Source organism: Actinobacillus indolicus (assembly GCF_004519515.1).
In the GTDB taxonomy this organism is placed as follows: domain Bacteria; phylum Pseudomonadota; class Gammaproteobacteria; order Enterobacterales; family Pasteurellaceae; genus Glaesserella; species Glaesserella indolica_A.
The window spans coordinates 1,586,484-2,047,856 of sequence record NZ_CP038145.1 but is presented as its reverse complement, the minus strand read 5'-3'; the positions used below and the strand labels follow the sequence as shown (position 1 = coordinate 2,047,856).

Here is a 461,373-nt window from a genome sequence, read left to right as displayed (position 1 = left end):
GCTTGACCAAACGACAAGCGGTCAAATTCGCTTGCTTTCTTCCCAAATCGACCAAACAAGTCGTACAGGCAAAGTGCGTATTCAGCTGCAAACCCCAGCTCAAATCACGCTCGGCACACCAGCCACAGCCATCATCAAACTGCCCGAAATGCAAGCCCCAACCACTTTGCCTTTAAGTGCGGTCAATTTCAACGCAGACGGAACCGCCTTTGTGATGGTGGTCAATCGCAATCAACAAATAGAACGCCGCCCGATTAGCCTAGGAGAAGTCAATCAAGGCACAGCCGAAATCCTATCAGGCTTGAAAGTTGGCGAACAAGTGGTGCAAAAGGCAGGTACATTGATTAACGCAGGGGATCGGGTTGAGCCGATGGTGAAGTAGTGGGGGAAGTGCGGTCGAATTTTCACAAATTTTTGCGATCTGCATCGAAAAAATGCTCTTTTCCCTTTGCCAACATTGCAAATGCCATTAGACTAAACAAGATTTCAGTTAAGGAGTTTGTATGACCAAATCGGAAATTGTTTCTTCGGTGGCGGAATATCTCACCTTTATGACTGCCACAGGTGAGAGCCAAGTCAATGCCATTTATGCGGACGAAAATGTCTGGCTGAGCCAAAAAATGATGGGGCAGCTTTATGATGTTGAAGTGCCTACGATTAACTATCACCTAAAAAAAGTCTTTGATGATAATGAGTTATCAGAAAATTCAGTTATTAGAAATTTTCGAATAACTGCCGATGACGGTAAAAATTACCAGACCAAACACTATAATCTTTCAGCGATTATTGCCGTGGGCTATAAAGTCAATTCCGAGCGAGCGGTGCAGTTTCGCAAATGGGCGACCGAGATTATTCAAACCTACACCATCAAAGGCTTTGCGATGGACGATGAACGATTGAAAAATGACGGCACTCGTTTAGGCAAAAAGTATTTTGAAGAACAACTTGCCCGTATCCGAGAAATTCGCCTGTCGGAACGCAAGTTTTACCAAAAAATCACCGATATTTATGCAACTTCCATTGATTACGACCGCACCGCCACAGCAACCAAACGCTTTTTTGCCACGGTGCAAAATAAGTTGCATTGGGCAATTCACGGTCATACCGCCGCAGAATTGATTGTGGAACGAGCAAACGCCAGCAAGCCGAATATGGGCTTGACCACTTGGAAAGACGCACCACAGGGCAAAATTTATCCTTTTGATGTGGTGGTAGCGAAAAATTATTTATCCGACAACGAATTGGCTCAACTGCAACGGTTGGTATCTGCTTATTTGGATATGGCAGAAGATATGGCATTACGTCAAATTCCGATGACAATGCAAGATTGGGAAACCAGACTCAACCGCTTTTTAGACGCCACTGATCGAGCCGTGTTGCAAGATGCCGGCAAAGTTACCGCCGAAATCGCCAAAGCTCACGCTTTAAGCGAGTTTGAAAAATATCGTGTTATTCAAGACCAAAATTTTGAAAGCGATTTTGACCGTTTGTTGAAAGGGGAATAATAAAAGAGCGGTCATGCTGCAAAATGTTTTGCGAAAACGATCGCTTACTGACGGGAGATTTTATATTCCACAAAATTATAATAATCAAAAATAAATATCTTAGAAACGTGGTATAAATTTTCTAAATTACGATGATTAATAATATGTAAAATGGTAGTAAACTGATAACTTTACATATTGTTATATTATAAGGATAAAATAATGTTACCAATAGATGATGTTAGAAATGAAGCTATTATTTTTGAAGAGTTGAAAAAATTATGTCAACAACCTGGATATGCTCATATAGTAGCATCTTTTTGTTTTAGGGATAATTCTGTTTTTTCTAGTTCTGACGAAGTGACTGCAGATGATATTTTAGGGCAATATAATAAAACTCGATTAATCCGAAATGAAATATCTTTGCTAATTGGTCTAATGTGCCAAAAAACACTTGATTTAACAATTCCTAAGCCTGAATTATTTCAAGAAACTATAGATAAAACAGAATACTTACTAGAAGAATTACATTTATCAATGATGAAGACTAATTTACATTTAGAAGGCTGTTTGAATTCAATTGATAAATTTCAAGAATATATGCGTTCAGGTCAGGTGCTACGAGAGCCTATATTTTATAGCAGCGAATCTGCATATCACTTTCAATACAGAGAATTGTCAAGAATTAAATATAGCTATGATGATGAATGGTTTATCAATAATAAAGGGTATTCGGTAGAAAAACTTTATCAGGTTGTTTTGTCTTTAGAAAAGATACAATTAGAGAAAATACAAAATACATTACTATCTATGAGATATAAGCCTCTAGATAATTGGACTATTTTAGATGGATATATTTTCTCTGTTCAAGATATTAAATCTAAAACTAATATAGATGAGGAAACTATAGAAAAAATTATTTATTCATTTAGCTTACCAAAATATTTAGATTATCCAGATATTAAAAATATAAATGATTTTAATATTACTAATGCATATCCAATTTTACCTCTGGGAAATGGTGAATTTCTTCTTTTTCAATATTATAGCTTGTTGGAGGCATTATATGAAACACCATTCTTTTGGTTTAACCAAGATAATGCTTATAAAAACAAGGCGATGGAACATAGAGGAATGTTTACGGAAGATTTTTCTTATGCCCGGTTGAAAGATGTTTTTGGTGAGAAGAATGTATTTAAAAATATTGAAATAAGAGATAACAATAGCAATAAATTAGGTGAGATTGACGTACTCGTTGTCTTTGGTAATAGAGCAATTATATTGCAAGCTAAAGCAAAAAAGTTAACTATAGCTGCTCGTAAAGGGAATGATGATGCTTTACAAGATGATTTTAAAAAAGCTATTCAAGCATCTTATGATCAAGCTATTGAATGTGGAAACTTACTTCTAAATCCTAGAAATAGGTTGTTCTTATTCTCCGGGGAAGAACTAAATATTTGTAGAAATTTTGCCGAAATATATCCTCTTTCTATTGTTTCTGATCATTACCCCGCACTAGCAACACAGGCTAGAAATTTTCTACAGCAAAAAGTACATTCAATAATAAAGCCAGCTTTTGTAATAGATATTTTCACTTTAGATGTGATTACTGAAATGCTACAAACTCCTCTCTATTTCTTGAGCTATATAAATCGCAGAGTCTTATATGGAGATAAAATTCATTCTAATCATGAGTTAACGATTCTTGCTTATCATCTAAGTAATAATTTGTATCTAGATAAAGAAAATATAGTGCTACATTTAGGGGATGATCTAAATTCTGAGCTAGATTTAGCTATGTTATCTCGTAGAGCGGGTTTATCAAACAGTATTTACCCTGAAGGAATATTAACCAAATATCAAGGAACATTTTTCGATAAATTAATCAAAGACATTGAAAAAATCCAAATTCCAATGTTATTGATTTGGGTTTTGAATTATTGATGATAGGTGAAAATACAGTATCTGTGTTAAATGAAAATATTTGTAAAATTCAGAAAGCTAGTTCTAATGATAGAAAGTTACATGATCTTACGTTAACCTTTGATGAGAATCATTCTTGTGGTTTAATAATTCACTGCACAAATGAGCCTGATGATGTAGCAATCCAAACATTAAATAGTCATTGTGAAATAAGAAAGTATAAACACAAATCGGATCGTTGGTTTGGGATTGCCATTGACATAGATAATGCTCAAGTACGATTTGGGGTAAATAAAATTTATAAATGGCAGCAATCTGATGAAATGGATAGAAAATGTGGGATATTTCCTTTTTCTAATAGAATTACATCTTTTTCTCAAACAGAAAAGCCAAAAAGAAAAGTCGGGAGAAATGATCCTTGTCTTTGTGGCAGTGGGAAAAAATATAAAAAATGTTGTATCAAGAAGTAATAAGACACTAGCACAAAATCAATGATAGTGTTGCTCTATGAGCTAATTGACGAAAGTTTCTGTTTGACGTTAAAGAAGTAGCAACTGTTTGTGCAAATGCTACATAATACTGCAAAAGTGAAGAGCGGTCGGATTTTGCGAAGTTTTTTCAGTTTGCAAATTTCTTTTCAAATCCCACCGCTTTTCTTTATGAGATGAACTGTGTAGTTAAAAGATTTTAGCGACACAATGACCCACAAACATTTTTCCATTTGAATCAATTCATTTTTAGGTATAAAATCCATTCATTAGTATTAAACGCTTTTGTTTGTTACTATTGAATAGTTTTGTTCACTAGCATTAAACAATTTGTTGGGATATAAAATGTTATTAAAAACCGAGATCAAACAAGCCATTCAAACTCAGCAGAGTAAGTTGTTGGAACAAAAAACATACCCACGTCAAATGCTTAGTAGTATTAAAGTGTTACCTGATTTTGCTTTGGTTGTGTCGGGCATTCGCCGTAGCGGAAAAAGTACATTGTTAGCACAACTTATTGAAAAACAAACAGAAAACAGTTATCTCTTTCTCAATTTTGACACGCCGCAACTCTTTAATTTTGAGTTTAACGATTTTGCGTTGCTCGATGAAATTATTGCTGAAAATACTCAAATCCAAACGCTTTATTTTGATGAAATTCAGATTATCGAGGGCTGGGAAGTTTATGTGCGAGGCAAGCTCGATCAGGGCTATCAAGTGGTGGTAACAGGTTCAAATGCCTCTTTATTAAGTCGTGAACTCGGTACAAAACTCACAGGGCGACACATTAGCCGTGAGCTTTTCCCTTTCTCTTTTTTGGAGTTTTGCGAGTTTCTTGGCAAAGAAAAAAATGCCGATGCCGTAGCGGATTATCTTCATCTAGGCGGTTTTCCGCAATATTTGCAATTTAATGAAGACGAGATTTTGAATGCACTTATCAACGACATTTTGTATCGCGATATTATCGTGCGTTTTGGTATTCGTGATGAGCGTTCAATGAAGCGTTTGCTGCTTTTCTTAGCTGGCAACGTGGGCAATTTGATTACCGCCAGCAAACTCAAACAGAGCCTTGAAGTCAAAAGCACCGCCACTGTGCAGGAATATCTCTCGCATTTAGAGCAAGCCTATGTGATCAGCTTGCTACCGAAGTTTTCCTATTCTTACAAAACACAGCTTGCCAACCCACGCAAAGCCTATTTTATAGACAATGGATTGCAGCGTGTCATCAGCCCGTCTTTCACTCAAGATCAAGGAATAAAGCTAGAAAATGCAGTATTTTGGGCGTTAAGAAGACAATTTTCAGAGCTGTATTATTACAACGAAAACAACAAAGAATGCGATTTTGTGGTATGTAAAAACAGCTCGCCCGTACAACTTATTCAAGTTTGCTGGCAACTCAGTGCGGAAAATATCGCTCGTGAACGTGATGGATTGATTGACGCAATGAATTTCTTCCATTTTGAACAAGGCATGATTATCACTTTTGATCAGGAAGATAAGATGATTGTAGATGAAAAAATTATTGATGTTGTGCCGTTTTGGAAGGTGTTTGGGCAATAACATTCCTAGGATTGACTATGTGAAAAGCACGCAGGAATTGATTGATGGGATAAGGAAAATGCTGTTTGGACTTACATTCAAACAGCATTTACTTTTATTTTTTTATAAAGTGCGGTCAGATTTTGCGAAATTTTTCCAATTTGCAAATTTCTCTCAAAATCCCACCGCTTGTTTATCCCCCCCTAAACCACCCTATCCAGCCTCGTCTTCACTTCCTTCCACTGCGGCATCACTTGCCCCATTAATCGATAAAAACGTTCGCTGTGGTTGTGTTCGGCGAAGTGGCAGAGTTCGTGCAAAATCACATAATCAATGCACTCTTTCGGGGCTTTGATTAGGTGGGGGTTAAGGCATAGTGAGCCTTGAACGGAGCAACTTCCCCAACGGGTTTCCATTGTGCGTAAGCGAATGTGAGGGATTGTCGTAACCCAAAAGGTTTGCGGTAGCAGCCAATTTAAACGTTCGGCAAAAATCTGTTTGGCTTTTTGTCGATACCATTTATCCAAACATTGTTGAACTTGTCGTGTCGTTTTTTCTCGCACAGATACCTCCAATTGCCCACGCCATAAACGAACTTGATTGGGTTTATCTGGTGTTTCGTACACTTTTAACAGATATTGTCGCCCTAAATAACGATGACTTTCGCCGCTGATATATTGCCGTTCAACAAGCGGTGGGTTTTGTTGAAAAAATTGCAACTGGTCGGCAATCCATTGACTTTGTTTGCTAATGGCAAAAATCAGCTTATTTCTGACCGCTTGTGGCGGCACATAAGCAATAATGTCGCCCGTGGGCTGCACGGTTAGGCGTAGCCGTTTATATTTGGCATTCTTGACCAAGCGAACGGTAAAATGTTGGTCGCCATAAGGAATGATAACGCTATCAAACTTATCCATTTGCACGCCCAACCCGTACAATTTGTACTATCCGTTCGACAATCTCTTTGGCTTGCAACATACCGCTGCCGTTGGCTTGGCAAATTTTAAACATCATAGGCAGCAACTGCTTGCGAATGTCTTTTTCCACTTGTTCTAGGTTGATAGAGTGTTCGCTCAAACAGCGTAAAACCACCTGATCGATCTCAAATGCCAAATCCACCCAAAAGCCTTCGCCTTGCGACAGGGTTTCAGGCAAGACCGTTTTAAATACGCCGAAATAGGCTTGTGCCGTATAGTTGCCGCCAAAGCGGTCGGGAATATCGGGCAATTTACGTTCCGCCATTTGTTCTTCAAATTCTTTAAACAGCAAATACTGTTTTATCGGGTGCTCGAACAAGGCTTCGGCTTCTTCAATGGCTTGCTGCAATAATTCGGAAAAACGGGCTTTGGCATAAGGATCGTTGTCAAAATCAATCTCAAGGCTACGAGCAATACGAGAGCGAATTTTATCGGCTTCGTTGCGTGTTTTGGTGTCGTTCCACGTTTGATATTCCGTTTTGCCCATTTTATTGACCGCATAAATGCCGTCTGCTTCTTTTACGCCTAAGGCAACCACGTGCTTATCAATTAACTGCTCAACTTGATGGGCATATTCGCGATAATCCACTTGCTCGCCGGCGTCCTGCTGTGCTAAACGGCGAAGTTGGGCAAAAAAGGCGGAGGTGTTTTTATATAAAGTGCGGTCGGCATCGGTAAAGTTTTTGTCCTGATAAAAAGTTTCCGATTGCAACGCCACTTGTAAACAGCGGTTAAAGGCGGTTAAGGCACGGTAAAAATCATCTCGTATTTTGCTGTTTTTATCGAAAAACAGACCGCTTGTCGGGTCGAGTTGCATATTTGGAATAAGTTTGCGGCGAAGTTGCTCAAGATCCATTTTATTTTCAACCTCGGCAAACATCGCCCAAAGTGCTTGATACAAACTCGGCAAACGCAGATATTCGCTTTGCATTGAACGATAAAGCCCAGCCAAATCCTCAATGGCATAACCGCCTTGTGTTCGGTTAGCTAAATCTTGGTATTTGGCAATGGTTGTGTCCAGCTCTTTTAAAATGCCCCGATAATCCACCAACAATCCGTACTCTTTTTGTTTATGCAAGCGATTTACCCTTGCAATTGCTTGAATAAGGTTATGCTGTTTTAACGGCTTATCAATGTACAACACCGCATTGCTTGGCTCGTCAAAGCCCGTGAGCAATTTATCCACCACAATTAACAAACGCAATGGACTATCAGGATCGGCAAAACGGCTTAACACTTGCTGAGTATAACTTTCTTCATCGCCTTGCACGTTGGCAGCCCACCAACGCACCACTTCATCACTTGCCTGTTCGTCAAGCTGCGTATTCCCTTCACGGCTATCAGGCGGACTAATCACCACTGCACTTTCAAACAAGCCGATCTCATTCAAATACCGCTGATAACGAATTGCCTCTTTTTTGCTTTCACACGCCAGCTGACCTTTTAAGCCTTGCGGAATTTTATTCGCCAAATGTTCCGCAATATCCAACGCAATCAAATGAATACGATCGTCAGCTTGATAAATCTGCCCTTTACGCGAAAATTTGCGTTTTAGATCCGCTTTTTGCCCTTCGTTTAACGACTTGGTAATTCGCTCAAACCAGTTATCAATCGCCTGTTCATTCACCGACAATTCAGGGATCCGCTCTTCATAAAGCAATGGCGTTACCGCCTTATCTTCCACCGCTCGTTGCATCGTATAAGCGTGAATGATGTTGCCGAATTTTTGTGTGGTTTCATCATCTTTTAACAACGGCGTACCGGTAAAAGCAACAAAAGCCGCATTAGGCAAGGCTCGCCGCATTGCCATATGATTTTCGCCGCCTTGCGTGCGATGTCCTTCATCAATCAGCACTATAATATTCGCACTCGGGTTAAAACATTCCGCTTGGTTAATTGCCGTGTTAAATTTCTGCATTAACGAAAAAATAATGCGTTCATTACCGGAACCGATTTGCTCGGCTAATCGCTTGCCGGTGGTTGCCATTGCATTTTTACGATCTCGCTTGGTCGCCAGTTCGCCACTGTTATAAAAAGTACTGCTCAACTGATGTTCTAAATCCACCCGATCCGTCACCACGATAATTCGGCACTGTTTTAGGGCAGGGTGGAGCAATAAGGCTTTCGAGAAAAAGACCATCGTAAACGACTTGCCCGAACCTGTGGTGTGCCAAATCACACCGCCGTTTCTCGCCCCTTTTTCGCTTTGTGACATTACCCGTTCAATTAAGCGTTTCACCCCAAACACTTGCGGATAACGGGCGACAATACGGCTGTGCGATTTGCGATCAAACAGACTGAAATAACGGATCATCTCAAACAAACGATCTTTTCGTAACAGGCTAATCAGCAAGCTATCTTGCCCTGTTACCGCCAGTTTTCCCTGAGCGGTAAGTTGTTGATACCACGCCTGATCTTCGGATTTTGGCAAAAGAGCGGTCAGATTTTCGGTTGAAATTGCAAGGTTTTTGAGTTGGCTCATTTCCAACTCGGATTGTTCTTCCTCACGCCACGCCGCCCAAAATTTAGCAGGGGTCGCACAAGTGGCATAACGCCCGTCATAACCATTAACGGCTAACAACAGTTGGGCATAGGCAAAAAGGTGGGGAATTTCGGTAGGGCGTTGATTGCGTAAATGTTGAGAAATGCCTTCTTCAATGGTACTTTTCGGTTTGCCGTCTGGGCGTTTGGCTTCAATCACCACCAGCGGCAAGCCATTAACAAAACAGACTAAATCGGGCGTACGCACTGATGAACCGTTAGCGTTCGCTACGCTAAATTCTTCGGTAAAATGAAACCGATTGTTTTCAGGGTTTTCCCAGTCAATAATCGGCACGGTGCAACTGATTTTCTTACCGTCAATAAATTCGGTAACGGTAATGCCGTATAACAGATGATTATAAAAATGCTCATTCGCCCCCACCAGACTTTCATTTAACTTAGGGCTGGTCAGCTCCGTCACTAAATTATCCACCGCCTTCGCCGACAACGCACGCTCTTGCCCAAGATACGAAATCGTACGTTGGCTCAATACCTCCCGCAACACCACGTCCAACACCACATTCATCACCATTCCCCCACGATAAGCTAAGGCTTGCTTAGGAGAAAGATACTGCCAGCCAAGGTTGTGTAACAACAGAATGGCTGGGAGTTTGGAAGTGTGTTTTTCGAGGGTGGGTGAAAATGTAGTTTGGAACATAATAGTTATTTCCTATCGATTAATTGGCTCTACACTCCATACAGATGATGCATTATTACGACATGAATATTCATAAGCTTCACGCCCTAATAGTGCTAGGGTTTTTGCTTTATTTTCATCCGTTACATGGTGTCCACTATTTTGGTGATGTCTCCAGGTGTTAAAATAAGGTCTATCTCGTTGCTCGGTAATATCTTGTCGGATAGCAAGAATATCTTGATTATTTGGTCTATTTGCTGATTGTATAGGCGTTTGTTCATTGATATTATTAAAAAATGTATTTGGATAAAAAGTCTGAAAACCACCTTGATTAAGTAATGCAGCTAACCGTCTATAAGTAGGGTTATCAAGTGAATCTTGAATTTCAAAATATTGATTAACAGAGAATTTAAAAAACTCTGGAGTTTCTGTTCTTGATGTTAATGCCAAAATAAAGGGATTTTCATTGATAGAAAAACACACGTTGAAACCAATAGCTCCACTAACAATATTATATATCTGAACATCAATATTATGATTGCTCATATCGTTATATAAAATTTCTAAATTAGCCATATAAATCATAAATATCTCCTTTTCTATTCAGGTCTAATGTAAGTATAAACAGGAACTCCATCAAATTCTCTTGTTAAATCATTTTCAATACCTTTGGGATTTCCTATAATTCCTTCAGGATCATAAACAAAGCAGATTAAGGTATCGCAATCAGGATGTGATTGATAACGCACAGCATCTACAATTAACTGCTCTCCTAACTCTTTTGCTTTTAAACTCCGTCTTGTTTTCTTAATTTCTATGACAATATTTTCATTTTTCAATAGAAAATCAGTTCGAGAAGCTCCACCTGCATAGCTCGGAGTCCATTCTTCAGCTCTCACATCATCAAAATATAATTTTAATAATGAATGAAACAAATCTTGGACATCGTATTCATCTTCTATTTCAAGTGTGTTTCTATCTGAATACCTAGATCTTAATTGTCTCGCGACTTGATGAAAACGATTAATAATTAATTGTATGTTGTTCAGCGAGTGATCTTGTTTTGAATCATCACAATCATCTGACCAAAATTCAGAAATTTCTGATTTCATTGATTGAAGAATCGTGATTGCCTTATTAAGACCATTAACATAAGCATTTTGGAATTCATAGTCTGGGGTATCAGTCAGAAAGATCCTCAGTGTATAACTTATTTTTTCAAATTCTTTTTGATGTTTTGAATCATTTCCAAAAATATAACCTATTGCAATAGATGAATCTCTTTTCCACTTATTAAAATCTTCACTAAACATTTCGATTGATTTTAATGGAATAGCTCTTTGGATTAATTTTTCTATTTTATTTATTGCTTCTAATTTATTCATAACCATCCCTTAATAATCTCTGCATCAACGCCCCTTTCTCCAATTTCAAACACTCCAATTTCCGTTGTAATGTTTCGATCTCTTGATCTGCAGTTGAAAGAATTTCGGCGATTTTTTGTTGTTCGTTAATATCCTGCGGATAAGACAGGGAAAAGCTTTCAAGAGCTTTTTTCTGAATATTCGGAAGTCCGCTTCCTACTCTTAAACGCATAATATTTTCTTCGTTATATTTTAATAATTGATATAAAAATAAACAATTTATTTTTAAATTACTTAAAGCGTAACAATGTCCACCACACCAAAATTTTTCTTTTTGAAAGCCAATATAGCCACAAGAATTTCCACCTTCACTGATAGTAATAGTGTGGCTTTCTGTATTAAACTTATCTGTGTAGCCTGAAGGTTCAATTCCACCGTTAATAACAGCATATTGTCCATTATCCAAAAGTGTATTCTTATTGAGCTGAGAACCTTTAGAGATTACGGCTAATTCTGCTAAATCTGCTTGTAGCCAATCATTTCCTTTCAACAACCTCTGCATTAACGCCTTTTTCTGCTGTCGGCTATTTTCAAGCAGTTTCTCTGTGGTTTGAATAGCGTTATCCCACGTTGAAAGGGTTTCGGCGATTTGGATTTGTTCTTCTAGTGGTGGAAGTAATAATGGTGTTTTCTCCAAAATGGATTTGTTTATTTTTACCATACTCTTACTGCTGCCTGACGCACTATTTGAAAAATATGCTCGAATGGATTTTGTTTTTAAATATTGCTCAATAAAATAGGGATAAGCCAGTGTTTCATTTATTCTAAATCTCATCATTAAATCAGGATATGAACAATTAATTATTTCATTTTTAAATAAAATTGAACGTCCGACTTTATCCGGTGTATTTGAACGACTAACCAAAAAATCCCCAAATTCTAGAAGTGATTTTTCAACTCTTTTTTCAAAATGAACTGGTTTAATCTCATCTTTATTCAATCCATTATCTGTTAATGCACCAAGCCCCAGCACCCAATAGCCCGTTTCATTCTCAGCAGGTAGTGGAGAATAACCATTACGAATATCATCACTCAAAATATCCTTTAAATGAATATTTTTCCACCCATCTTTCAACTTCTTCATTCACTTTTCCCAATTTGCAAAATTTTCTTAAAATTTAACCGCTGTATATATCAATTTGAAATAGCATCTATATACTATTTCCTAATTCCCTGTAAATTTTGTTTACACAAGGCTCGCATTTCATTTAAAATACCCCTAAGTGGATCGAGGGTGCTTGGTCGGCGTTATAGTCTTGGTGGGTTTCATCAAGGCTTTTCGCTTTTTAGGGTTATTAAAAATATTTTAACCTTACAAAAATTTTTAAAACCCAACCGCTTGTAAGACTTTAAACAAGTTCCCGATGTCAGGAGCTTGTTCAATTTTTATGCATTGATGTTTATTCCATCAATACCCCAACTCCCTCAAATATCCTTCCATTTTAGTTTCCAACTCCGCCAACTGCTGTTTTAACTGCATTCTTTCGATGCGGACTTGGTGCAAGTCGATCAGCTGTTCTTCTTCAAAGGTATCCACATAACGTGGGATATTCAGGTTGTAATCGTTTTGTTGAATATCGGCGAGAGTGGCAACAAAGGCGTATTTTTCCACCGCTTGTCGTGAGCGGTAAGTGCGGACGATTTTTTCGATGTTTTCCGCAGTAAGCGTATTTTGATTTTTACCCGGCTTAAACTCGTTACCGGCGTCAATAAACAGCACAGTGTCGTCCGTTTTGTTTTTACGGAAAATCAGAATTGCCGCTGGAATACCCGTGCCATAGAACAGTTTTTCTGGCAAACCGATCACAGCATCTAGTAGGTTTTCATCAATCAATTTTTGACGAATTTTACCCTCGGCAGCCCCACGGAACAGCACACCGTGCGGTACAACCACGCCCATTCTGCCCGTTTTCTCTTTGAGCGTTTTAATCATATGTGAGATAAACGCATAATCACCTTTTGTTTTCGGCGGCAAACCACGCTCAAAACGTTGAAAACGATCTTGGCTAACCTCGTCATAACCCCATTTATCCAATGAAAACGGTGGATTAGCGGTAACGATATCAAAGGTAATCAATTCGCCGTTGCTGTCCAATAATTTCGGATTGCGAATGGTATCGCCCCATTCAATGCGATGATTATCTTCACTGTGCAAAAACATATTCATTTTTGCCAACGACCACGTTGAGCCAATCGCTTCTTGTCCGTATAAGGCATAATTTTTGCTTTGGTGATTTTTCACCACTTTTTGACCGCACTTCATCAACAGCGAACCGGAACCACAAGCAGGATCACAAATGCTGTCGCCCATTTGTGGGTCGAGCAGTTCGGCAATTAAATCCGATACTTCAGGTGGTGTATAAAATTCCCCTGCCTTTTGCCCACCGCTTGCAGCAAAGTTTTTAATCAAATATTCGTAAGCATTGCCGATAATATCCAACGTGCCGACTTTGCTTGGTTTCAAATCCAATTCAGGTTTGGCGAAATCTTCCAACAACTCACGCAAAATAGTGTTTTTCTGCTTTTCTTCGCCCAATTTATCGGTGTTAAAGGAAATGTCTTGGAAAACACTTTTGCCCGCATCTTTGAGTTTGGTGCCGTTGGCTTCTTCAATGGCATGCAACGCCTGATCGATACGTTCACCATTACCTGCTTCAAACCGCTGCTCATACAAGCGGTAAAAATTAGCGTGCGGTGGCAATACAAATCGCTCCTGTTTCATCATTTCTTCAATCAATTCAGGCACATCACCGTATTCCGCTTGATATTGTTGATAATGGTCTTGCCATACGTCTGAAATGTATTTCAAAAACAGCATCGTTAAGATGAAATCTTTATAGGTATCCGGGCTTATCGTGCCACGGAAGGTATCGCAAGCAGACCACAGGGCTTTGTTAATATCGTCTTGGTTAATGGACATCGGTTATTCCTTATTAGTGAGTTTTTTCTGATGATTTTCAAGGTTTTTAATGCTTTTGTCTGGTGTCGGTAAATCTTCGGGCATTGTACCACCAAGTTCTTGAATAGTTTGACGAACTTTTTTACCTACATCAAAATGGGTTTGGTTGGCTTCCTGTTTCGTCTGAATATTATCTCTACGTAGTTTTTCTTCCGTTTGCGTGGCTCGGAATAGGTTAGCGGCAAGCTCCGTTGAACCCATATGATCTAAAATTTTTTCATTTTTCTGTAACCCTTTGCGAGCATGAATAGCTTTATTATCCAATCCACCATAAAGCCCTTTGTAGCCGTAATTTTGGAAAATAGCAAAGTCCAAGTTGCTTTCAACGCCTGCTTTTTGTGCTGTTTCAACTAGTTGTTTATTATGTTCTTTCAATTCGTTACGCAAATATAAACGTTTTTGATCTTCTTGAAGTTGTTTAAATTGTTCTTCATCAGCCAATTCTTGACGGCGTGTTTGCACGGCAAAATAGGTTTGACCAGCTGCAATAACAGGTTTAGACGGATCGCCGTTTTGTACGATAAGATAGCATGCATAGCGAGAGAGCAGAAAATCTCTGACTTGGCGTTGAGTACCGACACCTAATTGAACCATTTTGTTGGCTTCAACAAAATGGGAAGAGACCTTGATATGACTGCTTTCACATGCTTTCATTGCTTTATCAATGACCTTTGTAAAATTTCGCCATTCAGAATAGTCTAGTAATAAATATAACTCTCGTGCTGACCAAAATTCATTTCCTTGATCATCAATGTGTTTAATACTTTCAAAGGTTTGGGTTAATTCGTTCATTGTTCTTCTCCTACGGTGAAATTAACTCTTGGGCTAGGGCATTCATCAACTTTTCATTATTTTCAATAAGTTTTTGCAAGGTTTTTCGCTCCTGATCGAGTGTTTTTGCCATTTGTACGATAACGTTTTGTTTTGCTAAAGACGGTATTTTTATCGACAATTCTGCCAAGACAGGAAGACGTAAACTTTTGGTTGTCGAGCCTTCAATATTTTGAATAAGATACTTTTGGCTTTGTTTCAAATTCAGCCACCATTGCAGATATTCAGGTAAGATTTCCGCATTTTTAGGACGAATAACAAAAAAATGAGGGGACGCAACCGAGGGTAAATCTTGCTGGGAAAACTCAACAAAAATCGGCTGATAATTGTTGCCCCTTGTGGCAAGCAAAATATCTCCCTTTTTAAGCCAATCACTTTCTTTCACTTTATCCAGCTTTGTACGAACACAGTTATTCCAAGCTATGCCATCAAAAAATGAACAATCTTTCATTTGCACTACAACCACATTGCCGTTCGGATCTTCAGGCACTTTTGCTCGAAACAAAAAACCTGTTTGGATATTTGCAACATCTCCTAAGAATTGCATTTATTATGCCCCATTGTCATTACAACAAAATCAATGTTTGAATTGTAAACGGAAAAAGAGAGTAAATCAAGCTATGTATTTTGCACCAACATAATTACAACTTAAGTTTATTCGGTAACACAAGGAAAGTCGAAATTTAGAACCATAGAAAAAGTTAGATAGTAAAAGTAAAGAACGGTGAGATTTTGAAAGTCTTTCTCAAACTTCATCACTTTGTGTTTAGGTTATTCCCATAAAAATATTTATATGTTTTAAGTTTTTATGGTTATAACCATAAATAAATGATAAAATCATCTTGAAATTATGAATATAAGCAAAAAGTTATTAAAGATGATTAAGCGCCCAAACTATCTCAAACAACTGAAACTCTTTATCAATATGCCTTTAATCAAAGTGATTACAGGCATTCGCCGTTCAGGAAAATCAACGGTTATCAAACTGTTGCAAGCGGAATTATTGGCACAAGGCATTGCGGAACAGCACATTATTCATATCAACTTTGAAAGTTTTGCTTTTGCTGATTTTAAAACCGCCGATAAGCTCTATGCTTTAGTGAAAGAAAAAATTCAGACCACAGACAAATACTATCTTTTGCTTGATGAAATTCAGGAAGTGGCGGATTGGGAAAAGGCGGTGAATGCCTTTATGGTGGATTTCAACCTTGACCTATATATCACAGGTTCAAACTCACATTTGTTGTCGTCCGAACTGGCGACTTATCTCGCTGGGCGTTATGTGGAAATTCCAATTTTTACGCTGTCGTATCAAGAATTTTTGGATTTTAAGGCAGGCTACACACAGCAAACCATACAAAATCCTACCGCACTTTTCAATGAGTATCTACGCAAAGGCGGTTTCCCAATGGTACATACCGCCAATTATGAAACCGAAACCGTTTATAAAATCGTGCAAGATATTTATGCGTCTGTGATTTTGCGAGACACGGTGCAACGCCACAAAATTCGCGATGTGGAGCTATTGGAACGCATTGTGAAATATGCTTTTGATAATATCGGCAACACGTTTTCAGGCAAAAATGTAGCGGATTATTTCAAAAGCCAACAACGAAAAGTGGATTTAAATACCGTTTATAATTATTTGAAAGCATTAGAAAGTGCCTTTATTTTGCACCGTGTTGAACGATTTGATATTAAAGGCAAAGAGATTTTGAAAACCCAAGAAAAATTTTATTTGGGCGATGTGTCCTTGCTTTACGCCACAATGGGTTTTCGCACCAGTTTGATTTCGGGCATTTTGGAAAATTTGGTTTATTTAGAACTCAAACGCCGTGGCTATCAAGTGTATATTGGCAAATTGGGTACGCAAGAAATTGACTTTATCGCCCAAAAACAAAACGAAAAAATTTATATCCAAGTGGCATATAAATTGGAAAGCGAACAAACCGTTCAGCGTGAATTTTCGCCTTTGCAAGCCATTGCAGATAACTACCCAAAATATGTGATAACCATGGACGATTTTTGGCAGGATAATATTGATGGCATTGTGCATCAGCATATTGGCGAATTTTTATTGACATAGCTGTAAGAAATGCCATCTGAAACTTAATTTCAGATGACATTTTATTACTGAATAGAAAGCTGTTATTCGTTCTTTTTCCAAACTTTAGAAAAAGAAGCACTTCTTGATTCAGGTTTAAATTCAGGCATTTTAATTTTTACTTTCATTGGGAAAGGAAAATCCACGCCTAACAATAAACCTTCACCTTGCCCCAACACAGGTAAAAAAGAGGCTGAACGATGATCGATAGATCCGACAGCTTTTTTCACAGTTTCCTGATCTTTTTCGTTCGTTAGTCAGTGAACAATCAAAGTACCTATTTGCAGCCTTATCTGTTGATATAAATCGACTTCGCCTATTTCAATCATGACGAATCGCAAGCGGTCAGTTTTGCTCAATTTTTTGCAAAAAAATCCCCTCACGAGGAGGGGATATCATATAAATAGCACTATTGGGTTGCTACAACTCTTCCCTCTTGATAATCCACTGTCACAGGACTATTCGGCAACAATTTGCCGGAGAGAATTTGCTGTGCCAAGGTGTTTTCAAGCTCTTGCTGAATTGCACGTTTAAGCGGTCTTGCTCCAAAGAGTGGGTCAAAGCCTGCTTCGCCGATATGATCAACTGCCTCATCGGTCACCGTCACTTCATAGCCACGTTCCGCCATACGTTTAATTAAACGTTCAAGCTGAATTCTGGCAATCGCACGAATATTTTCTTTATCTAATGGGTGGAACACCACAGTTTCATCAATACGGTTGATAAATTCAGGGCGGAAATGTTGTCCAACCACATTCATCACGATAGTTTTCATTTCATCGTAACTCATATTTTCCGCATTCTCTTGAATTAAGTGCGAACCTAAGTTTGATGTCATAATGACGACAGTATTACGGAAATCCACCGTGCGACCTTGCCCGTCAGTTAAGCGACCATCATCAAGCACCTGCAATAAAATGTTGAACACATCTGGGTGAGCTTTTTCCACTTCATCGAGCAATACGACGGAATATGGACGACGGCGAACCGCTTCGGTTAAATATCCGCCTTCTTCATAGCCGACATATCCCGGTGGTGCACCGACTAAGCGAGATACACTGTGTTTTTCCATAAATTCGGACATGTCGATCCGCACCATTGCATCTTGGTCGTCAAATAGGAAGTTGGCTAATGTTTTACAAAGCTCTGTTTTCCCTACGCCTGTCGGTCCTAAGAATAGGAATGAACCGATAGGGCGATTTGGATCAGACAAGCCTGCACGACTACGGCGGATCGCATTTGCCACCGCATCAACGGCTTCACTTTGACCGATTACCCGTTTGTGTAGCACTTCTTCCATTCGCAATAGTTTCTCTTTTTCCCCCTCCATCATTTTGGATACAGGGATACCTGTGGCTTTAGAAAGCACTTCGGCAATTTCTTCATCGGTCACTTTGGTGCGAAGCAGGTGATTTTCACTGCCTTCTTCTTCACGCTTTACCGCTTCTTGCAACTGTTTTTCGAGAGCCGGAATTTTGCCGTATTGCAACTCTGACATTTTCTCAAAGTTATTCTCACGGCGAGCCTTATCCATTTCAATTCGAGCATTTTCCAACTCAGTTTTAATGTGTTGCGTGCCTAATAGAGCGGACTTTTCTGCTTTCCATACTTCTTCCAGCTCCGCATATTCACGTTCACGAGCGGTCAGATCCTCGTCTAATTTTGCAAGACGCTGACGGCTGGCTTCATCTTCTTCTTTCTGTAACGCTTGACGCTCTAATTTCAACTGAATGATACGGCGTTCAAGTTTATCTAACGGCTCCGGTTTAGAGTCAATTTCCATACGCAAGCTGGAAGCCGCTTCATCAATTAAATCAATCGCTTTATCGGGTAACTGACGATCTGAAATATAGCGATGCGAAAGGGTTGCTGCCGCTACAATCGCAGGGTCGGTAATTTGAACGTGATGGTGAATTTCATAACGTTCTTTCAAACCACGCAAAATCGCAATCGTATCTTCCACCGTCGGCTCATCGACCAACACTTTCTGGAAACGACGCTCCAGAGCCGCATCTTTTTCAATATACTGACGATATTCATCTAAAGTTGTCGCTCCAACACAGTGCAACTCACCACGGGCAAGGGACGGTTTCAACAAGTTACCTGCGTCCATCGCTCCATCGGTTTTACCTGCACCGACCATCGTATGAATTTCATCAATAAACAGGATCACTTGCCCTTCTTCTTTGGCAAGTTCATTTAATACCGCTTTCAAACGTTCTTCAAACTCACCACGGTATTTTGCCCCTGCAATTAACGCTCCCATATCAAGCGATAAAACCCGTTTATTCTTCAAACCCTCAGGCACTTCGCCATTGACAATACGTTGTGCTAAACCTTCGACAATCGCCGTTTTCCCTACACCAGGTTCACCAATAAGCACAGGGTTATTTTTAGTACGGCGTTGCAACACTTGCACCGTGCGGCGGATCTCTTCATCACGCCCGATCACAGGGTCAAGTTTGCCTGCTTTAGCCCGTTCAGTTAAATCAATGGTATATTTTTGTAACGCTTGTCTCGTTTCTTCTGCATTTTGATTATTCACGCTCTCCCCTCCACGAATTTGTTGAATAGCGGCTGTCACCTTCTCTTTGGTTAAACCTAAGTTTTTCAATAACTTGCCTAAATCACCGTTATCTTCAAGTGCCGCAAGTACAAACAGCTCTGATGAAATAAAGCTATCACCAAACTGTTGCGACAATTTATCGCATTGATTTAACAGACGGATCAGCTGTTGCGATGGTTGAGTATTGCCCCCTTGCACCTGTGGCAAACGGCTAATAATGCCATCAAGTTCACTGATTAAACGGTTAGGTTGCACATTTAAACTGGTAACAAGCGGTGTGATTGAGCCATCATTTTGCTTTAACAAGGCAAGCATTAAATGGGCTGGCTCAATATAGGGATTATCTTTGCCAACGGCTAAGGATTGTGCATCCGCAATCGCTGACTGAAACTTGCTGGTAAATTTATCAATATTCATAGTTTCCTCTAAATTCTGTTATTAAATGTTCTGACTTCGAGATTACTCTCGTTTGACGAAACTATAAATTGGGATTGTCAAGGGGATTTCAAGAGAAAATGTGAAAGAGATCACAAAATTTTACTTAATTGAATAAAAAGAAATCGAATTTAGATAGATTTGTCTTGAAACAAAATCATACGGCATCTGTTTGAGTGAGGCTATTTTTTGGATTGTGGCAGAAAGTTGCTCTGTGATATGAATGGGTAAAAAATGTTGATGTTGCCAAGGCCCGTCCGTTTCAACCATGATTCGCTCCAACGGAAAACTCTCCACGACTCTCTGCACTTTCGGATTGGTTAACACATCAGGGTTTACACTGACAAAATAAGATGTTTTTAACAATTCGTTTAGCCATTTATCACTCGCCTTAAACCAGTGAAAATGGGCTTTTTGAATTTGATGTTTTGCTAACAGATCAAGGGCAATTTCCGTATCATCATAAACGATATGCAAATTTATCGGCAAATCGTACCGCTTGCAGAGCACGATAAATCGTTCTAAAAGTTCAATATAAGGCTGATAATCCAAATCCGGCTGCTCACGTTTTAGATAATGAGGCAAGCCAACTTCACCGCAAGCGGTCAGATCTTGATGATTTTTTGCAATCCACTCAAAAAGCTGTTGTTGTTCTAAAGATGAGGGCAAAGGTTGTTCAGGGTGAAAACCTGCTGCGATATGAATGCGTGGAAATTGCCGTTTAAGCGCTAATAAACGTTGGCTACTGGATAAATCTGTCGCGACCGCAAGCACACCTGCCAGTTTTGGGTTTTTTATGATATGACGGATCTGCGATTCTGAATATTGATCCAAATGTATGTGAGTGTCGAACATAGGCGTAAGAAAAGGGCGAACCTAATTGTTCGCCCATTGATGATATGACTTATTTCGCATCCGCTCTTAATGCTTCCGCTTTATCCGTTTTTTCCCAAGGGAAATGCTCTCGACCAAAGTGTCCGTAAGCGGCGGTTTCACGATAAATCGGACGGATTAAATCTAGCATTTTGATTAAGCCGTATGGGCGTAAATCAAAGTGTTCACGCACTAAACGGACTAACACTTCATTGCTCACTTTACCCGTACCAAAGGTTTCCACCATGATTGATGTCGGCTCTGCAATACCGATCGCATAAGAAAGTTGAATCTCACAACGATCTGCTAAACCAGCAGCTACGATATTTTTTGCTACATAACGTGCAGCGTAAGCAGCTGAGCGGTCAACTTTTGACGGATCTTTACCAGAGAAGGCACCACCACCGTGACGCGCTGCACCGCCGTAGGTATCAACGATAATTTTACGGCCTGTTAAACCACAGTCGCCCATTGGACCGCCGATGACGAAACGACCTGTTGGGTTGATAAAGTATTTGGTATTTTGACTTAACCATTCGCTTGGCAATACTGGCTTGATGATCTCTTCCATCACACCTTCAAACACGGTTTTTTGATCAACATGTTCAGCATGTTGAGTAGAAAGCACCACAGCATCAATACCTTTAATTTTGTTATCTTCGTAAATAAAGGTTAATTGGCTTTTCGCATCTGGGCGTAACCAATCTAATTTGCCTGATTTACGCACTTTCGATTGTTGTTCCATTAAGCGATGAGCGTAAGTGATTGGAGCCGGCATTAACACTTCGGTTTCGTTCGTTGCATAACCGAACATAATCCCTTGGTCGCCTGCACCTTGCTCTAACGGGTTAGCACGGTCCACACCTTGATTGATATCTGGCGATTGTTTACCGATAGCATTTAATACCGCACAAGAATGAGCATCAAAGCCCATATCTGAATGGGTATAGCCGATGTCGCAAATCACTTGGCGAGTTAAGTTTTCAATATCCACCCAAGCAGAAGTGGTGATCTCACCGCCTACAAGTGCCATACCTGTTTTTACGTAGGTTTCACACGCCACGCGTGCTTTTGGGTCTTGTTTGAGAATTTCGTCTAATACTGCATCTGAAATTTGGTCTGCGATTTTATCTGGGTGACCTTCTGATACAGATTCCGAGGTAAATAAGTTAATAGCCATTTGTTATCCTATTGATTTTATTAAATATGATATGTAATACAAGCGGTAAGATCTTGCAAAAAAATAGTAAAAACTAACCGCTTGTAAGAAATTCACTTTGGAAGTTTTTCCATCTAGACGTCTATAATACGTTTTTTAATAAAAAATAACAAACTATTTTTCCTAAATTCTAGCCATTATGTCAATTTATGATACATTACGTAGATATCTGTTATCTTTAACTTCGTATTTTAACGAAATAACTTTCTACGTTTTTATCCCATGAAATTTTCTAAATTAAGCACGATTTGGCAATGGTTATCTCACCATTATCAAACCATTGAAGATTATTTTACCAGTGGCTCTTTTGGTGTCCGCTTTTATCCCTTTTTGATGTACCCTTGTGTGCGTCATTCTGTCAGCGGAATCATTAAATTAACTGCGGTGATGTCTGTTTTTATAGCACTTTATTATTTCTTTGCTGAATTCATTACAATTTTGTTTAGTGATGTTTCTCTCCCTGCCTATGTTCGCCATACTCCCCTTGAGTTATTGCAGCCCGCAGGCACGATTATTGATGGAAAAGAAGTTCATCTTTCACGACTCTACTTTTCGATGAAAATGGCATTTTTAGTGCAAGGATGTCTGTTTATCTTTATTTATCTCATTGGGGTAACACAAATCACTGCACGCCGTTTTAGATTGTTAGGTATCTTGTTTTCATTGCTCTTCAGCTGTGGCGCTATCCTTATTTTTAGTTCACAGGGAGGCAAATATACCCTTGGAGGACTACAAAATATGGGAGCCTCTTTAACCTATTTATGCGGAAACTTAGCCATGATTGCATCCGGTTTGGGAATGATTCAACCTCACTTGCAAAAATTAAAACGTTATAGCTTAATTGCAGGAGTGATTGGTGCCTGTGCGATTACCATCAGTTTATGGATAGAACTTCCTTACTTAGCATTATTGGAACGAGTTAGCCTTTACAGCTTATTTATCTGGGAAGTTGCGATTGGTTTTGCCATTTTAAATAAGGAAAATAGATGAAAAATACCTTGCCGTTTATTGAACGTTATCGTCAATTAATTCAAATTCCAACTATTAGTAGCCTTGAAGAAAAATATGATATTTCTAATAAAGCATTAATTGAGTTACTTGCTCATTGGCTAAGTGATTTTGGCTTTAAAACAGAGATCATTGCCGTTGAAGGTAGCCGTCAAAAATACAACCTACTCGCAACCTATGGGGAAGGCGAAGGTGGTTTACTGCTTGCAGGGCATACCGATACCGTCCCTTATGATGAAGGACGTTGGAGTTTTAATCCCTTTCATTTAACGGAGAAAGAGGGCAAATTCTACGGTCTAGGCACGGCGGATATGAAGGGCTTCTTTGCCTTTGTGGTGGATGCTATCAGTCAAATTGATCTCAAAAAGCTCAATAAACCTCTGCGTATTCTCGCAACAGCGGATGAAGAAACGACGATGCTTGGTGCAAGAACTTTTGCTCAACACGCCCATATTCGCCCTGATTGTGCGATTATTGGTGAACCAACCTCCCTTAAACCTATTCGAGCCCACAAAGGACATATGGGAGAAGCTGTTCGCATTATTGGGCAATCAGGCCATTCAAGCGATCCAGATAAAGGAATTAACGCCATTGAAATCATGCATCAAGTGACAGGTAATTTGATGAAAATGCGCGATGAATTGAAACACAAATACCACAATGCGTTATTTAAAGTGCCTTATCCGACCATGAATTTCGGTAATATCCACGGCGGTGATGCCATTAACCGCATTTGTGCTTGTTGTGAACTTCAACTTGATATGCGACCGTTACCGAACTTAGCGGTACAAGATTTAGAAGATCTACTACGCCAACATCTTGCGCCTTTAATTGAACAATGGGGAGATCGCATTCAAATCCAAGCGCTACACGCTGGCATACCGGGTTATGAATGTGAACACTCTGCCCAAGTTGTACAAGTTGTAGAAAAATTGCTCGACGAAAAATGTGATGCGGTAAATTATTGTACCGAAGCGCCTTTCATTCAACAGCTTTGCCCAACGCTCGTATTAGGCCCTGGTTCTATTGAACAAGCCCACCAGCCTGATGAGTATTTAGATGCGAAGTTTATTGAACCAACAAGAGAACTCCTTACTAAACTTATCTATCATTTTTGTTAGTTTACAAGCGGTCAGATCACAACAATTTTTTGCAAAAAAATGGCATCATCTGACCGCTTGTCGTTATCATAAGGATGACCATGTTTATTGAAGCTTTACTTTTTAGTGCCAGCGTAACGCTCCCGACAATTCTCATGTTATTATTGGGTATTGCATTACGCCGTAAAAAAATGATCGACGATCATTTCTGCGAAGTGGCTTCTAAACTGGTATTTAATATCGCTCTCCCTGCTCTACTTTTTGTCAATGTAGTCAAAGAACCGACCGATTACTCCAGTCAAATATGGCTTGTTGGTGCGGGGGTGATTGGCACACTGATTATCTATTTTGGAGGCGAACTGCTTGCTCTACGCTTTATTGATGATCGAGCATATCGTGGAATCTTTGTGCAAGGACTCTTTCGTGCTAACAGCGGTATTTTAGGGCTTGCACTTTGCATCAATGCATACGGTTCGCCTGCCGTTGCACCCGCTTCGGTTTATACAGCCTGTATTACGCTATTATTTAATGTGCTTGCCGTCATTACCTTAACCAATTCACTCAGTGATGGGAAATTAAGTGTAATCAAGATCATAAAATCTATTCTGAAAAATCCGCTGATTATCGCGATTGTACTTGGAATTATTTTGAGTAAATTAGAGGTAGCTATTCCCAAGACTGTGATACGAACAGGCGATTATCTTGCGAATATCGCTCTCCCCCTAGCGCTGATTTGTGCGGGGGCAAGCCTAAATTTCAAACAACTTAAATTACTTAAACAAAGCGATAAAAAAGCATTAAAAATTAGCCGAATCGTCATTATAGCGAGCATCGGAAGATTACTTATCGCGCCATTACTTATGGTAATATTAGGTAAGTTTGTCTTCGATTTACCCGCAATGTCCATCGGTATTTTATTTCTTATTTCATCAACCCCTGTTGCTGCCGCAAGTTATGCGATGGTGAGACATTTTGGTGGTGATGCGACTGCCTCAGCCAACCTTATCGCACTCACCAATTTAGGTTCAATGTTCACAACGAGTTTAGGCATCGTTATTTTAAAACAATTAGGTTGGATGTAATGTGTAAAAAAAGGGAACAAACTCACCGCTTGTTCCCTTTAATTGTGCTTTTTTAACTAGCCCGCAACCCACAATAAAATCGCTAAAATTTGTGGCAAGATAATCCGACAGAACATCACCAAAGGATAAACCGTTGCATAGGACAATGCTGCTGCACCATTGTTTTCTTTAATCGCATTCGCAAAAGCAAGTGCTGGCGGGTCTGTCATTGAACCCGCGAGTAAACCACATAAGCTTAAATAGTTAAGTTTGCCATAAATACGTGCAACTACCGCAGTAATAATGAGTGGAATAAAGGTAATTAACGCACCATAGAAGATCCAAGATAAACCTTCATTGCTCAATAGCGTATTGACGAAATTACCCCCCGCTTTCCATCCAACAACCGCGAGGAAAAGGACAATCCCAATTTCACGTAGTGCCAAGTTTGCACTTGGTGGCATAAACCAATAGAGCTTTCCAAAACTACCAATTCGCGCCAAGATTAATGCGACAACTAAAGGTCCACCCGCTAAGCCTAATTTTAATGCCACAGGGAACCCTGGAATATAAATTGGAATAGAGCCTAATAATACACCAAGCCCAATCCCAATAAAGATAGGTAACATTTGTACTTGTTGTAATTTCTGTTGAGCATTGCCGATAATCGACATTACCGCATCAATGTCTTCTTGACGACCAACAAGATTCAATACATCACCAAACTGTAAAGTCATTTGTCCATTTGGAACTAATTCAACACCAGCACGGTTTAAACGAGAAATCACCACATCGTATTTCCCCTTTAACATCAACTGACGAATTTGCTTACCAAACACCTTCTCATTCGTCACAACGGCTCGTTCATTTTTATACATTGTTCCTTTCGTTGATACAGAAACATTCACCTCTTCGCCTAGAATAAGTTGCATTTTACGCAATGTTCCCTTCTCACCAACAATATGTAAAATATCCCCTACTTGAATCCGAGTTTCGACTTTAGGAACAAAAAGCTCCTCTCCGCGTTTTAAACGAGAATAAACCACATCATGTAACTCAAAATCAGGTAATTCTTTTAACATCAAACCATTAATATTGGGATTTGTCACTCGTACATTTAAAGTACTTAATCCTTCTTTTTTACTATTTGATGCAGAATCGAATTCGTCCGCTTCTTTATCCACATTAATTTTAAATGCAATACGAACTAACCACATTGCCAGTAAAATACCCACAATACCAAATGGATACGCAATCGCATAAGCCATGCCCATCACAGATGTAGATGCATCACCGCCTAATTCAGCTAAAATTTGTTGACCAGCCCCCAAAGACGGCGTATTAGTGACCGCGCCAGAGAAAATCCCTAGAATGACAGGTAAAGGAATATTGAAGAGTTTATGTAATAAAATCACAAGAACCCCGCTTAATCCCACAATCATCAATGCGAAAGCATTAAGTTTTAAGCCTGATTGTCTCAACGATGCAAAAAAACCAGGACCGACTTGAATACCAATCGTATAAACGAAGAGAATCAAACCAAACTCTTGAATAAAATGGAGTGTATGGGCATCTAATTTGATACCATACTGTGTCATAAAATGAGAAACAAAAATTCCCCCAAATAACACACCGCCAATCCCGAGACTCACGCCTCGTACCTTTATATGCCCTATCCATAAGCCAATCACTGCAACTAGGGATAATAGGCTAACTGTTAACGCAATTTCGCTCATATAAGCCTCACAATAAAAATAGAACTGGGCAAATTCTACCAAAGCTATCAACGAAAAAATGAGATCTAACTCAAAAAATAGGACTGTTTTTGGTGTTTTATTCCGCTCTTGATAAAAATTAACCTTATTTCCCACCTTTTTGACACATATAATAATTTGTACTAGTATTCCCGCCTTTCATTTTTATAACAAAAGGAGTAATGAAATGGAACCGATCGTATTAAACGGTTATCACACTCTTATTGCAGCAACACTCGTATTATTAGTTGGTCGAGTTTTTGTTAATAAAATCAAATTCTTACAAGATTTTAATATCCCAGAAGCTGTAGCAGGGGGCTTATTTGCTGCCTCAATTATTTTCTGCCTTTATAAATTTGCTGGAATTACATTCAAATTTGAATCCTCGCTTCAAACGGCTTTTATGCTAGCCTTTTTCTCATCAATCGGACTCTCTGCTGATTTTTCTCGATTAAAACAAGGCGGTATTCCGTTAATCATTTTCTTAATTGTAGTAAGTGTATTTATTATTATTCAAAATGGCGTGGGTGTTGCCTTAGCAAGCTTGCTAGGTTTAGATCCTCTTGTTGGGCTGATTACTGGTTCTATTACGCTTACTGGAGGACATGGTACAGGTGCAACTTGGGCAACTGTGTTTGCAGAAAAACATGGTGTGGTTGGTGCGATGGAAATGGCAATGGCTTCTGCCACATTTGGCTTAGTCGCTGGTGGTTTAATTGGCGGTCCTGTTGCTCGTCGTTTAGTGAATAATATGAAAATTTCTCCGACAAAACAGAATGCCAAAGTTGAAACCGTAGAACATAAATATGCTGGCGATACCTTTGAAGATGCCGATAATGTTCGCTTAATTACCGCTACATCAACCATTGAAACCATGGCACTTTTTGCAGCTTGTTTGGCTTTTTCTTCTGTTATGGTAAAAGTATTTCCTGATTCAGGATTACCACAATTCGTTTGGGCATTAGGATTTGGTGTACTCTTACGTAATATACTCACCCTTGTCTTTAAATTTGATATGTTTGATCGCGCTATTGACGTATTTGGTAATGCCTCATTAAGTTTATTCCTTGCGATTGCATTAATGAGTATCAAATTATGGGAATTAGCAGGGCTTGCAGGATCGATGTTAATCATCCTATTAGTACAAACGGTTGTTATGATCGTTTATGCCTATTTTGTGACCTTTAGAGTCATGGGCAGTAACTATGATGCGGCAATCCTTGCTGCAGGCCATTGTGGTTTTGGCTTAGGTGCAACACCAACTGCGGTCGCGAATATGCAATCTGTGACAGAAACCTTCGGTCCTTCGCATAAAGCGTTCCTAATCGTACCGCTTGTTGGAGCATTCTTTGTCGATATTATCAACTTAGGGACGATTACAGCCTTTATGAATTTCTTAGCAAAATAAGGATAACAAAAAAGCTAAGTCGAAAGACTTAGCTTTTTTACTCTCTTTTACTGACTCAAATGCACATGATAGGCTTGTAGGGTATTTTGCATCAACATTGCGACAGTCATAGGCCCAACGCCACCAGGGACAGGCGTAATAAAACTCGCTTTTTGAGATGCAACATCATAATCCACATCACCAACTAATTTACCGTCGAGGCGATTAATTCCCACATCAATAACAATCGCCCCTTCTTTAACCCAATCACCAGGGATAAATTTTGGCTTACCGACCGCTACGACTAAAATATCTGCTTGTCTTATATGGCTTTCTAAATCTTGTGTAAAACGATGTGTTACCGTTACCGTACAACCGCCTAATAATAATTCCAATGCCATTGGTCTGCCGACAATATTCGATGCACCAACAATAACGGCATGTTTTCCATAAAGACTCACACCAGTAGTTTCTAATAATTTCATCACACCATAAGGAGTACAAGCTCTTAAAGTTGGAATACGTTGGCACAAACGCCCAACATTATAAGGATGGAAACCATCAACATCTTTGTCTGGACGGATCGCTTCGATCACTTTGGTAGAATCAATCTGTTTTGGTAATGGTAACTGCACTAAAATACCATCTACGGTTTCATCTTGGTTTAATTTTTCAATTAAATCTAAAAGCGCTTGTTCTGAAGTATTTTCTGGCAAGTCATAGGATTTAGACTCTATCCCCACCTCTGCACAACTTTTACGCTTACTTCCAACATATACTTGAGATGCAGGATCTGCTCCGACTAAAATCACCGCTAACCCAGGTGCACGCTTACCTTGTGCGAGATTTAATGATATTTGAGCTGCAATTTCCCCTTTAATTTTTGTAGCAAGCGAATTACCCGAAATGACTTGTGCGACCATAGATTCTCCTAAGGATGAAAATTAGAAATCGTTTGCTATTTTCTCAAAAAAAAAACTTTTAGGTAAGCCCCAATTACAGTAATGTTCAAAGAACAGTCATTTAATTTATATTAATCAAAAACTTATTGACCTAAAAAAGAAATAATCTATAATGCGAACCACATTTACGGCGGCGAGTAGCGCAGCTTGGTAGCGCAACTGGTTTGGGACCAGTGGGTCGTAGGTTCAAATCCTATCTCGCCGACCACTCCTTTCCATATTAACTTCCCTTTTAATTAATTGTATTTGCGCCCTTAGCTCAGCTGGATAGAGCAACGCCCTTCTAAGGCGTGGGTCAAAGGTTCGAATCCTTTAGGGCGTGCCATTTATTTAGGCTGATTTATGAAAAAGCATCACATTGAAACGCTCATTTCATCTGAAGAAGTTCAACAACGTATTATTGAACTTGCTAAAGAGATCAATCATCACTATCACCATAAAAATAGTCAAAGCCTTGTCGTTGTAGGATTGTTACGTGGTTCATTCATGTTTATGGCTGATTTAGTTCGTCATCTCGACCTTCCCGTAGAAATTGATTTCTTAACGGCATCTAGCTATGGATTAAGCACAGAATCAAGCCGTGATGTCAAAATTCTTAAAGACTTAGACAGTGAAATTCAAGGAAAAGACGTACTTATCGTTGAAGATATTATTGATACTGGTTTCACGTTAAGCAAAGTTCGCGATATTCTTAATCTACGTGAGCCTACATCATTAGCAATTTGTACATTACTCGATAAACCATCTCGCCGTGAAATTGATGTACCTGTGGAATGGGTTGGGTTTGCGATTCCAGATGAGTTTGTTGTTGGTTATGGCATTGACTACGCACAACGCTACCGTAATTTAGATTACATTGCAAAAGTTGTGATTGAAGAATAATTTGTAAAATATTCATGAAAAAGACCGCTTGTTGTTTGAAACTTCAAGCGGTTTTTGTATTCTAAATCAAAGAAAGAATACAACAGGATAAATCATTTATGTGGAAAAAAACCGTTTTAGCTCTCTTTATCGCTAGCCCTTCTCTTTGGGCAAATCAGACACCGACATCTAAAATGTATAATGAAGCCGAAGTACAACAACTTAAACAAGAGTGGCTTCACCAAATACAACAAGATGAAAAAATCCGTCAAGCACAACGTGAAAATTTCCTTCAATTTGAATCGTTACTGCAAACTGCAGAACGATCAGGCACACTTTCAGCACCGCTATTAACCATTATCAACCAGCTCCAAACAACACTCAATGGCTATCCATTGCAAGAAGAAATGGCTTGGGCATTGCTGAAAACTAAAATGAAAGCCAATCAAGCAACGGTTGATGAAATTAGTCAATTTACAAATCAATATCCAAATACCGCTAAACGAAATAAGTTAAGCCAACGCCCTATTGAAAGGCTTTATCAACAGCAAAAATGGGCGGAATTAGTAGAGTACAGCAAAAAAGTCACGGCGGATGGTGTAGAGAATCAATGTAGAGTACTTGGGGCTCAATATCAGCTACTCGCAGAGCAACTTCAACCGAATCCAGAAGCAGAGCAAGCAGGTAATAGCTCCGCAACAACATCTATCGAAATGGATCAACTCGTCGCTCAATTTGAACCACTTTGGCTTACTCAAGGCAATTTACCTTCTACTTGCACTGGATTAGAAGCCTATTGGCGTGATAAAGGGTTAAAAACGGCTGAAAAGGTGACACAAAAAGCAATCAACTTATTTTCATCTGAAAATAAGACAGCACTGAATGATCTTATTACCAATAACCAAGATGCTGAATTAGCGATATGGTTAAACGAAGTGCAAAAACTGCTAGATAATCCAAGCTATTTGCAAAATTTTGCCGACAACCAACCGCTTGTCAGCCAAAATAAACAACTCGTTGTTTCCAGTTTTACTAAGTTTATCCGTACCTTACCTGAACAGATGGAAAAACCTGATTTTTCTCGCTATCAAACTTGGGCTGAGAAATGGCAACTCACACCTGAAGAATTAAACACATGGAAAATCAGTTTTATTAGTCGATTATTTGATAATAATGACCTAATTTTCCAATTATGGAGAGATGATCAACTCAAAACCCTAAAAGCCGACAACCTTACTGAACGCCGTTTACGTATGGCAATTTGGCAAAAAAGCGATCTTAAGGAGTGGCTTGAGATTCTCAGTGACGAAGGCAAAGCGAAAGTTGAATGGCGATATTGGCTTGCGAAGTCCTACCCTGCGCTTCAGCAAAACTTACTTACAGAACTCGCCAAAGAGCGTGGATTCTATCCAATGCTTGCAGCACAAGCTCTCGGCAAAGACTATCAACCGACTTTACCTGAAGCACTCTCACTTACAGAAAGCCAACTTGCCTCTTTTAAGCCGCAGATTGATCGCATTACAGAATTACGTGAATTAAAACGCTTTAGTCAAGCAAGACTTGCTTGGATTGACTTATTACAAGCGGTCAGTTTTGACGAAAAAATTGCATTAAGTGCCTTTGCATTAAAACTGGATTGGTATGACTTAAGTGTCGAAGGCACGATTCAAGCGAAGGCGTGGGATTATTTACCACTTCGCTTACCGAATGCTTATTCCGATTGGTTTGATCTTAACCTAAAAGATAAATCGATTACAAAAACCTTTGCCATGGCGATTGCTCGTCAAGAAAGTGCATGGAATTTCCAAGCTCGCTCTCATGCTAATGCGGTTGGCTTAATGCAAATGCTCCCAACAACTGCAAGCCAAACGGCTAAAGAGAGCCAATTAGTCTATGCGGGAGAAAGAGATCTAACCGATCCCTTTAAAAATATTATGTTAGGCACAGCCCATTTGGCTGAACTTAATGCCAAATATCCGAACAATCGAATCTTGATTGCATCAGCCTATAATGCAGGCCCACATCGTGTCGTTCGTTGGTTAGAAAGAGCAAATGGCACGCTTGCTATGGATGAATTTATTGCTTCCATCCCCTTTTTAGAAACCCGTGGATATGTGCAAAATGTATTGGCTTACGACTATTATTATCAGCTGTTACAAGGGAATAAAAATCTGATGATGTTTACGAAAGAAGAAATGGAACGGAAATACTAAAACAAAACGGACGCATAAGCGTCCGTTTTCATATCACAAGCGGTCTGTTTAGCCAAAAACTTTGCAAGTTTTTCATCTGAACAGACCATTTGAGCTATTTAAAAATTACTTAATAATCAGTAACTTGCTTGTATCACTCATCATTTCTGCCACTTTCGGCTGAGAAGATAATTGCGTTTCATTCATTGGCTCAATTTTCCAAATATCTTTCGCATAATCTAATACAGAACGGTCTGATGAGAAGTAACCCATATTCGCAATATTGATGATCGCAGAACGTGTCCACGCTTTTTTATTGCGGAAATACGCTGCCACTTTCTCTTGGGTATCAATGTAGCTACGGAAATCTGCACAGGCTTGATAGTAGTCACCTGATGAGAGAATCAACTCTTGATAACGGTATGGATCTTCTGGTGAGAATTTACCGTTCAAGATTTGTGAAATCGCTTCATTTAATTCCGCATCTTTTTCGTAGTAGTGATATGGTGAGTAGCCGTTGCGACGTAGCTCTTCCACTTGTTCTACGGTGTTACCGAAGATAAAGATGTTGTCGTTACCTACACGATCTAAAATTTCCACGTTTGCACCGTCAAGCGTACCAATGGTCAATGCACCGTTTAGGGCAAATTTCATATTTGATGTACCTGATGCTTCTGTACCCGCAAGGGAAATTTGCTCAGACACATCTGCCGCTGGAATAATTAATTGAGCAAGACTTACGCTGTAATTCGGGATAAAGACAACTTTGATTAAATCACGAATACGGCTATCGTTGTTGATTACATTTGCAACATCATTGATTAAACGAATCACTTTTTTCGCTGCATAGTACGCACTTGCCGCTTTACCTGCAAAGATAAAGACTCGAGGCTGCCAATCTGCTGTTGGGTTTCTTAAAATACGGTTATAGTGAGCAATGATGTGTAACACATTTAATTGCTGACGTTTGTATTTGTGGATACGTTTAATTTGAACGTCAAAAATCGCTTCAGGGTTGAGCTTAATGCCTTGGGTTTGTTCTACATAAGCAGCGAGTTTACGTTTATTTTCTACTTTCACTGCTGCCACTTCTGCTTGGACGTCTGCATCATCAACAAAAGCGTTGAATTTGTCTAACTGAGTTAAATCGGTACGCCATTCTTTGCCAATGTGTTTATCTAAAATCGCAGCGAGTCCAGGGTTAGCGATATGAATCCAGCGACGTGGGGTTACGCCATTTGTTACGTTAGTGAAACGATTTGGGTAAATCTTCGCAAAATCAGCAAAAATAGATTCAACCATTAAGTCTGAGTGAATTTTGGCTACGCCATTGACTTTACCTGATGCAATCACCGCTAACCACGCCATACGAATGCGACGGTCGCCGTTTTCATCAATGATAGATACTCGACGAATAAGATCTTCATCACCTGGGAATTTTTCACGAACTTCTTGTAAGAACCAGTCGTTGATTTCAAAAATAATTTGTAAATGGCGCGGTAAGATACGAGCCACCATTTCTACTGGCCACGTTTCTAATGCTTCGCTCATTAAGGTGTGATTGGTGTAGAAGAATACTTTACGAGTTGTATTCCACGCTTGTTCCCAGCTATAGCCTTTTTCGTCAATTAAAATACGCATTAACTCAGGAATCGCAAGGGTTGGATGGGTATCGTTAAGGTGGATAGCCACTTTTTCAGCGAGATTTAGGCAAGAACCTGATTCCACTTCGTGACGGCGAACGATGTCTTGTACCGATGCAGAGCAAAGGAAATATTCTTGACGTAAACGTAACTCACGACCGTTGTAAGTTGAATCATCTGGATAAAGCACACGAGAAACATTTTCTGAGCTATTTTGTTGGCTCATTGCGGCAAAATAATCACCACGGTTAAAGTCTGCTAAACCAAATAGTTTTTCCCCTGCATGTGCAGACCATAGGCGTAAGCTGTTAGTTGCCGTGGTTTCAAATCCCGGGATAAGTTGGTCGTGGGCTTGAGCGATAATTTCTTCATCTGGCTGCCATACGGTTTTTTTGCCTTCTTGCCACGTTTTTCCGCCAAAACGGACAGGGAATTTTTTACTTGAACGTAAGTAAGGCCATGCAAATTCGTTTTCTAACCAATAATCTGGGTGTTCAACTTGCTCACCGTTTTTGATCTCTTGGCGGAACATACCATATTCATAACGAATACCGTAGCCAATCGCAGGGATCTTCATTGCTGCAAGGCTATCCATATAACATGCTGCTAAACGACCTAAGCCACCATTACCTAAACCTGGATCACCTTCTTCGTTAATAATGTCTTCAATATCTTGACCTAATTCATCTAAGGCTGCACGAATTAAATCATAAACACCCTCAGCAATCATGGCATTACTGAAGGTTCTTCCCATTAAAAACTCCATAGAAAGATAATAAACACGACGGCTTGTGTTTGCCGCTTGGCTACGACGAGTTTGTAACCAAGATTCCGTAGAAAGATCACGCACAACACGCAATGCCGCATTTAACCAGTTACGTCTGCTCGCTTCACGTGGTTCTACACCAAGCGCAAAAACAAGTTTATGCAAAATGGCATTTTTGACATTCTGAATATTTTCTGGACTAAGATGAATTGGCTGTGTATTTGCCATTACGAACTCCCTAAGTAAGATACAAAGTAAGATAAAAATAAAACGGTGATATTTTACAATAACTTTGTCGACTTTATTACCAAATTACGCAAAATTACTTTACGTTACTTAACTATACTGATGAAAAAGTGAAACAATAAAACAGTATTTGATTTTTTCTCAAAAGTAATTAAAATATGCACTCGGTTTTTTAACCGTCAAATTTAGGGAAATAGCTGGGTCGCCTGCTATTTTTGAATCAATGGAACCTTAGGTTCCCTTTTTATTTATGAGAATTTAATTATGTCATTCAAATTTGAAGCTGAAGTTCGTTCGGCGCAAGGTAAGGGTGCGAGCCGCCGCCTGCGTCATAATGGTCAAGTTCCTGCGATCATCTACGGTGGTAAAGCAGAAGCTGTGTCAATCATTTTAGACCATGATAAAGTAAACAACGCACAAGTACACGATGCGTTCTACAACGAAGTTTTAACTATCGTCGTTGCGGGTAAAGAAGAGCAAGTAAAAGTACAAGCGATTCAACGTCACCCAACTAAACCAAAACTTGTTCACTTAGACTTCAAACGCGTTTAAGAGAAGATGAAAACCCACTGAATAGTGGGTTTTTTGTTATCTATTCAATGAAGAAATCCCTTTGGTATCAATTAATATCGCCTTTTCTATTTTTTGCCAATCTATATCTTTAAAAGGTTTATGATCAACCAAGATCACGAGAATATCCATCTCTTCTAAAGTACTTTCTAAAGTAGCTAATTGTACATTTTCCTTTAACTCTTCAGGTAAATGCTGAATATTCGGCTCTACCACCCAAATTTGATTTGGGTAAGTTTTCGTTAATTGTTGGGTAATTTTAAGCGCAGGGCTTTCTCTTAAATCATCAATATCTGCTTTAAACGCTAACCCTAAACAGCCGATTTTTATCTCTTGAATAGATTTTGTTGGATTTGCTTTTAATTGGTCAATAACCGCTTGGTTAACCTTATTTATCACCCACTCTGGTTTGCTGTCATTCACCTCTCGAGCAGTTTTAATCAGCTTCGCTGTTTCAGGAGATTTACTGACAATAAACCAAGGATCAACAGCGATACAGTGCCCACCAACACCACAGCCTGCTTGTAAAATATTGACTCTTGGATGGCGATTAGCAAGGGTAATTAATTCCCAAACATTAATATCCAATTCATCACAAATCATTGAAATTTCATTAGCAAAGGCAATATTCACATCTCGAAAGGCGTTTTCAGTCAGCTTGCACATCTCAGCAGTACGGCTATTTGTAACAAAACATTCGCCTTTGACAAATTTTTTATACAATCTTACCGCTTGTTCTGAACACCTTGATGTCATTCCGCCAATAATTCGATCATTCTCAACGATCTCTTGCAGAATCTTCCCTGGTAACACACGTTCAGGGCAATAGGCAATGCGAATATCTGAATTATCGCCGACTTGTTGTGGGAAAGTTAAATCTGGACGAGCTTTTGCTAAACATTCTGCTAAATACTCTGTTGTTCCCACAGGTACAGTGGACTCTAAAATAATCAGATTTCCTTTTGCTAAAACAGGCGCAATAGCACGACTTGCCGATTCAATATAGCTTAAATCAGCTTGTTGAGTATGATGATTAAATGGGGTTGGAACGGCAATTAAAAAAACATCTGCCGCATCAGGCTTTATTTGAGCGGTCAATAACTTCTGCTCAACACACTGTTTTAAAGCAATCTCTAATCCAGGTTCAAGAATATGAAGTTGACCTTGATTAACTCGTTCAACAACATCTGGGTTTATATCAATACCTGTTACTTTCACCCCAGTCTGAGCAAACGCAACAGCCGTAGGTAAACCGATATATCCTAAACCGATGACAGAAATATGGTTAAATTGCGGCACGAGATTATCCTTTATTATGTTGAAAAATATCTAAAATCTGTTTTGCCGCTTGGCCATTACCATAAGGATTATATATTTTAGACATGGATAAATAGACTTCTTGATTTTCTAATAATAAAGACACTTGCTCTACAATAGAGTCCTTTGATGTTCCCACTAACTTAATATTACCTGATATTAATGCATCTAAGCGTTCTGTGATATCACGCATCACTAATACAGGTTTGCCTAAAGCAGGCGCTTCTTCTTGCACACCGCCAGAATCCGTTAAAATAAAATAGGCATTATCCATTAAATAAACAAAACTCAAATAATCCTGTGGTTCAATTAAATAAATATTTGGGATATTTGCAAGTAATCTATTTACAGGCTCAAGCACATTTGGGTTTAAATGTACTGGAAATACAAATTGAATATGTGGATATTTGTTTGCTAATTGCAAAATGGCTTGGCAAATATTTTCAAAGGATTTGCCAAAATTTTCACGACGATGCCCTGTTATCAGAAGAAATGTTTTATTCTGTAAATAAGAAAACTTTTCATGAAGTTGCTGAGATAAACTCATATCTTTTTTTAATTTTTCTTTAATAAAAAATAAAGCATCAATAACGGTATTCCCTGTTACATAAATATGTTCAGCTGGAATATTTTCACGTAATAAATTTAATTTAGCATATTCTGTTGGTGCAAAATGATAATCAGCTAATACCGATGTCAGTTTTCTATTGCTTTCTTCCGGAAATGGAGAGTACAGATTTCCTGTTCTTAAACCCGCTTCAATATGTGCAATTTTGATTTTATGGTAATAAGCAGATAAAGAGACAGCAAATGTCGTGGTGGTATCACCATGAACGAAAATCACATCAGGCTGATAGCTTTCTAAAATAGGTTGAATTTGAACTAAAATATCAGAGGTTAATTCAGACAAAGTCTGTTTATTACTCATGATATTCAGATCATAATCTGGTTTTATATTAAAAAGCGCTAAAACTTGATCAAGAATTTGGCGATGTTGTGCAGTGACACACACTTTAAAATCTAACGCTCTTTTTTGAAATTCTTTAATTAAAGGAGCCATTTTTATCGCTTCTGGACGAGTGCCAAAAACAATAAGAGATTTCATAAATCCACCTAGTTCTTAATAAGAAAAAAATCCTCACTCTATTCGTCATTAACGAGAAATGAGGATATTTAAAAATAAAATAATAATTCAGAAATGTTATTTCTGTTCTGCATTAGGCAAAGGCTGATCTAATTGAACATTACTCACTAAGCCTTTATTATCAAAATGAACAAATAAAGTACGTTGTACAGGTTCTTCGTGTCCTTTACGTAAGATAAAAACATAATCCCAACGATTTTGCACAAATGAATCTCTTAACATTGGCGTACCAAGCAAGTATTGCACTTGTTCCTTATTCATTCCGACTTGAAGTTGATCGATTTTATCTTGCTCTAAATAGTTACCTTGTGGCACATCAATACGATAAACAACTTTTTTTACCGTAGAACAAGCTGTTACACCCAAAGCAAGTAACAATACAGCAACAAGAGATTTCATTTTCATGGTCATAACCTTCCTTTTAAAAATTAGTGCGATTATACCGAAATCGCTTATAAAATGTCATTATTTATTACGTTCTAATTGGTCACGTAAATTTGCAGGCAATCCTTTGATTGTCAAAGTATCATTTAGTTCATCCCAAATAATACGTTGGGATAATAATTCCGCATCAAAACTGATCGTCACCCCTTTTCCTGAACCTGAGTATTTGGTTAAGGTTTTTAACGCATTACGCACAGGCGGAATAGTTTCTTCTAAGCCATATTCTTGTTGCTCGGCAAAGTCAGCAAAATCAATCTCTTTTAAGGTTGGCATTGAAGCTGATAATTCGCTGATCGCAATTTCTTCCCCACTATTAATTTGCCCTTTACAGTACTCAAACACCTGTTTTTTAACCGCTTGAGTTTGGTTGCTGTCTAACTCGCCTTGTTCACAATAATCACTCACCGCTTGAAGCAACGTTTGATTTTGCACTTGCGGATTTAATCCTTCTTCAGCCCCTAAAAAGTCCATAAAGAAGTCGGCAACTTTACGCCCAACACGCCCTTTAATAAAGGTCAAATAGCGGTTAGATTGTGCATTGTGTTTTAGTTCGGTAAGGTTGATACGGCAAGCAATATCATATTGTGTAATATCGAGATATTCCGTGCGTTTCACTTCCAACTTATCATCAACCAACATAGACGCACGGCTATCAATTAATGCAATAAAGAGATACTCCGTCGCTAAAAAGGTATAACGGCAAAGGATAAAAGTTCCACCTGAAGCAAAAGGATATTTGACTAATTCTGTCGCTAACATTTTGGCACAACTATGGCTAAAAGGCAGAAATGCGCTTTCGCCTTCTAACAAGCGGTTTAATTGTTGTGCAAAAATAGATTCAGACTGAAATATACCATAGGCTTTTGCTTTATTTTGATAGGCTTGATGTAGTTGCAACATCATCTGTTCAGCTTCAGGGCTGATCGCAAGCAGATCTTCGCGTAACACCGTATGAAGTTCAGCGGTTTCCCCTGGTGTTTGTTGAAGTTGGTGTAAAACAATTTCGGTAACGTTAATGCTCATTATGTTCTCACAAGCGGGTAGTTTTAAATGAAAAAATGTAAATCCTAATAGTTGGCTATTATAACTATTTACAAACCACAAAAAAACTTTCAAACTCTCAATGTTGAATTTAATTTATTTCACAAGGAGATTTTTATGACAACTGTTATTCATACTGAAAATGCCCCAAAAGCAATCGGACCTTATGTACAAGCGGTTGATTTAGGCAATTTAGTGCTAACATCAGGACAAATTCCAGTTAATCCAAAAACAGGCGAAGTGCCTGTGGATATCAAAGCTCAAGCTCGTCAATCCCTTGAAAATGTCAAAGCGATCATTGAACAAGCGGGTTTATCTGTGGCAGATATTGTAAAAACCACTGTATTTGTGAAAGATCTCAATGACTTTGCCACGGTAAATGCCGAATATGAAGCCTTTTTCCGTGAAAACAATCACCCAAATTTCCCTGCTCGTTCTTGTGTTGAAGTCGCACGTTTACCAAAAGATGTTGGCATTGAGATTGAAGCGATTGCGGTGAGAAAATAAACAATGAAAAAAATTCTGCCAACTTGGTCTGTTCCTGATTTTGTTCACGCATTCACCACCACTCGAGAAGGTGGGATAAGCCAAGCTCCCTTTGATAGCTTGAATTTGGGTGATCACGTTACTGATGATCCACAATCAGTACAAACTAATCGTGAAATCTTGCAAGAACAAGGCAATTTGCCACATTTTCCGCTCTATTTAACGCAAACGCATAGTACAAGAGTGCTACGTCTACCCTATGAACAAAACGACATTGAAGCGGACGCAGTTTATACCAACCAAGCAAACCAAGTCTGTTTAGTGATGACCGCAGATTGTTTGCCTGTGCTTTTTTGCAGTAAAGATGGCAAAGAGATTGCGGCAGCCCACGCAGGTTGGCGTGGTTTATGCGATGGCGTGCTTGAAGCTACGGTGGCAGAATTTGAATGTGAGCCAGAGAATATTTGTGTTTGGCTAGGTCCTGCAATCGGTCCAACTGCATTTCAAGTCGGAGAAGAAGTGATAGCACAATTTTGTGCCTTCGATCCCCAAGCGAGAGAAGCCTTTGTTGTAGATGAACAAACAAGCGGTAAGTTCCTTGGTAATCTTTACCAAATTGCTTGCCAACGCTTAAATAAACTTGGGATTACGGAAATTGCAGGGGGCGATTATTGTACCTATTGCGATGCAGAACAATTTTTCTCTTACCGTAGAGATAAAATTACAGGGCGAATGGCAACGCTGATTTGGCGTAGTGAATAATCCAATAAGCACGAGTATTTTACCCGTGCTTTATTTTTAGCATAATTTTGTAACAAACTCACTATTCAGATCAGCTAAAGGCAATGTTGAATCCCCCCACTGCCTTAATAATTGTGCTTTCATCAAATCTAACGTATCTAAACCAGCCAAAGTATTCGGGGTGTATTGATTCGCAAAACATGCTAGCTGAGTAAGTCCAAGACTGGATTCAATACTTGAACTTATCACGGCAATTAAACCTTGCTGATGTGCCTGTTCAATTAATGAAATACATTTCTCAAGGGAGCCAACAAGCGTCGGTTTAATCACAATAGCGGTCAGATTCGGCTCTTTTTTTACCGAAAAATCAGGCTCTCGAACAGTTTCATCCCAAGCTATGTTGATCCCCGTCTGTTCAGCAAATTGACGTGAAAGTTCTGGCTTTTTGCAGGGTTCTTCTAAAAATTGAATACGATCTTTGCGTTCAGGGGCAATTTTACTTGCAAAAAGTAATGCTTTTTCCAATGTCCACGATCTATTTGCATCAAGTCGCAATTTTAAATCAGGAATTGCTTCTAGAAACATATCCGCAATAAGTCCATCTCGATTAGCTTCATACAGACCGACCTTAATTTTTGCGATTTTTTTCCCTTGCATTTGGTTAAGTTCCGCATAAAGTTCATCAGGGTCACCATAACAGAGCGGCACAGTTTGAAAGTTGGCTTCTTCGCTTAATGTTCCATTTAGTTCTGCTAAGGCACAACTCACCCCAAAGGCAACGGACGGCGGATAAGATGTTAAAGATTCGTCTTGATGATTTAGCCATTTTTCAATCCATTGGCGAACTGCGATTTCCGCTTCCGCCAAAGTTTCTTGGCTAAATTCAGGCAATGGAGCGATTTCCCCCCACCCTTCTTTGTCAGCCTGTTGCAAATGGATAATTAAGCCTTCTCGTTGTTTTAAACGGCGGTTGCGTAAGATAATGCCTGTTTCAACAGGTAAGGAATAGCGGTAAAGTTGGGCAGTTTTCATTGGTGTTCCTTATTTTTCAAGCGATTTAGCAATCGTTTGATTAATCCATTCATTTAAACTGATATTTTGTGCTGCAGCAGCAGTAACTGCGGCACAATGTAATTCAGAACTTATTCTGACATTAAAACGCCCTGAATAAGATTTATAAGGCGATATCCCTTGCTCTTGGCAAATGTCTAAAAAGGTTTGTAAACTTTTTTCACCTTCTTTTCGTAAATCAATGACATTATCAGCGTAAAAATCCGCACCACCATTTAAGCCGATAAATTCACCACGAAAAAGTTCGATATCAGCATCATAAGCAATCACAGCTTTATGCCCATTGATTTCCATTATATTACGCATACGGAACAACCCCATTTTCTTCTAGCCATTTTCTTACCGACACAACAGCCCCTTTATCTGTATCTGGATTTGGATGTGGTCGATGGAATACTTTAACTTGACCAAACAAAATAATTGCAATTCGACTTCCTTCTCTCTCTTGAATTGTTGCTCCGAGTTCAAGAAAAAGTGCTTCAATATCAGACCATTTTATGTTTGCTGAAATTGGATGCTGATAAAGCTGAACGAGTGTCTTTTGATGTTTCTTTCTAATATAAAATGAAACCATAATTTAGTACCATTTTAGCCTAACAAATATGATTGTTCAAATGCTTATAGCATATAAATTATGGTTTTATCTGTCTTTCAAAAAAACTGCATTTTTCGATGAGAGTCACAAAATTAGCCACTCATCAATACTTCCAACTGCCCTTGCACTTCCAGCCATTCCATTTCGACTTCTTCCAGCTGTTTTTTAGTTGCTACTTGCTTTGCCAAGGTGTCTGTCAATTTGGCTTTATTTTCTGCATCATAGATTTCAGGGGAAGCCAGCATTTCTTCTAGGGTTGTTAAACTAGCGGTGAGTTTCTCTAACTCTTTTTCCAACTGCGTCAGCTTTTTGCGAAGTGGGGCGGCTTGTTGGCGTAATTCGGCTTCTTGGCGTTTTTGCTCTTTGCGGTTTACCGCACTGTTTTCATTGTTACAAGCGGTCGAATTGTCCGCTTTTTTTGCACATTCCAACTGAGCATTTAGCTCATTTAGCCATTTTTGATAGTCTTCCAAATCGCCGTTAAATTCTTCCACTTTGCCGTCGTGAACTAAGTAAAATTCATTGACGGTACTGCGTAATAAATGGCGGTCGTGGGATACGATCACCAACGATCCTTCATATTGTGTCAGGGCTTCGGTTAAGGCTTGACGCATATCGAGATCTAAGTGGTTGGTCGGTTCGTCGAGTAGCAGTAAGTTCGGGCGTTGCCATACGATAAGCGCAAGCACAAGGCGAGCTTTTTCACCGCCAGAGAAAGAACTGACCGCTTGTTTGACCTTATCGCCGTGAAACGCAAAACCGCCCAAATAGTTGCGTAGTTCTTGTTCGGTTTTTTCTGGGGCAAGGCGAGCTAAATGCCACAAGGCACTTTCATCTGCTCGCAAGGTGTCTAATTGATGTTGAGCGAAGTAGCCAAGTTGAACGCCTTTTGCCAGTTGAGTATGCCCTGATTGTGCTTGAATTTCCCCTGCCAGTAGCTTAATCAAGGTGGATTTCCCTGCACCGTTTCGTCCTAATAAACCAATGCGAGAACCTGGTACAAGATTAAGTTTGACCGATTGCAACACGGTTCTTTCCCCATAGCCTGCACTGACTTTTTCCATCATTAACAAAGGGTTAGGCAGTGAAAGTGGTTCTCTAAACTCAAAGGAAAATGGGCTGTCGGCATAAGCTGGGGCAATCAGTTCCATTTTTTCGAGAGCTTTGACACGACTTTGAGCCTGTTTTGCTTTGGTAGCTTTGGCTTTAAAGCGGTCGATAAATTTTTGCAAATGGGCGATTTTTTGTTGCTGTTGCTGATAAGCCGCATTTTGTTGGGCGAGTTTCGTTGCTCGCTGAATTTCAAATGAACTGTAATTGCCCGTGTAATCAAAAAGTTTTTGCTGTTCGATATGCAAGACACGGTCGATAATCGGGTCAAGAAAATCTCGGTCGTGGGAAATCAGCAATAACGTACCACGATAGTTACTTAACCAGCGTTCAAGCCAAATTACCGCGTCTAAATCTAGGTGGTTGGTTGGCTCGTCAAGTAGCAACAAATCGGAACGGCAAATTAAAGCTTGAGCCAAATTTAACCGCATTATCCAACCGCCCGAAAAGGATTTTACTGGCAGTTGAAGCTGTTCAGTGCTAAAACCTAAGCCGTTGAGTAGGGTTGAAGCTCTAGATTGAATTGTCCAAGCGTCAATGGTATCTAGTTGGGCGTGTAAGGTGGCAATCAAATTGCCGTTATTCTCAAGGTTGGCTTGCTCAAGTTGGACGGTGAGTTCGGTATATTCTCGATCGCCTTGGATTACATAATCCAACGCAGAGATATCTAATGCTGGTGTTTCTTGGTTTACCCATGCAATCGACCAGTTTTTCGGATAGCTGGCATCACCACCTTCTGCTTGTAGCTCATTTTTTAATAAGGCAAACAGTGACGATTTACCACAGCCATTTTTGCCGATTAAGCCAACTTTCTGCCCTGTATGAATAGTTGCATTTGCTTGTTCAAGTAAGATGCTTTGACCACGTTTTAAGGTTAAATCTGTAAAAAAAATCATTGAAAATTAAATAAGTTGTTTGGTTTTAGGGTAAATTTATTGCACAATAACGAAGATCTTGTTTTATAAGGAAAAGTAAATGTTTGATTCGTTAGTTGTCCAATTCGTTGTTCTTTGGGCTGTCATCGACCCGATTGGTTCAATTCCCGTTTATTTGGCAAAAACCGTTGGTTTATCACCAGAGGATCGTCGTAAGATTGCCCGTAATGCGATTTTAATTTCGGCTGGGATTTTACTCTTTTTCTTGGTCATGGGACAATGGTTACTTGAAGCAATGCAAATTCCACTCTCAGCATTCCAAATTGCGGGGGGCTTAGTCTTATTGCTATTTGCATTAACGATGATTTTTGGTGAAAGCAAACCTGATCATGAAATTAAAATGCGTAGCAACTTACATGAATTAGCCGTTTATCCACTTGCCGTTCCCTCTATTGCATCGCCTGGAGCAATGATGGCCGTCGTTTTATTAACGGATAATCACAGATATAGCTTTTTAGATCAAGTTTTTACTACAGGGATTATGCTTTCAGTATTGCTAATTACCTATATTTTATTTTTAGTGGCAAACCGTATTCAACACTTTATTGGTCATGCTGGTGCAGCTATTATTAGCCGTGTGATGGGCTTAATTCTTTCTGCGGTTGCCATTAATAATATTTTGCTCGGGTTGAAAGATTTTATTACTCAGGCACAGATGGGGTAATATACATTGCATAACCGAAATGTAGAGGCGGGGTTTATCCCCGCCCGAATGCAAAGATATATCAGCGGGCGGGGATAAACCCCGCCCCTACGAAAAAATAATACACAATCCTTTTCACATATTTTATGTATCAACTATTGTATTTATCAGGGAACACCCAATGTCTTTACTTCCACTTTCTCAAGCACTCGACACAATGCTAAATCAGCTACCACGTCCAACATCACAAGAGATCATTCCACTTGATCAAGCGGTAAACCGAATTTGTGCTGATGATATTTTTTCACCGATTAACGTGCCGAATTTTGATAACTCTGCAATGGACGGCTATGCGGTACGTATGGCAGATCTTGAACATTCCACTACACTACAAATCGCTGGTAAAGCCTTTGCTGGTAATCCGTTTCTGGCTGAAATGCAACAAGGAAGCTGTGTACGGATTATGACAGGGGCGAAAGTGCCAGTGGAAGCCGATGCTGTGGTGATGCAGGAAGATACGACACTGAATGCAGATGGCTCTGTCACCATTAATCGTCTACCTAAGAAATTGGGGGATAATATCCGCCGTATTGGTGAAGATGTGAAGCAAGGGGCATTGGTTCTCGCCAAAGGCAGTCTGTTAAATGTGGCAAGCCTACCGCTATTGGCTTCGCTGGGAATTGATAAAGTTGCCGTTTATCCTCGTTTGAAAGTCGCTATTCTTTCAACGGGTGATGAATTAGTCTCTGTTGGAAATCCGTTGCAAGAAGGACAAATTTACGACACCAACCGTTTTACCGTCCGTCTTTTGCTAGAAAAAATGGATTGTGAAATTGTCGATTACGGTATTTTGCCTGATGATCCTAGCCTGTTTGAGAAGACCTTTACCGAAGCACAACAAACCGCCGATGTATTAATTACAAGTGGCGGTGTGTCCGTTGGCGAAGCGGATTTCACCAAAGATGTCTTGGAAAAACTGGGGCAAATCGGCTTTTGGAAAATTGCAATGAAGCCTGGCAAACCTTTTGCATTTGGTAAATTGGAAAAAGCGTGGTTCTTTGGTTTACCGGGTAATCCTGTGTCTGCTTTAGTCACTTTCTATCAACTTGTTCAGCCTGCATTATTGAAACTCGCGGGCAGATCCGATGAAAATATTGCAAACTTTTCACCAAATTTAACCGCTTGTACCGCAGTTCCACTCAAGAAAGCTGTTGGTCGCCAAGATTTCCAACGGGGCTTTTTCTATGCGAATGAAAATGGGCAACTTGAAGTAAAAACCGTTGGAACACAAGGCTCGCATATTTTTAGTGCGTTTAATGAAAGCAACTGTTTTATTGTACTTGAGCAAGAACGTGGCAATGTTGCCGTGAGTGAGCAAGTGACTATTCAGCCGTTTAACCATTTATTGAGATAATATGCAACTCTCCGATCCAGAAATGTTACGTTACAACCGCCAAATCATACTAAGAAGTATCGATTTTGACGGTCAAGAAAAACTGAAAGCCAGTCGCGTATTGATTGTCGGCTTGGGCGGACTAGGTTGTTCTGCTAGCCAATACCTTGCCACTGCGGGTATCGGGCATTTAACCTTAGTCGATTTTGATACGGTTTCGCTCTCGAATTTACAACGCCAAGTGTTACACACTGATGCCACCATCGGAATGCCGAAAGTGGTATCCGCCAAACAGCGTTTAAGCGAACTCAATCCCCATATTGAGATTGAAACCATCAATGCCCATCTCAACGAAACTGAATGGGCAGAATTAATTCCACAATTTGATGCGGTGTTAGATTGCACGGATAACGTCGATATTCGCAATACATTGAACAAAATTTGTTTTAATGTAAAGAAACCGCTCGTGTCAGGTTCGGCAATTCGTTTTGAAGGGCAAGTCAGCGTATTTCGCTATGGCGAAGCAGAGCCTTGCTACCAATGTTTAAGCCAACTATTTGGAGAAAATGTATTAAGCTGTGTCGAAGCAGGCGTAATCGCACCAATCGTTGGCGTAATCGGCAGTTTACAGGCGTTGGAAGCTATTAAAGTGTTGCTCAATATTGGCAAGAGCTTATCAGGAAAGTTACTGATGATTGACGGATTAAACTTTTCTGTCCGAGAAATGAAATTGCCGAAACAGTCAAATTGTTCGGTCTGCAGTAAAGAAAAAGATTAAAATTTAATCATAATTCAAGAATTGCAAAGTTGAGTTTAGCTGTTTGACGGCAAATTCACTTTCACCTACTATGTGCATCAGTACGTTCCTCCTTAGTTCAGTCGGTAGAACGGCGGACTGTTAATCCGTATGTCGCTGGTTCAAGTCCAGCAGGAGGAGCCAACGATTTCCTCCTTTAGTTTTTTGCTTTTGGTCTTGTTTTATTTGTCTCCTTTTATAAAACAGTAATTCATACCTCCTCGAATTAGATCAAAAGAATTAGCACTCATTTGAGTGCTTTTTTTTAAATGGATATACTAGATAATGATCTAGCATATCCTTCTCTCATTAATTTTCTATATCAATAAATTCAATTTCATTATTGGGTTGTTCAGGCGGATTATCACATAGCCAGTTTGCTAATCGAGCATAATCTGCTAAAGATAAGTTTTCTGCCCGTGCATTCAAATCTACCCCAAGTGCTTCTAATTGCTCTGCACTGAACAAGGTAGAAAGTGCATTGCGTAATGTTTTACGGCGTTGATTAAAGGCTTGCGTCGTCACACGATTTAACCAATAAATATCTTTGACTGGATGTGGTAACGTTTTATAAGGTACTAAACGAACGACCGCAGAATCGACTTTTGGAGCTGGTTTAAATGCCGTCGGTGGCACTTCTAACACAGGCATCACTTGGCAATAATATTGCGCCATAATCGTTAAACGTCCATATGCTTTGCTGTTTGGAGCCGCACATAAACGTTTCACTACCTCTTTTTGCAACATAAAGTGCATATCTTGAATTAAGTCGTGGAACTTAAAGAGATGGAACATCAACGGAGTTGAAATGTTGTAAGGCAAGTTACCAAACACTTTGACCGCTTTACCATTTAACGCTAGGCTATCAAAATAGGCTCGGAAATCAAAACGCAACGCATCTTGTTCAATCACAGTTAATTTTTGGTGTAAAAAAGGGTGATGACGTAAGCGTTCTGCTAGATCTCGGTCTAGCTCAACCACCGTTAAATGATCAACAAGATCTGCCACAGGCTCGGTTAATGCCCCTAAACCTGGACCGATTTCTAATAAAAACTGATCTTTTTGCGGATTAATTGCCGCCACAATACTATGAATCACGTTTTGGTCGTGTAAAAAGTTTTGACCAAAGCGTTTACGGGCTGTATGCCCTAAATGTTTTTTTGAATTTGAACTCATTAATTACCTTACAAGCGGTTAGATTACCGCAATTTTTTACAAATTAAATAAAGCAAAGAACCCCGCATAAGCGAGGCTCTTTATTTTTAAATCAATTAGAAATATTTTACGTCAGATTTACTTCTTAATGCTTTTACCCAGTCTTTTGATGCTGCTTGCGCTTGTTTATCAACAAGTTGCTCATAAGCCTTCTGTAAATAAGCATCTTCAGTACGATCACCTTGACGAGTATCTGTCACTTTTAAAATATGCCAACCAAACTGAGACTTAAATGGTGCAGAAATCACACCAACTTTGCTCTTTTGTGCAACTTTAGCAAAGCCTGGATCATAGACATCTAAGAAATTAAAGCCTAAATCACCGCCATCAGCGCCTGATGCGTAGTCCACAGAATTTGCTTTTGCCGCCTCTTCAAAAGTCGTTTTACCCGCTTTGATATCCGCCACAATTGACGCTAATTTTGCTTTAGCTTGAGCATCATTTAAGATTGGTGTCGTCTTAATTAAAATGTGGCTAACGCGGTGTTCAGTACCTGTTACCGTTTTTAATTTTCCTGATGTTTTGGCTTTATCTAAGAGCTCTTTCGCTAAAGATTGTACCTGTTGTGGCTCAACTTGGATTGTTTTGCCAATACTTTGTTGGCGAACTTGTTCCATTAAAATTTGATGAGCCAGTTGTTGACGGTATTGGTTCAAACTAATACCTTGATAATCTAAAGCATCAAGTAATTGACCGTAGGTTAATCCATTCTGAGCCGCAATATTTTCAATCATCTGATCGACATAAGCATAATTTACCTTGATACCAGACTCTTGGATTGCACGCTGGACGACAAAGTCATCAATTACCGCATCTAACGCCACCTTACGATTTGCTTCTGTATTCGCTTTTTTACCCAAAGCCTGTTTTACTTGGCTCTGCATAATGGGATAACCATCCACTGTTGCGACTACTCGCTCTTCAGCATTAGCTGAAGAAAATGCAAATAAAGCAAAACCTGCGATAAATAATGATTTTACTTGTGTAAACTTCATTTTAATTTCCTATGAATATTGTAGATAAAAAATTCCTGCTACTTAGAAGACTATTTTAGCAAAAGGTTCACAAAGATTGAATTTTCTTAATCACATTCGTGGTCGAACAACCGTTCTCAAAGTTTAGCACACGAACCTCACCACCATTTGCCCAAACTTCTTGGCTACCTGCAATCTCTTCCGGCTTATAATCGCCGCCTTTTACCAATAAATCAGGCAAAATTTCACCGATTAAACGTTGTGGTGTATCTTCACCAAATGGCACAACCCAATCGACCGAGGCAAGCCCAGCCAGCACTGCCATACGTGCATCTAAATCATTAATTGGACGACTTTCACCTTTTAAACGTTTTACAGATTCATCAGTATTTACTGCAACAATCAAACGATCACCTAGCTTACGTGCATTTTCAAGGTAAGAAACGTGTCCTGGGTGAAGAATATCAAAGCAACCATTAGTCATTACGATTTTTTCACCACGTGTTTTTGATTGTTGAATAATTGCTTTCAACTCTGCTTCAGACACCACTCCAAAGCCTGTTTCGGCACGTTGATGTATCGCCTGTTCCAGTTCACTTGGGCTAACGGTTGATGTCCCTAATTTACCCACCACAATTCCAGCTGCCGCATTCGCTAAATAGCACGCTTCTTCTAAAGAACGACCGTCTGCAATCGCAGTCGCTAACACACTAATTACCGTATCACCAGCCCCTGTTACATCATAAACTTCTTTCGCTTGGGTTGGTAAATGGAATGGATCTTGATTTGGACGAAGTAAGGTCATCCCTTTTTCTGAACGAGTAATCAGCAATGCCGATAAATCGAAATCGGCTATCATTTTTAAACCTTTAGCCACAATTTCATCTTCATCATTGCAATGTCCTGCAACCGCTTCAAATTCAGACATATTTGGCGTAAGCAGTGTTGCCCCACGATAACGCTCAAAATCTGTGCCTTTCGGATCAATTAACACAGGCACATTTGCTTGGCGTGCAATTTGAATCATTTGCTGAACGGCATCAAGCGTCCCTTTGCCATAATCAGACAAAATTAACGCACCGTAAGCGGTAATTTCTGCTGCTAATTTTGCAAGTAACGCTTGGCAATCTACATTATGGAAACCTTCCTCAAAATCTAAACGCAATAATTGCTGATGGCGAGAAAGAATGCGTAATTTAGTGATCGTTGGGTGAGAATCTACCGCAACACATTGATTTTGAATACGATGTTCGCTTAATAGTTTATCCAACGCTCGCCCTGCATCATCATTACCGACTAAACCGTGCAAAGTGACAGGTACGTTCAGGCTTGCAATATTCATTGCCACGTTTGCCGCTCCACCTGCACGATCTTCATTTTCCTGAACTTTGACAACAGGCACAGGGGCTTCAGGCGAAATACGGTTAGTTGAACCGAACCAATAGCGATCTAACATCACATCGCCAAGCACCAATACTTTTGCATTGTTAAATTGCGGAGAATATTGCATCATCATAACTTCAATCTCTTATCTTTTACTTTTCTTAATAAATTTCATCAAGCGTTTACGTTTACGCAACTGGCTTGGGGTCAATTTATTCTTCTTACCTGCAAATGGGTTGTTTCCTTCTTGGAACAACACTCGGATCGGCGAACCAATAATTTTCAAACTCTTACGGAAATAGTTCGACAAATAACGCTTATAAGAGTCAGGTAATTTCTCAATTTGATTACCATGGATCACAATGATCGGCGGATTATAACCACCCGGGTGAGCATATTTTAATTTCACACGGCGACCATTTACTAACGGCGGCTGATGATCATCTGTCGCTAACTGCAAAATTCGGGTTAGCATTGATGTCGTCATCTTCTTCGTCGCACATTGATAGGCTTCTTGGATTGAGCTGAATAAGTTGCCCACACCACTACCGTGTAGTGCGGAAATAAAATGCACTCGTGCAAAATCAATAAAATCTAAACGGCGATCAAGCTCTGATTTCACATTATCTTTAATATCCTGTGATAAACCGTCCCATTTATTGACAACGATCACCAACGACTTACCTGCATTAAGAATAAAGCCTAAAAGCGATAAATCCTGATCAGACACACCATCACGAGCATCGATCGTCAATAAAACCACATTCGCATCTTGGATCGCCTGTAAGGTTTTAATCACCGAGAATTTCTCCACCGCTAAATGCACCTTACCACGCTTACGCACCCCTGCGGTATCAATGATGGTATATTGCTGTCCATCACGTTCCATAGGGATATAAATCGAATCACGCGTCGTCCCCGGCATATCGTAAACCACCACACGTTCTTCACCTAAAATACGGTTAGTCAGTGTCGATTTACCCACATTTGGACGACCTACAATGGCAATCTTAATGTTTTTATCGTCAGCTTCTTCCTGATCTTCTTCTAACGCTTCGTCTAATAACGCTGTGTCTTCTTCGTTGTCAAAGTCAAAATCGCTATCCCATTCATCTTGTTCATCATCTGCAACATTTTCATCAGAATCGACCGCTTGTGCTTCTAATTTTTCCGCAAGGGGAGCTAAAACCTGTTCGATTAGTTGTGTCACACCACGCCCTTGTGCTGCAGCGATTGGCTCTACTTCACCTAAACCTAACTGATAAAATTCCGCAATATGTGAGTCAGCATCAATGCCGTCAGTCTTATTTGCCACCACCACAGTGGTTTTATCACGCTGACGCAAATACTGTGCAATACCTACGTCCGCAGGTAATAACCCAGCACGAGCATCAACTAAAAATAGCACTACATCTGCTTCTTCAATCGCTAATAGCGACTGTTCCGCCATTTTCTCTTCGACACCTTCTTCAGTGCCATCAATACCGCCCGTGTCAATCACAATAAAATCGTGTCCGGCAATATTTGCGTGACCATATTTACGGTCACGGGTTAAGCCAGGGAAATCTGCCACTAACGCATCACGGGTGCGAGTTAAGCGGTTAAATAACGTGGATTTTCCTACGTTAGGTCTGCCCACAAGGGCAACAACAGGAGTCATATTACAACCTCATTTAAAATCGGTTTGCGAACATCTTACGCAAAATTGCGGTATTATAGCCTAAATTGCAAAATATCGGGAAAGATAAAATACGAAATCTCACCACAAGCGGTGAGATTTCACTAAAATTTTACAGGTTCGAGAGAATATTTACTTCTTCTGCTCTTCCGCCCGTTTGCGTCGAATCTCTTTAGGATCGGCAATCAACGGGCGGTAGATTTCAATACGATCACCATTTTCCACTATATCTGTTAATTTCGCAGGGCGGCTGAAAATACCGACTTTATTTTCTCGCAAGTCAATTTCCGTATGTTTTTGCAATACGCCCGATTGCAAAATCACATTTTGAATGGAAAGTGGATTGTCTAATTCCATTTTCTTATAAAAATATTTTTCAGGATAAGCGTAAATCACTTCCACCACGATTTTTTGCGTATCAGACACCATACACCTCTTTTGCTCGCTGTTTAAACGCATTCACCATTTTGAGCGTTAATTCATTGAAAATTTTGCCAAACACCATACCAATCATCGGGCTTGAAAATTCAAATTCTAAATTTAGGCTGATTTTGCAACTCTGTTCATCAAACGGCTGAAAAGTCCAAGCTCCCTGTAAATATTTGAATGGTCCATTTAATAATTCCATGGTGATTTTTTCATTGGGAATCATCGTATTATGAGTGCTAAAACGTTGGCTAATCCCTAATTTTTGAATGACTAATTCTGCATTGAGCTCATTGTCGCCTAAACTTAAGGTCGTTGCCCCCACACAGCCTGATAAAAACTGCGGATATTTTTCATAGTCATTAACAAGGCGATACATCTGTTCAGCACTATAAGGCACAAGGGCGGATTGATTGACTGTTGGCATAATATGTTCAAGTTACTAAAAAATACCAATAGTTTACCACAGTTACAAGCGGTCGGTTACTGTCAATTTTTTACAAATAAGAGTACAATCTCGTAATCTTTATTTAGGTTAAATAAGAACAGAGAGGCAACTATGCAAAACGAACCCATTCGCTTAACACAATATAGTCACGGTGCAGGCTGTGGCTGTAAAATTTCCCCGAAAGTGCTTGAACAAATTCTACACATAGAACAGGCGAAGTTTATCGACCCGAATTTATTAGTCGGTAATGAAACCAAAGATGATGCGGCTGTCTATGACATCGGTAATGGTGTCGGCATTGTCAGCACCACAGATTTCTTTATGCCGATTGTGGACGATCCTTTTGATTTCGGGCGAATTGCTGCAACTAACGCAATCAGTGATATTTTTGCAATGGGCGGTAAACCGATTATGGCGATTGCAATTTTAGGCTTTCCAATCAATAAGTTACCTGCCGAAGTTGCACAAAAAATTGTTGATGGCGGTCGTTTTGCGTGCCAACAAGCAGGCATTGCGTTAGCTGGCGGACACTCAATTGACTCCCCTGAACCTATTTTTGGTTTAGCGGTCACAGGGATTATTTCCACCGAGCAAGTGAAAAAGAACGCTTCAGCACAAGCAGACTGTGATTTATATCTCACGAAACCGCTTGGGATCGGCGTACTCACTACGGCGGAAAAACAGGGTAAATTAAAACCTGAACATCAAAATTTAGCACGAGATGTGATGTGTCAGATGAATTTGGTCGGCGCTGAATTTGCCAAAGTCGATGAGATCACGGCAATGACCGATGTCACAGGTTTTGGGTTACTCGGACACTTAACGGAAATCTGCCAAGGTTCAAACTTGCGTGCCGAAGTTTATTTCGATCAAATCCAAACCTTAGACGGTGTCAAAGAGTATATCGCACAAGGGGCTGTCCCAGGCGGAACGACCCGTAATTTCGACAGCTACGGACATCTGATTTCGCCGTTAAGTGATGAACAAAAAGCGATTTTGTGCGATCCGCAAACGTCAGGTGGTTTATTAATTGCCGTTAAGCCACAAGCGGTCGAAAGTGTGAAACAAATTGCAAACAATGCCAATGTCGCCCTTTACCCTGTCGGTAGATTATTGAAAGCGGAAAGTGGTAAGGCATTGATTGAGGTAAAATAGTAATAATTCCCCCCTTTGAAAAAGGGGGGCTAGGGGAGATTTTATTAGGCAAGGTGAAATATCCAGATTGTTAAATCCCCCTCAATCCCCCTTTTTCAAAGGGGGAAGTAAGTTTTGGAGAAGCCCCCAAATGAAACAAAACATTGATGTGGTGATTGTCGGCGGTGCGGTGACTGGTTCTGTACTTGCCTTAGCGTTAAGTTCGGTAAGCGGACACCAACTGCAAATTGCAATCGTAGAAAAAAATACGCCAAACTATGCAGAACAAGGCGGTTTTGACGCACGTTCAATCGCCCTTGCTTACGGCAGTTTGCAAAAATTAGCTCAAATTCGACCGCTTGCCACGGAGCAAAATTTAGCTCAACTGGTTTACCGTATTGCAACCCCTATCAAACAAATTCACGTTTCAGATCAAGGACATTTCGGCAAAACGACCTTAAAAGCCGACGAATTACGCTTATCCGAATTAGGTGTGGTGGTGGAACTCGCCAAACTGGGCGAGCAACTGACCGCATTAATCGCCAAGCACCCCAACATTCAGCTATTCTGCCCTGATACCGTCTCCCATATCGAACGCACAGAACAGCAATGCCAGATTACCCTAAATAGCGGAACACAATTAACGTCCAAATTGTTAGTTGCCTGTGACGGCATTCAATCTCAAGTTGCCCAACAATGTGGCGTAACCACCCAATTTATCAAGGATTATCAACAATCCGCCATTATCGCCAATGTTATCCTGTCTGAACCACACCAAAACCACGCCTTTGAACGTTTCACGAAGCAAGGGCCTTTTGCCTTATTGCCACTCAATGAAAAAATGATGTCGCTGGTTTGGTGTATGGAAGATCCAACAGACGCAATGGCAATGTCAGACAGCGACTTTTTATACGCCTTGCAACAACAATTCGGCTGGAAGCTCGGCAAATTTTTACAAGTCAGCAAGCGGTTTGTTTACCCCCTTTCTTCGCAAAAAAGCGAAAGCCATATTCACCACCGTTTAGCCATTGTCGGCAATGCGTCCCAGTTGCTACACCCAGTGGCAGGGCAAGGGTTCAATCTCGGAATGCGAGATCTGTTTGAACTGGCAACCCTTGTCGGTCAAGCCTTGGCTCAAGGCGAAGATTTCGGCGAAGCAAAATGGTTACAACAGTTTGAACAACACCGCCAAGCCGACCAAGCCCGAATTATGCAAAGCACAAGCGGTCTAATTTCGATTTTTGGTTGCGAATTTTTGCCTATGCAAGTCGCTCGCAACCTTGCCCTATTTGGTTTATCTCATTTTTCACCCGCTCGCAATGCCGTTGCTCATAAAGCATTAGGCTGGTAATTTTCAGTATATGTTTAATCAAATTCAACATCAATTACACAAATTCGTACAACGTGGTTTAGACAACCACCTACGCCTTGCCGTAACAGGCTTAAGTCGCAGTGGGAAAACCGCATTCATCACCAGTTTTGTCGATCAACTGCTACACATCGGCACAGGCGACAACGCCCACTTAAACCTATTTGCTCCTGCTCGAAACGGACAAATTCTTTCCGTAAAACGAGTAGAACAGCACGATCTCACCATTCCCCGTTTTGAATACGACAAAAACCGCCACTGTTTTGAGAACGAACCGCCAACGTGGTGTCCATCTACCACAGGGATCAGCGAAATTCGCCTTGCGATCCGCTACCAACGCCGTGATAGCCTACTTCGCCATCTCAAAGAAACGAGTACACTCTATCTCGATATTTTTGATTACCCAGGGGAATGGTTATTAGATTTACCGCTACTCTCCCAAAGTTTCAAAGAGTGGTCGCAACATCAACAGCAAGTACACAAAGGCGAACGGGCAGAGTTAGCACAGGCTTGGCTTACTCAAGTAAAACAACTCGATCTCACCGCCAAAACGGACGAAAACCAGCTTGCAAAATTAAGTGAAGATTACACCGCTTACCTACTCAAATGCAAAGAAGTTGGAATGCAATATATCCAACCCGGGCGATTTGTCCTGCCAAATACCGAACGGGGTGCGCCTGTTTATCAGTTCTTCCCCCTGCTTGATTTAAGCGAAAATGAATGGGAACAACTAGAAAAAAGCCCTGAACATAGCATTTTTCACACCCTGAAAAAACGCTATCGCCACTATCAACAAAAAATCGTCAAACCATTTTATGAAGATTACTTCTCACAGTTTGACCGCCAAGTGATCTTAGCGGATTGCCTTACCCCACTAAATCACAGCCACCAAGCCTTTATTGAAATGAAAACAGGCTTACAACAGCTATTTAAACATTTCCATTATGGCAACCGCTCACTCTTTAGTCGCCTATTTTCATCAAATATCGACAAGTTACTGTTTATCGCCACCAAAGCCGATCATATCACCAGCGACCAGCTACCGAATTTAGAAAGCTTAATGCGACAATTAGTGCAAGAAGGGGGGCGACACTCTGAATTTGAAGGCATTGACACAGGCTACCAAGCGATTTCCGCTATCCGAGCGACCGAGCCTGTGATCGCCACACAAAACGGACAAAGTTTCAAAGCGATCCGTGGGGTTCGCTCTAGTGATAAAAAACTGGTCACTCTCTACCCAGGTAGCGTTCCAAACCGTTTACCTGACATCAATTACTGGCAAAATCACCGCTTTGAGTTTGACCAGTTTGAACCGAAAAAAATCGACTTTGATCAGCCGCTCCCCCATTTAAGAATGGACGCTGTATTGCAGTTTTTGCTCGCAGATCGATTTGATTAATAAGCTATGTAGAACTACATTTTTTATCATTTGGATGATATTTCTGAATAGATGTAATTTGCTTATTCTGTTTATCAATCACAGCTTCTATACCAAAGGTTATTCTCAAATTATCTGAGGTTAAAGCTCGGGCAGTTTGATCACTCGCAATAATTTTCCCTTGGTGAAGCAAAATAATTTCGTCACAAAAGCGGTAGGCTAAATCTAAGTGATGAATTGCCACCACACAGGTTTTCTGCGGTGTGAGGGCTTTAAGCTGTTCCATCATATCAATTTGATAATAGGGATCTAACGGAGCAATGGGTTCATCGGCGAGCAATAATGGAGCTTGTTTGATACAGCAACGAGCCAGTTGTACCCGAGCTTTTTCGCCACCTGAAAGTTGTTGGAACGGCTTTTCAAGTAGATGAGAGATAGAAAATTGTTCGGAAACCGACCGCACTTTTGCTTGCTCGTTTTTTGTGGGCGAAGTTAAACCCAGTGCGATCACGTCATAAACGGATAAATCCCAATGAATTTGAGTATTTTGAGCAAAATAGGCAAGCTGTTCGCTTTTTTGTTTGGCGGTCATTTCAGATAATTTGCAATTTCCGAGCCAAATCTCACCGCTTGTCAGCGGTAAGATCCCTGCGATACTTTTCAATAAGGTAGATTTCCCTGCCCCGTTTGCCCCCATAATGCCGATAAGTTTGCCTTGAGAAACATGACAACTGATGTTGGATAAACCAAATGCAAGGCTGACGTTTTCCAGTTTAATCATTTGCCATTCTCCGTTGCTGTGTTAATAAAATCCAAATCAAGAACGGTGCGCCGATGATTGCTGTCAGCGTTCCCACATAAATATGGGAAAAGAACGGCAAATATAAAATACAGAGATCAGCGATCAGTAAAATTAATGCCCCGATTAGACCGCTTGTAAGATAAAGCTGTGATGGGCGTTTTTTCAGGATAATACGAGCCAAGTGCGGTGCAATTAAGCCGATAAAGCCGATTGTTCCTGTTTGCGGAATGGTTGCCCCAACTAATAATGCGACACCAAAGGTGGTGATGAAAAAGCTACGTTTGGGGTCTATGCCCATTGTGCTTGCAGTTTCTTCGCCAAAGGTGAGCAAATCAAGGTAACGGTGTTGTTGATAAAGACAGAGTAATCCCAACAGGATAATCGGTAATGAAATCAATAAGATATCTAATTTCGCCCATACCAACGAGCCTTGTAGCCAGCGGTAAAGTTCCGCCAACGCCCAAGGGCTTTCAGCGTTAGACAGCAACAAGGCAATCGCTGAACCCAGTAGCATATTGACCGCCAAACCGCTTAAAATCATCATCGTTGTACCGTAATTTTTGGCGATCAAATAAACTAACAAAAAGCTCAACAACGCCCCTAGCACACCACCAATCAGCAACAAGGTAAAGGGAGCGGAAAAATAGTACAGGATAAAAACACTGGCGGTCGTTGCCCCGTTTGCACTCCCCAACAAACCCGGGCTTGCCAGCGGATTTTGAAATATCCCCTGCATTGCATTGCCAGCCACTGCCAAACTTGCCCCTGTTAGCACAGCAAGTAAAATCCGTGGCAGACGAATATCCCACAACACAAGCGGTCGCATATCCGTCACAATTCCTTCGGCATTTTTCAACGCTGAAAAATCGTTAAGGTCGTACCAACTTGCTAGGCTGATAATAGCCAGAAGCAAGAGCAAAAGTGCGGCGTTTAATCTGGCGATTTTATTCATTTTTTCCCTTTAACTGTTGATAAATCCTTTCTGCTCCCTGCCAAATGCCATGATCAAAGCAGTAAGTGTATTTTAACGGGATTGTAACAAGCGGTCGATTCTTGAAATAGTTTTGCAGAAGTGGGTGTGTGAGTAGCTCTGCTTGTTCGTTGTAACCTTGTTTATCCGTCAAGGAAATTAAAATGTTCGGTTGGCTTAATACCACTTTTTCGAGCGAGAAATTTTGTGGGGTTAAAGCGGTTTTTAATGGCGTTAAACCTAAAAGTTGCAATAAGGTTTGGTAATTCGGTTGTTGCGTATCCACCACGCCAGTATCCGACAAAATCAGCGTATCGGTAAGCGGTTGATTTAGCTTCATATTTTGCGGTTTTAATTGGGTAATCAGTTGCTCTGCTTTGGTTTGATTATCGGTCAATTTCCCCAATTGCAAAATCAATTCAAAAAGCTGTTCGGGTGTTTGTGGGCTGTCGTTGATGGGGAGAATTTTTACGCCAAGTTGTTTGAGTTCTGCCACCAGTTGCGGATAAAACAGTTCGTTAATCAGCATGGTTTTATCTAAATAAGGCAGTAACTGGCTGAGTTGCGGTTCGAGCGTAGGTTTGTCGTGATTGAGTTTATCTAACATCATCAACGGATTTTTGGAATAAGGCGACATCGCCACAATTTGTTCAGGGCGAGCAATTTCAGCCAGTAGGCGATCGCTACAAAGCGTAAGCGATACGAACTGTTCCTGTGCAAAAACCGTTGTAAACGGCAAGAGAAGTGTGGTTAAAAATGTAAGCGTTTTTTTCATAAAATATAGGGGCTAATCATATTAGCCCCATTAATGTTAGAAACTACCTTTTAAGCCAACGTAAACGTTACGACCGTCTTGTCCGTAGCCGATAATATTTTCATATTTTTTATCAAATAAGTTGTTTAAATTCGCATAAACATTCAAGTTTTTGCTTAATTGATAATTTACACCCAAATTAACTAATGTATAAGATGGCATTTTAACCCGAGAAGAAGCATAGGTTAATTCATCAAAATAGGTATCAACCCGTTTTCCAACATATGAAACATTAACATTTGAACCCAATTTCTCCGTAATTTGATACGCTAAGCCTACGTTCGCAAGATGTTTCGGACGGCGAACTAATTCCGCTTTTTTACTATCTTTGGCTTGAGTGTAAGTGTAGTTAGCATAAGCCGTTAAGCGATCTGCCAATTTACCATTGTAGGCAATTTCTAAGCCTCGAATTTGGCTAGTACCCTCTATATTAATAGCTCGAGAGCGATAAGTTGTAAAATCAAGTACTTCACTACTAATTAAATTACTCACGTTACGGGCAAAGTACGTTAAGTCAAGAGAGTGATGTTTATCATTACTTTCCACAAGTAAACCAACATCTCCACCACGGCTTTTTTCCGGTTTTAAATTTGGGTTTCCTACATAACTGCCTGAATAACCATAATATTCCGTCATTGTTGGGTTTTGAATTGCTGTGCCAAAACTCGCGTGAGCACGGAAGTTTGGAGATAAGCGATAAGCACCTGAAATACGCCCTGTAAACGCATCTTTATATTCAGAGTTCCCTGTATAACGTCCGCTAATTGAAAGGCTGTGATCATCTTCTGTAAATAAACGATATTCGGTAGCAATACTCTTCTCTACTAAGCTTTTTTCATCATTGTAAGAGGTTGAATCATATTTTGATTGTTGATATTCGCCTAAAATACTGACCGCTTGATTTACCGGACCTTCACGATCAAAGTTAATATCTAATTGATAATTTGCATTTAATTTTTTAGCATCATAAGCACTAGCCCAAGAACTGATCGTATCACTATCGGTTTTAACGTGGCTGACACTCACTTTCTGTTTAAATAATTCCTGTTCATTCCCTAGATAACCGCTTAATTTGAACAAGGTTTCACGGGTGCGAGTATAATCATCAAAAGAGGTTTCTCCCGCTAAACTGCCATCATAATGTGCTGTTTGCGAGAAATGAGAAGCCAAAACTTCTACACCTTTTTGATTATCGTCATATCCTAAACGTAATGAAGCATTATCACGATGAAATTTATCACGCTCTTTCGCGCCACCTGTTACAACCCCTGTTCCGTTTTGGGCTGTGTAGCGGAATGTATTTGAACTTAACGCTGAAATACCTCGGGTACGATGGCTATTTCCATTCAACGCATAATAGAAGCCATTGTTATAACCTGAAATCGTCGCTGAACCATCATAAGTTCCGTGCGAACCTGTGCCTAAATCAAAGTCCACATTAAACGGCTTATCTTTATATAAACCGCTCTTCGTTGTGATATAGATCACTCCTCCCATTGCATCACTGCCCCACAACGCAGATTGTTCGCCACGTAATACTTCAATGCGATCAATATTGCTTAAACTTAAACCACCGAAATCAAAGCCATATCCTGTCACAGGATTAACTTTTACACCATCAATGAGCACAGCCGTATGGTTTGCATCGGCACCTCGCAAATAGAAATTGGTTAAGGTTCCACGACCACCTGAAACACTAGTTACTACACTCGGAACAGTTTTCAACACATCACTGACATAAGTCGCATTACGCTCTGCAAAATCTTTTTCCGTTAAAACGGTAACGGAAGAAGCTGTTTTGTCTTGGTTTACGGGCGTTGCGTATGCGGAATAGACAGTTACTGTGTCTAACTCTGCTTTTGATGTTTCAGTTTGTGCAAAAGCCAAGGTTGGCAATGCGAGTAAAAGAGATGTTGTGATAAGATTTTTTTTCATATTGGATTCCTAGTATAAAAGACCTAAAACAAAGGCATTATACACAAAATCCTATGAGAAAAAGCGGTTGTAGTTACTAGAATAAGGAAAAGATAGCTGAATATTTTTATCAACAAAGATGAAAGATATTCATATTCAATCTATAAACGAGATAAAACAAGCGGTCAGTTCCGATAAAAATTCTGCAGATTTTTGAATAGAACTGACCGCTTGTCTGACTGTGAGAAATTACTCTTTTGATTTCCAAATTAATGGATCAACACCACGGCGAATAAGCTCTGGGTGATCTTCAATTTTGAATACAGGTTGCTCTACACCTGCTTTAATTTGTTTTTGGTAGTCTTTTAAGATAACCCAAACAATCGGTGCCAATAGAACGATAGACACTAAGTTGATCATCGCCATGGATGCCATTACGGTATCTGCAAATGCCCATACAATACCGCCATCACGCACTGCACCGAAGTAAACGAAAAATAACACGATTAAACGGAATGCTAATACGAAACTTGGTTTGTTACGGATATAGCGAATATTGCTTTCTGCATAAGCATAGTTACCGATAATTGAAGTGTAGCAGAATAACAATAAAATAAAGGCTAAGAAGTGTAAGCCAAACTCACCTACATGGAACTCTAACGCTTTTTGGGTTAAAGAGACACCACGTAAAGATTCGCTACCATAATCATTAGACATCAAGATGATAATCGCAGTACAAGTACAAACAACAATAGTATCCACAAATACACCTAACATTTGAATTAAGCCTTGGCTTGCAGGGTGTTTTGCATCTGACGTTGCCGCTGAGTTTGGTGCAGAACCCATACCTGCTTCATTTGAGAATAAACCGCGTTTAATCCCCATTAACATCGCTTGAGAGAATAATGAACCAAAGATACCGCCTGCCATTGCAGAAAAGTCAAATGCACTTGTAATAATTTTATTTAAGACTTCAGGCACTCGCTCAATATTCATCCCTAAAATGATCACCGCCATAATTAAGTAGAATAATGCCATCATCGGCACAACTTTCGCTGAAACCTGACCGATACGTTTAACCCCACCAAAGATAATCGCCGCAGTCACAATCACTAACACAATTCCAACATAATGCGGATCCCATTCCCACGCATTACGCGTTGCTTCAACGATAGAGTTTGCTTGAACCGCATTGAATGCAAAACCGAAGGTAAAAATTAAAGTAATCGCAAACGCAATCGCAAGCCAAGAGGCTTTTAAACCACGCTTAATATAATAAGCAGGACCGCCACGGAACATACCGTTTGGATCGCGAACTTTAAATGCTTGTGCTAATGATGACTCTGCAAATGCACTACTCATACCAATTAACGCTGTGATCCACATCCAGAACACCGCACCTGGTCCGCCTAATGCGATAGCCGTAGCCACACCACCAATGTTACCCACGCCCACACGGCTTGCTAAGCCTGTTGCAAAGGCTTGGAATGGTGTTAAAGAATCCCCTTCTGACGCACGGCCAGACCACATTTCACGCATACTACGCGGTAATAAACGTAATTGGACTAAACCTGTGGTAATGGTAAAGAATAAACCGACACCTAAAAGGGTAAGAACTGTAATATCCCAAAGTGGACCATCGATGGTATCAACAATCCACTTAAGAACGCTTTCGAACAATGAAACAATGCTTTCCATTATTTAAGACCTCATTTAAAAATAAAGTCTGCATTTTAATGATTTTTTATTTTTTGAAAAGATTTTTTAATTAGTTCAATAAAAAAAGTTAATGGAAAACTAACGTTTAAATAACAAATTTTGGCTAGTATCCAGTAAACTACTGTGAAATAAGGTAATTCCGAAGATAATCAAAACAACTCCGACCAACAGTTTTCCGAAATACGATATTTGTTTATTAGTAGAAATAGAGAGATACCAACACCCCATTTTGACCGCTTTTTCACGAGCAAATAGCACAATCCAAGCAAATAGAGAAAGGGTTACTCCCGTTCCTACTGCCATTAATAACGCCGAAGCCACACCCCACAGGTACAAATCCAAGGTATAAGCTAAAAACAACACTAAAATCGCCCCTGAACACGGGCGTAAGCCAATGCTAAAAATCAACATCAGCGTACTTTTCCAATCCGTTGCGGTTGCTATTTCGGACGAACTTGGCAAATGTTTATGACCACAGCCACAATGTTCATCATGTTGATGAACTGGAGTCATAACAAGCGGTGACTTTTCGCTATTTTTTTGCAATTTTTTAATGGTAAAACTTTTTGGCTTCGTTTGGAAAAAGAATGCTTTACATGCTTGATAACAAAAATAAACGCCAAACAACACCATCACCGCAAAACTACCTCGCTCAACCCATTTTAACGCCACATTAAAATAGCTACGAGAAAGGGTAAAAATCACCACAATGATAGTCACTAACCCAATCGCCACCAAGCCTTGCACTAACGCAGACAACAACGTGATTTTCACCGCTTGTGGCAGTTTGGTTTGTTCAAAAGAGAGATAGCTGGTCAGAATAAACTTACCGTGACCTGGACCAACGGCGTGAAACACGCCATAGATAAAGCTCACCGCCATTAAGGTCAGTCCTGCCTGTTGCTGGTTTTCGTTCAGACGATTTAACGCTCCCGAAAGGGCAAAATTAAATTCCCTCTGCCACTCGCTGACTTGAAATAAGAGATAGGGATAAGCCTGATAAATCGCAAAAAGTGCCACCAATCCGACCGCTATCCCAACCCAATATTTTGCCTTTATTGACATACAATACTCACCTTCTGAGCAAACTGTGCGCCTAAAGACAAGCCACGTTCTGCAGGCATATCAGGGGTTTCATTTTTATCTAATTTCGACGCATACAACCGCAAAGATTGATTTACCGTCGGCTCAATCATCTCGACTTTACAAAGATTTTGCTCGGTGCTACTGACATCACTCGCTTTTTCGTAATTCATCGCTAAATAGTAACTTGGCTCAAAGGTAAAAAAGCGGAATGATTGCCCTTTTACCGCTTTAGGTTCAGCCAGTAGCAAAGTAAAGTGGTAAATAATGCGATTATGTTGAATTTCAACGGACGAGTTATGCGGTTTGGCTTTAAACTTAATCGGCTCATTTTGCTGATTATAAAGTTCGCTAAAATAATGGGTACTTACCGCAGATTCATCTAGCTCTTTTAAGATTTTATCTGTCGCTTGCTTTTTATCGCTACTGCTATTGATCTCATAGATCAGTTCCGCCGAAGTAATTTCATCAAGCGTCCAATGTAACTCAAAGCCCTCCAGCTTATCTTGTTGAATTAACACTTTATTTTTCATATCAAGAAAAGAATGTGGGTGGGCAAATACAGAAAAAGAGAGTAATAACGAAATAGTGCCGATAAAAAAACGCTTAAGCATTTGAAATCCTTATAATGAAATCATTTTAAAATCATTATATCAGACTTTCACGGGGACGTTTTGTTCCAACAAAAAAGCGAACAGACAAAATCTGTTCGCTCTTAAAAATTAGGCTGAGTCGGTCGATAAGCCGAGTTCTGTCGTGGACAATCATTCCTCTAGGCGTATATTCACACATACGCTCAAGCAACCTACCCGAATCCCAAGCGGGCAACTCGTTGGATTCCTATTTGGTCTTGCTACGAGTGGAGTTTACCGTGCCGTGAAATGTTACCACTCACGCGGTGCGCTCTTACCGCACCCTTTCACCCTTACCAGCCGAAACTGGCGGTCTGCTCTCTGTTGCACTAGTCGTAGGCTCGCGCCTCCCAGACGTTATCTGGCACTCTGCCCTGTGTAGCTCGGACTTTCCTCTCGTTTACTTGTCCCACTAGGTCGTATTGCTACGGTTAAGGGCTTCAATAAACCAGCGATTGTCTAACCAACTCAGACGGGCAAGTATAGCGGATTTGCACACTTTTGCCAAGAAGTGACCGCTTGTCACCGCTACTTTAGTACAATTTCCGATTAGACGGATGTAAATAGGCTTTCAAATCCCGTTGATTTTGGATTAAATCACTGACCGTTTGATATTCATTTTCCGAACCGCCAAAATGATTTTTCTTTGGCAAATCAGAGAGATAATATTCAATATCTTCTTCGGTTAAAAATTTCCCATGTAAATCAAAACCCACATTGAGAATTTTACCTGCCACATGAGCAACTCGATCATGAATATGCCCATGTAGCATATAAGCCCCTTTATGGCAATCTTGCCACTCAAAAATCGGATAATGAAATAACATTGCCATTTTGCCGTTAGATAATTTTATTCGCTTATAATCCTGAATACTGGATAAAAGCGGATGCCCATCAGCCTTTTTCTGTGTTAATAATAGCTCACGCTTTTCTTCAATTAACGGATCATGATTACCCAAAATAAAATGATGTTCACCATTCAAGCGGTCTAATATCGAGATAATTTTATCGAACTTCGGACTAAAACTCAGATCACCCAAGTTATACACAACATCCTGAGAAGATACAGTTTCATTCCAATAAGTAATTAATGTTTCATTCATTTCATCAACGGAAGAAAACGCCCGAAAAGTAGGGCTAAATTTCATAATATTTTGATGATGAAAATGGAGATCAGAAGTAAAAAATATTTTTTGCATAATTTATCCTTTCCCACTTAAAAAACACAAGCGGTCATTTTACTGTTACCATTTTCAAATATGAGCAAGAAAGTCTTGTACATATTGAATTTTTTGCTGTTCGTCTAAGGCGTTAAACATCGTTTTATTTTCCTGAATATGCTCAATTAATGGAAAATACTCCTCACTGACTTTACGTTTATCCAACCGACCGGCAAGGTTTTCTTCAGAACTTCGCCCTAATAATTTAGAAATTAAGTAGTAGGGAGATTTGAGTTTAAAAAGCAACTCATCTTCGCTGGAAAATACCATAAACCCTTCATGCTTAACCTTAGACAACTCAGCTTTTAACTCAGCAAAGGTCATCGTTGGCAATGTTAATGGACGTTTAAGTTGGTACTGCAACGCAATTTCATCTAACCATTGCTCACTATATTGTTCACCCGTTTTCACATCAACACAGCCAATTAACGTTTCCCCCAAGGTTTCTTTAATAATATGCGGATCACTTTCATCACAAACTTCAAATAAAAACGTTTTATTTGGATAGGCTTTAAATAAAAGCTCATGTTTAGCACAATGTTTTTCAACTAATTTCGCAAAGTCACTATCTAAACTGCCTGTTGTCGAAAAAATCACTTTTCGATCAAACTCTGCTTGATAGCTCGGATGATCTGCAGGCAATTCCACGTAAGTACAACAACCTAAAAAACCATTGACCTTAACCACCGCTTTCACTTGAGCATCATCACCCAAACGCAAAGGAAATTTACTGTTCCGCTCTTTTCGTTCTGAATAGTTAAAACATTTTTTAAACGGACGCACAATAAGATGGCCATAAGCATCCATCACCAAGCCACGCATCTCTAACAACGCTAAATCCCATTGATTGTTATAAAAGGTTTCACGACTATATTTAAGCACCGTCAATTCAGGATATAAGCGAGATACTTTGGCGGTAAATGTTTTCTTTGAACGCATAAATTGCAAATAATCTAACGTGACATAGCTATTGTATTGCTCATTTTTAGGCAAATTTTTCGCTGAAAAGGCACGCATTTTATCAATAACACCTTTATCTTCTTCCGTCATCGACTGAACAGCAGGCACTAAAATCTCTTCTGCGATAGGACGCTGACAAATTTCAATGAACATAGAATAAACTTGGATTTTATCCACATTATGCACATTCGGGAAAAAATTCTGCATTCGATACACTTCGCTTTGCATATCTTGCTTTTGGGCTTTATTAATAAAACCACGAATAACATTCGCTTTTGCCCCCACATTGCTAATCACAATAAGCACATCCACATCTTGATGATTTTTGGCAAACTGAAATGCCTCTTTAAGCTCTTGTTCAGCCTGTTGTTTTGCCTGTTTAAAATGAAAAGGTGTCCAATAATACTGCCCATCTTTAATAAGATATTTATCATTTTCAATGTGATAAACATAAGCATCCGGATATTCCGCTTTAAATTCACTGATTTTTTGTTGAGCAAAAGTCGATTTCCCAGAACCTGAATGACCTCTAATGATTATGAGTTTTTGCATAATCAATCCTTAATTATATTATTTTGAAATTAACATTTGATACCAAATAGAAAGGCATCCACCTATTTCCTAAAGGTTTAGTTAGGAATCATGTGGTTAGTTTGAGGTGTAAATTTTGATCGGACGATCAAAATTTACACTCTACTCTAAAAAATAGCAAGTCTTGTTTAGTCTCACCCTCAGTTTTAGCCACCGTTATTCTCAGATAGCACAAAACGACGTAAGAGAACGACTGTTGCAAAATTCTAGGGATTATCTTATTTTTCAATAGTATTTTATTGAGTATCGCGACAAGATATGTCGTACAAAAAATAATAATAAAATAAAAAAATAAAGCGATGAAGTTTGTAAATCACTTCACGAATTTCACCGCTTTAAATATTGATTTGAATAAATTAACGGATAATTAACCCATATTTTTACATCGAAAAACGTTAATTAGCATTTCTAAAATACTCAACTAGTCTCATAGCTCTTTTATACCCTAACCTATACTTCCTTTGTACCCCAGAAATTGTTATTTCCTTACTTTCCAACATATCTTGAGAAATAAAAGATTTCAACTCATCATCTGTATAACAAGCATAACCATAACACTGTACCCATCCCAGTTTTCTTAATTTCTCATTCTGAAATTCCGTATTTTCATTTTCTAAAAAAGCGTGATGTATTCCGTCTTTTACCCAATATTGCAATCTAAGGCAGAAGCCATATTTCTCTAAAAAATTAATCACTATATTAATTTGATGTTCCATTAATAAAGTTTCTATATCTGCATAATATTTATTTTCTACATCAAACTCACAAAAATAACCTTTTTCTGTTTTTCTAATATAACAATCTTCATTTAATAGATGATCGAAACATTTTCCATAAATTTTATGTTCAAATTCACAAGCTAAGCTCATTTCAAATTGAAATTTAGAATGTTGAATAAATACTAAAGAAAGTGGTGAGCTCCAATAGATTGAACGAACTTCCACACGATTATGTTTAAAAGTAGCAATAAGTCCCCATTCTTTACAAGCGGGATGATTTAGCAATTTTTCTGCAATCATTTTTTGAAAATAAAATTTAGCCATTTTACATCTTCCTGTTTTTAATCAAACTTAATAAGTTCTCTAATGTTTCTATATTTAATTTCATCTCATTAATAAAATATTCTGCTTCATATTCCATTTTGTGACTCTTAAGTTCAAACTTAATTTCAATGTTTTGATCTGTTTTATAAAAATGAGTGACGCAAGATTTAGGATATTGTAACAATGTATGCATACCAATATTTGTGACACTCATTATCTTTTCTTTCTGCTTACTTTGTTTTATTACATCAATAAAAAACTGATATTCTTCAATAGCTTTATGACTACTCACAATGAATTGCTCTGCATTAAAAGCTTTGCCTGCATATCGAAATTTAAAACCATTTTCTGTGTTAAATATTGTTAATCCTGTTTCAAACAAACCAAATTTTTCAATATAAATAAAATCAGATTGTGATTGAATAAATGCATCATCAGACAATGCAACACTCCCACAAATATCAATCACATTCCCAATAACCCTTGCATTCCCTGAAATTTTTGCTTTTTCTCTTATCGTAGCATCACAAATAACGGCGTTATCCCAAATATGCACGTCATCTTGAATAATCGCTTTTCCAAAAATACGAGCTTTACCACTCACATTCGCCTGATTTTTAATAAGAGCATGATCAAAAATTTCACATTCGCCACCTACTTTTGCAAAGCTATCAATTTCAGCATTCCCATAAATTTTAGCCGAGCCGACAACACTGACAGCTTTTGCAATCACTGCAAATTCAAAAACTTGAGCATCATCACCAACAATTTCGCAGTTCATAATAAACGCACTGCCATACACTTTGGCATTATCTGTCACTTTAGAGCTACCCACTATCTTTGCATTATCAAATACTTGTGCATTGCCCGAAATGACCGACGAACCACTGACATAAGCATTTCCTGATACTGATGCATTATCCATCACTTTGCTTCTCTTCATTAACCAACAAGAGCCTTGTTGTGATAAGTTTCGTTCACTTTCCACATATCCGCCAAGTTCCCCTGCTTGAATATACCATTGATCTGCTTGGAAATTTTTTACTGCTTGAATTTGAAAAAGTCTTTTCCCTTCATACTCAATCACATTTTCTGTTAATCGATATTTCATCTCTTTTCCTTAATGTAAGCGGTCTGATTGTGTAATTTTTTTACAAATGACTTCCTACAATTTCCCTATGGTTTCATCAATCATCCGCAATGCGTCCAACGCACCCATTTTTAAACCAATATGCTGTGCTTGAAATACATTTGGAAAATCAGGGTTAATCCGAATAAGTGGAGCATTTTTCAAGCTGGCAATGCGGTTAGAAAAGTTACGCACTGTTGGAATAGCCGTTCCAGCTCCAATTTCAATAACCACTAATTTTTGGGGTTTAGGTAGCCAAAATTCGTGAAAATACATATTTTGCCAATCGCAAGGCTTGCTGATCCAATCATAATCATCAAACATCAAAATCCACGGTCTAGCCAAACCTTGACAATGTGGGCAAGTCGGTAGCTCATTCGTTAATAAGCCGGCTTCTTCATCAATTTCAGGAAGAAATTCCGTAGCAAGCCAAATATCGTCACGACATTTTTTCAGGCATTGCATCATATAAATAGAGCCGTGACATTCTTGCACCCGATTAGGCGGAAACCCTGCTTTTTGAAATTGCTCATCAACATTGCTGGTAAAAATATAAGCTCCAAGCGGTAACTTATCCGCCCATTTTTTCAAAATCTGAAAACCTTGATGTGGCGTAGTTTCTCGATACTGCTTTAATCGCATACCATAAAAGCCCCAAGCAAGGCGTGGATTTTCAATAAATAGTCGTGGCGTTGCCAAGGCTTCAAAGGTGATGTTACGTTTTTCAAACATAGGGTAAGCTCGCCAAAAGCCATTTTTTCCACGAAAATCGGGCAGACCGCTGTCCACACCTATTCCAGCCCCTGCGGTAATTAATAAGCTATCGGCAGTTTGAATTAAGTCTGCACAACGTTTGATCTGTTCTGAAATTGTCATTTGGGCTACCTTTGCAAAATTTAGGGTTAATCTGACCGCTTGTTTAGTTGCTCATTAATCGCCACTAATGCATCCAGTGCCTTCATTTCCAAACTTAAAAAATGCATTTTCGGAACACCTGCATCAAGGGGGTTAATACGAATAAAGCCACCTTTTTTCTGTTTTGCTGTCCGCTCTGAGAACCGCCGAACCGTTGGGATCGCCTTGCCTGCCCCCAATTCAACCACCACTAATCGCTCCACTTGTTTTAGCCATTTTTGTAACGCCTCCAGTTTGGTTTCGTAGAAATGATCGCAATAAAGATAGTCGTCAAACATCATCACATTTTGACGAGCCATACCGTGACAATCAGGGCAAGTTGGCTTTTCACTTAAAAGTAAACATTTTTCATTATCCACTTCAGGCTGAAAATTATCTGAACGCCACGTTTTATCTTGGCAGTTGTAAAAACATTGCATTCGGTGCAAAGAACCGTGTACTTCATAAATCCGCTTGTCATCAAATCCGGCTTGCTGAAAATGCCCATCCACGTTGCTAGTAAACACAAAATAACCGTGTTCCATCTGCTCTGCCCATCGTTTTAAAATGTGATAGCCTTGATGAGCCGGCGTTTCTCGATAACTTTTTAGACGATGAGCAAAAAACCAATAGGCAAGTTCGGGCTGTTCAAGATAGATCTTAGGTGTCGCAATTTCGCTAAAGGACAACCCGAATTTTTCAAGTGGCGGATAAGCATTCCACAAACCGCCTACACTGCGAAAATCAGGCAGACCACTGTCCACACTCATTCCTGCCCCAGCAGTAATCAAAATACCATTCGCTCTGCGAATAAGTTCAACGGCGTAATTAAGATCATTTTTCATAACTAAATATTTCTCCTCTTTCCATTTTGCGTAAATGACTATTTATCACAGTATCTCTCGCCCAAGCACCCATAATATTGACTGGGGGCGGTACAACTATTTTTTGACAAGAAATCACCGCTTGAAATGTCTGCTCGCTAAGTTGATTAAAATAATCATAAATCGTTTGTTTGTTTATTGGTGAAATGAGATATTTTTCATTAAAGTAATTTGCAAGTTTTGGAATATATTGCTGAAGATTTTGTCCTGAAATCAAATAAATGGCTTTTGAATTATTTTCACCATAAGTAATATCAATACGTTTTATTTCCCATTGATATTTACTGGCAAAAAGTTTAAGCGTTCTAATTTTTTGTTCACAATGAAGATGAATAAATGCATTTTCCATCTCATTTTGTTCAACTAAATAAATAAGGTGTTCTAAAAATAATGGAATATGAATTAATTCTTCTGGCACATATTCTTGACTGACATCTAACTGGTTAAGCCAAGTTTTCATAGCGGTAGGATCAGGCAAACTTTTTACCAATGAAAGTAACGAATTAAGTAAAGCAACCGCTTCTTTTGCCTCTTTTCTGGTTAAGTTCTGTTTTAAAATATAATAATGAAAAGGGGGATCATAAAAATTAGGATATGTGCCTTTCGCTTGAAGCATCACAGAGAAATGTTTGCCATATCCAACTTTAGCAATCTGTTCAGGCTGTTTAGGATCGATTAGCACATACACATAAAAATTTGATTTTGTTTCCATATATCACCTCGTATTTATCTTACGGAAGTCATTATATGGAGGGGTGCGACAGGATGTGTCGTAGTAAGTTATAGATAAGAATTAAACCTATAACAAATATTTCAGCACACTCTCCCAATCAGGAAATTTTTCTGTACCAAAATGAATATGCTCACCTTTAAATTTATCCGCACCATTTGCCGTACGATCATCAATTAAATAATCGCCTTGATTTAGATTTTTATGATGAGAAAGGATCACTCGTTTATATAGCACGGAGTTTTTATCTTCACCAAAATAACGATGAATCCATTTTATTTTATCTATCCAAGCTGATGGGTTATGCCACGGTGATGTAGATAACACATAAATATCATATTTTTCTGCTAATTGATGAACGGCTTCAATCGCTTTAGGCATAGGTTCCATTAAACCGAAAATACCTTCTACTTCATCATAATTTCCCACATATTGCTGACGTGTTTTTTCATCTAATTTGGCAATGCCTGTTGGAAAATCAACAATGACATTATCCATATCAATATAAACAATTTTTTTCATTTATTTCTCTCCATATTTACTATAATATTCTGTAAATTTTTAATTTCTTTTTCTAACCCATTAATTTTATTCAAAATTTCATCCTGTAACAACTCACTTTTTTCACAAGTTAAATCCTTATTGCTATCTTTAATTTCTCCAATACAATCAACAATAATTCCGATAACAATATTTAATACAATATAAGTTGCAATAACGAGAAAACTGACAAAAACAATCCAGGCATAAGGATGTTTTTCCATTACTGGACGAACAATGCCCATAGACCAACTTTCAAAAGTCATAATTTGGAATAATGTATAGTAGCTTTCTCCTATATTTCCAAACCATTGAGGAAAATCCTGACCATATAATGTTGTTGAAATGACTGCATAAATATAGTAAACAACCATTAACAATACACCAATACTAATAATAGATGATAATGTCCTCAATAAAACTTGCGTTATAAATTGTATCTTAGGAATAATAGATACCAGCCTTAATATTCTTGTCACCCTCAAAAAGCGAAAGACAGAAACGACAGATGTTTCAGGAACAATAGAAATTAATACAACAAAAAGATCAAACACATCCCATTTACGATGAAAAAAATGTGCTCTATATACATATATTCTTAATGAAAACTCAATTAAAAAGATAATAAGAAAAGCATGATTCAAGAACTCAAGAAAATCACTAAACCCTTCATTTATTTTAGTATTTGTTTGTAATCCGATAATAATCGCATTTAGGACTATAATAGTAAGAATAAAGTTATAAAAATAATGACTTTTTATAAATTTAGCAACTTTGATTCTAAAAAAAGACATAATAAAACCTCAAAATTAAGCCTCTTATTCAAGAGGCTCTTAAATTACCAAAGTTTTAAAACTACTTCAGCCCATACAATTAAAATAGAGTTACCATTAGTATCATAACTATTCGATTGAGAGGCATTCATTTTAGGCTTTAAAATACCTTTATTATCTAAAATCCAAGTATTCGATAAAGAAGCATTCATCTTAGGTTTTAATGTTTGTCCATCAAACAACCAAGTTTTTGAAAGCGTAGCATTCATTTTAGGCTTAAGTTCGCCTCGCTCATATATCCAAGTATTAGATAATGTTGCACCAATTTTCGGTTTTAGCGTTGAACCATCACAAACCCAATCTTTAGGTAATGAAATTTTTTTCATATGAAATATCCTATCCTAGTTAATAACATGCTTTTATTTTCATAACGACATAAAAAACTAAAAGCGGATAATGGAGAATAACTTTATATTCTCAAGTGTAAATTTTATACAAAAATTCGATGATTATTTTGATAAATTGCAAAATTTTCTCAAAATCTTACCGCTTGTTATATTATTACTATGAATTTGAAATCTCTGTAAGTAATTCATCTACCCATTCAGGCACAAGTGTTCCGGCTTTGCCAATTCGTACTTCATCAAAATGCGATTTAACTTTGCTTGGCTCTAAGTTGATCTCAATCGTTTTGCAACGGTAAGGTTGTGTTTCCTGAACAAATCCTGCCGCAGGATAAACATTGCCCGATGTACCAATCGCAACAAAATAATCACATTGTTGAAGTGCGGTCTGAATTTGTTTCATTTCAAAAGGAATTTCACCAAACCAAACGATGTTAGGGCGTAAAACATTTGGCGGTTCACAGCAAGTACAGCGATCATTTTCTGTGACATCTTTGTGCCATTCATAGACCTTGCCCGATTTAACGCACCGCACTTGAAGCAATTCGCCGTGCATATGGATCACATTCTTAGATCCTGCACGTTCGTGCAAGTTATCTACATTTTGCGTCACAATCAGTAGGTTATCGCCTAATATCTGCTCCAATTTTGCTAAGGCTAAATGTGCCGTATTCGGCTGAATATCCGGATTTGCCAGTTGGCGACGGCGTTCATTATAAAAACGTTGAACTAACGCAGGATTACGCTGAAATCCTTCGGGCGTTGCCACATCATCAATGTGATGATCTTCCCATAATCCATCTGACGCACGAAAAGTGCGGATGCCCGATTCGGCAGAAATGCCTGCACCGGTTAATATAACGACTTTAGGTAAATTCATAGTTTCTCCGTTAAAATTGACAAATAATGGCTGAAAAATCATCGTAATAGCGGTGCTTTTTTACCATTTTTCTGCAAATGGTCAATCGCTCTCGATTGTTCGAAAACTGTTGCCAAATTTTCTTAAGTAAGTCGGAATGAAGATAATGGCTTAAGCCATCGGAACAGAGCAAAATCGCTTCGCCTTGAACAAGCTCTGTTTCAGTCACTGCAATCCTAAATTCTGTTTCATTCTCATCCGCCACCAAACAATCCGACAAGCCGTTGTACAGCCCCGAATACGCTGTTTGCGTATCTGCCAACCCTTGCTGTTGCATTTCATTCAAAATGGTATGATCAACGCTCAGCTGTTGCCACTCGCCTTGAACCGTAATTTTATAGGCTCGACTATCACCCACATTGATTATTTTGCATTTGCCATTTTGATTTACTTCGCAAGCCACAAAGGTAGTTGCAGAACCTAAGTAACGATTTGCTAAAGTCTCACTTAATGCTTGCTGCGTTTGACGTAGCCACGCAGAACTAAAATGCTGACATTGTGCTAATTGATCCATCATAAATCGGCTTGCATAATGAGATTTTGGGGAACTTGATACGCCGTCTGCCACACCTAATATAATTTTTTCAGCACTCAACTCTATGGTTTCTGCTTTCTTTAATTGATATTGAAACACTGAATTACTGTTAAATAACGCATCTTGATTTTTTAATTTGCCTTTGCCAACTTGTTGGCAAAATGTGATAGTGAATGTCATATGAACTCCATTTTATTTTTTCTTCCTAATGAAAACAGGTTTTAGATGAAAGTTAAAAGTCGAGTTAGGAAGTTTTTTCAAAGGAATGATATAATTTAGTACGACAAGATGTATCGAAGAAAGTTGGGTTTTGCAAAAAATCTACAAAATCCGACCGCTTGCAAAAATTTAATATGCTGTAGCCATAGAAATTTTAATAACATTGCCTAACCCACTTTCTATCTTTAAACCAATTAGCACTATAGTTGCGTCAGAAACAAGAGATGATATCAATTCCGCAATAATAGAAAACTCATCAAGAGTAAGATTTATATCCGATGTAAGTGAGACAATGATGGCTTTTATTTTCTCTTGCTTTTTTAATAAATTAGCTCTTATATTATCAATAGTAATCAACTTTTCTCTTCGATCTAGTTCAAAAGAGGAAAATTCCATTTTTTTTGAACCATAAGAAATATTTTTTATGTCTACTATATCTATATTTATTACTTGATTCCCTGAAATCAAATCTATTATTACTGTAATAGCATCAAATAAATCCGTTTCTTTAAGTAACATACACTCCACTTGTAATGGCTTATTTAACGCAATAAGGAGAGATATGTGTTCTTCTAAATCAAGTAACAATTTACGGCATTCATTACAGTACAAATTGATTTCTTCTACAGGTAATACAATAACAGCTAAAAAATCAGGTTTAAATGATGTTACAAATTGATAACACTTCAGTAAATCTATCTCATTATTCTCCACAAAAAGAAATGTGAATGCATCGATATCCATATCTATAACTTCAGTAAATTGTTCAATATAATGAAACGATGTAACAAACGGTAAATTTTCTTGATTTTTTACAAAAGCATTGCCTTGCGAGCCAATGCCGATAAATTGAATTTTTTTAGCCATATAGAACGCATAGTTGATTGGAGCACTTGAATATAGCGATAGATGCGACAATATGTGTCATTTGAAAATAACTTTAGTCTGTAGCAACTTATCGTTTCTCTATTCCCTTTAATTTAAATAAATAGTTTAGTTACAGGGACAATTACTTCCTTTTTCCTCAATATCAATTTGATATTCTTCTTTCAAACTAGCAATTAATTTTTTTAGTGATGATACTGATAATAAAGACTCAGCTTTTTTAAATAGCCCTTCAAAATTTTCTGAATCATCCTTTAACAGAGCAACAATTTCATCTTGTCTTAATTTGCTAAGATTATATTTTTCTTTTTGGGAATTTATGTTTGTAGTAATTACATAATAAATATCGCCATTTCTTATAATGATACAAGTTGATTTATATTTACTAATGCCTTTAATCCAATTTTTTGTATAAATTACATTTGGTGTTTTTTCATTAAAGATTACATTAATATCTGGATAGTTATAACTATCAAAAAGTTCGAATTTTTTCTTATCAATGGCATCCTCAAATGGAAGTAAGTAATAATTTGCTACATAACCAGACAATGTGGAAGCAGACATAATATAAATATTTCTATCATCCTTATCTCTGACATAATGGATTAAATGCTTTTCTTTATTAATATGTTTAAAAACAGAAGGGTATTTAATAAAGTTATATCTCCAATCTTTCTCATTATTTTTCTCACTAATAAAATCATTACATTTTGATATTAACTTTTTCTTTATAGAATATTCATCAAACAAACCATTATCTTTAAGTAAGTCATCAATCAACATTTTTAGTATTTTTTTACTTTGATGCTCAGATTCTTTTTCAAGCAATGACTTCCAGCTAATATCACGATCTTTATCAATTAAAAAACTATAATAATTAGATGTCTTTAAAAGATAATCACCAAAGGTCAACAAAGATCTTTCAAATAAAAAAGCATTATTATTTCCTGCAAACTTATTCTTTTCTTCATGTTCGTTGAATAGTATATTAAATATTTTAGAATATTTTTCAAATTCATAAAAATCATAATTTTCTTCTTTATCTTTACTCCAATCAAGTAAAAATTGAATTTTACCTTTTAAATAACAATGATTCTCTATAGCTAAAATTTTCTCTTTCCAATCATTACTTGTTTTCATAAGTTCAGCTTTAATTTTTTCTTCTTTAAGCTGTTTTTCTAGATAACCAACATTAATTTTATTTTTATCAAAATCCCATTTACTTAATATATCTAACGATTCTATCTCATCTTTTCCTGTTAAGGATTTATGCAATTTTTTCATATCTTTAATTGAATTGAAATAAGTACGAGCTTCTTGGTATGGTCTATATGCTTCCACCAAATTTCGAATAACTCTCACTAAAACAGGATTATTCATTGTATCATTATAGAAATAAGCATAAATTCCAATTAAATCTGCAAAGCCTATTGATGAACCATTAGTCATTTGGTTGAATAATGTTCTATTAAAGTAATCCAAAACAATGTCTTCCTTTTTATCAATGTTTTCCTTTTTATCATTAAATTTATTGTCTAGAACACGTTTTATATTCTTAAAATACGAATAATCAAAACAATTCAACTCATCATATTTTTTAAATGAAAATTTTTCATCGCATTGCTTTCTTTTATTATTTGCATTGCTTAATAATGATATGTTTTTTATAATATTTTCATTATCTAACTCTATATTTTTCTCTGTATATTGAGGAATAGCCATTGCTCTTAAAAAGTTTAAATATCTCTCATCGAAAGATAATAATTTTTCTTGCTTAGATAATTCCCAAAATAGATCTGTCCATTCACCATCAAAATTCATATTCAATGGTTCATTTTCTATTTTGCTTTCGTTGATATCTTTTATTTTCTGAATTAAATTAGCCTTAAAGTTTTCAAATTCAGTTAATGGTCGACCTCGAGAATTCATCTTAAGATATAAATCATCAGATAAACCAAAATCTTCTAACTTAAGAAAGTGGAATGTAATGTTATTAAGTTTATCCCAACAATCATGCGTAACTTTGAATATATCTTGAATAGTGTCAAGAACTGTTAGCATAGATTGAACAGTGGGATCTTTTTTCCAGGCCATGAAAAACCAGGAGCAATTTATAATTTGCTCCGATAGTTTTTTAGTTTCATCTTGGAAACTAAATTCTTTAGTAATAAGAGCATGGCAGAACTCTCTTGAGCTTGATCTAGTTTCATAGCTAAATTTAGATAAAGTATTTTTATATTTTTCAGGTGAAATTTTTTCTCCTATCGCAATATACCAATGCAATAAAAATAATGTAGTGATACGTTGCTGACCATCGAGTAAATAAAGCTTATTACCATTTACAGAACCATAAATAAAGTCTAGGTTAATATATTTTCCTTTTTGAATAGTATCATATAAATCTGAAATAAACTTATGTCTAATATTAGATTCACCTTTTCTTCCTTGTGCATAATCTCGTTGTATAATCGGAATCTGAATATGATAACATTCAAGTAAATTTAATAATGTATTTTTTTGCATAGCATCTACTCTAAATAGTTAGTAATCTTAGAACCTTTATCACTCTTTCCAGCTTTACCACTTAGCTTATCAATAATATCCTGTCGATAATCAGAGCGGTCTTCCACTATCCAGAATTCTAAATCATGAACATTTTCAGTATAATATTTTAAAAATACATTTCGAGTACAGATAGGGATAAACATACCTTGTTTCTCAGACTCTATAATATCTTTTCTTTTCATCTTAAATCCATTATTTTTAATGGATCTATTAATTGTATCACTTAATAAGCATAGGTTAGCAATATTATCTATATCTATAAGATCATAATCTCTATATTGACTCAATAAAATTTCATTAGAGATGGTTTCAAAACTTTCTTTGTTTTCTAAACGATGAATAAACTCATCGCCTCCCTCTTTTCCAATAAAATTATCTCTAATCCAATTACTTTGGGTTTCTATATCAATTATACTAGTTGATTTCGCGTGAATATGTTCAATATCCCAATTTTCTTTCTTATATTTTTCAAAAGGAAAACGGGATAATTCATTATCATTTGCTAAAATAGTTTGAATATTATGTAAAAGTAGTATTTTTCGTAACAATTCTCTTTTTACACTATTATCTTCATAGAACAAATCCTCCAACCTTTCCTTATTCAGAGCAATAAGATTATTATTCCCTTGTTCTTTTATATGTAAAATATCTCTAATTTCATCATCTATTTCTTTCAAAAATTCTTCTTTATTTCTTCCTTCTTTTAATCTAATAATCTCTTTTATACGTTTACCAAAAGTAATTAAATAACCAATTTTATGATATAGTTTCTTATCCTGATACCATTCTTCAAATGTTTGAAATATATTTTTAATTTTTAACCAAATCTCTTTTATATCGCTTCCCTTTTTAAATTCTTCATAGAAATATCTAAAAATGGCATAATGATCATCTAAATTAACATTTTTATTATTTAATTCCACAAACAACTTAAAAATAAATTCAATTCGAGTAGCTAGATCATTTCTACTTTTATTGATAAACCACCATAAACTTTCATCGTGTAGTGCATATTCAATATTATCCCATTCATTAGCTATTCCAAGTTGAATTAAGTTAATTTTTTCAAGATCTTCAGTTTTAAAATTTGAGCTATTTAAAAATAACCCTTTAATCAATTCAGCATTTGTTAGTGGAATTTTCCCGCTATTAATACGAGTAAATACATCAATAGCATTTTCACTATCATCAATGCAATACCAAATAACCTTAGTTTGTGTTATAAAAATTTTTTTAAATTGTTCTTTTCTATTTTCATCTTGCTGTTTAAACCACTCATCAATTTTTTTATAGGCTCCATATATATGTTCAAAATCGATGTTTGTAATTTTATTCTCTTCTTGTTTTAATGTGACTTTTTCTAGAAATTCTTGGCTTTTCTTTCTAGTTTCATAAGATAAAGTAAATTTACTTTTACATCCTAAATACTTTAAAATCAAAAAAATAGTTGTTAATCTCTGTTGCCCATCAATAATTTCCCAATGCTCAAATTTATCCCCTTCTTTTATTTCTTTAACAATTAGGGGCTGTAAACAATACCACTCATTTTCATTTTTTCTTCTTTCTGAAAATTCCATAATATCACTTAATAAATCTCTAACTTCAATTTCTGTCCAACGATAACCACGTTGATAACTAGGAATAAAGTATTTTTTTGAGTCATTCAAGAAACTTTCAATCGATCTTGTACAAATTCTAGGTTGCAAACCTATATTCTTAAAAAAATATTTGAATTTTTCATTATATGAGAAACTCATCTCTGTCCAAAACTCATGGTCTTCCTCATCTTTACTAAATGTAAGAAACTTACCATTTTTGATTTTTTGATCATAAATTGTTTTTTCCAATTTATTGACTAATAACTTCTTTATATCCTTCTCTTGATTAGAATCGCTACTGTTTACTACAAGGCTATAAATTGTTACTATTTGCCCGTCAAATCCACATAAAATTGCTCCAATAATTTTACCTATATCATTTTTAATAACATAATTTAAGTCTGAATTTTTATTTACTAATGCTTCTAGAGACTCTAATGAATTATCTATTAAATGAAACTCCAATTTATCCATAGATTCCAATAGTTGAATAGTTTCATATAAATCATGCTCTTTCATAAGTGTAGGTTGCATAATAGCTCCTTATTATTTATCTAATCCCTACTAGAATTTATTGGCAAAGGCACATTCTACCCTTTAATCCAACTATTAAGGTATTTATAAATTGATTATATGTTCTGATACGACAAGATATGTCGCACTAAACACTCTCTTTCTCAATATCCCAAATCTCTTCGCCAAAACGTCTTATCCACCATTCCAACATATCGGTATCGGCAACGGTCGCTTGAAAACGGTAATGTCCTTCGCTTTCTTCGAGTGTAATTTGATCTTTTGAGAGTGGCGTTTCAGTCAAATGAAAGCCCGCCCAGCGAGCAATAGAAAATGTCAGTTTCACTTTCCCACCACTCCCAAAACCTAAATGCCCTTCATCTTGGTACTGTTTTAAGTTGAAATCTTTTGGGCGTTCAAAGCTAAAGGTTGAGAGTTCCGCCTTTTTAATACGATGTAAGGCTAGTAAACGGTTGTCATCAAACCCATCATAACGAGCGACTAAATAGGTGCTTGCCCCTTGTTGTGCAATAGCCAAAGGCATAATTTGTGCCTTATGTTTTTTACCATGTTGGTTTTGGTATTCAATATGCAGTAACTTATTTTGGAAAAGTGCGGTACTGACGGCGGTAAACACATCTTCTTTCACTTTAGCTGGGATGAGTGGCTGGCTGGTTGGTACGCTACAAATTTTCCCGAACCACTGATGTTCAGGGTTGCTCGTCCCTGCTCCAACAATTTTTTCCGCCTGTTTAAAAAAGGGTTCCATGGACGACATAATATTGGCAGGTAGCAGATATTTAAGTTGCTGTTCCGCTAATTTTAAGATTAACGCTTGTTGTTCGTTTAACATCGACACAGAAATCCCTTCCGATCGTTCAAGCCAACAATACGCATATTCATTGTCACGATCATCACATTCCAAATCGTCAAAATGTTCGCTTAAGGTTTTTAACGCACGCTGAACACTTCGCTTATCTTTTTCAAAACCTGCCTTTTTCATACTATCGAATATCTCAGACGTAGTTAAACGATAAGGCTTTCTGGGGATACGACGTAAAATCTCTAATAAAAAGAGCGCAGAATCAATTCCGGATGGGCGTTTGGACATAATGGACTCCTAATATTTTTTTGATGATTATAAGCCTAACAAGCGGGTATTTTGTAAAAAATTTATGCAAAGTGACCGCTTGTTTTATCTTCTTTGCATATTCCGCTATAATGCCCCGCTTTAAAAATAGAAGAGAAAGGAATAATTATGTTTGAACTCAATCCGATTAGAACCCAATTAGCTGATTTAGCAGAACGAACCAACACACTTCGGGGGTATCTTTGACTTCGATCTGAAAGTCGAACGCTTAGAAGAAGTCAATGCTGAATTAGAACAGCCTGATGTCTGGAATAATGCTGAAAAAGCCCAAGCATTAGGCAAAGAGCGTGTTGCTCTTGAAACCATTGTGAATACAATTAAAGCACTTGATCAAGGCATTGAAGATGTCGAAGGCTTAATTGAACTTGCCGTTGAAGCGGAAGATGAAGAAACCTTTAACGAAGCTCAACAAGAAGCGAACCAACTAGAAGAAAAATTAGCCTTATTAGAGTTTCGCCGTATGTTTAGCGGTCAGCACGATTCAGCAGATTGCTATGTGGATTTACAAGCAGGCTCAGGCGGTACGGAAGCGCAAGACTGGACGGAAATGCTACTGCGTATGTATTTACGTTGGGCAGAAAGTAAAGGTTTTAAAACCGAGTTGATCGAAGTGTCCGATGGCGATGTTGCTGGCTTAAAGTCAGCGACGATTCGTGTGTCAGGCGAATATGCGTTCGGTTGGTTGCGTACAGAAACGGGGATTCACCGTCTAGTGCGTAAAAGTCCGTTTGACTCAAATAATCGTCGTCATACTTCTTTTGCGGCTGCATTTGTCTATCCTGAAGTGGATGATGATTTTGACATTGAAATTAATCCTGCGGATTTGCGTATTGATGTGTATCGTGCATCGGGTGCAGGTGGTCAGCACGTCAATAAAACTGAATCAGCAGTACGTATTACTCACATGCCATCGGGTATTGTGGTGCAGTGTCAAAACGGGCGTTCACAACATCAAAATAAAGATCAAGCGATGAAACAGCTTAAAGCGAAGCTCTATGAAATGGAGATGATGAAGAAAAATGCTGAAAAACAAGCGATGGAAGAGAGTAAATCCGATATCGGTTGGGGCAGTCAGATTCGCTCTTATGTGCTTGATGATTCTCGTATTAAAGACTTACGTACAGGCGTTGAAAATCGTAATACTCAGGCCGTATTAGATGGCGATTTAGACAAGTTTATTGAAGCCAGTTTAAAGGCAGGGCTATAACAATTCAGGGGGAGTCCGATAAGGAACTCCCCTTTTTCTATTCTTCAAGTTTCAACGCTTGTGAAAAACTCTGTAATCCTTTTGAGTTACCTGTTTTTGCCATCGCTTGTAAAGCTTGGGTTGGCACGTGTAATAGTTGGTTAGTGAGTTTGTAGCTCAATTCATTTAAGACTTTTTCACTCTCTTGCCCCTGTTGTAATGCATTCAAGGCTTTTTCAAGTAGATCTAAACGAATTTCTTCTGCATTTTGACGGTAATGCTTAATGAGATTTGTGGATTGTTGCTGTTTAAGCCATGCAAAGAAATCTTTCGCTTCTTCTGCAACAATCTCTTTTGCTTGCTCTGCGGCTTGCTCTCGTTGTGCTAAGTTTTGCTGAATAATATTTTGCAAATCATCTACACTATAAGCATAAACACTATCCAACTCCCCTGCTTTTTCATCAATATCACGTGGTACGGCAATATCAATTAATAACATCGGGTCAAAACGGCGTGCTTTCTGTGCTTGAGCCACCATCTCTTTGGTAATCAATACATCAGGGCTACCCGTTGAGCTAATCACCACATCGGCTTGATTTAAGCCTATTTGCAACGCACTCAAGGATAAAATCTGCATTGGGGTATCTAATTTTTCCGCCAACATCTCCGCACGAATATGGGTACGGTTAGCAATCATGATATTTTTTGCGCCGTGCTGAATTAAATAACGGGCAACTAATTCAATCGTTTCCCCTGCGCCTACAAGTAAAAAACGTAACTTTTTGAAATCATCAAAAATTTGGCGAGCTAAACCGCAAGCTGCATACGCCACAGATACAGCGCTACTGCCGATCTCGGTTTCAGAACGTACTCGCTTTGCCGTGGCAAAGGTTTTTTGAAATAGACGGGAAAGATTGGTCGAAACTGCACCACCATGAGCATGATAAAAGGTCTCGCTGTCTTGGTAAGCTTGTTTTACTTGTCCTAAAATTTGCGGTTCACCCAAAATTAAGGAATCTAAGCCACTAGCTACACTCATTAAATGGCGAGCCGCTTCAAGATTTTGCTTGAAATAGTAGGCTTTGCTTAATTCATCTTTGTCTAACTGATGAATCTCTGCAAACCAATTAAAACACTGCTCACGCCAAGCAATATTATCTGGATGATCTTCTTGTGGCGGTACATCAGGCTGGTGAAAATAGAGTTCTGTTCGGTTACACGTCGAGAGAATAACAACACTTTCAGCTAGGCTCTGTTCTTGAATTTGTTCGAAAGCACGCTGACGTTTATCTTCCACAAACGCCACTTTCTCTCTTAAACCCACAGATGCTGTTTTATGATTGATGCCTAATGCTAAAATTGTCATTGTTACCCACAGAATAAAAAAGGTGGAAACCACCCGAAAAGACGGAGCATTTTAATCAATCCATGCAGTTGGTGCAAATAATTGTCTTAATAGGTTTGATTTATAACAACGTATTTTATCCATACAAGCGGTCTGATTTCTGTAAATTTTTGCAAATTCAAAAAATATCCAAGATTTTGGAGTGAATTCCGCTATAATGCTTTACATATTTTTAAGATTGTCAAAATCTGTCAAGAATCCTTTCAATTAAAGCGTTATGGAGGACTTATGGTTGCGATTCGCCATTCACACCAACTCGATCTAAATACTTTCGAGCTGGCTAGTTGGAGTGCAGGGTTACAAATGTCACCCATAACCTTCGATCAGCTATTAATGGCTTGGCGCTATGCTCAAGAAAAAATTGATATTGAGCAGAATCATCTCCTGTGGTTTGGCATTGAAATGGTCGAAATCTTACACGGCTTGAATATGGATGATGATAGCCTTGTTGCAGCGTTACTCTTTCCACTCGTCAAACAAAATATTATCGATCTTGTACAAGTCAAAGAGCATTTCGGTAATGATGTCAAAAACTTAGTCAAAGGCGTATTGGAAATGGATAACGTCCGCCAATTAAACGCCAGCCACGCTTCCGATCTTCAAATTGACAATATTCGTCGTATGTTGCTCGCGATGGTCGATGATTTCCGCTGTGTTGTAATTAAACTTGCCGAGCGAATTGTCTATTTACGTGATACAGAACGTTTAAGCGAAGAAGATTTAGTTCTCGCGGCTAAAGAGTGCTCTCACATTTATGCCCCATTAGCTAACCGTTTAGGGATTGGGCAATTAAAATGGGAGCTAGAAGATTACTGTTTTAGAGCATTACACCCTCAGGAATATCGCCAAATTGCCAAGTACGATCTTGCTGAACGCCGTTTAGATCGTGAAAAATATATTGCAAATTTTGTGGATGATCTGACCGCTTGTATCAAAGAAGAAATCGAAGATGTTCAAGTTTATGGTCGCCCGAAACATATTTATAGCATTTGGAAGAAGATGCAGAAAAAGCATCTCACATTCAAACAGTTATTTGATGTACGAGCAGTTCGGGTTATCGTGCCAAAACTTCAAGATTGCTACACCGCACTAGGCATTGTGCATACCCATTACAAACATTTGCCTGAGCATTTTGATGACTATATTGCCAATCCCAAACCGAATGGCTACCAGTCGATTCATACGGTAGTGTTAGGTGAAGGGGATAAAACCATCGAAGTCCAAATTCGCACGCAAAAAATGCACGATGATGCAGAACTTGGGGTAGCTGCACATTGGAAATATAAAGAAGGCGCAGCTGCAGGACGCTCTGGCTACGAAGAAAAAATTGTCTGGTTACGTAAGTTACTCGATTGGCAAAAAGATATTGCGGATTCGGGCGATGTTGTGGCTGAAATGCGTTCCCAAATTTTCGATGATCGGGTCTATGTCTTTACGCCAAAAGGCGAAGTGGTTGATTTACCGAAAAATGCAACGCCCCTCGATTTTGCCTATTCGATTCATAGTGAAGTAGGACACCGTTGTATCGGCGCAAAAGTGGCTGGGCGTATTGTGCCGTTCACCTATATTTTACAAATGGGTGATCAGGTCGAAATTATCACGCAGAAAAATCCAAACCCAAGCCGTGACTGGCTCATTCCAAGCCAAGGCTTTGTGAATACAGCGAGAGCCAGATCGAAAATTGTTGCATGGTTTAAGAAACTTGACCGAGAGAAGAATATTCCACTTGGTAAAGAGATGTTGGAAGCTGAGATGGCTAAATTCAATTTCACCCAAAAGCAAATTGAAGATCTCGCTTTACCCCGTTATAACCTAAAACAAGTGGATGATCTCTATGCAGGTATTGGTGGTGGCGATATTCGCTTACATCAATTAATGCATTATTTGCAAAGTAAGCTCATTAAAACTACCGCCGAACAAGCTGATGAAGCGATCTTAAAACAGGTGGCAAATAAAGCACAACAACCGCACAAAAGCCGTAGCGGTTTCGTCGTGGTTGAAGGCGTGGGTAACTTAATGCACCATATTGCTCGTTGTTGTCAGCCGATTCCAGGTGATGAGATTGTTGGCTACATTACTCAAGGGCGAGGTATCTCAATACATAGAGCCGATTGTGAACAGCTCTTTGATCTTCAAAGTAGTAGCCCTGAGCGTGTGGTAGAAGCAGAATGGGGCGATAGTTATAGCGTTGGTCGATTTAGTTTAACCATCCGCGTGATTGCTAATGACCGTAATGGCTTATTGCGTGATGTCAGTGGTATCATGGCAAATGAGAAAGTGAATGTGTTAGGTGTTTCGAGCCGTACCGATACCAAACGTGGAATCGCGACCATTGATATTCAAATTGAACTGAATAACGTAGAATTATTAGATAAACTACTCAAACGCATTCTACAAATTGATGATGTGATTGATGCAAAACGTTTATCAAATTAAGCCATATTTAAGCAAGGATATTTATGCAAAAATTAGTCATTTTGGGTTCAACAGGATCTATCGGAAAAAGCACCCTTTCTGTGGTTGATCATACCCCTGAGCAGTACCAAGTTTTCGCTTTAGTGGGCGGAAAAAATGTCGAATTAATTACCGAACAATGCCAACAATATCAACCACGTTTCGTAGCATTGGATGATGAACAGGCAGCTGCAAAATTAAAGGAAAATCTCACCGCTTTAGGCTTAAAAACTGAAGTACTTTCAGGGCAAAAAGCCATTTGTGAATTATCATCACATCCTGAAGTGGATATGGTTATGGCGGCAATCGTAGGCGCAGCTGGTTTATTACCAACACTTTCAGCGGTACAAGCAGGCAAAAAAGTCTTGTTAGCAAATAAAGAATCTTTAGTTACTTGTGGGCAAATTTTTATTGATGAAGCTCGCAAGTCGGGGGCTAAGTTGCTCCCTGTTGATAGTGAACATAATGCGATATTCCAATCGTTACCGCCAGAAGCACAAGAAAAAGTGGGCTTCTGTCCGCTTGCAGAACTGGGGGTAAGTAAAATTATTCTCACGGGTTCAGGCGGACCTTTCCGTACAAAACCATTGAATGAATTTAGTCAAATCACCCCAGCTCAAGCTGTCGCGCATCCAAATTGGTCTATGGGTAAGAAAATTTCGGTGGACTCAGCCACAATGATGAACAAAGGGTTGGAATATATTGAAGCACGTTGGCTGTTTAATGCTTCTGCCGATGAAATGGAGATCATTATTCATCCACAATCTATCATTCATTCCATGGTACGCTACATTGACGGTAGTGTTATTGCTCAAATGGGAAATCCTGATATGCGCACACCGATTGCACATACCATGGCATATCCAAGTAGAATAAATGCAGGGGTTGCGCCTTTGGATTTCTTTAAATTAAAAGAACTGACCTTTATTGAACCGGATTTCGCTCGCTACCCAAATTTAAAATTAGCGATAGATGCCTTCGCAGCAGGACAATATGCGACCACAGCCATGAACGCAGCCAATGAAGTCGCCGTAGATGCCTTTTTAAATGAGAAAATTCGTTTTACGGATATTGTCGAAGTCAATCGCCAAGTGGTTGAGAACATCGCTCCAATTCAAGTCAAAGAAATTGCAGACGTGTTGCATATTGATAAATTAGCAAGAGAAGTTGCAAAACAGATAATTCTACAATGTTAATTTTTAGTTGATAAAAATCCCTGTAATTAAAAATATTACAGGGATTTTTATTATTTTAATTTATTTTGCGCAACCGCAAGTGTTTACTTTATCTTCAAAACGGCGAGCAGCTTCGTCCCAATTGACCACGTTCCAGAACGCTTTGATGTAGTCTGGACGACGGTTTTGGTAGTTTAAGTAGTAAGCGTGTTCCCACACATCTAAACCTAAGATTGGGTAGCCTGAAACACCAGCAACTTCTTTACCCATTAATGGTGAATCTTGGTTTGCGGTTGAAACAACAGATAATTTACCATTTTCTAACACTAACCACGCCCAGCCTGAACCGAAACGCGTTGCAGCTGCTTGTTCAAATTGTGCTTGGAATGCTTCAACAGAGCCAAAATCACGAACGATGGCATCTTTTAATGCACCTTGTAACGTTGTGCCAGTTTTTAAACCTTTCCAGAATAATGTGTGGTTTACGTGACCACCAACATTGTTACGTACTGCAACACGTTTTTCTGCTGGAACTTGTTCAAGATTTGAAATTAATTTACCTGGACATTGCTCAAGTAATTCAGGAAATGCTTCTAATGCAGCATTTGCGTTGTTGATGTATGCTTGGTGGTGTTTAGAGTGGTGAATTTCCATGGTTTTTGCATCAAAATGCGGCTCTAACGCATCATAAGCGTAACCTAATTCAGGTAATGTGTATGCCATTTTTTACTCCTCAAAAATAATTAGTAATATTTGAGTATAAACTCACCGCTTATAGTATCAAAAACTCGAAAAGGAATATAGATTTTTTTGATCTAACGCAAAAATTATCGATATAAATTAGAGAAAATTTTTCCTTGATAGAAACTTAGCTTTATTTAGTTAAAGAAATACAACTTTTATACAAAAAACATTTGACAAAGAAAACGTTTTCGACGATTCTTCTACCCGTTTTTAACGCTTATATTTAGAGAATAGCAATGAACCGTTTTTCTATGATGATTACCACGATTATGACCATTATGTGCAAACATAGTGCGGGTGTTCGTGGCTAGAAAACGGAACAGAATTCACAAAACCCGCTTTAACAAGCGGGTTTTTTTGTAACAAAATTTGCAAACATTAAACAATTATCTTCAGGAGAAACTATGCGAGTTCTAAAATTTGGAGGCACATCTTTAGCCAATCCAGAACGCTTTCTACAAGCAGCCGAGATCATCGAAAAAGCACATTTGGCAGATCAAGCCGCAGGCGTCCTATCCGCTCCTGCTAAAATTACTAACCATCTTGTCGCCATTGTCGATAAAGCCCAAGCAGGCGAATCCTACGAATCTCATCTCACCGAAGCCACCGACATTTTCAACAACATCATCAACGGATTATATGCCGTCAATCACAATTTCGACCGTGAAGGATTAAGTACCTTTATCAAAGCGGAATTAGATGACATCTGCAACATTGCATCTGAAGCCGCAAAAAATAAATTCTGTCCAGATAATATCGGCGCAACAGTACATAGCCGTGGGGAAAAATTGTCGATTGCGATGATGAAAGCGTGGTTTGAAGCGAAAGGTTATGAAGTCACTCGCATTGATCCTGTCGAAAAATTATTAGCACACGGGAGCTATTTAGAATCTTCTGTGGACATTACTGAATCCACCAAACGCATTGAAGCCCTTTCTATTCCAAAGAAAAATGTGGTGTTAATGGCGGGCTTTACCGCAGGTAATGAGCAAGGCGAATTAGTGTTACTTGGACGAAACGGTTCAGACTACTCTGCAGCCTGTTTAGCCGCTTGCTTAAAAGCAGATGTATGCGAAATTTGGACGGACGTGGACGGTGTTTATACTTGCGACCCTCGTTTAGTGCCAGATGCGATCTGCTTAGAGTCTATGAGCTATCAAGAAGCAATGGAGCTTTCTTACTTTGGTGCGAAAGTAATCCACCCTCGCACTATTGGCCCGTTAGTGCCGTTAAATATCCCGTGCTTAATTAAAAATACCCATAATCCAGAAGCCAAAGGCACGATCATTGACGGTAATGTGGTCAACGATAACTTAAAAGTAAAAGGGATCACAAATCTTGATAATGTGGCAATGTTCAACGTATCAGGTTCAGGTATGCAAGGCATGGTTGGTATGGCAGCACGTGTGTTTACCGCAATGTCGCAAGCGGGTATTTCCGTGAACTTAATTACACAATCTTCTTCTGAATATAGTATTAGCTTCTGTGTGCCAGTAAAAGCGGTTGAAAAAGCATTATCAGCATTAAATACTACCTTTTCACAAGAATTAAAAGATGGCTCGCTCGATCCTGTAGAAGTGATTAAAGATCTCTCTATTGTTTCTGTAGTTGGTGATGGTATGCGTACCGCCAAAGGGATTGCTGCTCGCTTCTTTTCTGCATTAGCTCAAGCAAATATCAGCATTGTAGCGATTGCGCAAGGTTCATCAGAGCGTTCAATCTCTGCCGTTGTGCCATTAAATAAAGCAATTGAAGCGGTTAAAGCAACGCACAAAGCGCTATTCAATAACAAAAAAGTGGTCGATGTCTTTTTAGTGGGTGTTGGCGGTGTTGGTGGTGAGTTGATTGAGCAGATCAAAACACAGAAGGAGTACCTCGCAAAAAAGGACATTGAAATCCGTGTGTGTGCCTTAGCCAACTCGAACAAAATGTTACTCAATGAAAACGGTTTAAGCTTGGATAACTGGCGTGCGGATTTAGAATCAGCGACACAGCCGTCTGACTTTGATGTATTGCTTTCATTCATTAAGTTACACCACGTTGTCAATCCTGTTTTTGTGGATTGCACTACAGCTCAGTCTGTGGCAAATCTTTATGCTCGAGCATTAAAAGAAGGCTTCCACGTGATTACGCCAAATAAGAAAGCGAATACGTCAAGCTATGCTTATTATCAAGAAATGCGTGAAAATGCCCGTCAAAGCCAACATAAATTCCTATATGAAACGAATGTGGGTGCAGGTTTGCCAGTGATTGAAAACTTGCAAAACTTGCTAGCTGCAGGTGATGAAGTCGAGAAATTTGAAGGGATTTTATCTGGTTCACTCTCTTTTATTTTCGGTAAATTAGAAGAAGGTTCAAGTTTGTCTGAAGCAACCACCATTGCCAAAGAGAAAGGCTTTACTGAACCTGATCCACGTGATGATTTATCAGGGCAAGATGTCGCTCGTAAACTCTTAATTTTAGCGCGTGAGTGTGGCTACCCATTAGAGCTGGAAGATATTGAAGTGGAAGGCGTTTTACCAAAAGGTTTCTCTGAAGGTAAAACTGCAGCGGAATTTTTGGCGATGTTGCCAGAACTTGATGCAGAATTTGCAAAACGTGTTGAAAAAGCAACCGCTTGTGGAAATGTGTTACGCTATGTAGGTTCCATTGAAAACGGTAAATGCCGTGTGGCGATCAAAGAAGTGAACGGTGATGATCCGCTTTATAAAGTGAAAAATGGTGAAAACGCCCTTGCGTTCTACACTCGCTATTACAGCCCGATTCCGCTTCTTTTACGTGGTTACGGTGCAGGTAACGATGTGACCGCAGCAGGTATTTTTGCGGATATTTTGCGTACGTTAAAATAAAAGATTATTAATACTTTTGTAGGGGCGGGCTTTATGCCCGCCCGTTAATGTGTAGATACGATTTCGGGTGGGGATAAACCCCACCCCTACGAAAATCTATGTATGTCTAATCCCATATAAACTAAGGAAAAAAATGACATTACGAATTTATGCTCCAGCTTCCAGTGCAAATTTAAGTGTCGGGTTTGACTCGCTTGGCACAGCTATTTCGCCGATAGACGGCTCATTACTCGGTGATGTGGTACAAATTGAAGAGTGCGATCAACAATTTGAGTTGGAAAGTGTCGGCTATTTTGTGCGTAAACTGCCGAAAGAACCGCAAAAAAATATCGTCTATCAAGCTTATGTGCTGTTTAGCGAACGCTTGAAATTGCGTGGTGGTGTGGTGAAAAATCTACGCTTAACTCTTGAGAAAAATATGCCGATTGGATCGGGCTTAGGCTCAAGTGCTTGCTCGATTGTGGCTGCACTTGTGGCGCTGAATAAATTCCACGATGAGCCCTTCTCAAAAATGGAATTGTTGGAAATGATGGGCGAATTGGAAGGCAGAATTTCAGGCTCAATCCATTACGATAACGTTGCACCTTGCTATTTAGGTGGTTTGCAACTGATGACTCAATCTCTCGGTAATATCTGCCAACCAATCCCATTTTTTGATGAATGGTATTGGGTGTTGGCTTACCCGGGCATTGAAGTTTCAACGGCTGAGGCGCGAGCAATTTTACCGAAAAGCTATACCCGTCAAGATATGATTGCACAATCACGTTATTTGGGTTCATTTATTCATGCTTGCCATACCCATCAAGATGTTTTAGCAGCAACGATGATGAAAGATCTCATTGCTGAGCCGTATCGTGAATCGTTACTGCCAAACTTTGCTGAAGTTCGACAAGGTTGTAAAGATTTGGGTGCGCTAGCTGTGGGTATTTCAGGTTCAGGCCCGACAATGTTTGCAATTGCACCAGATTTAGAACACGCTCAAAAACTGGTTGCTTATCTTGAAAAAGATTATCTACAAAACAATGAAGGTTTTATTCATATTTGCAAGGTAGATAATCAAGGAGCTAGAGAGTTGAAATAATAAAAAATGGGCTATGTAAAAAATAGCCCGTTTTTTATTAATTAATATTAAACGCTTCAGTATAAGGAATATTTCCTTTTTTCAGCATTCTAGAAACACCACTATTGTAGTTAGTTCCAAATCGAAGTTCAAAATTTACCCCAAATTTGTTCTCATAGTAAAAGTCATTAATGGTGTCACTTTTACCTGTTGGTGTTGCAGTTAAGCGACGTGCGGTATAGACATTCGCACTCCAACAACAGGTGTTATAGGTAATGCCCAATTGGCTCTCAACAGGCTTCTTCAATGCCATATCATGATAATGACTTACCATAACAGACACTTTATCCGTTAATTCCCAACCTGCAACACCGCCAATTTGTTTAATATCTTGACCATAACGGTTAGTGCTCAAGTTTTGGTCAATATAATTCTTACTCGCATAGCGGTAGTTTAGCTGAATAACGTGATTCTCTTTTGGCTTAAACTGTAATGACATATTAGCCAATGATGTCTCATTTAAACGTGTATCATATTGATAGCTACCGTGCCAATTCCATTTAGGATGGAATTTCCAGTTAGATTCTAACGACCAAGATGATGAACGTTTCGCCGTACTATTTAGCGAGTTATCATCAATTTTTGAAGGAGAAAGATAATAAATCTGTCCTGCACTGAAGTTAAAGACTTCATCTCCTGTTTTATCATTAAAGAATCGAGTTGTTCCACCGACGGTGATTTGATTTGCAGAAGCAATTCTATCTAAACCACTGTAACGACGATCATTAAATAAAGAATAATAATCTTGTTGCAATAATGCTGAATCATAACCTAGTCCTAAGCTAGATTGTAATTGCGATCCAATATTCGCTTGGTTTTTATATGGGCGATAAAGGTATTGCATTCTCGGCTCTAACACTTGGCTAAAACCACTGAAAATTTGCTTATCTGCTTCTAGAATCGTTTTAAAATCAAGCTTAATTTGTGGCAAGACTCGAGTTACATTACGCTGAATATCTTCAGCACCATCACCACTCCCTTTTTTCTGCAAGTAATGTGTTGCATAAAGCTTAGTTTCTAAACTTAAGCTACCAAAACGATTTGCTAACGGGAAGTTTAAACTTGGCTCAGCATGGAAACGCCATGCGGTTGGCATTAGCTTACTATCGTTGTCAAAGTGGGCAACTTGAGCAAAGAATTTAAAATCACCATTTTTCACTAATTGATCTTTATAATAGTTAAAATCAATTTTTGGTAGTACACGATAAGGTCCAATATCGGCATCATCAAAGGTTTGGAATTTTTTACCAGAAATAGAAATATTGTAATTAGGTTGATAATAGCCTAACTTAAATTGTTGTGTGGCATATCCATCGGTACTATTTCCATATTCAGAGTCAAAATCAGAAAAGTAGCGTTTATCACTTACATGGGTATAATCCACAGATAAACGCCAATCGCTTAAAAAGCTCATATTATGTTGCCAATAAAAGAGATGGCGCGATTTATTTTTTTCTGTCCAATCTGATAAACGATCTTTATTGAGATATTCTCCAGCAATTTTCCCTTCACCTAGTTCCGTTAAGTAACGAAACTCAGGGCTAATTTGCCAACCACGTTTAGAATAATATGTTGGTGTAATCGTAGCATCTAAGTTAGGTGCAATATTCCAATAAAACGGTTGTGAATAAGTATAACCATCACGGCTTGAATGGCCTGCACTTGGCATTAATAGACCTGTTCGGCGACGATCACCGATTGGAAATTGTAAATAAGGCGAATAGAAAACAGGAACACCTAATACTTTAAATCGAGCATGCCATATTTCTGCATATTCATCTTTAACGTGTTGAATCATTTCATTCGCTTCGATTGACCATGACTCATCATTTGGCAGACAAGAGGTGAAACTTGCATTTTTCATGATACGCGTATCATTATTTGCAGAAACCTCTTCCGCTGTTCCTCTACCTTGTCGCCCAACAAGCTGATAGTCCGCATTGCCAAGTTGAGCTTCATTGCTTACAAGGTTGATAGTCGCATCATTACCTGTGGCATTAATCTGGTTATCTCGATAATCAAATTTTCCTGTTAAGCGTACATTTTGAGCTTTTCCATCTTGCTGCTCAACATAAACCTGATCCGCGACAATAGAACGATTACCTTGTTTTACACTGACATCGCCAGTATAGGTTGCATCTGTTGGCTGATTAATCACCGCACTATCTGCTTCAATATACACAGGCAACTGTGTTTGATCTCCCTGAACAACTTCACCGTGAAACTGTGGTACACCTAACAAACATTGTGATTTTAAATCAGCAATCGCATATTGGCTGTAACACGCACTCATCACGGCAAGGGAAATAAGACTGTAGTGATGTTGTTTCATACTCTTTTCCATTTATTCATAGCGTACACTTTACGCCAGTTAATGTTCTCTTTTACACTGCTACCGCCTATTTGTATCATACAAGCGGTCAGATCTGTGTAAAATTTTACAAATTTAGATAATTCGAGAAAATTGCTGTCTTCTCGCTTGTTGTCTTGAATAAACATCAAAACACATACAAATATTACGAATTAATAAACGCCCTCTTGGCGATACAACAATTCCCTCATCACCAATTTCAAGTAACCCATCTTTTGCTAATGGCGCAAGTAAATTGAGATCTTCGGTAAAATACTGTTTAAAATCAATTTGATAAGCTTGCTCAAATGTTTGATAAGATAATTTGAAATTACAGATCAAGGCTTTAATCACATCACGACGTAAACAATCGTCTTTCGTCATGCTTAACCCTTTATGTAACGCAATACCACGGGTTTCCACTTCTGCATAATACTGCTTGAGTTCTTTGTGATTTTGAGCATAGCTATCACCTAAAAGGCTGATAGCAGAAACACCTAAACCTAATAAATCTGCATCTTCTTGGGTCGTATAGCCTTGGAAATTACGATGTAACTCGCTTTTTTCTTGGGCTATCGCTAATTCATCATTCGGTTTAGCAAAGTGATCCATGCCGATAAACTTATAACCTTCATTACCTAATGTTTCGATCGTCTTTTGTAAGATCTCTAATTTCGTTTCTGGTGCGGGTAGCATTTCTTCTTTAATTTTAATTTGAGCTGCAAAACGACTTGGCAAATGCGCATAATTAAAGACACTCATACGATCAGGATTCAGCTCAATCACACGTTCTAGGGTAAACATAAAGCTTTCAACCGTCTGCTTAGGCAAGCCGTAGATCAGATCGATATTCGTTGACGTAAAGCCTAACTCTCTCGCACGCTTCATTAGTGCAAAAATAAAGGCTTCATCTTGTTCTCGATTCACTAATTTTTGCACTTCTTTATTGAAGTCTTGGATCCCCATACTAATGCGGTTAAACCCGATAGCACGGAGATGATCTAACATATCTAACTCAATTTCACGGGGATCCATTTCAATACTGATCTCCGCATCATCACTCACATGGAAATGTTTTCTCAACATCGCCATTAAGCGCAAAGATTGATCTTCATCTAAATAGGTTGGTGTGCCACCACCCCAGTGAATTTGGGTAACGGTACGATCTTTAAAAAGATCAGCGCGATATTTAATCTCTTTTTCTAAATAATCAAGGTAAATATCAACCTTATGCCGATGACGTGTAATAATTTTATTACAAGCACAGAAATAACATAGCTTATGGCAAAATGGGATATGCACATATAATGAAAGCGGCTTATTTGGATATCGTGCCGCAGCTACTTTAAAATCATCATCATTATATGATTCATTAAATTCTAATGCCGTTGGATAAGATGTATAACGCGGGCCGGATTGATTATATTTTTGGATAAGATTGATATCCCAAATAATGTCTGACATTAAAAACCTACTTCAACTCTTGTTTAAATTGGTTAACTTCATCTAATAACTGCTGAAGTTCTACTTTGATTTGCTCTGCTAATTCTGCTTCTTTCGCTTCTCTTTCTAGATCTAAACGCATACGCTCATTACGTTTAAGGTTTTTACGCTCATCCAAAATAGGCATATTTTCAACCACTTGGTAGAGTTCCCACATCGCAGAAAAAGCACTTAATTTTTTTCCTAGCACATCTAGCAAAGGCTTCAAACGTAATACGCCTTCAGCCAAATCACACTGTTCCGATAACATGGCTCTTGCAATAAGATCAATACTTTCAATGATCGATTGATAGCGTGTCATCTTTGCTTGTTTTATCTGCTTTTTCTGCTGATGTAATTTCCACCACAGTGAAAATGCATAACCCACCATCGAAAGCAGAATAAGAATAGCTAAAATAATTAAGAAAAATCGCAACATAAATTAACGGAACTTGTTTATATCCATAGTTTCAAACTGGCGTAATAATGCTTCTGCATCATCTTCTTCATCTTCAATGCCTAATTCCGTCATTAATTCATGAACACGATCAAGACATTCATCCACAAATTTTTGATCTTCCGCAGATAAAGTTTTGCCAGCTTCTAAATCATCTAATAATTGATTTAAACATTCGTTATTTTCTAACTGCTCTAATTCCACTTCTGGTGCAAGACGTGTTTTTTCCATTGGTACTGGAACAGGTTTAATCGTTTTACCTTTCTCTGGTTGATTTACAAACTCAACCATTAAAGGCACTTTTTTACGGCTACCAATACGGGGATCTTTGATTTGCTTCTCTTGCACTTTTTTCTGCTCATTGCCTTCGTTTAAGCGAGAACCTGAAGGTAAACCCTTATGCTTACGCTTTTTTTTCTCTTCGCGTGCAGCTAAATCTAATTCATAGCGAGTAGGTTTACGATTTTTAGAAGGTCTCGCTTTGGGTTGCTCAAAGGGTTTATCTGCCTTTCTTGCAGGCATAATGTCGGTAATTCGACGGGTTTTCTTTTGACGACTCATAATCTGTTTTTGATAAATAAAAATTTAATGATGGATTGTATCACTAACTCGAAAGAATAGAAAATCAGGAATGACAAAATGCTACAAGCGGTAAGATCTTTCAATTCTTTTACAAAAGAAAAAGCCAGCACAAAGCTGGCTTGACGATCTTCAAAGGTAGAAATTATTTTCCACCAAATTTTTGTTGTAATTCAGCCTGAAGTTTTTGTAATGCATTACCGCTTTCCATTAACTTCTGTGATTTCTCTTGAATTAATTTTTGAGCTTCTGGTGTTGGATTTGCCATCACTTTTACAGATTCTGCAATTAAATCATTTGATAACTCTAAAGTTTCTTTTGTTTTTGCTTTAAATGCTAATACATCTGCATTTTTAATCTCTAAAGCATCTAAACTTTTTAATACATCCGCAACTTTAATCGTAAATGCTTTTAAGCCTTCTTCGATTTTTGCTTTATCTTGCGTTGCTAAAGTTTGTTGTAACTCAGCTTGAGAGCTTGCTAATGCTTTCTCTTGAGCTTGATTCCATTCTACTAATTTTTTGAAATCTTCAACACCTTGAGCTTGTGCTGCATCTGCTTTCGGAGCTTCTGCTGCTGGCGCTGGAGTTTCAGCTTTTGGTGCTGCTGGCGCTTGAGCAGCTGCTTCTGCTTTTGGTGCTTCAGCTGGTTTTGCTGGAGCTGGTTTATCACATGCTGCTAAGAAAACGGTTAATAATGCTGCTGCACTAATTTTGGTAAATTTGTTCATTGAACAATCCTCAATATACTAAAAACTAAGAAAATAAACCTTACAAAATCGTTGTAAGGTTCGCTATTGTACTGCCATTTGACTTAGGGTGTATCAATTTGTTCCCTTGAATAAAATAAAAAACAATCAATAGAATAAAAAACAATCAAATTAAATCCCAATCGCTTGTTCAATAATAAATTTTTTCACTAGGGCATTTTGATTCGTTAAACTTAGTCCCACACCACGAACTAGTTTTTTCAATGGATTATCGCCAGAAAATAGCTGTTTTAAACCTTCCATTGCGGCTAATACTTTGACTGCTTCCAACTTACGCACACGTTCAAATTGACGTAAATGACGATAGTCACCAATATCTTTGCCTATGGATAATAGTGTTTCAAGCTCCGTTGCCAATGTTATCGCATCCGCAAAGCCTAAATTCACACCAAGCCCAGCTAAAGGATGAATGGTATGAGCTGCATCGCCAATTAATGCAATTCTTGATTGTGCAAAGTCTCTTGCGTATCGTGCTGTAAGCGGATAGATATTGCGTGAACTTTGCAATTCACATAAACCAAGCTGATTGTCGAATGCGATGGTTAATGCTTGATTAAACTGTTTTTCATCACATTCAACGAGCTGTTTTGCTTGCTCTGGTGGTAACGACCAGACGATAGAGCAAAGATGTTCGTCTCTTAACGGTAAAAACGCTAAAATACTTTCAGGTGAAAAAATTTGTCTTGCCACTTTTTGGTGCGACTCTACGGTTTTTACATTACAGACTAATGCCGTATGCTGATAATCTCGGCTAATTAAAGGGATTCTTGATTGCTGTCTTACCCAAGAGTTTGCCCCATCTGCCCCAACAACCAATTTTGCAGATAACATTTCACCATTTTCTAAGGTTAAAAATACACCATTATCGCTCACTCCTAGCGTTTTCGGCGTACTTAAAATGATTTCTACATTAGATTGTTGGCTGACTTTTTGCCATAACGCATATTGAATATGCTGATTTTCAATAATAAAACCAAGCTGTTCTAGTCCTAATTGTTTTATTGCATAATCGTGATTATCAAAATGAATTTTTGCAAAACTGTCCTTTTCCCAAACAAGCATCTGGTCATAAGGTGAACATGATTGCTCAGGAATGAGCTGCCAAGCCCCCACTTTTTCTAACATTTGCTGACTACGTAAATTAATTGCACTCACACGATTACTGATTTCACCTGAGAGTATAGGCGCATTTTTTTCGATAATTTTAATTTGGCAAGAGGTATTGGCAAGCAAGCCTGCTAGCGCTATCCCAACCATTCCACCACCAACAATAATCAAATCTGCTGTTTTCATATCTAGGCTTTCTTATTATGATGTTTTTCTAAACTACGATGACGAACCTGAACTTTCTTGCCCCGTCCGATAAAATATTGGGCTAACTGCTCTGCAATAAAGACTGAACGATGCTTTCCTCCAGTACAACCAATCGCGATTGTTAAGTAACTACGATTATTCTGTTCCAAGAAAGGTAACCACATTTCAAGATAATTACGAGTATGGTAAATAAAATTATGTACTTCGGACTGTTTTTCTAAAAAATCAATAACAGGCTGTTCTAATCCTGTCATTGGGCGTAGTTCAGGATTCCAATGTGGATTTGGCAAAAAGCGAACATCAAAGACATAATCTGCATCCGCAGGTACACCATATTTAAAACCGAAAGATTCAACGACAATATTCAACTCTTTTTCAGAAGAGCCACGCAACAGTTCTCTTAATTTTTCAGCAAGCTCATGGGAAGATAAATGCGTTGTATCAATAATGTAGTTGGCTTGCTGAAATAACGGTTCAAGTAAGCGATTTTCTAAATCAATCGCGCCTTCTAGGGAAAGATCTTGGGTCGATAATGGATGTAAACGGCGAGAATCGCTATAACGGCGAACTAATGTTTTTCTGCCACAATCAAGAAAGACTAATTTTGTAGAAATATCGGTGGGTAAAGCTGCCAATGCTTGTTCTATGGCTTCGGGATTATCGGGAAGATTTCGAATATCAAGGCTTACCACGGCAGAGCGATCTGATTTTGCAAGATGCTCCGCAAGTTGGGGAATTAAAGGTAGTGGTAAATTATCTACACAATAATAGCCTACGTCTTCTAATGCTCTCAATGCCACAGATTTACCCGCACCAGAGCGCCCACTCATTATTACTAATTCCATACTTTCCCCTTGATTCCCTTGGCTCAACTTACATGATGTTGATCCGAATAGGTTAATATTTGCCAAATCTCTTCTGATGAATTTGCAGAACGTAAATGTTTCAGTAAATTTTTATCGCTTAATTGTTGTGCAATCTCTTGTAAACAGCCTTTATATTGTTCACAAGTTTGTTCCGGAAATAATATCGCATAAATCAGATCAACCTCTTTATGATCTTGCGCATCATAATCAATGGGTGTATCTAATTGTAAAAAAATCGCAATAGGTTCATTTAATTGAATAACGTCATTACTCGGTAATCTTGCATGGGGTAATGCCACGCCATTATTAATTGCGGTACTCCCCAATTTTTCACGTTTAAATAAATTGGTAAAACAATCAATCGGACAAAATTCTTGCGTTTTATCACATGGGAATTGGCTATTTAAGTTTTCCGTCACTAATTTTCCAATAAACTCTAAAGCCCGTTTTTTACTTGAAAGTTCGACCCCGTAATGAATATTTTCAGGGGATAAAAATGTTGTTAGTTTCATCATAGGACATTCAAGCGGTGAGATTTGCAAAAAATATTACAAATCTCACCGCTTGTTATATTAAAGTTTAAACTGGTCGCCAAGATAGACACGTTTTACATCTGGGTTATTCAATACGTCTTCTGGCGTTCCACTCGCAATCATTTGACCACTTCCCACAATATACGCCCGTTCACACACATCTAAGGTTTCACGTACATTATGATCGGTAATCAATACACCTAATCCACGTTCTTTTAAGTTTACAATAATCTTTTTAATATCAATCACAGAGATCGGATCGACCCCCGCAAAAGGCTCATCTAATAAAATAAATTGTGGGTTGGCTGCTAATGCTCGAGCAATTTCAACACGACGACGCTCACCGCCAGATAAAGATTGTCCTAAGCTATCACGAATATGTTCGATATGAAATTCTGCAATGAGTTCATTCGCTCGAGCTTTACGCTCAGCATCCGTTAAATCTTTACGAATTTGCAATACCGCCATCAAATTATCATAGACACTTAAACGACGAAAAATCGATGCTTCCTGAGGAAGATAGCCAATACCTTGTTTAGCTCGGTCATGCATTGGCAAAACACTGATATCTTTATCATCAATCAAAATTCGTCCTTGGTCATGACGAACAAGCCCGACAACCATATAGAATGTCGTTGTTTTACCTGCACCATTTGGGCCTAATAAACCAACAATCTCCCCTGCTTTGACATTTAAGCTAACATCTTTCACCACTTGTCGATTTTTATAACTTTTTGCAAGATGCTCCGCATACAACGTTGGCATGGCTAATCCTATTTTTTCTTACTATCTTGTAACTGTGATGGAATTAAAACGGTTTTTACGCGTGATTTTCCGCCACTTGTTGCTTTAAGCTGTTGTTTCTTAACATCATAAGTAATTTTTTCTGCTTTGATAAAACTGTCTAGTTGTTTTAATTCTGCATTACCGATCAATGTTAAGAATTCAGTTCCTAAGTCATAGTGTACGCTATTGCCTTTACCATTGACAGGTTTACCATTGTCTAAGGTTTGTTGAAAGGTTACTGGAGCGCCTGATGCATCAATGGTCTCTTTTTTGCCTTCTTGGCGTGTAATCGTCACTTTAGATGCATTAATTTTGATAGAACCTTGTGTAATCACAACATTATCACTAAATACAACCACATTATTTTCCATATCAAGGGATTGACTACCTGAGTCAATATTTATTGGCTTATCTGTATCACCTTTTAAAGCTGTTGCAGAAAAACTAACACTTAATAATGCTGTAGCTAAAATTGATTTAATTAATTTCATTTTTTATCCTTATCTTGTTGAACCTCTAGTGAATCCGTTTGCTTCACTACTGTTGGCTCAATATAAGTTTTAACATCTTTTAATAATGTGGCAACTTGTTTTTTCAAATTGCCTGTTAAACCTGTACCTGTTGTGGTAAATCCTAAACCTTGAGATTTAACAACAGATTGTGTTGAAATATCTTGCGTATTTAAATCTACCGATAATGTCTCTGTTTCAATTTTTTGTAAACGAGAAGTAGGATCTAAACTTTCAATACGTACATTACCTCGTAAATTAAGCATTTTTTCCTTTGTCACTTCTGCATAGTCAGCCGTCACTTTCCATTGTTTTAACGCTGTTTCTTTATCAAAAAGATTCAGTAAAGGTTTTAAAAACTCTGTTCGTTCTGTACTTTCAAATCGCTTAATTTCTTGAGATTCTGCGAAATACTGTGGTTTACCCGCTAAATCATATACTGTCGTACTCATTTTCGTACCCGTATATTCTGGCTCCCCTTCTTTTTTAATTAATTGCTCTAGCCCCGAATTATCTGTCATCTGCTGGCTATAATACCAACCGCCTAAAACAGCGACAATACAGAGCAAAATCACATTCAAACGAATATTCATAAATTTTCTAACTCAACTAAATTAGCTTTGGATCATAGCATAAATTTTAATGGCAATATAGAACGAAAATAAGTAGAAAAGTTCGCCATAAAAGCAAAAAGCCTCAAGACTTTCCTTGAGGCTTTTCATCATGATGAGATTATTTTGCAGCTTTTAACTCTTGATAATATTTTTCATAGAGTTCAATCGCATCACCTACATCATCTTGCCATTGGCTTTTTTGTAGCACTTCAGATGTTGGATAAATTGCTGGATCTTCTGTAATTTCTTTAGGTAATTTTTCTAACGCTTTCACGTTTGATGTTGGATAACCAATTTCTAATGTTAATTTTTCAGAAACAGGCGCACTTAATAAGTAGTTAATTAACTTATGAGCACCGTCTGGGTTTTTCGCATTAGATGGGATTGCTAAAGTATCAACCCATAATACTGGACCTTCTTTAGGGAATACCATATTTACAGGCGCTTGTTCTTTTTTCGCAATACGTACAGAACCGTTCCATAATTGACCTACGCTCACTTCACCAGAAATAAATGAGTTTGCAGGGTTATCAGAGCTGAATGATAATACGTTTGGACGTAATTTTAACAACTCTTCATAAGCTGCTTTAATCACCGCAGGATCTTTCGTATTTGGATCTTGACCTAATTTTAATAATGCAATGTTGAATACTTCACGTGCATCATCTAATAATTGCACTTTACCTTTATATTCTGGGTTCCATAAATCACCCCAAGATGTGAATTTATCACCTTGGTAGTCATTAGTATTAAATGCAATACCTGGCGCACCTAATAATTGTGGAAGTGAATATTTGTTGCCTTTATCGTATGGTTTATCTAACCAATCTTTGTTTAATTCTGAGATAACAGGTAATTTGCTGTGATCAAGTTCCATTAACATACCTTCACGTCCCATTTTTGACACGAAGTAGTTACTTGGTGCGATCACATCATAACCGCCATCTTTACCTTGAATTTTTAATTTCGCATACATGGTTTCATTTGATTCAAGGCTTGATACAACCACTTTGATACCAGTTTGTTTTGTAAACTCTTCTAACAAACCTTCTGGTACATATTCAGTCCACGTATAAAGGTGAACTGTACCTTGATCTGCTGCTTGAGGCGCTTTCGCTGCATCTGCAGTTTTATTTTCTTCATTACAAGCTGTCAATGCCACTGTTGCTAATCCAGCCGCAAATAACCCGACGAATTTTTTCATTTAAGAATTCTCCAAGAGTGAATAAAAAAGAGAAGCGATAAATGCTTCAAGGCTTTATGTATTGTCCAGTAAAAGGACAGGGACGCATTCTAAAGCCCCCCCTATATTTTTCAAGCTTTTTTGACATTTTTTTGCAAAATTACTGAAAAATTATCTTCCATTTACATCACAACTACATTACAACTACATCAAATTGATCTTGATGGTAGTAAGGTTCAATTTTAATCTCCACCTTTTTACCAATGAAGACTTCTAATTCTGCAATCAGCGCATGGGATTCTTCATTAATCAAATATTCTGCAACACTACGAGAAGCATAAACGACGTATCTTTCTGACGAATATAAATGATGAACGCGTACAATTTCCCGCATAATTTCATAGCAAACCGTTTCTACGGTTTTGATTGTTCCACGTCCTTTACACGAAGAACAATCACAACATAAAACACGCTCTAAACTTTCACGGGTACGTTTACGTGTCATTTCAACTAAACCAAGTTGAGTAAAACCATTCACATTGGTTTTAACTCGATCGCCTTTTAATGCCATTTGTAATGACTCTAACACACGCTGACGATGCTCTTCTTCTTGCATATCAATAAAATCAATAATAATGATACCGCCAAGATTACGTAGTTGTAATTGATGCGCAATCGCCTGTGTTGCTTCAATATTGGTATTAAAAATGGTATGTGCTAGATTTCGATGCCCAACAAATGCCCCTGTATTAATATCAATGGTTGTCATCGCTTCTGTTTGCTCAATAATCAAATAGCCACCTGATTTTAAATCTACCCGCTTATCTAAGGCTTTTTGAATACCATCTTCAACACGATACACATCAAATAATGGCTGAGAACCATTATATAAACTCACACTTTCCGCCAACTCTGGCATAAACTCACTCAAAAATTCCTTTACTTGTTCGTAAGTCATTTTTGAATCAATTTGAATGGATTTTATATGTGTTCCCACAAAATCACGCAAAACACGCTGAGCAAGGGCGAGTTCGCCATAGAGCAACGATCTTGCTGGGTATTTTGCCTTACGTTCTAATACTTTACGCCATAACCGTTTTAAAAAAGCCGCATCTTGTTCCAAACTTTCTTCACTCACATCATCGGCTGCAGTACGAACAATAAAACCGCCTAACTCATCACAATAAGGTTCAACTAAGGCTTTTAAGCGGTTACGCTCTTGCTCACTTTCAATCCGTTGAGAAACGCCAACATGACTATTTTCAGGCATAAAGACAAGATAGCGAGAAGGTAAGGTAATATCTGTCGTTAAGCGAGCGCCTTTAGTACCTAGTGGATCTTTCACTACTTGTACGACAATATCCTGCCCTTCACGTACAAGCTCACTGATATTCTTTACGACAAACTGTTTTTTCTCGTTTTCATCGACACATTCTGTATGAGAAACAATATCGGACGCGTGAAGAAATGCTGCTTTTTCTAAGCCAATATCTACAAAAGCCGATTGCATTCCTGGCAATACACGGGTCACTCGCCCTTTATAAATATTCCCCACAATACCACGCTTCGCTTCACGCTCAATGTGAACTTCTTTTAAAATCCCGTTTTCAACTAATGCTACCCGTGTTTCACTCGGTGTCACATTCACTAATAATTCTGCACAGTTCATTTTCATCTCAAATAAATAATAAAATTGATGAATTCTACCTAAACAAGCGGTCAGATTGTGAATTTTTTTTGCAAAAGCTGATCTATTGTTTGATTTACGGCAAGAATTTGATAGTCTGCACGCCATTTTGTACAAAGAGAAAAAAATCATGACTGAAAAAACCTTTATTACGGGTAAAGATGCTGCCCTTGAAGAAAGTATCGAAAAATTCCAAACGAAGTTGAAAAACTTAGGCTTTAATATTGAAGAAGCCTCATGGCTCAACCCTGTACCAAATGTATGGTCGGTACATATTCGTGATGCGGACTGCCCACAATGTTTCTCAAACGGTAAAGGGGCAAGCAAAAAGGCGGCATTAGCTTCTGCGTTAGGGGAGTATTTTGAACGTTTATCGACCAATTATTTCTGGGCGGATTTCTATTTAGGCAAAGAGATTGCCGAAGGCAAATTTGTTCACTATCCAAGTGAAAAATGGTTTGAAATCGAAGATGAAGAAACTCTGCCAAAAGGAATTTTAGATCCATTCTTACGTAACTACTTTGACCCTCATGGTGATTTAACCCCTGATTTATTGATCGATTTACAATCGGGCAATGCCGATCGTGGTATCGTGGCGTTGCCTTATACCCGTCAATCCGACGGTCAAACGGTCTATATTCCACAAAGTATCATCGGTAACTTATTCGTATCGAATGGTATGTCTGCCGGTAACACCAAAAACGAAGCTCGTGTACAAGGCTTATCGGAAGTGTTTGAGCGTTTTGTGAAAAACCGCATTATCACAGAAGCGATTAGCCTGCCAGAAATTCCACAAAGTGTGATTGACGGCTACCCGACAATCAAAGCCTCTATCGAAAAATTAGAACAAGAAGGCTTCCCGATCCTCTGCTACGATGCGTCACTCGGCGGTGAATTCCCTGTGATTTGTGTGATCTTACTCAATCCAAACAACGGTACTTGCTTTGCTTCTTTCGGTGCGCACCCGAATTTCCAAGTCGCTTTTGAGCGTACCGTAACCGAATTATTACAAGGTCGTAGCTTGAAAGATCTAGATGTTTTCGCACCGCCTTCATTTAATAATGAAGATGTGGCGGATCACGCTAACCTTGAAACTCACTTCATTGACTCAAGCGGTCTGATTTCGTGGGATCTTTTCAAATCTGAAGCGGATTATGATTTCGTTCACTGGGATTTTTCAGGCACGACAGAACAAGAATTTGCCAACTTAATGGCAATCTTCAATAAGCATAAACAAGAAGTCTATATTATGGATTACGAACATTTAGGCGTTTACGCTTGCCGTATTCTTGCCCCGGGAATGTCAAATATCTATCCGTCAGACGACTTAATTTATGCAAACAACAATATGGGTATGGAATGGCGTGAGATTTTGCTCGACTTGCCATATTTCCACCACGATCAAGAAACCTACCAAGAGTTACTGGACGAATTGGACGAACAAAGCATTGACGATATGACCCGTGTGCGTGAGTTTATCGGCGTGGTGGCAGAAAAAGGCTCAGCCTTACAAACCTTGCGTATCGGCGAGTTAAAATCAATGTTACACCTTGCCTTAGGCAATCTTGAAGAAGCACTAGAATGGGCAAACTGGACGGCAGATATGAATGCTTCGGTTTTCTCGGCAGAGCGTAACAACTACTACCGTTGTTTAATTCAGTCGATTGAATTATTCTTAGATGAAACACGTGAACCGGAACAATATCGTATGGTATTTAACAAAATGTATGGTAAAGAAACCGTAGATTTTGCGTGGTCGGCAGTCCAAGGTGGCAATCCGTTCCACGGCTTAAGCGGTTCTGATGAGAGTCTTGAAAATATGCAGGCTCATCAAAAATTGTTGGCTGCATATCGTAAGCTTCAAAAAGTGAAATAATGGAAAAGGGCGTAAATTACGCCCTTTTTTATGCTTTTGAGGTATAGTGTTCTTTGCAAAAAATCTTCAAGAACTGACCGCTTGTAAGTGCTTACTGTATTCCCATTGAACTCAGCCCAAGCATCAAGATAAATAATGCCCCTTGAACTTCTTCCTCTGGTACATCACGACCATTCAAATTCACCTTACCTTGATCAATGGTTAACTTCATTTTAATGTTTTCGTTATCCACTTCCGCTAAAGTGCTTGCTTTGGCTTGATTAGCCAGTTCTTCAATCGTTAATTTAGCCTGTTGTGTAGCTTCTTCTTTAGCTGCGCCATCCATTTCATTCATCTGTGTGGCTAATTCCTCAAGAGAAGGGATATTTAATTTCGCATCTAAGTGCGATGCTTTGAAAATTTTGAGCATCGAATCAAAACTCTCGATTTTGTTTGGATCAAAATTCTCTAAACTGATATTTAAAGATAAATTGTTTTTCCCTTTTTCATTTTCAATGCTCAAATTTTTTACTTCGAGTTTAGGCGATTTCATTAAAATAGATTGAACAATTTGCCCCGCCTCTTCTGATGCTAATTTATCAGGCGAACTCAAATATGGCGTGAGATCATTCATTCCCTGAGCATCGACATCCATAAATAGATCCATATTAAACTGACCTAATTTCAGTTTTGTATCCGCTTTTTGTAGCTCAATTTCTGCTTTACCATCACCTGAAGAAATGACACGATCTTTCTGAAGGTTTGATTTACCGGTACTGCTAAAGTTATTAAATGACATCGCAAAAGATGATTCTTCATTATCTTTGATTCTAAGTTGCTTAATTGATGCAGTATATTCGCCCAGTGCTAACAATGGATATTGATTATCCGAAACGGTATTCAATTTATAACTTAATCCTTGAAGGTCTGTTTCGATCTTTTCAATATCAACCCATTTTACATTGTCTAATTTAACTTCAAATTCCGATTTTTTTGATGCCGGATCATAAGCATAAATATAGTTTGATTCTGATAATGCTAAACTTCCTTTATCATCTTCAGCAATTTTGATCGGGTTAATTTTAAATTCACCTTTTGTAGCACCTGAATAACTAATATCAGACTTCCCTTCACCCAGTTTATCTTGGTTATTAAAATAGACTTTAAGATTTTCTGGAAGCTGAATGTTATTTTCTACACTGGCTAACACAGGTACTAGATTACCTTTAGATAAACGGTTTAACGGCAATGGCCCATGAAATAATTTATCATCACCTTTAAGAGCATAAGTTTTCCCATCGAATTGGGCTTCTAATGTATATTTAACATCCGAACTGAAAAAATGGCGCGTAAATTGCACATCTTTAATTTCAGCCGTTATGCCATAAGCACCTAAATGTTTTAAATTGTTATTCCCTATTTGAATAAACTCTTGATACTTTTGCTCAACTTGTTGCCCAGTATACCAACTACCACCAACGGCAACCGTCCCAACAACAGCAACTACAGCTCCTGCCACTTTCGTTAACTTCATATATTATCCTTATGTAAATAAATTAAGATGAAATAAAAAATTATGCTTGTGCTTTTTCAACTAACCAGTCGCAAGGGGTAAAGCGTTCCCCATAGCGTTGTGCATGCTTACGCAACTGATGAACTATCTCTTTTGCGCCCACTTTTTCAATGTATGCATAGATACCTCCACGGAAATCAGGGAAATCAAAACCTAATACAGAAGCCACATTCCCTTCGTCTGTTGAACGAATCACATTATCTTGTAAACACCAACAAGCTTCATTGATCATACGTAATACGCAACGGCGTGCGATTTCTTGTGCTTCCAACTCATTACGCATAATGGTTTCCATCGTGTGATAAATACTCTTATCTTCTTGAGTCCGCTGGCCTTTTGAATCATAGAGATAGAATCCACGTTTATTTTTTCTACCTTTACGATCATCTACCATCAAACTCGGTATGCTACTTGGTAAAGCAAAGCGTTTCCCAAGTTGCTCTATCATCGCTGGATTTGACTTCACAATAATATCTAATCCAATATCATCGATCATCGCAAGTGGCCCAATTTTAAAACCAAATTCTTGTAAAGAGCGATCGATAAACTCAATGCCTTCGCCTTCTGATAAGCACTCTATCGCTTCTAATAAGAATGGCGTTAAGATACGGTTAATGAAGAATCCCTCTTTATCTGCCACCAACATTGGAATTTTACCTTGTTGAATCGCAAAATGAATTGCCGTCGCAATCGCTTTTTGGCTTGTCGTTTCATGAGGAATAATTTCCACCATCTGACGCTTAGTTACAGGACTAAAATAGTGAAAACCAATCACGTTTTCTGGACGTTTTGCAACAGAGGCAATCTCTTTGATCGAGAAAGTAGAAGTATTGGTCGCAAAAATGGCATTTTCATTGTAGTAAGCTTCACTTTCTCTGACCATTTGCTGTTTCAGTTCTAATTTCTCATATACTGCTTCAACAATAAAGTCTGTCGATTTTGCTGCAACTAAACGTTCGCCACCGGTAATTAAATTCATTCGCTGAATCATTTCACCATGGCTAAGTTGCTTTTTACTCATGGCTTTTTGCATCAAGCCATAACACATTTGTAGTGCTTTTTGAATTTCAGAAGGATGAATATCTTTAATTCTGACTGGGATTTGGGCATTATTTGCTGTTAAATAAGCAATACCTGCTCCCATGTAACCACTGCCTAGCACCGTCACTTGCTGAATATCTTTTATTTGAGCTAGATATTCATATTGCTCTTTCATTGATCTTTCAGCTTGTTTTAAATTCATTAAAACTTGTGCTTGTTCTGTATGAAATAATTCCACCAACGCAGACTGTTCTAACGCAAGCCCTGCTTTAAAATGAGGCTCTTTCAATAATTCAAGCATTTTGACAACCGCTGGATAATTGCCAAACGCCTTATCCCAAACACGATTTTCAACATGATCTAAATATTTATGACGAATAAATAAATTGCCTTCGATCTGTTTACGCCATTTTTTTACTTTATCAAGCGGGTTCTTATGGTCAATTTTTTGCACTTTACGATTAAGTAATAAGTGATATGCCGTTTCAAATAAATTACTTGCTGGAATTAATTTATCTACTAAACCAATTTTTAACGCTTTTTCTACCCCAATTTTTTGACCTGATAACAAGATTGTTACCGCATTTTGTAGCCCCACTAATCGAGGTAAACGTTGCGTTCCTCCCGCAAAAGGTAAGATGCCTGAACGAATCTGTGGCATGGCAAATTTGGTATAGCTTTCTTCGCTTGCAATACGATAATCGCAGGCTAACGCTAACTCTAAACCAATGCCAAAGCATCCTCCATCTATCACGGCTACCACAGGCATCTTGAGCGTATTAATTTCACGCATCACTAACTGTGCATTATTCGAGAGTGTTTTTAGTTGCTCATCGGTTTTATTACGTAAGTATTCAGGATCGTAACCTTGAATAAAGCCTTTTTTCTTACCTGAAACAAAAATAACACCTTGTGCTTGTTGATAAATAATTGAACCAATTACATCACGTAAATCTTCGACGAATTGCTCTGGAAGCCAGTTTTTTGTTTTACCTTGTACATCAATACGGACAATGGCAATCTGATTATTATCAATCTCTACCTGAAACGGAGAAATGCGTTCTTCTGTTGTCATATATTTTCCTTACTCGCTTTCCAAAATCATGGCTGAACCTAAACCACCTAAACCGCTAGAAGCAACTAATGATAAGCCTCCCCCTTTGCGTTTTAAGGCTTTTAGGGATTGAATGAGAATACGCAAACTGGTCGCCGCACGTGGATTACCAAACGCAATTGAACCGCCAAGATGATTCAATTTAGCTGGATCAATTTCACCAATACAAGCGGTACGATTTAATTGATTTTTTGCAAAATCATCTGAACCAAACAATTTCATATTGACTAACATTTGGCTTGCAGAGGTTTCATGAATATCAATGTAGTCTAAATCTTGTAGTGAGAGATTTGCACGATCTAAGGCTAGATGACTTGCTACCGTTGCCCCCATAAACATATTCTGCCAAATGTCATTGCCCGTAATAGCATAGCTGCGAATATAACCTAAAGGCTCTAAACCCAATTCTTTCGCTTTTTGTTCTCTCATCAGTAATACAGCGGCTGCACCATCCACAGGTCGTGGCATATTTGCTTCTGTCACCGTGGCATAATTTTTATTCATTAATGGCGAGAATTTCTCATAATAGGAGGATTTTGTCGCGGCAGATATTAAGGTATCCGAGACCACGAAATCCGAATAGGGACGAGGGAAAGATGGCATCACTTCATCTTTAAGTAATCCTAATTTCCAAGCATTTTGTGCTTTTTCATGAGAATAACGGGCATATTCATCTTGTGCTTCACGACTAATATGATGCTGTTGTGCCATTTGCTCTGAAATTTCAGCTACTGACATTTGAGTCATATAATCTTTTAAATTCACACCATGAGGTTTTAAATCACGCCAAGAAAATTCACGGAATAAACGATATTTATCGTCTAAGGTTGGTGCATTAAAAATGGCTTTTAATTTATGAAGGACTCGTGGACTAATACTGAAAGGCGCATTAGAAATAGAGTCTGTTCCACCTGCAATTCCTACAGAAATAGATCCGCTTACAATACTACCCGCCACATTCACTAAAGCTTGTAAACCAGAAAGACAAGAGCTACTTAAGGTATAAGCCTGTAAATAAGGCATATTTAATGCAAGAGCAATTTCACGGGATGGATTTGGAATATCTGGTTGCTGAATCACCTGACCAAACACTAATTGTTCAATATGATGATGTTCAAGTGCTGTCCGGCTGAGTAACTCATTGGTCACCATTGTGCCTAAATCTGTTGCATAGGAAGACTTAAATCCAGTATCGCGGTGCACAAATGGGGTTCGTAATCCTGCAACAATTGCAACACGCTCGCCCTGTGCGGTGAGAAGATTTTGTTTAGCCATGTATAATACTAAAAGAAGAGAAAAAATTGTACGGATTCTATCATGCTTATCTCTAAATGCCTATGCATAGGCAAAAGAAAAGGCGAGCTAATTCTCGCCTTATATAACAACTGGCATAGTAGACAAAATGGTTGCTAAAAAGTGGCTTAAAGCCTTATATTACGGGCTTTAAGCCACTTTTTTGAATTATGAACCAAAAAAATGTCATTTTTGCCACAGTAGCGACATTCGCAAACATGGTATAAGAAATAATATTCAACGCTATAAATGCAATGCCTGTAATAAAACATTTACCCTTAAAAAGAAATTAAATCCAATAAATATTTGGAATGATTATTCAATAGGAAAACAAACCTATAAACAACTTGCCGAAAAATATCATTGTTCAATTAGAACAATTCAAAGATATCTCGAAAAAGCCCCTAAAACAGCATTAAATCCACCACTATCACGTTATTTGAATATTATTGCGGATACCACCTTCTTTGGTCGTGAATTTGGTATTTTAGTCCTGATGGATTCGCTTTCTAAAAAAGTGGTTTACCATCGTGTCATCAAAACGGAAAAAGATGTTTATTATAGGATAGCGTTTAATTCACTTCGCATGAAAGGCTATAAAATTCAATCAATTACCTGCGACGGCAGACGGGGTTTATTGAAAGATTTATTGAATACACCGACGCAAATGTGCCATTTTCATATGGTAGCTATTGTGATGAGAGCGCTACGAAAAAAGCATCAATCTATGGCAGGAAAAGAATTAAAAATCATTGCATTGACACTTAAACAGAGCGCTAAAAAAGACTTCTATTTACGATTACATCATTGGTATTTAAAACATAAAGCGTTTTTAGAAGAACGGTCAGATAAACCGAATGAAAAGGGCTATTATCCTTATAAACATCGGAATGTAAGAAGTGCTTATCATAGTTTTAAACGTTATATGGATTATTTATTTACCTATGAAAAGTATGGCGATTTAAATATCGAAAAAACGACAAATAGACTTGAAAACTTATTTGGATAACTAAAGGAAAAATTATCGCATCATGCAGGATTAACGAAAAGGCATAAGATTATGTTTATAAAGGATTTTTTAAATAAAAAGAGTTGCTAAGAATAATTAAAAATATTCATTAGCAACCACTTTGTCATATAGGCATAGTTTTCACGAAATTAGCAACCATTTTGTCTACTATGCCTAACAACTAATAACAGATTACCTATTCATTATGAATTTCTAAATTAGTCGCTTGCTTAGCTTGTGCTGTCTTCGCTTTATCATTACGTGCTTTGGCAATGGCATTTAAATACTCAACACTCACATCACCTGTAATATATTCCCCAGTAAAGACCGATGCATCAAAATGATGAATATTAGGGTTTTCAATTTGAACAGATTTGAATAATGCTGAAAGATCTTGGAAAATCAGACGATCGACACCAATTATTTCCGCCACTTCCTCTACCGTACGATTATAAGCCACGAGTTCTTCACAAGTTGGCATATCAATACCGTACACATTTGGATAACGAATTTCAGGTGCAGCAGACGCAAAATAGACTTTTTTAGCCCCTGCATGACGTGCCATTTCAACGATTTGTTCTGATGTTGTACCACGTACAATAGAATCGTCTACCAATAACACATTTTTCCCTTTAAATTCAGAGGCAATGGCATTTAATTTACGACGAACAGAATTACGGCGTTGTGCTTGACCTGGCATAATAAAAGTACGAGCTACATAGCGATTTTTCACAAAGCCTTGTCGATACGGTTTTTTAAGTACATTCGCAATTTGTAATGCGATATCCGTTGAAGTTTCTGGAATAGGAATAACAACATCAATCTCATCTAATACATCAGTCCACACTTTTTCAATTTTTTCACCTAAAAACTTACCCATGTGAACACGAGCAGCATAGACAGACACACCATCAATTACAGAATCTGGGCGTGCAAAATAGACATATTCAAAAATACAGGGGTTTAACTTCGCATGGTTTGCACAGATTTCTGAATAAAATTGTCCATCAAATGTCACATAAATTGCTTCACCTGGTTGCACATCACGAACATAATCGAAACCCACAACATCAAGCGCTACACTTTCTGAAGCGAACATATATTCGGTTTTACCTTCGACTTCACGTTTACCCAGTACAAGCGGTCGGATACCAAGTGGATCTCGAAATGCCACCATGCCATGTCCAATAATCATCGCTAAACAAGCATAAGCACCACGAATCACTTCATTTGTTTTACGTACGGTTTCAAACACATTTTCAGGAGTGAGTGGGACTTGGGGATATTGATCAAGATAGTAAGCAAAAATATTGAGAAGAGATTCTGAATCAGAGTTGGTATTCACATGGCGCTTAGCTAATGTAAAAAGCAACTGCTTTAATTCGGCATTGTTGGTTAAATTACCATTATGAACCAAGGTTAAACCATAAGGAGAATTAACATAGAAAGGTTGTGCTTCTGAAACACTTGAACTGCCAGCTGTTGGGTAACGAACATGACCAATGCCGACATTTCCTTGTAGACGTAACATATGCTCTTGACGAAACACATCGCTGACTAATCCATTCGCTTTACGTAGGCGGAATCGATTTTCATCGTCGATCGTCACAATCCCTGCAGCATCTTGCCCACGATGCTGTAATAACGTAAGTCCATCGTAAATCGCCTGATTAACAGGCGTTTGACCAATAATCCCAACAATGCCGCACATAATAACCTCTTTGCTTAACTAGATTTTAAAAAACTGGAATTGGCTTGTAGCTGTTCAAAGAACCACTTCACAATGAAATCAAAGTGTGGAATCAGTTGTGATTCTTTCCATAATTCGCTTTGGCTGAATGCGGTAAATGTATCTAGGAAGAACAATATTGCAGCAACAATAAAGACACCACGCAATACGCCAAAGGCTGCCCCTAAAACACGGTCTGTACCCGTTAATCCTGTTTTATCCACTAATTGCGAGATGAGTGCATTAATCAATGCACACAGAATTAACACGGCAAGAAATAAAATCCCTGCTGCAATACCATTACGCAAATATTCAGAGTTTTGAATATAAACAGAATCGATTTGTAGCAAATACCCACTTAGATAAGGATAAAACTTGCTTGCAACAAAAAAAGCGATAACCCATCCTGCTAGAGAAAGGACTTCGCTCACAAACCCACGCCAAAGACTTACGAGTAAAGAAAAAACAATAATTCCGATGATAACTGCATCAACCATAAATAACCTCGAATGCCTTTCGGCATTAAACGGACACTATTTTACAAAAAAAGAAAACGTTTGCGTAGTCCATTTTTCAACAGTTTGTGAAAAAATAGACGACATCAAACAATATAATGCGCTCCTAAACTCACTTTCCTATTCAACATCGCTTTTACCACGCCTTGTGCGGCTTTAAGTGCATGGTAAATTTCGATGCCTTGATAGGCATGATGTTCAAGAGGGCAATAACGTTGTTCTAACCCAATCAATACTTGAGATAATTTTTCAAGATTTTCTTGCGTTCGATATACATTGGCAAACGTCGCCATTTGAGAACGAATCGTCGTTAACACTTCGCTTGCCGTCAGCATTTTATCACCCTTTGAGTTCTCTAACGATAAGAAAAACTGTTTTATGTTCTCCATGCATATATCATGGCTTACAAGCGGTCGGTTTTCCGCTAAATTTTGCAAAATCCGTTGGATTGCTCGTTTAGCAAAAACCAAACTCCCCCCGACAGAATTGCCACCTAAACGGTTCGCCCCTTCAATGCAAGAAGAAACTTCGCCTACGGCAAAAAGCCCTTTCACTTCACTTTCGGCAAATTCATCGATCACAATACCGCCGTTACAACTGTGAGCAAATGGCGTAATCGCAACCCTATCTCGTACAAGGTTAATTCCAACTTCTTGCTCCAACCAACTTAAATACACGGTGTAAAATTCCGTTTGATCTTGATAAAGCTCAGGGGAATAGTGCAGATAAATGCCTTTATCTTCTGGGTGTTCAAGCAAATGCTTCATCATCACTAAATCAAACTCAACGCAAGGAAAATCAATGCTAAAAGGGGCATAATCACTGCGTTCGGTCATCATCTGTTGAAACTGCTGTGGTGAAAGGTGTGGAAACAGATCTCGCCCTTGGCTGTCAGTCACTTTACTGACATATTTTAAAGTATGCTCTCCAAACAGCACTTTATACTTAGGTTCAACAAACGCAGGGATAAACTGGATAAATTCTAAGTTGGTCAGCCTTGCCCCTGCTCGTTCAGCAATGGCGTGCGTTGAACCAATCACGTCGGCTGGATATAGGTTATCTTTATACAGCCCTGCAATACCCCCTGTCGCTAAAATAATTTGGCTGGTTTTGCAAAACACATAGCGGATCTCACCGCTTGTTTTATAGGAAAACAGCGCCCCTTGAACTTGCTGATTATCGCTGACAATATGTAACAGCGTCGCATCTTCATAGACTGTCGTCCCCTGCTCTTTGATAATCTGCCTTGCTCTTTCTGCTGCTTCTCGCCACTGATTAATCAAATAAATCGGGCGTGGATATTTCGCAAAACAAGCGGGGCGATTGTCATTACGTTTCCAAGGTTTAAAACCGATACGTTCTAATAGCTCAATCGCCTGTGGCGAATCTTCAATATAGGCTTGCACAATTTTCGGGTTATTCATTCCCTGTGCAACACGCTCAATATCTTCTTGAAAGAGAGCTTTATCCTGTTGCTCGCCCGTTACCTGAATACCGAGCGTCGCTTTCAACGGAAAAAAACTCGCGCCACTGCCGATAGGGGCTTTGGTAATTAATGTTGCTTGAATACCCTGAGCCTTTGCCTCAGCACAGCACGCAAGCCCTGCGATACCGCCACCAACAATAAGAAGATCGGTTTGGATTTGGTGTGAAATAGAGATCATAATTGTACCTAAAAAAATCAAGCGGTAAGCTTCTGCAAACTATTTGCAAAATCTTACCGCTTGTCTAACTTATTGTCTATTAGAGCAATGACGGCGCTGCATCTAATAAAATTTTGGTGTACTCTTCTTTTGGTGTGTCGAAGACATCGGCAGCATTACCTTGCTCAACAATTAATCCACCATTCATTACCACAATTCTATCTGAAACTTGGCGGACGGTTTGTAAATCGTGAGAGATAAACACCATCGCAAGATTTAACTCTTTTTTCAGATCGGCTAACAGGTTTAGTACCTGTGCACGAACAGATACGTCAAGTGCTGAGGTTGGTTCATCTGCAACAATCAGTTTTGGATTTAACGCTAACGCACGGGCAATCGCAACACGTTGTTTTTGTCCACCGGATAAACGGGTTGGCTCAACAAGTGCGGCCGAACGCGGTAAACCAACACGAGAGAGTAACTCGTAAACACGTTTTTCACGTTCGTGCGGTTGTAGCACGTTGTGAATATCCATTGGATCTCGGAGAATGTCTAATACACGCATACGAGGGTTTAGTGCCGTTGCTGGGTCTTGGAAAATCACTGAAACTTGGCGACCAAACTGTTTACGTGCTTCAGAGCTACCATATTTCATCTGTAAGCCGTTGAATTTCACCGTGCCTGATGTTGGTTTTTGCAAACCAATAATCACACTCGCTAATGTGGATTTACCACAACCTGATTGACCTACTAAGCCTACGGTTTCTCCCGCTCTCACTTCTAAGCTAACACCACCCACTGCGGTGAATTTTTTCGGGTTAAACATCGTGCCATCACGAGATGGGAACTGTACAACAATGTTCTCTAATTCAATGATAGGCTGTTCTTTTAATGGTTTCATACTCATTGTTTATCCCTCCAAATGTGAAGCCCAAAGGTGTTTCTGGTTGTCGCTTGCAGGTACAAGTTTCAAGCGTTGATTTGGATTTGCATCTGGACGTAATGAACGGCTTGCAAAGCGGTCGCCTTTCGCAAAATCAAACGGTGACGGAACACTACCTGGGATTTGATATAAACGCTCTGCACGACATTCCGTTGAAAGTACAGAACCGAGTAAACCACGTGTATATTCATGCGTTGGGTTAGACAATAACGATGAAGTCGGTGCCATTTCCACTACTTGTCCTGCATACATTACGGTGATGTGGTGTGCCATTTGTGCGACTAATGCAAGGTCGTGGCTCACGAACACCATTGCAAAGCCAAGTTTTTCACGCAATTCGTTGAGCAATTTAATTACTTCGGCTTGAACGGTTACGTCAAGGGCTGTGGTTGGCTCATCAGCGATGAGTAATTTTGGTTCACGCGCCAATGCCATTGCGATCAATACACGCTGACGCTGACCACCCGAGAGTTCGTGTGGGTAGCGGTTTAAGGTTTTCTCTGGATCGAGTTTTACCCATTTTAATAAGGTTTCTGCTGATTGTTTACCACCACGGCTGATAAGTTGTGCCATTTGATCTTTGATACGCATTGATGGGTTTAATGCACTTAAGGCATCTTGGTAGATCATAGAGATCTCGTGTCCACGCAATTCGTTGAGCTTATCGGTTTTTAAGAGATCGTGTTGGTTACCTGCACGGTCGGTAAAGAGAATTTCCCCTGTAATTTTTGCTGTTGAAGGCAATAATCCCATAATTGAGAAGGCAGAGATAGATTTACCACAACCAGATTCACCCACTAATCCCATTGTTTCGCCTTCGTTAACGGTAAAGCTGATATTATCGACAAGTGGAATATCGCCATAACGATTTGGGAAACGGATTGAGAGATTTTTCACCTGCAAAATCGGTTTTGCATTTGGGTTTAATTGCATACGGTCTGTGCGAGTACCTTCTTTCTCGTGTAATTTAAGCAAGTAGCGTTTTAATGCAAGACTTTCTGCCATCGCTTCTTGTACATCCGTTGAAAGCGGTTTTGATACATCTTCTTTATTCGCAGTAGTTGGGCTACGTTTAAGTTTTGGATTGACTAACGCATCAGTTAAACCTTCAGAAAGAATGTTGAGCGATAATACCGTTAAGAGAATTGCTAAACCAGCAAAGGTTGTTGCCCACCAGAAGCCACTTAAAACTAAGTTACGACCTTCTGATAAGATATTCCCCCAAGATGGGAATGGTGGTGGAACACCTGCGCCTAAAAATGAGAGAGATGCCTCTAATACGATAGCATCTGCCACCATAACCGTTGCGAAAACAAGGACAGGAGCAGCAGTATTACGAACCACGTGTTTGAGTAAGATATAAGTACGGCTACCGCCAATCACACGTTCTGCACGAACATAGTCTTCTTCCCATTGAGAAACTACGTTTGCACGTACCACGCGGGCAAGTTGCGGTGTATATACAATCGCAATAGCTAAGATAATCACCGGAACGGTGTTACCTAAAGTAGCAAGTAGTACAGCAGCTAACGCAATTCCTGGGAACGCCATAAGAATATCCATACAGCGCATAATCACTTCATTACCTAGTTTGTCGGCTGTTGCTGCGGTTGCACCAAGGATACTTCCAAGTACAATCGCAAGTCCCACTGCACCTAAACCGATAAAGAGAGAGGTTCTTGCACCGTAAACCATACGAGAGAAAATATCACGACCCAAGCGGTCAGTTCCGAAGAAATATTCACTACTTGGCGCTTGTACAGGTCTTAAGGTTTGTAATGGATCATAGCTTGCTACCGCTGGTGCAAAAATAGCAACCAAAGCAATAAAGACTAAGAAACATAAGGCGATTTTTGAACTGGTTGGTAAGGCTCTAAATCTTGCTCCGCCTGAAGCAAGTCTATCAGCTAATCCTTGGCGAAACATTATAAACTCCGAATTTTAGGGTTAATTAATAAGTACAGAATATCCACAATGATATTCACCAATACAAAGGTAAATGCGATAGTTAAGACTACCCCTTGAACTAGGTGTAAATCGTGATTTACGATACCGTTAAAGATGAGTTTTCCCATACCTGGTAAGTCAAAAATCTGCTCAATAACAACTGCACCACCTAATAAGTAACCTACACGTAAACCTAATACGGTCACAGGTGTAATTAAGGCATTGCGTAATACGTTATGACGAATAACGGTTGAATAAGGAACACCATTACCAATCGCAGTACGAACATAGTCCTTGTCCATTTCTTCTACCATTGATGTACGCACAACACGAATAAGTGATGCACACACAGGGATAGCTAATGCGAGTGAAGGTAAAATCATTGAGTTCACATAACCACTGACACTTTCACTAAATGGGGTAAAACCGCCAGATGGTAACCAATCTAATTCAAGAGAAAACCACTGAATTAATAAGATACCTAACCAGAATGAAGGTGTCGCAACGGCTGCTACAGAAAGTAAACGAATAACTTGATCTGCGAAACGATCACGGTAAAGCGCAGCAACAACGCCGAGCGAGAAAGAAATGATCGCAGCAAGGAACACACCAATAAAGGTAAGTTGTAAAGTTAATGGGAATGCTTTACCGATAAGTGATGTAATTGGCTGTTCTGGCGGTGTTGTCATACCAAAATCGAGCACTAATACATTACCGATAAAACGGAAATATTGCACAATGACAGGATCATTTAAGCCGTGTTGTTCACGATAAAGCTCTTTTGCTGCTTCACTTGCACTTTCCCCTAGAGCAACTGTTGCAGGATCTCCTGGTGTAAATTGTAAGATAATAAAAACTAATGCACTAACGCCAAGCATCATAATGGGGAGAGCCATTAATCGACGTAGTAACAGACGAAGTACGATTTCCATTTTTTTCTCCGACTACAAGAAAGGTTAGTGGGATAGGTTATAGTTATATAAAGAACAAGCGGATAGATTACTCAAATAATTTGCAAATTTTTAAGTGAATCTCTCCGCTTGTGAAAATTTCCAAAGGAAAGACCTCTATTCCCCTTCATAGCGAAGGGGAATATGATAGATTATTTACGGCCGACACCGATAAATGAAAGACCTGTTGTTGGAATTGGTTGGAATCCATCTAGAGATTTATCATTCCAAGCGGTCGGTAATTTACGGTGAACGATCGGATAAAGTGGAACTTGTTCAGCAATGATGTTAATTGCTTTTTCCCAAGCTGCTTTCGCATCTGCTGGGGCTTTCGCTTTAATTGCTGCATCAAGTAACTCTTGTAATTGAGCATACTCAGGTGTGTCAGACCAGCCAAAACGTTTTTTCGGCCATACATCACCACGGTACCACCAGCTTAATAATAAGTCTAAGTCATTACTAAATACTGATGGGTCACCTGGTGCCATAACAACTTCATATAAGCCTTTATCTACGTGGCCGCCATATAATGCGCCAGATTGTAAGTGTTGTAAGCTTACTTTAACACCTGGGATTTTATTCCAAGATTCAAGGACTAACGGCGCACATTCTTTCACCCAAGAATGGTCAGTTGAAAGTAATTGGAACTCTAATTTATCAAGACCTGCTTCTTTTAATAATGCAGCTGCTTTTGCTGGATCATAGTCATATTGGCTAGCTGCTTTAACATAGTCAGGGTGTGTATCTTGTACATAAGACGTTGCCGCTTTTGCATTACCAAGGAATACCACATCAATAAGTTTTTGTGTATCCAAACCATAGTGCAATGCTTGACGTACTTTTGGATTATCAAACGGAGCTTTCTTACAGTTAAACATTAAGAATAATAAACCGAATGATTGCACAGATTCGACAGCACCTTTACGTTTTAAGCGCTCTGCATCTAAATATGGAACGCTTTCCATCGCTTGTGTACGGCCAGATTCTTGAGCTGTTACACGAGCAGCATCATCATTGAGTAAGAACCAGCTCATTTTCTCAACGCGTGCAGGATATGGGCCGTTGTATGCATCGTAAGATTCAAACACAATACGGTCATCTTTCACTGCAGAAACGAATTTATATGGACCTGAACCCACTGGGTTTGCATCGAATGTGGTTTGACCAACAGCTTCAACAACGTGTTTAGGAACGATTTTCACGATACCTAAACGAAGTTTGAAGATAGAGAATGGATATTTAAGTTTAAATTCAACCACTTTCTCATCAACTGCTTTTACAGATTCAATGAATGGGATGAATTGTGCAAATAAAGATGCTTTCGCAGGATCTAAAACACGCTCATAAGAGTAAACAACGTCCGCTGTTGTGACTGGTTTACCATCGTGGAAAGTTGCACCATCACGAAGTGTCACACGCCAAGTGACATCATCAATTTGTTCAGGTTCTTTCGCAGCCAATGCTAAGTATGGTTGGCGAGTTGCAGGATGTAAATCTACTAAACCTTCAAAGAAGTGCATATTCGCAGCGAATGATGATGCGCCACTTGATGTAGCTGGGTCAAAACCTGTTGATAATGGATACGCAATACCCGCCTCGATTGTTGAGCCTTTTGCAGGCGCTGCATACGCTTTAGAAGCGAAAGAGCCGATTGAGCCAGAAAATGCAAGACCAGCACCAACTCCAGCTACTAACTTCATAAAGCCACGGCGAGATTCATTGTGTTCAAAATGTTTAGTCATATGAGACTCCTTGAGTAGTGTCGTTTTCATTGAATGGTTGCGTGTACTACAACACACTTTAAACAACCACAAAGTTTCGCATTTAATTTTAATTTTGAAGTGTTTCTATCAAAATTAAAACTAAAAATGGATTGAAAACATCATAACACTAACAAAAGTGATGTCAACATATTGTCAAGATAAGTATTTACATTTGTGATCTACTTCACGAAATGAAGGAGAGATAAACTAATTATCAGGTTGATATCCATGATCATCGAAAGCGGGATTATTTGCCCCAGCTTTCGCTAACTGATCACAAATTTCATTCTCTCGATGGCCTGAATGCCCTTTAACCCATTGCCAATCTACTTGATGGCTAGACATTGCCTGATCTAATGCTATCCATAAATCTTGATTTTTTACGGGAGTCTTATTACTCGTTCTCCAATTATTTTTTTTCCAATTAAAAATCCATTTTTGGATACCATTTTTCATATATTGGCTATCACTATGTAAGCGTACCTGACACGGCTCTTTTAATGCATTTAAAGCATCAATCACCGCTCGCAATTCCATGCGATTATTCGTAGTCAAATAATATCCTTGAGAGATTTGTTTTTCCTTGCCTTGATAGCGTAATAAAATACCAATACCACCAGGACCTGGATTTCCCAAACAGGAACCATCCGTAAAAATTTCAACTAATTTCATCATTATAATAAAGATAAAGGGCAAAATTGGTTGCTATGCCCTTTTTTATTTAACAAGCGGTTAGATTTACACCTTATTTTACATGACTACCGTTTTATTTTGATAGACGAAAACTCTGTCCGCTAACACTAATTCTAATGCTCGGCTTAATACTGTTTTTTCCACATCACGTCCCGCTCTCATCATAGCATCAGCGGTATAGGTATGGTCAATATTAATCACGTTTTGCATAATGATTGGGCCTTGATCAAGCTCATTATTAATAAAGTGTGCTGTTGCGCCAATAATTTTAACACCACGTTCATAGGCTTGTTGATAAGGTTTTGCACCAATAAATGCAGGTAAGAATGAGTGGTGAATATTCACAACACGATTTGGATAACGCCCTACAAATTCCGGATTCAATACGCGCATATATTTGGCTAACACAATATAATCAGGCTCGTACTGATCAATTTTTTCCGCGAGCAATTTATCATGCTCTACACGTGTTAACCCTTCATGACTGACTAAATGGAATGGTACTTCAAAGCGTTCAGCTAGACTACGTAACGTATCATGATTACCAATAACAGCAGCAATTTCAACATCTAAACCACCATAGTAGGTTTTCATTAAAATATCCCCTAAACAATGGGCTTCTTTTGTCACTAAAATCACAATACGTTTCTGTTTTTGTGTAATTAATTTATAACTCGAACCTTCTGGTAAAGTAAATTGTAAATCTGCGAGTAATGTTTGATCGTTAAAAATACCTTGTAATTCGGTTCTCATAAAGAAACGTCCAGTATCGCTATCGACAAATTCACTATTTTTAACAATATTTAATTGATGCTTATAACAAATATTAGTGATTTTAGCGACTAACCCTGTCGCGTCAGGACATTCCGTTAAAAGGGTTTTGTTTTCTACCATATATTTTCTATTACCTATAAATATAATGATTAAATAAATATGACTTAGTAAATAATCTAATAAAAGAAAACCCACACCAATGATGTGGGTCTTTGTAATTATTTTATCCGTACTTAGATTGCAAAATCAGCTAATGATTTGCCTGAATTTAATGCCAGCTGGATTTCACGAGGAGTTCTTCCTTGGCCTGTCCATGTTTTTTCATTGCCATTTGCATCAACATATTTATATTTAGCAGGACGTGGAGCTCGAGGTTCACGTTTTTTACGCTCGACTGCTGAGCCAGAAAGTAATAATACAAGTTCTTCTGCAGAAATGCCATCTTGTGCTAATAAATCCTGATATTTCTTTAATCCAGCTAAGCGTTTCGCATTTTCTGCTTCTTGAGCTTTAATTTCTTCTTGTTTTTCTTCAATAACAAGAGCGATTTTTTGAGCAATAGATTCTAATTGCTCTAAAGATGCTTCTCGAGCTAAAACGCGTAAACTACGAATATTAGATAATGTTTTTAATAAATCTGACATTCTTTTCTCCTAAAGTTATTTTAATATTTCATTTCTCTTTCAATAAAATTGAAACCACCGTAATTATCATAACCTAATCTATTTTTTTGGTAAATATAAAAACACATTTCTTATCTAAATTATCCAAAGATCGGATCTCACATGAATAAATTATCGCTAGTTTATTCATTATTTCACATTTATCCTATTGGCAACTGCGATATCTTAATGTAATCTAGCAAAGTCCTACAAATTGTAGAGGTGCGACTGCAATAAGTATTCTTTTGGAGTGGAAAACGATGAAAAAAGAAGAAAGGGGTAGCCGCCGAAATCAATTAAGCGTCATCTTAGTTGGTTGGTATCGTTATCGAAAGGAACGATACTGTCATAGCATAAGCTATGGAGTGCTACTGTTAGGCTGGGTACTAGTTTTTCTTCCTTCCCTCCCTTATCATCTTTTACTCTTTTCCAGTGTAAATTTTCCAGTAGATCTCTTTCTTTGTTTGGCAATTTTATTTTATAAAAAACAATCTTAGAGGTTTTATGAATCTAGTTGATTATTCAAGTTCAATATGGTCAGTTGTGCCTGCGCTTTTAGCCTTACTACTTGCCATTATCACACGCCGAGTGATTTTTTCCCTAAGCATCGGTATTATTGTTGGTGCAATTATGCTAGCTGGTGGCAATGTTGTTGATGCATTTATTCATCTCAAAAATAGTGTTTTTTCACTTGTTTATAAAGAAGAGGGAATAAATGCTAATAATGTGAATATTATTTTATTCCTACTTTTACTCGGTATTTTAACTGCCCTATTAAGTATCTCAGGAAGCAACAAAGCATTTGCAGATTGGGCCCAACAACATATCAAAGGGAAACGCGGTGCAAAATTAATGGCTGCTGCTCTTGTATTTTTTACCTTTATTGATGACTATTTCCATAGTTTGGCTGTAGGTGCAATTGCAAGACCAGTAACTGACAAGTTTAAAGTTTCTCGAGCTAAATTAGCCTATATCCTTGACTCTACTGCCGCACCAATGTGTGTTTTAATGCCTATTTCAAGTTGGGGAGCTTATATTATTACCTTAATTGCAGGGTTATTAGCAACTTACGGAATCACAGGTTACTCTCCGCTAGGCGCATTTATGGCGATGAGTGCAATGAATTTTTACGCTATTTTCTCTATGATTTTAGTCTTTGCTGTCGCCTACTTCTCCATCAACATTGGCTCAATGGAAAGATTTGAACAACTTGCAGAAAACACATCAACGCCAGAAGATGAAATCCCTGTATCATCAAAAGAAAAAGGGAGTGTTCTAAATCTTATCTTACCAATTATTACGTTAATCATCGCAACAATTTCAATGATGATGTATACCGGTAATCAAGCATTAGCAGCCGATGGAAAACCTTTTGATGTCTTAGGCGCCTTTGAAAATACCACAGTCGGTATTTCATTAGTTGTCGGTGGATTAAGTGCATTGGTTGTAGCAACGGTATTGATTGTTTTAGGTCGAAAAGTCAGTATCAACGATTATATTAAATCTTATGCTATTGGCTCTAAGTCTATGCTTGGTGCTATCACTATTTTATTCTTCGCTTGGACAATTAATGGTATTGTGAGCGATATGCAAACGGGTAAATATTTATCAAGCTTAGTTGCTGGCAATATTAACCCTGCATTTTTACCTGTTATTTTGTTTACCTTAGGTGCTGCAATGGCCTTCTCTACAGGAACAAGCTGGGGAACATTCGGTATCATGTTACCAATCGCTGCTGCAATGGCGGCCAATGCTGAGCCAGCACTATTATTACCATGTTTATCTGCGGTAATGGCTGGTGCAGTATGTGGTGACCACTGCTCACCGATTTCAGATACCACCATTCTGTCATCTACAGGTGCGCAATGTAATCATATGGATCACGTTACTTCACAATTACCTTATGCGATAACTGTCGCAGTTGCTTCGGCAGTAGGTTATTTAGTGCTTGGATTTACAACCTCTGCTCTACTCGCTTTTGCAACAACAGCTGCAGTTCTACTCGTTCTTATTGTAGTATTTAGATCGAAAGCAATAAAAGCTTAATTTCTCAAAATAAACAAGCGGTCTGTTTTGGTAAATATTTTACAACAACAGACCGCTTGTCTATATAAAACGCTTGCTAAGGCTGAATAATTTGAGACGGTTCCAATGTTGAAGCATCTGCGCCGAATAACAACCTCACCGCCATTGCAGTTCGAGCAAAAAATTCTCGAATACGTACTTTATAATGCCCTTCAGGATATTTGGCCGCAAAACAAATTGCATCAATATTTTTAAATTTTGCGATTAACAATGCTCTTTCACAATGAAATTGCTGAGAAATAATCGTAAAGGCATTAAGACGAAATACTTTATCTGCACGAATGATCGAATCTAACGTATTATATCCCGCATAATCTTGCTTAATATTCTGTAATGGAATCCCCATTCTACGCATATCCGTCGTCATCATTTTCGGTTCATTATAATAGGCGGTTTTATTATCTCCACTCATTAATAAATAATGTACCTTATTACTCAAAAATAAGGACTTTGCTGCTTCCAAACGATATTTATAATATAAATTCGGCGCACCAGACAAATAAAACTTAGCCGTACCTAAAACAACTGCATATTCTCGTTTCGGGATTTTCTCGGCATCCGTATAAATTTGATCTTTAACCCAATATCCAGTACCAAAATCAATCGCAAGCATCAATATAAAAATCACAACAAATAACCTGAATATCGGTCTTACAAGACGTGACAACCCTTTAGACAGTTTTTTCAAAAAACTCCCTTTTTCATTTGTCTGTTGCGATACTTGTAATTCTTCCATTATGTCCTATTTTTGCACTTGCTTTGCTTCCACATGAGTAATATAAATTGTTGCCCCAATAATAATCGCCGCTCCTAACCATAGCTTACCCGGTGGCACCCAGTTAAAGACAAGCCAACCTGCTAAAACGTTCAATGGTAACTTAATAAAATCAAACGGCTGAATATAAGAGGCATCAGCAAGATTATAGGCTTTAGCCACCGCAAGCTGTGCTAATGCCGTTAAAAAACCTAATAAAATCAAGAAACCAAAATCACTAAATGACGGCAAACTAAATCCTTCAGGGCTTAAATTCGTCAATGCAATCAACAAGTTAAATGGAGTAATTAGAATAAATAGATAGGCGACCATTGTGGTTGGCGAATCTTCACTAGACAGTTTTTTCACCATCAACGAATAACACGCCCAGAAAAATGCGGCAGCAACAGGCAATAACACTACCCACTCAAAATTTTCTGACCAAGGCTCTAAAATAATCATTGCCCCCACAAATCCCAAGAAAGTCGCAATCCAGCGTTTTGTATCTACTTTCTCTTTCAAAAATAGCCCAGAGCCAATAGTCACAAACAGTGGCGATGTCATCAACAACGCAATCCCCTGCCAAATGGGAATAGGATAAGCCAAAGCCATTGTCCAGCATTGAATACCGATTGCCGATAAAAACACCCGAAAACAGTGCTGACCAAAATGTTTCGTTCTTAACGACTGAAAAAAGCCCATATTTGCCATACTTGGCATTAAAAAGACAAACGCAACAAGGTATTGCACCAGAGCAATAACACTGGCATCAATCGTTGAAACGGAAGTTAATTTAGGAATAAGCGTATTGACACAAGCAAATAAAAAGCCTGCGGTAATAATTGCAATAGTGCCTTTGACGGGGTGGTGGTGTGACATAACTACTTAAAAATGAAAAATAAAACAAATTGTTAGCATAGCCTAGCTAAGGGAAATTGCAAGCTTGATTTTAAAAATCTAAACATATCGATATACAATCAAATGTATAACGAAATAATCTCAACCTAAAGCGTTATCGTCTAACTTCCTGAGCAATTTGATAATCGTCAAAACTTCATCAACGGAAATCTCTATATTCCCTACGAATGACTTAATCGGGTCAATTTTCTATTTTGTGGGGAAATTATATGAAACATCAATCAGACAGCAGCCATTTTTCGGCGGAACGACGTTCGTTTCTCAAAGGTGGTGCTGCGTTAAGTGGGGCGGCACTTGCAGCAAGTGCTGTTCAAATTCCAATTGCAAAAGCGAACCCAAAAACAACCGCTTCTACGGCGAATGAAAAACTTGTTTGGAGTGCTTGTACCGTAAACTGCCACAGCCGTTGCCCGTTGCGTATGCACGTTCAAGATGGCGTGATTAAATATGTAGAAACCGATAATCTTGGTTTAGACAATTACGGCGATTTCCACCAAGTGCGTGCTTGCGCAAGGGGACGTTCAATGCGTCGTCGTGTTTATAACCCCGACCGTTTGAAATACCCGATGAAACGGGTTGGAAAGCGTGGCGAAGGTAAGTTTAAACGTATCACTTGGGACGAAGCCTTTGAAGAAATTGCGTCTAATTTAAAACGCATTATTGCTCAATACGGCAACGAAAGCCTTTATTTGCCGTTTGCCACAGGCACATTAGGAGCAACAGTTGCAGCATCTTATCCGCCACCACGCAGTATTTCCAGCCGTTTTATGAACAGTATCGGCGGTTGTCTAGGGCATCACGGCACTTACAGCTACGCTCAAATTTTTGAAGCTATTCCTTATATGTACGGCAGTAACGCAGGCAATAGCCCAACGGATATTGAAAATTCCAAGCTCGTGGTCTATTTCGGCAATAACCCTGCGGAAACCCGTATGAGTGGCGGTGGTGTGACTTACCTTTATCAACAAGCGGCGGAACGTTCGCAAGCTAAAACCATTATGATTGATCCACGTTATAACGACACTATTGCAGGTCGTGGCGAGTGGATCCCGATCCGCCCAGGTACAGATGCGGCATTAGTGGAAGGTATGGCGTATGTGATGATTACCGAAAACTTGGTCGATCAAGCCTTCCTTGATACTTATTGTATCGGTTATGACGAAAAAACCTTACCTGCGTCAGCAAAACCGAACGCTCACTACAAAGCCTATATTTTAGGACAAGGGGACGATCAAACGACAAAAACTCCAGAATGGGCAGAAAAAATCACCGCTATTCCAAAAGAGCGTATTATCAGCCTTGCACGAGAAATTGCGACCACAAAACCTGCTTATATCTGTCAAGGTTGGGGGCCACAACGCCACGCCAACGGTGAACAAGCCGCCCGTGCTATTGCCATGTTAGCCTGTTTAACAGGTAACGTGGGGATTAGTGGTGGCAACAGCGGATCTCGTGAAGGTTTCTATACAATGCCGTTTGTGCGTTTGCCTGTGGGCGAGAACCCGATTAAAGCAAAAATTCCTATCTTTATGTGGACAGATGCCGTAACTCGTGGCAAGGAAATGACCGCTTTAACCGATGGTTTAAAAGGTGCAGAGAAGCTCAATCAGCCGATTAAATTTATCCTGAACTACGCAGGCAACTGTATTATCAATCAACACTCAGACATCAACCGTACCCTAGATATTCTGCAAGATGAAAGTATGCTCGAAATGTTGGTGGTGATTGATAACCATATGACATCGACCGCAAAATGTGCCGATATTCTCTTACCAGACTGTACTACTTCAGAGCAGATGGACTTCTGTATGGACGGTTCGGCAGGCAATATGGGCTATGTCATTTTTGCAGATAAAGCGATTGAACCACAGTTTGAATGCAAACCCGTCTATGAAATCTTGGCAGGCATTGCGGAAAAAATGGGGGTTAAAGAGAAGTTTACCGAAGGCAGAACCCAAGAAGAGTGGTTACGCCATCTCTATAAACTTACTCAAGAGAAAAATCCGTTCTTCCAACAGTTCAGTTTTGAAGAGTTTAGAGAAAAAGGCATTATCAAACAGAAAGATCCTGCTGGACATATGGTGGCGTTTAAAAAATTCCGTGAAGATCCTGTGGCAAATCCACTCACCACCCCATCTGGCAAAATTGAGATCTACTCCGAACGTTTGGCCAAAATCGCCGAAACGTGGAAATTGCCTGAAGGTGATGTGATTAGCCCATTGCCTATTTATGCTCGTCAATTTGAAGGCTGGGATGATCCGAAGCGTGAGCAATATCCGTTACAGCTTGTCGGTTTCCACTATAAATCCCGTGTTCACTCAACCTACGGCAACGTCGATGTGTTACAACAGGCTTCGCAACAATCCGTTTGGATCAACCCGCTTGATGCCGAAAAACGTGGCATCAAACACGGTGAAATGGTGCGAATTTTCAATGATCGTGGTGAAACGCGTGTAATGGCGAATGTCACACCGCGTATTATGCCAGGCGTAACTGCAATGGGTGAAGGGGCTTGGTATATGCCTGATGGAAAACGGGTGGATCATAACGGTAGCTTTAACGTCTTAACGACGCAACGCCCGTCGCCATTATCAAAGGGCAATCCACAACATACGAACTTAGTTGAAATTGAACCAGTGGTGAAGGGGTAATAAGCTATGAGTAAAAAACAATACGGATTTTACATTGATTCGCAACGTTGCACAGGCTGTAAAACCTGCGAACTGGCGTGTAAAGACTATAAAGATTTAACCCCTGATGTGAGCTTCCGCCGTATTTACGAATACTGCGGTGGCGGTTGGAAACAACAGGGCGATGCGTGGACGCAAGATGTATTCTCTTATTATCTGTCGATTTCCTGTAACCACTGCGACAATCCCGCTTGTGCGAGCGTTTGCCCAAGCGGTGCAATGCATAAACGTGAAGACGGCTTTGTGGTAGTTAATCAAGAAGTTTGTATCGGTTGTCAATATTGCTCAATGGCTTGCCCTTATGGTGCGCCACAATTTAACCAACAACTCGGCAGAATGACCAAATGCGACGGCTGTTTTGAACGAGTTGAACAAGGTTTAAAACCAATGTGCGTCGAATCTTGCCCATTGCGTGCGTTAGATCTATTACCGATCGATGAACTTAAAGCAAAATATGGTGAAATTCGTGATGTCGCCCCGTTACCAGATTCGAGCTACACCCAGCCGAACATTGCATTGCGTTTAAATAACAACGCCAAACCGACCAACTATCAAGGCGGTTTCTTAGCCAATCCGAAGGAGGTATAAAATGGGTGCTGGATTACACGAATTACCCTTAGTCTTTTTTACCGTACTGGCTCAAACAGTTGTTGGGGCATTTATTGCACTTAGCTTACTGCTTGCGACAGCACAAGGTAAAACAGCAGCAAACAAAATCCATTACATTATGACAGCCCTTTGGGTATTAATGGCAATCGGCTTTATTGCGTCTACCACCCATTTAGGTTCACCTGAACGAGCATTTAATGCATTAAACCGTGTTGGTGCATCGGATTTAAGTAATGAAATCGCCACTGGCTCACTATTCTTTGCCCTTGGTGGTGCTTACTGGGTATTAGCGGTTAGCCGTTATTTGCAAAAAGATCGCCCAAACTTACCGCTTGTTAGCTTTGTTTCATCTATTGAACACAAACTACCAACAGCGTGGCAACCGTTGGGGCGTGTAGTTGTTGCTATTTCAGGTTTAATTTTTATCGGGGCAATGGCAAAACTCTACCTAATCCCAACTGTGCCAACGTGGAATAGCGTCTATACGCCAGTATCGTTTTTCTTAACGGCTGTATTAGCTGGTTCTGCTTTGGCAGTCGGCTTATTACAAGCGGTACGTTGCGGTGAGTATTTACAAAAAAGCTTGGTTGGTATTGCAATCGTTGGGGCGATTGCCACTGCAATTAGCACCTACTTGAACTATCAATATCTCTTAGGGGTAAAAACGGCGATCTTCACTGCATTAGATCTCGTACCTGATTATCTCACTATCACCTTTATCCGCTTTGGATTGATTATTGTCGGTATTGTCTTATTGCTAGTAGCACTGAAAAAACGCACTGCACTCATCAGCTTCAGCGGATTTGCGTTAATCCTGATCGGTGAATTACTCGGTAGAACCTTGTTTTACGGATTACATATGACGGTGGGATTGAAAGCGTTAGGGGGTTAACAGACATAATGTTTCTTTAACTTACCTTCCCCTGTTTATGGGGAAGGTAGATAGAAAATCTAAGATCTAAACTGACTTGGCGAACAGTGATAATACCGCTTGAATGTCTTGCTAAAATGCGCTTCTGAGCTATATCCCACCTCTGCTGCGATTTGTTGGATACTTTTTTGGCTGTATTTCAACAAACTCTCCGCTTTCTGCATTCGTAGTTCCGTTAAAAATTGCCCTGCCAACATTCCCGTTTTCTCTTTAAACTGTTTAATGAAGGTCGCCCTTGACATTGCACAACGCTCAGCAAGACTTTCCATTGTCCACTCTTGAGCTGGATCTTCTAACATCGCATTGACCGCATAACTTAAACGGTTATCTTGCAATGCCGCTAAAATGCCTTCTTTTACCTGATGATGCGCTAAATAATCACGAATTAAATAGGTAAATAATACATTAGATAAAGCATTTACAACTGCTTTACCGCCTAATGCTGGCGTTGCCTCTTGGCGCAATATGGCTAATAGCGACAGAATAGAATGATTTTCCGTAGAGAGATACCATTGTGGTAAAGAAATGAAAGAACGAGACAATGAGCTGGAATAATGAAAATAACCACAAAACATTTCAAAATCATGTAATAAGTGGTTGTTTGCACACAGTGTAAATGCACCATACTCCTGTTGTATATCAATTCTCAACGGATCTGGAGCAGCTTCAACCTGTTTCTCTATAATGTGTGCTGAACCATAAGGTAAGAAGAACACATCCCCTTCCTTAAGGTGATAGCATTGTTCTTCCAAACGTAAACAGCACTGTCCTTTTGAAATAATGTGGAACACGCCTAACAGATCTCTATTTTGTGGGTGGTTTAATTGCCAACTGCCATTAAAACGGCATAATACATTGATTTCTCCTTTAATATTGGCAAATTCAATTAACCTATCTAAATAGTCCATTTTACCTCCCCTTTATAATGAATAATAAGCTGATCATATTAAACAAAACAGGAGTATAAACAGATAAAAACCGAATAAAAACAACTTATTTGTAAAAAATTAGTTAAATCTGACCGCTTGCATTTAGCCATTTAAAAATCTAGACGTTTAGATGTCTAAAATTTCTTGACGAAATTATTTCCTATTCGTAAACTTGAAGCTATTCAAAGACAAGCGGTCGCTTTTTTACCGTTTTTTGCAAGGATTTTTATGGCACAGCAGATTACTCTTTTTGATGATATTCCCCTTGAGCTTGCTTTAGGCGGAACACTTTCGCCTATCAATGTCGCTTACCAAACTTATGGCACATTGAACGCTGAAAAAAGCAATGCTGTGCTGTTGTGCCACGCCTTAACGGGTGACGCTGAACCCTATTATGCACCGCCTGCGGATAAAGGCTGGTGGCAAGATTTCATCGGTGCAGGATTAGCTTTTGATACTGATAAATACTTTTTTATCTGCTCGAATGTGCTTGGCGGTTGCAAAGGTACGACTGGTCCTTCGTCTATTAATCCACAAACAAACAAACCTTACGGCAGTCAATTTCCTGTTATCACAGTACAAGATATTGTGAAAGTGCAAAAAGCCCTGATCGATAAGTTGGGCATTACCCAGTTACAAGCGGTTGTAGGCGGTTCTTTTGGTGGAATGCAAGCGACACAGTGGGCGATTGATTATCCGGAACAAGTGAGAAATGTGGTTAATCTCTGTTCTTCGCTTACTTTGAGTGCAGAAGCAATCGGCTTCAATCACGTTATGCGACAAGCGGTAATAAACGATCCCCATTTTAACAACGGCGATTATTATGGCAGTACTCCCCCAGATAACGGCTTAAAAATTGCCCGAATGCTTGGTATGCTCACCTACCGCACCGATGTACAACTTGCCAAAGCCTTTGGGCGAGAAGTGAAACAGACGGGAACGATTTGGGGTGATCATTTCCAAGTAGAATCATATCTCAGCTATCAAGGGGTCAAATTTCTAGATCGCTTTGACGCCAACAGTTACTTACGCCTGTTAAGAGCTTTAGATCTCTATGATCCTGCTTTAACCTATGCAAACGAGCAAGAAGCACTCAGTCGCATTAAAGCGAATTACACCCTTGTTGGTGTAACGAGCGATCAACTCTTTAAACAGATTGACCTACATAAAAGCAAACAGCGTTTAGAAAATGCAGGCATTGCCGTCGATTTTTACGAATTTCATTCCGACTTTGGACACGACGCGTTTTTAGTGGATTATCCGTTTTTTGAAGAGATGATTAAGAAAGGGATTGCGAAGTAATTAAACGCTTTTCAACCTATTCGGCAACACTGACTGAAACAGCTCTCGGCTTTTCAGCGGTGCTGATCCTAGATAAGGCTTCAAGGCAATGCGGGTGAAGCGTTTTGCTGACTGTAAGGTGTCTTTCTCTGAAAAATCCATTTCCGAAAAAGCTAATAAATCTTTGCCGATAAAGGTGTGATTATTTTGCAGTAGCGAAGCGATAAAGCCTTCACCTTCTCTAAATTGATAGGTCATTTTGGGATCGACAGGCTTACCTGTTGCGGCACAATGACAAAAATCTACCCCATAACCTAATGCTTTAAGTGTTTGAAATTCAAAAGCGCGTAAGATCGGTTCAATCTCATTTGGCTGGCTTGCCAACTTTGTCATACAGTGTAGATAATGCTGAAATAACTCAGGGTAAGCGGTGTGATTTTCCAATACTCTTGCAAGCACTTCATTGACATAAAAACCGCTATACAGTGCCAGGGTTTGCATAGGTAAGGTCAAGGAAGCCGGTTCGGCTTTGGTGAGTGTTTTTAAGTCCCCTTTGCCCGTCCATTTCAGTAATAACGGGGTAAAGGGTTGGAGAACAGACTTCAATGGCGAACGTGGTCGTCTTGCCCCTTTAGCAAGTAAGGTAATCCGCCCGTGATTTTCAGTGAAAAAATCAACAAGCAGACTGCTTTCGCTGTACTCTCTACGATGTAGCACAAAGCCACGTTGCCACTGTTCGATCATTATATCCCTTTAAAATTTAAACAGTATCCTAAATAGATTAAGATTTTTCAAGGTTAGCGCTTTATTGAGCCATATTTAATTTCATAATGTGCTACAGCTTCATTTTCTTCTTTTTCAAGATCTTTTGAGAATTTCAATAATGATTGATATGACGTATAAAAATTAAAATTTGTTTCTAATCTAGCTGGAGATAGAGAACCATAGAATAATGAATCAAGAGAAACTTTAATGACCCATTCATCAGATTTCTTGGCTGATCTTATATTTGGCATAACGGATAAATCAAAACACCCTTCATATGTTACCCCTATATTCTTTTCACATTCATTTGTTAATGCCTGAATAAATGTTTTAGATAACCGCTCATCATTTAATTCAAAATCAATGATATAAGTATTTTTTTTCTTAGAACGAAACTCAGGAATGTAGAAAATTGGCTGCTCATTACAAAAAATAGATAAATAATAGTAATACTCATCAGTTTGATGAATATCTATATAGTTATATCCTATTGATATATCTAGATATATATTTTCATTGATAAGTTTTGCCATTCGTTATCTCTAGTAAAAGTACATATAGAAAATATGTACTTTCACAATCTTTTATAATTTATTCGTCAATATAACCCAAACTTCTTAACGCACGTTCATCATCCGCCCAGCCGGCTTTAACTTTCACCCATAGCTCAAGGTGGACTTTATTATCAAACAGACGTTCCATATCCGCACGGGCTTCGGTGCCGATCACTTTGATCTTCTGACCTTTGTTGCCGATCACCATTTTTTTCTGCCCTTCACGTTCCACTAAAATCAAACCATTGATTTCATAAGTGCCACGTTCGTTGGTTTTAAACTGCTCAATTTCAACCGTCACCGAATAAGGCAGCTCTTCACCCATAAAACGCATTAATTTTTCACGGATAATTTCTGACGCCATAAAACGTTGCGAACGATCGGTAACATAATCTTCAGGATAGTGATGAATGCCCTCTTTTAGCGACCCACGCACAAATTTCTCTAAAATATGTACGTTTTTGCCCCGTTGAGCTGAAATCGGAATAATCTCTTTAAACGGGAATTTCTGCGATAAAGCGGTAAGATGTGGCAATAATTCTTCTTTTTCCTTGATATTATCCACTTTGTTAATCGCTAAAATCACTGGAGCTTTGGTCGAACGCAATTTATTGAGTACCATTTCATCATCGTCCGTCCATTTCGTACCTTCTACCACAAAAATCACCATATCGACATCACCAATCGCACTGGCTGCCGCACGGTTCATCAAGCGGTTAATCGCTCTTTTTTCTTCAATGTGAAGCCCTGGAGTATCGACATAAATCTCTTGATACGCCCCTTCGGTTTTAATCCCTAAAATACGGTGGCGTGTTGTCTGAGCTTTACGAGAAGTAATCGAAATTTTCTGCCCTAAAATTTTGTTTAATAGCGTTGATTTCCCTACGTTTGGGCGACCAACAATGGCAATAAAGCCACAATATGTTTTTTGATCTGTCATTATTTTGTTCTCTTAAAAATATTATTTTATCCCCAAAACCTTTATCACCTGCAATGCGGCATCTTGTTCGGCTTTGCGACGGCTCGTGCCGTTACCGATAAAGATTTCATCGACTTTTTCAACTTTACAACTGACTTTAAAAGTTTGGTTATGGGCTTCGCCTTTAATATCAATCACTTCGTAAGTCGGTAGTGGTAATTTACGCCCTTGTAGATACTCTTGCAAACGGGTTTTTGGATCTTTTTGAGCTTCGCCTGGTTGCATATCATTCAGAAGCTGTTGATACCAACAATGCACACGCTCTATCGCTCGATCAATCCCAGCGTCTAAATATACCGCTGCAATAATCGCTTCCACACAATCGGACAAAATGGACTCTCGACGATAACCACCACTTTTTAATTCTCCAGCCCCTAATTTCATATACTCGCCTAACTCAAACTGACGAGCGACAACCGCAAGGGTCTGTTCTTTCACCAATGCTGCACGCATACGGCTTAATTCCCCTTCATCCGCTTTAGGGAATTTTTCATATAGAGCTTTACCAATGGCAAAATTTAAGATGGAATCGCCAAGAAACTCAAGGCGTTCATTATTTTTTGACGCAGCACTGCGGTGAGTGAGGGCTTGGGTGAGGTAATCAAGGTTAGCAAATTGATAACCTAATTTTTTCTGTAATCGTTCTAGTTGCATAAGTTTATTTGTCATTTCAATTCATTCCCTCGCCCGCTTGCGGGAGAGGGTGGAGAAAATCCGTAGGATTTTCGGAGGGAGAGGGCTTTGCAAATTGTTTATAAAATCTTACCGCTTGTTTGCCCTCTCTCTGCTCAAAATAGCCTTACGCTATTTTGAGCTGTCTCTCCCCCACAAGTGTGGGAGAGTAACGTTATTATTTAATCGCCGTAAACATTCTCTCAAAACGTAATCCGCTTGGAAATTCGTTCGGTTTCTTATCAAGGCTTAACCAAATAACACTTGCTTTACCGACCATATTCTTTTCAGGGACAAATCCCCAAAAACGGCTGTCTTCGCTGTTATCACGGTTATCCCCCATCACAAAATAATGTCCTTCTGGTACTACCCATTCCCCAGCAGGAATACCGTCTTGTTTGAAGAAATAAGGCTCGTAGTTAAAAGCATGCGGATTATTTAAAATTTGGTGGGTAACATCACCAATCTCGGTACGTTCAACTTGCATTTCACCGTGGTAGAAAAAGTCAGGATTTGGTGCACCGCCTTCGTATTTAAACACCACTTCTTTGCCCGAATCGCCGTGAACAACGGTTAAATTACGGGTATGAAAATCATATTTCACACGGTCGCCACCGACACCCACAACACGCTTGATATAATCAACGTGTGGCTGTTTTGGGGCTTTAAATACCACAATATCCCCACGTTCAGGCTTACCCATCGGAACAAGCGTATTTTGCCAAATCGGGTCTTTAATTCCATAAGTAAATTTATTCACTAACAGAAAATCACCCACGCGTAATGTTGGCTCCATTGAACCGCTTGGAATTTGGAACGGCTCAAAAATAAATGAACGTAAAATAGTGACTAATGCCAACACCCCAAATAGTGACGCAAAAAAATCCCCCACTAATGAACGAGGTTGAATTGCGGCTTTTTCTTCTGCTGAGAGCGGTTTACCTAAGCGCTTTTCTTCACGCTCAATCGCACGCAAGCGGCGAGGTTCAGCACTAAATTTGTAAAACGACCAAAAGCCACCACAAATAACGACCAAACCTACTAATATAATGGAAATTGTATTTGGTAGTTGCATTGAATCCAACACTTTCCAAACACCGTACAATACTGCAATAAAACCAATGGTTAAAATATTGCTCATATTTAACACTCACTCCTTTTGGAATTTATTTACTATCCAAAATGTAGGGACACTCTGAGTGTGTCCATTACAACATTTAATTTATCAATAGATATGAATGTTATATGTGGACACACTCAGTGTGTCCCTACATATATCTGTTCACTAATCTTTCCCAACGTGCAAAATCGCTAAGAACGCTTCTTGTGGCACTTCCACGTTACCTAAAGATTTCATTCGTTTTTTACCTTCTTTCTGCTTCTGTAACAGTTTTTTCTTACGGCTTACGTCACCGCCGTAACATTTCGCCAATACGTTTTTACGCAACTGCTTCACCGTCGAACGAGCGATAATATGGTTACCAATCGCCGCTTGGATCGCAATATCAAATTGCTGACGTGGAATTAACTCTTTCATTTTTTCCACTAACTCACGACCACGATAAGGGGCGTTGGCTTTGTGGACGATTAACGCTAACGCATCGACACGCTCGCCGTTGATCATAATATCCACACGCACCATATCTGCCGCTTGGAAACGTTTGAAACCATAATCCAAAGACGCATAACCACGCGAAGTCGATTTTAAGCGGTCGAAGAAATCCAATACCACTTCACCCATCGGAATTTCATAGGTTAATGCTACTTGATTACCGTGATACACCATATTTGTCTGTACACCACGTTTTTCCACACAAAGTGTAATCACATTGCCTAAAAACTCTTGCGGTAACAACATATTACATTCTGCAATCGGCTCACGAATTTCCGCAATATTGTTAATCGCAGGCAACTTCGACGGGCTATCTACATAGATAACCTCGCCATTGGTTTGTTCCACTTCATAAACTACTGTCGGTGCTGTGGTAATGAGATCTAAATCATACTCACGTTCTAAACGCTCTTGAATGATCTCCATATGCAACAAGCCTAAGAAGCCACAGCGGAAGCCAAAGCCTAATGCCGTTGAGTTTTCTGGCTCATAGAAAAGCGACGCATCATTTAAGCTCAATTTCGCCAACGCATCACGGAACGCTTCATAATCATCAGAGCTAATCGGGAATAAGCCTGCATAAACTTGCGGTTTTACTTTTTTAAAGCCTGGTAACACTTCGCTTGCAGGATTGTGATGATGGGTTAAAGTATCCCCAACCGGTGCACCTAAAATATCTTTAATCGCACAGACCACCCAACCTACTTCGCCTGTTTTTAATTCCGTAGTATCCACTTGTTTTGGCGTGAAAATACCGAGACGATCCACTTGATAAGATTGTCCTGTACTCATTACCTTGATTTTATCGCCTTTTTTTAACACACCATTTTTGACACGCACAAGGGAAACCACGCCTAAATAGTTATCGAACCACGAGTCAATAATCAAGGCTTGCAACGGTGCATCAGGATCGCCCTCTGGGGCTGGAATTTTCGCCACGATTTCTTCTAAAACGAGATCGATACCCACGCCAGTTTTTGCTGAGCAACGCACCGCTTCCATCGCATCAATCCCGACAATATCTTCAATCTCTTCTGCAACACGCTCAGGATCCGCTGCAGGCAAGTCAATTTTGTTTAAAATCGGCACCACTTCCAAATCCATCTCAATCGCCGTGTAACAGTTAGCAAGGGTTTGTGCTTCCACACCTTGTCCAGCATCAACGACCAACAACGCCCCTTCACAGGCAGCAAGGGAACGAGAAACTTCATAAGAGAAGTCCACGTGTCCTGGCGTATCGATAAAGTTTAACTGATAGGTTTGACCATCTTTTGCTTGATAATTTAAGGTAACACTTTGTGCTTTAATGGTAATACCACGCTCACGCTCAAGATCCATAGAGTCTAACACTTGAGCTTCCATCTCACGATCTGACAAACCACCGCAAGTTTGGATCAAGCGGTCAGATAAAGTCGATTTACCGTGGTCAATATGAGCAATAATAGAAAAGTTACGAATGTTCTGCATTTTCATAAGGGCAGTAAATGTCCTATTTGTATTGTTATTGATAAAAGAAAAATAATCGGCGGATTGTACCTGAAAATTACAGGAAAGGGAAAAGGAAAGCGGTGGGATTCAGTAATAAATTTAAATAAGCCTATAACAAAATTTGCTATAGGCTTTGATGGCTGAAAAATTGCCTTATTAGATCTAGCTGACTTTACTCTGCTTCAATATCTTCAAAAAGTAGTAATTGTTTTGCACAATTTATAGGGGAGTCAACTCTTAATTCCACCACTTCCCAAGAATTACGATCTTCATCATAGTAAGTATATATTTGAGAAGTCTGGCCATTTAATCCTATTTCACAAAGTCGCCCCAATTTTTCATTAACCTGATTAAGAGAGTGAGCAACTTGACTACGTATAGCCTTTGAGTCACTTCCTTGAAGTTTTTCATTAACAAATACTTGATATTCTCGTTTTGCATGCTCTAAATTTGCCATAGTTGAACGAATCATTCTCTGTTTAAAGTCCATACGGCTGGCTGGTGAACTATGAACGGCAACACACAAATAACCACAAGATTCTTGAGCAAAATTATCAAGATGTGCTGATTTTATATTATGTAATTCATTTTCAAATCTCGTTATTTGACCATAGAGATACTCAGCTTGTTTTTCATGTGACTCTCGTACTCCTACGTTATTATAGCCTCTTTCAGCCTCCCTTCCCTCTCTCAAAGTTTGACGAATTGTATGAATAAGCTCTTGTGTAATAGTAAGCTCTTTTCGTAATTCTTTCGCTGTTGGATAATCATTAGGTTTAATACTGGAATTGATTTTACCAATAAGAGCACCAACTAGCTGAGTCCCTATCTCTGATGATGATCTACCTTCATTTGCAAGGGAAGATCTTTGCTCAGCCGTACAACCTGTAAGCACTAATGATGCAATTCCCATCCATAATATTCCCCATTTATTCATCGGCTAACTCCTTATGATATTTAAATAGAAAGATTTATGTCTAAAGATATTATCAATAAAGCCTATTTTTGTTTTGATCGCATACAATTATCTTAAAATAGATTGATAACTACTCTTCTTAAACTGAACTGTATAGGTTATTAAGATGTATCCTTTTTCATAGAAACTAAAAAAGTGCGAAAAAATAATCTGTAAATATTCCGCACTTTTTACTTAAACATTTATTTCGAACAAAACTGTTTAATCAAGACTTCTGGTGAAGGATTTTTTTCTTTTGGCACTCCCCATCTTACTCCTGCATTAAATAATAGCTCAGCATTTGCTTTATTTTTGCAAAGGAAATTTTTCATAGAATCTTTATTAAAATTTGGATACTTTTCAAAGAAACGATTAAATTTATCATAGCTTGGGGCTTTCTGTAGCACTAATTGAAATGCTTTAACTTCATCTTTCGCCACACCACGTCCATTCATATAAAAATCAACTAAATTTTCGTAAACATAAGGATTACTCGCTTCAAAAGCTTTAGTGTAATATTCAAAAGCTTTCTTATCATCAGGTTTTACACCTAAACCTTCTGCATATAAATCACCAATATTGCTATAAGCTCTGTTATTATTTTGTGCAGCTGCTTGTTGATAAAGCTCCATTGCTTTTTTATAGTCTTGAGCAACACCTTTTCCCCTGCGATATAAATTACCTAAATTATTTTGTGCTCTATAATCCCCTTGAGCCGCAGATTTTTGATACCACTCTGCGGCCTGTTTATAATCCTTTTTATCATCATATAACAGACCAATTTCAAATTCTGTTCCAGAATGTGGCCTTATTTTTTCAGCTTCTAAATAAAGCTCTAAAGCCTTATCAGAATTGCTTTCTACACCAAGCCCTTCTCTATACAGTTCACCTAAATTGTTCATAGCTAAAGCGTGTGTTTTTTTACTTCCCTCTTTATTAGCAATAGCTTTTTCATACCATTCTTTCGCTTTGGTATAATCTTGTTTTACACCTAATCCTTGATGATAAGCCCAACCTAAATTATTTTGAGCCGTTGCGTTATTTTGTTTTTCGGCTTTTAAATAAAACTCAACTGCTTTTTCGTGATCTTTTTTGAGACCAATCCCCTCATCATATCGATAGCCCAACTGCACTTGAGCATGACTATCTCCTTTTTGTGCTAATTCCGTCAGATCTTTCAGTGGCAGTTTGTCATAATCTATATCAGCAAAAACACTGCCTGATGCTAAGACTAGGCTTAATGCCGCAATTTTGGTTAAGGTAAATAAATTTTTTCTCATAAATACCTCATGATTAAATGAATTTGAATTATCAATTTATTAAAAATGTTTAGAAAAATATCCGCCTGTGAGGTTGTTAAATGAAATTATTTAAAAGCCGTAACTCATTTTTCCCCAAAAGCTGACTTTATCTGACATTTTGCCATTATCTAAACTATCTAATTTAGCATTATATAAACGTCTAGCAACAAACAAGTCAAAATTCAGCCCTTTTACTGGTGTTACTTTTAAACCTAGGCCTATAGATGAAACAATTCCATCTTGTCGATTTGAATCATTATAACTAAATTTCCCCCAATCATAGAAAATATAGTTTTTCAAATTCAAGTTACTATATTCTGGCGTAGTAATTTCAGAACGCCAAATAATGCTTTTATCCGAACTCAATCCACTATATCTAAAACCACGAACACTATATACACTAGCGATTGAGTGATAGTCTAAACTTGGTATTTTATTAGCAGAATATTGCCCTTCTAATGATGTTTTAATATTCCAATTTTTAATATCTTGAGAATAGCTCAAGCTATAACTCGTTAGATTATAGTTGCGCTCATAACCAAACTTACTTAAATCATCTGTTTTATTTGAGCCTGGAATTTGATCGGAATAATAGGCTTGATTAACATTAAAAAGCACAGTGCTAGATAATGTCGGTTTAATTTCTCCAGACAACCCTATATTTACACCAGCTAATCCCACTCTGAAGTTATTATCTAAGGCTAAGGCTCCTTGATTTGCCTCAATACGAGAACGTTGATCATAATAACGGTATAAATAACCTGCGTTGAATTTCAGTTGATCTTTTATTCCTATATCAAGGGTTGGGAGATAATAACTCCAATTCAAGCCAATTTGTAATAAATTACCTTGAGCTGTTTTTCGGTCTAATCCATTAAGAAGCCCATTTTTTTCGTCACTATCGGTATGACTATAAGATAAATTCATACCAAGCGTTTGATGTTGTTTATAAAATGGATATAAATAACTCAAATTAAAAGCATAAGAATCTTCAGGTCGCTTAAAACTACTGAGAGCATTAAACGTCAATACATCATCATTACCAGATAAATTCGCATTAATATGCCCTAAACTGAAACGACCATAATTCAAATGACGACTACCATAGTTATCTACTGCAATATAGTTGTAACGTTTGCCATAGGGGGCATGTGAGTACACTGTAAGTGTAGAGCTTTTAGTTTCAGGCTCTAGCTCATAATGCATTAGCGTGACTTTTAATGGATTTTCTTGAGCCATATTCAACTCACGTTGTTCAAACCATTGTCTCCCATCTTCGTGGAATTTATTTTCCTTGAGAGATGGGAGAGAAGCTTCAATGTTTTGATCAGAATAGTCGGCAGTACCTTTGTAATATATTTTTTTATTTTTATAAAGTTCAATAACTTCCAAAATAACTTTATCATTTAGTAATACTCTTGGAGCAACCGAATATTTATTTATATTATTAACATTTATTAAATATTCAATATGTTTTACCAACATATCTATTTCACTATTACAGCATAACTCTTTTGATATGGACTCATCATCTATAATTATATTACCAACATCTCCAATAAGATGTATCCCTTTATACATACCAATCTCATTTGAAAAAACATAACCGGATAAAAATAATGATAAAAACGCATAATATTTTTTCATTTTTACTTTCCTTTTTTCTCTAAATCTACAATTTTAACAGATAAATCTTTAATAACTTTATTTACACCTTTTCGATTTTGCTCTATTTTTTTTATAGTCAAAAAATTATTATATATAACCACCATCTTTTTAATATATTCCAGTGAATCATTTAAACGTTTAAGTTTCTTAAACCCCTGATATACCTTATTAAACATAGGTGGTTTTTTAGAAAAAATCTCTTCAAGCTTCTCTTCATAACGTGATTGTAATGCCATTAATGATTCTGATGATGCAGTTATAACTGTTTTTTTATTTGGTTTTTCATTAATCAAATCATATGCAACCTTAACAAAGTCAGAGAGATTTTTTATACCTAATACTCTTGCAGAAATAGAATCCACTATTTCAATTCCTATATCACTACTCATAATCATATAACTCGCAAATTCTAGCGTATCCATTTGATTTTGATATATTTTATCTACCGTTCGAGCTTCCAATAGAGCCTTTTCTAAATCCTCTTTTGAAGTTAGTTCATTAACTCTTTTTAAACGAGCATCAGAGTATACATTTTCAGGTGTAAAATAATCATGTTCTTTAAAATGCTTTAATATTTCATGACTTACTCTTTTTCCATCAAGATACTCTTTATATAGCTCAATATCTTTATCATCAAAGCTAATTTTTTCTTCGTTATCTAGTTGACCTTCTGCCAGTTTATCAACATTCTCTGTTTGATCATTGATAGGAGCTTCTTCATTCTTTGGCTTCTCTTCTACAGGTTTGTCAACGTTATCAGTTTGATCATCAATAGATGTTTCTTCATTCTTTGGCCGCTCTTCTACAGGTTTATCTATATTTTCTAAATGTACTTTTCGGCATAATTCACCAGCTGAATCAGAAATGCAAACATCATAAGCTCCTGCTGTTTTAAATTTATTGTTACCTTTTTCTTCTAGGATATTTCCTGCACCATTTTCAATTTTTCCTTTAGCAGAAATTTTTATTCCTTCTACAGCTTTAATATCATTATTAGACACATTAATAATATTGCCATGTGAATTACTGATCTCGAGAGTTCTTCCTGCTTCTAACTTTTTATTAGATAGTTCATAATCAGAGGCATTAACTTTAATATTCATTTTACCATCTGCTGATATACTTTTATTACCACTTATATCCCCAATAATATTAATATTATAGCCCTTAATTCTCCCACTACCTTTTATATCTCCTTTAATTAATAAATCATCCCACCCCCTTATATTATTATTGCCATCTATATCTCCTTCAATAGAAATATGTTCACCTTCAATATTTCCATTGTTATTTACATTTCCCTGAATCAATAATCCCCCGAGAGTCTTGATATTTCCGTAACCTTCGACATTTCCTTTAATAGAAATAAAATTATCATTTCCATTTATATTTTTAGCATATTCATTTTCCCTAAAATTAACATTACCTATTATATTTAAAGGTGAATCTCCACTTAATAAAATATCATGATTAATAAATATATTACCTTTAGTATGTAAAGTGCTATTACCCGATGTATATAAACTTCCTATGTTAATAGATGGTTCTTCATGGTTTATAGTAGCTTGATCTTTTATTTCTAAAGGTAATATTTCTAAATCTTTGGTATGTATAGATTGAAACCCTATTTTATGGGACTTAATACTAAGTTGTTCTGATGTTATTCCCCCCAAAGATAGTTTATAACTATCTATACTAGCTATTTTTGTTTCTAAACCATAGTTTGAGTGAAAGTGCACATCATCAAATGAACTTATTTTGAATAGATTTTCTACCTTATATCCATAATCGCCACTAGAACCAAAATATGCAATACCTTTTTCTTCTGTCGTATGTTTATTTAGATAAAAGTTGTTTACATGAAATCCAAATATTGAATTGAGCTCGGCAGTTTGTATATCTAAAGTTACTTTCGGTGCAATAATAGGTCTAGACAAACTTATATATGGAGCTTTCAGTTGAAATGTGGTTTCAGTTTCAGATTCTGATACATTTATCGTATCTTCAAAGGTGATGCCGGTAGAGGCTGTGATAAAAGCATTAGTGTATTTTAGACCATTTTCAAACATACTTTTATCAATAAAAGTCATATTTACATCATCTGAATTGCAATAAGAAGTTAGTGAACAGTCTCTGACAAAAACATTTACAGGATCTAATAACCAATCGCCTAATTTTCCCTTAGGTGCAGAGGTATCTATATGTAGATTTTTACTTAATTTAAGAATATTCCCCGATGTTTCAACAAAACCACCATCACCTGCTTTTTCGCCGCCTTTAGCCGTAATTTTTCCATCTACTTTAGCTTTATCGCCCCAGATAACGACTTTTCCTCCATTGCCTTTTTCTGTAGCAGAGGCATCAATTTTTGCACCTTTTTTGATTTCTGTTTTTTCAGCAAGTTGGATTGTGCCTTTACCTTGTTCGTCACCGCCAATATAAGCTGTGCCACCACCTTGCTTGCCTTTAAGATCGATTACCGCATTCTCTTCAACTGTGATACCTTTCCCTGTAATTTTGATTGCTCCACCACGGTAAACACCATCCGCTGAAATTTTTCCACCCAAAGAAACATCACCCTCTTTAGCTGAAATGGTAACGTGACCTTGTTTATCTTTATCTGTGCTGTGAACATTAAGCGTGCCTTTATTGGTTACTTTACCGCCTGAAAGAGTGATTTTTCCATTTTTAGCAAATACATCACCAAGATTAAGTACTTTATTTTTTGGTGCAGATAAACTGTAAGTGATTGCTGGATTGGAAAGATCGCTTAGCGTAATTTTTTGTCCTGCAAGTAAAAATACATTGCCATTTTCAACTTTAATTTTTCCATTATTAGTCACCGAGCCACCAACAAATGCCACTGTTCCATTCTTAGACACCGTGATTAAACCATTATTGACGATTTCGGCCATCGCTTTATCTTTGGCCTGTTCAAAAGCAAATTTGCCTTTTTTCAAATCTTCATTAGAGATATTCAGTGTTGAGGCGACAAAAGAAGATGTATCAATAACAGCATCTTTCCCAAAAATGATGCCATTTGGGTTGATTAAAAAAGGGGCTGTAGTAGATTAGCACTTATGCTATACTACAAACATGAAGATAACTCGTTGTAAATTAAGTAAAAAAGTTCAAATAAAACTGCTTGAATTTTTTGTTGCACAAGTTACTGCTAGAACAGCAAGTGATTTGCTTGGCATTCAGCACAATTCAGCAGCTTTATTTTACCGCAAAATCAGACTTGTGATAGAATATAATCTCAACCTTGAAGCTCACACTTTGTTTGATGGCGAAGTAGAGCTTGATGAAAGCTACTTCGGTGGCATTCGCAAAGGCAAGCGAGGTCGTGGAGCTGGTGGCAAAACAGCTGTATTTGGTCTTTTGAAGCGTAATGGCAAGGTTTATACTGTTGTTGTAAAAGATACCAAGCAAAGTACCTTAATGCCTATCATCTCAAGCAAAATCAAGCCAGATAGCATCGTTTACACAGATGGTTACAGAAGCTATAATGCTCTTGATGTGAGTGAGTTTAAACACTTTCGCATCAATCATTCCAAAGAGTTTGTCAAAGATCACAACCACATCAATGGCATTGAAAATTTCTGGTCTCAAGCCAAACGAGTACTTAGAAAATACAATGGCATTGACAAGAAAAACTTCCATCTTTTTATCAAAGAATGTGAGTTTAGATTTAACTACAGCACACCATCTAATCAGCTTAAAATATTGAGAAAATGGTGTGGGATTTAGACCTTATCTACTACAGCCCCTTAAAAAAACTTGTCCGTTTGATTTTAATGTACCGTGAAGTTCAGAGAGTTGGTTAGAGACAACTTTATTGAAAACTGCAGAATTTTTATTTTCTTGAATAAATTGAACAAGATCGCCCTTATTGATATTGAAACTTTTCCAGTTAAGTATCGCATTTGGTGAGTTTTTAATAGTTGTTGTGACACCATTCACTTCCATATGCGCTTTCCCCGCAATGACTTCCATCCCTTGTAAGCCATTCGCAAAAGAAGGGGAAGAAAAGAGTAATAGTAAAAGAGAAGCAATAGGAGTGAGTTTTAAAGAAGAAGTATGGACGTTAGTATTTGGGGAAATTATGCTACTTGATTTACTAACTGATTGATTGCTCTGATAAATTTTTTCTTTCATAAAGGACTCTCTTTTTGAAGATTTAAAGTTCAGCTTTAGCACTATAAAGATGCAAAATTTGCTTAAATTATACTCTTGTTTTTGTGTGAATTAAATAGAAAATAATAGGGAATAACAAAGAAATAGGATTATGTAAAAAGAGCGATTGAATCCTTAGCTTGGCTTTGCTTAAGGAGTGATTTATTTCAATGTAAGCTGTAAAAACAACATTTGACACTTTCGCCCTTGCTCCCTATCATCTTTTCCATTCACTTTATTTTTGCTTGGAAAAATTATGCAACACAACCGAATTGAACAATTAAAAACTGCCCTTACACAACGTATCTTAATTTTAGACGGTGCGATGGGGACGATGATCCAACAATTTAAATTGACCGAAGCGGATTTCCGTGGTGAGCGTTTTAAAAATTCTAGCGTGGATCTGCGTGGTAATAACGATTTGCTTACCCTGACCCAACCTTTAGTGATTTCCTCTATTCACGAGAAATATCTTGAAGCCGGGGCGGATATTATTGAAACCAATACATTCAGTTCCACCACCATTGCACAAGCGGACTACGATTTACAAGCGGTCGCTTATGAGCTGAATTTTGCAGGGGCGAAGCTGGCTCGCATTGCGGCGGATAAATACAGCACCCCTGAAAAACCGCGTTTTGTGGCAGGTATTCTCGGTCCGACCAACCGCACCGCCTCAATTTCGCCAAATGTGAACGATCCGGGTTTTCGTAACATTACCTTTATGGAATTAGTCGATGCCTATGCGGAGGCAACTCGTGGCTTAATTGAAGGTGGTTCGGACATCATTATGATCGAAACTATCTTCGATACCTTGAACGCCAAAGCCGCCGCTTTTGCCATTGACCAAGTGTTTGAAGAACTGGGCGTGGAATTGCCGATTATGATTTCGGGGACGATTACCGATGCCTCTGGGCGTACCCTTTCGGGGCAAACGACCGAAGCCTTTTACAACTCGCTCCGCCACGCTAAACCGCTCAGCTTTGGTTTGAACTGTGCCTTAGGCCCGAAAGAGTTGCGTCCTTATGTGGAAGTGATGTCGAAAATCTGTGAAACCTATGTGTCCGTTCACCCGAATGCCGGCTTGCCAAATGCTTTTGGTGGCTACGATTTGGGGGCGGAAGAAATGGCGGCTCACATCAAAGAGTGGGCGGAAAGCGGTTTCTTAAATATCGTGGGCGGCTGTTGCGGTACCACACCTGAACATATCAAAGCCTTTGCGGAGGTAGTGGCAGGGATTAAACCTCGTGCCTTGCCTGAAATCAAAACGGCGATGCGTTTGTCGGGGCTTGAGCCGTTAAACATTGATGATGAAAGCCTGTTTGTGAACGTGGGCGAACGTAATAACGTAACAGGTTCGGCGAAGTTTAAGCGTTTGATTAAAGAAGAAAAATTCAGCGAAGCCATTGAGATTGCTATCGATCAGGTGGAAAACGGTGCGCAAGTGATTGACGTGAACATGGACGAAGCCTTGCTCGACTCGCAAAAATGTATGACCCGTTTCCTCAACATTATGGCGACTGAACCTGATGCGGCGAAAGTGCCTGTGATGATTGACTCGTCCAAATGGGAAGTGATTGAGGCAGGTTTGCAATCAGTGCAAGGCAAGGGGATCGTGAACTCCATTTCGCTCAAAGAAGGCGAAGAAAAATTTATTCACCAAGCAAAACTGGTTCGCCGTTATGGTGCGGCGGTGGTCGTAATGGCGTTTGACGAAGTGGGGCAAGCGGACACCGAAGAACGCAAAGTAGAAATCTGTACCCGAGCTTACGACATTCTCGTGAACCAAGTAGGCTTTCCGCCTGAAGATATTATTTTTGACCCGAACATTTTTGCCATCGGTACGGGGATTGAAGAACACAATAACTACGGTGTGGACTTTATCAACGCCACAGGCCGCATTAAACGTAGCCTTCCACACGCCAAAATTTCAGGCGGTGTGTCGAATGTGTCCTTCTCGTTCCGTGGTAACAATGTGATGCGTGAAGCCATTCACGCCGTGTTCCTTTACCACGCTATCAAGCAGGGAATGGATATGGGGATTGTGAACGCAGGGCAACTGGCGATTTATGATGATCTCGATCCTGAATTGCGTGATGTGATTGAAGATGCGGTGCTAAATCGCCGTCCTGATGCCACAGATCGCCTGTTAGATATTGCAGAAAAATATCGAAATGTGACCGCTAGTAGCAATGAAGACAGCGGCGTTGCCGAATGGCGTACTTGGGCGGTGGAAGAGCGATTGAAACACGCCCTTGTGAAAGGGATCACCAACTATATTATCGAAGATACCGAAGAAGCTCGCCAAAAATTCCCAACACCGCTCGAAGTGATCGAAGGGCCACTAATGGACGGTATGGACGTGGTGGGCGATTTGTTCGGCGACGGCAAAATGTTCCTACCACAAGTGGTGAAATCCGCGCGAGTGATGAAACAGTCGGTTGCTTATTTAGAACCGTTTATCAATGCGACCAAACAGAAAGGCTCGTCCAGCGGTAAAGTGGTAATTGCGACCGTAAAAGGCGACGTACACGACATCGGTAAAAATATCGTGAGCGTAGTGTTGCAATGTAATAACTTTGAAGTGATCGACTTAGGCGTAATGGTGCCTGCGGATAAGATCATTCAAACAGCGATTGACGAAAAAGCGGACATCATCGGCTTAAGCGGTTTGATCACACCGTCTCTTGACGAAATGGAATATTTCTTAGGCGAAATGAACCGCTTGAACTTGAATATTCCTGTGATTATCGGCGGTGCAACCACCTCCAAAGAGCATACGGCGATTAAACTTTATCCAAAATATAAGCACGAAGTGATTTATACCACCAACGCCTCTCGTGCGGTAACGGTTTGTGCGGCATTGATGAACCCTGATACCAAAGCGGAATTGTGGGAACGAATGAAGAAAGAGTACGAGCAAATTCAAGAGGCGTTTGCTAACAAAAAAGCGCCACGCAAACAGTTGCCGATTGAAGACGCACGCAAAAATGCCTTTGATGCGTTCAGTGGCGAATGGGCGGATTATCAAGTGCCAACGCCAAAACAAACAGGCATTGTGGAATATAAAAACGTGCCGATTGCGACCTTGCGGAAATTTATCGACTGGTCGCCGTTCTTCCGTTTATGGGGCTTAATGGGGGGCTATCCTGATGCCTTCGACTACCCTGAAGGCGGCGAAGAGGCACGCCGAGTGTGGAACGATGCGCAAAAAGTGTTGGACGAATTAGAGCAAAATCACAAGCTCAACCCAAGCGGCATTATGGGTATTTTTCCTGCCAACAGCGTAGGTGATGATATTGAAATCTATCAAAATGCCGACCGCACTTTAGTGGCAGGCAAAGTCTATAACCTCCGCCAACAAAGCGAACGTGGCAAAAACAGCAAAAGCCCGTACAATCTTTGCTTGAGCGACTTTATCGCCAGCAAAGCCAGTGGCAAACAGGACTGGTTCGGTATGTTCGCTGTCTGTGCAGGGATTGAAGAACACGACTTAGTGGAAGGCTACAAAGCCGCAGGGGACGACTACAACGCTATCTTACTCCAAGCGGTCGGCGACCGTTTAGCCGAAGCAATGGCGGAATACCTGCACTTTGAACTTCGCACCAAAGTCTGGGGCTACACCAACGAAACCCTAGACAACGACCGCCTAATCCGTGAAGAATACATCGGCATCCGCCCAGCCCCCGGCTACCCAAGCTGCCCTGAACACACGGAAAAACAGATCATCTGGGATTTACTGGAAGTGGAACAACGTATCGGTATGAAACTCACCGAAAGCTACGCAATGTGGCCGGCAGCATCTGTCTGCGGTTGGTACTTCACCCACCCTGCGAGTAATTATTTTACCCTTGGACGCATTGATGAAGATCAAGCGGTGGATTATGCAAAACGCAAGGGGTGGAATGAGAGAGAGATGGTGAAGTGGCTTGGGGTTTCGATGAAGTAAGATTAGAAATGTAGGGTGCCTGTAAACGCACCTTGTAACTAGAAGCGGTTGGATTTTCTCAAAATTTACAAATTATTCGTAGGGGCGGGGTTTATCCCCGCCCGAAAATATCCCACATACAGAAAATATGAAAAATAGTCTCCCCAAACGCCGCAATAATATGCGATTACCACATTACGACTATTCTCAATATGGTTGCTATTTCGTTACAGTTTGCACCAAAAACAGGAATTGTCTTTTTGGAGATATTGCTAATGAAAAAATGCACTTAAATAAAATTGGAATAATGATAGATGAAACCTTAAATGCTTTATTAAAAGATTATCCCAAAAGTGAATTTTCTCACTATGTTATTATGCCAAATCACATACATTTCATTTGGTTTAATCAAGACGATGTTTTACTTTCAAATTTGGTTCGTAAATTGAAAGGTATTACGGCTAAAAAATATCGAGAGATGATGAATAATCAGATTTATGAACCATTATGGCAACGCAGTTTTTATGAGCATATTATTCGAAATGATGAAGATTTTTTGAGAATTTGGGAATATATTGAAAATAATCCATTACAATGGCATTTAGATCGTTTTTATCAATAGATTCGGGCGGGGATAAACCCCGCCCCTACGAAAAATTAATATCTGTGTAGGTGCTATTAGGTGAAATAATCAGCTAACAATCGCCAGTTGTATATTAATTAATAGTAGTCAATTTTTGGAAAAACAGGATATTGAAAAACAAAAACAGGACACTGAACACAAAAAACAAGACATTAAGCAAAATCCTGACAAAAAAACAAGACATTCAGAGAAAACCCAGAAACATATCACCGCACTTTCTCAGATTTTAGCTAATCGTATTTTTTCACGAAGAGATGTGGTCAATATACTTCATCTTTCCGCATCTGCGTCATCGGAATTGATTAAGAAAATGTTAGAAATGAAGGCAATAGAAAAAGTTGCTGGGCAAGGTAAAGGGAAATATCAATTTCGATAAATGGCAAAAACAAGATATTAAAAATGCACACACCCCACATCTACATCGGTACGGGCGGTTATAGCGATACGGATTTAGTCGGTACGCTCTATCCGTTTGGGACGGACAAAACGGATTTTTTGTCGGTTTACAGCCAGCATTACGATACCGTTGAGATCAACAGCACCTTTCACGCCCCGATTGGCTATAAGGCAGTGCAAGGTATGCTAGAAAAGTCTGAAGGGAGATTAAAATTTGGCATAGTAGACAAAAGTGTTGGTAAAAAGTGGGCTAAAGCCTTATAGTACAAGACTTTAAGCCCACTTTTTGAAATATGAACAAAAAACTGTCCTTTTTGCCTTAAGAACAATATCCAAAAGTATGGAAAGAAAAATAATATTCAGAGATACTTTTGTTCATCCTGTCATAAAACCTTTTCTTCCACAAATAAATTAAATCCAATAGATATTTGGACTGATTACACCATAGGAAAACAAACCTATAAACAATTAGCCGAAAAATATCGCTGTTCCATTAGAACTATTCAACGTTATATTGAAAAATCCCCCAAAGCTAAATTAATTCCTTTACAACAAACCTATCTCAAGATTATTGCAGACGTGACCTTCTTTGGTCGTGAATTTGGTGTATTAGTTTTAATAGATACCTTATCTAAAAAAGTCGTTTATCATCGTGTCGTAAAAACAGAAAAAGACCTCTATTATAAGCTCGCATTGAATATACTTCGAGAAAAAGGCTATATGATTCAATCCATTACAAATGATGGACGTAGAGGGCTATTAAAGGATTTATTTAATACACCAATTCAAATGTGCCACTTCCATATGGTCGCCATTGTGATGAGAAAATTAAGAAAAAAGCATCAATCACAAGCAGGTAAAGAATTAAAGATTATTGTAAAAACGCTAAAAGAAAGCCACAAAAATGAATTTTATTTAAGATTACATCAATGGTATTTAAAACATAAAGAGTTTTTAGATGAACGGTCTGAATATCCCAATGAGAAAGGATATTTTCCTTATAAACACCGTAATGTAAGAGAGGCTTATACCAGTTTAAAATACTATATGAAATATTTATTCACCTTTGAAGAATATGCTCACTTAAATATAGAAAAAACAACAAATAGGTTGGAAGGGTTATTTAAAGAACTGAAACAGAAATTATCGGTTCATAGCGGATTAACGAAAAAGCATAAGATTATGTTTATAAAGGATTTTTTAAATAAAAAGAGTTGGTAATAATTAGGAAAAATAATTAAAACCAACACTTTTGTCCATTAGAGGCATAGTTTGCAAAAAAACCAACACTTTTGTCTACTATGCCTAAAATTTTCGGTGAAACTGCATCAAGATTTTAGCCATAAACGTACCGCTACCGCAGAGCAAGCACAGGCATTTTTGGCTGCGTTACAACCGTTGTGTGATAGCCATTGTTTAGCCAATTTATTTGTGCAATTCCCAACCAGTTTCGAGCGTCAGTACACCAATCGTTACTATCTGGCGGAGCTGGTGTCATGGTTCAGTGATTATCCCCTTGCGATTGAATTTCGCCATACCAGTTGGCATACGCAGTCGGTGCTAGACTATTTTCACTGCAAGGAAAATTTGATTTGGTGTAACGTGGATTATCCGCAGAATATCGGTTTGCCTGCCTTTCAGTTTTATGCGAACCAACGCACCGCTTACCTACGATTACACGGTCGCAATCCCCACTGGTGGAAAGCCCAATCGGCACAAGAACGCCACGATTATCGTTATAGCGAAACCGAATTACAACAACTGACAACATTGTTAAATCAGCGAAAAGCGGAGTTTGATCAGCTTTATCTCTACTTTCAAAACACCACCAATAGCCATTCGTTCTACAATATCGAAAGTCTGAAAGGCTATTTGAAGAACAATGGATTTCAAGTGAAAGAAACGCCTGAATTTTTGAGTGGACAGCAGAGTTTGTTTTAATTGTAAAAACTTATCTTGTTTCAACTATCACACTACAAGCGGTGAGATTTATCCAAAATTTTGCAAAATCGAACTTAAACTAATAGGATTTGGACGGCTTGCAATCATTCTAATTTTAGATACTATACATGACTCTTTTATTTTTCTCGGAATTTTAATAATGACTAAATTGAAACTCATTCTATTAACATCAGTGTTAACTTGCTTATTTTCTTGTACAACGGATAATCCTACTGCGTCAAAGAAAGCCCAAACAGGTTATCTAAAAGATACGATTAGCCAAGCTGAATTAAATAATATTAATAACTTTAAACGTTATTATTATTCATGCAATAACCTTGAAACTAGCGAAACATCATTTTTAACTAGCTATTTTCCACTGTCAAAAGAAAGTCGAATGAAAAATAACTTTGGTATATATTTTCAATTAGACGGAGGCAAAGCAGAACCTTTTGATCATATTGAAAATAAGCCAATTAATAGTAAAGGAACGCGCTTTGAAGTGATTTATCGTTCATATCATCCTATTCAAGGAACTTATATTGATTTGATTGCTCGTGAATATAGCTCTACTTACTATAAAAATTATAACGGTACACTCATACCTTGGTTAGAGTGTAAAGAAAGCTAATACCCCATTCATTACAAAATATCTATATGGCTATTTGCCTAATCCAAAAGTTAATCAGCCCCAAAATTTCACTTTTGGGGCTGGTTTCTTATCAAATCAATTGATTATTCTGTAGTCTCATCGTCATCTTCAAAATCACAGATTCTCTCTAGGCTAACGACAGTCTCATCTTCTGCTGTACGAATGATACGAACACCTTGAGTGTTGCGCCCTACAAGGCTCACTTCATTCACTCGTGTACGAACCAATGTACCTGCATCGGTGATCAACATAATTTGGTCGTTTTCTTCAACCTGAACTGCTGCAACGACTTTACCGTTACGTTCATTCACTTTGATTGAAACCACTCCTTTTGTTGCACGGGATTTCACTGGGTATTCACTTAACGCAGTACGTTTACCATAACCATTTTGGGTTACCGTTAAAATTTCACCTTGAGTATGTGGAATTACAAGAGATACCACTTTATCCGTGGTTAAGTTTACGCTTGATGTCTCTTCCGCGTCTTCATTTTCCACCGTTTCAATTTCGACCTCTTCCACATCGTCTGCGGAAATTTCACTGGTTGCTAATTTAATACCACGGACACCTGTTGCCACACGTCCCATACCTCGCACTTGTGTTTCCGCAAATCGAACCACTCGACCTTGTGCCGAGAACAACATAATCTCGCTATCGCCGTTGGTAATATCTACCCCGATTAGCTCATCACCTTCGCGAAGTTTTAGTGCAATCAGACCGCTTGATCTCACATTACTGAATGCATCTAACGATACTTTTTTCACAGTACCGCTCGCCGTCGCCATAAAGATGAATTTATCTGCACTAAATTCACCGTTTGGCACAGGAAGAATCGCTGTAATTCGCTCATTTTCCGCTTTTTCTAATGGCAAGATATTGATAATTGGTGTGCCTCGTGCACCACGGCTTGCTTGCGGTAGCTGATAAACTTTCAGCTGATATAAACGCCCACGGCTTGAGAAACAGAGAATCGTATCGTGCGTATTCGCGACCAACAGCTTCTCGATAAAATCATCTTCTTTCATTTTGGTCGCCGATTTTCCTTTACCGCCACGGCGTTGTGCTTCGTAGTCTGAAAGCGGTTGATATTTCACATAGCCTTCATGGGAAAGGGTAACAACCACATCTTCCTGTGCAATTAAATCTTCTAAATTAATATCGCCCGAAGCCGCTGTAATTTCTGTACGGCGTTCATCACCAAATTCTGCTTTAACTTTTTCAAGCTCTTCACGAATGACTTCCATTAAACGCTCAGAACTATTTAAAATATGTAGCAACTCGCCAATCTCAACTAAAATCTCTTTATACTCATCGAGAATTTTTTCATGTTCTAAGCCAGTTAAACGGTGTAAACGAAGTTCTAAAATTGCACGAGCTTGCACTTCAGATAAGAAATATTGCCCATCACGTACACCGAATTCTGCGGCTAAGTCATCTGGACGAGCAGCATCAACGCCTGCTGCTTCCAGCATGGCTGCCACATTACCTAAAGACCAAGGGCGAGCTAATAAGCCTTCACGTGCTTCATCTGCTGTTTTAGAGTTACGAATAAGTTCAATAACTGGATCGATATTAGCTAATGCAATCGCTAAGCCTTCCAAAATATGTGCACGTTCACGCGCTTTACGCAATTCAAATACGGTACGACGCGTCACCACTTCACGACGGTGCATCACAAAGGCTTCAATAATCTGTTTGAGATTGAAGACTTTTGGCTGGCCGTGATCAAGTGCAACCATATTGATACCAAAGGTCACCTGCATTTGTGTTAATGCATAGAGATTATTTAATACCACTTCACCGACAGCGTTATTTTTAATTTCAATGACGATTGAAATCCCGTTTCTATCTGAATAATCTTCAATGCTGGAAATACCTTCAATACGCTTATCACGCACTAATTCGGCAATTTTTTCGATTAAATTCTTTTTGTTTACCTGATAAGGCAATTCCGTCACAACAATCTGCTCGCGACCTTTCGATGTAGTTTCAACCACGGCTTTTGCGCGCACATACACTTTTCCACGCCCTGTACGATAAGCTTCTTCAATCCCTTTACGACCATTAATAATCGCAGCCGTTGGGAAGTCAGGACCTGGGATATGTTGCATTAACTCTTCAATCGTAATCTGATCGTTTTCAATATAAGCCAAGCAACCATTTAACACTTCATTTAAGTTATGGGGCGGAATATTGGTTGCCATACCCACAGCAATACCTGATGAACCATTAACCAGTAAGGCTGGAATTTTCGTTGGTAATACATCTGGGATCATCTCTTTGCCATCATAGTTTGGCGAGAAATCCACCGTTTCTTTATCTAAATCCGTTAATAACTCTTGCGTAATTTTTTGCATACGCACTTCGGTATAACGCATTGCCGCAGGCGCATCACCGTCAATCGAACCAAAGTTCCCTTGACCATCTACCAACATATAACGAAGAGAGAACGGCTGAGCCATACGCACAATTGTATAGTACACCGCAAAATCACCGTGTGGGTGATATTTACCGATCACATCACCGACCACACGCGCTGATTTAACATAAGGTTTAGATGATGTATTGCCACTTTGATCCATTGAGAAAAGTACACGGCGGTGAACAGGTTTAAGACCGTCACGAACATCGGGCAACGCACGCCCAACAATCACCGACATGGCATAATCTAGGTAGGAGTTTTTCAGTTCTTCTTCAATACTGATGGGGGTAATATCTTTGGCTAATTCGCTCATTGAAATTTCCTAATCATGTGATAAAAATGCCCAATTTTCAGGCACGAAAATTGGGTGAGATTTTAACACAAAATCGGAAAGAAAGGGGAAAAACTTGGTCTTTAACACGCTTTATAACGTGACTAACACAATTTGTTCAGGATCAATACTCACCCACACCTTTTCCTGTAAGGTGAATGGATGTGTTTTGATTGCTGTTGCATAACACTCCCCTTCTCCAATATTTAAGGTAATTTCTTGATATTCTCCCTTATCATAAAAATCTGAAATCACCGCAGGAAAACTGTTTATCGTCTCTGGATTTTGTCTATGAATTTGAATCCATGGTGCTTTTACCATCAGCATCACTTCTTTTCCTAAGACTAAATTGAGCCGTTTTGCACTTTGCGTGGTAATACAAGCGGTCAGATTTTGAGAGAAATTTGCAATGGCGATTTCCACATAACAGAGCACATCATTTTCAGTTAACTGACTTACTTGACCGAAGAATTGATTTCGAGCACTACTTTGTAACGAGAACTTCGCCGTTGCTGTTAATAAACTATTTAATGGGATCGACTCATCTTGCAAAATATGAAATGCTTTTTCTTGGGTTTGCGCTAATAAATCATAAAGTTGCAATAAACGCTCCGCATAAGATGTTAATACTGTACCGCCACCATTTTTCCCACCTGTATTACGTTCTAATAACGGCTTAGGGCTAATCGCATTCATTGCTTCCAGATGATCCCATGCACTCTTATAACTCACCTTCGCATTTTTAGCTGCTTGATTAATCGAGCCACACGCTCGAATTTCTTTTAGCAACGTAATTCTTTTCGGATCGACAAACAGTTGTTGCTGTAATTTAATCGTTAATAAAATCTCAGTGTCTAACATAATAACGCTTCCTAAATTCCATAAGGCTAAATTATCCGTCTTTATTGCCTTAAATGAAAAGGAATTTTTTGTATAGATTTTTCCAAACAAAACGATATATAATTATTTATATAAAGAATTTATTTAGCCTAAAAGGAGAAAATATGAAAAAAACATTCACAAAATTAGCACTTACGGCAGCGTTAGCTTTAGGTACAACATCAGCCTTTGCAGAAAATATTACTGTTTTTGCCGCAGCATCTATGACAAACGTTTTACAACAAATCGGTGATGAGTATAAAAAAGCACATCCTGAAGATACATTAACCTTCTCTTTCGCAGGATCATCTACCCTTGCAAAACAGATTGAACAAGATGCGCCGGCAGATCTTTTTATTTCAGCCGACCAAAAATGGGTGGATTATGTGGCAGAAAAATTGCCAAACAAAGCCAAAAATATCACGACATTAGCACAAAATGAACTCGTTTTAATTGCGCCTGCAGATAGTAAAATCAAAGTCGCAAGCATTAAAGAGATCAATTTCAAAAATACAATTGGCGACAGCTATTTAGCGGTTGGCGATGACAACGTACCTGTCGGTCGATATGCAAAAAAAGCCCTTGAGTATTTAGGTGTTTGGGGTGATGTAGAAAACCGTTTATCTAAAGCAAAAGATGTTCGTGCGGTACTTTCTTATATCGAACGTGGTGAATTACCGTTAGGGATTGTTTATTCAACGGATGCCAAAGTGTCGGATAAAGTTAAAGTGGTTGCGGTTTTCCCACAAGAAAGCTACGGAAAAGTAGTCTATCCAGTAGCAACATTAAGCGATAAAACAGAAGCAAAACGTTTCTTAGATTACCTTTTAAGCCCAACTGCAAAAGAGGCATTGGAAAAAGCAGGTTTTAAACCAGCAAACTAATCCTAAGTAGAAAACAGGGAATAAAAACCATATAATTTTACATAACCTCTTGTTTCCCCCTCTCCCGTTTACGGGAGAGGGTGGAGAAAATCCGCAGGATTTTCGGAGGGAGAGGGCTTCTCAAAAATTTTATGAAATATAACCGCTTGTTTACCCTCTCTCTGCTCAAAATAGCCTTACGCTATTTTGAGCTGTCTCTCTCCCGCAAGCGGGAGAGAGGATGGTCAGTAAAACGTTCACTGTCAAAACTAACTAAAATAAAAATAACACTATGTTTTCCTTTTCCCAACAAGAACTCAATGCCATCTATTTAAGCCTTAAAATTGCCAGTGTCGCAGTCCTGTTTGCATTGCCTTTTGCCATTGCATCTGCTTGGTTACTCGCACGCAAAGAATTTTGGGGTAAAAATTTATTTAACGGCATTATTCACTTGCCCCTAGTGCTTCCGCCTGTGGTGATCGGTTATCTTTTACTCATTTTAATGGCAAAAAAAGGCGCTATCGGTCAGTATTTATGGGAATGGTTTAACTTTTCTTTCAGCTTTTCATGGAAAGGGGCAGTTTTAGCCTCTATGGTCATGGCATTTCCGCTCATGGTTCGTTCCATTCGGTTAGCCTTTGATGCGATTGATCCAAAGTTGGAACAAGCCGCAAGAACTTTAGGCGCAAGCCCGCTGAAAGTCTTTTTTACACTAAATCTGCCACTCTCTTTTTCAGGGATCGTTGCAGGTGCGGTTCTCGGTTTTGCTCGATCACTTGGTGAATTTGGTGCAACCATCACCTTTGTGTCAAATATTCCTAACCAGACTCAAACCATTCCAGCTGCGCTTTATACCTTTATTGAAACCCCTGGCGGTGAAATGGCGGCGGCTCGGCTGTGTTTGATTGCAATCGCTATTTCATTGATTGCACTCTTCTTTTCAGAATTATTAGCTCAACGACAACAACGTTTCCAAAAAGTAAGGGAGAATTGATGTCAATACAAACACTTCATCTCGATGTCACACATCAATTTGGCGATCTCCACTTAAATGTTCAAGCCGATATTCCCGCCAAAGGCGTAACGGCGATTTTCGGGCGTTCAGGTGCAGGGAAATCTAGCTTAATCAACCTTGTTGCAGGCTTAACCAAACTACATCAGGGCAAAATCATACTTAATGGAAGAACCTTATTTGATGCAGAAAAACGCATCAATCTTCCACCTGAAAAACGTAAAGTCGGCTATGTGTTCCAAGAGCATCGGCTCTTTCCACATTATCGTGTAGAAGGCAACTTAAAATACGGTTGCAAGCGGTTAGATCAGGCTAAATTTTTGCAATTAGTCGAACTGCTCGGTATTTCTCACCTGCTTAATCGTTTTCCCATCAGCTTATCAGGCGGTGAAAAACAGCGTGTAGCAATCGGCAGAGCGTTACTCAGCGAGCCAGATATTCTGTTAATGGATGAACCCTTGTCTGCCCTTGATCTGCCTCGTAAAAATGAATTAATGGAATACTTGGGCAAACTTGCTAAAAATCTTGATATTCCGATTTTGTATGTCAGCCATAGCCTAGATGAAGTGGTGAGATTGGCAGACCATTTATTGCTATTGGAAAATGGAAAAGTGGTGGCATTTGATAAAACGGTAAACGTATGGCACAGCCCTGAATTTGCTGCTTGGCAACCCGATGTACAACGTCTTAGCTTGCTTGAATTACCTATCGTACAACAGCAAGCGGATTACAATATGCAAGCATTGGCAATCGGAGAGCAACGAATTTGGATCAACCAACAGCCCCGTTACCAACTGGGCGATACCGTGAGAATTACGATCGGCAGTAAAGATGTCTCTATTACATTAATGAAGCCTGAAAAAAGCTCTATCCGCAATATTCTGCAAGGCAACATTTGCAAAATAGTGAAACAATCCGACCGCTATGATCTTGCCGTACAAGTTGCTGAGCAGGAAATTTGGGCAAGTATCAGCCTGTGGTCTTTCGATGAATTAGCCTTTCAACTAGGACAATCGGTTTATCTGCAAATTAAATCCGTCTCGATTTAGCTTGTTTTTTCGGCTGATAATTTACAATACCTAGCTTTAAGGCGATATTTTCTCTATAATGCTGCCCGTTTTCATATCACTATCCCCCCTTAGCTCAGTCGGTTAGAGCAGGCGACTCATAATCGCTTGGTCACTGGTTCAAGTCCGGTAGGGGGGACCATTTCAAGGTTTTTATAAGTTCGCATAAGTAAAAAATCCTTGAAAAATCAATGAATAACGTAATTTTGTGTTTTTATAAGTTGGTTTAAGTTCGCTTACATCCGCCTTTAATTGTTACCTCGAATGTTACCTCGATGAAAAATTGAGAAAACGAGGTAACACGAGAAGGGAATTTTTGATATTTTTCAAAAGGTTATAAGCATATGAAACTTAACAACACCCTAATTAAAAATTTAAAACCATCAACTAAAGATCGCTACTTATCAGACGGCTTCAATCTTTACTTACTCGTTAAACCTAACTGTTCTAAATTATGGCGTTTTATCTATGTTAGCCCTGAAACTGGCTTACGAGTAAAAATGAGTTTGGGAAGCTATCCACACAAAAGCCTTGCAGAAGCTAGGGAAGAAGCTAGAAATTATCATAAGATTTTATCTGAAGGCTTTTGCCCTAAATCTTTTTTGATAAAACAAGCCGAAATCAAGAAAGAACAAAGCGAAACATTGCGAGATTTTGCCTATAAGTGGATTGTATGGAAGCAGGCAAAAGCAAGCCAAAATAAACCGCTTAGCCCAAAAACTATTAAGCGAACCATGCAACGCTTAGAAAATCATTTATTCCCTCGATTTAAAAATATGAGGCTGATAGATGTTCGCTTAAAAGATGCTATTACTCGCCTTGAAGATTTAGAGAATAAAAAGCCCGATACACTTTATAGGATTGTTGGTAATTTTATCGAGATTATGGACTATGCCCAGCTATTGGAAAAAATCCCTGATAATCCGATTAAACCTTTAAGAAAGGCGTTTAGTTCTGCGAAGGTTACACACCAGCCAACCATTTCGCCCGAACAGTTACCCGAATTTTTGAAGGCGTTGCAGAAATCAAGTAGATCACCTCAAACTAAGCTTTTAGTAGAATGGCAACTCGTAACGATGCTAAGACCTTTTGAGGCTTCCGCCGTTGAATGGAACGATATAGACTTCAAAAATAAAGTTTTGACGATTCCAGCCGAAAGAATGAAAGGGGGAATGCGTTCGCATAGTATCCCGCTTTCTACGCAGGCGTTGGCTATCCTTGAAGAAATGAAAGCATTCAATGGGCATCATGTTCACGTTTTTACAGGCAGAAATGAACGCCATAAACCAGCTAATAGTCAAACGGTAAATAATGCAGTAAAACGTATTGCGAAAGGTAAATATAAAGGCTTGCTCACTGCTCACGGCTTCCGCAGTATTGCAAGCACTTATCTAAATGAGAATTTCACCGATGAACCGTTAGTCATTGAATCTTGCCTTTCCCACGTTGGGACAGATGCAGTTAGAAATGCTTATTTTAGAGGAAGTTATTTAGATCGCCGTGTTGCAATTATGCAAGCGTGGGGCGATTATGTAGAGCAATGCAAGAAAGCCTAGCCACCACACCAAGCGGGGAAATTATGCCCCGCTTTTTTATTCTTCCTTTTTATTGTAAATATAAAACTTTTTTATTTTTAATCACTTGTTCACTTAATCACTTATATTCTATTTATCTATTTGATTTTCAAAAGAAAAAATAGAAGTGATTAAGTATAAATTAGAAGTGAGTAAGTGATTAAAAGTTATAAGTAAGTGACAAAATCGCCCGCCCCTAAACGCGGGTCGTTGTATCCCCGCCACGCCCGCACACTAAATATAGTGATTTTTATGCAAATGCAAAAATAGCCTTAAGCCTTGCCCTGTATAACGCCATTCACGCCCTAAACTGCTCTATTTTTTACGCAAATCTACGCAATTTTTTGCATTTCTACGCAGTCAAAAACGCCCTTTTTAAATTCTGCTTGATAGAACAATGAGAGAACCCACGAAAAACGCCCCATTTTTGCAAAACCGCCCCAACATCTCACCGCTTGCAATCCCTAATTTTTGCTTGATTTTGTGAAATCAGCCATCACACCCCGAACAAATACGGATTGAATTAGCCGATTACATTCAAAACGAAAGCCAATGGGCGAAACGGTGGGAAATTACGAGTAAATCAGGCTGGAAAAATGGCGCTTATGTTATGCCGAACGGCGATATTATCGGCGAGACTTCCAGCGAAAAGCCCTTATTTCTACGCATTAAAGCCGAAAAAGCGCAGTACTACACCACACAGGGTAGCTTAAGCGATTGGCAGGACCATATAGCCCGCTATGCAATTGGAAATTCTATGATTATGCTTTCAATCGCTTGCGGATTGGCTGCGCCTATCATTCACCTATTAAAAGCCCCAAGTTTTGGCTTGCATTTATATGTTAATTCATCATCAGGGAAAAGTATTGCCTCACAAGCTGGCGCCAGTCTTTATGGACACGGGAAGCTATCATTATCTAGCTGGAAAGGTACGGATAATGGAATCATCAATGAGGCAATATCCCATAATGATGGCTTATTAGTAATGGACGAACTAACACAAATTGACCCGAAACACGGGAAAGATATTGCCTATGCGCTATTTAATGGTGAAGATAAAACGCGAGCCAAAGCAGATGGAGGGAACCGTAAAAAACGAAATTGGAATGTTTTAGTATTAAGTACGGGAGAGAGAGACTTAGAAACACAGCTCGAACAGTATAAAATACCAGTAAAAGCGGGGGAATTGGTTCGCCTTGTTAATATTCCTTTTGAGCAATATAGAAACTTTCACGAATTTACAGATAGTAAAAAATCGATAATGGAGCAAGGGAAAGCATTTGCCGAAAACCTAGATCAGAATAGTAAGACCTTTTACGGCACGGCTGGCAGAGAGTGGATTTTATACTTAGCTGAACATAAAAACGAAATTGAAGAAATTTTTAGATTTTATAATCAGCAATGGACGGATTATTTACCCAAAGATAGAAAAGTAAGTAATCAGATCGGACGGGTAGCTAGGAATTTTGCCGTACTTGAAACCGCTTGCCAGTGTTCACGCCATATTACAGGCTGGACGGCAGCAGAAATCACAGAAACATTACACCACGTTTTTAATTTATGGATAGAAAATAATGGATACGAAGACAACGAAACAAGAAAAATCATTGAAAAATTAGATAGTTTCTTATCACAAAATTTGCATAGGTTTCACCGCAAAGACAATCACGGCTATATTATTGAGGCAAGCAACCCCGCTGGTGCATTTGTGGACGGTTCAGAGCCTTTATACTATGTTTTTTCACACGCGCTAAATAGTGAATTCACCGGCTTTCAGGAAAAACACGTTATTAATGTTTTAATTGAAAAAGGGCGATTATTCAAAAAAGAGCAAGGGCGCAATTTATCCACTATTCCAAGTGAATTTCAGCGTGGGGCGATTAAAAGAGCATATTGCATTTATCCGCCACAGGATAAAGACTAAATAAAAAAGTCTATCAGAAAATTTTGATAGGCTTTTTTATTATGTGCTTTGATAGATTTCTATTTAACATAATAAAAATTATGAAGTTGAGCAATTTTTTCATTCCTCGCAAATCTATGGGAAAGAAAAAGTAAGTGGGAAAAGTGGGAAAAGTGGGAAAATGAAAAGAGTTAAAAATAAAATTCATATAAGTCAATGTGTTATAAATTAAATTTGTTTATATATTGTCCAATCCCTTTCCCACTTCATTAAATTAGCCCTTTGGCAAAGTGGGAAAGCTTTCCCACTTGCTTTCCCACTTTGGACTAAAAATAGAAGTGTCCTGAAGCCTTGTGCAATAAGTATCTTTACAATTCTTTCCCACTTTTCCCACTTTTCCCACTAAAAATTATAGAGTTTGAAATATTGGGGGAACGTAGCCGAAAATGCGAAGTTGCTTAAAATAAACGCATAAAAACCTATAAAACCACATACAAGCAGCAAAGAGAATAAGAAGATGGCTCGATAGAAAAAGCAATCAAGAAAAAACGAATGCATCCAACGTTAAAAATAAGACTAATTGACGGTAAGAATAGGACAAATATCTATTTCAATAATGTACACACTATCGAAGATGAATGGCGAAATAGTTAAAATAAAAGGCTGGTTACAGCCTTTTTTTGCTTTTATCTATTTAATCACATAATGAAGAAATGCAATTCGCGAAGCTTTCAAGTAAGAGTAAGCCAATAAAAATGAACGGAGAGAAGAAAATCAAAACTAGAACAACGAGACAAGCCGATAATATAGCCCATTCAGCAAACCCCTGAATATCTCGCAACAAATAAAGAGTAACGGGAAAAAGAAAGAATAGCCCCAAAAATACGCAGAACTCGAACATTTCTTCAGACGGTTCCATACCAATAGAGAAAAAGGCAAAGTAAATCCAAGCAATCACAACAAAGCCCACAATGCCGAGAATGATATAAATCAAATCCATAGCCATACCCCATTTTTCTTCTTAGTGGAATTTTTAGTAAAAATACCTACATTGTCAATGTGAAATGTTAGAAGTGAATAACTTAAATCACTTGATCACTTCTAATCACTTAAAAACCAAATAAAAAATCTTTGATAATCAATAAGTTAATATTCACAAGTGTTCAAGTGAGCAAGTGATTAAAATCGCCTAAAAGTTTTAAAAAAATTTTTTATCTATTTTTATTTGCTATTTGTGAATAATAAAATTGATTTTAATCAAATTATTTCTTCAGCATTGAACCCTTTGCAAAACCACCAAAAACCAATCAAAAATAGACCACGTAAGCGAACCATAAAAGAGCGTGTTACCTCAAATGTTACCTTTTCACCGATTTTTAGTTTTGCATTATCTTATTTATCAATAAGTTATAGCTAGGATCAAAAACGGTAGGGGGACCAAATAACCTTTCTTAGCCTATCGCAACCTTTCGCAAAACCCTTGATACACAAAGCTTCAAAGCCCTTTTTATACTTTTTGCTTATCGTTTTTTACCGTCTTTTTTCGTATTTAATCGTGAATTTTAGTAACATTGTTAGGAACACAGAACATCCTAAATAAAAAACTGTGTTCCTAAAAAATATTAAACCTTTAGCACATAAAGCTTATTGCGTTTTTATTAACGCGATTTAAACTACACTTTATATAAGTGATACCACTGAGCTAATAAAATTCCTGCATTTACTGACACATTTAATCCACTGTTTAACGGATTTGCAAAAGAGAGCTGTACTGCCGTATCTTCTGGATATTCAGCATCGTTTGGCACAATTTCACTGAGCACAAAAACAACTTTCTCTGCTAATGTTGTTTTCGCTAGCGATGGAGCTTGTTTTTGACGAGTTAAATGAACAATTTGATAACCTGCATTGCGTAATTGCGTTAAGGCAATCTGTTTATGTTTAGTTTCTAATGGGTGAACAAACTCTAAGCCACCTTCTGCCACACGAGCAGCATTGCTTGAGTTAAGAATATCGTTACTTTCTACAATAATGCCTTTTACGCCATAAAATGCACAAGTACGGATAATTCCGCCGACATTTTGCGCATTATTTACCCCATCTAATAGCACCAAGCAATCATGCTGACGGGCAACTTGCAAATACCCTTCTAATGAAAATGGTGATGATTTTTTCACTAATAAACAGATACCGCCGTGATGTTCCGTGCCAGTTACACGTTCCATCTCTTCACTATCGACAACGTGATAGGCTTTTTTCTGTTCTGCAAGATAACTTAATAATTCACCCGCTTTCTTTGCCCCTTCAACCGTTGCCCATAAACGAACGATAGCTTCTGGACGCTGCTGGAATAAGGTATGGCAAGCATTTTCGCCATAAACTTTCATTTCTGTTGCTCGGTTATTGCGAATTTTTTCAGGCGCTCTTGGCGAAAGTGGACCTGTTTTTTTCTCCGCTGGCTTATTGTTTCCACCTTTGACACTAATTTTTACTGATCCTTCTCGCCCAGCTTTTTTCGCTTCCGTTGGATAAATGGAGAAATTCGGTTTATCGTGAGATCTTTCTGTCTTTTGAAATTTATCACGGTACTCTGAACTTCTCTCTTTTCTTTCTTTGCCTTCTTGTGTTCTGAATTTAGGCTTACGACGTTCTTCCGTAGTTTTAAAACGTGGTGTCTTCGCATTAAATTTGTGATTCATAATATTCTCGATAATGAAAAAAAATTGCGGAAAGTATAGCAGATAAGGCTACTTACAAATAGGCTTTTTTCATCACCCTATTCCTTTATTCCCTAACTTTCTCTATAATCCTAATCCTTTTATGTTCTTTAAAATCTGGTGGAATTATGAATCCAATGTTAAATATCGCTATTCGTGCAGCACGAAAAGCGGGCAATATTATTGCTAAAGGCTATGAGCAAGCGCCTCAAGATACTCAAGTTGCTCAAAAAGGCTCAAATGACTATGTCACAGAAATTGATAAGGCAGCAGAAGCAGCTATCATTGAAGTGATCCGCAAATCGTACCCTGACCATGCTATTGTTGGTGAGGAATCAGGCGTTTTAGCTGGTACAAATAACGATGTTCAATGGGTAATTGATCCATTAGATGGTACAACGAACTTTGTTAAACGCTTACCGCATTTTGCGGTGTCGATTGCAATTCGTGTGAGCGGTCGTACCGAAGTGGGGGTTGTGTATGATCCTATTCGTAACGAATTATTCACGGCAGTGCGTGGTGAAGGTACAAAATTAAATGAATTCCGCTTACGTATTAGTAATGAACGCCGTGATTTACAAGGCACTGTGTTAGCAACAGGTTTCCCATTTAAAGTTGCAAAACATCGTACTGCTCATTTAAATATGATTGAAGCTTTAATGAACAATGGCGTTGCAGATTTCCGCCGTACAGGTTCTGCGGCATTAGATTTAGCTTATGTTGCGGCTGGCCGTGTTGACGGTTACTTTGAAATCGGCTTAAAACCGTGGGATTGTGCAGCTGGCGATTTAATTGCTCGTGAAGCAGGTGCATTAGTGACCAACTTTGTTGGTGGAACAGACTACTTGAAATCAGGTAATGTGGTTGCAGGTAGTGGCCGTGTTGTGAAAGAAATTTTAAACAGTATTCAGCCAACCTTAACTGAAGAACTGAAAGCATAATAATTAAGAGATAATTTTGGTGGGCTATGCCCACTTAACCATTTAAGATAAGCCTATGCAAAAGACCTATCCATTGCTCAGTCAAATCAACTCACCTGATGATTTGCGTTTATTACCAAAAGATAAACTTCAGCCTCTTTGTGATGAACTGCGTGCCTATTTGTTAGAGTCAGTCAGTCAGACAAGCGGTCACTTAGCCTCTGGATTAGGCGTGGTCGAATTGACTGTTGCCTTGCATTATGTTTATCAAACGCCATTTGATCAACTTTTATGGGATGTTGGACATCAAGCCTATCCACATAAAATCTTAACAGGCCGCCGTGACCAAATGCACACAATTCGTCAAAAAGACGGCTTACACCCCTTCCCTTGGCGTGAAGAAAGCCCTTTTGATGTGCTAAGTGTTGGACACTCTTCTACTTCCATTAGTGCTGGTTTAGGTATTGCCGTTGCTGCAGAAAAAGAGAACGCAGGACGTAAAACGGTTTGTGTAATTGGTGATGGAGCAATTACCGCTGGTATGGCGTTTGAAGCAATCAACCACGCAGGCTCAATTCATACGGATATGTTGGTTATCTTAAATGATAACGAAATGTCCATTTCAGAAAATGTGGGGGCTTTGAATAACCATTTAGCTCGCCTTTTCACAGGCTCACTTTATGGCACTTTACGTGAAGGTGGTAAAAAACTGCTTTCTGGACTTCCTCCAATCAAAGAGTTTGTCCGAAAAACGGAAGAACACGTTAAAGGCTTTGTTTCGCCTGTGGGGACAATGTTTGAAACCCTTGGCTTTAACTATATCGGCCCGATTGACGGACACGATATTGAAGAACTGATTTCTACCCTGAAAAATATGCGAAATATGTCAGGTCCACAGTTCTTACACATCAAAACTAAAAAAGGCAAAGGCTATACCCCAGCGGAACAAGACCCTATCGGCTTCCACGGTGTACCGAAATTTGACCACACAAGCGGTAAGTTACCACAAACAAAATCCGCACCGACCTATTCCAACATTTTTGGCGACTGGCTTTGCGAAATGGCAGAACGTGATCCGAAAATTATCGGCATTACCCCTGCAATGCGTGAAGGTTCGGGAATGGTTGAGTTTTCCAAACGCTTTCAACAACAATACTTTGATGTGGCGATTGCCGAACAGCACGCTGTGACCTTTGGGGCAGGGCTTGCGATTGCAGGCTACAAACCTGTGGTGGCGATTTACTCTAGCTTCCTACAACGTGCTTACGACCAACTTATTCACGATGTGGCTATTCAAAACTTGCCTGTGATTTTTGCGATTGACCGTGCAGGCATTGTAGGTGCAGACGGACAGACCCATCAAGGTGCATTTGATTTAAGTTTTATGCGTTGTATCCCAAATATGACGATAATGTGTCCAAGTGACGAAAATGAAATGCGTCAAATGCTTTACACCGCTTACACAATGAACAGCCCTGTTGCGGTGCGTTACCCAAGGGGAAATGCACAAGGCGTTGAACTTCAACCGATGCAAGCCCTTGAAATCGGCAAAGGCAAAGTGTTAAAACAAGGGGAAAAGGTCGCTATTCTCAACTTCGGGGCATTATTAAACGAAGCCAAACAAGTGGCAGAAGCCCACAATTACACGCTTGTTGATATGCGCTTTGTAAAACCGCTTGATGAAGCTTTAATTGCTGAACTTGCCGATAGTCATGAACTGATCGTCACCCTTGAAGAAAATGCAATTCAAGGCGGTGCAGGTAGTGCCGTCAACGAATATTTGCAAAAAATAGGCAAAATCCGACCGCTTGTGATGTTAGGTATTCCTGATTTCTTTGTCCCTCAAGCCACACAGCCAGAAGCCTATGCAGATTTAGGACTTGATGCAAAAGGTATCCAACAAAAAATTGCTCAAGCACTTTAATAAAAAAATTATGTCGTAACCGATGAATTTATAAAAATTGGCTTAAACCCTATGGGATTTAAGCCAATTTTTAATAACCATTCTGTCTATTATTCCTACTTAAGAAGTATCTTTCGTAAACAGTATTACTCACTAAACTGCATCTGATGCAACTGTTTATAAGCTCCGCCTTTTTCTAACAAGACTTTATGTGATCCACGTTCGATAATTTCGCCATGATCTACTACTAAAATTTCATCGGCATTTTCAATAGTAGATAAGCGGTGGGCAATCACTAAAACGGTGCGATCTTTTTGTAGTTCATCAAGGGCTGCTTGAATCGCACGCTCTGATTCAGTATCTAATGCTGAAGTGGCTTCATCTAAGACTAAAACAGGAGAATTTCTTAATAAAGCACGGGCAATCGCCAAACGCTGACGCTGTCCACCAGATAGGCTTACCCCGTTTTCACCAATTACTGTATCCAGGCCTTGTGGCATTTTTTCGATAAATTCCATCGCATAAGCGGCTTTAGCTGCAGTTTCAATCTGCTCACGGCTGTATTTGTCTTTGGCCGCATAAGCAATGTTATTCGCAATGGTATCGTTAAACAGATGAACCTGTTGAGAAACAATTGCACACTGTTCACGTAAATTGTTTAAGGTGTACTCTTGAATTTTATGATCATCAAGATAAATATTGCCTGAATCAATTTCATAAAAACGGGTAATCAAATTCGCAATCGTCGATTTCCCAGAGCCAGAACGCCCAACTAACGCCAAGGTTTTCCCTGCTGGTAAATTAAACGAGATATTTTTTAAAGCGGGTTGTTCTTTACCAAAATAAGTAAAGGTAACGTTTTCAAAACGAATGTCGCCTTTGGCTCGTTCAATTTGATAAGTACCTTCATTTTTTTCTGTTGGCAGATCAAATAAGGTAAAGAGTGTTTGGCTTGCTGCCATTCCTCGTTGGAACTGGGCATTAACGTTGGTTAAGGTTTTTAATGGACGTAAAATTCCCATTAACGCCCCAATCACTGCAGCAAATTCCCCTGCCGTTAAATCATCACCAATAATTTCAGGCGAACCTGCGACAAAAAGCACCACTGCTAAGGCTAGAGAAGCGATCACTTGAATAATTGGATCGGCAATCGCACTTGCCGCCATCATTTTCATTCCTTTGCGACGCATATCGTTGCTGGTATGATTGAAGCGTTCTTCTTCGACTTTCTGCCCACCAAAGGATAACACCACTTTATGTCCACGCAACATCTGTTCGGCACTTTCGGTCATGCTCCCCATTGATTCTTGCATATTACGGCTTAAGGTACGGAAACGTTTTGATACCACACGGATTAATACCGCAATCACAGGGCCAATAATGAAAAGAACAAGAGATAAACGCCAACTAAAGTAAAACATAGTCGCAATAAGGAAAATAATATATACCCCTTCACGAACCACGCTTTGTAAAGCATTGGCAGAAGAACTGGCGATCTGTTCAGAATCATAGGTAATACGAGAAAGCAATTTACCCGATGAATTTTGATCGAAAAATGTCACAGGCATAAACATCAAATGTTTAAATACCTTTTGGCGCATATTCATTACCACTTTCCCCGATACCCAGGCTAAACAATAAGCAGAGATAAAGCTGGTAATACCTCTCGCAAAAATCAGTCCTACCACAATAAATGCCATGATTTTCAGGAAACTACGCTCCTTTTCACCAAAGCCTTCATCAATCAAAGGCTGTAACATCGTGATCAAATAAGCATCTGCTACTGCATTAAAAATCATAGCTACCATGGCAACCACAATCCCCATTTTAAAAGGCGATATCATTGGCCATAAACGTTTAAAGGTCTGCCATGTTGATTGATCTTGCGTCATATCATCAAGGGAAAAAGGATTTTTTGTTGTCATTCTTGTTATCTCAAAATCAAAGAAGTCGCTATTTTAAAGGGAAATCGGGTTTATACCAAATTTCTCTCTAACAAGCGGTCTGATTTTCATAAAATTTTGCAAATTTAGAAAAAGAGTTTTAATACGCATTGAAACACGAAAGGCGCTAATAAAGAAGATAAAATCCCACACAACACCAACGATACTGAGGAATAGCTGCCGGCTTTAACACTATAAGACATAATTCTCGCTGTCCCTAAGGCATGTGAGGCCGCACCAATACTTAATCCTATCGCCCGACTATTATCTACTTTAAACCATTGTAAAATGGTCAGTCCAAAGGCTGAACCTGTAATACCTGCAATCGCCACCGCTACTGCACTGATCGCCGAACTTCCTCCAATTTCATCAGCAATCGAAATGGCAATCGCTGTGGTGACTGATTTAGGTAATAGCGAAGCAATAATCTCTTTACTTGCACCGAAAAGCAACGCTAAGAAAATACCGCTCAACATCGTTAATAAAGTCGCAATCACCACAATAACGCTGATCTTTTTCCAATGTTTACGAATTTGAGGAAGCTGCTCATAAAAAGGCACTGCAAGGGCAACCACGGAAACACCTAGAAGACTATTAAGAGGTAAATTACCTTGATAATAGCTTTCAAATGGAATTTTTGTCACCAGTAACACGGCAACAAGTAGCAATAATGAGACAATAAAAGGGTTAAAAATCGCAGATTTGACTCTTTTACTGATTTTTAAACCGACAATAAAAACAAGAACCGTAATAAGCGAATAAGCATAAATGGCGAGATTATTCATCATCTTGTACATCCTTATTAAATAACCATTGAGCCAAATATCCCACCACAATTAATGAGAGAACCGTACTCACAAAATTCGCTAAAACTAATGAATGTAGATGTAACGAGAGGATATCAGACTGCTCAATAATACCCGCACAAATCGGCAAGAAAAAGAGTGCCATATAACGTAATAAAGGGCGAGTTGCGGGCATTACCCACTCTATTTTTATGACATTAAGCACTAATAATAAGAATAAAATCAGTAATCCCCAAATACTTTCAGCGATACCGATTGGGATTAACCAGTTCATTAGTTTCCCTAAATAAAGCATTAGGAATAACAAGGTTAATGCCACAATAAAACGTAAACTTTTAACCAACATATTGCTTTCCATCTATTTTAATTTCAAAAATTCAACTACTTTTGCCAAATCCCTTGTCCGCTTTGACGGTGGTAGGCTTTTTAAGAAAGTCGAGCCGTATTGTCGCATTACAAGACGAGAGTCACAGATAATCACCGCCCCCCTGTCCGTTACATCGCGGATCAAACGCCCCACACCTTGTTTTAAGGTAATCACCGCTTCGGGAATTTGAATATCATTAAAGGGATCGCCACCTTGCAACTTACAATCTTCCATTCGAGCCTTCAGCAATGGTTCATCGGGTGCGGTAAAAGGCAATTTGTCGATAATCACCAACGACAACGCATCGCCCCGCACATCAATCCCTTCCCAGAAACTTTGCGTTGCAACCAGTACACTATTTGGCTCTGCAACAAACTTCTCAAGCAGACGACTTTTACTGGTTTCCCCTTGCAACAATACGCTCAACGAACTCTGTTCTCTTAAGAAATCCGCTAAACCACGCATCATAAAATAGGACGTACAAAGTAAAAAACAACGCCCATTATTCGCTTCAATCACAGGTTTGAGCAACAGCCCCAATTCCGTCAGTGTATGGGATTTATTCGTATCAGGCAGATAACGTGGCACACAGAGCAACGATTGACGAGCATAATCAAACGGGCTTTGCAACACCATCTGTTCTGCATTCTCAATGCCTAGTCGCTGGCAGAAATGGTCGAACTTTCCGCCGACTTCAAGGGTTGCAGAGGTAAAAATCCAACCAACTTGATTTGCTCTCATCTGCTCACCGAATTTATCGGCGACCGTCAGTGGCGTAATGTGCAAACCGAAGGAACGCCCATTGATTTCATACCAATAACAATAGCCGACAACACTAGTATCGCCCAATCTTTTTAACTGTGCTTTGACTTCAGCCAAACGTTCAAAGATTTTATCCAAGGTTTCTGAACGACCGAGCGATTTTTTCACCACTTCGCTTAAAAAATTAATGTTCTCATTCAGCTTAGCAAAGCCTTCGACCACTTTCGGATCTTGCAAAATTTCACGCAAATTCCCCCGCTTGTTACCGTCCCCTAGCAACAAACGGAAATCCTGCACCACTTTTTGTAGATGATCGGATGCTTTACCCAACTGAGCAAGATCTTTCAACTCTGTACGATAAACAATGTTACTGTCTTTGCAAATATCAAATAATTGACGAGATGTCAGCGATTGCCCAAAGTACTGGCTAGCAATATCGGGCAACTGATGTGCTTCATCAAAAATAATCAGCTCTGCATCAGGGATTAACTCACCAAAGCCTGTTTCTTTCACAGCCATATCGGCACAAAATAGGTGATGGTTCACCACAACCACATCAGCTTCCAACGCCTTGCGTCGAGCTTGTACCACATAGCACTCTTTATAATTCGGGCAATCCGATCCCAAACAGCTTTCTGCCGTCGAAACTAATTGCGGTAAAATCGGACTATCTTCCGCAATGGTGATACATTCGCTCAAATCCCCTGTTTTTGTTCCCGTGTGCCATTTTCGCACCTTCGCCAAATCCGCCAACACCGATTTATCGCCAACCACGCCCATTGCGATCACCTGATCCAACCGCTCTAAACAGAGATAATTAGCACGCCCTTTCAATAACGCTACTTTTCCCTTATATTTCAAGGCTTTTTGAATGGTTGGCAAATCACGATTAAACAACTGATCCTGCAGATTTTTGGAACCCGTAGAAATAATCGTTTTTTTGCCCGATAGCAACGCTGGCACAAGATAAGCAAAGGTTTTCCCCGTTCCCGTCCCTGCTTCAATCACCGCACTTTTGGCAAATTTCACCGCTCTTCCAACCGCTTGTGCCATTTCTAACTGAGCATCTCGCGGGCGAAAACCGTGAATGTTTTGGCTTAACGTGCCTTCGGGGCTAAACGCGTCGGTGATTTTTTCGGATAGTTTCATATGAATTTGGCGATATATCTCAATAATATTAGAGAGATAAATCGCTTGCATTGGATGTTAACAATAAGAGAGATTGGACATTATAGCGATAAAATAGAGAAAACTAAACCTAATCGGACAAGCATGCCAATTTAAATGGAAAAGCTGTCAGATTAGGTTGAATGATCTGCATATACTGCGTCAGTACTTTCAATGTAATTGAGTATTTATGTTCAGATAATTTTCTTAAATATCAGTTCAATCTTCTCTGCATCTTTCACCCCTTTTGCAGACTCCACACCTGAATTCAGATCAACGCCTAAACAGCCTTGTTTTAACGCTTGATCGATATTGTCCAAACCAATTCCACCCGCCAATAACGCTTTGGTTTTAATCTCATTTGGAATCAAAGACCAATCAAACACTTCGCCCGATCCGCCTTGCTTACTGTCCAACACATAACGCTGAACTAATGGATTTTGTTGAAATTGAGTCTGGGCATTCATGGAAATGGCTTTCCAAATTTGAATTTTTCCATCAAAGGCTTCCGCCAATTCTGCAATGTAGGCTTCATCTTCCGAGCCGTGAAGTTGCACGGCAAACAGTTCAAGCTGTTTTGCAATTTTTTCGACAAATCCAACCGCTTGATCTTGGAAAACGCCCACAAAACGCAATGGTGCTTGTACCACAAGTTCTTGTGCTTGGCGGAGTGATAAAGCTCTTGGCGATTTTTCAGCAAAAATCAATCCGCCGTACAATGCGCCTTTCTGATACACTGCTTGTACATCTTGCGGGCGAGTTAAGCCACAAACTTTATTTTCGCCATACACTACCGCACGCACGGCATTATTCAGATCCGCATTGCCCATTAAGCTACTGCCAATTAAAAAGCCGTGGGCAAACGGTTTGATCTCTTGGACTTGTTTATGGTTGTAAATGCCCGACTCACTGATTAAACGAGTCTCTTTCGGAATGCGATCTTGATATTTTTGCACCAAATGCACAATGCGATTCATATCAATGGATAAATCGTGCAAGTTGCGGTTATTCACGCCGATAATCTTCGCCTCTAAGGCTAAAGCCCTTTCAAATTCCGCTTCATTGCTGGTTTCCGTCAGTACGCCCATACCGAGCGAGTGCGCCAACTCGCTTAATTCACGATAGGTGTCATCATCCACCACCGAGAGCATTAATAAAATCGCATCCGCTTGATGAAAACGTGCCAAATAAACTTGGTAAGGTGAGATCATAAAATCTTTGCACAGCACAGGCTGTTCGACTTGCTGGCGAACTTGGTTAATATACGCAAAATCCCCTTGGAAATACTGTTCGTCCGTCAGTACCGAAATTGCCGAAGCATACTGCTTATAGACTTGAGCAATGGCATCTAAATCAAAATCTGCTCGAATCAGCCCTTTTGACGGCGATGCTTTTTTACATTCCAAAATGTAAGCGGGCAGATCATGGGAACCTTTTGCAAGAGCCTGATAAAAACTGCGATCACTTTGGGTTAATTGATGTTGAAATTGGGATAGCGGAAAGGCTTGTTCTTTTTGTTCGATCCAACGGGCTTTGTCTTGAATAATCTTCTGAAGGATAGTGGGTTGATTTTGCATATTTTGTCCTTATATATGGGCAATTCATTTTTATGAACAGAACAATAAAGGACAAACAATGAAAACTCAAGTAAAACAACACTTAACCGATCTCGAAATCGCCTTGCGAGTACATAATCTGTGGGAAGCCATGCCACCGTCTGAAGAAGCCTTAGCCAATGACGAGCCGTTTTGTGTCAGCACACTGTCTGCAACACAGTGGTTACAGTGGATTTTCTTACCGAGAATGCACGCTCTGTTAGAGGCCAATGCAGAATTGCCCCGTAATTTTGCGGTATCGCCTTATTTAGAAGAAGCGTTGAAAGATTTGGATTATCTGCACGCACTTCACGCCCCGTTAGTAAAACTTGAAACCTTGTTGAAAAGCTAATGGAACTTGAAATTCTTTATCGTGATGATGAACTCATTGCGATTAACAAACCTGCAGGAATGTTAGTACACCGCAGTTGGTTGGATAAACATGAAACCGTATTTGCCATGCAGACGTTGCGTGATCAAATCGGGCAACACGTTTTCCCGATTCACCGCTTAGACCGCCCGACTTCCGGCGTGTTGCTCTTTGCCCTGAATAGCGATATGGCTCGCACCATGAGCCAACTGTTTGAACAACATCAGATCCAAAAAAGTTATTTGGCCGTCGTTCGTGGTTATTTGGAAGGGGAAGGACGGATTGACTATCCCTTGAAAGTGCAACTGGATAAAATTGCCGATAAGTTTTCTCAAGAGAAAGAAGCTCAGGATGCGATTACCGATTATAAAGGTTTGGCAACGGTCGAGATGCCTTATCCCGCAGGCAAATTCCAAACGGCACGTTATAGCCTTGTGCAACTGTTTCCGCAAACAGGTAGAAAACATCAGCTTCGCCGTCATATGAAGCATCTGTTTCACCCGATTATTGGCGATACCAACTATGGTGATTTACATCAAAACCGTGCGTTAATCGCTAATACGGGCTGTGATCGTTTATTTTTACACTCCAACTGCTTGCAATTTATTCATCCGAAACATTTGCAAAAGATTGAGATAAACGCACCGCTTGATCAGCAGTGGTTCAGCTTGTTTGAACAGTTTGGGTGGAACTTTAAATAAGAAATAAGGCGTTCAAACTTCTGAACGCCTTATCAAAACATGAATTGGTTAAGGTTTGAATATATCACCGCTATCTATAGATAGGATCCATATTTGAAACGGTAAAGTTACAATATCAGATGCTAAAGTGATTGGCGTTAGTGCTATGGCTGCAAGCGTAGATCCAACGCCATTTATTTGGTATTTTTCCGTCACTAATTTTACGGGAATGGCTTTTCTTAACTTACCTGACTCTGCAATTTGTATATCCGCTTTTTTGTAGAGTTGTCCTTGTAATAGATATTGATGAACATATTGAGTGTTTTTTGGGCATTCAGGACAACGAGACTCAAAGCCTAATTGTTTTAATTTGGCAATTTCAGTCTGAGTATCTGCGGTAGTGTATGATATACTTGCGTTGGTTTTCCAGTTTTTTGCCTCTTTATCTAATTCGACTTGTAACCCATAGGTATTAAAAGTTTCCGGTAATTTTGCATCAATCAATGCTTTGATTTGTTTCGAACTTTCGGCATCCGCGACAAACCAATATTTTTCGCCCATCATTACAAGCTGTTGTGTGGATTTCAGCATACCGAATGCAGTAAGTTTATCACTATCAACTTCCACCATTTCATTACCGGAAGAAATAAGCTCACGATCTCCCCAATTCAGCATAGTAAAACACCCCGATAAAAGGATTGCGCTTAAACTTAACAATAAAAATTTAACCAATTTCATATTTACCTCTCCGATTAATTTATAAACTCTCATCTACTATAATAGTAAAATTATTATTGTCAATTAGGAAAGTATTTTAGCTGGTTCTATGATAAACTGATCAGAGTTCCCAATATTTGTTATTTAATTTGCAAAATTTTAGTAAAAGCCGACCGCCTGCTTAGTGCTTCTAAATTTTTCATCAAATTTAATATGAACTTTACTGAATTTTATTGGACTTAAAGGGGTTCAAAATGGATAATACGCTGTTAAGTTTAACTCATGAACAGCAACAACAAGCCGTTGAACAAATTCAACAGCTTATGCAACAAGGTATCAGCAGTGGTGAAGCCATTGCAATAGTCGCTCAGCAACTGCGTGATGCTCATCAAAAATTAGAGGAAAAATGATGAAAAAGTATCTTTTACTCGCTATGGCATTTGCATCAACTACTGCCCTAGCCAATACTCAGGCAAATACAAATGCCACAACCACTAAAGAAGCAAAACAACCAATAATGAGATTAACCACAATTGATGTAGGTGGAAAAGTTGCTAAATCGTTAAATAGTACCGTTTATTCATTGAGTAAAGCTAATACAACACAATTATGTTGGGAAGTAATCAACATTCCATTTACGGCTAAAAATAAAGTAACGGAAGTATTTACTACTCCAGCTAAATCTAAATTCACTCACCCAGATGCTTCAGTAACAACAAGTAACGAAGATAAAACACATACTATTGTAAGTCATATACCAAGTGTTAATAATGAATTTATTAGAAAATGTTGGAAATTTGATAAAACAGATCCTATTGGTAACTATACATTAGATCTGAAAGTAAATGATATTATTTTCCCTACTCAAAAATTTAGTATCGTAAAATAATATAGATAGGCATATTAATAAGCGTGAAAATAAACATATTTTCACGCTTTTTCTTTAATATAATGATTTTAGTTTGACTAAATTATTTAATAAATACGATTTACTGACTAAATGAGCATTTACATCTTTATCAACTAATGTTTTATCTCTATCTTTATATAATTGAATTAAAACTCTATTTTGTTTATCTAACCGAATAAAATCGGCTAATTGTTGTTCAAATTGATATTGTTCAATCTCTGATAAATTATCTATATTACAAGCGGTTAGTTTTGCGATTTCTTTTGCAATTTTTTCAGGCTGTCCAACTAAATACCCCCGTTGTGCTTTGCTTAAACTACTAAGCCACATACCGTCTTGTTTAGGTAATTCATCTAAAAACTGAAATAACGTTTCTAGTGAACCTTCTTTTAATTCAAATTCCAATTCACAAATAACTTCTTCTCCAAAAGGATTTTTAATTATTCCCTGATCTAATGCCACTTCAATTTTGGCATTATTAAAAGCGACAAGCCATTTTTCTCGGGTAAAATCAGTACTGAAAGTCGCTTGCAATTCATTTTGTAATTGCTCTGCTTGTGCAATTTGCAAATTAAAGTGGGAAACTAACCGCTTGAAATCAGGTTTCTCATTTTCTAAAGGTAAATTATATTCAGGACGAATATGTAAACCACCAATAATTTCACCTTTTGTTTTTAATGTTAATTCAAATTGTTGATTTTTATTTCTGACTCTTAATCCCATTTTATTTTTTGCAAAATAAAGGGACGGAGAATCGTAATAGGTATTACCTAGGATTTCAGTTTCTTGTGAAAGAATAGTTTGCTGAGTTATCCACGTTTTAATTAACGGAATATTTTCTTTCCACAGCATAATTTTTAATTCAATTTCATTTTCCATGTTATGTAACCTATAAAATAAAAAAGCCTATCAACATTGATAGGCTAAATAAGATAATTCACTTACTGATTAGCTGGAGCTACGTTTTGCGCTGGCGCTTGGGAAGTTTGTGCTTTTTGTTTTTCTTCTTCAGTTAAAGTCACACTATTACCCGTTTGTGTACGACGCTGTAATTCGTGATTTTGTAATAATTCATTAATACGGCGTTGTTGGTACTCTAATTGTTCAGCCGTTGGCTGATCTTTAGAAGGTGCGTTGTAGCTTACTTGTTGTACAGAATTTGAGAAAGGTAACGTTTGTAAAACAGGTTGTTCTGTTTGAGCCACTTCGTCATTGCTGTTCATCATGTTAACCCCTAAAACGACGGATAAGCAGACTGATGCAGCAATCCCTGCTTGCATAATTGGCGTGCTCCAACGTTTTAATTTTAATAGCAATCCTTTTGGTTTTTCTTCCGTTTTAACTGCTTCAATTTCTTCGTTTTCAATTAAAGCTGCCATTTTTGCAGAAAAATCGCTACCTAGAATTTGCTCTTCACCACGCATCACACTGCGGATAGTGTGGTAATTTGCCCATGTTTGTTGTAATTCAGCACTGTTACATAAAGTTTCTGCGAAATTGTCGCTTGCTTTATGTCCGTCCATATAGGCGGAAAGTGTTTCTTTATGTTGCATAGATAACTCCAAGGATGTTTTAAATCTGTTGCAAGAGCGGATTGACTTTAGCATCAATCGCTTCCCTTGCTCTAAAAATTCGAGAACGAACTGTACCTACTGGGCATTGCATCGCTTCGGCAATTTCTTCATAACTTAGCCCTTCAAGCTCACGCAAGGTAATTGCGGTTTTCAGCTCGTCTGGTAGGCTTTCAATCGTATCAAATACGACACGTTTTAATTCGTCTGATAACACCAAGTTTTCTGGCGTATCTGCTTCACGTAATTGGATGCCACTGTCGTAACTTTCTGCATCTTCTGCAAGAATATCTTCTTTGGGTGGTCTTCTACCTAAAGCAGTTAAATGGTTTTTTGCTGTATTGACAGCAATTCGATAAAGCCATGTATAAAAAGCACTTTCCCCACGGAAAGAGTTTAATGAACGATAAGCTTTAATAAAAGATTCTTGTACAATATCAGGAATATCGTCTCTTGCGACATAGCGAGTAAGCAATCCTGCCACTCTATTTTGATAACGCACGACGAGTAAATTAAACGCTTTTTTATCACCATTTTGTGCACGTTCAACCAATTCCTGATCGGTTATTTGCTCACTCATCGCTTTGCGTTCTCCTAACTTCTACGCTGTTTTTATTTTTTTCTGATGCACGCTCGTTAGTGTGCGCTAAATTTAAAAAGTTCATAGAAATAATTTAATTGAATAAAATTTAGACCAAAATTTACAAAAGACAGAAAATTGCTGCCTTTTCTGATTGTTATCCTTTTCGACATAACCTTAAAACAAAGGCTATTGTGAGAATTATGCCACAAATCCCATAAAGCAACCAGTTACCGAACTGTGCGAAGATGGTTTGCCCTTTCATCACCGGAACACTTGCTGCCAATGTCGTGGCTTCAAATTGCGGTGCTTGCGAGACAACTTGACCATACGCATCAACAAAAGCTGTAATCCCCGTATTCGTCGCGCGAATAAGTGGTTTGCCTAATTCTAATGCACGCATTCTTGCCATTTGGAAATGTTGCCATGGCCCCATACTTGCGCCAAACCACGCATCATTTGAAATGGTAATCAAATAGTCAGAGTTATGGGCTTGTTGATTTTGCTGTACTTGATGAGTAAAGATAATCTCATAACAAATTGCCATATTAAATCGGTGATTTGCCACCAGTAATGGCTGTTGGATAAAGTCACCTTTCGATAAATTGATCGGCAAGACAAAAACATCTCGCATCCAATCCAACAAATTGCCAAAAGGCACATATTCCCCAAAAGGCACTAAATGGTGTTTGTTATAACGTGGCGATTGAGTCAGTGAGTAAGGTTGCGCTTTATTCCCCAAGACTGTGGCACTGTTAAATAATCCTTGTGGAGATTGATGTAATGTTCCGATGATAATCTCACTGCCTACCTGTTCGCCTATATGGTGAAGTTGTTGCATCAATGGCTCAATTTGTTCTTCTAACGCAGGAATCGCAGATTCAGGCAAGATAATCACTTGATATTTACCTAGCACAGACTGAATTAATTGTTCATAGGTTCTGACCGTATAATTAAAATGAGCAGGATCCCATTTCATTTTTTGCTCAATATTCCCTTGAACTAAGGCGATAGACAACGGCGCTTTTTGCTCATCGACTTCCACGAATTTTAAAAATTGTGTGCTATATCCAACCCCTAAAAGTAGCAATAATGTCACAATACAAGCGGTCGGATTCGTGGCTTTTTTTGCAAATTGTCTAACAAAATAAACCAAATAGCCACTGACAACCATGATAAAGAAAGTCACGCCTTCCACACCTAATATCGGTGCAATGCCTAAAAATGGGCTATCGACTTGACTATATCCGAATTGCAACCACGGAAACCCTGTGAAAACCACGCCACGTAAATATTCCGTCAACGTAAAAATCACCGCAATTACCCAAGGATTTTTTAGCTGAAAGCGTTGAATAAGATAGGCAAAAAGCAATGGGTATAACGCTAAATAGCACGCTAACAGTAATACGGCTAAATAACTCACAAATTCAGGCACGCCACCGAATTGGGTCATGCTGACTTGAACCCAATTTACGCCAATCGCAAAATAGCTTACCGCCCAAAGAAAAGCACCGAGTAGAGCCTGCTTTTTATGTTCAGATGTCGCAAGCCAAATTAGCCCTGTTGCAGATAAAAAGGCAACAATCCAATAGTCAAATGGGGAATAGGCTAATGTCCCTATTCCCCCTGAAATCACAGCGATGAAACAAGCGGTGAGATTTGATGATTTTTTTACAATACTCATTCTGAACTTTTCTCTTGAGACATAAGCTCCAGTTGTTCATCTGTCACTGTGACACGTAATTGAATCAAACGGCGACTATCCGCTGATGTCACTTTAAATACCACACCATCAAGTTCGATTTCTTCACCACGTTTCGGTAAATGCCCGAACGCTTGCATCACTAAACCACCCACGGTATCGACTTCTTCATCATCAAATTGTGTCGCAAACTGTTGATTAAAACGTTCAATATCCGTTAAGGCTAATACCGCATAAGTATGTTGAGATAATTGACGAATCGGTTCAATTTCTTCTTCATCAAACTCATCTTCAATATCGCCTACGATTTGTTCTAAAATATCTTCAATCGTAACCAAACCAGACACTGCCCCAAACTCATCGACCACAATCGCCATGTGAAAACGCTCTGAACGGAACTCTTTCAACATTCTATCTACACGCTTACTTTCAGGCACAATGACGGCAGGGCGTAAAATTTCGCCCATATTAAATGGCTCTGAATCAGTACGCAGATATTTTAATAAATCTTTTGCAAGTAAAATGCCTTCAATCGTATCTTTACCCCCACGAATCACGGGAAAGCGAGAGTGCGCAGACTCAATAATAATATCTACACAGGCATCTAACGGTTGTTCTGCATCAATAAAAATAATCTGTGGACGCGGAATCATAATGTCACGAACACGCAGTGAAGAAATCTCCATCACCCCTTCGATCATCTCTTTAGTATCTGAATCAATTAATTCATTTTCTGCTGAATCTCGGATAACTTCGACTAAATCTTCACGATTTTTCGGTTCTTGTTGAAATAATCCACCGAATAACGATTTTAAAAAGGATTTTTTCTCTTGCGTCTGTGCGCTTTGCTGATCATCACTCATATTATGTACTCATATACAAAGAAAACAGCATGAAATTACCATAATTCAACTGAAAAATCGACAGAGATTGAAGATTCTCACTTTCTATTTACAAAAATTTAGCATAGGATATGCGCGTTTTTACCCCAAATACCCATTCCCTTTTAGGAGATTATTTATGAAATTAGGTAAAATTACCCTTGCAATCGTAGCTCTCGCTTTTAGTGCAAATAGTTTTGCAGGCACCATCACAGGCTCTTCAAACATTAATTTTCTAGCTTTTGATGGACAAAAAGTGAAGAAAAACACGGTATTACAAGTGAACGATACGAACCAACATCAAGTAGTTGTCGAAGTTTCAAGTATCTATCAATCAGGTTCTGATAGTAACTTCTATGAATCTGCGCCACTCGTGTTAACCTTCACAGGAAGCCAAGAAGATATTCAAATTAGTGCCCCAGCACTACGCAATGATGTGGATGTGGAAAAATTCAAAAAATCCCCTAGTTTCAAAGTACAAACTGCATCAGGCAAAACCCTTGAACATAAACAAGATGAGCTAAAAGGCGAAGGTTTTATGCCAAATGCAAATATTGTGGATAACCTTGCAAATTACAATGCTGGTAATGGCGTTGCGGCAGTCAAATCCTTTGCAGTCTCGGCTATGCCAATGGCGATTGCGGGTGGTTCAAATAAAGTCACTAAAGGTAAAGTAATGGTTCAAGGCGAAAATATTGCTGAACAACAGTTACAATACTGGTTCCAACAAGCTGATAAAGAAACCCAAAAACGTTTCTTAGATTGGGCGAAAAAACAGTAATAAACCAGAAGCACCTTTATTTCGTATAAAGGTGCTTTTTTATCTCTCTTATCTCTCCATTTAATCTCGCGAAATTAACTCCCTAGCATTCAAAATTACTTTAATTTAAGGTAAAATCCAACGCAATTTTTTCTAAGAAAAAGAATTTTATGAGTAAAAAAACCAAAGTGGCTTCAAACACAATTGCCTTAAATAAACGTGCCAGACACGAATATTTTATCGAAGAAGAAATTGAAGCTGGTCTAGAATTACAAGGCTGGGAAGTAAAATCCCTGCGAGCAGGCAAAGCCAATATCGGCGATAGCTATGTCACTTTCCGTAATGGCGAAGCCTTTTTGTTCGGTGGCACTATTACCCCGTTAAATGTCGCTTCTACCCATATTGTGTGCGATCCAACCCGTACCCGTAAATTATTGTTAAACAAGCGTGAATTAGACACACTTTATGGTAAAGTCAGTCGTGACGGATTTACCGTTATCGCCCTGTCGCTCTACTGGAAAAATGCGTGGGCGAAAGTCAAAATCGGCTTGGCGAAAGGGAAAAAACTGCACGATAAGCGTGAAGATATTAAAGACCGTGAGTGGCAAGTTGCTAAACAGCGGATTATGAAGAATGCGAATAGGTAGGAAATCCCCCCTAGCCCCCCTTTTTCAAAGGGGGGAATGTTAAGGAATATTTATGGAACCTTATCTATTCCAACTTAAACCAAATGCAAGAACATTACGCAATACGATGACAAAGGCAGAACATATCTTATGGTCTAGATTGAAGAAAACAACTTTTAGATCTGCAATTTTATCGTCAGAAGCCAATTTTAACTTATATTGTTGATTTTTATTGCCCAAAAGCAAAGCTCGTCATTGAACTTGATGGTAGTCAACATTATGAAGTAGAGCATATAGAAGCAGATAAAATAAGAGATCGAGCATTAAACTCAGTAGGATTGTATGTGTTGCGTTTCAATAATAGGGAAGTTATTTTTAGTATTGAAAATGTGATTGCACATATTACTCAAATTATCGAAAAACGAATATAAAACCAATTAACCTTTTTCTTAGTTCCCCCCTTTGAAAAAGGGGGGCTAGGGGGGATTTTATAAGGACACTAAAATGATCGACCAAAACCTTCTGCGTACGAACCTTGAGGAAGTCGCACAAATTTTAAAACTCAAACGTAACTTCAACCTTGATGTTGCTCGTGTTACCAGCCTTGAAGAACAACGCAAAGCATTACAAGTTAAAGCAGAAAATTTACAGGCAGAGCGTAATGCTCGCTCAAAAAATATCGGTGCGGCGAAAGCACGTGGTGAAGATATTTCTGCGTTATTAGCAGAAGTGGATTCAATGGGAAATGAACTTGATTCTGCAAAAGTGGAATTAGATAAAGTCCAAGCGGAAATTCGTGAGTTGTTATTAAACATTCCTAACCTACCAGCCGATGAAGTGCCTGTGGGTAAAGACGACAGCGAAAATCTCGAAGTCTCTCGCTGGGGTACGCCACGTCAATTTGATTTTGAAATCAAAGATCACGTTACCCTTGGCGAAGGCTTAGGCGGTTTGGATTTCCCTGCCGGTGTTAAATTAACAGGAAGCCGTTTCGTTGTAATGAAAAGCGGTATCGCACGTTTACACCGTGCTTTATCTCAATTTATGTTGGATTTACATACAGAACAACACGGCTATGTGGAAACCTATGTGCCTTATCTTGTCAACCACGACACCCTTTACGGCACAGGGCAATTACCAAAATTCGGCGAAGATTTATTCCATACTCAGCCGTTAGAAGGACAAGATCCGAACGCAGTACAAAAACCTTACGCTTTAATCCCAACAGCAGAAGTTCCGGTAACCAATCTTGTGCGTGATGAGATCTTAGACGAAGAAAGTTTACCACTGAAACTGACCGCTCACACCCCGTGCTTCCGTTCAGAAGCAGGCTCTTACGGTCGTGATACTCGTGGTTTAATCCGTATGCACCAGTTCGATAAAGTGGAAATGGTACAAATCGTCGCCCCTGAAAAATCAATGGAAGCCCTTGAAGAATTAACAGGACACGCAGAAAAAGTGTTGCAGTTGCTCAACCTTCCATACCGCAAAATGTTACTCTGCTCTGGTGATATGGGCTTTGGTTCAAGCAAAACCTACGATTTAGAAGTGTGGCTACCGGCACAAAATACCTACCGTGAGATTTCATCTTGCTCAAATATGTGGGATTTCCAAGCTCGCCGTATGCAAGCACGTTGCAAAGCGAAAGGGGATAAGAAAACTCGCTTAGTTCATACCCTAAATGGTTCAGGTTTAGCCGTTGGACGTACGCTTGTTGCAGTGCTTGAAAACTACCAAAATGCAGATGGTTCAATTACTGTGCCTGAAGTGTTGAAACCATATATGGGTGGTGTAGAGATTATTAAATAATCCTTTTAACAAAAATGGCTAACATCTCTGTTAGCCATTTTTGTACTTGAGTAACATTAGCTATGCAGTTTCTTTTTGGAAATTTTTCCAAATGTAATATCCATTCACACACACAACAAAAATATTCAACCCTGTGACAGGGAAAGAGCCAATCAAAATACCATAAATAACAAAACAGACTGCGCCTAATGCATTTACTAAACGTAGTTTAATGACATCTTTTAACAAAAACGATCCCGCAACTAAAATCATTGCAACATAACCTAAAATTTCAATACTATCCACTTTATATTCTCCCCATAAATAATGAATGGAGTTATTTTACCTATTCTTTTTTCCTTTGTCGGCAAGCCTTTGAAAAGCAAAGGTTTGCGTGAAAAAAATTTACAAAACTCATGAATTTTAACTGCTTTTTTACAATAAATAAGGTACAATTCACGGCATTGTTGTACTAGTAAAGTAGTATTTTAAATGGATGCATTATTACCTTTTTTAAGTGAGATTTTCACTAATATTACGTGGATAGGCGCATTAGAGCTTGGATTAATCTATGCACTTGTTGCATTAGGTGTACTTATTTCTTACAAGATTCTCGATTTCCCTGATTTAACTGCGGACGGTTCTTTTCCATTAGGAGGTGGCGTTTGTGTACTCTGTATTCTGAACCAAGTTGATCCTTGGGTTGCAACATTACTAGGGATGTTTGCAGGCGCAACGGCGGGGATGATTACAGCAAGTTTGCATATTGGCTTTAAAATCGAAAAATTATTAGCCAGCATTTTGATGATGATTGCCCTATATTCGATTAACTTACGTATTATGGGTAAGCCAAATGTCTCTTTACTTGGCGATCCTACGGTTTATGACAGTATTACCGCTCAAGATGATGTGCAACTTGCGATTGTACGTTTATTAATTGCAATTTTGGTTGTCATTATTGCCAAGCTATTATTTGATTTATTTTTTGCCACTCAAGTTGGCTTAGCAGTCAGAGCCACTGGTACTAATCCACGCATGGCAAAAGCACAAGGAATTGCTATTAATAAAATGACCTTACTAGGCATGGCGATTTCGAATGGGCTAATTGCACTTGCAGGTGCATTATACGTGCAAAGTAACGGGGGATTTGATATCTCTATCGGCGTTGGCACTATTGTGATTGGTCTAGCTGCAGTTATTATCGGTGAAGCGATTTTTTCTGCTAAACGTATTATTTGGCTCACATTTGCCGTCATTATCGGCTCGATTCTTTATCGTTTCTTTATCGCATTAGCGTTAAATAATGAAACCTTAAGTGGCATCGGCTTTGGTCCACAGGATCTTAACTTAATCACCGCATTATTAGTGGTTGCTGTACTTGCTTTACCTAAATTCAAACACAAATTCAAAATGAAAGGGAGTAAATAATGATTGAACTAAATAATTTATTTATCACCTTTAACAAAGGCACGGTCATCGAAAATCCGGTGTTACGTGGACTAACGCTTAATGTAGCAGAAGGGGAATTTGTGTCTGTGATCGGTAGTAATGGCGCGGGTAAATCAACCTTATTAAATGCCATTAGCGGTGACTATCCGATTGATTCTGGTGAAATTTTTATTCAGGGTAAAGAAGTCAGCCATACTACTAGCTGGCAACGTGCTAATCTCGTTGCTCGAGTGTTTCAAGACCCAATGGCAGGCACTTGTGAAGCTCTAACCATTGAAGAAAATATGGCTCTTGCCTATCAACGCGGTAGAAAACGTAGCTTAGGTTTTGCCCTTAATCGCCAATTAAGAGATCTGTTTAAAGAAAAGTTGTCACTTCTTGGGCTCGGTTTAGAAAATCGTCTGACTGACCAAATGGGTAGACTTTCAGGCGGGCAACGACAAGCGGTAAGTTTATTGATGGCATCATTACAGCCCTCTAATATTCTATTACTCGATGAGCATACTGCCGCCCTTGATCCCAAAACAACCGCTTTCGTTCTAGAATTAACGAATAAAATTGTACGAGAACAAAAGCTCACGACATTAATGGTCACACACTCTATGCGACAAGCATTAGATTATGGTGATAGAACCGTGATGCTCCACCAAGGGCAAGTTGCCTTTGATGTCGCAGGAGAAGCTCGTAAAAAAATGGATGTCCCTGATTTATTACGCTTATTTGAGCAAAGCCGTCACGAAAAACTGAGTGATGACGGATTATTATTAGAGAGTTAAGATAGAAAGACTAATTTCGTTTGGAGTTAGTCTTTTTTATTATTGGAGAATGAGATGAACATTGTTATCGCCCCTGATTCTTTTAAAGAAAGTTTAACCGCACTTGAAGTAGCGCTTGCGATTAAAACAGGTTTTGAGCGAATTTTTCCACAGGCTGAATATCATCTTGCTCCGATGGCAGACGGTGGTGAAGGCTCGGTTCAATCACTTGTTGATGCCACTCAAAGTTATTTGCAAAAAACGGCGGTAATCGCACCGCTTGCAAATCAAGTTGAAGCCACTTGGGGATTGTCGGGCGATAAACAAACTGCATTTATTGAAATGGCGGCAGCATCAGGATTGCACCTTGTTCCACCTGAACAACGAAATCCGTTAATCACGACGAGCTATGGTACTGGTGAGTTAATCAAAGCAGCTTTATCTCTCGGTGTTAAGAAGATTATTCTTGGCATTGGTGGTAGTGCAACTAACGATGCTGGCGTAGGTATGTTACAAGCATTGGGCATCCGATTTCTTAATGTCGAACAGAAAGAAATCGGCTTCGGTGGCGAGCAATTAGCTTCTCTTGCTTATATTGATATGACAGGATTAGATCCGCGTTTAGCTCAAGTAGAAATAGAAGTTGCTTGTGATGTCAATAATCCGCTATGTGGTGAGCAAGGAGCTTCCGCTATTTTTGGTCCACAAAAAGGAGCAACTCCGGAAATGGTGAAAAAATTGGATTCCGCTTTAGCTCACTTTGCTCAAGTCGTTGAAAACCAATTAGGAAAAAATATAGCTCACCATGCTGGGGCTGGCGCTGCAGGTGGTATGGGAGCAGGATTATTGCTCTTACCTAACGTTACATTAAAATCAGGTGTACAAATCATTATTGAAGCCACTGCTCTTAAAGAAAAGATTCAGCAAGCTGATTTAGTAATTACAGGCGAAGGCAGAATGGATTCTCAGTCAGTGGCAGAGAAAACACCGATTGGTGTGGCAAAACTTGCTAAACAATTTAATAAACCTGTGATTGCGATTGTAGGAAGTCTTAGGGAGGATTATCCAATCGTTTATCAACATGGAATTGATGCTGTTTTTCCAATTATCCGACAGTTAACAAGCCTAGAGATACTATTACAACAAGGCCATGATAATTTAATATCAACGGCAGAAAATATTGCAAGAACAATTAGACTTGGCTTAGCTTATTAAATAAAAATGCAGAAATTTTCCTTTCTGCATTTTCTAAGATAGACTACACACCATACTGCTCTCGATATGCTCTCATTTTCGCCAAATACGGCGCATATTGTTCCGATTGTTCAATAAATTGCAGTAAGTCGTCAAAATCAATAATCGAAAAAACCTGACAGCTGTAATCACGTTCTACTTCCTGAATTGCTGAAAGTTCGCCTTTGCCTTTTTCTTTACGGTTTAATGCAATCATCACACCCGCTAAGGTTGCATGATTGGCTTGAATGATTTCCATGGATTCACGAATTGCTGTGCCTGCGGTAATTACATCGTCCACCAATAAAATTTTACCTTTTAACGGGCTACCGATAAGATTTCCGCCTTCGCCGTGATCTTTAACTTCTTTGCGATTAAAGCAACAAGGCTTATCGACATCAAACTGATTCGCTAACGCTACAGCCACAGTAGTTGCAATCGGAATGCCTTTGTAAGCAGGTCCGAATAACACATCATAGTCAATTTTGCTAGCTTGGATCGCTTCGGCGTAATATTCGCCCAATTTGGCGAGATCTCTGCCGGTATTAAATAATCCTGCATTAAAGAAGTAAGGGCTTTGTCTGCCTGATTTTAAGGTAAATTCGCCGAATTTAAGCACATTTCGGCTTAAGGCAAATTCGATAAAGTCGTGTTTGTATTGTTGCATTGTTATTTTCCTTATATTTATTCGGTATTATGATTATGTGACACTTACACAAATATCTGATTTTTCGTAGGGGCGGGGTTTATCCCCGCCCGTAAACAATTACTGATATTCAGGCGGGAATAAACCCCGCCCCTACGCAACTTTTCTTAAAATTGGCTATTGTGCGACTGCTACATAATACTGTATTTATTCTCGCGTAATCCACTCTACCGTCCAGCTGCCCGTTCCTTCCGGTACAAGCACATCGGTTAAATAGGGTAAAATCTTTTTCATTTGGCTTTCTAACTGCCACGGTGGATTAATCACAATCATACCGCTTGCCGTCATACCACGTTGGTCTGAGTCAGGGCGAACGGCTAATTCAATCTGTAAAATTTTGCGGATCCCCGTTTCAACTAAGCCTCGTACGATACGTTTGGTGTGTTGGCGAAGCACCACAGGGTACCAAATCGCATAAACGCCTGTGGCAAAGCGTTTGTAGCCTTCTTCAATGGCTTTTACCACCAGCTCATAATCTTCTTTTAATTCATAAGGCGGATCGATCAGCACCAAGCCACGCTTTTCTTTTGGCGGTAAGGCTGATTTTAACTGCTGGAAGCCGTTTTCTCGTTTTGTCACCACATTAGGTGTTTTGGCAAATTCATTGCGAAGTAGTGGGAAGTCGTTAGGGTGTAACTCTGTGAGTAAAGCCCTATCTTGTGGACGTAATTGTTGCACAGCAAGCAACGGCGAGCCTGCGTAAAAACGCAGTTTATCTTTGTTAATTTTTTTGATTTCATTTAGGTATAACGCAACTTCTTCGGGTAGATCGGTTCTCTCCCAAAGACGAGCAATACCTTCAATATATTCCCCTGTTTTTTCCGCTTCGCTACTTTGCAAGCTATAACGCCCTACGCCCGAATGGGTATCAAGGTAGAAAAAGCCTTTTTCTTTTTGCTTTAAAGCGTGCAAGATGAGGGTTAAAACGATATGTTTAAGGACATCGGCGTGGTTGCCTGCGTGAAAACTGTGACGATAACTCAGCATTTTGATTCTCTTTCTTGTAAAATGACGGCATTTTAGCTTATTTAGCCGTTTTAAACTATGCAGAAAACATTAAAGATTGAAAAAGGTTGGTTGTTAAATACCAAGCAAGTACTCTCTCCACACTTTAATCCAAGGCCCTATCAGGATGATATTTCTCTTTTGGTGATTCATTATATCAGCCTGCCACCTGATGAATTTGGCTGTGATTTTATTGATCGTTTTTTTGAAGGCACGTTAGACCCAACCCTTCACCCCTACTTTGAAGAGATTAAAGATTTACGGGTTTCCGCTCATTGTTTAATTAATCGAGAAGGTCAGATTACCCAATATATTAATTTTAACGATATGGCTTGGCACGCTGGCGTTTCTTGTTTTGAAGGACGTGAAAAATGCAATGAGTTTTCTATCGGAATTGAGCTGGAAGGCAGTAACAATCAACCTTTTACAGAGGCGCAATATCAAACCTTAGCTAACCTTACGCAAGTGATTATGCAAGCCTATCCACAAATCACACCTGAGCGTATTGCAGGTCACAATCAAATTGCCCCAGAACGAAAAATCGACCCGGGACAGTATTTTGATTGGGAATATTATCGTTCATTGCTTTAATCACAAGCGGTTAGATACGCTGAAAAATTTGCAAAATACTCCCCGAATCTGACCGCTTGTCTCTAAAGTAATCCTAATACTTTACGTCCGTTAATACTTGCAATGTTTGCCATTTCCTCTAAGTTGGTAAAACGGCAACCCGCTGAAAGTAAGCTCAACTCTTGCCACATATCGCCTTCACAGAGAGGAACCATGTAGTCACAGATATTGTCCGTTCCGATTGCCACCGTAATGCCTTCTGGGATCATTTCATCTGCTGGGGTTAAAGCATTGTGGAAAGGCAACACTTCATCTTTACGCGGACTGTCAATCCATGCCATCGGACAAGCAATCATCATCATATCTACGGATTTCATTTTCTTATATAGCATCTGACGATACTCTCTTGGATGTGCGCCGATTGAGATACCATGAATCGCCACGACTCGACCTTGCATACCATGCTCTAGAGCCTTATCACACAACTGCTCTGTCTCTTTTTCTTTCTGGTTATTGAATTGATCCACATGGACATGCAACATTTTGCCTTGAGATTTTGCCGTTTCCATTAAAATGTCCATAGCTTCTAATCCCTTGCCATAATCTAATTCATCACGATATGGCAAACCACCAATCATATCCACCATTTCTGAACCAATATCAAACCACTTGCGCGCATTTGGCTCAATCACGCCTTTTAACGTCTGGTTGGCAAATTTTAAAATAATATCGTTTTTATAGACTTCACGTGCTTTATGTGCGGCTAAAATCGCTCTGTCTTCACACACTTGGTCAATATCAACAAAGGTGCCAAACGCCGTTACCCCTTGCGAAATCATCAATTCAATCGCTTGACTGAAGCGACGATAGTAGTCATCAACACTTGAATTACGCTTGACTTCATCAACCAAGTCCCATTTTTGCTGTAAATTCGCATTTTGATAAATTTTGATTTTTTCAGGGGTCATCGTAAAAGCCCTATCTGCGTGGGCATGGGAGTTTACCCAGCCGCCTTTTTTAATTACTTCATCACGAATATGGCTTTTTAATGTACGAATTAACTGGCTCATTGCTTATCCTCTTGACTCAAATTTTGGGCAAAAAAAAAGATCTCTAAAATGAGAGATCTTGATTTAAAAATAAAAAAATAGCTAAACCTCGTTTAACGGTAAGGTTTAGCTTTAAAAAATATGTGTTGGATAATGTTTGGTACGTTTGCATTTCTAGTTCCTTTTTGGCACTAGGCGCGTAGTATATGTTTTCTATCGTCAAAATGCAAACGTTTGCTTTTAAACAAGCGGTCTGTTTTGCGTAAAAATTTGCAAATTTAACGCAATAGCTTATTAATAACACGACTGACCGCAAAAAAACCGAAAGTTGCCGTCACCATGGTTGCTGCGCCAAAGCCATTGGCACAGTTCATCGTAGCAGACACTTCGCAGCCCTCACTCATTTTTGGAAAAATCAATGGCTGGGTTGAAAACACGCAATCAATACCAAATTTCCGCTTTGGATTTTGGCTGAAGTTATACTCTTTGCGTAACAAGCTACGGACTTTTGAAGCCAGCGGATCTTGAATGGTCTTGCTTAAATCGGTAATTTGTATTTGGGTCGGATCAGTTTGCCCCCCTGCTCCGCCTGTGGTGATGATTTTAATTTTATTACGCTTACAAAAAGCAATTAAAGCCGCTTTCACCTTAACGCTATCAATCGCATCAATCACATAATCATAGTCACGTAACAAATAGTCACTCAAATTATCTTGCGTTAAGAAATCATCAATAATCGTCACATTGCATTCTGGGTTAATTTTGGTAATGCGTTCTTGCATGACTTCGGTTTTCAGTTTACCGATTTCGCCTGACATGGCATGAATTTGGCGATTGATATTGGTCACGCAAATATCATCCATATCAATCAAGGTAAGTTTCCCCACGCCTGAACGCGCCAAAGCTTCCACCGCCCAAGATCCAACACCACCGATACCAATTACACACACATGTGATTGGCGTAGCTTTGCTAATCCTTCAGGCGTATAAAGGCGACCGATTCCGCCAAAACGTTGTTCATAGTTATCTATTCTTGTCATATTCATGCAATACCATTCTTAATATTCTCAAGCTCTTCCCAACGTTCAAACGCTTGCTCTAATGCCATTTCCGTATCCGCTAATTTTTGTAACTGAGCTTGAGTATAGCTCGGATCTTTAGCAAAGAAATCCGCACTATTCACTTCGGCTTGTAAGGCTTCAATTTCTGCTTCAAACTGTTCCATTTTTTCAGGCAGGGCTTCTAATTCTCGTTGCTCTTTATAAGAAAGTTTGACTTTTTTAGCGGTATCTTGTCTTGGCTTTTCAGGTTCAACAAGCGGTGCTTTCTCTTCCATTTTTTGCACATTTTTCGTTGAATCTGACCGCTTGTTTGCTTCTAATGTAGCAAAATAATTCGCCTGTTGTTGCTTCGCATCGTGGTAGCCACCAATATATTTATTCACAATCCCTTCGCCTTCAAAGATGTAGCATTCCGTTGCGGTATTGTCGATAAATTGACGGTCGTGGCTGACAATAATCAAAGTGCCTTGATAATCCGCCAACATCTCTTCCAGTAGCTCTAAGGTTTCTACATCAAGGTCGTTGGTAGGTTCGTCCAAAATCAGTAGGTTATTTGGTTTCAGCAATAATTTAGCTAATAACAAGCGGTTACGTTCACCGCCCGATAAGGCTTTGACTGGGGTCATAGCCCGTTTCGGTGGAAATAGGAAGTCTTGCAAATAACCAAGCACGTGGCGTTTTACCCCATTGATTTCAATATCTTGTTTGCCGTCCGCCACGTTATCCATTACCGTTTTTTCAGGATCAAGCTCTGCACGGTATTGATCGAAATAAGCCACTTCTAACTTAGTGCCACAACGTACCGTCCCTGCGGTTGGCTGAATTTCGCCGAGCAACAACTTAATCAATGTCGTTTTGCCGATCCCATTCGCCCCAATAAAAGCAATTTTATCGCCACGTAAAATCGTGGTGCTGAAGTTTTTCAGCAAGGTTTTACCAGCCACTTCGTAGCTGGCATTTTCCACTTCAAACACAATTTTGCCTGATCGAGCGGTCTGATCGAGCTGGATTTTTACCGTACCTTGTACTTCTCGGCGTGCTTTACGTTCTTCTCGTAAGGCTTTCAAGGCTCGCACACGCCCTTCATTACGGGTTCGGCGAGCTTTAATCCCTTGACGGATCCAAACTTCTTCTTGGGCTAATTTTTTATCAAACAGCTCATTTTGTAAGGCTTCTACACGCAGATCTTCGGCTTTAGTTTCAAGGTAAACATCGTAATTACTAGGATAGGAAACTAATTTTCCCCGATCTAAATCGACGATACGAGTTGCCATTTTGCGAATAAAAGCACGGTCGTGAGAGATAAAAATAATACTGCCTTTAAACTCTAACAACAGATTTTCTAACCAAGCAATCGTATCCACATCTAAATGGTTGGTCGGTTCGTCCAACAGTAACACATCTGGATCCGCCACCAATGCACGAGCCAACGCCGCACGGCGAACCCAACCGCCCGACAGCTCGCACAACCGTTTTTCAGGATCAAGTTCTAATAGCTTCAAGGTATCTTGAATACGGTTTTCAAACTGCCAACCGTTAGCGTGTTCCAGTTGAGCCTGAACTTGCGAAAGTTGCGACATCAGCGTATCGCTGTAATCTGTCAGCATTTGTTGCGAAATGTGGTGATATTGCTTTAAAAGATCGGCTAAATGTGCGATCCCTTCTGCGACATAATCAAAAACGGTATCTTCTATATGACGGGGTGGATCTTGTTCTAAACGGGTGACAACAATATCTTTTTCAAAAATCAATTTGCCATCGTCTAACTGAACTTCGCCAGCCAGCACTTTCATTAAGGTCGATTTGCCTGCCCCGTTTCGTCCGACAAGACAGACACGTTCGCCCTGTTCAATATGTAATTCAGTATGATCAAGTAGTGGATGATCGCCAAAGCCTAAATAGGCGTTAGAAAGGTTAATTAAAGCCATAGAATATCTGTTGAAATAAAAATTTCGCAAATTTTAGCAGTTTTCCTACCGCTTGTAAGCGGTTAGATTGGCGTAAGGTTTTGCAAATAAAACAAAAACAGCATAAACCGAAATTTATGCTGTTGTTCATTATTCGAAAGTGATCATCTGATGATCGGCAAATTGCGGATAAAGCTGTGCTAACAGCTGTCCACTCGGCAAAACCAATTCAGGACTGATTTCATATAACGGCACAATCACAAACTCTCGGTTGTGCATATCATAATGGGGAACAGTTAGGCGTTCGCTTTGAATTTGTTCATTGCCATAGAGCAAAATATCAAGATCAAGGGTGCGTTCGCCCCAACGACGCAAGCGAACTCGTCCTTGTTCGTTCTCAATACGTTGTAACTTATCCAATAATGCGATAGCGGTGAGATCCGTATCAAATTTTACCACGGCATTCACATAATCAGGTTGATCCTGTGGGCCGAGTGGTTTACTGCCGTAAAAAGAGCTGACTTTCAGATTTTTTGCAAAAGTTTGCAACGAAACGACCGCTTGCTTAAGTTGAGCAAGCGGATTTTCTAAGTTAGAGCCAAGGGCAACATAAACGGTTGTCACTATTCTTCCCCTTTTACGACTTTCTTTTTACAGTTGAATTTACGGCGTGGACGACGTTTTTTCTTCGGTTCGTCGTCTCTAAGGGGAGGTAAATGCTTGACGTTTTTTAACATTTCCGCACGTTGTGCTTCATTGCTAAATTGATATTCGTGCCACCACGCACTTAATTCGACTAAATCGCCACCTTCAATTTCAGCTCTCATCACGAGTAAATCAAAACCTGCACGGAATTTGATGTGCTCAAGTGTTTGTTGTGGACGTTTGCCTGTGCGTTTTGGAAATTGGAACTGTAACGACCAAATATCACGAATAACCGTGGTATAACGACGATGTAATGCAACCGCTTTAACGCTCTCCACCAAAATTTCATTGGCTGCCAACATCATTGCATCATGGCTGTTTAGACCACCTTCGTTTTTCAATTCATCAATTTTCTCGCGTAGCGGATACCAAAGTAAAGCGGCAAATAAAAAGGCTGGATTAACCCGTAAATCATCACGAATACGTTCATCGGTGGAATTGAGAGCCTTGCTAATCATTCGTTCGCTGTTACTGTCGCCATATTCGGTAAAAAATGGGCTTAATACAGGGAAAAGTTGTTCAAATAAACCATATTTGCGTAGTAATTCGTAGGTTTTGTGACCATAACCCGATTGCAATAATTTCAACGACTCATCAAACAGGCGAGCAGCAGGAATGTTTTTGAGTAACACCGCCATTTTGCGAATAGGCTCGTCACTCGCTTTATCTAGGAACATATCCAGTTTTGCCATAAAGCGAATTGCACGCAACATTCGTACAGGATCTTCTTGATAACGAGTAACAGGATCGCCGATCAGCACAAGTTTTCCTGCTTTCAGATCGTCTATGCCGTTGAAAAAATCGTAGATCAAATTATGGCTAACATCATAGTAAAAAGCATTGACGCTAAAATCACGACGCTCCGCATCTTCCCTAAGTGTGCCGTAAACATTATCCCGCAACAGCATTCCTGCTTCGCTGGTTTTCGACATTTTTTCGGTCGCATTGCTGTGATGATCAGCTCGGAATGTGGCAACTTCGTAAATCTCACGCCCAAAGACGATATGAGCCAAGCGGAAACGCCGTCCGATTAGGCGACACTGGCGACCAAAGATTTTTTGAATTTCTTCTGGGCGAGCATTGGTCGCAATATCAAAATCTTTGGCTTTTTGACCTAGTAATAAATCTCGAATACAACCGCCAACCATATAGGCTTCATAGCCATTTTTCTGAAGTTTATTGATAATGGCAATGGCGTTACTTGGAAAATCTTTTGGCGAAATACCGTAATGCCCTGCAGGTTGGGTAAATTTTTTATGCAGAATATGGGACGGTACGGCTTGTTGCTTATGGTTCGATTTTTTCTTGGGTGTATGTCGGTGCGGTTCAGTCAATTCTGGGGCTGAACGCATTGGGCGAGCAACTTTCTTCGCTTGATCTGTTTCAACAAGCGGTGAGTTTGTATCCTTTTTTTTACGACTAAAAAAAGATTTGATGTAATTTAAAATAGATCACCTCAATTATATTACATGATAGGGTGGAATTTCTCCCACCCTACTTAATTAACCGCCCATCTGTTTTTCACGTAGCTCTGCAAGGGTTTTGCAATCTACGCAAAGTTCTGCCGTTGGACGAGCCTCTAAACGTTTTAAGCCGATTTCAATGCCACAAGTATCGCAATAGCCGTAGTCGCCTTCATCTAACTTGATTAAGGTCTGTTCAATACGTTTGAGCAATTTACGTTCACGATCACGGTTGCGTAATTCAAGGCTAAACTCTTCTTCTTGCGTTGCACGGTCAGCAGGATCAGCAAAGTTCGTCACCTCATCTTGCATTTGACTTTTAGTGCGCTCAGCCTCTTCCATAATTTGAGCGTGCCATGCTTTTAAAATTTTGCGGAAATGCTCAATTTGAGCTTCGCTCATATATTCTTCATCCTTACCTAATTGGTAAGGTGAGACACCCGCAAGGGCTAATAAACTTAAAGAAGTGGGTTTTGCCACTGTCATAATTCACTCCTGTTTTATTGGAATTTTCTTCCCTAATTTACTACGCGACTTTTTAGGGGTGCTTTGAAAGCGCGTATAAATAGCAGAACTCTGCCTTTTTAGCAAATATATTTTGTATAAAAAGCGAAATTTCTCACATTTTATTTGCTTTTTAAATTGTGATTTTAACGCTACCGCAAACGTTTGCTTAATGCTATACTTGCACCAGTTTTTTCTCCAATGAGGTTTTTAATCGTGACAACACAACTAAGTTATAAAGATGCTGGTGTCGATATTCACGCTGGTAATGAATTAGTCGAACGTATTAAAGGTGATGTAAAACGCACTCGCCGTCCTGAAGTCATCGGCGGATTAGGTGGCTTTGGTGCTTTATGTGCATTACCAACCAAATACAAAGAGCCGATTTTAGTGTCTGGCACTGATGGTGTGGGTACAAAATTGCGTTTAGCGATTGATTTAAATAAACACGATACGATTGGTATCGACTTAGTCGCAATGTGTGTGAATGATTTAGTCGTACAAGGTGCTGAACCATTGTTCTTCCTTGATTACTATGCAACAGGTAAATTAGATGTTGATGTAGCAAGCTCTGTCATTAAAGGCATTGCCAATGGGTGTGAACAATCTGGCTGTGCATTAGTTGGTGGTGAAACCGCAGAAATGCCAGGGATGTATCACGAAGGCGATTACGACTTAGCAGGTTTCTGCGTTGGTGTTGTGGAAAAATCAGAAATTATTGATGGCTCAAAAGTTCAAGTTGGCGATACGCTGATTGCATTGGGTTCAAGCGGTCCACATTCGAATGGTTACTCCTTGATCCGTAAAGTGTTAGAAGTAAGCGGTGCAAAACCAACAGATTTACTCGAAGGTAAACCATTGAGTGAGCATTTCCTTGCACCAACTAAAATCTATGTAAAATCGGTGTTGGAGTTAATTAAACAAGCTGAAGTTCACGCTATCGCACACTTAACAGGCGGTGGTTTCTGGGAAAATATTCCACGTGTATTACCAGCCGATGTAAAAGCTGTGATTAATGAAGCAAGCTGGGAATGGTTGCCATCATTTAAATGGTTACAAGAAAAAGGTAACATCAGCCGTTATGAAATGTATCGCACCTTTAACTGTGGTGTAGGTATGGTGATTGCTCTACCTGAAAAAGATGTTGAAACAGCATTAAAAGTGTTAACGGAAGCCGGCGAAAATGCTTGGGTGATCGGTAAGATTGAAGCATTAGGTAGTGGCACAGAACAGGTTGAAATTCTGTAAAAAAACCAATAAAAGTGACCGCTTGTAATCATTACAAGCGGTTGTTTTTTGGCAAAAATTTGCAAGAGAATGTAGTAATGAAAAATATTGTCGTCATGATCTCAGGCAATGGCTCAAATTTACAAGCCATTATAGATGCTATTCACGCAGGAAACATCAAAGGTAAAATCCGTGGTGTGATCTCAAATAAAGCATCGGCATACGGATTAGAAAGAGCTAAACAAGCGGGGATTTCTACCTTTGTTTTTACCAAAAAAGACTTTTCAGATAATCTGGCAATGGATAATGCCATTGCAGAACAAATTGAAGCTCTGCAAGCCGATTTAATTGTCTTAGCTGGCTATATGAAAATTCTTACCCCTGAATTTACCGCTCGCTTTACAGGTAAAATTCTTAATATTCACCCATCACTTTTACCTAAATATGCAGGTTTAAACCCACATCAACGAGCAATGGATGCAGGTGATACAGAACACGGCACAACCATTCACTTTGTTAATGAAGAAGTAGATGGCGGAGCGATTATTCTACAAGCGAAAGTTCCGATTTATCCTGATGATGAATTAGATGATGTGATTGAGCGTGTTTATGAACAAGAACATCGCTGTTATCCCCTTGTGGTGCAATGGTTCTGTGACGACAGATTGAAATTAGTGGAAGGCAAAGCCTATTTAGATAATCAATTATTATCGCCACAGGGTTATGCCGTAGAGTAGAAAATTTAACCGATTGGAATAATTTTTCATTTCTTAAGAAATTTTTAAGATTCCCGTGTTCTAATGTGCAACATCAAAAGCGAAATGCTTAAATCCATAAAACTCACTCGGAGATCAAAATGAAAAAATTAATGACAGTGGCAACATTACTTACTCTTTCAACATCTGCTTTTGCTGGTTATCAAGGTAATAATACACAAAGCGGTTATACTGGCGGCAATGTTGCTACAGTAACGACAGTAGCAAAAGCCAAAAGAGCCTATGACAATACGCCAGCCTCTATTTCTGGCTATATTGTGAAACAAATTGATGAAGATACATTTATCTTTAAAGATAGCACAGGTCAAATTCAAATTGACGTTGATGATGACGCTTGGAATGGCTTAAATGTTAGCGCAAAAAACAAAGTTCGTATTTACGGTGAAGTAGATAAAGATGATGGAAGAACTCAAATTGATGTTCACCGTATTAGCAAATAAATAGGTGGTTAAAATGAAAAAATATCTAGTTTTATCAACCCTTGTTGCATCAGTTGCTTTAGTAGGTTGTAGCAATAACAACAATACCCAACAAGTGTTTGGAGCCAATGTTCCGGCAACGACAATCAGCGTAAAACAAGCGTTATCGGCTCGTGATGATAGCTATGTTACCGTTGAAGGCAACATTATTAGCCAAGTTGATGACGATGAATACATTTTGGCAGATACAAGCGGTCAGATCCGTGTTGAAATTGACAACCATATTTGGCAAGGTCAAAACGTAAGTAAAAATGACAAAGTGCGTATTTACGGTGAAATTGACAGCGAATTGAATAAAGCTGAGTTAAAAGCTCGAGAATTAACGATTTTAAAATAGTCTTAACCTTAAGCCCCTGATATTCAGGGGCTTTTTATCATAAAAAAAACTAATCCGAAACGGTAATTTATATCGCCCTCCCCCATTTTGAAAATATGATCTAGATCACATTTTTTCCCTTTCTCTCTCGGTATGATCTTCCACATCAATTTAGTTAATCAAAAAATGATGAGGATAATCTTATGAGCAATACCCGTATTGAATTCGATCTATTAGGTGAACGTGAAGTTTCTAATGATGTTTATTGGGGTATCCATACTCTACGTGCCGTAGAGAATTTTAATATTTCCAAAAATACCATTTCTGACGTACCTGAGTTTGTGCGTGGTATGGTCATGGTGAAAAAAGCAACTGCCCTTGCTAACGGTGAATTAGGGGCGATTCCAAAGAAAATTGCGAAAGCGATTGTACAAGCCTGTGATGAGATTTTAGTGAATGGTCGTTGTATGGATCAGTTCCCGTCTGATGTGTATCAAGGGGGAGCGGGTACTTCGGTGAATATGAATACCAATGAAGTGGTGGCAAACTTGGCTTTGGAATTATTGGGGCATAAAAAAGGTGAATACCATATTATCAATCCAATGGATCACGTTAATGCGAGTCAATCTACCAATGACGCTTACCCAACGGGTTTCCGTATTGCCGTTTATAACAGCATCATGCAACTCATCACCAAAGTACTTTACTTACAACACGGCTTTGAAAATAAAGCGGATGAGTTTGCGAATATCTTAAAAATGGGACGCACCCAGTTGCAAGACGCTGTGCCAATGACCGTTGGGCAAGAGTTCAAAGCGTTTTCTGTGTTGTTAGATGAAGAAGTGAAAAACTTAAAACGTACCGCAGAATTGTTGCTTGAAGTAAACTTAGGGGCAACGGCAATCGGTACAGGTTTGAATACGCCAGAAGGTTACGCACCGCTTGCAGTGAAATACCTTGCGGAAGTGACCCAGTTGCCTTGTACCTTATCTGAACACTTAATCGAAGCAACATCGGACTGCGGTGCTTATGTGATGGTTCACGGGGCATTAAAACGTACGGCAGTGAAATTGTCTAAAATTTGTAACGACTTGCGTTTGCTTTCATCAGGTCCGCGTGCAGGCTTAAATGAAATCAACTTGCCTGAATTGCAAGCCGGTTCTTCCATTATGCCAGCGAAAGTAAACCCAGTTGTGCCAGAAGTAGTGAACCAAGTTTGCTTTAAAATTATCGGTAACGATACAACAGTGACCTTTGCCGCAGAAGCAGGACAATTACAATTAAACGTAATGGAGCCTGTTATCGGACAAGCGATGTTTGAGTCTATCGACATCTTGGCAAATGCTTGTGTAAACTTGCGTGATAAATGTATTGACGGTATCACGGTGAACAAAGAGATTTGTGAAGGTTATGTGTTTAACTCTATCGGTATCGTTACCTATCTCAATCCGTTTATCGGACACCACGAAGGTGATATTGTCGGTAAAATCTGTGCAACCACAGGCAGAAGCGTGCGAGAAGTCGTGTTAGAGCGTGGCTTGCTGACAGAAGCACAGTTAGACGATATTTTATCGGTCGAAAACTTGATGAATCCAAAATATAAAGCAAAACGTTTTACGGAAGATGAATAATTCCCTTGAAATTTAAGAATAACGCCCTATTTAGTAGGGCGTTATTTTTTTGTGATAAACATAAAAGGAAAATTATGAGTACAAACCAAGAAACCCGTGGCTTTCAGTCGGAAGTCAAACAACTGCTTCAATTAATGATCCACTCACTCTATTCTAATAAAGAGATCTTTTTGCGTGAGTTAATTTCCAATGCGTCAGACGCTGCTGATAAATTACGTTTCAAAGCCCTTTCTCAACCTGAACTTTATGAAGGCGACGGTGAGTTGCGTGTGCGTATTAGTATTGATGAAACCTTAGGCACCATCACAATCAGCGATAACGGTATCGGTATGAACCGTGAGCAAGTAATCGATCATCTGGGTACTATTGCCAAATCAGGCACTAAAGAGTTTTTAAATACACTCGGTTCAGACCAAGCGAAAGACAGCCAATTAATCGGTCAATTCGGTGTGGGCTTCTATTCGTCTTTTATCGTTGCCGATAAAGTGACTGTTCGCACCCGTGCCGCAGGCAGTGATGCAACTCAAGGCGTATTGTGGGAATCGGCAGGCGAAGGCGATTACACCGTTGCCGATATTGAAAAAGCAGGATGTGGTACGGACGTGATTTTACACTTGCGTGACGATGAAAAAGAGTTTTTAAGCGAATGGCGTTTGCGTGACATTATCGGTAAATACTCTGACCATATCGGTTTAGCGGTGGAAATTCAAACCAAAGAGTATGATGACGAAGGCAAAGAAACCGGCACCAAATGGGAAAAAATTAACAAAGCTCAAGCACTTTGGACTCGCTCTAAAAATGAGATTTCTGATGAAGAATACAAAGAGTTCTACAAACACATCAGCCACGATTTTGCCGATCCGTTAATTTGGTCACACAATAAAGTTGAAGGCAAACAAGAATATACCAGCCTGCTTTATGTGCCAAGCAAAGCCCCGTGGGATCTGTTCCAGCGTGAACAAAAACACGGCTTAAAACTCTATGTGCAACGTGTGTTTATTATGGACGATGCGGAAGTCTTTATGCCGAATTATCTTCGCTTTATGCGTGGATTGTTGGATACCAACGACTTACCACTTAACGTCAGCCGTGAAATTTTGCAAGAGAACAAAGTCACTCAGTCACTCCGCTCTGCGCTAACCAAACGTGCCTTACAAATGTTGGAAAAACTGGCGAAAGATAATGCCGAACAGTACCAACAATTCTGGAATGCGTTCGGTTTAGTCTTGAAAGAGGGCGTAGGAGAAGATTTTGCGAATAAAAACCAAGTGGCAGCCTTAATCCGCTTTGCTTCAACACATACTGACAGTAGCGAACAAGCGGTGAGTTTGAGCGATTATATTGCAAGAATGAAAGAAGGTCAGAAAGCGATTTACTTCTTAACTGCCGACAGCTATCAAGCGGCGAAAAACAGCCCACATTTAGAGCTGTTCAACAAAAAAGGCATTGAAGTCTTACTGCTTTCTGACCGCATTGATGAATGGTTTATCAGCCATTTAACCGAATTTGACGGCAAGCCACTACAAAGTATCACTAAATCAGACTTAGATTTAGGCGATCTTGCTGACAAAGCGGAAGAAGAAACCCAAAAAGCACAAGAAGCTGAATTTGCGAGTTTCTTAGAGAGAGCCAAAGGCTATTTAGGCGAACGTGTCAAAAAAGTGGTCTTAACTCACCGCTTGACCGATACGCCAGCAGTTGTTTCAACCGACAGCGACGAAATGACCACGCAAATGGCAAAACTGTTCGCAGCAATGGGACAGCAAGCTCCTGAAGTGAAATATACTTTCGAGTTAAACCCTGAACATTCAATGGTAAAACGTGTGGCTGATATTGCTGACGAAGCGGAATTTAACGACTGGATTGAACTCTTGTTTGAACAAGCGTTACTCGCTGAACGTGGCACATTGGAAAACCCAACGGCGTTTATTAAACGTATGAATAAGTTGTTGGGGAATTAATCTTCAATTTGTAAATTAGCAACAACAGAAATCAACAAGCGGTCAGTTCGTCAAAAAAATTTGCAAATTTTTATGATAAAGTGACCGCTTGTTTTATATAAGAGATAACAGATCAATGCAACTTGCCACTCACTCCGCCACAGAAACAGAGCTTCTCGCCAAAGCCCAATGGCTCGCAGGCTTTACCCTTGGGGAAATTGCCGAACAGTTGAATATGGTTGTACCGCCTGATTTACGTCGAGATAAAGGTTGGGTGGGTATGCTTATTGAAACGGCGTTGGGGGCAAAGGCTGGCAGTAAACCTGAACAAGATTTTGCTCATTTAGGCATTGAGTTGAAGACCATTCCTGTCAATGAAAAAGGATTGCCGTTAGAAACTACCTTTGTCAGCCTTGCACCTTTAACGGACAATCACGGTATTGTGTGGCAAACCTCTCACGTTAAACATAAATTACAACGGGTTTTGTGGATACCCGTTGAAGGTAAGCGGTCAATTCCCCTTGAAAAAAGACATATCGGACAGCCGATTTTATGGTCGCCGTCCCCACAACAGGAACAACAGTTACAGCAAGACTGGGAAGAGTTAATGGAATTGATTGTGCTTGGGCGTTTAAATGAGATCAATGCGAGTTTAGGGGAAGTGCTTCATTTGCGTCCCAAAGGGCGAAATAATAAGTCGTTAGCTGGGGCAGTAAATCAATATGGTGAAAAAATTCAATCACTACCACTGGGGTTTTATTTGCGTAAACCATTTACCGCAGAGATTTTACAAAATTTTTTACATTCGCCCCTTTAATTTTACCACAGCTCTCTATATGATGTGCAACTTTTAGTTCGGCAATTTCTGCCGATGTTATGTTTAATTTTATCCAAGGATCTTTCTATGTTTGAGTGGATTGCTAGCCCGGAAGCGTGGGTTGCTCTCTTTACCTTAGCGGCGTTAGAAATCGTGCTAGGTATTGATAACATTATTTTCATCAGTATTTTAGTTTCTCGTTTACCTGAAAAACAACGCCAATCTGCACGTATTATCGGTTTAGGTTTGGCAATGGGAACTCGTATTCTTCTCCTACTTTCATTAGCGTGGATGATGCGATTAGTCGATCCGCTCTTTACGATTATGGATAAACCGATTTCAGGGCGTGACCTGATTTTATTCTTCGGGGGCTTGTTCCTAGTCGTTAAAAGTGCAATGGAACTTGTTGAAGCGATTAAAGGTGAACCACACGATACGGAAGGTAAAACGGGTAAAAAAGCAAATTACTTTATGATTCTTATCCAAATCGCCATTTTAGACATCGTATTCTCGCTAGACTCTGTTATCACCGCTGTTGGTATGGCAGATGATATTCCTGTCATGGTGATTGCAATTATGATCGCAGTTGGTGTGATGATGTTTGCTGCAAAACCAATCGGGGATTTCGTTGATCATAACCCAACCATTAAGAATTTAGCACTTGCATTCTTAATTTTAATCGGTATCGCATTAATGGGTGAAGGCTTTAATATCCATATTCCAAAATCAGCGATTTACACTGCAATGGGCTTCTCGGTGATTGTAGAGTTTATCAACATTAAAATGCGTAAAAACCAAGCAAAACATCAGCTTAACGCACAAGAATAATTGTAAAATAAGCCCTCACTTGAGGGCTTTTTAATTAAAAGGAAACCTATGTTACTTATCGATCTCGCAGGCTACGAACTTACACAAGAAGAACAAGAGTTACTTGAACATCCATTAGTTTCAGGACTTATTCTCTTTACTCGTAATTTTCACGACAAAGCCCAGTTGCAAGCCCTTATTAAATCTGTCCGCCAACGAGTGAAAAAGCCATTATTAATCACCGTTGATCAAGAAGGCGGTCGAGTGCAACGTTTCCGTGAAGGCTTTACCAAATTGCCTGCCATGCAATCTTTTTTACAATTAGACCGCTTGCAACTTGCCCAAGAAGCTGGCTGGCTAATGTCAGCAGAAATGTTTGCGTTAGATATTGATTTAAGTTTTGCCCCTGTGTTGGATTTAGGGCATTGTAGCAAGGCAATCGGTGATCGCTCGTTTGGGAAAAATGTAGCTACAATGCTACCTGTCGCAGAAGCCTTTATTGACGGTATGCGAGAAATCGGTATGGCAACCACAGGCAAACATTTCCCTGGTCACGGTCACGTTATTGCCGACTCTCATCTTGAAACGCCCTTTGATGATCGTCCAAAAGAAACGATCTTTAATCACGATATTCAACCGTTTAAACAACTGATCGCCAAAGGAAAATTATCGGCGATTATGCCAGCTCACGTGATTTACACCCAGTGTGACAGCCAACCTGCCAGCGGTTCAAGTTACTGGCTGAGAGAGATTTTACGCAAGCAGTTGCAATTTAACGGCGTGATTTTCTCTGATGATTTAGGAATGAAAGGTGCTGGGTTTATGGGGAACTATGTGGAACGAAGCGAGAAAGCCTTACAAGCAGGTTGTGATTTGTTACTACTCTGCAACGAGCCTGACGGCGTGGTGCAAGTGTTAGATAACCTGAAATATCAGCCTACCCCAACACAGAAAGAACGCCACTTAAGCCTAATGAAACGCCGTTCGATCAGTTGGTCAGAGCTGGAAGCCAGCCCACGTTGGCAACAGGCTCATCAACAGCTTGCGACACTTCAAGAACAATGGTTGGAATGGAAAGCCCAGAATGCCTAAACTCACTTGCCACCATTTTGAACAGAACCGTTGTAATTCGTGCCAATGGCTTTATAAAAGCTATGCCGAACAACTGGCAGAGAAAACGGCGGATCTTAAGCGGTTAGTTTCGCCTTATCTTTTGCAAAGCACGGAATTTTTACCTGCGGTCACATCTTCTTTGGCACATTTTCGTAACAAAGCCAAAATGGTGGTCACAGGCAGTGTTGAACGTCCAATTTTAGGGATTTTAAATGAAGACGGCACCGGCACGGATTTAACGGACTGTCCGCTTTATCCGCAAGCCTTTACGCCACTTTTCCCTATTCTGAAAAACTTTATCGGACGGGCTGGGCTTGTGCCTTACAACGTGGCAAAAAAACGGGGCGAACTCAAATATATCTTGATTACCCAAAGTCAGCATAATCAATCCTTGATGATCCGCTTTGTGTTAAGAAGTGAGCTAAAACGACCGCTTGTCGAGCGTGAATTGCCAATGTTACTGGCTCAACTACCTGAAAAATCGGTGGTGAGTTTGAATATACAACCGCAACATTCTGCGATTTTGGAAGGTGAACAAGAGATTTTTCTGACGGAACAGCAAGTATTAGAAGAACATTTTAATCAAATTCCGCTGTTTATTCGTCCGCAAGGTTTTTTCCAAACCAATCCAACGGTTGCCAGCCAACTTTACCATACGGCTCAAGAATGGATAAAAGAGCTACCAATTACACAACTGTGGGATCTGTTCTGCGGTGTCGGGGGCTTTGGGCTACATTGTGCCAACACATTACAAGCCAACAATCCAAATGTCGCACTCACGGGTATTGAGATTTCTGCCTCTGCCATCGCCAGTGCCACAAAATCCGCCCAACAGCTTGGCTTACAAAATGTCAAATTCGCTTCGTTGGATTCGGCTCAATTTGCCTTGAATGAAAAAGGAAGAACGCCCGATCTTGTGATTGTCAATCCACCAAGACGGGGCATCGGCAAACCGTTAGCCGAATTTATCAATCAACTCGGCTCTCCCTACTTGATTTATTCCAGCTGTAATGCAGAAACGATGGCAAAAGATTTTGCCTCACTCAGCCATTATGAACTCAAAAAAGTCCAATTATTCGATATGTTTCCCCATACAGCGCATTACGAAACATTAACGCTTTTGGTGAAAAAGAATAACAAATGATCAATATGATTTTTCCTGACATGCCTTTAATCAGGCATAAAAAAACCGGCATAGTAGACAAAATAGTTGCTGAACCGTCAAAAACTATGCCAAGTGGACAAAACAGTTGCTAATGTTTATTTTCTTTAAATGTTAGCAACTCTTTTTATTTAAAAAATCCTGTATAAACAACATCTTACGCTTTTTCGTTAATCCGTTATGATTATTTAATTTTCGTTTAAGTTCACTAAATAATCCTTCTAAACGATTTGTCGTCTTTTCTATATTTAATTCAGAACATTTCTTGTAGGTAAAAATACAATCCATATAACGCTTTAAACTGGCATAAGCACTTCTTACATTGCGATGTTTATAGGGGAAATAGCCTTTTTCATTCGCTTTATCACTCCGTTCTTTTAAAAACGTTTGGTGTTTTATAAACCAAGAATGTAATCGCCGATAAAATTCATTTTTTGAGCTACTCGTGAGTGTTTTTACAATTATTTTTAGTTCTTTACCCGCTTGCGATTGATATTTTTTTCTTAATTTTCTCATTACAATTGCTACCATATGAAATTGACACATTTGTACCGGCGTATTAAATAAATCTTTCATTAAACCACGCCTGCCATCACAGATAATTGATTGAATTATATAGCCTTTTTCTCTTAATCTATTCAGGGCAAGTTTATAGTAAATATCTTTTTCGGTTCGCACAAAATAATGAGAAATGACGTTATTTGAATTTGAATCCATCAACACTAATACACCAAAATAACGACCGAAGAATGTCGTATCCATGATGATGTTCAAGTATCGATTTAAAGGTGGTTTTAAAGGTGTTTTAGGGGCTTTATCAATATATCTTTGAATCGTTCTGACTGAACAATGATATTTAACGGCAAGTTGTTGATAGGTTTGTTTTCCAGATGTGTAATCAGTCCAAATTTTAATTGGATCTAATTTAGTTTTTAAAATAAACGTTTTATGACATTCATTACAAAAATAACGTTGAGTATTATTTTGTATACCATGTTTCTTTATTTTCTGACTTTGGCAAAATGGGCAGTTTTTTGTTCATATTTCAAAAACAGGGCTTAAAGCCTTGTGCTATAAGGCTTTAAACCACTTTTTAGCAACTATTTTGTCTATTACACCAAAAAACCTATAAGTAATACTTATAGGTTTTCTTTTTTTATATTAGTCAGGAATTAGCCCATACCGTATTTTTTTAATTTTTTACGTAACGTACCACGGTTAATACCAAGCATTGTTGCAGCACGAGTTTGGTTACCGCGTGTATATTGCATTACCATATCTAACATTGGGTGTTCAATTTCTGATAGGACCAACTCATATAATTCTGTTGGATCTTCACCACCTAATTGATGTAAGTAATTTCTTACGGCTTGTTTCACATTATCACGAAGTGGTTTATTCACTTGTTGAGATTGTGCGTTTAACATTGATACTGTTAATGGGTTTTGTGTAGGTTGTTGTTCTAACATGTACTTCTATCCAACTTATTAGGATTCTAAATGAATCGATTTCACAAAATCTTCTAATGCGTTTAATTGCTCGGTCGTTGAATCAAATGCATTAAAAGTACGTCTAAAATTTGAATTTGGTTTTAATTGTTCGACATACCAGCCAACATGTTTACGTGCAATTCGATATCCTTTTTCTTCACCATAGAAATGATGTAGGTTTTCGATATGCTCTAACATAAATTGACATTTTTGCTCTAACGATAATGTCGAAACGAGATCTCCTTTCTCGAAAAACTTTCCGATTTCCGAAAATAGCCATGGGCACCCCAAACTGCCTCGACCAATCATCACCGCATCCGCTTGTGTGTAGTCAAGAACCTGTTTCGCTTTTTCAGCAGAGGTAATATCGCCATTAGCAACAATAGGAATCGAAACCGCCTGTTTTACTGCTTTAATACTGTCATACTCGGCATCACCTTCAAATAAGCAACTTCGAGTTCTCCCATGTATCGTCAATGCTGAAATACCTGCTTCTTCAGCAATTTTTGCAATATCCAAGCAATTTCGGTTCTCAGGATCCCAACCCGTTCTAATTTTTAAAGTCACAGGCACATCAACAGCATTTACAACGGCATCCAAAATGCGAGCAACTAAATCAGGTTCACGTAGAAGTGCAGATCCTGCCATCTTTTTGTTTACCTTCTTAGCTGGGCAGCCCATATTGATATCAATAATGTCTGCCCCATATTCCACATTTATTTTTGCTGCGATTGCCATCTCTGTGGGATCAGATCCCGCAATTTGTACAGCATTAATACCAATGTCATCATGGTGTGCTAAACGCAAACGTGATTTTTCGGTATGCCATACATCAGGATTTGTGGACATCATCTCTGAAAATGTTAAACCTGCACCTAATTGGCTACATAATCGTCTAAACGGCTGATCGGTAATCCCTGCCATCGGTGCGAGGAAAATACGATTTTTAATTTCATACTGGCCAATTCGCATCGACTCATCCTTTGATTATTTTTAGAACAAATTTAACAAGAGTGATTTCCAAATAAAAAGTACGGCATAAACCGTACTTCTCTTTCTATACTCAAGGAGCAATTGCTCTTAGTAAGGGGCGTATAATACGCATTTTTTTCCAATTTTGGAAGTCTAATTATTCGACAAAAATCAAAATTTACTCAACTTGTCAAAATTTATAACATCGAAGAGCTATTTTTATGGAGTAATTTTGCCACCACATTTTCAAAGCTTGTTTCAATTTGCTCACCGACACGTTGAGAAAGCTTTTTCTTCTGGCGATATTTGACTTCAATTACGTTCTTTTCTTTAACTGCATTTAAAATCAAATCATCACTCGTAGAAAGTTCATCTACTAATTTAAGATCAATCGCTTGCTGACCAAACCAGTGTTCTCCCGTTGCAATTTTTTCTATCTCGACAATCGGGCGGTGAAGAGCCACAAACTGTTTAAATAATTTATGGGTTTCTTCTAATTCTTGTTGGAACTTTTCTTTCCCTTTTTCTGTGTTTTCCCCCACTAAAGTAACAGTACGCTTATACTCCCCTGCGGTCATTACATCTACATCAATATCATGTTTTTTCAATAAACGATGAATGTTAGGTACTTGAGCAACAACACCAATAGAGCCAATCACTGCAAAGGGTGCAGACACAATTTTATTTGCGACACACGCCATCATATATCCACCACTTGCCGCCACCTTATCAACTGCAACAGTTAAAGGGATTTGTCGATCTTTTAAACGCTGTAATTGAGATGCGGCTAATCCATAACCATGTACGACACCGCCTGGACTTTCTAATTTAACTAGCACTTCGTCTTTCTCTGGATCTGCTAAGGATAAAATCGCATCAATCTCTTTACGCAAGCTAGAAACATGGCTCGCTTGAATATCACCATGGAAATTCACCACAAATAAGCGAGATTTTTTAGTTTCATCCGAAGGTTCTCCCCCTTCTTTTAAGCGTTTTTTCTCTGCTTTTACTTTTTCTTTGAGTGCTTTTTTCTCTAGTTTTTCTTGGTGCTTTTGTTCTTCTTCACTTAGAAAGAACGCATTTAACTCTTTTTCTTGATCTTGATATTTTTCGGTCAAGTTCGTCACAGTAATCGCACCATTTTCCGTGTGTTTACGTGCATCTAAGATCAACATAACGACAACGGCAACAATCCCAAAGACCGTTAATAATTCTAATAAAAAGATACCATAGTTAAGTAAAACTTCTTTCCACATACCATTTTCCTAAATTAATAAGCCGTTTCGATAGGCAATTCAGATTTCACCCAACCTTCAAAACCGCCCTTTACACTGTAAACACGCTCAAACCCTTGCTCTACCAGAAATTGTGCCGTATTACGACTACTCACACCATGATAACAACTCACAATAATCGGCTCATCAAAATCATATTCATCTAAAAATTTACCATAACTTTGATTGGTTAAATGAAATGCACCTTGAGGACGACTATAACTAAAGCGCATCATATCTCGAATATCCACTAATACCGCACCTTCATTTTGCATCATATTCCACGCTTGTTGCGGTGTAATTTCTGTAAATGTTTCTTCCATTTTGGTTTTCCTATTGCTGAAAATTTAAAGAATATAGTCACTAAATCACCGAAAGTAAAGCTATCACTTAAATAAGTAGTATTTGAAAAAATCACTTATTATTATATAATAAGAACAATTATCAAATGCAGATAATTTTCTTTTTCATATTTTTATAATTAAGGCAGTTTTTATGGAGCAACTTTTCCAATTTTTACAAAGTTACATTGACTATATCATTCTTGGTTTACTCGGCTTAATGAGTATTATCCTGTTTGCAAAAATCATTGAACGCGTCCTGTTTTATCGTAAGGTCGATGTCAAACAATATGAAACTATTCAAGAATTAGAAATTAATCTCACTTCTAACCTTACAACAATTTCAACGATTGGCTCAAATGCCCCTTATATTGGATTATTAGGTACGGTTATCGGTATTTTATTAACCTTCTATGAATTAGGACATTCTGGTGGCGATATTGATGCCGCATCCATCATGGTACATCTCTCTTTAGCATTAAAAGCGACTGCTGTTGGTATTCTCGTTGCTATTCCAGCGATGATGTTCTATAACGGCTTTGGGCGTAAAGTCGAAGAAAATAAATTGAAATGGCAAGCTCTGCAAGCTCGCAAAGAAAAAGCGTAAGCGGTCACTTTAATCGAAAAATTTGCAGATGAGGTTGCGATGAAAAAATTTGATGAAATTAATATTATCCCTTTTATCGACATTATGTTGGTACTTTTAGCGATTGTATTAGTCACAGCGTCTTTTATCTCTCAAGGAAAGATTCAAGTGAATGTACCTAAAGCATCAACAACACAGGCGATGAAAGCGGATGAATTAGCGAAATTGCTTACCATCACAGAAAATAATGAATTCTTCTACAATGACAAACAGATCACCAAAGAAATGCTAAATACGGAGATTGCGACTTGGGATAAAAGCCAAAAAGTCACTTTGAAAGTAGATGCCGCAGTTGCTTTTGAAAAATTTGTTGAATTAACAGATATGCTCGCAGCAAATGAAATCAAAAATGTGGCGATTGTGACGAAAAAAGAGAATGCCAAATAGGTAAAATTATGCAAAAACGTCACTCTCGTATTGGATTAATCGGTTCTCTTGCGCTACATGGTTCTGTATTTGCAGGTATTCTCACTTCAATGAACATTGAAAAGCCACTACCACCTGTTGAGCAAGTAAACAGTATTTCGATTGAAATGCTCGCTGCGCGTTTAGAACAGGAGCAAGTCGCTGTCACGACTGAAGAAGTGGTAGAAAAGGTTGAACAAATAGAAGAGCCTAAAGAGTCTGAGCCAATTATTGAGCCAGAACCTATCCCTGAGCCTAAAATTGAGCCAAAGCCACAACCTAAGCCTGAGCCAAAACCAAAAGAAAAACCTAAAGAGAAGCCGAAAGAAACACCAAAAGAAAAACCAAAACCAATTCCTAAAGAGAAACCTAAACCAAAAGAGAAACCCGTAGAAAAGGCTAAACCAGAAAAAGCACCGATAAAAGCGCTAGAAAAAGGCAAAGAAGTCAAACAAGGTATTGTAGCAAAAGCTGTACCAAATGCGTTCCAAGGCACAAAAAATCAGGTAGGTCCAGCAAATGCACAAGCACAAAATACGGGATTTGCTTCGACAAATAGTGCATCTAGTGCGGGAGAAATCAATGCCTATAAAGCTCAATTACAACGGACTTTACAGCAAAGAGCAAATAATGCTTATCCGCAAAGAGAAAAAATGATGAGAAAAACAGGAACTGTTACCCTATCTTTCCAATTATCTTCATCAGGACAAGTCATCAATGTACAAGTGATAAATTCTTCAGGAAACAGCAACTTAGATGCTGCCGCAATGAAAGCCGCTCAAAGTACGAAAATGAGTTCGCCACCACCTGCGGGATTCCCAACATCGCTCACTGTGCCAGTTAAATTTTCTATCCAATAATGATACTAAAGCCCTTAGTTTTCACTAAGGGCTTTTGCTTAAATTGGCTGTCTTGGCACTGCATTTTGATAGCCAAACTGTCGCCACGCTTCGTACACCACAACGGCAACGGAATTAGACAAGTTCATACTACGGCTATCTTTACACATCGGGATACGGATTTTTTGTGACATCGGTAAACTGTCTAAAATCGCTTTCGGTATCCCTCGGCTTTCAGGACCGAACATCAGAAAATCCCCCAGTTCGTACTGCACATCACTATGATTAGGCTCGCCTTTGGTAGTTAAAGCAAAAAGGCGTTTAGGCTTTGCTCGCTCAAGGAAATCATCGAAGTCTTTATATTTCTGAATATCGACAAACTCGTGGTAATCCAGCCCAGAACGACGTAATTTTTTATCGTCCCAAGCAAAACCAAGTGGCTCAATCATATGCAAACGAAAACCACAGTTTGCACAAAGGCGGATAATATTCCCACTATTTTGTGGGATTTCAGGTTCATATAACACAATATCTAACATAATTTATTCCGAATGTTTCACAATCCAGCAGTTATGAATATGCGGATTACGCTCAAAATCTAACGGTAATGTTTTGTGCGAAATGTTTTCCGCCGTTAATCCTAATTCAGCCAAGCCGTCAAAATCCATTTTAAAGCCACGTTTATTGTTTGAGAATACGATAGTGCCGTTTGCCGTTAAGATACGTTTCAACTGTTTCATCAAGGCAATATGATCACGTTGCACGTCCCAGCTGTTTTCCATTCGTTTTGAGTTAGAAAAGGTCGGCGGATCAACGAAAATCAACTCAAAACGCTCACGGCAATCCGCTAACCACTGCAAACAATCTGCCTGATGCAAGCGGTGATTTCGTAGTGAAATATTGTTCAGTTCAAGATTTTGTTCCGCCCAGTTGAGATAAGTGTTTGACATATCTACGGTCGTGGTCGATTTTGCCCCGTTTAATGCGGCGTGAACTGTCGCTGAACCCGTGTAGGCAAACAGATTTAGGAAGGTTTTTCCTTTCGCCATTTCACCGACCATCTTACGCGTTAAGCGGTGGTCAAGGAACAAGCCTGTATCAAGGTAATCCGTCAAATTCACCCATAGCTTCGCCCCGTATTCATTCACGAAGAAATAGTCGCCTTTATTCGCCAGTTTCTCATACTGATTAGTCCCTTTTTGACGTTGGCGAACCTTTAAGACTAATTTATTCGTTTCAACACCAGTGACATACAAGGTCGCTGATACCGCATCAAGCAAGCGCTGGCGAGCTTTGTTTTCATCAATATTTTTCGGTGCGGCATACTCTTGCACCACGATATGATCGCCATATCTATCTACCGCCAAATTATATTCAGGCAGATCCGCATCGTATAAACGATAAGCATCAAGCCCTTGCTGTTTCGCCCATTTTTCGATCTTCTTGATATTTTTGGTTAAGCGATTAGCAAAATCAGGGGCAACTTGTGCGTTTTGGCTAAATTGCAGATTTTCATCAAGATCTGACCGCTTGTCTGCATTTTCGCTGATCAAATAGTTCTTCTGCACACACTCAAGCGGTCCGTTCTTTGCCTTAAATTGACGAGCTGAACGCAAACGTAAGCAGTTCAGTAATTCAGGTTCGCCACTAAAAATAGAGGCATTCCAACCTGCAAATTGCTGTTTTAACCGTTGCCCAAAGACAGAGTACAACGCAATTAACGCTGGGGTTGTACCTAATCGCTCACCATAAGGCGGATTACAAATCACCGTCCCCACCTGCTCTGCAATCGGATTTTTCAACGCCGACACATCGCCTTGTTGCCACTGAATTAAATCTGCCACCCCTGCATTTTTCGCATTCTGTTTAGCTTTTTGTAGCACTCTGTGATCAAGGTCAAAGCCGAAGAACAGCACTTTGCTTTCCTCCCCCTGCTCGCGGGGGGAGGTGCCGAAGGCGGAGGGGGGCAGGATTTCACGCTCCTTAGCTTCCTGCCAAACCCTTTTCCACAGTTCGATCTGATGCCCTTTCCAACTATCAAATCCCCAATGGATACGGTTAATTTGTGGAGCAATATTTGCTTGCATTTGAGCTGCTTCAATCAACAAAGTCCCCGAACCACACATCGGATCGACAAGTGGCGTACCTTTTTGCCAGCCCGAACGCAACACAATCGCTGCCGCCAAGGTTTCACGCAACGGTGCTTTCCCTGTTTCTTCACGATAACCACGCATATGCAAAGCTTCACCGCTTAAATCTAAAGAAATAATCAACTCTTCACGGTTTAAATAGGCGTGTAAACGAATATCTGGACGGATTTTATCCACTGTCGGACGAGCAAAACCTTTACGCTCAAAATAATCGACAATGCCGTCTTTCACTCGCATTGCACCAAATTGTGTGTTGCGAATTTCACGGTTTGTGCCGTTAAAATCCACGAAAAAGGTATCTCTTGGATCGAAAATGCTCTGCCAGTCGTAAGCAACCACAGACGCATACAAATCGCTGTCGCTGAAAATTTTCGTATTGATTAAGGGTAATAAAATACGGGAAGCCAAGCGACTATGTAATAACGCTTGATACGCCCCTTTTAAATCTGTGGTGAAATGCACACCGCCTTGAGCCACTTTGCATTGTGCGTGCGTAATTTGCTCAAGTTCGGTTTTTAACATTTCTTCAAAGCCACGCGCTGCGGTGGCGAAATAGGTTGTTTGGGTCATTGTTTTGTTATATGAGAAAAAATTAGCAGAATTATAGCGGAAGAATGCTACAAGCGGTGAGATTTCAACAGAAATTTGCAAAAGTTACACAAAAAGAAAACAGGATAACCATTGGCTATCCTGTCTATTGAACTATACTGGACTGTATAAATTCACTTGGCTCAACTCAGCCATTTTTTCCACATAGTTTTTCACCTTCGGCGGGAAGGTCAATCCTTTCACACAAGTTAAATTGCGTAGCATTGGGAATAGCACAATATCTTCTAAAGAGAGCTTGCCGTTTACAGCTTCAGGCGAAACGATAAGGTTTTCCAAAGCGGTCAGATCTTGCGTTAATTTTGCAATATATTCTGCTGAACGAGAGAGATTTTCAGCGAAATCGCCGATAAATTCCGTTTTCTTCGCCACAAAATAGTCAATCGCACTTTGGGTTTTGTACTCATCTAAACCCAGCTGAACAAAGCGAGGCAATAATAGATGATTATAGTAACTGCCGACTTGCTTAATCCACTCATTGATTTCAGGGCGAATGTCGTCTGCAAGCAGTTTGTCACCGTAGTTTTCATCCACATATTTCACAATATCCAGACTTTCAGGCATTGCAGAACCATCTTCCTTAACTAAAATTGGTACGACTTTTTTTCCGACTAAGCCAATAGGGGTCGGTTCATCGTCATTCAATAGGGTGATAAATTCGACATCTAGCTTTTTCAAGCCGAAAATCATTCTTGCACGGACGCAAAATGGGCAATGATCGTAAATATAGAGTTTCATAGGATCTCCTTTGTTGCTTTATCCATTATGTAATGTATCAAAAATCGTTTCCGCAAGGGAAGCGGAAATCCCCGGTACAGACTGAATTTCTTCTAAAGTCGCGTCTTTCACCCCTTGCATACCGCCAAGATATTTCAGTAAGGCTTGACGACGTTTAGCCCCAACGCCAGCGATGGATTCTAAACCACTTTCGGTAAAGGCTTTTTGCCGTTTTTTACGGTGTCCGCTAATGGCGTGGTTATGGGATTCATCACGGATATGCTGAATTAAATGTAACGCTGGGCTGTCTGGTGGCAAGTGGATTTCCTTGTCCGATTTGCTGATCAGCAAGGTTTCTAGCCCAGCTTTACGTTCTACGCCTTTTGCTACGCCGATGAGTAATGGTTTGGATTTATCCCATTCCACTTTGAGATTGGCAAAAGTTTCTAATGCTCGGTTCAACTGCCCTTTTCCGCCATCAATAAAGATAATATCGGGGATTTTTTCAGGCGGAAGCGGTTTATCGTAACGTTTGAGCAGAGCTTGTTCCATCGCAGCATAATCATCGCCCCCCGTAATGCCTTCAATGTTGAAACGGCGATAGTCGGATTTTAGTGGTCCATTTTCATCAAAGACTACACAAGAAGCGACGGTTTGTTCGCCCATCGTGTGACTGATGTCGAAACATTCCATTCTTGCAATTTTTGGCAAAGAAAGCACCGCTTGTAAGGCTTCATAACGGGTTTGAATACGAGCGTCTTGCTTGAGTTGTAAGGTCAATGCCGCCATTGCGTTCGTTTTGGCAAGGGCGAGATAACGGCTTTTTTCGCCACGCACCTTATCGGTAATACTCACTTTATGTCCTGCCTGTTCCGACAATACCTTTTCTAAGGCTTCCACTTCGCTCACGGGGTGATCAATAATGATTTGGTGCGGAATGGTGCGATGTTGGTTCATCTGTAAATAAAACTGCCCGATAAAAGTATCGCTTAATTCGGCTAGTTCCGTATGGTTCGGCACTTTGGGGAAGTAGCTTCGGCTACCTAACACTTTCCCTTGTCGCACAAACAGAATATGTACGCAAGCAATGCCGTGTTGATAGGCAATCGAAATAATATCGAGATCGTCCAAGCGTTCGTTCGAGACAAATTGCTTTTCAGTGACCGCTCGTACCTGCTGAATTTGATCTCGAAAACGGGCAGCAGCTTCAAAATCTAAATCTTCCGCAGCCTTTTCCATTTTGCCGATCAAATGTTCGATCACTTGCTGATCTTTGCCTTGTAAAAACAAGCGGACATATTCCACCTGCTGATCGTATTCTCGTTGGGAATAAACCCCTTCCACGCAAGGAGCAAGGCAACGCCCGATTTGATATTGCAAACAAGGACGAGAACGGTTTTTGTAGTAGCTGTCTTCACACTGACGGATCGGAAACAGTTTTTGGAGCAGATTTAAGGTTTCTCGCACCGCCCCTGCATTTGGGTAAGGTCCAAAATATTCCCCAGCAATTTTTTTGCTCCCCCGAAAGCTGGCTAAACGTGGGTGTTGGTGTTTGGTGAGCAAAATATAAGGGTAAGATTTATCGTCACGAAGCAACACATTGTATTTCGGTTGATTTTCCTTAATGTAATTGTGTTCCAACAGTAAGGCTTCGGTTTCCGAATGGGTAATGGTGGTATCAATATGAGCAATTTGCGATACCAAGGCTTCGGTTTTTCGGCTGGCAAGATTGCTACGAAAATAGCTGGATAGGCGTTTTTTTAAATCTTTAGCCTTGCCGACATAGATAATCGTGCCTTTATCGTCATACATACGATAAACACCAGGCTTATGTGGCGTATCGGCAAGAAATTGTTTGGAATCGAATTTTGACATAATCAACATTTCCCCCTTTGAAAATGGGGGAGTAAGGGGGATTTAAGATTTTAATAAACTGCCTTTAGATGCTTTCAAGTATTGCAACATCGACCAAATGGTTAAAATCGCAGCGATATAAAGCAAGGCAAACGCAGTATATTCCATCCACGGTGCTTGTCGCCATAACAAACCGCCCAAAGCTAACATTTGCGCTGTGGTTTTCACTTTGCCCCAAATCGACACCGCCACACTCGCCCGTTCGCCTAACTCAGCCATCCACTCACGCAACGCCGAAATAATAATCTCACGGGCAATCATAATGCCTGCTGGAATAGTGATCCACCAAGTATGGTAATATTCGACCACAGACACCAATGCAATCGCAACTAAGACTTTATCTGCCACAGGATCTAAAAATGCCCCTAGGCGGGTGGTTTGGTTCCACTTGCGAGCCAAATAGCCGTCAAACCAGTCGGTGATTGAAGCAATAAAAAAAATCAACGTGGTAATTTCAGCAGAATATTGAATAGGCAAGTAAAACGCTACAATAAAGAGCGGAATTAATGCGACACGAAACAATGTGAGATAGGTTGGAATGTTGAGTTTCATTTTTATAGAATCAAGAGAAATACTGGCGATATTCTATTAAAAGCAACCAAAAGAAGAAAGAGCAAGCGGTAAGATCTTAGTAAATTTTTACCAAAATCTTACCGCTTAACAATTCACCCACTATTTTTTCTTCGTTTTAGGCGTTTCTTTTTCCATTTGCTCTACACATAAGTGAAGAATTTGATCCGCACCTTCTTGGATATATTTATCGTGACGGACTTTGTTCGCTTTGAGATCTAACATTGCATCGTGAATACCTTGGGTAATACTTGGTGCTTGAACCATTGACCAGCAAGTTGGACTTAAACGGTTAAAGTTACCTTGAAGTTCCGCCGCATAAAGTACGCCGCTGTAATAAGCATATACGTTATGATCTAACATACGGTTTAATAAACTTGCACGAATTTGTTCAATAGGTAAGGTCACTTTTTTATTAAACCAATCATCCACACCGTGCATAAAAGAATCAATGTCATAGCTTTCATTAACACGATCGGCATAAGTTTGCCCTGTTGCACCATAGGCAATCGCATAAGATTTTTGGTCAATTTCCGAGTCTGATAAACGTTTCCAACCGCTTGTTTTAGAGCTACAAGCCGCAACAAATACTAAAGTTGAAATCACTAATGCTATTTTGAATAAAGATTTCATCGCTTACTCCTTATTTTTCTTTATCTAAAAAGTGCTACAATTCTAACAAATTATTCGATCAATTACTCTAAACATTTTAAGGACTCGCAATGAAACAATATCTCGATCTCTGCCAACGTATTGTCGAACAAGGAAAGTGGGTTGAAAATGAGCGTACTGGTAAGCGTTGTTTGACCGTGATTAACGCTGATTTAACCTACGATGTGGCAAAGGGTGAATTTCCCCTTGTGACTACACGCAAAAGTTTCTGGAAAGCAGCGATTGCGGAATTACTCGGCTATATCCGTGGCTATGATAATGCCGCAGATTTCCGTCAGCTTGGGACAAAATCGTGGGACGCAAATGCCAATGAAAATGCAGCTTGGCTGGCGAACCCACACCGCAAAGGCGAAGATGATATGGGACTGGTTTATGGTGCTGTCGGACGAAACTTCCCGAAAGTTGGTGGTGGAAGTATCGATTTGTTGCGTCAAATCGTTGATGATCTGAAGCGTGGTGTCGATAATCGTGGTGAGATTTATACCTTTTATCACCCTGGGGCTTTCCATTTAGGTTGCCTACGCCCGTGTTTACACAGTCATCATTTTTCATTGTTGGACGGCACGCTTTATTTGAACAGCACCCAACGCTCTGCCGATGTTCCACTCGGTTTAAACTGGAATATGATCCAATGTTACACTTTTCTTGCGTTAATGGCACAGATTACGGGGCATCAAGCAGGGCAAGCGTTCCATAAAATTGTGAATGCTCATATTTATGAAGATCAGCTGGAATTAATGCGAGATGTGCAACTGAAACGCACGCCATTTAAAGCTCCAACACTCAAAATCAATCCAGATATTAAATCTCTAGAAGATTTAGAAACTTGGGTGACATTGGCGGACTTTGAAGTCGAAGGCTACGAGTTTCATCCAAGTATTCAATATCCTTTCTCTGTGTAATTCTCTCGGGGCAAATCGTGATTTGCCCCTTTCTTTTACTACAAGCGGTCTGATTTCCCACTTTTTTTTACAAAATTGTTAATATCCCACTATTTTTTTATGGAATTTATGGCACAATACACGCCTTTTTGAAAACCATTATTATTTTAAGGGATATAACAATGAAAAAATTTCTCGCCCCATTTTTAGTCGGTGGTGTTGCAGCGTTGGCGGTTCACTATTTTCAAGGTGATAAAGCTACAACGCCAGAAGCCACAAAGCCAACTGAGCCGACAACTCAAACACAGCAAAATGATGAACTTGCTTTGGCAACGGTGGTTGCCCCTTGGGAAATCAATAGCCTTGATCCGAACCAGACAGGGGTGATTTTTCAACGTATGAATTTAGCGGAAACCTTAGTGGAAGCGAATTTACAAGGGGAACTCGTTGCAGGGTTGGCGACAGAATGGAATAGCAATGATGATGCGACCCTTTGGACCTTTAAACTGCGTCCGAATGTCACTTTCCACAATGGGCAACCTTTAACGGCACAAGCGGTGGCAAACAGCTTAAATATTGCATTGGCAAAACCGGGAATGTTGCAAAAAGCCTTTATTAAAGATATTCAAGCGGTCAGCCCGACAGAAATTCAAATTACTTTAACCAAATCTTTTGTGCCGTTTCCGTCTTTTTTAACACACTACACGGCGATTATTCTTGCCCCTGAAAGTTATAACGACAAAGGGGAAGTGACCCAAGTGATCGGCACGGGGGCGTTTAAAGCGACCAAAATTGAAGCACCACAAAAATTGGAAGCGGTACGTTTTGAGCAGTATTGGGGCAATAAGCCAAAACTGGCTCAAGCGAACTACCTTGCAAGTAGTCGTAGCGAAACTCGAATGCTGATGGCACAAAGCGATAAATCTGCGTTGGTATTTAACCTTGATACCGCCAGTGTTGAGCGTTTGAAAACCGATCCGAATTTGAACTTAACCAGTGTGTCTATTGCTCGTACCATTCAACTCAAAATGGACGTGGCAAAACCGTTCTTTAATGATTTAGTGGTGCGTAAAGCCTTAAGTGAAGCGATTGATCGCAAAGCGATTGCGGAATATGTATTAAAAATCGAAGGTGGCGAAGCCGATCAAATTCTGCCGAAAGCCTTTGCGGAATGGCGAATTGATACGACAACGGCAAAACCTGATCTTGCAAAAATCAAAGCAGATCTGACCGCTCGTGGTTATGAATTTAATAGCGAAGGCAAGCTGACCAAAGACGGCAAGCCGTTTAGTTTTACCTTACGCACTTTCTCTGATCGCCCTGAATTGCCGATGATTGCGACGATTTTGCAAGCTCAGTGGAAACAGATTGGTGTTGATGTGAATGTGTCTGTCGGTAACTTCAGTGAAATCCCTGCTGGACATCAAGACGGCAGTTTAGAGATGGCACTTTATGCGTTAAATTATGGTAAAACCTTAGATCCTTTTGGCGTTATCGTACAGGATTATGCCAAAACAGGAAGCGATTGGGGTGTGATGAATTGGCAAAATGCGACATTAGACAACGCCTTAACCCAGCTTGAAACCGAACGTGATCCGCAAAAAGCGAAGGCGTTAAAACAGACGGTGAGCCAAATTATTAACGATGAACTGCCGATTATTCCTGTGGTGTATTATCAGCAAAATGTGGTAGCACATAAAGACGTGAAAAATGTGACTTTAGATCCTTTTGAAAGACGGTTCTTTTTGGAGTTGTTGAGCAAATAAAATGTAGGGACACACTGCGTGTGTCCGCTTAAAAACCCACAATTCTCGGACACACGCAGTGTGTCCCTACAACGAATTTTAAGGATTTACCCCCGTGCTTTCTATTTTATTCAGACGACTATCCCAGATCCTTTTGGTGATTTGGTCGGTCGGGACTTTGACTTTTATTTTAACTCGGCAACTGTCGGGTGATATGGCATATCGTATTGCGGCAAGTCGCTATGGTTATGATCAAACCGATGCCACTGCAGCAGAAATGGTGCGAGCAGAACTTGGGTTGGATCAACCTTGGTGGCAGACCTACGGCAGTTGGTTAGCGGATTTAGTACAGTTTAACTTAGGCAAATCGTTAGTCACAGGCGACAGCGTTTGGCACGAAATCGAACATCAATTCGGGCATACTTTTAGTCTCGCCGTGGTAGCCTTACTGCTAGCCTTGCTGATCGGTCCCACCTTAGGCGTATTATCGGCGCGTAAACCTAACGGCGTATTTGACCGCTTGACCTTAGTCTTAAGCAGTCTATTCCGTGCTGTGCCGGCTTTTATCATTGCGATTGGATTGATTACGCTCTTTTCCGTTCAGTTGAAATGGCTACCTGCAGGCGGATACGGCACGGCATTGCATTTTGTCTTGCCTGCACTCACCTTAGCGATAGGGTTAAGTGCCGTTTCGGTGCGTGTGACACGTCAAGCGATGGTGCAGGTGATGCAATCCGATTACTATCAATTTGCTCAACTCAAAGGTTTAAGTCGTTGGCAGACCTTTGTGCGACACGGGATCCCGAATATCGCCGTACCGGTGATTGCTTATCATAGCGTACAACTGGTTTACCTGATTGAAGGGGTGGTGATCGTTGAAAGCCTTTTTGCTTGGCCGGGAAGCGGACACGCCTTAGTTCACGCCATCATTGCACGAGATGTGCCGATGATACAAGGTACGGCATTAGTGATGGGGGGATTATTTGTGGTACTCAATATGCTCGCCGATCTGCTTAATGCGTGGATTGATCCGCGTATTCGTGAAGGGGGAAGCGTATGAAATTAACCGTTGGACAACGTTGCGGAGCCTTGTTACTGCTACTGTTACTCGCCACTGCATTTTTACAGCCTTATTTCTACCCGATGGATATTGGTTTTCAAGATCTCAGCAATATGTTGGCAAGCCCTGACGCTGAAAGTTGGTTAGGCACCGATCATTTAGGGCGAGATATGTTTGCCCGTCTTGCCTCTGCCATTCGCCTTTCATTCGGTTTATCGCTGTTTAGTGTCGCTTGTGCATTGGTGGCAGGCTTGTTATTCGGTATTCTGGCTGGATTATTTGGCGGTTGGTTAGATCGCCTGTTTAGCTTTATCTGTGATTTGGTGATGGCATTACCGGGTTTATTGCTGATTTTGTTGTTTGCTTCGCTTTCCCCTGGTTCATTTTGGACACTCTATTTAGGCATTGCCTTAGTTATTTGGGTTGAATTTTTCCGTGTTATTAGGGCGATCACCAGTACCCTTGCGTCCAGCTCAGAACTGCAATCTTCTCGCCTGATGGGAATGCCTTGGTTTTATTGCATTAAACGTCACCTATTTCCCCGTTTATTGCCGATGGTTGCAACATTAACCGCATTTTCAATCGGTAATGCGATTTTAGCTCTTGCAACATTGGGATTTGTCAGCGTGGGACTGCGACCGCCTACGGCTGAATTGGGACTGATGATGACAGAGCTGTTCCCCTATTACTATCAAGCCCCACTGATTTTCCTACAACCTGTGATTGCTGTGTTCCTATTGGTATTTAGCTTGCAGTTGTTGGCGGGGAAGGTGAGGTAACCTTCGTAAGGACACACTGTGTATGTCCTAAGTTTAGAAAAAAGTAGGGACGCCACGCTTGGCGTCTATTTAATTAAGATTTTCGTAAAAATAAATTTAGCGGACGCCAAGCGTGGCGTCCCTACATTTTCTTTATGTTAATCATCAAGTTACATCGTTTTTAGGCACATACAGTGTGTCGCTACATTTACAGAGAAAACACCGTGTCATTACTCAAAATAACTAACGTCACTGTTCAAACACTCGATGGCATTGAGCTGGTCGAGCCGATCAGCTTTTGTCTTGAACGTGGCAAAAACATCACCATTTTAGGCGAAACAGGCTCAGGGAAAAGCCTATTAATTCAAGCAATTATGGGGGCGTTACCACAAGGCTTAACCGCAAGCGGTGAGATTGTGGTGGAAAATTGCAAAATAGACGGGCAATCCGACCGCTTGCAATCTCTTTGGGGCAAAACCTTAGTGATGTTGCCCCAAGAGCCACGCCGTTCATTAAACCCACTGATGCGAATTAGCCGACAACTGTGGGAAAGTTTTCGTTTTGTCGCTGGCTTAAGCCAAAAGAATGCGGAAAAAGCGAGCGAGATTTCTTTAACTCAACTGGGTTTATCTCAAGCTCAACAACGCTATCCACACCAACTTTCAGGCGGTATGGCACAGAGAGCTTCCTTTGCGATAGCGACCGCATCAGGGGGGAAAATTCTGCTTGCCGATGAACCCACCAAAGGGCTTGATCCGAATAGCAAAGCGGAAGTGATTAACTTGCTGAAACAAGCCTATGAAACAGGCGGTGGCTTGCTGACGATCACCCACGATATTGAAGTGGCGACCGCTCTCGGTGGCTACATTTTTGTTATGAAAAAAGGCAAATTGATCGAGCAAGGCGAAGCGGAACAACTACTAAACCAACCGCAAGCCCCTTATACTCAAGCCTTAATCGGTGCAGATCCGCAACATTGGCAACCTTTGGCGGATTTGCAACATTCTACGCCTAAAACACCGCTTGTTTCTGTCAAAAATTTAACGGTCGCACGGAGAACAAGAACGCTGTTCAAACAGCTTTCTTTTGATTTACACCAAGGCGAAATTTTAGGCATTGTCGGACACAGTGGCATAGGCAAAAGCACCCTTGCCGATGTGCTTTGCGGACTACTCAAACCGCAATCGGGCGAAGTGATTTGGCATAGCCACAGCCATAAAAAACATCAAGTGCTAAAATTGTATCAAGATCCGCCCGAAGCCTTTGCACCGAATGTGAGCTTGCAACAATTATTGGACGATGTGATCGAGCATCATCATCTTGACCGTTCACAAATTCCAGCTCTATTAGCACAGCTCGCACTGTCGCCTGACATTCTGCAACGCAACGCCGATAACGTATCGGGTGGCGAGTTGCAACGGGTTGCAATTTTACGAGCCTTGCTACTTGAACCAGTGCTACTATTTGCCGATGAAGTGACTTCTCGCTTAGATCCGATTACTCAACAAGAAACGATCAAATTGCTGATTGAGCAATGCCGAGCGAGAAATTGCGGATTAATTATTGTCAGCCACGATCCGTTTTTGATTGAACGAAGTTGTGATAAAGTGATTAATCTTGAAAACTATCTCTAAATCACCGACTATGTTCAAAGAAAAACCGATCATTTCAAATCAGCACGGCGCTTTAGTTATGGCGTTCGTGCCTTTTCTTTACGGCATTTTTGAAAGCCATTGGGTAACGGCACATCTTTGGTTAGGGCTAAACTGGCTGTTTATTTATCTTTTTTCTTATCCGTTTTTAGCCATTTTCAGTAAGAAAAATAACGAAAAATATAAGCGTTGGGCGTTGATTTATGCACTCATCAGTGCCCTTTTTGCCTTTCCGCTACTATTAACTCAATTTTCCGTTTTGCAATTTTTATTGCCGATCTTACCGCTTGTTGCGGTGCAAATTCATTATGCAAAACAGAAAGATGAACGCAATTTAATGAACGACATCGCTGGTATTTTAACCTTCGGCGTGATCGGTATGGCAAGTTTCTATTTGGCGACTCAACAATATAATTTTGCAATCCTACTCCACCCTACGCTGTTTTTTATTGCTACAACCTTCTATGTTAAAAGCGTAGCAAGGGAGCGGAAAAATCCCCGTTATCGTCAACTCAGTTTAGCCGTGCATATTGTATTGGGGTTAAGCTATGTGGCAATGAGCGATTACGGCATTGCCTTTGCTTATTTGGTTGGCTTACTACGAGCCGTGATTGTGCCGAAGCAAAATTTAAACATTAAACAGGTGGGGATGTTGGAATTTGCGGTTGTGGCTATCTTTGTACTGGGGCTTTGTGTTTAAAGGCGGACACAACAGTCCGCCCTACAACCACATTTAATTTTAGTAATCCAACTCGTCTTTATGTAACTGATAGTCTGCTTTGAGCGCATGGATTAATTCAACAAAATCATCCGGTAACGGCGCATGCCATTCCATTAATTCACCGGTAATCGGATGATGTAAACGCAACATAGTCGCGTGTAGCGCTTGGCGTTTGAAATTACGCAATACGTCCAAAAACTCTGGTGTTGCGCCTTTCGGTGGGCGTGGGCGACCGCCATAAAGTTGATCGCCTAACAATGGGTGGGCGATATGCGCCATGTGAACACGAATCTGGTGGGTTCTGCCCGTTTCCAAACGTAAGCGTAAACGCGTGTAATTACGGAAACGTTCCATAATGCGATAATGGGTGACGGCAGGTTTACCCATTGGATGTACCGCCATAGCAGTACGCTTGGTCGGGTGGCGAGCCATTGGTTCGTCCACTTTTCCACCTTGGGTCATAATACCACTGGCAACCGCTTCATATTCACGGGTAATTTCACGTTTTTGTAGTGCTGTGACTAAATGGGTTTGTGCAGGAATCGTTTTAGCCACCACCATTAACCCCGTCGTATCTTTATCTAAACGATGCACAATACCTGCACGTGGCACTTCGGCAATTTGCGGATAGTGATGTAACAACGCATTCAGTACCGTGCCATCAGGATTACCCGCCCCTGGGTGAACCACTAAATCTACTGGTTTATTGATCACTAAAATATCATCATCTTCATAGACAATATTTAACGGAATATCTTGCGGTTCAAATCGTACTTCTTCTTCGACTTCTGCCTGAATTTCAATCAATTCTCCGCCAAAGACTTTTTCACGTGCTTTGTTCACAATTTTGCCGTTCACAGACACCTGATCATTTTCGATCCAGACTTTGATACGTGAACGTGAATAGTCGGGGAATAATTGCGCAAGAGCTTGGTCTAACCTTGCGCCTAATAAATCTGAAGTCACTTCAGTTTGTAAAGTAATTTGTTGAGTCATTAATGATAAAATTCCAAATTATGTTTTCTTATTGTAAAATACAGGCATTTTGTATGAACTTTGCAAACAATGCCGAGTCATATAGCATTGTACATTAACTTTAAGCTCGCAGACACTTTTTATAGGTAAAATCATTATGCGTAAATTATCTTCCGTAGCATCACTTGTTCTTGCTGGACTTTTAATCGTAGGTTGTTCTAGCTCTTCTAAAGAAAATGAATTTGCAGGTATTCCTGCTCAAGATCTTTATAGTCAAGGGCAATCATACCTTCAAGAAGGTGATTATACGAATGCCATTCGTTATTTAGATGCCGTAGATGTACGTGCAGCTCAAGGAGCTTATGGTGAACAAGTACAACTAAGCTTAATTTATGCAAATTATAAATTAGGTGAATATTATAAAGCATTAGATGCTGCGGAACGCTTTGTTCGAGCTTATCCAAACAGTGCAAGTATGGACTATGTTTATTATCTTGCAGCATTAAGTAACGCTCGTCTAGGCGATAACTGGATTCAAGATTTCTTTAGCGTAAATCGCTCTTCTCGTGCAGTAGAAAGTGTTAGAAATGCTTACGGTAGCTTCCAAACACTCGTTCAACAATATCCACAGAGTCAATATGCACAAGATGCACAAAACTGGATGGCATATTTAAAAAATCGTTTAGCAGAACACGAGTTAAAAATTGCTGAATACTATATGGAACGCGATGCCTATGTTGCTGTTGCTAACCGTGTAGAAGAAATGCTCCGTTTCTATCCAGATAGCCGTGCAACAAATGAAGCGTTACCATTATTACAACAATCTTTTGAAGCGATGGGTATTCAAGATTCTGCACAGAAAGTCGCAGCAATGATTGAAGCGAATAAAAATAAAGAATTTCCAGAAGCGACTAAACCTGCTTATGGTGAGCAGTTCTAATTACTGACACATAAAATAGCTAGCGTATTTACGCTAGCTATTTTTTATCTCCCCTATTGTGATTCGCAAATTTTTGCTTAAATCTCACCGCTTGTACTTTTCAGATTCCCTCTCAAGCTAATTTCAAGTAAAATAACCCACAATTTTTGTCAGAAAAGGAATGTATATGTCCACACAATTTGTTTACACGATGCACCGTGTCGGAAAAGTCGTTCCGCCGAAGCGTCATATTTTGAAAGACATCTCATTGAGCTTCTTCCCTGGGGCTAAAATTGGGGTGTTAGGTTTAAATGGTGCAGGTAAATCTACCCTGTTACGCATTATGGCTGGGATCGATAAAGAGATCGAAGGGGAAGCTCGTCCACAACCCGGGATCAAAATCGGTTATCTTCCGCAAGAGCCAAAATTAGATCCGCAACAAACCGTACGTGAAGCCATTGAAGAAGCGGTTTCAGAAGTGAAAAATGCACTCACTCGTTTAGATGAAGTTTATGCAGCTTATGCCGATGAAAATGCGGATTTCGACAAACTTGCAGCTGAACAAGCACAATTAGAAGCGATTATTCAAGCTCACGATGGTCACAATTTGGATAACCAGTTAGAACGTGCGGCAGATGCGTTACGTTTACCGGATTGGGACGCTAAAATCGAACATCTTTCAGGGGGTGAACGCCGCCGTGTGGCACTTTGCCGTTTGTTGCTCGAAAAACCGGATATGTTGTTATTAGACGAACCAACCAACCACTTAGACGCAGAGTCGGTGGCGTGGTTAGAGCGTTTCTTACACGACTATGAAGGCACGGTAGTAGCAATTACCCACGACCGTTACTTCTTAGACAACGTGGCAGGCTGGATCTTAGAGCTTGACCGTGGTGAAGGTATTCCTTGGGAAGGTAACTACTCTTCTTGGTTAGAGCAAAAAGAGAAACGCTTAGAGCAAGAACAAGCGACGGAAAATGCTCGCCAAAAATCCATTGCCAAAGAGTTGGAATGGGTACGCCAAAATCCGAAAGGTCGTCAAGCAAAAAGCAAGGCGCGTATGGCACGCTTTGAAGAGCTTAATTCAGGCGAATATCAAAAACGTAACGAAACTAACGAACTCTTTATTCCACCTGGTCCACGCTTAGGGGATAAAGTAATTGAAGTGAGTAACCTAACTAAATCTTATGGCGACCGTACTTTAATTGACGATTTATCTTTCAGCATTCCGAAAGGGGCGATTGTGGGGATCATCGGGGCGAACGGTGCAGGTAAATCAACCTTATTCCGTATGCTTTCAGGTCAAGAACAACCAGATAGCGGTTCAATCGTGATGGGAGAAACGGTGGTGCTTGCCTCTGTAGATCAGTTCCGTGATGCAATGGACGACAAAAAAACCGTATGGGAAGAAGTCTCAAACGGACAAGATATTTTAACCATCGGCAACTTTGAAATTCCAAGCCGTGCTTATGTTGGACGCTTTAACTTCAAAGGCGTGGATCAACAAAAACGTGTCGGCGAATTATCAGGCGGTGAGCGTGGTCGTTTACACCTTGCGAAATTGTTACAAGCGGGCGGAAACGTCTTATTATTAGACGAACCAACCAACGACCTTGACGTTGAAACCTTGCGTGCGTTAGAAAATGCGATCTTAGAATTCCCTGGCTGTGCAATGGTTATCTCGCACGACCGTTGGTTCTTAGACCGTATCGCCACCCACATTTTAGATTACGGTGATGAAGGTAAAGTAACCTTCTACGAAGGTAACTTCTCAGACTACGAAGAGTGGAAAAAGAAAACCTTTGGTGCAGAAGCCACTCAACCACATCGTATGAAATATAAGCGTATTGCGAAGTAATTAAACATTATTCCGTAGGGGCAGATATATCACTCTGCCCTTATAATAGAAAAAGTTAACTATTTAAAAATAAGGACAAACAATGGAAACTATCGAAAGAATCCAAAAACAAATCAGCGAGAACCCAATTCTACTTTATATGAAAGGTTCACCAAAATTCCCATCTTGCGGTTTCTCTGCTCGTGCAGTAGAAGCGGTAATCAACTGCCAAGTGCCTTTTGGTTATGTTGATATTTTAACTAACCCAGATATTCGTGCAGAACTACCAAAATACGCAAACTGGCCAACTTTCCCACAATTATGGGTAGAGGGTGAATTAATCGGCGGTTGTGACATCGTGCTTGAGATGTTCCAAAAAGGCGAATTACAAGCGTTATTAAAAGAAGTTGCTGAAAGACATCCTGCTTAATCAGATCAAAAACACCGCTAACAAGCGGTGTTTTTCTATCTATTTTTTACAAGGCAGAATAGACAAGGAGCTAATTCCTACATAACAAAGAACCTTGTAATCCGATGTTTAGATAATAACCAAGCAAAAATGTAAGAGCAGATAAAACTCGGAATAAAAAGAGCCATCAGTTTTGCTGTAAAACTGAGTGATGAAAAATCAATTATAGATTTAAAAATGTATATAAAAATATAATGAAGTAAATAAACACCAAAAGAATAAACAGATAAAAATTCAATAAATTTACTTCTAGCTTTATTCTCAAAATAAATCCTTAATAAACTGAGCAAACCTATACTAGATAATAGAATTTGTAATGATGAACTATACCAATGTAACCCGCCAATAAATTCATTTTTATGAATTTCTCTTATTAGAGATATAATTATTGGGACAATCAATAACAGAAAAGAACTTAAAATACTTAATTTAATATTTCGATGAATTAAAAGATATCCGAGTATGAAAAAGTTTAGGTATGCTCCCATCATATTAGTTCCAATACGAGGAAGAATATCTATATTTAATCTAAAGCCCTGTATAGCCGTATCTTTAAACTGAGTTAGCAAGACACTAATGAATAAAAACAAAATGATTTCTTTATTCGTTAATCTATCTAATAATTTAGCAAGAAATGGAGCTATTAAATATAAACCAATAATGGAATACATATACCATAGCTGAATTGCTGAACCTATATTGGCTGGATATAGCCCATTATGCCATTTGAAGCTATCCTGAATACTTTTCAGCAATGGGATACCAACAGTTAACTTATGGACTAATGTCGTAAGAAATGAATAAATAAAAAGCAAGATAATAAATTGAGGAATTCGTTTTTTATAAAAAGAAAGTATATCGGTATTAACTACTTTAGGTAAAATAAGCGCACCAGAAAGCATAAAAAACAATGGAACACCCAAACGATCAATATCGTAAAAGATGCTTTTTAATATATTTGAACTAACACCTACTTGTTCATGAATATGAGTAAAAACAACAAAAATTATCGCTAATGCTCTTACTGCGTCAAGCCAATATACTCTTTGATTGATTGATTGATTGATTGATTGATTGATTGATTGATTGATTGATTGATTGATTGATTGATTGATTGATTGATTGATTGATTGATTGATTGATTGATTGATTGATTGATTGATTGATTGATTGATTGATCATCAGTCTGCCCCTACTCTTAATAAAGATAAAGCAATATTTGGTTATATCTGGAAATAACACCGCCCTCAAGCGGTGTTTTTCTATCTATTTTTTGCAAAGAGAACTACTCTTCCCCAAGTAACTTCAACTCACGTCCGCGTACTTGTTTTTTGAGCATTTCGACAAACTCTTCCACTTTGTATGTGCCTAAATCCGCACCTTTGCGAGTACGCACAGACACTTTGCCTTCAGCGATTTCTTTATCACCGCAAACAAGCATATATGGCACACGGCGTAAGGTGTGTTCACGCACTTTAAAGCCGACTTTTTCGTTGCGTAAATCTGCTTTCACACGCAAGCCTGCGTCAGAAAGTTGTTTCACCACTTGTTGAACGTATTCCGCTTGGCTGTCGGTAATGTTCATCACCACCACTTGGGTTGGGGCTAACCATGCTGGGAAGAAGCCTGCGTATTCTTCGGTGATAATACCGATGAAACGCTCGATTGAGCCTAAAATCGCACGGTGGATCATCACTGGAGTACGGCGACCATTGTCTTCTGCCACATAAGAGGCATCTAAACGTCCCGGTAAAGCAAAGTCTAATTGCACCGTACCACATTGCCATTCACGGTCTAAACAGTCACGTAAGGCAAACTCAATTTTCGGACCATAGAATGCACCTTCACCCTCTTGAATTTCATATTCCAAGCCGTTATTGCGTAATGCGTTTGCAAGCCCTTCTTCGGCACGATCCCACATAGCGTCATCGCCGATACGGTTTTCCGGGCGTGTTGAAAGTTTTACGGCAATGTTTTCAAAACCGAAGGTACTGTAAATGTCGTAAACCATTTTGATACAGCTGGTTACTTCACTTTCAATTTGCTCTTCTGTACAGAAAATATGTGCATCGTCTTGAGTAAAACCACGCACACGCATTAAACCGTGTAATGAACCCGATGGTTCGTTACGATGGCAAGAACCAAACTCCGCCATACGAATTGGTAAATCACGGTAAGATTTTAAGCCTTGATTGAAAATCTGAACGTGACCTGGGCAGTTCATTGGTTTAATTGCATACTCACGGTTTTCTGATTGGGTGGTGAACATTAAATCCGCATAGTTTTGCCAGTGACCAGTACGCTCCCAAAGCACTCTGTCCATCATAAACGGACCTTTTACTTCTTGGTAATCGTATTCTTTTAATTTGGTACGTACGAAAGTTTCAAGCTCACGGAAAATCGTCCAGCCGTCATTGTGCCAGAACACCATACCCGGCGCTTCTTCTTGCATATGGTATAAATCTAACGCTTTACCGATTTTACGGTGGTCACGTTTTGCCGCTTCTTCTAAACGGTGTAAATAGTCGGCAAGTTGTTTTTTATCCGCCCACGCCGTACCGTAAATACGTTGCAACATTTTATTTTTGCTGTCGCCACGCCAGTATGCCCCTGCCACTTTTTGTAATTTGAAGTGATGGCAAAAACGCATATTCGGCACGTGTGGACCACGACACATATCAATATATTCTTCGTGATGATAAAGTGCCGGACGATCATCTTTACTGATATTTTCGTCCAAAATCGCCATTTTGTACAACTCGCCACGGCTTTCAAACGTATCTCTCGCTTCCTGCCAGCTCACACGTTTTTTTACCACATCGTAATTGGTTTTCGCCAGTTCCAACATACGTGCTTCAAGTGCATCAAGATCTTCCTGCGTTAAAGAGCGGTCTAAATCAATATCATAATAGAAACCGTTGTCGATTGTCGGGCCGATCGCCATTTTCACGTTCGGGAAAAGCTGCTTGATAGCGTGACCAAGTAAGTGTGCTGTAGAGTGACGAATGATTTCTAAACCGTCTTCATCTTTTGCGGTAATAATTTCAAGGGTAGCATCTTCGCTGATAATGTCAGAAGCATCACGGCGTTCACCGTTTACACGCCCTGCAATCGTTGCTTTCGCAAGACCTGCACCAATACTTTGAGCCACTTCCATCACAGAAACGGGATTGTCGAATTGGCGTTGTGAGCCATCAGGTAAAGTAATAATTGGCATTGTTAATCCTTATACAGTGGTAACCCATACGAAAGGTTACATGTTAGTTTATGTTGTTACCGTAGGGACACACTGCGTGTGTCCGCTAAATACCATCAATATAAAATGGAACGGACACATGCAATGTGTCCCTACGGGTAAATTCGTAAATTTTTCAAAACAAAAGACCGCTTGCAAGCGGTCAGTTTTTCAAAATTTTTTGCAAGTTGCTTTACTCGCCCTCACAATCGGGCGGACGAAAAAGCGGGTGTATTTTAACACAAAAAAATGTCATTTTCAGTATCTCCAATTATTTTGTGAACAACATCACAAAATAACATTTTGCATTTTGACAGAAGAAAACGTTTGCTTAAAATATAATCTCCTTTCACATTATACTAAGGTTTAGTTATGTTTTGGTCATTTCTCTCAGCCTTGCTAATCGGCGGATTACTTGGCTTTGTCTTTCAACGCTCTCGTTTCTGCTTAACCGGTGGTTTTCGAGATATGTATCTTGCAAAAAATCATCGAATGTTTTATGCCTTGTTAATCGCCATTTCGGTGCAAAGCATTGGTGTTTTAACCTTGATGGAACTTGGTTACATCGGTTCGCCTTATAAAGATTTCTCGCTGTTTTCCATTGTGATTGGATCGATTCTATTTGGTATTAGTATTATCCTTGCCAGCGGTTGTGCGACAGGAACGTGGTATCACGCAGGAGAAGGCTTAATCAGCAGTTGGGTGGCATTGATTATGTATATGATTAGTGCAGCAGCTATGCGATTTGGTGCATTAAGCGATTTCACGAAGGCAATGGGACAATACGGCAAGATGAATGAAAATCTTGCTGCGACATTAGGGATTTCGGTTTGGTGGCTTGTGGCGTTATTAATTGTAGTAACGGCTTTTGGCGTATATAAAATCCTGAGCAAACCGACGCTTAAAATGGCAACATTGCCTGCTCGTTATACAGGGCTTCGTCATTATCTTTTTGAGAAAAAATTACATCCATTTGTTGCAGGTATTTTGGTTGGTTTGCTCGCTTTTGCCGCTTGGGCGGTCAATGGCTTAGATGGCAAAACGGCTGGTTTAGGTATCACTGGCCCTTCCGCAAACATTGTGATGTTTTTAACCACCGGCGAAATGAAACGGATTAACTGGGGTGTTTTCCTTGTATTAGGGATTATGCTTGGATCTTATATTGCCGCAAAAGGCAGCCGTGAATTTAAATGGAGAATGCCTGATCTCAAAACCTTCCGTAATAGTGTAGTCGGTGGATTATTGATGGGCTTCGGTGCTTCCCTTGCGGGTGGTTGTACTATCGGCAATGGCTTAACGGCAACTGCCGTGATGAGTGCTAAAGGTTGGATATCGCTCTTTTTCATTATGGTTGGTGTATGGATTATGTGTTATTTCGTTTACGTCCGACCAACAAAACAAATCAATTAAGGAGAACATTATGCGTTATATACTTGATACGAATGGACATTTATGCCCTTTTCCATTAATGGAAGCCAAAAAGAAAATCGTTGAATTGGAGACTGGCGATGAATTGCTAATTCAATTTACCTGTGCTGAAGCCACCGAAAACTTACCCCGTTGGGCAGCTGAAAATGGTTATCCAGTTACTCATTTTGCTCAGGTAGATGATGCAGCTTGGGAAATTGTGATTCAGAAAGCATAACTCTTAATTAAATGTGAGTACTACCATTTGTACTCACATTTATCTCTTCTTTTGCAAAAAATCCCCAAAATCCTACCGCTTTCATTTCAAAAATCCCCATTTTTACGCTATTCTATAGCACAATTTTTTCGATGAAATTTAAAGGTCAAAAATGATGCAACAACAATACAATCCAAGTGCGATTGAACCTAAAGTTCAACAATACTGGGCTGAAAATAAAGTTTTCAAAGCAATTAAAGACGAAAGCAAACCGAAATATTACTGTTTATCTATGTTCCCGTATCCGTCAGGTCGTCTGCATATGGGGCACGTGCGTAACTATACGATAGGAGATGTGGTTTCTCGTTATCAGCGTATGAACGGCAAAAATGTGTTACAACCGATGGGGTGGGACGCATTCGGTTTGCCTGCAGAAGGCGCTGCGGTAAAAAATAAAACCGCACCAGCAAAATGGACGTATGAAAATATTGAATATATGAAAGGTCAGCTCAAGTTATTGGGCTTTGGTTTTGACTGGGATCGTGAAATTGCGACTTGTAAGCCTGAATACTACAAATGGGAACAATGGTTCTTCACCGAATTGTATAAAAAAGGCTTGGTATATAAGAAAACCTCAACAGTCAACTGGTGTCCGAATGATGAAACGGTGTTAGCGAATGAGCAAGTTCACGAAGGCTGTTGCTGGCGTTGTGATACTCCAGTGGAACAAAAAGAAATTCCACAATGGTTTATTAAAATTACTGATTATGCGGAGCAATTGTTAAATGACTTAGATCGTCTTCCGTTATGGCCGGATCAAGTCAAAACCATGCAACGCAACTGGATCGGCCGTTCTGAAGGGGTTGAAATTACTTTTAAAGTAAAAGGCACTGATCAAACCTTGCCTGTTTACACTACTCGTCCGGATACGTTCTTTGGTGTGAGCTATGTGGCAGTGGCTGCGGCTCACCCATTAGCAACCCTTGCGGCAGAAAACAATCCTGCATTAGCTGCCTTTATTCAAGAAGCGAAAAATACCAAAGTGGCGGAAGCAGATATTGCCACAATGGAGAAAAAAGGTATGGCAACAGGGTTGTTTGCTATTCATCCATTAACAGGCGAAGAAGTTCCTGTTTGGGTCGCTAACTTTGTGTTGATGCACTACGGCACTGGGGCGGTAATGGCTGTGCCTGCTCACGATGAGCGTGATTTTGAATTTGCTCAAAAATACAATTTACCAATTAAACAGGTGATCGCACCGCTTGATGGTTCTGAATGGGATTTCAGCAAAGCGGCAATGACTGAACATGGTAAATTGATTAACTCTTCAGAATTTAACGGTTTAGATTTTGATGGTGCTTTCAAAGGCATTGCGGATAAATTAGAAGGAATGGGGATCGGTAAACGTCAAGTTAATTACCGCTTGCGTGACTGGGGTGTTTCTCGCCAACGTTACTGGGGAGCGCCAATTCCAATGCTTACCCTTGAAAACGGTGAAACTGTGACTGTACCAATGCAAGATTTACCTGTGGTGTTACCTGAAGATGTGGTGATGGACGGCGTGAAAAGCCCGATCAAAGCAGATCCAGAATGGGCGAAAACCACTTATAACGGTCAGCCAGCGTTGAGAGAAACAGATACTTTCGATACCTTTATGGAGTCTTCTTGGTATTATGCACGTTATGCGTCACCACAATATCAACAAGGTATGTTAGACAAAGAAGAAGCAAACTACTGGCTACCTGTGGATCAATATATCGGCGGTATCGAACACGCAACAATGCACTTGCTCTACTTCCGCTTCTTCCACAAATTACTGCGTGATGCAGGTTTCGTGACCAGCGATGAACCGACAGAAAAATTACTCTGTCAAGGTATGGTGTTAGCAGACGCTTATTACTACACCAGCCCGACCAATGAACGTATTTGGGTGTCACCAACAGAAGTGACCGTTGAACGTGATGAAAAAGGGCGTATTTTGAAAGCCTTTGACAAAGAAGGGCGTGCATTGGTACACAGCGGTATGACCAAAATGTCAAAATCGAAAAACAACGGTATTGACCCACAAGAAATGGTGGAAAAATATGGTGCGGATACAGTGCGTCTATTTATGATGTTTGCTTCCCCAGCGGAAATGACATTAGAATGGCAAGAGTCTGGCGTAGAAGGGGCGAAACGTTTCTTAGGTCGTCTTTGGAACTTGGCTTATGAGTATGCACAATCGCCGGCCACTGTTGCATTAGATCCTACGGCATTAAGCAAAGAACAAAAAGATTTACGCCGTGACGTACATAAAACCATTGCGAAAGTGAGTGATGACATTGGTCGCCGCCAAACATTCAATACTGCGATTGCGGCAATTATGGAATTGATGAATAAGCTCACCAAAGCACCGCTTGCTAATGATCAAGACAAAGCAGTGATGGCTGAAGCATTAAATGCGGTGATTCGTATGCTCTACCCAATCACCCCGCATATCTGCTTTGAACTATGGCAAGCCTTAGGCAATGAGGGTTCAATCGACTTTGCACCTTGGGTGGTGGCAGATGAAAAAGCAATGGTAGAAGATGAAAAACTCGTTGTGGTGCAAGTAAATGGTAAAGTGCGAGGTAAAATTACCGTGTCTGCAACCGCAACGGAAGATGAAGTCAAGGCGATTGCGAAAGCCGATGAAAATGTGGCGAAATATCTTGAAGGCGTAGAAATCGTGAAAGAGATCTATGTGCCGTTTAAGATGTTGAGCTTTGCAGTGAAAGGCTAACGTGTTCTTTAATGTTGGCACGAGTATTTCGCTCGTGCTAACTAAAGCATAAGGATAAATTATGTTAAAAAAACTCTCTCTCGTATTTGTTCTATTTCTGACTGCTTGTGGCTGGCATTTTAAAAATAGCGAATTATTTCCTGAAGAATTAAGAACTCTCAGTTTTGAAAGTGCCGATCAATATAGCGATATGTCTCGTGCACTACGAAATGAAATGTTACTAACGAACATTAACATTGTGCCAAAAGCGGCGAATGTTGCGAATCTACGCTTAAATGCGACAGAAAGTAGCTCTCGAGTGGCATCAGTATTTAAACAAGCTCGTGAAGCAGAAAAAATCTTAAGTCTAACGGTAAAAGCAACTGTTACTGTTCCAAATAAAGGCTCATATCCGATTGAAACCAGTATTCACCGCACCTTCTTTGATGATTCTCGAGCTGCGTTAGCAAAATCGGAAGAAAAAGAATCTATTATGCGTCAAATGTATGAACAAGCCTCTCGCCAGCTGTTAATTAAAATTGCTGGATTACAAAAAGAGCTAGCCAATACGAAATAAGATGATGCAACGTATTTTCTCAGAAGGATTAGAACCTGCTCTCAATAAAGGCTTAAAGCCATTTTATTTATTGACTGGGCAGGATCTTTTATTGATTGATGAATCTAAAGATAAAATCGTGCAAACCGCTCGTTTACACGATTTTGATGAAAAGCAAGAATTTACCATTACCAATGATACCCAATGGGATACGTTGTTTGGCCTTGTTCAGTCCAACGGTCTGTTTTTTAACAGTCAAATTCTGATTCTTAATCTCCCTGAAAACCTAACAATTGCACAGCAAAAACAGTTGTCTGAACTATTGGCTCTTTCTCATACTGATTTGATCTTTGTTCTGCATCAACCAAAGTTAACTAAAGCGATGGAGAAGCAAGATTGGTTTACTCAGCTTGAGAATGCTCTACTAGTAAATTGCCAGACACCTGACATCAGCAAATTGCCTATTTGGTTACAACACCGAGCTAAAGCAATGCAATTACAGCTCGATCCTGAAGCAATTCAATTACTTTGTTATAGTTACGAAGGCAATCTACTTGCCCTAAAACAAGCATTGCAGATGCTACAACTTCGCTTTGCTGAACAAAAGATTGGATTAAACCGAGCAAAAGAAGTGATCGAACAATCGGCACAATTCACCCCATTCCAATGGGTTGATGCCTTATTAGAAGGCAAAATCAATCGTGCATCACGTGTACTGAATCATCTGCAAAACGAAGAAGTTCAACCCGTGGTCCTATTACGTATCGTACAAAAAGAACTACTCTTATTGCTTGAAATGACACGTTCACCACAGCCGCTCCTTAATAGTCACCAACCTTTATATAGCAGTAATTTACGAGCCGAATTTGACCGTTTGAAAGTATGGCAAAACCGCCGTGGGTTTTATCAAGCTGCAGTACAACGTTTAACTTACCGTAAACTCTATCAACTCATTCAATCCCTTGCTGAATTGGAAAAACAGGTAAAACAAGAATTTAGTGATGATATTTGGCAAGAGATCGAACGCTTCGGGCTTAAATTTAGATGATTTTCACGCTACATTTTTGAAGTAGTTCTGCTGTTTCTGCAATTGGTAAGCCCATTACCCCAGTAAAACTGCCCGAAAGATGCGTAATAAAAATACCACCCAAACCTTGAATACCATAAGCACCTGCTTTATCCATCGGCTCTTTTGTTCGAATATAATTCCAAATCTCTTCATCGGTTAATGTTCTAAAGGTAACATCACTAGCTTGAACTATCGAAAATAATTCGCTGTTAAAACTAACACAAATAGCGGTAAATACTTGGTGAGTTCTTCCTGAAAGCAGTTTTAACATTCGATAAGCATCATTTTCATCAACAGGCTTTCCCAAAATCTGCTTATCAATAGAAACCGTAGTATCTGCAGTTAAAATAGGTAAATTTGCAAGATTTTTCGCTAATCTTACCGCTTGTGCAGCCTGATTTTTATTTAATGCAATGCGTAAGCAGTAAGATTTTGCTTCTTCGTTAAGATTGGGTGTTTCATCAATCTCCCCTGCTAGTTTTGTTAACTCTACCCCTAAATTTTGTAATAACTCCCAACGGCGTGGACTATTTGATGCAAGATAAATATGTTTAAGCATCGGTTTTCCTTATAGCAAAAATGCCTCGAAAGGCATTTTTATTTACGAAGTAATTTATAAAAATGAGTAAGTAAGGTTGTTGGTAATAATCTCGGTATCACTCGCATAGTAAAAGTGATCAAACCTGAAACAACATTTTGCATACCCACTCGGTGTTTTAATTTAAACAAACGCCATTCTGCTTTAGCCTGAGCGATACCACGACGGCGACCGACCATGCCATTTCCAACACGGGCATAAACCAAAACTTCGGGTAAATTCGCTACTTTTTTGCCTAATGCGACCAATTTAATCCAGAGATAATAATCTTCTTGTAAGTCCTGATAGCCACCACATTCAAGCACTACATTTTTTTGGTAGGCGACCGTCATATGATTAAACGGGCAACGTTTCTGTGTAAACTCTACAATAGCTTTGGTTTCTGTTGGCACACGACGATAGCTGACAATATCATTAATATCTGAGCCAAACTCAGCAATTTGTCCGCCAAAAATAATGGTATCGGGATTTTGCTCAACAAATGCAACCTGTTTTTCAAAACGTTCTGGAATACAAATATCGTCCGTATCCATACGGAATACCCATTCGTTTTTGCAATGGGTTAAGCCGTGATTGAGTGCTTTTCCTAGCCCTTGATTTTGAGCAAGTCTAACGATATTAAGCGGTAAGATTTCCGCAAAATTTTGCACAACTTGTTCTAATTCAGGGGTAATTGCGCCGTCAAATACAACAACTATTTCGTCCGCTTGAACCGTTTGATTTTTTAAACTTTCAAAACATTCGGTTAAATATTCTGGTTTTTCCTTAAAATATAAGGACATTAATACGGAAAACTTCATTAGATAAACCTTTTCATATTGATTGCAAGTTTAGGAGAAATAAATGTAATTAATGCAATCACAATATATTTTACATTTTTGCTTTGTAAAAACATCTGCCAATAATAACTAGCTGCTTTTCGAGATAAATTCATGATATGTGGGTAAGAAAGCATATATAATGAATTAAAAGCAAAGTTTTTTTGTTGAATATCTGTTTTTACATATTTTTGTTTAATTTCTTCAATCGCAAATTCCGTATTTTGTGTATTTGTCGATACACTTTCTCGTTTAGTATGGAAAGTACAAGTTGTTAGAGCTTCAGCAACATATTTTGGTTTAAACTCGTTATGCGAAATCACTTTTAAAATAAAATCATAGTCTTCTAAAGATTTCAAATCTGTCGATAATCCATTGACTTCAAAGAAAAATGATTTTTTAATCGCGATCATCGGCATTCCGCCTACTTTATTTCCTAATAAAATATTATCCAGCGTTATGTCTTTTTCACTTTCATAAGGGTGAGTAAAATAAGTAAAACCTTCATTCACCATGACACACTCAGCAGGATGATAAATAAAGTTAATCGTTAGGTTTTCATTGATTGCTTTTGCGAGTATTTCACATTTTTGATGTGCAAAACGATCATCATCATCTAAAAAGAGTAACCAATCATTTTTAGCCGCTCTTGCCCCGACATTACGGCTTTCTGCCGCACCTAAATTCTGAACATTTCTAATCACATTTACAGGAAATGGATAGAGATGTTTAATTTCTACTGGCTCAGTAGAGTGATCATCAACAATAACTACTTCAAAATTATATTCTGTTTGATATTCCAAGCTAGCCAGTAAAGCAGGAATTTCATTTTTTCGATTATAAGAAGGAACAATAATACTAAACATTTTCTGTCTTTTTATTTAAAAATAAAATTTTATTCTTACCTTCATTGCCAAATAAAGATAAAAACATTAATAACACTAACATAATCCCAGGGAAAGCATAGGAATCCGCTTTCACATTCAATACTGAAAGAATAAATAATGTAGATAAAATAAACTTCCAGCTACCATCAAACCAATTTATTGCTACTTTTCGTACAAAGTAACACATAAACAAGAAGCACACAGAAAGATAAATAAACCCACCATATAATGTTTGGCGTAAAAAACCAGAGTCTGTTTTTCCGTAGTATCCACCTTCTGGATAAAAATAACGCCCATCTCCTACAAGAATTTGTTTTAATTCTGGGATATATAGGTGTTTTTGAACCAAGGTATCAGTAGATGAACTAACAGTTCCCTTTCCATGAATAAGATTAATTAAAGGTTCTAAAGCATGTTCTACATATTTATTATCCGCAAAGTTAAAGGCTAAAAAGAGACAGATTACCCCAAATAAGATGAGTGAGGGTAAATATCGCCATTTAAAATAAAGTAAAATACTTAATAATGAGATAAATAGAAATGTTCTACCTGAAATTAATCCAATAAATAGCATCAAGAAAATAAAAATGCTATGGATATTATTATGTTTTGCATTATACGCAAGCAAGAAATGCAATAAAAATACATAAAATAAACTTAATTGGAAGAACGCCATTGAAGTTATATTATATAAACGATATTCCTGCTCTGAACCATAGAAACGTGGTAAAAAAGCATGCGTTTTGAGTACACCTTCAATAATAAAAGGCATTCCAGCTAAAGCCAGAAAACCCACAATCGCCTGAATAATAATACCAATTTTAAGATCTCGAATAACTAATCCTTGCCCATTTCCCCTACGATAAAATAGATTGTAGATCCCCACCCCAAAAGTAAATAGAATTAAGGCTTTGATATACATTCCAACCGCATAAACTTCATAAGTACCGTGAGCTAGCATAGGAACGGCACTGACTGCAATTAATAAAATCAACGCGATAAAACTATCTATGGGTAATGAAATCCCATAATTTATCTCTTTTTTATAAACTTTATATGCTAAAAAAAATAAAGAAATAACCCCACAAAAAAATGCCATGCGGAAAAAATGAAATAGCCATGGATCGTAAATATAAAATAAATTAACCAACGCTGACATTTTATTTTCCTAAATTACGCTTAATTGCTAATAATTTTTTTAATGGATATTTTGCTAATTTAGTCATAAACCCATGTGAAATGGATCCACGAATAGCTTCTAAATTACTATTTAAGTTTGGATTTTCTATCACCATTAAGGGACGAACTACCTGAATATCAAATCCAAAATGATCACCAAATAAAATAAAATCATCCGCTAACCAATAAGGTAATCCATGTTTTTTAACTTGTGCTAAAAATGCTTTTGCAACTGATTTTCTGATTAAATAAGCAACTGTTCCTGCAAAATAATTTTTATAAGGATAAACGACAGCAAATGGACAAGCGGTCACTTTCTTCTGTAAAAATGCAAATGTGGTTGGATAATTAATTTCGAGTTCTGTATCATCAAACGTCGCAATTTTAGATTGACCAACCAGTAATATATCTGCAGATGGCTGAGTCGCTAAAATTTTCTCAAGATTTGCCTGAAAATCTTGATTAAAAAGCGCATCATCTTCACAGATTAAATTATATTCATCATCATGAATTCGTTCATCATCGCAAATTTGTTGATAAACACCTAAGTGGCTTAAAGTACACCCCACTTCCCCTTTTGTCACCTTTCTGCCATATTTTTCAGTAAAATCCGATAAATTAAAGCGTGTAGATAAACTTTGCTCATCTTCATTCATGGTATTAAATGCAGAAAATACCGTAAAATCCGCAGTATTCGGTTGAGTAAAAAAGAGTTCTCTTCTATGGCTATCTTTATCTAAAGAGATTAAATATTTTTTCATGTTATTCTCGAATATCTATCACTTGAATACCTGCATTCGCTAAGAGATCGTAAACCTGAATAAAATCAGGATTTTCCACATGAATTCTTAACGAAACGACATCAATATTGGGACTTTTATCTTTAATATTTAATGCTGCACTACTAAAATAAGTATAAATACAACATTTTTTATCTTTAAATTCTTGCGCTAAATAATCTTCTAAAATAAGTGGGGTATCAATATATTGCACATTATCTAACGTATATTGTTCTCTAGGATGAGGTAAATAAGCATGTATATTGAATTGCTTAATGACTCTTTCTGCAAGATCAATGTTTTTCTGTTTATCTAAATAAACAGGTTGTCCCAGCAAAATATTAATTACTTCACCATCGGCTTCTTTTGCCTCTCGGCTACCGAACAAATCTACATATTCTGTATTCTGAATAATATTCGGTAAACCTTGATAAATTGTATAATGTTTTTGAGATAATGCTTTTAATTTTGCCACACTATACTTATTACAAAATAAGGTATTAATTAAGCGACGAATTGCTGTTTTAGGCTCATCAACATAATAAACACTATTACTTGCAATATTTGCTGTACCATCATCAAAGGTATAAAACTCATTAAACTTTGTTGAGCTTAAGATAAATTGAATTTGAATATCATTGATACTGGCCACAAAGACTTTATCAAAAGATTTACCTAAAAATTTAATTCTTAAATAGGCGATTTCTTTTAATAAATTAAAGCGATCTGTACTCTGTTTCATCACAAAAGACTGGCTACATTTTTGAGTAAGTCTTTTTGCATAATAGTCAAACTTTGCATTTTGTACCGAACAAAGCATAATCCCATAAAACTTTTCGTTAGGATATAAATCGATGATCTTTTCAGCCAATAATACTTGTAATGGTGTATAACAAATAATTAAATTCATACGCTTTTACTAACTCGGTTGGTAATCAAATATAAAATTGGGATAATAGCGATAGATCCCAAGATAGATGCATAAGGAATATATTGTATATTCGTATAGGTCAATCCTATCAAGCTTATCACATAAATAATGGTAGATAAGACCGAACAAAATGCAATAAATTTATTTTTTCCATGATAGAACAAGTAATTTACCAAAATAAAATAAGGAATAATTAACGTCGTTGAAATCAGGAATAACACAATATAATATTTTGTCCCCATAAATTGGGCACCTAATACCCAAACAACAAGATCTTCAGGAATTAGCCACATAATCAATGCAGGTACAGGTACAAAACAAAGGGCATAAAAAGCCCATTTATGTACGTGTTTTATTGTAATTCTTTTCTGTTTTAAACCATCAAAAAAATGAGGAACCATCGCTTTATTTAAGGCTTGCAATACAATCATAAAAATCGATGCGATTTGCGCCCCCATCGCATAAATACCTAATTCTGCTTCACTAAATTGATGGAAAATAAAAATTCTATCTAACTGACCTTTTAAAAATAAACTGGCATTATGAAATATCAATGGAACACCAAACGCCAACAAATAGAGCAATGCTAATTTATATTGTGCAAACTTAAATTTCTTATGGCGAATTTTTTTACTATATAGAGCATAAGAAACAAGAAACACGGTAATATAACCTAACAAAATCGCGATAATTCGTTTTTCAACTAAATCTGTTTGATATATTTCAAGCATTAAAATAGTAAACACGACCGAACTTAAACTTGAAATAAACTGAATAATCGCATAAGGAATCGCTTGCTTTTGGCATTGTCGAATACTTAATTGCACCGTAAAGAAGGATTGGAATATGGCAGATAATGCCAAATAAACTAAAATTTCTGACTGTGCTAGCCAACAACCGATTAAAATCAGCCCGCCCATAAATAACGTATAGGCATATCCCGTATTCACGACTAAATTCAGTGAACGTTTACCATATACATAAAAATAGCGCGTGACAGCCCCTTCCTGACTTAATCCCACAATCAGAAAAAACAAAACCAGAAAGGTTTGGTAATAAGCTAATTCACCAAATCCTTCTGGGCCTAATTTCCGAGATAGATAGGGCAATAACAAAAATGGCATTGCCCTTGAAGTCAGTTCTCCGATTAAATAAATGGCACTATCTTTGAGCGCTTTCATGACATCTCTTTCTCAATCAGGCTGTCTGCCAGTTGTAAATCTAATGTCGTATCAATATCGACAGAACGATACGTTGGCATTAAATAGAAGCGCACAGGCGGAATAAAGAAATATTTTTCTTGCAGTAAACTTGCAATATCGTTGATATAAATTGCACCGTTAGCACGATATGCTTTCGGTAATTGCTGACGAGGCGCTTCAAAATCCTTAATTTCATTAATTGGGCTAATATCATCACCATTTAATGTGAAAGATTTATAAGGGTGATGTTCACATTCACAAGCCGATACCACAGACTTACTTTTTCCACCTAAAAAGATTTCCATCGCATTGCGAATATCTAACGCATTGCGAAGTGGACTAGTTGGTTGGAACAGCGCCACAACGCCTTCGCGGATATTTAACGTTTCCAAACAATGTACAACAGCATCAATAGTTCTTGTATTGCTTTGTGCCAGTTCTACAGGGCGATGAACCGCAGTCGCACCATATTTCTCTCCTTCCTGTAAAATACGATCACCATCAGAGGTCACCACAATCAGATCAAACATCCCTGACTCTTTTGCAGCTAACACAGCACGCCCAACAAGCGAAACACCGCCGACTAATTGTAAGTTTTTATCTTTAATTCCCTTTGAGCCTGCTCTGGCCGGAATAATTGCAATTTTTTTCATAAATCTGACCGCTTGTATCATTAAAAATAAACGTCGCTATTTTAAATTTAATCCAAAAGCTAAACAATATAGCGCATAAATAAGAAGAACAAATAAATGACGATTTTACGTAGTTTGACACTACTCTGCTTTCGCTTTTAATTCATAGGGTTTTGCAAAGGCAATTTCGTTTGTCCATTGGTTGTAATAGCCTAAATTTTTCCCATAGGAGTTATCACAGACTTCATTTGGGATTTCTAATAAACAAGAAAAAATATGCCCATGTAAACGGCTTGTCACGACCACATCATAACTTACAAAAATTTGACGCATTCGCTCTATCACATCAAGGCTGTGTTTATACCACATATCATTTACTTTATTTTTCAAAAAGCCTAAATTCAATGTATTCGCTATACGCGCTAAGCGTCCGCAAAGCTTTTCAAATTGATGATCTTTTTCTGTTAGCAAATCTTCCCAATCTTTAATATGAGCATCTGCCGATAATGTTGCACGAATTGACTGCTCTAACTGGCTTTTTTCAATATCTTTTCGTAAAAAATAGAGCGTATTGGACGTTGAAGTGACTGCATCCGCAGATTTTTTCGTTGTTAATCGACCATATAATTGATGTGCCATATCTGGCGATAATTTCACATAAGGCGAAAAATGTGTTTTCAACAAATTAAGGGTTGCCGTATCACGTGCAAATAAATGGCAATCTTTATGTGCTGAAAAGATACGCGCTGATTTTTCCATCGCAACTTGATTAGAAAAATGGGCGGTTTGAGGCATCACAATGACACGATTATTTGGAAATGCCTGAACAATATCTTCACGCATCTTTTGAATAGAAGGATATAGGTCGCCAAAATTACCACCACCATGGCAAATTAAGGTCGTATTCGGATTCACAAATTTTTTGACTTCTTGAATATCAAAACTTTGTAAACAACGACGTAGGCGAATTTGAATGCCATAATCACTAAAAAAGGCTTCTGTGCCTGCATAAATTAACAAATCCCCGACATTTAAATGAAGAGGATAATCAAAATAGAGCACATCATTTTTATCTACAATCAACTGATTAATCTGTTCAAGCTGTTGTTTTAAATTCGTTAATACAGCATTCATTTAAGGCTTTCCAAAAAATAAAAATAGAAAAAAGTGAGCATTAGAGTCACCCAAGCAGAAAATAGTTCTTAAAAGCTAAGATTTTTTCCAGCCACTCTCTTATAATACCACGACTCTTTTTCTTACGGCGATTTCTATGATGTATGAATTAACTAAACTGATCACAGCGATGATTTTACCGCCATTTAACGTGATTATTCTCTTTTTACTTGCACTACTGCTACTGTCATTTCAATGGAAAAAATTAGGCTATTTTTGTGCTTTTCTCGGCATTGGGATTCTTTATGTTTTTAGTATTCCTTATACAGCCCAAAAACTGCAAGATAGCTTAATTGAAGAAAACAATTTAAGTTTAGAAGATTATAAACAAGCGCAAGCGATCGTATTACTAGGTGCAGGCTTACGTGACAGTAAAGAGCTATATGGAAAACTGGCTGTGCCACAAGTCGGCTTGGAGCGTTTACGTTATACGGCTTATCTCCACAAACAAACGGGATTGCCAATTCTTATTAGTGGTAGTAGCCCAAATGGCAATTCAGAAGCTAAAATTATGGCAAATGAATTGGCTGAATTTTTCAATACGCCAACAAAATGGCAGGAAGATAAAGCTCTAACGACTATTCAAAACGCCCAATTTACTAAAGCGATGTTAGCCAAAGAGAACATCAACAAAATTATACTCGTCACAAACGAATGGCATATGCAACGTGCTAAACATCTTTTTGAAAAACAAGGGTTTGAAGTGTTACCTGCTAATGTTGGCGGTGGGATTACACCTGACTATTACGGCTTAAATATGATGCATTTTATCCCACAAGCAGGAGCACTTGCCTTAAATATGCAAGGACTTAAAGAGTGGATTGGCTATTGGAAAGAAAAAGTGTCTGACAAGCGGTGAGATTTGTCTTATATTTTGCAAAACGAGAAAGGGAATTCATACTAAATTCCCTTTTGTCTATCTACTGGCGAAATACCTTCACATTTACAAAGCCATTCTCTTTCAAATAAAGCGCTTGCAACTTGCTCATCACACCTCGTTGGCAATAAAGCAAATACGTTTTAGATTGGTCTAAACTGCCGAAATGATTAGAGAGTTTATAGAACGGTAACTCTTTAACTTCAACACCTTCAAGGCTGAACGGTTTTTCGTCCACTTCTTCAGGGCTACGAATATCTAAAATCACATCGTTGTCGCCTAACTCAGAAGTGGTTTCAACGGATACGACTTCTTTTTCAGTCTGTTGAGCGATCTCACGAATATCTAAATAATGGGCGTTTTGTACCGCTTGTTCGAGAACGTCAAAGTTAAAATTCCCTTCTTCTTCGATAATTTTGCTTTCAATCGCTTTAACCGTTGGATTTTTTGAAATCACGCCACAAAATTCTGGCATCGATTTGGCAATATCATCTGTGCCAATCTCTTTTGCCATTGCGATAATTTGCTCTTTATCGTGGGTAATCAACGGACGTAACACTAAAGTATCGGAAGCCTTGTCGATTAAGCGTAAGTTGGTCAAGGTTTGGCTTGATACTTGCCCTAAGGCTTCACCCGTGACAATCGCTTGAATATCAAAACGTTCAGCAATTTTGCTGGCAGCACGCACCATCATACGTTTTAGTACCACGCCCATCTGTCCGTTATCGACTTTTTCTAAAATTTCACCGACCACGTTTTCAAAATTGATCGCAACAAAACGGACTTTATGGGATGAGCTGTAACGGCTCCAGATATGATACGCCATCTGTTTCACACCGATTTCGTGCGCCGCACCGCCAAGATTGAAGAAGCAATAATGCACACGAGAACCACGGCGAATTAGCATATAACTTGATACACCAGAGTCAAAACCGCCTGAAATCAGCGATAGCACATCTTCCTGAGTACCAATCGGATAACCGCCTAACCCTTCGTGGCGAGCTTTGATGAGCAACATCTTATCGTGGTCAATATCAATACGCACCGTTACATCGGGATTAGTCAATTTTACACTTGCCGACTCGATATGCTGATTTAAGCCACCGCCCACATAACGTTCCACATCAAGGGAGCGGAAATCATGCTTACCTTTACGGCGAACACGCACGCAGAAGGTTTTACCTTCTAATTCTTCTTTTACTTTCGCGAGGGTATGCTCAAAAATGTCGTGCATTGTGGTAAATGGCATTTCTTCTACTTCAAGAATATGATGAATACCTGGGGTACGTTTGAGTAAATCCAACACTAGAGGAGCTTCTTCAGCGACTTTTGCTCGCACTTCAATAAAGTCCCAGTTGCGAATCACTGCCACATTTTCTGTTTCACGCAGAAGCACATTACGGATATTGGAGGTTAAAATTTTGATAAAGCGTTTACGTACGGAATCGCTTTTAATCATAATTTCAGGGAAAAGTTTGATAATAAATTTCATAAAATAGGTTTCAATAAATAAAAAGAAAAAACGGCAAGATCCTAGCATATTTTGCAAAATATTCCTAAGATCTTACCGCTTGTAAAGCTAGACAGAATTATCTTCTGTATTTACCCGCCATCGCTTGATACACCGCATTTTCATTTTTGAGAATGGTGTATTTCGTTTCTAATAACGAAAGTTCTGAGCTACGTTCAGTATTGATTGCACTTAGCCACTCACGTAATTCTGATACGCCTTGATCGTAACGATTTTTGTAGTAACCGCTGATACGTTTATCGTACTCATATTTTTTCTGTAAATTGGCGTAGCTATTTCTTGATAAACGATAAGTTGAATAATAGGTGTCAATTTCATTTAATGCTGATGTTACTGTTTGCTCATAATTTAATTTCGCAAGTTTGTAACTCTCTTCTGAAATTTTGATATTATTTTGTACACGATTCCAATCTAAGAACGGTAAATCAAAGGAAATTGTGCCACCTGCTACTGGGTTATCTACGGTATCACGCACTTTTGATGCACCACTTGATAAGGAACCGCCTAAGGTCACAGTTGGGAACCAGCTATTTTCTGTCGCCGTTAAACTTTTAAATGCCCCCTGTAAACGCTGTAAGCTTGCAATAACATCAGGACGATTCGCAATCGTTGATACAGGCACATTCATATCAACCCCTTGTAATTTCACCTTTAAAATACTTGGGTATTTCACTGAAAGTGGCTCATTGGGTTTTAAATTTAATAAATCACGTAAGGTTTGTTCTGCAACAGTCTGTGCAGATTGTAAACTGATCAAGGTGTTTTTCGCTGATAATACGGCTTGAGTTGCCTGGTCTACACTTAATCTATCAATCGCACCTGCAGATAATTTATTATTTAAAATTTGGCTGATTTGCTCGTAGTTTTTGATGCTTTGTTGGGTCACACGAATTGCATCTTTGTAATAAGCCAAATTATAGTAGCTACTTACCACAGCATTAATCAGTGATAAACGTGTAGCTTGTAAATCTTCCTGAGTTGCTTTGTGTTCCCACTCCGCTGCACTTGCACTATCTTTTAAACGTCCCCATAAATCAATGGTATAGCTCAAACTGAAGCCCACTTGGCTTGCAATGGTAGAAACACCCGTCGAGTTTAAATTACTCGTTGAACCCACACCTTTTGATGCTGATGATGAACCCGAACCACTAAAAGTTGGTACTAAATTTGCACCGACTAGATTCGCATTATAGAGTGCTCTATTTACTGCAATAGTAGCTTTGGCTAAATCAATATTATTGGCTAATGCGGTTTCAATTAAGCGGTTTAATTGGCTATCGTTATAACCTAACCACCATTGATCATTAATGTGATATTGTTTTGTAATATCTTGATATTGTTGATATTGTGCTTGAGCCTGCTCAAGTGTACCGTCTTGGCTCATTTTTGTCGTTGAACATGCACTTAACGCAATCGCTGCCATCAACGTTAAGGCTAATTTAGATACTTTCATGCTTGTTATCCCTGTGAAAAATAATGGGCGTATTTTAAAGAAAACGCCCCTTTTCGACTAGCTCTACACTGAACGATCATTCATTTTTTGCAAAAATTTACAGAAAACTGACCGCTTCGATTAAGCTGTTAATAATTGTGAAATTAATCCTTGATGACGTTCTGCCTGTACCACTTGTTTCAAACGCTCTGCGATTAAAATACTTTTGAGTTCTGATAATGCTACTTGGAAATCATCATTCACAATCACATAGTCAAACTCATTGTAGTGGCTCATTTCAGAAACGGCTTCACTCATTCGTTTTGCAATAGTTTCTGCCGAGTCTTGCCCACGACCAATCAAACGTTTTTCTAATTCTGCTTTTGAGGGCGGAAGAATGAAAATGGTTTTAACATTTGGCACTTTTTCACGAATTTGTCTTGCCCCTTGCCAGTCAATATCAAGGAATACATCAATCCCTTGCTCAAGGCTACGTTCAATCATTGGCAATGATGTGCCGTAATAGTTACCAAAAACTTCCGCCCATTCTAAGAAGTGTCCCTGTTCAATCAGGCGTTTAAATTCTTCGTGTTGCGTGAAGTAATAATGTACGCCATCTTCTTCTGCTGGGCGTGGATTGCGTGTGGTGTGGGAAATTGAAAGTTGTACTTGTGAACGGGGAAGATCAGCAAGTAACGCATTGATTAATGATGATTTTCCTGCACCGCTTGGGGCTGAGATGATATATAAATTTCCTAAGCTCATAGTTTATATTGTTTATACCATAATCTTTTATGAATGTAGGGACACTCTGAGTGTGTCCGCCAAATGAATGAATAACGGACACACGCAGTGTGTCCCTACGCTTATTTATGTAAATGATAGAGTAAAAAAATTAAGGACGCAAAAGCGTCCCTAACACTGAATTTTATTTTTTCGCGAGTGGTGGAACAAAGGTAATACCTAAATCCCAAGGTTGCTCAATCCATGTTTCTTGTGGAATATCAACCACATAATCATCCACTAAACTTGCACCCATTGGTTTAGCAAACACAGTGACAAATTTTGCATTCGGATACATTTCACGGATTGCACGTGCGGTATTTCCAGTATCCACTAAATCGTCTACTACAATAAAACCTTCACCACCATTTGCCACTTGTGCAGCGTGTAATACATTTAATTCGCCTTGGCTATCATGATCATAACTTGCGATACAAACCGTCTCAACATGGCGAACACTTAATTCACGAGCCAATACTGCAGCAGGGAATAAACCACCACGACTGACGGCAATAATGCCTTTCCATTGTGATGCAGGTAAAAGACGCTCAGCCAATTTGCGTGCGTGCATATGGAACATATCCCACGTCACGACATATTTTTCGTTTGTGTATTTCTCACTCATAAGTTCACCTAAAAAAAGCGGTGGGCGATGCCACCGAATAAAAAAATTGCAAAATGATAACCTGAAAACAAGTTTCGTGCTATCATTTCAAAGAAAATTTTACAATAAATCCATGTATCCGAATGATTTTTGCAAAATTTTACACGAAACTGACCGCTTGATCGAATAAAGGAGGTAAATATGTCAGAAATTCAAACACTTAAACCAAACTTATTGTGGAAATGGTTTGATCAAATTTGTGCTATTCCCCATCCGTCTTATCATGAAGAAGAAATTGCTCAATTTATTGTGAAATGGGCAAAAGAAAAACAATTTTTTGTAGAACGTGATGCTGTAGGAAATGTGCTTATCCGTAAGCCTGCAACAAAAGGGATGGAAGACCGTAAAACTATTGCACTACAAGCGCATTTAGATATGGTGCCACAAGCGAATGAAGGTACTCAACATGACTTTACGAAAGATCCTATTCAACCTTATATTGATGGTGAATGGGTCAAAGCGAAAGGGACAACATTAGGTGCAGACAACGGAATTGGTTTGGCATCTTGCTTGGCAGTGCTAGATTCTGATGATTTAGCTCACCCTGAAATTGAAGCCTTATTAACCATGACAGAAGAAGCAGGTATGGAAGGGGTTTTAGGCTTACAACCGAATTGGATGAAAGCAGAGATTCTGATTAATACGGATACCGAAGAAAATGGTGAGATTTATATCGGCTGTGCTGGGGGCGAAGATGCCGCGATTGAATTACCGATTGTCTATGAAAACAACCAGTTTGATACCGCTTTACAAATTAGCTTAAAAGGCTTAAATGGCGGTCACTCAGGCTGTGATATTCATACAACAAGAGCCAATGCAATTAAATTAATGGGAAGAACACTTGCAACATTAAAATCTCAAGTGGCTTTCCAAATTGCCACTATTCGCGGTGGTTCAGTGCGAAATGCTATTCCACGTGAATCTGTAGTAGCTTTAGTATTTGATGCAAAAACTAAAGCAGATCTAACCGCTTGTTTACAACAATTTGAGCAAGATCTGAAAAAAGAACTGCAATATGCAGAGCCAAATCTGCAATTTATTGTAGAAAGTGTAGAACAACCAACCCAAATTTTCTCACCAGAAACCACGGCAAAAGTTATTCACTTCTTAAACGTATTGCCAAACGGTGTTATTCGCAATAGTGATGTGGTGGAAAATGTCGTGGAAACTTCATTAAGTATCGGTATTTTAGCGACAGAAAATGACGTGGTTCGTGCAAAAATTTTGGTACGTTCACTTATCGAAAATGGCAAAGCAGATGTACGCTCTCGCTTAAGATCGCTTTGCGAACTCGTAGGCGCAACGGTTTCCTTCTCAACAGGCTATCCAGGTTGGGAACCCGATCCAAAATCAGTGATTACACCACTAACCAAAGCCATTTACGATGAAGTGCTAGGCTATGAATCACAAATTAAGGTGATTCACGCGGGACTAGAATGTGGATTGATTAAGAAAGTCTACCCAACTATTGATGTAGTTTCTATTGGACCAACGATTCTTAATGCTCACTCACCAGATGAAAAAGTGCATATTCCTGCAGTACAAATTTATTGGGAATTGCTCACGAAGATTTTAGAACGAGCACCTACAAAATAAAGCAAAATGGTGGGATTTTCCCACCATTTTTCTTAATAATAAAATCCACCTAATCCGACACCTAAACCACGATAATGTCCTCCCCCCCATCCATGATGATAACCAATCGTTGGATACACACGCGGATGAGCTTGATATACTTTGACTTTAGGCTCTCTATCGCTTTGATTTAGTTCCCAATCATCAGATTGATTCGATGATGTGACCGTATTTCCTGTTGCAACACGCTGTTGATACTCTTGTACTGCTTTCATATCCATCGGCACAGAACTTTGCTGAACTGGCGTTGAACAAGCCGTGATAGCCAAAGGAATCATACACAACATTAGTTTTTTCATAAAATGCTCTCCCTAATTAAAAGCGCACATTAGACAATAGAAAAGAGAAAGAATTCACTAAATTTTTAACATAAAATTGGTAATAAAAAAGGACGCCCGAAAGCGTCCTCATTTATCTATTCTTTAAAATTAAAGAGCAGATTTTGCTTTAGCAACTAATGCTGCGAAAGCCACTTTGTCAAATACTGCGATATCAGCAAGGATCTTACGATCGATTTCAACAGATGCTTTTTTCAAGCCGTTGATGAATTTGCTGTATGATAAACCGTTTTGACGAGCTGCCGCGTTGATACGAGCAATCCATAATTGACGGAATTGACGTTTACGCTGACGACGGTCACGGTAAGCATATTGTGCAGCTTTAACTACTGCTTGGAAAGCAACGCGATACACGCGTGAACGTGCACCATAATAACCTTTAGCAGCCTTAAGAACTTTCTTATGGCGTGCTCTTGCAATAACACCACGTTTTACACGAGCCATTATTAAATCTCCTACTATTTAAGCGTAAATTAACGCTTTGACATTATTAAACTAAAAATTAACTAATCGTACGTTGTACTTAATTTACGCTTATGCGTATGGTAAGCACGCTACTACTAAAACTTGGTCTGCTTTCGCTACCATTGATTTGTGACGTAAGTGACGTTTACGTTTAGTTGTTTTCTTAGTCAAAATGTGACGTAAGTGAGATTGTTTACGTTTGAAACCGCCAGAAGCTGTTTTTTTGAAACGCTTCGCAGCACCACGTACTGTTTTAATTTTAGGCATTGTTAAAATAACTCCGCATTGTTTATGTTAATAACCAGTAATTAGGCGAATATTGTTACCAATATTACTTGGAAGCACTAATTACATCTTAAGGTAATGGACTATTTCTTTTTAGGAGCTAGAACCATTACAACTTGGCGACCTTCGAGTTTGCCTGGGGCAGACTCTACTACGGCAATTTCCGCTAAATCGTTTTTAACACGCTCTAGCACATCCATACCAATTTCTTGGTGAGCCATTTCACGTCCGCGGAAACGAACTGTGATTTTGGCTTTGTCGCCATCTTCCAAAAAGCGAATCAGGCTGCGTAGTTTTACCTGATAGTCGCCTTCGTCTGTACCTGGACGGAATTTAATTTCCTTCACTTGTACAACTTTCTGCTTTTTCTTCTGCTCTTTTGCAGCTTTCTCTTTTTCGTAGATGAACTTACCGTAGTTCATAATACGGCAAACCGGAGGTTCAGCATTCGGGCTAATTTCAACTAAGTCTAACTCAGCTTCTTCAGCTTTCGCTAATGCTTCTTGAATTGATACGATACCAAGCTGTTCACCATCTTGATCAGTTAAGCGAACTTCTTTCACGCGAATTTCTTCGTTAAGACGATGCGCGCGATTTGTCTGAACACGTTTTACAGGTTTAATAGTACTATTCCTCTAGTAAGTTTAAGCTACGATCATACCGCTTGCAGAAGATATGATTTCTTTTTATAGGCTCTTCTAAAGAGAGCAAAACGGGCGAGATTTTACAGAAATTCGCCTGATTATGCAACAGACAAAATCATTTCATTACATTCTCAGCAAAATTGTTGATATTCCATTATAATAAGCACTATCTTGATTACTTAAATTAATAACAATAATGAAAATTCTCGGTATTGAAACTTCTTGCGATGAAACGGGTGTAGCAATTTATGATGAAGCCAAGGGATTAGTCGCAAACCAACTTTACAGCCAAATTGAAATGCACGCTGATTACGGTGGTGTTGTGCCAGAGCTGGCTTCTCGTGATCATATCCGTAAAACATTGCCACTTATTCAAGAAGCATTAAAAGAAGCTAATCTCACCGCTTCGGATATTGATGGCGTTGCTTATACGGCAGGCCCTGGACTTGTTGGGGCGTTATTGGTCGGCTCAACCATTGCACGATCTTTAGCTTATGCGTGGAATGTGCCAGCTTTAGGGGTTCACCATATGGAAGGGCATTTGCTCGCACCAATGTTAGAAGAAAACGCTCCTGAATTTCCTTTTGTCGCCTTACTGGTTTCGGGGGGACACACCCAGCTAGTCGATGTAAAAAATGTGGGCGAATATGAATTGTTAGGCGAATCTATTGATGATGCCGCAGGGGAAGCCTTTGATAAAACGGCGAAACTGCTTGGTTTAGATTACCCTGGAGGGGCTGCGTTAGCTAAACTCGCTGAAAGTGGTACGCCAAATCGTTTTATCTTTCCACGTCCAATGACAGACCGCCCAGGCTTAGATTTCAGCTTTTCGGGCTTGAAAACCTTTGCGGCAAATACGATTAATGCGAATTTGAATAAGAAAGGCGAATTAGATCAACAGACCCGTTGCGATATTGCCTATGCGTTCCAACAAGCAGTGATTGAAACATTGATTATCAAATGCCGTAGAGCGTTACAACAAACGGGCTATAAACGTTTAGTGATCGCAGGTGGTGTGAGTGCAAATAAACAACTTCGTCACGATTTAGCTGAATTAATGAAGCAAATCGGCGGTGAAGTCTTTTACCCCCGTCCACAATTTTGTACCGATAATGGTGCAATGATTGCCTATGCAGGTTTCTTACGTTTGAAAAATGGCGAACAGACGGATTTATCCGTGAGCGTGAAACCACGTTGGCCGATGGTGGAACTGACTGCAGTTTCTTCTAAATAAACGAAGGACGGGTATATTGCCCGCCCTAAACCTGATTAATGCAACTTCATCGTTGGTCTTAAGAAACGATTAATTCTACCCACCAACATAATCAACCCTGTTTTGACACAGCCGTGTAGAGCCACTTGGTGCATACGATAAAGTGAAAGATATGCCATACGAGCGATCTTTCCTTCAATAAACATTGAGCCTTTGGTTAAATTCCCCATTAAACTACCAATAGTACCAAAACGAGAGAATGAAACTAATGAGCCTTTATCATTAAAGATAAACGGCTTAAGTGGTTTATTTTCTAATTGTGCCACGATATTCTTACCACAAACCGTTGCCATTTGATGTGCAGCTTGCGCTCTTGGTGGAACAGCTTTTCCATCGGCTTGTAATAAAAATGCACAGTCACCAATCACATAGACATTCTCATCAGTTAATGTTTGTAAGGTATCTTTAATTGCAATTTGGTTAATACGATTGGTTTCAAAGCCAAATGTTTTGGTCATTTCAGGGGCTTTTACACCGGCTGCCCAAACCATTAAATCCGCATTAATTTTTTCACCATCTTTAGTGACTAAACCTTCTGCTGTCGCTTCAACTACAGCGGTATTCGTACGAACATCTACGCCTAAATCGCGTAATTCTTTAATTGCAGAAGCCGATATTCGCTCAGATAATGCAGGCAATAAACGGTTTCCAGCTTCAATTAAGGTAACTTTTAAACTCGTATTATTCAATTTACCAAACCCATAAGAATGAAGGTGCTTCACCGCATTATAAAGTTCTGCTGAAAGCTCAATCCCTGTTGCCCCACCACCGACCACAGCGATATGAACTTCTTTTTCATTGTTATTTGAGAATTTTAAAAATAATTCCATCATACGTTTATGGAATACTTTTGCCTGCTCTGAACTGTCTAAGAAAATACAATGTTCTGCAACACCTGGCGTATTAAAATCATTTGAGCGACTTCCGATTGCAAGAACCAACTTATCATAAATAATGGATCTTTCAGCGACTAATAACTCCCCTTCTTCATCAAAAATTGGGGCTAAGATAATCGTTTTTTCTTCTGCTTTAACCTGAGTTAGCGTCCCTTGACGAAACTCAAAACCATGATTTTTCGCATGAGCTCGATAACTTAAAGCATCCGTACCATCATCTAAAGAGCCTGTTGCTACTTCATGTAATAGTGGTTTCCATAAATGACTAATATTTTTATCCACTAAAATAATATTCGCCTTTTTCTTTTTACCTAATTTGTTGCCTAAATAAGTGGCAAGTTCTAAACCACCAGCACCACCACCGACAATAACGATTGTTTCCATAATTTGCTCCGAAAATAAATTAAAATCAAAATCTGAGCGCATTCTAAACCTAAGTATCAGGTACCGCTAGTATCACTTTGAAATTATTTTTTAAGATTAAAAAAACAACATAAAAGATAAGTTTTGCACAGGCAAATGATGTCAAGTCAAAAAAGATGAAAAAATCTTATTTTTTTTACATTTAACCTATAGCCAAAATATAACATATTGATTTAAAAGAAAAAGTTATTTTATAACCAATCGTAAAGAGGGAAGAAAAACCCCATGAATTATCAAGGGTTTGGCGTGTTTTAAAAAAGTAATCCACAAAGTTATCCACAGGCTATGTGGATAGAAAAATCCTTATTTTCTCACTGATTTTATGAACAGTAATGGGGGACGATGTTGGAGATCTTTAAATTCATTGTGCCATTCAACTTGATCGGCAAGCATAGGTTCTTCCACTTGTTCAATGGTGAAATTGCCTTGAATAAGAGTATTTAAAATCGTGGCGGTAGTGCGGTGGTAAGTTTTAAAGGATTGCTGAAACCAATTACGATCACGCTCACCTTCATCACGGTAATAATTTAAGCGGTACGCCACTTGTTGTTTATTGATTTTTTCCCAACGCTCACCTTCTTTAAAACAGGTCACAATCGGGTGTTCTTGCGAGAAGATCAGTTGCCCTTGCGGTTTCAATTTGGCAGAAATCTGCGTTAATAAGGCGGATAAATCTTTTATGTAATGAAAAGCAAAAGAGCTTGTTACCAGATCAAAATCGCTTTCTGCTATGCTGGATAAGGCTTCCATCGGCAAGCAATAAAAGCGGTAAGCGGTCGGATCAACCCCGTTTTTTGCAAAATCTTTTTCAGCTTGTTCAAGCATAGATTGAGATAAATCTAAGCCTACAACTTGTTTCGCCCCCAGTGCCATATAATGCAACAAATGCCCACCGGCCCCACAACCTAAATCCAACACTTTTTTTCCGTTCAGATCAGGCAAAAGCGAAAACATCGTGGGCTTTTCCACCACTTCATTTAGGCTTATCGGGTTTTCACGCAGTTTAAGATAGCGTTCAAAGAAAATCGGGTTGTCGTAAATACTATCCGTCATTTGCAAAAAATCTCTCAAATCCTACCGCTTGTAAATATCTTCACCATCACGGCGAGTTTTCAAGATACGCAAGATCCAGACATATTGCTCTGGGTTTTTAGGAATAAAATATTCCATTACTTCATTCATCTGTCGTGCTGATTGTTGCTTATCTCCCGCAAATTCAAGAGGTGGCAGAATTTCAATTTGATAAACGCCTTTTTCTGCGTTGTAAATCGGGAACATTGGGATCACCACCGCATTTGCCACACGAGCCATTTTGGCTAACCCTGGTAATGTCGCTTTTTCAGTTGCAAAAAAAGGGGCATAGACACTTAATTCTTCACCATAATCTTCATCAGGTAAAAAATATCCTAATTCACCTTTACGGACATCTGCTAAAAACGGTTTAATCCCATTTTGACGAGTATGCATTTTACCGCCAAAACGTTCGCGAGTACGGTTCCAAAGCCAATCGACAAGAGGATTATGATGTGGATTATACATTGAGGTCATTGGCATACCATGCGTATGCATCATAATCCCTGACGCATCTATCGACCATGTATGTGGCACAAGCAAAATAACATTTTTACCATTTGCTCTTGCATCTCGAACGATATCTAAGCCCGAAAACTCGCTACGTTTTTGAAGATGCTCCACAGAACGTAATGCAATTTCTCCAATGCCTAACATCGTTTGAGCCACAGTAATAAACATTTTTTCAATCACATCTGACCGCTTTTCTTCCGACCAATCAGGGAAACAGTAGCGTAAATTAGTATCCGCTCTATGATATTGCTTTTTCCCTTTCAGTTTTTTGGCAACGATTTTTCCAACCCAAGTCGCCAACTTATCACGCCAACGAAATGGCACATAAGCCAAAATCACTAATCCTAAAATTCCTAACCAAATTCCCCAATACTTTGGGTGTAAAAAGGCTTTTTGGAACTGATGTTGATAACCTACTCTATATGTTTCTCGCTCTGACATTCTTTTGCCCTATTTCTTACGGTCGATAATATTTTTCACCGCCAAAATCAAACCCAAGCCAATAAACGCCCCTGGCGGTAAAATAGCTAATAACAAGCCTGAATCTAAATGTAGCAGATCCATTCTTAACGATTTTGCCCAACTGCCTAGCAATAAATCCAAGCCGTCAAACAGTGTACCGTTACCGATAATTTCTCGTATCGCCCCAAGCACCACAAGGCTTAACGTCATCCCCAGCCCCATCGCAAAACCGTCAAAAGCTGAATGGACGACACTATTTTTTGACGCAAAGGCTTCCGCTCGCCCAATTACGATACAGTTTGTCACAATCAACGGCACGAAAATCCCCAAGGATTGATACAAAGGAAAGGCAAAGGCATTCATTAACAACTGAATAGTCGTCACCGCCGTCGCAATAATCATCACATAAATCGAAATACGAATATCGTGCGGAATAACCTTACGGAACAAGGAAATGATCGTATTTGTAATGGTCAAAACCAATAAGGTCGCTAATCCTAACCCCAAAGCATTTGTGACATTATTCGACACTGCCAACAACGGACACAATCCAAGCAGCTGAACTAAAGTCGAGTTATTTGTCCACACACCTTGCGTAAATAAATTTTTCCAAACAGATGGCTCAACCACTTTTGGTGTTTCATCTATTTGGGTAATAGGGATTTGGGTTTCTTGCATATTTTATCTCTCATTAAACTTCCTCTCCCGCTTGCGGGAGAGGGTGGAGCAAATCGATAGATTTGCGGAGGGAGAGGGCTTTGTAAAATTCAAAACAAAACTAACCGCTTGTAGCCCTCTCTCTGCTCAAAATAGCCTACGCTATTTTGAGCTGTCTCTCTCCCGTAAACGGGAGAGAGGTTTCATTATTTACAATTCACAAAACCTTCCACCATCTCTGGCTTTTGCTTTAACTGAGTAATCACCCATTTTGCACTTTGGCGAACATTATTCACCACCGCTCTAGGCGTAATGGTCGCACCGGTAAACTGATCGAAGGTACCGCCGTCTTTTTTTACCGCCCATTCGCCTTCATTCTCTAAGCTAAATTTGCGGTTGGTAAAGCTGTAAATCCAATCGTCAATTCGGGTTTCGATCTTATCCCCCAGCCCAGGGGTTTCCTTATGGGCAAGGGTTCGCACGCCTAATACCGTGCCGTCAGGCTGAATACCCATCAACAACACAATATTGCCCGAATAGCCGTCTGGAGCGGTCGCTTGAATAGCATAAGCGGTCAGATCCGAGCCTTTTTTTGCCATATAGATTTTATTTAAAAACGGGGCTTCAGGAAGTTTAACCACTTTGCAGGTTGCCAATAAATCATTATCAAAATGCACTTGTGGCACAACTTCTACCAATAATTGCCGTTGCTGTTCTGCCGTCACCGCATCAATTCGACTTTTAGTCAGCAGATAAACGCCCGTTGAAACCGCCGTACAGAGTAAGGCTATCGCCCCTAAAATCAGGGCGTAACGTGTGGTAATCACTGATGTTTTCATTGTTTCCGTCCTAATTTTGTACCGTATAAACGGGGTTGAGTATAGTGGTCGATTAACGGCACACAGATATTTGCCAACAAGACCGCAAACGCCACGCCGTCAGGGTAGTTGCCATAATAACGGATTAAATAAACCAACAAACCGACCAACGCCCCGAAAATCAGTTTACCTTTTGGCGTAATAGAAGCGGTGACAGGATCAGTCGCAATAAAGAACGCCCCGAACATCATCGCCCCACTAAATAACTGAGCTTGAGCTGTCCAGCGAGCCGTTTCCGACACAAAATCTGTCGTAAAGCTCAATACAGCAAAAGTCCCTAACATTGCCATAGGGATTTGCCAATGAATAATTCGCTTATAAATCAATAATAAACCGCCAAGCAAAAAGGCTAAATTCACTTGCCCCCAGCCACCGACCAACACCTCAGCAAAGAGTTTCTCTAACTGAATACCTAAGGTCACATTATCTTTAATGCTATTCATCGCCTGTTTTGAGCCGTCTAACACTGTGGCAGACGACACGCCATCGACACTTTGAATAAGTTGATGAACACTAAAACCGTCCGTGGTGACATTCGCAAAAATCAGCGAAAAACTATCCGCTAACGTTGGCGGTTCGTTCAACAACGCCAACGGTGGCAACCACGCCGTCATCTGCACAGGGAATGAAACCAACAACAACGCATAGCCAATCATCGCAGGGTTAAACAAATTCTGCCCCAAACCGCCATAAACGTGCTTTGCCAGCAACAACGCCACGATCACGCCGATCACAATCACCCAATAAGGCGCATAAGGCGGAATGGCCATCGCCAAAATCAACGCAGTCAAAATTCCCGACAGATCCGCCAGATAGAAAGCGGTCGCTTTACCACGCAATTTTGCAACGGCAATTTCAATCACCACCGCCAAGCCAATCGCCAAAATCGCCTGAATTAACACCCCATAACCAAAAAAATACCACTGCACAATCAACGCAGGCAACATCGCCCCAATCACCCACAGCATGAAATTTGCCGTCAGGTTGTTGGAGTGCGTATGGGGGGAACTGATCATTTTAAACATCAAATGTTTCCTTTATGTCGTCTAAATTTACTAAATCTTCGGCAAATGCATATTAAATTTAATCGTGAGCATTCGGATTGCAATTACCGTCGTTACCGTTGCCACATCAATCCAATTACTTTCAAATCCGGCATCACGGAACAAAATAAAAATAATACCGCCAACAAGACTTGCGGTTACATACACTTCTTTTTGTAAAATAATCGGCACTTCGTTGCGTAAAATATCCCGAATAAGCCCACCAAAACAGCCTGTCACGCCACCTAAGGCGACACAAATTAACGGATGTAAACCAAAATCCAGCCCTTTTTGCACCCCAATCACGGTAAACACACCCAAGCCAATCGCATCAAAAATCAACAAGCCTTTTTTCCAATAATCACGGTCGATCTGATTTTTCAAAATCGCCACAATCACCACCGCCACCGAAATCATCAACACATAAATCGGCTGTTTCATCCAAAACACAGGGGTACTGCCGATCATCACATCACGCAAAGTTCCACCGCCCACGCCCGTTACAAAAGCTAACACAAACATACCAAAAATATCCATCTTGTGCTGACGTGCTGCAATCGCCCCTGAAATCGCAAAAACAATAGTACCAATCAAGTCTTGAATAAACAAAAACGACCACGGAAATGGGGGAAATAATTCGTTCATTTGTGTTCCTTTTATGATTATAGATTTTGTTGTTGAGCCTCTTTTTTCGCCTTCGCCCTTGCAATCGCTGCTGCAACTGCCGCTTTGCGTGGTTCTTCTGCAACTTCAGTTTTTGCAACATTTTCATCGGAAACCACCGCTTGTTGTGCTTCTTTTTTCGCTTTTGCTCTGGCTAAGGCTGCCGCAACTGCCGCTTTTTTTGGCTCTTCTGCAACTTTGGATTCTGCAGAATTTTCGTCAGACGTCACCGCTTGTTGTACTTCTTTCTTCGCCTTTGCTCTTGCAATCGCTGCTGCAACTGCTGCTTTTCTCGGATCTTCTGCGACTTCAGTTTTTGCACCATTTTCATCGGAAATCACCGCTTGTTGTGCTTCTTTCTTCGCTTTTGCTCTGGCTAACGCTGCCGCAACTGCTGCTTTACGTGGGTCTTCTACGACTTCAGCTTTTGCAACATTTTCATCGGAAACCGCCGCTTGTTGTGCTTCTTTCTTCGCTTTTGCTCTGGCTAAGGCTGCCGCAACTGCTGCTTTTCTTGGATCTTCTATGACTTCAGCTTTTGCAACATTTTCATCAGAAGTCACCGCTTGTTGTGCTTCTTTCTTCGCTTTTGCTCTCGCTAGCGCTGCCGCAACTGCTGCTTTTCTTGGGTCTTCTGCAACTTCAGATTTTGCAACATTTTCATCGGAAACCACCGCTTGCTGCGCTTCTTCCGCCTGTTTCGCCAAGCGTCTTGCCTTACGTTGTGCCATCAATTCGCTGTTATCTGGCTCACCGTTGGCTTTGGTTTGAACAGGGGTAGCCGTTTCTGCTTTTTTCGCTTTCAAGCGTTCAAGTGCCGCTTTAACTGGATCTTCCCCTTGGCTATTTGCCACTTCTTCACGGCGTTTTTCTGCCGCTTGTTGAATACGTGCCGTGCGAGCTTCTTTCTCTTTATTTAAACGCGCTTCACGCGCTTCAAAACGGATCTTCGCTTCTTCTGCCTGTTTCGCTTTTTGATCAACTTCTTGGATCTTGGCTTTTTCTTGGCGGAAATATTGGATCAGCGGAATATAACTCGGGCAAACATAGGCACACACACCGCATTCTATACAAGCATCTAAATGGTATTCCTTTGATTTATCATGATCTTCCGCACGGGCAAACCAATAAAGTTGTTGCGGTAACAAACCCACAGGGCAAGCATCAGAACAGCTTGAACAGCGAATACAGCTCCGCTCTGGTTCTGGTGGTGCATATTCAAAGTGATCAGGAGCGATAATACAGTTTGCCGTTTTGGTTATCGGCGATTGTAGTGACGGCAGAATAAAGCCCATCATCGGTCCGCCCAAAAAGACAGGGAAACGTTCGTCCGCTTGATAATCCACCTGTTCAAGCAAATGCAAAATCGGCGTACCGAGCCTTGCCCACACGTTGCCTTTGTTGCGGATTTTATCACCCGTTAGCGTCACCACTCGCTCAATTAACGGCTCATCGTCCATTACCGCACGTTTTACCGCAAAAGCTGTGCCGACATTGTGCATCACAATGCCCATCTCGATAGTCCGTTTGCCTTGCGGAATTTCCAGCCCTGTCAGCACTTGCACCAACTGATCGCTTGCTCCCGACGGATATTTGGTCGGGATCACTCTCACGCTAATATCATTTGCACCTTTTAACGCCTTTTCGACCGCTTGTATTGCTTTCGGTTTGTTGTCTTCAATGGCGATCACCACTTCTTCAGGGCGAAGCACATAGCGTAAAATCCGCACACCTTCGATCATCTCATCAGCATAATCTTGCATTAAACGATCATCACAAGTGATATAAGGCTCGCACTCTGCACCGTTAATAATCAATAACTTACAGCGTTTATCGGCAAAATGTAATTTATGTGATGTCGGGAATACCGCACCACCTAAGCCAGCGATCCCTGCTTGGTAAACTTTCTGAATAATCTGATCGCTTGTTAGGCTTAAAAAATCATCAACTGGCTGACGTTCGATCCACTTATCTTCGCCGTCCGTTTCAATCACAATGGTTAATTCGGGTAAGCCGGACGGGTGTGACGAAACGTGGGGCTGAATAGCGATCACTTTTCCCGAAGTCGGGCTGTGAACAGGCAGTTGGCGATAGTTATCCCCTTTCGTCAGGGCTTGCCCTTTCAGCACCAAATCCCCTTGCTGAACAATCACGTCCCCTGCCATTCCCGAATGTTGCAATACAGGAACGTAGAAAAATTTTGGCAGATGTAACGAACGGATCGGCTTTTGGTTCGACTGTTTTTTCATTTCAGGCGGGTGGATACCACCGGGGAAATCCCATAATTTCCCTTCACGAATACGGCTTAATACATCAGCTTGCATTACTTCCCCCAACCACAATTTTCTTTTCAACTTCAGTGGTATTCACAATCGGGATCACCAAATTCGCATCAAATTTCCAGTTCCAGTTTTGTGTTGTTTGTTTCACTTTTATCATTTCAATACAATCAGTCGGGCAAGGGGCAACACAGAGTTCGCACCCTGTACAAAAATCGGCAATCACCGTGTGCATCGCTTTGTTTGTTCCGATAATCGCATCAACAGGGCAAGCGGCGATACATTTGGTACAACCGATACACAACGCTTCGTGAATATACGCCACCTTTGCCACAGGCTCTTCGCCCGATGTTTCAGGTACATCAACCCCAAGCAATTCGGCGATTTTCACCACTGTCGCTTGCCCACCTGGGATACATTTCGTAATTTCATCGCCGTTCGCCACCGCTTCCGCATAAGGCTTACAACCAGGGTAGCCACATTGCCCACATTGACTTTGTGGCAACAAGGCATCGATCTGCTCAACAATCGGATCGGCTTCAACTTTCAGCTTCACCGACGAATAGCCCAGCATCGCCCCAAAAATCAAGGCAATCGCTGCAATCGCAAGTAAAATATAAAAAATAATGGAATGATCGAACATTAGATTTTCACCAAACCTGTAAATCCCATAAAGGCTAATGACATCAAGCCTGCGGTAATTAACGCAATGGACGCACCTTGAAAGGCTCTTGGCACATCTGCCGCTACCAACCGTTCACGCAAAGCTGAAAAAAGCACTAAAACTAATGAAAACCCTGCCGCCGCACCGAAGCCGTAAAGCACAGACTGCACAAGGTTATTAGATAAATTCACGTTCAACAACGCCACTCCTAATACCGCACAGTTGGTGGTAATCAGTGGCAAATAGATACCCAGTAAACGATAAAGCACTGGGCTGGTTTTATGTACGATCATCTCGGTTAATTGCACAATCACCGCAATCACTAAAATAAAGACTAAGGTGCGTAAAAACTGAGCTTCGAGGGGAACAAGCAGATAGCTTTCCACCAAATAAGCGGCAAGGGAAGCAACCGTCAAAACAAAGGTCGTCGCCATACCCATACCGATAGCCGTTTCAACCTTTTTCGACACGCCCATAAACGGGCAAAGCCCCAAGAACTTCACAAGCACGAAGTTATTAATTAACGCCGTACTGATAATTAACAGAATATACTCAACCATTTAACCCACGAATTTATCATCAGAAAATCTAAAAAATGTCGTGTATTATCGGCTTTTTTGCTGTAATGAACAACCGAATTTCGCTAACATAGGTTACAAGCGGTCGGATTTTCCTAAAAATTTGCAAAAGGACAATAAGGAAGAGTTATGCAATCTAAACTTTTTTACATTTACGGCTTAGTGCAAGGTGTCGGCTTTCGTTTTTTCACTTGGCAAACGGCAAATAAAATCGGCGTGGTCGGTTCAGTGCGAAATTGCAGTGACGGCAGTGTCGAAGTGATTGTACAAGGCACGGAAGAACAAATCGCAAAATTGCGTGAATGGTTACAACACGGACCACGTTCAGCAAGGGTGGAACGGGTGATTGAGTTGGATTATAAGGGCGATAAAACCTTTACCGATTTTGATGTTTATCATTATTGATGAAATCTGCTTGACCTTATAGCAACTACAGACTTTATCCTAATCTCACCTTATTATTGGAGATTAGGATTTATGCACACTCATTCACATACCCATTCACATTCAACATCTTGCTCTCATTCTGAGCATCATCACAGCCATATTCCGCAAGATCGCCGTATTTTGCTGTTCAGTTTTGCCTTAATTAGCTTATTTATGCTAGTGGAGTTTGTCGGCGGTTATCTTTTTAACAGCTTGGCATTAATGGCAGATGCAGGGCATATGGCAAACGATAGTTTATCGCTAGGGCTTGCGGTGTTGGCGTTGTGGATTGCAGATAAAAAGCCTAAATTGTCGCAGTGGTTGGCAGTACTGAACGGTGGCTCGTTATTGGTGATTGCAGGCTATATCATTTGGGAAGCGGTTGAGCGATTGCAAACACCACAGCCAATGCAGGCGTTGCCGATGATATGGGTGGCGACACTCGGCTTAGTCGTCAATCTGATTGTGGCTCGTTTGATGCTCAAAGCCGATCACGACAATCTCAATGTGCGTTCGGCATATTTGCACGTTATGGCGGATTTGCTCGGCTCTGTGGTCGCGATTATTTCAGGCTTGGCGGCGTATTGGTTAAATTGGCAATGGGTCGATCCTGTGGCGAGTTTATTGCTCAGTTTGGTGATCTTGCGTAGTGGCTGGCAGGTGACGCAAAATGCGATAAAAAGCCTGAAGTCTTAATTAACAGGGCGACTATTCGCCCTGATGCTCAATCGCTATTTTCGCGTTCAGCCCCGAAATCGCTTTACAATTTTCAACATCGTGTTCTTCAACGTTCACTAATTGATTCAAAAAATGTTTAATTTCAATTAGTTGAGCGATTTTCTCATCAACTTTCGCCAAATGTTGCACAATCATCTGATCAGCCGTACAAGATTTTTGCGGTAGCGATTTGAGCTGATTGAGATATTTAATTTCATCCAACGAAAAACCTAAGGCTCGGCAGTTACGGATAAACCGAAGCAACTCAAGTGCTGTCGAGCCATACACCCGATAGCCATTTGCGGAACGTTGTGGCTCGGGCAGAATTCCGACTTTTTCATAATAGCGAATTGTCTCTAGATTCACCCCGCTTGCTTTGCTTAATTCGTTGATTTTCATTTTATAAATCCCTTGACCTTGTAGCAACTACAGACTTTACACTGCAATCTCTTATTAATCAATAAAAAGGAAACTCAATGAAAAAAAGTGTACTTATCGCTCTTGTGGCGGCTGCGGTTGCATTTGGCGGCTATGCTTATACGGAATTTAATGGCACGCCTACGCAAAGTAATGCGGAATTTATCCGCTCTTATAGCCCTAGAATTGGTGAAGTAAACGCCCCTGTGACGATTGTGGAATTTTTTGACCCGTCCTGCGAAGCCTGTCGAGCAATCTATCCTTATGTCAAGGCGATTTTAGCCGAGAACCCTAAAGATGTTCGGCTGGTAATGCGTTATGCCTTGTTCCACAAAGGCTCGGAAAAGGCAGCGCGTATTCTGGAAGCGGCGCGTTTGCAAGATAAATATCCTGCGGTACTTGAAGCAGTGTTAAATTCACAACCTGAATGGCACGATGATGAAAATGCTCAAGCCGCTTGGGACGCAGCGGTAAAAGCAGGGTTAGATCCTGAATTGGCGAAGCAACAAATGTATTCTGAGAGTGTGACGGCAGCATTGGAAAGTGATGCGAAAGATATTGAGAAGCTGAAAATTCTCAAAACCCCTGAATTTTTCGTGAATGGTAAGAAGCTCGAAGAATTTCACCCCGACCAACTCCATCTTTTGGTTCAGGAACAGTTAGCGAAAGCGAAAAAGTAAAAAGTTGAGAGAAAGTGACCGCTTTCTCTCTTTTTTCAAGGAAAATTCAAATGAAAACAGCATTAAAATGGCTATGGTTAAGCCTGATTGCGATATTGATTGATTTAGGTGTCAAACAGCTTGTGGTTGAACGTTTTGAGCTATCAGAAAGCATTAATCTCTTGCCATTTTTTAATTTAACCTATGCAAGAAATTATGGGGCAGCCTTTAGCTTTTTAGCCGACCAATCGGGCTGGCAGACCTATTTTTTCTTAGGATTAGCGTTATTTATTTCGGGCTTTTTGACATATTTACTTTATCAAAATAAAGCCAAATCTCAATGGGAAAATGTGGGCTACGCGTTAATTATCGGGGGCGGTTTAGCAAATGGGATTGACCGTGCTTTTCGTGGCTATGTGGTGGATTATTTACATCTTTTTTGGAAAACGTGGCATTATCCGATTTTCAACCTTGCAGATGTCTTTATTTTTGTCGGGGTGTGTAGTTTATTTGTCAATTCTTATCAAGAAGAAAAAGCAATAACAACGCCTTATGTAAATAAAAATAGTTCTTATTGACATAAAATAATGAAAACTTTAAACTTGCCACGTTTTGTAAACGCTTACTATTTTAGTAGGTTATCATTTTCTCTCTTTGAGGATATTTTATGAAAAAATCACTTTCTTTCCTTGCGTTAGCATTATCATCTGTCATTTCAACTTCTGCATTAGCATCAAACGAAGTCAATGTTTACTCTTACCGTCAGCCGTACTTAATTGAGCCGATGTTAAAAGACTTTGAAAAACAAACAGGTATCAAAGTAAACGTGATCTTTGCAGATAAAGGCTTAGTTGAGCGTGTTAAAAAAGAAGGGGAATTAAGCCCTGCTGATGTACTTTTGACCGTTGATATTAGTCGTGTAATGGAAATTGTAAAGGCAGGACTTGCACAAAAAATTGACTCAAAAACGTTAGAAAAAAATATTCCCGCACAATTCCGTGATTCAAACGGTGAATGGTTCGGTTTAACATCACGTGCACGTGTGATTTATACCTCAAAAGATCGTGTTGGCAAATTACCAGCGGGCTTTGATTACTTAGATTTAGCCAAACCTGAATTCAAAGGCAAAGTATGCGTACGTTCAGGCAAAAACTCATACAATGTATCTCTCTTCGCAGCAATGATTGAACATTATGGTGTAGAGAAAACTAAAGCGTTCTTAGAAGGATTAAAAGCAAATCTTGCACAAAAACCACAAGGTGGCGACCGTGACCAAGTAAAAGCAATCAAAGAAGGTATCTGTGATTACGCTTTAGGAAACAGCTATTACTATGGTAAAATGCTCGAAGATGAAAAACAAAAATCTTGGGCAGAGTCAGCAATCATCAACTTCCCAGATGGTCAATACGGCACTCACGTAAACATCAGTGCAGTAGCGCTTGCTAAACATTCACCAAATAAAGCAAATGCTGTTAAGTTAATTGAGTTTTTAAGTGGTGATAAAGCACAAAGCTTATATGCGGAACTTAACCATGAATATCCAGTAAAACCGGGTGTTGAGCGTTCTGCATTAGTAAAAGGTTGGGGTGAATACTCTGCCGATGCGATCAAACTTGAAGCGATTGCGAAAAACTACGAACAAGCGTTAAAACTTGTTGATGAAGTTAAATTTGACGATTTTGCAAAATAATTTATAAAAAATAGTCATAGGGGCAAATGATGTTTGCCTCAAATTAACAGGGGCGAAAAGTATTTCGCCCCTACAACGTTTATAGAGATCTCAATGAAAAATTCCTATTTACCTTGGCAACTTTCTGCCCTTGCAACTACGCTGTTAATCCTTCTTCCGTTGCTTGCCATTGGCTATCACGCTTTTGAAGGTGAAATGGAAAATCTCGTTCATCTTTGGGATACAATGCTAGGCACTTATCTGCTTAACTCAAGCCTGTTAGTCTTAGGCACTGTCGTCCTTGCACTTTTTTTTGCACTACCGTCCGCTTGGATCGTTGCAAATTATCAATTCTGTGGGCAAAAAACGCTTCAATGGTTGCTTTGCTTGCCGTTAGCAATGCCTGCTTATTTAATCGCTTACCTTTATACCGATTTACTCGACTATTCTGGGGCATTTCAGGAAATGTTACGTGGTATTTTCGGTTGGCAAACACCGCACGATTATTGGTTTCCGAAAATCCGTACCCTTTACGGTGCTTGCTTTGTGCTTGCCCTTGTACTCTACCCTTATATTTTCTTACTGGCTCGAGTGGCATTATTAGAACAATCCGAAAACCTCACTCACAGTGCCAGAATGTTAGGTTCGTCGCCGGCGGATATTTTCCGTAAAATTACTTTCCCTTTAATTCGCCCTGCGATTGCTGTCGGTATGGCGTTAGTCGCAATGGAAACCTTAGGCGATTTCGGCACTGTGTCCTATTTTGCAGTGCCAACTTTGACGACTGCCATCTACGACTCGTGGCTCGGCTTTCAAGATCTCGGCACGGCAAGCCGTATTTCCATTTTTATGTTGCTGATGATTTTTCTGTTTATCAGCCTTGAACAATACAGCCGTCGCAAACAAAAAAGCTATCAGCGTGGCTATGAAAAGAAAACCTCGTTCAAACAGCTCACCGGCTGGAAACTGTGGCTTGCACAAGGCTGGTGCTGGGGGTTGCTGGCATTGGCGTTCTTTATTCCATTTGGGCGATTAATCTATTGGTCTTTCCACTATTTTGAACAGTCGTGGAATTTAGATTTTGTGCAATTTGCCTTAAATAGCTTGAAAGTATCTATTATTGCCTCGATCATTACCGTTGCCCTTGCTCTGTTACTGCATTTTGCTCATCGTCTGTCGGCCAATCGCAGATTTTGGGCGAAATCGACCCGCTTGTCGTTACAATTTTCGTCATTAGGCTATGCCATTCCAGGGACTGTACTGGCAATCGGCTTGTTGTCGCCATTGACCTTTGCCGATCACCAACTACACGCCTTACTGAAATCCTTAGATCTTTCCCCTGTCGGCTTGATTTTTTCCGGTTCACTGTTTGCCTTAGTCCTTGCCTATGTGATCCGCTTCTCTGCAATGGCAATCGGTAGCCTTGAAACCTCACTCGGCAAAATTTCACCGTCGTTGGATATGGCAAGCCAAACAATGGGAAAAACAGGCTTATCAATGTTTAAAAGTGTGCATATCCCCTTGATTACCAAAGGGATTATTACCGCGGGCTTAATGGTCTTTATTGAAAGTATGAAAGAGTTAAATGCGTCACTGTTATTGCGACCGTTCAACTTTGATACCCTAGCGACCCACGTTTTCACCTTTACTTCGGACGAACAATTAGAGCGAGCCGCCTTGCCAGCCATTGTGTTGGTGTTAGTCGGATTAATCCCTGTTATTTGGCTGACCCGTTCGTTAATCTCTCAATCGCAAAAAGAACGTTAATATGAAATTACTTGATATTCAAAATTTGAGCTGTCAATTTGACGACAATGTGGTACTAAAATCCCTCGATCTTGCCGTAGGCGAAAATGAAATCGTCTGTCTATTGGGGGCAAGCGGTTGTGGCAAAACGACGCTACTAAAAGCGATTGCGGGTTTGCTTCCGATTAGCGAAGGCAACATTTTTCTTGCTGGGGAAGATTTACAGAAAAAACCGATTGAACAGCGTCAAATCGGGTTGATTTTCCAAGATTACGCCCTCTTTCCGCATTTAACGGTGGCACAAAATATTCAATTCGGCTTATGCAAAATGTGTAAATCCGACCAACATTGTTGCACCCAACAGATGTTATCGGTGGTGAAACTACAAGGCTTTGAAGGACGCTTCCCACACGAACTCTCTGGCGGACAGCAACAGCGTGTCGCCATTGCCCGCGCTTTAGCTTGTGAACCTGAATTATTACTGCTCGATGAACCCTTTTCCAACATCGACAGCCAAACTCGCTATGCGATGATCCAAGAGATTAAACAGATCTTAAAAAGCCAAAAAGTTCCTGCGATTTTCGTCACCCACAGCAAAGAAGAAGCCTTTGCCTTTGCCGATAAAATTGCGGTGATGGATCAGGGTAAGATCGTACAATTCGGTACGCCAACCGAACTTTACCACTCCCCAGTGAACGCTTTTGTTGCTGACTTTTTAGGTGGTACAAACTACCTGCCGTGCAAAGTGTTAGAAAATCACTTCCTTGAAAGCCCGATTGGTACTTATCAATTCCCTGAGATCGAGTATCCGCTTGGCGACTATCATTGGTTGCTCCGCCCAGAGCAGATTACCCTGAAAGCCGATGACAACGGGCAAGGTGTGGTGATTGAAAAACTGTTCTTAGGGCAATTCTACCGTTACCAAATCGCAATAAACGGCACAAATGTCACCGCTTACCAAACAGCGGATTTGTCGCTACAAGCAAAAGTATCGGTAAGTTTCCAGATGAGAGAGTTGGTTTTGTTTCAAAGATAAAAAGATTCACACATAAGTTCTTAATTTTACAAGCGGTCACTTTCCCCTAAAATTTTGCAAAAAAGTTTGAGAAAGTGACCGCTTGTATTATTTATGAGTTATGCGGATTTCTGGTATTTGCATCGACTAAATTACGCATCAATAAGGCATAATCTAATTCAACATCGGCTGGTACATCTAAAAAGACAAAATGTCCATCGCCTAAACCTGCATCAACAGCTTCATTTTTGCGGTTTAACATTCGTTCGATTTTGAATACGATATTGCCTTTCGGGGTCATCATTTCGACTTCATCGCCAAGTAAGAATTTATTTTTCACAGCAACTTCCGCCATACCTTCCGCATTGCGTTTGCCAGTAAATTCGCCAACAAACTGTTGGCGTTCTGAAATCGAATAGCCGTAATCGTAATTTTGGTATTCATCGTGGGTATGGCGACGTAAGAAACCTTCCGTATAACCACGGTGTGCCAAGGATTCTAACGTATCCATTAAACTTTCATCAAAAGGCTTGCCTGCTGCCGCATCATCAATCGCCTTGCGGTAAACTTGAGCGGTTCTTGCACAATAGTAAAACGATTTAGTTCGACCTTCAATTTTTAAGGAATGTACGCCAATTTGGGTTAGTTTCTCAACGTGTTGCACCGCACGCAAATCTTTTGAGTTCATAATGTAGGTGCCGTGTTCATCTTCAAAAGCGGTCATTTGCTCATCCGGTTTTTGCGTTTCGGCAAGCAGGAAAACTTTGCTCGTGGTATCGCCTTCGCCTAAGGTTGGTGCGACATTTTTAATTTCAATCTGCTGTTCCGGATCGATTTTCGACACGATATTACCAACATCATCCACTTTACCTTCTTCCACCTGATATTCCCAGCGACAAGCGTTGGTACAAGTACCTTGGTTCGGATCACGTTTATTGATATAGCCAGACAATAAGCAACGTCCTGAATATGCCATACATAACGCCCCGTGGACGAAAATTTCAATTTCCATATCAGGCACTTGCTCACGAATTTCTGCGATTTCTTCAATGGAAAGCTCACGGGAAAGAATGACACGGGTTAATCCCATCTGTTTCCAGAATTTCACCGTCGCCCAGTTTACTGCGTTAGCTTGTACGGAAAGGTGAATATCCATTTCCGGGAAATGTTCACGCACCAACATAATCAAGCCTGGGTCAGACATAATTAACGCATCGGGCTTCATATCCACAACGGCTTGCAGATCTTTAATGAAGGTTTTGAGTTTGGAATTATGTGGAGCGATATTGACCACCACATAGAATTTTTTGCCGAGTGCGTGAGCTTCATCAATACCGATTTTCAAATTAGCGTGGTTAAATTCGTTATTGCGAACACGCAAGCTGTAACGTGGCTGCCCTGCATAAACGGCATCAGCCCCGTAAGCAAAGGCATAACGCATATTTTTCAGCGTGCCTGCTGGTGATAAAAGTTCTGGTTTATGTTGTAACATTTGGATTCTCTTTCTGATAACAAGCCAGGGCTTTCCTGAAGGAAAGCGTAAAAAGGCGTTATTCTAACGGAATAACGCCTTTGGGTTAAGAATTATATGTTTGTTTAGTGAAAATTCCGCCATTACAAGCGGTCGGTTTCGACTTAAAATTTGCAAATTTTAGAGCCTAACTGACCGCTTGTATTTAGGAGACAAACAGGTTAAACACCCGCTTTATTAATTAAAAACTGACTCAACAACGGTACCGGTCTGCCTGTGGCACCTTTGGCTGCACCCGATTTCCACGCCGTGCCTGCAATATCTAAGTGTGCCCAAGTGTATTTTTTAGTGAAGTTGGATAGAAATACCCCAGCCGTAATCGCACCGCCTAAACGCCCTCCGATATTGGCGAGATCGGCAAAGTTGGATTTAAGCTGCTCTTGATACTCTTCGCCCATCGGTAAACGCCACGCTTTGTCGTCCGCTTGTTCTGCGGCATTTAATAAATCATTCGCAAGCGCGTTATTTGGTGAAATCAATCCGCTGTTGTGGTTGCCAAGTGCGATCATACACGCCCCTGTGAGTGTGGCGACATCAATCACTAATTCAGGATCGAAACGTTCGACATAGGTTAAAGTATCACATAACACCAAACGCCCTTCTGCGTCAGTATTCAACACTTCAACGGTTAAGCCTGACATGGTGGTTAGAATATCACCCGGGCGATAAGCGTTGCCGTCGGGCATATTTTCACAACCTGCGAGTACGCCGATCACATTTAATGGCAATTTCATTTCTGCAATGGCTTTCATTGTGCCATAAACAGAAGCCGCACCGCCCATATCGTATTTCATTTCGTCCATTGCGTCGGACGGTTTAATAGAAATACCCCCTGTGTCAAAGGTTAAGCCTTTACCGACAAGAACAATCGGTTTGGCTGCAGGATTTGGAGAGCCTTTATATTCGATGATAGAAAGGTAAGCCTCATTTTCAGAACCACGGGAAACGGCAAGATAAGCGTTCATTTGTAATGCTGCCATCTCTTTTTCGTCCAGTACGGTGGTGGTGATGTTATCGTATTCTTTGGCTAATCCTTTTGCTAATTCGGATAAATATTTCGGGTTGCAGACATTTGGCGGACAGTTAGCGACATTTTTGGCGAAGATCACGCCTGATGCAATCGCTTTGCCGTGTTCAACCGCTTGTTCTGCTACGGTTAAATCTTTACGGTTGGCGATATTAAACACAATTTTGCGGAGTTCACGGCGGATTTCAGGTTTTACGCTCTTAAATTCGTTATATTGGTAGCCGTTTTCTTGAATTGCTTCAATCGCAAAGCGGATATTCCAATACACCGAACGAGCTTTGACGTGCAATTCGGTTAAGAAACAGATCGCTTCCGTTGAACCTGTGTCGTTAATCACTTGTACCATTTTTTGAATGGTTTGTTTGTACTGGCGTTCAGTCAGCTCTCGCTCTTTGCCACAGCCGACTAATAACACGCGATCTGCAGGAACGTTGGGGACATTATGTAGCAATAACGTTTGCCCAACACGCCCTTCTAAATCGCCTTTACGCAATAAATTGCTTAAATAGCCGTCACTTAATTTATCTAATTGTTCCGCCGCAGGCGATAGGCGACGGGGTTCATACACCCCAACAACAAGACAGCCTGTACGTTGTTTTTCAACAGATCCATTTTTAACGCTAAATTCCATACAATACTCCCGTGATTTTTTTTGTATAAAAGGGTATGATTACGCATTTTGCAAGCGGTGACTTTTTTGCAAAATTTTACCAAAATCAGACCGCTTGAACTTGCAATCAAAATACAGGTCGTAAAGCTACCTGCTTGCTTAAAAATTGCAAGCGATAAATTGTCAAAATGAGAACTTTGTCGTGATTTTAAGTCGATATTTAACGAAAGAAATTTTTAAAAGCCAAATTGCTATACTTTTCATACTGTTAGTGATTTTCTTCTGCCAACAATTAGTGCGCGTGTTAAGCTCTGCGGTAAGTGGAAAAGTCCCAACAGACTTAGTGTTAAGCTTACTCGGATTGGGTATGCCGACCATGGCACAGCTGATGTTGCCATTATCGCTCTTTATTGCCCTATTGCTTACTTTAGGTCGTTTATACGCTGAAAGTGAAATTACAGTTATGCGTGCTTGCGGCGTAGGTCAAGGGCTATTAGTAAAATCTGCCCTATTTTTATCGCTCTTTACCACAGCAATCGCTGTCTATAATGTGTTTTATCTCACGCCTTGGGCAATTAATAAACAGAGTGAAATGCTTGCTGATGCAAAAGCAAATCCGCGTTTTGCGGCACTATCTGCTGGACAATTTATGTCTGCTGGAGGCTATGTTTTATTTATTGATAACATCCAAGATAACTCGATAAATGATATTTATGTTTTCCAACCCGACCAACAAAAGAAAAATAAACCGTCTGTGGTCGTAGCAGAATCTGGAGAATTGCAAGGCTTACCAAATGGTGACCAGCTACTTAATTTAAAGAACAGTGTACGTTATGAAGGCACGCCTCAAGCTGCTGACTTCCGTATTTCACATTTTGATAATTACACTGCTTATTTAGGTTATCAAAATGTAGAAACGGATGAAAAGTTAGTCCAACGTGCCGATTTTCAGAAATTAATCAATGATAATTCAAAGGAAGCCAAAGCAGAGCTTCAATGGCGTTTTGCCTTGATTTTTGCGGTTCCATTAATGGCGCTACTCGCGGTTCCAATGAGTAGCGTGAACCCAAGACAAGGACGTTTTGCAAAATTATTACCCGCATTGCTACTCTATTTAATCTACTTCTTATTACAAAGCTCGCTGAAATCCGCAGGAAGTTCAGGGAAAGTGGATGTTTCACTTCTGATGCCAGCCGTTTCGGTCGCATTTTTAATCTTAGGCATTATATTAAATAGTTGGGATAGCAAATGGCTTTCAGCTTTACGTTATCGTTTTTCAAGTCAAAAGGTGGCAAGTAAATGAATGTATTAGAGCGTTATATTGGTAAAACCATTCTTGCTTCCATTATGCTTACACTATTTATGCTCGTAGGACTTGGGGCAATTATTAAGTTTGTTGAAGAGTTTCGTGCCGTTGGACAAGGAAATTACGATGGCTTGCACGCAGCTTATTACACTATCTTAACTATTCCTAAAGATATAGAAACTTTCTTTCCTATTGCAGCTTTACTCGGCTCATTAATGGGATTAGGCGGTTTAGCGAGCCGTAGTGAATTAGTTGTTATGCAATCGGCGGGATTCTCTCGTTTTCGTATTGGCTTAGCCGTGATGAAAACCGCTATTCCATTGATGATTATGACCATGGTTATGGGCGAATGGGGCGTTCCGCAAACGGAACAGTATGCGAGAAATATGCGTTCTATTGCTCAAAGCGGTGGTTCAATGCTCGCAACTCAAGGCGGATTTTGGGCGAAAGATGGCAATGATTTTATCTATATTCGCCAAATTCAAGATGAGCGTAATCTAAATAATTTATTAATTTACCATTTTGATGGTCGCGAATTACAGTCGATTAAACAAGCATCTAAGGCTGTCTATTCGGAACAAGGCTGGATACTTCAGCAAGTCGAGAAATCAGAGATTCAAGAAAATAGAATTATCCAAACGAGAGAAACAGATCAAAAATGGCAAACCAGTATCACTCCAAGTAAATTGGGCATTGTGTCATTAAAACCAGAATCGTTGTCTATTTCAGGCTTGGCGGATTATGTCGGTTTCCTTAAAGAGACAGGGCAAGATCCAAAACGTTTTGAGATCACTTTCTGGCGTAAAGTTTTTCAGCCTATTTCAATGGCGGTAATGATGTTACTTGCGATTTCCTTTATTTTTGGTCCACTACGCAGTAGTACGATGGGGGCAAAAATTGTTATCGGGATCTTAGCAGGCTTCGTATTCTATGTTTCCGATATTGTGTTTGGTAATCTCAGCCTTGTCTTCTCTTGGCTACCAGTGCCTGTTGGAGCGTTAATACCAAGTCTTATCTGCTTAAGTGCCGTTTGGTGGCTATTAAATAAAAAACGTGATTAATTAAAGAACCTATGTCCCAACCTCGTTTTGTTCATCTGAAAGTACACAGTGATTTCTCAATGATTAATGGCTTGGCGAAAGTGAAGCCGTTAATTAAAGCCTGTGTTGCCAACAATATGGTCGCAATGGCATTGACCGATTTTACTAACTTCTGTGGCTTGGTGCGTTTTTATGGTGAAGCCTTAGGATCTGGGGTGAAGCCGATTGTTGGGGCAGATGTGATGGTTCGCCCTGAACCTGAGAGTGAAGAGTTATACGAACTTACCCTTTTAGCCAAAAATAATACCGGTTATCATAACATTACCCTTTTACTTTCAAAGGCTTATCAACAAGGCTATGTGGAATTTCCTGTGGTGGAAAAAGCGTGGCTGGCAGAACATAATGAAGGCGTGATTTTGCTTTCAGGCGGTCGCAATGGCGATGTAGGTAAGGCATTATTGAAAGAAAATCAGCAAGAAGCCGAACAGCTTTTGGCTTTTTATCAACGTTATTTCCATAATCATTATTATCTTTCCCTTTGTCGAACAGGGAGAAGTGATGAAGAACGTTATATTCAACAAGCGGTCACTTTTTCGCAAAAATTTGCAATTCCGTTGGTGGCTGTCAATGATGTGATGTTTTTAAAACAGGACGATTTTGAAGCCCACGAAATCCGTGTCGCCATTCACGACAGTTTTACGTTAGACGATCCTAAACGCCCACAAAAATATTCGGAACAGCAATACTTCCGTTCAGAAGACGAAATGTGTCAGTTGTTTGTCGATTTGCCACAGGCGATTGAAAATACCTTATTTATTGCTCAACGTTGTAATGTCACTATTCGCTTAGGGGAATATTTCTTACCGAATTTCCCGACGGGCGAGCTTTCCACTGAAGATTTTTTAGTCAAAAAAGCCAAAGAAGGTTTGGAAGAGCGTTTGGTATTTTTATTTCCGGATCCTGAAGTGCGAGCAGACAAGCGGTCTGTTTATGATGAAAGATTGCAAGTCGAATTGGACGTGATCAACCAAATGGGCTTCCCTGGCTACTTCTTGATTGTGATGGAATTTATTCAGTGGTCAAAAGATAACGATATTCCTGTCGGACCGGGGCGTGGTTCTGGGGCAGGATCCTTGGTTGCTTATGCGTTGAAAATTACCGATCTTGATCCCCTTGAATTTGACTTACTCTTTGAACGTTTCTTAAATCCGGAACGGGTTTCGATGCCCGATTTTGATGTGGATTTCTGTATGGACGGGCGAGATCGTGTGATTGAACACGTGTCGGAAACCTATGGTCGCCAAGCGGTGTCGCAGATTATCACCTTTGGTACTATGGCGGCAAAAGCGGTTATTCGAGATGTGGGGCGTGTGCTTGGACACCCTTATAGCTTTGTGGATCGCATTTCTAAATTGATCCCCCCTGACCCTGGTATGACCTTGGCAAAAGCCTTTGAAGCTGAACCAAAATTGCCTGAGCTTTATGATACTGATGAAGAAGTGAAAGCCTTGATTGATATGGCTCGTAAGCTCGAAGGGGTAACACGTAATGCAGGTAAACACGCAGGGGGGGTGGTGATTGCCCCAACGGCGATTACCGATTTTTCGCCACTTTACTGCGACTCTTACGGTTTACACCCTGTGACCCACTTCGATAAAAATGATGTGGAATATGCTGGCTTGGTTAAATTTGACTTCTTGGGTTTACGTACGCTGACGATCATCAAATGGGCGTTAGAAATGATTAATCAACGCTTGGAAAAAGAAGGCAAACCGCCAGTTCGGATTGAAAGTATTCCCCTTGATGATGAAAAAGCCTTTAAATTATTAAAAGCAGCCAAAACGACAGCAGTATTCCAGCTAGAGTCACGGGGTATGAAAGATCTGATTTCACGCCTACAACCAAGTAACTTTGAAGATATTATTGCGTTGGTAGCCTTATTCCGTCCAGGTCCACTTGAGTCGGGAATGGTGCAGAACTTTATTGACCGTAAACACGGCAAAGAGCCGATTGCCTATCCTGATGCCCAGTATCAGCACGAGTCGCTTCAACCGATTTTAGAGCCAACTTATGGCATTATCGTTTATCAAGAGCAAGTCATGCAGATTGCACAGGTGTTGGCTGGCTATACGCTCGGCGGTGCGGATTTACTGCGTCGTGCTATGGGTAAGAAAAAGCCAGAAGAGATGGCGGCTCAACGGGCGACCTTTGAAGAAGGGGCGAAGAAGCAGGGGATTGATGGCGAATTAGCGATGAAAATCTTCGACTTGGTAGAAAAATTCGCAGGCTACGGCTTTAATAAATCGCACTCAGCGGCTTATGCGTTGGTGTCGTATCAAACCTTATGGCTCAAAACCCATTACCCAGCGGAGTTTATGGCGGCGGTGATGACTTCAGAGATGGATAACACCGATAAAATCGTCGGTTTCTATGATGAATGTATCAATATGGGATTAACCGTTGTTCCGCCTGATATTAACAGCGGTAAACACCGTTTTAGTGTCAATGAAAAAGGCGAAATTGTCTATGGTTTAGGGGCAATCAAAGGCGTAGGCGAAGGCCCGATTGATGCGATGTTAGAGGCCCGAAATAAAGACGGGATTTTCAAAGATCTGTTCGATCTAACTGCTCGGGTTGATTTAAGAAAAGTCAATCGCCGCACTTTTGAAGGGCTAATTATGGCAGGGGCTTTCGATAAACTGGGGCCTCACCGTGCGGCATTGATGAAAAATTTAGAAGATGCCCTTAGAGCTTCCGATCAACATAATAAAATGGAAGCCCTTGGACAGAGTGATATGTTTGGCGTACTAACCGAAACCCCCGAAGAAGTTCAAAATGCCTATGCCAACACGCCAAAATGGACTGAGCAGACCATTTTGGATAATGAAAAAGCAACGCTAGGTTTATATTTGAGCGGACACCCTGTCGGACGTTTCTTAAAAGAGCTGTCTCATTATGCACCACGTAAACTGAATGAATTACAGCCAACCTATCGGGGGCAAACTGCGACTGTGGCAGGCATGATTATGTCATCACGTATTGCTGTTACCAAGAAAGGTAGCCGAATTGGTATTGCAACCATTGAAGATCGAGCGGGGAAATTGGATATTACGTTATTTTCAGAAGCTTTAGAGAACTTTGGTGACTTACTGCAAAAAGATCAAATTATTATTGCAACAGGTTCGGTACAGCATGATGATTTCAGCGGTGGATTGAAAATGTCTGCCCGTGAATTAATTACCCTTGATGACGCTCGTAGCCGTTGTGCGAAAAGCTTAGCCCTTGCGATTAATCAAGAGCAACTTTCTGCAAAATTTGTTAAAGATCTGACCGCTATTATTGAGCCTTATAAAGAAGGAACATTGCCATTGCATTTCTATTATCAAAGCCCTGAAGGACGTGTATTATTGCGTAGCGGTGTTGAATGGCGCGTTACCCCAAAAGAAACAATGCTGATGCAATTAAAAGCATTTCTTGGCGAAAGTGCCGTAGAATTAGAATTTGAATAGAGATTGGGAAATCTATGTTACGTTTAATTTATACCTTTTTAGGCTATCTCATTCAGCCTTTTGTGCTTTTTTTAATGTGGAAAAAAGGCAGAAAAGCACCAGGTTATCGTAAACGCTTAAATGAGCGTTATGGCTTTTATGGTGATGAAGTTAAGCCACAAAAAAAAGGTATTGTTGTGCATGCAGCCTCCGTTGGTGAGGTGATTGCTGCCACACCTTTAATTCGCACGATTCAAGAAAAATATCCACATCTAGCAATAACAGTCACTACGGTCACTCCTACAGGCTCTGCTAGAGTCAGAGCAGCTTTTGGGGACACCGTTTCACATTTTTATCTGCCCTATGATTTGCCTGATGCGATTCAACGTTTTTTAGACTTTATTGAACCCAAGCTCGTCATTGTGATTGAAACAGAATTGTGGCCGAATCTAATTAGACAAATACATCAACGTCAAATCCCTTTTGTGATCGCCAATGCTCGTCTTTCGCCACGCTCCGCAAAACGTTATGGCTGGATTAAACCTTATCTTCAAACCATGTTTGACGAAATTGATATGATTTTAGCGCAAGATAAAGTCAGTGCCGATCGGTATATTCAATTAGGTTTTGATCCAAAACGTTTGGTTAATACTGGGAATCTTAAATTTGACTTAGAGATCACAGAAAGTTTACGTATAAAAGTTAAAGAGACAGCTCAACAACTTCAGCTTATTCATCGCCCAGTCTGGATTGCAGGTAGTACTCATGAAGGGGAAGAAAAAATGTTGCTCGAAGCGCATAAGCAGCTTCTTACACTTTATCCTAATTTAGTGCTGATTTTAGTGCCGAGACATCCTGAACGATTTGATTCAGTTGAAACATTGCTACAAAAAATGCAAGTAGCCTATGTCACTCGTTCTTCACAACAACCATTACAAAGTACAACATCTGTCTTATTTGGAGATACGATGGGAGAAATGATGTTACTCTACGGATTAGCACAAGTGGCATTTGTTGGTGGAAGTTTAGTCAAACACGGAGGACATAATCCGTTAGAGCCGATTGCTTTTGAACTTCCTGTGATTTCTGGTGTACATACTTTCAATTTCCCTGAAATTTTTGCGAAATTACGTGAAGTCAAAGGAGTGATCGAAATTCAAAGCGATGTCTCTGCCATTGTTAATGCTGTAAATTATTTCTTTGAGTACCCAGAACTAGGTAAACATATCAGCCAAGCAGGGTTTGAAGTGCTTCAAGAAAATCAAGGTGCACTAGCTCGTCATCTTGAACTACTCTCCCCTTATTTAGAGAAATAATATGCAACAAACTGTGATTTATGCGGGTACTTTTGACCCTATTACCAATGGGCATTTAGACATTATTCAACGTAGTAGCCGATTGTTTGGCAAAGTGATTGTGGCGGTGGCAAAAAATCCATCAAAGCAACCGCTATTTAGTCTCGAACAACGTGTTGAATTGGTCAAACAGAGTTGCCAACACTTAAAAAATGTCGAAGTCATTGGCTTTAGTGGACTTCTCGTTGATTTTGCAAAAGAATATGGAGCAACAAGTTTAGTTCGTGGTATTCGGGGCGCAGATGACATAGAATATGAAATTCAGCTTGCACAACTTAACCAAAAGCTTTCGGGGAATTTAGAGACCATCTTCCTTCCACCTGCAGTCGAATGGCGTTATTTATCATCTACTATGATTAGAGAAATCTATCGACATCAAGGTGATGTTGCACAATTTGTGCCACCCGTAGTAGTTGATGCGCTCAAGCGGTTAGATTAAGTGAAAATTTTACAAATAGAGAAATAGAATGAGCCAACAAGATAAACAAAATTTAATTTGGATCGATCTCGAAATGACAGGGCTTGATCCTGAAAAAGAACGTATTATTGAAATCGCCACGATCATCACGGATAAAGATCTGAATATTTTGGCTGAAGGTCCTGTGCTTGCTGTACATCAATCAGATGAATTATTAAACAAAATGAGCGAATGGTGCGTTAAAACTCACACAGAAAATGGACTTGTTGAGCGAGTAAAACAGAGCAAATTAACCGAACGCGCTGCCGAATTACAAACCTTAGATTTTTTGAAAAAATGGGTACCGAAAGGCGCTTCGCCGATTTGTGGTAATAGCATTGCACAAGATAAGCGTTTTCTTTATAAATATATGCCAGATCTAGCGGATTACTTCCACTACCGTCATTTAGATGTGAGTACATTAAAAGAACTCGCAAGCCGTTGGAAGCCTGAAATGTTAAAGCAATTCAGTAAGAAAAATAGCCACTTGGCTTTAGATGATATTAAAGAATCGATTGAAGAATTAAAATTCTATCGTAGCCATTTTATTAATTTAGATTAACGATAATGATGTCACTTTATTTTGTGACCGAAGAAGAGATGCTAGATTTCGGTCATCGTTTTGCAATGGAATTAAAACAAGGTTTAGATGTCAATCAAAACACGTCTTTTGTGATTTATCTAAACGGCGAACTCGGTGCAGGGAAAACGACACTCACACGGAGCATTGTTCGTGCTTTTGGGCATAATGGCAATGTAAAAAGTCCCACTTATACCTTAGTGGAAGAGTATCATTTAGCTCCTTATGCGTTATATCATTTTGATCTCTACCGTTTAAGTGATCCTGAAGAATTAGAATTTATGGGAATACGCGATTATTTCCGCCCACAGACTGTTTGCTTATTAGAATGGGCAAGCCGCGGCGAAGGCATGATTCCCGATGCTGATTTTATTATTCAAATTGAGTATGCGGACATAGGCAGAACGATTCAGCTTATACCGCAAAATCAACAAGCAAACCAAATTTTAGTAAATTTACCCCAAAATCATACCGCTTAGGACTCGTTATGCAGAAGTTATTACATTATTTTTGTCTTGGCACAATGACGTTATTCATGAGCCTGTCTGTTCAGGCAAGACTTACTATTGCAATTGATGCAGGCCATGGTGGTAAAGATCCTGGCGCGATTGGTAAAAATTTAGGGATTAAAGAGAAAGAAGTTACCCTGTCTATTGCCAGAGAACTCAAAGCATTATTAGATGCCGATCCTAACTTTAAGGCTGTGATGACACGTAATGGGGACTATTTTATCCAGCTCCCAGATCGTACTGAAATCGCCCGTAAAAATAGAGCAGATTATTTAGTCTCTATCCATGCAGATTCCTCACCAAGTTCAGATAATTTACGTGGAGCATCTGTTTGGGTCTTATCCAATCGTCGTGCGAATGATGAGTTGGGGAAATGGTTAGAAGATCATGAAAAACAGTCTGAATTACTCGGGGGGGCTGGTTCCGTATTATCCAGTAATCAAGAACGTTATCTCAACCAAACCGTCTTAGACTTGCAATTTTCTCATTCGCAACGTTCAGGCTATGAATTAGGTAAAACGGTGTTAGGAAAGATGCGAAATATCACTCAGCTTGCTAAAAGTGCACCACAACACGCAAGCTTAAGTGTATTACGTTCTCCAGATATTCCATCCATTTTAGTAGAAACGGGGTTCTTATCTAATGTGGTGGAAGAACAAAAACTGGCAACAAAAGCTTATCGCCGCCAAGTTGCTCAAGCGATTTACCAAGGACTTGTAGAATATCGCCGAAAATCACCAAGTCAAAGTAGCGGCGCTGTGTATAAAGAAGTAAAAGCAGAGAAAAAAGCGGAAAATAAAGAAACTGAGACTAAATCAGTAAAATCCAATAATGCCTCTGAGAAAAAGACTAAACAAGAGAACAGTTCAACTACTAAAGAAAAACAAACAACCAAAGATAAATCAAAATCAGCGGGAGAAAAAAATAAAACAGACGTTGTAAATAAAAAAGAGAGTACATCTAAAGAAGCAAAAGAGAATAAAGAGACAAAATCAAGCAAAAACACAAAAGAAGAAAAATTAGATTCAAAACCTGAAAAGGTGGTAAACCCGAATGCTTCTTTCCATGTAGTGCAGCAAGATGAAACCCTTTATTCGATTGCGAGAATGTATAAAACAACGCCGGAAAAATTAAGTCAATTAAACAATATCAAAGAGAATAAAATTGTGGTTGGCAAGAAGTTAAAATTGAAATAAATCAAAATAGCGACCAATAGGTCGCTATTTTTTTTACAATTTGAATGTGATCACATTTTCTACTCATCACCTTTTGTAAAATGAAGCCATCTTAGTAATTTCTTGGAGACTAACATGGCTGATTCCCGTTATGCTTCATTGAAGAAGCTTACTCAATATCCTCTTGCTCTTGCTAGAAAGCGTAAAGTACTGTTTTTCATTTTTTCGATCATCTTTGCTTTTGCTATATCAAATATACTTTCAGATGAGACCTTTACCCAAACACAAAATCAAGTCCTCTTTTTACTCTTTTTAGCCATTTTTCTATGGGTAACAGAGGCAATACCGCCTTTTTCTGTTGGCATTCTCATCATCGGTTTTTTAGTGCTTATTATGGGGCGAGAAGATGCACAAAACGCGATGAAATATCTTCAAACTTGGTCTGATAGTGTAATTTGGCTTTTCCTCGGTGGTTTCTTTTTAGCTGAGGCAATGAAAAAAACTGAATTAGATACCCTTTTACTTAAATATTTATTACCAAAATTTGGACAAGATCCCAAAAATGTCTTATGGGGATTAATGTTTATTACTGCTCTCATGTCTATGTTTATGAGCAATACTGCAACAACCGCTATGATGATCGCGACTATTAGCCCAATTTTTGTTAATTTAGATAAAAAAGCGAATCTATCACGCGCACTACTTTTAGGTATCCCCGCTGCAGCATCTATTGGCGGTATGGGAACGATCATTGGTTCTCCGCCTAATGCGATTGCCGTTGGTGCTTTAGAAAATGCAGGATATTCTGTCAGCTTTTTAGAATGGATGTTACTTGGTACTCCTATTGCCTTTTTACTTCTCTATATTTTTTGGCGAGTGCTGATAGTCCGTTATCGAATTAAAGAACAAACAGAGCTTAAATTAGATTTTATTACCCATATTCCTGAAAACGATTCAGAAGAAGAAAAAACACAAAAATGGATTGTAGTAACGATTTTAAGTGTTACCTTATTCTGCTGGCTGACATCAAAATGGATTGGTATGCCTGTAGCTGCCGCAGCTGGTATTCCGATTGTTGGCTTAACCATGCTTGGTGTATTAGACGGAGATGACATTCGTAAACTACCTTGGGATACACTTATGTTGGTTGCAGGCGGCCTTGCACTTGGACTTGCGATTGAAGAGCAAAATATTGCATCCCATTTCGTAGAGAAAATTAGCCATCTTAATGTGGGATTTGTCTCTTTAATGATTCTCTTTGGTTTCATTACCGTTCTTCTTTCTAACTTTATGAGTAACACCGCTGCAACGACAATATTAATCCCTGTCGCCTTATCCTTACTCACAGCATTTGGTAGTGATGCCAACCCTATTATCTTGCCTTTAGTCATCGGTTTAAGTGCATCTTGCGCTTTATTTTTACCTGTATCTACCCCACCAAATGCTATCGCTTTTAGTACAGGATTGATTCAACAATCGGAGTTCCGCTTAGGTGGCACAGTCGTTGGATTGCTGGGCCCCGCCTTAAGTATTCTTTGGGTTTGGTTCATTATTGGTGTACTTTATTAAGCCATTAGAATCAGGTGGATTTTATCATCCACCTGATTTATTTCCGTTTTCATTCATATTTTCCCCTAAGAAAGATGACAAATATGCTATTGCGTAATACCATATGGCAACTTTATTTGTTATAAATAACTTATATGATTCAACGAAAATTTCAAACCATTGCGATTGTCGGAAAACCACGTCATGATATTGCACTCGAAACCCATTTAGCAGTTTACAACTGGCTAAAAGATAGACAATATAATGTGCTAGTAGAAACCAATATTGCGAAACAGCTCAATCTTCCAAATGCAGCAACTATCGCTGAAATTGGAGAATGGGCAGACTTAGTTATTGTCATTGGTGGAGACGGCAATATGCTAGGTATGGCTCGTCAACTAGCAAAATACCACGTTCCACTTATTGGTATTAACCGCGGAAATCTTGGATTTTTAACTGATATAGCACCACAAACCGCCTTTGAACAGCTTCATAGTTGTCTTGAGCGAGGAGAATTTATTATTGAAGATCGCTTCCTATTAGAAGTTAAAATTGAACAAAATGGAAAAGTCATCGAGACAAACAATGCATTAAATGAAGTTGTCATACACTCTAGCCAAATTGCTCGAACCATTGATTTTGAAGTGAGTATTGATGGCAAATTTGCCTTTTCACAACGCTCCGACGGATTGATTATCTCAACACCGACAGGTTCAACAGCTTATTCTCTCTCGGCAGGTGGGCCTATTCTTACCCCAAATCTCAATGCGATTGCTTTAGTACCAATGAATCCACATAGTCTTTCATCTCGTCCACTTGTTGTCGATGGAGATAGCCATATTTCTATGCGGTTTGCACAATATAATCAGCCAAATTTAGTGGTCAGCTGTGACAGCCAACGTTTACTACCTTTCAGTGCGGAAGAACGTATCATTGTGCAGAAAAGCCCTGACAGTCTAAAACTCTTACATCTTAAAGATTATAATTACTTCAATGTGTTAGGCTCTAAATTAGGTTGGTTGAGTAAACTCTTTTAAGGTAGATTTGCAAAATTTTGCCAAAATCTGACCGCTTGTATCAAACAAAAAAGCGAATTGACATCTCTGTACAATTCGCTTTTGTGCTTTATTAGCCGATTACGCTAATTTTTCTAAAAACGCAGGTAAGTTTTGTGCACCAACTTGTTGAGCAACCACTTCACCATTTTTGAAAATCAGTAAGTATGGAATGCTACGCACACCAAATTCTGCTGGGATTTGTTGGTTTTCATCAACGTTCATTTTAACGATACGCACTTTATCGCCAAGTTGTGCCGCTAAATCATCTAAAACTGGACCGATTGCACGGCAAGGACCACACCAAGGTGCCCAGAAATCTAATAATACAGGCACGTCAGATTTTAATACGTCTTGTTCAAAAGTTGCATCAGTTGTATGAATTACAGTAGTCATAATTGTTCCTTATTTAATGAATGAGAAACGTCTCAGATTCCCTGAGACGTTAAGATGTGCACAAGATAGGGATAAATCAACAAAATTTCAAGTAAGATTTTGCCAATTACACCAATTAATGTTCTACTTTCGTTTCTTCTTTGTCATTTGGAAGTACCAAATTCAAAATTAACGCAAGTAATGATCCAACCGTAATACCTGAGCCAAAAATCTCTTTGACAAAGCTTGGTAATTTATCAAGTAACTCTGGACGAGTTGTTACCGCTAAACCACAACCGATAGAGATGGCAATAATTAAGCCGTTACGTTTGCTACGTTCTACTTTATCAAGCATTTGAATACCCGCTGCGATAATCATGGCAAACATCATTAAGCCTGCACCACCTAATACTGGCATTGGAATAGAGACGATTAATGCTCCAAAAACAGGGAAGATACCCGCAAGCACTAATAATACCCCCATGACGGTTACAACATAGCGACTTGCAACGCCTGTCAGTGAAATCACGCCGATATTTTGTGAGAAAGAAGAGAATGGCGTGGTAGACATAATCGCCGCTAATGCTGAGCCTAAGCCGTCACATAATACGCCACCACGTAAATGTTTCCCTGTAATTTCTGTTTGAGTTGCGTTACCTAAAGCAAGGAAATTACCGCTTGATTCAACAATCGTCACTAAATAGGCAATGCTCATTCCGATAATCCCTGCGATTGGGAAAGATAAACCAAAATGAAGTGGTTGTGGAACGGCAACGATATCCGCATTTTTTACGCTGTCAAAGTTAATCCAGCCTAATGCTAATGCCACTACATAGCCGACCATAATGCCAATCACAATTGCAGCGGCAGAGAAAATGCCTTTGCCCCATTGCACTAAACCGACAACCACAATTAACACAAAGGTTGCCATAGCAAGATTTGCCGGATCAGCATAGTGTGCATCGCCACGCTGACCTCCTGCGAACCAGTCCACCGCGACAGGCACAAGGCTTAAACCGATCATCATAACCACAACACCCGTTACAATCGGTGGGAATAATTTACGCACATAAGGCATAAAGAAACTGCCGATAATCATCACCAGCGATCCGACTAAAGATGAACCTAAAATGCCTGCCACGCCGTGTTCAAAACCGATAGCAATCGCAGCAGCAACGAAGGTAAAACTTGTTCCCATCACGCTTGGTAAACGCAAGCCGATAGGTCCAACCCCTTGACATTGAATAATGGTCACCACACCTGAAATTAATAAGGCAGCATTGACTAAAACAATAGTATCTTCCGTTGGTAACTTAAGTACTGCCCCTAAAACTAAAGGAACGGCAATAATGCCACCAAGTGCTGCTAACAAGTGTTGAGCTGCTAATAATAACGTTAATCCAAAGGGAGGTTTTGAATCTACAGGATAAAGAATGTTTTGCATATAAAAATAAGTTAAGTGAGTGAATAGAAAGGGGGAAAAATTGGCGTGCATTATACGGATTTTCACCCTTAAGGCAAACGTTTGCGCAATACAAGCGGTAAGATTTTTGTAAAATTTTGCAAGTTTTAATTCTATCCCTTGAAATAGCAAGATGGCTCTCTCACATTATGACCTTCCTTAACTCTCGGATTGACTATGACATTATTTAAAAAATCACTATTTTCTTTGACCGCCCTCATTGCAGGTGCGGTATATTGGTTATACCCCGATCGCTATCCAAGTTATCCTGAAAGCGATCACTACTCCGCTCAAACAGGTACTTTCTTTAATCTCATTCCAGAAGGCGAAATTGACGGTAGTAAAATGCGTAGTGCTTTATGGGATATGGTTTTTAATGCGGAACGTTTTGCCCCTAAATCGCCATTACCGAGTATCAAACCTGATTTTGAGCAATTTTTAACATCGGATGAACAGGCAAAATTTATTTGGTTTGGACACAGCTCTTTGTTGGCACATATCTCAGGCAAAACGATTTTTATCGACCCTGTATTTGCTCAATATGCTTCCCCTGTGCCGATTATGATGAAACGCTTTCAGCCCGCCCCTGCGAAGTTAGAAGATATTCCGCCAGTTGATGTGATTATATTAAGCCACAATCATTATGATCATTTGGATAAATCGGTTATTGAACATTATCGTTCGCAAAAAACTCGCTTTATCGTACCGCTTGGTGTCGGCGTTATTCTGCAAAAATGGGGAATTGAACCTGAGCGTATTCAAGAATTAGATTGGTGGCAATATACTCAGCTTGATGACATTCAGATTTCAGCCGTACCCGCAAGACATAACACAGGGCGAGAACTCTTTGACCGAAATAAAAGTCTATGGGTTGGTTATGTGTTTAAAACCACATCGGAACAATTTTATTATTCGGGAGATACGTCCTTTGGCGACGGCTCTCAATTTAGCCAAATTGCTGAACGTTTCGGCGAATTTGATTTAGCTTTCGTTGAAAATGGGCAATATAACCCAACGTGGATTGATAGCCATATGCTACCCGAACAAACTGCACAAGCGGTCGGTTTACTTAAGGCAAAACGCTTTATGCCAGTACATTGGGGGGCTTATCCGCTCTCTATTCACGAATGGGACGATCCTGTCAAACGCAGTATTCCATTGGTTGAACAACAAGGGATTAAAACAGTCACGCCTCTTTTGGGTGAAGTCTTTAGCAAAGAGAGTAAAACAGAACATTGGTGGCACGATGTGAAATAATTTACATATTCAACCTAGCCAAAAGTTTTGTAAATAGGTACAATCAAACGCTTGCATTTTATTAACATTTGCGAAGAAAAATTTAACTTTGGAGAACGTTATGTCGTGGAACGAATCAGGCAATCAACAAGATCCTTGGGGTAAACCAGGGCAAAAAAAGCCTGAACAAGAACAGCAACATTCGGGGCAAGAGAAAGAGCCGAATAAACAATCAAATGAGCAACAACCGCCTGATTTAGAAGAGGTTTTCAATAGCTTATTGAAAAAAATGGGTGGTGGTAAAGGCAATGGCTCAAACCAAAATAACCGCCCATCTGTTTCTGCAGGGAAATTCTTACCTGTATTACTGGGCTTAGGCTTAGTGGTATGGGGTGCTTCAGGATTCTATACAGTTCAAGAGGCAGAACGTGGTGTCGTGACCCGTTTTGGTAAATTACACGAAATCGTTATGCCAGGTTTAAACTGGAAACCAACCTTTATTGATGATGTTACCCCTGTCAATATTGAACGTGTGTTAGAACTGAGAACTAACGGCTCTATGCTAACCCAAGATGAAAATATGGTATTGGTAGAAATGACCGTTCAATACCGTATTGAAGATCCTGCAAAATATCTCTTTAGCGTGACTAAACCTGATGATAGCTTAAAACAAGCGACAGATAGTGCATTGCGTTATGTGATTGGTCACATGACCATGGACGATATTTTAACCACAGGTCGTGCGATTGTGCGTGAAAGAACGTGGAATGCACTACGTGATATCATTAAAAACTATGATATGGGGTTATATATCACCGATGTGAACTTCCAATACGCTCGCCCGCCAGAAGAAGTGAAAGCAGCATTTGATGATGCAATCAAAGCACAAGAAGATGAACAACGTTTAATTCGTGAAGCAGAAGCCTACGCAAGAGGGCAAGAGCCGATTGCGCGTGGTCAAGCACAGCGTATTTTAGAGCAAGCGAATGCCTATAAAGAGCAAGTTGTATTAAATGCTCGAGGTGAAGTAGAACGTTTTTCAAAATTACTGCCGGAATATAAAGCTGCACCAGAAGTCACTCGTGATCGCTTATATATTCAAACCATGGAAAAAGTGATGAAGAATACGCCTAAGCTGATGATGGATGGCTCAAATAGCAATAATTTAGCGGTATTACCTATTGATAAATTAATGGGACAACCTGCGACTAATGCACCAGTCAAAGCACAACCAACACAGCCAGTTATTCAACAACAGCCACAGCCTGTTCAACCTACGACACCAGCACAACCAGTTGTAGAGCAAGAACAAGGCGAAACAACTCGTAAAGGGAGATTTTAAGAATGCGTAAATTACTTTTACCTGTTTTAGCTGTTGTGGCATTTATCCTTTTCCAATCGGTTATCGTGGTACAAGAAGGTCAGCGTGGCATTATGTTGCGTTTTAACAAGGTTCATCGTGATGCGGATAATAAAGTAATTGTCTATGAACCTGGTTTACACTTTAAAGTGCCTGTTATCGATCAACTAAAAACCTTAGATGCTCGTATTCAAACCCTTGATGGACAAGAAGACCGCTTTGTCACAGTCGAGAAAAAAGACTTGCTAGTGGACTCTTATGTGAAATGGAAAATCAGCGATTTTGGTCAATTCTATACTTCAACAGGTGGCGATACACAAAAAGCATCCACCCTATTACAACGTAAAGTCAATGACCGTTTACGTTCTGAAATCGGTTCTCGTACCATTAAAGATATCGTTTCAGGTTCTCGTGGTGAACTGATGGCAGGGGCACAAAAAGCCTTGAATGACGGCGAAGATGGTGCAGAACGTTTAGGGATTGAAGTAGTTGATGTGCGTGTAAAACAGATCAACTTACCAAATGAAGTATCAGCCTCTATTTATCAACGCATGCAAGCTGAACGTGCTGCCGTTGCTCGTGAGCATCGCTCACAAGGTGAAGAAAAAGCGGAATTTATTCGTGCTGATGTTGATAAAAAAGTGGTGCTGATTTTAGCCAATGCAAATAAAACCGCCGAAGAGCTGAAAGGTCAAGGTGATGCAGAAGCGGCTAAAATCTATGCTGAAGCATTTAAACAAGAACCTGAATTTTACAGTTTTGTGCGTAGCCTAAAAGCTTATGAAGAAAGTTTTGCCGCAGGCTCAAACAATATGATGTTGCTTAAACCAGACAGCGAATTTTTCCGCTTTATGAAAGCACCTACAAAATAGTTATATCCAAAGACCCGTCAAATCGGGTCTTTTTTATCTTTAAATATATAAGAAGCTACAACAAATTTGCAAAATTCCTGCAAAATCTAACCGCTTGTATGCTTTTGACATTCACTAAACCTAACTAAAAGAGGCAATTTATTATGGGTAAAAGTGTTGCAATCCTTGGTGCTCAATGGGGCGATGAAGGTAAAGGCAAAATCGTAGATTTATTAACGGATCGTGTGAAATATGTGGTTCGTTACCAAGGTGGACACAATGCAGGTCACACCTTAATTATCAATGGCGAAAAAACCGTACTTCGCCTTATTCCATCAGGTATTTTACGTGAAAACGTGACCTGCTTAATCGGCAACGGCGTAGTGCTTTCCCCATCAGCATTAATGCAAGAAATGGGCGAATTAGAATCTCGTGGTATCAATGTGCGTGACCGTTTAAAAATCTCTGAGGCTTGCCCATTAATTCTGCCATATCACGTTGCAATGGATCACGCTCGTGAAGCGGCATTAGGTAAAAACAAAATCGGCACAACAGGTCGTGGTATCGGCCCTGCTTACGAAGATAAAGTCGCTCGTCGTGGTCTGCGTGTCAGCGATCTATTCAACCGTGAAACTTTCGCTGAAAAATTAAAAACTATTTTGGAATATTACAACTTCCAATTGGTTCACTACTACAAAGTTGAACCTGTTGATTATCAAAAAACCTTAGATGATGTTTTTGCGGTAGCAGACATCATCACAGGTATGGTTGCAGATATTACAACCCTATTACACAAAGCACGAGCCAATGGCGACAATATCCTGTTTGAAGGTGCGCAAGGCACAATGTTAGACATTGACCACGGTACTTATCCATTTGTAACCAGTTCAAATACGACTGCTGGTGGTGTTGCAACGGGTTCTGGCTTCGGGCCGCGTAATTTAGATTATGTATTAGGTATCATCAAAGCCTACTGTACTCGTGTGGGTTCAGGTCCGTTCACTACTGAACTTTTTGATGAAGTCGGTGCAGAAATTGCTCGTAAAGGTAACGAATTTGGTGCAGTCACTGGTCGCCCACGTCGTTGCGGTTGGTTCGATGCTGTTGCCGTTCGCCGTGCAATTCAAATTAACTCAATCTCAGGCTTCTGTATGACCAAATTAGACGTACTTGATGGCTTTGATGAGTTAAAAATCTGCGTGGCATACAAATTACCAAATGGCGAAATCGTAGAATACTCACCGCTTGCGGCGGCAGACTGGGAAGGGGTTGAACCGATTTATGAAACCTTACCTGGTTGGAAAGAGAATACTTTCCGTGTGACTAAATTAGAAGATTTACCGCAAAATGCGATCAACTACATCAAACGCATTGAGGAAGTTTTAGGTGTGCCAGTCGATATTCTTTCAACTGGCCCAGACCGTATTGAAACAATGATTTTACGTGATCCGTTTGCAGAGTAATTAGATATTAACGATAACAACAGTATTATGTAATCTGTTGCACAAAAGTCAATTTTAGGAAAATTTATGTAGGGGCGGGGATAAACCCCGCCCCTACGAAATATTTAATATTTATACAAGTGCTACATAATACCAGATAACAATCCTCTAATTTTGTAGAAATTAGGGGATTTTTTGTATAAAACAGCTCGGATCTGACCGCTTGTACACATTTATGTAGCGAACTTAGCTACAAAGTAGTGTAAAATAGCCAAGTTTTCGTGATTTATATTCATAGAGGAAAAAGAATGAAAAGAGTCGTCATCACAGGTATCGGCATTATTTCGAGTATCGGTAATAACAAAGAAGAAGTATTAGCTTCATTAAAAGAAGGGAAATCAGGGATTGAATATGTGCCTGAATTTGCTGAAGTAGGTATGCGTAGCCAAGTTGCTGGAACAATTAAATTAAACCCAGCGGAATTAATTGACCGTAAAATTTATCGCTTTATGGGTGATGCCGCAGCTTATGCTTATCTTTCAATGAAAGAAGCAATTGAAGATTCAGGCTTAACAGAAGATCAAATTTCTAACGATCGTACGGGCTTAGTTATCGGTGCGGGTACAGGCTCTGCTCACAGTCAATTAGTGGCTTGCGATGCGGTACGTGGTCCTCGTGGCGTAAAAGCGGTTGGTCCTTATGCTGTAACCAAAACAATGGCTTCAAGTGTATCAGCTTGCTTAGCAACCCCTTATAAAATTCGTGGTGTAAACTACTCTATCAGCTCTGCTTGTGCAACCTCTGCACACTGTATCGGTCACGCTATGGAGTTAATCCAATTAGGCAAACAAGATGTGGTTTTTGCTGGCGGTGCAGAAGAGCTATCTTGGGAATGTGCAACGGAATTTGATGCAATGGGTGCAGTTTCAACCAAATACAACGAAACCCCAACTAAAGCTTCTCGAGCTTACGATGCAAACCGTGACGGTTTCGTAATCGCAGGTGGTGGTGCAGTTGTTGTAGTTGAAGAGCTTGGACACGCACTTGCTCGTGGTGCAAAAATTTATGCTGAAATCGTAGGCTATGGTGCAACATCAGACGGTTACGATATGGTTGCCCCAAGTGGTGAAGGTGCGGAACGTTGTATGAAACAAGCAATGGCAACGGTTAAAGGTGAAATCGAATATATCAACGTACACGGTACATCAACACCAGTGGGTGATGTGAAAGAATTAGGCGCTATCAAAAATGTATTCAGTGAAAACACGCCAGCGATTTCATCAACCAAATCAATGACTGGTCACTCATTAGGTGCAGCAGGTGCGCACGAAGCGATCTACTCATTATTAATGTTAGATAATGACTTTATTGCACCAAGTATCAACATTGAAGAACTTGATGAACAAGCACAAGGTGTCAATATCGTGACAGAACGCCAAGACAAAGCATTAACAACAGTAATGTCTAACAGTTTCGGCTTCGGCGGTACAAACGCTTGCTTGGTTTTCCAAAAATATCAAGGCTAATCTTGCTTAATTTTTGAAATCTGATATAAGGGCGTGGGAATTTTCCCACGTCTTTTTTATTTATTTGGAGTGAATAATGTTAAAGTTTAAACATTTATTATCTATTTTAGTATTAGCAATTTCGGCAAATGTAGTGGCAAGTGGTGTATCAATGGAAATGTTCCAAATGAAACGCCAAATTAACCTATTAACAAATGCTCAAACCGCCGAAGAATTTACGCAAAATGCAGATAAATTTATCGAAGTGTCTAAAAAAGCTCAAGCAACGATGCCAAACAGCTTAGATGGCGATCAAGAAAAATTCAAAGGCTATCAACAAGGTATGCAAGAAGTCATCGACGTTGTTGCTCAAGCCAAAACCTTAGCAAGTCAGGGCAATCTAACGGAAGCTAAAACAGTAATTTCACGCTTAGAAGGCTTGAAAAAACAGTATCATTCAGAATATAAATAATGAAATAAGCGGTCAGATTTGATGATTTTTTGCAAAAAACAAACAGAGTCTGACCGCTTGTATAGGATATCCTATGGAACAAAGTTCATCTTTAACTCGATTTTTAGTTGCAACCGCAGCGATTGTAGTTATTTTAGCGGGCATCAAACTCTCCGTTGAAATTGTTATCCCATTTTTACTTTCACTTTTCATTGCGATTATCTGCTCACCTATCATTAAGTTTATGACAGATCGCAAAATTCCACTATGGCTAGCCATTACACTCTTATTTATTTTATTTGTTCTTGCCTTCTTCTTTCTTGCAGGCTTAATTAACAGCACTGTTAGAGAATTTACAGCATCTATTCCCCAATACAAAGTATTGCTTGCCGAGCGAATTACGACTGTCGTTCAACTTGCACAGCAGTGGAATCTTCCAATTACTATCTCAAGAGAACAAATATTAGAACAATTTGACCCAAGTATTATTATGAACTTTGTCAGCCGTTTATTGCTTAGTTTCTCTGGTGTGGTAACTAATATTTTCGTTCTATTACTTGTCGTCGTCTTTATGCTGTTTGAAGCCCCAACAGCTAAACACAAACTTGCCGTGGCGTTAAGAGGAAATAAAGATATTCAAGCAGAAGAAAACCAAATTAACCGTGTTTTACAAGGTGTGATTAGCTATTTGGGAGTGAAAACCATCGTAAGCTTACTCACCGGAATTTGTATTTGGATTCTACTTGAAATTGCAGGGGTGCAATATGCGGTTTTATGGGCGACCTTAAGTTTCTTACTCAACTATATTCCAAACATTGGCTCTATCATTGCTGGCGTGCCTATTGTCGTTCAAGCCTTTTTATTAAACGGTTTCTCTGTAGGTATCGGCGTCTCTGTCGGAGTGATTGCGATTAATATGGTCATTGGAAATATTCTTGAACCAAGAATGATGGGAAGAACGCTAGGATTATCCACATTAGTGGTTTTCTTATCCTTGCTTTTCTGGGGTTGGTTACTCGGCACAGTTGGCATGTTACTATCTGTACCACTTACCATGGCATTAAAAATTGCGTTAGAGTCTAGCCCAAGAACAATACGCTATGCGGGATTGCTTGGTGATGTTTCTGAAGAGAAAAAAGAAGAAGTTAACCAAGCATAAACTAACCAAAATTTATTTGCCATAGCGAATAAAAATGCCGCCAGATGTCCTCTCATCTAACGGCATTTTTTAAAACTATGCTTACTTAGAAGTTAAATGAAATTTGCGGATTAACGTATTAAGTAAAACACCATAAAGTGGGACAAATAGAAGTAAGCTAACCACAAGTTTAAAAGCATAATCTACTGCACCAATCTCAAACCAATGCTCTGCAAGATATTCATCACTACTTTTATAAAATGCCACTGCGAAGAAAACAAAAGTATCAATTAAGCTGCCCAAGATAGTTGAACAGGAAGGTGCAAGCCACCAATGCTTCCCTTGGCGTAAGCGGTTAAACACCACAATATCCATAAATTGTCCGACAACATAGCCAGCAAAACTTGCAAAAGCAATACGGAAAACAAACAGATTAAATTCCGCTAAAGCTGAGAAGCCTTGAAATGAGCCTTCAAAGAAAATCACTGACATAATGTAGCTGACGACCAATGCAGGAATCATTACCGCAAAAATAATTTTTCTTGCTAAACAAGCGCCGAATACTCGAACAGTTAAATCGGTTGCTAGAAAAATGAAAGGAAAGGTAAATGTTCCCCATGTGGTTGGGATCATCATGTCAGTAAAGGGTATTGGAAATTCAAAAGTAATTTGAACCAAATAGTTACTCGCAGTGATGATGAGAATATGGAAAAGTGAAAGTAATAGCAAAGAGCGACGCTGCTGTGCATCAGAAATAATGTTCATATTGTTCCTTTTTGATAAATACAGAAATTGGGGTGAGGGAACCCAAAAATTAAGAGCGCTGTATAATACTGATTCAAAAGAGAATTGCAAGAAAAACTAGACACTTACATTCTTTTTATTCCAATTTTATAAATTGATATTCAGAGCTATAAAAACTATATGCAATTCTCACGATACCAAAGAGATTATAAGCAGTATCAAGTTCTATATCGCTCCATCGTAATTATATTCGTTTAAATCAACCAGTATTGAATATATGCCAAATTGCTATCAACAATTATTCACAAAGCTGCTAGAATCTAAATCAATTTGAATACTATCCAAGAAATCAAATAACCTAATAAAAGAAGATGACAATGAATAACCAAGCAATTAAAACTGTTGCTGTGATTACTTCAACTATCGGCAGACCACACCTTGAACGTGCTATTTTAAGTGTTAAGAACCAAACTTATCCTTGTAAACATTATGTGTTTGTTGATGGTGAACAATTTGCCGAAAAAGCCAAAGCGATTTTGGATAAATACCCTGATGTTATCGCAACCTATTTACCCATGAATACGGGGGCAAACGGTTGGACCAATAGCAGTATCAATGCTATTGCACCATTCTTAGTCAAAGAAGATGCCATTTGTTATTTAGATGATGATAACTGGTATGAGCCAACTCATGTTGAAAATGGTGTCAAAACCTTAAATGCATCAGGTGCGGATTATGTCTATGCCTTCCGTAATTTCTATGATGATAAAGCACAATTTATTTGCCAAGATACATTAGAATCCATCGGGTTTTATGAAAATAGATTGGACAATCCTTATAATTTTCATATTAACGTGAGTGGTGAAGTTCTACATATAAATACCGTTGCTAATAAAAAACATCATATTGATACAAATTGCTATATGATGAAAAAAGAGCTGGCAGTACTTACATCTCGTTTCTGGTACAGCGGAATCCATAATGATACTAATGTGTTCAATGCCCTTACACAGTTTAATTTTAAACACAGTTGCACGAAGAAATTCACAGTCAATTATCAGTATGATTTAGAAAAATATGATATGGGATTTATTCTAGCTGTTGAAAAATCCTTCCCTCATTTAACGAGAGATGAAGTGAAACAAATCAATTACCAAGTCACAGCCCAAAAACAATTACGAAATCTTGAACAGCATGGTGGGGTTTATCCTTGGGATAAAGACGAATAAGTACAATAGACATCTAGATACATTATCTAGATGTCTATTCTTATCAAACTATCTTAATAAAGCTTCTAACAATGAAGTATAAATATTCACGCCTGTGAGTAACTGTGCTTCATCAATATCAAATTCAGCTTCATGGTGGCCAGCAGTTCTGTCTGCCCCAAGAATAAAATAGATGGCTTTGCCGCCATTATCTTGTACACGACGACCTAAAATCGTGGCATCTTCACTTGCATTAAATGCATAAGTAGGTTCAACATGTTTGATTTGTGGCTGTTGGCTTGCAATCTGTTCAATTAATTGAATCAGCTCTTTATCATTCACCATATCAACCGCTTCACCTACAATTTCAGTTTCATACTCGACATCAAAACTGGTTGCGATACCTTTAGCGATCTGCATCACCTGATCAACCATATATTGATTAATCGCTTTATTTTCTCCACGAACTTCAAGCTGAATAGTGGCTTTAGATGGAATCACATTACGCCCTTCGCCAGCATTTAGCACACCAACATTAATTCTTGTCATACCTTCTCCATGACGAGAAATGCCATGTAACTGTGTCACTGCATGTGCTGCGGCTAATAGCGCATTTCGTCCTAAATGTGGTGCTGCCCCAGCATGTGCTGGTTTACCTTGATAGCGAATGTCTATTTTCGTAGTAGAAAGGAAATTCTGCAGATCGGAAATCACTGTCCCTGAATTCGCACAGAAACTGATATGTGAGCTAGCAAAGTAATTTGCATCATCAATCACACCGCTTGCAGCAATAGCAGCAGCTCCACGTACGCCTTCTTCAGCAGGTTGAAATACGATTTTGACTTTACCTGTGAGTTTTTCTCTGTTTTGAAAAATCCAAAGAGCTGTACCTAAACCAATCGTAATATGAGCATCATGCCCACAGGCATGCATAAAGCCATCATTTAATGAACAAAAACCCAGTTTATTCGGAATATGATTCGGATCTTTCGTTTCAGTTACGTTGACGCAATCAATATCAAAACGTAAGGCGACTGTTTTACCTGGCTTACCTGAATCAAACACCGCAACACAGCCCGTATACCCGTCCATTTTTTCTAACCATTTTGGATTTGCTCCATAGGCTTTAGCGTTGCTCAACCCTTTTTCAACAACACTCTTTTGACGACCTCGTACAAATTCCTCATTGATAATTTGTTTACCCAACAAAATCTCAAATCCCATCTCTTCTAAATAGTCTGCAATACGACTCGTTGTCCAAAATTCAGACCAACCAGTTTCAGGGAAACGATGAAATTCTCTACGCCAATTCACTAATTTTTCTAATTCAATACTCATCATAAACTCCTTATTTAATAAAGAAAAAGCCACACAAAAGTGTGGCTTTAAGCACTAGAGCATAAATAATGCAAGGAATAAAACGGCTAAAATCATACCTGGTGCGGTTCGTTTAACCATTTCGATTGGATTTACCATCGCAAGACCAGCACAGACAATCGTTACCCCCGCAATAGGTGATGCAGTACGACCAATCGCCCCTGCAATCGCAGCCCCCATTCCAAGATTCACATGGGTATATCCTAGTTCAACAGCATGAGGTGTAACAGCTGTATTAAAGGCAATCGCAGCCGCATCTCCAGAACCTGTAATAACCCCCATTAAGAATGGACCGATTGTAGCACCCCAACGAACAAATTCGTTTGAGTGTTTTAAAAATTCAATCGCAGAATCAATCGCACCTGTAGATTTCAACCCTGCAACAAAAACGCTGGCTGCAATGATGATACCAAGTACATTTGCATAGGAACTTCCCATACCATTAAAGAATTCCTCGGTAATTTTTACTGGAGATTTACGTGTAACTAAAATACCGTAAATCGCACCAATTAGCATCGCTTGTGGAACCCCCATTTTAGTCCATTCTAAACCTGGAGTTTGTTGTAATGATGTACCACCAATTACTAAGATAATTAATGGTACAAGCGGTGCGAAAGCGTACAAAATATTCACTTTTTGGAAGGTATTTTCAGACGCTTTATTTTCTGTAACATAAGCATCACGATGTTCCTGTCCATAATCTTTAAATACCAATGCTAATAAAGTTAACACCACAGCACCAATCGCTCCAGCGATAATGGTATAAGGTGCATGAGATAAATTCACTTCTGTAATGGTTAAACCCGACATCTCACTAATCATAGCTGAATGTGAAGAGCCCGGACTCATCATTGAACCAAAAGTCCCTGCAAGAATCGCAGCCCCCGCCATAGACGGACGAACACCTGAGCTTTTTAATACAGGAATTAGTGTCGCACCTACCGCAGCCGCACAACCTGCTGCAGAAGGAATAGCGATATTAATAAAGAACGTAATAATGGTCGCAATCGGAATTAAGAAGAATTTTAATCCGCTCAATGGTTTGGTAAGTAAATGAACCAAATGTGTATCACATTGGGTATATTTCATCACATAAGCAAAACCCATACTTGAACAGATTGCCATAATTAAGCCACCTGATGTCATGCTTTTTGCAAAAGCATCTAAAGCTCCCATAGGATTTAATGTCAATATCGACATCAATAAACCTACACCAATAAGTACAGTACGCGTTTCATATTTTTTAATTAAAAAATAAATTGTCGCAATAATCCCTAAAATTGCAACGATTGATTTTAATTCAGCCATGTTACCTCCTAATAGCTAAATGTTGTTCCTATATCTAAAGTGGTTTGTTTCATTTCTTTTTCAAAAGTGAGAACGGCATGCTCTCCAAGAATTGTTGCTTTTTCACCTTCTATTTTAAGCGCTGTTCCTTCGGGTAAGGCATAAACACAAGCGGTCGGATTTGCAATTAAAAATTCAGCTAAACGCTCTTCTCTACTTTCACCATTATGACCTTGCATTTTGCCTGAAATAAAGTGTGGATTAATTTGATAAGGAAAGAGATTTAATGCAGTAAAAGAAGGGGGATAAACAATCGGCATATCGTTGGTTGTCATAATAGATGCGCCCGCCACATTTGCTCCTGCACTCCAACCAAAATACGGCGTACCAGAATTCACTTTTTCTCTTATGGCATCAATTAAATGATGTTCATACATCTGTTTTAATAAACAGAATGTATTACCACCGCCCACAGCAATTACATCCGCTTGCTCAATAATATCCTTATGTTTTACACCACTATGAACCGAAACAATCTCCACATTCACTTCAGCCAGTGCTTTTTGGACTTTCACTTCATATTCATCAAAAGATTGACGAACACCAGCATAAGGGACAAATGCGACTTTTTTTCCTTGATAATCTGCTAAGAATTGTTGTAACCAAGGAATTGTATGGACTAAATAATCGGTATTTTTATATTTTGAACCACTCATTAATAACATTTTTTTCATGATGTACTCCTCCTTTTGGTGGTTTAAGACTGTACAAAAGTTATTATGGGTCTAAAATAAAAAAGGTCTACTTCATTTACGATGTATATGTTTGTTTCGTGATCTAGATCACGATTAAATGCTGAAAAACAGCAATAAAAAAACGGAGCCCATTTGGACTCCGTTTTTAGCTTTATAAATTATAAACTCTTCAACGCTGCAATACGTTTTTCTAACGGTGGGTGGCTCATAAAGAACTCTTTGGCTTTACCATTGATCATCATTGCATTTAATGAACCTGGTAATTCTTCTGGCGCATGAACACGTTGTAAACGCTCTAGCGCAGCAATCATTTTCTCTTTGCCAACTAATTGTGCAGAGCCTGCATCCGCACGGAACTCACGGTAACGGGAGAACCACATTGCGATCATAGTCGCTAATACACCGAATAACACTTCAAGCACCATAGATACTAAGAAATAAGTTCCAGTGCTTTGGCTTTCTTCGCCGTTGTCATTACGTGTACTTGATACTGCCGTCGCAATCATACGAGATAAGAAAATCACGAATGTATTTAATACGCCTTGTAATAAGGTCATCGTTACCATATCGCCATTTGCAATATGTGCAACTTCGTGTGCGACAACTGCTTCCGCTTCATCTTGAGTCATAGTATTGAGTAACCCTGTACTCACTGCGACTAATGAGTTGCTTTTTGTTGCACCTGTTGCAAACGCATTCACATCTGCTGAGTGATAAATCGCAACGTCTGGCATTGGGATACCCGCTTGTTGTGATTGACGTTTTACTGTTTCCACTAACCAACGTTCTGCGTTGTTACGTGGTTCTGTAATAATTTCTGCTCCCACAGATTTTAGTGCCATAGTTTTTGAAAGGAACAGTGAAATTAATGAGCCTGCAAAACCAAAAAGCACAGACATAATTAAAATACCGCCCGTACTGTTACCTGCAATTCCTGTTACGCTTAAAATAATTCCTAACACAATCATCACAGCGAAGTTTGTGGCAAGGAAAAGTGCGATACGCATCATATAGATAATTCTCCAAAGTTAATGAATGAATTGTTGTTTTATATTCGGCAATGCCGAATGCCTAAAATAGTGATTATTTAACAAAAATCAAGGATTAGACAAAAATTATTCCCATAAATTTAACTGTTTTGTAATTTTTTCTTCAGGGAAATGCACATTTAGCCCGATCAAACGCACTTTTCGTCCTTTTCTACGTTCCCAAATCTGCGCTAATAGCTGTAAAAAATGTGACTCTGCAATGCCATCGGTCGTTCGTTCTAAGGTGGTTTGGGTAAAATCATCAAATTTCAGTTTAATGCCAATTTTTTTCAAATCACTCAACGGCTTATCCCCCCAATTTCGTTGTAAGCGAAAGAGCAATTTTTGATAGTGATCCTTTACCACATCTTGAGCTTCATCTAACTCACTAATATCTTCCAACAACGTATTTTCTACCGCTAACGATTTTCGTGGGCGATCCGTTTCCACTTCTCTTGGGTCAATGCCGTGACAAAAATCCCACAGCCGTTGTCCAAATTTGCCAAATTGCTGATAAATCAAGGTTTGTTCGGCTTGTTGAATATCGCCACACGTTATAAATCCTAACTGTGCTAATTTCTCTTGCGTAACTTTCCCTACCCCTGAAATTTTCTTTAACGGTAAATTTTTCACAAAATCCGCCACATCTTCAGGGCGAATCACAAATTGCCCATTAGGTTTATTTTGATCCGATGCTATCTTGGCTAAAAATTTCAAAGGCGCAATTCCTGCCGATGCTGTCAGTTGCAACTCTTGCCAAATTGCTTGGCGAATCGCTTGTGCAATCCAAGTTGCAGAGCCTGAATGTAGTTCACAGTCCGTCACATCCAAATAAGCTTCATCTAAAGATAATGGTTCAATAATCTGCGTATAACGGCGAAAAATTTGATGGATCTGCCCCGATACTTCCTTATACAACGGCATATTTACAGGCAACAAAATCAAATTAGGGCAACGTTTTAACGCTTGAGATGTTGACATTGCACTATGTAAACCAAACTTACGGGCTTCATAATTACAAGTCGTCAATACACCACGTTGGTTAGCTTTTCCACCAACGGCAACAGGATTACCTTGCAATGCAGGATTATTACGAATTTCAATAGACGCATAAAAACAATCCATATCTATATGAATAATTTTTTTGTTGTAATTCATCACTCACCTACATTTGCAAAAAATTCGACATATCTGACCGCTTGTATTAGGATTAATGATACAACAAAACACTGTAAATAAAAACAGTTTATCTTCATTAAATTATCTATTACATTCTCTACTTCATATTTAAAAGGAGAAATTATGTTATACGGACTCATGATTGCCTTTGTTCCGCTCTTTTTAGGGTATCTATTTAAAACCACAAATCAAAAGATACTGAGCCGGGTCAATCGCATTACACTTTATTGCCTTTACTTGATCTTGCTCATCATGGGGATTTCCTTAGGGCAACTTGATGAACTCACAGCCAAACTCCCTCAAATTGGGGCAATCGCCTTTGGATTAAGTGCAATCTTGCATTTGTGCAATATCATTGGCTTAGTGATTTTTGACAAACTCTACCCGATTAAACGCCAATCTCATCATCTTGAAGAACTGCCTTCCCGTTGGAAAGTATTACTGGAATCAGCGCAACTCTGCGCGACCGTATTTGTTGGGGTTATTTTTGGCTTAACGACAAAAGGTATTATTGATTTTCCATTACATTCAAGTACTTATGTTTTAGTGGTAATGATTTTCTGTGTGGGTATTCAGTTACGAAATAGTGGGATTCCACTACGAGATGTCTTCTTAAACAAACGGGGTATTTTGACATCGGTCGTATTTATTGCAAGCGGTCTGATTGGTGGCATTATTTGCGCTTATGTGTTGGATTTACCTGTGATTAAAGCCCTTGCCTTTGCCTCTGGCTTTGGCTGGTATTCACTTTCAAGTGTTTTAGTCAACGACGCTTGGGGGCCTATGTATGGAAGCATTGCCTTTTTTAACGATTTGTCTCGTGAGATTTTCTGTCTATTTGCCATTCCCTTTTTTATGCGACACTTCCCGTCCACCGCAGTAGGATTAGGCGGAGCAACGGCATTAGATGCGACATTGCCAATCATCCAAAAATCAGGGGGAATTCAAATTGTGCCATTGGCGATTAGCTTTGGTTTTATTATCAATTTGGTCGTGCCGATTTTATTGGCGTTTTTTATTGGGTTGGCGTAAAAGTGTCGGGCATAAATGCCCGACCTACATCAAAACATAAAATGTGTAGGGACGCCACGCTTGGCGTCCATTAAGTCATATAAGGGGACACCAAGCGTGGTGTCCCTACTTATCCCCCACCCTTCCTACAACAAAAATCAAAGGCTTTTGTTGGCAGTAGGCGTCTTAGCCACCAAAATAGTTTGGTTGGGAAGGTCACTTGATAGCGTGCTTTGGGCTGTTTGGCATTGAGTGCATCTAAACAAACTTTGGCACATTCAATGGCTGGTAGCGTAAAAGGGTTGGCATTTCCTTTGGTGTTTAGGCGTGCCAACTGTTGCTGATAGGCTTCTTTGTGGAATGAATTTTCTATATCAATATATTGCTGTAATTTCACCACAGAATTAGGGCGGAATTTGCTTTGAATAGGGCCTGGCTCGATCAGGCTGACATAGATATTCGAGCCGTGCAATTCGTGGCGAAGGGTGTCTGCCATACCTTCTAAGGCAAATTTAGTGCTGTTGTAAGCTCCACGAAAGTGCATTGCGGCAAAGCCTAAAATGCTACTATTGATTAAAATCCGTCCGTGATTTTGTTGGCGAAATAGCTTTAAAGCGTAGTTCATCACTTCCCACGCCCCAAATACGTTGGTTTCAAAAATTTCACGCAAGGCTTCACGGGGAATGTCTTCCACTGTCCCAGGCTGTCCATAACCTGCATTGCAAAAAACTGCATCTAAACCACCGCTTTGTTGAATATAATCAAAGACTTGGGCAATTTGGGCTGAGTTAGTCACATCAAGTTCAACACATTCAAAGCCTTCAAATTGCAGACGTTGTACATCTTCGGCTTTGCGACAACTGGCAATCACTCGCCAGCCTTGTTGTTTGAGATAATGGGCTGTTGCATAACCTATGCCCGATGAACAGCCTGTAATTAAGATGGTTTTCATTGTGTTAATCCGTTTAACCATTGAACAAAGGCATCTGCCTGCATAAAACCTGTCACACGAGATTGGCTCAATTCTCTGCCTTGCTCATCAAAGAAAAGGATAGTCGGTAAGCCCAGCACTTGAAAATGTTTCATCAATTCATCATTTTCACCAGAGTTTTTTGTCATATCGATCTGCAACACCGCCATTTCTGCCAATTTCGCCTGCACCTTTGGATCAACGAAAGTATATTTTTCAAACTCTTTACAAGCCACGCACCAGTCGGCATACAGGTCGAGCATCACTTTTTTACCTTTGTTAGCGGTCAGTTGTTGCTCTAATTCTGCGAGTGAGTGAATGCGTTTAAAATGGTTGCTTTGAGTTTGGTTTGCTGGCGTAGGTTGCCACGCAAGATCTAGCCAAGGTTTGCTCGCAACGACCAACGTTGCCAATACAAGCAAACGAAACACTTTTTTCCAACCCTGCAAACCATTGCACTGCTCATTTAACCAGAGTAAAAAGGCTATCGCCAGAGCCGACCAGAGTAGTGGCTCAATAAAAGTAGGTAGCACACGAGAGAGCAAAAAGGCTGGCAGAGCCAACATTACGAAGCCAAACAACGTTTTTACTTTCAGCAACCAATCCCCCGATTTTGGCAAAATGCGGTTGCCGAAAAGGGTCACTAACATCAGTGGAATGCCCATTCCTAAGGCTAATAGGTAGAGAGCTAAACCGCCTGTCAGCAAGTCACCGCTTTGTGCTACATAGAGCAATGCACCAGATAGGGGCGCTGATGTGCAAGGGGAAGCAACTAGCCCTGCGATCATTCCCATTACAAATACGCTAAAAAACGAACCGCCCTGTTGCTGTTGGCTTAGTTGATTTAATTTTTGTTGCCAACGGTGTGGAAGTTGTAGGGTAAAGAGACCAAACATCGACATTGCGAGCAAAATAAAGAGCAACGAGAGCCCAATCAGTACGGGCGGACTTTGCAAAGCGACTTGAAAAGGCAAGCCAATCGCCGCAACCAGTAGCCCTAAGAGCGTGTAAGTGACTGCCATTCCTTGCACATAGCTTAAACTGAGCAAAAACGCGCGTAAGCTATTCGGACGCTGTTTACTGCCGATCACAATCGCAGACAGTAGCGGTAACATCGGTAACACACAAGGCGTAAAGGCAAGTCCCAACCCTAGCACAAAGAACCAAAAAATAGAAAGACGGTTTTCAGCTAGGGTTTCGGCAAGTTGGTTCTGTTCGGCTTTAGGTTGAGCGACAGAAATAGCGGTAACATCTGCGGTATTTTTTGCAACATTATCAGCGGAAGTCGCCACTTGTAAATCAAGGGTCACTTCTTCAGGGGGATAGCAAAAGCCTTTGGTGCAACCTTGATAACGCACCACCACTTGCCCAGTCGCATTCGCTGCAAGGGCAACGGGGATCGTTAGCTGATTGCGATAAATTTCCACTTCTCCAAAAAACTCATCTTGGTAACGCTCTGCCGTTGGAAATTGTGGCTCGCCCAGTTTGGCATTGTTTGACGAAATGGCGATCTCTTTTTTATAAAGATAGTAGCCGTCGGCAATTTGCCAAGCCAGTTGCAGTTGATCCGCTTGCTGTTGGGATGAAAACGCAAATGCCTGACTGCTTGGTAGAAATTTGGGTTGTGAGCTAAAGAGATTAGCAAATGAAGGTAATGCGAGCCACAATCCTAAAAATAAAATAGTAAAATATCGTTTCATCATAAGTTATCCCATTAGTCCTGCCATTGCTTGTGCTTTACGGTCAATTTCTTGCCATTCTGATTGAGGATCAGATTTTTCGACAATTCCTGCCCCGGCATAAAAGGTAATTTGATTAGCTTGAATAAGGGCTGAACGTAACATTACGCAAAACTCGGCTTGTTCGGGGGTGAAATAGCCTAATGCCCCTGCATACCAGCCCCGTTCAAAACATTCCTGTTGTTGAATAAACTGCTTCGCCTTAGGGCGTGGCAGTCCTGCGACGGCGGCGGTTGGGTGAATACGAGCAAGGCAATCTGCGTCGCTGACCTGCTCTGTCAGTTGCGTTTGGATTTTTCGGCGTAAATGCTGCACGTTATGTAACCGCTTGATCTCTGCATCGCTGACTTGAATATCCGTTGCACAATCAGCCAGATGGCTACAAATATCGTCCACGACCAGCCAATTTTCATAGATATTTTTTTGATCGTTGAGTAGCCATAGGGCATTTTGTTCCGTTTGAACAGGATCGTCCGTTACTGCCACTGTGCCTGCAAGAGCTTCGGTAAAAAATTGACGTTGTTGGCGTAAATAGAGCCGTTCGGGTGTTGAGCCGATAAAGGCTTCCCCTTGTTTTTCCGACCATAAGAAATGATAACAGCCTAGATTTTTTTGTTGGCTGGCAAAAAGTAGATCGTAGGGGGAAATGTGATGTGCAAAGGTTTTTGTGGTCGCATTGGCTAACACCACTTTATTCATTTGCTGTCGTTGAATTTGTTCTATCGCTAATTCAATGTTCTGTTGCCAACGTGAAAAATCACAGGCAACTTCGGTGCTTAACAAGCGATTTTCAATCGGGTGAAGTTCGGCTGTTTGCTCAAACTGAGCTAATAAAGCGATACACTCTTTTTGTTCGGTTTCAAAATGGCGACAATCCAAATTTAACCAAGCGGTGATTTTCTTTTCGTTTTTTACTAACAGCAAGCGTGGCAACACAAAATGGCATTGTCCTTCAAATTCCATTCCGCCGACGACCATTAAATCAGACTGTTTGCTAAATTGTTCTACCTCGTCTAAATGCTCAAAGGTTTGCACCGCACCGACTGCCACTATCGTTTGTTCTGTATCTCGATTTTGCCAGTAGTAGTGGGGAAAAAGCGGTTGTGCTTTTAGCCACGCCAGTAATTGTTGATTTTCAAGGTCTATCGCAATTTCTGCTTGCAACTGTACTAAACCTTGTACCACAGGCTTTTGTTGTAGTTGTTGATAAAGTTGTTGCTTTAACTGACTAAACACAGACATTGCAAAAAATCCTAAAAATCTCACCGCTTGACAAAAAAGAAGTCTATTTTAGCCTATTTCCACTTTTTTTTCCTAACAAATCGGAGTACAGTAGAGTAATTTTTATAAATTAACAGATAATTAACACTCTATTTTAGGGAGAAACAATGGAACGCTTTGCAAAAACCGATAAATTAGCTCACGTCCGCTACGATATTCGTGGGCCTATACATAAGGAAGCGACCCGTCTGGAAGAAGAAGGGCATAAGATTTTAAAATTAAACATTGGTAACCCAGCCCCATTCGGTTTTGAAGCCCCTGCGGAAATTTTAGTTGATGTTATTCGTAACTTACCAACCGCTCAAGGCTATTGCGACTCTAAGGGCTTGTATTCTGCTCGTAAGGCGATTGTGCAATACTATCAATTAAAAGGTATGCGTGATTTAGATGTGAATGATGTTTACATTGGTAACGGGGTCTCTGAGCTAATCACAATGTCAATGCAAGCCTTGTTAAATGATGGTGATGAAATTTTAATTCCGATGCCGGATTATCCGCTTTGGACAGCGGCGGCAACCCTTGCAGGTGGTAAAGCTGTTCACTATCTATGCGATGAAGAAAACGAGTGGTTCCCTGATATTGAAGATATTAAATCGAAGATTACTCCAAACACCAAAGCCATTTTGGTAATTAACCCGAATAACCCAACAGGTGCGGTTTATAGTCGCCAAATTTTACTCGATATTGCTGAAGTTGCGCGTGAGCATAACTTGATTGTTTTCTCTGATGAGATTTATGAGAAGATTGTTTATGATGGTGCTGTGCATCACCATATGGCAGCGTTAGCGCCTGATTTACTGACAGTGACTTACAACGGTTTGTCAAAAGCATATCGAGTGGCAGGTTTCCGTCAAGGTTGGATGGTGTTAAACGGCCCGAAAAATCAGGCAAAAGGCTTTATTGAAGGCTTAGATATGCTTGCGTCAATGCGTTTATGTGCCAACACCCCGATGCAACACGCTATTCAAACAGCGTTAGGCGGTTATCAAAGCATTAACGAATTTATCTTACCGGGTGGTCGTTTATTAGAACAACGCAATAAGGCTCACGAATTGCTCACCAAAATCCCAGGGATTAGCTGTGTGAAACCAAAAGGGGCGATGTATATGTTCCCGAAAATTGATACGGAAATGTACGGTATCAAAGACGATCAAAAATTTGTTTACGATCTGCTTCAACAGGAAAAAGTGTTGTTGGTTCAAGGCTCAGGCTTTAACTGGCATAAACCAGACCACTTCCGTGTGGTGACATTGCCGTATGTGGATCAACTGGAAGAAGCCATTGGTCGATTAGCGAAGTTTTTGCAGAGTTATCGTCAGGATTAATTTAAAACATAACCGTAGGGGCGGACCGATGTGTCCGCCCGTTCCAAGCGGATATTTAAACATTTTTATTTGCAAATAGTGGGCGGACACATCGGTCCGCCCCTACATCATTGAATATTCATATTTCAATCCTAATACTAATCTAAATGATAAAAGGCATCACATTTTCCGTCACCGCCTCTATTTTATTCGGTGTACTCTATTATTTATCCACCCATTTAAAACCACTTTCCGGTGAAGAAATCTACGGTTTTAGAATGTGGGTAAGCCTGCCGTTTGTGATTTCAGCACTCTTTATTTTTAAAAAAACCGATGAATTTAACCGCTATTTAAAACGCCTAAAACAGCACCCCCATTTAATTTTGGTATTACTAACAACCACTGCGGTCACAGGCTCGCAAATGTGGCTTTTCCTTTATGCCCCCAACAACGGCTATGCCATTGATGTCTCTATCGGCTATCTATTAATGCCGATTGCCATGGTGGCTGTTGGGCGATTTTTATTTAAAGAGAGTCTCTCTTATTTAAAAATCGCTTCCATTATTTTCGCCTCTATTGGCGTCATTATTACCTTAATTACCGTTGGATCTATTTCGTGGGCTACCTTAATGGTATTAATCGGCTACCCTGTTTATTTCAGCTTGCGTAAACATTTTGATATGTCGCATTTATCCAGCTTTGTCTGTGAAATTATATTAATGTTACCGATAGCCACTTATTTTATGCTTAATACCGATATACAATTTGTCACGGAAAATAATCCGAGTTTTTATTTTTGGTTAGTTTTATTAGGTATTGTGAGTGGTACCGCATTAATTTCTTATATTATTGCAAGCAGTCTTGTACCAATTAATGTATTAGGATTATTAAGTTATATTGAACCGGCATCTATGCTACTTGTAGCATTTATTATCGGGGAGGTATTAGATCAATCCTCTTATATTCTCATGGGATGTTTGATTATTTCTATATTGCTATTAATGCTTGACGGTATTATCGCCATCCGCAAACAACATCGGGGGATATAATGCTCAAAGGTATTCTTTTAGCACTTTCGGCAAATGTTTTATTTGGTGCCGGCTACTATTTTGCAGTTTTACTTCGCCCTTTAGAAAGTGACGGTATTTTCGGCTTTCGTATTGTAGTGTTAATGCCTTTTATTTTATTGGCGATCTTTTTATTTCATCAACAAAGGGCATTTAAAGATTTATATTATAGAATAAAACAGACACCCTATCTTATTTTTATTCTTCTGCTCTTGGCATTAAATACGGGCATTCAGCTTTGGTTATTTCTCTGGGCGCCGAATAATGGACAAGCAATTGAAGTGTCTATCGGTTATTTATTATTGCCGATTGTTGCAGTGGCGTTAGGTAAAATCGTGTTTAAAGAATATTTCACTAAACTGAAATGGTGGGCATTAGCCTTTGCTGTTATCGGTGTTTCCACCAATATTATTTTTACCGCCACGATTTCATGGGCAACCTTTGTCGCTGGATTTGGCTACCCAATATATATTGCCCTACGCCGTTATTACCAAATTAACAGCCTTGCGACTTTTTTTGTAGAATTAGTTTTATTGTTGCCTTTTGCACTCTATTATATTGCTCAAGTCGATCAAGCCACTATTTTAACGCAAAATGAATATCTCTATTTTTATCTAGCATTATTAGGGCTAGTGAATGGAATGGCATTTATTTTATATATTGCTGCGAGTAACACCTTACCAATTAATGTATTAGGATTATTAGGTTATGCAGAACCCTTAGTCATGTTGTTTATTTCATTTGCGATTGGTGAAGTGTTAGAAGCGAAATCCTATATTTTAATGGTGTGTCTAGCCGTTTCGGTCGGATTACTAACTATGGATAGTTTTAGGGGGAAAAATGTACGGCATTGAAAATTATTGGGGCTTTGTATTAGCTTCTATTTTATTAAATTTAACCCCTGGTTCAGATACGATTTATATTTTAACACGCAGTATTGGTGAAGGGTTCAAATCGGGCATAATGTCTGCATTCGGTATTTTAAGCGGTATTTTTCTACATATTTTGGCTGTTTCTCTTGGGCTTGCACAAATTATTGCCCATTCACCGACATTATTTGAGATCATTAAATATGCAGGTGCGCTCTATTTAATTTATTTAGGCATTAAATCATGGCGTACGCATTTTGAAGTACAATCGGATCAATTACAAAAACTTCCTTTAAAGAAAATCTATTTTCAAGGGGTATTTACCAACCTGCTCAATCCTAAAGTAGTGCTCTTTTTCTTAGCATTACTACCGCAATTTGTCTCTATCGGCACACAGAATACCTTTTTGCCTTTTTTACTACTCGGCTTGACTTTTCTGACAACCAGCACAATATGGTGTTCAATTTTAGTGATTAGCTCCACTCAAGTGGGCAACTTGTTACGTAAAAACCAAACTATTGGTAAAATCATGAATCGCATTTGCGGTATCGTATTTATTAGTTTAGGCTTAAAAATGGCGTTATCTCGTTAATGAACCTCATCCGAATTGCTCTACCTGTGCCGTTGGCACGTTATTTCGATTACCTGCTTCCAACGCATTTTGAAAATGTGGTGAAAGGGGCTAGGGTTGTTGTGCCTTTTGGTCGCCAGCGTAAAATCGGGATTGTGGTGGATTTTCCAACCACGTCAGATATTCCCACCGAAAAACTGAAACCGATTGAGCAAGTGTTAGATGAACAAGCGTTGTTTGATGCTGAGATGTGGCAACTCTTGCAGTGGGCGAGCCGTTATTATCACGCCCCTTTCGGCGAAGTGCTACAAAGTGCCTTGCCTGTCAAATTGCGACAAGGGGAAAGTAGCGAACGCACCACCCCAGACTATTTCGTTGTCACGGAAAACGGCAGAAAAGCACTTACCAACGGCGTAGTTCAAAAAGCGAAAAAGCAACAAGAGCTATTAAGCGAACTGGCGGAATTTGCAAATTTCTTTGAAAAGCCGACCGCTTGTAGCCCTGCGGTTTGGAAAGCCTTGCTTGAAAAAGGGTATCTGGAAAAGGTTGAGCTTCCTTTTAATGTGCAAAGTTGGCAGGAAAAACTGGGCGAACAGCCGATTTGCAATAGCCAAAACCGTTTAACGTTGAATAAACAGCAAACCCTTGTCGTTAGCCGTTTGCATTATCAGCAAGGCTTCGGGGCGTTTTTGCTCAATGGGGTTACAGGCTCAGGGAAAACGGAAGTCTATTTGCAAGTGATCGAAGAAGTGCTGAAACGGGGCGAGCAAGTGTTGGTGTTAGTGCCTGAAATCGGGCTGACCCCACAAACCATTCAGCGTTTCCAAGCTCGTTTTAATGTGGAAATTGACGCATTGCATTCCCATCTCAACGACACACAACGGCTCAATGCGTGGCTTAGGGCAAAAAATGGCGAAAGTGCGATTGTGATAGGCACACGTTCCGCCTTGTTCACCCAGTTTCAGCAACTCGGCTTAATTATCATTGATGAAGAACACGACGGCTCGTTCAAACAGCAAGACGGCTGGCGTTATCACGCACGGGATTTGGCGGTGCTTCGGGCGAAAAATAACAACATTCCGATTATTCTCGGCTCGGCAACGCCAAGTTTTGAAAGTTTGCAAAATGTGCAAAACGGTAAATTTATCGAACTTCAGCTTAATGCAAGGGCTGGCAATGCTCAATTTTCCAAGCAAACGTTAATTGATTTGAAAAAACAGCGGATTTATTCAGGTTTATCGGAAAAGTTGTTGGCAATGATGCAAAGCCACTTGGAAAAAGGCAATCAAGTGATGTTATTTTTGAACAGACGGGGTTTTGCCCCTGTGTTGCTTTGTCACGAATGTGGCTGGATTGCCGATTGCCCGTCCTGTGATAAACCCTTTACTTATCACCAAAAACAGCGAGTTTTGCGTTGCCATCACTGTGCTTCACAAAAAGCCATTCCACGTCAGTGCGGACATTGTGGCTCGGTTAATTTAATCACCACAGGGATCGGCACGGAACAGCTGGAACAAGTGCTGGCACAGCGTTTTCCGCAATACAGCATTACTCGTATTGACCGTGACAGCACCGCTCGTAAAGGCTCGTTGGAACAACACCTTGCCGAAATCCAAGCAGGCAAAAGCCAAATTTTGATCGGCACACAGATGTTAGCCAAAGGACACCATTTCCCGAATGTGACTTTAGTCGCCATCGTGAATGTAGATAGTAGCCTGTTTTCCACCGATTACCGTGCAGAAGAACGCTTGGCACAGCTTTATGTGCAAGTATCAGGGCGAGCAGGACGGGCGGAAAAGCAAGGAGATGTGGTGTTACAAACGCATTATCCCGATCACCCGTTACTGACCAGCTTACTCAACGACGGCTACCTTGCCTTTGCCAGCCAAGCCTTAGCGATGCGAAAAATAATGAGCCTACCGCCGTTTTCTTCGCAAGTGCTGATGCGAGCGACAGGTAGAGATAACGATAAAGTTGCAAATTTTTTGCAAGATCTGACCGCTTGTTTACACCAAATTATCACTGAAAACGGCTGGCAAGGCTTTCAGCTACTTGGGCCTTTCAACGCTCCGATGGCAAAAAAAGCAGGACATTATCGCTGGCAGTTACTTATTCAACATTCGGCAAGAAGTGCGATCCAACAGTTGTTAGATCGTTTTGATGAGCAAAAAGAACAGTTCCTGCGAAGCGATATTCGATTGACGGTGGATATTGATCCGCAGGAGTTGGGGTGATCATCAAAAATACAAGCGGTCACTTTTATCAATTTCTTACGAAACTGTTACTGACTTTTATTATTTCTGGTTAATTTCACCTAAACGATCCATAAAATTGTCGAAATGCTTAATATAATTTTCTTCAGTGATAGGAAGATAAAAACTACGAAGATCTCCATATGCACAATTACCCCCACTTCCATCAACAACTATATCAACACTTAGTGCCATTTGTTCCATCTTTTAAGACACAGTGCAATTTCTCTTGACAGCTGCAAAATTCAGTTGGTTTGGGTTTTCAGAAAGCCCAGTGATCATGAAACCAATATCGTTGGAAGCTTGTATGAAAATGTTTCCTTTTCGCTCAAAAATATCAAAACCTGCATTTCTAGCACGCATAGATAGAAAATCATACAGATCAGATTTTGTATTAATAACTTGGGCATGAGCGCTAAAAGCAATACTTAACCCAATTAGGCCTAACAATAATTTCTTTAACATTATTCAGCCCCTTCACTTAACTCTTTAAAACTCACAATTTCAAAAGCCATTTGCTTTTTGAAACGTAATTCAAGTAAACGTAAAATATATTCTTCTGCAAGAATACGAGCTATTTTTTCATTTCTTGCATCGACAAAATGAAAAGAACGGGTGGCAGGTAGTCCATCGTATGTATATTCAATCATATAAGCCTTCATAATCTAGCTCCGTTGGGTTTAGCATTAATTGTTAATGATACTTTCTACGTCAAGTAGAAAGTATCATTCATTATGGTAATGAATGGCCCGAAAATGGGATAATGAAACAGGATAAACATAGTCCTTGCTTTCTTGCCTTGAAATTCAACAGGAATACAAAAAGGTGCGGGACAAAAGCCCGTAGTTATTGGGGGGATTAAAGTTGTGAGTAAGTGGTCGGGTGGTTAAATAATTATGCAAGAAGCAGTTTTTTGAATTTAACTCCCTTATTTTGGAGTAAGATTTACTAAATAAATTTCATCTCTTACCATACCCATTCATCCTCATTTTCAGCAGGAACATCAAGCAATACCTTATCATCTTCAGCTAATGCTATTTCTTGTGCTGACATAGCCCACCCTTCTCTCACGGCTTTAGGCTTACTTAAAATAATTTTATCGTTCACTGCTTCCATTTCTAAACTTCACCTATAAGGAAAAATAACCGCAGTCACTTTTGCAAAATACTGCAGAAAAGTCACCGCTTGTTTATATAGATAATTAACACAAGGCGTAGTTTAAAGACTATTTCTTCACTACAAACAAAGTAATACCATCCACTTTAACCACAGTCACGGTATCGCCTAGGTTCAATTCTGCTCCAACTACTCGCCAAGTGGTATCGCCAAATTTGCCACGGGCGATACCATTTTCAAGGATTTCGACGATCACACCTTGCGAGCCGATCATAGCGTGATCTCGTGCATTCAGATCTACATTCTGATCTTCTTGCTTATCTTTACTATGTTGATATTTCCACCATGCTACGCTAAAGAGTACTGCTAATACTGCAAAGATTGTGGCTTGCCAGCCAAAAGCAACATCAGGAAATAATGCGACCATGAGTGCAACAATCAGTGCCGCAAAGCCCCACCACATAATAAAAATCCCTGCGATAACCGTTTCTAAGATCAGTAATATAAAGCCGAAAATCAGCCACACTGTCCAACCTGAAAGCCATTCCATCACTTCCCCCTATTTCTTATCGCTCTTAAGTAACTCCGCAATACCTGCCACCGAACCAATTAAATTCCCTGCTTCTAACGGCATAAGCACCACTTTACTGTTGTCCGCAGAGCCAATTTCACGAATCGCTTCCGTATATTTTTGAGCAATAAAGTAATTAATCGCTTTGGTATCACCACTCGCTATCGCTTCAGATACCATTTGCGTTGCTTTCGCTTCGGCTTCTGCGGCACGCTCACGGGCTTCCGCTTGTAAAAAGGCTTCTTGTCGCTCCCCTTCTGCTTTTAGAATGCGAGCTTGTTTTTCCCCTTCAGCACGCAAAATTTCTGCCTGACGAATCCCTTCTGCTTCTAAAATATCCGCACGTTTATTACGTTCTGCCTTCATCTGTGCATTCATTGCTTCCACAAGCTCTTTTGGTGGGCGAACGTCTCGGATTTCAATACGGGTGACTTTTACTCCCCAAATATTTGTCGCTTCATCCACAATCGCTAATAATCTGCCATTGATCAGATCTCGCTGTGAGAGCATATCATCTAAATCCATTGAACCTAAAACGGTACGCATATTGGTCATGGTCAAATTCACAATCGCCTGTTCTAAATGATTCACTTCATAAGCCGCTCGGCGTGCATCAATCACTTGAACAAAGCATACAGCATCGATTGCCACGCTTGCATTATCCTTAGAAATCACTTCTTGTGATGGAATATCCAAGACTTGTTCCATCATATTGATCTTACGTCCAACACGATCAATAAAAGGCACGACGATATTTAACCCTGGCGTTAAAGTTTTGGTATAACGCCCAAAGCGTTCAATCGTCCAATGAAAGCCTTGTGGCACAGTCTTAATGGTGGATAACAGGATAAATACCACCAAAACCACAAATACAATCGGCACCATGGCAAAATCAAGCTCAAACAACATAGTCTTCTCCTTAAACTAGAACGAATGATGACGATATAGTAACCATTTTCACCCTAATTTATAAGGATTTTTACAAATTTAGGCGTATAATTTGACTCATGATAATTAAGGATGGAACTCACATGAAACCCGCAACAGCAACGATCAATGGTAATGCATTACGTCACAATATGCGCTTAATAAAATCCCTTGCCCCGAACAGTAAAATTTGTGCTGTCGTCAAAGCCAATGCTTACGGACAAGGTATTCGTCCAGTGATAAAAAACCTAGAAGATCAGGTGGAAGCCTTTGGTGTTGCACGGATAAAAGAAGCCCTAACCATTCAAGAAAGTGGCTATGCAGGTAAAATTTTGTTGCTTGAAGGTTTTTTTGATCGTGAAGAGTTGCTCAAAACACTCTCCCGCCGTTTTGATACCGTTATCCATTGCATTGAACAACTAGAATTGCTTGAAAAAGTCGCTCAAGAATGGCAAGCCGAAAAAGAGAAAGGCTTTTGGAAACGAAAAACAAAAATCTATTTCCCGATTACCGTTTGGCTAAAAATTGATACGGGAATGCACCGCTTAGGTGTTCACCCAGAACAAGTTCCTGAATTTTATCAACGTTTAAAACAGTGTCCTTTAGTTGAAAACATCAATTTCGTCAGCCACTTTAGCCGAGCAGACGAACCAGATTGTGGCTATACGGAAAAACAAATCGCTACCTTTGAAGCGGTGAGCCGAAATTATGATGTGGAACGCAGTATTTCTGCATCAAGCGGTATTTTGTATTGGAAAGAAGCCCATTATGACTGGGTGCGTCCAGGGATTATTATGCACGGTATTTCACCACACGCTCAGCCAATTACCGACTTAGGTTTTAAACCTGTGATGACACTCTCTTCTTCATTAATTGCTGTCAGAACCCATAAAGCGGGCGAACCTGTTGGCTACGGCGGAGCTTGGGTCAGCCCGCAAGACACTAAAATTGGCGTAGTTGCGATTGGCTATGGCGATGGATATCCACGCAACGCCCCTGAAGGCACACCTGTATTTATTAATGGCAGAAAAGTGCCGATTGTTGGGCGTGTTTCAATGGATATGATGACCGTTGATCTCGGTGTAGATAGCCAAGACAAAGTCGGCGATGAAGTAGAACTTTGGGGAGAGAAATTGTTAATCGAAGAAGTCGCTGAAGCCATTGGCGTTATCAATTATGAGCTGATAACCAAATTAACCCCAAGGGTTATTATTGAGTACAAAGATTAAGACTTACAAGCGGTGAGATTTGCAAAAAATTAGATAAATCTCACCGCTTGTCGTTCTACCATTCCTATTTTGTGATCTGCTTCACATACTCTTTTTAGTATTTTCGTTTATACTCCATTTAATTCTGATTTTTTGAAAGGATACTCCAAATGAGCCAGAAATTTGAGTTAAATGATCATCCGCACCGCCGTTATAATCCATTGAAAGATGAGTGGATTTTAGTTTCACCTCATCGAGCGAAACGTCCGTGGAGCGGTCAAGTGGATAAAGCGGCGGTTGAACAGCTACCGAGTTATGATGAAAAGTGTTTTCTCTGTCCGACGAATACCCGTGTTTCAGGCGATGTAAACCCTGATTATCAAGGCACTTATGTATTTGCCAACGATTTTGCCGCTTTGATGCAAGATACGCCAGATGCTCCGCCATCTGACAATCCGTTATTTAAAATTCAAGGGGTACGTGGTTTAGCTAGGGTGATTTGTTTTTCGCCTGATCATAGTAAAACGCTCCCCGAATTACCTGTGGAAAAAATTCGTGGTGTAGTTGATACTTGGAATGCTCAATTAGAAGAGCTAGGCAAAGATTATCTGTGGGTTCAAGCCTTTGAAAATAAAGGGGCGATGATGGGTTGCTCACAACCACACCCACACGGGCAAATTTGGGCCAACTCGTTTTTACCGAATGAAATTGCAACTAAGGATAAAAATTTACGTCGTTACTATGAACAATACGGCTCAAATTTATTGGTCGATTATGCTCAAGCGGAACTAAAAGATGGCACACGAACCGTTACAGAAACAGAACATTGGCTTGCTGTTGTGCCGTATTGGGCGGCGTGGCCTTATGAAACCATTTTGATGCCAAAGCGTCATATCAAACGAATGAGTGAATTGAGCGAAGCGGAAAAAGATGACTTAGCCCTTGCGATTAAAAAGCTCACTTGCCGTTATGATAATCTGTTTGAATGTGCTTTCCCTTATTCAATGGGCTGGCATTTTGCTCCGTTCTTTAAAGATGGGCAAGATATTGAACATTGGCAACTTCACGCTTATTTCTATCCGCCGCTATTACGTTCGGCAACGGTGCGGAAATTTATGGTCGGCTATGAGATGTTAGCTGAAGCCCAACGGGATTTAACCCCAGAGCAAGCCGCTGAAAAATTAAGAGCGGTGAGTGAAGATGTTCATTATAAACAAAGATAAATACTTTAATTTCCCCCCACCCTAACCCTCCCCGCAAGCGAGGGAGGGAAATAAAAATAGTGAAAAGGAAGATAACAATGAGTCCAATCCAACTCTCTCAAACTCAATTTGAACAACATTTTGGTTATTCGTCACAACAAACCGTTTTTGCCCCAGGTCGTGTGAATATTATCGGTGAACATACCGATTATAACGATGGCTTCGTGATGCCTTGTGCGATCAATTACGGTATGGCAGTGAGTTTTGCTAAACGTGACGACTCCATTTGGCGTGTCTATGCGATTGATATTAACGAAACCGATGCCTTTGATATTAAAAAAGAAATTCCACAAAGTGAAGATAAATGGAAAAACTATGTGCGTGGCGTGGTGAAATATATTCAAGAGCGTTGCCCTGAATTTATTCAAGGGGCAGATATTGCAATGACCAGTGATGTGCCGATGTCTTCAGGGCTAAGTTCGTCCGCTGCTCTTGAAATTTCTATCGGTAAAACCTGTCAAGTGTTAGGTAATTTACCGATTAGTCTAGCGGAGATCGCCCTAATCGGACAACGTGCCGAGAATAAATTTGTCGGTGCAAATTGTGGCAATATGGATCAGCTTACTTCAGCATTAGGACAAAAAGATCACCTTGTGATGATCGACTGTCGTAGTTTAGACATTAGCCCAACCCCTGTTCCACAAGGCTATTCCATTGCGATCATTAACTCTAACGTCAAACACGATTTAGTTACAGGGGAATATAACAGTCGCCGTCAAGAGTGTGAATTTGCGGCACAATTCTTTGGCGTTAAAGCCTTAAGAGATGTTAGCCCTGAACAATTTATTGAGCGCGCGGCAGAGTTACAACAGCTTAATGAATTAGCCTACAAACGTGCAAAACACGTTATCAGCGAAAATCATCGTGTACTAGAAGCAGTTGAAGCCTTGAAAGCCAACGATATGCAAAAATTAGGTGTACTAATGGGCGAATCCCACGACTCAATGCGTGATGATTTTGAAATCACTATCCCAGAAATTGACTATCTAGTTGAATTAGCTCAAGTCGCTATCGGCAAAAATGGCGGTGCAAGAATGACAGGCGGTGGTTTCGGCGGTTGTATTATCTGCTTAGTTCCAAATGAAAAAGTGGAAGCGTTGCGTAAACTTATCGCAGAAAACTACCAAAAACAAACCGGCATTCAAGAAACTTTCTATGTTTGCACAGCAAGTGATGGGGTGAGAGTGGTTTAATTAATAAATCAGTGAGAGCAAATATGAAAATTTATACCCTTGAAAACGATCATCTCAAAATCACCCTATCTGACTTTGGTGCATCTTGGCTTTCTTGCGTAGTTAAATTACCAAATGAACAACGAGAAGTATTAGTGACTACCACACCTGAGCGTTGGCAAGAGCAATCAGCCTATTTCGGTGCAACGGTAGGGCGTTATGCCAACCGTATTGCAAATGGTAGCTTTGAACTTAATGGGCAAAAGTTCACCTTGGCAAAAAATAACGGGGAAAATAATTTGCACGGTGGGGAAATCGGGGCAGATAAATGTGTATGGCAGGTGCAATCGGCAAATGAACAAGCGGTTACTTTTCATAAAATTTTTGCAGATGGTGAAGAAGGCTTTGGCGGTGAAGTGACTGCGACTGTCGTTTATCGTTTGAACGGCAATCAGCTTGAGATTGAATTTAATGCAGTAAGTTCTCAAGATACACCGCTCTGCTTTACCAACCACGCCTATTTCAATCTTTCTAATGAACCGACCATTCATCAACATAGCCTACAACTCAACGCAGAGAAATACTTGCCTGTCGGTGCTAACGGCATTCCGAACGAGCCATTAAAAGCTGTTGATGGAACGAGTTTTGATTTCCGCACAGCAAAAATGATCGAACAAGATTTACTGGTTGATACTGATCAACAAGCGGTCAAAGGTTACGACCACGCCTTTTTACTTGCAAAACATTGCCAAGATCTGACCGTTTGTCAGCCTGATGCTGTTTTAACTTATGATAATCTTCGTCTTGAGCTTAGCACCAGCAAACCTGCATTACAAGTTTATACAGGGAACTGGCTGAGCGGACAGCCTAATTTGACGGGCGGAAGCTATCCTAATTATGCAGGAGTCGCCTTAGAACCTGAGTTTTTCCCTGACACCCCAAACCACCCTGAATGGTGGCACTATGGCGGAATCAGCAAAGCAAACGAGCCTTATCAGCACCACATTCATTATCGCTTTATCGTGGAGGAATAAATAAATGAAAGTTGAGATCTGTGTCGATAATCTAGAATCGGTCATTACCGCAAATCAATTTCCGATTGATCGTATTGAGCTATGCTCTGCCCTTGCGGTTGGTGGCTTAACACCAAATTTCGGCTTTATTCAACAGGCTCAACACATTTCAACCATTCCCCTAGCATTGATGATCCGCCCCCGAGCCGGTGATTTTCTGTATAGCGAAGATGAAACTCAGATAATGCTCAACGATATTGCCACTGCCAAACAGCTTGGCATACAAGCGGTCGTTTTTGGGGCATTATCTGCAAATGGTGAGATTGATTTAGCGACGACAGAACTATTAGTTAAGGCCTCACAAGGTATGGAGATCACTTTTCATCGAGCTTTTGATCTCTGTAAAGATCCCTTTGTTGCTCTTGAACACCTTATCGACTTAGGTTGCCATCGTATTTTGACATCGGGGCAAGCTACAACGGCTTTTGAGGGGATTCCAGTGATTCAGCAGTTAGTCAAACAAGCGAATGGGCGTATTCAAGTAATGGCTGGCTGTGGGGTCAATGCAGATAATGTTAAACAAATCATTGAACAAACCCAAGTGCCTGAAATTCATTTTTCAGCCAAAGGGCAGCGCAAAAGCAAAATGCACTTAGCTAGTACAGCCAAAATGGGCAGTGCATCGCAAGACGACTTATTGGATATTGCGGACAGTGAAAAAATTCGCAATATCCTTACGAATATTGCGAATTAAGGTTAATCATATTCCAAACAAATCAGTTGATAGCCTTCTAATTTATCTAATTCAAATGAAAGCCTATCTTGTGCTAATTGCAGTCGAGTAAGGTGGCTTTCTTGTTTGATTGGATATACATTTTTAATGTTAGACAGTTTGATGGAAAGCTGAATGTGATATAGCGGTAATTTACTGTCCACAATCAATAGATCTTTGCATTTATTTTCAGGGACATAATGAAGTAAATGCAAAATATAACGTTTTCTATCTGCTTGATGATTTAATAAAGCAATCAATGAGCGTGGCCCATTATGATTAACCAATTTACTACCATTCAATAAAGCTAAACATCGCTCTTCTACTAATGTCCTTACCCATCTAGGCGCTTTTTGTGCATAAATGCTAAAAACTGGATTAGCGAAGTAAGTCACATTCGAGCTATTCACTAATGCTGGGTGAGAGACTTGATGGCTTGAGGGTGTATGTTGATGAGAGCAGAACTCTCGTCCTTGACGATTAAAATAAGGTTTAACCGTATGGGCAAGTACTACGGAGTTCATTGTTGCTTCCGTTTGAACGCCCCCTTGATACATCACAAGTTCTTCTTTAGGTAAATCAATATTGTAACTATCGTTAATCCGTAAATAATCAGGGCTAAACGGCACTTTACCTTGCGGAATAACTGGAAAATCAGCAAGTAGATTTTCAGTTAAATCCGTATTAAATGGCGATTTACCTGTCGCTAACAGTTTTCCGCCTTGTTGCATATACTGATTTAATTTTTCAATCACCTTTTCAGATAAACGATAACTATCGACCAAAATTAATAGCTTATACGCTGTAAAATCGCTATAACTATCAATAATGTCAAATTGGAAAGCACATTCTTGCAGTAAACGTGTTGCACCAATGAGTGCATTACCCACATTCAGATCAGCATCTTGTTTATTCTCTTCGGGATTAAGCACGGCTATTTCTGTCACAGCGGTCACATTATGGCTAAATTCTTCTACGGCTTGAAGCTGTGAAAAAACACGTTCAATAAGTTGATAGCCAGCTGGAGAAAGCTGTCCATCTGGGTGCATTTGATCGCCAACAGAAACATAAGCCCCTATTGCATTTGTTAAAAAGCATTCATACTCTAGAGCTTCTTGATTTTTCAGGGAATGAAAATCGCCCCAATAGGTATGAAATTTCCCTGTCATGCCCATTACAGGCTTGCCAAGTGTTCTCGCATAACGTCCTACAACCGGAAAATGATCGTATCCCCATCCGCCAGAGGGTAATGATTCGACTTCTACGTGAGAAATTGCATCGAGAAAATGACGATACCCCGGGTGAATATGCGATGTGTTGTAATACACCGTCGCATTCGGTTTATTTTTCCAAACTCGTTGGCTTAATTCCTTTTTGAATTCTGCTAGGGTTTTGACTGAAAATGCCAGCACTGCTTTTTCGTCATAAATATCAACTTGATTTTGTCGCATTTTCTTCAAGCAGTTAACGCAATAGCAAGCTCTTGGATAAACAATATCAAAGAAAAAACCATCTATATCGTAAAGGCGTTGTAGCTCATCCACTTCATCAAATACATATTGGCGATAAGCAGAATTCACGCAAAGGAAAGTGTAGAATCCATCTTCAAAATAACCTGCTTTTGACCAAGAGGCGACGATATCTTTTCCCTCTTTTGTTCGCATACACCATTCAGGATAATTTTCTGAAACAAATTGATCCCATTGAATTGGCATATATACCGGAGCCTTCACACCATTTGCTTTACAAATTGCTAACTGTTCCCCCAAAAGATCTCGTTGTAAATGAGGGTGGATTGCAGCAGAGTGAACTTTAGAGGGGTAATAGAGCATTCCATGGTGGCATCTCGCAAAGCAGGTAATAGAAGTTACCTTAGCGGTTTTGAGCATTTCAATAAATTTTTCAGCATCAAAATGGTTAGCCACATCAGGTATTAATGCGCTAGTATGAAAATCAAGGTGAATTTGTCTTGGTGCGAATGACATAAGCAAGCGGTCCTTTTTCGTGAATTTTTTGCAAATTTAAGTAGTGATGATTTCTGCCTCTCGCTCTTCAGGCTCATCCATTCCGTCTTGCCAAAACCAATAGGTAATTGGACCTGGGCAATTTAAACTGACGACTTTATGTTGATCATTTTTATCAATAGCGTGAATGGTCACTCCTTCTGTATAGCCATCTTTTAAATATTGGAGATCTTTTATTGCTTCATAAACCGCTTGTTCTAAAGTCATTCCCATCTTCATATAGAACACTACCGAATGTGCTGTCGAACAACGAATAGACATTTCTCCCGTATGAGTACAAGCACAAGCACCATAACGGCTATCAGCATATAAACCTGCACCAACTATTGGGCTGTCGCCTAGTCTTCCCGGATATTTCCACGCCCAACCAGATGTAGAAGTTGCAACGCTTAATTTTTGATTCGCATCACGACATAAAAAGACTGTAGTATCCCTAACTCTTTCAGGATCTGTTGCATTATTAGAAAGTTTGGCTAAAGGAATATTGGGAAAAGCTTGTTTTTCAGACTCAGTCATAGATTCTTCTAATTTTTTCCACCACACTTCTTTCGAATTTTCAATGAGATTTTCACCTTCTAAAGCACCGATTTCTTTGGCAAATCGAGCTGCTCCCTCACCCACTAAAATTTCGTGGTTTAAGTCCGTCATCACACGATAGGCAACTTCGACAGGATGTAAGAAACCTTGTAAAGCACCGACTGCTCCAGTTCTTAAATTGTCACCATCCATGACTGAAGCATCTAGTTCCACATCACCAAGCACATTCGGCCAACCACCACGCCCAACCGTTCTTACACGGGGATCTAATTCAACCAATTTGATCCCCTCTATCATGGCTCTTAATCCTTCTTGTTTCTGTTTTAATCGTGCTACCGTTTCAGCAAAGCCTGGATAGGCTTCCGAGTTTGCAATCAAAATCATTCTTGCTCTCCTAAATCCGTTGCTGTGTATCAATATCAAAGAAATGTAGGCGTTCAATATTGGGGATTAAACGACTCTGTTTACTGATCGTTTGGCTACTCGGTGTTCTAAACATGACACTTTCACCATTTTTTAAGGTCATTGAGAAATTCGATTCTGAACCAAGATATTCACTATAATCAAACTCGCCGATAAATCCTTCATCTTGGGTATCAGATAAAAGTAAATCTTCTGGGCGAATTCCTAAGCACACTTTTTTACCATGATAGGAAGCCAGTTGTGGAAATGCGGAAAGAGAAAGTGTTTGTTTGTAGCTACTATCAGCAGACAGAATAAGTTGTTCCCCTTGCACCTTCACATCAACATCAATGAAATTAATCATTGGTGAACCAATAAATCCTGCGACAAACTTATTAGTAGGGTGTTCATAAAGCGTTTTAGGTGAGCCGATTTGTTGAATAACCCCTTGATCTAATACGACAACTTTATCCCCCATTGTCATCGCCTCAACTTGATCGTGTGTAACATAGATGATGGTCGCATTAATCTCTTGATGTAACGCACAAATCTCTTTACGCATTTTACTTCTCAGCTTTGCATCTAAATTTGAAAGAGGTTCATCAAAAAGAAACACTTTTGGCCGTCTTACAATCGCTCGCCCTAATGCCACACGTTGTCGTTGCCCGCCTGAGAGTTGTCCTGGTTTCGAGTTTAAAAATGGCGTGAGATTGAGCATTTCAGCAATATTTCGAATTAATGAATCGATTTCATTTTTATCGACTTTTCGTATTTTTAATGCCAATGCCATATTTTCATAAACAGTCATATGAGGATAAAGCGCATAGCTTTGGAAAACCATCGCAATATCACGATCTTTAGGTAATTCGTGATTAACGACTTTTCCATCAATAATCAACTCACCACTACTAATGCTTTCAAGCCCAGCAATCATACGAAGTAATGTCGATTTGCCACAACCGGACGGACCAAGCAAAATGACAAACTCACCTTTTTCAATTTCTAAAGATGCACTTTTAATGGCATTAAAGCCATTTTTATAGACTTTGGCTAACTCTTTTAGATGAACATAAGCCATTTTTCTCTCCTTAGCGACTTAAATTTTGACAAAGATGGGTCAATAATAAAGCTCCAAAACCAGAAGCGGTTTCACCATAGATTTTCCGGTGAGCTAAATCACGGGACATGGCTGCAATATCTAAATGTGCCCAAGGTTGTCCATCTTTAACGAAGTGTTGTAGGAAAGTCGCAGCAACACAAGGGCTTCCATGTGGATCTTCACTTCCGTGACGTAAATCCGCATAAGCACATTCAAGGGGAGTATCAAACCAATCTCCCGTTGGCATATGCCAAACTCTTTCTGCGCAATGCTCACCTGCTATTCGAATTTGTTCAATAAACTCCCCATCATTTCCCATTAGTGCAGCATAGCCTTTGCCTAATGCAACACCTGCTCCACCGGTAAGTGTTGCAATATCAATCAGATAATCAGGTTGATATTTTTCTTGGGCATAATCTAATACATCCGCTAATACCATTCTGCCTTCTGCATCTGTGGAAATAATTTCGACACTGGTTTGAGAGCGCATCATCACAACATCGCCAGGTTTAATCGCATTGCCAGACGGCATATTTTCGACTAATCCACACAAGCCGATTACATTAATAGGTAGTTGAAGCTGTGAAATGGCATAGATTGCCCCAACCACTGCGGCTGCACCGCCCATATCAAATTTCATTGTACTCATTAAGCGAGCAGCCTTAATACTGATCCCACCTGTATCAAAAGTGACGCCCTTCCCGACCAATGCAATACTTTTTGTTGCATTTGGCACTTGATATTTCAAGGTTAACAGTCTAGCTTCCCTTGCAGAACCTTGTGAGATACAGAGTAAACCGCCAAATTTCTCTGCTTCTAACTCAGTTTCATCTAAAACACCCAATTCGATATGGGGAATATTTAATTGCTTGACTGCTTCGACAAAGGATTCTGGATATAGCACGTTACTTGGTAGATTCATCAACTCTCTAGAAATAAGCTGTGCTTTGGCAAGAATTTGGCTAATGTGGAATGTTTCTAACAGTACGTGATCTTCTGTGTCTAGTTGAATTTCAGGTGTTTGAACATCAAGCACAGCTTCGGTTTTATGGCGATATTGATAGGCTGAGAGGTAAAGCCCAAAGCCTAACCATTGAATTAATGTTTCTGTACCAAATTGTTGAATAACACTACTTTCTATCTCAAATGTAATAGCCTTTGCTTGACTAAATTGCTTCGCTGCTAAATATCCAATATCTTGCAAATTTTCGATAGAAAATGACCGCTTGTAACATTCTGCATCATAGTTTTCACTCTCTAATTTAAAAGAGAGTTTATTGTCATAGCCCAAAGCAAGATAAACGACTCTTGCTTTTTTAGTATTATGTGGAAATTTAAACGTAAATGTATTCATTTTTGACCCCTTTAACCTTTTACTGCACCCTCTGTTAAACTTTCCATCATTTTCTTAGAGAAGAAAATGAAGATAATCAGTAATGGCAACATCGCTAAGAAACTCCCCGTCATAACTAAGTTCCAAGGTGTTGCTGTTGCCCCATTCAATGAACGTAATACCAATGTCAAAATTTGTGTATCTGGTGTTTGTAATGCAATGAGTGGGAGCATGAAGTTATTCCAAGATGCCACTATCACCATAATAGCCACAGTCAATAAACAAGAGCGCATCATCGGCAAACCTATACGGAAGAAGATTTGAAGTTCATTTAATCCGTCCACTCTCGCACTATCAAAAATTTCTCTTGGAATTGACGAAGCTACATATTGCCGTATTAAAAAGACCCCAAAAATATTGACTCCAGCAGGTAGCCAAATTGCAGTCAGCGTATTAATTAAGGAAAGTTGTTTAATAATAAGGAAGTAAGGCACTAAATTCACGACAGATGGCACCATCATAGTGAGAAGAAGTGTGGTAAAAATCAAATTTTTACCTTTAAAATTATAAATAGCAAAAGCATAACCCGCTGCTGCAGAAACAGCGACCGAATTCAGCGTTGAAAGCACAGTAATAATAAAGGTATTTACCATGGCTTTATTAAACGGAATATCTTTTGCTAAGTCCTGATAATTTTGGAAAAATTGATCGCCAAAGCTTAAAGACATTCCCATAATAGATGCCGTATCTTGTGTTGATAATAATGCAGACCAAAAGAACGGAAAGATCGAGATAAACGCTAAAATAGAAACGAAAATATAAATAATAAATTTAGCAATATCGAATCTGACTTTATTTTTTCCGATATACATTATTCACCTCCTTTTTTAATGCCACGCTTACCAAATAGTAAGAAGAATATTGCACTAAAAAGCGAGGTAATGAGGAATAATGCCCAAGCAATTGCCGAGGCTGTTCCCATATCATTCCAATCCCATCCCATTTTATATAGGTAAAGTGAAACCGTCATCCCTGAATTTGAAACACCACCGACACCTTTAGTTAGCATCATCGGTTCTTCAAACATTTGCATATTGCCGATAATCGTCATTAATGTCGCAAAGAAAATATAAGGAACGAGAAGCGGTAAAGTAATATAACGGAATTTTTGCCACTTATTTGCGCCATCAATATCAATAGCTTCATATAATTCTTTAGAGACAGAGGCAATACCTGTCATATAAATGACGGTATTGATACCGGTATATTTCCATGTAACTTGATTGGCTATGGTCAAACGAATCCATTCCACATCAAAAAAATCAATGGGTAATAACATTTCAAGTCGTAAGGTATCTGCAATGCTACGTAATGCTTCATTAACAATACCAGACGGAGCAAAGATATTAAAAACAACTAGGCTGACAGCAACACTCGATGTGATATAAGGTAAGAAAATCGCTGCTTTAAAAAATTCAGCACCACGAGTAATAATATGTAACAAAATATAGGCTAGCGAAATGGCTAATACATGTTGTGAAACACCTGAAATAAAAGAAATTTTAATGGTGTTCCATAAAGATAACCAAAATACATCATCTGTTAACGCATAATAGTAATTTTCCCATCCAACGAACTCCATTGAAGACAAGCCTTTAACTGGATTCCAAGCATAAAACGAGAGAAACCCTGAAAAAAAGATAGGGAAAACACTGAACGTTAAATAAAGAATAATAAAGGGAAGTAACAAAATATAAGCGACACGATGATCGTGTAACATTCCTTTTAAATATTTCATCTTTAGCTCCTTAACAAAACATCCAACATTAATAATTAAGGTTGGATGTTTTTATTAACTACTTCAATGAACGCATTCTACGTTGTAATAACGTATTGGCTTCATCTAATGTTTTATCAATATCTGCTTTTTCAGCCAAAATTTTCTTAATAGAGCTATTTAAGATTTCATTCGCAATATTATCTATTGGCGAAGATAAATAAGGTTTATTTTGTTTCACAATTTCAGTATATAACTTCATGGAATGTTGACCGCCAAAAGTTTCACTTGGTTGATCAAAGAAAGGATCGCTGTAAATTTCTGTTCTTGCTGGTAAGGTACCTGCAATTTTGGCAATATCTAACACACTTTCATTTTTCATTAAATGTTGGATAAATTTCCAAGAAGCATCTTTATGTTTGCTTTGTGTTGGAATTGCGAACACCGTTCCACCCGCATTGACATTGGTATTATTCGGAATACCGGCAACACGCCACAAGCCTTTTTTCGCCCCATCAGGATCATATTCTTGAACAACTCGCCCTTCGATCCATGGACCGTCAATATCTGAAAATAGTTTACCTTCACGATAAAGCTTAATGAATTTCTGATCGTTTGATGAACCATCTAAAGCTGCAACAAGTTGTTTGTCATAAAGCTCTTTGACTAAATTCACTAAGAATTTAATTTCTTTCGAATTGAGGTTCGGTTTACCATCTTTAAGATATACAGGCTGACCCGGCGCATTGTTAGTTCCCATCACAAGAGGGTTAATTAAACTAGTTGCAGCAGGAAGTACAAAAGCCCCCGATTTTTCTTTTAATTTTTCAGCGAAGGTCACGAAAGATGCCCAATCTTTTGTTGCTTCTTCAATAGTCATGCCAGTAGAATCAAGCAAATCTTTACGATATACCATCACAACCGGGCCTGTATCAAATGGCACACCAAAAAGTTGTCCTTTATCGTTTTGTGATAAAGTCAACATAGATGCATCAAACTGCCAGCCGGTTTTATCCATAGAATAAGGGGCATCAGTTAGATTCACCAAACCACCAGAGTTAACGAAAGTACCTAGTTTAATCGTACTGATAGTCACCACATCGGGAGCGCCTTCACCAACAGCTAATGCCGTGGTTAATTTGTCATGACAATCACGGAATCCACAGCTCATTGCCACGACCTCAATATCTGGATTATCTTTTTTAAATCCTTCAATCATGGTATTCACATAATCTTTAGAAAGATAATGGGAAAAAACAATTTTACTGTTGGCAAGAACTTGGGAAGAGGTTGCTAAAAGAAGGGTTGATAATGCAATACTTAGAAGAGACTTTTTCATATTTACACCTTAGACTTGAATTAACGACAAAACATGATCTTCTTGATCACCGATATTCGTTAGATTAGCTAACGGAGTATTCCTTACTAAACTCTTACTTAAAATACTACTTTCGAAACAGCTTGAAATTGACTACCACCTATAAAGTAGAGTTGGTGAAAATCCATTTTTGGCGGATTATACTGACCTAAATTTACACTTCAATGACATTGTTACAAATACGTTAAACAGATCACATTTTAAACACGTATTCCTTGCAAAAACCTATTGATTTAACACAAACAATAGGTTTTTATTATCAATTTAATAGTTTTACATACTTTTTCCTATCTTAGATAATTCGCTAGCTAATAAATCCTATTAATTATTTTTGAAGGAAATTCACTATGTCTAAATGTCCATTTGATCATGGTTCAAAAACCTTAACAACGGCAGCTGGTGCACCAGTTGTTGACAATGACAACACAATGTCTGCTGGTCCTCGTGGCCCACTTCTTTTACAAGATGTATGGTTCCAAGAGAAATTAGCTCACTTTGCTCGTGAGCGTATTCCTGAGCGTGTAGTTCACGCTAAAGGTTCAGCAGCTTACGGTACATTCACTGTCACTGCAGATATTACTAAATACACAAAAGCAGCAGTATTTAAACCGGGTGCACAAACTGAAGTATTATTACGTTTCTCAACTGTTGCTGGTGAGCGTGGGGCTGCCGATGCAGAGCGTGATGTACGTGGTTTCTCCTTAAAATTCTATACAGAACAAGGTAACTGGGACTTGGTGGGTAACAATACACCAGTATTCTTTATCCGTGATCCATTAAAATTCCCAGATTTTATCCATACACAAAAACGTAATCCACAAACTAACTTGCGTGATGCAAATGCAGCGTGGGATTTCTGGTCACGTCACCCTGAGTCAATGCACCAAATTATGACATTATTCTCAGATCGTGGTATTCCTGCGACTTTACGCCATATGAACGGTTACGGTAGCCATACTTATAGCTTTGTAAACGCAAACAACGAGCGTTTCTGGGTGAAATTCCACTTCAAAACACAGCAAGGTCACAAATTCTTCACTAACGAAGAAGCGGCTAAAGTTGTAGGTGAAGATCGTGAATCTAGCCAAAGAGATTTATATGAAGCGATTGAGCGTGGTGAATTCCCACGTTGGACTGTTCAAGTGCAAATTATGCCAGAAGCAGATGCTCACAAACATAATTATGCCTTTGACTTAACTAAAGTATGGCCACACGCAGATTACCCAGTGATCGAAGTAGGTGTATTAGAGTTAAACCGCAATCCACAAAACTACTTTGCTGAAGTAGAACAAGCAGCATTTGCACCATCTAACATCGTTCCGGGAATCGGCTTCTCGCCAGACCGTATGTTACAAGGTCGTCTGTTCTCTTACCAAGATGCACAGCGTTACCGTTTAGGTGTAAACCACCACCAAATCCCTGTAAATGCACCAAAATGCCCATACCACACGACTCACCGTGATGGTGCAATGCGTATTGATGCAAACGGTGGCAACCACCCTAACTACGCGCCGAACCGTTTTGACACTTATGTGCCAACCCACGACCAATTACCATTACAAATTGAGCGTGAAGCAGCACACTTTAACTTCCGTGAGTACGATGAAGATTACTACTCACAACCAGCAGCACTTTATAACTTGTTTACAGCGGAAGAAAAAGATCGCTTAGCAGGTAACTTTGCAGCAGGTTTATCAGGTGTGACTGTTCCTGAAATCGTAGAAAGACAAATGGCTCACTTTGAAAAAGTCAGCACAGAATTAGCAAATGCGATTCGTCAGAAATTAGCGAAATAAGCTAATTAAAGACTTATTTTCTCCTTACACTTGTATTTGCTATACTTTAAAGCTCAGCCATTTGGTTGGGCTTTTTTTACATATATAGGAAAGTACCTTGGAATATCGTTATTATATCACCACAGCTATTGCAGTTATTGTCTTACAGTTACTCTTACTCAACTTCTCACGAACAGTAGGCTGGCTCTTTAATTTATCCTCAAAAAGTAGAAAAATTTTCACTCTTTTGAGCTATATCTCAGCTAATACCCTCGTCATTTTGCATATTACTCGAACCGTTCAAAGTTTTAGAGCCGTGGCATTAATGTTGGCACTACTTCTCTTTGCTTTTTTCGTTCGATTTGCCTTTATCCTCATTCAAAAAATCGCTCAGCATTTTATTGCTCGTGATGCAGTAAACCGCTGGCTCAAATTACTCTATCTTCCTGCATTGATTAGCTTTGTTGGATTTACGGTTTATAACGCTTATACACCGAAAGTCGTCCATTATCAGATCACCTTAGATAAACCGATGTCCCCAATTAAAATCGGTATGGCAAGCGATTTCCATCTTGGTAAATTTTTTGGCGCGACACAACTTGATAAATTAGCGGAGATTTTTAATCAAGAAAAAGTCGATTTAATCCTACTGCCAGGCGACATTATGGATGATAATGTGTCTGCTTATGTCGCAGAAAATATGCAACCACATCTCGCCAAATTAAAAGCATCTTTAGGTGTTTATGCGACATTGGGTAATCATGATTTCTTTGGGGCTCAAAATGCCATTGCAGAAGAAATTCGCAAAGCAGGCATTACCGTTTTATGGGATCAAGCGGTCACTTTAGACGGAAAATTTACCATTATTGGACGTAATGATGATTTAGTCAAAAAACGCCCAAGCACAGAACAGCTATTAAAAGATGTCGATACAACATTGCCTGTCTTTTTATTAGATCATCGTCCAACCCAGATTGAGCAACACGCAAAATTGCCTATTGATATTCAAGTTTCAGGCCATGCCCATAAAGGTCAGATCTTCCCTGCCAATTTAATTACCTCGGTAATTTATCGATTACATTATGGTTATGAAAAAATCGGCAATGGACATTTTTTTGTTACTTCGGGATACGGATTTTGGGGGATTCCAATGCGTTTAGGTTCACAGTCGGAAGTGATGATTATTGAAGTGAAAGGAAAATAGATACAATACCTCATATAACAACGGTAAGATTCGTTCAATTTTTTGCAAAAAATATCTCAAATCTTACCGCTTGTTTACATCCAAATCCGTTCAGAACTTGTAGTTAACACCTAAACTTACATTTCGTCCCATTTGTGGAATATAAGGTAAGAAGGTTTCATGAGCATACACCTCTTCATTCATTAAGTTATTCGCCTTGAGGAAGATTTCATACTCCCCTTTCGCTAATTTATTCTGATAAGTGAGCCCAAGATTCAGCATATTATGCCCTTGCGTGACATTCTCAAATTTTGAAATGCGATGTTGCGTAAAGACACGATAGTACTCTAATTCACCTTTGAGGTTTTCCGTAAAATCGCTTTTAATGCGAGCTCCGACACGAATTGGTGGAAGTCGTGGGGTGTACATTTTAGCTTGCTCTTCATACACAGGCTCTTGTACACGAATTTGACGCTCAATTCCCATTTCATTTCTGACTTTAGAAGCTGCTCGCCATGGTTTCATTTTCGGGTTTTCCTGCATTAGTTTTTCTACCGCCTTGGTAAATTCAGGGTTATCAACATAGCTCACTTTATCACTGGTGCGAATATCGTGAGCTTTTAAGTAACCTTTCACGTAATCACCGAATAGGCTGATATGATGTTTTGGTGTAACTTGATAACCCAAATTAACTTCTACGCCATAGAAACGTGCAGGGGCTTGCATATAGCGATTAATGCGTAAATCGCTATCTTGCTTCATTGAAGCAGGTCCTCTCCCTGAATTGAGCGTATAGAGATAGGTATAGTTATCAAAGTTGTATAAAAAGCCACTCAAATAATAGCTAAATTTATTGCCTTCATAGCTTAGTCCTAAATCAAGGTTATTGGATTTTTCTTTGCTTAGCCCTTTGTTGCCCATTTCAAATGAGTTTGTTGCTAAGTGCATTCCATGAGCATAGAGTTCCTGTGCGTTAGGAAGCCTTTCTTGGTGCGAAGCGGTCAGAGAGAGTTTATGATTTTCTTTAAATGCCCAATGCACACCTAACGCAAAAGATCGAGCCGTTTCTTTATGTGCTTGAGTTAACGTATAGTAATTATCCATGGCATGAGCGGTCTCTGGTCTTTTACTATCAATATACCCAAGAGAGAGAAACTCATTGCGTACTTTTTCATGATCATAATCTTTGGTGACTTTTTGTTTTTCTAAACGGCCAGAGGCTTCAAAGGTAATATCATTCCATTGATAGCTCTCTAAACCGAATAAACTCCAGTTCTGCATTTTGTTATTGTTCAATAACTGCTGTACACCACGATGTTTGTGCTTATGTGTCGCCGAGTCTTCTGGGGATAATGCACTATTTTTTTGTTCCAGGTACTGAATTCCCCATATCCCTGTTAAATTCCCAATTGGACTATGCACAAACTCAAGGCGAGTGGTAAGCCCTTTATTTTTAAAGAGATTCGCCGTTCTTTCCCCTTCAATTTCGCCATGTTGATAATTCACACGGCTTGCATTAAATCTCAATTTATCCACATACTTAAAGGGTTCGATAATTTCACCTCTAAAACCGTAACGCTGACTTTTCAAATCAACATAAGGCGTAGCTGACAAACCATGGGCATGACAATCCGCCATATTTACGCCAGGGTTAGCCCAAAAGAGATGTTGATCATCTGCAAGTTCAGGGTAAGGGAATAAATAGGGATATTGCTGTTTAACACTTTCATCAATAATACGTACCGCACAGCCTTCATAAATATGATTATGAGCGGGTAATCCATATTTATCTTGGCGTTCTGTATAAGCAAGCCCTAGATAACCTTTTTCATGAATCCAAGAGATACCCGCCGTACCGACTTGTGATTTCGCCCAACTTTCAGGAACATATGAAAGATTTTGATAGCTCATCTCCCTACGATTAAAGGCTTTTTTATCCGAATAAGTGCCATAACGGTAATGCGGTGTTTTGTAGTTACCTGCCTGTTTTGATAAGCCTTCAAGATGAACAGCAATACTCGGGTGAATTGCAAAAGTGATGCCTGCGGTGGTCAATTTTTCATTATTATTGGTATTAAAACGGAAACCAGCCTCACCTTTAAGCCCGTTTTGTGGCATGAAGTTTAGGATTTTATTATCTAGGACATTGATTACCCCAGCGGCATTGCCTGAACTGTATAGCAAGGTAGAGGGACCTCTGACGATCTCAACTTGCTTAGATAGGGTTGCGTCCACAGTTACGGCATGATCCGGCGACATGGTGGACATATCCACTACATCACTATTATTTTGTAATATCTTGAGACGTTTGCCCTCTTGCCCACGAATAATCGGCGCTGAAGCACCGCCACCATATTGATTAGAGTGAATTCCAAGCTCGCTAGATAAAGCATCTCCTAGGGTTGTTGATTTCTGTTTGAATACCTTCCCATCGATCAGCTTATCACTGACATTAGGACGATCTCCCAATAAGTTACTCTCCGCCATTTTGGCTTCGACCTGAATTTCCTCAAGTTCCGCTACTTCTTCTGCATATACACATACAGAAAAAAGAGAAATCATGGAAAGCGTTATCGCATTCTTTTTCATTTTGTCTCCTTTAGAAAATTAACCATATTTTTTTTATGGAATAATAAATAAAAGATAAAATGAAATCAAATTAAAAAACTATAATTTTTTTATGGGTTTAATAATGAGCAAAAAGAAGGGCGTTAAATATAACTCCCTAGAGTAAATCTTAAAATTAAACCAATTCTGCTCTCAATTTCTTCGTCACATCCACCATCACTTGCAATTGCTCAATGGTTTCTTTCCAGCCACGGGTTTTTAAGCCACAGTCTGTATTACCCTATACGTGTTTTTTGCTCTGTCAAGTCGGGAAGAGGGTAAAAGCAATGCTTGACTCTCTTCTACCAAATTTTTACATTACTCAACCCATTCTACAATCTCAGCTAACGGCTTACGGTACTTCGACTTAATCTCTTTCGCTCGATAGCCAAAAGTCACCATCACTGAAACTCCCCACTCTATTGGGTCAAATAATCCTTCCTCGGATAAAATACGATTGACTTCTGCATAGTTAAACCCTTCTATTGGACAACTATCAATACCCACAAGCGCTGCACCTGTCATCATATTCGCAAGGGCAATGTAAGTTTGCTTGCTTGTCCAATCAAACAAAGCTCGTTCACTGTCAGCAATCGGCATATCTTCTTGTTGGAATTTTTATAAACCGCTAAGGTTCTGCTCATCTGCTCTTCGGTTAATCCACGTTTTTCAAGGGAGGTACGGAAAAATTCAGAATCATAACGGGCATTCTTCTTCGCTAAAATCACCACTAAATAGCTCGCATCATCAAGCTGTGTCGCCATTCCCCAGCTCACAGGCTTAAGTTTTTGGCGAATTTCAGGCTTTTGAATCACTAAAAATTTCCAAGGCTCAGATCCTACGGAACTGGGTGAAAGTCGCGCTAACTCAAGAAGATATTGCATATCTTCACGAGATACTTTACGTTCAGAATCATAATAACGTGTTGCAGCACGGAACTTAAATACACCGAGTACTTGTTCTTTTGAAATACTTTCCATTACTTTTCCTTATTAATTTGCAAAAAATGAGTGAGATCATACCGCTTGCATACGCACAATTTTTTCTTCTTTAAGCGGTAAATTCAAAACAGCGGCTAAAAATGCCAAAAACATATCGGCATACCACATCCATTGGTAATCCCCGAAAGTCGTAATCGCAAGTCCGCCTAAATATGCGCCCAAAAATCCGCCGATTTGATGGCTTAACAAAACTAAACCAAATAAGGTTGCAAGATAGCGCACACCAAATAATTTGCCGATAGCAGCCGCAGTCGGTGGTACCGTTGCTAACCAAGTTAATCCAAGGGCAATCGCAAAAATGAAAAAAGTCATTGGTGTTTGTGGCATGAGTAAATAAATACCGATTAAAATCGTTCGGCTGAGATACATCCAAAATAAGATATATTTGCTACGGAAATGCCCAACACACCAACCTATAAACAAACTGCCCACTACATTGGATAGTCCGATTAAAGCCAGTGACCAAGAAGCAACGTTGGATTTTAACCCTGCTAACGTAATTTCGCTTGGTAAATGGGTGACTAAAAAAGCAATATGAAATCCACAGGTAAAAAAACCAATATGAAGGAGCCAATAATTTGTATTTTTTAAGGCTGATCTGACCGCTTGTCCAAGAGTCTGCTCTGGTTGTTGCACTGTTGTTGATGCGTGAGAAACGACAGCAGAATTACGCGTTAAATAATATCCCAAGGGAATACAAACCAAGCAAATCGAGGCTAAGAAGTACATTGCCCCAATCCATCCGACGGCTGGCATTACAATCAAACTTTGTAAAATTGGCGCAAAGGCAAATTGTCCGAATGAACTCCCTGCATTAATAATACCAGAGGCTGTTCCTCGATGCTGAGCAGGGATTTTATTGGCAACCTGCCCCATCAACACCGAAAAACTGCCCGCACCTGTTCCAAAAGCAACTAAAAAACCTAATGTAAAGACGAGTCCCCAAGCAGAAAGTAAATAGGGCATCAAGGCACAGCCAATCGCAAGTAATAGGGTGCCACCTAATATTACCCACCAAGCGCCAAAACGATCCGCCAAAGCGCCGGTAATCGGTTGAGAAACACCCCACATTAATTGAGTCACAGCAAGAGCAAAGCTCATTTGTACAATAGAGATTTCTGTTGTCGATGAAATAGGTTGAACAAAGAGCCCAAGAGAAAGCCTTATCCCAGATGTGACTAGAAGAATCGTTGCAGCAATAAAAACAAATGTCCATGCTGTTTGTCGTGTGGTCATAATCATCCCCAATTATTAACTAGGAGATGATTTTAGCGTATTTCCCTGAAATAATTTGATTATTTTTCATTCAACTTAACAGTTTAAACAAAAAATGCTAAAATATCCCCACACGGTAGAAGTCTATCATACTTCTACCGTTTTCATTTTAATTATATTGAGAAAATAGGAGATATTTTGACGAAGAAAATTAGTTTATCACAGCAAGAGATTATCCAATTTATCCAAGAGAAGCTTGAACAAGATGATATATTTTCACTTTTAAATGGTTTCTGCCATTGGCTACGCCACCATAATGAACATGAAGAACAACTCTATTTTTTAATCAAAACATTAAAAACAAACAAAACGTTATTACAGCATCTCTCTTCTCAATTATGCCGCTGGCTTTGCAATATGCGATTATATCCACTATTGATTAGTAGTGGCATCCTTAGTCGGGATGGTTTTGGCAAAGAGTTTAGCAACCGTTTATATGAAAAAATTAACCCCGCCTATCGAGATGTCAAAGATTTACGCGATATTTTTTTCTTACTCTTTAATGATAAAAACGATTCAACGTGGTTAAACAATATTCCATTACATTATTGGAGCAGTTTACTGAAATTATTCAATCGCTATGCTACTGAGCAAGAAAGAGAACGCATTAATAAACATTTACGCTCAGAGGGACTCTTTGCGATAAAAATGCTTTCTATTTGGCTAGCTGCCGAAGAAATGGATCCGAAATTAATGCGATTAGATCCAACCTTATTGGATGCGGATAGCCCTTTTGTTGCATTACAAAAAGAGGTGTCATCTTGGATTGTCGCACGCCAGAACGATCAACTGTTTGATGATGCACATCTACAAGTGATGTTTAGCCAAAGCCAAGACTTAATTGAAAGGTTAAAGAAAAAAGGTGCAACCATGGGCTCATCATTGAGTGTAGCCTATCTATTAGAACGTTTAGAACAGACGCTATCTCGTTTAGCCATGTTGATGGATGTGTTTGCATCCAATCGTTTTTTACCTCGCCGTATTCTGCTATTAACAGGAAACCTTGCGATTGCTTCAGCTAAGCAACATAGTATCTCAACACTCTGGAAACAAAGTATTGGCATGCTTTCACGTAGTATCACACAACATACTAGTGATCATGGGGAACATTATATTACACGCTCTAAAAATGAATTTTTAGCAATGTTTTACTCGGCTGCTGGTGGAGGTATTCTCATTGCTTTTATGGCGTTATTTAAAATTTATCTAGGGGAAACCATCGAAGATAAAGTGTGGAAAGGGATTGCAGAAGGTTTAAATTATGGCTTAGGATTTACCTTAATTTTCATACTTCATTTCACTGTAGCAACAAAGCAACCCGCCATGACTGCCGCCCGTTTTGCTGATTTTGTTGGAAAGAATCCTCAAGGACGAACTGTCAATATGCAATTAGCGCAATTGCTGATTGATGTATTTCGTTCACAAAGCATTGCAGTATTAGGAAATGTACTGATGGCGGTAAGCGTTGCCTCATTGATTGCATTCGGTTATCAATGGATATGCGGTAAACCATTGTTGACATTACCACAAGTAGAATACCAGCTACATAGTATCAATCCCTTTGGAGCAACATTGTGGTATGCAGCCATTGCAGGTGTATGGTTATTTTTAGCTGGCTTAATTTCTGGATATTTTGATAATCGTTGTAATTACCTCAACATGCGGATGCGATTACAAAACCACCCATCTCTACGTAGATTTTCCGAAGAAAAACGTATTCGGTTTGCAAATTATATTCACCAAAACTACGGGGCTATTATGGGAAATCTCTGCTTTGGGATGTTACTCGGATTAACTGGTGTTGTCGGATATTTATTAGATTTGCCCTTAGATATCCGTCATATCGCATTTTCTTCTGCCAATGTCGGCTATGCCACAGTCAGCGGAGAATTAACATCAGGCATTTTCATACAGAGTCTATTTTTTGTATTACTCATTGGCTTAGTTAACTTAGCCGTAAGTTTTTCATTAACACTCACGCTCGCCTTACGTGCTTTAGGCACAGAAGTCGATAGTTGGAAAAATATCGCCAAATGTGTGTGGTTGATTATTAAACAAAAACCACTAAGCCTCATTTGGCCTGTTTAAAAAATTAAGGGAGTGGCTTAAAGCTACTCCCTAATATTATTCATTACACATTAAAGCGGAAATGCATCACATCGCCATCTTGAACGATATATTCTTTGCCTTCTAAACGCCATTTTCCCGCTTCTTTCGCGCCATTTTCGCCTTTGTATTGAACAAAATCGTCATAGGCAATCACTTCTGCACGAATAAAGCCGCGCTCAAAGTCAGTATGGATTACCGCAGCCGCTTTTGGTGCCGTCGCACCAATAGATACTGTCCAAGCACGTACTTCTTTCACGCCAGCGGTGAAGTAAGTTTGTAAGTTCAACAATTTATAGCCTGCACGAATTACACGGTTTAAGCCCGGTTCTTCAATGCCTAAATCTTGTAAAAACTCGATTTTTTCATCATCGTCAAGCTCAGCAATTTCTGCTTCAATCGCCGCACAAACAGGCACAACCACCGCATTCTCTTTTGCCGCAATTTCACGCACTTGGTCTAAATAAGGGTTGTTTTCAAAACCGTCTTCATTCACGTTGGCAATGTACATTGTTGGCTTTAAGGTTAAGAAGTTATAACCTTTGATAGCGTGGAGTTCATCTTTATCCAACGCAACAGAACGGATCATACCGCCATTTTCTAAGGTCGGTAGGATTTTTTCCATAATGGAAAGCTCAAATTTAGCATCTTTATCGCCGCCTTTGGCACGTTTTTGTAAACGTTGGATAGCACGTTCACAGCTATCTAAATCCGCTAAAGCCAATTCTGTATTGATCACTTCAATATCATCAAGCGGGCTGATTTTGCCTGCAACGTGCACAATGTCATCGTTCTCAAAACAGCGAACCACGTGACCAATCGCATCGGTTTCACGGATATTCGCTAAGAATTTATTGCCTAAACCTTCACCTTTACTTGCCCCAGCCACTAAGCCTGCAATATCCACAAATTCCATTGTGGTTGGCAATACACGTTCTGGTTTTACGATTTCCGCTAACGCATCTAAACGTGGGTCTGGCATCGGCACAACGCCTGTATTTGGTTCAATGGTACAGAACGGATAGTTTGCCGCTTCGATACCTGCTTTGGTTAATGCATTAAAAAGAGTTGATTTACCCACATTTGGTAAACCGACAATGCCACATTTAAATCCCATTTTCTTTTCCTATAAATTATCTATTTAAATAACTTTTGTAGGGGTGGGGTTTATCCCCACCCGTTAAAATATTGATATGATTTCGGGCGGGGATAAACCCCGCCCCTACTCATTTGCCTTTACACAAGCGGTTAATAATGACAAATTTTTTACGCTTTAAACGCATTCAAGCGATTAGTCGCTTTAACAATCCCTTCTTTGAACAATAGTTCCACACAACGGCTGGCTTCATCAACGGCTGCGTTAATTAAAGGCTGATCCGTTGGCGAAGGTTTACCTAACACATAACTTGCCACTAAGTCTTTATGCCCCGGATGACCAATTCCGATACGCACACGGTAGAAATTATTGCTATTACCAAGAGCCGCAATAATGTCTTTTAAACCGTTGTGTCCGCCGTGTCCGCCACCTTGCTTGATTTTGGCAACACCTGGGGGAAGATCCAATTCATCGTGAGCGACTAAAATCTCTTCCGGCTTAATGCGATAAAAATTCGCTAACGCACCAACAGCCTTACCACTTAAATTCATAAAAGTGGTTGGCACAAGCAGACGCACTTCGCCTTGTGGCGTATTAATTTTGGCGACCTTGCCGAAGTATTTTGCTTCGTCCTTTAAGGTGACATTAAACATACGAGCAAGCTCGTTCACTAGCCATTCGCCTGCATTGTGGCGAGTTTCTTCATACTTTGTGCCAGGGTTAGCCAGCCCGACAATCAATTTAATCTGTGACATAGTTTTTGCTTAATAAATAAAAGGCGGTATTGTAGGCAAAAAGGCATCATTTAACAAGAAATGATGTACCTTTCTACGAGAATATCATGATTAAGATTTTACCGAATAGACCTTAAACTTACTCGACTTCGCTAACACTTGATGTCTGCCAAATGCTTTATCCAATAAATCAGGATAAGGTAAAAAAGCATTGGCAACAATACGTAGCTCACCACCACGATTAAGGTGTTGCTTAGCTTGGGCAATCAACTCTTCTACCGCACGATATGCCGTATCTACACCGTCGTGGAAAGGTGGATTTGAGACAATCAGATCAAAACGCCCGTCAATATGGGAAAAGACATCACTTGCTACCACATCGCCTTCAAGCTGATTTTCCGCCAATGTTCGCTTACTTGATTCCAATGCCATTGCGTGAATATCTGACATCGTCAGCTTGATTTTCGGGAATTGCTGTTTTAAACACGCCCCAATCACTCCAGCTCCACAGCCGAGATCTAACACTTTCCCTTTCAATCCATCAGCTTTATTGAATGTGGAAAGCAACAATTTAGAACCGTTATCTAACTCCACCGAGCTGAATACCGCAGGTAACGCAAACACATTGAGATCTTGCAAGCGGTACGATTTCCAGAATTTTTTGCTATCAAAAGTAGGCACGTTTTCCAGTCTAAAATGGTACAACCCACAACGGCGAGCCGAGTCAATCTTAGCAACCTCGCCAAACGGCTCAAGCAAGGTTTCCACCGAACGCACGCCGACACGGTTTTCACCTATTACCAATAATTCTTGGCCAACTAGCGCAGTCGCCAACCATTGTAACAACTGAAATTGACACTCTTGCTTATTCTTCGTCCAGTAAAAGACGGCTAAGTCTGCTTGCTGATAACATTCCAAGCCAAATTCCACGTTATTATAATGGCGAGCATAATCAAAATAGCTACTGAACACCGCCACAGACTTTGCCATCGGTTGAATGAGTCCTGAGAAATCATCACGCACATCGCCAAATAACAACACATTTTTTTGCTCAAAGACGCTTAGGTGGCGTTCAAGCACTTCGCTTTCGATTGATAACATAAATTTCCAAATTTAATGCAAAATAATTTCTGCATTTTACCGATTTTTGCTACTATTCCCCAACTTTTTATGAGGAAAAATGATGAATCGCCGAGATTTGCTCCTAACAGAGATGAATATACCCCAATGGATACTTGTTAAACCGCAAGTACTCAAAGGCGACGCACAAATTCGCTTGGCGGATACGGTGAAATTAGTGGTGGTATGTGAAGAAGATCACCATCAGACAGGGTTATTTCAAGATGTTTTACGAGCCTTGCAATTAAATCACGAGCAATATCAATGGATTAGCCTTGAGCAAGCAATGCGACTGCAGTTCGATCATCAACCGATTTTCTGGCTAATTCAACCTGAAGTACAAGCGGTGCGATTTGCAAAAAAATTTGCAAATCAGACCGCTTGGCGGTGTGAATCTTGGCAAGATCTTTATCAATCCCAACAAAAACGTAAACTTTGGCAACAGATACAATCATTTTGCCCGCAATTTGAGGAAACTTTGTGATTACCCCCGTTTTAGAAAACGACTTCGACCGCCTTTTTGAGATCGAACAACAAGCCCATTTAGTACCTTGGGCGAAAGGAACGCTGTTAAACAGTCAAGGCGAACGTTATTTGAATTTGAAATTATCCGTTGAAAACCACATTGTTGCCTTTGCGATTTGTCAGTTTGTGCTTGATGAAGCCACGCTGTTTAATATTGCAGTTGATCCTGCTTATCAAGGCAAAGGCTTTGGTAAGCAACTGTTGCAAGCGTTGATCGCTCAGCTTCAACAAAAACAGATCACGATATTATGGCTTGAAGTACGAGCTTCAAACACGACAGCACAAAAACTTTACTCCTCACTAGGCTTTAATGAAGTGACGGTGCGGAAAAATTACTACCCGACCCAAGACGGTGGGCGAGAGAATGCGGTGGTGATGGCGTTATATTTGTAGCTATCCCCATTTTATATGAAAGAGAACAAAATGAACGAATTAACAACCTTTGAAGAATTAGATTTAAGCCCTGAGCTGTTACAAGCATTGGATAAAAAAGGCTATAAACGCCCAACTGCTATTCAGCAAGAAACGATTCCGCCTGCAATGGAAGGGCGAGATGTGTTGGGTTCAGCCCCGACAGGCACAGGAAAAACCGCTGCATTTTTATTGCCTGCGTTACAACATTTGCTCGATCACCCTCGCCGTAAGCCCGGTCCACCACGCATTTTAATTTTAACGCCAACCCGTGAATTGGCGATGCAAGTTGCGGAGCAAGCGGAAGAGTTGGCACAATTTACTAACTTGAAAATTGCCACCATTACGGGCGGTGTCGCTTATCAAAACCACGGTGAAGTATTTAACACTAATCAAGATCTTGTGGTGGCGACACCGGGGCGTTTACAACAGTATATTCAAGAAGAAAATTTTGACTGCCGTTCTGTCGAGATTTTAATTTTTGATGAAGCGGATCGTATGTTGCAAATGGGGTTCGGGCAAGATGCCGAAAAAATCGCAGCAGAAACCCGTTGGCGTAAATATACTTGGCTCTTTTCTGCCACCCTTGAAGGCGAATTGTTAGTGGATTTTGCTGAACGCATTTTAAATGATCCCGTTCAGATTGATGCAGAGCCAAGTCGCCGTGAGCGTAAGAAAATTCAGCAGTGGTATTATCACGCTGATAATCTTGAACATAAAACCAAATTACTTGCCCGTTTGATAAGTGAATTTGAGATTGAGCGAAGCATTGTGTTTGTTCGTCGTCGAGAAAGTGTGCGAGAGCTAAGCGAAACCTTGCGTAAACGAGGTATTCGTTCAACTTATCTGGAAGGCGAAATGGCACAGACACAGCGTAATCAAGCGATTGCCCGCTTAAAAGACGGCGTGGTAAATGTGTTAGTGGCAACGGACGTGGCAGCTCGTGGGATTGATATTGATGATGTCGATTTTGTGATTAACTTTGACCTTCCATATAGTGCGGATACTTATCTACACCGTATCGGGCGTACAGCTCGTGCAGGCAAGAAAGGTTCAGCAGTATCATTAGTCGAAGCTCACGATTACAAACTACTTGGCAAAATTAAACGGTATACGGAAGAGCCGTTAAAACCGCGTATTATTGAAGGCTTAGAACCTCGTACCAAAGCTCCAAAAGATGGTGAAGTAAATACGGTATCGAAAAAAGAGAAAGCACGGATTAAGAAAAAGAAAGAAGAGAAAAAAGAGAGTTTGAAGAAAAAAGTAAAAATCCGTCATAAAGACACTAAGAATATTGGTAAACGTAGAAAGCCAGCATCCGAGAAAGATAGTATCTAATAAGTTCAGAGGGTAAATGTATACAAATACATTTACCCCTGATTATTTATTAACAATTAAACTTTCTTTTCATTCCACGGCGCTATCCAAAACAAGCATAGCATTCCCGGAATCGCTAAGAAGAAGCAGATCCAATAGAAATGGTAGAAACCAACGCTCTCAGCTAATGCCCCTGATGTCGCACCAATCAATTTACTTGGAATAGCGGTTAAGCTGGTGAAAATCGCAAATTGTGTCGCTGTATAAAGTGGATTTGTTTCACGAGAAATATAGGCGACAAAACAGGCTGTGCCTAAACCAATCCCGATATATTCACCAATAATAACCGCAGATAAAGCGAAGCGTTCGTAAGTGCCGATAGTTTCAAACTTACCGTGACTTGCAAGCCACGCAAAGCCGAGTAACATGAGCATTTGGAATACGCCGAAAATCCATAAAGAGCGATTTACGCCAATACGTAACATCAGCACGCCACCAGCCATACCAGCCACAATAGAAGCCCATAGTCCGTTGATTTTTACCGCTGTACCTAAATCGGTGCGACTAAAGCCCATATCCAGAATAAAGGCACTTTGTAAGGTAGCTGCAAAGGAGTCACCTAAGTTATAAAGCAACATAAAAGTGAGTGTGCCAACCGCAGCCCATAAACCTTTACGTTGGAAGAACTCTTTGAATGGAATCACAAAGGCTTCGTGGAAAGGAAGATTACGGTTATCTTGTAAAATTTTTGGCTCTTTCGCTAAGAATAAACTCAGAATAATCCCAGGGATCATAAAGAGCGCGGTAAACAAAAAGACCGTTTCCCAAGGATAGTGGTCAGAAACAATCAACGCTAAACCGCCTGGAATTAACCCAGCAATACGATAGCCGTTAATATGAATAGAGTTACCTAAACCCAGTTCTTCATCAGACAAAATTTCACGGCGATAAGCATCAACCACAATATCTTGCACCGCAGACATGAAGGCAACAGCAATGGCTAACATCATTACGGGCTTAATATCTTGTGCTGGATTGAAGAAACCGAAGCAAGCAATTAACCCCAATAGAGCTATCTGCGTGAAAAACATCCAGCTACGGCGGCGACCAAGGAAATTCGGGTAATAGCGGTCAAACAGCGGTGCCACTAAAAATTTCCAAGTGTAAGGCAAACCCACGATAGCAAAAAAACCAATGGTTTTTAAATCTACCTGTTCAGAGCGAAGCCACGCTGGAATTAATTGATAGATAAAATATAACGGCAAGCCAGACGTAAACCCTGTAAAAACGCAGAGCAACATTTTGTAACTGAAAATTTGCCGCCAGAGAGAAACCTGTACTTGCTCGCCCATTTTTACCCCTTATATCCATTCGGATTATTTTTTTGCCAATTCCAAGTGTCTTTCATCATTTGCGTTAAATCGTATTGCGTTTTCCAGCCTAACTGCTCAAGGGCTTTTTGTGGATTAGAGTAACAGACCGCAATATCGCCAGGGCGACGATCAACCAATTTATAAGGCACGTTAATGTCGTTTGCTTGCTCAAAGGCTTTCACCATATCTAACACAGAATAGCCCGTGCCGGTGCCTAAATTATAGACGTGGAAACCTGCATCATCTTGATGTTTTTCTAAGGCTTTCAAATGCCCAATCGCAAGATCGACAACGTGAATATAATCACGCACACCAGTGCCATCGTGGGTTTCATAATCACTACCAAACACAGACAGTTGTTGCAATTTACCCACAGCAACTTGGCTGATATAAGGTAATAAGTTATTCGGAATGCCGTTAGGATCTTCACCAATCAGACCGCTTGCGTGTGCTCCAACAGGATTGAAGTAGCGTAGTACGACCGCACTAAATTGTGGGAAGGCTTTCGCTGTATCTTCTAGGATACGCTCTACCATATATTTTGATGTGCCATAAGGGTTGGTTGTTCCACCGACTTCACAAGCTTCCGTAATCGGAATTTCTTTCGGATCGCCATAAACCGTTGCTGATGAACTAAATACAATCGTATTGACATTGGCTTTTAACATCTCTTCAACCAGCACAATGGAACCTGTCACATTGTTTTGGTAGTAACGCAACGGCTCTCGAACACTTTCGCCTACGGCTTTTAAGCCAGCAAAATGGATAACCGAATCAATCTGATTTTCTGCAAAAATGCGACCTAACATTTCACGGTCTAAAATATCGCCTTGATAAAAGCGAACGGTTTTTCCCGTAATCTGTTTAACTCGCGCTAAAGAGATTTCAGATGAATTAGATAAGTTATCTAATACCACAATCTCTTTGCCTTGATTTAATAATTCAACCACCGTATGTGAGCCGATATAACCAGCTCCGCCTGTTACTAAAATTGCCATAGACTGTCCTTTTTTAAAATAAATTTGGATGTAGTTTACTCTTTTTGCTTAAGTATTTGCAAAAAATTCACATCATCTTACCGCTTGTACTCTGTTAATTTGAGCTGTTTAAATAACGCTGATTTCTCCCTATCATCTAAAACACGATATTCGCCTGCACCAAGAGTACCTAATGTAAACTGCCCTATCCCCACACGGATAAGACGTAAGGTCGGAAAACCAATATGAGCTGTCATTCGGCGAACCTGACGGTTCTTTCCTTCTGTAATTTTCAGCTCAATCCACGATGTCGGAATGTACTTTCGCTCTCGAATTTTGGGGGCTGTCGCCCAATCAAAATCAGGTTCAGAAATGATTCTAACTTTGGCGGGTTTAGTTAAACCATCTTTTAGTTCAACCCCTTGAGTGAGTTTTGCCAAATCATTTGCATTCGGAATCCCTTCTATCTGAACCCAATAGGTTTTCTCTTTTTCAAACTTGGGATTGGCTAAACGATGCTGAATCTCGCCATTATTTGTCAATAACAATAAACCTTCACTATCTCGATCTAACCGTCCAACTGGATACACCTGCGGAATGGGAATAAAGGCTTTCAAGGTTTGCCGATTCTGATCGTCAGTAAATTGGGTCAATACGTCGTAAGGTTTATTGAACAACAGCACCATCGTTTCATCAAAAGAGAGTGTTGGTTTGGTTGTTCGTCTGATTGGATGCTTCTGTAATGTTGATTTCGGTTTAAACATAGTCAAAAAAGGACGCTATCAGAGCGTCCATCTTCATTTTATAATTTCACAGGCTCAATAATTTCACTTGGATAGCAACCCAATACTTTTAAGAAGCTCGTTACTGCTTCAAGTTCTTTCAAGGCATTTTGGGTATTTTCATTATGAATATTGGCATCTAATTCCACATAGAACATCTCTTCCCACGGTTTACCATAAATAGGCCGAGATTCAAGTTTAATCATACGAATGCCGTGTTGCTTAAATACCATTAATGCATCAACCAAAGCACCCGCTTGTTGAGTCGTCGTCATTAATAACAAGGTTTTAGTCTGCACTTGTGGCGAAACATTGACAGGTTTTTTAGACACCACAATAAAGCGAGTAATGTTGTTTTCTTGATTCGCAATACCGCTTTTTAACACGCTTAAACCGTACAATTTCCCGCCATCTTCATTACCTAACGCAACGCAATTTGATTTATTTAAACGAGCGACTAACTGCATAGCGTGAGAACTACTTTCGCAGTATTTGATATGCACTTTATCTAAACTCTGAATAAATTGACTACATTGTTGTGCAGGTTGTGGGTGGGTATAAATGGTATCCACTTGGGCAAAATCCGCATTATTTGTGCCTAAAACACAATGTTTAATAGGATAAGCCAATTCGCCGACAAGGGTTAAGTCTGTATGTTGCAACAAATCATAAACTTCATTGATAGAACCTGAAGTGGTATTTTCTAACGGCAATACGCCATAATCGGCTTCACCTTGCTGAACTTTTTCAAAAACTGAATCAAAAGATTCGCAACTGAGTTCCACTAAAGAAGCCGTACTGTTTTTCATAAACTGGCGAGAAGCGAGATGAGAATAAGAGCCACGCATACCTAAAAATGCAATGGCAACGTTATCTTGATTCTGATTCAGTTTATTTTGCAAGTAATGCTGTTGAGTTAAGACAGAGTCTTCAATGATACGTTGGAAGATTTGCGTCACATATTGTGGGTCAAGTTGATAATTCTCCGCTTGAGCAAAACTCACCAATTCTTGTAACAGTTGTTTTTCACGTTCGATATCTCGTAGAGGCTTTTTCGTGATCTCTTTACTTCGAACGACATCGAACGCAAGTCGATGACGCTCCGATAATAATTTCAATAAGTTACGGTCAATTTGAGTGATTTGTTGTCGAATATCCGATAAATCTAAAGACATTGCGTTTTCCTAAGCGGTCAGTTGTGTTTAATTTTTTGCAATTTGTATAAAGCATAAATTCTAACGGCTTCCCCTATAAATCACAATCAACTAATGAAAATAATCACTAAATCAATCTCAATGGGTTGTAAAGTCTCATTTATTTATTTTTCGATGCGATTCGAAAATATAAATAGTTCCCCTTGTTACTCTGATGAAGATTTTTACAATAAGAGAAAAGGAGGTGCTTATGTTAAATATTTTCACAAAACCCTTTGAGCAAGAAACCTTAGACGATTGGGCAAAACTTTCCGTAGATATCGCAAAAGTTGCCATTCTGGCGATCCCTGTTATACTTTATGGGAAAGAAGCATTGTTGATTAAGTTTATTAATGTTTTTCTGCTCAGTTGTGGTATTTATAGTGCATTAATTGCAGGCAGAAAATTAAGAAAGATGAAAGAAGGGGATTGATTATGGGATTAACTCTTGGCTTAGCGATATTTGCTATCGTGATGATTGGATGGGCATTTATGGCCCATAAAATTGCAAAACATTAAACGCAACCCGATTTTATAAAGGATAACATCAAAGATGCTTATCCTTTTTTATTTGCTGAATTGATGAAAATAATCACTAAAATGGTAAGATGTCGCACTTTTATCAAATAAAGAGGAAATCGAATGTCAAACCCACTTTTAAACAACACAGGTTTACCTAAATTCTCTCAAATTCAACCTGAACACGTTGTGCCTGCTATTGAGCAGTTAATTCAACAATGCCGTGATACCATTGAACAAGTTTCTCAAATTGATACGCCAACGTGGGAAAACTTCTACCTACCGCAAGCGATCACAGGGGATAAACTCTCTCGTGCGTGGTCGCCAGTTGGGCATCTCAACGCAGTAAAAAATAGCCCTGAATTGCGTGAAGCCTATCAAGCGTGCTTGCCGATGTTATCCGAATACAGCACTTGGGTTGGGCAACATCAGGGGTTGTATCAAGGCTATGTCAAACTGAAAAACAGCCCTGAGTTTGCCACTTATTCTCTCGCTCAGAAAAAAGCGATTGAAAACAGCTTGCGTGATTTTGAGTTATCAGGGATCTCATTGCCGGCAGATAAACAGAAACGCTATGGCGAAATTTCTGCTCGTTTATCTGAACTCAGCTCACAATTTAGCAACAATGTCCTTGATGCGACAATGGGGTGGGATATTGTGATTGAAGATGAAGCGGATCTGAAAGGTTTGCCAGAGTCGGCACTTGAAGGGGCGAAACTTTCAGCTCAAAGCAAAGAGAAATCAGGCTACCGCTTTACCCTTGAATTTCCAAGCTATTTGCCTGTAATGACCTATTGTGAAAACCGTGAGCTTCGCCAAAAAATGTATGAAGCCTATAACACACGAGCGTCAGATCAAGGTCCAAACGCAGGTAAATGGGATAACTCAGCCATTATGGCGGAAACCCTTGAGTTACGCTTAGAGTTAGCCAAATTACTCGGTTTTGAAAGCTATGCTGATCTTTCCCTTGCAACCAAAATGGCGGAAAACCCAACGCAAGTGGTTGATTTCTTGGAAGGTTTAGCAAATCGTTCTAAAGAGCAAGGCAAAAAAGAGTTAGCTGAGCTAAAAGCCTTTGCCAAAGAGAGCTATGGCGTAAGCGAGTTACAGCCGTGGGATATTGCATTTTATAGCGAAAAACAGAAGCAAGCCCTATATGCAATCAACGATGAAGAGCTTCGTCCTTATTTCCCTGAAGAACGTGTTCTTTCCGGTTTATTTGAACTGGTGAAACGCATTTTTGGTATGCGAGTGGAAGAGCAGAAAGAATTTGACAGCTATCACGAGAATGTCCGTTTTTTCAATATTTTTGATGAAACTGACCGCTTGCGTGGTTCATTCTATTTGGATCTCTATGCCCGTGAAAACAAACGTGGCGGTGCTTGGATGGACGATTGTATCAATCAAAAACGTCTAGCGGGCGGTTCATTACAAAAACCTGTTGCCTACTTAACCTGTAACTTCAATAAACCGATTGGCGATAAACCAGCTCTGTTTACACACGATGAAGTTACTACGCTATTCCACGAGTTTGGGCACGGTATTCACCATATGCTGACCGAAATTGATGTGGGTGACGTTTCAGGGATTAACGGTGTGCCGTGGGACGCAGTTGAGCTACCAAGTCAATTCCTTGAAAACTGGTGCTGGGAAGAAGATGCCCTTGCCTTTATTTCAGGGCATTACCAAACAGGCGAGCCACTACCAAAAGAGAAATTGACCCAGTTGCTGAAAGCGAAAAACTTCCAAGCAGCAATGTTTGTGTTACGCCAGTTAGAATTTGGCTTATTCGATTTCCGCTTACATATGAGCGAACCAAAAGAAAATATCGTGTTAGATACGCTAAAAGCGGTCAAAGCACAGGTCGCTGTGGTGGAATTGCCGACCTTCGTACGCACCCCACACAGCTTCTCCCACATCTTCGCAGGGGGCTATGCCGCAGGCTATTACAGCTACTTATGGGCAGAAGTATTATCGGCAGATGCCTTTGCACGCTTTGAAGAGGAAGGTATTTTCAATCGTGAGGTAGGTCAGTCTTTCCTAGATAACATCTTAACCCGTGGCGGTTCAGAAGAGCCGATGGTGCTATTTGAACGCTTCCGTGGTCGCAAACCTACGTTAGATGCGTTGTTAAGACATAAAGGTATCGGACATTAATCGAAAAGAAACTGATCGCAAGCGGTCAGTTTCTCTCTATTTTTTGCAAAATAGTCAAAGAAAAAGGAAGAACAACAAATGTTCTTCCTTTTTCATTATTTCTTCACAATATCACCATTTCGAACTTCTGTACTAACAGCCGTATTTCGATTTTTTGTTGTAAAATCAGCGCCTTCAAATTCACCTGTTTGATTTCCTAAGAAGAAACCACGGTATTCTTTTACCCACATTGCCGTTGCACCACAAACTGCAACGGGCATTACTACTAAATTAATAAAAGGTAGCATCGTAAACAGGCTGACTAATGCACCAAAGGTGAAATTCATGGTTCGATATTGAGCCAATGCATTTCGCATACGCTGAAATTGGATTTTATGGTTATCAAAAGGATAGTCACAGTATTGAATCGCAATGAGCCAAGCGCTGAAAATAAAGGCTAACACTGGCACTACGGTTTGACCTAAAACTGGTACAAAGCCTAACAAAAACAGCGCAATAAGACGGGGAATGCTATACCACATTTTTTGCCACTCTCGTTTTAACATTCTCGGCACATCTTTAAGCATCTCCGCAAAGCTCATTTCTGTTAAATTTTCACCCGATAATTGCTGTTCAACTTTTTCAGCAAGTAAGGCGTTAAACGGCGCAGCGATAAAATTAGCAAGGGTTGTAAAGGCAAAATAAAATGCCACGAGAATCATCAAAAAGATCAGTGGAATAAGCACAAAGCTTAACCATTCAAGCCAAGAAGGTAGGAGAACATCAAGTAATCCCCCCACATTTGCAAAGAAAAACCAAATTAATCCAATCATCAATACCGCATTAATAATGACGGGAAAAATGATAAAGGGCATTAACTGACGTTGTAACATTAAACGCCAGCCATAGATAAAATAATGGAAGCCTGCTCCAATTTGAGTCTCAGGCGTAGAAAATGGTGAAGACATAATCAACCTTTCTGTTCAAATTTTTAAAAGAAATATGGTAAGCTATGCACCTATATTTCGCCAAGAACGAAATTTCAAATTTGACGTTTTTTTAAGCTAAAGAGGACAAAATGGAAACGCATATTCTTTTCTTTATTTTAGCAGGGGTATTAATCGCTGTTTTAATTGGATACAGTATTTGGTCTGCACGCCGTGAAAAATCACGCGTTTTTTCTAATACGTTTACTACTCGTCCACCTTCAGCACCAATCAATAATGAGATTACGGCAGATATTCCAGCAAGCTTAAATACTCAAGGAATGCATACGCACACATCTGCTCACCAAGATATGCCAGCACATGACATAGCACAAGTGCAACAAGATGTGCAAGAAAATGTGAGCAAAATTCGTATTAGCTTACAAGATCAACCGCAAAATGCACCAGATTCAAGCTATCAAACAAGTGGTTTTGAACAGGCATCTTTTGAAGCACAGCCACAGCCTGAAGTGCAGTTGAACGAATCATCAGCATCACAGCAGATGCAACAGGCGGCAGAACCGAGCATTGTTACACTTTATGTGGTTGCGCCTGAAGGTACTCAATTCCGTGGTGATGTTGTGGTACAAAATTTAGAAGCACTTGGCTTTTTATATGGCGAATATCAAATTTTCCACCGCCATTTAGATAATCCAGCAAGCCCAGTTCTCTTTAGCGTGGCGAATATGATGCAACCAGGTGTCTTTGATTTAGCTAAAATTGAGCAATTTGCGACGGTAGGTTTGGTGTTCTTTATGCACCTTCCTTCTGCTGGTAACGATCTTGCAAATCTCAAATTGATGATTAGAACGGTGGAAAGCTTTGCTCAATCTGTGGGTGGCTTTATTTTAGATGAACAGCAACAACTGTTTGATGATGAAAAACGTCAACATTATCTGTTACGTGTAAAATCCTAATTTGCAAAAAATATATTAAATCTGACCGCTTGCAAGCGGTCTTTTTTATCGAGAAATTTACAGATGCCAAACTCTATTGAAACTCAACTTGAACATTTGCGTGAAAAATTGCGTGAATATGAATACCACTACCACGTTTTAGATAATCCGCTTGTACCCGATGCAGAATATGATCGCTTGATGAACGAGTTAAAAAATCTGGAATGGCAACACCCCGAATTGATTACGTCCGATTCACCGACACAACGGGTTGGTGCTAAGCCGTTAGAGGGTTTTGCTCAAATTACCCACGAAATCCCAATGCTTTCTTTGGACAATGCCTTTTCCGATGATGACCTCACAGGTTTTTTGCGTCGTATTGAAGATCGTATTGCAATCAACAGTAATCAAATTGAATTTTGTTGTGAGCCGAAACTTGATGGCTTAGCGGTGAGTATTCTGTATGTTGATGGAGTGCTAACTCAAGCTGCAACTCGTGGCGACGGAACAACAGGGGAAGATATTACCGCCAATATCCGCACGATCCGCAATATTCCGTTAAAACTAAAAAGTAGTAATCCGCCACACCGTTTAGAAGTGCGTGGTGAAGTTTTTATGCCACAGCAAGGATTTGAGCAGTTAAATGAAAAAGCACTGGCAAAAGGTGAGAAGACCTTTGCTAACCCACGTAATGCAGCGGCAGGTTCACTTCGTCAGCTCGATCCGAAAATCACTAGCCAACGTCCGTTAATGTTGAACGCATATAATATCGGGGTTTATGAAAGTGATGATGAACTCCCAACGACACATTTTGACCGCTTGCAGTGGTTAAAAACCTTGGGGATTCCTGTCAATACTGAAATTACCTTAGCAACGGGTTCTCAAGCCTTGACTGCGTTTTATCAAAAAATCCAAGCCAAACGTAGTTCGCTGGGTTACGACATTGATGGCACGGTGTTGAAAGTCAATGAGATTGCGCTGCAAGAACAGCTTGGCTTTATCTCAAAAGCACCTCGTTGGGCGATTGCTTACAAATTTCCTGCACAAGAAGAGATGACGATTCTGAACGATGTTGAATTTCAGGTCGGCAGAACAGGAGCAATTACCCCAGTGGCAAAATTAGAACCTGTCTTTGTAGCTGGGGTAACGGTGAGCAATGCCACCTTACATAACGGTGATGAGATTGAGCGTTTAGGGATCGCAATTGGTGATACCGTGATTATTCGCCGAGCAGGTGATGTTATTCCGCAAATTGTGGGCGTTGTGGCCGAACGTCGTCCTGATAATGCAAAAAAAATTGCTTTTCCGACCGCTTGCCCTGTTTGTAATTCAGCTGTAGTGCGTGTTGATGGCGAAGCAGTTGCTCGCTGTACAGGCGGATTATTCTGTGAAGCCCAACGTAAAGAAGCGTTAAAGCATTTCGTTTCACGCAAAGCAATGGATATTGACGGCGTGGGTGAAAAACTGATTGAACAACTGATGGAACGTGAGCTGATCCGTACCCCAGCAGATCTATTTAAACTCGATCACACCACCTTAATGCGTTTAGAGCGAATGGGGGAGAAATCTGCCAATAACGCACTACAAAGTATCGAAAAGGCAAAAAATACCACTCTTGCCCGCTTCTTATTTGCTTTGGGTATTCGAGATGTCGGCGAATCTACCGCACAAAATCTCGCAAATCACTTTGGTACGCTTGATGCGATTCGCCAAGCGGATTTAGACACACTAAAACAGGTACAAGATGTTGGGGAAGTGGTGGCAAACCGCCTATTCCAATTCTGGCAAGAGCCACATAATGTCGAAGTAGTGGAAGACCTGGTTGCTCAAGGGGTGACGTGGCAAGATGTGGTGCAACAAGAGATTGCCGACAATCCATTAAAAGATAAAACAGTGGTACTAACAGGGACATTAACACAGCTCACCCGTGATCAAGCAAAAGCCTTATTACAGCAATTGGGTTGTAAAGTATCTGGCAGTGTATCAAGTAAAACGGATTATTTGATTGCAGGGGAAAAGGCTGGCTCAAAACTGGCAAAAGCTCAAGAATTAGGTGTGAAAATTTTGAGTGAACAAGACTTAGTGAATTTAGCAGGGCTATAAAATGGCAGATCCGCATATTCAATCGCCAATGGATGTTTGGGACTATATTACGGTTATTCTATATCGGTCAGGTTTCGTGTTGGCAACTATAATGCTTGGGCTATTTCCGTTTTATACGGATACCGCCCAACTTGGTTTGTTAATTGCAGGCACAATGCTCGCATCTTCATTGCATCTATACTTAAAGCAATTTCGCTATTTGTTTCAATTTGCGATGTGGATCGGTTTACTTTGCCACATATTCGGTTTAACTGAATTAGCGATAGGTGCGGTCTTTCTCGTACTTGGCGGACTTAGCTATAAAGAATATTTCTGCTTTCGGGTCTTTGGCTTAAATTTCCAACCGTTGTTATTGGCTATGTTATGGTTCTGTTGGATATTTGAATGGCATCTGCTAACGCTCATCTTAAGCGGAATTTGCGGTGTATTACTGCTGTTTCTTTCTATTCAGAAATGGAAGATGCCACTGCATTTTGATATCGGGGATAAGAGTAAGTATCAGATCTAAAGCTGATCTGATATTTACTTATCCTTCTTGGATATCCGCAAATTGTGCACCAAGCAACTTTGCCAAATCTTGCGGATTTAACTCCACATCTAACCCACGTTTACCGCCAGAGACAAAAATGGTTTCAAACTGCTCCGCAGATATATCAATGACGGTCGGTAAACGCTTCTTTTGCCCCAATGGGCTAATTCCACCAAGTAAGTAGCCTGTGGTTTTCTGTGCAATTTCTTTGTCTGCCATTTCCACTTTTTTGACATTCAACGCTTGAGCCGCTCGTTTTAAATTGAGCATTTTTGACACTGGCACAACCATGACGGCGAGCTTTTTCTGATCGCCATTTTCAGCCACAAGCAATGTTTTAAAAACTTGATCTGCATTTAAACCTAATTTATCTACGGCTTCTTGTCCGAAATTGGTGTTATTCGGATCGTGATCATAAGGGTGAAGTTGAAAGGCTATTTTCTGTTTTTTCAATAAATTGATCGCGGGTGTCACGGTTTTTTCCTTTCGCAATTGCGACAAAAAAGAGTAAAATTAGCCTTTATTTTGACGAGAGAGAAACAAAATGGCAAATATTCGTTTAGCAATTGCAGCAGATTTTTTATTAGCCGAGAAATTATTAGAAGCCTTAGAGCAAAGTAGTTTGGATTTTGAACAAATTTCAGCGATTGAGCTGGAAAGTTTTGGTGAAGAACATTCTCTGCGTTTTGGTGCAAAAGCTGTTGAGCAAATCGCTGTTGAAGATGTCGAGTGGTCGCAATTTAGTCACGTTCTCTTTGCAGGCAAAATGGCAAATGCAGAATTGCTGGCTCAGGCGGTGCAAGCAGGCTGTGTGATTTTAGATCTCTACGGTATTTCTGCATTAATCGGCAATGTGCCTGTGATTGTGCCAAGTGTAAACAATGAAATGATCGCCAATGTGCGTGAGCGAAATATTGTTGCTTTAGCAAATCCACAAATCAGCCAATTAGCACTTGCCTTAAAACCGTTGTTGGACCAGCCTATTCAACATATTTTTGTTACATCACTGTTACCTTCGGCCTATTTTGGTGATGAAAAAGTGCGTGAGTTAGCAGGGCAAACTGCTCAGTTGTTAAATGGTATTCCCCTTGATGATGAAAAACCACGCGTGGCGTTTGATGCTGTGCCTGCCAATGTGCAAGGTGATGAAAAACATCTGCCGTTCTCTCGTGTCTTTGAGTTACAACTTGCAAAAGTTCTGCCAAATCTAACCGCTAGTGTGACTTTCCATTCCGTGCAAGTGCCTGTTTTCTATGGTATTTCGCAGATGATTAGCGTTCAATCTGAATATGCTTTAGATGCAACCGCATTAAGTGAACAGTGGCAACAACAAGCGTGGGTAAAATTTAATTCAGATAATGTAATTACCCCAGTTAAAAATGGCGAAGATGAAGATGCAAATGTCTTACAGATCAGCCAGCTACTCAATAAAAACGACAACGCACTACAATTCTGGACAGTGGCTGATGAACAGCGTTTTAGCTTAGCGTTCTTGGCTGTGCAGTTGTTGAAAGAAGTACTTGCATACGAATAAGTTTAATCAGTGGGCATCTGCCCACTTTTTTATCCGCCCAACAACTCCGCAAACGATTACCTCTTTACATTCTATCCCTTGAGTAATCCTAAGATTTTGGCTACACTCTGAACGAAATAGCCAAGACTTCCTATCTTCTTGTGCGTGTAGCACTGTCGGTTGCCTTCGTCGATTTCATTTCCATCTTATTTCCTGAAATTCTTTATGCTATTAAGAGGCACTATGCTCGAACGTTTGTTTCAATTGAAAGAAAAAGGCAGTAATGTCAAAACTGAAATTGTGGCAGGGATCACCACATTCTTTACGATGGTTTATATCGTTTTCGTCAACCCATCTATTTTAGGTGTGGCTGGTATGGATACCCAAGTTGTCTTTGTGACCACCTGTTTAATCGCCGCTTTTGGTACTATTGCGATGGGCTTATTTAGTAATTTACCTATCGCACTCGCCCCTGCAATGGGATTGAATGCTTTTTTTGCATTCGTCGTCGTTCAAAAACTCGGCTATACGTGGCAGACTGGAATGGGGGCAATCTTCTGGGGCTCTGTCGGTCTATTTATTCTCACGATATTGCAAGTTCGCTACTGGTTTATGTCAGCCATTCCACTTGGTTTACGTGTGGGTATTGGTGCGGGTATCGGCTTATTTATTGCATTAATCGGCTTTAAAAATATGGGGCTTGTTGTCGCAAATCCTGCTACCTTAGTAGCGTTAGGTGAATTGCACGATCCAAAAGTCTTAATGGGTATTTTAGGCTTCTTTATTATCGTGGTACTGGCTGCAAAAGGTATTCATTCTGGCGTGTTAATTTCAATCGTTGTTGTGACTGCATTAGCGTTAATCTTTGATCCTGATGTCAAATTCTCAGGCGTGATTTCAACACCACCAAGCCTTGACGCTGTTGTTGGACAAGTCGATGTCGCAGGGGCATTAGATACCGCATTGCTGGGGATTATCTTTTCCTTTATGTTGGTTAACTTATTTGACTCATCAGGTACATTAATTGCAGTTACGAATAAAGCTGGAATTGCAGATGAACAAGGTCGTTTCCCAAAAATGAAACAAGCACTCTATGTCGATAGCGTCAGTGCTATGGCAGGTTCTTATATGGGAACCTCAGCGATCAGTACCTATATTGAAAGTGGTTCTGGGGTTTCTGTTGGTGGACGCACAGGTTTAACGGCTGTCGTGGTGGGCGTGCTTTTCCTATTAACGATCTTCTTCTCACCGCTTGCGGCTGTTGTGCCTGCTTATGCAACGGCTGGTGCTTTAGTATTTGTCGGCATTTTAATGGCTTCAAGTTTAATTGAAGTAAAATGGGATGACTTAACCGAAGCGACACCTGCATTTATCACTACAGCGATGATGCCATTCACCTATTCGATTACTGAAGGGATTGCCTTTGGTTTCATTAGCTATTGCATTATGAAACTCTGTACAGGCCGAGTAAAAGAGATTAACCCTGCTGTTGCGGTGGTTTCACTGCTCTTTATTGCCAAATTTGTTTGGGTCGGCTAATACGTGATGTGGATTTGGTTTACGCTATTGGCAGCATTTGCCCAAGCAGGACGCAACGCCTTTCAAAAACAACTGAGTAAAGACATTGCGGTTCTTGGTGTCACGCTTGCCCGCTTTTTGTATGCAGTTCCCGTCGCGACAGGTTATCTTTGTTTTTTATATCAAAGTCAGCCTGATTACCAAATTCCACATTTTACACCTGCTTATTACGGCTATATTTTAGGGGCTTCACTGGCACAAATCCTAGCTACCGCTCTGATGGTCAAACTCTTTCATCTAAAAAATTATGCTATCGGTGTTGGACTTGCTAAAAGTGAAGCCGTTCTAGCCGCCATTTTAGGCGTATTATTTTTCTCCACTCACATCAGTTTTATTGGCTGGATCGGCGTATTAATCGGCGGTCTAGCCATTTTCTTACTGACGGGAGCAAGCCACTTTCGTCAAGTTTCTTGGCAAACATTACTCATCGGTCTTGGAAGTGGTTTAAGTTTTGCACTAACATCATTATGGGTAAGAGAAGCCAGCCTTCAACTCAATAGCCACTATCTACTCTCTGCGGCTTGGGTACTGTTTTCTGTCATTACCTTAGAAGCCATTTTACTTGTGAGTTATTTATTGTTAAAAGATCGAAAGACGTTAATAAAGCTATTAAAACGTCCTAAACTTGCTATAGCGACGAGCTTTTTCTCATTTTTAGGTTCTTTTGGTTGGTTTAATGCCATGAGCTTAAATGATGTCGCTTTTGTCTAAACACTAGGACAAGTCGAAGTCTTTTTTATGCTCCTGATTTCCTACTTTATTTTTAAAGAACGTCTAAAAATTCAAGATATGACAGGGCTTATTCTGATTGTTATTGCTGCCGTCCTTGTTGTATGGGGATAACAAGCGGTCAGATCTTGCTGAAAATTTACCAAAATGATGTCTGAATTAATTTTTCTAACAAAAAAATTATGCAATCGTTTGCGTTTTCTATATAATGTTCGCCTGAGCTATGTCTTTGTAGCTTGGCGACTATCAAACATTATTAGAGAGTTGAAAAATGACAACAGAAAATATCAGTACGCCCAAACAGGCGTTCGTTGGCTTACAAATGCTTTTCGTTGCATTTGGAGCATTGGTTCTCATGCCATTGATTACTGGCTTAGATCCTAACACAGCACTTCTTACTGCCGGTATCGGTACTTTAATCTTCCAAATCTGCACCAAAGGTCAAGTTCCTATTTTCCTTGCTTCTTCTTTTGCGTTTATTGCACCTATTCAATATGGCGTTCAAGAATGGGGAATCCCTATCACAATGGGTGGCTTAGTCTTTACCGGATTAATTTATTTTGCATTATCTGCATTAGTAAAAATAAAAGGTGTAGCGATTTTAGATAAATTATTCCCGCCTGTAGTCGTTGGCCCTGTCATCATTATTATCGGCTTAGGGTTAGCGCCTGTTGGGGTTGATATGGCAATCGGTAAAGGGACAGATATTCCGTATTCTACGGCAGTCACAGTATCCATGATTACCTTAATCACGACATTAATTGTTGCTGTATTTGCAAAAGGCATGATGAAACTTGTGCCAATTATGTTCGCAATCGTGGTCGGTTATATTGTTTCACTTTTCTTTGGCTTAGTGAATTTCCAACCTGTTTATGATGCTGCGTGGTTCAGCTTACCAAAATTAACAGCACCAGAATTCAAACTTGAAGCGATTCTCTACTTACTTCCAATCGCACTTGCTCCAGCAGTAGAACACGTGGGGGGCATTATGGCGATTAGCTCTGTTACAGGGAAAAACTTCCTAAGCAAACCAGGTTTACACCGCACATTATTAGGTGATGGCGTGGCAACATCTGCTGCGGCAATGCTAGGTGGTCCACCAAATACAACTTATGCGGAAGTAACTGGTGCAGTCATGCTAACGAAAAACTTCAATCCAAAAGTGATGACGTGGGCGGCGTGTTGGGCTATTGCAATCTCTTTCTGCGGAAAAGTCGGTGCATTGCTACAAACCATTCCTGGTGTCGTGATGGGCGGTATTATGATGTTAGTATTCGGTTCTATTGCGGCTGTAGGTATGAGTACCTTAATTCGTGCGAAAGTAGATATGAGCGAAGCTCGCAATCTCTGTATCGTCTCTGTGGTAATGACATTCGGTATCGGAGGAATGTTAATTAACGTAGGCGAGTTCTCGTTAAAAGGCATCAGCTTATGTGCGATTGTGGCCATTTTATTGAATCTCATTCTTCCAAAAGAAAAAGCGAATAAAGAAGAGTAATTATTCATTAAAACAGAAAAAACGCGTGAATTTATTCACGCGTTTTGTTTTTTTAAAGCGCTAATTTTTGACCTAATTTAGCACTTTCAAAGGCTCTTTCAATAATAGATAACACCGTTGTGGCTTGTTCGGCAGTGACCGCTAGCGGTTGATGTTCGGTGATTGCCAAATACAGATTATCGTATAAAGCTTGATAACTCGTCTCCGTATTCTGAAACGGCTGTCGAACTACTTCACCGTCGATCTCCGTATGCAAAATGCCCCAATCTTGCTCTGCTTCCCGATTGTAATTTTTATGCGGAATCACACCGCTTGCAAGCAAGCCTTCTTGAATATCCGGCTTCGCTTTCACATAAGAACCCAGTTTACCATGCAAAACAAAATGCTTACCGGCTTCACGAGCATATTTTGACGCATGAAGCGCCACTTTTAAGCCTGACTCGTAATAAAGATGTAGGGTGAAATTGTCATCACTCAACGCGCCTTCATGTTGATAGCGAATATCGGCAAATACTGCGCTCGGCATGCCGAATAAGTAAAGGGAAGCATCGATCAAATGCACGCCCAAGTCATATACTAAGCCTGTACCTTTTTCGCCTGTTTCTTTCCATGCTTTGACATTTTTGCCTTTAGCATAGCGTTCAAAACGGATTTCACAATCTACGGGGTCACCGAGTAAGTCTTGAGCCAAAATCTGTTTTGCTGTAGCGATGGCGCTATCCCAACGGCGGTTTTGATACACCGATAAGATCACATTCTGCCGTTTAGCCAATTCATTCAGCTCCATGGCTTGTTGTGCGTCTACCACCAACGGCTTTTCAACCAAGACATGTTTACCCGCCAAAATGGCTTGCTTTGCCAGCTCATAGTGCGTTTGGTTCGGCGTAGTAATAATGATGAGATCGATCTCATCACTCAATAAATCATCAAATTGGCGTACAATCTCCACATTTGGCAAGACGGCTAATGCCTTGTCTGTCGAACGTTCATACACTTTGGCAATATGAAAACGCGGATCTTCTTTCAAAAACGGCACATGAAAAACGTGGCTAGAATAGCCAAAACCAGTAATACCAACATTCAACACTTGGCTCATAGTTGCTCCGCTTGTTCCAAAATTTTCTGCTGTTCCAAGGCTAATTTTTCCAATTTACGCTGTTCTCTGCGTTGTTCGTCTTCAGCTTCCCATACATCATACGCTTGGACGATTTTTGCTACGACGGGATGGCGCACAATATCTTTGCTGTCAAAGAAATTAAAACTCAATTCAGGCACGTCTTTTAACACTTCCATCGCATGTTTTAACCCAGATTTTTGGCTACGTGGCAAGTCAATTTGTGTCACATCGCCCGTAATTACTGCTTTAGAATTAAAGCCGATACGGGTTAAAAACATCTTCATCTGCTCTGTCGTAGTGTTTTGACTTTCATCCAAAATAATAAAGGCATCATTGAGCGTCCGTCCACGCATATACGCAAGCGGTGCGATTTCAATGACATTTCGCTCCATCAATTTTTGAGCTTTCTCAAAGCCCAACATTTCAAATAACGCATCGTAAAGCGGACGAAGATAAGGCTCGATTTTTTGCCCTAAATCCCCCGGTAAGAAGCCGAGTTTTTCACCCGCTTCTACTGCTGGGCGAGTGAGCAAAATGCGACGAATCTCTTGGCGCTCAAGGGATTCCACCGCAGCTGCCACGGCTAAAAAGGTTTTACCTGTGCCTGCTGGTCCGATACCGAAACTAATATCATGGCTGAGAATATTGCGCAAATAGGCTTGTTGATGCTCTCCACGTGGTTTAATTACTCCACGTTTGGTTTTAATGGCAATTTCATGAGCCGAACTTGTCCACTGATTTTGCAACAGCATTCGGCTTTCTTGAATCGCTAAATGAACATCTTCCAAATCTAGCTCTTTTACTTTGCCTTTAATTGGAGCAGTTTCATTGTAAAGCTGTTGAATTAATTTTGCTGAATTTTTTAGCAACGTAGCGGAATAGTGATTCTCTTCGGCAGGTTGAAGGGTAAAGGTGAAAGCATTGCGAGCGATAATCAGGTTAAAGCTCTTTTCAATTAAGGCAAGATGTTCATCAAAGGCTCCGCATAACGATTGCAGACGAGCGTTATCTTGCGGTTCAAGGGTAAAAATCAGTTCGTTCAAGTGTGTTCCTTTTCTGCGGATTTGCAAAATATTGAGCAAACAGACCGCTTGTAATATGGTCGGATTTCTGCATTTTAAGCGATTTTTTGTTTAAATTATAGTAAAATCCTGCCTGTTCTCATCGGGGTGCTTTGTAACAAAGGCTGAGAAATACCCATAGAACCTGATCTGACTAATATCAGCGTAGGGATTTGAGACAGACAATCTATATCCGCCTGTTTTAGATCCTTCTATTTTCACTTTTAGAAGGAGCCATCCATGAAATTCAATCTTTTTGCCCTTTCTGCGTTAACCGTTGCAACTAGCGCTCTTGCCCAACAGCCGACACTCACGGTTTATACCTATGATTCTTTTGCATCAGAATGGGGGCCTGCCAGTAAGTTAGAAACGATGTTTGAGCAACAATGCCAATGTGATTTGAAATTTATGCCTTTTGAAGACGGGGTGACAATGTTTAACCGCATTCGCTTAGAAGGCAATAAAACCAAAGCCGATGTTATGCTCGGTATTGATAATTTTGTCATTCCAGAAGCAGAAAAGTCAGGCTTATTTGTTGAACACCATGTGCAAAATTCTGCTAATAACTTACCGCTTGCATGGCAAAGTAGCACCTTCTTGCCTTACGATTTTGGTGAATATGCCTTCATTTACAACAAAGAAAAAGTCAGCAATCCGCCGAAAAGCTTAAAAGAATTGGTGGAACGCCAAGATTTGAAAGTGATTTATCAAGACCCTCGTACCAGTACCGTCGGTCGTGGTTTACTGTTTTGGGTGAATCAAGTCTATGGCGAACAGGCGGAATCCGCTTGGCAAACCTTAGCTAAACATACGGTTACAGTTGGGAAAGGATGGTCGGAAACCTACGGTGCATTTTTGAAAGGCGAGTCGGATTTGGTATTAAGCTACACTACTTCACCGTTGTATCATCAATGGCATGAACAAACAGATAAATATGTCGCAGCGGATTTTGCCGAAGGGCATTTAGTACAAGTGGAAGTCGCTGCAATGACCAAAACCAGCAAACAACCTGAGCTTGCTCGCCAATTTTTACGCTTTTTGCAACAGCCCGAGGCTCAGAAAATCATCTCTTATCACAATGTGATGAAACCGGTGGTTAATACCGATGTTGATCCCTTATTTAAAACATTGCCGAGTTATAAAACAATAGACTTTAACCAACCTGAGACAGAAAAAGTCAGAGCGTGGTTAAACACGTGGCAAAAAGCGGTAAGTCATTAAAAATACCAACGACAAGCGGTGAGTTTGGGCGAAAATTTTGCAAATTTCCGCAGAAATCTCACCGCTTAGTTATTTCTTCAAATTCACCCAAGCGACAGAGCCGATAATTAAGATACCGCCAATAATCATGGATAACGTCGGCACATCACCGAACCAAATCCATGCTGCGATAATGGCATACACAGGCTCAAGGGAAATAATCATAGCGGCGGTTCGAGCGTTAATCACACTTAAACTAGACACATACAAGGTATAAGCAAAAGTCGTGCAGAAAAGTCCGATAAAACCTATCCAAAGCCAATCCATTGCGCTCACACTCGGTAAAGCCGTTGCAGAAAATGGTAATAAGACGATAATCACCGCCACATATTGCCACCAACTAGATTCTATACCCGATAATTTACTCGCATTTCGGCGGTTTAACACCGCAAGTACCGCATAGCTGATTGCCGAGAAAATGCCCCACAATAGCCCTTGCGTTGCTTGGTTGCCGAATTCAAATTCAGGGGTAACTAAAATCAAACCAACAGAAATCGCCAGTAGCAAAATATATTCACGGAAATGTAATTTCTCTTTGAACACAATCATTTCACACAAGGCAACAAACGCAGGGAAACTAGCAAAACCGAGCGTGCCGACCGCAACACCACCGATTTTTACGCCTAAATAAAAACTGACCCAATGCAATGCAAGTAAACTACCTGAAATTAGCTGAGAGAGTTTTTCTTTTGTAGAGAGCTTTGTTAATGATTGCCTTTTCCATAAGAAAAACAATGAGATACAAGCAAAGGCAATCATGGCTCTGCCTAAAACGAGTACATCAGAACCACTTTCAATCAGTACGCCGACAACGCCCGATAAACCGAAGAATATTGCCGTACCGTGGACTTTTAATAACGCAAGTTGATAAGTATTCATTATTTCAACCATTTATCTTCATCTTGCTTACGCTCAAATTCCGCTTCAAATGTAGTGTTATGTTGTGATGAACGCTGATGCGTTGAGCCAAAAGACATAAACTTAACTCGGTTTGCAAACAGTTTCATAAACATTGCTTGTAGCAATTGGCGAGTTATCGGCAATAGAAGCAATAACGCTAAAATATCGCTCAAAAAACCTGGGATAATCAGCAATACCCCTGCGATTGCAAAAAAGATCGAAGACGTCACCGCTTGTGCTGGGATCTTTCCTTGTGCGATCTCTTGGCGGATCTGCACTATGGTCATTATTCCTCTTAATTTCACCAACCATAAACCGACCGCTGAAATAGTGATCATTAATAAAATCAATGGGAAAACCCCGATAGCAGAGCCGACGCTTACTAATAGAGAGATTTCAATGTAGATGTATAAAAATAGCCCAGCTAAAAAGAGAAGTAATGGCATAGAAATTCCTTATAGAAGTTAGTGGCTGATTAGATAGTGGTAATTTGGGCATTTTCAACCCTAGCCTCCCACTACGCAAGTAAATTTAGCCTATTTAAAGCTAATCGTTTGCTTTTTTTCATAAAGAGATAAAAAATTTATGGGGCTGTCCTAGATAACGACTAAAAGCTCTATTTTAGGTTAAAATAACCAAATGAGAAAAAGTCGTCTAAGTCAGCATAAACAAAATAAACTCATTGAGCTGTTTGTGGCAGGTGTCACTGCTCGAACAGCGGCTGAGTTGGTAAATGTAAATAAAACGACAGCAGCCTATTACTTCTATCGTCTGCGATTGCTTATCTATCAAAACAGCCCACATATGGAGATGTTTGAAGGTGAAATTGAAGCCGATGAAAGCTATTTTGGCGGCACTCGCAAAGGTAAACGAGGTCGTGGAGCTGTGGGTAAAACCGCTGTATTCGGGCTTTTAAAGCGTGATGGTAAGGTGTATACCGTCGTTGTACCGAATACTCAATCTGCGACACTTTTACCGATTATTCGAGAAAAGGTGAAGCCTGACAGCATTGTTTACACCGATTTTTATCGAAGCTATGATGTTCTTGATGTGAGTGAGTTTAATCATTTTCGTATCAATCACAGTACTCATTTCGCAGAAAAACAAAATCATATAAACGGAATTGAGAATTTTTGGAACCAAGCTAAACGTCATTTACGCAAGTTTAACGGTATTCCCAAAGCACATTTTGAGTTGTATTTGAAGGAATGCGAATGGCGTTTTAATCACAGTAACTTAAAATCTCAAATTTCCATTCTAAAACAATTAGTTAAGGGCAGTCTAAGTTAGTTATCTAGGACAGCCCCAAATTTATTTGTTTTATACAAAAAATATGCTATTTATATAGCCATTCAAGCTTTTATTGATAAATGAAAATGACATTACGTTCTCTTGTTAGCCTGATTATTATTAACCTCGTGGTGATTATTATCGCCGCGAGGGTTAAGTTGGCTCGCAATTAGAATTGTATAATGAGATCCACAAACCCTCGCTAGTTTTAGTGAGGGTTTTTTATTACATAAAAGCCTTAACTAAATAGCGACACAACATTAAAAAGGTAATTTATGAACGGAGCAAATTTAGTCGTTGAGTGTTTGAAAGCTCACGGAGTGACTTCTCTTTTTGGCTATCCTGGTGGGGCAATTATGCCTGTCTATGATGCGATTTACGATTCAGGTTTAGATCATCTACTTTGTCGTAACGAGCAAGGTGCTGCAATGGCTGCTATCGGTTATGCTCGGGCAACAGGCAAGACAGGCGTTTGTATTGCGACTTCAGGCCCAGGGGCAACCAACCTAGTTACAGGCTTAGGCGATGCCTTAATGGATTCTATTCCTATCGTAGCAATTACAGGGCAAGTGGCTTCAGCCTTTATCGGTACAGATGCTTTCCAAGAGGCAGATGTATTAGGCTTATCCCTTGCTTGTACCAAACACAGTTTCATCGTGCAAAACATTGATGAACTACCTGAAATTATCGCCAAAGCGTTCCAAATTGCACAAAGTGGTCGCCCTGGTCCTGTGCTTGTCGATATTCCTAAAGATGTGCAATTCGCTCCAACATCACTTTCCCCTGTCGTCTATGAAAAAGTGGCGGCTAAAACACAAAATCCAGCCGCACTTGCACAAGCCAAAGCCTTGTTAGCTCAAGCAAAACGCCCTGTTCTTTATGTTGGCGGTGGTGTTGGTATGGCAGATGGCGTGCAAGCGGTTAGATCTTTCCTAGATATTGCAAATATTCCGTCTGTTTCTACCTTGAAAGGCTTAGGAACCATTCCGCCACAACACCCACTCTATATGGGAATGATCGGTATGCACGGCACGAAAGCGGCGAACTATGCGGTACAAGAATGTGATTTACTCATCGCTTGTGGGGCTAGATTTGACGACCGTGTGACAGGTAAACTTGACACCTTTGCTCCGCACGCCAAAGTGATTCATATTGATATTGATGTAGCTGAAATCAACAAGCTACGCAAAGCTGATGTAGCATTGCAAGGAGATTTAATCGAGGCAGTGACCGCACTTACCCAACCGTTAGAGATTGAAAGCTGGCGAGCTGATGTGCGTAAGCTGAAAGCAGATTTTGACTTCAGCTATCAAGAAAATGTAGGCGAAGGCGAAATCGATCCTTGGGCGTTGTTACATACCCTTTCACAATGCAAACCTCAAAATGCGATTATTACTACTGACGTTGGCCAACACCAAATGTGGTCAGCACAGCATATGCAACATTATGCTCCTGAAAACTACATCACTTCTGCTGGGTTCGGCACAATGGGATTTGGTCTGCCAGCAGCGGTGGGTGCGGTCAAAGCTCGCCCAACGGATCCAACCATTGTGATTACGGGAGACGGCTCTTTTATGATGAATATTCAAGAACTCGGCTCAATCAAACGTGGTAATTTACCTGTCAAAATTCTGTTACTCGACAACCAACGTTTAGGAATGGTGCGTCAATGGCAATCGCTCTTTTTCCACGGTCGCCACAGTCAAACCATTTTAGATGATAACCCAGACTTTGTGATGCTAGCTAACGCCTTTGACATTCCAGCAGAACGCATTGAAAAAGCAGGGGAAGTTTCAGCCGCATTAGACCGCTTACTCAACAGCAAAGGAGCATATTTATTGCACGTTTGTATCCCAGATGAAGAAAATGTGTGGCCACTCGTTCCGCCAAATGCGTGCAATACAGATATGTTAGATGAAGACATTGGGGTTTAAGGAGAAGAAAAATGCAACAATATCAATTCGTTATCAAAGCTAATAAACGCCCTGAAACCCTTGAGCGTTTACTCAGAGTAATCCGCCACCGTGGGTTTGAAGTGCTATCGCTCAATGCAGAAAATCATGGTTCGGAAATCACGTTAAATGTTACCGTTCAGAGTGAAAGAGCGGTAGAATTACTATTTAATCAGTTGGTGAAATTACCAGATGTGGTTTCATTAAATTAACAATCTGAAGGTGGGAATTCCCACCTTTCTTTATTTTTACACAACGTTATGATTATTCGACCTGAAACTTTGTCCGATCATCAAGAAATTAATCAGCTCACCACATTAGCATTTGCAACAGCAGAACATTCTGATGGAACAGAGTAAGATTTAGTTGAGCGGTTACGCCTTGATCCTGCCTTTATACCAGAATTAGCTCTCGTAGCAGAGCAACAAAATAAAATTGTAGGTTATATCCTATCCTATTTAGTCAGCTTCGTATTGGGCAACATATTGCTGTTGCTTTAGCTCCACTTGCCGTTCATCCTGATTTTCAAAAACAAGGCGTTGGTTCGAGCCTAATTTTAAAAGGGCATCAAATTGCAAAAGAATTAGGCTATCATCATTCTATTGTTCTTGGCGATCCCAATTATTATGCGAAATTTGGTTATCAAACTGCGAAATTATTTGGCATTGTAGCTCCATTCGAGATACCTGATGAATATTTTATGATAAGTTCCTTGGATTCCTCCGATATTACCGTAAGTGGCCCTGTTATTTATGCTGAGGCTTTTGGAATTTAAATATAAAGAGACCTTATGTTATAAATTTGTATTTGGCTTATTTAATTATTGTTAAAACTTCTATTTCTTGATATAAGTTAAGCCTTTTTCAACTTTCTTAAGGCTATTTTATGAATCAACTTCTAAAATTCACTAACTTTGTCAGCAAAACATTCGCTATTTGGGTTGTTGTTTTTGCTTTTATCGCAGCGCAATTTCCTGAAACATTCAAACAATTCGTTCCCTGGATTCCTTACTTACTCGGTATTGTCATGTTGGGCATGGGATTAACGCTCTCTTTCAAAGATTTTGCTGAAGTCAGTAAAAATCCGAAAGGAGTTATTATCGGTGTAGTTGCACAGTTTGTTATCATGCCAAGTATCGCATTCTTACTTGTCAACCTATTCCAATTACCACCAGACTTAGCAATTGGCGTGATTTTGGTAGGCGCTTGCCCAGGAGGCACATCATCCAATGTAATGACATATCTTGCTCGTGGTAACACGGCATTATCTGTTGCTTGTACAACCATTTCGACATTACTTGCACCAATTCTTACCCCCGCAGTTTTCTATCTATTTGCAAGTCAATGGTTAGATATCAACGCAGGCGCTATGTTTATTTCTGTGCTTCAAATGGTTTTATTACCTATTTTTATTGGTTTAGTCATTCGATCTATCTTTAAACAACGTATTGATCAATTTAGTCAAACAATGCCTCTTGTTTCTGTGGTTGCAATCGTGTTAATTGTGACGGCTGTTGTTGCTGTAAGTAAAGATCGTATTATCGAATCTGGATTACTCGTTTTCTTTATTGTTGTACTACATAATGGTTTAGGCTATACATTAGGTTACTTAGTTGCGAAAGCATTTAAGCTACCATTAGCTGACAATAAAGCGATTGCTATTGAAGTAGGTATGCAAAACTCAGGTTTAGGCGCAGCATTAGCAGCCCTCCACTTTAAAGCAAACCCATTAATTGCAGTACCAAGTGCGGTATTTAGTTTCTGGCACAATATTTCTGGCCCAATCTTAGCCATGATTTTTAGTGCCATGAAAGAGAAAAAATCAGATAAATAATCCATAAAACAAGCGGTCAGTTTCTTCTTATTTTTTGCAAAATAGAGAAGGAAAATGACCGCTTGTGATGAGGTAAAAGCTTTATTTATCGGCGTCTGGCTCCGAATCCTCTTTCTCAGCGTCTTCCAGTTTCACCATAGCACCTTGAATGGTGTGTTGAACTTCCACTGAAATTAAGCCACGAATCAATTCTTCTGTCGCTTGTACTTTGGTAACAACTGTGTTGCCGTCCTCATCGAAATAACCTTGCTCTTTTAAGGTATTACTAAAAGTCGAGAACAGTGCTTTATCAAAGAACTCTGGTGCATTAATACCATGCAGAACTGATAAACGTTGAGCAATTGAACGGCTCTCTTTCTCTAAGGTATTACGGCTGATTTCAGGTTGCTCAATCAAAATACTCAAACTGATGTAATAACGTTGTAGTAATTCACGTACGCCAGATGAATGTAACTGTAAAGAACGAATACGCTGACGGTTAATCATAAACATATCGCTTTCATTCTTAATCAGGTTTTGATCAACAAACTCAGCTAAAATCGCTTCTACATGATGACGTACATCTTCCGCTTTAAAGTGCATAAAGAGCTCTGCTTGTAAGAACGGATAAATGCGATTCACACTTTGAATAATCAGATCTTTCGATACTGCTTCATGATGTAACACAATGCTTGCCACTAAAGATGGTAAGACAAAGAGATGTTGAATATTGTTACGGTAATAAGTCATCAAGACCGCAGACTGACGCTCTAAACGAATAATTTCGCCAAAGTTATCTTTTTCAGAAACAACGCCAGAACGAGGTAAGGTGATAACGTGTTCTAACATCGCTTCTGCTGAATCTGTTGGTAAAGTAACATCGGCAGTATAAGGCACATTTTTAAACAACTGCATATAGCTTTCCACTTGTTCTATCAGCTGTTCTCTTGTAAGTGAACGCTGACGAGAAGCCAATAGCACAGAGCCAATCAAGTTTTTTGCATTTACGGCTGCTGCATTATTAATATGTACCATCACTTGTTTAGAGACAGATTCAACGGCATTGTTTAGCCATTTTGGACGACCACTCTCATCTGCATGTGGCTCTTTCCATTCAGGAAAATGCTGATTTAAGTAGTGATTCAATGGGATAGGTTCGCCGAAGTTAACGAAACCTTGCCCAAGGTTACGTAATTTCTTAATAACTCGTAACACTAAACCTGCATTTTCTTTCTCTTTTTCTGCTCCGCGTAATTCTTTTTCGTAAGTGTCCACTTCTAAGACATGCTCATAGCCAATGTAAACTGGCACAATACTAATTGGACGAGTTAAACCACGTTGTAATGCCTGTAAAGTCATCGACATCATGCCTGTTTTCGGATCAAGTAAGCGTCCTGTACGTGAGCGACCACCTTCAATAAAATATTCAACAGAGTAGCCACGATAGAACAGCTCTGCAAGGTATTCACGGAAAATCGTAGAATAAAGGCGATTACCTTTGAAGGTACGACGAATAAAGAATGCGCCCCAACTTCTAAAAATTGGTCCTGCTGGCCAGAAGTTAAGGTTAATACCTGCTGCAATATGTGGCGGTACTAAACCTTGGTGATAAAGAATATAAGAGAGCAATAGATAATCCATGTGGCTACGATGACATGGAACATAAACAAGCTCATGCCCTTCCAATGCTAATTTACGCACACGTTCTGCATATTGCACATTGATCCCTTGATAAAGCTTGTTCCACAGCCAACTTAACACACGATCTGCGGTTCTTAAGCTATCGTGGCGAACATTTGCAGCAATTTCATCAAGGATTTTTTCTGCTTCTTTACGTGCTTTTTCAGGCGAGCCTTTTGGCTTTTTCGCTTCATCTTCAATTGCGGCTAAAATGGCTGGCGATTGCAGTAATTTATTAAACATCGCCTCACGATCAGGTAATTGTGGACCTGTTGCGGAATAACGTTGCTTCGCAAAGTGCATTTTTGCCACACGTGCAAGTTTTTGGGCAAGATTTTTATCTGAGCCATAATTTGCAATCATATAGCGTAAAGAGACCGCTTGTGAAAAGCGAATAAAGTTATCTCGTCCAAACCACAACATTGTGATTAAACGTTGGAATGGTCCTAATAAACGTAAAACAGGTAGGCCTTTTTCTTTACCTGGCGCACGTCCCCACAGGACGGAAACAGGCATGACCTGAATATTGAGATTTTCATCTTGGCGATTAAGGTCTAAATAGCGATAAAACACCGATTCGGTTTCTGATTTCGCCCCTTTAGATTTAAAAAAGCGACGACCTTCATCTAAAAAGACAAATCTTGGTAATGATTGCCCCTGAATTTCGTTATTTACTAAAGGATCGGGCAAACCTAATTTTTCACAATTTTTCTGTAAGATAAGTAAATCAGACTGTGAGGTGTAAGGTAAAACATAAACAATAGGTTGCTCCAAACTTAGTCCAAGTTCTTCAACAGGGTTAGTTGGAATAGCACGAGATTTGACAAGCAGTGAAAGTGGTAAATTCAGCACTTTACGATAAAGAGTTAGTAGGCTAGACATTTTTATATCCTTTTAATAATTATGATCGGATTAAAACGGTATGCAGTTTAGCATAAATTTCTTAAGGAAATCTGAGTTTCTGCATAAAAGTTAAAGAATAAAAATACCGCAGCATATAAAAATACGATATTTTTAAAAAGTAATGATACAGTTTTTTGACCTACTTTTTATAAAGATTATTTTATCTCTGATTTTTCTACTTTTAATTTATCACCTTCGCAACCTTGACAAAATCCTTTTAAAAATAGGTTTAACTTATCTGTATTACGTTTAAATGCTCGGCAATAGGGACAAAGCATCAAATGGATTTTAAGTTGAATATACTGGCTTTTACGAAGAGATTGCTCTTGTTGTAAAGAGATTAATTCACTAATTCGTTGACAATTAAACATTTTATTCTCCAAACCATTTTTGTGATAAACAGACTTGTAGTTGTAGCCTAGCTCTATATAACAAGGTATGTAAATTGCTAGTAGAAATATCACACTCTTGGCAAATCATCTGGCTATCTAACTCTAAATGATGTCGCATCATAAATACACGAGCTTGTATCGCAGGCAACTGATTAAGGCAATACTCAAAAATTACCCAAAACTCTTTGCGATAAAGACATTGTTCTACTCCCTGCCATTCGCTTGGTTGAAAGGCACTATCGTCCCATTTCCCTTGCTTAAAAATCTGCTCTGCAAGATGAAGATTGTCGCATTCTAAGTCGCTTTCAGTCACCCATTTCTGTCGCTGTCTTAGATTATCTATGATTTTGTTTTTCAAAATAGCAAAAATCCAAGTTTTGAGAGAGGCTTCTCCTAGAAATTTATCGGCATATTGGTAGGCACTGCTTAATGCCTCTTGAACCATGTCTTCAGCGAGAGATTGATCATTAAGTTGCAAGCGGGCAAATTGCAACATTTGCTTGCGAAGTTTTCCTAGTTGCTCTGGGGGAATGCATGTTAAATAGTCAGTTTGCATTTTTACTCGGCTTGTTGCTTAATTTGAGAAGGAAAAATCACCTGTGCGTTAATCCACTTTTGCCAAATATTCTGAATTAAAGATATGGAGATTTGTTCTACGGATAACAATTGAGTTAGCTCTTCCGTTAATTGATTTAAACTTAAGGGTTGCTCTTGTAAACAGGATAATAAATAAAAATCCAACTCACTTATTTCTTGGTAGTAAACATCAAATTTACGATTTCGCCAAATAATAAGATAACTTGGTTGGGAAATTATTTGCTCAAACTGATTTTTCAAAAAATTTACATCATAATGTTTGAGGTAAGTAACAGGTGAAAGTTGCATTAGTGTGTCGGCATCCCAAGAAAAATGTGTAGGGATCTCCGCAAACGCCACTTCAGCAAGTAGCTGAGAATATTCAAAATCCATTAATGCCAAAATATCAGCACTTACTCTCTGTTGTTGCTGACAAAAATGCAAAAATTCAAGTGCAATTTCTTGGAAATATGGTGAATGAGCTTGTCCCGTTTGGATAAAATCTTCTTGAAGCTGTTGCCATTGCTCAGGATCACAGTGCTTTGGTGTTTCAGTAAAACAACGTTGAATAAATCCCAAAGTACTGTTACGAACTAACTGTGCATAAATACGTAAACGATGAGGCTCTACACCCTGAAGCAAAGTGCAATCTTTTGTTCTTATTGCATTGGCAAAAGCCCGTTGTGTTTGTGCAAGAGCGGTCTGTTTATCGGCCATTTTTTCCTCTACTTAGCGTATTGTCGTTGTAACCGAGCGATATGTTCCACTTCGGCATAAAGTTCCATAAACGGTGGAAAATTAAAATCACGTTCTAATAATGTCGGAGGAATATGGGGTAAACGTTGATAAGTGTAAGCAAGCAAATCCCATACAGAACCTTTAACCTTCTCTCCGTGAGTGTCAATTAACAATTGCGGTAAATGACGAAATTCACCTTGAACTTTATTAAAGGCTTCCTCACCTGTATTTACTTCGGGTAACACCTCTTGCTCTTCATTGTGTCCTGCAATATGGATATAACTTACCCTTTTATGATCCACTTGATCGATAAATTGATAAGGGTCTAACAAACCATGATTGACCCCATTTACATAAATATTGTTTACATCAAGATGAATGTCACAATCTGCTTCTTGAGCAATCGCATTTAGAAACTCGACTTCATTCATGGTGCTAGTGGGTGAATGTAAATAATATGAGGTATTTTCAAGTGCAATTTTTAAACCTCTTGAATTGTCAAACCAAGTGCAACGTTTTTTTGAAGTAAACTTCATAAGGTGTTTTCCAACCTAAACATTTACGTGGTCGTAAATTCAGTTTATTGACCACCTGTTGAATATCAACTTCGCTCCACTGATTGATGTCTTGGTGCTTCGGAAAGTATTCACGAAGTAACCCATTTGTATTTTCATTCGTTCCCCGTGTCCACGGTTGATGCGGCTCGGGGAAGTAAAATTCTACACCCAGTGCTTCTGTTACCAAACGATGTTGGGCAAATTCTTTACCACGGTCTGGCGTAATTGACCGCAATATATGTGAATCCAGCAATTCAATCATGGCTTTTTGGACTGCTTCGGCTTTTTTGGCAGGAATTTTCTTCACCAACTCAAAACGACTTTTGCGTTCCGTCAGCGTCAGCAAACAAGCTCCACCCGCTTTACCCAGTACGGTATCGGCTTCCCAATGCCCAAAGCGACTGCGATTTTGCGCCGAAATGGGACGGTCGTTCAAATGGTTGGATATCTGAATTTTGCCACGTTTTTCATGATGATTTTTTGTATGCCGTGTTTTGCCTTTGTGGCGCAGTTTGCGACTGGCTTTGCGTTCGCCTATATCAAACAACCCTGAATAAATACCACGATAAATGGTTGAATAACTAATGGATAATTCAGATTTTTCCAATTTTAATCGTGCGCTGATTTGTTCGGGCGACCAGTTTTCTGTCAGAAACTTTTCTTGCACCAAATTGAAATATTCAGGCTGCTCTAATTTGCGCTGTGCTTTGCTGTTTTGACGATGCTTCAAATAGCTGTTTTGTGCGTTCGTTGCACTGTAGCTTTCTAGAGCGTGTCGTTTCAGCTCGCGAGAAATGGTGCTGGAGCTACGTCCCAGTGCTTTGGCAATTTCTGCTTGTTTTTTGCCCTGTGCGAGTAAAATCATTATCTTTTCTCGCTCGTTTATTGTAAGATGTCGGTAGGAAGTACTCATCATTTGGAAATGGTTTTTGTGTGGAAACAAAATTATATTCTAGTTGATGAGTACTTCTTTTTTTGTTGCACTTGGATTGTAAATTCAGCATAGAATTTTATAAACACAAGAGCAGAAGTTTTTTCAATCTTCTGTTTTTTTTAAAAATATTTGGTTTATAAAATAAACTAGTTTATATTTGCATCGTATTTAACTCATAAATTATTTTTCAACTATATACAAAATTACAAATAAAATAGATATACGCAATATATATGTGCAAAATAAACGAATGTTCGTATATTTGGGCGTTAGCGGGCATTGTGAAAGATACCAGCATAACAGTTAAACATTGATAAATGAAAAAAAAACTACTTTGGATATTAATTTTAGGACTGATAATAATCAGTTGCAAACAAAGGAAAACAGAAATGAAAGAGAAAATAATTAAAACAAACGGCATTGAACTCTGTACGGAAAGTTTTGGAAATAAGAAAAATCCAGCAATCCTTTTGGTAGCAGGTGCAACCGTATCAATGCTGTATTGGGACACTGAATTTTGCCAACAATTATCTGAAAAAGGATTTTTTGTTATTCGTTACGACAACAGAGATGTAGGAAAATCCACTAATTATGAACCAGGTTCTACTCCATACGATATTGTTGACTTAACTAATGACGCTATTTCAATATTGGATGGCTACAAGATTGACAAAGCACATTTTGTGGGTATGTCATTAGGTGGGCTAATTACACAAATAGCAGCTATAAAGTTTGCCGATAGAGTTAGCTCATTAACACTTATGTCTACAGGCCCTTGGGGAGACTCGGACCCAACTATTCCTGAGATGGACACACGTATTTTAGATTTCCATGGTAAAGCAGGCACAGTCGATTGGTCAAATGAAGACAGTGTGGTAAACTATTTAATTCAGGGTGCAGAATTAATGAGTGGCAAGAAACAATTTGATAAACAAAGAAGTGAAAAGCTGATAAGAGCTGAGTTCAATAGAGCAAACAATTATATAAGTATGTTCAATCACGCTGCATCGCAAGGTGGTGGTGGTGAAGAATATTGGAACAGATTAAACGAAATCAAACAACCCACCTTAATTATCCACGGAACAGACGACAAAATTTGGCATTATAAGAATGCAGGTTTTTTACTAGAAAAAATAAAAGGTTCAAATCTAATCACCCTTGAAGGTACAGGACACGAATTACACGTTGATGATTGGAAATCAATAATTGATGGAATAGAAAAACACATAAATGACTGATAAACAAAAATAACGACCCGCTAACAATGTATATAAAAAATAGGCGAAACAGTAGTAAATTCAAGGCTTTTGGCTCGTATTATACTTTGTGCTTAACCGAAAATTTGGCACTTCGAAATCGCCTACTTTTCATATACTAACCGTTACAGGCAAGCGTAGGACGACTGTGCTAAAAAAATCGAACTAAAACAGAAATGACTGAAAACCTAAAAAATAGATAAAACTTGAATTGTCAAACCAAGTGCAACGATTTTTTGAAGTAAACTTCATAAGGTGTTTTCCAACCTAAACATTTACGTGGTCGTAAATTCAGTTTATTGATCACCTGTTGAATATCAACTTCGCTCCACTGATTGATGTCTTGGTGCTTCGGAAAGTATTCACGAAGTAACCCATTTGTATTTTCATTCGTTCCCCGTGTCCACGGTTGATGCGGCTCGGGGAAGTAAAATTCTACACCCAGTGCTTCTGTTACCAAACGATGTTGGGCAAATTCTTTACCACGGTCTGGCGTAATTGACCGCAATATATGTGAATCCAGCAATTCAATCATGGCTTTTTGGACTGCTTCGGCTTTTTTGGCAGGAATTTTCTTCACCAACTCAAAACGACTTTTGCGTTCCGTCAGCGTCAGCAAACAAGCTCCACCCGCTTTACCCAGTACGGTATCGGCTTCCCAATGTCCAAAGCGACTGCGATTTTGCGCCGAAATGGGACGGTCGTTCAAATGGTTGGATATCTGAATTTTGCCACGTTTTTCATGATGATTTTTTGTATGCCGTGTTTTGCCTTTGTGGCGCAGTTTGCGACTGGCTTTGCGTTCGCCTATATCAAACAACCCTGAATAAATACCACGATAAATGGTTGAATAACTAATGGATAATTCAGATTTTTCCAATTTTAATCGTGCGCTGATTTGTTCGGGCGACCAGTTTTCTGTCAGAAACTTTTCTTGCACCAAATTGAAATATTCAGGCTGCTCTAATTTGCGCTGTGCTTTGCTATTTTGACGATGCTTCAAATAGCTGTTTTGTGCGTTCGTTGCACTGTAGCTTTCTAGAGCGTGTCGTTTCAGCTCGCGAGAAATGGTGCTGGAGCTACGTCCCAGTGCTTTGGCAATTTCTGCTTGTTTTTTGCCCTGTGCGAGTAAAATCATTATCTTTTCTCGCTCGTTTATTGTAAGATGTCGGTAGGAAGTACTCATCATTTGGAAGTGGTTTTTGTGTGGAAACAAAATTATATTCTAGTTGATGAGTACTTCTTTTTTTGTTGCACTTGGATTGTAAATTCAGCCTAAATAATCTTGGACTTCACGAATACGTTGTGCCGTATGCAATACAGCTTCATCAGTAAAAGGCATAGGTAATAAATCATATAAATGCCCTTCACATTCGCAATAGCTCAAATGTTCTGAAAAAAATGTTGATCCATATTGCTTCATCAATATTTTAATTGACTTTAATAACTCCTTATCAAGAGGTGCTTGCCCCCCTAAAGAAAGAGATAAACCATGCACCGCAACAGGAAAACGTTCCGCAACCTGATCAAATTGATAACGAGCTGAACCACCCATCTTGACCCAATTTTCAGGAGCAATTTCAATGAATTGAACCGCACTTTGTGTAGGTAATTGTAAAAAACCATTGGCAAGATCACGGCGATAGCCCAAGCCTGAACCCACTAACATCATCATTCCTTATAATTCAATTTTATTCAAAAATAGTGAAATGGTAGGTTAACCCCACCATTATTTTCCCATCATTTACTTCCGCATTTACCTTCGCCACATTTGCCTTCTGCCGTTTTTGTAGCTGACATTTTAGTCGCTTCAGCACCGCACTTACCTTCCCCACATTTGCCTTCTGCAGACTTCGGTGTAGTTGATTTTTTGGCATCAGAACCGCATTTCCCTTCACCACATTTCCCTTCAGTCGCTTTAGTTTTGACACACTTTTCACCTTGCATTTCCACACAAGTTTCTGCTGTCTTATCAGTTTGAGCTTGAGCTGAAACTGCCATTGATAATGCACCTGCAAGTGCCATTAATGTTGTTTTTTTCATTGAGATCACCTTTATAATGATTAACAAAATTTCAACCAAGTTAGTTTGGCTGAAAACCTTTTCTGTAGCCAAAAATCCACAGAAACCATACCTGCACCTTGAAACATCAAAGGCGCTAAAATTACTAGGTAAACCAGTGCCATCTTGTAACCATTTTGGCAGACGTTATACCCCATACCAGAATGTACTGCATACCAAGCTACGATAGTGAGTACAGATAAACCTAAAGCACTAAAGCGAGTAAATAGCCCTACTACTAATAACAGTGGGAATAACAATTCTGCTCCCATAGCAAATGCCCAGTTTATTTCAGAAGGTAGTAAATAAAATGGAAACGGAAACTGCTCTTGAATATCAGCAAACCAATTTTGCCCATACCATTTTTCTAACCCTGCTTCAAAAAATTCATAAGCAACAAATAAACGTAAGCCCAGTAAACTAAATCCTGCTAATACATTTTGAATCATAATGTTCCTTTTGTTTTGTGGTTTTATTGATTAGACGAAGATAACAGAGATTTCTGACAAAATATTTTTAGATATTTAGGACATATAGTCTTTATATTTTAAAAGTCAGTTTGGGATGTGGATAAGACTTAGTCTGCTGTGCTTGAATTTCTTACAGAAATCTAAAATTATTTCGTTGCAATCAAAATTTTACTGTATATAATGTCATTATTTTCTGTATATAAAGACAGTAAGGAAATAAATAATGAAACGTCAACACTTAACTGCTCGTCAGCAAGAAATTTTGGACTTTGTCAGAAATTACATTGAAACAACAGGAATGCCACCTACTCGCGTTGAAATTGCGCGAGATATTGGCTTTAAGTCTCCAAATGCAGCGGAAGAACATCTCAAAGCGCTAGCCCGTAAAGGCTATATTGAAATGCTTGCTGGTACTTCTCGTGGTATTCGAATTTTAGTGGAAGATGAGGCCGCTAATGATGCAGAAGGTTTACCACTTATTGGCAAAGTTGCCGCAGGTACGCCAATTGAAGCCATTGAACATATCGAAAGACACTACCCTGTCAATGGCGCCATGTTCACACCTTCTGCAGATTATCTGTTGAAAGTAAATGGTAACTCAATGGAGAAAATTGGCATCTTAGATGGTGATTTACTTGCAGTGCATAAAACTAAATCTGTTCGTAATGGGCAAGTCGTTGTCGCCCGTGTTGATGATGAAGTCACCGTCAAACGCTTAGAGAAAAAAGGCGATTTAATCTATTTACACCCAGAAAATGATGAATTAGAGCCGATTGTCGTCGATCCTCGTCAATCTTATATTGAAATCGAAGGCATTGCTGTCGGAGTTATTCGTAGCAACGCTTGGATGTAATCCTTCAGATTTCGATTGAAAAAATGTTCAGAAAAATCCAAAATAACGCCTTTCAAATTTTGGCTTTACGAAGAGATTATTTATGAATTTAGCAGAATTTCATCAAGCGATTGAACAAGTGTGGGAACAAATTGAAGAGCAACTTGAAGAACAAGGTTGTGATGTCGATTGTGAAACACAAGGGGCGGTTTTTACCATTACTTTTGATGATGATTCACAAATTGTCATTAACAAGCAAGAAGCAATGCTTGAACTCTGGCTGGCAAGTAAATTAGGTGGTTATCACTTTGCTTACCGTGATGGCGATTGGGTCAGTGCGGAAGGTCGTTCATTTTGGACACATTTAGAAGAGGCTGTCGCTCGTCACGGCGAAACAATCTCTTTTAGCTAATGTCAGTTACACCGCTTGCCAAAGCTGAAACGGTTTTACATAACGTTTTCGGCTACCAATCTTTCCGACAAGGTCAATCAGAAGTGATTGAAGCGATCTTGTCGGGTAAAGATTGCTTGGTGATTATGACAACAGGGGGAGGAAAATCCCTTTGTTATCAAGTGCCAGCTCTCTGTTTTGAAGGCATAACCCTTGTGATCTCGCCTTTAATTTCGCTAATGAAAGATCAGGTAGATCAACTGCTTACCAATGGTGTTGAAGCTGGCTATATCAATTCCACCCAAACGATTGAAGAACAACAAGCGATTGAACAAAAAGTGATTTCAGGGCAACTCAAGCTACTTTACCTTTCGCCCGAAAAGGTAATGACATCCAATTTTTTCCAATTTATCTCCTTATGCAAAATTAGCCTGATTGCAGTCGATGAAGCCCATTGCGTATCTCAATGGGGACACGATTTTCGCCCTGAATACACCTTGTTAGGCGGTTTGCGAAAAACTTTCCCAAACATACCGCTTGTTGCTTTGACAGCAACCGCAGATCCGACAACCCGTTTTGATATTATTCATCATCTTAAGCTAGAAGATCCCCACACTTATTTAGGAAGTTTTGATCGTCCTAACATTCGCTATACGGTGCAGGAAAAATTTAAACCTGTGGATCAGCTGATCAAATTTATCAGTAGTCAGCAAGGGAAGAGCGGTATTGTTTATTGTAATAGCCGTAAGAAAGTTGAAGAACTTACAGAAAAACTTTCCGCTCGTCGTTTTTCTGTCATGGGATATCACGCAGGAATGACGGTGCAACAACGGGAAACCGTTCAAAATGCTTTTCAACGAGATAATATTCAAATTGTCGTTGCTACTGTTGCCTTTGGAATGGGGATCAACAAATCCAATGTGCGTTTTGTCGTGCATTTTGATCTTCCAAGAAGCATTGAAGCCTATTATCAAGAAACAGGGCGAGCAGGGCGAGATGATCTTCCTGCCGAAGCAGTGTTATTTTACGATCCGGCGGATTATGGTTGGCTAAACAAAGTATTATTAGAAAAACCAGAAAGCGAACAACGTCAAATTGAGCAACATAAATTACAAGCCATCGGTGCCTTTGCCGAATCGCAAACTTGCCGTCGCCTTGTGTTACTCAACTATTTTGGTGAAACACGCCAAATCGCCTGTCAAAATTGTGACATTTGCCTTGACCCACCGAAAAAGTATGACGGCTTGGTTGATGCACAAAAAGTGATGTCGGTCATTTACCGCACAGGACAACGCTTCGGCTTACATCATATTATTGCAGTTCTTCGGGGCTTAAACCAGCAAAAAATCCGTGAATGCCAACACGACAGCTTATCCGTGTATGGAATTGGCAAAGATAAATCTCAAGAATACTGGATTAGTGTTACTCGCCAACTCATTCATCTCGGCTTTATTCGCCAAAATATCGTTAATCATTCTGCGTTACAACTCACAGAGCAAGCTCGCCCCATCTTACGCGGTGAAACAGCCTTGGCACTGGCTTCTCCACGTTTAAGTTTTTCGGCGACAGCTTATGTGCAAAAACAGCAAGCTAGCAAGCGGTATGATAAAGATCTTTTTGCTCGTTTACGCTTTTTACGTAAACAGATTGCCGACAAAGAAAATATTCCTCCTTATGTCGTTTTCAATGATGCTACCTTACAAGAAATGGCGGAGTTTACACCAACAACCGCAGATGAAATGCTTTCTATTAATGGTGTAGGGGAACGTAAATTAGAAAGATTTGGTGATGCCTTTTTAACCTTGATTCGCGCGCATCTAAATCGCGAATAATATATTTATAAAAAATGCCTACTAGTACGTAGCCATTTTATCTACGATGCCTTTATCTAAAAGCGTGGCATCCGCATATTATTATTGCCAACTTGCTCATTCGCAGAGCGTTGCGCAGTAATAACTTGCTCTCCTTCTTTTAATCCAGAGGTTATTTCCGTATATTGACTGTCTGCAAGCCCTGTCTGAACGGTTTTATCTATAGCTTTACCATTTTCCAATACTTGAATGATACTGTCTTTACCTCGTTTTTTAATAGCCGTGGTCGGCACTAAAAGTACACCATTTTTTTCTGCAATAATGACTTTACCTTGTGTTGTCATACCAATGCGTAAACTCATATCGGCATTATCTACAACCACATTTGCATAGTAATAAACAGCGTCGCTATTTCCAGATTCTTCCGTATAACTATTATCAGTAAGGGTTGTTAATGCAGGATCAATAGACTTGATTTTGCCCTGATATTTGCGGTTTGGCTCAGCTAATGTTGAAAAACTCACTGACTGCTCTGTTTTTACTTGAGCAATATCACCTTCAGCAATTTCCAACTTAATTAATACTTTTGAGAGATCTGCGACTTGAACAATAGTAGGAGAACTCTGATTTGCATTTACTGTTTGACCTTCAGATACAGGAATAGAGACAATAACGCCATCAATTGGTGACGTGATTTTGGTATAACCAAGATTGGTTTTTGCCGTGCTTACAGAGATTTCTGCCACTTGAATTTGAGATTTCACATCTTCTAAATTTGCTTTTGCTGTCGCCAGATCGTTTTTGGCTGTTTCTAGATCGCTTAAAGATGCACTCTTTTGATTATAGAGTTTAGATAAACGTTGATAATTCGACTCAGCTACAGTTAGTGCAACTTGTTTGGCATTAAGCTGGGTTTTATAAGCGGATAATTCCGCTTGTGCAGTATTTAGATTATTCTGTTGTGTTTCCGAATCAATTTCCGCAATCAGCTCCCCTTTTTTGACTGATTGTCCTAGAATAACGTAAATTTTTTGGATTTTACCTGATACTTGTGCGCCAACCTCTGTCCGCTGATTAGCTCGAACAGAGCCTGTTGCCAACACATTTTTATCCAAATTTCCGATTTTACTGGCTTCAGTAATATAATGAACTTGTTGGCTTTCTCCTGTATTAAAATAGGAATACGCACCTACACCTGCACCAGCAAGAATAGCAATAACTAAGAGTGATTTTAATATTTTCATGACTTCCCGATAAATATAACTAAGCGGTAAGTTATGACTATTTTTTTGCAAAATTGTTCCAGGATCTTACCGCTTGTATAGGTTATGTTATTCCAAACATTTCACGAAGATAACTTGCTACAGCTTCGTCTTTATGATTACCAATTTGCTCATTATTTGGCAATGCCAATTTTAAACGGGGATCGGCATTATCCATTAAGCATCCTTTACCAGCCTGAGATAACATTTCCACATCATTCATACCATCACCAAATGCAATACAGTCTGATAGAGAATAGCCTCTTAACTTGACTAACTCAGCAAGTGTGTTGGCTTTACACACGCCTTTATTCATCATTTCTAAACATTGTGGCGTTGAATAGGTAATTTGAAGTTGATTGCCATAGTGCTGACGCACATACTGTTCGACAGGCAGTAAATCTTCAGGTGTTTTACCGATGAAAAAAACTTTTTCTGTATTTTTTCCATGGTGCTTAGCAAAATCTACGACTTGGTACATAAAACCTGAATCTTGGTGATATTTACGTAACTGCTCAATCTCAATGTTGATAAACCACTCATCGCCCTGATAACTATTAACAAAAACACGTTTAGTATCAAAAGGCGTTTCATTCATAATAGAAAATGCGATCTCTTCTGGAAGATGATTTTGATATAAAAGTTGTCCAGCAAGATTATTTCCTCTTGCGCCGTTAGAGGTAACTAACGTCGCATCTTTTACCCCAACTTTACTAATAATATGTTTTACATCGGGATAATTTCTTCCCGTTGCTAAAAAAATATCAACGCCTTTTTGAGAGAGTTTACGTAAGGTATCAATAGTAAAATCACCAATACGGTGATTAGCATTGAGTAATGTTCCATCAAGATCTGAAATAATTGCACGATAAGGTTGTGTTGCCATAAAACATCCTCTGGCGAATAAGAAAGAGATGAGTAAGGCTAACAAATTTGCCTTGCGATATCAAAAAAAATCCTATTTTCTTTGTGCTGAATTAATAGTTGATTAAAAAATGACAAGTCAAATAAACCATATTAAAGATTATGTTTTACTAAATAATCTTATTTTTATTTCGTTATAATCCAACTTAACTCATATAATCACTACATATCTCTATTTTAATAGATGAATATGCTTTTTATGGAGATAATTTTACACAAGTAAACGTTTGCGCAAAGTATAAAATGCTATTGACATCACTCCATTTGAAGTTAATATAGATTCCGTTCCAAATAACAATGCAAACATAAACACACAACAATGGTAAAACTCTCTTCTCTGAACCTGCTTCTTCTCACGCATTCTGTGCGAGGATAAGACTCGGTTAGAGAAAATAGTTCACTATCCACACTTAGCCCGCACATCAAAATGCGGGCTTTTTTTTATTTGTGTGAATGTTAATATATCAACATGACAATGTAAGAGGATCTCTATATGGCTAACAACAATATTATTATTTTTGATACCACTTTACGTGATGGCGAACAATCATTAAAAGCAAGTTTAACGGTAAAAGAAAAATTACAAATCGCACTTGCTCTTGAGCGTTTAGGGGTGGATGTCATGGAAGTTGGTTTCCCTGTTTCATCTGCGGGGGATTTTGAATCGGTTCAAACCATTGCTCGCCATATTAAAAATAGCCGAGTCTGTGCTTTATCTCGTGCGGTGGATAAAGATATTGATGTCGCAGCAGAAGCCTTAAAAGTTGCAGAGGCTTTCCGTATTCACACCTTTATTGCGACATCTGCCTTACATGTTGAATCTAAACTTCGTAAAACCTTTGATGATGTATTAGATATGGCGGTTCACGCGGTGAAACGCGCTCGTAGCTATACTGATGATGTAGAATTTTCTTGTGAAGATGCTGGACGTACAGGGGTAGATAATATCTGCCGCATTGTTGAGGCAGCGATTAAAGCAGGAGCAACCACCGTCAATATTCCGGATACCGTAGGTTTCTGCTTACCAATGGAATACGGCAATATTATTGCGAATGTGATGAACCGAGTACCGAATGTGGATAAAGCGGTGATTTCTGTTCATTGTCATAACGATTTAGGCATGGCAACCGCAAACTCATTAACCGCAATTCAAAACGGTGCAAGACAGATTGAGTGTACCATCAATGGTATCGGTGAACGTGCAGGTAACACGGCACTTGAAGAAGTTGTGATGGCGATTAAAACTCGCCAAGAACAATTTGGTGGCTTAGATACACGTATTAATACCCAAGAAATTCACCGTGTCAGCCAAATGGTGAGCCAACTTTGTAATATGCCAATTCAACCAAATAAAGCGATCGTAGGATCAAATGCCTTTGCTCACTCATCGGGTATTCACCAAGATGGTATGGTTAAAAATAAAAATACCTATGAAATTATGTCGCCAGAAACTATCGGTTTGAAAAAAGAGAAGCTCAATCTGACCGCTCGTTCTGGTCGTGCAGCCGTGAAAAATCACATGGAAGAAATGGGCTATCAAGAGAGCGATTACGATTTAGACAAACTTTATGAAGCCTTCTTAAAACTTGCCGATAAAAAAGGTCAAGTCTTTGATTACGATTTGGAAGCCCTTGCATTTATTGATATGCAACAAGGGGATGAAGATCGCTTAGTGTTAGATGTAATTACATCACAATTAATCAGCGGATTACCTGCATCTGCTTTCGTACAAGTAGAATTGGATGGAAAACGCTTAAGCCAAGTTTCACAAGGCGGTAACGGCCCTGTAGATGCGGTTTACAATGCTATTTTAGCGATTACTGGCATGGAGATTAAAATGCTCAACTATAACTTAACCGCTAAAGGCGAAGGTGCTGAAGCGCTAGGACAAGTTGACATTGTGGTTGAACATCAAGGTCGCCGTTTCCATGGTGTAGGTTTAGCGACGGATATTGTGGAATCTTCCGCTCGTGCATTAATCCACGCAATCAATGCGATTTATCGTTCACAGAAAGTGGCAGATTTAAAAGCAAAAAAATAATCTTATCACCATAATCCAAATAGCACGTATGTTGTGCTATTTGGCTTTTCATCCTTTCCTACTTCTCTCTCATCCCTAATTCATTTTTAAAAGAATGATTTAGCTCTCGCAATTTTATTAATAATACCTATACTATTTGAAAAATTTTATTTGGAGGATCTATGTCATCTACTCAACAATTCGAAACGCTGTTTGAGCAGTCGTTAAAAAGCTACTGTGAAGAGCGTTTTTTAAAACCCGAACAGCTTTCTACACAGCAATGGTATCAATTCATTGCTGAAGTTAGCCAACAAGCGATTTTGCAAAATTTTCCTAAAAACGCACCGCTTGTAAACACTCGCAAAGTAAACTATCTCTCCATGGAGTTCCTAATCGGGCGTTTACTGGGTAACAACTTAATGAGCCTTGGGGTTTATCAATATGTGCATTTAACCCTAGCTCAATATGGTAAAAATTTAGTGGATATTCTTGAAGAAGAGCGTGATCCATCGTTAGGTAACGGCGGTTTAGGTCGTTTAGCTGCCTGCTATTTAGATTCAATGGCAAGCCTTGCTCAGCCAGCGGTGGGATACGGATTACACTATCAATACGGCTTATTCAAACAGAGCTTTGGCTGGGCAGGTGAACAGCGTGAAGAAGGTGATGCGTGGAGCCGTGATTTCTATGCTCAACAATATCATCGCCCTGATTTCCGTCAAACAGTTGGCTTTGGTGGCGAAGTATGGCACCGTGAGGGGGATAAATATGAGTGGAAACCAGCTTGGACAATTTATGGTGAAGCCTTTGATTTACCTGTAGTAGGCTATAAAGGGGTTCAACAGCCGTTGCGTTTATGGCAAGGTTATAGCGAAACATCCTTCGATCTTGCTCAATTTAACGACGGTGACTATCTTGAATCTGAAAGTAAAGTGGTTGATGCGTCAAAATTGACTAAAGTGCTTTATCCAAACGACAACCACCAAGAAGGTAAAGAACTTCGTTTAATGCAACAATATTTCCACTGTGCTTGTTCTGTTGCTGATATTCTGAAAAATCACCTTGCACAAGGCAGAACCCTAGAGCAGTTGCCTGAATTTGAAGTGATCCAGTTAAACGATACACACCCTGCGATTGCAATCCCTGAGTTAATGCGTTTATTAATTGATGAATATGGTTTATGTTGGGATCGTGCTTGGGCAATCTGTTCAAAAACATTTGCTTATACCAACCATACTTTATTGCCTGAAGCCTTAGAGCAATGGGATCAAAATCTCGTGGCGAAATTGTTGCCACGCCATTTAATCATCATTGATCGCATTAACAACGAGCTTTATCAACAAGTGAAAGCGGAGTTCAATGAAGAAGAATTTGCTCAAGCATGGGAAGAAACGGCAGTCTTAATGAACCACCGTGTGCGTATGGCAAACCTTTGTGTTGTTGGCTCTTTTGCCGTCAATGGTGTGGCACAAATTCACTCAGATTTAGTGGTAAGCGATTTATTCCCAGCTTATAACCGCTTATTTAAAGGGCGTTTCCACAATGTGACTAACGGTATTACCCCACGTCGTTGGATCCGTCAAGCAAACCCATTATTGAGTGCATTGTTAGATAAATATATCAAAGGTGACTGGACAAAAGATCTTGAATTATTGGCTCAAATTGAAAAATTTGCCAAAGATCCACAGTTCCAAGCGGACTACAATCACATCAAACAGCAAAACAAACAGCTATTAGCGAAAGAAATTGAGCAATCACTGGGTTTAAAAGTGAATTGCAATGCGATTTTCGATGTTCAAATTAAACGTTTCCACGAATACAAACGCCAACATTTGAACCTGTTAAATATCATTGCCACTTATCAAGAGATTAAAGCTAACCCACAACAAGAGGTTGTGCCACGCCTGTTTATCTTCGCAGGTAAAGCTGCACCAGGTTACTTTATGGCGAAACAAATTATTCAGGCCATCAATGCTGTGGCAAAAGTGATTAACAACGACCCTGATATGCAAGGTAAATTGCAAGTGGCATTCTTACCAGACTACCGCGTAAGCCTTGCTGAGAAAATCATTCCTGCAGCAGATGTTTCTGAGCAGATTTCTCTTGCGGGTAAAGAAGCGTCAGGTACAGGCAATATGAAATTGGCTCTCAATGGTGCAATTACGCTTGGTACATTAGATGGTGCAAACGTAGAAATTGCAGAATTTGCTGGGGAAGAAAATGTTGTTATTTTTGGACATACCGTTGAATCTGTGCGTGAATTGCGTGCAAAAGGCTATGTGTCTAAAACTTACTATGAGCAAGATCCTGTATTAAAACAGGCGATTGACGCATTAGCGGACGGCACATTCTCAGGCGGCAATAAAGATACCTTTGAACCGTTAGTTTACGATCTATTAAACAAAGATTATTTCTGTGTGTTAGCGGATTTTGCAAGCTACCGTGAAGCCCAAAAAGAAGTCGCAAAACGTTACCAAGATCAAACCGCTTGGGTTGAATCTGCGATTCTTAATACGGCTCGTTTAGGTACATTCAGTTCTGACCGCTCAATTCGTGATTATCAAACTCGAATTTGGAAAAAATAGGTTAATTTGATGTATAAAAGGGCTGATATTTCAGCCCTTTTCTCTATACAAGCGGTGACTTCCACCTCATATTTTGCAAATTATAGTGCTTTTAACACATTCACCATTTCAATCGCACCTAACGCACATTCAGAGCCTTTATTGCCAGCTTTTGTGCCTGCACGTTCAATTGCTTGTTCGATATTTTCAGTGGTTAATACGCCAAAAATAACCGGAATACCAGTTTGTAAGCTCACTGCACCAATACCTTTTGCAGCTTCGTTACAAACGTAATCATAATGCGTAGTTGAGCCACGGATTACCGTACCTAAGCAGATTACTGCGTCATACTTACCGCTTTCCGCCATTTTTTTCGCCAACAACGGAATTTCAAATGCTCCTGGCACCCAAGCGGTATCAATATCACTTTCGCTTGCACCGTGGCGAACAAGTGTATCGATCGCACCGCTTAACAGTTTGTCGTTGATAAAATCGTTAAATCTCGCACACACAATACCGAATTTTAACCCTGTTGCCACTAAATTACCTGTGATAATTGCCATTTTTGCTTTTCCTTATATTGAATGTAAATTGATATAAATAAACTTCCGTAGGGACACACTGCGTGTGTCCGTTATTCATTAGTTTTATAGACACACACTGTATCCTTTATTCATTCATTTTACGGACACACGCAGTGTGTCCCTACATTGAATGTGATTTAACAAGTCTAAAAGTTAAACAAATGCCTCATTTTGACTTGTTTAACTTTAAGGTATTCCAAATCGTGTTTATTCGGCTCAACCATAATCGGCTCTCGTGCTACGATGTTTAAGCCGACTTGCTGTAAGCCTTCGATTTTCGCCGGGTTATTGGTTAGCAAGCGGATAGTTTTCACCCCTAAACTGCGAAACATCTGTGCACCGATATGGTATTCACGTTCATCTTCACCGAAGCCAAGGGCTAAATTTGCCTCGACGGTATCCATTCCTTTATCTTGTAATTCATAAGCACGCAGTTTATTGATTAAGCCAATGCCTCGTCCTTCTTGGCGTAAATAGAGCAACACGCCTCGACCTTCTTGTTCAATTTGGCTCATTGCGGCGGCAAATTGCTGACCGCAGTCGCAGCGTTGTGAACCAAAGGCATCTCCAGTTAAACATTCAGAATGAATACGACACAGCACCTCTTCGCCGTTGCCAATATCCCCTTTCACTAAGGCAACGTGTTCTTTGCCTGTGATTTTTTCAATGAAACTATGTGCGGTAAAGTCGCCATATTTGGTCGGCATTTTGACCACAGAAATCTGCTCAATTAAACAATCTTTTGCTCGGCGATATTCTTGAAGCTGGGCGATTGTGATAAACGGCATATTGTGTTGCGTGGCAAAGGCTTGTAATTCAGGCATTTTCATCATTGTGCCGTCGTCCGCCATAATTTCACAACACAGCCCTGCGTGTTTAAGTCCGGCTAAACGAGCTAGATCCACCGTTGCTTCTGTGTGTCCGTTACGCACCAACACGCCACCGTCTTTTGCAAGCAGTGGGAACATATGCCCTGGGCGACGGAAATCACTTGGCTTGGCGTTGTCGTCTACAACTTTAAGCGCCGTAAGCGAACGCTCAAAAGCCGAAATGCCAGTGCCGGTATCAATGTGATCGATAGCAACGGTAAAGGCAGTTTCGTGGTTATCGGTGTTGTAAGAAACCATCTGTGGTAGGTCGAGTTTTTTGGCTATCGCCGTTGAAATCGGCATACAAATCAAGCCTTTACCATAAGTTGCCATAAAGTTGATATTTTCAGGGGTGGCAAATTCCGCCGCACAGATAAAATCCCCTTCGTTTTCTCTGTCTTCGTCATCGCTGACGATAATAATTTTGCCTTGACGTAATGCGTCTAAGGCTTGTTCTACGCTTGAAAATTGAAACATTTGCTTTCCTTTTTATTATTCCCTCGCCCGCTTGCGGGACAAATGCCTTGCATTTGAACGTCGGCTTTGCCGACGGCTCCGAAGGAGCGAGCATAGCGAGTATTGGGTGGAGAAAATCCGTAGGATTTTCGGAGGGATAGGGCTTTGTAAAAGTTTTCTTACATCTTACCGCTCATTGCCCTCTCTCTGCTCAAAATAGCCTTACGCTATTTTGAGCTGTCTCTCTCCCGTAAACGGGAGAGAGTTAAAACCTAAAACCCCACTCGCTTTAAAAACTCTTCGGTGATATTGCTCTGTGGCTCGCTCTGTTTCGGCGACAGCAATTTTTCCACATATTTTCCAATTACATCGTTCTCTAAATTCACGAGACTGCCGACTTTTTTCGTGCCTAAATTCGTTTCGCTTAAGGTATGCGGAATAATCGACACTCGGAAGCTGTTTTCATCACAATCGACCACCGTCAGGCTTATTCCGTCAATCGTAATTGAGCCTTTTTCAATGATGTAACGCATCAGCTTTGCCGTGGTTTTAATCTGATACCAGACCGAATTATTCGCTGGGGTAATGCTGACAATTTCCCCTGTGCCATCAATATGCCCCGACACAATATGTCCGCCGAAACGTCCGTTTGCCGCCATTGCACGTTCAAGATTAACGGGGCTGTTCGGTTGTAATTCGCCTAATGATGTACGGGCGAGTGTTTCCGACATTACATCTGCAGAAAAATGGTTTGAGCCAAATTCGGTTACGGTTAAACAGACACCATTGACTGCAATGCTGTCGCCTAAGTGCATATCCGTAAAAATTTTGCTTCCCGTGATGGTTAAAACGGCAAATTCCCCTTGTTTGTGGATTTTGGCGACTTTGCCGACTTCTTCAATAATGCCTGTGAACATATCAATGTGTTCCTACTTTAAATACTGGTGATTAGGACGCCAAGCGTGGCGTCCCTACTTCATAATCAATCAGAAGATCTTCGCCGATTTGGCTGATCTTTGCATTTTTCAATTGCACCGCATTTGCCAACACGCCAATCCCTTCACCACCGATAGGCGTTTTGGCGGTAACGCCACCGACTAATTTCGGGGCGATATAGCAATGCACACGGTTTACAATGCCAGCGTTTAACGCACTGAAATTTAAACTTGAGCCGCCTTCTAACAATAGGCTGTCAATTCCTTGTTCACCGAGTTTTTGTAAAAGATCGGCTAAATCGATCCGCTTGTCTTTTGCTTTACAAACCAGCACTTCCACTCCAAGCGGTTGGAATTGAGCGATTTTTTGCAAATCATCTGAAACTGTTGCAATTATCGTGCGATAGATTTTGGCAGTTTGGACTAATTGACAATCTAATGGCGTACGCAACTGGCTATCGCACACAATCCGCACTGGCTGTTTGGCATTCGGCATTCGACTATTGAGCATCGGATTATCCGCCAACACGGTATCCACCCCAACCATAATCGCACTGTATTGATGTCGGGTGCATTGCACATTGGCTCTGGCTTGCTCCCCTGTGATCCATTTGGACTCGCCTGTTGCGGTGGCAATTTTACCGTCTGCGGTCATCGCATATTTCATCAACACATAAGGGCGTTTAGTTTGAATATAGTGAAAGAAAATTGGATTTAACGCATCACATTCGGCTTTCATCACATTCTCAATCACCTCAATCCCTGCTTGACGGAGTTGTGCCACGCCTTTACCTGCCACAAGAGGATTGGGGTCGCTTGAGCCGATAACGATAGTTTTAATCCCGCGTTCAATCAGCAAATCAGAACAAGGCGGTGTGCGCCCGTGGTGACAGCAAGGCTCAAGGGTAACGTAAGCCGTTGCGCCGCTTAAATCTTCCTGACAATGTAAAATCGCATTACGTTCGGCGTGCCATTCGCCGTAGCGTTGGTGATAGCCTTCCGCAACAATGTTGCCGTCCTTGACAATCACACAACCAACCAACGGATTAGGATTTGTCCAGCCACGACCAAGTTCAGCCAGTTCAATGGCACGAGCCATAAAAATAGAGTGCGTCATTTGTTTTTTTATAAATTAGGGGCAGGATAGAAATTTCCCACTTTGAGAAGGGGAAATAGAATTGAAAACGCCTTGAAATCTCACGATCTCAAGGCGTTAAAAGCATAAGAAAAGCACTCGAAACAGTGTTCGAGTGTAGATATTCTGCTCTTCTTCCATCCAGACTATTACTGTCGGTACTGGAATTTCACCAGTTCCTGCTTCGGTTTTCACCTCGGCTCGCGGACTTTACCGCCGATCGGGAATTTCACCCTGCCCTGAAGATTAAAAATTTGAGTGAATTTTGCGGAAATTTATAAATAATGTCAATAACAAGTTTTTAACAAAATTGACTGGCTTATTTATTGCTTTCAAGTTGGTCAATAAAATCTTGATTTACTTCAACTTTTGCACGCGTACGCAAATCTTTCAGTAAATCATTGCGTAAAACCACTCGATCTGCTTGCTCAAATTGCGCTTGTAATGGTTTAAATTCTTCCGCTGTGCCGTCTGTCACTTTATCTAATGCAATAATAACAATATCTCCATTCGCATTATGAGAAGTCTGATATACAGGTTTATCTGTTGGTTTTACCATGGAGAAAACAACCTGAGCCAAAGCGGGTTCTGTCATTTGCGCTTGAGCGAAAACTAAATCTTCGGAACTGCCAAATGCAACATCACCTTTTTCCCCTTTATTTAAGGTATCAACTTGCGTTGCTGCTTTCGCTTCTAAAGCTTTAACGGCTTTTTGTAATTTGACCGCTTGCTCTACATTATTTTTAGCTTCATCAAATGTTTTGACGCTTTCAGCCTGATAATTACTCACTCGAACAAAGATTGTTTTCGGGTGTGTAGCATCGCCTATGTCAATGCCTTCTGAGTTTTGGCCATTCTGACGAAGATCTCCCTCAAATAGAACCCGAAGCACTTTTTCATTATTTAAGGCCGTTGGGATACTATCATGTGTAAATGGCTCTGTTTTGTTTACTGAAACACCAGCAGCTTTTGCTACAGCCTCCAAAGATCCATTATTTTCAAACGCTGCGTTTGCCATTTCACGAAGAGTATTCGAATAGTCTGTGACTAATAATTCATTGCGAATCGTTTCAACAATCTGTGCCTTTACTTTTTCAAGTGGTACGACTGTTTCAGCATTACGCTCTAAAACCTTAACAATATGATAGGCATTATCTACTTTAATTGGTTGGCTTGTTTTACCAACGTCTAACGCATTCGCTGCATCTTCAAAAGCTTTCGGGAATACGCCTGCTTTTGCCCAACCTAAATCACCGCCTTGAGCCGCAGATAATTTATCTTGTGATTTTGCTTTTGCTAATTGAGCAAAATCCTCTCCTTTTGCGAGAGCTTGTACAATGTCATTTGCTTCCGCTTCGTTAGCCACTTGAATATGTGCAATTTTTGCTTCGCCTTTCGTGGTATATTTTGCCTTATTAGCTTGGTAGTAAGTATCTACTTGCTCATCTGTTACTTGAACTTTACTTTCAAGATCTTTAGGCTCAAAAGTAACGTATTCGACGGTAAGTTTCTCTGGATTAACAAAACTTGCTTTATGTTCATTATAGTAAGTTTGAAGTTCTTCTGCAGAAGCAGTTTGACTTTTCGCTTCATTTGCTACCGAATACGTAGCCAAACGAATTTGGCGTTTTTGTAACAACAATTTTGCTAATAATTCTTGTTGTACTGGTACTGTGAAATAGCTATCTACAATTGCTTGCTGAATTTGAGAAAATAACATGCCCTCATACACAATAGCCGCATAACCATCTGCACTTAAACCGTTATTTCGGAGTGTTTGCTGGTAAAGACTATTGCTAAACTTGCCATCTTGTTGAAAAGCTTCAGAATTAACAATTTCAGATTTAATTTGATCTGCACTAATATCAATTTTAAGTTCTTTCGCGTATTGGCGAAGTAATTCATCATCAATTAAACCATTTAAGATACTCTCATTAAATTGTCTTGCATAAGCAGGAGTATCCATTAAGTCCCAAAACTTAGCCCCCATTTGAGCATTTAATACATTTTGTTGTTGACCTTTTGCGACATTAAACGCTTGCTGAGATATTTCTTCTCCATTTACCTTAACTGCTGAATTATCAGTAGCCATTAATCCGCCACCAATGCCACCTAAAACAAAAGAGATAGAAACGAGAGCAAAAATAATTTTAAAGACAGGCCCGTTTGCTTTCTCATGCATTTTTTCAATCATTGTATTGTTCCTAAAATTACAAAAAATTGTGCTGATTATACTGTAACAATAAGAATTCTCAAATTTTTAGTGAGCAAAAATGCATGAAAAAGCAACCGCTTACTTTACTTTAAACTTTGCAATTATGATCAAAATTTGGTTTAATTCTCCACCTTTCTTCTACGAAGAATTATCTTCACTTTTCGTTTGTTTTTATAAGGATACCATATGGGTATTTACACTTATATCTGCTTTTTATCTGCCTTATCCATTCTATTAGGGTTTGTGACTCATAAAATCAGTGATAAAGTTCAATCTACTATCGCCATTACCGCAGCTGCAATGGTGGGATCGTTATTATTACTTTTACTCGGCACTTTTGGATGGTTTAATCTTGATGCCGTTGCAACTGAAGTTATGGAGCAAATTGATTTCAAAAGCTTCTTACTTAATGGGATTCTCGGTTTCTTATTGTTTGCTGGATCTTTAGGTATCAAATTGCCTGTATTAAAAGATCAGAAATGGGAAATTACCATCTTTGCGTTATTCTCAACCTTAGCTTCAACCTTGATTATCGGTTTCTTTGTCTATGGGGTAGCTAACCTAATTGGGCTACAAATTGACTTGATTTACTGTATCGTATTTGGCGCATTAATTTCTCCAACTGACCCTATCGCAGTACTTGCGATCATCAAAAATCTACGTGCTCCAAAACGTTTATCTATGCAAGTAGAAGGTGAATCGCTGTTTAATGATGGTGTCGGTTTAGTTATCTTTATTACTGTATTTGCCGTTGCATTTGGTGGTCAAGAAGCAACTTTTAGTGGCATTATGAGCCTCTTCTTACATGAAGCAATTGGTGGTATTTTATTTGGCTTTGTACTTGGCTTTATTGCGCATATCTTAATTTCATCGACGGATGACGGTAGCTTAGAAATTCTTTTAACCTTAACAATTCCAACTGCTGGCTTTATGTTTGCCAATAATATCCTGCATGTATCCGGGGCATTGGCAATGGTAGTCTCTGGCATTATGATTGGTAACTGGACTCGCCGTTCAGGTTTTTCAGAACAAAGCCAACGCTATCTAGATCATTTCTGGGAAATGATTGACCACTTCTTAAATTCACTACTCTTCTTCTTAATTGGCTTTGCAATCTTATTAGTTGATTTTAATATCTATGGTATTGTGATGATGATTGCAGCTATTCCAATCTGCTTAGCCTCACGTTATCTTAGCTTATGGTTTCCGTTTAAAGCATTACAACAATTTAGAACCTATAATCCTTATACGCTCAAAATCATGACTTGGGGAGGATTACGTGGTGGGTTAGCATTAGCTATGGCTCTCTCTATTCCAGCCAAAACCGCCTATGCAAATGGAATTGATATTAAAGATTTGATACTGGTAATGACTTATTCTGTGGTTATGTTCTCTATTCTAGTACAAGGCTCAACTGTAGAGCCTATGATTCGTAAATCAAAAACGGTTGATCCGAATCGGGAAGAATATTTACAACCTACGAATACCCATTCAAATCACTAAATTTTGATAAAGGCATTGATCTCAGCATGCTTTGCCTTTAATATACGCAACTTCATGTCGTAGCTGAATTAGAGATCGGCTATTGATGAATATAAACTTAACTACTTTTTAGGAGTAAAAAATGTCTCTAAGCGTAGAAGCAAAAGCAAAAATCGTTGCTGAATTTGGTCGTGATGCAAAAGATACTGGTTCTTCAGAAGTTCAGGTCGCTCTTTTAACAGCACAAATCAACCACTTACAAGCACACTTTGCTGAGCACAAAAAAGATCACCACGGTCGTCGTGGCTTATTACGTATGGTTTCACGTCGTCGTAAATTATTAGACTACTTAAAACGTACTGATCTTGCTAAATACTCAGAAACTATCGCACGTTTAGGTTTACGTCGCTAATTTCCGAATATGAAAGAACCGAGCTTATGCTCGGTTTTTTTATATGTTTTTGCTATAAAAAAAGCCCTGTCATACAACAGGGCTTATGAAGAAAGGCACTAATTATAGGCTTTCTGTGAAAGTACGAGTAATTACATCACGTTGTTGTTCTGGTGTTAATGAGTTGAAACGAACTGCATAACCTGAAACACGGATAGTTAATTGCGGATATTTCTCAGGATTTTTTACTGCATCTTCTAATGTTTCACGGCGTAATACGTTTACGTTTAAGTGTTGACCACCTTCTACTTTGATAGTTGGTGCAACATTAACTGGCACTTCACGGTATGAAACTTGACCTAATTCGCTGATTGCAACGACTTGGTCTTCTTGGAAATCACCTTTAGCCACTAAGCAACGTGCTTCGTTTTTCTCTTCATCTAATAACCAGAAAGAGTTTAATAAGTTTTTGTTTGCAGATTCAGTGATTTGTACACCTTTGATCATTTTTGACTCCTAGTATGTTGGGAAGAATTATAAGAAAATTTTAATTTTTCAAAAAATTTTGAGTATTTTAACGCTTATCTTTTAAAATGCGAGAAAAATTTAATCATTTTTGTAAAAAAATTTGATCTTAGATTAAAAAACAATCAGATTTAACGTACTATTTTTATTTGTAACAATTTAATAACAGGATAAACTATGAACACTTGGACAGAAGCTATCGGGGAAGAAAAAACTCAGCCCTACTTTCAACATATTTTGCAATATGTGCATCAAGAACGTTTAGCTGGAAAAATAATTTATCCACCTCAAAATGAAGTGTTTAATGCCTTTGTATTAACTGAATTTAAAGATGTTAGAGTCGTGATTTTAGGGCAAGATCCTTACCATGGACCAAATCAAGCTCACGGTTTATCTTTTTCGGTCAAACCTGGTATTGCGCCACCACCGTCATTACTGAATATGTACAAAGAATTAGCACAAGATGTCGGGTTTCAGATTCCTTCACACGGCTATTTGGTCGAGTGGGCAAGACAAGGGGTATTGTTACTTAATACGGTTTTAACCGTTGAACAGGGAAAAGCCCATTCTCATGCGAATATTGGTTGGGAAACCTTTACGGATAAAGTGATTCATCAACTGAACCAACATAGAGAAAATCTCGTCTTTTTACTTTGGGGCAGTCATGCTCAAAAGAAAGGACAATTTATTGATAGGCAACGTCATTGCGTCTTAACTGCACCACACCCATCCCCACTTTCTGCCCATCGTGGTTTTTTGGGATGTCGTCATTTCTCTCAAACTAATGCTTATTTAAGAGAAAAAGGGATCAAAGAAATTCATTGGCAACTGCCATTACAAGCGGTGTGATCAGTCTCATTTTTTGCAAAAACAAAAAAACCGCCATTCATAAAATGGCGGTTTTTTTTCTATAAATTCATTACGCTTTTGCTTGTGCTCGTTTACCAAGTACAACGGTTACACTAAATGCGATAAATGCTGAAATTGCCATACCTACACAGTACATCGCTAAACTTTCAGGTTTGATTGATGGAATACCAGGTAAACCTGCCGCACCTAATGCGATCGCTTTTACATTAAAGAATGCGATAAATGCACTTGCTGTACCTGATGCAATCATTGCAGCAATAAACGGATAACGATAGCGTAAGTTCACACCAAACATAGCTGGTTCAGTAATACCTAATAATGCTGAAATACCTGATGGAACAGCAATACCACGTACTTTTGCATCTTTCATCACAAATGCTGCACCTAAACATGCTGCACCTTGAGCAATGTTAGACATAGCTGCGATTGGAAAAATGAATGTACCGCCTGTGTTTGCCACTTCGGCTAATAATTGGGTTTCTACAGCGATAAAGGTTTGGTGCATACCTGTGATAACGATTGGCGCATAGAATGTACCGAAAATTGCACCACCGACAAAACCTAAAGTGTCATATAACCAAGTTAAACCGAAGCTGATTAATGAACCTGCTTCACGACCTAATGGACCAATGATCGTGAATGCTAAGAAACCTGCAATGAATAATGAGAATAACGGCGTGATTAAGTTATCTAAGAATGAAGGAACAACTTTGCGGAAACCTTTCTCTAACGTTGCTAATACCCACGCAGAAACTAAAGTAGGGATAACAGTACCTTGATAACCAACTTTCTCAATTTCTAAACCAAAGACATTCCAGTATTGGATATTGCCTTTAGCAAGGGTTAGGGCGTAGTTCCAACCATCCGCTAATGCTGGGTGAACTAATAACATACCAAGTGCTGCACCTAAATATGGGTTACCGCCAAATTTACGGGTTGCAGAGAAACCTAACAGAACAGGCAAGAATACAAATGGTGCATTTGCAAAGGTGTTCATTAAGTCCACTAAATCTGCAATACCTGGGTACATATCAACAACATTCACACCTTCTGCAAAGAAGCCTTTTGCAGTAAGCATGGAGTGAATACCCATTAACAAACCGCCTGCTACGATAGCTGGAATGATTGGTACGAAAATGTCTGCTAAGCCTTTGACTAAACTTTGTAAAAGCCCTTGTTTATCCGCCCCAGCACTTGCTACTTCAGCAGTGCTCATATCACCGATACCTAATACTTTGGTTAATTCCGCGTGGACTTTATTTACTGTACCCGAACCAAAAATAATTTGGTATTGACCTGCCACTGAGAACTGGCCCTTAACACCTTCAATGTTCTCAATGCCTTCTTTATCGATTAAAGATTCATCTTTAACCACCATACGCAAACGGGTTGCACAGTGTGCTGCTGCAGAGATATTATCTTTGCCCCCGAGTTTATCAATCACTTGTTGAGCGATTTGAGGAAAGTTCATAGTTACCACCTATATTTATGTGAGAATATCAAAATTTAAACGCTCGCATTCTAACTAAAACGGTTTAGCTAAAAAAGCAAAATTTGCTAAAACGTTTTAGTTTTGTAATCTAGATCACATTTTTAGCAAAGTTTAGCTAAATCTATGGCTAAAATCTATTTGCAAAAAATTGGCACAATCTACCCGCTTGTATACCGATACAGCAAAATATAATTCTAACGAAAAACTTCACTAAAATTTGATTTAAGTAAAATCTATCCCTTTTTAAATAAATTCGAAATAGATAGAATTCATCTCGTTTTTTTAATTTTTATGAGGTTTATATGTTGTACTTTGAGTTTTTACTCTTATTAGCATTTCTTTATGCTGGAAGCCGTTACGGTGGTATAGGTTTAGGGGTTGTTTCCGGTATTGGTTTAGCTGTTGAAGTCTTTATTCTTCGTATGCCTGTAGGAAAAGCACCTATAGATGTGATGTTGATCATCCTTGCCGTTGTCACCTGTGCCTCTATTCTAGAAGCCGCAGGCGGTTTAAAATTCATGTTACAAGTGGCAGAAAAGATCTTACGTAAAAACCCTAAACGTGTCACTTTACTTGGACCATTAGTTACCTACGTCATGACATTCATGCTAGGTACAGGCCACTCAGTGTATTCTGTAATGCCAATTATTGCGGATGTTGCCTTAAAAAATGGTATTCGTCCTGAACGTCCAATGGCAGCATCCTCTGTTGCATCTCAGCTTGCCATTACCTCAAGTCCACTTTCTGCAGCCGTTGTATTCTATCTCGCTCAAATTACACAATTACCGGGATTTGAACACGTTACCCTATTAAGTATTATTGGTGTCACGGTTCCAGCCACATTTGCGGGTACTATCGCGCTTTCTTTATATAGCTTACGCCGTGGTAAAGAATTAGAAGATGATCCTGAATATCAACGTCGCCTACAAGATCCAATTTGGCGTGAACGTATTTTAAGTACAACAAGCACTACATTGAATGAAGCTCTTCCAGCTGGTGCTAAAAAAGCTGTTTTACTATTCTTACTTTCATTAATTGTGATTGTTGTCATTGCTATGTTCCCTGAAATTCGTACTGTTGGAACAGGTGAAAAAGTTAAACCAATTTCAATGTCATTAATCATTCAAATGATGATGCTCTGTTTTGGTGGTATTATCTTACTTGCAACTAAGACAAACCCACAAACAGTGCCTAATGGCGTCGTATTTAAATCTGGAATGGTCGCAGCAATCGCAATTTTTGGTATTGCATGGATGAGTGATACTTACTTCCAATATGCAATGCCACAGTTCAAAGCTGGTATCACCGAAATGGTAGAGACCTATCCATGGACTTTTGCACTTGCACTCTTTGCTGTATCGGTAGTGATTAATAGTCAGGCAGCAACAGCAGTAATGATGCTTCCTGTAGGTATTGGCTTAGGCTTACCTGCACCATTACTTGTTGGTTTAATGCCTGCAACTTATGCTTACTTCTTTATTCCTAACTATCCATCAGATATTGCTACTGTAAACTTTGATGTTACTGGGACAACGAAGATTGGTAAATATTACTTCAACCATAGCTTTATGGTACCGGGATTAATTGGCGTACTCGTCGCTTGCTGTGTCGGTGTTGCAATTGCAAATATTATTATTTAATCATATTTACTAAATCATAAGAAAACAGGCTGAAAATTCAGCCTGTTTTCATTCTACTACATGTCAATTTTTTATCTTTATAAGTGACTATTAGCGAGGTTGTATCAAACATATTGATCTTGTATAAGATAAATCAAAAATAGTCTTAAATAATCACATAATAGAAAAACAAGCTTATAAATAACAGCTTTCAAAATCCCTTACTTATAGCCCAAAAATCTTTAAATATACCTCAAGAGCACTCCGGATGGTTTAGAAATCATCATATTTAAATAACTATTTTTAAATAAAAGCTATCATTCATAAATAATTTTTGTCATATAGGTTATTTATCTATGAAAAATAGAAGAATCTAAATAATTCGGACATAAAAAAACTCCTAACTAAAAATAGTTAGGAGTTTATTAACTTAATCGTAAATTACTCAGAAACTACGTTGATAGTTACTACTGCATTTACTTCAGCGTGTAAGTGTAATTTCACTTCGTGTTCGCCAGTAGTACGTAATGCACCTTCTGGTAAACGAACTTCTGATTTAGTTACTGCAACGCCTGCTGCAGATACTGCTTCAGCAATATCACGTGCACCAACAGAACCGAATAAACGACCGTCATCACCTGCTTTAGAAGTGATTACGATTGCTGCTAAGTTAGCGATTGCTGCTGCACGAGCTTGTGCTGCAGATAATGCTTCTGCTGCTTTCGCTTCTAATTCTGCACGACGTGCTTCAAAGTGAGCAATGTTTGCTGCAGTTGCCATAACCGCTTTACCTTGTGGGATTAAGTAGTTACGTGCAAAACCTGCTTTAACAGTTACTTGGTCACCAACAGTACCAAGTTGAGCAACTTTGTCTAATAAAATAACTTGCATTGTACTCTTCCTCTCTTATTACTGATGGTTGTCAGTGTATGGAAGTAACGCAAGGTAGCGAGCGCGTTTGATTGCACGAGCTAATTGACGTTGATACTTCGCACGAGTACCTGTGATACGGCTTGGAACAATTTTGCCGCTTTCTGAAATATAGTTCTTTAATGTAGCGATATCTTTGTAATCGATTTCAACAACATTTTCCGCTGTGAAGCGGCAGAACTTACGACGACGGAAATAACGTGCCATTTTGGCTTCTCCTAATCTATAAATTCAATCTGTTCGGTGTGCAAGACTAACTGATTTAAATCATTGTAGTCTTTGTGAGTATGGATAAACCCTTTTACTCGAACTTTCCCACCGACCTTCATTTGTTGGGTTATTAAACTAAATTGATTGCCAGCCAAAACCACTTGGATTTTGCACCACGCTTGGCGTTCTAAATTCACTTCTTTTTGGCTTGAACGATGTTCTAGGTAAAAAGAGTAAGTTGGAATACCTATCGGGCTTAGGCTTTGTTTAATCGTTGTTGCTATAGTGCCACTTAAGATTAAACAGTTATCAATAGACGAATTACTCGTCTGCATCCTCAGCTTCAACTTCTACTAAAGCTTCTGGAGCTTTACGCTCATCTTTTGCTTTAAGCATTGGTGATGCTTCTGTTACCGCTGCTTTAGTGTGTAACACTAAGCTACGAAGAACGGCATCGTTGTAACGGAAGTTAGTTTCTAACTCATCGATTACGTTTTGTGGAGCTTCTACATTCATTAACACATAGTGTGCTTTGTGAAGTTTGTTGATTGGGTATGCTAATTGACGACGACCCCAATCTTCTAAGCGATGAACTTGACCGCCTGCTTCTTTAACAGAAGCGGTATAACGCTCGATCATACCAGGTACTTGTTCGCTTTGGTCCGGGTGAACCATAAAAACGATTTCGTAGTGACGCATTGTCGATCCTTACGGGTTAACAGCCTCCAAGGTTGCCAGTCACCAGCGTTGGAAGCAAGGATTAAAAAACAGGTGTGACTGAAGGCGCGTATTATACGCACAAAATTAGACTTTGCAAGTAAAGAGAGTAGACAAGCGGTCAGATTTCTATAATTTTTTGCAAGAAAGTGACCGCTTGTATCAAGGTTTAAATTAGCTTAATAAGCCTGTTTGGTGTGCAATGAACAATAGAGTGAAGCCAGAAAGGTAAATTAATCCAATAATGGATAACCAAAATAATCCGCCTTTTACTCGATGTTCACCTTTTAATACTAAAGAAAGGTTTAACCATGCAAATATCGGTGTTGATACAAATGAACAAATCATCGCAAAGGTTAGCATTTTTGCAACATCACTCATAAACAAGGTAATAATTAAAATACCAATCGCAGATGTCACAGTTAACCAAATATTTAACTGTAATTGTGAACTCTCTTTTTTATTTAAAAGTAAACGTAATGCTTCCGCATTCGCACGAGAATAACCATCAATTACAGTAATCGTTGTTCCAAACATACACATAAAAGCAATAAATGCAATTAATAAACGAGACCAATCACCAATGGCATAAGCATACATTTTAATTAACTGAGCAATATATTTAACACCAGCTTGCTCAACCGTTTCACCCGAACCATATTGAACAATCGCACCAAGTGCAAGGAATACAAGGGCTAAGATTGCAGTACCGATAAAGCCAACATTGAAATCAAATAAGCCGTCTTTATAGCTGATTTGCGTGAAACGTTTTTTCGCAATAACCCACATAGAGTTAATTGCAGAAATCTCAATTGGTGCTGGCATCCATCCCATCAAAGCAACAATAAATGCGAGTGAAGCTAAATTCCATGGAGACGGTTCAACAAAGTCAGGTACTACTGTGCTACCTTTAAAAGCAGCAATGATCACCGCAGTCACAGTCGATACCGTCAACGCAATCATAATCCATTTAGAAAGAGTATCTAAGAAACGGTATTTTCCTAATAACAACATACCCCATGTGACCGCAATCACAATAGTGCTAAGTTGTGGAATGCCTAATCCTAAGCTTGATGGTAAAATAAAACTTAAAATTGCCGCAGTCACAATGCCAACACCAGCTGTATTAATCATTGCAGCAAAAACATTCAAAATAAAGAACACCCAAAGGTAAATACCACCTTTTTCTTTATAACCTTCAAGTAGGGTCTTTCCTGATGCTAGCGTATATTGCACCCCAAAACGGAAAAATGGATACTTAAATAGATTTGCTAAAACAATAATAATAGCCAACTGCCAGCCATAAATTGCACCCGCTTGAGTTGATGCAACAATATGAGATCCACCAACAGCTGCAGATGCCATTAAAATTCCAGGTCCCATTGCTGCAAATTTGGATTTCCATGTTGAAGCAGGTTCAGTATGGTAATTTTGTGTATTCATAAAAAACTCTCAATATCAAAAAATATAAATTTTTAAAGGGGAGTGATTTTAATCATAAGATTTCAATAAAAACAATCCACCCAAAGAAATAAAATAGTTATACTGATATAATAAAGATTATCAGCAAAGCCACCTAAAAAAACCTAAATGAAAAGAACTTTTTACTTTATTTTTCCTATTTTCTTATATTTATCTCTACTATGCAGCCCTATTTCGCTCGCAAAAGAGAGAATTATTCAATGTAAAGTAGTCGGAATTAATGATGGCGATACCCTAACTTGTCTCTACAACCGTAATCCGCTCAAAGTTCGATTACAGCATATTGATGCCCCTGAATCTGCCCAAGCATTTGGCAATAAAGCAAAACAATCTCTTGCAAAGCTCGCTTTTAAAAAGGAAGTGATTTTAGATATTTCAGGCTACGATAAATATCAACGTTTGCTTGCTGTCGCCTATGATTTAAATGGCAACAACATTAACTTAGTACAAGTTCAGCAAGGTATGGCATGGGCATATCGTCAAACACAACCGATATATGAACAGGCTCAACAACAATCTCAAAGGCAACGTATCGGCTTATGGCAAGATAAGAATCCAATCAATCCAGCGGATTGGCGTGCAAGCAAGCGGTTAGATCCGAATGAAAATTTGCAAAATTCTCCAGCTAACTCACCGCTTGTCACTATAAATTGTCAGGTCAAATTAAGTTGTAATAGAATAGCCAATTATGAAATGGCTCAGCGTTATTTTAAACAGTGTGGTTGGAAAGAACTGGATGGAAATAATGATGGAATCCCTTGCAATAAACTTTATAGAAAGGCTCAGCGACAATGATTAATCACGAATTTCGACACCAATTCCCTTTTTTCCAAGAAAATGCTACTTGGGCGTATTTAGATTCTGCCGCCACGACATTAAAACCCCAAGTATTGATTGATAGTACAAACCACTTTTATCACTCATCGGGCTCGGTACATCGTAGCCAATACGATCTTATTCAAACAGAACGTTATGAACTCGCACGAGATTTAGTTGCTAAACGTTTCAATGTTGAATCAAGGGATGCTGTCATTTGGACAAGTGGAACAACGCATTCATTAAACTTGATCGCTCATGGTTTAGCCCATACACTCAACCCAGATGATGAAATTCTGGTTTCTATTGCAGAACATCATGCAAATTTTATTCCTTGGCAACAGTTAGCCATGCGGACACAAGCCAAATTTATTGTGTTACCGCTAAACAATGAATATCAAGTTGATGCGAAAATACTAACTCAACATCTATCCGATAAAACAAAAATTGTCGCACTCAATTTAGTCTCTAATGTCACGGGTGTCCGTCAGCCTGTGGAACAATTAATTCCACTCATTCGCCAACATTCATCTGCCAATATCGTGTTAGATGTCGCTCAAGCAGTCTGCTCTGAACAGTTCGATGTACAAGCACTTGGTGCGGATTTCTATGCTTTTTCAGCTCATAAAATGTATGGACCAACAGGTGTAGGCGTTTTGATGGGAAAAAAAGCCAGCCTTGCACAACTTCAGCCGCTCTTTTTTGGTGGAAAGATGCTACACACCGTTGATGAGCATCAGCTTACTTTAGCTGAACTCCCCTACCGTTTAGAAGCTGGCACACCCAATATTGCAGGTATCATTGCGTTTGACGCGGTTTTGGAATGGCTAGAAACATGGGATTTTTCTGAATTAAATCAACGACTTTATCAACTCGCAACAGACACACGCAAGCGGTTACTTTCTTATAAAAATGTGCAAATTATCGCAGAGCATAGCCAAAGCCCAACAGTTAGCTTTACGATAAAAGATCAACATCATGCGGATGTTGCTACGATTCTGACAGAACAACAAATTGCACTGCGTAGTGGGGAACATTGTGCTAAGCCTTATTTACGTTATTTAGCGCAAACAGGAACGTTACGGCTATCCCTAGCACATTACAATACCGAGCAGGATCTTGAGCGATTTTTTAAGGCATTCGATTTTGCCTTAGATATTTTAGAAAATTAATCTCTATTTAGATCAAAAAATCGTAAATTACCCGAATTTCCGCTAGAACGAAAAGGCGTTATAAGGTAATCTGCACACCGTTTTTCAATTTATTTAAAAATTTAATTATTTCGTTATAGGTATTTAATATGGTAAAAAAAATTGCTGTTTTAACCAGTGGTGGTGATGCACCAGGTATGAATGCCGCGATTCGTGGCGTAGTACGAGCAGGCTTAAGTGAAGGCTTTGAAGTTTATGGTATCCAAGATGGTTACTATGGCTTATATCACGATCGAGTAATTAAACTGGAACGCCGTTCTGTCTCTGAAGTGATCAACCGTGGCGGTACCTTCTTAGGTTCAGCTCGTTTCCCTGAATTTAAAAATCCAGAAGTCCGAGCAAAATGTGTTGAAACCTTGAAAAAGTATGAAATTGATGCTTTAGTTGTTATCGGTGGTGACGGCTCTTACATGGGTGCGAAATTACTTACTGAAGAACACGGTATTGCTTGTATCGGTTTACCAGGCACGATTGATAACGATGTAGCAGGCACAGATTACACTATTGGTTTCCAAACTGCGCTTGAAACAGCATTAGAAGCGATTGACCGTTTACGTGATACATCAACTTCTCACCAACGTATCTCAATTGTTGAAATCATGGGTCGCCACTGTGGTGATTTAACCTTAAGTGCGGCATTAGCGGGTGGTTGTGAATATATTATTGTTCCAGAGCGTGGTTTAGATAAAGAATCACTCATGCGTAACATTGAAGATGGATTCAATAAAGGTAAACGTCATGCCATTATTGCTATCACAGAATTAATGACCGATGTGCATCAACTAGCAAAAGAAATTGAAGCACGCTTTGGTCACGAAACCCGTGCAACGGTATTAGGTCACACACAACGTGGTGGTGCGCCTTGTGCATTTGACCGTATTTTAGCGTCTCGTATGGGTGTTTATGCCGTTGAATTATTAAAGCAAGGTTATGGTGGCCGTTGTGTCGGTATTCAAAACGAAAAACTCGTTCACCACGACATCATTGACGCTATTACCAATATGCGTCGTCCATTTAAAGAAGAACTTTTCGAAACATCTCGCAAATTGTTCTAATAGACAAAAACGCCGAGTTATCTCGGCGTTTTTTATCATTTATTTTAGCTGCTCTTCGATAATACCACCGCCTAAACAAACTTCGCCCTGATAAAATACCGCGGACTGTCCAGGCGTTACAGCAATTTGAGGTTCATTAAAAACCACTCGAATGGTTTCGTCATCAAGCGGTTGGATTTCACATAAAATATCCGCTTGGCGGTAGCGTGTTTTTACTGTGCAACGTAGTTTTTCACGGATCGGTTGGCGATCTACCCAGTGAAGTTGGCTTGCAATGAGGCCGCTTGAAAGCAAAGCGGAATTATCCTGACCTTGAGCGACAATTAGCACGTTGTTCACCAGATCTTTTTCCACTACATACCACGCATTTTCACTCGCCCCTTTTACGCCACCGATACCTAAGCCTTTGCGTTGCCCTAGGGTGTGGTACATTAAGCCATCGTGACGACCAATCACTTGTCCATCGACGGTTTTAATATCTCCAGCTTGAGCAGGTAAATAACGAGCAAGGAAATCTTTGAATTTACGTTCGCCGATAAAACAGATACCTGTTGAATCTTTTTTCTTCGCCGTCACTAAACCTAAGTCTTCCGCAATGGCTCTCACAATCGGTTTTTCAATATCCCCCACAGGGAAAAGACTTTGTGCGACCTGTTGCTCACTTAGGGTGTAGAGGAAATAACTTTGATCTTTGTTGCTATCCAGTCCACGCAATAATTTTGGCTGTTGATCAAGCGGTGGACGACGGACATAATGCCCTGTGGCAATAAAATCCGCCCCTAAATCCTCTGCAGCATATTCTAAAAAGGCTTTGAATTTGATCTCTTTGTTACACAGAATATCAGGGTTTGGTGTACGTCCAGCTTTATATTCTGCAAGGAAATGCTCAAACACGTTATCCCAGTACTCTGCGGCAAAATTGATTTTATGCAGTTTAATACCCAACTTATCACAAACAGCTTGTGCATCAGCTAAATCTGCCGCCGCAGTACAGTAATCCGTATCGTCGTCTTCTTCCCAGTTCTTCATAAACAAGCCTTCCACTTGGTAGCCTTGCTGTTGAAGAATAAAGGCAGAAACCGAAGAATCTACGCCCCCTGACATTCCGCAGATCACTTTTTTCTTTGCATTTTCGGCTAATTGTTCATCGGTAAGTGTGGGAAAATGTTGTTGGTAAGTTTTTGAAATCATCATTTACTTCACTTCGTAAAACTGAGCTTCTTTTTTTGCAAATTTTTGCTCATATTCTGCTTTTGCTGCTTCATCACCCGCATCTAATTTCTTTTGTAAATTGTCGCATGGTTCTTCGCAATCGCACATTTTTTTCATGCCTAAAGCTGTAATACCACCACAACTTCCTTTGATGGTTTTACCTTTGATAATAAAGCCAATTGACATCATAAATATAATGGCTACAAAAAAGCCAAATGTCATTAAAATGGTTTCCATATTCCTTCCTATTTTTGATTAATTAATTTTTCAAAAGCCGTAGACATTTTCGTCTCATAGCCTTGCCCTTTTTTGATAATTAAGAAAATTGCTAGATTTTCACGCTCGGCAATTTCTAATGCTTTTTCAGAACCAAGAACAAATAGCCCTGTTGAAAGACCATCCGCTGTCATTGTAGATGGAGAAAAGACTGTAATAGAAGCCAAGTTATGGCTAATTGGTCTTAAGGTTTTAGGATCAATAATGTGAGAAAGGCGATTTCCTTGCTCATCTTCGAAATAATTACGGTAATTACCTGAAGTTGCCATTCCTAAGTTATGTAATGGAACTGTAATTTGACTTGCGGTTCCTGGGGTAAACTCTGGCTTTTCAATTGCAATCCGCCAAGGTTGCCCTTGCAAATTATTTCCCTTACCTCTTAATTCTCCACCAATTTCGACTAAATAGTTTTGTAAACCAAGTTGATCAAGATATTCGGCTAATTTATCTACACCAAAACCTTTTGCAATAGAAGAGAGATCGACATAAAGTTCAGGATCTTTTTTGATTAAATTTCCCTTACTATTTTCACCATTATTCTCAAGAGTGGCTATAATTTTATTAATACCAACGGCTTTTGCTTTTTCATTAATTTGTTCCACCGTTGGTTCTTTATTTAAACGTTTGTCAGGTCCAAATCCCCAAAGGTTAACAAGAGGTCCAACCGTTATATCTAAAGCACCTTCTGTTACTTTATTTAAACGAATAGCCTCTTCCACAACAAGGGCAAAATCTCTTGATACAGGAAAAGGCGTATCTACTTGGCGAAAATTATTAAACTCAGATATTTGTGAGTTCTTTTGGTAAGTAGACATCTCATTATTCACCATTTTCAGAACAGACTCTAATTGCTGCTGAACTTCTTCTGGCTTCGCTAGATTTTCAATTTGACCATCATCAATATATTTGATGTGGTATGTTGTCCCCATTGTTTTTCCTTCAAAGGAAATTTGCTGAGGCTCTTTATTACAAGCGGAAAGCATTAAGGATAGACATAAAGTGACACAAGATATTAGTAATGTTTTGATTTTCATACATCCTCCCAAAACAACAATTAATAATGGAAAATAGATAAGGTATACAACTTCCCTATCTATTTTCCATTAGTAATTTAGGGTTGGATTTTGTAAAAAACTCACAAAATCCAACCGCTTGTTTTACTGATTAACCACCGAAATCATCTAATAAGATGTTTTCATCTTCTACGCCAAGATCTTTTAACATCTTGATGACAGAAGCATTCATAATCGGTGGACCACACATATAGTATTCACAATCTTCAGGTGCTTCGTGATCTTTTAAGTAGTTTTCATAAAGCACGTTGTGAATAAAGCCTGTGTAACCGTCCCAGTTATCGCCTGGTTGTGGGTCAGAGAGTGCCACATACCATTTGAAGTTGTCGTTCTCTGCTTGTAAGCCGTCGAAATCTTCTACATAGAACATTTCACGTTTAGAACGAGCACCATACCAGAAGGTCATTTTACGTTTAGATTTTAGACGTTTTAATTGGTCGAAAATGTGTGAACGCATTGGCGCCATACCTGCACCACCACCGATGAAGACCATTTCTGCATCAGTATCTTTGGCGAAGAACTCACCAAATGGACCAGAAATTGTCACTTTATCACCTGGTTTTAATGACCAAATATATGAAGACATTTGACCTGGCGGTACATCTGGGTTATTTGGTGGCGGAGTTGCAATACGCACGTTAAGCATAATAATGCCTTTCTCTTCCGGGTATGAAGCCATTGAGTACGCACGGATAATTGGCTCGTCCACTTTAGACACATAACGCCATAGGTTAAATTTGTTCCAGTCTTCGTGATATTCTTCGTCGATTAACGGTTTGTAATCTTCATATCTCACGGTGTGAGCTGGCGCTTCGATTTGAATATAACCACCAGCACGGAATGGCACTTCTTCGCCTTCTGGAATTTGAAGTTTAAGCTCTTTGATGAAGGTTGCTTTGTTATCGTTAGAGATAACGGTACATTCCCATTTTTTCACACCAAAGATCTCTTCTGGTAATTCCACATCCATTGAGCTTTTCACGTTGACTTGACACGCTAAACGATAGCCTTCTTTTGCTTCACGTTTAGTAATGTGTGAAAGTTCAGTCGGTAGAATTTCACCACCACCACTTTTTACTTTAACGATACATTGACCACAAGAGCCACCACCGCCACACGCAGATGAAACGAATATACCTTTACTTGCTAACGCACCAAGTAATTTACCACCTGCTGGCAAAGTAATTGCTTTTTCTGGATCATCATTGATAGAAATGGTGATGTCGCCTGAATCGACTAATTTTGATTTAGCCACAAGGATAAGTACTGCAAGCACTAATACAAGGGCAGTAAATACCACGATACCGAAAATAAAATTATCCATTCGATACGCTCCTTATAATTGAATGCCCGAGAAAGACATAAAGCCAAGTGCCATTAAACCTGCGGTGATAAAGGTAATGCCTAAACCACGTAAGCCTGCAGGAACATCTGAGTATTTCATTTTCTCAGTTAAACCTGCTAACGCCACAATCGCTAACATCCAGCCTGTACCTGCACCGATACCATATACCACAGATTCACCGAAGTTATATTCACGTTGAACCATAAATGATACCGCACCGAAGATTGCACAGTTTACGGTAATAAGTGGTAAGAAGATACCTAATGCACTATAAAGTGCAGGGAAAAACTTATCCAAAATCATTTCAAGAATTTGCACTAGTGCAGCAATAACACCGATAAAGGTGATAAAGTTAAGGAAAGTTAAATCAACACCTTCAATTAATGCTCCGTCTTTTAAAACGTTCTCGTAAACGATTTGGTTAGCCGGAACCGCAATACCGAGTACAACGATTACCGCAATCCCTAAACCGAATGCAGTTGAAACTTTCTTAGATACCGCAAGGAATGTACACATGCCAAGGAAGAAAGAAAGTGCCATATTTTCAATGAATACGGACTTAACAAATAGACTTAAATAATGTTCCATTGATTATTTCTCCACTTGTTCCGGTTTCCACGTTCTTAAGCCCCAAATTAAGAAGCCGATAATAAAGAACGCACTCGGTGCTAATAAGAATAAACCGTTTGCTTGATACCAACCGCCGTCTTGAATCGTTTGGAATACCGTCATACCAAAGAGTTTACCTGAACCGATTAATTCACGAATAAAGGCTACAATCACAAGGATTGCACCATAACCTAAACCGTTACCAATACCGTCGACAAAACTCTCTACAGGACCTGATTTCATTGCAAAGGCTTCTGCACGTCCCATTACGATACAGTTAGTAATGATAAGACCTACGAATACAGAAAGCTGTTTTGATAAGTCATATGCATACGCTCGTAAGATTTGGTCAACCAGAATTACCAAAGAGGCAATAATCGCCATCTGTACAATGATACGAATACTATTTGGGATATAGTTACGGATCATTGCAATGAACATACTTGAAAAGCCTGTTACAAAGCTTACTGCAATCCCCATTACCACGGCAGTTTCTAGTTTAGTTGTTACCGCTAGTGCAGAACAGATACCTAGAATTTGTAATGCAATCGGGTTGTTATTCACAACAGGTGATAACAAGAGATCTTTAAGTTTATTGCTTGCCATTAGTTAGTCCCCGCTTTTAATTTCGCTAAATATGGACCGAAGCCGTTCGCACCAAACCAGTATTTGAATGAACCATCAACACCGTTAGAGGTGAGTGTTGCACCTGATAAGCCATCAATACCGTGATCTTTATCAGCTGAAGCACCTTTGGCAATACGAATTGCAGATTCACCCTGAGCATTTTGTAATTTTTTGCCCACGAAGTTTTGTTGCCAACGTTTGTTTTCAATTTCACCACCAAGTCCCGGTGTTTCACCGTGTTCATAGTAAGTGATACCTTTGATTGTATTGCCATCTGGCTCAACAGATACGAAACCATACATAACAGACCATAAACCTGTTCCATAGAATGGAAGCACGATTTGATTTACTTGTCCGTTTGCATCTTTTACAAGGTAAATTTCTGCATATTTTGCACGAACTTTAATACCTGCTTTATCGTCTGCTGGATTGATAACGATGCTTTGAGCTGGATTTTTAGCTGCTACTTTTGCATCAAAGTTATTAACACCTTCAACATAATCACCTGTGGCAAGATCAACGATTTTAGATTCAATGTTTTTCACATAGATATCTTTAATTTCGCTTTTCTTCGTGCCTTCAGGTAATAAACCAGCAACACTTAAAATGTTTTTCTGTTTATCAAGGGCTTTTTGCTCTTCTTGTGTCGATTTTAACAACACTGCAGAGCCTGCCACAATTAAAGAACAGATTAAACTTAATAAAACCACGACGGTAAGTGTTCCGCCAATGCTATCTTTATTAAACTTAGCCATTGCGTGCCTTCCTACGTTTGATGTTACCTTGAACGACGAGGTAATCGAAGATTGGTGCAAATAAGTTAGCGAATAAAATTGCTAACATCATACCTTCTGGGTACGCTGGGTTTGCTACACGAATCAGTACGCACATTACCCCAATTAAAATACCGTACCACCATTTACCTTTGTTGGTAAAGGCTGCAGATACCGGGTCAGTTGCCATAAAGAACATACCGATAGCAAAACCACCTAACACTAAGTGCCAGTGCCATGGCATCGCAAATAATGGGTTTGTATCTGAACCGATCATATTGAAGAGGGTTGCAGTTGCCGCCATACCGATCATTACACCCGCGATAATTCGCCAAGATGCAATGCGAGCAAATACAATAATTGCAGCACCGATCATTAATGCGACGGTTGAAACCTCACCAATAGAACCTGGAATGTTACCTAAGAACGCATCCATCCACGTGATTGTTTCACCTGTTGCAACGTGTTTAAGTGCAGCTTGACCACCGACTGCCCATTGAGAAAGTGCTGTTGCACCTGAGAAGCCGTCTGCCGCAGTCCAAACTAGATCACCCGAAATTTGTGCTGGATATGCGAAGAATAAGAACGCACGACCTGCCAACGCTGGGTTCATAAAGTTTTTACCTACACCACCAAAGACTTCTTTTGCAACTACAACACCGAAAGTCGTTGCTAATGCAGCTTGCCATAATGGTAATGTTGGCGGAACAATTAATGCTAAAAGGATAGAGGTAACGAAGAAACCTTCATTGATTTCATGTTTACGCACCATTGCAAATAATACTTCCCAGAAGCCACCTACTGCAAAAATGGTTAAGTAGATTGGTAGGAAGAAAATCGCACCGATTAACATTTTACCTAATACACCAACATCTTGTGATAACACACCAAACGCATTTGCTAATGCAAAGTGCCAATCGTTGGCAACGTTTTGAGCCACGTTTTGTGTAAAGTCACCTACACCTAATGCAAGGATAGATTGCGCACCCACGTTATACATACCGTAGAACATCGCTGGGAATAACGCCAACCATACGATTAACATCATACGTTTAGAGTCAATCGCATCACGAACGTGAGCATCTTTTTGAGTCACTGTACCTGGACTATAGAAAATAGTATAAGCTGCTTCAAACAGAATATACCATTTCTCATACTTTCCACCTTTCTGGAAAGCAGGTTCCATTTTATGAAAAAGATCTTTTAAAGCCATTTGATTAACCTTCCTTCTCGATCTTATCTAACGCTGCACGCAACATTGGTGCATAGTTGTTTTTACCTGGGCAGACAAACGTACATAACGCTAAATCTTCTTCATCTAACTCTAAGCAACCTAATGCTTGAGCAGAATCCGTATCGCCAGATGCTAAATCACGTAACAACAATGTTGGTAAAATATCTAACGGCATGACACGCTCATAAGAACCGATTGGCACCATTGCACGCTCACTACCATTAACAGCCGTGGTAAAGTTAAACAATTTCTTACTAAACGCACCTAATACAGTACGAGTAATAGAGAATTTGTGTGAATATGGTGCAATCATACCTAAGAATTCTTGCTCACGACCTTCTGCTATCACAGACACTTGTAATGCATAACGACCTAAATAATCATGTGCACCAACTGCTTTCGCACCGCTTAACACAGAGCCTGAAATCACACGGTTTTCGCCCTCTGCTAATTCATTTGCAGTTAATTGAGAAAGGTTTGCACCAAGTTGTGTACGCACTAAGCGAGGTTTTTTCACTTGAGGACCCGCTAACGAAACAACACGCTCTACATAAAGCTCACCTGTTGTAAATAATTTACCGATAGCAATCACATCTTGATAGTTTAAGTACCATACACTTTTCGTCGCAGAAACAGGATCGATAAAGTGAATATGTGTACCACTTAAACCTGCTGGGTGAGGGCCTGCGAAAGAAGTCACTTTCACATTTGCCACTTCAGCCGTTGGGATATTACTGTCTGGTGCACGACATAAATGAATCGTTTTTTTGCCTTCAAATAAGCGACTTAACACCGTTAAACCATCAACAAAATCTTGTTTGTGCTCATTTAAGAGCACTTCAGGATCTGCTGCTAATGGGTTGGTATCCATTGCATTGACAAAAATAGATGATGGAACAGCATCTAGTGCAGGTACTTTACTAAATGGACGAGTACGGAATGCAGTCCATAAACCTGAATTCACTAAATTTTGCTTCACTTGGTCAGCAGTTAATGAACTTAACTCCGCAGCGTTATAACGCTCAAAAGTTACCTGATCATCACCTTCAACTTTAATCACGACGGATTGAAGAACACGTTTTTCGCCACGATTGATTGCAACAATCGTACCGCTTGCAGGGGCAGTGAATACCACGCCAGCATTCTTTTTATCTTCAAAAAGAACCTGACCTTTTTTCACCACATCACCTTCACGCACCTTCATAGAAGGACGCATACCCACATATTCTTCGCCAAGCACAGCAACTTCATTAACGGTATTGCCGTTATGGATTACTTGCTCAGGTTTCCCCGCAATAGGAAGATCTAAGCCTTGTTTAATTGTAATCATATTGTTTGCACTACTAGTTGGGTTAAAAAGAATGATTGTAGAAACTACAATCGCTACATTGAGGCGTAGTTAAATCAAATATAAACGTTGATTCCCCCACTTACATCTGACTACTACATTAAGTTCTCAAATTGGCTATTATCTTAAATAATCAAAAGATAAAATAAACAGGGCATTTTACCTGAAAATGCCCTTTTATTTCTACTTTAACCACATTTTTTTAACATTTACCCCTTAAAAATTTGAAGTGAATCAAATTTTTCTGCTTTTCTAAAATTTAAAAGTCCAAAAAACAGGCAATTACCGCATTTTATTTACGTTATTGTAACTTTTAGTCTTGAGATAAATTTGATGCTAGTCAAAAAATCAGGATAGGGATAGAATATCCATATTATTCACAATTTTAAAACGGACTAAAATATGAACATTACTATTTCTGATGTAGCGCAAAGCCACTTCCGTAAATTACTTGACCAACAAGAAGAAGGCACAAATATCCGAATTTTTGTGGTTAATCCTGGCACGCCAAGTGCAGAGTGTGGCGTTTCATACTGCCCACCTAATGCTGTTGAAGCAACCGACACGGAAATTAAATTCAATCAATTTTCTGCCTTTATCGACGATATTAGCTTGCCTTTCCTAGAAGATGCTGAAATTGACTATGTCACTGATCCAATGGGTTCACAGCTCACCTTAAAAGCACCAAATGCTAAAATGAAAAAAGTGGCAGACGATGCGCCTTTCATTGAACGTTTAGACTATGTGATTCAAACGCAAGTTAATCCACAACTGGCAAGCCACGGCGGACGAGTAACCTTAATTGAAGTCACTGAAGATAAATATGCGGTATTACAATTTGGTGGCGGTTGTAACGGCTGTTCAATGGTAGACGTTACCTTAAAAGAAGGTATTGAAAAACAGTTACTTGCCCTGTTCCCTGAAGAATTAGTTGGCGTGAAAGACGTGACTGAACACCAACATGGTGAACACTCTTACTACTAATTAATCTATCTTTTACAAGCGGTAAGATCCGACGGAAAATTTGCAAAATTTAACGAGGATCTCACCGCTTGTATTGATTACTGATTTTTCAAAATGTCATTCATTAATTGAATATCAATGTGGCAGTAGCCATTTGGATTTTTATCAAGATAATCTTGATGGTACTCTTCCGCAGGGAAATAGTGTTCAAGCATCTCATTCTCTACGGCTAAAGGTTCTGCATATTGTGTTTGTAACGTCGCTAACGCTTGTGTCACCACAGGTGCATCTTGCGGATCAACATAATAAATCCCAGTGCGGTATTGAATACCCTTATCTTCCCCTTGTTGATTAATGCTAATCGGGTCAATGACTTTAAAATAATAATCCAATAATGTGGAAAGGGCGATTTGCTCTGCATCATAAGTCACCTTAACCACTTCTGCGTGTCCACTTCCCTTACAGACTTCCTGATACGTTGGGTTTAAGCTATTGCCATTGGCATAACCTGACTCAGCATCAATTACCCCTTTAATACGTTGCATAAAGGCTTCCGTTCCCCAGAAGCAACCGCCCGCTAAATAAATTTCTTTAATACTTGCCATATAAACTCCCTTGCAAAATTTATGCTAAATCTGACCGCTTGTAACGACTAAAAAGTGTTGCGGTATATTGAATAATCCAACCGACACAGAGCGCAAAAGCTAAGGTGCTAATTCCCACTGTGCCACCTAATAAAAAGCCTAACACACAGACTGTCACTTCAATGGATGTCCGAACAACACCTACTCGCCAGCCATATTTTTGACACATTCCCACCATTAAACCATCTCTAGGTCCTGCGCCTAAATGACATGATAGGTAAAAAGTTGTGCTAATCCCAAACAGTAGAATCGCCCCAATCATCAATAAAAAACGTGACACTAAATGCTCAGGTGCAGGGACATATTGCACCGTTAAATCAATAAAAAGTGCAATCCAAAAAATATTTAAAATGGTGCCTAAACCGAAACGTAATTGGAGTGGAATCCAAAGTAATAACACAATCACACTAATGATTGCCACCACCGTACCAATAGATAGCCCAGTTTGCAACGCTACGCCTTGAGAAAAAACAGTCCAAGGGCTTGAGCCTAAATGCGCTAAAACCAGTAGTCCTTCGCCAATTCCCATTAAAATAGTGGCAATCGAAATCATCAACAACGCACTTGGTTTAAGTTGCCATTGATGCTCTGCCGTCCAAGGCATATTTGGAATAGGCGATTTTCTACTCATAGCGTAATGCTTCCGCAGGTTCGATTTTTGATGCACGATAGGCTGGGTACAGCGTGCAAACCAACGATAATACAATCGAAGAAAGCACAATCACTATGACTTGCTCTGAAACAATCTCTGTCGGCAACATCATTCCCGTAGGGTTAATTAAGCTAATGAAATCCCCTAAGTAAACCGTTGCTAACACACCTAGTAATCCCCCAACTAATGCGCCGATCACCCCAACAATCGCGCCTTGAGCCACAAAAATTTGCGTTACTTGTCCTTTGGTTAAGCCTTGGGTTTGCAAAATCGCAATTTCCCCTTGTTTATCAACCACCATTAAACTTAATGATGTCACAATATTTGAAATCGCCACGATAATAATCAGACTAATCAATAAGCCCATCATATTTTTTTCCATTCTCACCGCTTGGAAAAATTCCCCTTTCTGCTCACGCCAATCGTTCACTAGCCATTTATCCGCAGGAAATGCCGAAGGTAATTCCGTGACTAAAAAAGGATCGGTTAAAAACAAACGAACGCCTTGGCTCTTACCTTCTTCAATACGCAACAAACGCCCAACATCCGCCAAATTTGCAAATAAAGTATAAGCACTCGCTTCATTATTTGAATAATAAATATCTGAAACGGTAAAAAGGCGCTGAACAGGCACACGACCAAATGGGGTATATTGGCTATTTTCCGTAATCATCAAACGGATTTTATCCCCCACATTCAGATCCAGCTGATTGGCTAACCTTGAACCGATCAACACATTAAAATCGCCTGCGGGTAACCGTTCAGCTAAATCGCTTACTTCCGTTAATAATGGATCATCGCTATTTTTCTCAACACCAATTAATTGCCCCGCATTCATGCCGTGCTGACTTTGAATCATCACATTTGCACGGCTAATTGGGACAGATTTTTCCACATAAGGTGGTAAATTTAACTGCTGTTCTTTGCTCCAAGCTTCATCTATGGGTGAAATAATCGCATGGGGTAAGGTAGAAAGCAGATTGCGTTTCTGCATATTTTCTAAGCCATTCATCACAGAAAGGACGATAACAAGTGCCATCACGCCCAATACAATGCCTAGACTTGCAAGGTTTGTGACCAATCGACCAAAGCGGTCGCCACTTTTAGAACGCCAATAGCGAAAGGCAATAAATAAAGGAGTTGTTAAGTTCATAAAAATTAATACGAGTAGAAATTGGTAAAATTCTACCAAAATCTACCCGCTTGTCTTAGAGATTTCTGTTATATCAACAAAAAATTAGTTAATAACGCCACAAGCCATTCTTGCTCCGCCACCGCCAAGTGGTGCTGGGTGGTCTGAATGGTTATCGCCACCTGCGTGGATCATCAACGAACGACCTTTCACTTCTTCTAACTTTTTCAAGCGTGGCGCAAGAACAGGATTTGTCGCATTACCATCATGATCAACCGTTAATGCTGGTAAATCACCTAAATGAGCATCATCTGCCCAAGGGAATCCATGTTTCTTCGCCTCTTTAGGATCCCAGTGACCACCTGCGCCTAAGCCAGCGACTAATTTGCCATCTTTCTCTTTTGGTTCACAGCTTGGTTTCTCGTGAATATGGAAACCGTGTAAGCCGTGTGACAATCCTTTCAGATTTGGGGTAAAAACTAAACCGTAAGGCGATTCGGTAATCGTCACCGTTCCCACATCTTTGTTGCCATTTTGTAAATCAAGTTGCTGAACTTTCACTTCAATTTGGGTAGCTGAATTTGCTATCGCTGAAGTTGAAAATCCGAAAAGTGCTGTTAAAGTAAGGGTTAAAACTGTTTTTTTCATAGGAACTCCTAAGTTAATCACAAATTATTTGCCTGTTTTGACAAATTCTTCAATATTCTGAGCCACTTTATTGACTAAGGTTGTCACGGCTGAATCACTCGCCCACGCAACGTGTGGCGTAATCAATAAATTCGGTAAACGTTTTGCCGCTTGAATGAGCGGATTATCAATCGCTGGTGGTTCTTTAACTAATACATCTAGTGCTGCCCCTGCAATTGTGCCATTTTCTAGTGCATCAAGTAAAGCAACTTCATCAACTAAAGGACCACGCCCCGTATTAATTAAATAAGCGGTCGGTTTCATTAATGCCAAGGTCTCTGCATTAATCAGGTTTTGGGTCGTTTTAGTTAATGGACAATGTAAAGTGACAATATCCGCCTGTTTTAACACTTCTTCAAAAGGGGTATAGCCATCACGAATAGTAGTTGCCCCCTTATGTTCTGCATAAAGCACTTTCATCCCCACCATTTCAGCCAAACGCCCGACTTCTGTCCCTAAACAACCTTTACCAAATACCCCTAGAATTGAACCTCGCACATCAGTAATAGGGTAATCGACATAGCAGAACTGCCCACAAGTTGCCCAACGGTCGCTGGTGACTTGATCACGATGATAGCTCATTAAACTGTGTTTTAATGAAAAAATCATGCCTAAAACGTGTTCTGGTACTGTCACACTAGAATAGCCCGTTACATTTTTCACCGCAATGCCCAACTCTTTGGCTGCAACTAAATCAATATTATTTGTCCCAGTCGCCGTGATTGCAATGAGCTTCAGTTTCGGCAATTTCGCTAATAACTCTCGTCCGAATAACACTTTGCTGGTAATCACAATATCCGCATCTTTTGCTCGCTCGTAGGTTTCTTCAGCAGAAGTGCGATCGTATTCAATCCAATTATGCGGAAAAGAGGGACGTGGAATATTGTGAGTGGCAGGAATGCCTGTGCGGTCAAGAAAAACGATATTCAACATATTAGCTCCTTGTTTGGAAAGAGAAAGTTGGAGTGAATATACAACAAGCGGTGCGTTTTAACAAAAAATTTACGAAACCTTTGCTAAGGTATCCTTAAAAAGAAATATCTATGGCGATGAACGCAATTTTTATTCAAAAAAGCGCCTTGAATGCTTTTTAATAAAAAATGATTTTAGGATGGATTTCCCACCACCAGATAATCCAACGGCTCATCCCAACTCTCTAACGGCAAATGTTCCAACTGCTGACATTGATGAGCCAGCCCAACACTGATTAACTGTTTGGCTTGGGAAAGGGTGCGGTCGTAAAAGCCACCGCCCATACCAAGCCGATTGCCTTGTTTGTCGCAGGCAACCAGTGGGACGAAGATCATTTCTAATTCATTGAGTGGCAGCACATTTCGTACATCTAATTTGGGTTGTAAAATCCCAAAACGATTTCGCTCTAGCTCTGCTTCCCCTTGATATTGGAGAAAAAGCAGTTGATTGGCTGAAAATGGATGAAGTACAGGCAGATAGATTTTTTTGCCTTGTTCGATAAGTCTATCCATTAACGCAAGCGGTGAGATTTCGCCATTAAACGGCAAATAAAAAGCAATATGTTGAGCAGAATAACGTTCAATGAGTGCTAATGATTTTTGGATAATATCTTGTGCCGCAAAGGCTTGTTCATCAGCGGTTAAGGCTAGACGTTTGGCGCGCATCTGTTTGCGAAGTTGATTGCGTTGTTCGCTTATGGAAAGTAAGGAAATATCATTCATAAAAAAGACCCGAAGTGCCGTTATCAGTGGTGGTCCTTGAACCAGACGGTTCAAGGGAGTCGAACATTACCGTTTTTAGGCTTCTCGTAAACGAGCCTGCACACCAACGATATAAGAGTTCAACTCAAAGTGTTTTAAATATCGGCTCAGGGACGTAACTAACAACGCACACCTCAGGCAAAGAGAATACTAACGGAATTTGCTGATTTTTCCTAGTGTTCAGATCAATAAAATCACAGAAATTCGCTTTATTCGTTATTTTCTTGACCAACAGAAACCGAATCCATTCCACTAGATTGGAATTTTGCTAATGAGTTGTCTAGCTGTTCAACACAAGCCATCAACACATTTTTATTTTCAGCGTTTTTACGCTGTTCTAACTCAAGCTCATAATTTAAATTTAATGCAACAATCGACAACACTTTTTCGAGCTGAATAATGCCAGACTGCTCTTTTAAAATGGCAACACGTTCTTCTAAACGTTCCGCAGAAGCTAACAAAGCCTCTTGTTGTTCTGGCGGACAATATAAGCGTAAAACCTGTCCAAATAGCGATAGTTCAATATTATTCTTTGACATTGTTGAGAAATCCTCACGGAGACAGAAATTTTTGCTATTATGCCACCCTTTGAACAAATCACAAATAATCTAAGATGGCAATTTCACAAGCAAACGACTTTAAACAACTCATTTCTGAGTTACATATCGACTATACCTCTGCTGAATTTCACGGTTTTTTAAGTGGATTAATCGCTGGCGGTATTCAAGATGAGTCTTGGAAAACATTGACCTATCAGTTTACCAATGATGGACACGCATTTTCTCAAGCCCCACTTGCAAAATTAACCGAATTTTATCAACAACTTAGAGAGAGCTTTGATGAAGCTAACACGCTCTTTTCATTATGGTTAAATGAAGAAGATGGTTTTGCAATGGCAGATGGTATTGCAGAATGGACGGGACATTTTTTACTTGGGTTAGGCTTAGCACAGCCAACTTTACAGCAAGAAACCGACGAAGTTGGCGAAGCCATTGATGATTTAGATGAAATAGCCAAATTAGGTTATAGTGAAGAAGATAAAAATGAGGAATTGCTAGACGCAGGCGAAGAAATTATTGAGTATCTGCGAGTCGTCACGCTCTTTTTACATAGTCATTTTTCAAAACCTAAAATGACGGAAAAGCCAAAGGTTCATTAATATCAGGGGCATACGCCCCTTTTTTATGCCGCTTGGCGATGATAATGCCTTAACGCCTGCTCTTTTTGACGGGCGGAGCTAAAAGATGAAATCCTTTTTAAATAACCGATTACTCTAGTGGCGTGATCGATGTCTTTAGAACCACAGCAGCTACATTGTGAAAGGGTACGTTTATCAATATGGTCACAATCATTACATAGGGTGATTTTCACATTGATACAAAAATAGTTACAGCCCGTTTTTGCCGCAATGTCCAATAGTGAGCGGTAGCTCTGCTGGCTCAAGGCTTCTTCTAAATTCAGATGTAATGCTGAACCGCCATCAAGGTATTCAACCAACGCTTTTCCGTGTAACAGGAATTTATCTAACGCATTGATTTGTTCATCTTCCACTACATAGAAATAAGAGTTATAGCACTCTCTCGGCACAACATAACCCGCTTCTCTGTCCCACTTCGCATTTTTCACCCCTAAGTTTTCTGCAGGGACAAATTCGGTATTAAACTTCACGCCGTAGGTTTTACAAGCGGTCTGATTGGCTTGATAAATTGCAAATAGTCGCTCACGCACAAAATCAATATACGCTGAATTGTAACCTACATTAATTCCCCGAAACTCAGCCGCTTCGACCATTCCGTTAATGCCAATAGTCAGGAACTGCTTATCTAATGAAATAAAGCCTGCATCATAAACAGGCAACATTCCTGCTTTGAGATAATCTTCCATTAGCTTTCGATAAGCATATTGATATTGATGGATCTTGCCGACTTCTGTCGCCAAATCTCGTCCATCTTGCTCCAAACGATTCATATTGAGCGTAATTACATTAATTGAGCCTGTGGCAACTCCGCCAGCCCCTAACGAGTAAGAAAAAGAGTGATCAGCAATTTCATTGCGTAGACGGCAACAAGACGCGAGTGAATCGGGGTTATCTGATTGATAAATAAAGAATGAATTTCCTTCGGATAAGGCTTTTGCCATTTTATCGGCAAAATCATTATCTTTGCATTTGCCATTTTCAGTCAGCATTGCCACTGTTACGACGGGAAAGGTTAAAATCGCTTTTGTCCGTTCTTGATTAAACCACTGCATAAAGAAATCTTGCAACGCTGATGTAGTTTGCCAATTCGGTGCTGTGAGATCAGGAAAGACAAAATTGCCGAACATCGCATTAAAATAGTAATGGTCGTAAATGGAAATATTCCAAAAGACACTTTGATAACCACGAGCGGCAGCAGGTTGATTAATGCTATACACCACTTGCTGTAAATGGTTGGCGATTTCGTACTGATGTGTTTGAAGATAATTATCGCCATAATCCTTACGAGCAAAATAGTCAAAATAGGTCAAAAACTCAACGGTTGCCACTGCACCTGCAAATTGTGAGCTAATCGCAAAGACAAGGTTAATAAAAGAGCCGCAAAAAGACGCAAGGTGTTGCGGTGCTTGGGATTCACCGCCCAGTTTGGTTAAACCATCTCTTAAAAAAGGATAAAGCGTTACCGATACGCAATAAGGTTTCAGGCTGGTTTCATCGTGAACATAAATTTCGTGCGCTTCAATTTGACGCAGATATTCGTCCGCAAGGGATTGACCAAAAATCTCTGCAATCTTACCGCTTACTTTGGCTCGATTGATTTGTACGAAGAAATCTTTCATCAATTCCTGTTCCATCGTAGCTAAATTTTTTTGGGTAACATTAGCGTTAGCGTCCATTTTTGAACCGTCCGCTGCATTTTTAGCTTGAATGTATTGGTCGATAAAATTTAATTTGCCGAGTAGTTGCGAGTGTTCAAGTCTAATCATTGTTTATCCTGTCTAAAATGTGCGTTCAGCACTTCACCTGTTTGAAGATCAATAAATCGTTGGTTTGTGGTAATACAATTTAACCCGCCAAGTTCAGCAATCCAGCGACCTGTTTTGACATAGTCCAACGTTGCTAAAATCTCTTGTGGCAGTTGCTCAAGCTCTAATCCCGTATAAAGGCAGGTTTTTAAACCAGACTGACGGACAAGCTGTAACCGTTGCAATAGCTGTTCAGGCAACCATTCTCCCCCCATAAACAACACACAACTAATCAGCCCTTGATATTGAGCTAATCGCTGTTGTAAGTAAATTTCTGAGAGAATCTGACCGCTTCCAAGTTTCCAACTTTCTATACTGTGGCAACCTTTACAACCTAAAGGACAACCTGAAATCATAAAAGCTAAAGAGGTTTCATTGGGGACTTCTTGCCACACAATCTGTTCTGAAATAAAACGGAGCTGTTTCATTATATAACCACTATATCTTGTGGTTTTAAACCATTAAAAACACAATATGTAGTAGTTTATGCATTTTAATGTAAAGAGAATTGATAAAAATCAAAGTGAGTGAAATCACTTTTTTCGAGATAAATAACTAGAAAGAAATCAATAGAATAGGAAATGTAAATTTTGATAGACGTACTAAAATAGCAAAACGCCCATTCTCTCAACGAAAATGGGCGTTTTGACGAAATAAATTAGAAGCCAGCTTGTTTTTCTAACTGTTCAACTAACGCTTCATCTAAATGTAACGCTTCTGCTAAGTCCGCTAAGAAAACAATCTCTTTACGAGAAAGATCTTGGCACACTAAACGTGCTGCAAGGTAAACTTGTGTTGCTAAAGCGGTATCATTTCCAACAACTTTTGCAATTTCTTCTACTGAAATTGGGTTATTCATTTCTTGTATTAACCATTGTTGTAAATCTGAATTATCGCCACCTTCTTTTAAGATTAACGCTTCTTCATTCTCATCTAACGCACCGTCAGACACAGCCGCAGCGATCATAGTGCGTAAAATAATCGCACCTTTCTCTTCTGAGTTATCCGCTTCAAATGCCGTTTGGGCAATGTCTGTTGATTGATTTGATTGGCTTGCTTGGTAATCTTGGTAGGCTTTATATGCAAGGCTACCTAATGCTGCTAATGAACCTAATTTAGTTAAGTTCGCACCGCCATTTCTGCCTAAAACCATAGAAAGAATACCGACTAATGCAGCACCACCACCGACTTTAGAAATAGTATCGGTATTACCCGCCTTTACTTCACCCATGGTGTTTTTTGCTGAGTTTAATACTGAGCCTAATACGCTACCTAAATCAGATGAGCTTTGGCTTGCAGTATTGCCCACTGATTTTAATACGCCATTTAAAATGTCGTTGAAATTCATTTTGTGTTCCTTATGTAAGTAAAAGAGTTCGCCTAATAGACATTAGATTTCACAAATAATTCAATTTTTTTCAGAAATAAATTTCTTTGCCAACGCCGACAATGCATCGGTCACATAAACTAACAGCAAATAACACAGCAGATAAAGGGTAATTTCAGAGTAATGGAAAAAACTCATCGCCAGTTTAAACTGCATACCTAAACCGCTTGCCCCGACAAAACCGACAATCAGCGTTGCCCGAATAATGTTTTCCATACGATAAAGAATGTAATTGAGAAAAGCACGCATCACCGCAGGATAAATCCCGTAAAACAGAATTTGGTTTTGCGAAGCCCCGTTTTGCATTAAATGACGGATCGGTTTTTCGTCCATATCTTCAACCACTTCGCCGCACAGCTTGCCTAATACGCCGAAGTTGTGAATGGCTAATGCTAATGCCCCTGGAATGATCCCCGGTTTGAAGATAAAGACTAAAATCATCGCCCACATTAATTCCGGTACAGAGCGGCTAAACAGAAAGAGCCCCCGGCTGAGATAATAGGCAGCACGGTGATACCACTGTGTTCTGTGACGAAAATGCCCCTGTGCTACGTTGCGAGCGGACGGCAGAACCAAAAGGAACATCGCCATGCCTGCAATACCCGTTGCCAGAATACTCATCACAAAGGTTTCCCACGAAAGCCATAGGGCTTTTTGCCACATTTCAGGGTCAAGATAGGAAGGCAGCTCTTCACCTATACCAGCCATGCCAGCTAAAAATTCCGTAAGATAATCCCAATTTTCCGTTCGAAACAGTTCGCTCAGTGCGGTAGGTTGGTCTTTAAGAATATAGCCCCACGATAGCCCGATAAGCCCTAGCACCGCCCAAAAGGAATAGCGGATAAAATAGCGGTCGAGATGTTTTCTCATTTTACTCGGCTCCTGACAGCGTAGCTCCAGTGATCAACCAAAACAATTAACCCGACAAGGAAGATCAGAAATGTCCAAACCTGATCGTATTTCAGATCTTGCAAGGAAAGCTGAATTTGCATGCCGATCCCTCCCAATCCGACAAAAGATAGCACCGATGAAGAGCGGATCGCACATTCAAGTCGATACATGGTATAGCTCAACATCGTCGGCAAGGCTTGGGGCAGATAGCCATAAATCAAACATTGCAGCGGCGTTGCCCCTGCTTCTTTTAATGCAAAAATCGGCTTAGATGGCACCGCTTGTAATGTATCTGCATAGATTTTGCCTAAGTAGCCAGAATAAGGAATAGCAAGGGCAAACACTGCACCTATCGGATTTAACCCGACAGCAGCCACAAAGAACCATGCCCAAATCAATTCGTGAATAGCACGTAGAAAGCCCAATATCGCTCGAGCTGCCCCCTGCAAAATGAGTGAACGAAACAGCACACCAGAAGCAAAAATGCTTAAGCAAAATCCACCAAACATAGACAAAGAGAGTGTAATCAAGGCATAAGCAAAAGTGAGCCAAGTGGATTGCAAGGCGAGTTTCAGTAAATCAGTAGAAAAGTCAGGGGACAATAAGCTGGAAAATAGTCGAGTAAGCGTTGCCCAACCACCAGAATGCATCAACCCTTTGTCGTTATCGACAGCAAATAGGCTCAACAAAAATGCAAGCAACAACATGCCCGTCAGCAAATTTCGCCGTTCATTTAGTCCAAGCGGTCGGTTATGTTTCATTTCTTACCAATCCGTATAAGACATTGAGTTGCTCTTGAGTGACTTGCTCTGTTTGCAAATCAAACACAATTTTTCCCTGTTTAATGCCGATCATACGATCAAAATAGGCTTTGGCATATTCCACCGAATGCATACTGGCAATCAATGTTTTCCCCTGCTCTCTCACCAGCCCTGTCAATAATGCCAAGACATTTTGTGCATTAACAGGATCGAGTGCGGACACTGGTTCATCAGCTAAAATCAATTTAGGGTTTTGCACTAACAGACGAGCTATCGCAACACGCTGCTGCTCACCACCCGACAGTTCGGCAGTTGGCTGATCGATTTTATCCAATAGCCCAACGGCAGCAAGTGCTTGCTCGGCAAGGTGTCTTTCTTGCGGTTTAACTAAAGAGAACAAAGATTGCCAAAAGCCCCACTGGTTCAGCCTGCCAGCTAAGACATTGTGGATAACTTCCAGTTGTTTGACTAAATCATACTGTTGATGAAGCATACCGACTTGTTGGGCAAACTGCTTGTTATCTTGATAATCTTGAATGTTGCGATTTTCCAGCCAAATCTCACCGCTTGTTAAAGGCACGGCACGCATAATGCTATTCATTAATGTCGATTTTCCCGATCCACTCGGCCCGACTAACGCCACGATTTCACCTGAGCGAATGGTTAAACAGATGTCGTCTAAAACGGCTTGCTTGCCGAAATGTTTGGTGGTGTGGTGGAATGATAAGAGAGATTGCATCATTTACTCATCTCATATAGTGCTCACAGAAAAAGTTAAAAAACAAGACTACTAAATTTATTATTACTTTCTATAATATATTCTTTCACCTTATTTTAAGGATCTCGAATGAACGCTTGGATTTTATTATGTATTTCTATTTTTGCTGAAGTTTGTGGAACCACAGCATTAAAATATAGCGACGGTTTTACAAAGCCACTTCCTACGTTTTGTGCTATTGTCGCTTTTGGAATTGCTTTTTATTTAGTGTCTATTGTGTTTAGAACTCTGCCTGTTGGATTAGTCTATGCCGTTTGGTCAGGTGCAGGTATTGTATTAACTGCATTAATTGCCTTTATCTTTTTTGGACAACGCCCTGATTTCTTCGGCTTACTGGGTATGACAATGATTTTAGGTGGTGTGCTTATTATCAATTTACTTTCTAAGACATCGGCTCATTAATGATAAAGTAACCACCAAATTGTAGGGATATGATAAGTCATACCCCTACAATCAAACTGCCTTACTTAATCAACTTCAGCTCTTTCGCCACTTTCTCAATATCTTGATAGTTGCTGTTTTGCGTTGGGGTAAACTTCTCGGCAGAGAGTAAATTCATCACCTGCGAGCTTGACGCATCGGCTTTTAATAATGCAGCTTTGACTTTCTCTTTGGTACCGTCACCAAATTTTTTATCAACAAGATTAATAGTCCAGTTGTAATCATAGTAATCCGGTGTGGTGTAGAAAAGCTCGACTTTATCGTGATTAACTTTGCCTTCTTTCACCATTTTATCCCAGTACTGCTTATTCACTGCACCGATTTGCACTGAACCTGCTTCTACTAAGCCGTAGGTTTTATCGTGCGAACCACTGTAAGTCGGTTGAGCGTCTAAGTCTTTTTCAGGGTTAATTCCAGCTTCCGTTAAGAAAAAGCGAGGCATTAAATGACCTGATGTCGAACTTTCGCTACCAAAAGCAAGGGTGTGACCTTTAACATCTTTAATCTCTTTCACATTATCTAAGCCTTTTTGCTTGATAAAGACGGACTTAAATTTCTCATCTTGCGGACGTTGTGCGATAGCTTCAGCACCTTGCACTTTGGCACGAGCTTGTACCCCCGTTAAACCACCGAACCAGACTAAATCAATTTCACCACGACGGAATGCGGTGACTACGGCAGCATAATCGGTGACAGGCACATATTGCACCTTTAACCCTGTTTCTTTGCCTAAATACTCAGCAAAACTGTCGAATGAACGGGTCATTTCGGCAGCGTTATAGTCAGGAATAGCACTGATTTTAAAGGTTTTATCGGAAGGTGATGCGATAGCAACTGAGCTAAACAGCACGCTGAGAGCGGTGAAAGCAGTTGCAAAACTTGCAAAAAGCGGTTTCATGGTGTTCTCCAAAAGAAATGTAAATAAATTGTAATGTTCAAAATGAACGTGCAAAAGATACTCTATTTTTTATAAAAAACAAGCGATTTCTGTGATTCGTTTGGGAAATCATTTTATCTTTGATAAGATCATGACTGTTTTTACTGAATATCAAAAATACAATGGCATTAATCGAATACAATCCCCCTGTTGAGCCTTGGCTTGACGAAGTTTATCGTGATAATCATATTTTAGTGATTAATAAACCAAGTGGCTTACTTTCAGTACCTGGAAATCGCCCTGAATATCAAGACAGTGCGATGGTGCGTGTGCAACAGAAATACGGTTTTACTGAGCCGGCTCACCGTTTAGATATGGCGACAAGCGGTATTTTGTTGTTTGCATTAAGCAAACAGGCGGAAAAAGAACTCAAACGTCAATTTCGTGAACGTGAGCCGAAAAAGCACTATCAAGCGTTAGTTTGGGGCAAATTAGGCGAAAAAGTTGGCGATACGGGGACAATGAATTTTCCGTTAATTTGCGACTGGGAAAATCGTCCACGCCAAAAAATTTGCTACGAACGGGGTAAACAAGCGGTCACTTTTTACGAAGTGCTTGCACATTATCCTAATAACACCACAAGGGTGAAATTAACCCCTTATACTGGGCGTTCGCACCAATTACGCGTACACTGTTTAGCCTTAGGTCACCCAATTGTGGGGGATAAATTTTATGCGAATCCGTTAGCAAAAAGCCTATCTCCAAGGCTCTGTTTACACGCAGAAGCATTAACCATTACGCACCCGATTACGCAAAAAGTGATGACATTTGAAGCGAAACCTGAATTTTAAAAGGCAGATAGCATGAACTTTCAATGGCAGAAATATCCTGAAAATACACAAAAATTATTCAAACTTTCGATCCCGATTTTTATCTCTCAGTTGGCTGCGTCAGGAATGGGGCTGGCAGATATTATTATGGCAGGGTTAGTCAGTGACGATGATGTCTCAGCGATTGCGGTCAGTAATTCGATCTACTTTCCCTTGTTTTTATTTGTGCTGGGGATATTAAATGCGATTACCCCAACGGTTTCTTATCTGAACGGTTCGAGCCAACGTTCGCTGATTGCACATCAAATCCGTCAAGGCGTTTGGATTGTGTTAATGCTAAGCGTGCCGTTGATCTTTATCTATCTCAATGCCCATTTGATTTTAGATCTAATGGATACCCCAAAAGCCTTTTCAGGAAAAGCACAAGATTATCTCACCGCTTTAAGTGTCGGGATTATTCCAGCTTTGCTTGCGGTGAACTTACGCTGTTTTAACGATGGGCTGTCCAACCCTAAGCCAGCGATGTATATCACCTTTTTTGGCTTAATTTTAAACATTCCACTCAACTATATTTTTATCTTCGGCAAATTTGGTATGCCCGAATTAGGGGCGGTTGGCTGTGGTGTGGCAACGGCAATCGTAAACTGGGTAATGTTTGGGCTGATTTTACATTATTGTTATACCAACCCAGCTCAAAAGGATATTCGTCTGTTTGAAAAATGGATCGAGAAACCCTGTAAAGCGACATTAAGCAAACTGTTTAAACTCGGCACACCGATAGGCTTTGCTCTGTTTACTGAAGTAATGCTGTTTGCGGCATCTTCCTTGATTATCTCACCGCTTGGCTCGCAAGTGGTGGCAAGCCATCAGGTTGCCTTACAAACCAGCTCGCTGTTTTTTATGATCCCACTTTCGTTTAGCATTGCCACAACCATTTTAGTTGGGCAAACCTTAGGGGAAAAGCGAGTTGCAGAAGCAAAATATCTGACTTATCACGCTATTTTTACGGGGGCAATGGTCGCAATGGGGTTAGCAATGGTGATTTTACTGCTCAAAGATCTGATCCCTCATGCCTTTACCAGTGATCCAACGTCTATTGCTATTGCATCTAGTTTATTGATTTTTGCAGCGATCTATCAAATTCCCGACTCAATCCAAGCGGTATGCAATGGCATTTTGCGTGGTTATAAAAATACCAAGCCTATTTTGCTAACAACCTTAATTTGCTACTGGTTAATCGGAATGCCACTAGGCACTATTTTGGCTCACACCGATTGGATCGTTCAGCCGATGGCGGCAACAGGATTTTGGCTGACATTCTGTGTCTGCTTAAGTTTAGCCGCAGGACTATTTTTCTACTTTATGCGGAAAATTCAGGCTGTGCCCGAAGAGGTGTTAATTCAAAGATTGGAAGCAATGAAGTAATTGACAAGCGGTAAGATTTGGCTATTTTTTTGCAAAATATTCACTAAATCTTACCGCTTACATTAGCCTTTCAGCCCTTTTAACTTGGTAATCACCAACGCTATCAAAAACCCTACCGCTTGCAACAACACAATGCAAGGTCCTGTGGCGACATCAAAATGGAAACTTAAAAACACGCCCCAGAAAGCACTGTTTACCGCAGTAAAGATGGCGATCAGCAGCATTCGGTCAAAGCGTTTGGCAAGTATGTAGCCTGTGATCCCCGGGGTAATCAACATTGCGACCACTAAAATCACGCCGACCACTTGCATTGCACTAATGATCACTAATGCCAATAAAACCAGTAAGCTGTAATGTAACACTTTGATATTAAAGCCAACGGTGCGAGCGTGGCTAGCATCAAAGCAGTAAAGTAGAAAATCTCGGCGTTTTACTAAGATAACTAATAACACCACAAGAGAGATAGCTAGGGTTTGGTAAAATTCATTGTCGGTAATCCCAAGCAGATCGCCAAATAAGATGTGCATTAGATGTTGATCTGTTTCGACTTTGGCAAACATCACCAAACCTAATGCAAACATTCCCGAAAAGACAATCCCCATTACCGTATCTTCTTTTATACGGCTATTTTCTTTGAGATAGCCAACGGCAACGGCACAGAAAATGCCCGAAACAAAAGCCCCGATGGCTAACGGAATAGCAAGTAAATAAGCAATCACAATCCCTGGTAATACGGCGTGTGAGATCGCATCGCCCATTAGCGACCAACCTTTTAGCACTAAATAGCAGGACAATACGGCACAGATCAAGGCGACCACAACACCGATAACTAAGGCTTGTTGTATAAAAGGGAAAGCGAGCGGTTCAGCAAACCATTGATAGAGTGCGTCCATTATTCGCTCCCTTGACAAGCGGTCGGTTTAGCTGAATTTTTTGCAAATTTGCGTGAGAGTAAACCATATTTAGGGGCGAAGAAAAACGCCAATAAAAACAGTAGAGTTTGTAGTGTGACAATAAATCCGCCCGTCGCACCATCAACAAAATAGCTTAAATAAGCACCAAAAAATCCACTAAAACCGCCAAGTGAAATTGCGATAATCAATAATTTGCCGAATTTATCCGTTAATAAATAAGCCGTTGCCCCTGGGGTGACAACCATTGCGATCACTAAAATTGCACCGACACTTTGTAGTGCGGCAACGATACAGGCACTGAGTAAGCTGAAAAACAGCACTTTAAGTCGCATCGGCGAGATGCCTACGGCTTTAGCTTGAATTTCATCAAAAAAGACGAGTAATAAATCTTTCCAGTAAATCACTAGAAAAAAGAGTGACACCGATAAAATAATCACCACTTGTAACATATCTTCATCGGCAATGCCTAAGATATTGCCGAGAATGATGGATTGCACATTAACGGACGTTGGATTGATGGAAATAATTAATAAACCTAAGGCAAAAAAGGTGGTAAAAATAAAGCCAATTACCGCATCTTCTCGCAATTTTGTAACGGATTTAACCGCTAAGATAGCAATAGTGGCAAGAAATCCCGAAAAGAAAGCCCCGACAGCATAAGGCAAGGACAAGGCATAAGCCAATGCAACACCAGGGACGACGGCGTGCGATAAGGCATCACCAATCAGCGACCAGCCTTTGAGCATTAAATAGGCAGACAAAAAAGCACAGACCGCCCCGATTGCACCGCTTACTACAATCGCTTTAAACATATAATCGTAGGAAAAAGGTTCTAGCAGTAACTCAAGCATTGATTATTCCTTATGTTCTCCGAATAACTGCTGATAACGTAAGACACCGCCAAATACTCGTTCAAGATTTTCAGGGGTGAATGTCGTTTCGATAGTTCCTGTTGCTAACACTGTGCGATTAATCATTACCGCTTGATCGCAAAAACTTGGTACAGCGGCTAAATTGTGGGTAGAAACAAGGATTAAGTGACTGCTATCCCGAAGCTGTTTGAGTAAATCGATGATCGCATTTTCGGTATTTACGTCCACGCCAGTGAAAGGTTCGTCAAGTAAGATAATTTTGCTCTCTTGAGCAAGCGAACGAGCCAAAAATACCCGTTTTTTCTGCCCCCCTGAAAGTTCGCCGATTTGACGATCCGCAAGGTGAACGATATTGACCCGCTCCATTGCTTCGGCGACTTTTTGCTTATCCACAGCAGAAGGGATACGCAGAAAATTCATATAGCCATAACGCCCCATCATTACCACATCATAAACCGAGACAGGAAATTGCCAGTCCACTTCTTCACTTTGTGGCACATAAGCAACAAGATTGCGTTTTAAGGCTTGATTGACAGGCAGTCCGCATAGCTCAATCTTTCCTTTTGGCTGAACTAAACCCATAATGCTTTTAAATAAGGTTGATTTGCCACTGCCGTTCACCCCAAGTAATGCACAGATTGTGCCACCGTCAAGGCGAAAAGTAACATCGTGAATTGCCGTGTGTCCGTTGCTATAACGAACGGTGACATCGGAAACAGAAAGAGAACTCAGGGGAATGTTCATATTTGTTAGGTAATCCTATTTTGTAAATGTAGGGCGAACCAATGTGTCCGCCCCTACCGTTTAATCATATTAATTTTTATCTCTTGAATTGTCAAACCAAGTGCAACGTTTTTTTGAAGTAAACTTCATAAGGTGTTTTCCAACCTAAACATTTACGTGGTCGTAAATTCAGTTTATTGACCACCTGTTGAATATCAACTTCGCTCCACTGATTGATGTCTTGGTGCTTCGGAAAGTATTCACGAAGTAACCCATTTGTATTTTCATTCGTTCCCCGTGTCCACGGTTGATGCGGCTCGGGGAAGTAAAATTCTACACCCAGTGCTTCTGTTACCAAACGATGTTGGGCAAATTCTTTACCACGGTCTGGCGTAATTGACCGCAATATATGTGAATCCAGCAATTCAATCATGGCTTTTTGGACTGCTTCGGCTTTTTTGGCAGGAATTTTCTTCACCAACTCAAAACGACTTTTGCGTTCCGTCAGCGTCAGCAAACAAGCTCCACCCGCTTTACCCAGTACGGTATCGGCTTCCCAATGCCCAAAGCGACTGCGATTTTGCGCCGAAATGGGACGGTCGTTCAAATGGTTGGATATCTGAATTTTGCCACGTTTTTCATGATGATTTTTTGTATGCCGTGTTTTGCCTTTGTGGCGCAGTTTGCGACTGGCTTTGCGTTCGCCTATATCAAACAACCCTGAATAAATACCACGATAAATGGTTGAATAACTAATGGATAATTCAGATTTTTCCAATTTTAATCGTGCGCTGATTTGTTCGGGCGACCAGTTTTCTGTCAGAAACTTTTCTTGCACCAAATTGAAATATTCAGGCTGCTCTAATTTGCGCTGTGCTTTGCTGTTTTGACGATGCTTCAAATAGCTGTTTTGTGCGTTCGTTGCACTGTAGCTTTCTAGAGCGTGTCGTTTCAGCTCGCGAGAAATGGTGCTGGAGCTACGTCCCAGTGCTTTGGCAATTTCTGCTTGTTTTTTGCCCTGTGCGAGTAAAATCATTATCTTTTCTCGCTCGTTTATTGTAAGATGTCGGTAGGAAGTACTCATCATTTGGAAATGGTTTTTGTGTGGAAACAAAATTATATTCTAGTTGATGAGTACTTCTTTTTTTGTTGCACTTGGATTGTAAATTCAGCCTATTTGCCTTCAAATCCAGCAACAATAGTACTCACAGTAACATTGAGTAAATCAATATAGGTTGGTACTTTGCCATCTTTTGTTGAGAGAGAGTCCACATACAACACACCGCCATAACGTGCTTTACTCTCTTTTGCCACTTGTTTAGCAGGCTTATCTGAAATGGTACTTTCACTAAATACCACCGGAATTTGATGTTTACGCACTTGGTCGATCACTTTGCGGATCTGTTTTGGCGTGCCTTGTTCATCTTGGTTAATCGCCCAAAGGTATAACTCTTTGAAGCCATAATCTCTAGCAAGATAGCTAAACGCCCCTTCGCTTGTCACTAACCAACGTTGTGCTTCAGGCACTTTTGCCAAACGCTCACGCAACGGCTGATCTAAGGCAATGATTTTATCCGCATAGGCTTTTGCATTCGCATTATAGGCTTCTGCATTTGCTGGATCGTATTTCACCAAGGCTTGACGAATATTTTCAATATAAATCAACGCATTTTTTGTGGACATCCAAGCGTGTGGGTTTGGTTTATCTTTGTAAGGCCCTTCATAGATGGAAATCGGCTCAATGCCTTCCGTTACCACAACCGCAGGCTTGTCTTTCACTTGAGAAAAGAAACGCTCAAACCAGCTTTCAAGGTTCATACCGTTCCACAACACCAAATCCGCAGATTGTGCTTTCACAATATCCTGTGGCGTTGGTTGATAATCGTGGATTTCCGCACCTGGTTTGGTGATCGACTCGACCACCGCCTTATCCCCTGCGACATTTTGAGCAATGTCTTGAATCACAGTGAATGTGGTGACCACTTTAAACTGCTGGGCAGCAAGTGGATTACTTACCAAAAAAAGCATACTAAGTAGTGCTGCTAATTTTTTCATCGTTAGTCTCCTTATATAAATTATGGGTTTTCAGGCAGCATTTTATAGATAAAATTTAACCTGTCAATAAATAAAAATGATTCTCAACAACCCCACTAGATGATAATCAACAAGCGGATAAAGATGAGAATCAATAAGTATTGCAAATGAGAACGGGTTGCTATTTTTATCTAGCAACCCGTTGATTTTATTATTCTTTTCTAAAATACCGCTGACTTTTGCTTTCTTGGCGACTTTCTAAGAGCCTGTGATAGTTATCAAAACGTATCGGATCGATTTTCCCCTGCTCTACAGCTTCTTTTAATGCACAACCTGGGTCATCTTTATGTTTACAATCACGGAATTTGCAAGTGCCTAATACCGAAGCAAATTCCCGATAACCTTGTGTAATCTGCTCGGCTTCTAAATGCCATAAGCCAAATTCGCGAATCCCCGGCGAGTCGATCAAATTTCCACCTTGAGATAAGTGGTATAAACGTGAAGCCGTTGTGGTATGTTGCCCTAAGCCTGAAATATCGCTGACTGCCCCTGTTTGGGCATTTACATCAGGCAATAATTGATTGATTAGACTTGATTTTCCAACACCTGACTGTCCGACGAAAATAGATGTACCTTTCGCTAAATAAGCATTCAACGCCTGCATATTCTCGCCTGTGTCTGCGGATAAACAGAGTGTCTGGTAGCCGATCTTTTTATAGATCTCAAGCTGTTGTTGCACTTCTTTTCGCTCTTGTTCACTCAATAAATCAATTTTATTCAACACAATTAAGGCAGGAATGTTGGCATTCTCACAAATTACTAAATAGCGGTCGATAATGTTCAGCGAGAGCTGAGGCAATACGGCGGATACAATGATAATTTGATCGATATTTGATGCCATCACTTTAATACCGTCGTAATAGTCAGGACGAGTTAGCTCATTTTGGCGAGGGTGAACAGCTTCAATCACACCGCTAATCCCTTGCAATTGCTCACTTCCCAAACGCCACGACACCACATCGCCCACCACCACATTTTTTAATGTTCGTCGTAAATTACAACGGAAAATCTCACCGCTTGCGGTTTCTACATCGGCGTGTTTAGCGTGGCGAGTAACCACAAGACCTTGCTGGACTTCCCCCAACATTTCATCTTGCCATTCAAATTCAGCTTTGTTGATCTTTTTGTGATGGTTAGTTTGAATCCGACGTTGTTGATTCTGAGTTAAGCGACGTTTGCTCAAAAGATTGCCTCTTTGCGAATAAAAAAACAGGCGAAAGGATACTATAAAAATGAGACAAGCGGTGAGATCCTGCAAAAAATTTGCAAAATCGCACCGCTTGTCATTATTTATTCCAACGGTTTAACAATGCAACAAGTGAAAGCATTACAGGCACTTCAACCAGCACACCGACAACGGTGGCTAATGCCGCACCTGAATGCAAACCGAATAGCGAAATGGCAACAGCAACAGCTAATTCAAAAAAGTTGCTAGTGCCGATTAAACAGGCAGGGGCAGCAACTTGATGTGGCAGTTTTAGCCATTTTGCCAAAAAATGTGCCAAGAAAAAAATGCCGTAGGTTTGAACCAAGAGAGGTATGGCGATCAGTAAAATCACTAACGGCTGTGCCAAAATGGTTTGTGCTTGGAATGCGAATAACAGCACGACGGTGAGCAATAATCCTAAAATGGAAAAAGGCTTTAATTTTTGGCTTAATCGCTGGATTTTTTCAGCGGATTGCCCCAATGCATTTCGGGTTATCCAACCTGCAAGAAGTGGCAACAATACATATAAAATCGTGCTGTAAAGCAAGGTTTGCCACGGAATTTGAATATCACTAATCCCTAGTAAGAGTCCTGCAATCGGCGCAAACGCAAAAATCATAATGATGTCATTGATTGACACCTGTACTAAGGTGTAATTAGCATCACCACGCACTAACTGCGACCAAACAAACACCATTGCCGTACAAGGCGCAACGCCAAGTAAAATCATTCCTGCGATGTATTCTGTCGCTGATTGTGCATCGACCCACTCCGCAAAGAAGACACGGAAAAAGAGCCAACCGACCAACGCCATCGTAAAAGGCTTGACCAGCCAGTTAATAAATAAGGTTAAAGCCAAACCTTTCGGTTTTTTGCCGACATCTTTAATCGCCGACCAGTCGATTTGGATCATCATCGGATAAATCATCAGCCAAATTAGTACAGCAACAGGTAAATTGATGTGTGCGATTTCCAATTTGGCAACCCAAGCGAACAATTCAGGTTGCCATACGCCTAACCCGACACCAACTAAGATCGCTAACGCAACCCATACGGTTAAAAAGCGTTCAAAAAATCCCATTACTTTGCTCCTGCATGAATGACTTCGCCATCTTCTTTCACAAAGTCCACTTCTAAAGCAGCAGGGGCAATTTGTAAAAAGACTTCCGAAGGACGACATAAACGCACACCTTTTTCTGTAACGACAATTGGGCGGTTAATTAAAATCGGATTAGCCAACATCGCTTGGATAATCTCATCATCACTCACTTGCGGGTTGTCCAAACCACACGCTTGATATTCCGGCACATTGGTGCGTAACAGCTGGCGAGGTGTTAATGCCATTGCTGACAATAAATCTCGCAATCTTTGCTCATTCGGCGGATTATCTAAATAATGTATCACTTGCGGTTCAAATCCCATATGGCGAATTAATGCTAATGTATTGCGTGAAGTACCGCATTTTGGATTATGGTAAATAATGATTTGGCTCATTTTTGCTCCTTATATAATTCAAGAGTTATTGAAATATGTATACAAATTTTTTTAACAACACATCGTTGCACATTTTTCCTGACTGTTTTTACAACAGTTATCGGTAAGAAATTGGGTTAATTCCAACATCAACGGCAAATTCGCATGATAGCGAACAAATCGTCCTTCTTGCAGGCTTGTGACCAGCTGAGCTTGGCTTAATGTTTTCAAATGGAAAGATAAATTATTTGGCGCAAGCCCAAGCTGTTTGGCTAAATCACCTGCAATCATCCCTTGTGTTCCCATAGCTGAAAGCGTTTGGAAAATAGCAAGACGAATTGGCGAGGAAAGACTTTCAAATAATTGGCTGGCTTGTTCTGTGTTCATTGCATAAATAGACTTGGAATGTATCGAAGTAAAGTTTATCTATATGAATAAAATATTTCAAGAGTTATTGAAATATATAAAATAAAACAAGCGGTGAGATCCTGCAAAAAATTTGCAAAATCGCACCGCTTGTCGAAGAAAGGTGGATTAGTTTTTACCGAATAACTTCTGATCTAACGATAATTTGCCTGCGCCTGTAAACACTAATACTAAGAAGAAGAGTGAGTACATTGCGGCTAATTCGCCCTTATTTAACATCGGTTGGAATAAAGTTTCTGCGGTAGCGTGTACGCCAAAATACGCATAAGCCATTTGACCTGACAGTAAAAATGCCGTTGGGCGAGTGAATAAACCTAATGCGATTAAAATGCCGCCAACGATTTCTAAAATAGCTGCAAAACCGTAAAGAGAGAAAATCTCTACGCTGCCGTTACCACCTGTCATTGATACCGGAAATTCAAAGAATTTTGCTGTACCGTGTAATAAGAACATATAGCCGACTACAACACGTGCTAATAAAAATGCCACTGGGCTTAATTTTTCTAATGTTTGATTCATTTTGCTTTCCTTGATGTCTTGTTGAAATGAAAGGCTGGCATTATAAAGAGCAATAATAATTTGATAATAGCTGATTTACTTAATACACTATTAAGCATCACTTAACAAAAGGGTTAGACTATGTACGATTATAAAGCAATGAGTGTGTTTGTTTGCGTAGTGGAACAGGGTTCTATGCAAGCGACGGCAGAACAATTATCAATGACGCCGTCTGCGGTTACTCAATCTATTCAAAAGCTTGAAACCCATTTGCAGATTAAACTTTTAAACCGTACCACACGAAAATTATCGCTGACAGAAGCGGGGGAGATTTTTTACCAAAATGCAAAACAGATGCAACAAAGTGCAGAAAATGCGGTGAAAAGTGTCGAATTGCTTCGATCTCAACCTATTGGGCAACTCAACATTGCTTGTGCAACAGGGTTAATGGATAGTCTGCTAATCAATGCGTTTAAATCGGTGTTGGATTCTCACCCCGATTTCCACTTGAATTTGTTGTTTGAAGATAAAGTGATTGATTTATTGGAAAATCGAATTGATATTGCTCTGAGAGCTGGTCCTGGTGTGTTGAGTGATAACATGATTGCTCGCCATCTTTATACCTTTGAGCTAATTATGGTAGCTCACAAAGATTACTTACAAGAGAAAGGAATGCCGAATAATCTTGAAGAGTTGGCTAAATTGGATTGGATCGGTTTTTCCAACACTCGCTATTCTTCAATTATCTTAAAGAATCAGCAGGAAGAAAAAGAGATTTCCCCTGAGTATCGTATTCACTGTAACAGTTTATATGCAAGCCGTTGCTTAACAATGAAAGGGCTGGGGATTTCAGTTCAGCCCGATGCGGATGTGAAACAAGCTCTCGCAAGCGGTGAGTTAGTCCAAATTTTTCCCGAATGGAAACTGCCGAGCGTACCACTCTATCTAGTGACAATCCAACGGATTCAATCCGAAAAAGTGCGAATCGCTTGCGAGTTAATTACTGACTATTTTAAGCAATTATACTGAATTTCTCCTAATTAATGCACAAGGCAATAAGACTTCTCTCGTTTCTTGTCTACCTTTAATAAAGTGCAATAATGCTTGTTCTCCCATTTCATAATGAGGTAACTGTACTGTTGTCAAAGAAGGTAGAAATAAATGAGCAACACCAATCATATTATCATACCCCGTAACAGCGACATCTTCAGGGATGCGAAATCCATGACGTAATAAAATTTGATACACCACTAATGCAATACGATCATTTCCACATACGATAACATCGTAATCAAATGATTGAGGATCTATCGATAAAATATCTAATAATGGTTTTGCTCCACCAAGATAATTTTCTTCATCCGCTTGCATAAAATATTGCGTTAAGGGTTGTGCATCCTGTTGCTGGAACCAAATATATTCAAATCCATTTCTACGCTTAGTTGTTGCAATATAGTTTTTAGGAATATGTAATAACAATGGCTTTTTATACCCCTTTTCTACAATAACCTCAGCAATATTTTTTAATCCCTGATAATCATCAGGAATATAACTAGCCACGGAAATATCATCAGTAATACAATTTGCCAATACAATAGGAAAATCGCGCAATTTCTGTGGGATCTTAACTTTCTTTAATCCATTTCGTGCAATGATAATGCCTGTAGGCCGATATTGAATTACTCTCTCTACTGCTTGCTCAAATTGAGAGCGATTGTCTTCCAAAACATTAATAACCAAGGTATTCCACTTATGTTTATAAGCTGTTTGTTCTATGGCCAACAAAATATCTACGGATAAAGGAGTTGTTGCTGTTCCTATAGAAAGAACAACAACAGTCTTTTCTTTAACTCGACGCGATGATCGCGTTGTTGGGTCTGGAGCATATTGTAATATATTCACCGCTTTCATCACTCTTTGATAAGTGGCTGGAGCGACTTTTTTAGGATTATTTAAAGCGCGAGAAACGGTCATCATGGACACATTCGCCATCTCTGCAACATCCTTTAGAGAAGCCATATAGTCTCCTATCTCCTACATAAATTTAACTTTATTTCAATCTCCCAATTAAAGTCACTTTCATTCAACCGATATTTATCCTTTAAGTTCGGACCACAAGAGTTCGAGCCGATACCGCTCATTTTATAATCGATACACAGAATGTGATAAGACGATTTTTCTAGCTCGTAATGGTGTTTTTTCAGGGTTAATTCTTCCTGTGTATAAGGGGAAAAATTGAAGCTGAACGGCTGTGGAGCGGTAATCACGAGATCTTGGGTGTGAAGATATTCGCAACCGTAGTGACTGCCGTTTTCCTGTGGTTTGACGTAGTCTTGGTGATTTTGCTCGGCGGTGGTTTGGTACAGACCTAGTTGGCTTGCGTGGTGTTTGTCGATGTAACTTTCACTCTCGCCATAGCCGAAATACGCTAGCTGACTATTGTGTTTTTCAAGGAAAAAACGTAAGCCGAAACGGGGTAAATAGGGCAAATGGGGTTTGCGTTTGCCTTGCACCTGAAGGGTAATGTTGCCGTCAGCTGTTAGGTGATATTGCACCAGCAAGCGAACAATCGGCTCTTTCGCTGTGGCAACCACTGCACAATCTGCGGTGACAATAACTCTTTCTTCCTGCCTATCCACTTGTATCTGATAAGCTCGGCTGTAAGCCTTGTCGTAACCTGCACTTTCCCAAAATGTTCGGATTAGACGGTCGTTGTCTGTCGGTGCTCGCCACACATTAAAATCAAGAGGTTGAGCAAGGATGTTTTTACCTTGATAGATAAGGTTAGATAAGATCCCTTTAGTGCGATCAAAACGGTATTCAACCGTGCCATTTTTGACGATGATATGTCGTGTCGTCTGTTCAATTGCAAGCGGTGACTTTGTCGCTTTGGTTTGCAAAAGGTGGTCTGGTTGAAAGGCGTTGTTAAACAATTTGATCTGATCAAATCCCAGTATATGCCCTTGTTCAACAAAGGTTGTGGCGTGATTTTGACGGTAATTGAGTTCAAGTAGCCATAATTTGCCGTTATCTTGCGGTAATTCGATAGGTAAGCAAGCGGTCTGTCTTGGCGGACAATTTACCGATATTTCCCCTGTATTGATCGTTTTGCCATTTTCACTTAGGCGGTAGGAAATGGTGAGATGAGCGGCGAGATCGGTAAAGTCCAAGTAGTTCTTGATATAGATCTTTCCTTGCTCAAGGCTGGCACGAACAGGGCGATTAACGTTTTTTAGTTCGAGTAGATTACTGTGGGGCTGACGAGTTGGCGATACTAAGCCGTCCATACAGAAATTGCTATCGTGTGGATATTCGCCAAAATCACCGCCATAGCCGAAACGTCCTGAGTCATCTGGAAGATATGGAGCGTGGTCGCACCATTCCCAGATAAAACCACCGCAAGCCCCTGCATATTTTTCAAAGGTTTGGAAATAATCTTCTAAATCACCGTTAGAGTTCCCCATTGCGTGCGAGTATTCGCAGAGTAGGAATGGCTTGGTTTGTGGCTGTTCAAAATAGCGATCCATATCTTCTGTGCTGGCGTACATTTCGCTATGAAAATCTAACGGGGTAAGATCGTTGCGATGTTCAGAATGTTGATAAATGGCACTTTCATAATGAACCAGACGGCTTGGATCTCGCTGTTTGATCCATTTTGCACTGGCTTCAAAATTTTCCCCGTAACCTGCTTCATTACCCAGCGACCAGATCAGTACCGATGGGCGATTTTTATCTCGTTCTACATTAGCGTAGGTGCGGTCTAAGATCGCTTGTTGGTAGTCTGGGTGTCGGGCGAAATAGCAGAAATTGTCTATCGTTTGTTGCTGAATACGTTGGTTATCATCTTGTTTTGCTACATTCAGTAAAATGCTGTGTTCCGGCGTTGGAACGTATTGCATACTGGCACCGTGGCTTTCGATGTCACTTTCGCTAATCAGGTAGAAGCCGTAGCGGTCGCATAATTCGCTAAACCAAGGAGCATTCGGGTAGTGGGCGGTACGAATAGCGTTGATGTTATGTTGTTTCATCAGCCTAAAATCCTGTTCTGCTTGTTCACGGCTGATAACATAACCCGTTAGGGGATCGCTGTCGTGGCGGTTTACCCCACGGAATTTGATCGGGTGGTTGTTGAGCAAGAGTACACCGTCTTTGACTTCGATCCGACGAAAACCGACCGCTTGTTCAATCACTTCGTTTCCATAGGCAAGGCGTAAGGTGTAAAGTTGTGGCTGTTCGGCATTCCAAAGTTGTAGTTTGTCAATTTTAACCTTGAAGTGATCGCTTGTCTGTTCGGCGATTAGGCGATGTTGTGGATCAAACAGTTGGAAAGTGAGCTGTTGTGGCGATTGCACAAAGGTACATTCGACCGATAAATCCGCTTGATCTAATGCTTCAGACAGGCTGGTTTTGATAAAGAAATCTTGTAGATAATTGTGTTCACGTTCCAGCAGATAAACATCTCGGAAAATCCCTGACATACGGAATTTGTCCTGATCTTCCAAATAGCTACCATCACACCATTTAAGCACCACGACATTGAGCTGATTTTCCCCAGAGATTAAAAAGTCGGTGACATCAAATTCGTTTGTGCAATGGCTAACCTGCCCATAGCCTACAAATTGTTGATTGAGATAGAGATAAAGGCAAGCGTCCACCCCTTCAAAATTTAGTAAATAGCGTTTTGTCGATTTAGGCTCGTAGTGGAATGTCCGTTGATATACACCGCAAGGATTGTCGTGTGGCACATAAGGCGGATCGAAAGGGAATGGGTAGTTGATATTCGTATATTGATGTTGATCGAAGCCTTGTGTCTGCCAGTTTGATGGCACAGGAATGCGATGCTCAAAAGGCTGAGAAAGAAAATCTTCAGGCAAATCCATCACGCTCGTAAAATAGTTAAATTGCCATTCACCATTGAGTAGGGTAAATAGGCTAGATTGTTCACGCTCAAGGGGGACGACCTTATCTTGTGTCGCAAAGGGAATGAAATAGGCGTGATGGGGTGTGGTGTTAATGTGAAGTTGGGTTGGGTTTTGGTATAACGGTTGAAGTTGCATAAAAATTCTCCATGAATTATACATTAGCTCTATTTGATAGCGTAAATATAGATAACATTGTGAAACTACACGCAATACAACCTAAAATAAAGTAGGTTGATTGATAACCATAAATATCATATAAGTTTCCAACAATTGGTGAAATAAACATATTCCCAATTTGTTTAGCAAAATGGCATGAAACTAAATAAATTGTTGCAGAAAAATGTAATTCAAAAACACTTGCAATGTATTTAAATACTCCAACAAGATAAAATGGCACCTCAAACATATGTAATGTTTTAAGCAAAATGACGTGCCAAGCCTCTGTTGCATAGGATGAGCCTATAATACGTACACTCATGATCATTCCTGCAATTAGTAATGCATTTTTAGCGCCAATTCTATTAATTAGTAGGGGAACAAAAAACATAATCAATGCATTTAGTAACTCCCCTCCTGTAGTAACATAGCCAAACATTTTTATACCATCTTCGTTAGAAGGGAAAAATGTATTGAAGAAATTTCCAAATTGTTGATCAAAAATATCATAAACACAGGCTACACCAATGACATAAATCAATAATGCCCAAAAATGAGGTAATTTAAATAAAGATAAGGCTTGCTTTAATGTCACGGATTTTTTATGGGGCATAACACTGTCAGCAACTGTTAATGATGAATGTGTTTCAGGTTTTGCGACAAAAACCAACAATAACAAAATTAATGATGCGATAGAGCCAAGCCAAAATACCCATTCAGGATTAATGCCATACAAGATCCCCGCAATAGAGGCGCAAATAGCCCATCCAAACATCCCAAACATTCTTGCTCTACCATATTCAAACTGGCTATAGCGACTAATTCTTTCAATATATGCTTCAGATGCTGGTGCTCCAGCTTGGAAAGCAAAGCCAATATAAATTCCCCCGACTACTGCCCCTAACCAAACATTCACTTTTAATAAAGGAGAAAAAACATAAATAAAAAATGGGGCATAAAAAACAAGGGTAACTGCTAACAACCAAAGCAAATGTTTTTTTACCCCCAACCTATCGGAAACATATCCAAAAATTGGTTGAAAGATTAAAGCAAAAAATGACATCATAGCAAAAACAGTACCTCGTTCTTCGCCACTAAGTCCATTAATATCTCCCAACCAAATACCTAAAAATGGATAGCACGTCGCCATAATAAAAAAGTAAACAAAGAAATAACTACTAAAAATCCAATAGTTACGATTAGAAAGATAGTTGGTCTGCATACTTTTTTCAGATCTCATAGATCACACTCCATAAATAAATCTATGATTAAATTTATCACCCATCTCTATGACCCTCAATAAATGTTAAATTAACATTTATCAATTGTGACGCATTTCACATCGTATTTTCAAAAAGTTGAAAGATATTGGAGAAAAGGAGATTGGACTAAGACAAACAGTCCGATCTCAATAAACTTCTGCAAATTGCAAAATTTTTCAACAATCTGACCGCTTGTAAA

The 461,373-nt window shown here is 39.6% G+C and carries 419 protein-coding genes, 4 tRNA genes, 2 other RNA genes, 11 pseudogenes and 3 riboswitches (1 of these 439 cut by a window edge); of the genes and pseudogenes, 171 read left to right on the top strand and 265 right to left on the bottom strand.

The window, feature by feature from the left end:
• The 5 genes from EXH44_RS10085 to EXH44_RS10070 all read left to right on the top strand — a co-directional run.
• A protein-coding gene (locus tag EXH44_RS10085; RefSeq protein ID WP_162857369.1) for an efflux RND transporter periplasmic adaptor subunit crosses the window boundary here: on the top strand, window positions 1-382 show its 3' end. The gene continues 722 nt to the left of window position 1, outside the view; 382 of the gene's 1,104 nt are visible here — the last part of the coding sequence; the start codon falls outside the window, past its left edge; it ends in the stop codon at window positions 380-382.
• Between the two features lie 121 nt (window positions 383-503).
• Window positions 504-1,505 (top strand): virulence RhuM family protein, encoded by a 1,002-nt coding sequence (locus EXH44_RS10080; protein ID WP_162857368.1) that lies wholly within the window; start codon window positions 504-506, stop codon window positions 1,503-1,505.
• Window positions 1,506-1,706: 201 nt separating this feature from the next.
• Window positions 1,707-3,428, top strand: a complete 1,722-nt coding sequence (locus tag EXH44_RS10075; protein ID WP_244238726.1) for an NERD domain-containing protein — start codon at window positions 1,707-1,709, stop codon at window positions 3,426-3,428.
• Complete coding sequence (locus tag EXH44_RS11125; protein WP_244238725.1) at window positions 3,428-3,877, top strand: SEC-C metal-binding domain-containing protein; 450 nt, start codon at window positions 3,428-3,430, stop codon at window positions 3,875-3,877. Before EXH44_RS10075 ends, EXH44_RS11125 begins: the two co-directional genes overlap by 1 nt.
• 363 nt (window positions 3,878-4,240) lie before the next feature.
• On the top strand, window positions 4,241-5,455 hold the full coding sequence (locus EXH44_RS10070) for an ATP-binding protein (protein ID WP_162857367.1): 1,215 nt from the start codon (window positions 4,241-4,243) through the stop codon (window positions 5,453-5,455).
• A gap of 182 nt (window positions 5,456-5,637) precedes the next feature.
• On the opposite strand, the gene EXH44_RS10065 is transcribed toward EXH44_RS10070, so the two are convergent.
• From EXH44_RS10065 to EXH44_RS10030, 8 genes are all read right to left on the bottom strand, one after another.
• Complete coding sequence (locus EXH44_RS10065; RefSeq protein WP_162857366.1) at window positions 5,638-6,351, bottom strand: M48 family metallopeptidase; 714 nt, start codon at window positions 6,349-6,351, stop codon at window positions 5,638-5,640.
• Window positions 6,344-9,610 (bottom strand): type I restriction endonuclease subunit R, encoded by a 3,267-nt coding sequence (locus EXH44_RS10060; protein ID WP_162857365.1) that lies wholly within the window; start codon window positions 9,608-9,610, stop codon window positions 6,344-6,346. Before EXH44_RS10060 ends, EXH44_RS10065 begins: the two co-directional genes overlap by 8 nt.
• Window positions 9,611-9,622: 12 nt before the next feature.
• Complete coding sequence (locus EXH44_RS10055) at window positions 9,623-10,174, bottom strand: DUF6037 family protein (protein WP_162857364.1); 552 nt, start codon at window positions 10,172-10,174, stop codon at window positions 9,623-9,625.
• Between the two features lie 14 nt (window positions 10,175-10,188).
• Window positions 10,189-10,974 carry a PD-(D/E)XK nuclease domain-containing protein gene (locus EXH44_RS10050; RefSeq protein ID WP_208717141.1) on the bottom strand — a complete coding sequence of 262 codons (786 nt, stop codon included), beginning with the start codon at window positions 10,972-10,974 and terminating at the stop codon, window positions 10,189-10,191.
• A complete protein-coding gene (locus EXH44_RS10045; RefSeq protein WP_162857363.1) occupies window positions 10,967-12,097 on the bottom strand; it encodes a restriction endonuclease subunit S in 1,131 nt (376 codons plus the stop codon). The genes EXH44_RS10050 and EXH44_RS10045 overlap by 8 nt, the downstream gene beginning before the upstream one ends.
• Before the next feature lie 324 nt (window positions 12,098-12,421).
• Entirely contained in the window at window positions 12,422-13,933 is a 1,512-nt protein-coding gene (locus EXH44_RS10040; protein ID WP_162857362.1) for a type I restriction-modification system subunit M, read from the bottom strand.
• Between the two features lie 3 nt (window positions 13,934-13,936).
• Complete coding sequence (gene dinD / locus EXH44_RS10035; RefSeq protein WP_162857361.1) at window positions 13,937-14,764, bottom strand: DNA damage-inducible protein D; 828 nt, start codon at window positions 14,762-14,764, stop codon at window positions 13,937-13,939.
• A gap of 10 nt (window positions 14,765-14,774) precedes the next feature.
• The gene (locus EXH44_RS10030) at window positions 14,775-15,350 is read right to left on the bottom strand and encodes a restriction endonuclease subunit S (protein ID WP_162857360.1); all 576 of its coding nucleotides are present in this window, start codon (window positions 15,348-15,350) and stop codon (window positions 14,775-14,777) included.
• 330 nt (window positions 15,351-15,680) lie between these two features.
• On the opposite strand from EXH44_RS10030, the gene EXH44_RS10025 reads away from it, so the two are divergent.
• Window positions 15,681-16,889, top strand: a complete 1,209-nt coding sequence (locus EXH44_RS10025; protein WP_162857359.1) for an ATP-binding protein — start codon at window positions 15,681-15,683, stop codon at window positions 16,887-16,889.
• Window positions 16,890-16,951: 62 nt separating this feature from the next.
• On the opposite strand, the gene EXH44_RS10020 is transcribed toward EXH44_RS10025, so the two are convergent.
• From EXH44_RS10020 to metK, 4 genes are all read right to left on the bottom strand, one after another.
• Window positions 16,952-17,137 (bottom strand): hypothetical protein, encoded by a 186-nt coding sequence (locus tag EXH44_RS10020; protein ID WP_244238724.1) that lies wholly within the window; start codon window positions 17,135-17,137, stop codon window positions 16,952-16,954.
• 179 nt (window positions 17,138-17,316) lie between these two features.
• A complete protein-coding gene (gene clpB / locus EXH44_RS10015) occupies window positions 17,317-19,890 on the bottom strand; it encodes an ATP-dependent chaperone ClpB (protein WP_162857358.1) in 2,574 nt (857 codons plus the stop codon).
• 120 nt (window positions 19,891-20,010) lie between these two features.
• A complete protein-coding gene (locus EXH44_RS10010) occupies window positions 20,011-20,763 on the bottom strand; it encodes a TatD family hydrolase (protein WP_162857357.1) in 753 nt (250 codons plus the stop codon).
• 49 nt (window positions 20,764-20,812) lie between these two features.
• Window positions 20,813-21,961 (bottom strand): methionine adenosyltransferase, encoded by a 1,149-nt coding sequence (gene metK / locus EXH44_RS10005; protein WP_162857356.1) that lies wholly within the window; start codon window positions 21,959-21,961, stop codon window positions 20,813-20,815.
• A gap of 261 nt (window positions 21,962-22,222) precedes the next feature.
• On the opposite strand from metK, the gene EXH44_RS10000 reads away from it, so the two are divergent.
• The 3 genes from EXH44_RS10000 (at window position 22,223) to EXH44_RS09990 (ending at window position 25,190) form a co-directional block, all read left to right on the top strand.
• On the top strand, window positions 22,223-22,990 hold the full coding sequence (locus EXH44_RS10000; protein WP_162857355.1) for a hypothetical protein: 768 nt from the start codon (window positions 22,223-22,225) through the stop codon (window positions 22,988-22,990).
• The gene (gene argE / locus EXH44_RS09995; protein WP_162857354.1) at window positions 22,987-24,129 is read left to right on the top strand and encodes an acetylornithine deacetylase; all 1,143 of its coding nucleotides are present in this window, start codon (window positions 22,987-22,989) and stop codon (window positions 24,127-24,129) included. Before EXH44_RS10000 ends, argE begins: the two co-directional genes overlap by 4 nt.
• An 80-nt stretch (window positions 24,130-24,209) precedes the next feature.
• Window positions 24,210-25,190 carry an AEC family transporter gene (locus EXH44_RS09990; protein WP_162857353.1) on the top strand — a complete coding sequence of 327 codons (981 nt, stop codon included), beginning with the start codon at window positions 24,210-24,212 and terminating at the stop codon, window positions 25,188-25,190.
• A 56-nt stretch (window positions 25,191-25,246) separates the two neighbouring features.
• Here the strand turns inward: EXH44_RS09990 and EXH44_RS09985 are convergent, their stop codons facing one another.
• Complete coding sequence (locus EXH44_RS09985) at window positions 25,247-26,905, bottom strand: putative transporter (protein WP_162857352.1); 1,659 nt, start codon at window positions 26,903-26,905, stop codon at window positions 25,247-25,249.
• A gap of 205 nt (window positions 26,906-27,110) precedes the next feature.
• Here EXH44_RS09985 and gltS point away from each other — a divergent pair, with 205 nt between their 5' ends.
• Window positions 27,111-28,331 (top strand): sodium/glutamate symporter, encoded by a 1,221-nt coding sequence (gene gltS, locus EXH44_RS09980; RefSeq protein ID WP_162857351.1) that lies wholly within the window; start codon window positions 27,111-27,113, stop codon window positions 28,329-28,331.
• 47 nt (window positions 28,332-28,378) lie between these two features.
• Here gltS and folD read toward each other — a convergent pair whose 3' ends face one another.
• The gene (gene folD / locus EXH44_RS09975; protein WP_162857350.1) at window positions 28,379-29,233 is read right to left on the bottom strand and encodes a bifunctional methylenetetrahydrofolate dehydrogenase/methenyltetrahydrofolate cyclohydrolase FolD; all 855 of its coding nucleotides are present in this window, start codon (window positions 29,231-29,233) and stop codon (window positions 28,379-28,381) included.
• 170 nt (window positions 29,234-29,403) lie between these two features.
• On the opposite strand from folD, the gene EXH44_RS09970 reads away from it, so the two are divergent.
• The 4 genes from EXH44_RS09970 (at window position 29,404) to EXH44_RS09955 (ending at window position 32,346) form a co-directional block, all read left to right on the top strand.
• Window positions 29,404-29,480: transfer RNA gene (locus tag EXH44_RS09970), tRNA-Pro, on the top strand.
• 40 nt (window positions 29,481-29,520) lie between these two features.
• A tRNA-Arg gene (locus EXH44_RS09965) sits at window positions 29,521-29,597 on the top strand.
• A gap of 17 nt (window positions 29,598-29,614) precedes the next feature.
• Window positions 29,615-30,154 carry a hypoxanthine phosphoribosyltransferase gene (hpt, locus tag EXH44_RS09960; RefSeq protein ID WP_162857349.1) on the top strand — a complete coding sequence of 180 codons (540 nt, stop codon included), beginning with the start codon at window positions 29,615-29,617 and terminating at the stop codon, window positions 30,152-30,154.
• 98 nt (window positions 30,155-30,252) lie between these two features.
• Window positions 30,253-32,346 carry a transglycosylase SLT domain-containing protein gene (locus EXH44_RS09955; protein ID WP_162857348.1) on the top strand — a complete coding sequence of 698 codons (2,094 nt, stop codon included), beginning with the start codon at window positions 30,253-30,255 and terminating at the stop codon, window positions 32,344-32,346.
• A 105-nt stretch (window positions 32,347-32,451) separates the two neighbouring features.
• Here the strand turns inward: EXH44_RS09955 and EXH44_RS09950 are convergent, their stop codons facing one another.
• Window positions 32,452-34,962 (bottom strand): glycogen/starch/alpha-glucan phosphorylase, encoded by a 2,511-nt coding sequence (locus EXH44_RS09950; protein WP_162857347.1) that lies wholly within the window; start codon window positions 34,960-34,962, stop codon window positions 32,452-32,454.
• A gap of 282 nt (window positions 34,963-35,244) precedes the next feature.
• On the opposite strand from EXH44_RS09950, the gene rplY reads away from it, so the two are divergent.
• Window positions 35,245-35,532, top strand: coding sequence for a 50S ribosomal protein L25 (gene rplY, locus EXH44_RS09945; protein ID WP_111749046.1), 288 nt, complete (start codon window positions 35,245-35,247; stop codon window positions 35,530-35,532).
• 36 nt (window positions 35,533-35,568) lie between these two features.
• Here the strand turns inward: rplY and wecC are convergent, their stop codons facing one another.
• From wecC to yejK, 4 genes are all read right to left on the bottom strand, one after another.
• Window positions 35,569-36,849, bottom strand: a complete 1,281-nt coding sequence (wecC, locus tag EXH44_RS09940; protein ID WP_162857346.1) for a UDP-N-acetyl-D-mannosamine dehydrogenase — start codon at window positions 36,847-36,849, stop codon at window positions 35,569-35,571.
• A 4-nt stretch (window positions 36,850-36,853) separates the two neighbouring features.
• Window positions 36,854-37,972, bottom strand: coding sequence for a non-hydrolyzing UDP-N-acetylglucosamine 2-epimerase (wecB, locus tag EXH44_RS09935; protein ID WP_162857345.1), 1,119 nt, complete (start codon window positions 37,970-37,972; stop codon window positions 36,854-36,856).
• Window positions 37,973-38,068: 96 nt separating this feature from the next.
• Entirely contained in the window at window positions 38,069-38,416 is a 348-nt protein-coding gene (bamE, locus tag EXH44_RS09930) for an outer membrane protein assembly factor BamE (protein WP_162857575.1), read from the bottom strand.
• Between the two features lie 60 nt (window positions 38,417-38,476).
• Window positions 38,477-39,478, bottom strand: coding sequence for a nucleoid-associated protein YejK (gene yejK / locus EXH44_RS09925; RefSeq protein ID WP_162857344.1), 1,002 nt, complete (start codon window positions 39,476-39,478; stop codon window positions 38,477-38,479).
• 135 nt (window positions 39,479-39,613) lie between these two features.
• Here yejK and EXH44_RS09920 point away from each other — a divergent pair, with 135 nt between their 5' ends.
• Together EXH44_RS09920 and pgeF are read left to right on the top strand one after the other, a co-directional pair.
• Complete coding sequence (locus tag EXH44_RS09920; protein WP_075605421.1) at window positions 39,614-40,003, top strand: RidA family protein; 390 nt, start codon at window positions 39,614-39,616, stop codon at window positions 40,001-40,003.
• A 3-nt stretch (window positions 40,004-40,006) separates the two neighbouring features.
• Window positions 40,007-40,744, top strand: coding sequence for a peptidoglycan editing factor PgeF (gene pgeF / locus EXH44_RS09915; protein ID WP_162857343.1), 738 nt, complete (start codon window positions 40,007-40,009; stop codon window positions 40,742-40,744).
• A gap of 36 nt (window positions 40,745-40,780) precedes the next feature.
• On the opposite strand, the gene menC is transcribed toward pgeF, so the two are convergent.
• From menC to EXH44_RS09895, 4 genes are all read right to left on the bottom strand, one after another.
• A complete protein-coding gene (menC, locus tag EXH44_RS09910) occupies window positions 40,781-41,755 on the bottom strand; it encodes an o-succinylbenzoate synthase (protein ID WP_162857342.1) in 975 nt (324 codons plus the stop codon).
• A gap of 9 nt (window positions 41,756-41,764) precedes the next feature.
• Window positions 41,765-42,100 (bottom strand): type II toxin-antitoxin system HicB family antitoxin, encoded by a 336-nt coding sequence (locus tag EXH44_RS09905; RefSeq protein ID WP_162857341.1) that lies wholly within the window; start codon window positions 42,098-42,100, stop codon window positions 41,765-41,767.
• Window positions 42,093-42,368: a type II toxin-antitoxin system HicA family toxin gene (locus tag EXH44_RS09900; RefSeq protein ID WP_208717139.1), complete on the bottom strand. Its 276-nt coding sequence runs from the start codon at window positions 42,366-42,368 to the stop codon at window positions 42,093-42,095. Before EXH44_RS09900 ends, EXH44_RS09905 begins: the two co-directional genes overlap by 8 nt.
• A gap of 113 nt (window positions 42,369-42,481) precedes the next feature.
• Window positions 42,482-44,395, bottom strand: a complete 1,914-nt coding sequence (locus EXH44_RS09895; protein ID WP_162857340.1) for an ABC transporter ATP-binding protein — start codon at window positions 44,393-44,395, stop codon at window positions 42,482-42,484.
• Window positions 44,396-44,474: 79 nt separating this feature from the next.
• Here EXH44_RS09895 and EXH44_RS09890 point away from each other — a divergent pair, with 79 nt between their 5' ends.
• From EXH44_RS09890 to EXH44_RS09875, 4 genes are all read left to right on the top strand, one after another.
• Complete coding sequence (locus tag EXH44_RS09890; RefSeq protein WP_135673836.1) at window positions 44,475-45,098, top strand: MarC family protein; 624 nt, start codon at window positions 44,475-44,477, stop codon at window positions 45,096-45,098.
• Between the two features lie 160 nt (window positions 45,099-45,258).
• A complete protein-coding gene (gene moeA / locus EXH44_RS09885) occupies window positions 45,259-46,491 on the top strand; it encodes a molybdopterin molybdotransferase MoeA (protein WP_162857339.1) in 1,233 nt (410 codons plus the stop codon).
• A gap of 1 nt (window position 46,492) precedes the next feature.
• Window positions 46,493-47,248, top strand: a complete 756-nt coding sequence (gene moeB / locus EXH44_RS09880) for a molybdopterin-synthase adenylyltransferase MoeB (protein ID WP_162857338.1) — start codon at window positions 46,493-46,495, stop codon at window positions 47,246-47,248.
• A gap of 86 nt (window positions 47,249-47,334) precedes the next feature.
• Window positions 47,335-47,410, top strand: a tRNA-Asn gene (locus EXH44_RS09875).
• Window positions 47,411-47,575: 165 nt separating this feature from the next.
• On the opposite strand, the gene rsmA is transcribed toward EXH44_RS09875, so the two are convergent.
• The 6 genes from rsmA to EXH44_RS09845 all read right to left on the bottom strand — a co-directional run bounded on the left by rsmA (window position 47,576) and on the right by EXH44_RS09845 (window position 53,369).
• Entirely contained in the window at window positions 47,576-48,442 is an 867-nt protein-coding gene (gene rsmA / locus EXH44_RS09870) for a 16S rRNA (adenine(1518)-N(6)/adenine(1519)-N(6))-dimethyltransferase RsmA (protein ID WP_162857337.1), read from the bottom strand.
• A 95-nt stretch (window positions 48,443-48,537) separates the two neighbouring features.
• The gene (locus tag EXH44_RS09865; RefSeq protein WP_162857336.1) at window positions 48,538-49,476 is read right to left on the bottom strand and encodes a peptidylprolyl isomerase; all 939 of its coding nucleotides are present in this window, start codon (window positions 49,474-49,476) and stop codon (window positions 48,538-48,540) included.
• Window positions 49,477-49,543: 67 nt separating this feature from the next.
• Window positions 49,544-50,971, bottom strand: a complete 1,428-nt coding sequence (hldE, locus tag EXH44_RS09860) for a bifunctional D-glycero-beta-D-manno-heptose-7-phosphate kinase/D-glycero-beta-D-manno-heptose 1-phosphate adenylyltransferase HldE (RefSeq protein WP_162857335.1) — start codon at window positions 50,969-50,971, stop codon at window positions 49,544-49,546.
• A 12-nt stretch (window positions 50,972-50,983) separates the two neighbouring features.
• Window positions 50,984-52,498 (bottom strand): ribosome biogenesis GTPase Der, encoded by a 1,515-nt coding sequence (gene der / locus EXH44_RS09855; RefSeq protein ID WP_162857334.1) that lies wholly within the window; start codon window positions 52,496-52,498, stop codon window positions 50,984-50,986.
• A 150-nt stretch (window positions 52,499-52,648) separates the two neighbouring features.
• A complete protein-coding gene (locus EXH44_RS09850) occupies window positions 52,649-52,945 on the bottom strand; it encodes an RnfH family protein (protein ID WP_135673087.1) in 297 nt (98 codons plus the stop codon).
• Complete coding sequence (locus EXH44_RS09845) at window positions 52,935-53,369, bottom strand: type II toxin-antitoxin system RatA family toxin (RefSeq protein WP_162857333.1); 435 nt, start codon at window positions 53,367-53,369, stop codon at window positions 52,935-52,937. Before EXH44_RS09845 ends, EXH44_RS09850 begins: the two co-directional genes overlap by 11 nt.
• Before the next feature lie 132 nt (window positions 53,370-53,501).
• Here EXH44_RS09845 and selD point away from each other — a divergent pair, with 132 nt between their 5' ends.
• The 3 genes from selD (at window position 53,502) to EXH44_RS09830 (ending at window position 57,292) form a co-directional block, all read left to right on the top strand.
• A complete protein-coding gene (gene selD / locus EXH44_RS09840; RefSeq protein ID WP_162857332.1) occupies window positions 53,502-54,545 on the top strand; it encodes a selenide, water dikinase SelD in 1,044 nt (347 codons plus the stop codon).
• Window positions 54,546-54,675: 130 nt separating this feature from the next.
• On the top strand, window positions 54,676-55,875 hold the full coding sequence (gene ubiH, locus EXH44_RS09835; RefSeq protein WP_162857331.1) for a 2-octaprenyl-6-methoxyphenyl hydroxylase: 1,200 nt from the start codon (window positions 54,676-54,678) through the stop codon (window positions 55,873-55,875).
• 10 nt (window positions 55,876-55,885) lie between these two features.
• Window positions 55,886-57,292: a YcjX family GTP-binding protein gene (locus EXH44_RS09830; protein ID WP_162857330.1), complete on the top strand. Its 1,407-nt coding sequence runs from the start codon at window positions 55,886-55,888 to the stop codon at window positions 57,290-57,292.
• 4 nt (window positions 57,293-57,296) lie between these two features.
• Here the strand turns inward: EXH44_RS09830 and EXH44_RS09825 are convergent, their stop codons facing one another.
• From EXH44_RS09825 to EXH44_RS09710, 24 genes and pseudogenes are all read right to left on the bottom strand, one after another.
• A complete protein-coding gene (locus tag EXH44_RS09825; RefSeq protein ID WP_162857329.1) occupies window positions 57,297-58,052 on the bottom strand; it encodes an ABC transporter ATP-binding protein in 756 nt (251 codons plus the stop codon).
• The gene (locus tag EXH44_RS09820; protein ID WP_162857328.1) at window positions 58,045-59,025 is read right to left on the bottom strand and encodes a FecCD family ABC transporter permease; all 981 of its coding nucleotides are present in this window, start codon (window positions 59,023-59,025) and stop codon (window positions 58,045-58,047) included. Before EXH44_RS09820 ends, EXH44_RS09825 begins: the two co-directional genes overlap by 8 nt.
• The gene (locus tag EXH44_RS09815) at window positions 59,018-59,818 is read right to left on the bottom strand and encodes a substrate-binding domain-containing protein (RefSeq protein WP_162857327.1); all 801 of its coding nucleotides are present in this window, start codon (window positions 59,816-59,818) and stop codon (window positions 59,018-59,020) included. The genes EXH44_RS09820 and EXH44_RS09815 overlap by 8 nt, the downstream gene beginning before the upstream one ends.
• A 36-nt stretch (window positions 59,819-59,854) precedes the next feature.
• Window positions 59,855-61,792, bottom strand: coding sequence for a TonB-dependent receptor plug domain-containing protein (locus EXH44_RS09810; RefSeq protein ID WP_162857326.1), 1,938 nt, complete (start codon window positions 61,790-61,792; stop codon window positions 59,855-59,857).
• Between the two features lie 228 nt (window positions 61,793-62,020).
• Window positions 62,021-63,469, bottom strand: coding sequence for an alanine/glycine:cation symporter family protein (locus EXH44_RS09805; protein ID WP_162857325.1), 1,449 nt, complete (start codon window positions 63,467-63,469; stop codon window positions 62,021-62,023).
• A gap of 99 nt (window positions 63,470-63,568) precedes the next feature.
• Entirely contained in the window at window positions 63,569-64,555 is a 987-nt protein-coding gene (locus tag EXH44_RS09800) for a nickel/cobalt transporter (protein WP_162857324.1), read from the bottom strand.
• Window positions 64,546-65,187, bottom strand: a complete 642-nt coding sequence (locus tag EXH44_RS09795) for a DUF1007 family protein (RefSeq protein ID WP_162857323.1) — start codon at window positions 65,185-65,187, stop codon at window positions 64,546-64,548. Before EXH44_RS09795 ends, EXH44_RS09800 begins: the two co-directional genes overlap by 10 nt.
• 110 nt (window positions 65,188-65,297) lie before the next feature.
• An RNA gene (gene rnpB / locus EXH44_RS09790) (RNase P RNA component class A) lies at window positions 65,298-65,676 on the bottom strand.
• A gap of 62 nt (window positions 65,677-65,738) precedes the next feature.
• Window positions 65,739-66,404: a metallophosphoesterase family protein gene (locus EXH44_RS09785; protein ID WP_162857322.1), complete on the bottom strand. Its 666-nt coding sequence runs from the start codon at window positions 66,402-66,404 to the stop codon at window positions 65,739-65,741.
• 54 nt (window positions 66,405-66,458) lie between these two features.
• The gene (locus EXH44_RS09780) at window positions 66,459-67,937 is read right to left on the bottom strand and encodes an RNA ligase (RefSeq protein WP_162857321.1); all 1,479 of its coding nucleotides are present in this window, start codon (window positions 67,935-67,937) and stop codon (window positions 66,459-66,461) included.
• Window positions 67,938-68,371: 434 nt separating this feature from the next.
• Window positions 68,372-69,019 carry a hypothetical protein gene (locus EXH44_RS09775; RefSeq protein ID WP_162857320.1) on the bottom strand — a complete coding sequence of 216 codons (648 nt, stop codon included), beginning with the start codon at window positions 69,017-69,019 and terminating at the stop codon, window positions 68,372-68,374.
• 1 nt (window position 69,020) lies between these two features.
• A complete protein-coding gene (locus EXH44_RS09770; protein ID WP_162857319.1) occupies window positions 69,021-70,130 on the bottom strand; it encodes an LbetaH domain-containing protein in 1,110 nt (369 codons plus the stop codon).
• Window positions 70,131-70,184: 54 nt separating this feature from the next.
• On the bottom strand, window positions 70,185-71,024 hold the full coding sequence (locus EXH44_RS09765) for an SIR2 family NAD-dependent protein deacylase (RefSeq protein WP_162857318.1): 840 nt from the start codon (window positions 71,022-71,024) through the stop codon (window positions 70,185-70,187).
• A 26-nt stretch (window positions 71,025-71,050) separates the two neighbouring features.
• Window positions 71,051-71,887, bottom strand: a complete 837-nt coding sequence (locus EXH44_RS09760) for an SIR2 family NAD-dependent protein deacylase (RefSeq protein ID WP_162857317.1) — start codon at window positions 71,885-71,887, stop codon at window positions 71,051-71,053.
• Entirely contained in the window at window positions 71,877-72,638 is a 762-nt protein-coding gene (locus tag EXH44_RS09755; RefSeq protein ID WP_162857316.1) for a hypothetical protein, read from the bottom strand. The genes EXH44_RS09760 and EXH44_RS09755 overlap by 11 nt, the downstream gene beginning before the upstream one ends.
• Window positions 72,639-72,731: 93 nt before the next feature.
• Window positions 72,732-73,178: pseudogene (locus EXH44_RS09750) on the bottom strand (5' nucleotidase, NT5C type); the annotation flags it as partial.
• A complete protein-coding gene (locus tag EXH44_RS09745) occupies window positions 73,175-73,990 on the bottom strand; it encodes an ion transporter (RefSeq protein WP_162857314.1) in 816 nt (271 codons plus the stop codon). The pseudogene EXH44_RS09750 and the gene EXH44_RS09745, both read right to left, overlap by 4 nt.
• Before the next feature lie 44 nt (window positions 73,991-74,034).
• On the bottom strand, window positions 74,035-74,355 hold the full coding sequence (locus EXH44_RS09740) for a hypothetical protein (protein WP_162857313.1): 321 nt from the start codon (window positions 74,353-74,355) through the stop codon (window positions 74,035-74,037).
• Window positions 74,356-74,533: 178 nt separating this feature from the next.
• Window positions 74,534-75,253 carry a Sir2 family NAD+-dependent deacetylase gene (cobB, locus tag EXH44_RS09735; protein WP_162857312.1) on the bottom strand — a complete coding sequence of 240 codons (720 nt, stop codon included), beginning with the start codon at window positions 75,251-75,253 and terminating at the stop codon, window positions 74,534-74,536.
• 10 nt (window positions 75,254-75,263) lie between these two features.
• Window positions 75,264-76,007 (bottom strand): PP2C family protein-serine/threonine phosphatase, encoded by a 744-nt coding sequence (locus EXH44_RS09730; RefSeq protein ID WP_162857311.1) that lies wholly within the window; start codon window positions 76,005-76,007, stop codon window positions 75,264-75,266.
• Window positions 76,008-76,175: 168 nt separating this feature from the next.
• Entirely contained in the window at window positions 76,176-76,913 is a 738-nt protein-coding gene (locus EXH44_RS09725) for an FtsZ/tubulin family protein (protein WP_162857310.1), read from the bottom strand.
• A 126-nt stretch (window positions 76,914-77,039) separates the two neighbouring features.
• The gene (locus EXH44_RS09720; protein ID WP_162857309.1) at window positions 77,040-79,454 is read right to left on the bottom strand and encodes a DUF262 domain-containing protein; all 2,415 of its coding nucleotides are present in this window, start codon (window positions 79,452-79,454) and stop codon (window positions 77,040-77,042) included.
• Between the two features lie 5 nt (window positions 79,455-79,459).
• The gene (locus EXH44_RS09715; RefSeq protein ID WP_162857308.1) at window positions 79,460-81,628 is read right to left on the bottom strand and encodes a DUF262 domain-containing protein; all 2,169 of its coding nucleotides are present in this window, start codon (window positions 81,626-81,628) and stop codon (window positions 79,460-79,462) included.
• Window positions 81,629-81,755: 127 nt separating this feature from the next.
• A complete protein-coding gene (locus tag EXH44_RS09710) occupies window positions 81,756-82,718 on the bottom strand; it encodes a helix-turn-helix transcriptional regulator (RefSeq protein WP_162857307.1) in 963 nt (320 codons plus the stop codon).
• 147 nt (window positions 82,719-82,865) lie between these two features.
• On the opposite strand from EXH44_RS09710, the gene prfB reads away from it, so the two are divergent.
• Window positions 82,866-83,964, top strand: a protein-coding gene (gene prfB / locus EXH44_RS09705) for a peptide chain release factor 2 (protein WP_162857306.1) whose coding sequence is annotated in 2 segments (ribosomal slippage) — window positions 82,866-82,940 and window positions 82,942-83,964 — 1,098 coding nt in all. Because the reading frame shifts where the segments join, the coding sequence is not laid out codon by codon here.
• A gap of 37 nt (window positions 83,965-84,001) precedes the next feature.
• On the opposite strand, the gene hemA is transcribed toward prfB, so the two are convergent.
• The gene (gene hemA, locus EXH44_RS09700; RefSeq protein WP_162857305.1) at window positions 84,002-85,309 is read right to left on the bottom strand and encodes a glutamyl-tRNA reductase; all 1,308 of its coding nucleotides are present in this window, start codon (window positions 85,307-85,309) and stop codon (window positions 84,002-84,004) included.
• A gap of 267 nt (window positions 85,310-85,576) precedes the next feature.
• On the opposite strand from hemA, the gene relA reads away from it, so the two are divergent.
• Together relA and ispC are read left to right on the top strand one after the other, a co-directional pair.
• Window positions 85,577-87,784, top strand: coding sequence for a GTP diphosphokinase (gene relA, locus EXH44_RS09695; protein WP_162857304.1), 2,208 nt, complete (start codon window positions 85,577-85,579; stop codon window positions 87,782-87,784).
• Between the two features lie 23 nt (window positions 87,785-87,807).
• The gene (gene ispC, locus EXH44_RS09690; RefSeq protein ID WP_162857303.1) at window positions 87,808-88,998 is read left to right on the top strand and encodes a 1-deoxy-D-xylulose-5-phosphate reductoisomerase; all 1,191 of its coding nucleotides are present in this window, start codon (window positions 87,808-87,810) and stop codon (window positions 88,996-88,998) included.
• 60 nt (window positions 88,999-89,058) lie between these two features.
• Here the strand turns inward: ispC and sodA are convergent, their stop codons facing one another.
• Window positions 89,059-89,700, bottom strand: a complete 642-nt coding sequence (gene sodA / locus EXH44_RS09685; protein WP_162857302.1) for a superoxide dismutase [Mn] — start codon at window positions 89,698-89,700, stop codon at window positions 89,059-89,061.
• A 425-nt stretch (window positions 89,701-90,125) separates the two neighbouring features.
• Here sodA and thrA point away from each other — a divergent pair, with 425 nt between their 5' ends.
• The gene (gene thrA, locus EXH44_RS09680; protein WP_162857301.1) at window positions 90,126-92,570 is read left to right on the top strand and encodes a bifunctional aspartate kinase/homoserine dehydrogenase I; all 2,445 of its coding nucleotides are present in this window, start codon (window positions 90,126-90,128) and stop codon (window positions 92,568-92,570) included.
• A 133-nt stretch (window positions 92,571-92,703) separates the two neighbouring features.
• A complete protein-coding gene (thrB, locus tag EXH44_RS09675) occupies window positions 92,704-93,651 on the top strand; it encodes a homoserine kinase (RefSeq protein WP_162857300.1) in 948 nt (315 codons plus the stop codon).
• A 37-nt stretch (window positions 93,652-93,688) separates the two neighbouring features.
• Here thrB and lptD read toward each other — a convergent pair whose 3' ends face one another.
• From lptD to rng, 13 genes are all read right to left on the bottom strand, one after another.
• The gene (lptD, locus tag EXH44_RS09670) at window positions 93,689-96,022 is read right to left on the bottom strand and encodes an LPS assembly protein LptD (RefSeq protein WP_162857299.1); all 2,334 of its coding nucleotides are present in this window, start codon (window positions 96,020-96,022) and stop codon (window positions 93,689-93,691) included.
• 114 nt (window positions 96,023-96,136) lie between these two features.
• Window positions 96,137-97,504 (bottom strand): oxygen-independent coproporphyrinogen III oxidase, encoded by a 1,368-nt coding sequence (gene hemN, locus EXH44_RS09665; protein WP_162857298.1) that lies wholly within the window; start codon window positions 97,502-97,504, stop codon window positions 96,137-96,139.
• Between the two features lie 7 nt (window positions 97,505-97,511).
• A complete protein-coding gene (locus tag EXH44_RS09660; protein WP_162857297.1) occupies window positions 97,512-97,961 on the bottom strand; it encodes a DUF2489 domain-containing protein in 450 nt (149 codons plus the stop codon).
• A gap of 3 nt (window positions 97,962-97,964) precedes the next feature.
• Window positions 97,965-98,540, bottom strand: a complete 576-nt coding sequence (yihI, locus tag EXH44_RS09655) for a Der GTPase-activating protein YihI (RefSeq protein ID WP_162857296.1) — start codon at window positions 98,538-98,540, stop codon at window positions 97,965-97,967.
• 163 nt (window positions 98,541-98,703) lie between these two features.
• Complete coding sequence (locus tag EXH44_RS09650; protein ID WP_162857295.1) at window positions 98,704-99,288, bottom strand: lipoprotein HlpB; 585 nt, start codon at window positions 99,286-99,288, stop codon at window positions 98,704-98,706.
• A gap of 150 nt (window positions 99,289-99,438) precedes the next feature.
• Complete coding sequence (locus EXH44_RS09645; protein ID WP_162857294.1) at window positions 99,439-100,620, bottom strand: FAD-dependent monooxygenase; 1,182 nt, start codon at window positions 100,618-100,620, stop codon at window positions 99,439-99,441.
• Between the two features lie 2 nt (window positions 100,621-100,622).
• A complete protein-coding gene (rapZ, locus tag EXH44_RS09640) occupies window positions 100,623-101,486 on the bottom strand; it encodes an RNase adapter RapZ (protein WP_162857293.1) in 864 nt (287 codons plus the stop codon).
• Between the two features lie 23 nt (window positions 101,487-101,509).
• Window positions 101,510-102,019: a PTS sugar transporter subunit IIA gene (locus tag EXH44_RS09635; RefSeq protein ID WP_162857573.1), complete on the bottom strand. Its 510-nt coding sequence runs from the start codon at window positions 102,017-102,019 to the stop codon at window positions 101,510-101,512.
• 60 nt (window positions 102,020-102,079) lie between these two features.
• The gene (gene lptB, locus EXH44_RS09630; RefSeq protein ID WP_162857292.1) at window positions 102,080-102,805 is read right to left on the bottom strand and encodes an LPS export ABC transporter ATP-binding protein; all 726 of its coding nucleotides are present in this window, start codon (window positions 102,803-102,805) and stop codon (window positions 102,080-102,082) included.
• 8 nt (window positions 102,806-102,813) lie between these two features.
• Window positions 102,814-103,317, bottom strand: coding sequence for a lipopolysaccharide transport periplasmic protein LptA (gene lptA / locus EXH44_RS09625; RefSeq protein WP_162857291.1), 504 nt, complete (start codon window positions 103,315-103,317; stop codon window positions 102,814-102,816).
• A complete protein-coding gene (lptC, locus tag EXH44_RS09620; RefSeq protein WP_162857290.1) occupies window positions 103,314-103,928 on the bottom strand; it encodes an LPS export ABC transporter periplasmic protein LptC in 615 nt (204 codons plus the stop codon). The genes lptA and lptC overlap by 4 nt, the downstream gene beginning before the upstream one ends.
• 139 nt (window positions 103,929-104,067) lie before the next feature.
• On the bottom strand, window positions 104,068-105,153 hold the full coding sequence (locus EXH44_RS09615; RefSeq protein WP_162857289.1) for an extracellular solute-binding protein: 1,086 nt from the start codon (window positions 105,151-105,153) through the stop codon (window positions 104,068-104,070).
• Between the two features lie 172 nt (window positions 105,154-105,325).
• Window positions 105,326-106,801 carry a ribonuclease G gene (rng, locus tag EXH44_RS09610; RefSeq protein WP_162857287.1) on the bottom strand — a complete coding sequence of 492 codons (1,476 nt, stop codon included), beginning with the start codon at window positions 106,799-106,801 and terminating at the stop codon, window positions 105,326-105,328.
• Window positions 106,802-106,949: 148 nt separating this feature from the next.
• Between rng and ycaO the strand changes: the two genes are divergently transcribed.
• Window positions 106,950-108,695, top strand: a complete 1,746-nt coding sequence (gene ycaO / locus EXH44_RS09605) for a 30S ribosomal protein S12 methylthiotransferase accessory factor YcaO (RefSeq protein WP_162857285.1) — start codon at window positions 106,950-106,952, stop codon at window positions 108,693-108,695.
• 91 nt (window positions 108,696-108,786) lie between these two features.
• On the opposite strand, the gene EXH44_RS09600 is transcribed toward ycaO, so the two are convergent.
• The 3 genes from EXH44_RS09600 to EXH44_RS09590 are packed head-to-tail and all read right to left on the bottom strand — an operon-like array spanning window position 108,787 to window position 113,677.
• Complete coding sequence (locus EXH44_RS09600) at window positions 108,787-110,208, bottom strand: YdgA family protein (protein ID WP_162857284.1); 1,422 nt, start codon at window positions 110,206-110,208, stop codon at window positions 108,787-108,789.
• 40 nt (window positions 110,209-110,248) lie between these two features.
• Entirely contained in the window at window positions 110,249-112,363 is a 2,115-nt protein-coding gene (locus EXH44_RS09595; protein ID WP_162857283.1) for a 3-hydroxyacyl-CoA dehydrogenase NAD-binding domain-containing protein, read from the bottom strand.
• 9 nt (window positions 112,364-112,372) lie between these two features.
• On the bottom strand, window positions 112,373-113,677 hold the full coding sequence (locus EXH44_RS09590) for an acetyl-CoA C-acyltransferase (RefSeq protein ID WP_162857281.1): 1,305 nt from the start codon (window positions 113,675-113,677) through the stop codon (window positions 112,373-112,375).
• A gap of 181 nt (window positions 113,678-113,858) precedes the next feature.
• Here EXH44_RS09590 and EXH44_RS11205 point away from each other — a divergent pair, with 181 nt between their 5' ends.
• On the top strand, window positions 113,859-114,704 hold the full coding sequence (locus EXH44_RS11205) for an IS256 family transposase, variant Zn-binding type (RefSeq protein WP_425266841.1): 846 nt from the start codon (window positions 113,859-113,861) through the stop codon (window positions 114,702-114,704).
• A gap of 196 nt (window positions 114,705-114,900) precedes the next feature.
• Here EXH44_RS11205 and purF read toward each other — a convergent pair whose 3' ends face one another.
• The 10 genes from purF to EXH44_RS09535 form a co-directional block, all read right to left on the bottom strand.
• Window positions 114,901-116,415: an amidophosphoribosyltransferase gene (purF, locus tag EXH44_RS09580; protein WP_162857279.1), complete on the bottom strand. Its 1,515-nt coding sequence runs from the start codon at window positions 116,413-116,415 to the stop codon at window positions 114,901-114,903.
• 14 nt (window positions 116,416-116,429) lie between these two features.
• The gene (locus EXH44_RS09575) at window positions 116,430-116,930 is read right to left on the bottom strand and encodes a CvpA family protein (RefSeq protein WP_162857277.1); all 501 of its coding nucleotides are present in this window, start codon (window positions 116,928-116,930) and stop codon (window positions 116,430-116,432) included.
• 104 nt (window positions 116,931-117,034) lie between these two features.
• On the bottom strand, window positions 117,035-118,612 hold the full coding sequence (locus EXH44_RS09570; protein ID WP_162857275.1) for an FAD-binding protein: 1,578 nt from the start codon (window positions 118,610-118,612) through the stop codon (window positions 117,035-117,037).
• A 79-nt stretch (window positions 118,613-118,691) separates the two neighbouring features.
• The gene (locus tag EXH44_RS09565; protein WP_162857273.1) at window positions 118,692-119,498 is read right to left on the bottom strand and encodes an ABC transporter ATP-binding protein; all 807 of its coding nucleotides are present in this window, start codon (window positions 119,496-119,498) and stop codon (window positions 118,692-118,694) included.
• A gap of 3 nt (window positions 119,499-119,501) precedes the next feature.
• Window positions 119,502-121,460 (bottom strand): dipeptide/oligopeptide/nickel ABC transporter permease/ATP-binding protein, encoded by a 1,959-nt coding sequence (locus tag EXH44_RS09560; protein WP_162857271.1) that lies wholly within the window; start codon window positions 121,458-121,460, stop codon window positions 119,502-119,504.
• Window positions 121,460-122,413, bottom strand: a complete 954-nt coding sequence (locus EXH44_RS09555) for an ABC transporter permease (RefSeq protein WP_135673135.1) — start codon at window positions 122,411-122,413, stop codon at window positions 121,460-121,462. Before EXH44_RS09555 ends, EXH44_RS09560 begins: the two co-directional genes overlap by 1 nt.
• A gap of 170 nt (window positions 122,414-122,583) precedes the next feature.
• Window positions 122,584-124,173, bottom strand: a complete 1,590-nt coding sequence (locus EXH44_RS09550) for an ABC transporter substrate-binding protein (protein ID WP_162857270.1) — start codon at window positions 124,171-124,173, stop codon at window positions 122,584-122,586.
• 228 nt (window positions 124,174-124,401) lie between these two features.
• Entirely contained in the window at window positions 124,402-124,869 is a 468-nt protein-coding gene (rnhA, locus tag EXH44_RS09545; protein ID WP_208717135.1) for a ribonuclease HI, read from the bottom strand.
• Window positions 124,870-124,944: 75 nt separating this feature from the next.
• On the bottom strand, window positions 124,945-125,781 hold the full coding sequence (gene purU / locus EXH44_RS09540) for a formyltetrahydrofolate deformylase (protein ID WP_162857268.1): 837 nt from the start codon (window positions 125,779-125,781) through the stop codon (window positions 124,945-124,947).
• Window positions 125,782-125,894: 113 nt separating this feature from the next.
• Entirely contained in the window at window positions 125,895-126,305 is a 411-nt protein-coding gene (locus tag EXH44_RS09535; RefSeq protein WP_162857267.1) for an H-NS family histone-like protein, read from the bottom strand.
• A 227-nt stretch (window positions 126,306-126,532) separates the two neighbouring features.
• A riboswitch (Lysine riboswitch) is annotated at window positions 126,533-126,702 on the top strand.
• Between the two features lie 125 nt (window positions 126,703-126,827).
• Between EXH44_RS09535 and EXH44_RS09530 the strand changes: the two genes are divergently transcribed.
• Window positions 126,828-128,369 carry a Na+/H+ antiporter NhaC family protein gene (locus tag EXH44_RS09530; RefSeq protein WP_162857266.1) on the top strand — a complete coding sequence of 514 codons (1,542 nt, stop codon included), beginning with the start codon at window positions 126,828-126,830 and terminating at the stop codon, window positions 128,367-128,369.
• A gap of 76 nt (window positions 128,370-128,445) precedes the next feature.
• Here EXH44_RS09530 and EXH44_RS09525 read toward each other — a convergent pair whose 3' ends face one another.
• Both EXH44_RS09525 and EXH44_RS09520 read right to left on the bottom strand, forming a co-directional pair.
• Window positions 128,446-129,144 (bottom strand): SanA/YdcF family protein, encoded by a 699-nt coding sequence (locus EXH44_RS09525; RefSeq protein ID WP_162857264.1) that lies wholly within the window; start codon window positions 129,142-129,144, stop codon window positions 128,446-128,448.
• Between the two features lie 6 nt (window positions 129,145-129,150).
• A complete protein-coding gene (locus EXH44_RS09520) occupies window positions 129,151-130,041 on the bottom strand; it encodes a DMT family transporter (protein ID WP_162857263.1) in 891 nt (296 codons plus the stop codon).
• 248 nt (window positions 130,042-130,289) lie between these two features.
• On the opposite strand from EXH44_RS09520, the gene EXH44_RS09515 reads away from it, so the two are divergent.
• Genes EXH44_RS09515 through EXH44_RS09505 form a run of 3 tightly spaced genes read left to right on the top strand, consistent with a single transcriptional unit; the run spans window position 130,290 to window position 134,271 of the window.
• A complete protein-coding gene (locus tag EXH44_RS09515; protein ID WP_162857261.1) occupies window positions 130,290-132,731 on the top strand; it encodes a DMSO/selenate family reductase complex A subunit in 2,442 nt (813 codons plus the stop codon).
• Between the two features lie 6 nt (window positions 132,732-132,737).
• Complete coding sequence (locus tag EXH44_RS09510) at window positions 132,738-133,358, top strand: DMSO/selenate family reductase complex B subunit (protein ID WP_162857260.1); 621 nt, start codon at window positions 132,738-132,740, stop codon at window positions 133,356-133,358.
• 1 nt (window position 133,359) lies between these two features.
• Window positions 133,360-134,271: a DmsC/YnfH family molybdoenzyme membrane anchor subunit gene (locus EXH44_RS09505; RefSeq protein ID WP_162857259.1), complete on the top strand. Its 912-nt coding sequence runs from the start codon at window positions 133,360-133,362 to the stop codon at window positions 134,269-134,271.
• Between the two features lie 59 nt (window positions 134,272-134,330).
• On the opposite strand, the gene EXH44_RS09500 is transcribed toward EXH44_RS09505, so the two are convergent.
• Window positions 134,331-135,218, bottom strand: a complete 888-nt coding sequence (locus tag EXH44_RS09500) for a helix-turn-helix domain-containing protein (protein WP_162857258.1) — start codon at window positions 135,216-135,218, stop codon at window positions 134,331-134,333.
• 249 nt (window positions 135,219-135,467) lie between these two features.
• Between EXH44_RS09500 and metX the strand changes: the two genes are divergently transcribed.
• Entirely contained in the window at window positions 135,468-136,541 is a 1,074-nt protein-coding gene (gene metX / locus EXH44_RS09495) for a homoserine O-acetyltransferase MetX (protein WP_162857256.1), read from the top strand.
• On the opposite strand, the gene recO is transcribed toward metX, so the two are convergent.
• The 10 genes from recO to EXH44_RS09445 form a co-directional block, all read right to left on the bottom strand.
• Window positions 136,542-137,264: a DNA repair protein RecO gene (gene recO, locus EXH44_RS09490; RefSeq protein ID WP_162857255.1), complete on the bottom strand. Its 723-nt coding sequence runs from the start codon at window positions 137,262-137,264 to the stop codon at window positions 136,542-136,544.
• Between the two features lie 53 nt (window positions 137,265-137,317).
• Window positions 137,318-137,818: a hypothetical protein gene (locus tag EXH44_RS09485; RefSeq protein WP_162857253.1), complete on the bottom strand. Its 501-nt coding sequence runs from the start codon at window positions 137,816-137,818 to the stop codon at window positions 137,318-137,320.
• Between the two features lie 58 nt (window positions 137,819-137,876).
• Window positions 137,877-138,779, bottom strand: coding sequence for a GTPase Era (gene era, locus EXH44_RS09480; protein WP_162857251.1), 903 nt, complete (start codon window positions 138,777-138,779; stop codon window positions 137,877-137,879).
• Between the two features lie 21 nt (window positions 138,780-138,800).
• Window positions 138,801-139,472 carry a ribonuclease III gene (gene rnc / locus EXH44_RS09475; RefSeq protein ID WP_162857571.1) on the bottom strand — a complete coding sequence of 224 codons (672 nt, stop codon included), beginning with the start codon at window positions 139,470-139,472 and terminating at the stop codon, window positions 138,801-138,803.
• Between the two features lie 196 nt (window positions 139,473-139,668).
• Window positions 139,669-140,631, bottom strand: coding sequence for a signal peptidase I (lepB, locus tag EXH44_RS09470; protein ID WP_162857249.1), 963 nt, complete (start codon window positions 140,629-140,631; stop codon window positions 139,669-139,671).
• 144 nt (window positions 140,632-140,775) lie between these two features.
• Window positions 140,776-142,569, bottom strand: coding sequence for a translation elongation factor 4 (lepA, locus tag EXH44_RS09465; RefSeq protein WP_162857570.1), 1,794 nt, complete (start codon window positions 142,567-142,569; stop codon window positions 140,776-140,778).
• A gap of 193 nt (window positions 142,570-142,762) precedes the next feature.
• Complete coding sequence (locus EXH44_RS09460; protein ID WP_162857247.1) at window positions 142,763-143,527, bottom strand: hypothetical protein; 765 nt, start codon at window positions 143,525-143,527, stop codon at window positions 142,763-142,765.
• A 221-nt stretch (window positions 143,528-143,748) separates the two neighbouring features.
• On the bottom strand, window positions 143,749-144,825 hold the full coding sequence (locus tag EXH44_RS09455) for a tetratricopeptide repeat protein (RefSeq protein WP_162857246.1): 1,077 nt from the start codon (window positions 144,823-144,825) through the stop codon (window positions 143,749-143,751).
• Between the two features lie 90 nt (window positions 144,826-144,915).
• Window positions 144,916-146,493, bottom strand: coding sequence for a ShlB/FhaC/HecB family hemolysin secretion/activation protein (locus tag EXH44_RS09450; protein ID WP_162857244.1), 1,578 nt, complete (start codon window positions 146,491-146,493; stop codon window positions 144,916-144,918).
• Window positions 146,494-146,495: 2 nt separating this feature from the next.
• Complete coding sequence (locus tag EXH44_RS09445) at window positions 146,496-149,525, bottom strand: bactofilin family protein (protein ID WP_341867676.1); 3,030 nt, start codon at window positions 149,523-149,525, stop codon at window positions 146,496-146,498.
• Between the two features lie 85 nt (window positions 149,526-149,610).
• Between EXH44_RS09445 and EXH44_RS09440 the strand changes: the two genes are divergently transcribed.
• The gene (locus EXH44_RS09440; RefSeq protein WP_162856388.1) at window positions 149,611-150,264 is read left to right on the top strand and encodes an IS1595 family transposase; all 654 of its coding nucleotides are present in this window, start codon (window positions 149,611-149,613) and stop codon (window positions 150,262-150,264) included.
• Between the two features lie 3 nt (window positions 150,265-150,267).
• Here EXH44_RS09440 and EXH44_RS09435 read toward each other — a convergent pair whose 3' ends face one another.
• Window positions 150,268-150,672 carry a filamentous hemagglutinin N-terminal domain-containing protein gene (locus tag EXH44_RS09435; protein WP_162857242.1) on the bottom strand — a complete coding sequence of 135 codons (405 nt, stop codon included), beginning with the start codon at window positions 150,670-150,672 and terminating at the stop codon, window positions 150,268-150,270.
• 274 nt (window positions 150,673-150,946) lie between these two features.
• Here EXH44_RS09435 and metH point away from each other — a divergent pair, with 274 nt between their 5' ends.
• The 7 genes and pseudogenes from metH (at window position 150,947) to EXH44_RS09400 (ending at window position 158,226) form a co-directional block, all read left to right on the top strand.
• Entirely contained in the window at window positions 150,947-154,636 is a 3,690-nt protein-coding gene (gene metH / locus EXH44_RS09430; RefSeq protein WP_162857240.1) for a methionine synthase, read from the top strand.
• A gap of 127 nt (window positions 154,637-154,763) precedes the next feature.
• On the top strand, window positions 154,764-155,237 hold the full coding sequence (locus tag EXH44_RS09425; protein WP_162857239.1) for an REP-associated tyrosine transposase: 474 nt from the start codon (window positions 154,764-154,766) through the stop codon (window positions 155,235-155,237).
• A 115-nt stretch (window positions 155,238-155,352) separates the two neighbouring features.
• Window positions 155,353-155,634 carry a hypothetical protein gene (locus EXH44_RS09420; protein WP_208717133.1) on the top strand — a complete coding sequence of 94 codons (282 nt, stop codon included), beginning with the start codon at window positions 155,353-155,355 and terminating at the stop codon, window positions 155,632-155,634.
• A 23-nt stretch (window positions 155,635-155,657) separates the two neighbouring features.
• A pseudogene (locus EXH44_RS09415) lies at window positions 155,658-155,876 on the top strand (DUF72 domain-containing protein); the annotation flags it as partial.
• A 108-nt stretch (window positions 155,877-155,984) separates the two neighbouring features.
• Complete coding sequence (locus tag EXH44_RS09410; RefSeq protein ID WP_416118546.1) at window positions 155,985-156,875, top strand: IS256 family transposase, variant Zn-binding type; 891 nt, start codon at window positions 155,985-155,987, stop codon at window positions 156,873-156,875.
• Between the two features lie 84 nt (window positions 156,876-156,959).
• Window positions 156,960-157,595: pseudogene (locus EXH44_RS09405) on the top strand (DUF72 domain-containing protein); the annotation flags it as partial.
• Between the two features lie 160 nt (window positions 157,596-157,755).
• On the top strand, window positions 157,756-158,226 hold the full coding sequence (locus EXH44_RS09400; protein WP_162857238.1) for a hypothetical protein: 471 nt from the start codon (window positions 157,756-157,758) through the stop codon (window positions 158,224-158,226).
• A gap of 104 nt (window positions 158,227-158,330) precedes the next feature.
• Here EXH44_RS09400 and gyrA read toward each other — a convergent pair whose 3' ends face one another.
• On the bottom strand, window positions 158,331-160,982 hold the full coding sequence (gene gyrA, locus EXH44_RS09395) for a DNA topoisomerase (ATP-hydrolyzing) subunit A (protein ID WP_162857237.1): 2,652 nt from the start codon (window positions 160,980-160,982) through the stop codon (window positions 158,331-158,333).
• 111 nt (window positions 160,983-161,093) lie between these two features.
• The gene (locus EXH44_RS09390; protein WP_162857236.1) at window positions 161,094-161,861 is read right to left on the bottom strand and encodes a TOBE domain-containing protein; all 768 of its coding nucleotides are present in this window, start codon (window positions 161,859-161,861) and stop codon (window positions 161,094-161,096) included.
• Between the two features lie 143 nt (window positions 161,862-162,004).
• Between EXH44_RS09390 and modA the strand changes: the two genes are divergently transcribed.
• The 6 genes from modA (at window position 162,005) to EXH44_RS09360 (ending at window position 168,319) form a co-directional block, all read left to right on the top strand.
• The gene (gene modA, locus EXH44_RS09385; RefSeq protein WP_162857235.1) at window positions 162,005-162,763 is read left to right on the top strand and encodes a molybdate ABC transporter substrate-binding protein; all 759 of its coding nucleotides are present in this window, start codon (window positions 162,005-162,007) and stop codon (window positions 162,761-162,763) included.
• Window positions 162,764-163,034: 271 nt separating this feature from the next.
• The gene (gene modB / locus EXH44_RS09380; RefSeq protein ID WP_162857233.1) at window positions 163,035-163,736 is read left to right on the top strand and encodes a molybdate ABC transporter permease subunit; all 702 of its coding nucleotides are present in this window, start codon (window positions 163,035-163,037) and stop codon (window positions 163,734-163,736) included.
• Window positions 163,736-164,803: a molybdenum ABC transporter ATP-binding protein ModC gene (gene modC, locus EXH44_RS09375; RefSeq protein WP_162857232.1), complete on the top strand. Its 1,068-nt coding sequence runs from the start codon at window positions 163,736-163,738 to the stop codon at window positions 164,801-164,803. The genes modB and modC overlap by 1 nt, the downstream gene beginning before the upstream one ends.
• An 83-nt stretch (window positions 164,804-164,886) precedes the next feature.
• A tRNA-Ile gene (locus EXH44_RS09370) sits at window positions 164,887-164,963 on the top strand.
• Between the two features lie 202 nt (window positions 164,964-165,165).
• Window positions 165,166-166,377, top strand: a complete 1,212-nt coding sequence (locus tag EXH44_RS09365) for a tyrosine-type recombinase/integrase (RefSeq protein WP_162857231.1) — start codon at window positions 165,166-165,168, stop codon at window positions 166,375-166,377.
• Window positions 166,378-166,906: 529 nt separating this feature from the next.
• The gene (locus EXH44_RS09360; RefSeq protein ID WP_162857568.1) at window positions 166,907-168,319 is read left to right on the top strand and encodes a DUF927 domain-containing protein; all 1,413 of its coding nucleotides are present in this window, start codon (window positions 166,907-166,909) and stop codon (window positions 168,317-168,319) included.
• Window positions 168,320-168,992: 673 nt separating this feature from the next.
• Here the strand turns inward: EXH44_RS09360 and EXH44_RS09355 are convergent.
• Window positions 168,993-169,298, bottom strand: a complete 306-nt coding sequence (locus EXH44_RS09355) for a hypothetical protein (RefSeq protein ID WP_162857230.1) — start codon at window positions 169,296-169,298, stop codon at window positions 168,993-168,995.
• A 673-nt stretch (window positions 169,299-169,971) separates the two neighbouring features.
• Window positions 169,972-170,997 carry a TrmH family RNA methyltransferase gene (locus tag EXH44_RS09350; RefSeq protein ID WP_162857229.1) on the bottom strand — a complete coding sequence of 342 codons (1,026 nt, stop codon included), beginning with the start codon at window positions 170,995-170,997 and terminating at the stop codon, window positions 169,972-169,974.
• A 146-nt stretch (window positions 170,998-171,143) separates the two neighbouring features.
• Between EXH44_RS09350 and suhB the strand changes: the two genes are divergently transcribed.
• Both suhB and dxs read left to right on the top strand, forming a co-directional pair.
• Window positions 171,144-171,956 (top strand): inositol-1-monophosphatase, encoded by an 813-nt coding sequence (gene suhB, locus EXH44_RS09345; RefSeq protein ID WP_162857228.1) that lies wholly within the window; start codon window positions 171,144-171,146, stop codon window positions 171,954-171,956.
• A gap of 55 nt (window positions 171,957-172,011) precedes the next feature.
• A complete protein-coding gene (gene dxs / locus EXH44_RS09340; RefSeq protein WP_162857227.1) occupies window positions 172,012-173,859 on the top strand; it encodes a 1-deoxy-D-xylulose-5-phosphate synthase in 1,848 nt (615 codons plus the stop codon).
• Window positions 173,860-173,984: 125 nt separating this feature from the next.
• Here dxs and msbA read toward each other — a convergent pair whose 3' ends face one another.
• The 5 genes from msbA to trpCF all read right to left on the bottom strand — a co-directional run bounded on the left by msbA (window position 173,985) and on the right by trpCF (window position 180,460).
• Window positions 173,985-175,763 carry a lipid A ABC transporter ATP-binding protein/permease MsbA gene (gene msbA / locus EXH44_RS09335; RefSeq protein WP_162857226.1) on the bottom strand — a complete coding sequence of 593 codons (1,779 nt, stop codon included), beginning with the start codon at window positions 175,761-175,763 and terminating at the stop codon, window positions 173,985-173,987.
• A 104-nt stretch (window positions 175,764-175,867) separates the two neighbouring features.
• Window positions 175,868-176,569: a CidB/LrgB family autolysis modulator gene (locus EXH44_RS09330; protein ID WP_244238722.1), complete on the bottom strand. Its 702-nt coding sequence runs from the start codon at window positions 176,567-176,569 to the stop codon at window positions 175,868-175,870.
• Window positions 176,559-176,933 carry a CidA/LrgA family protein gene (locus tag EXH44_RS09325; protein ID WP_162857224.1) on the bottom strand — a complete coding sequence of 125 codons (375 nt, stop codon included), beginning with the start codon at window positions 176,931-176,933 and terminating at the stop codon, window positions 176,559-176,561. The genes EXH44_RS09330 and EXH44_RS09325 overlap by 11 nt, the downstream gene beginning before the upstream one ends.
• 12 nt (window positions 176,934-176,945) lie before the next feature.
• The gene (gene yoaA, locus EXH44_RS09320; RefSeq protein ID WP_162857223.1) at window positions 176,946-178,865 is read right to left on the bottom strand and encodes a DNA repair helicase YoaA; all 1,920 of its coding nucleotides are present in this window, start codon (window positions 178,863-178,865) and stop codon (window positions 176,946-176,948) included.
• Window positions 178,866-179,077: 212 nt separating this feature from the next.
• Window positions 179,078-180,460 carry a bifunctional indole-3-glycerol-phosphate synthase TrpC/phosphoribosylanthranilate isomerase TrpF gene (trpCF, locus tag EXH44_RS09315; RefSeq protein ID WP_162857221.1) on the bottom strand — a complete coding sequence of 461 codons (1,383 nt, stop codon included), beginning with the start codon at window positions 180,458-180,460 and terminating at the stop codon, window positions 179,078-179,080.
• Between the two features lie 58 nt (window positions 180,461-180,518).
• On the opposite strand from trpCF, the gene EXH44_RS09310 reads away from it, so the two are divergent.
• Window positions 180,519-180,830 carry a YqcC family protein gene (locus tag EXH44_RS09310; protein ID WP_162857220.1) on the top strand — a complete coding sequence of 104 codons (312 nt, stop codon included), beginning with the start codon at window positions 180,519-180,521 and terminating at the stop codon, window positions 180,828-180,830.
• Entirely contained in the window at window positions 180,830-181,549 is a 720-nt protein-coding gene (truC, locus tag EXH44_RS09305) for a tRNA pseudouridine(65) synthase TruC (RefSeq protein ID WP_162857218.1), read from the top strand. The genes EXH44_RS09310 and truC overlap by 1 nt, the downstream gene beginning before the upstream one ends.
• A gap of 48 nt (window positions 181,550-181,597) precedes the next feature.
• Here truC and EXH44_RS09300 read toward each other — a convergent pair whose 3' ends face one another.
• Complete coding sequence (locus EXH44_RS09300) at window positions 181,598-182,266, bottom strand: YidX family protein (RefSeq protein WP_162857217.1); 669 nt, start codon at window positions 182,264-182,266, stop codon at window positions 181,598-181,600.
• Window positions 182,267-182,499: 233 nt separating this feature from the next.
• Between EXH44_RS09300 and EXH44_RS09295 the strand changes: the two genes are divergently transcribed.
• Together EXH44_RS09295 and EXH44_RS09290 are read left to right on the top strand one after the other, a co-directional pair.
• Window positions 182,500-182,655: a YoaH family protein gene (locus EXH44_RS09295; RefSeq protein WP_162857216.1), complete on the top strand. Its 156-nt coding sequence runs from the start codon at window positions 182,500-182,502 to the stop codon at window positions 182,653-182,655.
• On the top strand, window positions 182,655-183,134 hold the full coding sequence (locus EXH44_RS09290; RefSeq protein ID WP_162857214.1) for a pseudouridine synthase: 480 nt from the start codon (window positions 182,655-182,657) through the stop codon (window positions 183,132-183,134). Before EXH44_RS09295 ends, EXH44_RS09290 begins: the two co-directional genes overlap by 1 nt.
• Window positions 183,135-183,188: 54 nt before the next feature.
• Here the strand turns inward: EXH44_RS09290 and EXH44_RS09285 are convergent, their stop codons facing one another.
• From EXH44_RS09285 to corC, 5 genes are all read right to left on the bottom strand, one after another.
• Complete coding sequence (locus EXH44_RS09285) at window positions 183,189-184,034, bottom strand: CYTH domain-containing protein (RefSeq protein WP_162857213.1); 846 nt, start codon at window positions 184,032-184,034, stop codon at window positions 183,189-183,191.
• Between the two features lie 62 nt (window positions 184,035-184,096).
• Entirely contained in the window at window positions 184,097-184,708 is a 612-nt protein-coding gene (locus tag EXH44_RS09280) for a sigma-E factor negative regulatory protein (protein ID WP_162857212.1), read from the bottom strand.
• 19 nt (window positions 184,709-184,727) lie between these two features.
• Window positions 184,728-185,306, bottom strand: a complete 579-nt coding sequence (gene rpoE / locus EXH44_RS09275) for an RNA polymerase sigma factor RpoE (protein ID WP_135672999.1) — start codon at window positions 185,304-185,306, stop codon at window positions 184,728-184,730.
• Between the two features lie 157 nt (window positions 185,307-185,463).
• Entirely contained in the window at window positions 185,464-186,990 is a 1,527-nt protein-coding gene (gene lnt, locus EXH44_RS09270) for an apolipoprotein N-acyltransferase (protein WP_162857211.1), read from the bottom strand.
• Window positions 186,987-187,871, bottom strand: coding sequence for a CNNM family magnesium/cobalt transport protein CorC (gene corC, locus EXH44_RS09265; protein ID WP_162857210.1), 885 nt, complete (start codon window positions 187,869-187,871; stop codon window positions 186,987-186,989). The genes lnt and corC overlap by 4 nt, the downstream gene beginning before the upstream one ends.
• Before the next feature lie 157 nt (window positions 187,872-188,028).
• Between corC and EXH44_RS09260 the strand changes: the two genes are divergently transcribed.
• From EXH44_RS09260 to serS, 4 genes and pseudogenes are all read left to right on the top strand, one after another.
• Window positions 188,029-188,670 carry a curli polymerization inhibitor CsgI-related protein gene (locus EXH44_RS09260; protein ID WP_162857209.1) on the top strand — a complete coding sequence of 214 codons (642 nt, stop codon included), beginning with the start codon at window positions 188,029-188,031 and terminating at the stop codon, window positions 188,668-188,670.
• Window positions 188,671-188,819: 149 nt separating this feature from the next.
• Window positions 188,820-189,296: an SsrA-binding protein SmpB gene (smpB, locus tag EXH44_RS09255; RefSeq protein WP_162857208.1), complete on the top strand. Its 477-nt coding sequence runs from the start codon at window positions 188,820-188,822 to the stop codon at window positions 189,294-189,296.
• 52 nt (window positions 189,297-189,348) lie between these two features.
• Window positions 189,349-189,706: pseudogene (locus EXH44_RS09250) on the top strand (endonuclease domain-containing protein).
• Window positions 189,707-189,779: 73 nt separating this feature from the next.
• Window positions 189,780-191,084 (top strand): serine--tRNA ligase, encoded by a 1,305-nt coding sequence (gene serS / locus EXH44_RS09245; RefSeq protein ID WP_162857207.1) that lies wholly within the window; start codon window positions 189,780-189,782, stop codon window positions 191,082-191,084.
• Between the two features lie 60 nt (window positions 191,085-191,144).
• On the opposite strand, the gene EXH44_RS09240 is transcribed toward serS, so the two are convergent.
• Window positions 191,145-191,369, bottom strand: coding sequence for a YgjV family protein (locus tag EXH44_RS09240; RefSeq protein ID WP_162857206.1), 225 nt, complete (start codon window positions 191,367-191,369; stop codon window positions 191,145-191,147).
• A gap of 186 nt (window positions 191,370-191,555) precedes the next feature.
• Between EXH44_RS09240 and EXH44_RS09235 the strand changes: the two genes are divergently transcribed.
• The 3 genes from EXH44_RS09235 to EXH44_RS09225 are packed head-to-tail and all read left to right on the top strand — an operon-like array spanning window position 191,556 to window position 194,482.
• Complete coding sequence (locus EXH44_RS09235; RefSeq protein WP_162857205.1) at window positions 191,556-192,491, top strand: ABC transporter permease; 936 nt, start codon at window positions 191,556-191,558, stop codon at window positions 192,489-192,491.
• Window positions 192,491-193,288, top strand: coding sequence for an ABC transporter ATP-binding protein (locus EXH44_RS09230; RefSeq protein ID WP_162857203.1), 798 nt, complete (start codon window positions 192,491-192,493; stop codon window positions 193,286-193,288). Before EXH44_RS09235 ends, EXH44_RS09230 begins: the two co-directional genes overlap by 1 nt.
• Window positions 193,289-193,342: 54 nt before the next feature.
• Complete coding sequence (locus EXH44_RS09225) at window positions 193,343-194,482, top strand: glycerate kinase (RefSeq protein ID WP_162857202.1); 1,140 nt, start codon at window positions 193,343-193,345, stop codon at window positions 194,480-194,482.
• 43 nt (window positions 194,483-194,525) lie between these two features.
• Here EXH44_RS09225 and pyrE read toward each other — a convergent pair whose 3' ends face one another.
• Complete coding sequence (gene pyrE / locus EXH44_RS09220; RefSeq protein ID WP_162857201.1) at window positions 194,526-195,167, bottom strand: orotate phosphoribosyltransferase; 642 nt, start codon at window positions 195,165-195,167, stop codon at window positions 194,526-194,528.
• Between the two features lie 186 nt (window positions 195,168-195,353).
• Complete coding sequence (locus tag EXH44_RS09215; RefSeq protein ID WP_162857200.1) at window positions 195,354-196,193, bottom strand: 23S rRNA (adenine(2030)-N(6))-methyltransferase RlmJ; 840 nt, start codon at window positions 196,191-196,193, stop codon at window positions 195,354-195,356.
• Window positions 196,194-196,250: 57 nt separating this feature from the next.
• Here EXH44_RS09215 and ampD point away from each other — a divergent pair, with 57 nt between their 5' ends.
• A complete protein-coding gene (gene ampD, locus EXH44_RS09210; RefSeq protein ID WP_162857199.1) occupies window positions 196,251-196,802 on the top strand; it encodes a 1,6-anhydro-N-acetylmuramyl-L-alanine amidase AmpD in 552 nt (183 codons plus the stop codon).
• Window positions 196,803-196,864: 62 nt separating this feature from the next.
• Here ampD and EXH44_RS09205 read toward each other — a convergent pair whose 3' ends face one another.
• The 6 genes from EXH44_RS09205 to dksA all read right to left on the bottom strand — a co-directional run bounded on the left by EXH44_RS09205 (window position 196,865) and on the right by dksA (window position 203,452).
• Window positions 196,865-197,851 (bottom strand): amidohydrolase family protein, encoded by a 987-nt coding sequence (locus EXH44_RS09205; RefSeq protein WP_162857198.1) that lies wholly within the window; start codon window positions 197,849-197,851, stop codon window positions 196,865-196,867.
• 257 nt (window positions 197,852-198,108) lie between these two features.
• Window positions 198,109-198,870, bottom strand: coding sequence for a tRNA cyclic N6-threonylcarbamoyladenosine(37) synthase TcdA (gene tcdA / locus EXH44_RS09200; protein ID WP_162857566.1), 762 nt, complete (start codon window positions 198,868-198,870; stop codon window positions 198,109-198,111).
• Between the two features lie 2 nt (window positions 198,871-198,872).
• Window positions 198,873-200,819, bottom strand: coding sequence for an ABC transporter ATP-binding protein (locus EXH44_RS09195; RefSeq protein WP_162857197.1), 1,947 nt, complete (start codon window positions 200,817-200,819; stop codon window positions 198,873-198,875).
• A gap of 129 nt (window positions 200,820-200,948) precedes the next feature.
• Window positions 200,949-201,422 (bottom strand): 2-amino-4-hydroxy-6-hydroxymethyldihydropteridine diphosphokinase, encoded by a 474-nt coding sequence (gene folK / locus EXH44_RS09190; RefSeq protein ID WP_162857196.1) that lies wholly within the window; start codon window positions 201,420-201,422, stop codon window positions 200,949-200,951.
• Window positions 201,422-202,855, bottom strand: coding sequence for a polynucleotide adenylyltransferase PcnB (gene pcnB, locus EXH44_RS09185; protein ID WP_244238721.1), 1,434 nt, complete (start codon window positions 202,853-202,855; stop codon window positions 201,422-201,424). Before pcnB ends, folK begins: the two co-directional genes overlap by 1 nt.
• Window positions 202,856-203,005: 150 nt before the next feature.
• The gene (dksA, locus tag EXH44_RS09180; protein WP_162857195.1) at window positions 203,006-203,452 is read right to left on the bottom strand and encodes an RNA polymerase-binding protein DksA; all 447 of its coding nucleotides are present in this window, start codon (window positions 203,450-203,452) and stop codon (window positions 203,006-203,008) included.
• A gap of 231 nt (window positions 203,453-203,683) precedes the next feature.
• Between dksA and purM the strand changes: the two genes are divergently transcribed.
• The 11 genes and pseudogenes from purM (at window position 203,684) to rlmC (ending at window position 213,720) form a co-directional block, all read left to right on the top strand.
• On the top strand, window positions 203,684-204,718 hold the full coding sequence (gene purM, locus EXH44_RS09175) for a phosphoribosylformylglycinamidine cyclo-ligase (protein WP_162857564.1): 1,035 nt from the start codon (window positions 203,684-203,686) through the stop codon (window positions 204,716-204,718).
• A gap of 77 nt (window positions 204,719-204,795) precedes the next feature.
• Window positions 204,796-205,308 (top strand): annotated as a pseudogene (purN, locus tag EXH44_RS09170) (phosphoribosylglycinamide formyltransferase); the annotation flags it as partial.
• 27 nt (window positions 205,309-205,335) lie between these two features.
• Window positions 205,336-205,434 (top strand): annotated as a pseudogene (gene purN / locus EXH44_RS11200) (phosphoribosylglycinamide formyltransferase); the annotation flags it as partial.
• A 119-nt stretch (window positions 205,435-205,553) separates the two neighbouring features.
• A complete protein-coding gene (locus EXH44_RS09165; RefSeq protein WP_135674940.1) occupies window positions 205,554-205,913 on the top strand; it encodes a YgiW/YdeI family stress tolerance OB fold protein in 360 nt (119 codons plus the stop codon).
• Window positions 205,914-205,926: 13 nt separating this feature from the next.
• Entirely contained in the window at window positions 205,927-206,289 is a 363-nt protein-coding gene (locus EXH44_RS09160) for a YgiW/YdeI family stress tolerance OB fold protein (RefSeq protein ID WP_162857193.1), read from the top strand.
• Window positions 206,290-206,471: 182 nt separating this feature from the next.
• Window positions 206,472-207,899: an aspartate ammonia-lyase gene (aspA, locus tag EXH44_RS09155; RefSeq protein ID WP_162857192.1), complete on the top strand. Its 1,428-nt coding sequence runs from the start codon at window positions 206,472-206,474 to the stop codon at window positions 207,897-207,899.
• A gap of 74 nt (window positions 207,900-207,973) precedes the next feature.
• The gene (htpG, locus tag EXH44_RS09150; protein WP_162857191.1) at window positions 207,974-209,860 is read left to right on the top strand and encodes a molecular chaperone HtpG; all 1,887 of its coding nucleotides are present in this window, start codon (window positions 207,974-207,976) and stop codon (window positions 209,858-209,860) included.
• 115 nt (window positions 209,861-209,975) lie between these two features.
• Window positions 209,976-210,656, top strand: coding sequence for a DNA mismatch repair endonuclease MutH (gene mutH, locus EXH44_RS09145; protein ID WP_162857190.1), 681 nt, complete (start codon window positions 209,976-209,978; stop codon window positions 210,654-210,656).
• An 87-nt stretch (window positions 210,657-210,743) separates the two neighbouring features.
• Complete coding sequence (locus EXH44_RS09140; protein WP_162857189.1) at window positions 210,744-211,484, top strand: TerC family protein; 741 nt, start codon at window positions 210,744-210,746, stop codon at window positions 211,482-211,484.
• Between the two features lie 48 nt (window positions 211,485-211,532).
• A complete protein-coding gene (nagZ, locus tag EXH44_RS09135; RefSeq protein WP_162857188.1) occupies window positions 211,533-212,555 on the top strand; it encodes a beta-N-acetylhexosaminidase in 1,023 nt (340 codons plus the stop codon).
• Complete coding sequence (rlmC, locus tag EXH44_RS09130; RefSeq protein WP_162857187.1) at window positions 212,548-213,720, top strand: 23S rRNA (uracil(747)-C(5))-methyltransferase RlmC; 1,173 nt, start codon at window positions 212,548-212,550, stop codon at window positions 213,718-213,720. The genes nagZ and rlmC overlap by 8 nt, the downstream gene beginning before the upstream one ends.
• A gap of 132 nt (window positions 213,721-213,852) precedes the next feature.
• Here the strand turns inward: rlmC and EXH44_RS09125 are convergent, their stop codons facing one another.
• The 5 genes from EXH44_RS09125 to glpE all read right to left on the bottom strand — a co-directional run bounded on the left by EXH44_RS09125 (window position 213,853) and on the right by glpE (window position 217,797).
• A complete protein-coding gene (locus tag EXH44_RS09125; RefSeq protein WP_425266865.1) occupies window positions 213,853-214,728 on the bottom strand; it encodes an IS256 family transposase, variant Zn-binding type in 876 nt (291 codons plus the stop codon).
• A 182-nt stretch (window positions 214,729-214,910) separates the two neighbouring features.
• Entirely contained in the window at window positions 214,911-215,207 is a 297-nt protein-coding gene (gene fis / locus EXH44_RS09120; RefSeq protein ID WP_162857186.1) for a DNA-binding transcriptional regulator Fis, read from the bottom strand.
• Window positions 215,208-215,225: 18 nt separating this feature from the next.
• On the bottom strand, window positions 215,226-216,200 hold the full coding sequence (gene dusB, locus EXH44_RS09115; protein ID WP_162857185.1) for a tRNA dihydrouridine synthase DusB: 975 nt from the start codon (window positions 216,198-216,200) through the stop codon (window positions 215,226-215,228).
• 197 nt (window positions 216,201-216,397) lie between these two features.
• Entirely contained in the window at window positions 216,398-217,456 is a 1,059-nt protein-coding gene (gene sohB, locus EXH44_RS09110; RefSeq protein ID WP_162857184.1) for a protease SohB, read from the bottom strand.
• Window positions 217,457-217,470: 14 nt separating this feature from the next.
• A complete protein-coding gene (gene glpE, locus EXH44_RS09105; protein WP_162857183.1) occupies window positions 217,471-217,797 on the bottom strand; it encodes a thiosulfate sulfurtransferase GlpE in 327 nt (108 codons plus the stop codon).
• A gap of 172 nt (window positions 217,798-217,969) precedes the next feature.
• Between glpE and exbB the strand changes: the two genes are divergently transcribed.
• From exbB to EXH44_RS09090, 3 genes are read left to right on the top strand one after another with little or no spacing between them, the layout of a single operon-like run.
• On the top strand, window positions 217,970-218,422 hold the full coding sequence (gene exbB / locus EXH44_RS09100; RefSeq protein ID WP_162857182.1) for a TonB-system energizer ExbB: 453 nt from the start codon (window positions 217,970-217,972) through the stop codon (window positions 218,420-218,422).
• Between the two features lie 39 nt (window positions 218,423-218,461).
• The gene (exbD, locus tag EXH44_RS09095; RefSeq protein WP_162857181.1) at window positions 218,462-218,848 is read left to right on the top strand and encodes a TonB system transport protein ExbD; all 387 of its coding nucleotides are present in this window, start codon (window positions 218,462-218,464) and stop codon (window positions 218,846-218,848) included.
• Window positions 218,849-218,856: 8 nt separating this feature from the next.
• A complete protein-coding gene (locus EXH44_RS09090; protein ID WP_162857180.1) occupies window positions 218,857-219,726 on the top strand; it encodes a TonB family protein in 870 nt (289 codons plus the stop codon).
• Between the two features lie 38 nt (window positions 219,727-219,764).
• On the opposite strand, the gene trmL is transcribed toward EXH44_RS09090, so the two are convergent.
• From trmL to EXH44_RS09060, 6 genes are all read right to left on the bottom strand, one after another.
• Entirely contained in the window at window positions 219,765-220,244 is a 480-nt protein-coding gene (trmL, locus tag EXH44_RS09085; protein ID WP_162857179.1) for a tRNA (uridine(34)/cytosine(34)/5-carboxymethylaminomethyluridine(34)-2'-O)-methyltransferase TrmL, read from the bottom strand.
• A 3-nt stretch (window positions 220,245-220,247) separates the two neighbouring features.
• Window positions 220,248-222,425, bottom strand: a complete 2,178-nt coding sequence (gene rlmKL / locus EXH44_RS09080) for a bifunctional 23S rRNA (guanine(2069)-N(7))-methyltransferase RlmK/23S rRNA (guanine(2445)-N(2))-methyltransferase RlmL (protein WP_162857178.1) — start codon at window positions 222,423-222,425, stop codon at window positions 220,248-220,250.
• A 132-nt stretch (window positions 222,426-222,557) separates the two neighbouring features.
• Complete coding sequence (gene grxB / locus EXH44_RS09075) at window positions 222,558-223,199, bottom strand: glutaredoxin 2 (RefSeq protein WP_162857177.1); 642 nt, start codon at window positions 223,197-223,199, stop codon at window positions 222,558-222,560.
• Between the two features lie 18 nt (window positions 223,200-223,217).
• Complete coding sequence (gene uvrC / locus EXH44_RS09070) at window positions 223,218-225,053, bottom strand: excinuclease ABC subunit UvrC (protein ID WP_162857176.1); 1,836 nt, start codon at window positions 225,051-225,053, stop codon at window positions 223,218-223,220.
• A gap of 42 nt (window positions 225,054-225,095) precedes the next feature.
• Complete coding sequence (pgsA, locus tag EXH44_RS09065) at window positions 225,096-225,644, bottom strand: CDP-diacylglycerol--glycerol-3-phosphate 3-phosphatidyltransferase (RefSeq protein ID WP_135673039.1); 549 nt, start codon at window positions 225,642-225,644, stop codon at window positions 225,096-225,098.
• Window positions 225,645-225,764: 120 nt separating this feature from the next.
• Window positions 225,765-226,295, bottom strand: coding sequence for a hypothetical protein (locus EXH44_RS09060; protein ID WP_162857175.1), 531 nt, complete (start codon window positions 226,293-226,295; stop codon window positions 225,765-225,767).
• A gap of 89 nt (window positions 226,296-226,384) precedes the next feature.
• Between EXH44_RS09060 and EXH44_RS09055 the strand changes: the two genes are divergently transcribed.
• From EXH44_RS09055 to EXH44_RS09030, 6 genes are all read left to right on the top strand, one after another.
• Window positions 226,385-227,236 carry a thymidylate synthase gene (locus EXH44_RS09055; protein WP_162857174.1) on the top strand — a complete coding sequence of 284 codons (852 nt, stop codon included), beginning with the start codon at window positions 226,385-226,387 and terminating at the stop codon, window positions 227,234-227,236.
• 161 nt (window positions 227,237-227,397) lie between these two features.
• Window positions 227,398-228,981, top strand: coding sequence for an ABC transporter substrate-binding protein (locus EXH44_RS09050; RefSeq protein WP_162857173.1), 1,584 nt, complete (start codon window positions 227,398-227,400; stop codon window positions 228,979-228,981).
• A 94-nt stretch (window positions 228,982-229,075) separates the two neighbouring features.
• Window positions 229,076-230,020: an ABC transporter permease gene (locus EXH44_RS09045; protein WP_162857172.1), complete on the top strand. Its 945-nt coding sequence runs from the start codon at window positions 229,076-229,078 to the stop codon at window positions 230,018-230,020.
• Window positions 230,017-230,799 carry an ABC transporter permease gene (locus EXH44_RS09040; RefSeq protein ID WP_162857171.1) on the top strand — a complete coding sequence of 261 codons (783 nt, stop codon included), beginning with the start codon at window positions 230,017-230,019 and terminating at the stop codon, window positions 230,797-230,799. The genes EXH44_RS09045 and EXH44_RS09040 overlap by 4 nt, the downstream gene beginning before the upstream one ends.
• A 203-nt stretch (window positions 230,800-231,002) precedes the next feature.
• Window positions 231,003-232,412 carry an ABC transporter ATP-binding protein gene (locus EXH44_RS09035; RefSeq protein ID WP_162857170.1) on the top strand — a complete coding sequence of 470 codons (1,410 nt, stop codon included), beginning with the start codon at window positions 231,003-231,005 and terminating at the stop codon, window positions 232,410-232,412.
• 10 nt (window positions 232,413-232,422) lie between these two features.
• Window positions 232,423-233,130 (top strand): YwiC-like family protein, encoded by a 708-nt coding sequence (locus tag EXH44_RS09030; protein WP_162857169.1) that lies wholly within the window; start codon window positions 232,423-232,425, stop codon window positions 233,128-233,130.
• A 39-nt stretch (window positions 233,131-233,169) separates the two neighbouring features.
• Here EXH44_RS09030 and rluD read toward each other — a convergent pair whose 3' ends face one another.
• A complete protein-coding gene (rluD, locus tag EXH44_RS09025) occupies window positions 233,170-234,147 on the bottom strand; it encodes a 23S rRNA pseudouridine(1911/1915/1917) synthase RluD (RefSeq protein ID WP_162857168.1) in 978 nt (325 codons plus the stop codon).
• Between the two features lie 136 nt (window positions 234,148-234,283).
• Here rluD and EXH44_RS09020 point away from each other — a divergent pair, with 136 nt between their 5' ends.
• The 3 genes from EXH44_RS09020 (at window position 234,284) to grxD (ending at window position 237,312) form a co-directional block, all read left to right on the top strand.
• Window positions 234,284-235,066: an outer membrane protein assembly factor BamD gene (locus tag EXH44_RS09020; protein WP_162857167.1), complete on the top strand. Its 783-nt coding sequence runs from the start codon at window positions 234,284-234,286 to the stop codon at window positions 235,064-235,066.
• A 166-nt stretch (window positions 235,067-235,232) separates the two neighbouring features.
• Window positions 235,233-236,903: an energy-dependent translational throttle protein EttA gene (gene ettA, locus EXH44_RS09015; protein ID WP_162857166.1), complete on the top strand. Its 1,671-nt coding sequence runs from the start codon at window positions 235,233-235,235 to the stop codon at window positions 236,901-236,903.
• 82 nt (window positions 236,904-236,985) lie between these two features.
• A complete protein-coding gene (gene grxD / locus EXH44_RS09010; protein ID WP_157394119.1) occupies window positions 236,986-237,312 on the top strand; it encodes a Grx4 family monothiol glutaredoxin in 327 nt (108 codons plus the stop codon).
• Window positions 237,313-237,389: 77 nt separating this feature from the next.
• Here the strand turns inward: grxD and EXH44_RS09005 are convergent, their stop codons facing one another.
• Together EXH44_RS09005 and thrS are read right to left on the bottom strand one after the other, a co-directional pair.
• Window positions 237,390-238,337: an acyltransferase gene (locus EXH44_RS09005; protein ID WP_244238761.1), complete on the bottom strand. Its 948-nt coding sequence runs from the start codon at window positions 238,335-238,337 to the stop codon at window positions 237,390-237,392.
• A gap of 299 nt (window positions 238,338-238,636) precedes the next feature.
• Window positions 238,637-240,568 (bottom strand): threonine--tRNA ligase, encoded by a 1,932-nt coding sequence (thrS, locus tag EXH44_RS09000; RefSeq protein WP_162857165.1) that lies wholly within the window; start codon window positions 240,566-240,568, stop codon window positions 238,637-238,639.
• A gap of 390 nt (window positions 240,569-240,958) precedes the next feature.
• On the opposite strand from thrS, the gene EXH44_RS08995 reads away from it, so the two are divergent.
• The 5 genes from EXH44_RS08995 (at window position 240,959) to holA (ending at window position 246,554) form a co-directional block, all read left to right on the top strand.
• Window positions 240,959-241,996: a YeeE/YedE family protein gene (locus tag EXH44_RS08995; protein ID WP_162857164.1), complete on the top strand. Its 1,038-nt coding sequence runs from the start codon at window positions 240,959-240,961 to the stop codon at window positions 241,994-241,996.
• A 10-nt stretch (window positions 241,997-242,006) separates the two neighbouring features.
• A complete protein-coding gene (locus EXH44_RS08990) occupies window positions 242,007-242,231 on the top strand; it encodes a sulfurtransferase TusA family protein (protein ID WP_162857163.1) in 225 nt (74 codons plus the stop codon).
• Window positions 242,232-242,385: 154 nt separating this feature from the next.
• Window positions 242,386-244,971: a leucine--tRNA ligase gene (gene leuS / locus EXH44_RS08985; protein WP_162857562.1), complete on the top strand. Its 2,586-nt coding sequence runs from the start codon at window positions 242,386-242,388 to the stop codon at window positions 244,969-244,971.
• Window positions 244,972-245,032: 61 nt separating this feature from the next.
• Window positions 245,033-245,527, top strand: a complete 495-nt coding sequence (locus EXH44_RS08980) for an LPS-assembly lipoprotein LptE (RefSeq protein WP_162857162.1) — start codon at window positions 245,033-245,035, stop codon at window positions 245,525-245,527.
• Window positions 245,528-245,531: 4 nt separating this feature from the next.
• The gene (gene holA, locus EXH44_RS08975) at window positions 245,532-246,554 is read left to right on the top strand and encodes a DNA polymerase III subunit delta (RefSeq protein ID WP_162857561.1); all 1,023 of its coding nucleotides are present in this window, start codon (window positions 245,532-245,534) and stop codon (window positions 246,552-246,554) included.
• Here holA and EXH44_RS08970 read toward each other — a convergent pair.
• The 9 genes from EXH44_RS08970 to EXH44_RS08930 form a co-directional block, all read right to left on the bottom strand.
• Window positions 246,547-247,134 (bottom strand): Maf family protein, encoded by a 588-nt coding sequence (locus EXH44_RS08970; protein WP_162857161.1) that lies wholly within the window; start codon window positions 247,132-247,134, stop codon window positions 246,547-246,549. The two genes, holA and EXH44_RS08970, sit on opposite strands and share 8 nt — an antisense overlap.
• Window positions 247,135-247,172: 38 nt before the next feature.
• Window positions 247,173-247,973, bottom strand: a complete 801-nt coding sequence (locus EXH44_RS08965; protein WP_162857160.1) for a glycosyltransferase family 2 protein — start codon at window positions 247,971-247,973, stop codon at window positions 247,173-247,175.
• On the bottom strand, window positions 247,973-248,857 hold the full coding sequence (locus EXH44_RS08960; protein ID WP_162857159.1) for a glycosyltransferase family 2 protein: 885 nt from the start codon (window positions 248,855-248,857) through the stop codon (window positions 247,973-247,975). The genes EXH44_RS08965 and EXH44_RS08960 overlap by 1 nt, the downstream gene beginning before the upstream one ends.
• Window positions 248,850-250,037 (bottom strand): hypothetical protein, encoded by a 1,188-nt coding sequence (locus EXH44_RS08955; RefSeq protein WP_162857158.1) that lies wholly within the window; start codon window positions 250,035-250,037, stop codon window positions 248,850-248,852. The genes EXH44_RS08960 and EXH44_RS08955 overlap by 8 nt, the downstream gene beginning before the upstream one ends.
• A gap of 1 nt (window position 250,038) precedes the next feature.
• Window positions 250,039-250,818 carry a glycosyltransferase family 25 protein gene (locus EXH44_RS08950; RefSeq protein WP_162857157.1) on the bottom strand — a complete coding sequence of 260 codons (780 nt, stop codon included), beginning with the start codon at window positions 250,816-250,818 and terminating at the stop codon, window positions 250,039-250,041.
• 1 nt (window position 250,819) lies between these two features.
• Complete coding sequence (locus EXH44_RS08945; RefSeq protein ID WP_162857156.1) at window positions 250,820-251,746, bottom strand: glycosyltransferase family 52; 927 nt, start codon at window positions 251,744-251,746, stop codon at window positions 250,820-250,822.
• Complete coding sequence (locus EXH44_RS08940; protein ID WP_162857155.1) at window positions 251,743-252,948, bottom strand: flippase; 1,206 nt, start codon at window positions 252,946-252,948, stop codon at window positions 251,743-251,745. Before EXH44_RS08940 ends, EXH44_RS08945 begins: the two co-directional genes overlap by 4 nt.
• On the bottom strand, window positions 252,945-253,622 hold the full coding sequence (locus tag EXH44_RS08935; protein WP_135674537.1) for an acylneuraminate cytidylyltransferase family protein: 678 nt from the start codon (window positions 253,620-253,622) through the stop codon (window positions 252,945-252,947). Before EXH44_RS08935 ends, EXH44_RS08940 begins: the two co-directional genes overlap by 4 nt.
• 120 nt (window positions 253,623-253,742) lie before the next feature.
• On the bottom strand, window positions 253,743-254,735 hold the full coding sequence (locus EXH44_RS08930) for a polysaccharide pyruvyl transferase family protein (protein WP_162857154.1): 993 nt from the start codon (window positions 254,733-254,735) through the stop codon (window positions 253,743-253,745).
• 139 nt (window positions 254,736-254,874) lie between these two features.
• Here EXH44_RS08930 and EXH44_RS08925 point away from each other — a divergent pair, with 139 nt between their 5' ends.
• Window positions 254,875-255,633, top strand: a complete 759-nt coding sequence (locus EXH44_RS08925) for a YdcF family protein (protein WP_162857560.1) — start codon at window positions 254,875-254,877, stop codon at window positions 255,631-255,633.
• Between the two features lie 61 nt (window positions 255,634-255,694).
• Here the strand turns inward: EXH44_RS08925 and thiI are convergent, their stop codons facing one another.
• The 4 genes from thiI to gpt form a co-directional block, all read right to left on the bottom strand.
• Window positions 255,695-257,143 (bottom strand): tRNA uracil 4-sulfurtransferase ThiI, encoded by a 1,449-nt coding sequence (gene thiI, locus EXH44_RS08920; RefSeq protein WP_162857153.1) that lies wholly within the window; start codon window positions 257,141-257,143, stop codon window positions 255,695-255,697.
• Between the two features lie 97 nt (window positions 257,144-257,240).
• On the bottom strand, window positions 257,241-258,635 hold the full coding sequence (tdeA, locus tag EXH44_RS08915) for a toxin/drug exporter TdeA (RefSeq protein WP_162857152.1): 1,395 nt from the start codon (window positions 258,633-258,635) through the stop codon (window positions 257,241-257,243).
• Window positions 258,636-258,755: 120 nt separating this feature from the next.
• On the bottom strand, window positions 258,756-259,379 hold the full coding sequence (gene gmk / locus EXH44_RS08910; protein WP_162857151.1) for a guanylate kinase: 624 nt from the start codon (window positions 259,377-259,379) through the stop codon (window positions 258,756-258,758).
• Between the two features lie 163 nt (window positions 259,380-259,542).
• The gene (gpt, locus tag EXH44_RS08905) at window positions 259,543-260,022 is read right to left on the bottom strand and encodes a xanthine phosphoribosyltransferase (protein WP_162857150.1); all 480 of its coding nucleotides are present in this window, start codon (window positions 260,020-260,022) and stop codon (window positions 259,543-259,545) included.
• A gap of 180 nt (window positions 260,023-260,202) precedes the next feature.
• Between gpt and EXH44_RS08900 the strand changes: the two genes are divergently transcribed.
• The gene (locus EXH44_RS08900; RefSeq protein ID WP_162857149.1) at window positions 260,203-261,657 is read left to right on the top strand and encodes an aminoacyl-histidine dipeptidase; all 1,455 of its coding nucleotides are present in this window, start codon (window positions 260,203-260,205) and stop codon (window positions 261,655-261,657) included.
• 32 nt (window positions 261,658-261,689) lie between these two features.
• Here the strand turns inward: EXH44_RS08900 and EXH44_RS08895 are convergent, their stop codons facing one another.
• The 4 genes from EXH44_RS08895 to infC form a co-directional block, all read right to left on the bottom strand.
• Window positions 261,690-261,995: a hypothetical protein gene (locus EXH44_RS08895; protein WP_162857148.1), complete on the bottom strand. Its 306-nt coding sequence runs from the start codon at window positions 261,993-261,995 to the stop codon at window positions 261,690-261,692.
• 129 nt (window positions 261,996-262,124) lie between these two features.
• Window positions 262,125-262,478, bottom strand: coding sequence for a 50S ribosomal protein L20 (gene rplT, locus EXH44_RS08890; protein ID WP_005714486.1), 354 nt, complete (start codon window positions 262,476-262,478; stop codon window positions 262,125-262,127).
• A gap of 90 nt (window positions 262,479-262,568) precedes the next feature.
• Window positions 262,569-262,766, bottom strand: a complete 198-nt coding sequence (gene rpmI / locus EXH44_RS08885; protein ID WP_005596065.1) for a 50S ribosomal protein L35 — start codon at window positions 262,764-262,766, stop codon at window positions 262,569-262,571.
• Between the two features lie 101 nt (window positions 262,767-262,867).
• A complete protein-coding gene (gene infC, locus EXH44_RS08880) occupies window positions 262,868-263,347 on the bottom strand; it encodes a translation initiation factor IF-3 (RefSeq protein WP_039896086.1) in 480 nt (159 codons plus the stop codon).
• Between the two features lie 277 nt (window positions 263,348-263,624).
• Between infC and tsaD the strand changes: the two genes are divergently transcribed.
• A complete protein-coding gene (gene tsaD / locus EXH44_RS08875; protein WP_162857147.1) occupies window positions 263,625-264,662 on the top strand; it encodes a tRNA (adenosine(37)-N6)-threonylcarbamoyltransferase complex transferase subunit TsaD in 1,038 nt (345 codons plus the stop codon).
• Window positions 264,663-264,697: 35 nt separating this feature from the next.
• Here the strand turns inward: tsaD and EXH44_RS08870 are convergent, their stop codons facing one another.
• The 10 genes from EXH44_RS08870 to rsxA form a co-directional block, all read right to left on the bottom strand.
• Window positions 264,698-265,981, bottom strand: coding sequence for an NAD(P)/FAD-dependent oxidoreductase (locus EXH44_RS08870; protein ID WP_162857146.1), 1,284 nt, complete (start codon window positions 265,979-265,981; stop codon window positions 264,698-264,700).
• A 342-nt stretch (window positions 265,982-266,323) separates the two neighbouring features.
• Window positions 266,324-267,073 (bottom strand): class I SAM-dependent methyltransferase, encoded by a 750-nt coding sequence (locus tag EXH44_RS08865; RefSeq protein ID WP_162857145.1) that lies wholly within the window; start codon window positions 267,071-267,073, stop codon window positions 266,324-266,326.
• Between the two features lie 21 nt (window positions 267,074-267,094).
• Window positions 267,095-268,045 carry a lauroyl-Kdo(2)-lipid IV(A) myristoyltransferase gene (gene lpxM, locus EXH44_RS08860; protein WP_162857144.1) on the bottom strand — a complete coding sequence of 317 codons (951 nt, stop codon included), beginning with the start codon at window positions 268,043-268,045 and terminating at the stop codon, window positions 267,095-267,097.
• A 9-nt stretch (window positions 268,046-268,054) separates the two neighbouring features.
• The gene (locus tag EXH44_RS08855) at window positions 268,055-268,744 is read right to left on the bottom strand and encodes an electron transport complex subunit E (RefSeq protein ID WP_162857143.1); all 690 of its coding nucleotides are present in this window, start codon (window positions 268,742-268,744) and stop codon (window positions 268,055-268,057) included.
• 185 nt (window positions 268,745-268,929) lie between these two features.
• Window positions 268,930-269,562, bottom strand: coding sequence for an electron transport complex subunit RsxG (rsxG, locus tag EXH44_RS08850; RefSeq protein ID WP_162857142.1), 633 nt, complete (start codon window positions 269,560-269,562; stop codon window positions 268,930-268,932).
• The gene (gene rsxD, locus EXH44_RS08845) at window positions 269,559-270,569 is read right to left on the bottom strand and encodes an electron transport complex subunit RsxD (protein WP_425266863.1); all 1,011 of its coding nucleotides are present in this window, start codon (window positions 270,567-270,569) and stop codon (window positions 269,559-269,561) included. Before rsxD ends, rsxG begins: the two co-directional genes overlap by 4 nt.
• 87 nt (window positions 270,570-270,656) lie before the next feature.
• Window positions 270,657-271,289: a trimeric intracellular cation channel family protein gene (locus EXH44_RS08840; RefSeq protein WP_005712807.1), complete on the bottom strand. Its 633-nt coding sequence runs from the start codon at window positions 271,287-271,289 to the stop codon at window positions 270,657-270,659.
• A 17-nt stretch (window positions 271,290-271,306) separates the two neighbouring features.
• Window positions 271,307-273,631, bottom strand: coding sequence for an electron transport complex subunit RsxC (gene rsxC / locus EXH44_RS08835; RefSeq protein ID WP_162857140.1), 2,325 nt, complete (start codon window positions 273,629-273,631; stop codon window positions 271,307-271,309).
• Window positions 273,621-274,229: an electron transport complex subunit RsxB gene (gene rsxB, locus EXH44_RS08830; protein WP_162857139.1), complete on the bottom strand. Its 609-nt coding sequence runs from the start codon at window positions 274,227-274,229 to the stop codon at window positions 273,621-273,623. The genes rsxC and rsxB overlap by 11 nt, the downstream gene beginning before the upstream one ends.
• A complete protein-coding gene (gene rsxA, locus EXH44_RS08825) occupies window positions 274,229-274,810 on the bottom strand; it encodes an electron transport complex subunit RsxA (protein WP_162857138.1) in 582 nt (193 codons plus the stop codon). Before rsxA ends, rsxB begins: the two co-directional genes overlap by 1 nt.
• Before the next feature lie 147 nt (window positions 274,811-274,957).
• On the opposite strand from rsxA, the gene EXH44_RS08820 reads away from it, so the two are divergent.
• Both EXH44_RS08820 and EXH44_RS08815 read left to right on the top strand, forming a co-directional pair.
• Window positions 274,958-275,233: an acylphosphatase gene (locus tag EXH44_RS08820; protein ID WP_162857137.1), complete on the top strand. Its 276-nt coding sequence runs from the start codon at window positions 274,958-274,960 to the stop codon at window positions 275,231-275,233.
• A 72-nt stretch (window positions 275,234-275,305) separates the two neighbouring features.
• The gene (locus tag EXH44_RS08815; RefSeq protein WP_162857136.1) at window positions 275,306-275,950 is read left to right on the top strand and encodes a cation diffusion facilitator family transporter; all 645 of its coding nucleotides are present in this window, start codon (window positions 275,306-275,308) and stop codon (window positions 275,948-275,950) included.
• Window positions 275,951-275,962: 12 nt separating this feature from the next.
• On the opposite strand, the gene EXH44_RS08810 is transcribed toward EXH44_RS08815, so the two are convergent.
• Window positions 275,963-276,370 carry a MerR family transcriptional regulator gene (locus EXH44_RS08810; protein ID WP_162857135.1) on the bottom strand — a complete coding sequence of 136 codons (408 nt, stop codon included), beginning with the start codon at window positions 276,368-276,370 and terminating at the stop codon, window positions 275,963-275,965.
• A gap of 77 nt (window positions 276,371-276,447) precedes the next feature.
• Between EXH44_RS08810 and EXH44_RS08805 the strand changes: the two genes are divergently transcribed.
• The 5 genes from EXH44_RS08805 to EXH44_RS08785 all read left to right on the top strand — a co-directional run bounded on the left by EXH44_RS08805 (window position 276,448) and on the right by EXH44_RS08785 (window position 281,498).
• Window positions 276,448-277,068, top strand: a complete 621-nt coding sequence (locus tag EXH44_RS08805; RefSeq protein WP_162857134.1) for a DsbA family protein — start codon at window positions 276,448-276,450, stop codon at window positions 277,066-277,068.
• A gap of 50 nt (window positions 277,069-277,118) precedes the next feature.
• Window positions 277,119-277,625, top strand: a complete 507-nt coding sequence (lspA, locus tag EXH44_RS08800; protein WP_111750189.1) for a signal peptidase II — start codon at window positions 277,119-277,121, stop codon at window positions 277,623-277,625.
• Between the two features lie 89 nt (window positions 277,626-277,714).
• Entirely contained in the window at window positions 277,715-278,737 is a 1,023-nt protein-coding gene (locus EXH44_RS08795) for a Fe(3+) ABC transporter substrate-binding protein (RefSeq protein WP_162857133.1), read from the top strand.
• Between the two features lie 93 nt (window positions 278,738-278,830).
• Window positions 278,831-280,483: an ABC transporter permease gene (locus EXH44_RS08790; RefSeq protein WP_162857132.1), complete on the top strand. Its 1,653-nt coding sequence runs from the start codon at window positions 278,831-278,833 to the stop codon at window positions 280,481-280,483.
• Between the two features lies 1 nt (window position 280,484).
• Window positions 280,485-281,498, top strand: a complete 1,014-nt coding sequence (locus tag EXH44_RS08785) for an ABC transporter ATP-binding protein (protein ID WP_162857131.1) — start codon at window positions 280,485-280,487, stop codon at window positions 281,496-281,498.
• A gap of 91 nt (window positions 281,499-281,589) precedes the next feature.
• Here EXH44_RS08785 and trhP read toward each other — a convergent pair whose 3' ends face one another.
• Window positions 281,590-282,969, bottom strand: coding sequence for a prephenate-dependent tRNA uridine(34) hydroxylase TrhP (trhP, locus tag EXH44_RS08780; RefSeq protein ID WP_162857130.1), 1,380 nt, complete (start codon window positions 282,967-282,969; stop codon window positions 281,590-281,592).
• Window positions 282,970-283,169: 200 nt separating this feature from the next.
• On the bottom strand, window positions 283,170-284,666 hold the full coding sequence (gene pepA, locus EXH44_RS08775; protein WP_162857129.1) for a leucyl aminopeptidase: 1,497 nt from the start codon (window positions 284,664-284,666) through the stop codon (window positions 283,170-283,172).
• A gap of 181 nt (window positions 284,667-284,847) precedes the next feature.
• Between pepA and lptF the strand changes: the two genes are divergently transcribed.
• The 10 genes from lptF (at window position 284,848) to EXH44_RS08725 (ending at window position 297,140) form a co-directional block, all read left to right on the top strand.
• Complete coding sequence (lptF, locus tag EXH44_RS08770; protein ID WP_162857128.1) at window positions 284,848-285,948, top strand: LPS export ABC transporter permease LptF; 1,101 nt, start codon at window positions 284,848-284,850, stop codon at window positions 285,946-285,948.
• Window positions 285,945-287,012, top strand: a complete 1,068-nt coding sequence (gene lptG, locus EXH44_RS08765) for an LPS export ABC transporter permease LptG (RefSeq protein WP_162857127.1) — start codon at window positions 285,945-285,947, stop codon at window positions 287,010-287,012. The genes lptF and lptG overlap by 4 nt, the downstream gene beginning before the upstream one ends.
• Before the next feature lie 11 nt (window positions 287,013-287,023).
• Entirely contained in the window at window positions 287,024-290,500 is a 3,477-nt protein-coding gene (gene dnaE, locus EXH44_RS08760) for a DNA polymerase III subunit alpha (RefSeq protein WP_162857126.1), read from the top strand.
• A gap of 14 nt (window positions 290,501-290,514) precedes the next feature.
• A complete protein-coding gene (waaA, locus tag EXH44_RS08755) occupies window positions 290,515-291,795 on the top strand; it encodes a lipid IV(A) 3-deoxy-D-manno-octulosonic acid transferase (protein ID WP_162857125.1) in 1,281 nt (426 codons plus the stop codon).
• 1 nt (window position 291,796) lies between these two features.
• The gene (gene coaD / locus EXH44_RS08750) at window positions 291,797-292,273 is read left to right on the top strand and encodes a pantetheine-phosphate adenylyltransferase (protein WP_162857124.1); all 477 of its coding nucleotides are present in this window, start codon (window positions 291,797-291,799) and stop codon (window positions 292,271-292,273) included.
• 28 nt (window positions 292,274-292,301) lie between these two features.
• Complete coding sequence (orn, locus tag EXH44_RS08745; protein ID WP_162857123.1) at window positions 292,302-292,853, top strand: oligoribonuclease; 552 nt, start codon at window positions 292,302-292,304, stop codon at window positions 292,851-292,853.
• Window positions 292,854-292,858: 5 nt separating this feature from the next.
• Entirely contained in the window at window positions 292,859-293,350 is a 492-nt protein-coding gene (gene tsaE / locus EXH44_RS08740) for a tRNA (adenosine(37)-N6)-threonylcarbamoyltransferase complex ATPase subunit type 1 TsaE (protein WP_162857122.1), read from the top strand.
• Between the two features lie 8 nt (window positions 293,351-293,358).
• Window positions 293,359-294,576, top strand: a complete 1,218-nt coding sequence (locus EXH44_RS08735) for an N-acetylmuramoyl-L-alanine amidase (protein WP_162857121.1) — start codon at window positions 293,359-293,361, stop codon at window positions 294,574-294,576.
• A 114-nt stretch (window positions 294,577-294,690) separates the two neighbouring features.
• Window positions 294,691-296,124, top strand: coding sequence for an SLC13 family permease (locus EXH44_RS08730; protein ID WP_162857120.1), 1,434 nt, complete (start codon window positions 294,691-294,693; stop codon window positions 296,122-296,124).
• 134 nt (window positions 296,125-296,258) lie between these two features.
• On the top strand, window positions 296,259-297,140 hold the full coding sequence (locus EXH44_RS08725; protein WP_162857119.1) for an NAD(+) kinase: 882 nt from the start codon (window positions 296,259-296,261) through the stop codon (window positions 297,138-297,140).
• Between the two features lie 99 nt (window positions 297,141-297,239).
• On the opposite strand, the gene trxA is transcribed toward EXH44_RS08725, so the two are convergent.
• Together trxA and EXH44_RS08715 are read right to left on the bottom strand one after the other, a co-directional pair.
• Window positions 297,240-297,554 carry a thioredoxin gene (gene trxA / locus EXH44_RS08720; RefSeq protein ID WP_162857118.1) on the bottom strand — a complete coding sequence of 105 codons (315 nt, stop codon included), beginning with the start codon at window positions 297,552-297,554 and terminating at the stop codon, window positions 297,240-297,242.
• Between the two features lie 115 nt (window positions 297,555-297,669).
• Window positions 297,670-298,977: a nucleobase:cation symporter-2 family protein gene (locus tag EXH44_RS08715; protein ID WP_135674280.1), complete on the bottom strand. Its 1,308-nt coding sequence runs from the start codon at window positions 298,975-298,977 to the stop codon at window positions 297,670-297,672.
• Window positions 298,978-299,172: 195 nt separating this feature from the next.
• Here EXH44_RS08715 and EXH44_RS08710 point away from each other — a divergent pair, with 195 nt between their 5' ends.
• The 7 genes from EXH44_RS08710 to EXH44_RS08680 all read left to right on the top strand — a co-directional run bounded on the left by EXH44_RS08710 (window position 299,173) and on the right by EXH44_RS08680 (window position 306,999).
• A complete protein-coding gene (locus tag EXH44_RS08710; RefSeq protein ID WP_162857117.1) occupies window positions 299,173-300,252 on the top strand; it encodes an MBL fold metallo-hydrolase in 1,080 nt (359 codons plus the stop codon).
• A gap of 100 nt (window positions 300,253-300,352) precedes the next feature.
• Window positions 300,353-301,573: an FtsH protease activity modulator HflK gene (hflK, locus tag EXH44_RS08705; protein ID WP_162857116.1), complete on the top strand. Its 1,221-nt coding sequence runs from the start codon at window positions 300,353-300,355 to the stop codon at window positions 301,571-301,573.
• A gap of 2 nt (window positions 301,574-301,575) precedes the next feature.
• Entirely contained in the window at window positions 301,576-302,463 is an 888-nt protein-coding gene (gene hflC, locus EXH44_RS08700) for a protease modulator HflC (RefSeq protein ID WP_162857115.1), read from the top strand.
• Between the two features lie 143 nt (window positions 302,464-302,606).
• A complete protein-coding gene (gene purA, locus EXH44_RS08695; protein WP_162857114.1) occupies window positions 302,607-303,905 on the top strand; it encodes an adenylosuccinate synthase in 1,299 nt (432 codons plus the stop codon).
• A gap of 287 nt (window positions 303,906-304,192) precedes the next feature.
• The gene (gene fabB, locus EXH44_RS08690) at window positions 304,193-305,410 is read left to right on the top strand and encodes a beta-ketoacyl-ACP synthase I (protein ID WP_162857113.1); all 1,218 of its coding nucleotides are present in this window, start codon (window positions 304,193-304,195) and stop codon (window positions 305,408-305,410) included.
• Between the two features lie 76 nt (window positions 305,411-305,486).
• Window positions 305,487-305,861, top strand: a complete 375-nt coding sequence (locus tag EXH44_RS08685) for a cytochrome b562 (protein WP_162857112.1) — start codon at window positions 305,487-305,489, stop codon at window positions 305,859-305,861.
• A gap of 73 nt (window positions 305,862-305,934) precedes the next feature.
• Entirely contained in the window at window positions 305,935-306,999 is a 1,065-nt protein-coding gene (locus tag EXH44_RS08680) for an AI-2E family transporter (protein ID WP_162857111.1), read from the top strand.
• An 81-nt stretch (window positions 307,000-307,080) separates the two neighbouring features.
• Here EXH44_RS08680 and EXH44_RS08675 read toward each other — a convergent pair whose 3' ends face one another.
• Window positions 307,081-307,743, bottom strand: coding sequence for a 7-cyano-7-deazaguanine/7-aminomethyl-7-deazaguanine transporter (locus EXH44_RS08675; RefSeq protein WP_162857110.1), 663 nt, complete (start codon window positions 307,741-307,743; stop codon window positions 307,081-307,083).
• A 356-nt stretch (window positions 307,744-308,099) separates the two neighbouring features.
• Between EXH44_RS08675 and EXH44_RS08670 the strand changes: the two genes are divergently transcribed.
• On the top strand, window positions 308,100-308,951 hold the full coding sequence (locus EXH44_RS08670; RefSeq protein WP_162857109.1) for a glycosyltransferase family 2 protein: 852 nt from the start codon (window positions 308,100-308,102) through the stop codon (window positions 308,949-308,951).
• Window positions 308,952-308,999: 48 nt separating this feature from the next.
• Here EXH44_RS08670 and EXH44_RS08665 read toward each other — a convergent pair whose 3' ends face one another.
• The 5 genes from EXH44_RS08665 to dinB all read right to left on the bottom strand — a co-directional run bounded on the left by EXH44_RS08665 (window position 309,000) and on the right by dinB (window position 314,535).
• On the bottom strand, window positions 309,000-310,268 hold the full coding sequence (locus EXH44_RS08665; protein WP_162857108.1) for a M20 family metallo-hydrolase: 1,269 nt from the start codon (window positions 310,266-310,268) through the stop codon (window positions 309,000-309,002).
• Between the two features lie 54 nt (window positions 310,269-310,322).
• Window positions 310,323-311,615, bottom strand: coding sequence for a C4-dicarboxylate transporter DcuC (gene dcuC / locus EXH44_RS08660; protein ID WP_162857107.1), 1,293 nt, complete (start codon window positions 311,613-311,615; stop codon window positions 310,323-310,325).
• A gap of 8 nt (window positions 311,616-311,623) precedes the next feature.
• Window positions 311,624-312,328 (bottom strand): dipeptidase PepE, encoded by a 705-nt coding sequence (pepE, locus tag EXH44_RS08655; RefSeq protein WP_162857106.1) that lies wholly within the window; start codon window positions 312,326-312,328, stop codon window positions 311,624-311,626.
• Window positions 312,329-312,507: 179 nt separating this feature from the next.
• Window positions 312,508-313,359, bottom strand: coding sequence for a protease HtpX (gene htpX, locus EXH44_RS08650; protein WP_162857105.1), 852 nt, complete (start codon window positions 313,357-313,359; stop codon window positions 312,508-312,510).
• A 105-nt stretch (window positions 313,360-313,464) separates the two neighbouring features.
• Entirely contained in the window at window positions 313,465-314,535 is a 1,071-nt protein-coding gene (gene dinB / locus EXH44_RS08645; protein WP_162857104.1) for a DNA polymerase IV, read from the bottom strand.
• A 144-nt stretch (window positions 314,536-314,679) separates the two neighbouring features.
• Between dinB and EXH44_RS08640 the strand changes: the two genes are divergently transcribed.
• On the top strand, window positions 314,680-315,588 hold the full coding sequence (locus EXH44_RS08640; protein WP_162857103.1) for a LysO family transporter: 909 nt from the start codon (window positions 314,680-314,682) through the stop codon (window positions 315,586-315,588).
• Window positions 315,589-315,697: 109 nt separating this feature from the next.
• Here the strand turns inward: EXH44_RS08640 and EXH44_RS08635 are convergent, their stop codons facing one another.
• The 3 genes from EXH44_RS08635 to EXH44_RS08625 are packed head-to-tail and all read right to left on the bottom strand — an operon-like array spanning window position 315,698 to window position 319,518.
• Window positions 315,698-316,519 (bottom strand): SDR family NAD(P)-dependent oxidoreductase, encoded by an 822-nt coding sequence (locus tag EXH44_RS08635; RefSeq protein WP_162857102.1) that lies wholly within the window; start codon window positions 316,517-316,519, stop codon window positions 315,698-315,700.
• Window positions 316,516-318,240, bottom strand: coding sequence for a protein-disulfide reductase DsbD (locus EXH44_RS08630; RefSeq protein WP_162857101.1), 1,725 nt, complete (start codon window positions 318,238-318,240; stop codon window positions 316,516-316,518). Before EXH44_RS08630 ends, EXH44_RS08635 begins: the two co-directional genes overlap by 4 nt.
• 3 nt (window positions 318,241-318,243) lie before the next feature.
• The gene (locus EXH44_RS08625; RefSeq protein WP_162857100.1) at window positions 318,244-319,518 is read right to left on the bottom strand and encodes an isochorismate synthase; all 1,275 of its coding nucleotides are present in this window, start codon (window positions 319,516-319,518) and stop codon (window positions 318,244-318,246) included.
• A gap of 146 nt (window positions 319,519-319,664) precedes the next feature.
• Here EXH44_RS08625 and EXH44_RS08620 point away from each other — a divergent pair, with 146 nt between their 5' ends.
• The 5 genes from EXH44_RS08620 (at window position 319,665) to priA (ending at window position 325,602) form a co-directional block, all read left to right on the top strand.
• Complete coding sequence (locus EXH44_RS08620) at window positions 319,665-320,882, top strand: pyridoxal phosphate-dependent aminotransferase (RefSeq protein WP_162857099.1); 1,218 nt, start codon at window positions 319,665-319,667, stop codon at window positions 320,880-320,882.
• A 146-nt stretch (window positions 320,883-321,028) separates the two neighbouring features.
• Window positions 321,029-321,910, top strand: a complete 882-nt coding sequence (gene rarD / locus EXH44_RS08615) for an EamA family transporter RarD (protein ID WP_162857098.1) — start codon at window positions 321,029-321,031, stop codon at window positions 321,908-321,910.
• Window positions 321,910-322,782 carry an EamA family transporter RarD gene (gene rarD, locus EXH44_RS08610; RefSeq protein WP_162857097.1) on the top strand — a complete coding sequence of 291 codons (873 nt, stop codon included), beginning with the start codon at window positions 321,910-321,912 and terminating at the stop codon, window positions 322,780-322,782. Before rarD (EXH44_RS08615) ends, rarD (EXH44_RS08610) begins: the two co-directional genes overlap by 1 nt.
• Window positions 322,769-323,389: a LysE family translocator gene (locus EXH44_RS08605; RefSeq protein WP_162857096.1), complete on the top strand. Its 621-nt coding sequence runs from the start codon at window positions 322,769-322,771 to the stop codon at window positions 323,387-323,389. Before rarD (EXH44_RS08610) ends, EXH44_RS08605 begins: the two co-directional genes overlap by 14 nt.
• Complete coding sequence (gene priA, locus EXH44_RS08600) at window positions 323,389-325,602, top strand: primosomal protein N' (protein WP_162857095.1); 2,214 nt, start codon at window positions 323,389-323,391, stop codon at window positions 325,600-325,602. The genes EXH44_RS08605 and priA overlap by 1 nt, the downstream gene beginning before the upstream one ends.
• Before the next feature lie 60 nt (window positions 325,603-325,662).
• Here the strand turns inward: priA and EXH44_RS08595 are convergent, their stop codons facing one another.
• The 6 genes from EXH44_RS08595 to EXH44_RS08570 form a co-directional block, all read right to left on the bottom strand.
• Window positions 325,663-325,815, bottom strand: a complete 153-nt coding sequence (locus EXH44_RS08595; RefSeq protein ID WP_162857094.1) for a hypothetical protein — start codon at window positions 325,813-325,815, stop codon at window positions 325,663-325,665.
• A 12-nt stretch (window positions 325,816-325,827) separates the two neighbouring features.
• Complete coding sequence (locus EXH44_RS08590) at window positions 325,828-326,085, bottom strand: hypothetical protein (protein ID WP_162857093.1); 258 nt, start codon at window positions 326,083-326,085, stop codon at window positions 325,828-325,830.
• On the bottom strand, window positions 326,085-326,270 hold the full coding sequence (locus EXH44_RS08585) for a hypothetical protein (protein ID WP_162857092.1): 186 nt from the start codon (window positions 326,268-326,270) through the stop codon (window positions 326,085-326,087). The genes EXH44_RS08590 and EXH44_RS08585 overlap by 1 nt, the downstream gene beginning before the upstream one ends.
• Before the next feature lie 316 nt (window positions 326,271-326,586).
• Window positions 326,587-326,736, bottom strand: a complete 150-nt coding sequence (locus EXH44_RS08580; RefSeq protein ID WP_162857091.1) for a hypothetical protein — start codon at window positions 326,734-326,736, stop codon at window positions 326,587-326,589.
• A 109-nt stretch (window positions 326,737-326,845) separates the two neighbouring features.
• Window positions 326,846-327,286 carry an NfeD family protein gene (locus tag EXH44_RS08575; RefSeq protein WP_162857090.1) on the bottom strand — a complete coding sequence of 147 codons (441 nt, stop codon included), beginning with the start codon at window positions 327,284-327,286 and terminating at the stop codon, window positions 326,846-326,848.
• A gap of 9 nt (window positions 327,287-327,295) precedes the next feature.
• Window positions 327,296-328,216, bottom strand: a complete 921-nt coding sequence (locus tag EXH44_RS08570; RefSeq protein WP_162857089.1) for an SPFH domain-containing protein — start codon at window positions 328,214-328,216, stop codon at window positions 327,296-327,298.
• Window positions 328,217-328,338: 122 nt separating this feature from the next.
• On the opposite strand from EXH44_RS08570, the gene alr reads away from it, so the two are divergent.
• The 5 genes from alr (at window position 328,339) to EXH44_RS08545 (ending at window position 333,643) form a co-directional block, all read left to right on the top strand.
• Complete coding sequence (alr, locus tag EXH44_RS08565) at window positions 328,339-329,463, top strand: alanine racemase (RefSeq protein WP_162857088.1); 1,125 nt, start codon at window positions 328,339-328,341, stop codon at window positions 329,461-329,463.
• Window positions 329,464-329,612: 149 nt separating this feature from the next.
• The gene (locus EXH44_RS08560; RefSeq protein ID WP_162857087.1) at window positions 329,613-330,665 is read left to right on the top strand and encodes a UDP-glucose--hexose-1-phosphate uridylyltransferase; all 1,053 of its coding nucleotides are present in this window, start codon (window positions 329,613-329,615) and stop codon (window positions 330,663-330,665) included.
• A 77-nt stretch (window positions 330,666-330,742) separates the two neighbouring features.
• Window positions 330,743-331,897 (top strand): galactokinase, encoded by a 1,155-nt coding sequence (gene galK / locus EXH44_RS08555; RefSeq protein ID WP_162857086.1) that lies wholly within the window; start codon window positions 330,743-330,745, stop codon window positions 331,895-331,897.
• A gap of 23 nt (window positions 331,898-331,920) precedes the next feature.
• Window positions 331,921-332,910 carry a galactose-1-epimerase gene (locus EXH44_RS08550; RefSeq protein WP_162857085.1) on the top strand — a complete coding sequence of 330 codons (990 nt, stop codon included), beginning with the start codon at window positions 331,921-331,923 and terminating at the stop codon, window positions 332,908-332,910.
• Window positions 332,911-332,914: 4 nt separating this feature from the next.
• The gene (locus EXH44_RS08545) at window positions 332,915-333,643 is read left to right on the top strand and encodes a copper homeostasis protein CutC (protein ID WP_162857084.1); all 729 of its coding nucleotides are present in this window, start codon (window positions 332,915-332,917) and stop codon (window positions 333,641-333,643) included.
• A gap of 2 nt (window positions 333,644-333,645) precedes the next feature.
• Here the strand turns inward: EXH44_RS08545 and EXH44_RS08540 are convergent, their stop codons facing one another.
• Genes EXH44_RS08540 through EXH44_RS08510 form a run of 7 tightly spaced genes read right to left on the bottom strand, consistent with a single transcriptional unit; the run spans window position 333,646 to window position 342,172 of the window.
• Window positions 333,646-335,646, bottom strand: coding sequence for an alpha-amylase family protein (locus EXH44_RS08540; RefSeq protein ID WP_208717131.1), 2,001 nt, complete (start codon window positions 335,644-335,646; stop codon window positions 333,646-333,648).
• A gap of 36 nt (window positions 335,647-335,682) precedes the next feature.
• A complete protein-coding gene (locus tag EXH44_RS08535) occupies window positions 335,683-336,606 on the bottom strand; it encodes a glycosylasparaginase (RefSeq protein ID WP_135672961.1) in 924 nt (307 codons plus the stop codon).
• 10 nt (window positions 336,607-336,616) lie between these two features.
• Window positions 336,617-337,702 carry an ABC transporter ATP-binding protein gene (locus tag EXH44_RS08530; RefSeq protein WP_162857082.1) on the bottom strand — a complete coding sequence of 362 codons (1,086 nt, stop codon included), beginning with the start codon at window positions 337,700-337,702 and terminating at the stop codon, window positions 336,617-336,619.
• 10 nt (window positions 337,703-337,712) lie between these two features.
• Window positions 337,713-339,077: a leucyl aminopeptidase family protein gene (locus EXH44_RS08525; RefSeq protein ID WP_162857081.1), complete on the bottom strand. Its 1,365-nt coding sequence runs from the start codon at window positions 339,075-339,077 to the stop codon at window positions 337,713-337,715.
• An 11-nt stretch (window positions 339,078-339,088) separates the two neighbouring features.
• Window positions 339,089-339,928 carry a carbohydrate ABC transporter permease gene (locus EXH44_RS08520; RefSeq protein WP_135672955.1) on the bottom strand — a complete coding sequence of 280 codons (840 nt, stop codon included), beginning with the start codon at window positions 339,926-339,928 and terminating at the stop codon, window positions 339,089-339,091.
• Complete coding sequence (locus EXH44_RS08515; RefSeq protein ID WP_162857080.1) at window positions 339,928-340,854, bottom strand: carbohydrate ABC transporter permease; 927 nt, start codon at window positions 340,852-340,854, stop codon at window positions 339,928-339,930. Before EXH44_RS08515 ends, EXH44_RS08520 begins: the two co-directional genes overlap by 1 nt.
• Window positions 340,855-340,912: 58 nt before the next feature.
• Window positions 340,913-342,172, bottom strand: coding sequence for an ABC transporter substrate-binding protein (locus tag EXH44_RS08510; protein WP_162857079.1), 1,260 nt, complete (start codon window positions 342,170-342,172; stop codon window positions 340,913-340,915).
• A gap of 386 nt (window positions 342,173-342,558) precedes the next feature.
• On the opposite strand from EXH44_RS08510, the gene EXH44_RS08505 reads away from it, so the two are divergent.
• Both EXH44_RS08505 and EXH44_RS08500 read left to right on the top strand, forming a co-directional pair.
• Entirely contained in the window at window positions 342,559-344,007 is a 1,449-nt protein-coding gene (locus tag EXH44_RS08505; RefSeq protein ID WP_162857078.1) for a catalase, read from the top strand.
• Between the two features lie 97 nt (window positions 344,008-344,104).
• Window positions 344,105-345,190 carry a metallophosphoesterase gene (locus tag EXH44_RS08500; RefSeq protein ID WP_162857077.1) on the top strand — a complete coding sequence of 362 codons (1,086 nt, stop codon included), beginning with the start codon at window positions 344,105-344,107 and terminating at the stop codon, window positions 345,188-345,190.
• Window positions 345,191-345,280: 90 nt separating this feature from the next.
• On the opposite strand, the gene EXH44_RS08495 is transcribed toward EXH44_RS08500, so the two are convergent.
• The 4 genes and pseudogenes from EXH44_RS08495 to EXH44_RS08480 form a co-directional block, all read right to left on the bottom strand.
• Window positions 345,281-347,758, bottom strand: a complete 2,478-nt coding sequence (locus EXH44_RS08495) for a TonB-dependent receptor (protein ID WP_162857076.1) — start codon at window positions 347,756-347,758, stop codon at window positions 345,281-345,283.
• Window positions 347,759-347,912: 154 nt separating this feature from the next.
• A pseudogene (locus EXH44_RS11195) lies at window positions 347,913-348,014 on the bottom strand (hypothetical protein); the annotation flags it as partial.
• A gap of 80 nt (window positions 348,015-348,094) precedes the next feature.
• Window positions 348,095-348,756, bottom strand: a pseudogene (locus EXH44_RS08485) (NAD(P)H-dependent oxidoreductase).
• Window positions 348,757-348,792: 36 nt separating this feature from the next.
• Complete coding sequence (locus EXH44_RS08480; protein ID WP_208717129.1) at window positions 348,793-350,013, bottom strand: MFS transporter; 1,221 nt, start codon at window positions 350,011-350,013, stop codon at window positions 348,793-348,795.
• A 177-nt stretch (window positions 350,014-350,190) separates the two neighbouring features.
• On the opposite strand from EXH44_RS08480, the gene EXH44_RS08475 reads away from it, so the two are divergent.
• Window positions 350,191-352,140: a site-specific recombinase gene (locus EXH44_RS08475; protein ID WP_162857074.1), complete on the top strand. Its 1,950-nt coding sequence runs from the start codon at window positions 350,191-350,193 to the stop codon at window positions 352,138-352,140.
• Window positions 352,141-352,183: 43 nt separating this feature from the next.
• Here the strand turns inward: EXH44_RS08475 and ychF are convergent, their stop codons facing one another.
• The 3 genes from ychF to rsmC all read right to left on the bottom strand — a co-directional run bounded on the left by ychF (window position 352,184) and on the right by rsmC (window position 355,089).
• Window positions 352,184-353,275: a redox-regulated ATPase YchF gene (gene ychF, locus EXH44_RS08470; protein WP_162857073.1), complete on the bottom strand. Its 1,092-nt coding sequence runs from the start codon at window positions 353,273-353,275 to the stop codon at window positions 352,184-352,186.
• Between the two features lie 149 nt (window positions 353,276-353,424).
• Complete coding sequence (pth, locus tag EXH44_RS08465) at window positions 353,425-354,009, bottom strand: aminoacyl-tRNA hydrolase (protein WP_162857072.1); 585 nt, start codon at window positions 354,007-354,009, stop codon at window positions 353,425-353,427.
• A gap of 90 nt (window positions 354,010-354,099) precedes the next feature.
• A complete protein-coding gene (rsmC, locus tag EXH44_RS08460) occupies window positions 354,100-355,089 on the bottom strand; it encodes a 16S rRNA (guanine(1207)-N(2))-methyltransferase RsmC (protein ID WP_162857071.1) in 990 nt (329 codons plus the stop codon).
• Window positions 355,090-355,171: 82 nt separating this feature from the next.
• Here rsmC and EXH44_RS08455 point away from each other — a divergent pair, with 82 nt between their 5' ends.
• The 3 genes from EXH44_RS08455 to srmB are packed head-to-tail and all read left to right on the top strand — an operon-like array spanning window position 355,172 to window position 357,381.
• A complete protein-coding gene (locus EXH44_RS08455; RefSeq protein ID WP_162857070.1) occupies window positions 355,172-355,591 on the top strand; it encodes a DNA polymerase III subunit psi in 420 nt (139 codons plus the stop codon).
• Window positions 355,588-356,025 (top strand): ribosomal protein S18-alanine N-acetyltransferase, encoded by a 438-nt coding sequence (gene rimI, locus EXH44_RS08450; protein ID WP_162857069.1) that lies wholly within the window; start codon window positions 355,588-355,590, stop codon window positions 356,023-356,025. Before EXH44_RS08455 ends, rimI begins: the two co-directional genes overlap by 4 nt.
• A gap of 30 nt (window positions 356,026-356,055) precedes the next feature.
• The gene (srmB, locus tag EXH44_RS08445; protein ID WP_162857068.1) at window positions 356,056-357,381 is read left to right on the top strand and encodes an ATP-dependent RNA helicase SrmB; all 1,326 of its coding nucleotides are present in this window, start codon (window positions 356,056-356,058) and stop codon (window positions 357,379-357,381) included.
• Window positions 357,382-357,437: 56 nt separating this feature from the next.
• On the opposite strand, the gene EXH44_RS08440 is transcribed toward srmB, so the two are convergent.
• The 4 genes from EXH44_RS08440 to EXH44_RS08425 form a co-directional block, all read right to left on the bottom strand.
• The gene (locus tag EXH44_RS08440; RefSeq protein ID WP_162857067.1) at window positions 357,438-358,712 is read right to left on the bottom strand and encodes an AmpG family muropeptide MFS transporter; all 1,275 of its coding nucleotides are present in this window, start codon (window positions 358,710-358,712) and stop codon (window positions 357,438-357,440) included.
• A gap of 2 nt (window positions 358,713-358,714) precedes the next feature.
• Window positions 358,715-359,731, bottom strand: coding sequence for a UDP-glucose 4-epimerase GalE (gene galE, locus EXH44_RS08435; protein ID WP_162857066.1), 1,017 nt, complete (start codon window positions 359,729-359,731; stop codon window positions 358,715-358,717).
• A gap of 77 nt (window positions 359,732-359,808) precedes the next feature.
• The gene (locus EXH44_RS08430) at window positions 359,809-360,474 is read right to left on the bottom strand and encodes a pseudouridine synthase (RefSeq protein WP_162857559.1); all 666 of its coding nucleotides are present in this window, start codon (window positions 360,472-360,474) and stop codon (window positions 359,809-359,811) included.
• A 38-nt stretch (window positions 360,475-360,512) separates the two neighbouring features.
• Complete coding sequence (locus tag EXH44_RS08425; RefSeq protein WP_162857065.1) at window positions 360,513-361,667, bottom strand: chorismate mutase; 1,155 nt, start codon at window positions 361,665-361,667, stop codon at window positions 360,513-360,515.
• Window positions 361,668-361,896: 229 nt separating this feature from the next.
• Between EXH44_RS08425 and EXH44_RS08420 the strand changes: the two genes are divergently transcribed.
• On the top strand, window positions 361,897-362,118 hold the full coding sequence (locus EXH44_RS08420; protein ID WP_162857064.1) for a hypothetical protein: 222 nt from the start codon (window positions 361,897-361,899) through the stop codon (window positions 362,116-362,118).
• 209 nt (window positions 362,119-362,327) lie between these two features.
• Window positions 362,328-364,361 carry an oligopeptidase A gene (prlC, locus tag EXH44_RS08415; RefSeq protein ID WP_162857063.1) on the top strand — a complete coding sequence of 678 codons (2,034 nt, stop codon included), beginning with the start codon at window positions 362,328-362,330 and terminating at the stop codon, window positions 364,359-364,361.
• A gap of 95 nt (window positions 364,362-364,456) precedes the next feature.
• On the opposite strand, the gene cysZ is transcribed toward prlC, so the two are convergent.
• Complete coding sequence (gene cysZ / locus EXH44_RS08410; RefSeq protein WP_162857062.1) at window positions 364,457-365,308, bottom strand: sulfate transporter CysZ; 852 nt, start codon at window positions 365,306-365,308, stop codon at window positions 364,457-364,459.
• 110 nt (window positions 365,309-365,418) lie between these two features.
• On the opposite strand from cysZ, the gene zipA reads away from it, so the two are divergent.
• The 3 genes from zipA (at window position 365,419) to EXH44_RS08395 (ending at window position 368,833) form a co-directional block, all read left to right on the top strand.
• Window positions 365,419-366,243: a cell division protein ZipA gene (gene zipA, locus EXH44_RS08405; RefSeq protein ID WP_162857061.1), complete on the top strand. Its 825-nt coding sequence runs from the start codon at window positions 365,419-365,421 to the stop codon at window positions 366,241-366,243.
• A gap of 63 nt (window positions 366,244-366,306) precedes the next feature.
• Window positions 366,307-368,325: an NAD-dependent DNA ligase LigA gene (gene ligA, locus EXH44_RS08400; RefSeq protein ID WP_162857060.1), complete on the top strand. Its 2,019-nt coding sequence runs from the start codon at window positions 366,307-366,309 to the stop codon at window positions 368,323-368,325.
• A gap of 1 nt (window position 368,326) precedes the next feature.
• On the top strand, window positions 368,327-368,833 hold the full coding sequence (locus EXH44_RS08395; RefSeq protein ID WP_162857059.1) for a DUF2301 domain-containing membrane protein: 507 nt from the start codon (window positions 368,327-368,329) through the stop codon (window positions 368,831-368,833).
• A gap of 18 nt (window positions 368,834-368,851) precedes the next feature.
• On the opposite strand, the gene ybaK is transcribed toward EXH44_RS08395, so the two are convergent.
• On the bottom strand, window positions 368,852-369,328 hold the full coding sequence (gene ybaK / locus EXH44_RS08390) for a Cys-tRNA(Pro)/Cys-tRNA(Cys) deacylase YbaK (protein ID WP_162857058.1): 477 nt from the start codon (window positions 369,326-369,328) through the stop codon (window positions 368,852-368,854).
• A gap of 70 nt (window positions 369,329-369,398) precedes the next feature.
• On the opposite strand from ybaK, the gene EXH44_RS08385 reads away from it, so the two are divergent.
• From EXH44_RS08385 to EXH44_RS08370, 4 genes are all read left to right on the top strand, one after another.
• Window positions 369,399-370,388, top strand: a complete 990-nt coding sequence (locus EXH44_RS08385) for an oxidoreductase (RefSeq protein ID WP_162857057.1) — start codon at window positions 369,399-369,401, stop codon at window positions 370,386-370,388.
• 222 nt (window positions 370,389-370,610) lie between these two features.
• Window positions 370,611-371,906, top strand: a complete 1,296-nt coding sequence (locus EXH44_RS08380; protein WP_162857056.1) for an NCS2 family permease — start codon at window positions 370,611-370,613, stop codon at window positions 371,904-371,906.
• A gap of 6 nt (window positions 371,907-371,912) precedes the next feature.
• Window positions 371,913-372,656, top strand: a complete 744-nt coding sequence (locus tag EXH44_RS08375) for an EamA family transporter (protein WP_244238719.1) — start codon at window positions 371,913-371,915, stop codon at window positions 372,654-372,656.
• A gap of 289 nt (window positions 372,657-372,945) precedes the next feature.
• The gene (locus EXH44_RS08370) at window positions 372,946-374,172 is read left to right on the top strand and encodes a uracil-xanthine permease family protein (RefSeq protein WP_162857055.1); all 1,227 of its coding nucleotides are present in this window, start codon (window positions 372,946-372,948) and stop codon (window positions 374,170-374,172) included.
• A 52-nt stretch (window positions 374,173-374,224) separates the two neighbouring features.
• Here the strand turns inward: EXH44_RS08370 and EXH44_RS08365 are convergent, their stop codons facing one another.
• A complete protein-coding gene (locus tag EXH44_RS08365; RefSeq protein WP_162857054.1) occupies window positions 374,225-375,268 on the bottom strand; it encodes a Gfo/Idh/MocA family oxidoreductase in 1,044 nt (347 codons plus the stop codon).
• A complete protein-coding gene (locus tag EXH44_RS08360; protein WP_162857053.1) occupies window positions 375,265-376,332 on the bottom strand; it encodes a PhoH family protein in 1,068 nt (355 codons plus the stop codon). The genes EXH44_RS08365 and EXH44_RS08360 overlap by 4 nt, the downstream gene beginning before the upstream one ends.
• 112 nt (window positions 376,333-376,444) lie before the next feature.
• Window positions 376,445-376,540, top strand: a riboswitch (TPP riboswitch).
• A 50-nt stretch (window positions 376,541-376,590) separates the two neighbouring features.
• Here EXH44_RS08360 and thiB point away from each other — a divergent pair.
• The gene (thiB, locus tag EXH44_RS08355; protein ID WP_162857052.1) at window positions 376,591-377,571 is read left to right on the top strand and encodes a thiamine ABC transporter substrate binding subunit; all 981 of its coding nucleotides are present in this window, start codon (window positions 376,591-376,593) and stop codon (window positions 377,569-377,571) included.
• Between the two features lie 69 nt (window positions 377,572-377,640).
• Here thiB and EXH44_RS08350 read toward each other — a convergent pair whose 3' ends face one another.
• Together EXH44_RS08350 and EXH44_RS08345 are read right to left on the bottom strand one after the other, a co-directional pair.
• Window positions 377,641-378,489 (bottom strand): DMT family transporter, encoded by an 849-nt coding sequence (locus EXH44_RS08350; RefSeq protein ID WP_162857051.1) that lies wholly within the window; start codon window positions 378,487-378,489, stop codon window positions 377,641-377,643.
• Window positions 378,489-378,956: an FxsA family protein gene (locus tag EXH44_RS08345; protein WP_162857050.1), complete on the bottom strand. Its 468-nt coding sequence runs from the start codon at window positions 378,954-378,956 to the stop codon at window positions 378,489-378,491. The genes EXH44_RS08350 and EXH44_RS08345 overlap by 1 nt, the downstream gene beginning before the upstream one ends.
• Before the next feature lie 193 nt (window positions 378,957-379,149).
• Between EXH44_RS08345 and EXH44_RS08340 the strand changes: the two genes are divergently transcribed.
• The 5 genes from EXH44_RS08340 to EXH44_RS08320 all read left to right on the top strand — a co-directional run bounded on the left by EXH44_RS08340 (window position 379,150) and on the right by EXH44_RS08320 (window position 383,585).
• The gene (locus tag EXH44_RS08340; RefSeq protein ID WP_162855999.1) at window positions 379,150-379,800 is read left to right on the top strand and encodes an IS1595-like element ISHps3 family transposase; all 651 of its coding nucleotides are present in this window, start codon (window positions 379,150-379,152) and stop codon (window positions 379,798-379,800) included.
• 275 nt (window positions 379,801-380,075) lie between these two features.
• Complete coding sequence (gene ilvG, locus EXH44_RS08335; protein WP_162857049.1) at window positions 380,076-381,734, top strand: acetolactate synthase 2 catalytic subunit; 1,659 nt, start codon at window positions 380,076-380,078, stop codon at window positions 381,732-381,734.
• A gap of 11 nt (window positions 381,735-381,745) precedes the next feature.
• Complete coding sequence (gene ilvM / locus EXH44_RS08330; RefSeq protein WP_162857048.1) at window positions 381,746-381,964, top strand: acetolactate synthase 2 small subunit; 219 nt, start codon at window positions 381,746-381,748, stop codon at window positions 381,962-381,964.
• A 239-nt stretch (window positions 381,965-382,203) separates the two neighbouring features.
• Complete coding sequence (locus EXH44_RS11190) at window positions 382,204-382,527, top strand: GNAT family N-acetyltransferase (protein ID WP_162857558.1); 324 nt, start codon at window positions 382,204-382,206, stop codon at window positions 382,525-382,527.
• A gap of 110 nt (window positions 382,528-382,637) precedes the next feature.
• Complete coding sequence (locus tag EXH44_RS08320) at window positions 382,638-383,585, top strand: bile acid:sodium symporter family protein (RefSeq protein WP_162857047.1); 948 nt, start codon at window positions 382,638-382,640, stop codon at window positions 383,583-383,585.
• A gap of 81 nt (window positions 383,586-383,666) precedes the next feature.
• Here EXH44_RS08320 and plsB read toward each other — a convergent pair whose 3' ends face one another.
• The 6 genes and pseudogenes from plsB to EXH44_RS08290 all read right to left on the bottom strand — a co-directional run bounded on the left by plsB (window position 383,667) and on the right by EXH44_RS08290 (window position 389,326).
• A complete protein-coding gene (gene plsB / locus EXH44_RS08315) occupies window positions 383,667-386,126 on the bottom strand; it encodes a glycerol-3-phosphate 1-O-acyltransferase PlsB (protein WP_162857046.1) in 2,460 nt (819 codons plus the stop codon).
• A 176-nt stretch (window positions 386,127-386,302) separates the two neighbouring features.
• Window positions 386,303-386,518, bottom strand: a complete 216-nt coding sequence (locus EXH44_RS08310) for an anti-sigma factor family protein (protein ID WP_162857045.1) — start codon at window positions 386,516-386,518, stop codon at window positions 386,303-386,305.
• Between the two features lies 1 nt (window position 386,519).
• Window positions 386,520-387,095, bottom strand: a complete 576-nt coding sequence (locus EXH44_RS08305; protein WP_162857044.1) for a sigma-70 family RNA polymerase sigma factor — start codon at window positions 387,093-387,095, stop codon at window positions 386,520-386,522.
• Window positions 387,096-387,097: 2 nt separating this feature from the next.
• Window positions 387,098-387,832 carry an HvfC family RiPP maturation protein gene (locus EXH44_RS08300; RefSeq protein WP_162857043.1) on the bottom strand — a complete coding sequence of 245 codons (735 nt, stop codon included), beginning with the start codon at window positions 387,830-387,832 and terminating at the stop codon, window positions 387,098-387,100.
• 8 nt (window positions 387,833-387,840) lie between these two features.
• A pseudogene (locus tag EXH44_RS08295) lies at window positions 387,841-388,341 on the bottom strand (multinuclear nonheme iron-dependent oxidase); the annotation flags it as partial.
• A gap of 10 nt (window positions 388,342-388,351) precedes the next feature.
• Window positions 388,352-389,326 (bottom strand): IS30-like element ISApl1 family transposase, encoded by a 975-nt coding sequence (locus EXH44_RS08290; protein ID WP_075283441.1) that lies wholly within the window; start codon window positions 389,324-389,326, stop codon window positions 388,352-388,354.
• 407 nt (window positions 389,327-389,733) lie between these two features.
• Here EXH44_RS08290 and estT point away from each other — a divergent pair, with 407 nt between their 5' ends.
• Window positions 389,734-390,582 carry a macrolide hydrolase EstT gene (gene estT / locus EXH44_RS08285; RefSeq protein ID WP_244238718.1) on the top strand — a complete coding sequence of 283 codons (849 nt, stop codon included), beginning with the start codon at window positions 389,734-389,736 and terminating at the stop codon, window positions 390,580-390,582.
• Window positions 390,583-390,814: 232 nt separating this feature from the next.
• Here estT and EXH44_RS08280 read toward each other — a convergent pair whose 3' ends face one another.
• From EXH44_RS08280 to EXH44_RS08265, 4 genes and pseudogenes are all read right to left on the bottom strand, one after another.
• Window positions 390,815-391,789: an IS30-like element ISApl1 family transposase gene (locus EXH44_RS08280; protein ID WP_012478345.1), complete on the bottom strand. Its 975-nt coding sequence runs from the start codon at window positions 391,787-391,789 to the stop codon at window positions 390,815-390,817.
• An 84-nt stretch (window positions 391,790-391,873) separates the two neighbouring features.
• A pseudogene (locus tag EXH44_RS08275) lies at window positions 391,874-392,272 on the bottom strand (multinuclear nonheme iron-dependent oxidase); the annotation flags it as partial.
• Between the two features lie 68 nt (window positions 392,273-392,340).
• The gene (hvfA, locus tag EXH44_RS08270; protein ID WP_162857040.1) at window positions 392,341-392,643 is read right to left on the bottom strand and encodes an oxazolone/thioamide-modified RiPP metallophore HvfA; all 303 of its coding nucleotides are present in this window, start codon (window positions 392,641-392,643) and stop codon (window positions 392,341-392,343) included.
• Window positions 392,644-392,663: 20 nt separating this feature from the next.
• Window positions 392,664-393,110 (bottom strand): HvfX family Cu-binding RiPP maturation protein, encoded by a 447-nt coding sequence (locus EXH44_RS08265; protein WP_162857039.1) that lies wholly within the window; start codon window positions 393,108-393,110, stop codon window positions 392,664-392,666.
• Window positions 393,111-393,354: 244 nt separating this feature from the next.
• Between EXH44_RS08265 and lexA the strand changes: the two genes are divergently transcribed.
• The 3 genes from lexA (at window position 393,355) to recQ (ending at window position 396,186) form a co-directional block, all read left to right on the top strand.
• Window positions 393,355-393,984: a transcriptional repressor LexA gene (gene lexA / locus EXH44_RS08260; RefSeq protein ID WP_162857038.1), complete on the top strand. Its 630-nt coding sequence runs from the start codon at window positions 393,355-393,357 to the stop codon at window positions 393,982-393,984.
• Window positions 393,985-394,066: 82 nt separating this feature from the next.
• A complete protein-coding gene (gene cyaY, locus EXH44_RS08255) occupies window positions 394,067-394,375 on the top strand; it encodes an iron donor protein CyaY (protein ID WP_012621496.1) in 309 nt (102 codons plus the stop codon).
• On the top strand, window positions 394,375-396,186 hold the full coding sequence (gene recQ, locus EXH44_RS08250; protein ID WP_162857037.1) for an ATP-dependent DNA helicase RecQ: 1,812 nt from the start codon (window positions 394,375-394,377) through the stop codon (window positions 396,184-396,186). Before cyaY ends, recQ begins: the two co-directional genes overlap by 1 nt.
• A 56-nt stretch (window positions 396,187-396,242) precedes the next feature.
• Here the strand turns inward: recQ and EXH44_RS08245 are convergent, their stop codons facing one another.
• Both EXH44_RS08245 and EXH44_RS08240 read right to left on the bottom strand, forming a co-directional pair.
• Window positions 396,243-397,409: an efflux RND transporter periplasmic adaptor subunit gene (locus EXH44_RS08245; protein WP_162857036.1), complete on the bottom strand. Its 1,167-nt coding sequence runs from the start codon at window positions 397,407-397,409 to the stop codon at window positions 396,243-396,245.
• A gap of 82 nt (window positions 397,410-397,491) precedes the next feature.
• A complete protein-coding gene (locus EXH44_RS08240) occupies window positions 397,492-398,313 on the bottom strand; it encodes a Cof-type HAD-IIB family hydrolase (protein WP_162857035.1) in 822 nt (273 codons plus the stop codon).
• A gap of 531 nt (window positions 398,314-398,844) precedes the next feature.
• On the opposite strand from EXH44_RS08240, the gene leuA reads away from it, so the two are divergent.
• On the top strand, window positions 398,845-400,392 hold the full coding sequence (leuA, locus tag EXH44_RS08235; RefSeq protein WP_162857034.1) for a 2-isopropylmalate synthase: 1,548 nt from the start codon (window positions 398,845-398,847) through the stop codon (window positions 400,390-400,392).
• A gap of 161 nt (window positions 400,393-400,553) precedes the next feature.
• Entirely contained in the window at window positions 400,554-402,953 is a 2,400-nt protein-coding gene (gene glgP, locus EXH44_RS08230; RefSeq protein WP_162857033.1) for a glycogen/starch/alpha-glucan family phosphorylase, read from the top strand.
• 80 nt (window positions 402,954-403,033) lie between these two features.
• Here the strand turns inward: glgP and ribH are convergent, their stop codons facing one another.
• The 5 genes from ribH to EXH44_RS08205 all read right to left on the bottom strand — a co-directional run bounded on the left by ribH (window position 403,034) and on the right by EXH44_RS08205 (window position 409,105).
• Entirely contained in the window at window positions 403,034-403,495 is a 462-nt protein-coding gene (gene ribH, locus EXH44_RS08225; protein ID WP_162857032.1) for a 6,7-dimethyl-8-ribityllumazine synthase, read from the bottom strand.
• Window positions 403,496-403,662: 167 nt separating this feature from the next.
• A complete protein-coding gene (locus EXH44_RS08220) occupies window positions 403,663-404,862 on the bottom strand; it encodes a bifunctional 3,4-dihydroxy-2-butanone-4-phosphate synthase/GTP cyclohydrolase II (RefSeq protein WP_162857031.1) in 1,200 nt (399 codons plus the stop codon).
• 251 nt (window positions 404,863-405,113) lie between these two features.
• A complete protein-coding gene (ribE, locus tag EXH44_RS08215; RefSeq protein WP_162857030.1) occupies window positions 405,114-405,758 on the bottom strand; it encodes a riboflavin synthase in 645 nt (214 codons plus the stop codon).
• Between the two features lie 31 nt (window positions 405,759-405,789).
• On the bottom strand, window positions 405,790-406,893 hold the full coding sequence (gene ribD / locus EXH44_RS08210; protein WP_162857029.1) for a bifunctional diaminohydroxyphosphoribosylaminopyrimidine deaminase/5-amino-6-(5-phosphoribosylamino)uracil reductase RibD: 1,104 nt from the start codon (window positions 406,891-406,893) through the stop codon (window positions 405,790-405,792).
• A 143-nt stretch (window positions 406,894-407,036) separates the two neighbouring features.
• Window positions 407,037-407,162: riboswitch (FMN riboswitch) on the bottom strand.
• A gap of 68 nt (window positions 407,163-407,230) precedes the next feature.
• Window positions 407,231-409,105: a SurA N-terminal domain-containing protein gene (locus tag EXH44_RS08205; protein WP_162857028.1), complete on the bottom strand. Its 1,875-nt coding sequence runs from the start codon at window positions 409,103-409,105 to the stop codon at window positions 407,231-407,233.
• Between the two features lie 207 nt (window positions 409,106-409,312).
• Between EXH44_RS08205 and EXH44_RS08200 the strand changes: the two genes are divergently transcribed.
• Together EXH44_RS08200 and rpsO are read left to right on the top strand one after the other, a co-directional pair.
• Complete coding sequence (locus EXH44_RS08200) at window positions 409,313-410,629, top strand: cation:proton antiporter (RefSeq protein ID WP_162857027.1); 1,317 nt, start codon at window positions 409,313-409,315, stop codon at window positions 410,627-410,629.
• A gap of 121 nt (window positions 410,630-410,750) precedes the next feature.
• Entirely contained in the window at window positions 410,751-411,020 is a 270-nt protein-coding gene (rpsO, locus tag EXH44_RS08195) for a 30S ribosomal protein S15 (protein ID WP_162857026.1), read from the top strand.
• A 102-nt stretch (window positions 411,021-411,122) separates the two neighbouring features.
• On the opposite strand, the gene grcA is transcribed toward rpsO, so the two are convergent.
• Entirely contained in the window at window positions 411,123-411,506 is a 384-nt protein-coding gene (grcA, locus tag EXH44_RS08190) for an autonomous glycyl radical cofactor GrcA (RefSeq protein WP_162857025.1), read from the bottom strand.
• Window positions 411,507-411,701: 195 nt separating this feature from the next.
• On the opposite strand from grcA, the gene ung reads away from it, so the two are divergent.
• Window positions 411,702-412,373 (top strand): uracil-DNA glycosylase, encoded by a 672-nt coding sequence (ung, locus tag EXH44_RS08185; protein WP_162857024.1) that lies wholly within the window; start codon window positions 411,702-411,704, stop codon window positions 412,371-412,373.
• Window positions 412,374-412,443: 70 nt separating this feature from the next.
• Here the strand turns inward: ung and EXH44_RS08180 are convergent, their stop codons facing one another.
• Complete coding sequence (locus EXH44_RS08180; RefSeq protein WP_162857023.1) at window positions 412,444-413,865, bottom strand: sucrose-specific PTS transporter subunit IIBC; 1,422 nt, start codon at window positions 413,863-413,865, stop codon at window positions 412,444-412,446.
• 323 nt (window positions 413,866-414,188) lie between these two features.
• Between EXH44_RS08180 and EXH44_RS08175 the strand changes: the two genes are divergently transcribed.
• Entirely contained in the window at window positions 414,189-415,526 is a 1,338-nt protein-coding gene (locus EXH44_RS08175; protein WP_162857022.1) for an anaerobic C4-dicarboxylate transporter, read from the top strand.
• 420 nt (window positions 415,527-415,946) lie between these two features.
• On the opposite strand, the gene rplI is transcribed toward EXH44_RS08175, so the two are convergent.
• The 5 genes and pseudogenes from rplI to EXH44_RS08150 all read right to left on the bottom strand — a co-directional run bounded on the left by rplI (window position 415,947) and on the right by EXH44_RS08150 (window position 418,805).
• A complete protein-coding gene (gene rplI / locus EXH44_RS08170; protein WP_162857021.1) occupies window positions 415,947-416,396 on the bottom strand; it encodes a 50S ribosomal protein L9 in 450 nt (149 codons plus the stop codon).
• Between the two features lie 18 nt (window positions 416,397-416,414).
• A complete protein-coding gene (gene rpsR, locus EXH44_RS08165) occupies window positions 416,415-416,642 on the bottom strand; it encodes a 30S ribosomal protein S18 (protein ID WP_005598105.1) in 228 nt (75 codons plus the stop codon).
• A pseudogene (gene priB / locus EXH44_RS08160) lies at window positions 416,617-416,980 on the bottom strand (primosomal replication protein N). The gene rpsR and the pseudogene priB overlap by 26 nt, the downstream one beginning before the upstream one ends.
• Entirely contained in the window at window positions 416,967-417,344 is a 378-nt protein-coding gene (gene rpsF / locus EXH44_RS08155) for a 30S ribosomal protein S6 (RefSeq protein ID WP_035492165.1), read from the bottom strand. The pseudogene priB and the gene rpsF overlap by 14 nt, the downstream one beginning before the upstream one ends.
• 192 nt (window positions 417,345-417,536) lie before the next feature.
• Window positions 417,537-418,805, bottom strand: coding sequence for an NRAMP family divalent metal transporter (locus EXH44_RS08150; RefSeq protein ID WP_162857019.1), 1,269 nt, complete (start codon window positions 418,803-418,805; stop codon window positions 417,537-417,539).
• A 147-nt stretch (window positions 418,806-418,952) separates the two neighbouring features.
• Here EXH44_RS08150 and EXH44_RS08145 point away from each other — a divergent pair, with 147 nt between their 5' ends.
• From EXH44_RS08145 to pfkA, 3 genes are all read left to right on the top strand, one after another.
• Complete coding sequence (locus EXH44_RS08145; protein ID WP_162857018.1) at window positions 418,953-419,639, top strand: thermonuclease family protein; 687 nt, start codon at window positions 418,953-418,955, stop codon at window positions 419,637-419,639.
• On the top strand, window positions 419,636-420,832 hold the full coding sequence (locus EXH44_RS08140) for an aminotransferase class V-fold PLP-dependent enzyme (protein ID WP_162857017.1): 1,197 nt from the start codon (window positions 419,636-419,638) through the stop codon (window positions 420,830-420,832). Before EXH44_RS08145 ends, EXH44_RS08140 begins: the two co-directional genes overlap by 4 nt.
• 128 nt (window positions 420,833-420,960) lie before the next feature.
• On the top strand, window positions 420,961-421,926 hold the full coding sequence (gene pfkA, locus EXH44_RS08135; protein ID WP_162857016.1) for a 6-phosphofructokinase: 966 nt from the start codon (window positions 420,961-420,963) through the stop codon (window positions 421,924-421,926).
• 39 nt (window positions 421,927-421,965) lie between these two features.
• Here the strand turns inward: pfkA and mnmA are convergent, their stop codons facing one another.
• The 9 genes from mnmA to EXH44_RS08090 form a co-directional block, all read right to left on the bottom strand.
• Window positions 421,966-423,117, bottom strand: a complete 1,152-nt coding sequence (gene mnmA, locus EXH44_RS08130) for a tRNA 2-thiouridine(34) synthase MnmA (protein ID WP_162857557.1) — start codon at window positions 423,115-423,117, stop codon at window positions 421,966-421,968.
• 3 nt (window positions 423,118-423,120) lie between these two features.
• Complete coding sequence (gene nqrM, locus EXH44_RS08125) at window positions 423,121-423,375, bottom strand: (Na+)-NQR maturation NqrM (RefSeq protein WP_162857015.1); 255 nt, start codon at window positions 423,373-423,375, stop codon at window positions 423,121-423,123.
• Between the two features lie 8 nt (window positions 423,376-423,383).
• A complete protein-coding gene (locus tag EXH44_RS08120) occupies window positions 423,384-424,448 on the bottom strand; it encodes an FAD:protein FMN transferase (RefSeq protein ID WP_162857014.1) in 1,065 nt (354 codons plus the stop codon).
• A 130-nt stretch (window positions 424,449-424,578) separates the two neighbouring features.
• A complete protein-coding gene (gene nqrF / locus EXH44_RS08115; RefSeq protein ID WP_162857013.1) occupies window positions 424,579-425,811 on the bottom strand; it encodes an NADH:ubiquinone reductase (Na(+)-transporting) subunit F in 1,233 nt (410 codons plus the stop codon).
• Window positions 425,812-425,823: 12 nt separating this feature from the next.
• Window positions 425,824-426,420: an NADH:ubiquinone reductase (Na(+)-transporting) subunit E gene (nqrE, locus tag EXH44_RS08110; protein WP_135672840.1), complete on the bottom strand. Its 597-nt coding sequence runs from the start codon at window positions 426,418-426,420 to the stop codon at window positions 425,824-425,826.
• A 3-nt stretch (window positions 426,421-426,423) separates the two neighbouring features.
• A complete protein-coding gene (locus EXH44_RS08105; RefSeq protein WP_135672839.1) occupies window positions 426,424-427,047 on the bottom strand; it encodes an NADH:ubiquinone reductase (Na(+)-transporting) subunit D in 624 nt (207 codons plus the stop codon).
• Window positions 427,047-427,823 carry a Na(+)-translocating NADH-quinone reductase subunit C gene (locus tag EXH44_RS08100; RefSeq protein WP_162857012.1) on the bottom strand — a complete coding sequence of 259 codons (777 nt, stop codon included), beginning with the start codon at window positions 427,821-427,823 and terminating at the stop codon, window positions 427,047-427,049. The genes EXH44_RS08105 and EXH44_RS08100 overlap by 1 nt, the downstream gene beginning before the upstream one ends.
• Window positions 427,816-429,054: an NADH:ubiquinone reductase (Na(+)-transporting) subunit B gene (locus EXH44_RS08095; RefSeq protein ID WP_162857011.1), complete on the bottom strand. Its 1,239-nt coding sequence runs from the start codon at window positions 429,052-429,054 to the stop codon at window positions 427,816-427,818. Before EXH44_RS08095 ends, EXH44_RS08100 begins: the two co-directional genes overlap by 8 nt.
• 4 nt (window positions 429,055-429,058) lie before the next feature.
• A complete protein-coding gene (locus tag EXH44_RS08090) occupies window positions 429,059-430,405 on the bottom strand; it encodes a Na(+)-translocating NADH-quinone reductase subunit A (RefSeq protein ID WP_162857010.1) in 1,347 nt (448 codons plus the stop codon).
• A gap of 420 nt (window positions 430,406-430,825) precedes the next feature.
• Between EXH44_RS08090 and nfuA the strand changes: the two genes are divergently transcribed.
• Window positions 430,826-431,407, top strand: coding sequence for a Fe-S biogenesis protein NfuA (gene nfuA, locus EXH44_RS08085; protein WP_162857009.1), 582 nt, complete (start codon window positions 430,826-430,828; stop codon window positions 431,405-431,407).
• Window positions 431,408-431,484: 77 nt separating this feature from the next.
• On the opposite strand, the gene msrA is transcribed toward nfuA, so the two are convergent.
• From msrA to EXH44_RS08045, 8 genes are all read right to left on the bottom strand, one after another.
• Window positions 431,485-431,991: a peptide-methionine (S)-S-oxide reductase MsrA gene (gene msrA / locus EXH44_RS08080; RefSeq protein WP_135672828.1), complete on the bottom strand. Its 507-nt coding sequence runs from the start codon at window positions 431,989-431,991 to the stop codon at window positions 431,485-431,487.
• 19 nt (window positions 431,992-432,010) lie between these two features.
• A complete protein-coding gene (gene yczE, locus EXH44_RS08075) occupies window positions 432,011-432,661 on the bottom strand; it encodes a membrane protein YczE (protein ID WP_162857008.1) in 651 nt (216 codons plus the stop codon).
• Window positions 432,654-433,835, bottom strand: coding sequence for a lipoprotein-releasing ABC transporter permease subunit (locus EXH44_RS08070; RefSeq protein WP_162857007.1), 1,182 nt, complete (start codon window positions 433,833-433,835; stop codon window positions 432,654-432,656). The genes yczE and EXH44_RS08070 overlap by 8 nt, the downstream gene beginning before the upstream one ends.
• An 84-nt stretch (window positions 433,836-433,919) precedes the next feature.
• Window positions 433,920-434,462 (bottom strand): superoxide dismutase family protein, encoded by a 543-nt coding sequence (gene sodC / locus EXH44_RS08065; RefSeq protein ID WP_162857006.1) that lies wholly within the window; start codon window positions 434,460-434,462, stop codon window positions 433,920-433,922.
• A gap of 24 nt (window positions 434,463-434,486) precedes the next feature.
• The gene (locus tag EXH44_RS08060; RefSeq protein WP_162857005.1) at window positions 434,487-435,434 is read right to left on the bottom strand and encodes a 2-hydroxyacid dehydrogenase; all 948 of its coding nucleotides are present in this window, start codon (window positions 435,432-435,434) and stop codon (window positions 434,487-434,489) included.
• A 173-nt stretch (window positions 435,435-435,607) separates the two neighbouring features.
• Window positions 435,608-436,195, bottom strand: a complete 588-nt coding sequence (locus tag EXH44_RS08055) for a 5-formyltetrahydrofolate cyclo-ligase (RefSeq protein WP_162857004.1) — start codon at window positions 436,193-436,195, stop codon at window positions 435,608-435,610.
• 2 nt (window positions 436,196-436,197) lie between these two features.
• Window positions 436,198-436,378: non-coding RNA, 6S RNA (gene ssrS, locus EXH44_RS08050), on the bottom strand.
• 65 nt (window positions 436,379-436,443) lie between these two features.
• Window positions 436,444-436,773 (bottom strand): cell division protein ZapA, encoded by a 330-nt coding sequence (locus EXH44_RS08045; protein WP_135674633.1) that lies wholly within the window; start codon window positions 436,771-436,773, stop codon window positions 436,444-436,446.
• Between the two features lie 74 nt (window positions 436,774-436,847).
• Between EXH44_RS08045 and EXH44_RS08040 the strand changes: the two genes are divergently transcribed.
• Window positions 436,848-437,393 carry a UPF0149 family protein gene (locus EXH44_RS08040; RefSeq protein ID WP_162857003.1) on the top strand — a complete coding sequence of 182 codons (546 nt, stop codon included), beginning with the start codon at window positions 436,848-436,850 and terminating at the stop codon, window positions 437,391-437,393.
• Between the two features lie 23 nt (window positions 437,394-437,416).
• Here EXH44_RS08040 and nrdD read toward each other — a convergent pair whose 3' ends face one another.
• The 6 genes from nrdD to EXH44_RS08010 all read right to left on the bottom strand — a co-directional run bounded on the left by nrdD (window position 437,417) and on the right by EXH44_RS08010 (window position 443,018).
• Complete coding sequence (gene nrdD / locus EXH44_RS08035) at window positions 437,417-439,198, bottom strand: anaerobic ribonucleoside-triphosphate reductase (protein WP_162857002.1); 1,782 nt, start codon at window positions 439,196-439,198, stop codon at window positions 437,417-437,419.
• Window positions 439,195-439,665 (bottom strand): anaerobic ribonucleoside-triphosphate reductase activating protein, encoded by a 471-nt coding sequence (gene nrdG / locus EXH44_RS08030; RefSeq protein WP_162857001.1) that lies wholly within the window; start codon window positions 439,663-439,665, stop codon window positions 439,195-439,197. Before nrdG ends, nrdD begins: the two co-directional genes overlap by 4 nt.
• 230 nt (window positions 439,666-439,895) lie before the next feature.
• Complete coding sequence (locus EXH44_RS08025; protein WP_162857000.1) at window positions 439,896-440,585, bottom strand: tellurite resistance TerB family protein; 690 nt, start codon at window positions 440,583-440,585, stop codon at window positions 439,896-439,898.
• 60 nt (window positions 440,586-440,645) lie between these two features.
• Window positions 440,646-441,494, bottom strand: coding sequence for a PhnE/PtxC family ABC transporter permease (locus EXH44_RS08020; RefSeq protein WP_162856999.1), 849 nt, complete (start codon window positions 441,492-441,494; stop codon window positions 440,646-440,648).
• Window positions 441,491-442,276, bottom strand: a complete 786-nt coding sequence (locus EXH44_RS08015) for a PhnE/PtxC family ABC transporter permease (RefSeq protein ID WP_162856998.1) — start codon at window positions 442,274-442,276, stop codon at window positions 441,491-441,493. Before EXH44_RS08015 ends, EXH44_RS08020 begins: the two co-directional genes overlap by 4 nt.
• Window positions 442,266-443,018, bottom strand: coding sequence for a phosphonate ABC transporter ATP-binding protein (locus tag EXH44_RS08010; RefSeq protein ID WP_208717127.1), 753 nt, complete (start codon window positions 443,016-443,018; stop codon window positions 442,266-442,268). Before EXH44_RS08010 ends, EXH44_RS08015 begins: the two co-directional genes overlap by 11 nt.
• A 105-nt stretch (window positions 443,019-443,123) precedes the next feature.
• Here EXH44_RS08010 and EXH44_RS08005 point away from each other — a divergent pair, with 105 nt between their 5' ends.
• Window positions 443,124-443,456: a DMT family transporter gene (locus EXH44_RS08005; RefSeq protein ID WP_162856997.1), complete on the top strand. Its 333-nt coding sequence runs from the start codon at window positions 443,124-443,126 to the stop codon at window positions 443,454-443,456.
• Between the two features lie 61 nt (window positions 443,457-443,517).
• On the opposite strand, the gene EXH44_RS08000 is transcribed toward EXH44_RS08005, so the two are convergent.
• Complete coding sequence (locus EXH44_RS08000; RefSeq protein WP_162856996.1) at window positions 443,518-444,393, bottom strand: putative selenate ABC transporter substrate-binding protein; 876 nt, start codon at window positions 444,391-444,393, stop codon at window positions 443,518-443,520.
• A gap of 161 nt (window positions 444,394-444,554) precedes the next feature.
• Here EXH44_RS08000 and rluA point away from each other — a divergent pair, with 161 nt between their 5' ends.
• A complete protein-coding gene (gene rluA / locus EXH44_RS07995; RefSeq protein ID WP_162856995.1) occupies window positions 444,555-445,223 on the top strand; it encodes a bifunctional tRNA pseudouridine(32) synthase/23S rRNA pseudouridine(746) synthase RluA in 669 nt (222 codons plus the stop codon).
• 12 nt (window positions 445,224-445,235) lie between these two features.
• A complete protein-coding gene (locus tag EXH44_RS07990) occupies window positions 445,236-446,627 on the top strand; it encodes an MATE family efflux transporter (RefSeq protein WP_162856994.1) in 1,392 nt (463 codons plus the stop codon).
• A gap of 62 nt (window positions 446,628-446,689) precedes the next feature.
• On the opposite strand, the gene EXH44_RS07985 is transcribed toward EXH44_RS07990, so the two are convergent.
• From EXH44_RS07985 to EXH44_RS07940, 10 genes are all read right to left on the bottom strand, one after another.
• Window positions 446,690-447,520: a metal ABC transporter permease gene (locus EXH44_RS07985; protein ID WP_162856993.1), complete on the bottom strand. Its 831-nt coding sequence runs from the start codon at window positions 447,518-447,520 to the stop codon at window positions 446,690-446,692.
• The gene (locus tag EXH44_RS07980; RefSeq protein ID WP_162856992.1) at window positions 447,520-448,392 is read right to left on the bottom strand and encodes a metal ABC transporter permease; all 873 of its coding nucleotides are present in this window, start codon (window positions 448,390-448,392) and stop codon (window positions 447,520-447,522) included. The genes EXH44_RS07985 and EXH44_RS07980 overlap by 1 nt, the downstream gene beginning before the upstream one ends.
• Window positions 448,393-448,395: 3 nt before the next feature.
• Window positions 448,396-449,157 (bottom strand): ATP-binding cassette domain-containing protein, encoded by a 762-nt coding sequence (locus tag EXH44_RS07975; protein ID WP_162856991.1) that lies wholly within the window; start codon window positions 449,155-449,157, stop codon window positions 448,396-448,398.
• A 91-nt stretch (window positions 449,158-449,248) separates the two neighbouring features.
• On the bottom strand, window positions 449,249-450,223 hold the full coding sequence (locus EXH44_RS07970) for an IS30-like element ISApl1 family transposase (protein WP_075283441.1): 975 nt from the start codon (window positions 450,221-450,223) through the stop codon (window positions 449,249-449,251).
• 86 nt (window positions 450,224-450,309) lie between these two features.
• A complete protein-coding gene (locus EXH44_RS07965; protein WP_162856990.1) occupies window positions 450,310-451,191 on the bottom strand; it encodes a metal ABC transporter substrate-binding protein in 882 nt (293 codons plus the stop codon).
• A 190-nt stretch (window positions 451,192-451,381) separates the two neighbouring features.
• Complete coding sequence (rsgA, locus tag EXH44_RS07960) at window positions 451,382-452,413, bottom strand: small ribosomal subunit biogenesis GTPase RsgA (protein WP_162856989.1); 1,032 nt, start codon at window positions 452,411-452,413, stop codon at window positions 451,382-451,384.
• 103 nt (window positions 452,414-452,516) lie between these two features.
• The gene (gene arsB / locus EXH44_RS07955; RefSeq protein ID WP_162856988.1) at window positions 452,517-453,518 is read right to left on the bottom strand and encodes an ACR3 family arsenite efflux transporter; all 1,002 of its coding nucleotides are present in this window, start codon (window positions 453,516-453,518) and stop codon (window positions 452,517-452,519) included.
• Window positions 453,518-453,931 (bottom strand): arsenate reductase (glutaredoxin), encoded by a 414-nt coding sequence (gene arsC, locus EXH44_RS07950; protein ID WP_162856987.1) that lies wholly within the window; start codon window positions 453,929-453,931, stop codon window positions 453,518-453,520. Before arsC ends, arsB begins: the two co-directional genes overlap by 1 nt.
• A 51-nt stretch (window positions 453,932-453,982) precedes the next feature.
• On the bottom strand, window positions 453,983-454,297 hold the full coding sequence (locus tag EXH44_RS07945) for an ArsR/SmtB family transcription factor (RefSeq protein WP_162856986.1): 315 nt from the start codon (window positions 454,295-454,297) through the stop codon (window positions 453,983-453,985).
• A 147-nt stretch (window positions 454,298-454,444) separates the two neighbouring features.
• Window positions 454,445-454,855, bottom strand: coding sequence for a DoxX family protein (locus EXH44_RS07940; protein ID WP_162856985.1), 411 nt, complete (start codon window positions 454,853-454,855; stop codon window positions 454,445-454,447).
• Between the two features lie 120 nt (window positions 454,856-454,975).
• On the opposite strand from EXH44_RS07940, the gene EXH44_RS07935 reads away from it, so the two are divergent.
• A complete protein-coding gene (locus EXH44_RS07935; RefSeq protein ID WP_162856984.1) occupies window positions 454,976-455,863 on the top strand; it encodes a LysR family transcriptional regulator in 888 nt (295 codons plus the stop codon).
• Here EXH44_RS07935 and EXH44_RS07930 read toward each other — a convergent pair.
• Genes EXH44_RS07930 through EXH44_RS07920 form a run of 3 tightly spaced genes read right to left on the bottom strand, consistent with a single transcriptional unit; the run spans window position 455,855 to window position 461,152 of the window.
• The gene (locus EXH44_RS07930) at window positions 455,855-456,853 is read right to left on the bottom strand and encodes a LacI family DNA-binding transcriptional regulator (RefSeq protein WP_162856983.1); all 999 of its coding nucleotides are present in this window, start codon (window positions 456,851-456,853) and stop codon (window positions 455,855-455,857) included. The two genes, EXH44_RS07935 and EXH44_RS07930, sit on opposite strands and share 9 nt — an antisense overlap.
• 8 nt (window positions 456,854-456,861) lie before the next feature.
• The gene (locus tag EXH44_RS07925) at window positions 456,862-459,891 is read right to left on the bottom strand and encodes a glycoside hydrolase family 2 TIM barrel-domain containing protein (protein ID WP_162856982.1); all 3,030 of its coding nucleotides are present in this window, start codon (window positions 459,889-459,891) and stop codon (window positions 456,862-456,864) included.
• Between the two features lie 16 nt (window positions 459,892-459,907).
• Entirely contained in the window at window positions 459,908-461,152 is a 1,245-nt protein-coding gene (locus tag EXH44_RS07920; RefSeq protein ID WP_162856981.1) for an MFS transporter, read from the bottom strand.
• Window positions 461,153-461,373: the final 221 nt, after the last annotated feature.

Excerpts from the sequence above, each read along its gene's own strand:
- rng (WP_162857287.1), bottom strand. The coding sequence starts at position 106,801 with ATGAACTGTGCAGAATTATTAGTGAATGTGACACCGAGTGAAACACGG.
- htpX (WP_162857105.1), bottom strand. The coding sequence starts at position 313,359 with ATGATGCGTATCGCACTTTTCCTTGCCACAAACTTCGCTGTGATGATT.
- relA (WP_162857304.1), top strand. The coding sequence starts at position 85,577 with ATGGTTGCGATTCGCCATTCACACCAACTCGATCTAAATACTTTCGAG.
- EXH44_RS08340 (WP_162855999.1), top strand. The coding sequence starts at position 379,150 with ATGAGAAAAAGTCGTCTAAGTCAGCATAAACAAAATAAACTCATTGAG.
- EXH44_RS09195 (WP_162857197.1), bottom strand. The coding sequence starts at position 200,819 with ATGGCTTTAATTAACCTTTCTAACGCCTATTTAGGCTTTGGCGATCAT.
- lptB (WP_162857292.1), bottom strand. The coding sequence starts at position 102,805 with ATGCCAACGTTGTATGCGGAGCATCTTGCAAAAAGTTATAAAAATCGA.
- tsaE (WP_162857122.1), top strand. The coding sequence starts at position 292,859 with ATGATGTCACTTTATTTTGTGACCGAAGAAGAGATGCTAGATTTCGGT.
- rplI (WP_162857021.1), bottom strand. The coding sequence starts at position 416,396 with ATGCAAGTTATTTTATTAGACAAAGTTGCTCAACTTGGTACTGTTGGT.
- pfkA (WP_162857016.1), top strand. The coding sequence starts at position 420,961 with ATGGTAAAAAAAATTGCTGTTTTAACCAGTGGTGGTGATGCACCAGGT.
- EXH44_RS08625 (WP_162857100.1), bottom strand. The coding sequence starts at position 319,518 with ATGTCTGTGTTTAGTCAGTTAAAGCAACAACTTTATCAACAACTACAA.
- EXH44_RS09510 (WP_162857260.1), top strand. The coding sequence starts at position 132,738 with ATGAGTAAAAAACAATACGGATTTTACATTGATTCGCAACGTTGCACA.
- EXH44_RS08440 (WP_162857067.1), bottom strand. The coding sequence starts at position 358,712 with ATGGGCGAGCAAGTACAGGTTTCTCTCTGGCGGCAAATTTTCAGTTAC.
- EXH44_RS08970 (WP_162857161.1), bottom strand. The coding sequence starts at position 247,134 with ATGCTTAAACATATTTATCTTGCATCAAATAGTCCACGCCGTTGGGAG.
- EXH44_RS08045 (WP_135674633.1), bottom strand. The coding sequence starts at position 436,773 with ATGTCAAAGAATAATATTGAACTATCGCTATTTGGACAGGTTTTACGC.
- EXH44_RS09985 (WP_162857352.1), bottom strand. The coding sequence starts at position 26,905 with ATGAGCGAAATTGCGTTAACAGTTAGCCTATTATCCCTAGTTGCAGTG.
- glgP (WP_162857033.1), top strand. The coding sequence starts at position 400,554 with ATGTCATCTACTCAACAATTCGAAACGCTGTTTGAGCAGTCGTTAAAA.
- EXH44_RS08805 (WP_162857134.1), top strand. The coding sequence starts at position 276,448 with ATGAAAAAAAGTGTACTTATCGCTCTTGTGGCGGCTGCGGTTGCATTT.
- EXH44_RS08040 (WP_162857003.1), top strand. The coding sequence starts at position 436,848 with ATGGCAATTTCACAAGCAAACGACTTTAAACAACTCATTTCTGAGTTA.
- EXH44_RS08710 (WP_162857117.1), top strand. The coding sequence starts at position 299,173 with ATGACATTATTTAAAAAATCACTATTTTCTTTGACCGCCCTCATTGCA.
- rapZ (WP_162857293.1), bottom strand. The coding sequence starts at position 101,486 with ATGGAATTAGTAATAATGAGTGGGCGCTCTGGTGCGGGTAAATCTGTG.
- EXH44_RS09225 (WP_162857202.1), top strand. The coding sequence starts at position 193,343 with ATGAACATTGTTATCGCCCCTGATTCTTTTAAAGAAAGTTTAACCGCA.
- dksA (WP_162857195.1), bottom strand. The coding sequence starts at position 203,452 with ATGACAGTGGCAAAACCCACTTCTTTAAGTTTATTAGCCCTTGCGGGT.
- EXH44_RS09020 (WP_162857167.1), top strand. The coding sequence starts at position 234,284 with ATGCGTAAATTATCTTCCGTAGCATCACTTGTTCTTGCTGGACTTTTA.
- galK (WP_162857086.1), top strand. The coding sequence starts at position 330,743 with ATGAGTCCAATCCAACTCTCTCAAACTCAATTTGAACAACATTTTGGT.
- EXH44_RS09650 (WP_162857295.1), bottom strand. The coding sequence starts at position 99,288 with ATGAACAAATTTACCAAAATTAGTGCAGCAGCATTATTAACCGTTTTC.
- EXH44_RS07930 (WP_162856983.1), bottom strand. The coding sequence starts at position 456,853 with ATGGCTTCTCTAAAGGATGTTGCAGAGATGGCGAATGTGTCCATGATG.
- EXH44_RS07970 (WP_075283441.1), bottom strand. The coding sequence starts at position 450,223 with ATGATGAGTACTTCCTACCGACATCTTACAATAAACGAGCGAGAAAAG.
- serS (WP_162857207.1), top strand. The coding sequence starts at position 189,780 with ATGATCGACCAAAACCTTCTGCGTACGAACCTTGAGGAAGTCGCACAA.
- EXH44_RS09850 (WP_135673087.1), bottom strand. The coding sequence starts at position 52,945 with ATGGTGTCTGATACGCAAAAAATCGTGGTGGAAGTGATTTACGCTTAT.
- nqrF (WP_162857013.1), bottom strand. The coding sequence starts at position 425,811 with ATGGATAATTTTATTTTCGGTATCGTGGTATTTACTGCCCTTGTATTA.
- EXH44_RS08365 (WP_162857054.1), bottom strand. The coding sequence starts at position 375,268 with ATGAGCCAAGTGTTGAATGTTGGTATTACTGGTTTTGGCTATTCTAGC.
- EXH44_RS09800 (WP_162857324.1), bottom strand. The coding sequence starts at position 64,555 with ATGTCAATAAAGGCAAAATATTGGGTTGGGATAGCGGTCGGATTGGTG.
- sodA (WP_162857302.1), bottom strand. The coding sequence starts at position 89,700 with ATGGCATACACATTACCTGAATTAGGTTACGCTTATGATGCGTTAGAG.
- rsmA (WP_162857337.1), bottom strand. The coding sequence starts at position 48,442 with ATGAGTTCAAATTCAAAAAAACATTTAGGGCATACAGCCCGTAAACGC.
- EXH44_RS09615 (WP_162857289.1), bottom strand. The coding sequence starts at position 105,153 with ATGAAAAAATTCGTCGGGTTATTTGCGGCTGGATTAGCAACAGTGGCA.
- pgsA (WP_135673039.1), bottom strand. The coding sequence starts at position 225,644 with ATGAAACTCAACATTCCAACCTATCTCACATTGTTTCGTGTCGCATTA.
- EXH44_RS08140 (WP_162857017.1), top strand. The coding sequence starts at position 419,636 with ATGATTAATCACGAATTTCGACACCAATTCCCTTTTTTCCAAGAAAAT.
- EXH44_RS09455 (WP_162857246.1), bottom strand. The coding sequence starts at position 144,825 with ATGAGAAAAAATTTATTTACCTTAACCAAAATTGCGGCATTAAGCCTA.
- nqrE (WP_135672840.1), bottom strand. The coding sequence starts at position 426,420 with ATGGAACATTATTTAAGTCTATTTGTTAAGTCCGTATTCATTGAAAAT.
- cobB (WP_162857312.1), bottom strand. The coding sequence starts at position 75,253 with ATGAATTTACCTAAAGTCGTTATATTAACCGGTGCAGGCATTTCTGCC.
- EXH44_RS08545 (WP_162857084.1), top strand. The coding sequence starts at position 332,915 with ATGAAAGTTGAGATCTGTGTCGATAATCTAGAATCGGTCATTACCGCA.
- EXH44_RS08960 (WP_162857159.1), bottom strand. The coding sequence starts at position 248,857 with ATGTTTAGTATTATTGTTCCTTCTTATAATCGAAAAAATGAAATTCCT.
- uvrC (WP_162857176.1), bottom strand. The coding sequence starts at position 225,053 with ATGTCAAAATTCGATTCCAAACAATTTCTTGCCGATACGCCACATAAG.
- EXH44_RS09260 (WP_162857209.1), top strand. The coding sequence starts at position 188,029 with ATGAAATTAGGTAAAATTACCCTTGCAATCGTAGCTCTCGCTTTTAGT.
- moeA (WP_162857339.1), top strand. The coding sequence starts at position 45,259 with ATGTCTTTACTTCCACTTTCTCAAGCACTCGACACAATGCTAAATCAG.
- EXH44_RS08320 (WP_162857047.1), top strand. The coding sequence starts at position 382,638 with ATGAATCAACTTCTAAAATTCACTAACTTTGTCAGCAAAACATTCGCT.
- EXH44_RS08240 (WP_162857035.1), bottom strand. The coding sequence starts at position 398,313 with ATGGCAACACAACCTTATCGTGCAATTATTTCAGATCTTGATGGAACA.
- ilvM (WP_162857048.1), top strand. The coding sequence starts at position 381,746 with ATGCAACAATATCAATTCGTTATCAAAGCTAATAAACGCCCTGAAACC.
- EXH44_RS08840 (WP_005712807.1), bottom strand. The coding sequence starts at position 271,289 with ATGAACGAATTATTTCCCCCATTTCCGTGGTCGTTTTTGTTTATTCAA.
- trpCF (WP_162857221.1), bottom strand. The coding sequence starts at position 180,460 with ATGCAAAATCAACCCACTATCCTTCAGAAGATTATTCAAGACAAAGCC.
- EXH44_RS08520 (WP_135672955.1), bottom strand. The coding sequence starts at position 339,928 with ATGTATATCGGAAAAAATAAAGTCAGATTCGATATTGCTAAATTTATT.
- EXH44_RS08815 (WP_162857136.1), top strand. The coding sequence starts at position 275,306 with ATGCACACTCATTCACATACCCATTCACATTCAACATCTTGCTCTCAT.
- menC (WP_162857342.1), bottom strand. The coding sequence starts at position 41,755 with ATGAAAACTGCCCAACTTTACCGCTATTCCTTACCTGTTGAAACAGGC.
- EXH44_RS08950 (WP_162857157.1), bottom strand. The coding sequence starts at position 250,818 with ATGAAAAAATATTTAATCTCTTTAGATAAAGATAGCCATAGAAGAGAA.
- EXH44_RS09770 (WP_162857319.1), bottom strand. The coding sequence starts at position 70,130 with ATGAAATATCGATTAACAGAAAATGTGATTGAGTATGAAGGGAAAAGA.
- EXH44_RS08175 (WP_162857022.1), top strand. The coding sequence starts at position 414,189 with ATGTTGTACTTTGAGTTTTTACTCTTATTAGCATTTCTTTATGCTGGA.
- msrA (WP_135672828.1), bottom strand. The coding sequence starts at position 431,991 with ATGGCAAGTATTAAAGAAATTTATTTAGCGGGCGGTTGCTTCTGGGGA.
- hemA (WP_162857305.1), bottom strand. The coding sequence starts at position 85,309 with ATGACAATTTTAGCATTAGGCATCAATCATAAAACAGCATCTGTGGGT.
- EXH44_RS09440 (WP_162856388.1), top strand. The coding sequence starts at position 149,611 with ATGAAGATAACTCGTTGTAAATTAAGTAAAAAAGTTCAAATAAAACTG.
- suhB (WP_162857228.1), top strand. The coding sequence starts at position 171,144 with ATGAATCCAATGTTAAATATCGCTATTCGTGCAGCACGAAAAGCGGGC.
- EXH44_RS08480 (WP_208717129.1), bottom strand. The coding sequence starts at position 350,013 with ATGACCACACGACAAACAGCATGGACATTTGTTTTTATTGCTGCAACG.
- grxB (WP_162857177.1), bottom strand. The coding sequence starts at position 223,199 with ATGAAACTCTATATTTACGATCATTGCCCATTTTGCGTCCGTGCAAGA.
- EXH44_RS08305 (WP_162857044.1), bottom strand. The coding sequence starts at position 387,095 with ATGCAAACTGACTATTTAACATGCATTCCCCCAGAGCAACTAGGAAAA.
- EXH44_RS07990 (WP_162856994.1), top strand. The coding sequence starts at position 445,236 with ATGAACTTTCAATGGCAGAAATATCCTGAAAATACACAAAAATTATTC.
- EXH44_RS09285 (WP_162857213.1), bottom strand. The coding sequence starts at position 184,034 with ATGGAAAATGAAATTGAATTAAAAATTATGCTGTGGAAAGAAAATATT.
- EXH44_RS08020 (WP_162856999.1), bottom strand. The coding sequence starts at position 441,494 with ATGAGAAAACATCTCGACCGCTATTTTATCCGCTATTCCTTTTGGGCG.
- EXH44_RS09755 (WP_162857316.1), bottom strand. The coding sequence starts at position 72,638 with ATGGAAACAAAATCAAATTTTTATGTGTATGTGCTAATCGATCCTAAA.
- EXH44_RS07935 (WP_162856984.1), top strand. The coding sequence starts at position 454,976 with ATGTACGATTATAAAGCAATGAGTGTGTTTGTTTGCGTAGTGGAACAG.
- lnt (WP_162857211.1), bottom strand. The coding sequence starts at position 186,990 with ATGAGTATTGTAAAAAAATCATCAAATCTCACCGCTTGTTTCATCGCT.
- grxD (WP_157394119.1), top strand. The coding sequence starts at position 236,986 with ATGGAAACTATCGAAAGAATCCAAAAACAAATCAGCGAGAACCCAATT.
- EXH44_RS09560 (WP_162857271.1), bottom strand. The coding sequence starts at position 121,460 with ATGTTTCGCCAAGGATTAGCTGATAGACTTGCTTCAGGCGGAGCAAGA.
- EXH44_RS07940 (WP_162856985.1), bottom strand. The coding sequence starts at position 454,855 with ATGAATCAAACATTAGAAAAATTAAGCCCAGTGGCATTTTTATTAGCA.
- rpmI (WP_005596065.1), bottom strand. The coding sequence starts at position 262,766 with ATGCCTAAAATTAAAACAGTACGTGGTGCTGCGAAGCGTTTCAAAAAA.
- EXH44_RS10050 (WP_208717141.1), bottom strand. The coding sequence starts at position 10,974 with ATGAATAAATTAGAAGCAATAAATAAAATAGAAAAATTAATCCAAAGA.
- dinD (WP_162857361.1), bottom strand. The coding sequence starts at position 14,764 with ATGAACGAATTAACCCAAACCTTTGAAAGTATTAAACACATTGATGAT.
- EXH44_RS08200 (WP_162857027.1), top strand. The coding sequence starts at position 409,313 with ATGGGTATTTACACTTATATCTGCTTTTTATCTGCCTTATCCATTCTA.
- argE (WP_162857354.1), top strand. The coding sequence starts at position 22,987 with ATGAAAAATACCTTGCCGTTTATTGAACGTTATCGTCAATTAATTCAA.
- ettA (WP_162857166.1), top strand. The coding sequence starts at position 235,233 with ATGTCCACACAATTTGTTTACACGATGCACCGTGTCGGAAAAGTCGTT.
- galE (WP_162857066.1), bottom strand. The coding sequence starts at position 359,731 with ATGGCAATTTTAGTAACAGGCGGAGCTGGTTATATCGGCTCACATACG.
- EXH44_RS09920 (WP_075605421.1), top strand. The coding sequence starts at position 39,614 with ATGACAACTGTTATTCATACTGAAAATGCCCCAAAAGCAATCGGACCT.
- EXH44_RS08105 (WP_135672839.1), bottom strand. The coding sequence starts at position 427,047 with ATGGCAAGCAATAAACTTAAAGATCTCTTGTTATCACCTGTTGTGAAT.
- EXH44_RS09485 (WP_162857253.1), bottom strand. The coding sequence starts at position 137,818 with ATGGCAAAACTTATCAATGAAAATATATATCTAGATATATCAATAGGA.
- EXH44_RS09450 (WP_162857244.1), bottom strand. The coding sequence starts at position 146,493 with ATGAAAAAATATTATGCGTTTTTATCATTATTTTTATCCGGTTATGTT.
- EXH44_RS08605 (WP_162857096.1), top strand. The coding sequence starts at position 322,769 with ATGTACGGCATTGAAAATTATTGGGGCTTTGTATTAGCTTCTATTTTA.
- EXH44_RS09990 (WP_162857353.1), top strand. The coding sequence starts at position 24,210 with ATGTTTATTGAAGCTTTACTTTTTAGTGCCAGCGTAACGCTCCCGACA.
- EXH44_RS09330 (WP_244238722.1), bottom strand. The coding sequence starts at position 176,569 with ATGATGAATAATCTCGCCATTTATGCTTATTCGCTTATTACGGTTCTT.
- EXH44_RS08145 (WP_162857018.1), top strand. The coding sequence starts at position 418,953 with ATGAAAAGAACTTTTTACTTTATTTTTCCTATTTTCTTATATTTATCT.
- yejK (WP_162857344.1), bottom strand. The coding sequence starts at position 39,478 with ATGAGCATTAACGTTACCGAAATTGTTTTACACCAACTTCAACAAACA.
- hldE (WP_162857335.1), bottom strand. The coding sequence starts at position 50,971 with ATGATGATGCAATATTCTCCGCAATTTAACAATGCAAAAGTATTGGTG.
- der (WP_162857334.1), bottom strand. The coding sequence starts at position 52,498 with ATGACTCCTGTTGTTGCCCTTGTGGGCAGACCTAACGTAGGAAAATCC.
- EXH44_RS09590 (WP_162857281.1), bottom strand. The coding sequence starts at position 113,677 with ATGGCTAAACAAAATCTTCTCACCGCACAGGGCGAGCGTGTTGCAATT.
- EXH44_RS07980 (WP_162856992.1), bottom strand. The coding sequence starts at position 448,392 with ATGCTTGAGTTACTGCTAGAACCTTTTTCCTACGATTATATGTTTAAA.
- EXH44_RS09645 (WP_162857294.1), bottom strand. The coding sequence starts at position 100,620 with ATGAAAACAGCAGATTTGATTATTGTTGGTGGTGGAATGGTTGGGATA.
- EXH44_RS09575 (WP_162857277.1), bottom strand. The coding sequence starts at position 116,930 with ATGGTTGATGCAGTTATCATCGGAATTATTGTTTTTTCTTTACTCGTA.
- smpB (WP_162857208.1), top strand. The coding sequence starts at position 188,820 with ATGAGTAAAAAAACCAAAGTGGCTTCAAACACAATTGCCTTAAATAAA.
- EXH44_RS08425 (WP_162857065.1), bottom strand. The coding sequence starts at position 361,667 with ATGTCTTTAGATTTATCGGATATTCGACAACAAATCACTCAAATTGAC.
- rluD (WP_162857168.1), bottom strand. The coding sequence starts at position 234,147 with ATGACTCAACAAATTACTTTACAAACTGAAGTGACTTCAGATTTATTA.
- EXH44_RS09460 (WP_162857247.1), bottom strand. The coding sequence starts at position 143,527 with ATGAATAAATGGGGAATATTATGGATGGGAATTGCATCATTAGTGCTT.
- nagZ (WP_162857188.1), top strand. The coding sequence starts at position 211,533 with ATGTTACTTATCGATCTCGCAGGCTACGAACTTACACAAGAAGAACAA.
- rsxC (WP_162857140.1), bottom strand. The coding sequence starts at position 273,631 with ATGCAAGCTGATGTATTAAGCCGTATTCGTGAAGGGAAATTATGGGAT.
- EXH44_RS08665 (WP_162857108.1), bottom strand. The coding sequence starts at position 310,268 with ATGAGTATTGAATTAGAAAAATTAGTGAATTGGCGTAGAGAATTTCAT.
- lexA (WP_162857038.1), top strand. The coding sequence starts at position 393,355 with ATGAAACGTCAACACTTAACTGCTCGTCAGCAAGAAATTTTGGACTTT.
- EXH44_RS09565 (WP_162857273.1), bottom strand. The coding sequence starts at position 119,498 with ATGAGTATGAAACCATTAAAAGAACAGCCTATCATTGAATTAGAGAAC.
- rplY (WP_111749046.1), top strand. The coding sequence starts at position 35,245 with ATGTCATTCAAATTTGAAGCTGAAGTTCGTTCGGCGCAAGGTAAGGGT.
- EXH44_RS09505 (WP_162857259.1), top strand. The coding sequence starts at position 133,360 with ATGGGTGCTGGATTACACGAATTACCCTTAGTCTTTTTTACCGTACTG.
- EXH44_RS09435 (WP_162857242.1), bottom strand. The coding sequence starts at position 150,672 with ATGAAAGAAAAAATTTATCAGAGCAATCAATCAGTTAGTAAATCAAGT.
- EXH44_RS08120 (WP_162857014.1), bottom strand. The coding sequence starts at position 424,448 with ATGAAAATCAAAACATTACTAATATCTTGTGTCACTTTATGTCTATCC.
- dusB (WP_162857185.1), bottom strand. The coding sequence starts at position 216,200 with ATGCGAATTGGCCAGTATGAAATTAAAAATCGTATTTTCCTCGCACCG.
- waaA (WP_162857125.1), top strand. The coding sequence starts at position 290,515 with ATGTTACGTTTAATTTATACCTTTTTAGGCTATCTCATTCAGCCTTTT.
- EXH44_RS08560 (WP_162857087.1), top strand. The coding sequence starts at position 329,613 with ATGAGCCAGAAATTTGAGTTAAATGATCATCCGCACCGCCGTTATAAT.
- EXH44_RS08940 (WP_162857155.1), bottom strand. The coding sequence starts at position 252,948 with ATGAAAGCGCTCAAAGATAGTGCCATTTATTTAATCGGAGAACTGACT.
- EXH44_RS08280 (WP_012478345.1), bottom strand. The coding sequence starts at position 391,789 with ATGATGAGTACTTCCTACCGACATCTTACAATAAACGAGCGAGAAAAG.
- modB (WP_162857233.1), top strand. The coding sequence starts at position 163,035 with ATGTTTTCCTTTTCCCAACAAGAACTCAATGCCATCTATTTAAGCCTT.
- EXH44_RS09600 (WP_162857284.1), bottom strand. The coding sequence starts at position 110,208 with ATGAAGTTAACGAAAGTGGCAGGAGCTGTAGTTGCTGTTGTTGGGACG.
- gltS (WP_162857351.1), top strand. The coding sequence starts at position 27,111 with ATGGAACCGATCGTATTAAACGGTTATCACACTCTTATTGCAGCAACA.
- orn (WP_162857123.1), top strand. The coding sequence starts at position 292,302 with ATGAGCCAACAAGATAAACAAAATTTAATTTGGATCGATCTCGAAATG.
- grcA (WP_162857025.1), bottom strand. The coding sequence starts at position 411,506 with ATGATCAAAGGTGTACAAATCACTGAATCTGCAAACAAAAACTTATTA.
- aspA (WP_162857192.1), top strand. The coding sequence starts at position 206,472 with ATGAGCAATACCCGTATTGAATTCGATCTATTAGGTGAACGTGAAGTT.
- EXH44_RS08640 (WP_162857103.1), top strand. The coding sequence starts at position 314,680 with ATGTTATACGGACTCATGATTGCCTTTGTTCCGCTCTTTTTAGGGTAT.
- pyrE (WP_162857201.1), bottom strand. The coding sequence starts at position 195,167 with ATGCAACAATACAAACACGACTTTATCGAATTTGCCTTAAGCCGAAAT.
- EXH44_RS09805 (WP_162857325.1), bottom strand. The coding sequence starts at position 63,469 with ATGGAAAGCATTGTTTCATTGTTCGAAAGCGTTCTTAAGTGGATTGTT.
- EXH44_RS08375 (WP_244238719.1), top strand. The coding sequence starts at position 371,913 with ATGTGGATTTGGTTTACGCTATTGGCAGCATTTGCCCAAGCAGGACGC.
- trxA (WP_162857118.1), bottom strand. The coding sequence starts at position 297,554 with ATGACTACTGTAATTCATACAACTGATGCAACTTTTGAACAAGACGTA.
- ligA (WP_162857060.1), top strand. The coding sequence starts at position 366,307 with ATGCCAAACTCTATTGAAACTCAACTTGAACATTTGCGTGAAAAATTG.
- EXH44_RS09745 (WP_162857314.1), bottom strand. The coding sequence starts at position 73,990 with ATGTCTTTTTTTAGAATCAAAGTTGCTAAATTTATAAAAAGTCATTAT.
- rsxD (WP_425266863.1), bottom strand. The coding sequence starts at position 270,569 with ATGCTGTGGGTGATTGGGGCGATGTTGCCTGCGTTGATTGTGCAGTGG.
- sodC (WP_162857006.1), bottom strand. The coding sequence starts at position 434,462 with ATGAAAAAAACAGTTTTAACCCTTACTTTAACAGCACTTTTCGGATTT.
- hflK (WP_162857116.1), top strand. The coding sequence starts at position 300,353 with ATGTCGTGGAACGAATCAGGCAATCAACAAGATCCTTGGGGTAAACCA.
- estT (WP_244238718.1), top strand. The coding sequence starts at position 389,734 with ATGAAAGAGAAAATAATTAAAACAAACGGCATTGAACTCTGTACGGAA.
- hvfA (WP_162857040.1), bottom strand. The coding sequence starts at position 392,643 with ATGAAAAAAACAACATTAATGGCACTTGCAGGTGCATTATCAATGGCA.
- EXH44_RS09355 (WP_162857230.1), bottom strand. The coding sequence starts at position 169,298 with ATGGATTTGATTTATATCATTCTCGGCATTGTGGGCTTTGTTGTGATT.
- EXH44_RS08300 (WP_162857043.1), bottom strand. The coding sequence starts at position 387,832 with ATGGCCGATAAACAGACCGCTCTTGCACAAACACAACGGGCTTTTGCC.
- EXH44_RS09785 (WP_162857322.1), bottom strand. The coding sequence starts at position 66,404 with ATGCAAAAAATATTTTTTACTTCTGATCTCCATTTTCATCATCAAAAT.
- EXH44_RS09205 (WP_162857198.1), bottom strand. The coding sequence starts at position 197,851 with ATGAGCCAGTTAATTCGTACATTAAAAAGCCATATTCGTGATGAAGTA.
- EXH44_RS09720 (WP_162857309.1), bottom strand. The coding sequence starts at position 79,454 with ATGCAAAAAAATACATTATTAAATTTACTTGAATGTTATCATATTCAG.
- EXH44_RS10060 (WP_162857365.1), bottom strand. The coding sequence starts at position 9,610 with ATGTTCCAAACTACATTTTCACCCACCCTCGAAAAACACACTTCCAAA.
- EXH44_RS08310 (WP_162857045.1), bottom strand. The coding sequence starts at position 386,518 with ATGTTTAATTGTCAACGAATTAGTGAATTAATCTCTTTACAACAAGAG.
- EXH44_RS09760 (WP_162857317.1), bottom strand. The coding sequence starts at position 71,887 with ATGAAAAATGATCTTAATTACGCCGTTGAACTTATTCGCAGAGCGAAT.
- EXH44_RS08670 (WP_162857109.1), top strand. The coding sequence starts at position 308,100 with ATGAATAACCAAGCAATTAAAACTGTTGCTGTGATTACTTCAACTATC.
- EXH44_RS08510 (WP_162857079.1), bottom strand. The coding sequence starts at position 342,172 with ATGAAAAAGTCTCTTCTAAGTATTGCATTATCAACCCTTCTTTTAGCA.
- EXH44_RS09515 (WP_162857261.1), top strand. The coding sequence starts at position 130,290 with ATGAAACATCAATCAGACAGCAGCCATTTTTCGGCGGAACGACGTTCG.
- fis (WP_162857186.1), bottom strand. The coding sequence starts at position 215,207 with ATGTTAGAACAACAACCTACACAAAACCCATTAACAGTATCAATGTTA.
- cysZ (WP_162857062.1), bottom strand. The coding sequence starts at position 365,308 with ATGTCTTCACCATTTTCTACGCCTGAGACTCAAATTGGAGCAGGCTTC.
- corC (WP_162857210.1), bottom strand. The coding sequence starts at position 187,871 with ATGAGTGATGATCAGCAAAGCGCACAGACGCAAGAGAAAAAATCCTTT.
- gpt (WP_162857150.1), bottom strand. The coding sequence starts at position 260,022 with ATGAGTGAGAAATACACAAACGAAAAATATGTCGTGACGTGGGATATG.
- EXH44_RS08675 (WP_162857110.1), bottom strand. The coding sequence starts at position 307,743 with ATGAACATTATTTCTGATGCACAGCAGCGTCGCTCTTTGCTATTACTT.
- EXH44_RS08810 (WP_162857135.1), bottom strand. The coding sequence starts at position 276,370 with ATGAAAATCAACGAATTAAGCAAAGCAAGCGGGGTGAATCTAGAGACA.
- EXH44_RS08680 (WP_162857111.1), top strand. The coding sequence starts at position 305,935 with ATGGAACAAAGTTCATCTTTAACTCGATTTTTAGTTGCAACCGCAGCG.
- rnc (WP_162857571.1), bottom strand. The coding sequence starts at position 139,472 with ATGCAACTAGAACGATTACAGAAAAAATTAGGTTATCAATTTGCTAAC.
- EXH44_RS10030 (WP_162857360.1), bottom strand. The coding sequence starts at position 15,350 with ATGCAATTCTTAGGAGATGTTGCAAATATCCAAACAGGTTTTTTGTTT.
- hflC (WP_162857115.1), top strand. The coding sequence starts at position 301,576 with ATGCGTAAATTACTTTTACCTGTTTTAGCTGTTGTGGCATTTATCCTT.
- ribD (WP_162857029.1), bottom strand. The coding sequence starts at position 406,893 with ATGACGCACTCTATTTTTATGGCTCGTGCCATTGAACTGGCTGAACTT.
- EXH44_RS08095 (WP_162857011.1), bottom strand. The coding sequence starts at position 429,054 with ATGGCTTTAAAAGATCTTTTTCATAAAATGGAACCTGCTTTCCAGAAA.
- mutH (WP_162857190.1), top strand. The coding sequence starts at position 209,976 with ATGCAACTTGCCACTCACTCCGCCACAGAAACAGAGCTTCTCGCCAAA.
- wecB (WP_162857345.1), bottom strand. The coding sequence starts at position 37,972 with ATGAAATCTCTTATTGTTTTTGGCACTCGTCCAGAAGCGATAAAAATG.
- EXH44_RS09550 (WP_162857270.1), bottom strand. The coding sequence starts at position 124,173 with ATGACTAAACATTTTGAACACAATGAATCTCGCCGTGGCTTTATGAAG.
- EXH44_RS09060 (WP_162857175.1), bottom strand. The coding sequence starts at position 226,295 with ATGAAATCTTTATTCAAAATAGCATTAGTGATTTCAACTTTAGTATTT.
- recQ (WP_162857037.1), top strand. The coding sequence starts at position 394,375 with ATGTCAGTTACACCGCTTGCCAAAGCTGAAACGGTTTTACATAACGTT.
- EXH44_RS08350 (WP_162857051.1), bottom strand. The coding sequence starts at position 378,489 with ATGAATACTTATCAACTTGCGTTATTAAAAGTCCACGGTACGGCAATA.
- truC (WP_162857218.1), top strand. The coding sequence starts at position 180,830 with ATGGAACTTGAAATTCTTTATCGTGATGATGAACTCATTGCGATTAAC.
- priA (WP_162857095.1), top strand. The coding sequence starts at position 323,389 with ATGAACCTCATCCGAATTGCTCTACCTGTGCCGTTGGCACGTTATTTC.
- EXH44_RS08345 (WP_162857050.1), bottom strand. The coding sequence starts at position 378,956 with ATGCCATTACTTCTCTTTTTAGCTGGGCTATTTTTATACATCTACATT.
- nrdG (WP_162857001.1), bottom strand. The coding sequence starts at position 439,665 with ATGAAACAGCTCCGTTTTATTTCAGAACAGATTGTGTGGCAAGAAGTC.
- EXH44_RS08585 (WP_162857092.1), bottom strand. The coding sequence starts at position 326,270 with ATGATTGAATATACATACGATGGACTACCTGCCACCCGTTCTTTTCAT.
- EXH44_RS09715 (WP_162857308.1), bottom strand. The coding sequence starts at position 81,628 with ATGCAACCTACACTTATGAAAGAGCATGATTTATATGAAACTATTCAA.
- EXH44_RS08620 (WP_162857099.1), top strand. The coding sequence starts at position 319,665 with ATGGAACGCTTTGCAAAAACCGATAAATTAGCTCACGTCCGCTACGAT.
- EXH44_RS08715 (WP_135674280.1), bottom strand. The coding sequence starts at position 298,977 with ATGCAAAACATTCTTTATCCTGTAGATTCAAAACCTCCCTTTGGATTA.
- EXH44_RS08535 (WP_135672961.1), bottom strand. The coding sequence starts at position 336,606 with ATGATTTTGATTGCAAACTCGGAAGCCTATCCAGGCTTTGCTGAAACG.
- ung (WP_162857024.1), top strand. The coding sequence starts at position 411,702 with ATGAACACTTGGACAGAAGCTATCGGGGAAGAAAAAACTCAGCCCTAC.
- metX (WP_162857256.1), top strand. The coding sequence starts at position 135,468 with ATGGCACAGCAGATTACTCTTTTTGATGATATTCCCCTTGAGCTTGCT.
- pth (WP_162857072.1), bottom strand. The coding sequence starts at position 354,009 with ATGTCACAGATTAAATTGATTGTCGGGCTGGCTAACCCTGGCACAAAG.
- ilvG (WP_162857049.1), top strand. The coding sequence starts at position 380,076 with ATGAACGGAGCAAATTTAGTCGTTGAGTGTTTGAAAGCTCACGGAGTG.
- htpG (WP_162857191.1), top strand. The coding sequence starts at position 207,974 with ATGAGTACAAACCAAGAAACCCGTGGCTTTCAGTCGGAAGTCAAACAA.
- prlC (WP_162857063.1), top strand. The coding sequence starts at position 362,328 with ATGTCAAACCCACTTTTAAACAACACAGGTTTACCTAAATTCTCTCAA.
- EXH44_RS08055 (WP_162857004.1), bottom strand. The coding sequence starts at position 436,195 with ATGAATGATATTTCCTTACTTTCCATAAGCGAACAACGCAATCAACTT.
- gmk (WP_162857151.1), bottom strand. The coding sequence starts at position 259,379 with ATGAGCTTAGGAAATTTATATATCATCTCAGCCCCAAGCGGTGCAGGA.
- EXH44_RS08990 (WP_162857163.1), top strand. The coding sequence starts at position 242,007 with ATGCGTTATATACTTGATACGAATGGACATTTATGCCCTTTTCCATTA.
- EXH44_RS08820 (WP_162857137.1), top strand. The coding sequence starts at position 274,958 with ATGCAATCTAAACTTTTTTACATTTACGGCTTAGTGCAAGGTGTCGGC.
- EXH44_RS09350 (WP_162857229.1), bottom strand. The coding sequence starts at position 170,997 with ATGAATCACAAATTTAATGCGAAGACACCACGTTTTAAAACTACGGAA.
- EXH44_RS09365 (WP_162857231.1), top strand. The coding sequence starts at position 165,166 with ATGAAACTTAACAACACCCTAATTAAAAATTTAAAACCATCAACTAAA.
- EXH44_RS10000 (WP_162857355.1), top strand. The coding sequence starts at position 22,223 with ATGAAATTTTCTAAATTAAGCACGATTTGGCAATGGTTATCTCACCAT.
- EXH44_RS08540 (WP_208717131.1), bottom strand. The coding sequence starts at position 335,646 with ATGTCATTCGCACCAAGACAAATTCACCTTGATTTTCATACTAGCGCA.
- bamE (WP_162857575.1), bottom strand. The coding sequence starts at position 38,416 with ATGAAAATGAAATCTCTTGTTGCTGTATTGTTACTTGCTTTGGGTGTA.
- holA (WP_162857561.1), top strand. The coding sequence starts at position 245,532 with ATGCAACGTATTTTCTCAGAAGGATTAGAACCTGCTCTCAATAAAGGC.
- rluA (WP_162856995.1), top strand. The coding sequence starts at position 444,555 with ATGGCATTAATCGAATACAATCCCCCTGTTGAGCCTTGGCTTGACGAA.
- EXH44_RS08455 (WP_162857070.1), top strand. The coding sequence starts at position 355,172 with ATGAATCGCCGAGATTTGCTCCTAACAGAGATGAATATACCCCAATGG.
- EXH44_RS11125 (WP_244238725.1), top strand. The coding sequence starts at position 3,428 with ATGATAGGTGAAAATACAGTATCTGTGTTAAATGAAAATATTTGTAAA.
- EXH44_RS08205 (WP_162857028.1), bottom strand. The coding sequence starts at position 409,105 with ATGATTGAAAAAATGCATGAGAAAGCAAACGGGCCTGTCTTTAAAATT.
- EXH44_RS09040 (WP_162857171.1), top strand. The coding sequence starts at position 230,017 with ATGAAATTAACCGTTGGACAACGTTGCGGAGCCTTGTTACTGCTACTG.
- purU (WP_162857268.1), bottom strand. The coding sequence starts at position 125,781 with ATGGTAGAAAACAAAACCCTTTTAACGGAATGTCCTGACGCGACAGGG.
- lptD (WP_162857299.1), bottom strand. The coding sequence starts at position 96,022 with ATGAAACAACATCACTACAGTCTTATTTCCCTTGCCGTGATGAGTGCG.
- rpsR (WP_005598105.1), bottom strand. The coding sequence starts at position 416,642 with ATGGCACGTTATTTCCGTCGTCGTAAGTTCTGCCGCTTCACAGCGGAA.
- EXH44_RS08430 (WP_162857559.1), bottom strand. The coding sequence starts at position 360,474 with ATGTTTAAACCGAAATCAACATTACAGAAGCATCCAATCAGACGAACA.
- EXH44_RS09050 (WP_162857173.1), top strand. The coding sequence starts at position 227,398 with ATGAAAAAATTTCTCGCCCCATTTTTAGTCGGTGGTGTTGCAGCGTTG.
- EXH44_RS08630 (WP_162857101.1), bottom strand. The coding sequence starts at position 318,240 with ATGATGAAACGATATTTTACTATTTTATTTTTAGGATTGTGGCTCGCA.
- thrB (WP_162857300.1), top strand. The coding sequence starts at position 92,704 with ATGACATTACGAATTTATGCTCCAGCTTCCAGTGCAAATTTAAGTGTC.
- EXH44_RS08265 (WP_162857039.1), bottom strand. The coding sequence starts at position 393,110 with ATGATTCAAAATGTATTAGCAGGATTTAGTTTACTGGGCTTACGTTTA.
- EXH44_RS09820 (WP_162857328.1), bottom strand. The coding sequence starts at position 59,025 with ATGAATAAAATCGCCAGATTAAACGCCGCACTTTTGCTCTTGCTTCTG.
- trmL (WP_162857179.1), bottom strand. The coding sequence starts at position 220,244 with ATGTTAGATATTGTGTTATATGAACCTGAAATCCCACAAAATAGTGGG.
- gyrA (WP_162857237.1), bottom strand. The coding sequence starts at position 160,982 with ATGAGCGAATTAGCCAAAGATATTACCCCCATCAGTATTGAAGAAGAA.
- dnaE (WP_162857126.1), top strand. The coding sequence starts at position 287,024 with ATGTCCCAACCTCGTTTTGTTCATCTGAAAGTACACAGTGATTTCTCA.
- EXH44_RS09830 (WP_162857330.1), top strand. The coding sequence starts at position 55,886 with ATGTTTAATCAAATTCAACATCAATTACACAAATTCGTACAACGTGGT.
- zipA (WP_162857061.1), top strand. The coding sequence starts at position 365,419 with ATGGAAACGCATATTCTTTTCTTTATTTTAGCAGGGGTATTAATCGCT.
- rsxB (WP_162857139.1), bottom strand. The coding sequence starts at position 274,229 with ATGTTCGATCATTCCATTATTTTTTATATTTTACTTGCGATTGCAGCG.
- EXH44_RS08895 (WP_162857148.1), bottom strand. The coding sequence starts at position 261,995 with ATGAAAAAACTAATGTTGTGTATGATTCCTTTGGCTATCACGGCTTGT.
- EXH44_RS08515 (WP_162857080.1), bottom strand. The coding sequence starts at position 340,854 with ATGAAATATTTAAAAGGAATGTTACACGATCATCGTGTCGCTTATATT.
- EXH44_RS09595 (WP_162857283.1), bottom strand. The coding sequence starts at position 112,363 with ATGACAACAGAAGAACGCATTTCTCCGTTTCAGGTAGAGATTGATAAT.
- EXH44_RS07920 (WP_162856981.1), bottom strand. The coding sequence starts at position 461,152 with ATGAGATCTGAAAAAAGTATGCAGACCAACTATCTTTCTAATCGTAAC.
- EXH44_RS08505 (WP_162857078.1), top strand. The coding sequence starts at position 342,559 with ATGTCTAAATGTCCATTTGATCATGGTTCAAAAACCTTAACAACGGCA.
- EXH44_RS09955 (WP_162857348.1), top strand. The coding sequence starts at position 30,253 with ATGTGGAAAAAAACCGTTTTAGCTCTCTTTATCGCTAGCCCTTCTCTT.
- EXH44_RS08590 (WP_162857093.1), bottom strand. The coding sequence starts at position 326,085 with ATGTTAAAGAAATTATTGTTAGGCCTAATTGGGTTAAGTATTGCTTTT.
- nqrM (WP_162857015.1), bottom strand. The coding sequence starts at position 423,375 with ATGGAAACCATTTTAATGACATTTGGCTTTTTTGTAGCCATTATATTT.
- nfuA (WP_162857009.1), top strand. The coding sequence starts at position 430,826 with ATGAACATTACTATTTCTGATGTAGCGCAAAGCCACTTCCGTAAATTA.
- rplT (WP_005714486.1), bottom strand. The coding sequence starts at position 262,478 with ATGGCTCGTGTAAAACGTGGTGTTATTGCAAGAGCACGCCATAAGAAA.
- EXH44_RS09055 (WP_162857174.1), top strand. The coding sequence starts at position 226,385 with ATGAAACAATATCTCGATCTCTGCCAACGTATTGTCGAACAAGGAAAG.
- EXH44_RS09500 (WP_162857258.1), bottom strand. The coding sequence starts at position 135,218 with ATGGACTATTTAGATAGGTTAATTGAATTTGCCAATATTAAAGGAGAA.
- EXH44_RS09520 (WP_162857263.1), bottom strand. The coding sequence starts at position 130,041 with ATGTCACACCACCACCCCGTCAAAGGCACTATTGCAATTATTACCGCA.
- EXH44_RS09895 (WP_162857340.1), bottom strand. The coding sequence starts at position 44,395 with ATGATTTTTTTTACAGATTTAACCTTAAAACGTGGTCAAAGCATCTTA.
- EXH44_RS07985 (WP_162856993.1), bottom strand. The coding sequence starts at position 447,520 with ATGGACGCACTCTATCAATGGTTTGCTGAACCGCTCGCTTTCCCTTTT.
- EXH44_RS08370 (WP_162857055.1), top strand. The coding sequence starts at position 372,946 with ATGACAACAGAAAATATCAGTACGCCCAAACAGGCGTTCGTTGGCTTA.
- rpsF (WP_035492165.1), bottom strand. The coding sequence starts at position 417,344 with ATGCGTCACTACGAAATCGTTTTTATGGTTCACCCGGACCAAAGCGAA.
- EXH44_RS08900 (WP_162857149.1), top strand. The coding sequence starts at position 260,203 with ATGTCAGAAATTCAAACACTTAAACCAAACTTATTGTGGAAATGGTTT.
- EXH44_RS08220 (WP_162857031.1), bottom strand. The coding sequence starts at position 404,862 with ATGTTTCAATTTTCAAGCGTAGAACAAGCCTTAGACGCATTACGTCAA.
- arsB (WP_162856988.1), bottom strand. The coding sequence starts at position 453,518 with ATGGGATTTTTTGAACGCTTTTTAACCGTATGGGTTGCGTTAGCGATC.
- EXH44_RS08395 (WP_162857059.1), top strand. The coding sequence starts at position 368,327 with ATGGCAGATCCGCATATTCAATCGCCAATGGATGTTTGGGACTATATT.
- ycaO (WP_162857285.1), top strand. The coding sequence starts at position 106,950 with ATGACTGAAAAAACCTTTATTACGGGTAAAGATGCTGCCCTTGAAGAA.
- rlmC (WP_162857187.1), top strand. The coding sequence starts at position 212,548 with ATGCCTAAACTCACTTGCCACCATTTTGAACAGAACCGTTGTAATTCG.
- dinB (WP_162857104.1), bottom strand. The coding sequence starts at position 314,535 with ATGAATTACAACAAAAAAATTATTCATATAGATATGGATTGTTTTTAT.
- EXH44_RS09905 (WP_162857341.1), bottom strand. The coding sequence starts at position 42,100 with ATGCGTAATATAATGGAAATCAATGGGCATAAAGCTGTGATTGCTTAT.
- yoaA (WP_162857223.1), bottom strand. The coding sequence starts at position 178,865 with ATGAAACTATCCGAAAAAATCACCGACGCGTTTAGCCCCGAAGGCACG.
- EXH44_RS08595 (WP_162857094.1), bottom strand. The coding sequence starts at position 325,815 with ATGGCACTAAGTGTTGATATAGTTGTTGATGGAAGTGGGGGTAATTGT.
- folD (WP_162857350.1), bottom strand. The coding sequence starts at position 29,233 with ATGGTCGCACAAGTCATTTCGGGTAATTCGCTTGCTACAAAAATTAAA.
- dxs (WP_162857227.1), top strand. The coding sequence starts at position 172,012 with ATGCAAAAGACCTATCCATTGCTCAGTCAAATCAACTCACCTGATGAT.
- EXH44_RS08980 (WP_162857162.1), top strand. The coding sequence starts at position 245,033 with ATGTTAAAAAAACTCTCTCTCGTATTTGTTCTATTTCTGACTGCTTGT.
- EXH44_RS08735 (WP_162857121.1), top strand. The coding sequence starts at position 293,359 with ATGCAGAAGTTATTACATTATTTTTGTCTTGGCACAATGACGTTATTC.
- EXH44_RS09740 (WP_162857313.1), bottom strand. The coding sequence starts at position 74,355 with ATGAAAAAAATTTCATTACCTAAAGATTGGGTTTGTGATGGTTCAACG.
- rsxG (WP_162857142.1), bottom strand. The coding sequence starts at position 269,562 with ATGAAAACATCAGTGATTACCACACGTTACGCCCTGATTTTAGGGGCG.
- EXH44_RS08730 (WP_162857120.1), top strand. The coding sequence starts at position 294,691 with ATGGCTGATTCCCGTTATGCTTCATTGAAGAAGCTTACTCAATATCCT.
- EXH44_RS08385 (WP_162857057.1), top strand. The coding sequence starts at position 369,399 with ATGGCAAATATTCGTTTAGCAATTGCAGCAGATTTTTTATTAGCCGAG.
- EXH44_RS09765 (WP_162857318.1), bottom strand. The coding sequence starts at position 71,024 with ATGACAATTTCAGAACAGATCAAACGTTGTGCAGACTTAATTCAAACT.
- glpE (WP_162857183.1), bottom strand. The coding sequence starts at position 217,797 with ATGGAAGAAACATTTACAGAAATTACACCGCAACAAGCGTGGAATATG.
- EXH44_RS08965 (WP_162857160.1), bottom strand. The coding sequence starts at position 247,973 with ATGAAGTTTTCCGTATTAATGTCCTTATATTTTAAGGAAAAACCAGAA.
- EXH44_RS08580 (WP_162857091.1), bottom strand. The coding sequence starts at position 326,736 with ATGGAAGCAGTGAACGATAAAATTATTTTAAGTAAGCCTAAAGCCGTG.
- EXH44_RS09425 (WP_162857239.1), top strand. The coding sequence starts at position 154,764 with ATGAAAAATAGTCTCCCCAAACGCCGCAATAATATGCGATTACCACAT.
- EXH44_RS08870 (WP_162857146.1), bottom strand. The coding sequence starts at position 265,981 with ATGGAAACAATCGTTATTGTCGGTGGTGGTGCTGGTGGTTTAGAACTT.
- modC (WP_162857232.1), top strand. The coding sequence starts at position 163,736 with ATGTCAATACAAACACTTCATCTCGATGTCACACATCAATTTGGCGAT.
- tsaD (WP_162857147.1), top strand. The coding sequence starts at position 263,625 with ATGAAAATTCTCGGTATTGAAACTTCTTGCGATGAAACGGGTGTAGCA.
- EXH44_RS08015 (WP_162856998.1), bottom strand. The coding sequence starts at position 442,276 with ATGAAACATAACCGACCGCTTGGACTAAATGAACGGCGAAATTTGCTG.
- thrA (WP_162857301.1), top strand. The coding sequence starts at position 90,126 with ATGCGAGTTCTAAAATTTGGAGGCACATCTTTAGCCAATCCAGAACGC.
- exbD (WP_162857181.1), top strand. The coding sequence starts at position 218,462 with ATGAAAAAATTTGATGAAATTAATATTATCCCTTTTATCGACATTATG.
- EXH44_RS08995 (WP_162857164.1), top strand. The coding sequence starts at position 240,959 with ATGTTTTGGTCATTTCTCTCAGCCTTGCTAATCGGCGGATTACTTGGC.
- ribH (WP_162857032.1), bottom strand. The coding sequence starts at position 403,495 with ATGGCAATTATCACAGGTAATTTAGTGGCAACAGGGTTAAAATTCGGT.
- EXH44_RS09845 (WP_162857333.1), bottom strand. The coding sequence starts at position 53,369 with ATGCCAACAGTCAATCAATCCGCCCTTGTGCCTTATAGTGCTGAACAG.
- ubiH (WP_162857331.1), top strand. The coding sequence starts at position 54,676 with ATGAAACAAAACATTGATGTGGTGATTGTCGGCGGTGCGGTGACTGGT.
- EXH44_RS10080 (WP_162857368.1), top strand. The coding sequence starts at position 504 with ATGACCAAATCGGAAATTGTTTCTTCGGTGGCGGAATATCTCACCTTT.
- pgeF (WP_162857343.1), top strand. The coding sequence starts at position 40,007 with ATGAAAAAAATTCTGCCAACTTGGTCTGTTCCTGATTTTGTTCACGCA.
- EXH44_RS08790 (WP_162857132.1), top strand. The coding sequence starts at position 278,831 with ATGAAAAATTCCTATTTACCTTGGCAACTTTCTGCCCTTGCAACTACG.
- ampD (WP_162857199.1), top strand. The coding sequence starts at position 196,251 with ATGCAGAAAACATTAAAGATTGAAAAAGGTTGGTTGTTAAATACCAAG.
- pepA (WP_162857129.1), bottom strand. The coding sequence starts at position 284,666 with ATGGAATTTAGCGTTAAAAATGGATCTGTTGAAAAACAACGTACAGGC.
- EXH44_RS10025 (WP_162857359.1), top strand. The coding sequence starts at position 15,681 with ATGATTAAGCGCCCAAACTATCTCAAACAACTGAAACTCTTTATCAAT.
- EXH44_RS09710 (WP_162857307.1), bottom strand. The coding sequence starts at position 82,718 with ATGTCCAAACGCCCATCCGGAATTGATTCTGCGCTCTTTTTATTAGAG.
- ispC (WP_162857303.1), top strand. The coding sequence starts at position 87,808 with ATGCAAAAATTAGTCATTTTGGGTTCAACAGGATCTATCGGAAAAAGC.
- EXH44_RS09090 (WP_162857180.1), top strand. The coding sequence starts at position 218,857 with ATGCAAAAACGTCACTCTCGTATTGGATTAATCGGTTCTCTTGCGCTA.
- EXH44_RS09160 (WP_162857193.1), top strand. The coding sequence starts at position 205,927 with ATGAAAAAATATCTAGTTTTATCAACCCTTGTTGCATCAGTTGCTTTA.
- rsxA (WP_162857138.1), bottom strand. The coding sequence starts at position 274,810 with ATGGTTGAGTATATTCTGTTAATTATCAGTACGGCGTTAATTAATAAC.
- yczE (WP_162857008.1), bottom strand. The coding sequence starts at position 432,661 with ATGAGTAGAAAATCGCCTATTCCAAATATGCCTTGGACGGCAGAGCAT.
- EXH44_RS09635 (WP_162857573.1), bottom strand. The coding sequence starts at position 102,019 with ATGAAACTAACAACATTTTTATCCCCTGAAAATATTCATTACGGGGTC.
- EXH44_RS09570 (WP_162857275.1), bottom strand. The coding sequence starts at position 118,612 with ATGATCTCTATTTCACACCAAATCCAAACCGATCTTCTTATTGTTGGT.
- EXH44_RS08725 (WP_162857119.1), top strand. The coding sequence starts at position 296,259 with ATGATTCAACGAAAATTTCAAACCATTGCGATTGTCGGAAAACCACGT.
- moeB (WP_162857338.1), top strand. The coding sequence starts at position 46,493 with ATGCAACTCTCCGATCCAGAAATGTTACGTTACAACCGCCAAATCATA.
- EXH44_RS08635 (WP_162857102.1), bottom strand. The coding sequence starts at position 316,519 with ATGAAAACCATCTTAATTACAGGCTGTTCATCGGGCATAGGTTATGCA.
- EXH44_RS09555 (WP_135673135.1), bottom strand. The coding sequence starts at position 122,413 with ATGGAAATCGTACTTCGTCTGTTACTACGTCGATTAATGGCTCTCCCC.
- EXH44_RS08245 (WP_162857036.1), bottom strand. The coding sequence starts at position 397,409 with ATGAAAATATTAAAATCACTCTTAGTTATTGCTATTCTTGCTGGTGCA.
- lepA (WP_162857570.1), bottom strand. The coding sequence starts at position 142,569 with ATGCAGAACATTCGTAACTTTTCTATTATTGCTCATATTGACCACGGT.
- pepE (WP_162857106.1), bottom strand. The coding sequence starts at position 312,328 with ATGAAAAAAATGTTATTAATGAGTGGTTCAAAATATAAAAATACCGAT.
- purA (WP_162857114.1), top strand. The coding sequence starts at position 302,607 with ATGGGTAAAAGTGTTGCAATCCTTGGTGCTCAATGGGGCGATGAAGGT.
- EXH44_RS08070 (WP_162857007.1), bottom strand. The coding sequence starts at position 433,835 with ATGAACTTAACAACTCCTTTATTTATTGCCTTTCGCTATTGGCGTTCT.
- purF (WP_162857279.1), bottom strand. The coding sequence starts at position 116,415 with ATGTGCGGCATTGTTGGGATTATTGGTCAAACGCCTGTTAATCAGGCG.
- EXH44_RS09780 (WP_162857321.1), bottom strand. The coding sequence starts at position 67,937 with ATGCAAAAACTCATAATCATTAGAGGTCATTCAGGTTCTGGGAAATCG.
- EXH44_RS08180 (WP_162857023.1), bottom strand. The coding sequence starts at position 413,865 with ATGAACTTTCCTCAAATCGCTCAACAAGTGATTGATAAACTCGGGGGC.
- EXH44_RS09530 (WP_162857266.1), top strand. The coding sequence starts at position 126,828 with ATGAATCTAGTTGATTATTCAAGTTCAATATGGTCAGTTGTGCCTGCG.
- EXH44_RS08150 (WP_162857019.1), bottom strand. The coding sequence starts at position 418,805 with ATGAATACACAAAATTACCATACTGAACCTGCTTCAACATGGAAATCC.
- EXH44_RS08865 (WP_162857145.1), bottom strand. The coding sequence starts at position 267,073 with ATGACGGATAGTATTTACGACAACCCGATTTTCTTTGAACGCTATCTT.
- EXH44_RS10040 (WP_162857362.1), bottom strand. The coding sequence starts at position 13,933 with ATGTCCATTAACCAAGACGATATTAACAAAGCCCTGTGGTCTGCTTGC.
- cyaY (WP_012621496.1), top strand. The coding sequence starts at position 394,067 with ATGAATTTAGCAGAATTTCATCAAGCGATTGAACAAGTGTGGGAACAA.
- rpoE (WP_135672999.1), bottom strand. The coding sequence starts at position 185,306 with ATGAGTGAGCAAATAACCGATCAGGAATTGGTTGAACGTGCACAAAAT.
- metH (WP_162857240.1), top strand. The coding sequence starts at position 150,947 with ATGCAACACAACCGAATTGAACAATTAAAAACTGCCCTTACACAACGT.
- recO (WP_162857255.1), bottom strand. The coding sequence starts at position 137,264 with ATGATCGAACAGTGGCAACGTGGCTTTGTGCTACATCGTAGAGAGTAC.
- dcuC (WP_162857107.1), bottom strand. The coding sequence starts at position 311,615 with ATGGCTGAATTAAAATCAATCGTTGCAATTTTAGGGATTATTGCGACA.
- EXH44_RS09140 (WP_162857189.1), top strand. The coding sequence starts at position 210,744 with ATGTTTGAGTGGATTGCTAGCCCGGAAGCGTGGGTTGCTCTCTTTACC.
- nrdD (WP_162857002.1), bottom strand. The coding sequence starts at position 439,198 with ATGATTAGACTTGAACACTCGCAACTACTCGGCAAATTAAATTTTATC.
- modA (WP_162857235.1), top strand. The coding sequence starts at position 162,005 with ATGAAAAAAACATTCACAAAATTAGCACTTACGGCAGCGTTAGCTTTA.
- EXH44_RS09310 (WP_162857220.1), top strand. The coding sequence starts at position 180,519 with ATGAAAACTCAAGTAAAACAACACTTAACCGATCTCGAAATCGCCTTG.
- rlmKL (WP_162857178.1), bottom strand. The coding sequence starts at position 222,425 with ATGACCCAAACAACCTATTTCGCCACCGCAGCGCGTGGCTTTGAAGAA.
- EXH44_RS08855 (WP_162857143.1), bottom strand. The coding sequence starts at position 268,744 with ATGCAAGAAACCCAAATCCCTATTACCCAAATAGATGAAACACCAAAA.
- EXH44_RS09815 (WP_162857327.1), bottom strand. The coding sequence starts at position 59,818 with ATGAAAAAAACGCTTACATTTTTAACCACACTTCTCTTGCCGTTTACA.
- rnhA (WP_208717135.1), bottom strand. The coding sequence starts at position 124,869 with ATGATGAAATTAGTTGAAATTTTTACGGATGGTTCCTGTTTGGGAAAT.
- EXH44_RS09795 (WP_162857323.1), bottom strand. The coding sequence starts at position 65,187 with ATGCTTAAGCGTTTTTTTATCGGCACTATTTCGTTATTACTCTCTTTT.
- EXH44_RS08495 (WP_162857076.1), bottom strand. The coding sequence starts at position 347,758 with ATGAAAAAGAATGCGATAACGCTTTCCATGATTTCTCTTTTTTCTGTA.
- EXH44_RS09810 (WP_162857326.1), bottom strand. The coding sequence starts at position 61,792 with ATGAAAAAAAATCTTATCACAACATCTCTTTTACTCGCATTGCCAACC.
- srmB (WP_162857068.1), top strand. The coding sequence starts at position 356,056 with ATGAACGAATTAACAACCTTTGAAGAATTAGATTTAAGCCCTGAGCTG.
- EXH44_RS08025 (WP_162857000.1), bottom strand. The coding sequence starts at position 440,585 with ATGAATTTCAACGACATTTTAAATGGCGTATTAAAATCAGTGGGCAAT.
- EXH44_RS09030 (WP_162857169.1), top strand. The coding sequence starts at position 232,423 with ATGTTCAAAGAAAAACCGATCATTTCAAATCAGCACGGCGCTTTAGTT.
- ribE (WP_162857030.1), bottom strand. The coding sequence starts at position 405,758 with ATGTTCACAGGCATTATTGAAGAAGTCGGCAAAGTCGCCAAAATCCAC.
- EXH44_RS09400 (WP_162857238.1), top strand. The coding sequence starts at position 157,756 with ATGACTAAATTGAAACTCATTCTATTAACATCAGTGTTAACTTGCTTA.
- EXH44_RS08005 (WP_162856997.1), top strand. The coding sequence starts at position 443,124 with ATGAACGCTTGGATTTTATTATGTATTTCTATTTTTGCTGAAGTTTGT.
- EXH44_RS08575 (WP_162857090.1), bottom strand. The coding sequence starts at position 327,286 with ATGGAATGGCTTTCAGGTTGGACAGTGTGGCTGATTTTCGGCTTTATA.
- EXH44_RS07975 (WP_162856991.1), bottom strand. The coding sequence starts at position 449,157 with ATGAACATTCCCCTGAGTTCTCTTTCTGTTTCCGATGTCACCGTTCGT.
- thrS (WP_162857165.1), bottom strand. The coding sequence starts at position 240,568 with ATGCCAATTATTACTTTACCTGATGGCTCACAACGCCAATTCGACAAT.
- EXH44_RS09165 (WP_135674940.1), top strand. The coding sequence starts at position 205,554 with ATGAAAAAATTAATGACAGTGGCAACATTACTTACTCTTTCAACATCT.
- pcnB (WP_244238721.1), bottom strand. The coding sequence starts at position 202,855 with ATGCGTTCAGCCCCAGAATTGACTGAACCGCACCGACATACACCCAAG.
- EXH44_RS07945 (WP_162856986.1), bottom strand. The coding sequence starts at position 454,297 with ATGAACACAGAACAAGCCAGCCAATTATTTGAAAGTCTTTCCTCGCCA.
- EXH44_RS09300 (WP_162857217.1), bottom strand. The coding sequence starts at position 182,266 with ATGAAATTGGTTAAATTTTTATTGTTAAGTTTAAGCGCAATCCTTTTA.
- EXH44_RS08955 (WP_162857158.1), bottom strand. The coding sequence starts at position 250,037 with ATGTCAGCGTTGGTTAATTTATTTTATATTTACGATCCATGGCTATTT.
- EXH44_RS09660 (WP_162857297.1), bottom strand. The coding sequence starts at position 97,961 with ATGTTGCGATTTTTCTTAATTATTTTAGCTATTCTTATTCTGCTTTCG.
- rarD (WP_162857097.1), top strand. The coding sequence starts at position 321,910 with ATGCTCAAAGGTATTCTTTTAGCACTTTCGGCAAATGTTTTATTTGGT.
- EXH44_RS08290 (WP_075283441.1), bottom strand. The coding sequence starts at position 389,326 with ATGATGAGTACTTCCTACCGACATCTTACAATAAACGAGCGAGAAAAG.
- msbA (WP_162857226.1), bottom strand. The coding sequence starts at position 175,763 with ATGACAACAAAAAATCCTTTTTCCCTTGATGATATGACGCAAGATCAA.
- thiB (WP_162857052.1), top strand. The coding sequence starts at position 376,591 with ATGAAATTCAATCTTTTTGCCCTTTCTGCGTTAACCGTTGCAACTAGC.
- yihI (WP_162857296.1), bottom strand. The coding sequence starts at position 98,540 with ATGAGTCGTCAAAAGAAAACCCGTCGAATTACCGACATTATGCCTGCA.
- lptG (WP_162857127.1), top strand. The coding sequence starts at position 285,945 with ATGAATGTATTAGAGCGTTATATTGGTAAAACCATTCTTGCTTCCATT.
- leuS (WP_162857562.1), top strand. The coding sequence starts at position 242,386 with ATGCAACAACAATACAATCCAAGTGCGATTGAACCTAAAGTTCAACAA.
- EXH44_RS10065 (WP_162857366.1), bottom strand. The coding sequence starts at position 6,351 with ATGGATAAGTTTGATAGCGTTATCATTCCTTATGGCGACCAACATTTT.
- EXH44_RS08420 (WP_162857064.1), top strand. The coding sequence starts at position 361,897 with ATGTTAAATATTTTCACAAAACCCTTTGAGCAAGAAACCTTAGACGAT.
- selD (WP_162857332.1), top strand. The coding sequence starts at position 53,502 with ATGCAAAACGAACCCATTCGCTTAACACAATATAGTCACGGTGCAGGC.
- tcdA (WP_162857566.1), bottom strand. The coding sequence starts at position 198,870 with ATGACAAGAATAGATAACTATGAACAACGTTTTGGCGGAATCGGTCGC.
- EXH44_RS09525 (WP_162857264.1), bottom strand. The coding sequence starts at position 129,144 with ATGGAAGAATTACAAGTATCGCAACAGACAAATGAAAAAGGGAGTTTT.
- EXH44_RS08925 (WP_162857560.1), top strand. The coding sequence starts at position 254,875 with ATGTATGAATTAACTAAACTGATCACAGCGATGATTTTACCGCCATTT.
- EXH44_RS09390 (WP_162857236.1), bottom strand. The coding sequence starts at position 161,861 with ATGTTAGACACTGAGATTTTATTAACGATTAAATTACAGCAACAACTG.
- EXH44_RS09295 (WP_162857216.1), top strand. The coding sequence starts at position 182,500 with ATGGATAATACGCTGTTAAGTTTAACTCATGAACAGCAACAACAAGCC.
- EXH44_RS08530 (WP_162857082.1), bottom strand. The coding sequence starts at position 337,702 with ATGGCTTATGTTCATCTAAAAGAGTTAGCCAAAGTCTATAAAAATGGC.
- EXH44_RS09865 (WP_162857336.1), bottom strand. The coding sequence starts at position 49,476 with ATGAAGTTTACACAAGTAAAATCATTATTTATCGCAGGTTTTGCTTTA.
- EXH44_RS09730 (WP_162857311.1), bottom strand. The coding sequence starts at position 76,007 with ATGACATTCACTATCACATTTTGCCAACAAGTTGGCAAAGGCAAATTA.
- clpB (WP_162857358.1), bottom strand. The coding sequence starts at position 19,890 with ATGAATATTGATAAATTTACCAGCAAGTTTCAGTCAGCGATTGCGGAT.
- EXH44_RS08795 (WP_162857133.1), top strand. The coding sequence starts at position 277,715 with ATGAAAAAATCACTTTCTTTCCTTGCGTTAGCATTATCATCTGTCATT.
- EXH44_RS08380 (WP_162857056.1), top strand. The coding sequence starts at position 370,611 with ATGCTCGAACGTTTGTTTCAATTGAAAGAAAAAGGCAGTAATGTCAAA.
- rsmC (WP_162857071.1), bottom strand. The coding sequence starts at position 355,089 with ATGTTATCAATCGAAAGCGAAGTGCTTGAACGCCACCTAAGCGTCTTT.
- hpt (WP_162857349.1), top strand. The coding sequence starts at position 29,615 with ATGAAAAAGCATCACATTGAAACGCTCATTTCATCTGAAGAAGTTCAA.
- EXH44_RS09725 (WP_162857310.1), bottom strand. The coding sequence starts at position 76,913 with ATGGCTAAAAAAATTCAATTTATCGGCATTGGCTCGCAAGGCAATGCT.
- trhP (WP_162857130.1), bottom strand. The coding sequence starts at position 282,969 with ATGTTACAACATAAACCAGAACTTTTATCACCAGCAGGCACGCTGAAA.
- ychF (WP_162857073.1), bottom strand. The coding sequence starts at position 353,275 with ATGGGATTTAAATGTGGCATTGTCGGTTTACCAAATGTGGGTAAATCA.
- hemN (WP_162857298.1), bottom strand. The coding sequence starts at position 97,504 with ATGTCAGACATTATTTGGGATATCAATCTTATCCAAAAATATAATCAA.
- sohB (WP_162857184.1), bottom strand. The coding sequence starts at position 217,456 with ATGTGGAAAGAAGTTTTACTTAACTATGGTATCTTTTTATTAGAATTA.
- EXH44_RS08930 (WP_162857154.1), bottom strand. The coding sequence starts at position 254,735 with ATGAATGCTGTATTAACGAATTTAAAACAACAGCTTGAACAGATTAAT.
- leuA (WP_162857034.1), top strand. The coding sequence starts at position 398,845 with ATGGCTAACAACAATATTATTATTTTTGATACCACTTTACGTGATGGC.
- arsC (WP_162856987.1), bottom strand. The coding sequence starts at position 453,931 with ATGAGCCAAATCATTATTTACCATAATCCAAAATGCGGTACTTCACGC.
- EXH44_RS09235 (WP_162857205.1), top strand. The coding sequence starts at position 191,556 with ATGGATGCATTATTACCTTTTTTAAGTGAGATTTTCACTAATATTACG.
- tdeA (WP_162857152.1), bottom strand. The coding sequence starts at position 258,635 with ATGAAAGTATCTAAATTAGCCTTAACGTTGATGGCAGCGATTGCGTTA.
- mnmA (WP_162857557.1), bottom strand. The coding sequence starts at position 423,117 with ATGATTTCAAAAACTTACCAACAACATTTTCCCACACTTACCGATGAA.
- EXH44_RS08570 (WP_162857089.1), bottom strand. The coding sequence starts at position 328,216 with ATGTTGTTTGAGCTTGATTTTGCCATGGTGCCGATTGTATTTGTGGTT.
- EXH44_RS09215 (WP_162857200.1), bottom strand. The coding sequence starts at position 196,193 with ATGCTGAGTTATCGTCACAGTTTTCACGCAGGCAACCACGCCGATGTC.
- EXH44_RS10010 (WP_162857357.1), bottom strand. The coding sequence starts at position 20,763 with ATGTTCGACACTCACATACATTTGGATCAATATTCAGAATCGCAGATC.
- EXH44_RS08945 (WP_162857156.1), bottom strand. The coding sequence starts at position 251,746 with ATGAATTTAATTATTTGTTATACACCATTACAAGTATTATTGGCTGAA.
- EXH44_RS09900 (WP_208717139.1), bottom strand. The coding sequence starts at position 42,368 with ATGGTTTCATTTTATATTAGAAAGAAACATCAAAAGACACTCGTTCAG.
- EXH44_RS08935 (WP_135674537.1), bottom strand. The coding sequence starts at position 253,622 with ATGAAAAAAATTGCAATTATTCCGGCCAGAGCAGGCTCAAAGGGAATT.
- EXH44_RS09280 (WP_162857212.1), bottom strand. The coding sequence starts at position 184,708 with ATGCAACATAAAGAAACACTTTCCGCCTATATGGACGGACATAAAGCA.
- EXH44_RS08090 (WP_162857010.1), bottom strand. The coding sequence starts at position 430,405 with ATGATTACAATTAAACAAGGCTTAGATCTTCCTATTGCGGGGAAACCT.
- EXH44_RS08785 (WP_162857131.1), top strand. The coding sequence starts at position 280,485 with ATGAAATTACTTGATATTCAAAATTTGAGCTGTCAATTTGACGACAAT.
- alr (WP_162857088.1), top strand. The coding sequence starts at position 328,339 with ATGAAACCCGCAACAGCAACGATCAATGGTAATGCATTACGTCACAAT.
- plsB (WP_162857046.1), bottom strand. The coding sequence starts at position 386,126 with ATGTCTAGCCTACTAACTCTTTATCGTAAAGTGCTGAATTTACCACTT.
- rpsO (WP_162857026.1), top strand. The coding sequence starts at position 410,751 with ATGTCTCTAAGCGTAGAAGCAAAAGCAAAAATCGTTGCTGAATTTGGT.
- EXH44_RS08550 (WP_162857085.1), top strand. The coding sequence starts at position 331,921 with ATGAAAATTTATACCCTTGAAAACGATCATCTCAAAATCACCCTATCT.
- EXH44_RS10045 (WP_162857363.1), bottom strand. The coding sequence starts at position 12,097 with ATGAAGAAGTTGAAAGATGGGTGGAAAAATATTCATTTAAAGGATATT.
- lepB (WP_162857249.1), bottom strand. The coding sequence starts at position 140,631 with ATGAGCAATATTTTAACCATTGGTTTTATTGCAGTATTGTACGGTGTT.
- EXH44_RS10055 (WP_162857364.1), bottom strand. The coding sequence starts at position 10,174 with ATGATTTATATGGCTAATTTAGAAATTTTATATAACGATATGAGCAAT.
- EXH44_RS09325 (WP_162857224.1), bottom strand. The coding sequence starts at position 176,933 with ATGTTGGTTAAAAGTTTACGTTTTATTGTGGCATTAACCTTGTTATTC.
- EXH44_RS08525 (WP_162857081.1), bottom strand. The coding sequence starts at position 339,077 with ATGAATACATTTACGTTTAAATTTCCACATAATACTAAAAAAGCAAGA.
- fabB (WP_162857113.1), top strand. The coding sequence starts at position 304,193 with ATGAAAAGAGTCGTCATCACAGGTATCGGCATTATTTCGAGTATCGGT.
- era (WP_162857251.1), bottom strand. The coding sequence starts at position 138,779 with ATGACAGATCAAAAAACATATTGTGGCTTTATTGCCATTGTTGGTCGC.
- metK (WP_162857356.1), bottom strand. The coding sequence starts at position 21,961 with ATGGCTATTAACTTATTTACCTCGGAATCTGTATCAGAAGGTCACCCA.
- EXH44_RS09950 (WP_162857347.1), bottom strand. The coding sequence starts at position 34,962 with ATGGCAAATACACAGCCAATTCATCTTAGTCCAGAAAATATTCAGAAT.
- EXH44_RS09290 (WP_162857214.1), top strand. The coding sequence starts at position 182,655 with ATGAAAAAGTATCTTTTACTCGCTATGGCATTTGCATCAACTACTGCC.
- exbB (WP_162857182.1), top strand. The coding sequence starts at position 217,970 with ATGGAGCAACTTTTCCAATTTTTACAAAGTTACATTGACTATATCATT.
- lptA (WP_162857291.1), bottom strand. The coding sequence starts at position 103,317 with ATGAAATTAATTAAATCAATTTTAGCTACAGCATTATTAAGTGTTAGT.
- EXH44_RS10070 (WP_162857367.1), top strand. The coding sequence starts at position 4,241 with ATGTTATTAAAAACCGAGATCAAACAAGCCATTCAAACTCAGCAGAGT.
- EXH44_RS09825 (WP_162857329.1), bottom strand. The coding sequence starts at position 58,052 with ATGATTAAACTGGAAAACGTCAGCCTTGCATTTGGTTTATCCAACATC.
- EXH44_RS07965 (WP_162856990.1), bottom strand. The coding sequence starts at position 451,191 with ATGAAAAAATTAGCAGCACTACTTAGTATGCTTTTTTTGGTAAGTAAT.
- EXH44_RS08100 (WP_162857012.1), bottom strand. The coding sequence starts at position 427,823 with ATGGCTAAGTTTAATAAAGATAGCATTGGCGGAACACTTACCGTCGTG.
- EXH44_RS10075 (WP_244238726.1), top strand. The coding sequence starts at position 1,707 with ATGTTACCAATAGATGATGTTAGAAATGAAGCTATTATTTTTGAAGAG.
- lpxM (WP_162857144.1), bottom strand. The coding sequence starts at position 268,045 with ATGTCAGAGCGAGAAACATATAGAGTAGGTTATCAACATCAGTTCCAA.
- EXH44_RS08010 (WP_208717127.1), bottom strand. The coding sequence starts at position 443,018 with ATGATGCAATCTCTCTTATCATTCCACCACACCACCAAACATTTCGGC.
- rarD (WP_162857098.1), top strand. The coding sequence starts at position 321,029 with ATGATAAAAGGCATCACATTTTCCGTCACCGCCTCTATTTTATTCGGT.
- EXH44_RS09230 (WP_162857203.1), top strand. The coding sequence starts at position 192,491 with ATGATTGAACTAAATAATTTATTTATCACCTTTAACAAAGGCACGGTC.
- lspA (WP_111750189.1), top strand. The coding sequence starts at position 277,119 with ATGAAAACAGCATTAAAATGGCTATGGTTAAGCCTGATTGCGATATTG.
- coaD (WP_162857124.1), top strand. The coding sequence starts at position 291,797 with ATGCAACAAACTGTGATTTATGCGGGTACTTTTGACCCTATTACCAAT.
- EXH44_RS09775 (WP_162857320.1), bottom strand. The coding sequence starts at position 69,019 with ATGGCTAAATTTTATTTTCAAAAAATGATTGCAGAAAAATTGCTAAAT.
- lptC (WP_162857290.1), bottom strand. The coding sequence starts at position 103,928 with ATGAATATTCGTTTGAATGTGATTTTGCTCTGTATTGTCGCTGTTTTA.
- EXH44_RS07925 (WP_162856982.1), bottom strand. The coding sequence starts at position 459,891 with ATGCAACTTCAACCGTTATACCAAAACCCAACCCAACTTCACATTAAC.
- EXH44_RS08060 (WP_162857005.1), bottom strand. The coding sequence starts at position 435,434 with ATGTTGAATATCGTTTTTCTTGACCGCACAGGCATTCCTGCCACTCAC.
- EXH44_RS08685 (WP_162857112.1), top strand. The coding sequence starts at position 305,487 with ATGTTAAAGTTTAAACATTTATTATCTATTTTAGTATTAGCAATTTCG.
- EXH44_RS09535 (WP_162857267.1), bottom strand. The coding sequence starts at position 126,305 with ATGTCAGATTTATTAAAAACATTATCTAATATTCGTAGTTTACGCGTT.
- EXH44_RS09890 (WP_135673836.1), top strand. The coding sequence starts at position 44,475 with ATGTTTGATTCGTTAGTTGTCCAATTCGTTGTTCTTTGGGCTGTCATC.
- thiI (WP_162857153.1), bottom strand. The coding sequence starts at position 257,143 with ATGAAATTTATTATCAAACTTTTCCCTGAAATTATGATTAAAAGCGAT.
- EXH44_RS08000 (WP_162856996.1), bottom strand. The coding sequence starts at position 444,393 with ATGAAACCGCTTTTTGCAAGTTTTGCAACTGCTTTCACCGCTCTCAGC.